Raw genomic sequence first — 448,217 nt, 5'->3', positions numbered from 1 at the left:
TGATCGTGGCGCACGGCACCTTCATCCGCGCCTTCGCCGACCACGTCATGGGCATCGAGACCGACACCCCCGACAACGCGCATTCCGTGCGCTTCACCGGCACACCCGGCGGTTGGAAGCTCACCGACGGCCTCGTGCTGCGATGAGTCTCGATGCGCTGCGCGCGGCGCTGCCCGCGCACGTCGTCGTCACCGCCCCGGCAGCGCTCGACGGGGTGCGGGCCGACAAGTCGGGCCACCGCGCCCCCGCAGCTCCACTGGCGATCGTCGAGGCGGAGTCGGCCGAGCACGTGCAGATCGCGATGCGCTGGGCCAGCGAGCACGGCGTGCCGGTGGTGCCGCGCGCGGCCGGCACCGGCCTCGCGGGCGGCGCGATCGCGGGCGGCGGCGAGCTCGTGGTCTCGGTGGACACCATGCGGCGCCTCCTCGACGTCTCGATCATCGACCAGTCCTGCGTGGTCGAGCCCGGCATCCGCAACGCCGAGCTGAACGACATGCTCGCCAGCCACGGCCTCTGGTGGCCGCCCGACCCGGCCAGTCGCGCCATCTCCTCCGTGGGCGGCAACATCGCCACCAACGCGGGTGGCCTCCTGTGCGCGAAGTACGGCGTGACGCGCGAATGGGTGCTCGCGCTCGACGTCGTGCTCGCCGACGGCAGCCTCATCTCCACCGGCCATCGCACCGTCAAGGGCGTGACCGGCCTCGATCTGACCGCGCTCATGATCGGCTCGGAGGGCACGCTCGGCATCGTGGTCGGCGCGACGCTCAAGCTGCGCCCGCTCGTCGACGGCACAGTCTGGACGGTGGGCGCGTTCTTCGACGACGAGGCCATCGCGGCCGCGGCCTGCACGGCCATCACCGCCGCGCGCATCCGTCCCGCCATCATGGAGCTCGTCGGCCGAGACGCGGTCTCGATGCTCGCGGCCTACACCGGCCGCGCCATGACGGGCGCGTTCGTGCTCGTGCAGACCGACGACCTGGGCGCCGAGGCGACCTCCGAGACGGTCGCGCAGATCCTCAGCGCCCACGGCGGCCGTGTCGAGCGCACGGACGACCTGAGCGAGTCGGATGCCCCGGTGCAGGTGCGCAGGCAGGTGCACTTCGCGCTCGAGTCGTTCGGGAACGTGCTGGTGGAGGACATCGCGGTGCCGCGCTCGCGGATGGCGGACATGTTCCGGGCCTGCCACGAGGCGGCGCAGCGGCACGGCGTGCGGCTCGTCGTCACCGCGCACGCCGGCGACGGCAACCTGCACCCGACCTTCGTGTTCGACGAGCCGGAGCCGAGCGAGGCGGTCTGGGCGTGCGCGAACGAGGTGTTCGCCGCAGGGCTCGCGCTCGGCGGCACCCTGACGGGCGAGCACGGTGTCGGCATCCTGAAGCGCCGCTGGCTCGTCGACGAGCTGGGCGAGCGGCAGCTGGCGCTGCAGCAGGCGGTGAAGGCGGCGTTCGACCCGCTCGGGATCCTGAACCCGGGCAAGGCGCTCTAGCCGCAGACCCCGCGCGTCGAGCAGGCGCCGCAACCCCCGCTCGTCGAGTAGGCGCCGGAGACGCCGTATCGAGACGAATCCGTCGGTCTCGATATGCGGCCTGCGGCCGCTACTCGACCAGCGAGACGCGGAAAGCTACTTGACGGCGACCAGGTCGCAGACGAAGATCAGCGTCTCGTTCGGGCCGATCACGCCGCCGGCGCCGCGCTCGCCGTAGGCGAGGTGCGGCGGGATGACCAGCTTGCGCCGGCCGCCGACGCGCATCCCCTCGATGCCCTGCTCCCAGCCCTTGATGACCATGCCGACGCCGAGCGGGAACTCGAGCGGTGCGCCGCGGCCGTAAGAGGCGTCGAACTCCTCGCCGCCGGAGTGGGTCACGCCGACGTAGTGGACGCTGACCTGCGTGCCGGTCACCGCCTCCTCGCCGTCGCCGACGGTGATGTCGGTGATCTCGAGCTCAGTGGGTGCGGGCCCTTCGGGCGCGTCGATCTCAGGCTTCTCAGTCATGCGTCAATCCTCGCACGATCGCAGCGCCGCGCGTGGCGTGCGAGGCTCAGTGCTCGTCCTCGTCGGCCTGCAGCCCGACCTCCTCGCGGTCGATGATGCGCTGCACCACCCCCACGGTCGCCGAGTCGAAGCGGCCGCTCTTGCGCACCTGGTCGAGCCAGATCCGCTCGGCATCCACCGCCAGATGGCGGAGCCGCGCGATCTGGGCGACGTCGGTGGTGGCGTCGTCCGGATCGACCTCTGCGACGTGCGCCGCCCACGCACGACGGGACCGCATCCGCTCGCCCGCAGCCTCGACGAGCGCCGCGTCGATGCCCGTCGCCTCGGCTTCGCGCTGCATCGCGTCGATGCCCGCCTCGATCGTCTCGCCGAGCAGCTCGTCGAGCTCGCGCCTGTGGCGCTCAGAGCCGTCGTGCGTCAGGTGCAGCAGCCGCACGAGCCAGGCGAGCGTGCCTCCCTGCACGAGCAGCGTCACGATCGCCACGACGAACGCGATGAGCACGAGCTCAGCCCGCATCGGCGTCTCGGCCGGCAGCGTCTGCACCGCCGCGACGGTGACGACGCCGCGCATGCCCGCCCAGCCGATCGCCAGCATGTCGCGCCAGCCGAGGCGCTGATCCGCCAGCGCGACGATGTCGTGGCCCCGCATGTCATGGGCTCGGCGCAGCTTCGTACCTCGCTTCGACTCGGTGTCCACCTGCTCGAGCCGCTGCCCCAGCCGCTCGTGGTCGCGCCTGCGGTGCTTCGCGGTGCGGCGCAGCCACCACAGCAGCGGCGGCATCGACGCGAAGCGCACGACGAGCAGCACCAGGCACAGCAGCAGGCCGACGAGCACGACACCGACGAGGTGTCGCTCGCCCTCGTCGACCGCCGAGAGGACCGCGGGCAGCTGCATGCCCATCGTGAGGAAGACCCCGTTCTCGACGACGAGCGAGAACGTGCTCCAGGTGGCCGACTCCTGCGCGCGCCGGGTGGCGCGGATGCGCACCTGGCTGCGGTTGCCGATCACGAGTCCCGTGATCACGACCGCGACGATGCCGGAGCCGTGCAGCGACTCGGCCGCGAGGAAGGAGAGGAAGGGAGTCGCGAGCGAGATGGCGGTGTCGATCGCGCGATCGGAGGCGTACTGGCGGATGCGCACGGTCGCGGCACCGACGAGGGCCCCGACCACGAGCGCGACCACCACGGCGAGCGCGAAGTCGCCGAGCAGCGGGCCGACCTCGATGTCGGAGTTGCCGATGCGCGTGATCGCGGCGACGGCGGTGCTCAGCAGCACGAGCGCAGTGGCGTCGTTGATGAGGCCTTCGCCCTCGAGGATCGTCACGACGCGAGGGGGCAGGCCGAGGCGCTTGCCGAGCGCGGTGGCGGCGACGGCGTCGGGCGGCGCCACGACAGCGCCGAGCGCGAGCGCCGCGGCGAAGCCGACGACCGGCCAGAGCGACTGCAGCACGAGTGCGACGGCCAGCGCGCTGACGGCGACGAGGAAGACGGAGAGGTAGCCGATCACGCGCAGGTTGCGCCGGAAGTCGACCGCCGGCACCTTGAGCGCCGCCGTGTACAGCAGCGGCGGCAGGATGATCGTGAGGAAGACCTCCGGCGGCACCTCGATCCCCGGGACGCCCGGCACGAGCGAGATCCCCGCGCCCAGCACCACGAGCAGCAGGGGTGCCGCGACGCCGATGCGGTTCGCGATCGTGGCGACGGCACCGATGATGAGGATGCCGATGACGACCACGAGGGTCACTTCTGTGGTCACACCGTGCATGAACGGATCGTATCCACCTGTTCTCTCGGCTGCGCTTCGCCATAGCCTGGAGGGGCCGACACGGGAGCCGCGTCGGCGCGACTCAAGGAGGACTCATGGCCATCACCTCGAACGCCAGCGCGACCTGGAACGGCGACCTCGCCTCCGGCAGCGGAACCGCCACGCTGGGATCCGGATCGAGCTTCGACATGTCCTGGAAGGCCCGCGCCGAAAGCGGCGGCGGCTCGACCCCCGAGGAGCTCATCGCCGGTGCGCACGCATCCTGCTTCTCGATGGCCCTCTCGAACACGCTGGCAGAAGCGGGCCACCCCGCGGAGTCGCTCGCCACCGCTGCGAAGGTGTCGTTCGTCGCAGGCACGGGCATCACGGGCAGCGCGCTGACCGTCAGCGGCCGCGTGCCGGGAATCGACCAGACGCAGTTCGCAGATTTCGCCGAGCAGGCAAAGGCCGGCTGCCCCGTGTCGCAGGCGCTCGCGGGCGTCGAGATCACGCTGGAGTCCGCCACGCTCGAGGGCTGATTTCAGATCGCGCAAAGTTGCTAGTGGCGGCCACCCGCGTTTCAGTCTATAAACAGAGATGACGGGGTAATCCGGCTTCACGAAGGAGTGCAATGAAGAGGTTCGAGCAGCTTCCGATCCACCTGCTGGTCACCATCGCGGGCGACGACGACATCATCATGTCGATCATCACCGGCGACGACGACATCATCATGTAACGACCAGCATGAACCCGCGGCCGCGGCGTCGACTCACCAGAGTCGGCCCGCGGCTTCGGCTTTCCAGGGGCGGTCACTGCCACATCCGGAAACCACGAAGGCCACCTGCTCTCGCAAGTGGCCTTCACTACTGTCTCAACACAGTGCGCGCCCGGAGGGATTCGAACCCCCAACCTTCTGATCCGTAGTCAGATGCTCTATCCGTTGAGCTACGGGCGCAATGGCCGAACGGCCAGGGATCAGTCTAACTGATCCCTGGCCGTCAGCGCTAATCGAGCCGCGTCACGAGGACGCGACCAGGGTCACAGGGGGCGAATGTTCGCAGCCTGCGGGCCCTTGGTGCCCTCGACGATTTCGAACTCGACTGCCTGAGCCTCTTCGAGGGTCTTGAAGCCGTTGGACACGATCTGGCTGTAGTGAGCGAACAGATCCTTGCCGCCGTCGTCCGGAGCGATGAAGCCGAAGCCCTTGCCGGAGTCGAACCACTTGACGGTGCCGGTTGCCATATTTCCTTCAATCAATGCAATGCAGCTTGGCGCTGCGTTCAAAAGCGCAGAGCAAGATCCGCCCTGCGCCCTCCCCACCCTAGCGGGTGAAGAGCGGGTTCCGCTGAGAAATTTTCTGTCAGCTCGCGCAGCGGCCGAGTGCGGCAGCGTTCGCGCTCACGGTCCACTCCATGCCGAGGGCCACGACCTGCTGCGGATCGACCGAGCCGGTGACGAACGAGAAGGGTCCCGGTGGCACGCAGCCGATAGAGGTCAGCGCGACCGGTCCATTGCCCGCGGCGATCGCCGAGCCGACGAATGCGTGGCCGAATTGCAGGGCCGACGCCAGGTAGGCGGCGTCCTGCGGGCCGGACCATGCGGTGCGCAGCGTCGACGCGTTGGTGAGGAATCGGTCGCGCTCGCGCACCAGCGTCGCGCTGATGCCGGAGCCGGCGCGCTCGATCGCGCGCTCCTGCGCGCTCGCCAGCTGCGGACTGCCGCCGACGACGGTGACGCGCGAGGGGCGCTCGGCAGCGAAGTAGGAGGTGATGCTCGACGGGATGGTCGTCGACCGCGGCGTCAGCACGAGCGGCACACCCAGGGCCGCCGCCGCCGAGGAGGCAGAGATGACGTCGGAGAGGTTGCGCTCGGCAGCGACGTAGACGCGATCGGCGCCGGGGAACTCCTCCAGGGCGAAGTTGGCGGAGATCTCCGGAGCGTTGCTGCCCGCGACGCGCACCACAGACTTGCCGGGGAGCGCCGAGCGCACGGCTCGGAGCGTCGCATCGGGCAGCACGTTCGGCGCTCCCACGAGCGTGACCGTGCCCGGATTCAGCCTGCGGAGCTCGTTGAGCAGCGCCTGCGACGGCCCGGAGGGCTCGACGAGGAGCAGCGCGCGGTCGACACGCGCGGCGGCCGGCGCTGCCGAGAGCGCCTCGAAGTAGACGTGGCTCGGCGCCAGGTAGACCTCGGTCACCCGCGACGGCTGGTTGCGCTGCACGCTCATGTCGACGGATGCCTGCATCGTGTCGCGCGCGGCGATCCGCACGTACTGCGCATCCGGTACGGGCGCGGGCGCGGGCGCGACACGACCGCCGGCGTTCACCCAGGCCTGGACGGAGGCGTAGGTGGTGGGCTGCGCCGATCCGACGTAGCGGCCGAAGTTCGTCGTGCCGACCAGGCTCGCGCGTGAGGCGCCCTGGTAGCCGTCGACCGTGGCGACGCCGACGCCCATGGCGGTGTAGTCGCCCAGCAGCTGCGCCTTGTGCGCGGGCGAGTTGATCCACTGCGTCACGAGCGCCGCTGCATTTGCGTCACGGCGCCACGCGATGATCTCGCCGGAACGCGACGAGCCAGCGGGATAGAGCGAGGTGAAGCCCGTGCGGTGCTTGAAGGCATCGGTCTGGCCGAGCTCATAGCTCCACGACTGCGCGATGGTGTGCAGCTGCGGCATGAAGCGCAGCGGGCGGAGGCCCTGGCCACTGCGATAGGTGTTGATCGCGTTGAAGACCGCGGAGAGGTCGGCGACCGCGTTGCGGTCGACGATCGTGCCCTGCGCGATGGGCGCTGGCGCAGCAGCAGCCTGCGGTGCGGGGGTGGGAGCGAGCGGGAGGACGATGCCCACAGCCGCCACGAGGGCGACGGCGAGGGCGAGGGGGCGCGAGCGCATGGGGGACGATCCTCTGTGTTTGAGCCGTGACTCAGCCGAGAATACCCTCCACCAGCGTGTCGCGCCAGCATGAGATCAGACATGCGCTATTGCGCCGATGCCCGTAACAGTGTTCGCTCGTCCGTGACCCACGAGGAAGGCCCCGCGTCCAGTGGACTGCGGGGCCTTGACGTGGAGACGGAGGGATTTGAACCCTCGGTCCCCTAATGGGGACTCCACCTTAGCAGGGTGGTGCACTCGGCCGGACTATGCGACGTCTCCTCGACCCGACTGTCGGCAGGCCAGCGGCAAGCCTACCAAAGTCCTGGTGTGGTCTCGATACGGGCGTTGCGCGCCCTACTCGACCAGCGAGTGGAGCGATCGCCGACGGCGTGGGCCTCAGCTGCCGTAGGGGACGACGCACGACTCCTGCGATGCATCCTGGCCGATCACGCCGTCGAGGCCGGCGGACTCCGTCGGCTCTGGGGTGGCACCCGGCGTCTCGGTCGCGCCCGGCGTCTCAGTCGCGCCGGGTGTCTCGCTCGCGCCGGGCGTCGGCGTCGGCGTCTCGTCGGTCGAGCCGATGCCGAGCGAGTCGTCGCCGAGATCGATCGGGAGGTCGAGGCGGATGCGTCGCATCAGCTCGTCTGCGGCCTCCTCGTCCGGGTACACGCGGGCGCCCTCCGGCACGTTCGGATAGAGCACGAACTGCATGGTCTCGAGCGGGATGTCGGCGAGCACGCGGGCCATCGACACCATCGTTCCGATGTCGCCGAGGCCGCTCGAGAGCGTCATGTTCTCGAGCGCCACCTGCGAGATCGCGTACAGCTTCGTGAAGTCGGTGAGCACGGCATCCGACTGCAGCGTGCGCACGAGCGACGAGAGGAACACCTGCTGCGAGGAGATGCGCGCCAGGTCGGAGCCGTCGCCCACGCCGTGGCGCGAGCGCAGGAACTGCAGCGCCTGCTCACCCTCGAGGTCGTAGGTGCCGGCCTCGGGGATCTCGAGCCCCGTCCAGGGGTCGTCGATCGGGCCAGCGAAGCACACGGGGACGCCGCCCACGGCGCTCGACATGCTGATGACGCCCTGGAAGGTGATCATCGCCGCGTAGGGCACCTCGATGTCCGTCATGTCGGTGACCACCTCCGCCACGCAGGAGAGGCCGCCGCGCGAGAGCGCCTGATTGAACTGCACGCCCGAGGCCGCGGGCTGCGTGACACCCGTCTCGGGATCCTCACATGCCGGGAAGTCCACCACGAGGTCGCGTGGGAACGAGACGACGCGTGCCTGCTGGTGGTCGTCGCTGACGTGCAGCAGCATCGTCACGTCGTTGAGCATGCCCTCGCCGTACGAGTTCTCGCCGAACTCGGCGCCCTGGCCGGTGCGCTGATCGGAGCCGACCAGCAGGATCGTGAAGCCGCCCTCATACGGGGCGAAGCCGCCCTGCGCCTGCGGCACCTCGCCGCCGAGGTCGACCGTCTGCAGACCGGTCGAGAGCCGCAGCACCGAGACGCCGACGACGCCGATGGCCGCGACGAGCACGACCGCCATGCTGAGCGCGATCCAGCGGAAGACGTGCGCGATGCCGGAGTGCCTGCGCAGGCGGCCGTGGCGGGGCACCATCGACGAGGTGTCGACGGCGCCGGGGACGCGCTGGCTGCTCATGGCACCTCCTCCTGCGATCGACATGGCTTCCTGCTGCGGAGGGCGTGGGATTCGAACCCACGAGGCATCGCTGCCCACCGGTTTTCAAGACCGGCTCCATCGGCCGCTCGGACAGCCCTCCAGTAGCCCTGACCGCGGCTGGGACGCGAGTGGGCCTCGAGGGATTCTACGACCAGAGCGGATGCATCACCTACGCCGAACCTGGCGGTGGGCTGTGGGGCGGGTCGGTCAGCACCCGCCCGGGAGCGTCAGGCCCGGACCAGCAGCCCCTCGAGCACGAGCGCCAGCCCGTCGTCCTCGACCGCCGCGGTGACCTCGCTCGCGGCCGCCTTGACCTCATCCGGTGCCTGGCCCATGGCGACCGCGCGGCCGTTGCCTGCGACGACCCACTGGAACATGTCGATGTCGTTGCGACCGTCGCCGACCACGACGATGCGGTCGCGGGTGAAGCCGAGCTCCTCGGCGACCCGCTCGAGTCCGGTGGCCTTGTTGACGCCGTCGGGCGCGATGTCGAGCCACGACGAGTAGCCGATCGCGTAGGAGACCTTGTGCAGCCCCATCGACTCCACGATCTCGAGGAAGTCGTCGACCTGGTGGTCGGGGCTCATGACGACGACGCGCATCGCGGGCGTCTGCAGCAGCTCCTCGAACTCGACCTGCTCAGCCTCGTCGAGGTTCCAATCGATCATGCCGTTCGTGTAGCGGCGGTGGCCAGCGGCGTCCTCCACCATGAACGAGCCGGTCGGCAGCCCCTGGGCGATCGTGCGCAGCGCCGGAGCCGGATCGAAGGTCTCCACGTGGATGGGCGAGAAGGCTTCATCGGCGTCGGCGCGCGCCAGCACGAGCGCCCCGTTCGCCGCCACCAGGTGGCTCGGCGCGATGCCGAGCCGCACCGCGGTCGACTCGGTCGTCGCCTGCGAGCGGCCCGTGGCCAGCACCACGACGTGACCGGCGTCGACGACCGCGCGCACCGCATCCGCCACCCTGGTCGAGAGCGAGTCGTCCTCCCGGACGATCGTGCCGTCGATGTCGAGGCCGATCAGCAGCTGCTGCATCAGGCCACCGGCTCGATGACGTCGATGCCGCCCAGGTACGGCTGCAGCGCCGCCGGCACGCGCACCGAGCCGTCGGCCTGCTGGTGCGTCTCGAGGAGCGCGACCAGCCAGCGCGTCGTGGCTGCGGTGCCGTTGAGCGTCGCGACCGGCGCCGTCCTGCCGCTCTCGGTGCGATAGCGGGTGGCGAGGCGGCGCGACTGGAAGGTCGTGCAGTTCGAGGTGGAGGTGAGCTCGCGGTACTGCTGCTGCGAGGGGATCCACGCCTCGATGTCGAACTTGCGCGCCGCGCTCGAGCCCAGGTCGCCGGCGGCGACGTCGATCACGCGGTAGTCCAGCTCGCAGGCCTGGAGCATGCGCTCCTGCAGGGCGCGCAGGCGGTCGTGCTCCGCCTCGGCGTCCTCCGGCTTCACGTACGAGAACATCTCGAGCTTGTTGAACTGGTGCACCCGCAGGATGCCGCGGGTGTCGCGGCCGGCGCTGCCCGCCTCGCGGCGGTAGCACGTCGACCAGCCGGCGTAGCGCAGCGGCTGCTCGAGGTCGACGATCTCGTCGGCGTGGAAGCCCGCGAGCGCCACCTCTGACGTGCCGGTGAGATAGAGGTCGTCGGCAGGCAGGTGGTAGACCTCGGCGGCGTGCTCGCCCAGGAAGCCGGTGCCCTGCATGATCTCGGGCCGCACGAGCGTCGGTGTCATGAGCGGCGTGAAGCCGTCGGCGAGCACCTGGTCGAGGCCCATGAGCATGAGCGCCAGCTCGAGCCGCATGCCGATGCCGGTCAGGTAGTAGAACCGCGTGCCCGCAACCTTGGCGCCGCGCGCGATGTCGAAGGCCTTGAGGCTCTCGCCGAGCTCGACGTGGTCGCGGGCATCGAAGGCGAACGAGCGCTCCTGCCCGTGCGTCGAGAGCGTGACGAAGTTCTCCTCGCCGCCCGCGGGCACGTCGGGGTGCACGAGGTTGCCGATCTTCGAGACGGATGCGTCGAAGGCGGCCTCGGCGTCGGTCACGCGCGCCTGCGCATCCTTCACGCCGGCAGCCAGCGAGCGGCCCTGCTCGATGAGCGCGGGACGCTCCTCCTTGGACGCCTTGCCGACGAGCTTCGACTGCGCGTTCTGCTCGGCGCGCAAGCCCTCGAACTCGGTGATGGCGGCACGCCGCGCGCTCTCGGCGGCGAGCGCCTCGTCGACGGAGGACACGGGGTCGCCGCGGCGCTCCTGGCTGGCCTTCACGAGGTCGGGCTGCTCGCGCAGCAGCTGGGGATCGATCACCCCACCAGTCTACGAGCGGGCGGATGTGCGGGAGGCCAGGCGGGAGCGGGTACCTTTGCCGACATGCGAGCAGGCATCGTCTTCAATCCGGTCAAGCTGTCGCGCGACGAGCTTGCGCCGCAGATCGAGACCGCGCAGCCATTGGACTGGTCGGAGCCGCTCTGGCTCGAGACCGGCGCGGACGACGGCGGCGAGTCGGCCGTGCGCGAGGCGCTCGACGCCGGCATCGACCTGCTGATCATCGCGGGCGGCGACGGGACCGTGCGCATCGGCGCAGACCTGGTCACCGGATCGGGCGTGCCGTTGGCGATCATCCCGGCCGGCACCGGCAACCTGCTGGCGCGCAACCTCGGCATCGACGTGGCGAGCCTGCGCAACGCCGTACGCACCGCATACGAGGGCGAGGAGCGCGAGATCGACCTGGGCGAGCTCGAGATGGAGTCGCCGGAAGGCGAGCGCTCACGCCACGCCTTCGCCGTCATGGTGGGGTTCGGACTCGACGCCGAGATGATCGAGGCGACCGACGACGACCTGAAGAAGAAGGTCGGATGGCTCGCCTACATCGACGCCGCGGGCCGCGTCATCTCGAGCCTCGACAAGGTGCGCGTGCAGGTCAAGCTCGATGACCAGCGCACCGGGCGGCACACCGTCAACACGATGCTGATCGGCAACTGCGGCACCATCCAGAACGGCCTCGTGCTGCTGCCGGACGCCGCGGTGGACGACGGGATGCTCGACATCGCGCTCATCCGACCGCGTGGGGTGCGCGGCTGGTTCCAGGTCGCCGGCTACGTCATGCGCAACAACACGCTGGTGAGCAAGCTGCGGCGCAAGCAGGGCAAGGGCAAGCAGCGCACGGGAGCCGCGCTCGGCTACGGCCAGGCGAAGACGACGATCGCCCGGCTGGAGGAGCCGCGGGTCGTGCAGGTCGACGGCGACGTGGTCGGCAAGGCGGTCGCGCTGCGGGCGACGATCCGCGAGGACGCCCTGCGCGTGCGGGTGCCGAAGCGGCGCACGCTGCTGGGGCCGAACGTCTGAGTCGCGGCATTCGAGCGCGTCCGCTCCGCGCCCTCAGCGCCGGAGGCTATCGGGCGTACACACATGATGGACGGGCAGTTCTCCCCGTCGCACACCCCCGGCACCTCAGTTAGCGTCGAAGGCGTCCCCTCGCGATGCGTGCAACCGCTCGCTCGTGCACGCCCCGTGACCAGATTGGTGCGCATGCCCGACGTCTCGATCGACTTCCAGACCCTGAACCAGATCGCCGGCTCTCTCAAGAACCTCTCGGTCGACCTCGCTGCCGCCACCACGTGGGAGGGCAGCATCGCGGAGGCCACCGGAAAGGTGTGGGACGACACCGCATCCGTCTTCGTGCAGACCGCGGTCGAGGACATGATCGGCGACTGGGACTACGTGCGCTCGGTCATGGCGCTGCAGGCGATGCAAGCTGCGCAGAAGGCCGATCTGATCGGCGCCGAGTACGGCAGCTGGGACTTCGGGGCCGGCACACCCGGCGTCACCGCGCTCGGCGCCGGCTCGTGGGAGTCGGCAGGTGGCCAGGCATGAGCGGCGACCAGCTGACCATCCGCACCCCCGGCGACCGGGTGATCGTGGAGTACCTCTGCGACTCCGCGCTCATCGGCGAGAGCGCCGCCCAGCTGCAGCAGACCGGTGAGGAGACCCGCGAGCTGCACCGGTTCATGACGAGCATTATCGCCGGCCAGATCGACGTGCAGGATGGCATCTCGATCGACGCGCTGCGCGACATGGCACTCACCGTCGGCGACGGCCTCGGCCCGCTGGGCGAGTACTTCTGCGAGCTCGCGACGGCGGCATGGGCCTACGCCGACGCGTGCCGGGTCGCGGGCGACCTGACCAAGCACCTGTTCGAGCGCACCGGGAACCTCTCGAACTCGCTCCAGGCGCTCGTCACCGAGCGGGAGCAGGACGAGGGTTGGGCGAGCTCCGTGCGCGCTCTCCCCGAGGACGGCACCGCCAGCGGCGGCTCCATGATCGCGTACTCGGTCCTGAACGAGGAGGGGGCGCTGAACGACGAACCGAACAGCATCGCGCTCGACGGCCTCCCCCGCGACGAGGCGCTGCGGAAGATCGAGTCGCACCAGGCGAGCATCCAGACCCTCCACGACAACGTGCACCGGCGCAATGACGAGCACCTTGCCGCGTGGGATGCAGCGGTGGAGGCCTGGGAGACCGAGGCGAATGCCTTCGTGCGCGCGCTCGACGGCATCCTCGGCGTGCTCGCCGACACCCGCGCTGAGAACAACTACCAGCGCGTGGGCACGCTGGGCGACGCGGCGTCGTGGGCCGGGCTCGGCTTCGACATCGTGGTGCTCATCCCTGGCGGCCAGGCAATCGGCGTCGCGGGAGGGAAGGTCGTCAGCGTCGTCGAGGACGGCGCGGAGGCCGGTCAGCTGATCATGCTCGGCAGCGGCTCCCGTGACGGCACCATCCGCACCGCGGAGGGCCAGCTCGCGGGCGAGGCGCTCTCGGCCGGTGAGGGACAGCGGCAGGCACCGATCGACTCCATGCTGAAGAAGGCTGGGCTGCGCTCCGCATGGCGAGAGCTGATCACCGCCGTCAGCGGTGGCGCCACCAAGGGGCTGGGGGTGGTCGAAGATGGCATCGACCCGGGTCGTGCTCCCAAGCTGCCCGAGGACATCCAGCTCGACACCGAGCCGATCGCCGAGTGGCAGCCCAGGGCAGACGCGACGAACCCCGAGGTCGAGGTCACGCCCAACCGACCGATGCCCACGAGCGAGGAGCGTGCGAAGGCCACGCCGCAGGACCCTGATTCGGCTGTGCGCATCCCGACCGCCGAGGCCGGCGAGGACGACCCGGTGGCGATCCCCGAGACGCAGCCGCGTCCGACGGTGACCGCTCCCGAGGGTGACGCGGATGCCGAGGAGCCGGAATCCATCACCGTGGACGCCGGATGACCGACGCCCTGCGCACGCTGCACCTGCCGCTGCCGGAGGGGTGGGAGGTCACCCGTGCCTCGCCACCGCCGCCGCTGCCCTGGATCCAGCATCACGGGATCGCCGTCGAAGCGCTGCACAACGCCGCCCACGTCGACGGGTCGGAGCTCGCGCTCTATGCCCTCCGCGCACCCGCGCCGGCCATCGAGAAGCTCTCGCGAGCGCTGACCGAGCGGCTTGGCGCGATCCCGGCCGGGCGGGCGCTGTGCTGGGGCGTCGCCGCTGAGCACTGGGTCTCGCTGAGCGCGCTGCTGGATGCGGACGCGGTGCAGGGCCCCGCGGTGCTGTGCACGACCCGGTTCTCGAAGGCCGCCGCCGAGTCGCACGTCGAACCCCTCACCGCCGCGCTCGACCGCGCCGAGTGGCAGTGGTGATCGAGGGTCAGCGCTCCGGCTCGCCCGTCACCAGGCCGCGCAGCCAGTCGCGCGCATCCTCGAACGACCTGTCGGTGTAGCGCCGCTCGACCTCGATGCGCTGCCCGTCTGCCCGCGGGTACGAGCCCAGGAACGTCACCTTCGGTGAGAAGCGCTTGAGGCCCAGGACCGCATCCGCCACCCGCTCGTCTCGGATGTGCCCGTCGGCGTCGAGGACGAACCGGTAGCGGCCCAGGCGGTCGCCGATCGGGCGCGACTGGATCAGCGAGAGGTTCACGCCACGGGTCGCGAACTGCTCGAGCATGTCGAGCAGCACGCCGGGCTCGTCGCTGGGAAGCTCCACCACCAGGCTCGTCTTGTCGGCGCCCGTCGGCTCGCCCGGGCTGCCGGCGCGACTGACGAACAGGAACCGCGTCACCGCATCGGGGTTGTCGCCGATGCGGTCGGCGAGCACGTCGAGGCCGTCGACCCACTGGCCGATCGTCGGCGTCGAGAGGGCCGCCTGAGCCGTTGCGGCGCCGGTGCCGAGCTCTGCGGCAGCGGTGACGTTGGATGCGGCAGGCAGGTGCGCGCGGCCCGGCAGCTCACGCTGCAGCCAGGCCGAGCACTGCGCCCACGCGACAGGGTGGGCAGCGATGACGCGGATGTCGTCGAGGCGCGTGCCTGCGGGGGCCACGAGCGAGAAGTTGACGCTGACGACGTGCTCGGAGACGATGCGCAGCCCGGGGGTCGCGGCAAGCGCATCCTGCGCGGCCGTCACGCCACCTTCGATGGAGTTCTCGATCGCGATCATCGCCGCGTCGGAGCGGCCATCGGCGACCGCGGTCAGCGCCTCGGCGACGTTCGCGACCGGCACGCGCTCCGCGGCCTCGATGCCGGAGACCTGCTCGAGCGCGGCCTCGGTGAAGGTGCCGCGAGGGCCGAGGAAGGTGACGACGCGCGGCTGACTCATGATTGCCAGCCTACGGCGGCGCGCTCCGCACGCCGCGTTCGCTCAGCGCATCGAGACGACGACCTTGCCGCGCACGTGGCCGCCCCGCTGCAGCTCGACCGCCTCGCGGATGCGCTCGATCGGGAAGGAGCGCTCGATCGGCAGCACCACCGACCCGTCGGCGAGCGCAGCGGCGATGCGGCCCAGGGCACCCACGGAGGCATCGCCGCCGCCGATGCGCCGGACGCCCGCGGGCGCATCCGCACCCGCAGCGATCGCCGAGATGCGCTGCGGCGCGACCCCGAGCTCGAGCGCGGCGTCGATCGTGGTGGTGCCATGCAGGTCGACCGCGGCGGCGAGGCCCTCCGGCGCGGCCGCGCGCAGCCGCTCGACCAGTCCCTCGCCGTAGGCGACCGGCTCGGCGCCGAGCTCGCGCAGGAAGTCGTGGTTCGACTCGGATGCGGTGGCCAGCACGCGCGCCCCGCTCGCGACCGCGAGCTGGGTCGCGAGCACGCCGACGCCGCCGGCGGCGCCGCCGATCACGACCGTCTCGCCCGGCAGCGGCGCGACGGCGCCCACGGCGGCATCGGCCGTGCGCGCGGCGATCTGCAGCGAACCCGCGACCTCGTCGTCGAGCCCGTCCGGCGTGCGCGTGAGCGACGCTGCCTCGGCCACGACGTGGTCGGCCACGGCCGCACCGCGACGTCCGCCGAAGACACGATCACCGACCGCCCAGTCGAGCACGCCGTCGCCGAGCGCATCGATGGTGCCCGCGAAGTCGTTGCCGAAGCCGCCGGGCAGCGTCACGCCGAAGACGTGCGCCAGCTGCTGGCTCTGCCCGATCTTCCAGTCGACGGGGTTGAGGCCTGCCGCCGCCACGCGCACGCGCACCTGGCCGGGCCCCGGATCCGGAGCGTCGCGCTCCACGACCTCCAGCTGCTCGGGTCCTCCGAATCGCTGCTGCTGCACGAACCTGCTCATGGTGCCTCCCGGTCGGTCCCCTCCGAGCAACCGTGCCCAGCCGGCGAGCATTCCCTGCCGCCCGGTGCCGCACGGTGCTTGGATGGGGCCATGAGCAGAGCCGGCACCGTCGCCCAGCCCCAGGACCTCATCGACGCGCGCGCCCTCGAGCGCGCCTACTTCGAGCTCGTGCCGGACGTCACGAACCCCGATCAGGCCGTCGCCTTCGGCACCTCCGGCCACCGCGGCAGCGCCTTCGACTCGGCGTTCAACGAGGCGCACATCCTCGCCATCACGCAGGCGATCGTCGAGTACCGCGCCGGGCAGGGCATCACCGGCCCGCTGTTCATCGGTCGCGACACCCACGCGCTGTCGCTGCCCGCCGAGCGCACGGCGCTCGAGGTGCTCGTCGCGAACGGCGTGCGCGTGATGGCGGATGCCCGGGGCTCGGTCACGCCGACCCCCGCGGTATCGCGGGCGATCCTCGCGTACAACGCCACCGCATCCGACACCGACCTGGCAGACGGCATCGTCGTCACCCCCAGCCACAACCCGCCGCGCGACGGCGGCTTCAAGTACAACCCGCCGCACGGCGGGCCGGCGGACTCCGACGCGACGGGCTGGATCGCGAAGCGCGCCAACGAGCTGATCGCGGCCGGCCTCGAGGGCGTGCAGCGGCAGGCGGTCGAGGGGTCGAGCGATCGCAGGATCGAGCTCTACGACTTCCGCGACGAGTACGTCGCCGCGCTCGGCCGCGTGATCGACTTCGAGGCGATCAAGGCGGCAGGCATCCACATCGGTGCCGACCCGCTCGGCGGTGCGGCCGTGGAGTACTACGGCGCCATCGCGGAGCGCTACGGCATCGACCTGACGGTGACCAACCCGACGGTGGATGCGACCTGGTCGTTCATGACGCTCGACTGGGACGAGAAGATCCGGATGGATTGCTCGAGCCCCCATGCGATGGCCTCGGTGCTCGCGCGCAAGGACGAGTTCGACATCCTCACCGGCAACGACGCCGACGCCGACCGCCACGGCATCGTCACGCCCGACGGCGGGCTCATGAACCCGAACCACTTCCTGGCGGTCGCGATCGAGTATCTCTTCGCGCACCGGCCGCGCTGGCGCGCCGACGCCGCGATCGGCAAGACGCTCGTCTCCTCGTCGATGATCGACCGGGTTGCGGATGCCCTCGGCCGGCGGCTCTGGGAGGTGCCGGTCGGCTTCAAGTGGTTCGTGCCGGGGCTCGTGGACGGCTCGGTCGGCTTCGGCGGCGAGGAGAGCGCAGGCGCCTCCTTCCTGCAGCACGACGGCACGGTCTGGACGACCGACAAGGACGGCATCCTGCTCTGCCTGCTGGCCTCGGAGATCCGCGCGGTGACGGGCAAGAGCCCTTCGCAGCTCTACGCCTCGCTGACGGCGCGCTTCGGGGCGCCCGTGTACGAGCGCGTGGATGCGCCGGCGACGCGGGAGCAGAAGGCGCGGCTCGGGAAGCTGACCGGTGACGCGGTGACCGCGACCGAGCTGGCCGGAGACCCGATCGTCGCGAAGCTCACGGAGGCGCCCGGCAACGGCGCGGCGATCGGCGGCCTCAAGGTCGTCACCGAGCGTGCGTGGTTCGCCGCTCGGCCCTCCGGCACCGAGGACGTCTACAAGATCTATGCGGAGTCGTTCGCGGGTGCCGACCACCTGCGACAGGTGCAGGCGGAGGCGAAGGCGATCGTGGACGCCGCGCTGGGCGTCTAGGCGCGCCGCTGTCAGCGGCCGCTCCTACGATCGCTCCATGAGCGAGCCCTTCGAGTTCCGTGTCAGCGACGAGCAGCTCGAGCGGCTGCGCGCCAGGCTCGCCGACGTCGTGCTGCCCGAGCCGACGCCGGGCGCGCGCGGCATCCCCATGCCCACCATGCAGCGCCTGGTCGACCGCTGGCGCGACGGCTTCGACTGGCGTGCCGTCGAAGCGCGCCTGGCGTCCTACGAGCACCGCGTCGCGACGATCGAGGGCACCCGCATCCATTTCGTGCACGTGCGCGGCGGCCGCCCCGGCGCCGTGCCGATCGTGCTCACGCACGGCTGGCCGTACACCTTCGCCGAGATGCTGCCGCTCGCTGAGGCGCTGCGCGGCGAGGTCGATGTGGTCATCCCCTCGCTGCCAGGCTTCGGCTGGTCGGAGCCGCTGCCCGAACCGTTCACCTCGAAGGCGGTCGCGCGCCGCTGGCGCAGCCTGATGGTCGACGAGCTCGGCTACGAGCGCTTCCTCACCTACGGCGAGGACGTCGGCACCGGCGTCAGCGACTGGCTCGCGGGCGCGCACGCGGACGCGGTGGCCGGCCTGGTCGCGACCCACGCGTCGTTCGGCGTGCGGGATCGCGGCGAGCAGCTCGATGCGGCAGAGGCCGCCTTCTTCGACCGCTTCGACGCCGAGGGGCCGCTCGCCGGCGGCTACGCCCATCAGCAGGGCAGCCGCCCCGACACCACGGCGACCGCGCTGCTCGACTCCCCCGTCGGTCTGCTCGCCTGGGTGGGCGAGAAGCTGCTGGAGTGGGCAGGCGACGACGGGCTGCCCGACGACACCGTGCTCACGACCGTCATGCTCACCTGGCTGACCGGTTCGATCGGCACCTCGTTCCGGCCCTACAGCGACCGCGGGGAGGCACCGCATCCGCTCGTCGACGTGCCGGTCGCCGTGCGGGTGCAGCGCCGCGAGCGCGACTACCCGCGCTCGCTCGCCGAGCGCAGCTACCGCGACCTGCGCTCGTTCTCGGTGCTCGAGCGAGGCGGGCACTTCCCGGCGCTCGAGACGCCGACAGAGGTGGCGGCTGCGGTGCTCGAGCTGGCGCGCGCGGCACCTGCCGGCGAGGGGTAGCCGGGCGCTGTGCCGCTCGGGGCTACGGGGCGAACGAGTCCGTGACGATCCGCACGTCGGGACCGAGCGCATCCGTCACGAGCTCCACGCCCGACTCGACCGTCAGCTCGTTGCGCCAGGCCGACCGCGTGATCGGCTCGGCCGCGTCGACGAGCGGATGCAGCTGCAGGTTGCGGCGATGGCTCCAGTCCTGCGTCGCGAACTGCGTCGGCGTCAGGTCGAAGTGCATGTAGATCGGCACAGCCGCCGGATCGACCACCTCGATCTCCCCGCCCGGCTCTCCCACCAGGTCGAACTGCGCGACGGCGCTCACGACCCGCGGGATCGCCATCTGCGTGGTCACCGAGTTGCCGAGCGAGTAGTAGACGAAGGCGCGCGAGCCGTCCTCGCGCTCGAGCCACTCGGCCTCCTGCAGCACGTGCGGATGCGTGCCGAGGATCACGTCGGCGCCCAGCTCGGCGAGACGCTGCGCCTGCTCGCGCTGTCGGTCGTTGACGACGCTCGAGTACTCATCGCCCCAGTGCACGGCCAGCACCGTGGCGTCGGCGATCTCATCGGCCTCGGCCAGCTGCTGCTCGACGAGCGGGTCGTCGAGCCAGGTCACAGCCTGGTCGTTCGTTGGCGTGTTCGAGAGGTCGACGAAGTTGAGGAACGCGACCGTGAGGCCGTCGATCTCGGTCGTCGGCACCTCGGCCTGCTCCTCCTCGGAGCGGAAGGCACCGTGGATCAGCAGCGGGTCGAGGTCGTCCCACACGGCGCGCGTGCGGTCGATCCCCTCCTGGCCGCGGTCGAAGGTGTGGTTGTTGCCCAAGCCGATCGTGTTGCAGCCGGCGTCGGCGATGCCCTCGGCGAACTCGACCGGGGCGTTGAACGCCGGGAAGTAGGTGAGCCCCAGCTCGACGCCCCCGCTGGGCGCCTCCTGGTTGCAGTAGACGAGGTCGCTCTCGGCCCAGATGGGCCGTGCGGCATCCCAGAAGTGCCCGTACTCGTACGTGCCGTCGGCCTGCAGCGCATCCGCCGTCACCGAGTCGTGCGGCAGGATGTCGCCCATCGCGCTCACCGACACCGTCGCCGGCTCCGGCGTGGGCGTCGGGGTGGCGGATGCGCTGGGCTCGGCAGCCGGCTCGGTCGCGGTGGCCGTGGGGTCGAGCGAGCCCTGCTGGCACCCGGTCAGCAGCAGCGCGGCCGTCGCGGCCGCGACCCCCAGCTGCAGGCTCCTGCGGCGGCGCGTCATGAAGCAGCCATCGCGGCGTAGATGATGAGCAGCACGACGATCGCCACGATCGTGAGCACCCAGTCCATGGCGGTGCGAGGGGCGCTGCCGCCGCTGCCGTCGTCGCTCGAGCTGGAGGACCGATGTGAGCTGCCGCCCCAGTTCCAGCTGCTCGAGCCGCCGGAGCGGGAGCTGGAGCCGCCGCTCGAGCCGCCGAAGAAGCCACCGCCGCCCGAGCGCGAGCCGCCGCCGAAGAAGCTGCGCGAGCCGCCGCCACCACCACCGCGGAAGCCACCGCCGCCTCCCTTGAAGCCGCCGCCACCTCTGGACCCGCCACCGATCTTTGCCATGTCGAGCAGACTACGTCGCGCTCCTGCACGTCGCTGCAGAACGCCCCATCCGTGTGACATCCGCAGGCAGGCAGATTCTCGGCATCCGTGCGCCGCGCTCTGCAACAATTCGCTCAGCGCACTCGCGCCGTGAGCTCGGCTGGAGGATGGTCCCGGATGCTGCAGTGGGTGAAGCGCCATCGCAGGTCGAGCACCGCCGCCGGCCTCATCACCGCAGTCAGCGTCGCGCTCGGCGTGCTCGCGCTCACCTACGACGGCTTCACCACCACCGACGTCGACCTGCACGACGGCAGCGTCTGGGTGACGAAGACCGAGACGCTGCAGCTCGGCCACCTGAACGTGCAGGCGCAGGAGCTCGACGGCGCGGTCGCCTCACCCTCCACCAGCTTCGACGTGCTGCAGGACGGCGAGCGCGTGCTGCTGCTCGCGCACGACTCCTCGACGGCGCTCGTCGTCGACACCGTGCAGCTGCGCACCGAGAGCCCGGTCGCACTCCCTCCCGGCGGCAGCATCGCCATCGGTGGCGGCTCCGTCGTCATCACCGATCCGGCGGGCCTGCTGTGGGCGATGCGCTTCGACGACCTCGCCGGCTTCTCTCCCGCGACGACCGACCCGACGCTCGAGCTCGAGGAGGGCGCCGTCGCGACGGTGGGCCGTGACGGCACGATCTTCGCGGTCTCCCCGGCATCCGGCACCGAGGTCACCCTGCGCGACAGCCCCGAGGGATTCGAGGCGGCAACGCGCGAGCGCGGCGAGCTGCGCTCGATGACGACTCCTACGATCACGGTCGTCGGCAGCGCCCCGGTGGTGCTCGACGCGGCATCGCAGACGCTGCTGCTGCCGGGCGGTGCGGTGCAGACCGAGGCGGATGCGGTGCTGCAGCAGGTGGGCGACGACGCTGCCGAGGTGGTGCTGGCGACCCCCACGCAGCTGGTGCGCCAGCCGCTGAGCGGCGGTGCCGCGACCGTCGAGGGCGAGCAGGGCTCCGCCGCTGAGGCCGTCGCCCCCGTGCAGCTCGGCGGCTGCGTGTATGCCGTCTGGCCGAGCTCGGCGCAGTTCCGACGCGACTGCGCCGACGACGGCCGCGACACCTCGGAGCTGGTGGAGGCGATGGATGGCTCGCCCGTCGTGTTCCGCGTCAACCGCGACGCCGTGGTGCTCAACCAAGTCGCCGAGGGCTCCTCCTGGCTGCTCTCCGACCAGCTCGTGCTGGTCGACAACTGGACGGATCTGGTGCCCCCGCCCTCGGAGGAGACGACCGACGAGGAAGAGGACAACTCCACCGAGGACCGCTTCGAGAACCAGCCGCCTCCCGCGAGCGAGGAGAACCACCCGCCGGTCGCGAACCCGGATGCCTTCGGCGCGCGGCCCGGCCGCGCGACGATCATGCCGGTGCTCTGGAACGACTCCGACCAGGATGGCGACGTGCTCACCGCCAGGCTCCGCGGCGAGCTGCCGGAGGGCGTCTCGGTCGCGGCGGTCGAGAACGACTCGAAGCTGCAGGTGCAGGTGGCCGCGTCGGTCACGAACGACTTCTCGTTCGAGTACGAGGTCGACGACGGCCGGGGCGAGACGGCCTCTGCGACCGTGCAGGTCGAGGTGCGCGGCGACGCCGAGAACGCGGTGCCCGAGCCGCTGCGCAGCGCCACCTTCGTCGTCGAGCAGGGCGCGACCGTGGAGTACCAGGTGCTCCAGGACTGGGTCGACCCCGACGGCGACGACCTCTACCTCATGGACGCCACGAGCGAGTCGGGCGACACCATCCAGACCGACCCGTCTGGGCGCCTCGTCTACACGGCGACCGGCGACGCTGGCCTGCAGGGCGTGCAGCTGACGATCTCCGACGGCCGTGAGCAGGCGACCGGCGAGGTGACGGCCGACGTGCGCGAACGCGGCGACGCGCCGCCGCAGGCCAACGCCGACTTCGTCTCGACCATCATCGGCCGCGAGGTGAGCGTGCGGCCGCTCCTGAACGACTACGCCCCCTCCGGCCAGCCGCTGCGTCTCGCGCTCGTCGAGGAGGCGCCCGGCATCACGATGGAGTGGGATGCGGTGACAGGCGTCGTGCGCATCGTCGACGGGCCGATCGGCACGCACTACCTCAGCTACGTCGTGGCCGCGGGAGGCCCGGCGTCGTCGACCGGCCGCATCCGGGTCGACATCCGCCAGGCCGACGACGAGGCACGGCCCATCGCCGTGCGCGACACCGCGCTCGTGCCGATGCAGGGCGAGGCCCTCGTCGATCTGCTGCAGAACGATGTCGACCCGGCGGGCGGCGTGCTGGTGGTGCAGGCGATCGAGGTCGAGAGCGCCGCCCCCGTCACGGTCGAGCTCATCGACCGGAGGCTGGTGCGCATCCGCGACACGGCGCTCGACGCGCCCTTCCAGTTCCAGTACACGGTCTCGAACGGCCGCTTCACCGAGACCGGCACCGTCGAGGTGATCCCGGTCGCGCCGCCGACCCAGCCGCGAGCCCCGGTGGCGGTCGACGACGTCGCGACCGTGCGCGCGGGCGACTTCCAGTCGATCGACGTGCTCGGCAACGACTTCTCCCCGGACGGCACCCCGTTCGAGCTCAGCCGCACGATCGTCGACACGAGCTTCGTCTCCGACGCCGAGGGGGTCGCGTTCATCGCGGAGGGCGAGCTGCGCGTGCACGCCCTCGAGGATGCGCCGTCCAGGGCGACCGTCACCTACGAGGTGGCCGACGAGCAGGGCAACCGCGACTCGGCGAGCGTCTCGATCCAGATCGTGCCGCGCGATCCGGAGCGCAACGACCGGCCGACCCCTGGCGCGGTCACCGCCCGCGTGCTCGCCGGCTCGCTCGTGCGCATCCCGATCGAGCTCGACGGCATCGACCCCGACGGCGACGGGGTGGAGCTGGTGGGCTACGACACCGCTCCCGAGCAGGGCGAGATCGAGGAGACCGGGCCGGATTACTTCGACTTCGAGGCCTACCCCGACGCCGGCGGCACCGTCGCGTTCACCTACCGGGTGCGCGATCGCTGGGGCGCGGAGGCGACGGCGAGCGTGACGATCGGCATCGCGCAGGCGGCCGACATCAACCAGCCCCCGTTCGCGGAGACCGACATCCTCACGGTGCGACCAGGACGGGCCGTCGCCGTGCCGGTGCTCGCGAACGACTCCGACCCCGACCAGGACGCCTTGGTGCTGCTCGCCGACGAGCTCGACCTGCCGCCGGAGCTCGCCGACGCGGAGGTCAACGTCGAACGAGGCACGGTCGATCTCGTGACGCCTGCCGAGCCGGGCGTGCACCAGTTCACCTACGGTGTGGCGGATGCGCGCGGCATGGCGACCACGGGGCTCGTGATGCTCACCGTCTCCGAGGACGCAGAGCTCAGCCCGCCGGTGGCGATCGACGATCCGGTGAGCTCCGTCGACCTGCGGCTCGGCGAGCCGATCGACGTGCCGGTGCTGGCCAACGATCTCGATCCCGACGGCGACCCGGATGCGCTGACGGTGTCGATCGTGACGGGTCCGGGGCGGGTGGTCCCAGGCGGCGTGCAGGCGACCCCCTCCGAGGCGTTCCAGGTCGTCACCTACCGCGTCACCGACATCGACGGGCAGAGCGCGGAGGCCTTCGTGAGCGTGCCGCCGGTGCGCGACCCGCGCCCGGTGCTCGCGATCTCCGAGCCGCTGCAGATCCCCTCCGGCGAGGAGCGCGAGATCGCGCTGCGCGACATCGTGTCGGTGTCCACCGACAACCCGCCACGACTCACCACCGGCGATCGCGTCAGCGCCGTCAACGACGACGACTCCGGCCTCGTCGTCGACACCGAGACGCTGCGCTTCCGCTCCCCGCAGGGGTACGTCGGCCCCGCATCCATCACCTTCGAGGTCACCGACGGCACCAGCCCGGAGGATCCCGATGGCAGCACCGCCGTGCTGACGCTGCCGATCGACGTGACCGCGTCGAGCGTCATCGCGCCCAGCTTCGCCGGCGCGTCATTGCAGGTGGTCGCCGGCGAGTCCGCCACTCGCTTCGATCTGCGCTCGGCCACCACCGACCCGGACCCGGGCGACCTCGAGGCGATGCGCTTCGACGAGCTGGCCGGCGCAGCGACGGGGGTGCAGGCCGGTCTCGAGGGCTCGACGTTCGTCGCGACCGCAGAGCGCACGACCGCGCCGGGCACCACGGGCGCCTACCAGGTGCGCATCACCGACCCCTACGGCAACGCCATCACCGGCACCGTGCTGATCGAGGTGGTCGCGACCAATCGACAGCTGCCGGTCGCGGTGGCCGATGCGGCAGAGGGCGAGCAGGGGCAGCCGATCGTCGTCGACGTGCTCGGCAACGACGTCAACCCCTTCGCCCGTGATGGCGTGCCGCTGCGGGTGGTCGATGCGCAGGTGGTCGGCGGCGATGGCGGGGCGACCTTCAGCGACCGCGACGTGACCGTGCGATCCGGCCAGGACTTCGCCGGCACCCTCACGGTGCGCTACACGATCGAGGACGGCACCGGGCTGCTCGAGCGTCGCGTCACCGGTGCCATCACCGTGACGATCAAGGGCCGCCCCGATGCGCCGCCGCGCCCCAACGTCGACGCTGTCGGCGACCGGCAGGTGACGCTCACCTGGGCGCCGCCGGCGCCGAACGGCGCACCGATCACCGGCTACCTCGTGCAGTCGAGCGACGGCGCCGTCGCGCAGCCGTGCCCGTCGACGACCTGTGTCATCGAGGGGCTGCAGAACGACGTCACGTATCGGTTCCAGGTGCTGGCGCAGAACGAGGTCGGCGACTCAGACCCCTCGGCAGCATCCGCCGACGCGCGGCCCGATCGCCGCCCGGAGCAGCCCTCCCCGCCGACCGCCACCCGTGGCGACTCGCAGCTCGCTCTGACGTGGACGCCCGCGGAGTCGCTCGGCTCGCCGGTCGTCGGCTACACGCTCGAGATCCAGCCGGCCGCGCCCGACGGCACGACCGCGGTCTCGCTCGGCAACGTCGCCGCCTACACCTGGACGGGGCTGGCCAACGGCACCGCCTACGCCTTCCGGCTCCAGGCGCACAACAGCGCGCCCGACCCGAGCGATCCATCCGCCTTCTCTGCACCGGAGGTGCCCGCCGGCAGGCCCTTCCCCGCGACCGACGTGTCGGCATCCGTCGACCGCAGCCTGCCCGACCGCGTGCAGATGGCCGTCACCTGGAGCGCGGCGAACGGCAACGGCTCACAGGTGCTGACCTACATCGTCACCTCGTCGACCGGGCTCACGCAGCGTGTCAGCGGCACCGCAGCCAGCTTCGGCAACGTCCCGGCCGACGGCGCGAACGTCACCTTCACGGTCGTCGCCGAGAACGACGTCGGCACCGGCGAGCCCTCTGCCCCGACCAGTCCGCTGCGCGCCGTGCTGCCGCCGGACGCACCGACGGGGGTGCGCGCCGTCGACGGCGATCGCTCCGCCCAGGTGAGCTGGACGCCGGGCGCGCGCAACGGGCTGCGCGCCGAGGAGGTCAGCTTCCAGGTGCAGGGCGGCCCTGCCGTGCAGAGCTTCGGCCCCGGCAGCAGCTCCGGCACCTACACGGGCCTGGCCAACGGCGAGACCTACGGGCTGGAGGTGCGCGCGGTCGCCGTGATCGACGGGCAGAGCTACGCGAGCGCCTGGGTGCGAGCCTCGAGTCAGACGCGGCCCTTCGGGCCCCCGCCCGCGCCGGTCATCAGCATCACCTCGCAGGTGCACCAGGTGACGTACCACTGGGCACCGGGCGGCACCAACGGACGCGCGCTCGACCGCATCGAGTGGACGCAGAACGAGAACGGCGCGAACATGCAGCGCGTCAGCCCGACGAGCGGCTCGCAGGCGCAGGAGCTCTCGCCTGGCTGGAACGCGCACATGACCGCGGTGGCGATCGACGTCGACGGCAACGTCAGCGAGCGCATCACGATCGGGCCGGTGGCCGCAGGCTACGCGCCGCCGCCGCAGCCGCTCGCGGCCGTCACCGGGTCCTCCGGGGCGGTGACCTTCACCTACGGGCCGAACGGCACCACCGACCGCCCGCTCGACCGGCTCGAGTACGTGCTTGACGACGGCTCCTCGGGCTGGACGGTGGTCCGTCCCGCCGCGAACGGGTCGTTCGGGATGCCGCGCGACCCGAGCCTGGAGGCGTGCATCCGCGTGCGGGTGTTCGACACCGGCGGGCTCGAGAGCGAGCACATCGTCGCCTGCGGCTACGCGCTGCCGTGACGGCCGCGGGGGCCGCGACGGCTCAGCCGTAGTCGGGAGCGCTGCCGGATCCGAGGTACTCCTCGTAGGTGCGCGCGCCCTGCTCGTGCATCGCGGTCGAGACCTCGACGCCGACGAAGCGGATGTGCCAGGGCTCGTAGTGGTAGCCGGTGATGCCCTGGAGCCCATCCGGATAGCGCACGATGAAGCCGTGCTCCCAGCCGTGCTCGGCGACCCAGCGGCCCGCGGCGGTGTCGCCGAAGCAGACGTCGAGCTCGCACACACCACCGGTGCCCCGCAGGTCGACCGCGAGCCCGGTCTGGTGCTCACTGTGGCCGGGGCGGGCGCTCGTGGTGTCGGCCACCGCTTGACCGTTCCTCGCGACGTAGCCGTTGTAGAGCTCGGTCTGTCGGGCATAGCTGCGGTAGGAGGAGAAGACGTGGATGCCCTCGCCGATGTCCACTCGCATCGCGTCCGACATCGCCACCAGCGCCGCGTCGACCTCCGGCCGCACCGTCTCGTCGCCGTCCTGCGCCGTCGACACCGACACCAGCTCCGGCAGATAGTCGGCCGGCTGCAGCGGCGTGCGCTTGTTGACCAGCACCTGCAGGCTCGTGGCGGACTCGATGTCGCCGGCGGCGGGCGGCTCGGCAGCCTGCGGGGGTGCCGCGGTGGCGGGCGTCGACGGCGTGGGAGTCGGCGTCGGCGAGGGGCTCTGTGCGGTCGGCGTCGCGGTCGGCGTCTCGAGCGCCGTGGGCGTCGGCGAGGCGCTCGGCACCGGCTCCGGCGCGGCGCATCCGCTCAGGACCGCGACTGCGGCGATCGTCCCCAGCACGAGTCCAACAGTCCGACGCATGCCTCCCATCGTGGCATGCGTCGCGCATCCGTCGCGCACGAACGCTGCGGATCGGAGTAGCATGGGGCCCGCTGACCATTCGCCGGGCTAACGACCTACCGATCTCGAGATCTGGCCCGTCCCGGCGTGACGCCCTCGTAAGAACTGAGCTCATGCCCTCGCAAGACCCCCGCCCTGCCACGCCCGAAGCCGACGCGACCCCCCTGATGACCCGACGCCAGATCACCCTCGTGCTGATCGGCCTGATGATGGCGATGTTCCTGTCGTCGATCTCGCAGACCGTCGTCGGCACGTCGATGCGCACCATCGCCGACGACCTCCACGGTCTCGACCTGCAGGTCTGGGTCGTGACCGCGTTCCTGATCGTCTCGACGATCGTGACGCCCATCTACGGCAAGCTCAGCGACATCTTCGGCCGTCGGCCGCTGTTCCTCATCGCGATCGTGCTGTTCCTCATCGGCTCGATCGCCTGCTCGTTCGCGCAGGACATGGTGCAGCTCGCCGCCTTCCGCGCGCTGCAGGGCCTCGGCGCCGGTGGTCTCATGTCGCTGCCGATGACGATCATGGCCGACGTGCTCAACCCGCGGGAGCGCGCCAAGTACCAGGGCTACTTCCTCGCCGTCTTCGGCGTCTCGTCCATCCTCGGCCCGCTGATCGGCGGCGTGTTCGCCGGTGCCGACCAGATCCTCTTCCTCGAGGGCTGGCGCTGGGTGTTCCTGTTCAACCTGCCGATCGGCGCCGCCGCGGTCTGGATGGTCTTCCGCTACCTGCACCTGCCCGCGCACCACGAGCGCGTGAAGATCGACTGGTGGGGCGCCGCCCTGCTGGTCGTTGGCGTCGTGCCGCTGCTGCTCGTCGCAGAGCAGGGCAGGGAGTGGGGCTGGGCCTCGACCGCCGCCATCGCCTGCTACATCGTCGGCGCGATCGGCATCGCGCTGTTCGTGCTGGTCGAGTCGCGCATGGGCGACGCGGCGCTCATCCCGCTCCACCTGTTCCGCAGCAGCACCTTCTCGATGGCGACCGTGCTGGGCGTCTTCACCGGCTTCGGCATGTTCGCGGCCATGATGATGATCCCCTTCGTGCTGCAGATCGTGCACGGCATGAACCCGACGGAGGCTGGCCTCGCGACGCTGCCGATGATCCTCGGCCTCATGATCGCCTCCATCGGCTCCGGCCAGATCATCGGCCGCACCGGCAAGTACCGGCTGTTCCCCGTGATCGGCCTCGGCATCATGGCGGTCGGCTACGGCGTGCTCGTGACGCTGCAGTTCGACAGCCCGCTCTGGATGCTGCTGCTCGCGCAGCTCTGCATCGGCCTCGGCCTCGGGCAGCTGATGCAGACGCTCACGATCGCCTCGCAGAACGCTGTGGAGCCGAAGGACATGGGGGTCGCGACCAGCGCATCCACCTTCTTCCGCCAGCTCGGTGGCACCACCGGCGTGGCCGTGGCCTTCTCGCTGCTGTACGCCCGGCTGCCGCAGACGCTGGAGGACGCCTTCGCGCGCCCCGACCTCCGCGCCGATCTCGTGGCTGCCGCGCAGGACCCCGAGGTGCTCGCCGACCCGGGCAACGAGCGCATCCTCGGCGTGCTGGAGAACCCGGAGCGGATCGGCGGTGCCCTCAACGAGGACTCCTCGTTCCTCAACACCGCTGACCCGCGGCTCGCGGCGCCGTTCCTCGACGGGTTCAATACCGCGACCATGGCCCCGTTCTGGGTCGCGCTCGCCGTCGTCGCTGTTGCCTTCGTGCTGGCGATCTTCTTCAAGGCGCCGGCGCTGCGGCAGAAGTCGGCGATGGAGGAAGCCATGGAGGAGCGCGCTCGCGTCGCGCAGCTCGAGGCGGATGCATCGGCACCGGGCTCGTACGCCCCTCCCGTCACGACCTCGTCGATCCCTGTCGTCAGCGGCGACAGGGCGACCGCAGGAGAGGCGAGGGATCGGGATTCCTGAGGCCGCTCACAGGGGCCGCGCGTAGGTTTGGTGCCCCGGAGCGACCGCTCCATCGATCAAGGAGGTTGAGGACATGGGACTCGGCGACAAGATCTCGAACGAAGCCAAGGAAGCTGTCGGCAAGGCCAAGGAAGCCCTCGGCGACGCCACCGACAACGAGAAGCTGCAGGCCGAAGGCGTGCAGGACCAGGCTGTCGCGAACGCGAAGCAGGCTGGCGAGCACGTCAAGGACGCCGGGAACGACGTCAAGGACGCGTTCAAGGGCTGATCCTCAGCACGAATGAGGGGCGGGGCGCGAAAGCGCTCCGCCCCTCTCGTTCGGTCAGTAGTTCAGGTCCTCCAGCTGCTGCGCGTCTGCCTCGATGCCGAAATCGCGCGCCTGCGTCTGGATCTTCTGCGCGCGGGCGAGGCGCGGCAGGTCGCTGCCGTCGGTGATCTTTCCGCCCGATTCCTCGAACGCACGCACGAAGCCGTGTGCCCACGCGACCTCCTCAGCGCTCGGAGCGAGGCCCGCGTTGATGGTGGACGCCTGTGTGTGCGTCAGGCACAGCTTGCCCGACATGCCCATCTCCTTGGACAGCCTCGTGCCCTCGGCCAGCGCATCCATCGACAGCGTCGGGCCGTCGATCGGCGCGGGCAGCCGAGCGGCTCGCGACGCGATCACCAGCTGCGAGCGCGCGTAGGCGAGTGCGATCGGGTCGTCGCCGGTGGCGGTGTCGCGCTTGAAGTCGCCGGTGCCGAACGCGAGCCGGAACGTCGAGGGGGCGCTGGCGATCCGCTCGACATGCAGCACGCCGCGCGCGGTCTCGACGAGGGCGAGGATCGGCATGCCCTCCGGCAGACGGTCGGCGGTGTCGTCGACGTGGCTCGCCGACTCGGTCTTGGCGAGCATGACGCCCTCGAGTCCGGGCGCGTCCTTGAGGTCGGCGAGGTCGGTGCTCCAGAACTCGCTCGCGGCGTCGTTGATGCGCACCCAGGCGCGATGGCCGGACGAGAGCCACGCGACCGTGTCGGCGCGCGCCTGCGCCTTGTCCTTGGCGGCGACGGCATCCTCGATGTCGATGATGATCGCGTCGGCCTCGCTCTCCTGCGCGATGTCGAAGAGCTCCGGCTTCGAGGCAGGCACGAGCAGCCAGGAGCGGGCGATGAGGGGCGAGATGGCGGTGCTGGTCACGTGCTTCAGCCTAACCGGGCAGCTGCTCCTCCTGCGGACCGGCCGAGCTGACTCGGCGGCGCCGGGTCTAGGCTCCCACCATGGTCTCGGGAATCGCGGCACTCATGCTCTTCGCCGCGCTCGGCGCCGGGCTGCTGCTCATCGCGGGCGGCATCGTGCTGCTGGTGCTGGGTCTGCGGCGCCACGACGACTCGACGTCTCGGCCGTTCCTCGCGCTGGGCGTCGGCCTGCTCATCGTCGGCTCGGTCGTGCTGCTGCCGTCGCTGTTCCTGGTGGCAGGGATGATCACCGGGCTCGGCTGAGGCACAGCGGTCGAGAAGCGCAGCGACTCAGCGGCCCCTCAGCCGATCGATCTCGCGGCGCTCGCGGCTCGACGGCCGGCCCGCACCTCTGGGCCGATGCGGCACCTGCGCAGAGTCGATCGCGCTGGGTCGAGGAGGCGAGCGATCCTCGATCGCCGCGGCGGCCGCGGGGGCGCCGACCCGCTTCGCGAGCAGCTGCCGCGCGATCACGATGCGGTCGAAGCCGTGGATGCGCACGCGCACCTCGTCGCCGATGCGCACGGGCTGCGAGGCCTTCGCCGGGTTGCCGTTGACGCGCACGTGGCCGCCGCGGCACGCTTCCGTGGCTGCCGCTCGCGTCTTCACGAGCCGCACGGCCCAGATCCAGACGTCGACGCGCGCGCGATCGCTCATGCCCCGGCCAGCACCTCCAGCACGGCCTCGCCGTAGCGCTCGAGCTTCGACTCTCCGACGCCCGAGATGGTCGAGAGCTCGACGACCGTCGCGGGCTTGCGCTCGGCGATCGCCGCGAGCGTCTTGTCGTTGAAGACGACGTAGGCAGGCACGGCCTGCTCCTTGGCGGTCGCGGCTCGCCACGAGCGCAGCGCCTGGAAGATCCCCTGCTGCGCGTCGTCGAGCTCCAGCGTCGATGCCGAGCGCTTCGCAGCCTTCGCCGGCGCCTTCGCCTCGTGCCGCAGCCGCACCTGCCGGTCGCCCGCGAGCACCGCGGCCGACGCATCCGTCAGCGCCAGCACGCCATATTCGCCCTGCACCTGCAGCAAACCCTGCGCGAGCAGCTGCCGCACGATGCCTCGCCACTGAGTAGCAGGCAGATCGCCGCCGATGCCGTAGGTGGCGAGCTGATCGTGACCGAAGCGGCGGATGCGCTCGGTGTCGGCGCCGGTGAGGATGTCGACCAGGTGCCCGGCGCCGTAGGACTGTCGACGCTCGCGCAGCAGCCGCACGATGGTGGAGAGCAGCTTCTGCGCCGGCACGGTGCCGTCGTAGGCGTCGGGCGGGCTCAGGCAGGTGTCGCAGTTGCCACAGCGCTCGCTCGACTCGCCGAAGTAGGCGAGCAGCTGCACGCGCCGGCACTCGACCGTCTCGCACAGCGCGAGCATCGCATCGAGGTGCATCGTCTGGTTGCGCTTGCGCTGCGCGTCGCCGACGCCCTCAGCGATCATGCGGCGCTGCTGCACGACATCCTGCAGGCCGTAGGCGAGCCAGGCGACCGAGGGCTCGCCGTCGCGGCCAGCGCGACCGGTCTCCTGGTAGTAGCCCTCGATCGACTTCGGCAGATCGAGGTGCGCGACGAAGCGCACATCGGGCTTGTCGATGCCCATGCCGAAGGCGATGGTCGCGACCATGACGACGCCGTCCTCGCGCAGGAACCGCTGCTGGTTGGCCCCGCGCACCGCCGCATCGAGACCCGCGTGGTAGGGCAGCGCGTCGACGCCCTGGGCGCGCAGCCACTCGGCCGTGGCCACGACGGACTTGCGCGAGAGGCAGTAGACGATGCCGGTCGCGCCGGGGTGCTCGTCGCGGATGATGCGCAGCAGCTGCGCCTTCGCATCCTGCTTCGGGGCGATGCGGTACTGGATGTTCGGGCGGTCGAAGCTCGAGACGTACACCTGCGCATCGCGCAGGCCCAAGCGCTCGACGATCTCTGCGCGCGTCTCTGCGGTGGCGGTCGCGGTGAGCGCGACGCGCGGCACATCGGGCCAGCGCTCCCCCAGCACCGACAGCTGCAGGTAGTCGGGGCGGAAGTCGTGGCCCCACTGGCTCACGCAGTGCGCCTCGTCGATCGCGAACAGCGCGATCGGCGCCGCATCGAGCAGGCTCGTCGCCACCGGCAGCCGCTCTGGCGCGAGGTAGAGCATGTCGAGCTCGCCCGCCAGCAGACGCCGCTCGACCTCGCGCCGCTCGTCGATCGACTGCGTGGAGTTGAGGTACGCGGCGCGCACGCCGAGCTGCTCGAGCGCGTCGACCTGGTCGTGCATGAGCGCGATGAGCGGGCTGACGACGACGCCGGTGCCCTCGCGCACGAGCGACGGGATCTGGTAGCAGAGGCTCTTGCCGCCGCCGGTGGGCATGAGCACCACCGCGTCGCGCCCGGCGACCACGTCGTCGATGATCGCGGCCTGCTGATCGCGGAACGCGTCGTAGCCCCACACGCGAGTGAGCGCCTCGAGCGGGGTCGCGGCCTTGGCGGATGCGGCGACACCCGGCGCGCGGGCGGCCTGCGGTCGGGTGGCGGTGCGGGTCGGTGCGCTCGCGCCTTGCCCCCCTGCGCCGGCGAGCACGGGTGCGTCGTCGTCGCCCGGTGGCAGCCAGCCGTCATCGGGCGCGTCGAAGTCGCCCCAGGGCTCGGGTGCGTCCTCGTCGCCAGGCGGAGCCCAGCCGTCCTGCGTCGCGTCCGTCACGCGTCCCCCTTCGCGGCCGTCAGGCATCCAGCCTAGGTGCGACGACCGACGCGGGCGGCCGCGCTCCAGGCGGTTGTGGATCGCTCGGGCGCTGACCGGTCAACTCGCTCGCGCCCGCCGCTCCGCCTGTGCCGCCAGCGTCAGCAGCGGCCCGATGCGCGCGTCGTCGTCGGGTGCGCCGAGCTCGCGCTGCGTCAGCCACACTGCCGTGCGCCGCGTGCGCGGGTAGACGTACAGTGCCGTGCCCGTGCCGCCGACCCAGCCGTAGCGGCCGAGCACCTCCCACGGCTGGCGCTCGACGACATCGACGGAGCCGCCGAGCGACCACGACTGCCCGCCCAGGAACACGTCGCCGGGATCAGAGGGCGCGCCCGGCGCGAGCAGCCGCGCCACCGCCCGGCTGCTGAGCACCCGCGCGCCATCCGCCTCCCCGCGGCCGCAGAGCATCCGCCCGAATGCGATCAGGTCGTCGACCGTCGACACCAGCCCGCCGGCGCCCGACTCGAACGCGATCGAGCCCGCCCAGGCGCCATCGGGCGGGTCGGCGAGCTCGAGCCCGGCAGCACCGGGTCGGTACGAGGTCGCGGTGCGCGCGATCTGGTCCGCGCGCAGCCGGAATCCCGTCTGCCGCATGCCGAGCGGCTCGAGCAGGAGCTCGGCGAGCACCTCGCCAAGGCTGCCTCCGCCCGCGCGCGCCAGCAGCACGCCCGCGATGTCGAGGCCCGTGTTGTACGTCCAGCCCTCGCCCGGCTGGTGCACGAGCGGGAGGCGAGCCGCCTCAGCGAGCCATGCGTCTGCCGCCGGCCACCCCGCCGGGTCGGGCGGGCCCTGACGGAGCCGCTCGCGGAGCGCGACGGCGAGCGGCGTCGAGAAGTCCTGTGCGAAGCCGAGACCACCGCGCAGCGCCAGCAGGTGCTCGACCAGGATGGGTCGCGTCGCCGGTACCGTGTCGTCGAGGGCACCGGCGGGGTCCCGCAGCACGCGGGGCTCGGCGAGCTCCGGCGGCCACGGGGCCACCGGGGCGTCGAGGCGGAGGACGCCGCGATCCACCAGCGCCATCGCAGCGGCGGCGACGATCGGCTTCGTGACCGAGGCGATGCGGAAGACGGTGTCGCGCGACATCGGGGCGCCATCGATCGCCCGCGAGCCCGCGATGGCGACGGATGCGTCGTCTCGACCCGCGATCGCGGCCACAGCGCCCGGCACGTCGTGCATCCGCACCGCCTGGTCGGCGATGCGCTGCACCTGCGCATGCTCCTCCACGATCAGCGGCGGCGCGAGAGCCAGCCCTCGAACGTGATGCGGCCCTTGTGCTGCTCGGTGAAGTTGGCGCCCGAGCGCAGGTAGTCGAGCATCGAGGGCGGGAACGGCCCGTTGACGATGAGCCCGCGCGCGCCCGTCGCCGCCTGCCAGGCCTTCGCCAGGTCGCGGGAGAGCCGCACCTGCGGGCCGGCGATCTCCACGAAGCGCTTGCCGCTCGGCTCGAGCGCCTCGTCGGCGCACAGATCGGCCACCTCGCTCACCGCGACCGGCTGCATCCGCCCACCGAGCACCACCGGGATCGCGCCGAGCGCGGAGCCCGCCTCGAACTGATCGACCGACCACTCGTGGAACTGCGCGGCGCGCACGATCGAGACCTCGAGCGACGAGTCCAGGTAGGTGAGCTCCTGCTCGCGCTTGCGGCGGTGGTAGGAGAGCTTCGACTGCTCAACGCCCAGGATCGAGAGCACGACGGCTCGCTGCACGCCCGTTCGCTCGGCAGCGGCCACGACGTTGCGCGCGCCGATCGTGAACGGCTTCGGGTCGATCGGGTTGCGCGAGTTGCAGGCGTCGACGATCACCTCAGCGCCTTCGAGCGCCGCATCGAGCCCCTCACCGGAGACGATGTCGGCCTTGAGGCCGGAAGCACCGGCGATGGCCTTGCCGGAGCGCGAAGCGGGGTGCACGTCGGCTCCCCGTCGCGCCAGGGCTCGCACGATGGCCGAGCCCGAGTTCCCTGATCCGCCGATCACGACGATGCGCATGCCTCAACGCTACGCCCGCAGGCGCGCAACGCAAGCCGCCGCACCACACCCCGCCGGCGCACAACGCAAGCCACGCGGCCCCAACACGCGCACGACGGCCCGGATCGCGTGGATCCGGGCCGTCTCTGCCGCAGCGGGCTTGCGTTGTGCATCCGGTGCCCGGGGTCGGGCGGTCGGATGGGGTGGGTCAGTCGGCGATCGCGGGCTCGGCCTGGGTGGGCTCTGCCTGAGCGAGCTCGGCGACGGGCACCGGCGGTGCCGTAAGGGTGTCGAGCAGGTCGTCGCCGGGGCGCACCGGAATCATCGGCGCGTCGATCTCGGCCCGGTCCAGCAGCTGCTGGGTGCGCTTGCGGCGCGCCGGGGCGATCACGGTGACGACACGACCGTCGTTGCCCGCGCGGCCGGTGCGGCCGGAGCGGTGCAGGTAGGTCTTGTACTCGTCCGGCGGGTCGGCCTGCACCACGAGCGCCACATCGTCGATGTGGATGCCGCGAGCGGCGACGTCGGTCGCGACCATCACGTCGACCTTGCCGCGTCGCAGCTTCTCGAGCGAGCGCGTGCGCTTGGCCTGCGTCAGATCGCCGTGCAGGCTGACGGCTGAGATGCCGGCGTCGCTGAACTGCTCGGTGAGCCGATCGGCGTAGGCGCGCGTGCGGGTGAAGACCACGATGCGACCGGGGTTGCGCACGATCTGCTCGAGCACCGCATCCTTGTCGTAGCGGTCGGCAACCAGGATCTGGTGATCGATCGTCGAGGTCGACTGCTCCTCGCCTGCCACCTCGTGGACGGCCGGCTTGGGCAGGAACTCCTTGACGATGGTCTGCACCTCGGCGTCGAGCGTTGCCGAGAACAGCAGCTTCTGGCTGCCCGGCTTCGTGCGGCGCAGGATGCGCTGCACGGGCTCGAGGAAGCCCAGCTCGCACATGTGGTCGGCCTCGTCGACCACTGCGATCTCGACTGCGCCGAGGTTCAGCTTGCGCTGCTCGACGAGATCCTCGATGCGGCCGGGGGTGCCGATCACGATGTCGACCCCACGGCGCAGCCCCTCGACCTGGCTGTCCTGCTTCACGCCGCCGACGATGACGGTGGTGAAGACACCCACCTCGCGGCCCATCGTCATGATCGTGTGATTCAGCTGCTGCGCGAGCTCGCGCGTCGGAGCGAGCACGAGCGCGCGCGGCGCACGGCCGATCTCACGGCGCTCGGAGCGGCCGCGGAGCAGCATCTCGACGATCGGCGCGCCGAAGGCGATGCTCTTGCCGGAGCCGGTGCGGCCACGGCCGAGCACGTCGCGACCCGCGAGCACGTCCGGGATCGTGGCTGCCTGGATCGGGAAGGGCGACACCGCGCCCATCTTCGTCAGCGCGCTGGCGATGCTCTCGCCGATGCCCAGGTCACCGAACGAGACGCCCTCGACGTCCTCCGCTCGGATCGACGTGGCCTCGAGGCGATCGAGGACGACGTCATCCTTCGACTGGAACGGATTCGACTCCTTCGAGGGGTAGTAGGTGCTGTCGCGATGCGGCTGCTCGTCGAAGCGGTCGCGGCGCGGGCGCTCCTCGCGGCGCGGGCGGTCATCGAAGCTGCGTCGCTCCTCACGGCGGGGACGCTCGTCGGAGCGACGCTCGCCACGGTCGTCCCGGCGCGGGGCGCTGTCGTCGCGGCGCGGGGCACGGTCGTCGAAGCGACGCTGGCCCTGCTCGCGGCGGTCGCCGGCACTGCCACCGCGGTCATCACGGCGCGGAGCACGGTCATCGAAGCGACGCTGGCCTGCGCGATCGTCACGGCGGGGCGCGCGGTCGTCAGAGCGACGCTCGCCACCGCGGTCATCACGACGGGGTGCACGGTCATCGAAGCGACGCTCGCCACCGCGGTCATCACGACGGGGTGCACGGTCATCGAAGCTGCGCGGAGCGCGGTCCTCGAAGCGGCGCTGGCCGCCCTGCTCGCGGCGGTCGCCGGCGCCGCGGTCGTCACGACGGGGCGCACGGTCGTCGAAGCGACGCTGGCCCTGCTCGCGGCGGTCGCCAGCGCCGCGGTCGCGGTCGTCGCGGCGCGGCGCGCGGTCGTCGGAGCGACGGTCGCCACGTGCGGGAGCGGCGCTGTAGCCGCCCCGGCCGTTGTGCTCGTCGCGGGCGCGGTCGAAGCCACGGGGGCGCTCACCGCGGTGCAGGCGGTCGTCGCCCTGGTGGTCGCGGCCACCCTGGGCGCCGCCGCGCGTGCGGAACGAAGGGCCGCGCTGGTGGTCGCGGTTGCGCTCCTCCGGCGGCGTCCAGTTCGGGCGAGCCGACGCGGATCGGCCCTGTCCGCCCTGCGGGGCGCCATCGCGGCGGTCGCGCTCGTCGCGGTTCCAGCGGCCCTTCGAGGGCTGCTCCTCGCGGAAGCCGCGGTGGCCCTTGCTCCGGGCACCGGGTCGGCTGGTGCTGTCTCGGTCGTTCGGTCGGTGGGCGCCCTGAGGGCGCGATTCCTGACGTGCCATTGCTCGCATCTCTGTGCGCACGAGAAGAGTGCTCGCGCTGGTAAAGCCGCATTCATCGCGGGGATTCTGGTCAACCGCGAGAGTGCTCGCGGGAACTCCGGCCGCGGCGACACTCCATTGCGACGCACATGCGTCTGTCCCGAGCCGACCTGACAACCTTAGGGCACCGGACTCGTCTGCGATAGGGGCAGCTGCCGCAGCTCAGCCCGGCTGGTCGGTGCCGCGGACGCCGCCGCGCATCACGGATGCGGTCCACTGGCGCCCGTCGAACCAGCGGGACTCCGCCCGCCGGAAGGGATCCGGGTACCAGCTGGGCTGCGCCTGACCGATGCCGGCGGCGAGGCCGATCGGCTGCGGCACACCGTCGTGGGGCGTCGGGCCCGCCTGTGCGTGCTGCGCTCGCTGCTGCGCCTGCCATGCGTCGTAGACGCGTCGCTGAGCCTCTGCGGCCTCCTGCTCGAGCCGGTGGAACTCGGCCGGCGTCGGGATGGGCGGCGGCTGCCGGTCGTCGGCCGCATGCTCGCGGCCGTAGACGTCGCGCTCGGTGCGCTGCGGACGCTGCCCGAACGACGGCGGCTGCGAGGGATGCTGCGGCTGGTGCTGCGAGGGATGCGTCGGGTGGCCCCCGAGCGGGCCGGGCTCTCCTCGGCCGGGCCGCTGCGGAGCCGACGGTCCTGGCCGCGGCCCGAGGTGCGGGGGCTGGGCGAGCGGCGCGCGGTGCACGGGCAGCTCGGCCGAGGGCTGCACGGGGTCGACGCGCGCGCCCTGCTCGCGCCCGAACGGCGATGGCTGCGGCGGCACGGAGCCGGTGGAGCCCGGCGTCGGACCGACGGGCGGCGTGGGCGCGACAGGCGTCTCGGCTGCGGGACTGACGACGCGCACACCGGCCTGCGCGTCTGCGCGCCGCTGCTGGCGCGGCTGGCCGGGCTGGCCCGGCTCGCGCATCGTCGTCGTGGGTGCGGCGGGCTCCGTCGGCTGCTGCAGCACTCGCGCATCTCGGGCCGCGTAGTAGTGCATCGACGAGTCGGCGGGCCACTGGCCGTCGATGCGCAGCATCGAGCCGCCACCCGGCTGCAGCGGCGGCACGAAGGTGAGCCGGGTGCCGGTGCCCGCCGGGGTGCGCAGCAGGATCGTGGCTCCTTCGACCTGGCCGTTCGTGCGCGTGACCGAGACCGTCACGGGCAGATCGCCGGCGGGCACCTGCAGCGTGATGTCGCCCCAGTCGAGCGGCGCGCGCGACCCAGCGATGTCGAGGGTCGGCGGCTGGCGGTAGGCGTCCAGCCGGCCGTCATGCAGGGCGCAATGGACGATCAAGAAGCTCGACACCGGCAGCCTCCTCCGCACGGCCCGTGGGCCGACTCGGGCGCCCCTGCACGGGGCGCCCTCGAACGCGACCTATTCAACCAACGCCACCCACGCATCCGCTGAGAGCCCGGTCAGCGCTCGCTGGCCATCGCGAGCTCGCCGCGCCGCTCAGCCCGGGTACCCGTGCCGCGCCGCACGCGACGGCGCTCGATCGCGCCCTCCACGAGCAGGTAGAGCACCGGCAGCACGATGAGCGTCAGCAGGGTCGACGAGATGAGGCCGCCGATCACGACGATCGCGAGCGGCTGCGAGATGAAGCCGCCCTGCCCCGTGAGACCGGCCGCCATCGGCACGAGCGCGAAGATCGTCGCCGCGGCCGTCATCAGGATCGGCCGCAGTCGGCGCTCCGCACCCTCGACCAGCGCATCGCGCACGCTGCGGCCGCGGTCGCGGTATTGGTTCACGAGGTCGATGAGCACGATCGCGTTGGTCACCACGATGCCGACCAGCATCAGCACGCCGACCATCGACGCCACCCCCAGCGGCACCCCGGTGATGAGCTGCATCGCGATCGCGCCCGTGGCCGCGAAAGGCACCGAGACCAGCAGCAGAAACGGCTGCAGCAGGCTCTTGAAGGTCGCGACCATGACGACGTAGACGAGCAGGATCGCGACCAGCGCAGCGATCCCGAGCTGGGTGAACGCATCCGTGATCTGGGTGGCGACGCCGCCGATCTCGGCGGTCGCTCCGTCAGCGAGGTCGAGCTCGTCGAGCGCTGTCTGCAGACTGGTGGAGACGCCGCCGACATCCGCCGCGTCCGGCGTGACGGTGACGGTCGCGGTGCGGTTGCCATCGCTCGTCGAGATCGAGACGGGGCCGGTGATCTCGCTGACCTCTGCGACGTCCGAGAGCGGCAGCGGGCCGGTGGGGGTCGGCAGCTCGAGCTGGCGCAGCTCGGCGAGCGTCGCGGCGGGCGCGATCGGGTCGAGATAGATGCGCACGAGCGAGCCGTCCAGCTGGATGTCGCCCACCGGCGTCGGCTGCATCGCCTGGGCGACGAGGCCCGAGACCGCTGCCTCGCTGAGGCCGAGGCCCGCCGCGACCTCGCGGTCGACCGCCACCTGCACGAGCGGCTGGGCGCCCTCGAGCGAGTCGGTCACCTGCGCGACGCCGTCGATGCCCGAGACGGCCTCCGACACGGCCGCGGTGGCCTCCTCGACGGCCTCGGGCGTCGGCCCCTGCACCTCGACCGTGATGTCGCTGCCGCCCAGGCCAGCCGATTGGCCGACCGAGACCTCGCCGACGGCGTCGTCGCCGAGCTCGATGATCCGCTCGCGCAGCGCCTCCATGTCGGTGCCATCCTCGGCGATCACGCCGTAGGAGATCGAGCCGCCGCCACCCCCGCCGGTGAAGGCTGCGAACTGCCCGCCGCCGGCAACGGTCGCCGAGACCGTGTCGACGCCCTCGACCCCCTGCAGCTGCGCCGAGAGATCCTCCGCCGCGGCGAGCTGCGTGTCGAGCGAGGCGCCCGGCTCGAGCTCCTGCGAGAGCTGCACGGTCGTCTGGCCGTCGTCGCCGAGGAAGTTGATGGCCATGAGCGGCACGGCCGCGACGCTCGCGCCGAGGATCGCGACGGCGCCGACGAGCACGAACCACGGCTTGCGCAGCGTCGCCATGAGCACGGGGCGATAGGCGCGCCGCAGGCGGTCGGGCCGCTCCTCGAGGTCCTCGGGCTCCTCGTCGGAGTCGGCAGCCTGCGATGCGCGCACTGCCGGCACGACGGGGGCGGCGGATGCGCGGCGGCGGCCGAAGAGGCCGCGACGGGTGGGCTGCGCGGTCGCCGCCGCGGCCTCCGACTCGGCCAGCTCGATCGCCCTGGCCTCGGCCTCGAGGATCTCCTTCGGGCGCTTGAGCAGCCAGTAGGCAAGCACCGGCACGATCGTCAGCGCGATCACGAGCGAGGCGAGCAGCGCGATCGTCACGGTGAGCGCGAACGGCCGGAACAGCTCGCCTGTGATGTCGCTCACGAAGGCGAGCGGCAGGAAGACGATGACCGTGGTGACCGTCGACGCCGTGATCGCGCCCGCGACCTCACGCACCCCATCCAGGATCGCCTTCGTCTTCGAGGCCTGGAACGCCATGTGCCGCTTGATGTTCTCGATCACCACGATCGAGTCGTCGACGACACGGCCGATCGAGATCGTCAGCGCGCCGAGCGTGAGCACGTTGAGCGAGAAGCCGGCGCCCCACATGCCGATGAACGTCATGAGCACCGACATCGGGATGGAGATGGCCGTGACGATGGTCGAGCGCAGCGACCACAGGAAGATGAGGATGACGATGACGGCGAAGACGAGGCCGAGCACGCCCTCGACCGCGAGCGCCTCGATCGAGTGCTCGATGTAGGGCGCCTGGTCGAGGATCGTGGTGATCGAGGTGCCCTCGCCGAGCTCCTCCTGGATCGCCGGCAGCAGCTCCTGCACGGCGTGGGAGACGTCGACCGTGTTGGCCGCCTGCGTCTTCGTGATCGACAGGATGATCGCGGGCTCGCCGTCGACGAGCGCGATCGAGGAGACGGGATCTTCGGTGAGCGCGACATCGGCCATGTCGCCGATCGTGGTCTCGCCGTTCAGCGGCAGCGCCTGCACGTCGGCGACGGAGCCGAGCCGCTCGCCGATCTGCACGCTGAGCGTCTGCCCGTCGTCGTCGACCGTGCCGCCGGGCAACAGCTGGCCGTGCTCGTCGATGGCGGTCGAGATGTCCTGCCGCGACATGCCCGCGGCGGCGAGCGCGGTGTCGTCCGGGCTGATGGTGATGCGCTGGCCGGGGGCTCCCTGCAGCTGCACCGCTCGCACACCCTCCGTGCGCTCGAGCTGTGGCACCGCGACCGTCTCGATGCGGTCGACGAGCGCGGCGACGTCGTCGCCGCCGCTGATGGCGATCTGCAGCACCGGGAAGTCGGCGATCGAGCCCGTCAGCACCGTCGACTCGGCGCCCTCCGGCAGCTGCCCAGCGATGCGGTTCACGGCCTGCTGCACGCGCTGCTCGGTGGTCGGGATGTTGATGCCGTACTCGAACTGCGCGACGACGACGCTCGAGCCGGTCGACGAGGTGCCGGTCGTGCCCTCGAGCCCCGGCACCGACTGCACCGCCTGCTCGATGGGCGCCGTGACGTCCTCGTCGATGATCTCCGGGCTCGCGCCCTGCATCGTCGTGGTGACGACGACCGCAGGCAGCTCGAGCTCTGGCGTGAGCTCGGTCTTCAGGCTCGACAGCGCGACGCCGCCGAAGATGGCGATGCAGATCGTGACGAGGGCGACGAGCGCCTTGTTCTTCATGCTGGCGAGCGAGAGCAGATGCACCTGCCGATCCTCCCACCAAGCGGATGAGGGGCGGATGGAGGTGACCTCGCATCCGCCCCTCATTTCTCTATGAGTCGCCTAGCGCCGGCGCCGCTCCGCGAACGCCCGCATGGCGTCGCGCACGTACTCCGCGCCCTCCCGGCCGCCGTAGTTGGCGCTGAACCGGTCGTCCTCGACGTACATGTCGCCGAGGTTGACGAAGTACTCCAGGTCGGGCTCGGCCTGTTGCCAGCCAGCGCCGAGCCAGCGGTAGTGACGCTCGACGAGCGCCTGCACCACATCCGAGTCGGCGGGCTCCTCGGCCTTCTTCGCAGCTTCGTAGCCGGCGGCGATGTCGAGGTGCTCCTGCATGTGGGCACGCTTGTCCTGATCGGACATGCGCTTCCACCAGTCCTGGCCTCGCTTCCACGCGTCGGCGCCCCAGCGCTCGGTGACCTCCTGCTCGTACTGGCTCTGATCGAACCCGTCGAGCGCTTCCTCTGCCGTCATGGCGGTTCCCTTCTCTCGTGCCCGCAACGTCTGCTCGACGGCGCGGATCTGCCGCTGGATGCGTGTCGCCTCTCGCTCGAGGTCGACGAGGTGCGCCGCGAGCGCCTCCTCATCGGATGCGCGCTCGAGGCTGTCGGCGATCGCGGGGATCCCCACGCCCAGCCCGCGCAGCAGCAGGATGCGCTGCAGTCGGGCGAGCGACGCCTCGTCGTACCAGCGCATCCCTCCCGCATCGGTACGGGCAGGTTCGAGGATCCCGACGGCGTCGTAGTGCCGCAGCGTGCGGCTCGAGACACCGGCGAGCTTCGCGATGCGCTGGATCGACCACTCCATGTCCACGACGCTAGAGGTTGACGCAACGTCAATGTCAAGGCCTCGCGTCGCGACGCGCCGGCGACGCTGTCTCGCGGCCCTTCGCCTCTCCTCGCAGCCCGGCATCCCTGCTCTCGCTGGGGCGCCTTCGGCCCGGGGACCCGCTTGCCGTCCAGGGACCCGTTGCAGCAGGTCCCCGGCTCGCGAGCGGGTCCCCTGACAGTCGTCCACAGGCGGGCGGATGCGCGACGCGCGATCGCGGGAGACCGTGCGACCGTGCGGTCATGGAACATCTCGATGGCGGGCAGGGCGATCGGCTGCGTCCGATCCGCACGAGCGAGATCCTGGCAGCCGATCCCTGGTCGGTGCCCGAGCGGGACGACGGGCTCGCTCGGATCCGTCGCGGCTTCTACGTCGACTCCCGCGGGCTCGAATCGGCGACGCCGGAATCGAGGTACTGCGCCCGCATCGCCGCGGTGGCCGCAGCGCGCGATCACCCGACCTTCGCGCTCGAGTCAGCGCTCGCGCTCCATGGAGTGCCGTTCGGTGAGGACCCGGCTCTGGTGTTCACCGCGGGCGACACTCGAACTGCCGGCAAGAAGGCGGGCGTCAGCCATTCCCGGGGCGAGCTGGATCCCGGGGACGTCACCCACGTCGGCGGCCTGTTGGTGTGCTCCCTCCCCTATGCGCTCGCCGACGTCGCTCGTCGTCGCGATCCGCTGGTGGCGGTCGCCGCGATCGACAACGCGCTGCGGTCCGGCGCGGTGCAGCGGGAGGCGCTGCTCGAGGCGCTCGATCGCCAGGGACGGCGTGGCCGGGCAGCCGCGACGTGGGCGATCGGGTTCGCCGACGCGGCCGCCGAGTCGGTCGGCGAGTCCTACAGCCGAGTGCGCATCCATCAGCTCGGATTCGCGCCGCCGCAGCTGCAGCCGTGGGTGACCGGCCGCAGCGGCAAGCGATATCGGCCGGACATGCGCTGGGAGTTCGCCGAGCGCCGCCCGCTGCTCGGCGAGTTCGACGGCATGGTGAAGTACGGCGAGCTCGCGGACCGCGAAGGCCGGAAGGGCGCGCAGGCGCTCGCCGTGGAGAAGGCGCGCGAGGACGACCTGCGCTTCGCTGCAGACATGCTGCGCTGGGTCTGGGCCGATGTCATGCAGCCGGCTCGCCTGGAGCGGCTGCTGCTCGCGCACGCGGTACCGCGGCTGCGTCCCGCCTCGCCCGCGCTCCGCTCGCTGCGCTGACCACCGACCCGCGCACCCTGCTCGCCGGCCCTCGCCGCCCTCGCCGCCCCTCGCCGCCCCCACGCTCGTAGATCCGTCTACCCTCCTCCACAGCCGACCTCACCCATCCCTGACCTCGTCACCGGGACCCGCTCGCCGGGCGGGGACCTGCTGCAACGGGTCTCCGCTCGGCGACAGGGTCCCCGGAGCAGTCAGCGACGGGGGCGGGCGGGCGGGCGGCCTACGCTGGGCGAATGCTGCTGCGATCCGTGCTCGCCGTGCTCGTCGGCGGCGCGCTCGGCACGGCAGCGCGCGCGCTGCTGCAGGAGGCGATCCCCGACTGGTGGCTCCTGTTCGCCGTCAATGCGCTGGGCTCCGCAGTGCTGGGCATCTCGGTCGCCGCGCTCGCCGACGCTCCCGCCTGGCTGCGGCACGGCATCGGCGCGGGGTTCCTCGGCGGCTTCACCACCTTCAGCGCGGTTGCCGTGGCCAGCGTGACCGCGTCTGCCAGCACGGGCGGCTTCGCCACGATCGTCCCCGCGCTGCCGGGCATCCTGCTGGCGCTCGGCATGCTCGGAGCCTGCATGCTCGCGGCGTGGTCCGGGCTCGCGCTCGGTCACCGGCTCGCGAAGGGCAGGGCCGCATGAGCCCGCTCGAGCTGCTGGGGGTCGCGCTCGCAGGCGGCCTGGGTGCCGTCGTGCGCTTCCTCGCCGGCGCGCTCGCTGGCGACCGGCCCGTGCGCGCCACGATCGCCGTCAACATCGTCGCGAGCCTCATCGCCGGCTTCTGCTCGAGCCTGCTGCCGCTCGACGCCACCTGGCAGGCCATCCTCGTCACCGGCTTCTGCGGCGGCCTCTCCACCTACTCCGCGTTCGCGACGCAGGCGGTCGAGCAGCTCGAGCGCCGCCGCGGCGGCCACGCCTTCGCGACGCTCGCGGTGACCCTCGTGGGCGGCGCGATCGCCGCATCCCTCGGCATCCTGCTGGGGGCCCTGCTCGTGCCGGCGGTCGCGGCCTGACGCGAGCGAACTCCTATCCCCAGTCATGGCCGGTGCACAGCCGCCAAGCACCGTCGATGCTACGATGCAGGTTGGACTTATATCGCAGTTCTCACACCGTTCGTCGACTTGCACGTCGGCGCCGTCCGCAAGGGGGGTCCAGCATGGGTCGTGGTCGCCAGAAGGCAAAGCACACCAAGATCGCGCGCGAGTTGAAGGCTTACAGCCCGAACATCAACTACTCCGTGCTGCAGCAAGAGCTGGGGAGCGCACCCGCGAACGACGAGCTCGTCGACAAGTGGGCCGACTACGCCGAGTACGACGGCGATGGCGATGCCGACGGCGACGACTTCGCCGACGACGTCCAGCACGGCCGCAGCGCCTGACGCAGGTGCTCTGATCGACACGCGCTCGGCCCCTCGAGCGCAGCGTCGCCGAACCTGGCGCCGCGCATGAGGCGAAGGAGCCGATCGTGACCTCGCACGCGATGACCAAGGGCAAGTCGCCGATCACGAACGGGCAGGGCGCAGAGGCGACCGAGATCGGCAGCCACGCGACGGCCACCGCCCCGGTCTTCGAATCGCTGTCGGTGCTCGACCTGTTCAAGGTCGGCATCGGCCCCTCCTCGTCGCACACCATCGGCCCGATGCGTGCCGCCCTCGACTTCATCGGGCAGGCGGATGCCTCCGGCAGGTTCGCAGACATCGTGCGGCTGCGCGTCGACCTGCTCGGCTCGCTCGGCGCCACCGGCTCGGGCCACGGCACGGACACCGCCATCATGCTCGGGCTCTCCGGCCTCGCGCCCGACACCGTCGAGACCCCCCAGATCACGGCGACGCTCGAGGCGATCCGCAGCAGCGGCGAGCTCTCGATCGGCGGCCGCCTCACGGTGCCGTTCGACGAGGCGAAGGTGTTCGTCTTCCGGCCCCTCACCGTGCGCCGCGAGCACCCGAACGCGCTGCGCATCACCGCCTACGACGCATCCGACGACGTCATCGCGAGCGCTGGCTACTACTCGATCGGCGGCGGCTTCGTGATGCGGCACGACGAGGGTGACGTGCTCGCCCCCGTGCCGGCCCCCGCCGAGCAGCTGCACCCGGTGCCCTATCCGTTCACGCACGGCGACGAGCTGGTCGCGCTGTGCCGTGAGACCGGGCTGTCTGTCGCGGAGCTCATGCTCGAGAACGAGGCCGCCTGGCGCACGCGCGAGGAGACCATCGCGCAACTCGAGCGCATCTGGGTCGTCATGCAGGAGTGCGTCGCCAACGGCATCGAGACGCCAGGCGTGCTGCCGGGCGGGCTCGACGTGAAGCGGCGCTCGAAGGAGTGGCACGCGAAGCTGCTCGAGCGCGACGCGGCACCCAAGCAGGGCAGGCCCGACCTGCTCGAAGGCATGGAGTGGGTCAACCTCTACGCGCTCGCCGTCAACGAGGAGAACGCCGCGGGCGCCCGTGTCGTGACGGCGCCGACGAACGGCGCGGCCGGCATCATCCCCGCCGTCATGCACTACGCCGACCGCTTTGCGAACTGCGTCGACGACGAGCTGTCGTGGCAGGTGCGCTTCCTGCTGGTGGCCGGCGCGATCGGCATCATCATCAAGTCGAACGCCTCGATCTCTGGCGCGGAGGTCGGCTGCCAGGGCGAGGTCGGCTCGGCATGCGCGATGGCTGCCGGCGGCTTCGCGGCGGTGCTGGGCGCGACGCCGGAGCAGATCGAGAACGCCGCAGAGATCGGCATCGAGCACAACCTCGGCCTCACGTGCGACCCGATCAAGGGCCTCGTGCAGATCCCCTGCATCGAGCGCAACGCGATGGCGAGCGTCAAGGCGATCAACGCGGCGCGCATGGCGAAGCAGGGTGACGGCACGCACTACGTCTCGCTCGACACCGCCGTCGAGACGATGCGCCGCACGGGCGCCGACATGAGCGACAAGTACAAGGAGACGGCGCTCGGCGGTCTCGCCGTGGCCTACATCGAGTGCTGACCGGCGCGGCGAGCTGAGGGCGCGCACCGCAGACGACGAAGGGCCCGCCGATCGGCGGGCCCTTCGTGCGAGTGCTCGGTGTGGCTCAGTAGCCGTACTGGCCGACCGACGCCGCGATCGTCGCGAAGATGATGATCGGGACGACCACGGTCCAGAAGACGATGTTCCAGATGAAGCCGAGGATCGAGATCACGAGGCCCCAGATGGCCATCGTCTTGGCCGCGGGCTCCTTGGCGAGGCCGATGCCCGAGAGCACACCGCCGGCGATCGCGTTGAGGAAGATCGGGATGATGATGCTCGAGATGCCGAGGATGAGGCCCCACATCGAGAGCGTCTTCTTCGTCGATGCGGCCGCAGCGTAGCCGTACTGCGACTGGCCGGTCGGCTGGTAGGCCTGGTAGCCGCCGCCGGCGGGCTGCTGAACGGGCTGCTGAGCGGGCTGCTCAGGGGGCGTGTAGGTCATGACAATCCTCGCGTGATGGGAGCTGAGTGCAGGGGGACGCGTGCTGCGCCACAGAGAGCCTAGGCCCCGACGCCGGGAACCGGCTGAGATCGGCGGATGCCGCGTCAGGCAGCGGCCGCCATCAGGAGCGCCCCGAAGAACGCCACGAACGGCAGCAGGTAGAACAGCAGCACGAACAGCAGGCCGATCGCGGAGGCCACCATGCCCACGATCGCCAGCGTCCTGCCTGCCGGCTCTCGCTTGAGCGCGAGGAAGCCGAACACGATGCCGATGATCGGCACGACCACGAGGGTCCAGGCGAACAGGAACGAGCACACACCGAGCACGAGCGCGGTGATCGAGAGGCCGCGCGCGGGCAGCGGGGCATAGATGTATGCCGGCGCCTGGTAGACGGGCACGCCGTATGGCGTCAGGCTCGAGGCCTGTGCCGCGGCAGGGTGGATGAGCGGGGCATCGCGGCCGTCGAAGGCGGCGTAGGGCGCAGCGGCGGGCAGGGCGCCCGGCGGCGCGTACCGGGGCGTGGGCTGCTGTGTTGAGGCCGCCTGCGGCACGGCAGGCTGCTGGGCGGCGTGCAGCGGCCGTGGCTGCTGCTGGATCGGCTCCTGCGCAGGCGGCGACTGCTCTGCGATCGACCGATCGTGAGGGCGGAATCGGTCGGCATCCGACGGCATCCGGCACCCCCTTCAGAGTCGTCGCGCGGCGGCCCGTGCACGCAGAGGCCCGAGCCGTGTGCCACGCTACGCCGCGCGCATCGACACAACCTGGACGCTTGCCCCACACCGCGGGGTCATCGGCTGGGAGCACCGCGAGGCGACGCTCGGTGCGAAGGCGCTGCGCTCGACCGAGGCCGAGCGCGCCCAGCCTGGCTCAGCGGTAGGCGCCCGCCAGCCGCACGGCGCCGCCGTCGACGCCCTTCGCTCCGCGCACCCAGCCGGACGGGTCGCTCGGCGACGCCTGCACGCTGCCGACCCTCCAGGCGGGGATGCCCGACTGCTCGCTCTGCGCGATGACGCCTGCCGCATCCGCGGGGTCGACCACCACGAGCATGCCGAGGCCCAGGTTCCAGGTGCCCTCCGCCTCGGTGAGCGGGAAGCCGCCAAGCTGGGCGAGCGCGTCGAACACCTCGGGCACCGGCCAGAGCGAGCGGTCGATCTCGACCGCGAGCTGCTGCGGGAGCACGCGCGCGAGGTTGGCGGCGATGCCGCCGCCGGTGACGTGCGAGATCGAGCGGATGCCGAGGCCGGTGTCGAGCATGCTGAGCAGCGGCAGCGTGTAGAGCCTGGTGGGCTCGAGCAGCATCTCGGCGGCGACGCCTCCCAGCTCGTCGACCCGGTCGGTGAGCGCGATGCCGCGCCCTGCCAGGATGTGGCGCACGAGCGAGAAGCCGTTGGAGTGCAGGCCGGAGGAGGCCATGGCGACCACGACGTCACCCGACTGCACGCGCTCGGCGCTCAGCACCGCATCCGCCTCGACGATGCCGACGGCGGCGCCCGCCACGTCGTAGTCGTCGGGCTCCATGACGCCCGGGTGCTCCGCCGTCTCGCCGCCGACCAGTGCGGTGCCGGTCGCCTCGCACGCCTGGGCGATGCCGCGCACGATGTCGGCGATGCGCTCGGGCACGACGCGGCCGGTGGCGATGTAGTCGGTCATGAACAGCGGCTTCGCGCCCACCACGACGATGTCGTCGACGACCATGCCCACGAGATCCTGGCCGATGGTGTCGTGCTTGTCGATCGCCTGGGCGAGCGCGATCTTCGTGCCCACGCCGTCGGTGGAGGTGGCCAGCAGCGGCTTCGCGTAGGCGCCCGCGGCCGAGAGGTCGAACAGGCCCGCGAAGCCGCCGACTCCGCCCAGCACGCCCGGGCCGTGGGTGCGCGAGACCGCGGCCTTCATGAGCTCGACGGCGCGGTCGCCCGCCTCGGTGTCGACGCCGGCGGACGCATACGGATCGGTCATGCCCCCAGGATACCGAGCGCCGGCGCCCGATCGGCCCGACGCACAACGCAAGTCAGGTCTCCGGATCCTGCCGCGCATCCGCCCCGCCTCCCGCATCCACCGCTGATCGGCCCCATCCGGCTTGCGTTGTGCACGCAGCCGAGGTGGCAGGATGAGGGCAACCCACCACAGTCGATGGAGACGTCCATGCACGCACTCGTGACCCGAGGCAAGCCAGGGCTCGAGCTGGTCGAGATCCCGGAGCCCGAGACCCCGCCCGGCCATGTCAAGGTGCGGGTGCTGCGCGCCGGCATCTGCGGCACCGATCTGCACATCGACGGGTGGGATGCGTGGGCGCAGTCGGCGGTCACGCCCGGCCTGACCGTGGGGCACGAGTTCTGCGGTGAGATCGTCGAGGTCGGCGAGGGCGTCACCGACTTCGCCGTCGGGCAGCTGATGAGCGGTGAGGGACACGTCGTGTGCGGGCACTGCCGCAACTGCCGCGCCGGCCGCCGTCACCTCTGCATCCGCACCTCCAACCTGGGCGTGCAGCGCGACGGCTGCTTCGCCGAGTTCGTGGTGCTGCCCTCGGCGAACGTCTGGGTGCACCCCGGCGTGACGGCCGACAGCGCGACCGAGCAGCAGCTGGATGTCTTCGGCATCTACGACCCGTTCGGCAACGCGGTGCACACGGCGCTGAAGTTCCCGGTCGTCGGGGAGGACGTGCTGGTCACCGGCGCCGGCCCCATCGGCCTCATGGCCGCGATGGTCGCCCGGCATGCGGGCGCACGCCACATCGTCGTCACCGACCTCTCGGAGGCCCGGCTCGAGCTCGCCGGCTCGCTCGGCTTCCGGGCCCTCAACCCGCGCGAGCAGGAGATCAAGGATGTCCAGCGCGAGCTGGGCATGACCGAGGGCTTCGACGTGGCGCTCGAGATGTCGGGCTCGCCCGCGGCACTCGTCGGCATCATCGAGAACCTCAACTTCGGCGGCCGCTGCGCCATGCTCGGCCTGCCCTCGGCGCCCATCGAGGTCGACTTCGGCAAGGTCGTCTCGCACATGCTGACCATCCAGGGCATCTACGGGCGCGAGATGTTCGAGACCTGGTACGCCATGTCTGCCATGGCGCAGACCGGCCTCGACGTCTCCCCCATCATCACCGACCGCTTCGCCTTCGCCGACTGGGAGGGCGCGTTCGATCGCGCCCGCGCAGGCAGCGCCGGCAAGGTCATCCTCGACTTCACCAGCTAAGGAGCCCCGTGTTCTCCATCCGAGAGTCCATCACCGACGAGCTCGCCGAGATCGAGGCCGCGGGCCTCACCAAGCGCGAGCGCGCCATCGACTCGCCGCAATCGGCGACCGTGACTGCGAACGGCCAGCAGGTGCTCAACTTCTGCGCCAACAACTACCTCGGTCTCGCCGACCACCCGGCGATCGTCGAGGCCGCCAAGGTCGCGCTCGACGACTGGGGCTTCGGCATGGCCTCCGTGCGCTTCATCTGCGGCACCCAGACCCAGCATCTCGAGCTCGAGTCGCGGCTGGCCGCGTTCCTGAGCCAGGAGGCATGCATCCTCTACTCCTCCTGCTTCGACGCGAACGGCGGTCTGTTCGAGACGCTGCTGAGCGCCGACGACGCCGTGATCTCCGACGCGCTCAACCACGCATCGATCATCGACGGCATCCGGCTGTCGAAGGCGGCCCGCTACCGCTACGCGAACCGCGACATGGCAGAGCTCGAGGCGCGCCTGGTCGAGGCGGCCGGTGCCCGCCGTCGCCTGATCGTCACCGACGGCGTCTTCTCGATGGACGGCTACCTCGCACCGCTCGAGGCGATCTGCGACCTCGCGGAGCGCTACGACGCGATGGTGATGGTCGACGACTCGCACGCGGTCGGCTTCACCGGGCCGACAGGCGCCGGCACGCCGGAGCTCGCAGGCGTGCAGGATCGCGTCGACATCATCTCGGGCACGCTCGGCAAGGCGCTCGGCGGCGCCTCCGGCGGCTACATCGCGGCGCGCGCCGAGATCGTCGAGCTGCTGCGCCAGCGCTCGCGGCCCTACCTCTTCTCGAACGCCCTCGCCCCCTCGGTGGTGGCCGGCTCGATCGCGGCGCTCGACCTGGTCGAGGGCGCTGGCGAGCTGCGCGAGCAGCTGCAGCGCAACACCGAGCGGTTCCGCTCCGGCATGGATGCCGCCGGCTTCGAGCTGCTGCCCGGCTCGCACCCGATCACGGCCGTCATGTTCCACGACGCGCGGCTGGCGGCAGACATGGCGGATGCGATGCTCACCGAGGGCGTCTACGTCACCGCGTTCTCGTTCCCGGTCGTGCCCAGGGGTGAGGCCCGCATCCGGGTGCAGCTCTCCGCGGCGCACTCCGACGCCGACGTGGACCGCGCAGTGGCGGCCTTCGCTGCTGCGCGCGAGCGCGTCGCAGCCTGAGGCGTCCGCCGCCGCGCTGGCCGGCCAGCCACAGCGGGGCGGCTGCTTGCGCGTCGGGCGGCTCAGAACTGCAACAACCCGCCTCGCTGTCTGCGAGAGCGTCAGGTTGTCGAGTCGAAGCTCGTCTGTCGCGACAATCGGGCTCAGACCCGACAATCTGCGCGGGCGCTGGCGCGCCGGCGCATAGGAGGCCTCGATAGGCTGGATCGTCAAGCCCCTCGACAGAAGGAGCTCGCCTGTGTGCGGCATCGTCGGCATCGTCTCCGACTCGAGCGTCAACCAGCAGGTCTACGACGCCTTGGCCCTCCTGCAGCACCGCGGGCAGGACTCCACCGGCATCGCCACCGCGCAGGACCGCTCGATCCACGTCCGGAAGGCCAAGGGTCAGGTGCGTGAGGCCTTCCGCACCCGCGACATGCGCGCGCTGCTCGGCGACCTCGGCCTCGGCCACGTTCGCTACGCGACGCGAGGCGAGGCCGAGAACGAGCTCGAGGCGCAGCCGTTCTACGTGAACGCGCCCTACGGCATCGTGCTCGTCCACAACGGCAACCTGACGAACTCGCGCGAGCTCGAGCGCGAGCTCGCGAACGTCGACCACCGTCACGTCAACACCGGCAGCGACACCGAGATGCTCGTGAACGTGCTCGGATCCGAGCTGCAGACGCTCGTCGCCTCCGGCGCCCTCGATGCTGACCGCGTCTTCACCGCCGTGCGGCGCGTGCACGAGCGCGTCGAGGGCACCTACGGCGTGATCGCACTCATCGCGGGCCACGGCCTGCTCGCCTTCCGCGACCCCTTCGGCATCCGTCCCCTGGTGCTCGGCTCGCGCAAGAGCTCGAAGGGCCGCACCGAATGGATGGTCGCGAGCGAGTCGGTGGCGCTGACGGGCTCGGGCTTCACGCTCGAGCGCGACGTCAAGCCCGGCGAGGCGATCTTCATCGCGCCGGACGGCGAGCTCATCGCGCAGATGACGCACGACAGCCCCGTGCTGCTGCCCTGCGCGTTCGAGTACGTCTACCTGGCCCGCCCCGACTCCGTGATGAACGGCATCAGCGTCTACGAGTCGCGGCTGCGCATGGGCGAGCGGCTTGCCGACACGATCGCGCAGTACACACCGGCAGGCAACATCGACGTGGTCATGCCGATCCCCGACTCGTCGCGCCCTGCCGCGATGGAGGTCGCGCGCCGGCTCGGCATCGAGTACCGCGAGGGCTTCTACAAGAACCGCTACGTCGGCCGCACGTTCATCATGCCCGGGCAGGCGGCCCGCAAGAAGTCGGTGAAGCAGAAGCTGAATGCGCTCGAGAGCGAGTTCCGCGGCAAGAACGTGCTGGTCGTCGACGACTCGATCGTGCGCGGCACCACGAGCCGCGAGATCGTGGAGATGATGCGCTCGGTCGGCACCAACTCCGTCACCTTCACCTCCGCCGCGCCGCCCGTGCGCTACCCGCACGTCTACGGCATCAACATGCCGTCGCGGGCCGAGCTCATCGCATCCGGGCGCACCATCCCGCAGGTGAACGAGGCGCTCGCGAGCGACTTCCTCGTCTACCAGGAGGTCGAGGACCTGCAGAAGGCGATCCTCGACGGCTCGGACATCAAGGGGCTCGAGCTGTCGTGCTTCACCGGCGAGTACGTGACCGGCGGCGTCACCGACGAATACCTCGACTGGGTCGAGCGCACGCAGCTCAGCTGAACGGTGGAGCTCAGCCCACCGGCTGCCTCGCCGCCATCCCCGGCGCCCACACGCCGACCCCCGCGACCAGGCACGCCAGCGCGGCGCACAGCACGACATCAGGCAGCGGCACGGCAGCGAGCAGCAGCGCCGCGACACCCGCGCCGGCGGCACCGGCGAGCACGATCAGCGCCGTCGCACCACGCGCCAGCCGCACTCCGGAGCGGCGCGCGAGCTCTGCGAGGGCGATGGATGCGGCCAGCGCCACGCCGAGCACGGCCGCGGCCACGAGGTCCAGCACTCCCGGCCGCGCGATGGGCGCGATCAGCGCAGCGCCACCGCCGACCGTCGCGAGCACCGTGGCAGCGCTGCCGCCGGAACGCCCCGCCAGCACGGCGAGCGGCGGCCCGAGGAGCGCGCCCAGCGCGAGGGTGAGCGCGAGCGGACCGGCCGGCTGCGGCTCATCGGTGCCGATCGCCGACAGTCCGGGCCGCAGCGCGACGATCGCCACGGCGCCGGCCGCCGCGATCGCCAGCAGCGCGAGCAGAGGAGGCGGCGCCATGGCGGCACTGGGCGCGGCCTCACGGTCGGCGCTCTCCGGCAGAGCGGACGCGCTCGACCCGACCGGATCCGCCGGAGCGCGCCCGGATGCGACGACGAGCCCGAGCGCCACGAGCTGGAGCCCCGCCGCGACCACGAGGGCGATGGCGGGCAACAGCGAGGAGCCGGGGACCGCGACGATGGTCGCCACGAGCGCGACCCCGGCGGCCGCCGCGAGCAGCGTGGGCGCTGGGCGCACCCACAGCCCGAGGAGGTGGTCAGCGACGACCGCGTCGCGGATGGCCGCGGTGTGCACGCCGGCAGCGAGACCGAGCGCTGCTGCGATGGCCGGGTGCGGCGGCTGGTCGAGCAGCGCGAGCGCGCCCGCGACCGCAGCTGCTGCCGCGGCGACGCCGGCCGCGGCGATCAGCAGCGCGCGCGGCGCGATGCGCACGGGAGCGAGCAGGCCGATCGCGGCAGCGGCGACCGCGCAGGTCGCGCCGAGCGCGAGCGTGAGCGCTGCGCTGTCGCGCGCCACCGCATCCGTCATCACCGCTGCGGCCACGAGGCCGTAGGCGATCCAGGCGAGTGCGTGCCCGATGCCGAGCCGCGCGCGCCTGGCTGCCACGCTCAGGCCCCGCTGGGGCGGTCGCGCTCCTGCGGCTCGTCGGCGGCCGGCTCGGCCGGCTCGAGCGGCTCGAAGGCGGCCTCGCCCGCGTCAGCCGCGGACTCGTCGACAGCAGCGTCGGGCGCCTCGGGCTCCTCGATGTCGGTCTGCTCGGCGACGAGCGTCTGCCCACGACGCACGAGCGCCCTGTCGATGATGACTGCGACCAGCCCGCCGAGACCTGCGCCCACGACGAAGCCGATCACGATCCCCAGGCCGATCACCGGCGAGGTGTCGACGCGCTGGCCCTGCGCATCGAGGCCGGGCGGCACGCTGACGCCGATCACCCACATCGCGACTGCGCCGAGCACGGCGCCGAGCGCGATGAACCGCCAGTACCTCGGCGTGCGGCGCACGCGCACCTCGACGTCCTGGTGGCGCTCCGCGCGAGCGTGCTCGCCGTGGGCAGCGGCGGGATCGGGCGTCTCATCCATCCTGCGATCATCCCACTTCGCGCCCGCGCGCTCGGGGCTGCCGCACCGCATCCGCCGACATCGCGACTTCGCTACAGTCGCTCGAGGCCCATCCGGCCCCCGACGTTCCATGCACAACGAGGTGAACCATGTCGAACAGCCCTGCCCCGAAGAAGCAGTCCGGCGCGCCGCTCGCACGAGCCATGCGGCCGATCAACAGCGTGGTCGAGCGGTGGATCCCCTCCGCGCTCGTCTTCGCGATCATCCTCACCCTGATCGTCGCCCTGCTCGCGCTGACCGTGACGCAGACGAACCCGGTCGATCTGGTCACCTACTGGGGCGACGGACTCGCGGGCCTGCTCGCCTTCATGACCCAGATGGCGCTGATCCTGCTGCTGGGCCACATGCTCGCGAACACGCGGCCGGTCCGCAAGCTGCTCCGCAAGCTCGCGTCGCTGCCGCAGACGCCGGTGCAGGCCTACGTGTTCGTGTTCGTCGTCGCAGCCGTCGCATCCCTCATCACCTGGGGCCTCGGGCTCGTGGTCGGGGGCCTGCTGGCCCGCGAGGTCGCGGCCTCCGGCAAGGAGCGCGGGCTCGCGCTGCACTTCCCGATGCTGGTCGCCGCCGGCTTCTCGGGCTTCGTCGTCTGGCACATGGGCTACTCGGGATCCGGCCCGCTGACCGCGGCGACGCCCGACTCGTTCATCGCCGAGCACCTCGGCGGCGAGGTCATCCCCATCACCGAGACGACCTTCGCGCTGCCCAACATGATCGGCGCCGTCGTCACGATCATCGCGGTCGCGGTGGCCCTCGCGCTCGTCGCTCCGCGCGGCAGCGACACGATCAGCGAGCTGCAGCTCGACGCCCGCGAGCAGATCGTCGAGCAGGAGGAAGAGGTCGTCACCCCGGCCGATCGCATCGACGCCAGCCGCATCATCACGCTCATCGTCGGCGCCGCGCTCGTGTTCTACCTGGTGGTGCACTTCGTGCAGGGCGGCACGCTCACGCTCGACATCGTCAACTGGTCGTTCCTGGCGCTCATCTTCCTGCTGGTGCGCAGCCCGTTCGAGATCATCCGCCTCACGAAGGAGGCCGCATCGAACGTCGGCGAGATCCTGCTGCAGTTCCCCCTCTACGCGGGCATCCTCGGCATCATGACCGGCTCGGGCCTCGTGCAGGTGTTCTCCGACGGGTTCGTCGCCATCTCGAACCCGACGACGTTCGGCCTGTTCGCGCTGCTGTCGGCGGGCCTGGTGAACTTCTTCGTCCCCTCCGGCGGCGGACAGTTCGCGGTGCAGGCACCGATCATGCTCGACGCGGCAGAGCGCCTCGGCGTCGACCCGGCCATCCCGATCATGGCGGTGGCCTACGGCGACCAGTGGACCAACATGATCCAGCCCTTCTGGGCGCTGCCGCTGCTGGCCATCGCGGGCCTCAAGATGCGCGACATCCTGGGCTACACGACCGTGACGCTCATCGCCTCGGGCCTGGTGTTCGCCGGCATCCTGCTCGTCTGGTCGCTCTGACCGACGGCCGCGCTCAGCGGTGGCGGAAGAGCGAGTTGGTGCTCAGCGAGGTCTTGCGCAGCGCACTGGTCGTCAGCGATGAGCGGACCAGCGTCGAGCCGCGCCGGCGGATGCGCTCGGCGTCGGCGACGTCGAGCCGGCCGACCAGCGCCTGGGTCGCCACGTCGAGGTGCTGCGGCAGCACCTGCTGCGCACGATCGGAGGCGACCTTCGCGACGCGGCGAGCCTGCTCTGCTGCCTGCTTCGCGGTGTCCTGCCCCTGGGCCGCCTGCTGCACCCGCGAGTCGACGCGCTGCCGCAGCTGGTCGATGCGAGCGAGCCGCTCACCACCCGGCAGCTGCTGGCTGGCCTGCTGCATGCGCTGACCCTGGCCCTGCTGCTGACCCTGGCCCTGGTAGGGCTGGCCCTGGCGCTGGCCCTGGCCCTGCTGGTGCCCCTGCCCCTGGTACTGCTGCGCCGACCGCTGCTGCGGCTGCGGCTGCGCCTGCCCCTGCCCCTGCGCGGCCGCCGCCTGCTTCGCGCGCTCCTGCTCGACCGCATCCGCTGCCGCCTGGATGCGATCGCGCCACGACTGCGGCACTCGATTCACGAGGTGCTCAGCCTGCGAGGAGACGCTGCCCGTCTGCTCAGACACCTCTCGCCGCACCTGCTGCACGCCGGTGCGCGCCCGCTCGCGCGCGCGGTTCGTGGCCCCGCGGGCCTGGTTGCGCAGCGCGCCGAAGCCGCCGCGCAGCATGAGGAAGCCGATGAACGTGGCAGCGCCCGCGATCAGGAGCGGCACGAGCGCGGTCTCCAGCGCCGACTCGACGCCGATCACCAGCGCGCTCTGCGCGATCCACGGCAGCCACTGGATCAGCGCCGGCACACCGTTCAGCAGCAGGATGATGCCGAGCACGAACATGATCAGCGGGCCGACCCACCCCTGAGCTCTCACCACCTGCGCCATGTGCTCAGTATGGCCCCTCCGCCCGACAGCAGCCCGGAATCCGCCGGCACGAGATCAGCGACGGCCCCGCACCGCTCCCGCGCTGTCCGCCTGCGGCACGACCCCGAGGCTGCGCAGTCGCGGCACCCCGCCCGCGAGCTCGACCACGGTCAGGCTCGCCGGCGGCACCGGGGCGATGTGCCGCGTCGCGAGCCCGACGAGCGAGGCGAGCGCCGCGCGCACCACGCCACCGTGGGTCACGACCAGCACCGGGTCGCCAAGGCCGACGGCGTCGTCGAGGGCCGCCCGGATGCGCCGCGTCGCCGCCTCGGCGGCCTCTCCCCCCGGCGGCACGAGCTCGCCGCGCCGCCAGGCCCGCTCGTCGTCGCCGATCTCCGCGGGGGTGCGCCCCTCCCACTCGCCGAGCCCGACCTCGACGAGCCGCGCATCCGTGGCCACCTCGTGCCCGACGAGCAGCCGCGCCGTGGTCGCCGCGCGCAGCAGCGGCGAGGCGACGACCGCCGCCGGCGCCCACGGCTCGATGAGCGGGCGCAGCAGCAGCGCCTCCCGCTCCCCCGCCGGTGAGAGCGCGATGTCGGTCGTGCCCTGCAGTCGGCCGGATGCGTTCCACGCGGTCGAGCCGTGGCGCACCAGCAGGAGCGTGGTCATCGGGCGGCCTCCTCGCGCGCGAAGGTCCGCACGGGCGCGGAGGGCAGCACCAGCCTGGCCCGCGTGGCGGTCGCCGCGCCGCCGCCCTCGGCGTCGCTGACGATCGCGAGGCGGCGCGAGCCGTGCCGGACCGTGACGACCGTGCGGCCCGCGAGCGGCGCGGCCTCCAGCACGTCGACGTCGAGCTGCCCGCCGTCGGCCGCCGCCAGCCGCACCTCCTCGGGTCGGTACATCGCCAGCCGGGTGCCCTCGTTCCACGGCATGAACGCGGCGCCCTCCCCCTCGCCCGGCACCAGCACAGCCGCCGGCGTGCCCAGGAACTCGGCGACGAACGCGGTCGCCGGAGCCCGCACCAGCTCATCCGGCGTGCCGATCTGCTCGAGCCTGCCGCCGCGCATGACGGCCACGTGTGTCGCCATCGCGAGCGCCTCGCTCTGATCGTGCGTGACGTAGACGCTCGTGGCGCCCGACTCGCGGTGCACGCGCACGAGCTCGGCCCGCATGTCGACCCGCAGCCGGGCGTCGAGGTTCGAGAGCGGCTCGTCGAACAGCAGCACGGAGGGCCGCGGCGCGATGGTGCGCGCGATCGCGACCCGCTGCTGCTGGCCGCCGGAGAGCTGCGCGGGCAGCCGGTCGGCGAGCCCGTCGAGCTCGACGAGCCGCAGCGTGTCGGCGACGCGCGCGCGGCGGTCGGAGGCCGACCAGCGGGCGACCCGCAGCGGCCACTCGATGTTCTGCCGCACCGTCATGTGCGGCCAGAGCGCGTAGCCCTGGAAGACCATCCCGACGCCTCGACGGCCGGGGGCGAGGTGCGTGCCGGCGTCGCCGTCGGCCACGATGCGGTCGCCGAGCGCGATGGTGCCGCTCGTGGGCTCTTCAAGCCCCGCGAGCATCCGCAGCGTCGTCGACTTGCCGCAGCCCGAGGGCCCGAGCAGCACGAGGAAGGCGCCGGCCGGCACCTCGAGCGAGACGTCGTCGACCGCGGCGGCTGCTGTGGTGCCGAAGCGCTTGCCGAGGCCGCGCAGCGCGATGGGCACGCCGGGGGCGTCGGATGCGGTGCTGGCGGGCCCGAAGGCAGCTGGCGGGGCGGGGGTCGGTGCGGGTGTCATGCGTCCATCCACGGTGAGCGCCGCCCTTCCAGGCGACGGGCGAGCAGGGTGACGGTCACCGAGACGACCGTGATGATGAGGGTGATGGCGTTGGCGTGCTGCGTGAAGCCCTCCGATGCGTACTCGTAGGCGGTCACGGCGAGCAGCGGCGTCGCGGGCGTGACGAGCATGACGACCAGCGAGAGATCCCGCGCCATCGTCACGAACACGAGCGCGGCCCCGCCGACGGTGCCGCGGGCGGTGACGGGCAGCAGGATGCGGCCGAGGGTGCGCCAGGTGCCCGCGCCCGCCATCGCAGCGGCGTCCTCGAGCTCGCGCGAGACCTGCGCGAGCGCCGCCCTCGAGGTCTGGAAGGCGAAGGGGATGCTCGCGGCGATGCCGCCGACGACCAGGATCCAGAAGGTGCCGTAGATGCTCGGCAGCCCCAGGAACGGCCTGCCGAACTGCGCGATCACGGCGGCCCCGAGCGCGACGCCGGGGATCAGGAACGGCACGTAGGAGAGCGCCGAGAGGGTGCCGCCGATCCACGGCGGCGTGCGCGCGGCCGACCACGCGGCGACGAACCCCAGAGCCATCGTGATGACGGCGACGGTCGCCGCGAGCAGCACCGTGCCGCTCATGGCCTCGAGGATGCGCGGGTCGACGAGCACGCCGCGCAGCCCCTGCGCGATCGACGAGTCGGAGGAGCCGGCCCAGTAGTGCAGCGTCAGCCCGCCGTCGAAGCGGTTCGTGCGTCGCAGCAGCGTGCTGGCGGCGAGCACGATGGCGGGCAGGATCGTGGCGGCGACGACGATCGCCAGCGCCCCCGTGAGCACGAGGGGCTTCGCGGCACCGAGACGGATGCGCCGGGCCCTGGAGGGCTTGCCCGTCACGGTCGCGACCGATCGCGCCGTCACGCGCGTGCCCGTCCAGAGCACGACGGCGGCGACCAGCACGAGCAGGATCGAGAGCACGAAGCCGCGATCCTGGTCACCGGTCGAGATGGCGCCGTAGAGACGCGTGCTGAGCGTCTGGAAGCGCACCGGCAGACCGAGCAGCGCCGGCACGGCGAAGTTCGAGACGCCCTCCGCGAAGGCGAGCAGGAAGCCGGAGCCCATCGCGGGCGCCACCGCCGGCAGCGCGATCCGCAGCGCGACGCGGGCGCGGGAGGCGCCGGTGAGCTCCGCGGCGGCCAGCAGGTCGCCACCGATGCCCGCGAGCGCCGCCGCGACCACCACGAAGGCGAGCGAGAAGTAGTGGGCAGTCAGCGTCAGCGTGACCGGCAGCGCACCCCAGGCCAGCGCATCCGGCACCTGCACGCCGAGGCCTGCGAGCAGGCCCGAGGCGCCGCCGATCCGGTCGTTGCGGAAGACGCTCTCCCAGGCGAGCGCGATCGCGAAGGAGGGGATCGCGAAGGGGATGGTGGCGAGCACGCCGACGGTGCGGCGGAAGGGCATGTCGGTGAGCACGACCGCCCAGGCGAGGAAGGAGCCGAGCACCACCGAGGCGATGCCGGTGCCGAGCCCGACGACGAGCGAGCCGCCGAGCGGCTCCCACAGCAGCGCTGTCGAGAGCGGGCTCGCGAGCACATCGCCCCAGGCCTCGATGCCGTCCGCATCGAGCGTGGCGGCGACGAGGCCGGCGAGCGGCCCCGCGACGAGCACCGCGAGCGCTGCCAGGGCGATGAGCGCCGGCAGCGTCGCGGGTCGCCGCAGCGCGGCGGTGATGGCCTTGATCAAGAGTCGGCGCAGATCACTGGATGGTGAGCAGGAAGTCGGCGGTGTCGTCGCGCAGCTCGACGGTGGCCTCCGGATCGATCGACCAGGCGCCCAGCTCCTCGAGCGGCAGTGCGTCCTCGTGCGCCGCCACGTCGCTGCGGGTCGGGTAGTCGCCGGCGACGGCGAAGGGCTCGAAGCCGGGGCCGCCCGACTCGGTGTCGTCGCCCATGAGGAAGTCGATCATGAGGCGCGCGGCGGCCGGGTGCTCGACGTTCTCGGTGATGCCGAGCAGCGCCGGGAAGACGATGCCGTTGGCAGGAGCGACGCCCGAGGCGGCCTGCAGCGCCCAGCCCTCCTCCTCGTTGTCGCGGCGGTCGGAGTAGCTCGTGAAGCCCACCGGGGGCGTCTCCTGACCGGTCGTGCCGATCGCCGCGTTCACGGCATCCGTGTCGTCGACCAGCACCGCGTCGTTCGCATACAGGTCGGCCATGAACTGCTGGCCGGCGTCGGCGACGCCCTCGTCGAGCACGAGCGGCTCACCCACGAGCTCCTCGTAGGCGGCGGCCATCTCGTCGGCGCGCAGGCTCATCTCGGTCGCGAGGTCGAGGTAGTCGCCGCGCACGTTGGGGTCGACGAGCACGACGCGGCCGGTCCACTCGGGGGTCGTGAGCTGCCACAGGTTCGTGACCGGGGTGCCGTTCGGGTAGGCCTCCTCGTTGTACATCAGGATCTTCGTCGACAGGCGCTGCGCGAGCAGCGGCGTCTGGTGCTCCTCGGCGAGCACGCCCGTGAGGCGCTCCGGCACGTAGGCGTGCAAGATGCCGGTCTCGACGAGCTCGGGGATGACGACGGGCGCGTCGGAGAGGTAGGCGACGTCAGCCGTCTCGCTGCCGGCCTCGTGCTCGGTGGCGAGCCTCGTGATCATCTCGGTCGACGAGATGTCGATGCTCGTGACGTCGATGCCGGGGTACTCGGCCTGGAAGGCCTCCTCGACGGATGCGATGCGGCTGGTGAAGGCGTAGACCGTGACGGCGCCCTCTTCGGTGGCGAGCTCGACGAGCTCCTCGTGGCTCAGGGCGTCGTAGTCGACGGCAGCCTCGGTGGAGTCGGGATCGGCGGATGCTGTGGCGCGGCCGGCGAGGAGAAGCCCGGCAAGGGGCAGTGCGACGAGGGCGCCGCGGCGGGTGGAGCGCATGGAGAAGCCTTTCGAGGGATGGGTGGGGTGGGGCAGGTGAGGCGAGTCGGGGGCGTCAGGTGTCGAGCTGCTCCAGCAGCAGCTCGACCCGGTCGAGGGATCGGGAGGTGCGCTCGGGGGCGAAGCGGGCGATGGTGAGCACGAGCGCGTTCGAGATCGCCATGGGCACCGTGAGCGTGTGGAAGTCGTGGCCGGCACCGCGGGGCGCCGCGAGCGTGCGGTCGGGCCGCGGCGAGAGCGAGACGAGGGTGTCGGTGAGCAGGATGCTGCGTGCGCCGGCGCCGGCCGCGAGCGCCAGCAGCGGCAGCAGGGTGCCCGGCGCGCGGCGGAATGCGAGGGCGAGCAGCAGGTCGTCGGCGCCCATGCCGGCCGCGCGCTCCGCGACGTCGCGGCGCGAGCCGGTGAGCGCGACGACATCCATGCCGAAGCGGGTCAGCCGGCGCGCGAGCTGCTCGACCAGCACGACCGCGTTGCCCTGGCCGTGCAGGTGGATGCGGCGGGCCGCCAGCAGCTCGGCCGCTGCGGCGTCGAGGTCGGCCTGCGTCACGTGCATGCTGATCGCGCGGAGCGTCTCGATCTCCTCTGCGAGGAAGGTCGCGAGCAGGTCGGCGCCCTCGTCGGTGCGCTCGATGCGGTGCCGCACGCGCTGCGAGGGGCCGTCGCTGTTCAGGTAGTCGGTGCGGAGCGCGTCACGCAGCTGCGGGTAGCCGTCGAACCCGAGCCGCTGCGCGAGCCTGGTCGCCGCCGACTCGTGCAGCCCGAGCGGTCCGGTGAGCTCGGCGGCGCGAGCGAAGGCCGTCTCGTGCGGTCGTTCGCGCATCGCAGAGACGATGCGACGGTCGGTCTCGGTGAGTCGCTCGCCGTGGAGCTGGGCGAGCCTGGTGATGAGCACGTTCTGGACGCTAGGCGCAAGGCCGTTTGCAGTGAGCGCAAGTCGTGCATGTTCACTCGCCGTTCACGGATCGTTGGTCGCTCGGTCGCCGTGGGTGTCTCGTGGCGCGCGCTGCGCGCTTGTGGCGACGACTCGCTGGCATCCCCGCCGCCGCGACGGGGAGACGCACGAGACCACTAGTTGCAGCCTTGACTAGTTAGACGTACCATCTAGTCATGACCATCGAGCAGTGGCCCAGCGAGTGGCTGCGAGGCGCGCTCGGCGTCTGCGTGCTGCGGGTGCTGCTCGACCGTCCGAGCTACGGGTACGCGATCACCCAACGCCTGGCCGAAGCCGGCTTGGGAGAGGTCAAGGGCGGCACGCTCTACCCCTTGCTTGGACGCCTGGAGCAGGCCGGCGACGTCGAGGTCGAGTGGCGCCCGGGAGAGGGTGGCCCGGGCCGCAAGTACTTCGCCCTGACCGAGCAGGGGCGCGCGCACGCGCAGTCCATGGCTGCGCGCTGGGCGGCGTTCAGCGCCTCGACCCGAGCGCTCATCGACGGCGCGCTCGCACCCGACCAGGAGGACAGCTGATGGACAAGCAGGGCATGAGGGGCTTCGGCTCCCTGCACGCGTACACGCGACTGGCACCGAGCGTCGACCAGACCTGGGTCGAGCGATTCGTGCTCGAGCAGCGGCTGCTCGGGGTATCGGGCAGGCGCATCGGCGACTCCCTCGCGCTCGTGGAGAGCCACGTGGCAGAGTCGGGCGAGAGCGCCCTGGCCGCATTCGGCGAGCCGCAGTCATATGCGAAGGACGATGCGCCCGACCACCTCGAGCGCTCCTCCGATCGCATCGATCGCGGGTGGACCCTCGGCATCGTCCTCGGCCTGGCAGGCATGCTCTCGAGCACCTTCGGTGCACAGGCTGCGTTCTCCGGTGCAGCAACGCTGCAGGTCACCGCCGGCCTCCTCGTCGTGCTCGCGATCGTGTCGGCAGCGCTCGCCCTCGTCCTGCTCGCACCACTCGCACTCGCGCGAGTGCTCACCAACCCTCCGATGCGCGGCTGGGTCGGCTGGATGCTGCTGCTCGCGGCGATGGTCGGTGCGCTGGTGCTCCTGCGTCAGCCGGTCGGAGAGCTCGGCGTCCTGGCCGCGTTGAGCGTCGGTGCGGGCCTGCTCGTCGTCGGCTTCGCCCTGCAGCTGCGCGCCTACCTCGGCGGTCGGGTGCAGGACGACCCGATCCTCGGACCAGGAGAGCACTCCACCGGGTCGAGGTCAGGCCTGGCAGCGGTGCTGATCCTCCCCGTCGCGACCATCGTCATGATTGGCTTCTCCTGGCTGCTCGCGCTGATCCCCGAGCTGCTCTAGCGGCATCGCCGAGGGCACCGCGACCCTGACCAGCGGCAGCCAGGCCGACACATCCGCCCGCACGCCCGAGGCGTGCACGACTCCGCGACCGAATGCATCCGCCCACGTCTCCCGCCCGCTCGCGAGCGCCAGCCAGGTCGCGACGTCGGTCTCGATGACGTTCGGCGGCGTGCCGCGGGTGTGGCCGGGCCCCTCGACCGCCTGCACCGCACCGAAGGGCGGCACCCGCACCTCGACGCTCTTGCCCGGCGCGCGCTCGGCCAGGCACTGCAGCGTGTAGCGCACCGCGAGCGCCGTCTGGGGGCGCTCGGCGCCGGGCGCCAGCGCGGCGCGCACGGCGTCCATGCCATCGAGATCGGGGATGCGCTTGACCACGATCTGAGGCTACTGGCACGCGAGGAGGCGACGTCCGGCCCCCTCAGGGTCGATCCATCACGACCCGCGGCTCGCCGCATCCGAGAACCTTCGTAGACTGGGCAGGTGCGGATCCTGGTTCTCGGCAGCGGCGCGCGCGAGCACGCCATCATCGCGGCACTCCTGGCGGAGGGTGGCCACGAGATCACGGCCGCGCCCGGCAACGCCGGCATCACGCGTGAGGTGGAGACGGTGCGCGTCGACATCAAGTCGCCGGAGCTCGTCACCGAGTTCGCGGTCGACGGCGCGTTCGACCTCGTGGTGATCGGCCCGGAAGCGCCGCTCGTGGCGGGCGTCGCGGATGCGCTGCACAAGGCAGGCGTGCCGGCATTCGGCCCGACCAAGGCCGCCGCGCGGATCGAGGGCTCCAAGTCGTTCGCGAAGGACGTCATGGCGCGCGCCGGCGTGCCGACCGGCATCGACACCACCGCCACCACGCTCGACGAGGTGCGGACCGCGCTCGACGCCGCCACGCCGCCCTACGTGCTGAAGGCCGACGGCCTGGCAGCCGGCAAGGGCGTCATCGTGACCGAGGATCGCGCGGCGGCGGAGGCGCACGCCGAGCAGTTCCTGCCCGACGGGCCCATCCTCATCGAGGAGTTCCTGGCGGGGCCAGAGGTCAGCCTCTTCGTGCTCACCGACGGCGAGGCCGTCGTGCCGCTCGCCCCCGCGCAGGACTACAAGCGGCTCGGCGACGGCGATGCGGGCCCCAACACCGGCGGCATGGGCGCCTACTCGCCGCTGCCATGGCTCGCCGAGCGCTTCGGGAGCGAGCAGGCCTTCGTCGACGAGGTCGTCGAGACCGTCGCGAAGCCCACGATCCGCGCCATGGCCGACGCGGGCACGCCCTTCGCCGGCCTGCTCTACTGCGGGCTGATCGTCACGCAGTCGGGCGTCAAGGTGATCGAGTTCAACGCGCGCTTCGGCGACCCCGAGACGCAGGTGGTGCTGCCTCGCATCGAGTCGGGGCTGGCGGATGCGCTGCTGGCGGCCGCGAACGGCACCCTCGGCTCCGCCGCGCCACTGGTGTGGCGCGACTCGGCGGCGGTCACGGTCGTGCTGGCGAGCGAGGGCTACCCCGGCGACCCGGTCACGGGCCGCGTGATCACTGGCGTCGACGAGGCCGAGGCGATCGAGGGCGTGCGCGTGCTGCACGCCGCGACGGGCGCGGGCGAGCAGGGACTCACCGCCACGGGCGGCCGCGTGCTCAACGTCGTCGGCACCGGCGCGACGCTCGCCGAGGCGCGCGAGCGCGCCTATGAGGGCCTCTCGCACATCGAGCTGCTGGGCGGCCAGTCGCGCACCGACATCGCGGCGAAGGCATGACCGAGGCGGGCTCGGCCGGGCTGGCCGGCTGGAGTCTCGCCTACAGCGGCAAGGTCCGCGACCTCTACGTCGCCGACGGCGAGACGCTCGCAACGGCCGCGGAGATGCTCATGGTCGCCTCCGACCGCGTCTCGGCCTTCGACCAGGTGCTCGAGCCCGCGATCCCCGGCAAGGGCGAGCTGCTGACGGCGCTCACCCTCTGGTGGACGGCACGGCTCGGCCTGCCAACGCAGCTCGCGCCCGATGCCGAGTCGCGCACGCCGGCGGCGGTGCGGGGCCGCGCGATGCTCGTGCGCACGCTCGACATGCTGCCGATCGAGTGCGTCGTGCGCGGCCGCGTGACGGGCTCTGGCCTCAAGGAGTACCAGCAGGTCGGAGCGATCTCGGGTGTCGCGCTGCCAGCGGGGCTCGTCGACGGCGACGCGCTGCCCGAGCCGATCTACACGCCCGCCTGGAAGGCGCCACAGGGCGAGCACGACGAGAACGTCTCGTTCGAGCGCACGGTCGAGCTGGTCGGCGAGGCCGACGCGGTCGCGATCCGCGAGATCAGCCTGTCGGTCTACGCGCGCGCGGCCGAGGTCGCCGCCGAGGCGGGGCTCGTGCTGGCCGACACGAAGTTCGAGTTCGGTCGTGACCGGACGACAGGGGAGCTGCTGCTGGCGGATGAGGTGCTCACCTCGGATTCGTCCCGGTATTGGGATGCTGCGGCGATGGCCGAAGGCAGGGTCGAGTCGTTCGACAAGCAGATCGTGCGCGACTGGCTCGCGGCGAGCTGGGACGGCACGGGTGCGGCGCCGACGCTGCCTGCGGAGATCGTGGAGCGGACGGCAGCGCGCTACCGCGAGCTGATCGAGAGGCTTGCAGCCGCCTCGTAGGTCGAGGAGCGCGCGGCCGCCAGGCCGCTCGCGTCACGAGACCGGAGAGGCGTTCGCGGGTCCTCTGGTCTCGTGACGCGAGCCGGCTGCGCCGACGCGCTCCTCGACCGACGGAGCTACCAGCCGGCGCCGCCGGCTCGCTCCTCGACCGACGGAGCTACCAGCCGGCGCCGCCGGCTCGCTCCTCGACCGACGGAGGGTCGAAGGGTCAGACCTCGGGCGCGTTCCAGGTGTCGCAGGCGGCCACGCCGCCGTTGTAGCCGTTCGACAGCCAGGTCTGGCGCTGCTCGCTCGAGCCGTGCGTCCATCCCTCGGGGTTCACGCCGCCACCGCCCATCTCCTGCAGGTTGTCGTCGCCGATCACCTCCGCCGCGTTCAGCGCGTCATTCATCTCCTGCTGCGTCGGCGCCTCGAGCACCGGCGCGCTGCCGTCGTTGTCATCGGTCTGCGAGGCTCCCGCGATCCACGCGCCGGCGTAGCAGTCGGCCTGCAGCTCGCTGCGCACCGCCGATGACTGCGGCCCGGTGTCGCCCTGCTGCACGCGGTCGAGCTGGCCGGTGACGTTCTGGATGTGGTGGCCCCACTCATGCGCAAGCACGTAGAGCTGCGCGAGGTTGCCGCCCGAGGCCCCGAACTGATCGCGCATCTGCGCGAAGAACGTCTCGTCGAGGTAGATGCGCTGATCGGGCGGGCAGTAGAACGGGCCGACGGCGCTCGTGGCCGCACCGCAGCCGGTCGAGACCTGGCGGTCGAACAGCTGCACGCTCGGGTCGGCGTACTCCAGGCCGCTGGCCTGCATCGTGGTGGTCCAGAACTGCGACATCGAGTCGGCCCCGCCCTCCATCCGGCAGGTGACGTTCGCGGGGTCGTTCGCCTCGTCGCCGGTGCAGCCGGTCACTTCCTCGCTGCCCTGCGACTGCGACTGCGACTGCTGGTCGATGGGCTCGCTCGGTGCGAGGCCGGTGAGGTCGATGCCGAAGACCATCGAGATGATCACCAGGATGACGGTCACGATGCCGCCTCCGCCGACGGCGATCGCGCCGCCGCTCGGACCGCCACCACCACCGCCCTTGCTCACCGTCGTGGTGTCGAAGTTCGCGTCGCCCCTGAACGTCATGGGTGAACACTAGCCCGCTCCGATGCAGAAGCATCCGTGCGACCGCGACGCGTCCGCGACCGCATGCATCCGTAGACTGGAGCAGCACCCCACCCCATCCACCGATCCAGGGAGCGACCCATGGCCCTCATCGTCGTCGACGTCATGCCGAAGGCTGAGATCCTCGATCCGCAGGGCAAGGCCGTCACCCGCGCGCTCGCCCGCCTCGGCCACGAGGCCGTCGGCGACGTGCGCGTCGGCAAGCGGTTCGAGCTGCGCGTGGAGGGCGAGGTGACGGATGCCCTGCTCGAGCAGGTGCGCACCGTCTCCACCGAGGTGCTCGCGAACACCGTGATCGAGGACGTCGTGGGCGTCACCGTCGTCGAGGAAGCCGCGCAGGCGGGCGCAGCGCAGTGAGGGTCGGCGTCGTCACCTTCCCCGGCACGCTCGACGACCGGGATGCGCAGCGGGCCGTGCGGCTCGCGGGCCATGAGGCGGTCGCGCTGTGGCACGGCGAGCACGACCTGCACGGCGTCGACGCTCTGGTGCTGCCCGGCGGCTTCTCCTACGGCGACTACCTGCGCTGCGGCGCCATCGCAGCGCTGTCGCCGATCATGACCGAGGTTGTCGACGCCGCGAACAAGGGCATGCCCGTGCTCGGCATCTGCAACGGCTTCCAGATGCTCGCGGAGGCCCGCCTGCTGCCCGGCGGACTGGTGCGCAACGAGAGCGGCCTCTTCGTGCGCCGCGACCAGCGACTCCGAGTCGAGCGCACCTCGACCGCCTGGACGAACCGCTTCGACGAGGGTCAGGAGATCGTCATCCCGCTGAAGAACGGCGAGGGCCGCTTCGTGGCGACGCCGGAGGAGGTCGCGCGCATCGAGGGCGAGGGCCTCGTGGCGTTCCGCTACCTGGGCGACAACCCGAACGGCTCGATCGATGACATCGCCGGGCTGGCGAACGCGGCCGGCAACGTCATGGGGCTCATGCCGCACCCCGAGCACGCCGTCGAGCTGGGCTTCGGACCGACCACCACGCGCATGAAGGCCGGCCTCGACGGGCTCGAGATCTTCAAGAGCGCGCTGGAGTCCGTCGCCGCCTGACACAGCCCAGCGCCCTATGCTCCTTCCCGAAGCCGCTCAGCCGACGAAGGAGTCCGCATGTTCGAGAGCCCCCACCCGCCCGTCGAGATCCCCGAGACCAGCGTCTTCGATCTGCTGTTCGCCGACCTGACCGACGCGGAGCGCGAGCATCCGGCGCTCGTCGACGGCGCATCCGGGGCCGCCATCACCTACGGCGAGCTCGTCGACCGCAGCTCGGCGCTCGCCGGTGCGCTCGCGGCCCGCGGCTTCGGCCCCGGCGACGTGATCGCGCTGCACAGCCCCAACGTGCCGGCGTTCGCGATCGCCTTCCACGGCATCCTGCGCTCGGGCGCCTCGGCGACGACCGTGAACGCGATCATGAACGCCGCCGAGATCGGCAAGCAGCTTGCCGACTCGAAGGCGACGATGCTGCTGACCGTCTCGCCGCTCGCCCCGCAGGCGCTCGAGGCGGCGGCCGCCACCGGCATCCCCGCCGAGCGCATCGTGGTGCTCGACGGCCTCGACGGCCACGCGAGCCTCGCCGACCTGCTCGGCGAGGGCCACCCCGCGCCGGAGGTCCGATTCGACCCGGCGACGCACGTGGCCGTCATCCCCTACTCCTCCGGCACCACGGGCAACCCCAAGGGCGTGATGCTCTCGCACCGCAACCTGGTGGCGAACGTCGCGCAGTGCGTCTCGCTCATCGACGTGCGCGCAGAGGATCGCGTGATCGCCGTGCTGCCGTTCTTCCACATCTACGGCATGACCGTGCTGCTGAACATCGCGCTCAAGCAGCGCGCGACGCTCGTCACGATGCCGCGCTTCGACCTCGCCGAGTTCCTGCGCATCATCCAGGACGAGGCGATCACCTTCGCGTTCATCGCGCCGCCCGTCGCCGTCGCGCTCGCCAAGCATCCGCTCGTCGACCAGTACCGCCACGACGCGCTGCACACCGTGCTCTCGGGCGCGGCGCCACTCGACGAGGCGCTCGGCCTCGCCGTCGCCGACCGGCTCGGCGTCGAGGTGCTGCAGGGCTACGGCATGAGCGAGGCGAGCCCGGTGACGCACGTGACGCCGCGCGGCAGCGGGCTGCCGCTGACCTCCTCGGGCCCGACGATCCCCAGCATGCAGTCGAAGCTCGTCGACATCGAGACGGGTGCCGAGATCGCGATGCCCGCCGAGGGCGTCTCCGAGCCGGGCGAGCTGTGGGTGCGCGGGCCGAACGTGATGCTCGGCTACCTGAACAACGCGGAGGCCACCGCCGCGACGATCGACACCGACGGCTTCCTGCACACCGGCGACATCGCGCGGGTGGACGCGGCCGGCAACGTCATGATCGTCGACCGGCTCAAGGAGCTCATCAAGTACAAGGGCTACCAGGTGGCGCCGGCGGAGCTCGAGGCGCTGCTGCTGACGAGCCCGGATGTGGCGGATGCCGCGGTCATCGGGGTGCCGGATGAGGGGGCCGGCGAGATCCCGAAGGCCTTCGTCGTGCGCACGAGCGAGTCGGTCACGCCCGAGTCGGTGATGGCGTTCGTCGACGAGCGCGTCTCGCCCTACAAGCGGGTGCGCGCCGTGGAGTTCATCGACGCGATCCCGAAGTCGGCCGCAGGCAAGATCCTGCGGAAGGACCTGCGCGGCTGAGCTCGATCCACCCGCTCCGCGACATGTAGACTGGCTACATGACTGCTGCTGCCACGACCACCGCGACAGGACTCACGCCGAAGCGGCTCTACCGCTTCCTCGCGGTCGCCGAGGCGATCACCTGGACGCTGCTGATCATCGCGATGATCGCGAAGTACGGCTTCCAGGTCGACGCGCTCGTGCCGATCGCCGGCCCCATCCACGGCTTCGTCTTCGTCTCCTACGCGGCGATGCAGCTCGTGGTCGGTCACAACCAGCGGTGGAAGGCCAAGACGGTGCTGCTCGGCATCGTGACCGCGGTCATCCCCTACGCGACCATCCCCTGGGAGCGTCGCCTGGTGCGCGGCGGACGGCTCGAGGGCGGCTGGCGCACCGAGGCGAGCGACGACCCTCGCGACGCGCGCTGGATCGACCGCGCATACCGCTGGGGCATCGCCCATGCGTGGATCTCGGCGCTCATCGTCGTCGCGCTCATCGCTGTCGTGTTCTTCGTGCTGCTGAACGCCGGGCCGCCGAACGAGTGGTTCGACTGAGCTGATCTCGTGACGCGAGCGGCCTGACGGCCGCGCGCTCCTCGATCCATGCACCCAGGTGGTCGGGCTAGGCTCGCCGCCATGCAGCTCGCCGCCGCCCTCGCCCACCGCGCCGACCTCACGACGCGCCGCGACGTGCTCCTGGAGCGCGCCACGCGCAGCGCCCTGGTGCAGGAGGGCTCGACGCCCACCGACGACGTGGCCGCGCTGCTCGAGGAGCACGCCAGGGTCGGCGCGCAGCTCGAGGAGCTCGTCGTGCGCATCAACCTCACGAACACGGCCACCCGCGTCGGCGAGCGCAGCATGACCGCGGCGCTCGCGCGCCGGGAGACGCTGCGGGCGACGCACCGCGCGCTGCGGCAGGTCGCGAACGCGGCCACCCCTGCGGGCGATCGGATGCGCGCGCAGGAGCTGCGGCTGCTGCCCGCCATCGAGCCGCGCGACCTGCACGAGCAGGCGGAGGCGGTGGCGAAGGAGCTGCGCGAGCTCGACCTCGCGATCCAGGAGGTGAACTGGACGACGCAGCTCAACGAGTCTTGAGGAGCAGGTAGCCCGAGCAGGAGCGAGCACGAGCCCAGCCGCGGGGTCAATCGCGGCACAGGAGGCCGAGGGGCCGGCCATGCAGCGCACGCTGTGCACCGATCCGCCCGGCACCGACGACACGCGCACCGCGCACGTCGCATCCATCACCACCAAGTGCTGACCTGCAAGGGCGAGGGCGGGCACGGGGCATCCTCAAGCAGAACGGGGAGGGGCATCAGCCCCTCCCCGTCACTGTGTGCAGGCTAGAAGAGCCAGCCGAAGAGCCAGCCGATGATCGCGCCGACCAGCTGCTTGATCGGGCCGGAGCCGCTCTGGTGCTGATCGACATCCACCGTCAGCGTCGCCGTGTCCGTGGCCGCGCCGTTCCCGACGACGTACTCGATCGAGGTGTCGCCCTTCTGGCGCGAGTGCGCGTCGAAGTGGATCTCGCCGTCGACGACCGTCCAGGTGCCCGCACGCGTCGTGAGGCTCTCGACGAGCTCACCGCCATCGCCCACGATGCGCAGCGTGCTCGGGTCGAGCTCGCCGCCCACGGCGGAGTCGTTGGCCAGCACATCCACCGTCACCTCGCCCTTGCGCGGGATCGAGACCTCGTCATCCTGCGCGTCGACGGATGCTTCGACGGTCTCCCAGGTGACGTCGACCGTCACCGTGGCACGGCCGACGGCGCCGGCGCTGTTCTCGACCCAGTAGTACACCGTCGCCCGGCCCTCGAAGCCCTCGGCCGGCGCGAACTGCACCTGCCCATCAGCGATGCTCCAGGTGCCCTCCTCCAGCACGCGCTCCTGCACGGGGCTGCCGTTGTGGTCGACGATCGCCAGCGTCGACACGTCGATGACGGTGTTGCCCTCGGTCGTGTCGTTCGCGAGCACATCCACCAGCACGCTCGGCTCGTCGGCTGAGAACGTGTGCTCGACGATCTCTCCGCGCACGCCCACGTTCGGGTAGTCGATGGTGGCCGTCACGGTCGTCGTCGCGGTGCCGCCCTCGGTCGTGGCGACCGAGTAGGTCACCTCGTCGGCGAAGTACGCGCCCTCGGCAGGCGAGAACGCGAGCTGACCGTCGACGACGCTCCAGGTGCCCTTGGCGGTCGTCAGCTCGGACACGAGCGCACCGGCCTCATCGACGAGCGCCAGCGACGCCGCGTCGAGCTCGGTGCCCTCGGGCGCCGAGTCGTTGGCGAGCACGTCGACCGTGGTGTCGGTGAAGTACTCCACGTCGACCTCGTCGGCGGTCAGCGTCGGGGCGGCAGCCGCCCACGTCGCGTTCACGGCGACGACGGCGCGGCCCGTGAAGCCCGCGTCGTTCTCGACGATGTAGTAGACCGAGGTCTGGCCCTCGAAGCCCTCGGCCGGCGCGAACTGCACCTGGCCGTCGACGACGCTCCAGGTGCCGTCGTCGGTCACGCGCTCCTGCACGGGGCTGCCGTTGTGGTCCGAGATCGCGAGCGTCGACGGGTCGAGCGACGAGTTGCCCTCCGTGCGGTCGTTGGCGAGCACATCCACCAGCACCGTCGGCTGCTCGGCCGTGAACGTGTGCTCGATGATCTCGCCTGCCGAAAGCACGCGCGGCGTGCGCACGAGCACGGAGGCAGCGCTGGTCGCCGCCGCACCGTCGATCGTGGCGACCGAGTAGGTGACGCTGTCGGTGCCGTAGGCACCCTCCTCGGGCGCGAACGCGAGCTCGCCGTCGACCACGCTCCACGTGCCGCGCTGGGTCGTGAGCTCGGTGACCAGCTCGCCCGACCCATCCACGAGTCGCAGCGAAGCCGCGTCGAGCTCGGTGCCCTCCGGCGCCGAGTCGTTGGCGAGCACGTCGACCGCGACGTCCGTGAAGTACGGCGTCTCGACCTCGTCGGCGGTGAGCGTCGGGGCGACCGCGACCTCTTCGACGATGACCGAGATGGACGCGACGTCACTGGAGGAGCGCGAGTTGATGAGCATGTAGTCGACCGTCGCGGTGCCGGTGAAGCCCTCGGCCGGCGTGAAGACGGCACGCTGCTCGGCGTCGCGGGTCCAGACGCCGACGCCGGGCTGGTCGACCGTGCCGACGCGGATGCCAGGGGTCACGGTGAAGCCCCAGGTGTCGAAGGTGGTGCCCTCGGGCGTGAGGTCGTTGGCGAGCACGTCGACCGTGACGGCTGCGCCCGGCTCCGTGGCGGCGGCGTCGTCGACGGCGTCGGGCGTCGCCGAGACGGTGATGTTGAGCGAGGTCGCGCGGGTCGACTGGCGCACCTCGTCCTGCACCACGTAGCGGATGCTGGCGCTGCCCCAGTAGCCGGTGGTCGGCTGGTAGGAGATGCGGCCGTCGGCCACGCTGTAGGAGCCGGCAGCGTTCTCGACGGAGGTCTGCGGAGCACCGGCGGCGTCGAGGATGCGCAGGGTCTCGGGGAGCAGCTCGAAGTACGCGCCCGTGGTGCGCGAGGATCCGCGCAGGTCGTTCGCCAGCACATCCGCCTCGAGGGGCTGGTCGAGCCTCACCGTGGCGAAGTCCTGCAGCGCGTAGGGCGCGTTGATGGAGCTGACCTGCATGCGCACCTGCGCCGTCGCGGTGTCGCCGTCGGCATCGGTGATGCGGTAGCTGACCGTGCGGGGGCCCGCGCGGCCGTCCGGCGGCGTGTGCGTGATGGTCGTGCCGTCGGTCGACCAGGTGCCGTAGAGGTCGACGATCTGGTCGACCGGAGTGCCGGATGCGGTGAGCAGGTCGACGACGGTGCCCTCGGGGGCCGTGTCGTTGGCGAGCACGTCGACGGTGATCGAGTGGTTGGCGTCGACGGTGACGCTGTCGTCGGCTGCTGCCGTCGACTCGGCGGCGTTCGCCGGGACGGCGGTGGCGACGGACAGGGCCGCCGCCACGGCGAGGGCGGTGATGCCCGCGGGGATGCCGCGGGCTGCTCGGAAGGTCATTGGCTGCTCCTGGTGCGTAGGGCTCGGTGGTTCCTTCACAGGCCGCGGCAAGGCGACCCACAGCACACCGAACCGCGCCACGGTGAACGGAGCGTGAACCGGCGTGTCCGTCCTGCCCGCCGGAGGCGAACGACGCATCCGCCACCTCGGTAGGATTGAGAGACCGCCGAGCAGAGCCCCCATGAGGGGTCAACGTTGAGGGATCAACGCCGAGGAGAGCCGTGAGCGCACCCCGCACCACCCCCCGCGACACCGTCGAGGTCGCCGCCGCCACCCCCGAGCGCGAGCAGCCGTTCGCCGCCCTCGGGCTGAAGTCCGACGAGTACGAGCAGATCCGCGTGATCCTCGGCCGTCGGCCCACGAGCGCCGAGCTGGCGATGTACTCGGTGATGTGGAGCGAGCACTGCTCCTACAAGTCCTCCAAGACGCATCTGCGCCGCTTCGGCGAGAAGGTCACGCCCGAGATGCGGGAGCGCCTGATGGTCGGCATGGGGCAGAACGCGGGCGTCATCGACGTCGGCGAGGGCTGGGCCGTCACCTTCAAGATCGAGTCGCACAACCACCCCTCGTTCGTCGAGCCCTTCCAGGGCGCGGCCACGGGCGTCGGCGGCATCGTGCGCGACATCATCTCGATGGGTGCCCGGCCGGTCGCGGTGATGGATGCGCTGCGGTTCGGTGCGATCGACCACCCCGACACGGCGCGGGTCGTGCACGGCGTGGTGGGCGGCATCTCGTTCTACGGCAACTGCCTCGGCCTGCCGAACATCGGCGGCGAGACGGTGTTCGACGCCGTCTACCAGGGCAACCCGCTCGTGAACGCGCTCGCCGTCGGCGTGCTGCGGCACGAGGATCTGCACTTGGCGAACGCCACGGGCGTGGGCAACAAGGTGGTGCTGTTCGGCGCCCGCACCGGCGGCGACGGCATCGGTGGCGCATCGATCCTGGCCTCGGAGTCGTTCGACGACGAGGGCCCCGCGAAGCGCCCCGCAGTGCAGGTGGGCGACCCCTTCGCCGAGAAGGTGCTGATCGAGTGCTGCCTCGAGCTCTACGCCGCGGGCGTGGTCGAGGGCATCCAGGATCTCGGCGCCGCTGGCATCTCATGCGCGACGAGCGAGCTGGCCGCCAACGGCGACTCCGGCATGCGGGTCGAGCTCGACCACGTGCTGCTGCGCGACCCGACGCTCACGGCAGAGGAGATCCTCATGTCGGAGTCGCAGGAGCGCATGATGGGCATCGTCAGCCCCGAGAAGCTCGACGAGTTCCTCGCGATCACGGCGAAGTGGGATGTCGAGACGAGCGTGCTGGGCGAGGTCACGGGCGACGGCCGCCTCGTCATCACGCACACGGGCGCGACGATCGTCGACGTCGACCCGAAGACGGTCGCGATCGACTCCCCCGTCTACGACCGCCCCCTGGAGCGGCCGATGTGGCAGGACGCCCTGCAGGCCGACAGCGCCGCGACGCTGCCGCGGGTCACGGGCTCGGCCCTGGGCGACCAGCTGCGCGCGCTCACCGGCAGCCCGAACCTGGCCGACGCATCCTGGATCACCGACCAGTACGACGACTACGTGCTGGGCAACACGGCGCTCTCGACACCCGACGACGCGGGCATGGTGCGCATCGACGAGGAGTCCGGCCTCGGCTTCGCGGTCTCGGTGGACGCGAACGGCCGCTACTGCCAGCTCGACCCGCGCGAGGGAGCGAAGGCCGCGCTCGCCGAGTCGTACCGCAACGTGGCCGTCTCGGGTGCGACGCCGGTCGGCGTGAGCGACTGCCTGAACTTCGGCAACCCCGAGATCCCTGCCGTCATGTGGCAGTTCTCAGAGGCTGTCGACGGCATCGCCGACGGCTGCGTCGAGCTCGGCATCCCGGTCACGGGCGGCAACGTCTCGTTCTACAACCAGACGGGCGAGACGCAGATCCACCCGACCCCGGTCGTCGGCGTGCTCGGCATCATCGACGACGTCGACCGCCGGCTGCCCTCCGGCTGGCAGGACGACGGCCAGGCGCTGTTCCTGCTCGGCACCACGCGCGACGAGCTCGACGGCTCGGCATGGTCGGGCGTGATCCACGAGCACCTGGGCGGGCTGCCGCCGAAGGTCGACCTGGCGGCTGAGAAGCGGCTCGGTGGGCTCATGCACGGCGTCGCGTTCGAAGGCCTCGCCACCGCCGCGCACGACCTCTCCGAGGGCGGGCTCGCGATGGCCGTGGTCGAGAGCTCGCTGCGCTTCGGCATCGGTGCCCGCATCTGGCTCTCAGGACTCACCGAGCGCGACGGCATCGACGACACCGCCGCACTGTTCTCGGAGTCGGGCGCGCGAGCGATCGTCGCCGTCGCCCGCGAGGACGAGGTGAAGTTCACCGGCATGTGCGAGGCGCGCGGTGTGCCCGTGCTGCGCATCGGCGTCACCGACGCCACGAGCGGCACGGTCGAGATCCAGGATGTCGCGACGCTCTCGCTCGACGAGCTGCGCGCGGCCAACAGGGCCCCGATCCGCCGCTTCGCGTGACGGAACCCACGCCCGCCTATGCTGCAGGCATGGAGCTCACCCTGCCGAACGTCAGGCTCCGGGCCGTCCTGCTCGGCGTCTGGCCGCCGGCATGAGCGACATCACGCTCACCCTCGAGCGCACGATCGATGCTCCGACGGATGCGGTGTGGCGCGTCATCACGGATCTCGAGCAGTGGGAGACGGTGCTGTCGGGCGTCTCGCGCATCGAGCGGCTCGCGGGCTTCGGCTACGCCATCGGCACCCGCTGGCGCGAGACGCGCACGATGTTCGGCGGGGAGTCGACCGAGGAGATGGAGGTCGTCGGCATCGACGAGGGCCGCTCGACGATGATCGCGTCCGAGGCGAACGGCCTGGCCTACCGCACCGAGTTCACCCTCGAGCCGACCGGCGAGGGCGCGACGACGCTGCTGCGGATGCGCTTCGGCGGCAGCTACCTCTCGCCGTCGTGGGTGCAGCGGGTGCTGCGCACGCTGACCTCTCGGATCGGACTCGCGGTGATGCGCAAGGCGATGCAGCAGGACCTCCACGACATCGCGGCGGCCGCCCAAGCCGCCTGACCTCAGGAGTCGCTCAACCGGCGGCCTCGCCCGCTCACGCTCTCTAGGCTGGACGCATGCCCATGACGCCCGCGGAGCCCGGTTGGCACGACGACCCCGATGGCCGCCGGCGCTGGTGGTCCGGCACGCACTGGGGCGCCTACGCACCCTGGTCGGAGCCCGGTGAGATCGCGCGGCCAGCAGTCCGGCCGGAGCGACCCACGCTCGACCGCTCGCTCACCTTCGATCCGACGGCACCAGGGAGCGCGAGCCGCGCGCAGGGCTCCGGGCGACCGCAGCACGGCACCGGGCCGCTGCCGCGACCGGCGGCGGGCGCTGGGCCCGGAGCGCGGCAGAGCGCCGCCACCGAGCAGCAGCGAGGTCGGCCCGCCAAGCGGCTCGCGACCGCCGCAGTGCTGCTGATCGCGCTCGGGCTGCTGGGGGCGCACCGCTACTACCTCGGCAGGCTCGGCTCCGGGATCGTGCAGATGATGCTGTCGTTCGCCGCGACGGCCGCGGCGGTCGTGCTGACCGACGGCACCGCGCCGGCCTGGCTGCTCGCGGTCCCCGCTGCGGCCGCGATCTGGTGGGTGGCCGACCTGTTCCGCATCGCCGGCATGGTGCGCGAGCGCAACCGGCGCGGCTGAGCCGAGCTGGCGAGCTCAGGTGGAGTGCTGCCCGCCTACTCGGCGCCCGCGAGCCGCTCGTGGTGGTGGATGACCTCGGCGATCACGAAGGTGATGAACTTCTCGGCGAACTCGGGGTCGAGCTCGGCGTCCTCGGCCAGCCGCCGCAGCCGCGCGATCTGCCGCTGCTCGCGGCCCGGATCGCTCGGCGGCATCCCGTGCCCGGCCTTCAGCACGCCCACCGACTGCGTCAGCTTGAAGCGCTCGGCGAGCGTGTGGATGAGGATGGCGTCGACGTTGTCGATGGAGCGCCGGTAGCGCTGCAGCTGCTCCTCTGGCGTGCTCATGCCTCCACCCTATGCAGTGCCCGCGCCGCGCCGCGCCGCCAGTCGTGCCTCGAGCCCGAGCCGCACGGCCGGCCACTCCAGCGCCAGGATCGAGTAGACGACCGTGTCACGCAGCGTGCCCTTGTGCAGCAGGTGGCTGCGCAGCACGCCATCCTGCTTGGCACCCAGCCTCTCGATCGCATCGCGCGACTGCCGGTTGTGCAGGTGCGTGCGGAACTCGACCGCGACGCATCCCAGCTCGTCGAAGGCGCGCTCCAGCATCAGCAGCTTCATCGCAGCGTTCACGCCCGTGCCCTGCTGCGAGACGGCCATCCACGTCGAGCCGATCTCGAGCCGTGGCGTCGCAGCATCGATGTGCATGTAGGTCGTCATGCCGACGGCGCGGCCGCCGACCACGATCGCCCACGGCACCATCGAGCCCGACGCGAGCAGCCCCATCCGCCGATCGATCTCTGCCTCGACCACCGCCGGGTCGGGCTCCGGTACCGAGGTGTACCAGGCGCGCTGCCACAGGTCGCCCTCGGCCGCCGCCGCGACGAGGTCAGCCGCGTGCGCGCGCGCGAGCGGCTCGAGCGTGACGAGCGGATGCGTCAGCACGGGTTGGTCGAGGATGCCGGGTCGGTCGGTGCTCATGCGCCCATTGTGCTCGTGCCGACGCGGTGCGCTGCGGCACCCGCCACGACCGGAGCGCCTGCCCCGCTAGGATCGGGCAGGTATCAGACACCAACGAGGAGCCTGTTGTTGACCTCTCTGCACCCCCATCTCGCGCCCGTCTTCGACGACGTGCTGCACCGCAACCCCGGCGAGGCCGAGTTCCATCAGGCCGTGCACGAGGTGTTCGAGAGCCTCGGGCCGGTGGTCGCGAAGCGCCCTGACTACGTCGACGCGCAGATCCTCAGCCGCATCGTCGAGCCCGAGCGGCAGATCATCTTCCGGGTGCCGTGGCTCGATGACCGCGGCGTGGTGCAGATCAACCGCGGCTTCCGCGTGCAGTTCAACTCGGCGCTCGGCCCCTACAAGGGCGGCCTGCGCTTCCACCCCAGCGTCTACCTGGGCATCGTCAAGTTCCTGGGCTTCGAGCAGATCTTCAAGAACTCGCTCACGGGGCTGCCCATCGGCGGCGGCAAGGGTGGCAGCGACTTCGACCCGAAGGGCAAGTCCGACACCGAGATCATGCGCTTCTGCCAGTCGTTCATGACCGAGCTCTCGAGCCACATCGGCCAGTACACCGACGTGCCTGCCGGAGACATCGGCGTGGGCGGGCGCGAGCTCGGCTACATGTTCGGCCAGTACAAGCGGCTCACGAACGCCTACGAGTCGGGCGCGCTCACCGGCAAGGGCCTCACCTGGGGCGGCTCGCAGGTGCGCAAGGAGGCGACGGGCTACGGCACGATCTACTTCCTCGAGCAGGTGCTGCGCGCTCGTGGCGAGTCGTTCGACGGCAAGCGCGTCGTGGTCTCGGGCTCGGGCAACGTGGCGATCTATGCGATCGAGAAGGTGCAGCAGCTGGGCGGCACGGTGATCGCGGCGAGCGACTCCTCGGGCTACGTGGTGGATGAGGACGGCATCGATCTCGAGCTGCTGAAGGAGATCAAGGAGGTGCGGCGCGGCCGCATCGCCGAGTACGTCGAACGGCGTCCGCGGGCCTCCTTCTCGTCGAACGGCAGCAGCATCTGGTCGGTGCCGTGCGACATCGCCGTACCCTGCGCGACGCAGAACGAGCTCGACGAGGAGGACGCGATCGCGCTCGTGCAGCACGGATGCACCGTGGTCGGCGAGGGCGCGAACATGCCGGCGACGCAGGCGGCCGCGCGGGTGTTCGCGAGCGCGGGGGTCGCGTTCGTGCCGGGCAAGGCGGCGAACGCCGGTGGCGTCGCGACCAGCGCCCTCGAGATGCAGCAGAACGCCTCGCGCGACTCCTGGACGTTCGAGCACACGGATGCGCGCCTGCACGAGATCATGCAGGGCATCCACGACCGCTGCGCCGAGACGGCGGAGGAGTACGGCCGGCCCGGCGACTACGTGGCCGGTGCGAACATCGCCGGCTTCAACCGCGTCGCCGACGCGATGCTCGCGCTGGGCGTCATCTGAGGCGCCCGCCGATCTGAAGTGAACGGTGTTAACATCGCGGCGATCCGCACCGGCGCAGACGGCGCCCCGAGTGCCGACCGAGAGGATCGCCATGACCGAGATGACGCTCTACGCCTGGTTCCCGGGCACGACCCGCGCCGCACTGACGCGCTACCGGGAGGTGTTCGGCGGCCAGCTCGAGCTGCACACCCTCGCCGACTTCGGGCGCACCGACGGGCCTGGCGACGCGATCGCGCACGGCGTGCTCTCGGGACCCGTCACGCTCTACGCGAGCGACGCCGTCGGCGAGCAGGAGTCGATCGCCATGACCGGCTGCAGCCTCGCGCTGCTGGGCACGGCAGAGCCCGACACGCTCACGCGCTGGTTCGACGCGCTGGCCGAGGGCGGCACGGTGATCGATCCGCTGCAGGAACGCCCCTGGGGCGCCAGCGACGGCCGCCTGGTCGATGCCTTCGGCCTGCAGTGGCTGGTCGGCTTCGAGCACGCGGCGGGCTGAGCCCACGGGTGCAGACACACCCTTCCGCGACGATGTGAACAGCGTTAACATCGCCGCATGTCGATCATCGATGACACCACGCCCGCGCCCGAGATCGTCGACCGCGACACCTGGCTCGCCGCCCGCGAGCAGCTGCTCGACCGCGAGAAGGCCCACACTCACGAAGGCGACGCGATCGCCGCGGCCCGCCGCCGGCTGCCGATGGCCGAGGTGCCTGATGTCGGGCTGGTCGGCGAGCACGGCGCCACTGCCCTGCTCAAGCTCTTCGACGGTCGCCAGCAGCTGATCGTCTACAAGCACATGTGGCACGACGGCCAGCCCTTCGAGGGCCAGTGCGAGGGCTGCACCGCCAGCATCTGGGACTTCCAGGACGCCTCCTACCTCCACGCCCGCGGCATCTCGTTCGCCGTGCTCAGCCGCGGGGCCTGGGAGGAGCTCGCGCCCTTCCGCGCCTTCATGGGGTACACGCATCCGTGGTTCTCGAACCGCGAAGCGGACGACCCGCTGCTGGGACCGGAGACCGAGGGCGCGTACGTGTCGCTGCTGCGCCGCGGCGACCGCATCTTCGCGACCAACTGGATCACCGGCCGCGGCGTCGAGGCGATGATGAGCTCGATGGCGCTCGCCGACATGACCGCCTACGGGCGGCAGGAGGCCTGGGAGGATGCGCCCGAGGGCTGGCCGCAGGACGCCACCGGCGCCGCCTGGATCACGGATGGCCGCCCGACGCCGCAGTGGAGCCGTCCGGGAGCGACGCCCGTGGAGGCATCCGCTCACCACCACCACTGAGGGCGGTGGCGGCCGCGGCAGAGAGCGCCTCAGCCGACGAGGTCGTGCACCTGCACGATCGCCTCGCGGTCGGCCCCGACGCCGATCGCCGAGATGCGCGAGCCCGAGCGCTCCTCGAGGAAGCGCACGTAGGCCTGCGCGTTCGCCGGCAGATCCGAGAACGTGCGAGCGCCCGTGATGTCTTCGCTCCAGCCCGGCAGCGTCTCGTAGATCGGCTTCGCGTGGTGGAAGTCGGACTGTGAGATGGGCATCTCGTCGAAGCGCTCGCCGTCGACGTCGTAGGCGACGCAGACCGGGATCTGCTCGATGCCGGTGAGCACGTCGAGCTTCGTCAGCACGATGTCGGTGAGCCCGTTGATGCGCGAGGCGTAGCGCGTGATCACGGTGTCGTTCCAGCCGCAGCGGCGCGGGCGTCCGGTGGTGGTGCCGAACTCGAAGCCGTTCTTGCGCAGCAGCTCGCCCCACTCGTCGAAGAGCTCTGTGGGGAAGGGGCCAGCGCCGACACGCGTCGTGTAGGCCTTCACGATGCCGATCACGCGGTCGAGCCGGTTCGGTGCGATGCCCGAGCCCAGCGCGGCGCCCGCAGAGGTCGCGGTCGAGGAGGTCACGAAGGGGTAGGTGCCGTGGTCGATGTCGAGCATCGTCGCCTGGCCCGCCTCGAACACGACGGTCTTGCCGGCATCCAGCGCCTGCGACAGCTCGAGCCCGGTGTCGCCGACCATGGGGCGGATGCGCTCGACGTAGGACGTCAGGTCGTCGAAGATCTCGTCGCACGTGACCGCGCGACGGTTGTACACCTTTGTGAGGATGTGGTTCTTGATGTCGAGCGCGCCCTCGATCTTCTGGCGGAGGATCGACTCGTCGAACAGATCCTGCACGCGGATGCCGACGCGGTTGATCTTGTCGGCATAGGTCGGGCCGATGCCGCGGCCGGTGGTACCGATCGAGCGCTTGCCGAGGAACCGCTCTGAGACCTTGTCGAGCGTGCGGTGGTAATCGGTGATGATGTGCGCGTTCGCCGAGATGCGCAGCTTCGACACGTCGACGCCACGGGCCGAGAGCGCCTCGAGCTCGTCGAAGAGCACCTCGAGGTCGATGACGACGCCGTTGCCGATCACGGGCGTGACGCCCGGGGTCAGGATGCCGGAGGGCAGCAGGTGCAGCGCATACTTCTCATCGCCGACCACGACGGTGTGGCCTGCGTTGTTGCCGCCGTTGAACTTCACGACGTAGTCGGTGCGGCTGCCGAGCAGATCGGTGGCCTTGCCCTTGCCCTCGTCGCCCCACTGGGCGCCGACGATGACGATTCCTGGCATGGAGCTTCCCTTCGACGGGTTCGCGTACACCCAAGCCTATCGAGCGCAGGCTGCGCACCTGGACGATGACGGATGCGCCGCAGGGGCAGGGCGCGTACCCTGGCGGGGTGAGTCATTCGGTGATGCCCCTCGGGCGTGAGGAGGTCGGCGGCGGGAACCCCGTCGTCGGCAGGTGAGCGCTGCTCCCCCTCCTTCCCCATCACTGATTCGCCGGCTTGCCTCTGCATGCCGGCTTGTAGAGAGGCATCACCCCATGCTCCCCATCACCGAGCAGCAGATCCGTGGCGCGTTCGTGAACGCCAGCCGCAAGGAGACATCCCTCATCACCGTGCCCGATGGGCTGGATGCGACCGACTGGGAGTCGCTCGACTTCCTCGGCTGGCGCGATCAGCGGCTGCCGCGCCGTGCCTACGCGGTCATCCCCACGCTCGACGGCGACCCGGTCGGCATCCTGTTCCAGCAGGCTGAGGCCGCACCCCGCTCGCGTGCGCAGTGCACCTGGTGCCAGGATGTGCGGCTGCCGAACGACGTCGTCTTCATGAGCGCGAAGCTCGCCGGGCCCGCGGGCCGCAAGGGCGACACCGTCGGCACGCTCGTGTGCGAGCGCTTCCAGTGCTCGCAGAACGTGCGCAAGCTGCCGCCGCTCGCCTACGAGGGCTACGACCTCGAGGCCGCCAGGGTCCGCCGCATCGACGAGCTGCAGCTGCGTGCCGCGAGCTTCGTCGACGCAGTCACGCGCGCCTGAGGGCGTCGCGGCCGGCACGGCACCCGTCGAGCAGGCGGCGGATGCGTCGTGTCGGCGCGTCGCCGGCCGGCTGCCTCAGCGCTGCACCGGGTCTCCACCGTAGTTTCCGAAGCGTTCAGGCAGGTCCGGTGTGTTCAGGCCGGTGCGGTGCGCTTCGGCAGGCGGGTGCGGTGCGCTCAGATCGTGGCGGGGACGAGGCGCTGCCGCTGTGTGCCGAGTCCCTCGATGCCGATCTCCATCACATCATCTGCGACCAGGTACGGGAACCGGCCGGACAGGGCGACGCCCTGCGGCGTGCCCGTGTTGATGAGGTCACCGGGCTCGAGCACGAGGTACTGCGACAGATGCCGCACGATCTCGGCGACGGGGAAGATCATGTCTGCTGTCGACGAATCCTGCCGGCCCTCGCCGTTGACCTTCGACCACATGCGCAGCGAATGCACCTCGACCTCGTCGGCCGTCACCAGCTCGGGGCCGAGCGGGTTGAACGTCTCGGCGCACTTGCCCTTCGACCACTGGCCGCCCGAGTGTTTGGTCTGGTAGTCGCGCTCGGAGAGGTCATTCGAGACGACGAAGCCGGCGACGCACGCGAGCGCCTCCTCATCCGAGGCCAGGTAGCGAGCGCGCGTGCCGATCACGACGCCGAGCTCGACCTCCCAGTCGACCGTCTGCGCGTTCGGCGGGATGGCGACGTCGTCCTGCGGGCCGACCACGGTGTTCGGGTGCTTGAAGAACAGGATCGGCACCTCTGGCGGGGCGTCGCCCGACTCGGCGGCGTGCGCGGCGTAGTTCTGGCCGATGCAGAGCACGGCGGTCGGGCGCGCGATGGGCGCGCCGATGCGCAGCCCGGCAGCGCCGTCGAGCTCGGGCAGCTCGCCTGCCGCGAGCGCCACCTTGACGCGCTCGACGCCGTCAGCTGACGCCATCGTCGAGGAGTCGTTCGGTCCGCTGAGCGTGCTCGTACGCTATGGCTCGCTTGCGGAGCTGCCGGCAATGCACGAGCGGCTGTTCCCCGGCAACCTCACCTCGACGCTGCATGCGGTCGAGAGCGATGCCGAGGGTGTCGCTGCGCTCGTGCGCACCCTGGCTGCCACGAGCGGCCGAGTGCTTTACGGCCGATGGCCGAGTGGCGTGACCGTGACGGTCTCGATGCAGCACGGAGGCCCCTACCCCGCGACGACGAACGACGACACGAGTGTCGGCACCGCGGCGATCGGCAGGTTCTTGCGCGGCGTCGCCTACCAGAGCCTGCCCGAGGCGCTGCTACCGCCGCCGCTGCAGGACGCGAACCCCTGGGATGTGCCGCAGCGGCGGAGCGGCGCGGGCCTGTCGCAGGGCTGGGGAACGCTGAGCGGTCAGTACTGATCGACGCATGACGTGTCGTTTGCAGCTCGTGCCTTGGCGATTACGCGACGGGCATGCGATCGGGCTTGACCGCGCTCGCTCCGATGACGCCGAAGAGGCACAGTGCCACCGGTAGCAGCAAGGCTGAGTTGAGGTCTGTCGCATCGGCAATCCACCCGATGACAGCTGGGCCCGCGAGCAGTCCGATGTAGCCGGCGCCCACCACGCGCGCGATCATCACGGCCCTGCGCCGCACCGGCATGTTGCCCGCGGCCGTGAATATCTGTGGCACGACCCCGGCGAGGCCGATCGCGAAGACGGCCCAGCCGACCAATGCCCCTGCGAGTCCCGGAAGCGTCATGACGAGCAGGAGCCCGGCTGCCGCGATCAGTGAGCCCCAACGCACTACGGCGACCGGCCCGAAGCGTGCGGCGACGCGGTCGACCAGCAGCCGGCCGATAGTCATGGTCACCGCGAATGTGCCGTATGCGGCGGCGCCCGAGGCATCCGTCGCTTCACGATGTTCGACCGCGTGCAGAACGCTCCAGTCATTGGCGATACCTTCTGCGAGCATCAGCACGAACGCGAGCACCGCGAGGAGGACGACCCTGCCGGTCTGGGACCCGCGCGCTGCCTGATCGAGCTCGATCTCCTCCTCGGCGACGTGGGAACGGTCGGTGAGCATCGTGAACGAGAGCAGTGCGACGCCGATACCGATCATCGCCGCCAGCACGAAGTCGATGAGCGAGCCCATGCCGACGGCCAAAAACGCACCGCCGAAGGCCGCGCCAAGCGCAGTGCCTACCGAGAAGAACGCATGGAACGACGACATGATGGGCCGCCCGTGTTCGCGTTCGACCTCGACGGCTTCGGCATTCATCGAGACTTCGCAGATGCCATTGCCGACACCGAAGGCGAACAGCGCCACGCCGAGCGTCCAGCCGTCTATGGCCATAGCGGGAGCAAGCAGAGAGAGGGCCATCACCAGCAGGCCGAGCAGCAGCGGTCGCCTGGCGCCGAGCCGCGCGACGAGTGCTCCGGCCAATTGCATCGCGACGAACGAGCCCAGTCCGAGCCCCAAGAGCGTGAGCCCGAGCTCACTGTGGCTGATGCCGGTGCTGATCTGGACCGCGGGAATGTGCACGAGCCAAACGGCAAGAAGGAAGCCGACGACGGCGAACGCCAGGCTGACCGCGATGCGATCACGACGTGTTGAATGGCGCACGAGCATCGGTCCTGTCTGATCAGCGGGCGTCTGCGAAGGCTATGTGCGAAGGGACGGGTGTGCCAGCCAGGGCGGAGAAGTTCCGTTTGGGTCGGCAAAACACGAGCTCGCCGCGTCAGCGACCGAGCCTGCGCGCGATCTCGGCGGCAGCGGCACGCGCATGCGGCGCCAGCTCGCTGATCGTGCGGCCGGCGTACTCGAGCTCGATCGTCGAGATCGAGAGTGCATACGAGACCCGTCCGAACGTATCGGCGATGCCGACCGCGACGCAGACGGTGCCGCCCTCGTTCTCACCGAGGTCGAGCGCATAGCCCGTCCGACTGATCTCGTCGAGCTCCGCGAGCAGGGAATCCAGATCGGTGATCGTGTGTACGGTGCGGGACGGAAGTCCTGTGCTGTGTGCATACTCGATGACACGCTCACGCGGCCAGGTTGCAAGGATCGCTTTGCCCATCCCCGACGAGTGCATCGCCATCGACGATCCGACCCGTGAGCGCATGCGGTACGGCTTCGACGCATCTTGGCGTACGAGGTATACGACCTCTTCGCCAGACTCGGCCCCGACGTGAATTGTGCAGTCAACCTCACGGGCGAGGTCGACTGCGACCGGATGCGCGACGGTCGCGACGTCGAGACTGTTGAGTGTGCGGCCGGCGAGCCCGAGCATGGCGGGTCCGGCAGCGAAGCGGTCGGAGGGGTCGCGCACCAGGAAGTCGAGGTCGACGAGCTGGTGGAGGATGCGGTGCACAGTTGCCTTCGGAAGGCCGGTTTGGGCTACAACATCGGCGAAGCGCGCGCCGACGACGGCGGCCGAGAGCACGTCGAGCATCTTCTCGCCCACGCTGGTCGCGGTCTGGGTGCTCGGTGTCCTCGTCAAGCTCTCTCCCATCCGCGCGATGTTGCCCACTTACACAGGCTAGCGTATAATCTGGAACAGAGTTCCGTTGAATGGAACTCGTACTGATGCAAGGAGGCAGCGTGAAGGCAGCGCAGTACGCCGGCGAAGGCCGGATCGAAGTTGGCGACGTCCAGCCGGAGGCACCCGGGCCGGGTGAGGTTGAGATCGCGGTTGCCTACACCGGCATCTGCGGCACCGACCTCCACATCTTCCACGGCACGATGGACAAACGGGTCACGGTCCCGCAGTCGATCGGTCACGAGATGGCGGGCGTGATCGCGCGTCTGGGCGAGGGCGTCGAGGGGCTCACGGTTGGCCAGCCGGTCACCGTCATGCCGCTGCTCTGGTGCGGCGAGTGCCCCGCTTGCGTCGCCGGCAACCAACACATCTGCCAACGTCTGGACTTCGTGGGCATCGACAGCGTCGGCTCCATGCAAGAGCGCTGGACGGTCCCGGCATCGATCATCGTGCCGCTGCCCGAAGGCCTCTCGCTCTCGCATGGCGCGCTCGTCGAGCCCGTTGCTGTCGCCTGTCATGATGTGGCGCGCTCACGACTCGTCGAGGGCGAGACCGCCGTCGTCATCGGTGGGGGCCCGATCGGTCAGCTCATCGCCAGCGTGGCACGGGCCACCGGCGCACGGGTGATCCTGGTCGAGCCCAACCAGACACGACGCGAGGCAGCGGCTCACCGGGGGATCGGGACCATCGACCCGACGACAGAGGATGCCGTGGCATGGGTCGAGCAGGCGACGGACGGCGCCGGCGCCGACGTCGTCTTCGAAGTGGCGGGTGCCGCGGTGACCGCGCTCGGATGCGTCGACTACGCCAAGGTGCGTGGACGCGTGGTCATCGTCGCGATCCATAACCAGCCGGTTCCAATGAATCTCTTCCGCATGTTCTGGCGTGAGCTCGAGATCATCGGCGCGCGCGTGTATGAACGCGCCGACTACGACCGAGCCATCGCGCTGCTCGCTGCAGGTGCCATCCCCGCCGACGAGCTCATCACCCGCATCGTGCCGCTCGAGCGCGCCCGAGAGGCATTCGTCGAGCTGGAGCGCGGCACCGGGATGAAGGTCCTGGTCGATTCAAGGAGAAACCGATGAACACTGCATTCGATCTCACCGGCAGCACGGCCGTCGTCACCGGCGCACGCCGCGGCATCGGTTTCGCGATCGCGGAAGCGCTCGCGAGCGCGGGCGCTGATCTCATTGTCGCGTCGGCGCAGCAGGAGGCCGACGGTGGAGCGATCGGCCGCAGAGCTGCAGAGCTCGGGCGCAGCTGTGAAGCGCACACCGTCGACTTCAGCGACCGGGCGGCTGTGCTGCGCTTCGCCGATGCAGTTGCCGAGCGCACCGACATCCTTGTCAACAACGCCGGCCTCATCCGTCGCTCCCCCGCCGCAGAGCACCCGCTCGAGTGGTGGGACGAAGTGATCGAGGTCGACCTCTCGAGCCAGTTCGCACTGACGCAACGCGTCGGGGAGCGGATGCTCGCACGCGGCAGCGGCCGCGTCATCTTCACGGCGAGCCTGCTGAGCTTCCAGGGCGGCATCAATGTGCCTGGCTACACGGCAGCGAAGTCGGGACTTCTGGGCCTGACACGCGCACTCAGCAACGAGTGGGTCGGGCGCGGCGTGACAGTGAACGCCATCGCCCCCGGCTACATCGCCACCGATAACACGGAGGCGCTGCGGAACGACGCGGATCGCTCGGACGCGATCCTCGAGCGCATCCCCGCCGGCCGCTGGGGCGAGGCATCAGACCTCGGAGGCGCCGCCGTGTTCCTCGCGAGCGACGCCGCAGCCTATGTGAGCGGCATCGTGCTGCCGGTCGATGGCGGATGGCTAGGACGATGACCGTGCTCGCTGAACACCGGATCGTGCCGCTGGCGACGCCCGAGGACGCCGCGCAATCAGACCTACTCGCCGAGGGACTCGTGCGCGGAGGCCTGCCGATCGTCGAAGTGGCGCTTCGTGGCGACTTCGCGCTCGAGGGCCTGCGTCGGATCGCTGCCCGAGGCGATGTCATCGTCGGCGCCGGCACGGTGCTCGACACCGACCAGGCGCAGGCCGCGATCGATGCTGGGGCGCAGTTCATCGTCACCCCAGGTCTTGATGCAGCGGTCGTGCGATGCGCGCTCGACGCCGGCATCGAGATCGTGCCGGGCGTGATGACGCCCAGCGAGGTCCAGGCAGGGCGCGCCCTGGGCTTGCGCAGACTGAAGCTCTTCCCTGCGGGGCTCCTCGGCGGCACGAGGGCGCTCGACGCCTTTGGAACGGTCTATCGCGACGTGCAGTTCATGCCGAGCGGTGGCGTTCAGCAGGCGAACCTCGCAGAGCATCTGCGCCACCCCTCGGTGTTCGCCGTCAGCGGCAGCTGGATGACGAGCGCGGCGATGCTCGAACGCGGGACGGACGCGATCGCCACTGCGGCAGCCGAAGCCCGAGCGGTCATCGAGTCATGAGCGGCATTGTGACGCTGGGCGAGAGCCTGGGGCTCATCGTCGGCACGCGCACCGGCGGGTTCGACCTGCAATCGGCCGCAGAGGTCTCCTTCGGCGGCGCGGAGACGAACGTGGCGATCGGCGTCGCCCGGTTGGGCGGGCGCGCGGGCTGGATCGGCCGTCTCGGCGACGACGCGATGGGGCGGCGCATCACGCGTGCCCTGCGCGCTGAGGGCGTCGAAGCCCACGTGCGCCTTGCCTCCGACGCGCCGACGGCGATCATGCTCAAGGACCGTCCCCGCCCTGATGCGAGCCGCGTCACCTACTACCGGACGGGCAGCGCAGCAAGCCGCATGGAACCGGCTGATCTTCCTGTCGCGGTGATCCGAGAAGCCGCGTTGCTGCACGTCTCGGGGATCAATCTGGCTATCTCACACTCTTCTGCGCGCACGACTCTCGCCGCAGTCGAGCTGGCGCGCGACGCTGGAGTGCCGGTGTCGTTCGATGTGAACCACCGTTCGCGACTGTGGGCTGGCGAACAGGGTCGCGACAGCGCCTCGGCCGCCTATCGAGCGCTCGTCGCACTCGCAGACATCGTCTTCGCGGGCGACGACGAGGCAGCACTGGTCACCGATGAGGATGGGCATGACGCGCAGGCAGCTGCGCTCGCTGCGCTCGGGCCTTCACAGGTCGTGATCAAGCTAGGGGCCGACGGCGCGTTCGCGCTGCACGCGGGCCACCGATTCGACCAAACTGCGCTGCGCGTGACGGTGGTCGACACGGTCGGAGCGGGGGACGCGTTCGTCGCCGGCTACCTCTCCGAGTTCGTCGCGGGCAGCTCGATCGAGGAGCGTTTGCGCATCGGCGCCGCCGCCGGTGCCTTCGCCTGCGGCATGCCCGGCGACTGGGAAGGCGCAGCGACGCGCGCCGACATCGAGGCGATGGCGATAGAGCGAGATCCCGTCGAGCGGTAGCGGCGCGCGTCAGTCTCGCATTCGGCGCTACGACCGATGCAGCTCAGCGATGAAGGACTCGATCGCGACGGCGCAGCCGTCCTGCTCGTTGGATGGCACCACCTGCGATGCAGCTGCCCGGACGGATGCGGCCGCATTGCCCATAGCGTAGGAGTGCGCCGTGGCCGCGAACATCGAGATGTCGTTCTCTCCGTCGCCGACAGAGGCAGTTCGCTCGGGAGGCACAGCCAGCAGTGACGCGAGCTGGCGCACTGCCGTTCCCTTCTCAACGCCCGCCTTCGTAATCTCGAGGTAGTGCGGGTGCGAACGCATCGCATGCACATCGACGGGAAGCTGCTGCTGCACCGCGACCAATGCTGCAGTGCGCGCAGGCGCGATCATCGCCAGCAGCTTGTGCGGGCTGAGCCCGCTCGGGACACCGACCGTAGACGTGCTCTCGACAATCTGCTCCTCAGCGCGCACGAGCGCGTCCCGCCGCTCCGCGTGCCAATGCTCGCCAGCGAACCAGTTGAGCGTCGCACCGGCAAGTCGGCAGCGGCTCGCGACAGCCTCCGCCGTCATGGCATCGATGGGCGCATCAGTCACCGCAGCCGAGCCATCCGGCCTGGCTACCAACGCGCCCTGGAACATCACGGCGTGGCCGTCAGCGAGCCGCGGCACCTGCTCGAAGATCGGGTGCAGTTGCGCTGGCCCGCGCGCCGAGGCGATGACCACGAATACACCTGCATCGAGAGCCCCCGCGATCGCGCGCTGCGTGCGATCTGCGATGCGATGGGCGGCGTCGATAAGCGTGCCATCGACATCCAGCGCAATCAGACTCCGCGCTGCGCTCATCGATCCGCGCCGAAGGATCTCAGCCGCGCAACCGCTCATATCGCTCGAGCGCCTCGACGAAGTAATAGTCGCCCCACATGTTGCTCTGGTCGATGCCCAGGCCGTTGTTGAAGTGATATGTCGCGTGCTTGATGATTCCCTCGTAGGGCTCATCTGCGCTGGCGAGGAATTCTTCGGAAGCGAGACGCTCCAGGATTCTCGCGCCGTACTTGGCGTACACAGCACCGCTGTCACCGAGCTCCTCGCCGAGCTGGAGCATCCCTGCTGCTGCGACCGAGCCGGCGGAGGCCTCGAACGGCAGCGCGGGAGCGGGGTCGTCCCAGTCGTTGGGCGGCACGAGCGCAGCACCGGTCCGACGGATGTACTCATCAGCGCACTGTCGCGCGGTGGTAATGAACCGCTCGTCGCCGGTGCGCAGCCAACAGCTCGTGAAGCCGTGGATCGCCCAGGTCAGGCCGCGAACCCAACTCGAATCGCTTCGCCAACCCTGATGTGTGCTGACGCGCAGGAACTCCCCGGAGTCAGGGTCGAACCAACCCTCATGTGCCACCGTTCCGTCGCCGCGCACGAGGAACCGACGAGTGGTGAGCGCGTGGCGGGTGGCGACCTCGGCCAGACGAACGTCGCCGCTGACCTCAGCCGCGAAGTACAGCACGTCGAGGTTCATCATGATGTCGACGAAGGAGCTGCCGGCGTCGACCCAGGTGCGCAGGTAGTTGCCGGACTCGTTGAAGTTTGTCGCGAGCGATCGCGCGGCCGTGGTGACAACCTCTTCGATGCGAGCCGACGACTCGTGTGCATGCCAGCGCTGCCAGCTGGGAGTGAAGAGGAATCCGATGTCGTGCGTGCCGGTGTCGTGTTTGCGGGGCTCGATCGCTTCGGTGTACCGAATCGCACGCTCGCGCCAGCGGGAATCGCCGGTCCTATCGGCGACCGCCCAGAGCTGGCCGGCGAGGAAGCCGCTGGTCCACTCCGGTGCCCAGGTCTCGCCGCTCACCTGCCATTTGCCACCCTCGGTAAAGAGGGGGAAGGCGAGCGGATGCTGCTCAGTCAGTCGCTCAAGCTTGGCTGCGATGACCTGGAAGGCATGGTCGACATCGATAGAGGGCAGCGTCACGGTTGTGGTGGCGTTGGAGGTCATCGGCTCTTGGTCATCTCTTCTGGGATCTCGGCGACCGCTCGGCCGCTCGCATCGGTGGCATGGTGGATGATCAGTTCCTCTGTTGCAGTCGCTCCCTCGAGTTCGGCGGTGATGCGACCTTCGCGCACGACGAGGATCCGGTCTGCGAGTCCGAGGACCTCCGGGAGTTCCGAGGACACGAACACGACCGCGAGTCCTTCGCGAGCGAACTCATCAAGCAGTCGGTAGATGTCCTGCTTTGCACCGACATCGACGCCGCGCGTGGGCTCGTCAGCGAGCAGCACCTTGGCGTCGGCTGCCAGCCACCGACCGAAGACGGCCTTCTGCTGGTTGCCCCCGGAGAGCCCGCCTACTTGGGAATCGATGGAGGGCGCCTTGATGCGCAGCGAGTCCGAGAACCGCTGCACATGCTCGCGCTCCTTGCGCAGCCGCAGGATGGGGCCGGCGGAGTATCGCTTGAGGTTGCCACTCGACATGTTGAATCGGATGGAGTGGCCCAGGAAGAGTCCCTGGCCCTTGCGGTCCTCTGGCAGGAGCCCGATACCGGCGCGGATGGCTTGGCGCGGTCCGCGGAACACGCGGCGCTTGCCGTGGACCTCGATCGTGCCCGCGTCCATCTGGTCGGCTCCCGCGAGGAGCCTCAGGATTTCGGTGCGGCCCGCACCAGCCAACCCGGCGATGCCGACGATCTCGCCCTCGCGGAGGGTCAGATCGACCCCACGGACCCGGTCGCCCCGAACGAGGCCCTTCGCCTCGAGGACGACGGCTCCGGGCTCGCGGTCGCGCTCAGGGTAGATGTTGGCGAGCTCACGGCCGACCATGTTCTTAACGAGCGAGTCGACGGTGAAGTCCTCGACTGGACCGGAGGTGATGCTGCTGCCGTCGCGCAGCACAGTGACCCGCTGACCGATCTCGAACACTTCTTTGAGCCGGTGCGAGATGTAGAAGAACGAGACGCCCTCGCTCTGCAGCGAGCGCATGATCTCGAACAACCGCGAGACCTCTGCGTCGCCGAGCACCGCGGAGGGCTCATCGAGGACGAGCACTCGCGCCTGCTGGCTGAGCGCCTTTGCGATCTCGACCATTTGCATCTGGGCGATGCTGAGATCCCCAGCTTGCTGCTTGGGCGAGATCGTGACGCCGAGCCGTTCGAACAGTGCCGCGGTGTCGGCCTCCGCCTTCCGCCAATCGATGGTGCCGATCCTCGTGCGCGGCATCCTGCCCAGGTACACGTTCTCCGCGACGCTGAGGTTCGCGGCGACGGTGAGTTCCTGGTAGATGACGACGACACCCAGTGCAGCCATCGACTTCGGACTCGGATGCTGCACAACGACACCGTCGATCGCGATCGTGCCTGCGTCGGCGGTGTAGGCGCCCGACAGGGTCTTCATCAGGGTCGACTTCCCTGCGCCGTTCTCGCCTACGATTGCGTGGCATTCGCCTTGGCGGAGTTCCATGGAGACGCCGTCCAGCGCCTTCACGCCCGGGAAGGACTTTGTGATCCCAACCATCTGCAGCAGTGGTGCTTGCGACGTCTCCATGGTGTGCTCCTCAGTTCTGACTGACGGGGCTCAGAAGCCAGTGCCGAGGTGCTCGGCGACGTTCTCGGAGTCGACGCGCACCGAATCCAACACGAGTTCCGGCTCCAAGGTCTCGCCCTGGGCTGCGGCAACTGCGGCCTCGATGGCCTCGGGTGCGCCGAACGGGTACGTGAACGATGCCGTGAGCCGGCCATCAGCGACTGCTTGGAAGGCCTGGTTCTCACCGTCGATTCCGATGATGATCACGCCGTCTGCGACTCCGGCCTCTTCGAGCGCGAGTCGCGCGCCGAGTGCCATCGCATCGTTGTGTGCGTAGACGACCTGCACCTGACCGTCGCGGAACCGTTGCAGGTTGTTCTCGATGAACGTCGTGGCGAGATTCAGCTCGTAGTTGGCATCGGTCTCAGCGACGACCTGGAGATTGGAGCCCTCGATGGCTTCGATGAAGCCGTCGTGGCGTTCGATCGAGGCGGATGCGCCAGCCGTGCCCTGGATCTCGAGGATGCCGCCCTCACCACCGGTGAGCTCGATGACGTACTCGCCAACACTGCGTGCGAGGTCAAGATTGTTCGCACCGATGTGCTGCGTCACTTCCGTGTCGACTGCGCGGTCCACAGTAATGACGGGGATGCCGGCCTCCATCGCCTGCTGGACGACCGGGCTGAGCGCATCAGAGGTGACGGGCGACAGGATGATGGCATCGACCTGCTGTGCGATCAACGATTCGACGTTGGTCACCTGTGTCGCCGCGTTGTCCTGCGCGTCAAGGACGTCGATCGTGACGTTCGGGAAGTTCTCGTCCGCGAACTCAACGTTGCGCTCGACCATGGCGACACGGAAAGGATGGTTCATCGTGGCCTGTGAGAAGCCGATCGTAAAGGTATCGGACGCCGCAGTGCCGTCGTCGGTGCCACCTGGCTCAGGGGCGTCGCCTCGGTTGCAGCCGGTGAGTGCGATTGCGACGACCGTCGCGGTTGCTGCGAGCGCCAGTGCTCGCTTGTTCTTGGTGCGCATGTTGGCTCCTGGGTCGTAAGGGATGGATGGGGGACAGAAGTAGAGAGGAAGAACGGTTCAGTGCGAATCTCGGCGATGCTGCAGTCGCTCGAAGACGACGGCAGCAACGAGGAGCGCACCTGTGACGATCTGCTGCGTGAACGGCGAGACTGCGAGCAGGTCAAGGATGTTGGACAGCACGGTCACGATGAAGGCACCGAGGACCGTTCCCCAGATCTTGCCTTGACCGCCGAAGAGGCTCGTGCCTCCGATGACCACGACGGCGATCGCATCGAGCTCGAGCCCCATGCCTGCAGTCGGTTCGCCCACAGTGAGTCGCGCGATGTAGATGATCCCGGTGACGGCCGCGAGCACACCCGCAATCACGTAGGCCGAGAAGATGGTCGACTGCACACGGATGCCAGACAGGCGGGCAGCTTCGGGGTTATCGCCGACGGCGTAGATAGCGCGACCGAACGCGGTATACCGCAGGACGAATGATGCGGCAAGGACCACGACGGCAAAGATCACGACCGGAACGGGCACCCCGAGCACGTCTCCAGCCCCGATCCACCGCACCGTTTCAGCGTGCTCGCCGAGGGCAACCGGGCGCCCATTGGAAAGCGTCAGCGCGAGACCACGAGCTGCCGTCATCATGCCGAGCGTCATGACGAAGGGCGGCACCTTCGCCAGGGTCACGCCCAGTCCGTTGAGGGCGCCAAGACATGCTCCGACAATCACGCCCACAAGCAGCGCGAGCGGCACGCTGAACCCTTGCACGATGACGAAGCCGGTGACGACGGCAACGAGCCCCACTGTTGAGCCGACCGAGAGATCGATACCCGAGGTCAGAATGACAAAGGTCATACCAACTGCGACAATGCCGACGAGTGCCGTCTGACGCAGAATGATCACCGCGTTGGGCGCCGTTAGGAAGTCGGGCGTCGCAATGTACCCGATGACGATGAGCGCTACGAGCACAAGACCGATGGCGTACGTCCTGATCAGGCCACGTGCCGCCTCAAGCACCGATGGCTTCTGCTGGTTGGGCTTGTTGTCGGGCGCCTGGCGCACTGGGGTCGTGATCGCCATCGACCTCACCTCTTCGTGTATCCCGCAGCAGATGCCTGTCATCCGCTCGGCAGAGGTAACGCTAGCCAGCGAATAGGCACGATGCAATTGGGAGGAGCAAAAGCCGATAGCAGGTTGCTAACGGATGATCGCGCCGAGATCTCGGCTTATATGCGCGCCAGCCGCAAGCAGAGGCGCCGAAAGCCGCGCGAGTACCTGCCTGTTGACACGCGCCGCGGGCCCAGCAACAGCGACGGCCGCGACGACTCCACCGGAGTAGTCGCGGATCGGCACGGCGATGCTGCTAACTCCGAGCTCCTGCTCCTGCCAGCAGCTCGAGAAGTTGTCACGCCGGATCTCCCCGAGCTGGTTATTGAGCACGAGTGGATCCGTGATGGTTGCCGAGGAGAACTGCCGCAGCGGCTGCGACATCACGTCATCGATCACGGACTGCGGCGCAAACGCCAAGAGCAGCTTTCCGGACGCATTCGCATGCAAGGAGGAGCGCCGACCTGAGTTCGCGACCATCACTGCCCCGAAGCCGGCCCCCGCCTCGGTTCGATCGAGGTAGATGACGGACGATCCGTCACGAATGCTCAGAAGCACGACTTCGCCAGTCGCCTCGGCGAGCTGATCGAGGTGGTGCCGAGCCGCCTGCACGACGTCGAGATTGCGCGTCACAGACGCCCCGAGCTCCCACAATCCCCACGAGAGTTCATACGTTGCGTCTTCGTTCTTGTGCACGATCCCCTGCAGCTGCAGCGTCCGAAGCAGGTGGAACGCGGCCGGCTTGCTCATCTCGACGCTCCTCGCAAGGAGTGATAACGACAGCGGCTTACCCACCGTGGCCATGTACTTGAGCAGCCTGATGGCGCGCGCGACGGACTGCACGATCCTGCCGTCATCAGCGCTCTCGGGCTTCGTGTTCTCAAGACTGCGGACCATGAGTGATTCCCCGAATCCATTAGGTGCACGCTAACTGCGTTTTGTTGTCGCACAGCGTACCCGTACGCTGAGGCTGGATCTCAACACGTTTGATGACGATTCGGTTTCCCACGACACGATGAGGTGAAGATGCGCGTCTGCACACCTGAGCAGGCCGCTGCGATGGTGCCTGATGGCGCGACAATCGTGGTGGATGGGTCCGGGGGAGGCGTCAACGAGCCGGCAGCCGTGATCGACGCACTCGAGCTCCGATTTCTGGAGCATGCGGCTCCGCGAGACCTGACTCTCTTCCACGTCTCTGGCATGGGTTCAGCCAACGGTGACGGCATCGACCGCTTCGCGCACGTCGGCATGGTCCGTCGAGTCATCGGTGGCCACTGGGGTTGGTCACGCAATCTGCAGGAGATGGCGGCGGATGAGCAGGTCGAGGCCTATTGTCTGCCGCAGGGCACGCTGTCGCACCTACTTCGCGACATCGCCGCCGGTAGGCCCGGCAACATCAGCCGCGTGGGTCTGGGCACCTTCGTCGACCCGCGCGTCGAGGGCGGCCGCCTGAACCGCAGCGCCACCGAGCCGATCAACGAGCTCATCACGCTGAGGGGCGAAGAGTTCCTCTTCACTCCGTCGCTCCCGATCGACGTTGCAGTCGTTCGCGGGAGCACCGCCGATGAGCTCGGCAACATCACGATGGAGTCCGAGGGGATGTACGCCGAGACGCTCGCCGCAGCACAGGCGGCGAAGAACTCGGGGGGCATCGTCATCGCTCAGGTGCGCGAGCTCGTGCCCCCCGGCACCCTGGTCGCCGGACACGTCAGGATCCCTGGCGTGCTGGTCGACGCTCTCGTCGTCGACCCCACCCAGCGACTTTCGTTCGCGACCGAGCGAGATGCGGTGCTCGAGGGCCGCGAGCGCGCCGAGACGCTCTCCGTCCCTGCGCTGCCCCTGAACGAGCGCAAGGTCATCGCCCGTCGCGCGGCGGCAGCGCTCGTCACCGGCGATGTCGTCAATCTCGGCTTCGGGATGCCGGACGGCGTCGCTGCCGTGCTCGTTGAAGAGGATCTCGGCGCAGCAGTGACCTTCACCGTTGAGCAGGGCCATATCGGCGGTGTGCCGGCATGGGGCACCGACTTCGGCCTGGCTCGCAACGCAGACGCCTCGTTCGACGAAGGATCGCAGTTCGACTGGTACGACGGCGGCGGCATCGACACCGCTGTCCTGTCGTTCGCAGAGCTCGACGTGAAGGGCGATGTGAACGTGAGTCGCTTCGGCCGGCGAGCTCCGGGCATCGGCGGCTTCGTGAACATCTCCCAAGGCGCCTCACGCGTGGTCTTCGTCGGCACCTTCACCGCCAAGGGTCCGTGGGAGGTCTCCGATGAGGGGATCCGTCTGCCGCCGAGCGGCAAGCAGAAGCTCGTCGAGCGCGTCGAGCAGATCAGCTTCTCTGCAGCACAGGCGCTCCACGCCGGCCGCCAGATCCTCTACGTGACGGAGCGCGCGGTGTTCAAGCTCACGGAGTCCGGCCCCATGCTTATCGAGATCGCGCCCGGCGTCGACCTCCAGCGAGATGTGCTCGACCAGATGGGCTTCGTTCCGCCAATCGCGGAGCATCTCACCGAGATCGACCGCGCCGTCTATGCAAGCGGCCGCATGGGGCTGCGCCTGCAGCCCGGAAAGGACGGCGGCGCATGAGCGTTCTGCGCGTCACTCGCACTGACACGATTGTCGATGTTCGGTTGTACCGGCCCGACAAGGCCAATGCGTTGAGCCAGCAGATGCTGATGGAGTTCGACGTGCTCACCGACGCTCTCATGCGAGGCACGGGGATCGGCGAGGGCGCACGCGCCGTCGTGCTCTCGGGCGAAGGCGGTCGCGCATTCTCTGCGGGGAATGACATCACGAGCTTGCAGGGCCTCTCCGCCAGCGAAGCCACGCAGCAGATGCTACGGGGCCAGGAGATCTTCCAGCGGCTCGAAGACTGCCCCCAGGTGACGATCGCAGCGATCGATGGTGTCGCGCTCGGCGGAGGCCTCGAACTCGCGATGGCGTGCGACATCCGTGTGGCCTCCCCCACCTCACGTCTCGGGCAGCCTGAGATCACACTCGCGAACATCCCCGGCTGGGGCGGCACGCAACGCCTGCCTCGCCTCATAGGCGAGGGCAGGGCCATCGAGCTCATCCTCACAGGAGAGCTCGTGGATGCCGCCCGGGCCGAGCAGATCGGGCTCGTCAACCGAGTCACCGACGACCCCGTCGCCACGGCGCATCAGCTCGCTTCGGCGATCGCTGCGAAGGCGCCCACGGCCGTCGATGAAGCACTCAAGGCCGTCTACGCGGGCGCACGTCACGGCATCGTCCACGGACTGCTCGTCGAAGCGCGAGGAGTCGGCACGTGCTGCACGACTCCAGAGCAGCGCGAGGCCGTGCAGGCGTTCCTCGACCGCAAGAAGCCCTCCACCCCGAAGGAAACAGTATGAGCACACATTTCTCCTCCCCACCTCGTCTACTGATGGGTGACGACGCGCTCGAGTCGGCTGCGGCGGACCTGTCCGCGCTCGGCTCTCGCGTTCTCATCGTGACCGACCCCGGCATCGTGGCCGCAGGCATCCTCGAGCTGGTCCTCGACCCCTTGCGGATGAGCGGTCTTCCCGTCGCCACCTTCACGGACGTCGTCGGAAATCCCGACGTTGCCACCGTCGCCGCTGCATTCGCTGCGCTGCAGGCTGATGGCGCCGACATCGTGGTTGCCGTCGGCGGCGGCTCGAGCATGGACGTCGCGAAGTCGATCGCGCTGCTCGCGACCAACGGCGGTGAGATCGGCGACTACGAAGGCGTCGACCGCTTCCAGCACCGGCCGCTGCCGATCATTATGATCCCCACGACCGTCGGATCCGGTTCCGAAGTGACCAAGGGCGCCGTCATCACCAACCACGAGACAAACGTCAAGATGGTGATCGTCTCCGACCTCTTGTTCGCGACGATCGCGATCCTCGACCCACGCGTCGTGGCGAAGCTACCCGGCCGCATCGCGGCCACGACGGGCATGGATGCGCTCACGCACGCGATCGAGGCCTACGTCGCAAAGGGTGCAAACCCTGTGACCGATGCCATCAACATCGGCGCCATCGAGCTCATCGGCGCCAGCCTGGTCAAGGCATCGCGTGGAGATGCGGCGGCGCTCTACGACATGCTGGTGGCCTCGTCGATGGCAGGCATCGGATTCCATGACGCTGGCCTCGGTGCCGTGCACGCGCTCGCGAACACGCTGGGCGCCCACTACGGGGTTCACCACGGCACCGCGAACGCGCTCTTCCTGCCGTACGTCATGGACTACAACATCTCTGCGGCTCCGGCGCGCTTCGCGCGCATCGCACGTGCGCTCGGAGAAAACACTGCAGGCTTGAGCGACGCAGAGGCCGCGTCGCTCGCAGCCAAGGCTGTGCACCGACTTGCAGATGAGACGGGTGTTCCGCGCACCCTCTCCGAACTCGAGATCGCCGACGACCGGCTCGAGGACCTCGCGCGTGACGCGCTGCAGCAGGCCGACCTGCCGGGCAACCCGCGCGAAGCCACCTACGACGACCTTCTCGCGCTGTACCGACGCGCGGCCTGACCATAAGGAGCCCCACAGTGACTACGACAGCGCCCCGACTCATCCGCCCCTACATCGACGGTGAAGTGACGGGCGACGGTGAGCTCATCGAGCGCCGCGCTCCCGGCACCAACGCCCACGTCTCGAACATCGTAGCGACGGAACGCCACGACGTTGAGCGAGCGATCCGCGCCGCTCGAACGAGCTTCGACGATGGCCGTTGGGCCGACACCACCGGCTTCCACCGAGCGGCAGTACTCAACCGTCTGGCCGACCTCATCGACCGCGACGCAGAACTGCTCGCTCGCCTCGACGCAGAAGAAGGCGGCAAGCCGATCCGCATCGCTCGCGGAGATGTTGGCGGAGCAGCATCACTGTGCCGCTACGCGGCAGCACTCGCACTGACTCAGCACGGCGACAGCTACACCAATAACGGCCCTGACTTCACCGGCATCATCATGAAGCAGCCGATCGGTGTCGTCTCGCTCGTCATCCCGTGGAACTTCCCCGCGCTCATCCTCTGCCAGAAGCTGCCGTTCGCGCTCGCTGCGGGCTGCTCTGCCGTGATCAAGCCCTCGGAGTTCACGAGCGCATCCGCGATGCACATCGCCCACCTGTGCAGCGAGGCCGGGGTGCCCGACGGCGTGGTAAACGTTGTGACCGGTGCCGGAGACGTCGGCCAACTGCTAAACGAGTCGCCGCTGATCGACATGGTGTCGTTCACCGGATCGACCGCGACGGGCAAGAAGGTCATGCAGGCGGCGGCCGGAACGATGAAGAAGCTGTCGCTTGAGCTCGGCGGCAAGGCCGCATCCGTCGTCTTCGACGACGCAGACCTCGAGGACGCCATTGCCGGCGTCACCTTCGGCGTCACCTTCAACAACGGCGAGTGCTGCGTCTCGCAGGCTCGCCTGATCGTGCAGGACGGCATCGCCGACGAGCTGCTGGCGGGTGTCGCAGAGCGCATGCGCCAGGTGCGCGTCGGACAGCCGCTCGACGAAGCGACCGACGTCGGCGCGATGATCCACGCCCAGCACCGCGAGAAGGTGCTCGACCTCGTCGCTGGTGCCGGAGCGGCGGGTGCCGAGATCACGCTCGGCGGCGGCGCGCTACAGGGCGGCGAGCTCGGCGACGGGCAGTTCGTTGAGGCCACCATCATCGACGGGGTTCGACCCGGGCTGGAGGTCTTTTCGCAGGAGATCTTCGGCCCCGTGCTCACCGTGACGCGATTCGGCGATGACGCGGAAGGCATCTCGCTCGCGAACCGCGTGTCGTACGGTCTGTCGAACAGCGTCTGGTCGAAGAACATCGACCGCGTCCTCACTGCCGCGAAGGAGATTCGCAGCGGCACGGTCTACGCGAACACGGCGATCGATGGCCCTCCGCAGATGCCGATCGGTGGCTTCAAGGCCAGCGGCATCGGTCGCGAGATGGGCGAGGCCGGCTTCGAGGAGTTCCTTGAGACCAAGTCGGTGAACATCCGCACAGGACGCCGCGCGGGCTCCTTCATGATCCCGGGCACGCGCGCGTGATCACGCACGCATGACGATGGGGAGGGGCACAGCCCCTCCCCATCGTCATTGCTACCCCTACCTGCCCGCCTCGCGCTGTCGCCCGAGCTGGTGTCGCAGGGCATCCTCGAGCCGCGGCCGCCGGAAGCGGTGGCCGAGCTCGGTGAGCCTGGCGGGCACGACGCGCTGGTTGGCGAGCGCGAGCTCGCGCATGCCCTGGTGACCGAGCAGCACGCGCGGGCCGAGCGACGGCGTGCGCAGCAGCGCGGGCCGGTGCAGCACCCCTGCCAGCTCAGCGGCGAACTCCTCCTGCCGCACGGCGTCGGGCGCGACGGCGTTCACGGGACCGTCGAGCCGCTCGTCGACGAGCGCTCGCGCATAGATGTCGACCAGGTCGTCGAGATCGATCCACGACTGCCAGTGCTCGCCACCCGCGAGCGGGCCGCCGAGGCCGGCGGCGTAGATCGGTCGCAGCACCTGCAGCATGCCGCCGCGGGGCGACTGCACCAGCCCGGTGCGCACCTGCACCGAGCGCATGCCGCCCGCTGCGGCCGACGCGGCCTCCGCCTCCCACTCGGCGACGACCTCCGCAAGGAAGCCCTCGCCCGCGGCGCTCGACTCGATCAGCGGCTCGTCGCCGCGATCGGCGCCGAAGCGGCCGATGGCGGATGCGCTGACGAAGGCGCGCACGCCGCTCGCCGCCGCGAGCTCGGCGAGCAGTCGAGTCGGTCCGATGCGACTGGAGCGGATGCGGTGCCGGTGCTCGTCGTCGAAGCGGCCGAAGATCGATGCCCCGGCGAGGTGCACGACGGCGTCGATGCCATCGAGGAGGTCGGATGCGGGGGCGTTCGGGTCCCACCGCCGCTCTCCCTCCTGCGCATCCCGGCGCACGAGCCGCACGACCTCGTGGCCCGCGGTCGTGAGGAATGCCGAGAGCTCGGTGCCGACCAGGCCACCGGCGCCCGTGATGGCGATCGTCATCGGCTCGGCGTGCAGCTCGCGCTGCCGCGCGAGGTCGTCGGCCAGCTGACGATGGCGGTAGACGAACATGGGACGCAGCAGGTGCGAGCCCACCAGCGTGTCGACGGCGTCGTGCACGCGCGTGCCCTCGCCGGAGGGCGTCGCCACGGGATCGAAGCGGTGCTCGTGGCGCCAGCGCACGGCGGCGAGCGCCGCGGAGGCGAGGCCGTCGTCGACCCGCTCATCGACGAACGCGCGGCCGTCGACGTAGCCTGCCGGGTCGTGCTGCCCGACCCAGAGCTGGCCGCCCGGGAGCGCGAGCTCAGCCCTGCCGTCGGCGAGCGAACCGGCCTCGCGACGCACTCTGCCCGGCATCCACGGCGGCATCAGCCGCTGCAGCGCACCGCGCCGCTCGTGCCAGCCGAAGACCGCCTCGATCGGCGCCTCGATCGTGCTCCAGTGCTGGATGCTCATGGCTCGACGCTACGCCCGCGACCCATGCAGCGCCGATGACCGGCGGCTACGCGGCCCGCGCGACAGCCTGCTCGGCGAGCGCGCGGAACCGCTGCAGGTCGAGCCGGATGGTGCGCTCGTCGAGTTCGAGGGCGCCGGCGAGATGGGGCGCATCACCGCGAGGCGCCCAGATCACTCGCACCGTCACGCGGGTGCGCGGCTGGCCGTGCCGCTCGGCTCCGGCCGGCTCGAGGTCGACCCACCAGCCCATCGTCGTCTGGTCGACGCTCGACCAGGCGATGCGCTCGCCCGGCACCTGCTCGGTGATCAGCGCATAGAAGGTCGACTCGACGCCCGCTATCGAGACGCGCCAGCGCATCCGCACCTCGGTCTCCAGGTGCACCGACTCGACGCCGGTCATGAAGGAGGGAAAGGATGCGAACGCCGTCCAGAGCTCGAAGACGGCATCGCGCGACGCTGCGACCTCGAATCGATCGTCGACCTGCAACATGCAACCCCCAACCGCGACCGGAAGCTGAGCGGGGTGCCCGCGCTGTACCCCTTCAGCATCGTCGCATGCCTCACCTCGGCGGGCAACAGCGTGTCCCTGAGGTTCGCTCGGCTGCGGGCGGAACCCGACGCATCCGCCCGGATAAGTAGACTTGGAGGCATGTCCAAGGTCCTCTCCTCCCTCCCCGTCGGCGAGCGTGTCGGCATCGCCTTCTCCGGCGGCCTCGACACGTCGTGCGCCGTCGCGTGGATGCGCCACAACGGTGCCGTGCCCTTCACCTACACCGCAGACATCGGGCAGTACGACGAGCCCGACATCGACGCGGTGCCCGGCCGGGCGACCGAGTACGGCGCGGAGGGCTCGCGACTCGTGGATGCGAAGGCCGCGCTGGTCGAGGAGGGCCTCGTGGCGCTGGCGACGGGCGCGTTCCACATCCGCTCCGGCGGCCGCACCTACTTCAACACCACGCCGCTGGGCCGCGCCGTCACCGGCATGCTGCTGGTGCGCGCCATGAAGGAGGACGACGTCGAGATCTGGGGCGACGGCTCCACCTACAAGGGCAACGACATCGAGCGGTTCTACCGCTACGGCCTGATGGCCAACCCCGGCCTGCGCATCTACAAGCCGTGGCTCGACGCCCGCTTCGTGACCGAGCTCGGCGGCCGCAAGGAGATGTCGGAGTGGCTCGTCGCCAACGGCTACCCCTACCGCGACTCGGCCGAGAAGGCCTACTCGACCGACGCGAACATCTGGGGCGCGACGCACGAGGCGAAGACGCTCGAGCACCTGAACGAGTCGCTCGAGATCGTGCAGCCCATCATGGGCGTGAAGTTCTGGGATGCCTCGGTCGAGATCCCGACGGAGGACATCACCGTGCGGTTCGAGGCCGGTCGGCCGGTGGCGATCAACGGCGTCGAGTTCACGGATGCGGTGGCGCTGGTGATGGAGGCGAACACGATCGGCGGTCGTCACGGGCTGGGCATGAGCGACCAGATCGAGAATCGCATCATCGAGGCGAAGAGCCGCGGCATCTATGAGGCTCCGGGCATGGCGCTGCTGCACATCGCCTACGAGCGGCTGCTGAACGCGATCCACAACGAGGACACCATCGCGACCTACCACGAGCAGGGTCGCCGGCTCGGGCGCCTGATGTACGAGGGCCGCTGGCTCGACCCGCAGTCGCTCATGCTGCGCGAGTCGATCCAGCGCTGGGTCGGCTCGTCGGTGTCGGGCGAGGTCGTGCTGCGCCTGCGTCGCGGCGAGGACTACTCGATCGTCGACACTCGCGGCGAGGGATTCTCCTACCACCCGGACAAGCTCTCGATGGAGCGCGTCGGCGACGCCGCCTTCGGGCCGGAGGACCGCATCGGCCAGCTGACCATGCGCAACCTCGACATCGCCGACTCGCGCTCGCGCCTGGAGGGCTACGCGGCCGCCGGGCTCGTGCAGGGCGAGACCGCCAAGCTGCTGGGTGCGCTCGAGGCGGGCCGCGCGAGCGAGATCATGGTCAGCCCCGAGGACGACCCCGAGGCCGTCGAGCAGTGGAACGACCGCGCGGCGATGGACCTCGGCACGGACTAGCCGACTACGCCAGCCACTCCCGCGCCGCCGCGACGAGCGCGCGCACGCCCGACGTGAGCGTCGGCTCGATCATCGGCGCGAAGTGCGGGGAGTGGTTCGACGGCACGTCCTCGGGCATCCGGCCCGTCCGCAGCAGATCCGGGAAGAGTGTCGGGTCGAACCCGCCCAGGAACCAGTAGACGAGCGGCGCACCGGCCGCGGTGGCCAGCACTCCGACATCCTCGCTGCCGGAGACCGAGCCCGGGTCGATCACGCGGCCCTCGCCCAGCGCCGCCTGCAGCGCCGCGAACGTGCGAGCGGTGGCGGCGGGCTCGTTGACCGTCAACGGGAAGCGCTCGACGTAGTCGAACTCGGGCTCCTTGGGAGCATCGGATGCGGTGGCCTCGGCCCGCGTGATGCGCTCGATGCCGGCGATCACCGCGTCGCGCACCGCGTCGTCGAGCGTGCGCACGCTGAGCCCCAGCTTCGCCGAGGGCGGGATGATGTTGTTCTTCGTGCCGGCGTGCAGCTGTCCGACGGTGACGACGGCGCTGTCGGCCGGCGCGATCTCGCGCGCCACGATGCCCTGCAGCCTCGCCACGACGTTGGCAGCGAGATAGACCGGATCGACGGTGGTCTCGGGGCGCGAGCCGTGCCCGCCGGAGCCGTGCAGCGTGATGTCGATGGAGTCGGCGGCGGCCATCGCCACACCCGCGTGCAGCCCTGCGAAGCCCGCGGGGAAGGGCGCGACGTGCTGACCCAGCACCACATCGGGCTTCGGGATGCGGTCGTAGAGACCGTCTTCGACCATGCGTTCGGCGCCGCCACCCCACTCCTCGGCCGGCTGGAACAGCACGACGAGCGTGCCTGCCCACTCCCCCGACGCATCCGCGAGGGCCTCGGCGGCGCCCAGCAGGCATGTCACGTGCACATCGTGGCCGCAGGCGTGCATGAGCGGCACGTCGTTGCCGTCTGCGTCGACGCCTCGAGCGGTGCTGGCGTAGTCGAGTCCGGTCTCCTCGAGCACCGGCAGCGCATCCATGTCGGCGCGCAGCAGCACGGTCGGGCCGTCGCCGTTCGCGAGCACCCCGACGACGCCGGTGATGCCGATGCCCGTGGTGACGGCGTAGCCGAGCGAGCCGAGGTGGTCGGCGACGATGCCGGCGGTGCGATGCTCCTGGAACGAGAGCTCGGGGTGGGCGTGCAGATCGCGGTACACCGCGGCGAGCTCAAGGGCCATGTCGCCAGCGTAGGCGACCGTCTCGCGCCGCAACAGGCAGGGCGACCGTGGGCTTCGCGCCGGTGGCGGCGAACTCGTGTGTGACGAAGGCCGGAGTCGTGACGTCTCAGAGTCAGGACCGGCATTCGGCCGGCGAACCGCACCACGAGGGAAGGGGCCAACCATGGCTTTCGGAGACAAGGTCAGCAACAAGGCAGAGGAGCTCGGCGGCAAGGCCAAGGAGTCGCTCGGCGCGGCGACCGGCAATGACGAGCTGCGCGCCGAGGGCCGCGCCGACCAGGCCGCTGCCAACGCGAAGCAGGCCGGCGAGCACGTCAAGGACGCCGCGAAGGATCTCTTCGGCGACAAGAAGTAGCACTGCACGTCGCACGGATGCGGGCTCGCAGACGCAGGCCCGCATCCGTGCCCTGGCGGGGCTGGGAGCGGGGCCGGGTGCGGGGGCTGGGGCCGATAGACTGGTCTCGGTGTGCCGGGAAGTCTGGTCGGCGTGCCGCCGCGACCTTGCGCGGCGGCGGTCGAGAGGAGACCCGTGGAGCACACCCCCATCGCCGGCCGACGTGCCCGCATCGCGCACGCGCTGCGCCAGGAGACCATCGGTGGCGCCCTGCTGCTGCTCGCGGCGGCGATCGCGCTCGTCTGGGCGAACTCGCCGTGGCGCGACGGCTACGGCGCCCTCATGGATGCACGGATCGGGCCGGCCGCGCTGCACCTCGATCTGACCGTCGCCGCGTGGGCAGCGGACGGGCTGCTCGCCGTCTTCTTCTTCGTCGTCGGCGTCGAGCTCAAGCATGAGCTGGTGGCCGGCAGCCTGCGCAACCCTCGTCAGGCAGCGGTGCCGGTGCTCGCCGCGATCGGCGGCATGGCGCTGCCCGCGCTCGTGTTCGTCGCGATCGTGCTCCTCGGCGGCGACGCTGCGGCGCTCAGCGGCTGGGCGATCCCGGCAGCCACCGACATCGCCTTCGCCCTGGCGGTGCTGGCGATCTTCGGCCGCGGCCTGCCGATCGGGCTGCGCACGTTCCTGCTGACGCTCGCGGTCGTCGACGACCTGCTGGCCATCGTCGTGATCGCGATCTTCTACACGGCGACCGTGCATCTGCTGGCGCTTGCCGGCGCACTGCTGGCGATCGTGGCCTTCGCGCTCGTGGTGCGCTCGCGCTGGGCGCGCTGGTGGCTGCTCGTGCCGATCGCGCTCGTGGCCTGGTGGCTCATGCATGAGTCGGGCGTGCACGCCACGATCGCCGGCGTGCTGCTCGGCGCGGCGGTGCCGGCGAGGCCGATGCACGGCGAGCCCGAGCCTCGCACCCACCGCTTCGAAGCGGCCGTGCGACCGTGGTCGACGGCGATCGCCCTGCCGATCTTCGCCTTCTGCGCGGCGGGGGTCTCGGTCATCGGCGGCGGTGGCATCGCCGAGCTGCTCACGCAGCCGGTGCTGCTGGCCGTGGTGGCTGGCCTCGTGCTCGGCAAGCTGGCCGGCGTGCTCGGCGTCGCGGCGCTCGTCACCCGCGCCACGCCGCTGCGACTGCCGGACGGCATCGGCATCCGTGACCTGCTGCCGGTGGCGCTGCTGACGGGCATCGGCTTCACGGTCTCCCTGCTCATCACCGAGCTCTCCTTCGACGACGCCGCTCGCACGGATGCTGCGAAGCTCGCCGTGCTGATCGGCTCGGCGCTCGCTGCGCTCCTGGCCGCACCGATGCTGCGCTGGGATGCGCGCAGGGCGCGGGCTGCCGACATGAACGAGGATGGCGTGCGAGACGCCCCGCAGCCGCGCATCGGCGACTGACGGTGCGCAAGGGCACGGACCGACGCCCGAGACGGGCGTCGGCGCTGGCGTCGCAGCGGCGGCGCGAAAGCGCCCCCGCTCTCAGCTCCGGCGCGCGTGCACCCTGACCCACTCGTGCATCACGATCGCGGCGGCCGCCGCAGCGTTGATCGAGCGCGTCGAGCCGAACTGCCGGATCGCCACGTGCGCATCGGCCGCGTCGATCGCCTCGTCCGTCAGCCCCGGCCCCTCCTGCCCGAACAGCAGCACGCAGCGCTCCGGCAGCGGCGCGGCATCGACGGGCACGCTGCCCGCGGTGTTGTCGACGGCCACGACGACCAGACCGGCCTCGTGCGCCCAGCGGGTGAACGCATCCGTCGTCTCGTGATGCACGATGCGCTGGTAGCGGTCGGTCACCATCGCGCCACGACGGTTCCAGCGGCGCTTGCCGATGATGTGCACGGCGGATGCGGTGAAGGCGTTGGCAGTGCGCACGATCGACCCGATGTTGAGATCGTGCTGCCAGTTCTCGATCGCGACGTGGAAGGGGTGCCGGCGGGTCTCGAGGTCGGCGACGATCGCCTCGAGGCTCCAGTAGCGATAGGCGTCGACGACGTTGCGGCGGTCGCCGTGCTCGAGCAGCTCGGGGTCGTAGCGTGCGGGATGGAGGTGCTCGTCGGCGGGCCGCTCCCCCTGCTCGTAGCCCGGCCACGGGCCGACGCCGACCGGAAGCTGCGGCTCGTCGTCGTCAGTGGGCATGACTCCAGGCTAGGCGTCAGCCGATGATGCCGGTGGTCGGGCCGCCCGCGCGTGCTGGTGCGACGAGGCGCGGGCGCGACGTCATCGAGCGGTAGGCGGCCGCGAACGCGAAGCCGCCGGCGAGCCCGACCGCCCACCACGGGTCGCCGGGGATGTCCGGCATCGCGACCTCCGGGCTGTCGGCGGCCGGGGTGGGGATGCGCTCACCGGTGACGATGATGCGGTGGCTGTTGATGCCCAGCGGCGTGCAGGTGACGAGGGTGACGAGATCGCGGCCGGATTCGGGCATGAGGATGTCGGTGTCGCCGGGCTCGATGACCTGCACCTCGCCGACCTCGTAGGTGAGGATCTCGCCGTAGACGTCGAGCTCGAACACGTCGCCGGTCTGCACCTGGTCGAGCTCGCTGAAGAGCACCGACTCCGGCAGGCCGCGGTGGCCGGTGAGCACGCTGTGGGTGCCGGCGCCGCCGACGGGCATGGCGGAGCCGAGCAGGTGCCCGATGCCCTGCCGCAGGGTCTCCTCGTCGGTGCCGTGGTAGATCGGCAGGTCGACGCCGATGGCGGGGATGCGGATGCGCGCCATCACCGCTGCGGGGCCGAGGTTCAGCTGCTCCTCGTAGGCAGCGACGATCGCTCGCTGGTCGCTGAGCGGCGTCTGGCCGTAGGGGTCGATGAGGGCACCGCCGGTGAGCGTCTGGTTGTAGGCAGCAGCTGCCGCGAGCTCGGCTTCGCGGCCCTCGGGGCCGAGCTCGGTCATGACGTCGTCGTAGTCATCGACGCGCTGTGACTGCTCGAGCTGACTGAACCAGCCCGCTGCCGTCGGGTAGAGCAGGATGCTGACCCCGACCATCACCATGACGGCGATGAGCATCGAGGAGACGGTGCCGCGGCGACCGCGCGAGCTCGACGCGGCGACCGGGGTCTCCGGTGCGAGTGCGACGACTGCGGTCATGGCGGCTCCTGTGAAGGTCTGCGGCGAGAAGGGGAGCCCCGCGACAGAGGAGGGATGAGCCTCTGCCGCGGGGCGGTCGGGAGGGGCCTAGGCCTGAGCCTTGGCCTTGCGGCGGCGGATGAGCGCGAAGCCCACGGCGCCGAGGATGAGGCCTGCGCCACCGATCATGAACGCGACCTGGCCGCTGCCGCCCGTGATGGGCAGCGCGTAGGCCGGGACCTGCGGGTTGGCGACGGTCACGTCGACCGAGGTCGCCGACACATCGCCTGCGACGACCGTGTAGGCCGGGATCGGCGTTGCGGTGATCTGGTAGCCGACCGGTGCCTTCGTCTCGACGATCCAGTACTCGACGCCCGCGCGCAGACCGGGCACGAACGCGATGCCGTTGTCACCGGAGACGAACGTGTCGACGCCGTCGACCACGATCGGGTCGGTGCCGGCGACCGCGGCGGCCTCGGATGCGAACACCTGGAACTCGGCGCCGGCGAGCACGGCGGCCTGGTCGCCGGTCTCGTGCTTGAGGATGGCGATCGTGCCCCACTCGGTGCTGGCAGCGGTCGCGTCGAAGGTGTTGTCGTTGACCGTCAGGCTCGCGTCGTTCTCGATGACGCCGTCGCCGAGCACGTCGACGGTCGTGAGGATCTCGACCTCGACCGAGGCGGCGTTCGCTGCAGCGAGCTTCGTCAGTCCGGCAGTCGTGAAGGTGACCGAGACATCCTGACCGCTCTGCACCAGCTGGTAGTCGGCGGCGACGAGCGAGACGTTGACGCCGGTGACCGTCGCGCTGACGTAGCCGAGGCGGGCGTCGAGCGAGTCGGCGATGACGAACGAGCTGAGCGTGTCGTCGGCGGCGATCTCGGGCACGTCGGCGGTGATGGTCCACGAGATCTCGTCGCCCAGGCCGCGTGCGGCGCTGTCGTCGACGATCTTGTCGATCGCGGTGAGCGAGTTCTTCGGGTAGACGTGCACGTCGTAGAGCCAGGTGTTGTTCTGCGGCAGCGGCACGGTCACGAGGAACGGCGCGGTCTCGATTGCGATCTGGTTCGCACCCGGCGCGGTCTCGGTGACGAGGTAGACACCGAGCGGCAGCTCGTCGAAGACGGCCGTGCCGGTGGCGTCGGTCGTGATGGCGTCGACGGCCGCGAGGGGGCCGGCCGTCGCCGGGGTCAGGGCTGCAGCGGCGTCCCACCCGGCGTTGGTCGTCAGGTCGATGCCCGTGACGCGCTCGACAGTGAACTCGACGCCGACCAGCGGCGTGAGGCCCGTGGTGTCGACGACGGTGCCGTTGTTCGGCAGACCCGTCGCGTCGGCGGGCTCGGCGAACTTGTGCACGGAGATCGAGCCGACCGCGGCCGGGTCGATGTTGCTGGGGGCGGCGGATGCGGGCAGCGCGCCGCCGAGGACGGCGAACGTCGCGACCGCGGCTGCGCCGAGGCCGGCGGCGACGCGCGCCGTCACGCTCTTCTTGTTGGTTGCCATGGCGGCAGTTCCTTCCGGGGTGGGTGATGCAGAGGGTTGGGTGGGTCTGATGGGGCTCATGTCACGGCCTTGCCGAGCGACTGGAGCGGATCCTCGTCCTGACGAGGAGGGCTGCGGCGACGAGCAGACCGAGCAGGAGCACGCCTGCGCCGCCGAAGAGATAGGTGTCGGCGCCGATGCCGCCGGTGAGCGGCAGCGTGAGCGCTGGCGCGTCATCGTTGACGAAGCGATAGATCGCGTGCTGACCGGCAGTCACCGTCACCGAGGCAGCCTGTGTGTCCGTGAGCGTCTGCCAGTTCGCCGCCTCCGAGAGCTGCGCGGGCGTCGCGCTGACTGGACCGGTGTACCGCTGGAGCGCCTGGCCGAGGTAGGCGTAGGAGCCCATGTCCTCGCTCAGCGCGTAGGCGTGGCCCGGTCGCACCTCGAGCGTGTTGGCCGCCGTGACCGCGCTCGTGCCGGTGACGGTCGTCGCGCTGAGACCCGCGAGGGTCGCAGGCGTGGCACGCAGCGCGAACACCTCCGGCCCGATGGTGCCGCCGTTGTCGTTCACGACGACCTTCAGCAGCGTCAGCCGCGCGGTCTGGTTCGTCACGGTGCAGGTGACGCTGGCACCCGATCGGGCGACTGTGACATCCCCTGCCGCGCTGACCGCTACGGTCGCGCCGAGCTCGTCGACGCAGCGCCAGGCACCGGTCTGCACATAGGTCGCAGGTCCGCCGCTCTCGGTGAGGCGGTAGGCGACGCCGGGCGTGATCTCGCCCGTCGCCTGCGTCGAACCGGTGGTTCCCGAGGGGCCGGTGCGCGCGCCCTGGGGACCCGTAGCGCGCAGCTGCCAGCTGGTCGCCGCGGCCGTGCCGAAGGGCACCGTCTTGACGAGCGTGAGGGTAGTGGGGAGGGCTCTGTTGACGATCGTGCACTCGACGCTCGAGCCCGGGGTGATCCCCGTGAGTGTCGCGCCCTGCGCGTTCGGCAGGGCGACGGTCGAGGTCGCGCCCTCGACGGTCGTGACGTGGCACTCGCCTGCGACGAACGCGAAGCCCCTCTGCTGCGCCTCCGACACTGCGATGCTCGCTCGAGCGCTCGCGCTGCCGTACTGCAGGTTCCAGCGGGCCTCGCCCTGCGCATCGGTCGTCTGCGTCGACGCGGACGGCGTCGAGGTCACGGTGCCCGTGGTGGCCTGCGCTGCGGCGGTGACGCGCCAGCCGACCCCGGGTGTCGGGTTGGCGCCAGCGGTGTCCTCGACGACCTTGCGCACGATGACACTGGTGACGAGCGGCGCGTTGCGGAAGGTGCAGACCACGCTGGCTCCTGCGCGGTTCGGGATCGTCACCGACCCCGAGCGTGCGCTGCCGGAGGCGATCGTCGCTCCGTCCTCGTCGACGCAGGTGTAGCTCGAGGTGTAGCTGGACCCGTTCGCGGAGATCGTCTCCTGGATCGTGTAAGTCTGGCCCGCGAGCGCGGCCAGCGGCCCGAGCTGCACCGGCTGGATGCCCGAGGCTGCCCCGGTGGTGGTGGCTGTGCCGAGCGTCGTGGTGCCCCGCAGGGCAGACAGCGTGAACTGGTCAGCGCTCGCGACGCGGCCGACGACGTCCTTGCGGATCGTCAGCGTCGCCGGCGAGAGGCAGCTGGCGAGGTCGCCGCTGGCAGAGAGCGACGTCGTGACGCTGCCGGCGCGGAGCGCGCCGGTCGAGGGATCGTAGATGCGCACGGTCGTGCCCGTGCCGAGGTAGACGGTGCCGTCGCCCTCGAAGGCCGCACCGTTCGTCCCGCTCAGACCCACGAACGGGGGCGTCGAGCTGACCGGCATGGTGCCGCCTGCCGCGATCGCCGCGGCCGTGACGGTGTAGATGCGGGTGTCGCCATCGGTCGCGCTCTGCACCACGTAGAGGTTGCCGAGCGCATCGAAGGCCATGTCTCCGTTGCTCGTGCCGGTCATGCTCGTGGCGAAGCTGCCCACCGCGGTGACCGCAGCATTCGCCGGGTTGTAGACGAAGAGCTGGAAGGTGGTGACGCCGCCTACCGCGCGGTAGCCGCCGAAGTAGTAGCGGCCATCCGAGAGGCTGACGGCGCCGAGCACCACGCTCGTGTCGGTGGCGACGTTCGTCACGGCGGTGCGCTGCCAGCCGCCAGCGACGGAGTAGCGGTGGACCGCCGCCAGGCCGGTCGCGGTGCCGCTGGCTCGCTCGGCTGCGAACATGACGGTGCCACCGAGCCCGATGCCGAAGGCGTTCATCTGCGCAGTGCTGGCGACGCCGGTGAACCGGCCGAACTGGCTGATGGACGAGGTCGTGCCGGTGCGCACGACCTGGCTGACGACACCGTTGGTGGCGAGCGAGTAGAAGGTGCCGGAGACGCACAGCGCTGGCGGGTTCGAGCCGAGCTCGAACCCGCCGAGGTCGTCGACCCCGTTGGTCCGATCCGCCTGCGTCGACGTGCGCCACTCGGTCGCCGTCCAAGAGTAGCCAGCGGGCGCCGAAGCGGGGCGAACGCGATACTCGTACTCGGCGGTCGTGCTGTTGGACGCGATGCGGTGAGCCCCCACGTGGGTGATCTGGAACTCACCGCGATCAGGATCCAGGTCCCCCGGCGCCGCGCAGGCCGTGATCGTGCAGTCAGCGACCGTCGCACGGTTGCCCCACGCGCTCCAGCTGCCCCACGAGATGAACCAGAGCAGCTGGGTGCCCGTCCGTGCGCGGTACTCGATCTCGAACGTCGCGCCCGCCTGCGCCGGCGAGAGCCGCCAGTGGAGGTAGGGGGCCGCGACCGTGGGCTCTGGCGCGTTGACCGCCATGGTGCCGATCGACGGCGCGGCCAGCAGCTGCGGTGCCGCTTGCTGCGTCGCCTCCGGAGCCGGCGTCGCGGATGGCAGCGGCGCAGCGGTCGGGGCGGGCGTCGCTGCAGCAGACGCGCTAGGAGTGGGTGCAGGAGCAACCGTCTCCGTGGGAGCCGGCGCCGGCATCGCGGGCTCGCTGGCGGTCGAGCTGTTGGCGGGCGATGCCGCCGAGGCCGCCGGCAGCGCCGCGAGCTGGCTGAAGGGCAGGCCGATCACGGCCGCAACCACAATGGCCGTCGCTCGAGAGGAGCGGCGACGTGCAGCAAGGCGCGTGAGCATGGAGGTTCCTCCCTGGAGGTGTGTGAGGAGCAGGTGCCGGCGCTTCGTGGGAGAACCCACGGTGGTCTCGGGCATGCCGTGCTTCGCCTCGAACCTATTGAGCGAACCTCAGGATGAATGGGCGTAGCCCCCAAAACAGACTCAGGAATCTGAGAGAGATTCAACTCCGGAAAAGCCAGAACACTGTTCGGGTAGAGGTTTCCTCAATTTCGCTTCGCGTCTGCTCAAGATCGGGATGCCGAACCGTTCACACGACGGACACGCGCCACGCGTAGCCTGGCCCCATGTCCACACCTCGCACCCGCGCCGACATCGAATGCTGGCTCACCGACATGGATGGCGTGCTCGTCCATGAGTCGCGGCCCCTCCCCGGTGCCAAGGAGCTCCTGCAGCAGTGGCAGGACGCCGGCACCGAGTTCCTCGTGCTCACGAACAACTCGATCTTCACGCCCCGCGACCTCGCGGCGCGACTGCGCGCATCCGGCCTCAATGTGCCCGAGGAGCGCATCTGGACCAGCGCGCTCGCGACGGCCGACTTCCTGCTCGATCAGGCGCCCGGCGGCTCTGCCTACGTGATCGGCGAGGCGGGCATCATCACCGCGCTGCACGAGATCGGCTTCACGATGACCGACACCGACCCCGACTTCGTGGTCATCGGCGAGACCCGCTCCTACTCCTTCGAGGCGATCACCAAGGCGATCCGACTGATCGCCAAGGGCGCGCGCTTCATCTCCACCAACCCCGACGCGACGGGCCCGAGCGCCGACGGCATCCTGCCCGCCACCGGCGCCATCAACGCGCTGATCACGACGGCCACCGGCCGCACGCCCTACATCGTCGGCAAGCCCAACCCCATGATGTTCCGCTCGGCGCTCAACAAGATCGGCGCGCACAGCGAGAACACCGGCATGATCGGCGACCGCATGGACACCGACATCATCGCCGGCATGGAGGCAGGCCTGCACACCGTGCTCGTGATGACCGGCATCTCCGACCCCGCGAGCGTCGAGACCTACCCGTTCCGTCCCGACGAGATCCTCGACGGCGTGTACCAGCTGGTCGACGAGAAGCCCGTGGAGTCCGACCTCGACGAGCCGCACGCGGACATCTGACGGGCGGATGCGGTCGCCCGCTCAGGCGGTCAGGCCTCCGCGAGCAGGCGGATGACGTGGGCTCCGAAGGCACCGCCGGCGAGCGCAGCAGCGATCGCGGCGAGCGGCAGCACCGCCTTCTCGACGGGGCGGTGCGCGACCTCGCGTGCGTCGAGCCCATCGAGGCGGATCCAGCCGTAGCGAGCAGCCTTCCCGCGGTGCGCGGCGAGCACGACGAGCACGATCGCGAGCACCCCGGCGGCGAGCACGAGCACGAGCCACAGCAGTGACAGGCTCGCCCCCTCTGCGGCGCTGAAGGGCGCCAGCGCCAGCGCCGCCAGTGCGATCGGCAGCACCCACCAGGTGACGGGCGGGCCGAAGCCGCGCGCGACCAGCAGCCACAGCGCGGTGCCACCCGCCAGCGCCACGAGCCCCAGCATCAGTCCGCCCCAGCCGGCGACCTGGCAGATGCTCTCGGAGTGCGCGCCGCAGGCGCCGTCGTCGAAGGAGATGAGGAGGCCAGCTGCGCTCGATGCCGCGCTGGTGCCGAAGCCCACCGCCGACCACGCGGTCAGCAGGCCGAGCCAGGCGGTGAAGCGATCACCGGTGACGATGAGCGGCGGCGTCCTGAAGAAGCGCGCCGACCAGCTCATGGCTGCAACGCTACGCCGCCCCCGCGAGCGCTGCGTCGGTGCGATCGAGCAGCCTGTCGAGCTCGCGAACGGCCGCGCGGCCCGCGCGGTTGGCACCGACCGTCGACTGGCTGGGGCCGAAGCCGATCAGGTGCACGCGCGGCTCGGCGACGACGCGCGTGCCCCGCACCTGCACGGCGCCCAGCTCATTGCGCAGCGCGAGCGGGTCGAGGTGCGAGAGCGACGCCGTGAAGCCCGTCGTCCACAGGATGGTGTCGACGCTCGTGAAGCTGCCGTCGGCCTCGCGCACGCCGTGCGGCTCGATGGCGACGAACATCGGGCGCCGCTCGAGCGCGCCACGGGCCTTGGCGCGCAGCGCGTAGTCAGTCCAGAGCAGGCCCGTGTAGGAGACGACGCTGCCGGTCGGACGGCCCGCCTCGGCATCGGCGGTCACGCGCTCGATCACGTCGCGGCCGTTGATCTCAGGCTCGAAGTCGCCCTCGAGGAAGACGGGCTCGCGGCGGGTGTACCAGCGGGTGTCGGCGACCGCCGAGAGCTCCTCCAGCAGCTGCACGGCCGAGATGCCGCCGCCCACGACCGCCACCCGCTGCCCGGCGAAGGCCGACGCCGCCGCGTAGTCGCGCGTGTGCAGCTGACGGCCCTGGAACGCATCCGCCCCCGGGTACTCCGGCAGCCGCGGGTTGTTCCAGGTGCCGGTGGCGTTGATGATCGCGCGGGTGCGCCAGGCGCCTGCGCTCGAGGTGACGAGCAGGGCGCCTCCGGGGTCAGGGTCGGCGCGCGTGACGCTCGCCACCGCGACCGGGCGCAGGATCGGCAGCCGCATCGCGCGCTCGAAGGCAGCGAAGTAGCGCGGCACGGCCGTGCGACTCGGCTCCTCGGGGTCGGCGGGCGGCTGCGCGAAGCCCGGCAGGTCGAAGATGCCGTTGACCGTGCGCATGCGCAGCGACTCCCAGCGGTGCTGCCAGGCACCGCCCGACGCGGCATCCGCATCGAGCATGACGAAGCTGCGCTCGGCCTCCGGCTGCTCGAGCGCGCTGGCGTAGCCGCGCTGCTGCAGGTGGAAGCCGGCGGAGAGGCCGGCCTGACCGGCGCCGATCACGACGATGGAGGCGCTGCGCTCGGCCGCTGCGCTCGACTCGGTCATCGCCCGCTCACTCTCCTCATCGTTCAAAACTCAACGATATGGAGAACCGGGGAACGGGGCCGTTTCTTCCCCGCGCGGCGCCAGCGGATCAGAGCGTCAGGTAGAGCAGCTGCTGGGCGCCGCTCAGGAGCAGGCCGAGCAGGCCGGCGATGCTGATGCCGATCGCGACGCCGGCGAGCACGCGCGCCGGCTCGCGGCGCAGCAGCGATGCGATGCCGAAGCCGAGCGCGCCGAGCGCGAGGAGTCCGCTGACGACGGCCCCGACCGCGCCGATGACGCCGACCACGTTGTAGTTGCCGCCTTCGCGGACGAACCCGAAGGTCACGAAGCCGATGCTCGCCCCCGCCACGGTGCCCAGGCCCGCCAGCACCAGCGCCACGATCGCGAGCGGCTTGCCCCGCCCGCCCGGCTTGCCTGCGGGCTGCTGCGGGGAGTGAGGTGCGTAGTGCACCTGCGCGTGCTGAGCCTGCGGTGCGTGCTGGGCCGGCGACGCGTACTGTGCGCCGGCGTCGGGCGTGGGCTGCGGGTGCGTCATGCGCTCAACCTATGCGTGCCCGCTGAACGCGGTCTGACGCATCCGTCGGTCGTCGTGCGCCGTATCGTCGAGGGCATGATCCCCGCCGACTGGATGCCCCACCGCCGCGCCGACGGCGAGACGGTCGGCTTCGTGCGAGCAGCGGGCGAGGGCTTCCAGCCGATGGATCTGTTCGGTCGGCCGCTCGCCGCTGCCGGCGAGTGGCTCGCGGCCGAGGAGACGCTCGACGCGCACACGATCGCCTGGATCGACCAGCCCTGGATGCTGGAGGTCGACGGGGCGGATGTGCGGGTGCGGGTCGTCGAGGTGACGCCGGCACGGATCCGGGTGAAGCTCGATGACTTCGGCGACGTCACGACGAGCGCGCGCTTCTGGGAGGTGCCGGTGCCGGAGACGGGCAGGCTGCGTCCGGCGCCTCCGATCACGGAGTGGCCGGCGCGCGATTGAGGGTCAGGCGGGCTTCAGCAGCCAGGCGATCACGAGCATCACCGGCAGCGCCATCACGGTCGTCAGCAGCACGATGTCGCGCGTGATGACGGTGGCGCGGTCGTAGCGCAGCGCATATTGATACATGTTCTGCGCGCTCGGCAGCGCCGCCATCACCGTGCAGGCGTAGACCAGGTGATCGTCCATGCCGAAGGCGAACTTCGCCAGCAGGAAGGCGGCGACCGGCATCACGAGATTCTTGAGCGCCACCGCGAGCACCACCTCGCGCCGGCCCGTGCCCGGCTGCAGCGGCTTGTCACCGCCGAGCGAGATGCCGAAGGCCAGCAGCATGAGCGGCACCGCCGCACCGCCGAGGATCTCGAGCGGCGCCAGCACCGGGTCGGGCAGCTGGATGTCGAAGGCGGCGACGACCGCGCCGAGCATGGCACCGATCAGCATCGGGTTGCGCAGCGGCTGCGTGAGGATGCCGACGAAGGATGCGCGGCCCGCGGTGAGGATGTCGAGCGTCGCGAGCAGCAGCGGGGCGAGGATGAGCAGCTGCAGCAGCAGCATCGGGCCGATGAAGCTCGCGTCGCCGATGACGTAGATCGCCACCGGCAGGCCGATGTTGTTGACGTTGCTGTAGCCGGATGCGGTGGCGGCGAGGGCGATGCGGCTCGGGTCCTTCGTGAACCAGATGCGGGCGACGACGCCGTAGATCACCGCGACGATGGCGAAGGTGATGAGGGCCACGGCCAGCACGCTCGAGAACAGCAGCCCGACATCGGCCTTCGCGAGCACCGTGAACAGCAGCGCGGGGCTGGCGGCGAAGAAGGAGGTCTGGTTGAGGACCAGGCGGCCCTCCTGCGAGACGATGCCGAAGCGGGCGAGCAGCCAGCCGACGAGGATGACGAAGCCGATGATGGCGAACCCGATGAGCACTCCGCCCATGCCACCTCCCCGTCAGGTTGTCAGATAGCCAATCTACTGCGGGGTGAGGCCGAGGTCGTCCAGCGTGATCGCCGCGCGGTACTCGACGCCCGCTGCCTCGATCGCCGCCTGCGCACCGGTCGCACGGTCGACGATCACGGCGACCGCAACCACCTCGGCGCCGACCTTGCGCAGCGCCTCGATGGCCGCGAGTGGGCTGCCGCCGGTCGTGGAGGTGTCCTCGACCACGACGACGCGCTTGCCGTCGAGCTCTGGCCCCTCCACCTGGCGGCCGCGGCCGTGGTCCTTCGGCTCCTTGCGCACCACGAACGCATCGACCGTCTGATCGCGCGCGAGGCTGCGGTGCAGCACGGCGTTCGCGAGCGGGTCGGCGCCCATGGTGAGGCCGCCGACGGCCGCGACGTCGGGGATGTCGGCGATCAGGTCGAGCAGCACGTCACCGATGAGCGGCGCCGCGCGGTGGTCGAGCGAGAGCTTGCGCAGATCGATGTAGTAGCTGGCGCGCTTGCCGCTGGTGAGGACGAAGTCGCCGTGGAAGACGGCCTCGTCACGGATGAGCTGGATGAGCTGGTCGCGCGCGGTCACGCCACCAGGCTACTCACGCCGGGTCGGTCGATGCGCTCACTGCGCTCGCCGCGCTCGGTGTGACCGGATGGTCGGGCAGCGGCACATAGGCGACCCGCGGCTGCCGCCCCGTCCAGGCGGCGAAGCGCTCGGAGCGAGTCGCGTCGGCGGGCGGCTCGACGGCGGGCTCGAAGATGCCGGGCCCGCGGATGGTCTCCTCGTTCGCGCGCTCGCGGTAGTCCTCCATCCACGCCAGCAGGCCGGAGGGGAACTCGAGGTTGGCCGCGAGCCCGACGCGCACGGCGCCCCAGCGGATGTCCCACGCGTGCATCGCCATGTCGAGCGTCGCGAGCGGCAGCGGCTGGAAGGCCTCCTCGCCCGCCTCGTGCGCGGCCGTGCGCAGCTGGGTGGCGAGCTGCTCCCACACCTCGACGGCCTCCCAGTCGGTCGAGCTCGTCGTCACCGACTGGTGCTCGGCCGTCAGGTCGTTCTCGCCCAGCGCTCGCCCCAGCAGCGCAGAGCCTCCGTACTCCGATTGCACACCGGTGGTGTGGCGGATGACGTCGGCGATCGACCACTCGCTGCACGCCGACGGCAGCCCGAGCCGATCGGCGGCGGAGCGAGCCTCGGCAGAGAAGAGGTCGAGAGCCTGCAGGTAGCGTTCGCGCGCGGTGCCCATCCGTCCATTCTGCACCCGCATGCGTGTGAGCCCCGGTTGGCCCTCCCGACGCATCCGCGCCCCTAGGCTCGATGCATGCGCATCGCCACCTGGAACGTGAACTCCGTGCGGGCTCGCTCGGCCCGCATCGTCGACTGGCTCGAGCGCAGCGACGTCGACGTGCTCGCCATGCAGGAGATCAAGTGCAAGACCGAGCAGTTCCCCTACGAGGCCTTCGAGGCCGCCGGCTATGAGGTGCAGGCGCACGGCCACAACCAGTGGAACGGCGTCGCGATCGCCTCGCGGCTGCCGATGAGCGAGGTCGAGCGCGACTTCCCCGGCCAGCCCGGCTATGCGAACAGCGGCGACCCGGTCGTCGAGGCGCGCGCCATGGCCGCGACCGTCGAGGGCGTGCGGCTGTGGAGCCTCTACGTGCCCAACGGCCGCGAGCTCACGCACGCGCACTACGGCTACAAGCTCGAGTGGCTGCGCGTGCTCACCGGCCTGCTCGATGAGTGGCGCGGCCACCCGCTCGCGCTCATGGGCGACTTCAACATCGCGCCGCGCGACACCGACGTGTGGGACATCGGCTTCTTCGAGGGGCTCACGCACGTCTCGCAGCCGGAGCGGGATGCGTTCCAGGCGTTCCTCGACGCCGGCCTCGTCGACGTCGTGCGCGACCGGGCGCCCGGCTACACCTACTGGGACTACAAGGCGGGCCGCTGGAACAAGGACGAGGGCATGCGGATCGACTTCGTGCTCGGCAGCCCCGAGCTGGCAGCGCTCGTCGGCCGCGCGTCGATCGACCGCGACGAGCGCAGCGGCGACGCCCCGAGCGACCATGTGCCGGTGGTCGTCGACCTCGATCTCGACACCGAGCTCGACGACGATCGGCCGATGATCTTCTGATGACGGATGGGTCGGGGCGCGACTCCCAGGGTGCCGAGGACTGGGAGGAGCTCGAGCCGCAGCGCGTGTGGACGGCCGCCGATCGGTGGCGGCTGGCCGCGTGGGTGCTGGTGTTCGCCAACCTGCTCGGCGTGCTGATGCTCGCGCCGGTGGGCGACGGCGGCCTCGTGCAGGCCGCCGAGGCAGCGGGCACCGACGACGGCCCCGCTCGCCTCACCTACTGGGTCACGGTGCTCGTCGCCACCTTGGTCGGCAACGCGATCGGGGCAGCGGCCGCAGCCACGAAGCGGCGCTGGGCGATCGTGCCGCCGCTGCTGGCCGCCGCCGTCTGCTGGATCGCGTTCTTCGTCGCGCAGGCGATGGTCTGACCGCCGACTGGCGCAGCTAGGCCGGATCCGCCGTCTGCAGGCTCGCAGCGCGCGGCTCGAGCTCGGCATCCACCGGCGCATCGTGGCGGCCGAGTGCGCGCAGCACGAGCGCGACCACCGTCGCGCAGGCGAGCAGCACCCACGACGAGTAGACGAGCGCGAGCGGCACGCCGCGAACGGACACCGGCGAGACATACAGGAACAGCGCGACGCAGAACGAGAGCACCACGACGATGCCGGCGGATGCGCCGAGCCAGAAGGTGGACGGCTGGCGCCAGACGGCGGCGCGGCCGAGCACGAGCACCGCCCAGGTCAGCGAGGGGCCGGTGACCGACATCAGCCAGTAGGGCACCAGGTCGGGCACGTCAGGCTCGACGATCGCGATCACCACCGTCGAGACGATGGCGTGCAACAGCACGACGACCGCGACCGGCATGCCGGTGGCGAGCATCGATCTGCCGGGGGTGGGATCCATGCGTGCGCTCCAGTCGATGAGCGTAGGCCAGCCGGTGGAGGCGCGCCAGTGCTGCCGTGCGCGCGCCGGGCTGGGGGTGCGGCGGACGCTCGCCCGATCCTCCGGCGGGCGGCTGACGCAATTCCGTTGCGGGCGACGGCGACCTCCGTCGCCACGCTCAGAACTGGCAGGAAAGGCGAGGCTGAGCGCAAGATACGTGCGCGAAGGCCGCTTTACGCTGGAAACACGCACTGATCGAGCGCAATGGCGCCACGATCGACCGCCCTTCGACCTCGCCAGGAGGCTCCCATGACGATGACCCAGGCCACCGCCGCCGACCTCCGCCAGCACCGCGCTTGGCTCCAGATCAAGGCAGCCGCGACAGCACTGCAGCCGCTGCAGTCGAAGAACGGCTCCATCGAGGATGCCGCGCACCACGACGCCGCCCGCACCCACGTCGCCGAGCTGACCGCGGGCATCCGCACCATGGCCCCCGAGTTCCCGCACGATGCCGCCTACCTCGAGCAGGCCGCTCTCGACTTCGAGCGCTGGGCCGACGGCGCATTCGGCGAGCCCGACTTCTTCGATGCGCTGCTGCAGTTCCAGCCCCAGCAGCACCGCGTCGACGGCCTGAAGCACCTCGTGATCTTCCCCATGTACACGCAGAACGGCTCGCCGAACCGGCTCGTCGAGGCCGTGCTCGTGGAGGTCATCTGGCCCGAGTTCATCGCCGAGCTCGAGGCCGGCGACTACTCCAACGCGCTGTTCGTGCCGCTGCGCTTCATCGACTTCACCGCCGGCTACGACACGAACTCGGCCGTGCTCTTCCCCGAGACCGTGGCGATGCGCGAGATCCCGGCGTTCACCTGGGGTGCGATCTTCCAGGACCGCGAGGCCGCGCGCTTCCGCCGCGTCGTCGAGGCCGCGTGCGAGGTCACGAAGCTCTCGCTGCCGGCGGATGCCGCTGCACTCGTCGCCGACCAGCGCACGGCGGAGGAGACCTTCGTCATGTGGGATCTCATCCACGACCGCACCCACATGCGCGGCGACCTGCCCTTCGACCCGTTCATGATCAAGCAGCGCATGCCGTTCTTCCTCTACTCGCTCGAGGAGCTGCGCTGCGACCTCACCGCGTTCCGCGAGTCGGTCGCGATCGAGCGCCGCATCGCCGCGGACGAGAAGGCGACGGATGCCGACCGAGACCTTGCGAAGCACGCGAAGCACGTGCAGTACGCGGTCATCTTCGACCGCATCTTCCGCTTCGCGATCACCGGCTCGCGCACCCGCAACTACGACGGCCTCGGCGGCCAGCTGCTCTTCGCGTGGCTGCACCAGCACCGCGTGCTGCACTGGACCGACACGCAGCTCGCCTTCGACTGGGACGAGGTGCCCGACGTCGTGAACAAGCTGGGCGAGGCCATCGAGCTGCTCTACTGGAAGTCGATCGACCGGCCGAAGGTCGCGCACTGGCTGGCGGCCTACGAGCTGGTCTCCTCCGTGGTCGAGCCGCACCCGGCATCCGCCTGGAAGGCCGGGACGCTGCCGCTCGACGGCACGCCCCGCCAGCTGACCGATCTGGTGATGGACGACGAGTTCCCGCTGTCGATGTTCTACGAGGCCTTCGAGAAGAAGATGCGCGCCGTCATCGCATCGACCGAGGGCATCACGGGCGAGACCGCCTAGGGCCTGACCGGATCCGGCACGGCGGGATCCGGCACGGCGGGATCCGGCACGGCGCTCGCTGCGCCTGCCGGATCACGCGGTGCGACGAGCCGCGCGGCGGTCGCGGGCGACCTGCGCGGCGACGACCACGACGCCGGCGCAGCCCGCGAGCAGCCAGGCCGAGATCGCGATGCCCGGAGCCTGCACCGGCACCTGCAGCACGATGAGCGGCACCGCGGCCGCGAATGCGACGATCGCGACCACGATCGCCGAGAGCACGAAGGCGGTGCCCTCGACGCGCCGTCGGGATGCGGCGCGGGCGACCACGAACGCGCCCCAGACGAGCGCGGGCACGATGGCCGTCTGCACCCAGAGCAGGCCGTACTGCGAGACCAGCGCCGCGCTCGGCCAGCCCCAGCCGGGCGTCTCGGAGATGACCGGATCGCTCGCCCAGACGATCGCTGCGAGCAGGAGCGCGTGGAGCGCGACGGCCGCGAGGGCACGGGAGCCGGTGATGGCGACGGGATGGGGTGCCCTTCGAGGGGTGCCCGTCGGTGCGAGTGCTTGGATCACACTGTTACGGTACGGCTCGAAGGCGGCCGGCACCAGCGCGAGATGTCGACCTCCGGCATGACCCTCGTGCGGGAGCTCGCGCCGCCGTACAGTGAGCAGCACGGCGGCCGCCGCGCGCGCTGCCGCCCGTCTGGAGTCACGCCATGGCGACGATCGCGGCCTACACGAGCCCGTCGCTCGGACACGTGCTCCCCTTCGCCGGCGTGCTGCTCGAGCTGCAGCGGCGCGGCCACCGCATCCGTCTCCGCACCCTCGCGAGCGAGGTGGGGCGGATGCGCGGGCTCGGCTTCGACGCCGACGCGGTCGATCCGACCGTCTCGGCCGTCGAGTTCGACGACTGGCGGGCGCGCAGGATGCTCGACGCCTACCGCCGCATGTGCGAGATCTTCTGCGAGCGCGGCAGGCGCGAGGGGCCAGATCTGCGCTCGCTCATCGATGCGTCTCAGCCGGATCTGGTGCTCACGGACGTGAACACCTGGGGCGCGGCGGCGGTTGCCGAGGGCTGCGGCCTGCCGTGGGTGTCGCTCGCCACCTACCCTCCCGCGATGCGCTCCCACGGCTGCCCGCCGTACGGGCCGGGGCTGCCGCCGGCGACCGGCCCCGCGGGGCGCGCCAGAGACGCGATCATCACCCGCACGATCTACGACCCGGCGATGCGCACGACCACGCCGATGCTGAACGCGATGCGTGCCGATGTCGCCGGGCTGCCGCCGATCGCCGACTATGACGCGATGGTGCGGCGCGCACCGCTGACGCTCGTCACGACCGCCGAGCCGCTCGAGTACCGGCACGACGACTGGGCGCCCGACCTGCAGCTGGTGGGTCCGACCACGTGGGAGCCGCCGGCCGCCCCGCCCACGTGGCTCGCCGAGATCGAGGGCCCGATCGTGCTGGTCGCCACCGCCACCGACTACCAGGGAGACACCGACATCGTGCGGACGGCGCTGCTCGCGCTGGCCGACGAGCCGGTGACGGTGGTGGCCACGATGGCGCACGGCGCGAGGCTCGGCATCCCGGTGCCGCCGAACGCGCGCATCGAGCGGTTCGTGCCGCACAGCCAGCTGCTCGTGCGCGCGAGCGTGGCGATCACCCACGGCGGCCTAGGCGTGACGCAGCAGGCGCTCTCGCACGGCGTGCCCGTGGTTGCCGTGCCCTACGGCCGCGATCAGCTGGAGGTGGCCGCGCGCGTGCAGCACGCGGGTGCCGGGCTCCGGCTGCCGCGCAGCCGCCTCACGCCCGAGCGGCTGCGCCATGCGGTGCGTCGCGCGAGCGGCATGCGCGCGGGCGTCGCGGCGGTCGCCGCCGGCCTCGCCGCGGCGGGTGGCGCGCCACGAGCCGCCGACCTCATCGAGGAGCAGCTGGCGCTGCAGTCGGCGCGCGGCGGCAGGTGACCGCTCTCAGGCGGAATGCCGCCCACGCCCGAGCCGTTGTCTGACTGCAGAGACTTCCGATGAGAGGACACACCACATGGCCAAGATCACTGTGCTCGGCGCGACCGGGTTCGCAGGCGGCAACATCGCCAAGGAGGCCGCCGAGCGCGGCCACGAGCTGACCCTGGTGTCGCGCTCGACGCCGCTGGATGCACCCGCCGGCGCCCGCGTCATCCAGGGCTCGGTGCTCGACGGCGACGTGCTCGCGCAGGCGATCGACGGCGCCGACGTCGTGATCGGTGCGCTCTCCCCGCGCGGGGACATGGAGGGGAAGGTCGCGGATGCGTACGCCGAGATCGCGGGCAGGCTCGCGGGCACCTCGACGCGCTTCATGATCATCGGCGGCTTCGGCTCGCTGAAGAACGCCGACGGCGAGCGCATCGTCGAGACTGACGCGTTCGAGCCCGCCTACAAGCCGGAGGCGCGCGAGCTGTTCGCTGCCTACGAGCGCGTCAGCGCGATCGAGGGCGTCGACTGGACCTACGTCTCCCCCGCCGGTGCCTTCGGCAGCTACATCCCCGACCAGGTCCGCCGCGGCGAGTACCGCACGGGCGGCGACACCCCGGTGCTCGACGCCGAGGGCAACTCTGCGATCTCTGGCGCCGACTTCGCCATCGCGATCGTCGACGCGATCGAGCAGGACACGCACCGCCGCGCGCACGTCTCCTTCGCCTACTGAGCAGCCCATCCCGGCCAGACCGGTACCAAGTGGCCGCCGGATGCGGCGATCCTGACCATTCGGTACCGGTTTGCCGGCGACCCGGCGACAGCGAGCCTCAGCCCGCTGACCTGCGCCGACGCCCGGCGTGCGACGATCGTCGCGTGACCCACCCCATCCGTCGTCTGCTGCGGCGGGTGCTCGCGCCCGTGAGCCGCACCCGCGCGTTCCGCCGCATCGGGCCGAAGGCGATGCCCGTCGCCGAGCGCATCGCGACGAGGCTGACGGGCGGGCGACTGGTCGTCTCTGGCATCCTCGTGCCGTCGCTCGTGCTGCACACCACCGGCGCGAAGAGCGGGCATCCGCGGGCGTCCGAGCTGATGTTCACGCCCGATGGCGACGGCGGCGCGATCGTCGCGGGCACGAGCTTCGCCCGCTCGGCGCACCCCGGCTGGACGGCCAATCTCGCCGCCCACCCCGACGCCGAGGCGGTCGTGCGTGGGCTGCGCTACCCCGTGCACGCGACGCGCATCCCGGAGGCTGAGCGGGACGCCGCGTGGGCGCGCATCGAGGCGCAGTGGCCCGGCTACCGGCAGTACGAGCGCGACGCCGGGCGCACGGTGCGACTGTTCCGGCTGACGACGGATGCGGTGCCGTCGCCGTTCCGCGAGCGCCGGTAGGCGCGCCCTCGCATTTGCCGTTCCGCGAGCGCCGGTAGGCGAGTCTCCGCGGTCGCACACCCCGGGCCCCGCCCGGCCGGGCAGACTGTCTGCATGCGCATCCTCATCGCCGGCGCCACGAGCGCGCTCGGCCACGCCACCGCATCCGCTCTGCTGGACGCCGGGCACCACGTCATCGCGGTCGGCTCGAACGCCGATCGGCTCGGACTCGTCGACGCGAGCGAGCGCTTCGAGTGCGACCTGACCGATCTCGAGGCGGTCGAGGCGCTGGCCGCAGAGGTCGGCGAGCTCGACGGCCTGTTGCACCTGGTGGGCGGCTGGCGCGGCGGCGGCGGGCTCGCGGGGCAGTCCGACGAGGACTGGGCCTGGCTCGAGGCGCGCGTCGTCGGCACGCTGCGCAACACGTCGCGAGCCTTCGCCGATGCCATCGGGCGATCAGATGCGGGGGTCGTCGCGATCGTCTCGACCACCGGTCTCGAGCGCCCTACGGCGGGCAACGCGAACTACGTGGCGCTCAAGGCGGCGGCCGAGGCGTGGCTCGCCGCGGTCGGCCACGCGCTGCGGGAGACGCCGGCGCGCACGGTCGTCAAGCGGGTGAAGGCGCTCGTGTCGGATGCCGACCGGGCGGCGCAGCCGGAGCGCGCGTTCGCGGGCGCCACCGACGTCGCGGCGCTGGCGGCCGAGCTGGCCGCGGAGTTCGCGGCCAGCCCCGGCTTCGACTGAGCTGTCGCAGCCGCCAGCCCGGACGGCCGGCGAGCGCCGATCATCCGACCGTCAACCGGTGAGGAGCGGCCTCGACGGGATAGTCCCGTCGGAGGCTCCCGTCACCGGTTGACAAGCGGGCGAGCCGCGCCCGCTGGGCAGATCGCCGCCTCAGGCGGGCATGCGCTCCAGCACGAAGACCGGGATCAGGCGATCGGTCTTCTGCTGATAGTCGGCATAGTCGGGGTAGGCCGCCACGGCCCGCTCCCACCACAGCGCGCGCTCGTCGCCGGAGATCTCTCGCGCGAGGTAGTCGTGCCTCTCGGCGCCATCCTGCAGCTCGACGTGCGGCTGCGCCTTCAGGTTGTAGTACCAGACGGGGTGCTTCGGGGCACCGCCGAGCGATGCGACCACGGCGTACACACCCTCGTGCTCGACGCGCATGAGCGCCGTCTTGCGCAGCTTGCCGCTCTTGGCGCCGACGCTGGTCAGCAGGATGATCGGCATCCCGCGCAGCGTGTTCGCCTCGGCGCCGTTCGACGCCTCGAACGCCTCCGCCTGCGTGCGCGCCCACTCGGATGTGCTCGGTTCGTACTCGCCCTCAAGCGGCATGCGTGCTCCTCTGCGTTCAGATGAATCGGATGCTGTCGACGCTACTCGCCGTCGGTCTCGCTCTGTCGACGTGCGGCCTGGGTCTCGTGACGCGGTCGGCCTTCGGCCGAGCGCTCCTCGACCAACGCGGCCGCACAGGCACGCATTCCGCTTAGAGGCGCCCGACGCGCGTCACCCGCACAACCGCGACGCCCGCATCCGCCGACGCCGCCAGATCGATCGAGGCCCAGATGCGCCAGTCGTGGTCACCGGCCGGGTCGGCGAGGATCTGCTGCGCTTCCCACACAGCGGGCCCCTCGTCGATGACGAGCATGCGCGACGAGCGCGCATCCGCCCCCGTGCCGATCGTCTCGTGCTCGTCGTAGTAGGCGTCGAGCGCATCGCCCCACGCGGTCGCGTCGAAGCCCGCGGCCGCGTCGAGCTCGCCGAGCGCCTCGTGGCGATCGAGCGCCGCGAGCTGCACGCGCCGGAAGAGCTCGTTGCGCACCAGCGTCCGGAACGCCCGCGGGTTCGCCACCACGCTCGGCGGCGGGGGCGGCGCGATCGGCGTCTCGCCGGGCGCGGTGGGGTGCATGAGCTCCTCCCACTCGTCGAGCAGGCTCGAGTCGACCTGCCGCACGAGCTCGCCCAGCCACTCGATGATGTCGAGCAGATCCTCGCTCTTCGCCTCCTCGGGCACCGTCTGCCGAATCGCCCTGTACGCATCCGAGAGGTAGCGCAGCACGAGCCCCTCAGAGCGCGCCAGCGAGTAGTGCTGCGTGTAGTCGGCGAAGGTCATCGCCCGCTCCCACATGTCGCGCACGACCGACTTCGGCGACAGCGCGAAATCCGACACCCACGGCTGCGAGGAGGCGAAGACCGCGAGCGCCTCGGTCAGCAGCTCCTCGAGCGGCTTCGGGTGCGTGACGTGCTCGAGCAGCTCCATGCGCTCGTCGTACTCGATGCGCTCCGCCTTCATCGCCGCGACCGCCTCGCCGCGAGCGAGGAACTGCTGCTGCGACAGGATCGGCCGCGGGTCGTCGAGCGTCGACTCGATGACCGAGATGACGTCGAGCGGATGCGTGGGGTCGGCCGGGTCGAGCACGTCGATGACCTCGAGCGCGAACGGGGAGAGCGGCTGATTGAGCGCGAAGTTGGGCTGCAGGTCGACGGTGAGGCGGATGCGCTGGCCACCGGGCATGGACGGGTCCGGATGCTGCTCCACAACGCCGGCGGTGCGCAGCGTGCGGTAGATCGCGAGCGCCCGCCGCTCGAGCGCGAGCTTGCGGCGCCACGGCTCGTGCGACGAGGCGATGAGGTCGCGCACCTCGGTGAAGGCGTCACCTTCGCGCCCGATCACGTTGAGCAGCATCGAGTGGCTGATCTGCATGCTGGAGACGAGCGGCTCCGGCTCGGCCTCGATGAGCTTCTCGAACGAGGGCTTGCCCCACGAGACGAAGCCCTCCGGTGCCTTCTTGCGCACGAGCTTGCGTCGCTGCTTCGGGTCGTCGCCGGCCTTCGCGAGCATCTTGGCGTTCTCCGCCTCGTGCTCGGGCGCCTGCACCACCACCGTGCCGGCGGTGTCGTAGCCGGCCCTGCCCGCACGCCCCGCGATCTGGTGGAACTCCCGGGCGCTGAGCTGACGCATCCGTGTGCCGTCGAACTTCGTGAGCCCCGTCAGCAGCACGGTGCGGATGGGCACGTTGATGCCGACCCCGAGGGTGTCGGTGCCGCAGATCACGCGCAGCAGCCCCTGCTGCGCGAGCTGCTCGACGAGACGCCGGTACTTCGGCAGCATGCCCGCGTGGTGCACGCCGATGCCGCTGCGCACGAGCCGCGAGAGCGTCTTGCCGAACGTGGTGGTGAAGCGGAACTCGCCGATCGCGGCCGCGATCTCGTCGCGCTGCTCGCGGGTGATGATCTTCACCGAGGCGAGCGCCTGTGCCCGCTCGAGCGCGGCCGCCTGCGCGAAGTGCACGATGTAGACGGGCGCCTGGTTGGTGGCCAGCAGCTCCTCGATGGTCTCGTGCACCGGCGTCATCGCGTAGGAGTACGACAGCGGCACGGGGCGCTCGACGCCGGTGACGACCGCGGTCTCGCGGCCGGTGCGGCGGCTGAGGTCGTCGGCGATCGCCGTGGTGTCGCCGAGCGTCGCCGACATGAGGATGAACTGCACGTGCGGCAGCGTCAGCAGCGGCACCTGCCAGGCCCAGCCGCGCTGCGGGTCGGCGTAGTAGTGGAACTCATCCATCACGACCTGGCCGACCTCGGTCGCCTCGCCGTTGCGGAGGGCCAGGTTGGCGAGGATCTCTGCGGTGCAGCAGATGATCGGGGCGTCGCCGTTGACGGATGAGTCTCCCGTGACCATGCCGACCTGCTCGGCCCCGAAGACCTCGACGAGGGCGAAGAACTTCTCGCTCACGAGCGCCTTGATGGGCGCGGTGTAGAAGGTGCGCTTCCCCTGTGCGAGCGCGGCGAAGTGCGCGCCGGTCGCGACGAGCGACTTGCCGGTGCCGGTGGGCGTCGAGAGGATCACGTTCGCGCCCGTGACGATCTCGAGCAGCGCCTCCTCCTGCGCGGGGTAGAGCGTCAGCCCGCGCTCGGCCGCCCACGCCTCGAAGGCGTCGAAGGCGGCGTCGGGTTCCCAGCGCTCGGCATCCCGGAGAGCGGTGGCGTGGTCGAGGAGGGTCATCCCCTCGAGTCTGTCGTACCCCGGCGATGCGCGTCGCTTCTCACTCTGCGAGAGCGGCCGTGGCGAGCCCGTGGCAGTCGTAGGAGTGTCGTCGGCACCACGTCGACCAGGACGGTCGACCTCGATGAGGAGGTTCCCGTGAAGGCAGTTCGTCTCCACTCGTACGGCACGAACCCGACCGTGGAGGAGGTGCCAGAGCCGCAGATCGTCGGCCCCTGGGACGTGATCGTCGATGTCGGCGCCGCGGGGCTCTGCCGCACCGATCTGCACATCATCGAGGGGCAGTGGGACCCGATCCAGCACCCGAGCCTGCCCTACATCCTCGGCCACGAGAACGCCGGCACCGTGCGCGAGGTCGGCAGTGCCGTGCACACGGTGCAGTCGGGCGACACGGTGATCATGCACCCGCTCACGAGCTGCGGGCTCTGCCCCGCCTGCCGCATCGGCCAGGACTCGCACTGCGAGAACGCCACCTTCCCCGGCATCAACGTCGACGGCGGCATGGCGCAGCAGCTGCGCACGAACGCCCGGGCTGTCGTGAAGCTCGACGCCGGCGTCGACCCGAAGGACGTCGCGGCGCTCGCCGATGCTGGGCTCACCGCCTATCACGCCGTGCGGAAGGCCGCGGATGGGCTCTTCCCGGGCACGCATGCGGTCGTGGTCGGCGCCGGGGGCCTCGGACACATCGGCATCCAGACGCTCGCCGCCATCACGAGCGCCGAGATCACCGTCGTCGACCGCAGCGAGCAGGCCCTCGAGCTCGCCGGGCAGCTGGGAGCCCACCACACGGTGCTGGCGACCGATGACGAGGCGGTCGAGCGGGCCGTGCTCGAGATCACCGGCGGCGGCGCGCACGTGCTGTTCGACTTCGTCGGCGAGAGCGGCGCCGAGCTGCTCGCCACCCGGCTGCTGCGCAACCGCGGCTCGCACTACGTGATCGGCTACGGCGGTGCCGTGCGGATCCCGACGATCGAGATCATCTCCCGCGAGATCAACGTGATCGGCAACCTCGTCGGCACGTACAACGACCTCGTCGAGCTCATGACCCTGACCGCGCAGGGCCGCGTGCAGCTGCACACGGCCGTCTACCCGCTCGACGCCGCCATCGACGCGATCCACGACCTCGAGGCCGGTCGGCTCGTCGGCCGCGGCATCCTCGTCCCCTGACCTCGCACATCCCCCACGATCCCGGCCTGGCCGGGCCGCATCTGCAAAGGAGCAGAACATGGCGTTTCCAGCGAAGTATCCGCAGCTCAACGCGACGGCGCTGACCGACGAGGCGCGCGGCGTGCTCGTGCGGGTCATCCGCGTCGCCTTCCCGCATCCGTCGTTCCCGGATGCCCCCTACGAGCGCACCGCCGACACGATCCTCACCGAGGCGGAGGCCTCGACCTGGTTCCGCGTGGCGCTCACCCAGGGCCTGCTGACGCTCAGCCACCTCGCCGGCGGCGACTTCCGCGAGCTCGATGACGAGGAGGCGACGGCGGTGCTGCGACGCATCGAGGCAACCGAGTTCTTCGGATTCGTGCGGCGCACGACCGTGCTCAACCTCTACGACGACGCCGATGTCTGGGAAGCGCTCGGATACGAGGGACCGAGCTTCGACCTCGGCGGCTACGTCGACCGCGGCTTCGCAGACCTCGACTGGCTGCCGGAGCCGCGCATCGAGAGTTACGAGCACCCCGAGGAGCTCGTCGAGGTCTCGCGCGGCCCGCTCGCCGTGCCCACGGCATCCGGAGCCCCCGACACCAGCACCCACCCCGGCCGCAGCGACGCCACGATGGCGGAGGTGCAGCGATGACCGCCATCGAGCACGACCAGGAGGCGATCGTCATCATCGGCTCCGGTGCCGGCGGCGGCACGCTCGCCTACGAGCTGACGCAGCGCGGGCTGCCCGTCGTCGTGCTGGAGGCCGGCCCCTACCTGCGCAACGAGGACTACCACAACGACGAGTGGCAGGCCTTCAACCAGATGGCCTGGCTCGACCCGCGCACCACCTCTGGTTCGTGGCGGGTCGCCCGCGACTTCCCGAACCTGCCGGCGTGGATCGTGAAGGCCGTCGGCGGCACGACCACGCACTGGTCGGGCGCGACGCCGCGCTTCAAGGCGCACGAGTTCGCCGCGCGCTCGACGTACGGTCGCGTCGACGGCGCGAACCTGCTCGACTGGCCGATCACGCTGGACGAGCTCGCACCCTTCTATGACCGCGCCGAGATCGCGATGGGCTCGACGCACACGCACGGCCGCAAGCCGCTGCCGGCGAACAACAACTACAAGGTGTTCGCGAACGGGGCCGAGCGCGTGGGCTACAAGCACTACGCGACCGGGCCCTACGCGACGAACGCCGAGGAGTACGACGGCCGGCCCGCATCCATCCAGGACGGCTTCAACTTCCAGGGCGACAAGAACGGCTCGAAGTGGTCGACGCTCGTGCGCGAGATCCCGCGCGCCCTCGCGACCGGGCTGCTCGATCTGCGCCCCGAGAGCCACGTCGTGCAGATCACCCACGACGCGAGCGGCCGCGCCGACGCCGTGCTCTACCTGGATGCCGAGGGCAACCTGCAGCGGCAGGCGGCGAAGGTCGTCGCGGTCGCCTGCAACGCTATCGAGACGCCACGCCTGCTGCTGCAGTCGGCGAGTCCGATGTTTCCCGACGGGCTCGCGAACTCCTCCGGCCAGGTGGGCCGCAACTACATGCGCCACACCACCGGCTCGGTCTACGCGCGCTTCGACCAGCCGGTGCGCATGTACCGCGGCGAGACGATGGCGGGCGTCATCGCCGACGAGTCTCGGCACGACGCCGACCGAGGCTTCGCCGGCGGCTACTACCTCGAGACGGTCTCCCTCGGGCCCGCGTTCCTGGCGAGCTTCGTCGACCCGGGCGCCTGGGGCAGGCGGTTCACCGAGGTGATGGATGCGTATGCCAACACCGCGGGACTCTGGATCGTGGGCGAGGACATGCCCCAGGAGTCGAACCGCATCACGCTCAACACCAGCGTCACCGACCCGAACGGCCTCCCTGTGCCGAACGTCCACTTCGACGACCACGCCAACGATGTCGCCCTGCGCGAGCACGGCTACCAGCGGGCAGAGGCGCTGTACGACGCGGTCGGCGCACTGGGATCGCAGCGCACGCCGCCCTACCCGTCGACGCACAACCTCGGCACGGCGCGCATGAGCGCCCGGCCGGAGGACGGCGTGGTCGACCGCTGGGGTCGCGCGCACGACGTGCCCAATCTCTTCGTCTCCGACGGCTCGCAGTTCACGACCGGCGCGGCTGCGAACCCGACGCTCACGATCGTGGCGCTGGCGATCCGCCAGGCGGAGTACATCGCCGACGAGCTGACCGTCGGAAGCATCTGAGCCGACGCACCCCGACCCCGACCATCCACCGACCGCAACCATCCGACGAAGGAGACAGCGTATGACGAACACCACCACCACGGACCCCTACACGCAGATCGCCGAGGTCCCGGCCTTCGAGCTCACGAGCACCGACGTGGCCGACGGCGGCACCCTGCAGACGCCGCAGGTGAGCGGCATCTTCGGCGCCGGCGGGCAGGACGTCAGCCCGCAGCTGTCGTGGAGCGGCTTCCCGCCGGAGACGAAGAGCTTCGTCGTGACCGTCTACGACCCCGACGCGCCCACCGGCAGCGGCTTCTGGCACTGGGCGGTCGCCGACATCCCCGCATCCACCACCTCGCTTGCGAGCGGGGCGGGCGATGCCGAGGGCGCCGGCCTCCCGGAAGGAGCGCTGCAGCTGCGCAACGACGGCAGCCTGGCGCACTACCTCGGCGCCGCCCCGCCGGCGGGCCACGGCGAGCACACGTACTTCATCGCCGTGCACGCCGTCGACGTCGAGTCGCTCGGGCTCGATGCCGGCGCGACGCCCGCCTTCCTGGGCTTCAACCTCTCCGGCCACACGCTGGCGCGCGCCGTCATCACGGGCACCTTCGAGGCCAGCTGAGTCGACCGATGCAAGCAGGGCCCCGGTCGCGTCGACCGGGGCCCTCGCCGTGCGTCAGGCTGCCGTGCCGCGCACGCGACCCGAGCGGTAGTAGCGCGAGACCTGGTTCGAGGCGTCGCGCAGCTGGTGCGCCAGCCGGCGCTCGCGCGCCGCGTCGACCGACTCGGAGGGCGCGCTGATCGCCACCGCGCCCACGATCATCCCCGCCTGGTTGCGCACACCCGCGGCGGCGCACGTCATGCCGGGCACGAACTCCTCGTGCTCCCAGGCGATGCCGCGCTGCGCGACCATCGCCAAGTGCGCGTCGAGCTCATCGCGCGAGGTCATCGTCGAGTCGGTGAGGCGGTGCATGCCGTGCACGTCGAGGTACTGGTCGACGCTCTCGGGCGTCATGCCCGCCAGCATGATCTTGCCGAAGGCCGTCGCGTGCGCCGCCTCGTGGAAGCCAAAGCTGAGAGGCGTCAGCCGCGGGCGGGCGGGGCTGTCGACGACGTGGGCGACCACGACGTCGGCGCCCCGGTAGACGGCGAAGTAGGCCGCCGCATCCGCCTGCTCGTGGAGCCGCGCGACCTCCTGGCGCACGGGTCGGGGCACGCCCACCTGTCGGTGCAGCGAGAGACCGAGCCGATCGAGCTTGTAGCCGAGCTCGAAGCGGTGCTCGGCCCGCAGGTGCACGAGGTAGTCGCTCTGCACCAGCGCCTGCATGAGCCGGTATGCCGTCGGGAGCGGATACCCGAGCGCCTCGGAGACATCTCGTGCCGTCGCGCCGCCGCGATGGGCGACATGCTCGAGGATCGCGAGAGTCTTCTCGACGGTCTGCACGCTCGCATCGCGAGAACCGGTCCGACCGCGCGCGCGGTCGCCATCGTCGTCGGTGGCCATGCTCCGATGGTGCACCAGGCCCGCTGATCCGCCAAGCGATCGGCCCGAACGTTCTCGCACATCGAGAATCGGGATCCCGCCCGCGCCGCCGTCGACCTACCCTCCTAGCAGCCGCCCGGCATCCGTCGGAGCGCACGACGACGACGTCGAGGAGACCGCCATGGCCGCAGCAGCACCCATCCGCACCATCATCAGCCCGGCACGGTACGTGCAAGGTCCCGGCGCGATCACCCGCCTCGGTGAGTTCGTCTCGCAGATCGGCTCGACCCCGCTCGTGGTTGCCGACGACGTGGTGTGGGGCTTCGCGGGGCACGACGTCCAGGCATCCCTGGCCGCGGCATCACTGCCGGTGCGCCGCGAGCCCTTCGGCGGCATCCCCTCCGCCAAGGAGATCGACCGGCTCGTGACGGTGATCCAGGAGGCGGGGGCGGATGTCGTGGTCGCCGTCGGCGGCGGGAGCACGATCGACGCGGTGAAGGCCGCTGGCTTTCTGGCAGGCATCCGCTGGGTCACCGTGCCCTCGGTGGCATCGACCGACGCCCCGACCTCCGCGCTCTCGGTCGTCTACACCGAGGATGGCGCGTTCGAGGAGTACCGCTTCTTCCCGCGCAACCCCGACCTCGTGCTCGTCGACTCGCAGCTGGTCGTGCGCGCGCCCGCGAGCTTCCTCGCCGCGGGCGTCGGCGACGCGCTCGCCACCTGGCTCGAGGCGCGCGCGACGCTGCAGTCCGGCTCGACGACGATGGCGGGCGGGCAGCCGACCGCGGCGGGCACGGCGCTCGCGCGGCTGAGCTGGGATGTGCTGTGGGACAACGCCCTGCCAGCGCTCGACGCCGCCCGCGATCACGTGCTGACGCCCGCGGTCGAGAAGGTCATCGAGGCGAACACGCTGCTCTCCGGCCTCGGGTTCGAGTCCGGAGGCCTCGCCGCGGCGCACGCCATCCACAACGGACTCACCGCGGCTCCGCAGACCCACGGTCTCGCGCACGGCCAGAAGGTGAATCTGGGCTCGGTCGCGCAGCTCATCCTGGAAGGCGCGCCGACCGCGGAGATCCGCGACTTCGTGGAGTTCACGACCCGTGTCGGACTGCCGACCACCCTCACCGAGGTGGGTCTGAGCGTCGACGACGACACCGAGCTCGAGGCGGTCGCCGCCGCGGCGACCGTGCCGGGCGAGACGATCCACGCGATGCCGTTCGAGGTGCGCGCGGCGGACGTCGTCGCGGCGCTCCGGGCGACCGAGGGCTTCGCTCGCCGGGTGCGCGCGGAGGCCGGCCTGCCCGAGCCAGTGCCTCACGTCGCCCACTGAGACGACCGGCGGGCGGTAGAATCTCCTGTGCTCCCCCACCCATCCGATCCATCCGACGCGCCCGCCGGCGAGCCTTCGACGCTCTCGCCCGCCGACGTCGCGACGACGCTGCGCGTGCTCGCGACGCTGCACGAGATGGATCGTGACGACCCGCACTACCTCGCCGTGCGCCAGGCCACCGCGAACATGTTCAAGGAGGTCAAGCTCGCGAGCCGCAAGGCGAAGCACGCGCGCATCCAGGCCGCCGACAGGGCGGTGATCGCGGCGACCGCGACAGGCGCCCCCGACCGCATCGACGACGAGACCCGCGGCATCCCGCTTGCCACTCGTGCCGCTGCGCCCACCGCCGGCGAGCTCATCCGCTCGCGCGGCTGCTACATCTGCAAGCAGCAGTACACGCTCGTCGACGCGTTCTACCACCAGCTCTGCCCCGACTGCGCAGCGATCAGCCACGCCAAGCGCGACGCCCGCACGGACCTCACGGGCCGCCGCGCGCTGCTCACCGGCGGCCGGGCGAAGATCGGCATGCACATCGCGCTGCGGCTGCTGCGCGACGGCGCGCACACCACGATCACGACGCGGTTCCCGCGGGATGCGGTGCGTCGCTTCTCGTCGCTGGAGGACTCGAGCGAGTGGCTCGACCGCCTCAAGGTGGTCGGCATCGACCTGCGCGACCCCGCGCAGGTCGTGGCGCTCGCCGACGACGTCGCGGCGGCCGGCCCACTCGACATCCTCATCAACAACGCCGCCCAGACGGTGCGCCGCTCCCCCGGCGCCTACGCGCCGCTCGTCGACGCCGAGCTCGCGCCGCTCCCGGAGCGCTCGCCGCACGGCGGCCCCATGCCCGAGCTCGTGACCTTCGGGCACACGAACGACGCGCATCCGCTCGCCCTCGCCGCCTCGGTCGCCGCACACCCGATCCTGGCGAGCGCCGCCAGCACCGCTGAGGTGCTCACGGAGCAGGCGATGGCGGCCGGCAGCAGCTCGCTCGAGCGCCTGGCGGCCGGCACGGCGATCGACGCTGGCGGCCTGCTGCCCGACGAGGAGCACGTCAACTCCTGGACGCAGCACGTCGACCAGGTCGAACCGCTCGAGATGCTCGAGGTGCAGCTGGCCAACATGACGGCGCCGTTCCTGCTGGTGTCGAAGCTGCGGCCGGCGCTCGCCGCGTCGCAGGCGCACCGCAAGTACATCGTCAACGTCTCGGCGATGGAGGGTGTCTTCGGCCGCGGCTACAAGGGCCCGGGCCACCCGCACACCAACATGGCGAAGGCCGCGCTCAACATGCTCACCCGCACGAGCGCGCGCGAGATGTTCGAGGCCGACCGCATCCTGATGACCGCCGTCGACACCGGCTGGATCACCGACGAGCGCCCGCACTTCACGAAGGTGCGGCTCGCCGAGGAGGGCTTCCACGCACCCCTCGACCTCGTCGACGGCGCCGCCCGCGTCTACGACCCGATCGTGCGCGGCGAGGCAGGCGAGGATCTCTTCGGCGTCTTCCTGAAGGACTACGACAAGGGCGCGTGGTGAGCATCCCCGTCGGTCGAGGTGCGCGCGCCCAGGGCGCACGCGGCTCGAGGCCATGACGCCCGCAGAGCTGCGCGCACTGCCGCTCGGCACCCGGCTCGTCGTGCGCTACCGGCTGCATGGCGAGCAGCACGGGGCGACGGATGCCCTGGGCGAGCTCGTGCGGGTCGGTGCCGTCTCGTGCACCATCGCCACGCGCCGCGGCGAAGTGGTGATCGCCATCAGCGACATCGTCGCGGCGAAGCGGGTGCCGCCGCCTCCGGCGCCGCGCCCGCGGTAGCGACCCGGGTTCGGGCCGACTCCAGGCGTGCGGGGATACGCTCAGCCGACACGCACATCCGCGAGCGAAGGAGCACCGTCATGGACCGAGACCCGACCGCCGACGACCGACAGCCTCGCGATCCCGCGGCATACGACCCGGCAGCATCCGACCGTGCAGCATCCGACCCGGCAACATCCGGCACCGCGGCGTACGACCCGGCGACCGAGCGCACCTCCGCCCCCGGCACCTCCACCCCCGAGCCCGCGACCCGCGACCATGCCGCTGCCCCGCCGGCCTCGCCATCGGCCGAGGAGCGCCCCCGCGTCGTGGTGACCGACCCGTCGCTCGACCAGCATCAGCGCCAGGGTGTGACGGGCGGCACGTGGATCGCCCTGATCCTCGGCACCCTCATCCTCATCCTGCTGCTGATCTTCATCCTGCAGAACAACGTCGGCGCCGAGTTCTCCTACTTCGGCTGGACCTTCGCGCTGCCGCTGGGCATCGCGATGCTGTTCGCCGCCATCGCCGGTGTGCTCGTCACGGCACTGCTGGGCTCCGTGCGGCTGTTCAAGCTGAGCCGCCGCGTGCGCAAGCTCGAGAAGGAGCGCGAGCAGATCAAGCGCGCCATGCGCTGACCGCTGGGCTGATGCCGCAGCCGGGCTGACGCTCAGGCTCGGCTCACGGCTTCGGCAGGGCCGGGCAAGGCAGTGCGAAACGCCGTTACAGTTCTCTGAATCGCCTCTGCACGCTTCGGGAGGCGCCCAGGGGGTGCTGCATGCCCAGCCCGCGACGGCTCGCGACCGCGATGACGCTCGGCGTCGCGCTGGGTCTGGCGCTGGGCCTGCCGATCGCGCAGCTCGGCGGCGAGCCCGCCGCGAGCGCCGCCGTCACCACCACCGCGAGCGCCACGTCGATGACGTGCGACGAGATCCTCTGGGAGCCGGTGCCACTTGCCCGCGCCGACGCGGCATCCGTCTTCGACCAGCCGCGCCTCGACGCGCTCGGCGGGCTCGTCTGCAGCTGGATCGACGTCGGCCAGGAGTTCGTGCTCGCCTATGCGCCGGTCGACGCAGCGCAGCAGGCCGCGGCCATGGCCGACCTCGAGACTGCCGGCCTCACCCGCGTCGACTCGCCAGAGGGCGTGCGATTCCTCAGCCGTAACGCCATCCAGGCCTCGCCGCTCGGAGGCGAGCACCTCTTCGCCGACGGGCACTGGTACGCGGTGCAGGTGCTCACCATCACCGGCGACGGCGCCTTCATCGTGCCCGGCACCGGCGAGGCGTCCGACGGCGTGCGCACGCGCGTGCTGGAGGCGGTCGGCGCGAGCACCGCAGCGGCGCAGGCAGCTCCGCCTGCCCAGCCCGGCGCGGCCGGCGACCCGCTGAGCTGCGACGAGCTCGGCCCGCAGGCCGTGCTCGACGTGATCGACCCCTCGCTGCGCGACATCGACGACACGCTCACCCTGCAGGCCGACGACCTGGGCTTCGATGCGCAGCGCTTCACCGGCCTCGGCGGCACCACCTGCACCTGGATGGTCGGCCAGGCGCTCGCCTGGGTCACCTTCGCCTACGCCCCCGTCGACGACGAGGCGCAGGCGACGGCGACGGCCGATCTCACTGCCTTGGGGCTGACGCGCGCCGACACTCCCGAAGGCGTGCGCTTCTCGCACCCGGCCGTCGAGCAGGCGCAGCCGCTCGACGGCCAGCATCTGTTCGCTGACGACCACTGGTTCGTCGTGCGGCAGCTGAGCATCGGCAGCGGCGGCGCGTTCATCATCGACGCGACACCCGCCGACGCCGACGCGCTGCGCGACCGCGTGCTGCTCGCGCTGCCGCCCGTGCCGACCGCGACGCCAGCCCCAGCCGCGCAGACGCCCTCGCCACTGCCGACGGAGGAGCCCGCGCCGCCGCTCACCGCCGACGAGCCGAGCGTACTGAGCGGCCTCGTCCCTGCTGGCGCGGCACCCGTCACCGTCGCGAGCGTCGCCTCCACCGCCGGCACCGCGCTCGTGCTCGCCGCCCTGGTCGCCATCCCCAACCGGCTCGTCGACCTGACCACCGGCACGCTCGCCGATCGCGCCCGCCGCCGCCCCGGCGGCGGCACCGGCTCGCTCAGCCCGGCCGAACGCATCCGCCGCCTGCTGCGTCGCATCGAGCGCTCGCTGCACCCGGTCGCGGGCATCGCCATCGGCCTGATCGCCGCCGGAGCGCTCACCGCGCTCATCGACCCGCGCGCCGGCGCGACCCTCGGCACCCTGCGACTCGCCGCATCCGCCACCCTCGGCTACGCGATCGAGGGCCTGCTGTGCCTGGTCGCCGTCGCCTGGATGCTGCGCCGCGACGGGGCGAACGTGGGGGTGCGGTTCCGGCCGGTGTCGCTGCTGATCGTGCTGGGTGCGATCGTCGTGACGCGCGTCGTCGGCTTCGAGCCGGGCTTCGTGTTCGGCGTCGTGGTGGCCCTGGTCTTCCTGCGCCCGTCACCCAAGCACGAGCGGCTCGGCGCCCTCATCGAGCTCGGCTATCTCGCCGCGATCGGCATCGTCGCCTGGCTCGTCTACAGCGCGATCCAGAGCAGCGCTGCCCCGACCGGGCCCCTCGGGCTCCTCGTCGTCGAGACGCTCGCGGGCCTCACGATCGGCTGCCTGATGGCCCTGCCGCTGCTGCTGAGCCCGGTCGGCGAGCTGCCCGGCACGGCGATCTGGCAGCGCAGCCGGCTGCTGTGGGTGGCCGCGTTCGCGGTGTCGATGGCGCTCGTCGTGTGGGTCGTCATGCCGTTCCCCGCCGCGTGGGATGCCGTGCACACCCCCGTCATCGCCTGGGTCGTGCTGCTGGCGGCGTACACGCTGGGCGCCGCCGCGCTCTGGGTGGCGGTGACGAAGCCCTTCGGGCGGCGTGCGGATGCCGTCCCGGGCCCGGGCACGCCGGCCGACGGCACCGAGGCGGTCACCGCGCCCGCGACCGAAGCCGATGCCAAGGCCAAGGCCGCGCCCGAAGCCGCGCCCGATGCCGAACCGCGCGCGGCCGCGCCGCTGGGCTGATGGATCCACCCCTCGACGCCGTGGGCGGTCGCTGCTTGGCTGGCGAGCATGGAACACGTGGCCTCAGCAGACGGCACGGCCATCGCCGTGCACCGCAGCGGATCCGGTCGACCCGTCGTGATCGTGGGCGGTGCCTTCTCGACGGCACCCGACGCATCCGCCCTCGCCGAGGCGCTCGTCGCGCAGGGCTTCGAGGCCGTCCGGTTCGACCGCCGAGCGCGCGGCGACAGCGGCGACACGAAGCCGTTCGCGCCCGAGCGCGAGGCCGAGGATGTCGCTGCCGTCATCGAGGCGGTCGGCGGCAGCGCGATCGTGCTCGGCCACTCCTCCGGGGCGCTGCTCGCCCTGCTGGCTGCCGCGCACGGGGCCCAAGACGACGGCGCGCCGATCGAGCACCTGTTCCTCTCGGAGCCGCCGATGCGCTTCGGCGAGGACGAGCCGGGCGCCGATCTGCCACAGCGGCTGCAGGCGCTCGTCGACGAGGGTCGCGGCGGCGAGGCCGTCACGCTCTTCCAGCTCGAGGGCGTCGGGCTGCCGCGGCCCATGGTGGAGGAGATCAAGGCATCGCCGCTGTTCGAGCACCTCGCGAGGCTCGCGCAGTCGACCGTCTACGACGCGACGATCGCCGCCGCCACCTCGACGCCGAGCGAGCGGCTGCTGGCGGTGTCGGTGCCGACCACCGTGCTCGTGGGCGTCGAGACCATGCCGGTGCTGGAGCGGGCCGCGCCGATGCTGGTCGAGCGGATGCCGTCGGCCGAGCTCGTGCGGGTGCCCGAGTCGCGCAATCACGCGATCGACCCGCCCGCGACGGCGGCGATCATCGCGGCGCGCGTCGCGGAGGCGTGAGCCGACCGATCAGCCCGCTTGCTGCCGACGCACGATCTCGGCGATCCAGGTAGGCGCGAAGGGCGAGGTGCAGCCCGGCGAGGTCGGGTAGTCCTTCAGCACCTCCAGGCGCTCGCCGATGTCGAGCGCCCTGCCGCGCAGATCCGGGTGCGAGATGCCGATCTGCGCGAGCGTGTGGTTCATCGCCCACTGCTTGCGGTCGGGTGCCGCGACCATCTCCGCCTCGATCGTGTCGAGCAGCTCCGGCAGATCGATCCCATCCGGCTGCTCGCCACCCGGTCGACTGTCAGCGCCCAGCCGGCGCTGGCGACCACGGCATCCGCGTCGTCGAACCACTGCAGGCGCAGCGCCTCGACGTGCGGCGACTTCTTCACGACGTAGTTGACGAGCCAGTCGTGCACCTTGGGCGCGCGCGCCTCGCGCAGCATGGTGTCGAGCTCTCCGGCAGTGAACGCCTTCGGTCGGCAGGTGAGCAGTGCGAGCAGGCGCGCGGCGGTCACGCCGGTCGCCCACAGCTCGAGCGCGAGCCCGTGGTTCGTCTTCAGGCGCTTCGCGATCGCGCGCAGTTTGGTGAGGTTCACGCCGTGATCGTCGCCGTTGCGCTCGTTGACCTCGCGCATGCGCGGGTCGTCGAGCGCCGCCAGCTCGGCCAGCAGGGCGGGCACCGTCTCGGTCGGTCTGCCGGTCGTCGTCTCGGCCATCGCCACCTCCTCGATCGCGTCGCACCAGCCTACGTCGCCGCGTCAGGCGAGCGCGGGCTCCCGCAGCGCCGCGACCTCGGCGTCGGAGGGGCGCGGGACGACCGCCCACGGCGCCTGGCCGATCCACGCCGGCACGCGAGCCACCGCATCCGCCCCGCCGTCGATCGCGACCGTGCCAGATCCCAGCGCGACCGCCCAGGAGCGATCGCCCCGCCACACGAGCGTCAGCGCACGCAGCGTCGTCGTCAGCCGAGCCGCGACCTCGAACCCCGGGTCGAAGTCGCACAGGTCGACATCGCCGTCATGGCACACCAGCCACCAGTGCGCGGCGCCCGGCGGCACGTCGGTGAAGCGCAGCGCCACCACCGTGCGGCGACGCGGCCAGCCATCGACGTCGATGGTGCGGCGCATGTCCCACAGCAGCAGGTGCGGATCGAGGTCGGCCTGGCCGAGATCGCCGATCCAGCGCACGCCCCAGCCCGCGAGCGCCTCGACGACCGGCCGCAGCTCCTCACCCGACTGCGTCAGCCGGTAGGACGTGTGGCTGCCGTCGACGCGCTTGCGCACCAGCCCCGCGTGCTCGAGCCGCTGCAGCCGCTTCGACAGCAGCGCCGGCGACATGTGCGGCACGCCGCGGCGCAGATCGTTGAAGCGGCTCGAGCCCGCGAGCAGCTCGCGGATCACCAGCAGGGTCCACCGCTCGTCGAGCAGCTCCATCGCCTTGGCGACGGGGCAGAACTGACCGTATCCAGACATCGTTCGCCTCCACCGCCAGGTGTACGCCTGTGCGGGCCGCTGCGGAAGTACAGATTCAGTACTGCGGTCGGTGCAGATCGGTGACTGGATGCGCGGCACAAGCGCGAGCACCCTCACAAGCAGCGAGAGAAGGGAACACCATGAACACCATCGCTGCAGCGGTCACCACGGCCGCACCCGAGATCAAGGCGAAGCACGCACGCATGTGGGCGCTGGGCGACTACCCCGCGGTGGCGCGCGAGGTCATCCCCGCGCTCGGTCCGCGGCTCGTCGACGCGGTCGGCATCGAGCCGGGCGAGCGCGTGCTCGACATCGCCGCGGGCGACGGCAACGCCGCCATCCCCGCCGCGAAACGAGGCGCGCGCGTCGTCGCGAGCGACCTCACGCCCGAGCTGCTGGAGGCCGGTCGGAGGAAGACGGCGGATGCGTCGCTCGACCTGACCTGGGAGGCGGCGGATGCCGAGGCCCTGCCGTACGCGGACGGGTCGTTCGACGTCGCTATCTCATGCGTCGGGCTGATGTTCGCTCCCTTCCACGAGCCGGTGGCTGCCGAGCTGACGCGCGTCGTGCGCCCTGGCGGGCGGATCGGGCTCATCGCGTGGACCCCGGAGGGCTTCATCGGAGAGATGTTCCGGATCATGCAGCCGTTCGCGCCGGCGCCGCCCGCCGGTGCGCAGCCTGCGGTGCTGTGGGGTTCGGTCGAGCACGTGCGGGAGCTGCTGGGCGACCGGGTCGAGCTGTCGTTCCAGAGGGAGCTGCTCGATGTGCGCGCCTTCGCCGACGGCGCCGCCTTCCGCGACTTCTTCAAGGCGACCTACGGCCCGACGATCGTCGCCTATCGGGGCATCGCCGACGACCCGGCGAGGGTGGCGGAGCTGGATGCCGCGCTCGCCGATCTCGGCGACCGGCACCGCGACGGCGACCTGCTGCGGCTCGAGTACCTGCTGACGACCGGCACGGTGCGCTGAGGGATGCGGGCCGGGCAAGCGTCACAGCTCCGGTCCACCTCCCGGCGGCCCCTCGAGCACCGTCGGCACGTACTCCAGCAGCTGCAGGCCGCCCTCGAACGTGCGACTCGTCGTCAGCTCGAGCCGCACATCCGGGTAGCCGTCGAAGATGCCGTCGCCACCGGTCGCGCCCGTGATCACCGGGAAGACGACCACGCGGTAGCGGTCGACGAGACCGGCGGCGAGCAGCGAGCGGCAGAGCGAGACGCTGCCGAGCGTGCGCAGCGGCTGCTCCGACTCCGCCTTCAGCTTCCGCACCGCCTCGACCGCGTCGCCGCGCACGAGCGTGGTGTTCGGCCAGGCGAGCGGCTCGGTCATGGTCGAGGAGAACAGCACCTTCGGCAACCCTGCCAGCTCGTCGGTGCCCGGCTCGCCCGAGGCGGCGAGCGCCGACATCAGCCGGTAGGTCGTCGCCCCCATGAGGATCGGGTGATTCTGCTCCGGCAGCTCCTCGAGCCACCGGAGGTACTCGGAGCTCTCCATGCCCCACCAGCCCGGCCAGCCCTTGGCGGAGCCATAGCCGTCCAGCGAGCAGATGAAGTCCACGGTCAGCGGTTGCATCGGTCGCCCTCCGATCCCGACTGGCTCATCCTCGAGCCGCCGGTTCTTGAACAGCAGAGTACGAGTTCACTCCGAGGTCGTCAACGGGTGTCTCCGCGCCGTCGCCTCGAACGCGCGCCGAGGTCGAGTTCCCCGAACGCGCGCCGAGGTCGAGTTCCCCGAACGCGCGCCGAGGGCGAGCTCCTCGACTAGCGGCTGGGCTGCCCCTCCGGGACGCGGTCGGATTCGTCCTCAGGCTCGTCGAGGCCGGCCTGGACTGCGTCGGGCTCGGCAGCGCTGGGCTCGGCACCGCTGGGCTCGCCAGTGCCGGCATCCGCCCCCGCCCCGTTCCGCAGCTTGCGCCGCACGATCGGCCAGAACAGCACCAGCGCACCCGCGGCGATGAAGCTCGTCAGCACCTGCGTGCGGCCGCCCTCGGTCGTCAGCATGATGGCGACGATGCCGATCGCGCCCAGGATCACCAGGATGTTGAGCCACGGCACCATCCACACCTTGAGCTTCAGGTTGGCCTTCTCCTCCTCCGTCATCCGCGAGCGCAGGCGCCACTGGGTGACCGCGATGAAGACGTAGACGAACAGCGCCACGAGCCCTGTGGAGTTCATGATGAAGTCGTAGATGCCCGAGCCGGGTGCGATGAAGTTCACGACGGTCGCGATCAATCCGCCGACCGTCGATGCGATGACCGCGAGCACGGGGACGCCGTGCCTGTTGCGCTTCGCGACGACGGCGGGGGCGAGCCCCTTCTCGGCGAGCGCCGCGAACATGCGCGATGCGGAGTAGGTGCCCGAGTTCAGCACCGAGATCACCGCGGTGAAGATGACCAGGCTCATGATCGTCTCGGCGCCCGGGATCCCGAACATCTGGAAGACGTGCGTGAACGGAGCGATGATGTCGGGCGAGGGCAGCTCGTTCCAGGGGACGAGCGTGACGATGACCAGCACGGCGCCGACGTAGAAGAGCATGACGCGCCAGATGACCGTGTTGGCGGCCTGGCGGATGCCCTTCGAGGGATCCTCCGACTCGGCAGCTGCCATGACCGCGATCTCGGTGCCGAAGTAGGAGAACAGCACCAGCGCGACCGACGAGACGACGACGCCGAAGCCGTTCGGCATGAAGCCGCCGTGGTCCCACAGGTTGGAGACCGAGAACGAGGTGTCGGGCCAGAGGCCGAGCGCGAAGAGCACGCCCGCAGCGAGGAAGACGACGATCGCGACCACCTTGATGCTCGCGAGCCAGAACTCGGTCTCGCCGAAGGAGCGCAGCGAGATGAGGTTGGTGGTGACGAAGATCGCCAGCAGCGCGAGCGAGCCCACCCACGCAGGGATCATCGGGAACCAGCCGTTGATCATGCCGCCGCCGACGACCGCCTCGTAGGCGATCACGCCGACCCAGAAGTACCAGTAGAGCCAGCCGACGATGTAGGCGGCCCAGTTGCCGAGACCGACGCGGGCGTACTCCATGAAGGAGCCGACCGTCGGGCGCACCGCGGCCATCTCTCCGAGCATCCGCATCGCCAGGAAGACCAGCAGTCCGCCGGCGAGATACGAGAGCGTCGCGGCCGGGCCGGCCTCGCGGATGATGTTTGCCGAGCCGACGAACAGGCTCGCGCCGATGATGCCGCCGAGGGTGATCATCGTCACGTGCCGTGAGCGCAGCTTCTTGCCCGGGGTGGGCGATGCGAGGTTGATGCCAGCGGATGTCGCCGGCGACACCGGCCGGTCGAACCGCGACTTCGGAGTCAGGTGCTTGCGTGCCACGCCGGACGCTCCTTCTGGGTCTGCGTCGCGAGCGCCAGTGCCGCGACTTGTCGATCGTACGGATCTGATCGCGGTCGAACGATTACGGTTGCAGACCGCAAACGGTCAGCTGTGCTTATGCATCCGCGCCGGTGCGCTCCAGCCGCTCGAGCACTGCGGCGGTGAACTCCTCGGTCGTCGCGCTGCCGCCGAGGTCGCCGGTGGCGATGCCATCGGCGAGAGCGCCGAAGCAGGCGTCGTGCATGGCCTGCGCTGCCTGCTGCTCGCCGAGGTGCTCGAGCATCATCGACGCCGACCAGATCGCCGCCACGGGGTTGGCGATGCCCTTGCCTGCGATGTCCGGCGCCGAGCCGTGCACGGGCTCGAACAGCGACGGGAACTCGCGCTCGGGGTTGAGGTTGGCGCTCGGGGCGATGCCGATCGAGCCCGCGATCGCGGCGCCCAGGTCGGAGAGGATGTCGCCGAAGAGGTTGGAGGCGACCACCACGTCGATCGAGGCCGGCTTGAGCACGAAGCGGGCAGCGAGCGCATCGATCAGCACGCTGTCGACCGCCACCCCCGCATCCGCTGCCACCTCTGCGACGACCTCGTCCCAGAACGGCATCGTGTGGATGATGCCGTTCGACTTCGTCGCCGAGATGATGGTGCCGCCGCGCTCTGCAGCCCGCGCTGCAGCGAAGCGCGTCACGCGCTCGATGCCGCGGCGGGTGAAGATCGACTCCTGGATCGCCATCTCCTCGGGCGTGCCGCGCCCGAAGCGCCCGCCGATCTCGGAGTACTCGCCCTCGACGTTCTCGCGCACGATGAGCATGTCGAGCTCGGTGCCGGGGCGCCCGGGGATGGTCTTGACCGGGCGCAGGTTGACGTACTGCTGGAACGCGCGGCGGATGGGGATCAGCAGACCCCAGAGCGTCACGTCGTCGGGGATGCCGGGGGTGCCGACGGCGCCGAGGAAGACCGCGTCGCCGCTGCGCAGCTGCTCGATGCCGTCCTCGGGCATCATCGCCCCGTGCTGCCGGTAGTGCTCCGAGCCCCACGGGCGGTGCCGCCACTCGACGCTGAAGCCGCCGCCGGCCGCCAGCAGGTCGACGCAGGCGATCGCCGCGGGCACCACCTCGAGGCCGATGCCGTCGCCGGCGATGACATCCACGGTGTAGGTCGTGCTCATGCGGGTTCCTTCTGCGTCTGGGGGTGGGATGCGGTCACTGCGCGAGATAGCCGCCGTCGACCGGGATCGAGGTGCCGGTGATGTAGGCCGCGCCGGGGCTGGCCAGGAAGGCGACGGCTGCCGCGACGTCGCCGGGCGCGGCGATGCGCTGCAGCGGGATGGCCGCGGCGACCTGCCGCTCGGTCGCTGCCGGGTCGGCCTGCTCGCCGACCCACGCCTCGAACAGCGGCGTGCGCGTCATGCCGGGCGCGACCGCGTTGACGCGGATGTCCCACGGCGCGAGCTCGACGGCGGCGGCCGTGGTGAGGGCGAGCATCGCGCCCTTGCTGGCGCTGTAGACCGCCATGCTCGGCACGCCGATGCTCGCGAGCCGCGAGGTGACGTTGATGATGGATCCCCCGCGGCCGCCGTCGCGCATGGCGCGGCCGGCCGCCTGCAGGCAGGCGATCGCAGCGAACACGTTGGTCTCGAAGGTGTCGCGGATCTCGCCGGCCGGGGTGTCGAGCAGCGGCCCCGTGTGGTCGATCGCGGCATTGTTGACGAGCACGTCGAGGCGGCCGTGACTGCCGAGGATCGCCTCGACCAGCGCCTCCGCCGCCCCGGGCTCGGTGAGGTCAGCCGGCAGGAAGGCCGCGCCGTCGCCGAGCTGCTCGGCCACGGCCGCGCCCCGCTCGGCCGAGCGTCCGCTCACGACGACGCGCAGCCCATCCGCCACCAGCGTCCGAGCGATCTCGACGCCGATGCCGGAGGTGGCGCCGGTGACGAGCGCGACCCGCTGCTCGGCCTCCACTCAGCGCGTCTCGCGACGGGCGATGTTGTAGAAGCGCACCGACTGGTACTCCTCGAGGCCCTCCGCGCTGCCCTCGCGGCCCAGGCCCGACTGCTTCACGCCGCCGAAGGGCGCTGCCGCGTTCGACGGCACCCCCTGGTTGATGCCGAGGATGCCGGTCTCGAGCCGATCGGCCACGTTGAGCGCCCGGTCGAGGCTCTCGCTGAAGACGTAGCCGGCGAGGCCGAACTCGGTCGCGTTGGCGCGCTCGATGGCCTCGGCCTCGGTGGTGAAGCGCTGGATCGCGGCGATCGGCCCGAAGATCTCGGTGCCGGCGATGTCGGAGTCGGCGGGCACGTTGTCGAGCACGGTCGGCGCGAAGAAGTGGCCGGCGTCGCCCAGCTCGGTGCCGCCCGCGAGCAGATCGGCGCCGCGCGCGACGGCGTCGTCGGTGAGCGCGCGCATCTGCCGCACGGCACGGTCGTCGATCAGCGGCCCGAGCGTGGTGCCGGTGCCGAGGCCCGCGCCGACGGCGACCTGGCGGAAGCGCTCGGCGAGCCCCTCCGCGAAGGCGTCCGCGATGCCCTCCTGCACGTAGTAGCGGTTGGCGCCGATGCACGACTGGCCGCTGTTGCGCAGCTTCGCCGCGAATGCGCCGTCGATGGCGCGCTCGAGGTCGGCGTCGTCGAAGACCAGGAACGGCGCATTGCCGCCCAGCTCCATCGACGAGCGCAGCACGGTGTCGGAAGCGAGCCGCATGAGCGTGCGCCCGACCTCGGTGGAGCCGGTGAAGGAGACCTTGCGCACGCGCGAGTCGCGCAGCACAGCCTCGCTGAACTTCGACGAGCTCGAGGTCGTGACGACCTGCACGAGATCGGCCGGCACACCCGCCTGGAGCGCCAGCTGCACGGCGTAGATCGTGGTGAGCGGCGTCAGCGACGCGGGCTTCACGACGGATGCGCAGCCGGCGGCGATGGCCGGTGCGATCTTGCGGGTCGCCATCGCGAGCGGGAAGTTCCAGGGCGTGATGAGCACCGCGAGCCCGACGGGCGCACGACGCACGAGGATGTTCGCGCCGCCGTCCGGGGCCTCGCGGAAGCTGCCGGCGGGGCGCACTGCCTCCTCGGCGTACCAGCGCACGAAGTCGCTGCCGTACTTCACCTCGGCGCGGGACTCGGCGAGCGGCTTGCCCATCTCACGCGTGATGAGGTGCGCGAGATCCTCAGTGTGCTCGACGAGCAGCGCGTGCCAGGCGTGCAGCACGTCGGCGCGCTGGCGCGGCGTCGTGCGCGCCCATGCGCGACCCGCCGCATCCGCCGTCGCGACCGCCTGCAGGGCGCCGTCGACGTCGATGTCTGCGATCTGGGCGATCTGCTCGCCCGTCGCGGGGTCACCGACAGCGATGCCATCGGTCGGCAGGCCGAGGCCGGCGATCACCCGATCGGCGTGGGCGACGGCGGATGCGTCCGCGGCGATAAGCGCGGCGGTGGTGTGCAGGTCGGTGGTGGTCATCGGGAAGCCTCCTTGGTGATGGCCTGCTCGATCGCCGCGACGAAGTCGACGACCTCTGCATCGCTGACGATGAATGGCGGGCTCAGCTGCAGCGTGTTGCCGCGCAGCGAGCGGGTGATGACGCCGAGCTCGAGCGCGTGGTCGAGCACGCGGTCGTTCACGACTCGCTCGTCGAGGCTGATGCCGCCGAGGAAGCCGGCGACGCGCACGTCGACGACCGCCTCCTGGCGCTGCTGCAGCGCCTCGAGCTCGCGACGCAGCACCAGCTCGAGCTCGGCCACGCGCGGCACCAGGCCGTCGCGCTCGATGATGTCGAGGTTGGCGATGGCGACCGCTGCCGCCGTGGCGTGTCCCGCGTAGGTGGCGCCGTGGCGGAAGATCGGCGTGTCCGGCGAGTCGACGTAGAAGGGCTCCCAGATGCGGGGCGCGACGAGCACGCCGCCGAGCGGGGCGTAGCCGCTGGTGACGCCCTTGGCGAAGGTCACCATGTCGGCCTCGAGCTCGTAGCGCTGCGCAGCGAACCACTCGCCCGTGCGACCGAAGCCGGTGATGACCTCGTCGACGACGAGCAGGATGTCGTGCTCGCGGCAGAGGCGCTGCAGGCCCTCGAGGTAGCCCGGTGCTGGCGGGTTCACGCCGCCGGTGCCCTGGATGGGCTCGGTGAAGATGGCGGCGATGTTGTCGGCGCCGATCTGCTCGATCTGCGCCTCGACCGCGGCGATGTCGTCGAAGGAGACGCGGGCGGTCTCGGGCACGAGCGAGTCGGTGCCGAAGCCCTCGCGGTTGAAGTCGAGGCCGGCGATCGAGGTGCCGTAGGCGTGCAGGCCGTGGTAGCTGTGCTCGCGGCTCAGGATGATCTGCTTGCTGCCGCGGCCCTCGCGCTGCCAGTGGCGGCGGGCGAGCTTGCAGGCCACGTCGATCGCGTCGGAGCCGCCGGAGTTCAGCACCACCTTCGGGCGGTCGATCGGCGAGATCTGCGCGAGGCGCTCGCTCAGCTCGATCGCGCGGTCGTTCGCATAGCGCTGGAACACGTGATAGGTCTCGAGCCGCAGCATCTGGTCGTGCGCGGCCTTGGCGATCTCGGGGTGCGAGTGACCCACGTTGGCGTGCCACAGGCCCGCCGTGCCGTCGAACAGCCGCTGCCCATCTGTGGTGAAGACGTAGGAGCCCTCGCCGCGCTCGATGACGAGCTGGCGTCCCAGCACCGAGGGGATGTGCGCCTGGGCAGACCAGAGCGCAGGCCCGTCGAGCACGGTGCCTGGCTGGGTGCCGGTGGTGGGGTCGGTGAGCGTCATCGCTTCTCCTCGTCTCGAGAATCTTGGCGTGACCAGCTCGACATGGCTGGCCACCGGCAACGCTAGGGCTCTCGAACGGTTACGTAAAGCGACGGTTGATGACCGGTATCAGTCGGTTTCGATGACATATGCGGCCAGCGCGTCCGCGACCGCTTCACGCACGGCGAGGAATGCCGGATGCGCTTCGGCGCCGATGCGGGTCAGCACCAGGATCTCGCGGTGCTCGTTGGCAGGCAGGAGCGGGCTCGCCACCAGAGCGCTGCCTGCCTCGCGCACGACGAGGTCGGGCAGGAAGGCGGCGGCGAGGCCCGCTTCGACCAGCCGCAGGTGGAAGAGCATGTCGGAGGATTCGTGCGCGATGCGGGGCTCGAAGCCGCGCTCGCGGCACACGCGCAGCGCCCACTGGGTCGAGGCGGCCTCGGGTGGCTCCATCACCCACGGGATGCGGTCGAGGGGCGCGCCGGCCAGCGCCTCCGGCAGGTAGCCGCGCACCGGATCGCTGCCGATCACGGATGCGTGCACGCCGCCGACCGGCGAGAGCTGCGTGCCGGGGAAGGTGTCGGTGATGACCGCATCGACGTGGCGCGAGACGAGCCGCTGCACGGAGTCCTGCGGGTCGGATCGGCGCAGCCGCACATCCAGACCCGGGTGCGTCTCGGCCAGCCGCTGCAGCGCGGCGGGCATCACGATGCGGCCGATGGAGGTGAACACGGCCACCGTCACGACGCCGCGCGGCTGGTCGTGGGATGCGGCGAGCTCGGTCTCGGCGCGCTCCATGGCGGCGAGCACGGCCTCGGTGTTGTGCACGAGCTCGAGCCCCACCGGCGTCAGTCGCGAGGTGCGGCCCACCCGCTCGAGCAGCACCGCGCCGGTCTCGCGCTCGAGCAGCGAGAGCTGCTGCGAGATCGCCGAGTGGCTGTAGGCGAGCTCGCGAGCCGCAGCAGTGATGCTGCCGTGCATCGCGACGGCCCGCAGCAGCACCAGGCGATGGAGGTCGAGCACAGCCGTAGCCTACGGCGCGGCGCTCATGCGAAGCGCGCCATGGCGAGCGCGACGAGCGCGAGGCCCGCAGCAGCGACACCCATCGCCGCGTAGGAGCCCGTGGCCGTCGCGATCAGCGGGCCGAGTGCCGGCCCGGCCGCGGCGACGGCGGTGATCGGCGCGGCGAAGACGCCATTGATCGCACCGTAGTTCCTGGTCCCCCATCGGTCGGCCACCGCCGACCCCTGCACGAGCGTCGAGGCGCCGCGCACCGCACCGGCGAGGATGCCGAGCACGAGCAGGAGCCACGGCGGGCCGGGCACGATGGCCAGCAGCGCGAGCACGACCGCCGCGCTCCCGGCCGTCACGGCGAGCGGCACCCAGAGCGCGGTTCCGTGCGGCACCACGGCATAGAGGAGACGCCCGATCACCTGCCCAGCACCGAGCAGCCCGAGCGCCCAGGCCGCGAGCACATAGGTGATGCCCTTCTCCTCGAAGAGCGGGATGACGGCGAGCGTGACGCCGTAGAGCGACGCCGTCAGCGCGATCATCGCGAGCTCGAGCATCCAGAACCGACGCGTGCGCAGCACCTCGCCGAGGCTGTGGTCTGCATCGTGGGGAGCCGCGGGCGCGCTCGGTGGCCAGCGGCGCTCGAGGCTCAGCCAGTGGAGCGGCGTCGTGGTCGCACACAGCAGCACGGCGAGCAGCAGCAGCGTGGCGCGCCAGTCCAGCACCGAGAGCAGGCCGGCGACGATCGGGGCGAAGACCGTGGAGGCGAGCCCGCCCGCCAGGGTGACGATCGTCATCGTGCGGCGGCGCCGATCGCGAGACCGCCGCGCGATCACGGTGAACGCCGCCTGATAGAGCACCGCCGATTGCCCGACGCCCACGATGATCCAGCCTGCGGTGAAGCCCAGCAGGTCGCCAGCCGTGCTGACGACCACCAGCCCGGCCGCGCCGACCACGCTGCCGAGCGTCATGACGATGCGCGGGCTGCCGGCGTCGAGGAGTCGGCCGACGACGATCCCCGCGATCGCCGATGCCACGAGGCCGATGGAGAAGCTCACCGTGATCTCCACGAGCGACCAGCCCGTGTCCACGGCGATCGCGGGGGCGGCGACGATCAGCGCGTAGTAGAGGATGCCCCAGCTGATGACCTGCCCGACCGCGAGCGCAGCGAGTCGCCCGTCGCCACGCGAGCGCAGCGATGCGGTCGTCGCGGCGGCCGAGCGGGAAGGCATGCGGCAGACGTCAGAGCGCTCGCAGCGCCGCGGCCGCATCGTCGAGCGCAGGACGGACGACCGAGTAGTACGCCCACTTGCCTCGCTGCTCTCGCTCTACCAGCCCTGCCTCCACGAGGATGCGCATGTGGTGCGACACGGTGCCCTGCGAGAGCCCGACGGGCTCCTGGAGGTCGCAGATGCATGCTTCGCCACCCTCGCCCGCAGCGATGAGCGACAGCAGGCGCACGCGCGTCGGGTCGCCGAGCGCCTTCCACACGCTCGCGAGCGGCTGCGCCTCGTCGATGCTGAGTCCCGCCCCCTCGGCCGGTGCGCAGCATGACGACGGAGCGGTCACGGAGGTCGCGGTCATGCGCTCAGTGTGCCACACGCATTGACAAACGTCGATGCGTCACACATGCTCGTCCCATCGACACCTTTCGATGTGAGGAGCCCATCGTGGCCGAACTTCCCGTGATCGTCATCGGCGCCGGCCCGCAGGGCCTCGCCGCAGCAGCGCATCTGCTGGAGCGAGGGCTCGAGCCGCTGGTGCTCGAGCGCGGAGAGATCGCCGGCGCCGCCGTCGCCGAGTGGGGTCACGTGCGCCTGTTCTCCGCCTGGGACGAGCTCGTCGACAGCGCGAGCCGCCGACGGCTGGAGGCGACCGGCCACCCGATCCCGAGCAGCGGCTACCCCAAGGCCTCCGCCTGGGTGCGCGACTACCTCCATCCCCTCGCTGCGGCCCTCGGCGATCGCGTTCGCACCCGCCACGAGGTCACCGGCATCACCCGCCTGGGTCGCGACAAGGTGATCGACAGCGGCCGTGCCGAGCAGCCGTTCGCCGTCAGGGTCGTCGATGCCGAAGGCAACGAGCAGCGACTGCTGGCACGCGCCGTGCTCGACGCCTCGGGCACCTGGAGCACGCCGGGCCCCGCCGGCTCTGACGGCCTCCCGGCGATGGGCGAGATCACCGCGGCGGCCAGGGTCGACTACCGGATCCCGGCGGATGTGTCGGAGCTCGCGGGCAGGCACGTCGCGGTCGTCGGGGCCGGGCACTCCGCCGTGCACACCGTCCTGCGGCTGGCAGAGCTCGCAGACCGGGCGCCCGGCACGCGCGTGACGTGGTTGCTCCGCCGCGGCAGCGCCACCGCTGCGCTCGGCGGCGGAGAGGCCGACGCCCTGCCGCACCGCGCGGCGCTCGGCGTCCGCGCGGGCAGGGCGATCGAGCGCGGCGCGGTGGAGGTCGTCACGGGGTTCCGCGTGACGGAGATCCGCGATGGCCGGGAGGGCATCGAGATCCTGGCCGATGACGGCCGTGCGGTCGGCCCGGTGGATCGGCTGTTCGCGCTCACGGGCTTCCGCCCAGATCTCTCGATCCTCACCGAGCTGCGCGTCGCGATCGACCCGTCGCTCGACTCGGTGGCGGCGCTCGCGGCCGAGATCGATCCCAACGTGCACTCGTGCGGCACCGTCGCCGCGACCGGGGTGGCCGAGCTCGCCCAGCCCGAGCCGGACTTCTTCGTCATCGGGGCGAAGAGCTATGGGCGTGCCCCCACCTTCCTCGCGCTCACGGGCTATGAGCAGGTCCGCAGCGTGGTCGCCCACCTCGCAGGCGACCATGCCGCGGCGGCACGGAACGAGCTCGTGCTCCCGGCGACCGGCGTGTGCGGCGGCAGCGGCAGCTTCGATGACGCGGGCGGCTGCTGCGCGGCTCCTGCGACGCCGCAGCAGGTGACGATCGCGAGTCGTCCCTAGCCGGTCCTACGGGGCGCTGAAGTACGCCTCGGCGAAGGGGCGGCCGAGCAGCTCGAGGTAGAGCGGCGACTTCGCCAGGTCGGCGAAGTGCCTGCGCATGGCCTCCGCTGCGGCATCGGCATCGCCGAGCCGCAGCGCATCCAGGATCGCCCGGTGCGCCTCGAGATCCCAGTCCTCCATCGCGCCGCGGCGCACCGACGCTGCGCCCGTGAGCAGCGCGACCTTGTTCATCGGGTGCAGCATCAGGGCGAGCGCCGGCTGGTGCGTCGCGTGCAGGATGCCGGCGTGGAACGCCGCGTGCGCCTGGTGCGCCGCGACGTCGTCCCCTGCCCTGATCGCGCCCATGAGCGCCTGCTCGTGGGCGGCCAGCGCATCCCAGTCGTCCTGCGTGCCCGACTCGGCCGCGAGCCGCGCGAGCATCGTCTCGATCGTGATGCGCGCATCCATCACATCACCGACCGTGACCGTCGAGCGCGCCAGCAGCGCGACCATGGCGCTGGCCAGGGCGGCGTCGCTGGGCTCGGCGACGATGGTGCCCCTCCCCTGCCGCACGGTCAGCAGCCCGCGGGCGACGAGCGCGCGCACGGCGTCGCGCAGCACCGTGCGACTGACGCCCAGCGCCTCGCTGAGCTCGGGCTCGGGCGGCAGCAGGGTGCCCGTGGCGAGCTCGCCGCTCAGGATCTGCTGCTCGAGCACGGCACGCACCCGATCGCTCTTCAGATCGCCGACCGCGCTCGCCGCGCCCGACCACGCATCGCGCACCGCCGAGCTGACCGTCATGGGGCTCTCCTTCTCGATGCGGCGATCCATCGTATCGACGCGCTGCGGATGCCGAGGCTGCTGCACCGCCGTCGCGGCGGTGCAGCAGCACGGGGCGTCAGGCTTCGATCGTCTCCTGCTGGCGCGAGAGCACGTGGCCGGCGATGAAACCGCCGATCACGCACAGCAGCATGATGATGCCGAGCAGCACCGGGATGACGACGACAGCACTGCCGACGACAAGGGCGAAGGCCCCGGCGATCGAGGGCACGAAGCCACCGATCATGCCGCCGATGTTGTACGAGACGGCGACGCCCGAATAGCGGTAGCGGGCAGGGAACAGCTCGGACAGCATCGTGCCGAGGGGGCCGTAGGGGATGCCGAGCATGCCGATGCCGATCGCGATCGCGGCGATCACCAGCACCTCGACGCCCGAGCCCAGCATGAAGGCGATGGGCACGACGAGCACGACCGCGAGGATGCCGCCGTAGGCGACGGTCTTCCAGGCGCCCCAGCGATCGCCGAGCCTCGCGCCGATGTAGATGCCGACGGCTTCGAGCACCGCACCGATCATCGTGGCGGTGAGCAGCTGCCACGGCTCCATGCCGAGCTCCCCGGTGCCGAAGCTCACCGCGTAGGTGGTCATGAGGAAGAAGCCGCCGGAGGCGAACAGCACCGTGGCGATGACGATCAGCACCCTGCCGCCCGCGTGGCGGAAGACCTCGACGAGCGGCAGCGGCTTGCGGTGCTCCTGCGCGATCTTCTCGGCGACCTGCACCTGCACGACATCGGTGAACACCGGCGACTCCTCGACGCGCAGGCGCATGTAGAGCGCGACGGCCAGGAAGACGAACGAGAGCAGGAACGGGATGCGCCAGCCCCAGGCGAGCAGCTGATCGTGGGGCAGCAGCGTCACGGCTGCGACGACACCCGACGACACGAGGGTGCCGACCGGCGAGCCGTACTGCGGCATCGCGCCGTAGAACGCGCGCTGCTTGGCCGGGGCGTGCTCGACCGCGAGCAGCACCGCGCCGCTCCACTCGCCGCCGAGCGAGAGGCCCTGGATGAAGCGCAGCGCGGTGAGGATGATGGGAGCCGCGAAGCCGATGGCGTCGAAGGTCGGCAGCAGGCCGATGATTCCGGTGGAGAGACCGATCACCAGCAACGTGATGATGAGCGTCTTCTTGCGGCCGATGCGGTCACCGAGGTGGCCGAAGATGACCGCGCCCACCGGGCGGGCGACGAAGCCGATGCCGAAGCTCAGCAGGGCGAGCACGGTGCCGACGGCCGGGTCGAAGCTCGGGAAGAAGAGCTCGTCGAACACGAGCGCGGCGAGCAGTCCGTAGATGAAGTAGTCGTACCACTCCATCGCGGTGCCCATGAAGGAGGTCATCGCGACACGGCGCAGGCGCTTGACGTTCGCCTGGGCCGCGGACGGGGAACTGGGTGCTGTGCTGGTTGCCATAGGGTGCATCTCCGAGGGGACGGGCAGGGGTGCCACGGGTTCGGCTTCGTTGCCGTGGTGTAGATAGTACATATGATGTTTGTGACGCGCGCGTTTCGGGTCCAGAACGATCCTGTGGCCGACCGGACTGCGCATCCGTTCGAAGGAGCCAGCCGATGATCGTCGACCTGATCGTGCGGAACGCGCGCATCGACACCCGCGATGCCGAGCGGCCGGAGGCGAGCGCGCTTGCCGTGCTCGACGGCCGCGTGGTGGCGCTCGATGAGCAGCTCGACGGGCTCGAGGCCCGCGAGACGATCGACGCCGGCGGCCTGGCGCTGCTGCCGGGCTTCAACGACGTGCACGCGCACAGCGTCTGGTTCGGCACCACGCTGATGGACGCCGATCTCTCGGCCGTGACCTCGCTCGACGACATCTACCGCGTGATCGAGGCGCAGGCGCAGACGACGGAGGCGGGCGCGTGGGTTGTCGCCGCCGGCTACAACCCGGTGCTGCTCGGCAGCACCCACCCCGACCGCGACCGCCTCGACGCCGCGAGCGGCGGTCGCCCGGTCTGGATCAAGCACGCCTCGGGCCACTCCGGCCAGGCGAGCACCGCCGGGCTCGCGCTCGCGGGCGTCGACGACCGCGACGTGCCCGCCCTCGAGGGTGGCGTCATCCGCGTCGACGACGCCGGCAGGCCCACCGGCGTGCTCGAGGAGCGCGCGATGACGCTCGTGCAGGACATCCTGCTCCCCTACCCGCTGGCCACGATCGAACGCGCGCTCGCGCTCGCCACCGAGCACTACGCCCGCGAAGGGCTGACGAGCGTGACGGATGCGGGGGTCGCGGGCGGCTGGATCGGTCACGCCCCCGCAGAGCTGGCCGCCTACCAGTCGGCGCGGGATGCCGGCCTGCTGCGCACCCGCATGCAGGTGATGCCCGTGATGGACGCGCTGCAGGCGATCCCGGGGCACGCCGACGAGGCGGCGCGGCGCGGCTTCGGCGCCGGCATGCGCACCGGCTGGGGCGACGACTGGCTGCAGCTGGGCCCGGTGAAGGTGTTCACCGACGGCTCGATCCTCGGCCGCACCGCGCAGATGCGCGAGGACTACGAGGGCTGCCCCGGCTACCACGGCTACCTGCAGGACGATCCGGAGATCATGCGCACGCGCGTCCTCGAAGCGGCCGCGGCCGGCTGGTCGCTCGCGCTGCACGCCGTCGGCGACGCGGCCCTCGACTTCGCGCTCGACGCGATCGAGGAGGCCATTCGGGCGAACGGCACCCCGTCGGTGCCGAACCGCGTCGAGCACGGCATGGTCGTGCGACCCGACCAGCTCGAGCGGCTCGCGGCGCTGCAGGTCGCCTGCGTGGTGCAGCCGAGCTTCATCCCCTCCTTCGGCGAGGGCATCCGCGGCCCCGTCGGGCAGCAGCGCGGCGAGTGGTCGATCCGCGCGCGCAGCCAGCTCGACGCCGGCCTGCCGCTCGCCTTCTCCTCCGACCGCCCGGTGGCGCCCGGCGCTCCCCTGCTGGGCATCCAGTCGTTCGTCGAGCGGCGCAGCGAGGAGGGTCTCGACTACGGCGCGCACGAGCGCATCTCGGTGGATGAGGCGGTGCACGCCGCCACCGTCGGCTCGAGCGAGGTCACGGGTCAGCAGGCGCGCAAGGGCCGGCTGGCTCCCGGTCAGCTCGCCGACATGGTGCTGCTCGACGCCCACCCGCGCGAGGTCGCCGTGTCCGACATCCACGCGATCCCGGTGCGCGCCACGCTCGCAGGCGGCGCCTTCACGCATCGCGACGCCGACGTCGGGTAGCGCCCGACTCCCGCATCCCCCTCGCCATGAAAGGCATCCCATGACCGACACAACCGGCGACACCCGCCGCGTCGCACTCGTCACCGGCGGCACCTCGGGGCTCGGAGCAGCGATCGCCGTGCGCCTCCAGGCAGACGGCCTGCGCGTGGCGGTCACGGGCCGCAACGCGCCCCCTCCCGAGGTCGCCGCCTCGCTCGGCGATGCGCTCTTCGTGCCGGGCGACCTGACCGAGCCGGGCGCGCCCGACCGCATCGTGGGCGCGGTGATGGATGCCTTCGGCCGGCTCGACGTGCTCGTCAACAACGCGGGGCGCAGGCACGCGGGCCTCATCGTGGACACGCCGCCGGAGGAGCTCGCCGAGGTCTTCGCGCTGAACACGATCGCAGCGATGACGATGACGGCTGCGGCGGCGAGAGCGATGATCCCGCGACGGGAGGGCGGGATCATCAACATGCTCTCGAGGCTCGCGAGCTCTGGCGTGCCGACGCTGAGCGCCTACTCGGCGTCGAAGGGCGCGCTCGCCGCGCACACCCGCAGTGCCGCCGTCGAGCTCGCGCCCCACAACATCCGCGTCAATGCCGTCGCGCCCGGCATGGCGCGCACCCCGCTCATCGAGGACTGGCTGGGCGACCAGGCCGACCCAGAGCAGGCGCTGGCAGACACGCTGGGCGGCATCCCGCTCGGCAGGCTGGCGACGCCGGACGACGTGGCCGCGGCCGTCTCCTACCTCGCCTCCCCCGAGGCGGCGTATGTCACGGGCGCGAGCATCGCCGTCGACGGCGGCTACACGGCGCGGTAGGCGGGCAGCGGCCTAGGGTCGAGCGGTGCGCTGCTGCGCCCAGCGCTCTCGCGCCGCCCGCTCGTCGTCGTTCATCACGGCCAGCACCCGCACGCCCGACCCCGCCGGGACGTAGCCGCGGCGGCGGCGCTCGAGGCCGAGGATGTACCACCACGGCGGCACCCACGACCCCTTCGAGCGGTTGTGCGCCTTGCACAGTGCTTGGCCGTTGCTGACGACCGTGGGCCCGCCGCGCGACCAGGGGATGACGTGGTCGACCTCGACGGCCGGGTCGCCGCAGCGGCCCCAGGCGAGGAGCGCGCCCGCCTCGCAGCGTCGACCTGCTCGATCCATCACCGCGGTGCGGGCAGCGAACTTGAAGCCGCGCCACGGATCCCGGCGCGACGAGTTCGGCCCGCGACCCAGCATGGGAAACCGCATGACGATCACGACGAGCAGCAGCGGGATCAGCCACCACAGATGCGGCGTGATGACAGCGGCGAAGCCCTGCACGAGAGGGCCGGCGAGATCCATGACGCCATCATCTCCTGCGCCGCCGACACCGGGGCGCCAACAGCATGCTCACGTGCGCTTGTCGGCTCGGCCCCTCGCGGTCAGCTCGGGCTGGCCTCGTCCGCTCCGAAGTCGCGCGACCACCACTTCTTCGGTCGGATCACGAACGCGACGAAGCCCTCGCGCACCGGGTATGGCGTACCCGTGTACTGCTGCGAGAGCCGATCGACGATCGCCATGCCCTCGTCGCCGTCGATGCGCGCGACGACCTCGCCTCGCACCGTCGCCATGACGTACGCATCCTCGGGCGCCGTGATCGAGACGGCGACGCGCGGATCGCGGGTCACGTTGCGATCCTTGCGCGAGCCGGCGGTCGTGAAGAAGACCAGCTCCTCCTCGCCGTGCCGATCGATCCACAGCGGCACGACCTGGGGCGAGCCATCGGCCTCGAGCGTCGCGAGGTGGGCGACGCTCTGGGTCGAGAAGTGGTGGGCGATCTCGGTCCATGCCTGCATCGGATGCAGTCCTCCCGTTCGGCGTGCACGGGGCCGTGCGCGGCCACGCGTCGCCAGCGTATCGACGCCCGATGACGGCACGGCCGAGCCCAGCCAGGCAAGGCACCGGTTGCGTAGGGTCGAACCTGCATCCGCACCACGAGAGGGAGCTGCCGATGGCCTGGAGCACGCGTGAGCTCGCCGAGCTGGCAGGCACCACGGTGAACACCGTGCGGCACTACCACCGGCTAGGACTGCTCGAGGTGCCCGAACGCAGGGTCAACGGCTACAAGCAGTACGGCGTGAGCGACCTCGTGCGGCTGCTGCGCATCCGTCGCCTCGTCGACCTGGGTGTGCCGCTCTCGCAGATCGGCGAGATGCGCGACGGGGGCGACAGCACCGGCGACGCGCTGCGCGCCGTCGACGCCGAGCTCGCCGCACGCATCGAGCACCTGCAGCAGGCGCGCGCCGACATCGTGGCGATCCTCGAGGGCCGCGCGCCGGCCGACTCCCCGCGCGGGTTCGAGGCGGTCGCGTCGCAGCTGTCGGAGGCGGACTCCTCGATCATCCATCTCTACTCACAGCTCTACGATCGTGACGCGCTCGACGACCTGCGGCAGATGGTCGAAGACGACGTCGACGAGGACGCCGCATTCAACGCGCTCGCGCCCGACGCCGACGAGCAGGCCCGCTCGCTGATCGCCGAGCAGCTCGCGCCGCGGCTCGCGCAGCACTTCATCGACTACCCGTGGCTGCGCGACCCTGCCGCGCATCTGTCGAAGAGCGAGCACGTCACGCAGGCTACCTTCGTCGAGGCAGTGGTCGAGCTCTACAACCCTGCGCAGCTCGACGTGATGGTGCGAGCGAGCCTGCTCGCGCACGAACAGCTGGCGGCGCGTGAGGCGGACGCGCGAGACGAGCCGCCTGTGACCGACGACGGGGACGCATCCGCCGACGCTTGACCCTGTGCCAGGAACACGGTGCCTACTGGACACCATGACCACCGAACCGCAGGAGCCGACGCCCGGCGCCGAGCCCGACCCATCCGACCCCGCACCGCAGCAGCGAGAGCCGATGCTCGCGGAAGACCTCATGCTGCTGCTCTTCCAGCCTGATGCTGGCCTGCAGCAGGGCGTCGGCGCGATCGCCGGCGAGAACATCCTCTTCTACGTGCTCGGCGGTGCCGTGCTGACCGAGCTCGCGCTCGGCGGCCACGTGCGCACCGATGACGGCGCACGAGCCGCACGCGTCGAGACGACCGAGATCGCGCCGGCCGACCCCCTGCTGCGCTCGGCCTGGGACTACATCGCTCAGAAGCCGCGCGGCGTGCAGACGGTGCTGGCGGCGATCGGACCGACGCTGCGCACGCCGGTGCTCGCGCGCCTCATCGAGCGCGGCGACATCCGCGAGGGCACACGCAAGACGCTGGGCCTGTTCCAGACGACCGTGCTCGAGGGCGACGGCGGCGAGCGCCGTGCGACGCTCATGGCGCAGGTGCGCGCGGTGCTCGTCGACGGCGCGGAGCCGAGCCCGCGGATCGCGGCGCTCGCTGCACTGTTCTCGGGCAGCGGCACGATGCCGCAGTTCTACCGCGAGATCCCGTGGACCTCACCCGTGATCGCGCGCGCGAAGGAGCTCGAGCAGGGCGACTGGGGCGCGGGTGCTGCGGCGGCGGCCGTCGCCCGCACCATGACGGCGACGATCGTGAGCAATGTGGTCGTCGCGGCGGCGGTGCTGCCGCGCTCGTAGGGCTGGCGGCCGAGCGGGCGCGGCGGCGGCGGCTTCCGCGCTCGCTCGACCCGGGGCTCGAACCGCTCAGGCCTCGCCGCCCAGCTGCCCCGACATCCGCTCGCGCATCGACACCGACGCGGCGTTCAGCCCGCGCAGCTCGACGGTCTTCTCGAGCCGCCCATACTTCGTCTCGATCGCGTCGAGCGCCGCCACGGTGGAGGCATCCCAGATGTGAGAGCGCGAGAGGTCGATCACCACGTGGTCGGGGTCATCGGTGTACTCGAACTGGGTCGTGAGGTCGTTCGAGGAGGCGAAGAACAGCTCGCCCTCCACCGTGTAGTGCGCGACGGCGCCGTGTCCCTCGGCATCCGACTCCGCATCCGTCACCGAACGCGTCACCGACGCGAAGTGCGCCACCCGCCGCGCGAACAGCACCATGGCGACGAGGACACCGACGATCACGCCGATCGCGAGGTTGTGCGTGGCGACGACGACCACGACGGTCACGACCATCACGAGCGTCTCTGACACGGGCATCCGTCGCAGCGTCGAGGGGCGGATGCTGTGCCAATCGAAGGTGCCGACCGACACCATGATCATCACGGCCACGAGCGCCGCCATGGGGATGAGCCCGACGATGTCGCCGAGCGCCACGACGAGCACCAGCAGGAAGGCGCCGGCGAGGAAGGTCGAGATGCGCGAGCGGGCGCCGGAGGCCTTCACGTTGATCATGGTCTGGCCGATCATGGCGCAGCCGCCCATGCCGCCGAAGACGCCGGAGAGCACGTTTGCGACGCCCTGCGCCCACGATTCGCGCGTCTTGTCGCTGTGGGTGTCGGTGACGTCGTCGACGAGCTTGGCGGTCATGAGCGACTCCATCAGCCCGACGAGTGCCATCGCGATCGCGGTCGGCCCGATGATGCCGAGCGTCTCGAGCGTGAACGGCACGTCGGGGAAGAAGAGCGCGGGCAGGCTGGTGGGCAGCTGGCCCTGGTCGCCGACGTTCGGCACCTGCCAGCTGAACAGCAGCACCGCGCCCGTGATGAGCACGATCGCGAACAGCGGCGCCGGCACCACCTTCGTGAGCCTCGGCATGAGCACCAGGATCAGCAGCCCGACGACGACCAGGGGGTAGACGAGCCACGGCACGCCGACGAGCTGCGGGATCTGCGCCAGGAAGATGAGGATGGCGAGCGCATTGACGAAGCCGACCATGACGCTGCGAGGGATGAAGCGCATGAGCTTCGCCACGCCCAGCAGCCCCAGCACGATCTGCAGCAGTCCCGCGAGCAGCACGGTGGCGATGAAGTAGTCGAAGCCGTGCTCGCGCATGATCGGCGCGATGACGAGTGCGACCGCGCCGGTGGCGGCGGTGATCATGGCAGGGCGACCGCCGAGGAAGGCGATCGACATCGCCATGACGGCCGAGGAGAACAGGCCGACGGCCGGGTCGACGCCGGCGATGATCGAGAACGAGATGGCCTCGGGGATGAGCGCGAGCGCCACGACGAGGCCTGCGAGGGCTTCGCGTGTGAGCAGGCGCGGGCTCTTGAAGACGGTGAGGACGGATGGGTTGTCGCGGTAGCGAGTGCGCTCGCGGGTGGCGATGGTCATGGGACTCCTTGGAGGATCGCGCGGCATGCCGCTGCGGGGAAGTGTGGGGCGCGTCGTCGCGCGGTGCACATCCAGCTGACAGGCGAGAATGGATGGCGTGGTCGCGAGTGCGACCGGCACGACTCTACCCTAACGTGACGGTAGAGTTGAGGCAGGACTGTGGAATGGCGGGAGCGATCATGCACATCGGCGAGCTGGCGGAGCGCACCGGTCTGTCGCTGCGCACGCTGCGGCACTGGGACGAGGTCGGCCTCGTGCACGCATCCGGTCGCACCGAGGGCGGCTTCCGGCTCTACACCGGTGACGACGAGCAGCGGGTGCGGCTGATCATGCGCATGAAGCCGCTCGGCTTCTCGCTCGAGGAGATGGGCGAGCTCGCGCGAGCGCTCGATGTCTCACCCGAGGCGCCGCTGGATGGCATGGCTGCGGACCGCGCCGACTACTTCCGCACGGAATCGCACGAGCGCCGCGAGAAGCTCGCCGGACAGCTCGCGGCGGCGGACGAGTTCCTGCGGCGCATCGAGCCGGGCACCGCCGACGCAGGCTCGTAGGTCAAGCGACTCTGGCGTCGCAGACCGGGCGACCGCAGGCCGGGTGACCGCAGGCTCATGGGCCGAGCGAGCGCGGCCTCAGAAGGGCAGGTCGACCCGCTGGGCACCAGCGACGACTGCACCCCATGCCGGCTCGGGCGCAGCTTCGGGTGCACGCTCACCGAACACGGGCCCCACCTGCGGCGGCTGGTCGATGTAGACCTCGCCCGTCGGTGAGGTGAAGGCGAGCACGCCGGGCGTGACCTGCTCCACCTTCCACCGGCGAGCGCCGGAGAGCTGCGCGCCCTTGAGCACGTGGTGCCGGCGGCAGAGGTGGGCGAGGTTGCCGTGCTCGGTCTTGCCCTCCGCGGCCCAGGGGACGGTGTGATCGATGTCGCACCGCACCGCCTTCGCGGTGCAGCCGGGCCATCTGCAGTGCTGATCGCGCGCTCTGAGCAGTGCCCGCAGCCGGCGCGACGGCTTGTAGCTGTCGACGGCGACCACGTGCCCGCGCAGCGGGTCGGTGAACAGCCGCGTCCACAGCTTCGTGCGGCCGGCGAGCAGCCTGGCGGTCTCAGGATCGATCGGTGCGCCGTTCGACAGCCGCGCCACCGCGTCGTCACCCGTCTGCTGGTCGTCGCCGAGCAGCACGTTGGTCGGGATCACCACCGAGACGAGCGCCGTGATGCCCGCGATCGCCGCGCCATTCGGGTCGGCCGTCAGCAGCAGATCGGCGAACAGGTCGGCACGCAGCTCGGCGAACGACCGCGGGTCGTCGGCACCTGTCGCTCGCGCCATCTGCGTGAGCCGGTCGACGATGCCGTGGGCGAGCACCGTCGGCAGCAGCCCCCGCACCATGCTCATGCCGTGGTCGAGGTCGGTCACCGTCACATCGCGCTGCGTGCGCGCCTCTGCATGCCGGGCCGCGAGCGGCTCGGTCAGGTACTGCTCGAGCTCGCGTCGGGCGAGCATCCGCAGCCGACCGGGCGTGGTCTGCTCGGCCTGCGGGATAAGCGCCGCCTCAAAGGCGGCCCGCTCTGCCGCATCTCGCAGCGGCGCTCCGATGTCTTCGATCACGCGCACGTGGCCGCGGTGGATGCTCGCCCGACCCCAGGCGGCGATCGTGGCAGGCCAGCGCTCCATCTGCAGCATCGACTGCGTCAGCTCGCCCTCGACCGTGCGGTCGGAGCGCCGCTGCAGCAGCCCGATCTCGCACGCGTCATCCCGCAGCCCGACCGCCGGATCCAGCCGCTCGGCGAGTGCATCGTCGATCGCCACATGACCGATGCCGGCCAGCAGCTGCGTGCGCATCGCCTGCAGGGATGCGATCGCCGCATCGACCTCCACCAGCGCGCGGATCGCGGTCTCCGCGACCGCACGGGCCGTCACCGGCGCGGGAGCCGCCTCCGGCTCGGTCGACTCGAGCGCGGCTGCGAGCTCTGCCGGCCGCGGCCCACGCAGCCACTCCGGGCCGCTCTCCGCGCCCGGCTGCTGCACCGCATCCGTCGACATGCATGCAGTGAACCAGGTGCCGCCCACACGCGAAGGCGCGTGAGCGGCGCCTGTGGAGAACGTCGATTCGGCCGGCCGACGCGAAGCGATCAGCGCGGCCCTTGGCCGATCCGCTGCAGCAAAGCGGGCCGTCAGCCGTGGGCCAACCGGGTCAGTGTGGCGACGGTCACGATCCGGTAACACCTATTGACCGGTCAATTGCATGAATGTACGGTCATTGCATGTCGACGCCACGCTACCTGCAGATCAGAGCCAACCTCGAGGCCCAGATCGCCTCGGGCGAGCTCGCGCCCGGCGCGAAGCTGCCAACCGAAGCGGAGTTGCAGGAACAGCATGGGGTGAGCCGCTCCGTCGCTCAACGCGTGCTCAATGAGCTCGCGCTCGCCGGCCTCGTCACACGACGGAAGCGTGTCGGGACGCATGTCGCTGAGGGGGCCCGACAGATCAACGTCATGCGGTCCGTCGATCCGCGCATCGGCGCGACGGAGATTCCCGGGCGGATGCGGGTCGTGTCCGCCTCGGTGATGCCGGCGGGCAAGGCCCACGCCGAGCTGCCCGGCGTCGACACGAACGAACCGGTGATCGAACTCATCCGCGTGCGTCACGACGTGCAGACCGACGAGCCGTTGGTCGTCGAGATCGCCGTGCTCCCGTTCCGGCTCACGCCGGAGCTGCTCGACGAAGCGCTTGAGGACGTCTCCGTGCGGCAGTACTTCGCCGACCAAGGCGTGGCGATCGCGCGTTCGCGAATGTACTTCGACCCGGTTCTGCTGGAAGGGCCGATCGCGTCTCTGCTCGACATCGAGCCAGGCATCTGTGTCTTGAAGCGCCGCCGCATGATGTGGCAGTCAGACGGCCGCATTGCGGAGTCTGCTGCCTACTATCTGCGGCCCGGCGCAATGGAGTTCTACATCGAGTACTCGGACCCCGAGAGCCAGCCGAGTTGATCTTGCCCGCTCGAAGTCGCACGAACCACCAACTGATTCAGACCCCATGGAGGAACTCAATGAAGCGTAAATTCGCAGGGGCCATCGCAGGACTCGCCCTCGTCGGCCTGCTTGGCGGATGTGCCAATCCATCGATAGACGGAGCGAGTGGCCCTGCCGCAGAGGACGACATCGTCGCTGCGGTGCAGACGGTGGAGGAGATCGCCGCGATGGTGCCCGCCGAATATCGCGAGCGTGGCGGATTCACCATCTCCATCAATGCCGACGTGGAACCCATCAAATTCGTTGACGACGAAGGCAACATCGCAGGCTTCAATCCTGACCTCTTGCGCGCCGCCGCGCGCGTGCTCGACCTCCAGCCGGAGTTCCAGGAGGGCACGTTCGACGCGATGGTGCCGGGCCTCGAAGCGCAGCGATTCGACGCGATCGCATCGGTCGCCGACTTCGTCGAACGCCAGACGCACATCGACTTCATCGACTACCTGCACAACGGCACCGGCATCATCACGAGCACAACGTTCGAAGCCGAGGAGATCACGCTGGAAGATCTCTGCGGCCTCAGTGTGGGCTTCGCGCGCGGCACGTCGCAGCAGGTGAGCCTCGAGACGGTCTCCGCCGACTGCGAGACAGCGGGTGAGCCGGCGATCTCGGTGAACGGATACAACGACTCCGCCGCCGGCATCCTCTCGGTGCAGAGCGGTGAAGCCGATGCATTCTGGGGCGACTACCCCCAGGTCGCATACAACGCGCAAGTCAACCCGGATGCGTTCCAGGTTGTCTATGAGGAACACACGAGCATCCTCGGCATCGGCATCCACAAGGACAACCCAGAGTTGCGGGACGCCCTGCAGGCCGCGCTGCTCCATCTCGTTGAGGACGGCACCTACGACGCCCTGCTCCAACGGTGGGGCCTCCAGGAGCTGGCGCTGCCCGAGATGGCCATCAACAGCGACATCTCCATCGAGCGCTGATCGTGAGCTCCACTCCAACGACGCTCGGGCTTCGGTTGGACGCCCGCTCGCCGCAGTCTCTCGCCAGCTTGCCGATCAAGCCGCGAGTCGGCATCGGGCACTGGGTGACCGTCGTGCTCGCCGTCTACATCGGAGTCGTCCTCGTCGAGCTGTTCGTGTTCAACGCGAACTGGAACTGGGACTTGGTTTTCGCCTATCTCTTCAGCCAGGTGGTGCTGACAGGGCTCCTGAACACGATCGTTCTGACCGTCCTCACCACGGCTCTCGGGCTAGTCCTCGGCGTGCTCACCGCCTGGTGCCGAATGTCCGACCTCGTCGTGCTCAGAACCTTTGCTGTGCTCTACATCTGGCTCATGCGGGCCATGCCCCCGCTCGTGATGCTGCTCCTGGTGTTCTTCTGGGGCGCCCTGGTGCCGACCTTCGGCATCGGCATACCGTTCGGGCCGAGCATCTTCGAGGTGCCGACGAACGAGCTCGTCTCGAGATTCAGCGCCGCCATCATCGGCCTCGCGATCTATCTGGGCGCCTACTCTGCGGAGATCATCCGTGGCGGAGTGCTTGCGCTGCACTCGGGCCAGTTTGAGGCGTGCAAGGCGCTGGGACTGCCGCCGGTGCTCGCCTACCAGAAGATCCTCGGGCCTCAGCTGATCCGAGTCATCACCCCGTCGATGGCGAACGAGGTCATCACCATCTTCAAGAGCACATCCCTGGTCTCCGTGATCGGCTACACAGAGCTGCTGACGACGGTGCAGACGATCTATGCCCGCAACTTCGAGACGATCCCTCTGCTCACCGTCGCGGTGATCTGGTACCTCGTCCTCACCAGCCTCGCCATGGTCGGGCAGTCCCAGCTCGAGAAGCACTTTGGTCGCGGCTACATCCGCCGCACCCCCGCCAAAGCGAAGAAGAACCAGCCTGCCACCGCCACAGGAGCCAACAATGCCGTCCTCTGACTCCGAGCCGCTCCTCCGACTGCTGCATGTCAGCAAGCACTTTGGTGAGCTGAAGGCCGTCGACGACGTGAGTCTCGACATCGAAGCCGGATCGGTCACCTGCATCGTCGGGCCCTCCGGCTCCGGCAAGAGCACGCTGTTGCGAACGATCAACATGATGGAGGCGCTCGATGGCGGCGCGATCTTCCTTAAAGGAGCGATGATCGGCCACGAGATCAAAGGCGGTCACCGTGTGCCAGTCAGCGGATCGGTCGCACGGCGGCAGACGCTGAACTTCGGCATGGTCTTCCAGCACTTCAACCTCTTCCCCAACTACACGGCGCTCGAGAACGTCGCCATCGGGCCGATGCTCGTCCGGCGGGCGGGGAAGAAGGACGCGCATGCGGCTGCGCGCCGGCATCTGGACCAAGTGGGCCTTGGCGACCGTGCGGACCACTACCCGAGCGAGCTGTCCGGTGGCCAGCAGCAGCGAGTCGCGATCGCGAGGGCCCTGGCAATGGAGCCACAGATCCTTCTCTTCGATGAGCCGACGAGCGCGCTCGATCCCGAGCTGGTCAACGAGGTGCTGACGGTCATGCGTGGGCTGGCAGACGCTGGATCCACGATGCTCGTCGTCACTCACGAGATGCGATTCGCGGAAGAGGTCGCAGACGAGATCGTGATGATGGACGCCGGCCGCGTGATCGAGACAGGCGCCCCGTCGGACCTGCTGCACAACCCCACCACGCCCCGTGCGAGGAAGTTCTTCGCTTCCGTTGGAACCCTGTAGGAGTCACCGGATGTCAAGCAGAAGTAGTTTCATCGTCGTGGGCGCGGGCGTCATCGGCTGCTCACTGGCGGACGAGCTCAGCCGGCGTGGGCACGCGGTAGCGCTGATCGACGCCGGCGAGGCCGCCTCAGGCACCAGCGCGGCGACGTTCGCCTGGATCAACGCGAACAGCAAGTCGCCGGACGAGTACCGCCAACTCAACTATCTCGGCCTGCAGGCCCACGAGCGGGCAAGCGCGCTGGGTGCCCGCTGGTTCCACCAGACAGGAATGCTGCAAGTCGCGGCCTCTGGCGACGAAGCATCCCAACTGGAGCGCAACGTCAGCAACGCTGCGTTGCCTGCGTACGGCGCCAGGATGCTGACGCGAAGCGAGGTGCTCGAACTGGAGCCCGGAATTGACCCCGACGTCGTGGTCGCAGGGGCCGTCTACCCGCGCGAAGGCTGGCTTGACGTGCCGACGATGTGCGCCAGCCTGCTGGAACACTCAATTGCACGAGGTGCCCAGTACTTCCCGTTCGAGAAAGTCGTCGGGCTCGACGGCAGCATCGTGCGCACCGTCGCCGCCGACGGCACCGAACGCTCCCACACGGCGAACGCCGTCATCATCGCTGCGGGCAACGGCACACCCTCCATCGCCCGTTCAGCCGGCCTCGATTTCCCTCTGATCGATCCGGAAGGAAACGCAGACGCCGCTGGAAGCCCTGGGGCCTCCGTCGGCATCATCAGCAGCACCGGACCAGTTGCCTTCGGACCCCGGCATTTCGTGAGGGCAACCGGCATCGCCGTGCGCCCTGCCCGCAACGGCGGCGTGACCTTCGCGGATCATCCGACCGGCGGAATGTGGGGGATCAACGATCCAGAAATCTGGTCCGTACCGAACCTGCTGCTTGAGCGGGTTCGACGCCTGTATCCGTCGCTCCGCGAGGCGTCGACCGAGTCAGTGAGTCTCGGCAAACGAGTCCTCCCTGAGGACGGGCTCACGATCGCCGACTGGATCGATCCCGCGAATCGGATCTACGCGATCGGTACCCACAGCGGGGTCACTCTCTCTGCGCACTTGGCCACGGTCGTGGCCGACGAAGTAACAGGCGGAGGTCGGCACGAGTCGTTGGAGCGCTTCGCATTGCATCGCTTCAACTCGGCGGCGACGCACGGAGTGAAGGCCCCAGCGCGGTAGCGGCGGATGCATGCCGCGGGAGGCGAAAGCCGGCGCTGACTCAGCTTCCTCCCGGATCAGCTTGAAGTGCGCCCGGATCGCCTGCTCGGCCGTCAAGTGCCACTCCGTGCCGATCTCGTGCCCCTCGAACGGGCAACCGCCATCGGCCAGTTTCCGCAGGAAGCCACGGATCTGCTTGCCCTTGCGGCTCGCGCGACAGCTCTCGCTGCCTGAGCCTGCGGGCGTGCGCGCTCTCCAACCCCGACGACGAGCTGCGCGCCGAGGGCACCGGCGGCGTGCTGCTCGAGCCTGGGCACGACCGCGACATCAGCGCCCGCCGCACTGCGCGCTGAGACGCACCCGCCGCGGCACCGCTGCTTGGAGCGCGTCGGGCCTAGCCGTCAGTCCTGGCAGCCCTGCGCGACGCCAGTACCAGTCGTTCGACGAGGTCATCCGGGATGGGCTTCTTCGGCGAGAAGGTGATGCCGGTCTTGGTCGCCTTCAGACCGGCCGCCGCGATCGCATCGGCATGCTCGGCGATGGCGCCCGCGAGCAGGTACAGCCCGCACTGCTTGCTGAACGCCGCGTAGCTCGCGACGACCGAGCCGTCGATGCTGAACCCCGGCATGCCGTAGGCGACGATCTCCTCCGCCTCCGGCAGTGCGCGGGCCAGCAGCACACGCAGACGCTCGAGCGAGGGCCGGAAGGCCTGGGGAGCCGCAGCGATGTAGGCGTCGTGGTCGGCGATCGTCGTCATCAGCTGCAGCCGATTCCTCGCGCGGCCACGTTCAAGCCTTCTTGAAGTGCGCCCGGATCCGCTCCGCCTGCTCGGGCGTCAGGTGCCACTCGGTGCCGATCTCGTGCCCCTCGAACGGGCCACCGCCATCGGCGGGGTTCCGCAGGAAGCCACGGATCTGCTTGCCCTTGCGGTCCATGCCCAGCTCGCGCGACAGCTCTACCGGCGTGATCGTCTCGTCCATGCTGCGAGGCTATCGGCCCCACCACCAGCAGTGTTACCGCCCGTGACGCTGACCCCGTGCGCATGTCGTGGTCGCGTCACTAGCGTGGCCGCACACCATCCAGCGCAGCCCTGCCGCCAGCCTCGCCCGATCTCTCCGGGCGTGCGCTGCCGCGGTGATCCGGCGTGCAACCGAGAGGACGCCCGCATGACCGACACCGACCAGGCTGCGCCACCGCGCCGCCCCACGCCGCTCGCCGGCAAGCGGCGCGTGCTCGCCTCCGCCTTCGTCGGCACCACCATCGAGTGGTACGACTTCTATCTCTACGGCACGGCATCCGCCCTCATCTTCAGCACCCAGTTCTTCCCGCAGGGCAGCGCGCTTGCGGGCACGGTCGCCTCCTTCGCCACCCTCGCGGTCGGCATCGTGGTGCGGCCGCTGGGCGGCATCATCGCCGGGCACCTGGGCGACCGGATTGGCCGCAAGTCGCTGCTGGTCGCCTCGCTGCTGCTGATGGGTGTGGCGACCGCGATCATCGGCCTGCTGCCGACCTTCGCCACGATCGGCTGGTGGGCGGTCGTCGCGCTCGTGCTGCTGCGCGTGCTGCAGGGGCTCTCGGCCGGCGCCGAGTGGGGCGGCTCCGCGCTGCTGAGCGTCGAGCACTCCCCCGCCAGGCACCGCGGGCTGTTCGGCTCGTTCACGCAGGTGGGCTCGTCGGCCGGCATGCTGCTGGCCACCGGCGCCTTCTTCATCGTGCAGGCCACCCTGACCGACGAGCAGTTCGCCGACTTCGGCTGGCGCATCCCGTTCCTCGCCTCCGCCGCGCTCGTCGGCGTGGGGCTGTGGATCCGACTGGGGGTCGAGGATGCGCCGGAGTTCGTCGAGCACCGCGCCTCGGGCGGCGTGCCGCGCGCACCCCTCGCCGAGCTGCTGCGCCACCACCGGCGGCCGCTGCTGATCACGATCGGTCTGCGGCTGGGGCAGAACGCCATCTACTTCCTCGTCACCGTCTACATGCTCAGCTACCTCAGCGACGTGCGCGGCGACACCACTGCCGGCGTCACGGCGGTGATGATCGCCTCCGCCATCGGCCTGGTCTCCACCCCGCTGTGGAGCTGGCTCTCCGACCGCATCGGCAGGCGCATCGTCTCGATCGGCGGCTACCTCGCGATCGGCGTCTTCGGCTGGGTGCTCTTCGCCTTCCTCGACACCGGGCCGCTGGCGCTGCTGCCGCTCATCGTGATCCTGGGCGTCAACCTCGCGCACGACTCGGTCTACGGCCCGCAGGCTGCGTGGTTCGCAGAGCAGTTCCCGGTGCAGGTGCGGTACTCGGGTGTGAGCCTCGGCTACCAGGTCGGCTCGGTGCTGGGCGGCGGGCTGATGCCGATGATCGCCGCGCTGCTGTTCGCGGCCGGCGGCAACTCGCCGTGGCTGATCGCCGGCTACCTGTCGGTGCTCGCCGCACTCTCGGTGGTCGCCGCCCTGCTCGCCAAGGATCCCGCGCGCGACCGACCCGGCATCGAGCTGGCAGACCTGCATGACGCGCCCACGCGCATCCGCACCGATGACATAGATGAGCCCGACGGCACCACCACCGATGCCGACACCGACCACGGCAACCGCGGCTCACAGCCCGAACTCGCGCTCGCCGCCACCACGCCCGAGAGGACCACCCGATGACACGCCCCCTGCTGCTCAGCGCCTTCGACATGATCGTTCCCAACCACCAGTCGCCCGGGCTCTGGCGGCACCCCGAGTCGCAGGCGACCCGCTTCGACGAGCTCGGCTACTGGACGGCCCTCGCCCGCACCCTCGAGGAGGGCGGCTTCTCGGCGCTCTTCCTCGCCGACATCCCCGGCGTCTACGACGTCTACGGCGACGGCATCGAGGCGACCGCGCGCGGCGGCGTGCAGTACCCGGTGCTCGATCCGCTGGTGGCGGTGCCCGCGATGGCGGCGGTCACCGAGCGGCTCGGCTTCGGCGTCACCGCCTCGGTCACCTACGAGTCGCCCTACCTGCTGGCACGCACGCTCTCGACGCTCGACCACTTCACGGGCGGCCGGGTGGCGTGGAACATCGTCACCTCCTATCAGGATTCCGCGGCCCGCAACCTCGGCTACGAGCGGCAGCTGCCCCACGACGTGCGCTACGACCGCGCCGACGAGTACATGGACGTCATGTACAAGCTCTTCGAGGGCTCGTTCGAGGCGGATGCGGTGGTGAACGACGCAGACAGGGGCGTCTACCTCGACCCCGAGCGGGTGCATCCGATCGAGCACCGCGGCGAGTGGTTCTCGGTGCCCGGGCACGCGCTCGCGCACCCGGGGCCGCAGGGCACGCCGTTCCTGTTCCAGGCCGGTGCCTCGAAGCGCGGGCAGGACTTCTCGCTCGACCACGCCGAGGCGATCTTCTTCTCGGGCAGCACGCCGCAGCTCGTGCGCCGCTGGGTCGACGGCGTGCGGAATGGGCTCGTGGAGCGCGGCAGGGCGGCGGATGCGGTGCGCATCCTGTCGCTCGCGACGATCGTCGTCGCCGACACGGATGAGGAGGCCGAGGCGCGACTGGCGACCTACCGCGACCACGTCGACATCGAGGGCGCGCTCGCGCTCTTCGGCGGCTGGACCGGCGTCGACCTCTCAGGGCTGGACCCGGATGCGACGCTCGAGCACGTGCAGACGGAGGCGAACCACTCGGCGCTCGCGTCGTTCACGACGCTGTCGCCCGATCGCACCTGGACGGTGCGCGACCTGGCCGAGTTCGTCGCGATCGGCGGCCGGGGTCCCGTGATCGTGGGCTCGCCCGCGACGGTGGTCGACGAGCTGGAGCGCTGGCGCGAGGAGTCGGGTGTCGACGGCTTCAACATCGCGGCGGCGGTGCGACCGGCCGACTTCGAGCGCTTCGCCGCGCTCGTGACGCCCGAGCTGCGGCGGCGCGGGCTGCTGCCAGAGGCATCGGCGCTGCCCGCTGGTGCGACGCTGCGCGAGGCGCTCAGCGGCGCCGGCCCGCAGCTGCCGGCCGACCACAAGGGTGCGGGGTTCCGGCGGGCGGGGGTGGCTGTCTGACGCAGCGGTTGAGGCGTCCCAGGAGATCGCTCGCAGCCGTCGATCGACTGCGGCTAAGGCGCGGCGCCACGGAGCGCCAACCACAGCGTGGCGCGATCGTCGGGGTCGTCAAGATCGAGAGCGAGGATGCGCTCCGCGCGACGCAGCCGCGTCGCCAGCGTCTGCCGGTGCACGCCGAGATCGGCCGCCGCGGACTCGATGCGACCGTTGCGGCGCAGGAACGCTGTCAGTGCGCGCTCGAGCTCGACCGAATGCGCTGCGTCGACTTCAGAGAGACGACCCCGGATCACCGTCAGCAGGCTATTGGCCTGGTCGTGGTCGACGATCGCAGCGGTCCGTTGCGCGGGCAGGAGTGCTGCCGCATCGAGACGCGGGGCTGATGCGCGTGCAGCCGCTCGCGAGGCGAGGACGGCCTCTGACTTCGCGGTGAGGAATCCCCGGACGTCGACGACGCCGCTGACCCCCACGCTCCAACGCGCCGGTGGTGTCCAGCGCAGGTCGAGTGCGTCAGCAGGGAGCAGCGCGACGACCCCGTCATCGCTGACGGCCGCAGCGATCATGCCGGGGAGGTGCGGTGGCGCCGTGGGCCTAGCCGCTCCGCCGCTCTGCGGCTGCTCGACGAGCACGGCCAGGACGAAGTCGGTGCTCCGGCCGAGCAGCCATCGCAGCAGCGCGTCGCGCAGCCCTTCGGAATCCGTCTTCCAGACCTGGGCGAGCGCGCTCGACCGCAGACCGGCGAGGCGCTCCTCCGTTGCGGCCCGACTCCGCGCCCCGAGCTCGGCGATCGCCATCGACGAGCCGATGAACATCGACTCCAGCGCCGAGAATCGCTCCCTGCGCGCGATCAATCCGACGCCCTCTGCGCCAGGCTCTGCGAATCGCGCAGCGTGCACGTACCAGCCCGACGCCGCCACGATCGCAGCCGTCTGCTCGCCTTCGAGCAGTCGCTGCACTTGGGCACGCAGGAGCTCGGGGGCGAACGGCGCGCCTTCGCCCGGCTGCCCTGCCAGCGGGGCGGTCACCCGCAGTCGCTCGAACCTGTCCTCCGCCGGCAGGTACACCGCGGCGTCTGCTTCTAGTTGGTCCGCGAGCCGCTCCACGATTCCCGCCGCGCTCATCGGCGACAGGGCGAACCCTGCGAACTCGCTCTGCTGTCGCAGCATTGCCTCGGACCGGCGAGCCTGCTCCTGCAGGTCACGATCCGACACGAATCGAGAGATGCCGATGAACGGCACGTCGAACGGCACCTCGAGCAACGGGATGCCGTGCCGTTCGCTCTCCCGGATCCACGCGGCAGGCACCGCATCGCTCGTCACGCCAACGCCGAACCCCAGCCCGGCGACACCGCGGCGCGCCAGCCGCTCGCAGAGCTCGGCGACGTCGCTGTCGTCACGTCGGCCCAGGTCGACGGTGAGCAGGAACTCGCCGCCGGTCAGCCACGGGGTCGGGTCATTGGTCTCGAAGACATGCACCCAGTGCACGGGAGCGCTCAGACCGGAATGACCTGCGACACAGGTGAGCCCCACCACCGACTCCACGAGGTCGGCCACCGTGACACGCATGTGCACCCCCTGCAGCCCAGGCCTAACGGACTCGACATGGCCGTGAATGCACACGTCGGTGTTCGACAGGAGCGACACTACGGCAGGTCACGATCCGCACGCACAATCGGGGAATGGACCAGCCCAGCACAGACACCGCCCGCAGAGCCTTCGAGCTGATCGGCGCGCCCTACGATGGCGCCTCGACACTCGGCTTCCCCGGCTCCCGGTACGCCCCAGCGCGCATCCGCGAGGCATTGGAATGGATCACGATGCGCGTCGAGGACGGCCAGGTGTACTCGCTGGAGACTGGCGAGCTACACGCCGCGCCCGTCATCGAGGACGGCGGAGATGCATCCATCGTGGCGCACGACCTCGAGACCACCCTGGAGCGCACCGCTGCGCGGATCTCCGACGCGGTGCACGCCGGTCACGTGCCGATTCTGCTCGGCGGCGACGACTGCCTGTTGTACGCGGGCACCAAGGGGCTGCACGACGCGGTCGACGGGTCGGTCGCGATCGTGCACTTCGACGCTCACCTCGACGTGATGGATGAGAACGAGCAGCAGGGCAGGCACAGCCAGTCCAGCGGTATGCGGCGATCGCTCGAGCTGGCTCGGACGAGTCGCGACCACAGCATCCAGGTGGGCCTGCGTCATTTCAACTTCCCGTCGTCGAGACGCTATGTGGTCGAGGAGGGTCCCGCGCAGATCACGGCACGAGCATTCGATCGCATGGGCACAGATGCGGCAGTCGACCGGATCCTGGCGAGGATCGATGGCGCAGATCACGTGCACTGCAGCTTCGACATCGACGCAATCGACCTCGCCTTCGCACCGGGCTGCGGCGGCTACGAGCCTGGCGGGCTCACCTCCCGGCAGGCGCTCGACGTGATCACCGCCATCGCACCCCACTGCGACTCGTTCGCCGTCACAGAGGTCAACCCCTTGAAGGATCACCAGGACATGACCTCGAACCTGGCGGCGTACCTGGTCTACTACTTCGCCTTCTACGGCCAGGAACAGCCGGCGCCCCGGCACTGACCACCATCGAGAGAGCAGCCACACCATGACGACGCACTCCACCGGCCCCGAGACGCAACAGTCGGAACTCCTAGAGACGGGCACCGTCAACGTGATCCGCAAACCCGAGCTGGGCCGAGCGGTGCGCGGGACCTTCGTCGGTAACGTGATGGAGTGGTACGACGTCGGTGCGTTCGGCTACTTGATCGTCACACTCGGCCCGATCTTCCTGCCGGACGCCGACCCGTCCACGCAGGTCATCTTCCTGCTCGGCACCTTCGCGGCGACCTACCTGTTCCGTCCGCTCGGCGGCATGTTCTTCGGATGGCTGGGCGACCGCATCGGGCGCAAGCGCGTGCTGTTCCTGACACTGACCCTCGTTGCCGCGGCGACCTTCCTCATCGGGCTGCTGCCCGATTACGGGATGATCGGTGTCTCCGCTCCCGTGCTGCTGGTGCTGCTGAAGGTGCTGCAAGGCTTCTCGGCAGGCGGCGAGTTCACGGGTGCTCTCACCTATATCACGGAGTCCTCGCCAGACCGCAAGCGAGGCTTCTACGCGGCATTCCTCGACGGCGGCAGCTATCTCGGCTTCGCGCTTGGTGCGGTGCTCGTCACCGCGCTGCAGGTGGGCTTCGGGCAGCAGGCGCTTGAAGATGGGTTATGGCGCGTGCCGTTCCTGCTGGCGGGCCCGTTGGCGGTCGTCGCGATCTACATCCGCCTCAAGGTCACTGAGTCGCCGCAGTTCACCGCCGAGCTCGCCCTTGCCGGTGTCGGAGAGACGGGTCGCGAGCACCTGCGGGTGCGACCGCTGCGGTCGTTGGCCGAGAACTGGCGCGGCATCGTCATGGTGATCGTGCTGGTAGCCGCCGCGAACAGCGCCGGCTATGCCTTCACCTCGTACATGCCCACCTACCTTGCGACGGTCGAGCAGTACGACGCGGTGCAGAGCAACTTGCTGACGGTCCCGCTGCTCCTGCTCATGGCGTGCTCGATGCCATTCGTCGGCATGCTCTCTGACCGCATCGGTCGCAAGCCAGTGCTCTTCATCGCATCTGGCTGGGTCATCGTGCTGGGAATTCCCGCCTTCCTCCTCATCGGCAGCGGCTCGACCCTCGGGGTGCTGTTGGGACTCGCGCTCGTGGGCGCGCCCGTCGCGCTCTACATGGGCACCCTGGCGTCGACCTACCCGGCGCTGTTCCCGACCCGCTCGAGGAGCACGAGCCTGGGCTTCGCCTACAACATCTCGATCGCCGTGTTCGGCGGCACGGCGCCGCTGGTGATCGACAGCCTCATCCGGTGGAGCGGCGACGACCTCGCCGCCGCCTACTACCTGATCGGCATGTCGGTCGTCGGCATGCTTGCGGTGGTGTTCCTGGCCGAATCTGCCCGGAAGCCGCTGCTCGGGTCGGCGCCGAACGTCGAAACCGATCTCGAGGCGCAGGAGATCAACGAGTCAGGGCTCGCCGCGGATCGTTCGCCCTGAGTCGCGGACAGGCCCCGCCCGACCGCGCGGCGCACGCCAGACTGGGCGCATGCTCGATGTGCGCGATCTCGAATGCCTCGCGGTGCTGGCCGAGGAATTGCACTTCCATCGCGCCGCCCTCCGGCTCGGCATCGCACAGCCCGCCCTGTCGAAGCGAGTGCAGAAGATCGAGGCGGAGCTCGGCATCGAGCTGTTCGTCCGCGGCTCCGGCGGCGTCGCATTGACGACCGCCGGGCAAGAGCTCCTGGGGCACGCGCGTACGATGCTCGGCGGCTGGCGGGCGATGCAGCGCGCCGCCGAGCAGCTGCGCGCTGGGGCAAGGGGCGTCGTGCGCATCGGGGCGGTCGGCTCGGCGTTCTACGAGGCGCTGCCGCGCCTGCTCGCGCCAGTTCGAGCCGCGCTGCCTGACGTTGCACTTCAAGTCGATGAGCTCGAGACGCCCGAGCTGGTCGACGCATTGCGCGTGGGAGAGGTGCAGCTCGGCTTCGTACGGCCGCCGATCGCGAGCGGCTTCCGGGTCGAGCCAGTCTGGTCGGAGCAGTTCGTAGCCGCCGTGCCGGACACGAGCCCCCTGGCGCAGCATGAGACTGTCGCCGTGGCCGACCTCAGCGAGCACCCCGTCGTGCTCTTCCCAAGGTCGGCGGGCACCGGCTACTGGGATCGGGTTGCGGCGCTGTTCCAGGAAGCTGGCATCGAATTCGAGCCGATCGAGAGCGCCGCGCACGTGACGACGATCCTCGGGCAGGTGGCGCTCGGCATCGGCGTCAGCATCGTGCCGGCATCCGCCGAGCGGGTCGCGATTCCGGGCGTCTCTTACGTGCGGCTCGAGCATCCCATCTCGTTGCCGCTCGCGGTGGCGAGCAATCCGGGCATGGTGCCGCTCGCCGCCCGACGGGTCCTCGAGCACCTGCCAGGCGTACCGATCATTCGCTGACGCGCGCCGACTCAGAGGCGCCCGCTTGATTCCCAAACGGCATCATGTTGCCTCGTTTCGATATTGGACGGTGATCATCGACGCTCGGTAGCGTCGCACCCACCTTCCATCGGACGAAAGGCCTCCCGTGAGCACCACGACCGAGCGCACGACGCCGGCACCTCTCCGCCGCGTCCTGCTGTCCACCTTCGCCGGCACGACCATCGAGTGGTACGACTTCTTCCTCTTCGGGTCAGCAGCCGCACTCGTCTTCCCGCGCGTCTTCTTCCCCGAGTCCGAGCCCGGCATCGGCCTGTTGCTCTCCTTCATGACCTACGGCGTCGCCTTCGTCGTCCGGCCGCTGGGCGGTATCGTCTTCGGCGCTCTCGGCGACGTGATCGGCCGCAAGAACGTGCTGATCGCAACGCTGCTCGTGATGGGCGTCGGCACGTTCCTCATCGGCTGCATCCCGGGCTTCGACACCATCGGCTTCTGGGCACCGGCGCTGCTGGTGCTGCTGCGCATCGTGCAGGGGCTCGGACTCGGCGGCGAGTGGGGCAGCGCGGCCACGCTCTCGGCCGAGCACGCTGACGGCGCCGGTCGAGCGAAGGGCCGAGGCCTCATCGCCTCCTGGATGCAGCTCGGCGTTCCCGCTGGCAACCTGCTCGCCGTCGGGGCGCTGTTCGTCATGGAGGCCACGCTCTCGCCGGAGGCGTTCACCTCCTGGGGCTGGCGCGTGCCGTTCCTCGCCAGCGCCCTCCTGGTACTGCTGAGCTTCTGGATCCGCGCGACGGTCGCGGAGTCTCCGCTCTTCAAGGTCGAGGAGCGGGAGGCTACCCCGCTGCGCACGATGCTCCGCGGATACTGGCGGCAGGTACTGCTGACGATCGGCCTGCGCATCGCGAGCGACGTCTCCTACTATGTGTTCGCCGTCTTCGCGCTCTCCTACATCACCTCGAATCTGGAGATGTCCGCGAGCGTCGGCCTCACGGGCGTGATCGTCGGATGCATCGCGCAGTTCCTCATCATCCCGATCAGCGCGCACATCTCCGACCGCGTGGGCCGCCGCCCCGTCTACATGGCCGGCGCGATCGCCGTCGGCATCTGGGCCTTCATCGCCTGGCCGTTGATCGACACTGCGAACCCGGTGCTCGCCGTCATCGCCATCGCGACCGGGATCGCCGCGCAGGGCATCATGTACGGCCCGATGGCGGCGTTCATCACCGAGATGTTCCCGACCAAGGTGCGCTCGACGGGTGCCGGCTTCGGCTACCAGGTCGCCGGCATCCTGGGCGGCGCGCTCGCCCCCTTCCTCGCCGCGCTGCTGACGCAGACGTTCAGCTCCACCTTCGCCGTCAGCGTCTACGTCGCCATCACCGCCATCATCGCCGTCGTCGCGTCGCTGCTCGCGCGCGAGACGATGAGAAAGGACCTCGCATGACCATCGCCACCACGGCATCCACCGACCTCGGTATCGCGCAGATCCGCGCGCGCCTCAAGGCCCGCGGCCTCGCCGGCTATGTCGCCTTCACACCGTCGAACCTCTTCTACGTCACCGGCTTCCGCAGCTACTTCGTCTCCGAGTGGTGGCGACTGCACGGCACGGTGCTCGCGTTCGTGCCGGCCGACGAGAGCCTGCCCGTGACGCTCATGCTCGGCGACTTCGAGGAGAAGACCGCCCGAGCGGCGGCCCCGGAGGTTGAGCTCGCCACGTACCCGCTCTGGGTCGACCTCTCGACCGCTGAGCAGATGGAGCTGCCGTCGGCGCCCGAGCCGGGTCGGCCGGAGCAATGGGATGCGGCCGAGCTCGACCGCATCGCCGCGGACGCGCTCCACTCGCTCGGCATGGCCAGCGGCCGGATTGCGACCGACCTCCCGCACGTGACGCTCGACACCTGGCACCGGCTGCGCCGCTCGGCGCCGGACGTCGAGTGGGTCGACTTCACCGATGACATCTATGAGGTGCGCCTCATCAAGCAGGAGTGGGAGATCGAACGGCTGCGCACGGCGGTCGAGCTCTCCGAGCGCGGCATGGTCGGCGCAATGCAGATCGCTCGCGAGGGCATGACGGCATCCGACATCCGCGCCGCCTACCAGATCTCGGTCGCGACGGCCGCGATCGGGGAGCCACGCTTCGCCGGGTACACCGACAACTGGGTGCTCCCCACCGTCGGCGGCACGACGTCCGCGGGCTACGGCAGCACGGCCAGCGGCCTGCGCGCCGGCGACCTCGTGAAGTTCGACTGCGGCACCACCGTGCACGGCTACCGCAGCGACGGCGGCCGCACGTTCGCCTTCGGCCAGCCCAGCAGCGAGGCGCAGCGACTCTACGACGTGCTCGCCGAGGCGCAGCGCATCGCCCGCGACTCGCTCGTGCCCGGCGCTCGCGTCGGCGACGCGTTCTTCAACGCCATCGGGCACGTGCACAGCCACGGCTACCCCACGTTCAACCGCGGCCATGTCGGCCACTCGGTCGGCATCGACACCTTCCACGAGGAGCCTCCGTTCATCGGCCCGGCGTGCGACGTCCGCGTCGAGCCCGGCATGGTCCTCGCCGTCGAGGTGCCGACGTACACACCGGATGTCGGCGCGATCATGATCGAGGATCTGGTCGTCATCCGCGACCATGGTGCCGAGCTGCTGCACACCTTGCCGCACGAGCTGACGGTCATCGAACCGCGCGCCTGAGACCAGCCCCCGCAGGGCACAAGCCGAGAGGAGCGAAGCATGCGCTTCGTCAGTGTCGCCAACATGCGCGACTGGATCCGGACCACCGGGTCAGAGCACATCATCACCGATCTCGTCAACGAACTCGAGACCGACTTCCGACGGTGGACAGACTTCGAGCGCGAGCCGCGCATCGCCAGCCACTCATCCCTGGGCGTCATCGAGCTGATGCCCACCAGCGACGGCGTTGCCTACGGGTTCAAGTACGTCAACGGGCACCCTTCGAACCCGTCGCGCGGGTTCCAGACCGTCACCGCGTTCGGCGTGCTCGCCGACGTGATGACCGGATACCCGACGTTCCTGTCGGAGATGACGATCCTCACAGCACTGCGCACCGCAGCGGTGTCGGGGCTCGCCACCCGGCATCTGGCTCGTGAAGACAGCACGGTGATGGGGATGATCGGGGCGGGTTCGCAGGCGGTCTTCCAGGCGCTCGCGGTGCGGTCACAGCGACCGGGTGTCACGCGACTGCGGCTGTTCGACGTCGATGCCGCCACTGCAGAGACGGCCAGCAGGCACCTGCGCACCCTGGGGTTCGACGTGTCGGTCGAGAGCTCGGCAGCGGCGGCCGTCCGCGGCGCGGACATCATCACCACGTGCACTGCCGACAAGACAAACGCGACCGTGCTGCGCGCCGACGAGGTGCCCGCGGGCGCGCACATCAACGCCATCGGCGGCGACTGCCCCGGGAAGACCGAGCTCGAGCTCGAGATCGTGCGGCGGCACCGCGTCTTCGTCGAGCACGAGCCGCAGACGCGCATCGAGGGCGAGATCCAGCTGCTGCCGGCGGACTCGCCGGTCACGGAGCTGTGGCGAGTGATCACCGGGGCGGATGCGGGACGCGCCTCGTCCGACGAGGTCACGGTCTTCGACTCCGTCGGCTTCGCGATCGAGGATTTCACCGCGCTCCGCTACGTACAGAAGGCGACGGCGGCGACCCGCTTCTCCGAGCCGATCGACCTCATCACCGAGCCGGAGGACCCGAAGGATCTCTACGGCATGATCGGCGCGCCCGTGTTGGTCTGAGCACTCCCGCTGCCTTCCTCACCGTGACGCACAGCGCAGCAGCCAGCAGATGTACGACGCGATCGCTGCACTCGAGCTGACGGCTCGAGCGGATCGGCGGGGCCCGCCCCGCCATTGACTGCGTCCAGTGTCGGTCGCCCGGCTCGACACTCAGGGGCCGCCGGGCGCATCCAGGTGCCGCCTGGACGCGATGCTCACGGTCGCAGCCGCGCACAGCGCGATCGCTGAGCCGATGAACACGCCCGCCGGCCCCGCGGGTGTGGCCACCAGGCCGACGCCGATCGGCAGCACGACCTGGACGACCCGGTTGGAGGTGACACGCATGCCGAGCGCGCGGCCTCGCACGGTCGGGTCGGCGAGGCGCATCACCCAGCTCAGCGTCAGCGGCTGCGGGATCCCCAGACCCACGCCCAACAGCACCATGGCCGCCACTGCAGCAGGCTGTGAGCCGAAGACCAGCAGCACGAACCCGACGATGCCGAAGCCGAGCGATGCGGCAAGCACTCCGGCACGAGAGAACCGCCGGACGAGCCTGTCGAGCCCGAAGCGGCAGACGACAGTGACCGCGGCACGCAGGCTCAGCATCCAGCCGACGACGATCGCCGACACTCCTGCCCCCTGCGCCCAGGCGGGGAGGAAGACGTAGAGCAGGTCGACGGATGCGAGCACGATGCCGCTGACGAGCAGCGCCCGCCACATGCCGGGTGCGAGCACTCGCGCCCTCGGCTGCCCCGCAGCATCGTGGTCCGACTGGCTGCGCGAAGCCCGAGCCCGCATCTGCATCGCGAGCGGTATCCCGACGAGTAGGCAAAGCCCGGCGAGCAGCAGACCGCCGAGCTCGACCGTCGGCGCACCCAGCGAGAACAGCACCGTGCCGGCGGATGTCGCCAGCACGGGACCGAGGACCTGCCCGATGGCCATCGCCGACGTGAGCGTGCCGACGGCCCCGTCCAGCCCCTGATCGGTCGCCCGATCAGCGACGAAGCCCTGCTGCCCGATCATGCACAGCAGCTGCCCGAGCCCGAGCAGCGCGTTCGAGGCGATCAGCGCCCCGACGCTCGGCGCGGTCGCGATGACGACAAGGCCCGCGAGAGCAATGGCGATCCCGACGAGCACGAGCAGTCGCGGACCATGGCGATCCATGAGTGCACCCGAGGGCAGGGCGAAGATGACTGCGGGGAGCGCGAAACCGGCCCCGATCACCGCCAGCAGCGCCGCATCCGTCGTCATCGCGCTCGCCGCGAGGCCGACCATCAGCCGAGCGCCCGCCCAGGCGGTGTGCAGCAGGACCGCCTGGACGTAGATCACGGCGCCTCCTCATGCACGCGAGACTGCGTCGACCACGCGACCGCAGCCGCGTGGTCGACGCAGTCGTGTCAGTCGCCGAATCGCTCGGTGAACAGGGCCTCCTGGTCGGCCCAGATGCCGGCGATCTCCTCAGAGCCGACGTACATCGGCTCCTGGAAGCTGGCCTCCACCGTCGTCTGGAACGTCGTGTCGGCGACGGCCTGCTCGGCGGCAGCCTCAAAGATGTCGACGATCTCCGGAGGCGTGCCCGCGGGTGCCGAGACGATCAGGAAGCCATTGATGTCGAGGTCGATGCCCAGCGACGAGAAGGTCGGGATCTCGGGCAGGAATGGATCCTGCTCGCCACCGAAGATGCCGAGGGCCCGGAAGTCGCCGTTCGTCACGCCCGGCACGATCGTGGTGCCGCCGCCGATGATGGCGTCGACCTGGCCGCCCAGCAGCGCGGTCGTCTTCTCGGGTCCGCCGTCGTACGGCACGACGTTGAACTCGACGCCCGCGCTCTCCGCAGCGGCCTCGACACCCAGCGTCTCGTCTTCGCTCGCCGTGCCGACCGTGATCGCGCCAGGCGCATCCGCAGCCGCCTCGAGCAGATCGTCGAGCGTCTCGTAGGGGCTGCTCGCACTGACGGCCATGTAGTTGGTCGTGCGCGTGAGCGCGGCGATCGGCTCGAAGCTCTCGCGCGTGTAGGTCGCACCCCGGTCGGCGATGACGTAGGTCGGGATGGTCGAGGGGATGTTGGTGAACCCGATCGTGTAGCCGTCGGGGTCGGCCCCGGCCAGCTCGGTCAGGCCGAGCTGCCCGCCGGCGCCCGGAGTGTTGAGCACCTCGACGTTGACGCCGAGCTCCTCCGCGAGCGCCGCGGTGAACGCGCGGGCGGTGACGTCTGTCGTGCCGCCTGCGCTGTAGGGCACGACGACCGTGACGTTCGAGCCCGCTTCCGGGAACTCGACGGTCTCGGTCGGCGTCGCCGCCGGAGTCGGCGCGCACGCAGACAGGAGCAGGACGACTCCCGCCGCAGGTGCCAGGATGCTGGTGAGCTTCTTCATCGAATCTCCTCGGAGTCTCGGTCGAAAAGTCAGCGTTGATGCTCGACGTCGAGACGATGGATGTTTCTTGCGAACTCAGGTAAGTCTGCAGGAAACCTGCAATGCTGTCAAGAGAAGAGCGGCGCCGATGATGGCGCCTTGGCTACCGGAAGGATGACCACGTGTCGTTTCGCGAATCGTTGCAGGCTTCGCAGACCCGGCTCACCGACGCGGAGCGCCGCATCGGCACGGTGCTCCTGAACGACAGCCAGAGCGCCCCGCTACTCACGGCGGCCCAGCTCGCCAAGCAGGCGGACGTGCATGAGTCGACCGTCGTGCGCTTCGCCCAGAAGCTCGGGTACGCCGGCTACATCGCCCTGCGACTCGATCTCGCATCCGACACCTCCAACGGGCCGCGTCGCCGCCCGCAGCCCAGCGGCGAGGAGGCCTCCCTCGCCCGCGTGGTGCGCGCGCAGACCGAGGTGCTCGAGCGCCTCGAGGAGAACGTGCCGCAGGCCGAGGTCGACGGCGCGATGGCGGCCGTGCTCGCCGGCGGCCACCACTACGTGCTCGGGGACGGCCTCGTCGGGCCGGTCGCGGAGTTCTTCGGCCGCAAGGTCGCCATCCTCGGCCTCCCCGTGTCCGTCGTGCGGCAGTCCGGTGTCGAGCTCGTCGTGCAGCTCGCGATGGTGCGCCCCGGCGACGTCGTGACGGCGTTCACACTGTCGACCGAGTACGCCGCGAACCGAGCCGTCTTCGACTCGATCCGCGAGCGCGGCGCGACCCTGATCCTCATCACCGACCAGCCCATCCACACGCACAAGCCCGAGGCGGACTTCCTGCTGGCGGTGCCTCGCTCGGATCTCAACCACGGCGTGTTCGTCGCACTCTCGGCAGTGGCCTACGCGCTCGACTACTCGCTCATGCTGCAGCTGAAGCAGCGAGGCTAGCCCTCCGCCGGCTCCAGAACCGGAAGGCGAGGGTGCCGCCGATCGCCAGCACCGCCGCGATGATGAGCGACAGCGCGATCGGGCTCGTCACGAACACCGACAGGTCGCCGCGCGAGATCGAGAGCGCACGCCGCAGGTTGCTCTCCATCAGCGGCCCCAGCACGATCGTTAGCGCCATCGGCGCGAGCGGCACGTCGAGCTTGCGCAGCAGGTAGCCGAGCACGCCGAAGGCGAGCAGCACGCCGATGTTGAAGACGTTGTTGTCGAGCGTGTAGGCGCCCAGGATCATGAAGCCGAACACGATCGCGTAGAGCACCGGGAACGGCGTCTTCAGGAAGAGGATCCAGACCCGCACCAGCGGGATGTTCAGGATCAGCAGGATGACGTTGCCGATGAACATGCTGGCGATGATCGCCCACGGCACCTCGGGGTGATCCTGGAACAGCAGCGGGCCCGGCAGCAGACCGTTGATGATGAAGGCACCCATGAGGATGGCCGTGGTCGCCGACGTCGGGATGCCGAGCGTGAAGAGCGGGATCATGCCGGCGATCGCGAGCGAGTTGTTCGCGGTCTCGGGGCCTGCGACGCCCTCGATGGCGCCCTTCCCGAACTCGCTCTTGCGCTTCGACACGGCCTTCTCGATGGCGTAGGAGGCGAACGAGGTCGCGGCGCCCGGCGAGCCGGGGAGGAGGCCGAAGAAGAAGCCCAGGGGTGCGCCACGCAGGATCGGTCCGACGGAGCGGCGGAAGTCCTGCTTGGTCGGCCAGATGCGGCCGACGGGCATCACGCGGCCGAAGCGGCTCGAGTGGTCGACGGTCGAGAGCAGCTCGGAGACTCCGAAGATGCCCATCACGACGGCGATGAAGTTGAGCCCGTCGAGCAGCGGCGCCTGCCCGAAGGTGAAGCGCGGCACCCCCTGCAGCGGATCGATGCCGACGAGGCCGACGGCCAGGCCAATCATGGCGCTGATCATCGCCTTGATCATCGACTTCCCCGCCAGCCCGATGACGAGGCTCAGCCCCAGGATCGTGAGCGCGAAGAACTCGGCCGCGCCGAACTCCAGCGCGAAGCGGCTGAGCGGTGCTGCGACGACGAATCCGGCGAGGCCCACGATGCAGCCGATGAACGAGCCGATCGCGGCGATGGTCAGCGCGGCGCCGGCACGGCCGCGCTTGGCCATCTGGTAGCCATCGAGCGTGGTCGCCACCGAGGATGTCTCGCCCGGCACGTTGAGCAGCACGGCGGTGATCGTGCCGCCGTAGCTGGCGCCGTAGAGGATGGCCGCGAGCATGATGATCGCCGGGATCGGGCCCAGCGTGAAGGTGACGGGGAGCAGGATCGCCACGGCGGCCGCGGGGCCGAAGCCCGGCAGGATGCCGACGAGCATGCCGAGCACGCAGCCGACGAGGGCGAGCAGCAGGTTCTCGCCCGTGAAGACGGTGACGAAGCCGTTGAGCAGTTGGTCGAGGGTGCTCATGTCAGATGCCGAACTGCGAGATGAAGGCGAACGCCGAGCGCGGCAGTGAGAGGTTCAGGCCCACGGTGAACGCGTAGTACGAGCCGGCGCTGAAGACCGCCGCGATGATCGCGCTCGACCACCACTTGCGATCGCCGACGAGCACGAGCAGCGCGAGCGTGTACAGCGCCATCGCCAGCAGGTAGCCGATCCACAGCAGCGCCCAGAGGAAGACGCCGGTCGCGACCGCGGTGATGAGGATGCGGCGGATGCCCGCGCGGTCGGGGAACTGCGTGTCGGCGCTGCGGTCGAGCCTGCCGAGCGAAGCGAGCACGAACCACGCCAGCCCGAGCACGCCGAACAGCGTGCCGATCGCGAGCGGGAACACTCCAGCACCCGGAGTGCCGTTGGGCGCGACGAGGCCGAGCTCGAGCGCGCTCCACGCCATCCACGCGCCGATCAGCACGGCGAGCGCCGCCGCGACCTGATTCGCGATCCGGTAGCCGGTGGTCACCGGCAGATCGGTCTCGACCTCGACGAACTCGTCGACAATCTCCTCGGCGACTTCGTTGTGCGCCGACGTCTCGTGTTGCATCATCCAGTCCTATTCGAAGACGGCGCCGAGCGCGATCGCACGGTCACGGATGTGGTCGCGCGCGCTGGTGCCGTTGCGGAACTGCTCTGCTGAGCGCTCCTCGGATGCGAGCTTCGCCCGCGCTGCGGTGAGCACCGACTCGGCGTGGTCGAACGGCACTGCCAGGATCCCATCTGCGTCGCCGATGATGAGGTCGCCGGGCTCGATGGTCATGCCGTCTATGGCGATCGGCACGTTGATCTCGCCGGGCCCGTCCTTGTAGGGGCCGCGATGCGTGACCCCGGCCGCGAAGACGGGCAGCGACTGCTGGGCGAGCTCAGCGCTGTCGCGGATGGCGCCGTTGATGACGACGCCGCCGATGCCGCGCTGCGCGGCGTGCAGCACCATCAGCTCGCCCATGATGGCGTTCGTGAGGTCGCCGCCGGCGTCCACCACGATGATGTCGCCAGGCGCCGCGAGGTCGAGGGCGAGATGCACCATCAGGTTGTCGCCGGGGCGGGTGCGCACGGTGAACGCAGGGCCCGAGAGCGTCGAGCCGCTGTGCATGGGGCGGATGGTGCTGCCGCCAGCGGTCAGCCTGCGCATCGAGTCGCTCACCGTGGCAACGGGAACCTCGAGGTAGGCGGCGGCGATCTCGGGCGAGACCGCTCGCGTGCGGGTCAGGACTCTGAACCCTGGGGTCATGAGGACTCCTCTTTCGTGGGGCAGTCGGTCAGAAGGAAGCACGGGAGTAGAGCTTGCGGGCGTTGCCGGAGAAGACCTTCGCCTTGTCTTCGGCACTCAGCCACTCGATGTCCTCGATGAACGAGGCGGTGTCGTCGAACTGCTTCCCGGTCTCGGGGTCGATGACCTTCGCCGTCCCGACGATCTCGGCGGCGAAGAGCACGTTGTCGGCGCCGACCTTGCGGATCAGCATCTCGATCGAGTCGCGGTCGTAGAGCGCGGTGTCGAAGTAGAAGTTGCGCACGCGCTCCTCGAAGGGCGGGCGCCCGGCCTGGATGTGCAGCGCGCGGTGGCGGTTGAACTGGTAGGCCATCGATCCTCCGCCGTGCGGCACGATGATCTTCAGCTCGGGGAACCGCTCGAACAGGTCCGACCAGGCCAGCTCGAACGTGACGGCTGTGTCGGAGTTGATGTAGTGCGAGCCGTTGAGGTGCAGCGCAGGGTTCACGGTGGATGTCGCGTGCAGCAGCACGGGCACGTCGAGCTCGACGACCGCCTCCCACAGCGGGTACCACCACGGGTCGCTGATCGCGGGCGTGAAGGGCTGGCCGCCGCCGGCGACGTCGGGGTTGACGTTCACGCCGACGAAGCCGAGCTCTTCGACCACGCGGCGCAGCTCGGGGATGCAATTGGCCGGGCTCACGCCAGGCGACTGCGGCAGTTGCGCCGCCGGGTAGAAGGTTCCGGGGTAGAGCTGGCTCGCCCGGTGGATGAGGTCGTTGCTGTGCTGCGTCCAATACGTGCTGACGCGCTCGTCGCCGACCTCGTGCCCCATGCCCGAGGCGCGCGGCGAGAAGATCAGCTTGTCGGTGCCCGACGCCTGCATCTCGCGCAGCTGCCGCTGCAGCCCCTCGCGGATCTCGTCGTCGCTGATGGCGATCGTGCCCTTGCTCGGGCGGTTCAGCGATGCGAGCTGGCGGCCGCGGAAGGCCTCGAGCTTCGGCGGTGCGGTGGTGAAGTGGCCGTGAGTGTCGATGCGCATGTGAGCCCCTCAGTCGGTGAGCTGCCAGGCGGAGCCGGCGGGGTCGGAGATGTTGGCGACGGTGCGCCCGGTGTCGCGGATGAAGGACGAGCGCTTCAGCACCGGCACCCCAGCGCCGTGCAGCGCATCCGTGTCGGCATCGAGCGCGTCAGAGCTGACGGCGATGTGGTTGAGCGTCGTCGCGGACAGCGAGCGGTCTTCGCGCAGCTCGATCACGACCTGACCGTCGCCGGGGAAGGCGATCTCGACGGTGCCGCGCTCGGGCGCGGTGCGGCGCACCTCTTGCATGCCGAGCGTCTGCAGGAAGACGACGGTCGCCTCCAGGTCGGGCACCTTCAGGTCGATGTGGTCGATGCGTGTCAGCACGTGCGGTTCTCCTCGTCGGGCAGCTGCTCGATGGCAGCGGGGTGTGCAGGGCGGATGGGGTGGGCGCGCTGGGCGCCGCGGTCACTCGAAGAGCGGGGCGATGAGGTCCTGCTGCGCGGCCCAGTCGGCGGCGAAGTCCTCGGGGGTCGTGAACGCCACCTCGAAGCCGGCGACCGCCGAGGCCTCGATGAACTCCGGGGAGCTCGTGGCCTCCTCGATCGCCGCCGACAGTGCGGCAGCGACGTCGTCGGGGACACCGGCCGGGGCGGCGATGTTCAACGTGCCGGAGATGGTCACGTCGTAGCCCGCCTCGGTGAAGGTCGGCACATCCTCTGTCAGCGTGCTGCGCTCGGGGGTGGCGGTGCCGATGAGCCGCATGTCGCCGCTGGCGACCTGCGCGAGCACTCCCCCGACGCTGCCCATGACGGCGTCGATGTCGCCGCCGAGCAGTGCGGTCACCTTGTCGGCGGAGCCGCCCTCGAATGTGACGAGGTTGAGGTCGATGCCGGCCGTCTCCTCGAGCTCGACTGAGGCGAGGAAGTCGTCGCTCGCGCCGCTGCCGCCGGTGGCGAGCGTGATCTCGCCCGGGGCGGCCTCGGCTGCGGCGATGAGGTCGTCGAGGGTCTCGTAGGGGCCGCTCGACGAGACCGCGATGGCGGTCGGGCTGAGGCCGATGCCGCCGAGCAGCGAGAAGCTGCTCTCGTCGTAGGTCGCGCCGCGAGCCGGGTCGAGGTAGGCCAGGGTCGAGGGGAGGTTGGTGAAGCCGATCGTGTAGCCGTCGGCGGGGGCCGCGAGCATCGAGGTGATGCCCACCTGTCCGCCGGCGCCCGGGCGGTTCTCGATGACGACGCTCGTGCCGAGCGCGCTCTCCAGCTCGGGCGCGAACAGCCGAGCGAAGACGTCGGTGATGCCGCCGGCATCGAACGGCACGACAAGCGTGACGACTTCGCCGGACTCCGGGAAGCTCCCGGTGGTCTCCGTGGTGCTCGGCCCAGGAGCACAGCCGGTGATTGCCAAGGTCGCGGCTGCCAGCGCGGCAGCGGCGGGAAGTGCCTTCTTCATGTGTCTCTCCTCATTGAGCAGACCGTTGCGAGCGTCGTGCGAACCCCTTGCAGATCCAACGCAAATCGAAACATTCTTGCAAGCAACAACACTCTTGCAGGTTCCTTGCAGGACTGTCAACCCATGCAGGGGCGGTGGCGCTCTGCGGCCCGACGGCGTCGTTCAGGGAGCGAGACGCCAGACACCCGCCGGCGTCCGGTCAAGCACCTCGCTCGCGACGACTCCTTTGTTAAATGCGACTCTGTTATCATTTAGTGAGGCCGCGATGGCGTGGCCCAGGTCTGGAGGCCCGCGCATGTTCCTCACCGTTGACGCCAGCTCGATCGCAGTCGCCCCGTTCGAACGACGAGCCGACAAGCAGATCGTGCGCGCATTGGCGCAGCACCCCGTCGCGCTCATCGGCGACGCCGTCCAGCGCATGGGCATGCTCAGTGCTGCGATCCGGCCCCGCACGTCCCTCGGGCCGATCGCCGGCTCGATCCTGCCGATCCTCGTCCGCGAGGGCGACAACCTGGCCATCCACCGCGCACTCGACGAGGCCCAGGAGGGCGACGTGCTCGTCGTCAACGCGCAGGGCTACACCGATCGTGCCGTCTTCGGCGGACTGCTCGGTGCCGGATGCGTCGCACGCGGCATCGCGGGCGTCGTCATCGATGGTGCGCTGCGCGATGTCGAGGAGTTCGAAGAGCTCGGGCTGCCCGTCTACGCACGTGCCGTGAGCCCCGCCGGGCCGTACAAGCACGGGCCGGGCTCCGTGGGCATGCCCGTGGCGTGCGGCAACGTCGTGTGCAATCCCGGCGACGTCATCGTCGGTGATGCCGACGGCCTCATCGTGCTGCCCGTCGACGCGATCGCCGAGCTGCTGCCGCGCGTCGAGCAGCAGGCGGCCTACGAGATCGACCTGAAGGCGGGCCTCGTCAACGGCGCGAGCCGCTGACGAGGCGTCAAGCCGCGAGGCCGCCGAGCGCCGCCCGGTAGACCCGGGAGAGATGGGCGACGAGCTCGGGCTTCTCCATGCGGCCGCCCGCTCGCAGATCGAGGATCTCGCGCGAGTTCAGCAGCGTGTTGTAGAGCGCCAACGCGAGCGGGTAGCGCTCCTCACCGACGCCCGCCTCAGCCATGAGATCGCGAATCGCGCGTCCCCACATGCCATCGAGCGCCATCGCCTGACCCTCGCCCTCGCTGAACCGCGTGAGGAAGCCCTCGCGCGAGCGCACCAGCACCATCGCCGGGCCGTACACCTCGATGACGTCGATCCAGTGGTCGAGGATGCGCTCGAACAGGGCACGACCGCGCTCCTCATATGTGGAGGTCGTGGCGTGGGCGCGCTCGACGACGCTGAGCATGAAGCGTCGGTGCAGCTGATCGAGCGTCGGGAAGTAGCGGTATGCCGTCGCAAGCGAGAGGCCGGCGCGCTCGGCGACCGTCGGCATCGTCGCCTCCTCCGGCGACTCCTCCAGCAGCTGACCGACGGCCTCGATCAGCGCTCGCTCGTTGCGGATCGCGTCCTGCCTCGGCGCCCGTTGACGGGGTCGACCCTCACGCGTGGTCGCGACACCGGCCTCGGTCTCGCTCACGTCGCCTGCGGTGGTCACTCCTGCATCCTCCCAGGTCATCGCAGACGATCGACCCCGCCGTCGATCAGGCGCCGGCAGCGCGGATCACTGCTTCGCGAGCCTCGCCGTCATCCAGGCGGTGAAGCGGAGCGTGATCGACACGGGGTCGACGAGCAGCTTCGCGATGTCGGCGGCGTTCCCCGCTTCGATCCGCACGTGCAGCAGCGTGGGTCCCGGCGCCGCCACGAGACGCGCGAACTCCTCGCGGAGGCTCGCCTCATCATCCGCCGTGCCCGTGGTCCAGCCCGATGCGGCGGCGACCGCGCCGAGGTCGACCCGGTCGGCATACGTGGGCAGGCCCGCGGTCGAGCCGTAGACCTTGTTGTCGAGCAGCACGATGAAGAGCTTCTCCGGGGCGAGATAGCCGCCGGTCGGCAGCACGTTCGGGTTCATGAGCAGCGAGCCGTCGCCCTCGATGCCGATGACCTTGCGCACATCGCTGCCCTTGGCCGCGATCGCGAGACCCGTGGCGACCGATCCGACCAGGCCCATCGAGTCGAGGAGGTAGAGGTGGTTGTCGCGGTCGGCGACCGACGCGAGCTCCCGGCTGGTCGCCGCGCAGGTGACGACGAGCGGGTCGTGCTCGGTGAGCTCGACGAGGTGCGTGAGTGCTTCGATGCGGCGCATGGTCATGCCACCTTCCCGTCCGTGTTCCAGAAGGATGCGAGGACGACGACCGGCCGGTAGGTCATCTTGGCGTGGTTCCCGGCCTCGGCGATCACGTCGTGCCAGTCGTCCGTCGAGGAACGACGATCGAGCTCGAGCGTGGGGATGCCGAGCGTCGTGAGGATCGTCGGCACGTGCTGGCTGATCGAGTGGATCATCGAGTTGTACTCCCCCAGGCTGCCGCGGGTGTTCGCCACGATGAGCAGCGGCAGGTGGTACGACAGCGAGAACGTCGTGAGCGCGGTGAGGTTGTTGCCGAACCCGTTGTCCTGCATGACCACCGCGCCGAAGCTGCCCGCGAGCGGCAGAGCACCGAGCACGCCGATCGCCTCCTCCTCGCGTGACAGCGGGGTGACGTGCTCGGAGACGCCGTCGCGACCACCATCGGTCTCGACGAGCGCATGGATGACGGGGGCGACTGTGACCGAGGGGATGTACCCGACGTGCTCCGCGCCGCTCGACCAGATGCCGGCCGCTGCGGCCTGGGCGTAGGTCTGAGTGTTCATGTCCTGCTTCCTTCTCCTCGGAGGACCCGACCCGGCTGACGCCTTCGTCGGTACGCGCCCTCAACTCTTAACTAAGACTGCACTCTCACATAGTAACGCGCATGCGCACCCACCGAAAGTGCGCGGTCAGTTCCGCTCCCGGGCTTTCGGGCCCGGGCCGCCGGGGCTGGATGCCACCGCCAAGCCCGACGCGAGCGCGAGCACGAACGCGTTCGCCCAGATGACGCCTGCGACGCCGAGCGGTGCGGCGACGAGGGTCATCCCCAGCGGGATGACGGTCTGGGCGAGCCGGTTGCCCGCCATCCGGAGGCCGAGCGCCGCACCGTGGTCGCGCACGGCGACGATCTCCACGACCCATGCGAGCGTGAGGGGCTGCGGCACTCCCAGGCACACGCCCAGCGCGACCATCACGGCGATCGCGCCGAGCGCATCCGAGACCGGGAGCACCCCGAGGGCGACGACGCCGCATGCCATCGAGAGCACGAGGGGTGCCTTGCGCCCGAAGCGGGCCACCAGCCGCCCCAGCCCCAGCCGGCTGGCGACCGAGACCAGCGCCCGCAAGGCGAGGAGCCAGCCGACGACGGTGGCGTCGATGTCGCGCTCTGCGGCCCAGAGCGGGATGAACGTGTAGAGCAGGTCCATCGTGACGAGCATGGCGCTGCTCACTGCGATCGCACGCCAGAGGCCGGGTGTGCGCAGCACGCCGAGGGGGCTTCGCGCGGCCTCTGCGTGCTGGATGCTCGGGGACTCGCGATCGACCTTCCGCAGCATGACTGCGGTGGGGATCGCGAGCGCCGCGGCGACACCGCACAGCACGAGCCCGAGCGAGGTGTCGGGCCGAGTGGGCGATGCGACCATGACGGCAAGCGCCGTGATGAGCGGCGGCGCGATGAGCTGCCCGATCGATGCTGCCGTCGCCAGGTTTCCGAACTCGCCATCGCTCGAGAGACCGCGGGTTCGATGCGCGATGAACGCCTGCTGGCCGACGAACACGCCCACGCTGCCGAGGCCCGCGGCGCCGGCCGAGACCAGCAGCAGCCATTGCTCTTGAGCCGCGAGCGGCGCGATGCATCCGAGAGCCATGAGCGCCGAGCCGAGCAGCGTGACGATGGCGCCGCCGAAGCGATCCGCGAGGCGCCCGACGACGACGGAGCCCGCGAGCGCGGGTGCGGCGAACGCGCTCGCGAGCAGCGCCACGAACGTCGCATCGGCGCCGAGCTCGATCGCGCGATACCCGAGCATGATGCGCACACCGACCCAGGAGATCTGGATCACGAGCATCTGCGCGGCGAGCGAGACGCGCCAGCGAGGCTCGTCTCGCGACGGCCGTGCCGTGCTCACGGTGCGATGGGCGTGACCGCCTGCACGGCGCCGAGCGCTCGAGCGATGATCTCGAGTCGCTCCTCGAGGGTGAAGGTCGCCGGAGCGCCGACCTTCACGCCCCGGAAGCGCAACGACCCGGCAGCCTCGAGCGTCGCGGCGGCGCGCGCCGCCGTCAGCAACGACGACGAGAACTGCCCGACGTCTGCGAACGGCGCATGCGCATCGGCCCATGCCCCGCCGACCGGCGTGACCTCCGGCGAGGCCCCCGAGAGCACGACGCCGTCGAGCACGCCTGCGTCAGCGGCGAGCGCAGCATGGGCGCGACCGGCGTCGGCGTCGCGGCGCTCGATGACGGATCGGCCCCAGTTGATCGCCATGCCGATCTGCGCACCCTGTCGGCGCAGGTCGTCCACGACCAGGAGCTCGTCCTCGATCGGCAGATACCCCTTGGCGGGCGCCTGCCCCGCGACCCACGCGTCGCAGTGCTCGACGACCAGCCTCGTGTCGCCCCAGTCCCAGGAGGCGAGCTCCTCGAGGCTGGCGCGCAGGGCGTCCGCCGATGCCGCGCCATGCTCGGGGCGCGGAGCCGCGTGGAGCTCGACCGCGATGACACGCCCGTCGGGAGTCGCCTCCCGCAGCCGCGGCAGCGCCTCATGCAGTGCGCGGGTGGCATCGATCGCCGACTGACGGCCCGCGCGGTCGGTCGCCGCGAGCCCGAATGATGCGGATGCCCTGTGTCGGTCTGACGTGTCGGGCGCGGTCGTCACGACGATCTGGGCGTCGTCACGGAGATGCTCGAGCAGCCAGCGCTCGTCACGCGAGTGGAAGGCGCCCGCCTTCCACGGCAGCTCGAGCCCGACGACTCCGGGCAGCGCCCAGATCCCGTCGAAGAACGCCTGCTCCACCTGCGGATCCCACGCCACCCGACTGGGCGCGGCGGCGTACGCGCCGACGAGCCAGCCTTCGCGCGCGTCCGCCGCCTCAGCCATTGGCAGGTGTCTCGACCTTCATCGCGGGCACCTCACCCGAGCGGATCGTCGCGATCCGCTCGCGCTCGCCCTCGAAGCGTGCAACGCCGTTCGACAGCGCCTCGTCGACCCGCTCGCTGGGCACGATGACCACGCCGTCGGCATCGGCGATGACCACGTCGCCGACGCGCACCGTGCGGCCGGCCAGCTCGATCGGCTCGCCGATGATGCCTTCGTCGACCTTCTCGGCGTGCCGCATGGCGATGCCGGTGGCGAAGATCGGGAAGCCGAGGCCCTCGACCTCATCGATGTCGCGCACGGTGCCGTGGATGACGAGGCCGAGCACGCCGCGCAGCAGCGCGATCTCGGTGAGGATGCCGCCCCAGTGCCCGAAGGCACCGCCCTCGGCCTCGACCACCAGCACCGATCCGGCCGGTGCCTCGCGCACGCCGCGCTGCAGCGCGAGGTTGTCGCCGAGCGCAGCGCGGACGGGGTAGGCGGGGCCGACCACCTTCGCTCCGCTCCATGCGGGTCGGATGGCGGGGTCGACCCACCAGTCCGCGCCCGTGCCTTCGTACACCGTGCTCGTGCCGAGCTCGAGCAGGCGGCCGAGCCGTGCATCCGTGGGTGTCTGTGTCTCTGTCATGGTCGCTCCTGGTTCGTCAGCTGGTGCTTCGAGGTCTTGCTATTCGCCCGAGATCGCGATCGGCACGAGCTCGCGCCAGCGGGCGTCGAGCTCGGTCCAGCGCTCGACGGTCCATGCGGAGTCCTGGAAGCCGAACTCGTACCCGCCGTTCTCCATCTGGGTGGTGAAGTCGGCGTCTGCCGCAGCGGCAGCGGATGCCGCCTCGATCGCGTCTTCGAGCACGGTGCGCACCTCGGGCGCCGTGCCGGCGGGCACGGAGAGCACGTTGTACGACTCCCACTGCACGTCGTAGCCGAAGCTCGACGTCGTCGGGACGTCCTCGAGCCCGACGATCGGCTCGGCGTCGAGGGCGGCGAGCGCCACCGCGTTGCCGGAGTCGATCTGGGCCATGAACGTCGGCACCGAGCCGAACGAGAGGTCGATCTGGTTGCCGATCAGGGCCGTCATCTTCTCGGAGCCGTCATCGAAGGGCACGACGGTGAACTCGACGTCGGCTGCCTCTTCGAAGGCCGTGACGAAGATGTGGTCGTCGCCACCGAGGCCATCGACTCCGACGGTGATCGAACCCGGCTCTGCCTGAGCGGCCTCCACGACCTGCTCGAGGGTCGACCATTCGCCGGACGCGGAGGTGGCGATGATGCCGCGGAAGCGGTTGACCGTCGCGAGCGGCTCGAAGCTGGCCTGCTCGTAGGTCGCCTGGCGGTCTTCGTTGACGTAGGCAAGCGTCGAGGGAAGGTTCGTGACGCCGATCGTGTGGCCGTCTGGTGCCGCGCCTGCGATCGCGGTGAGCGCGACCTGGCCGCCGGCACCGACGGTGTTCTCGACGATGACCGACGTGCCGAGCTCCTCCTCGAGGAACGGGACGAGGCCCCGCAGCATGAGGTCGGTCGACCCGCCTGCGCTGAACGGCATCACGAGCGTGATCGGCTCGGAGCCGGGGAAGTCGGCGCTCGCGCCGGGGTCGCTGCCGGCAGACAGCGAAGAGCAGCCCGAGAGTGCTGCGGGGATGGCGAGCGCCGCGATTGCGGCGACTGCGAGGTGTCGCTTCATGGTCATTCTCCTTCGAATGGGGTGGTGGATGTTCGTGACGTGGTGGTGGGGAGCACGGCGGTCTCGCCGGCGCGGCTGGGCTCGGCCATGAGCCGCGCCCGGCGACGTTCGAGTCGCTTGCGCACGATCCCGAGGAACGGGGCGCTGCAGAGCACGAGCACCGCGGCGGTGAGCAGGATCGCCGAGAACGGGCTGCCGACGAGCGTCGTGACGTCGCCGTCTGAGAGCAGTAGCGCGCGCACGAGGTTCTCCTCGAGGATCGAGCCGAGCACCATGGTGAGCGCGATGGGCGCCAGCGGCACATCCAGCTTTCGCAGCACGTAGCCGAGCACGCCGGAGGCGAGCAGCACGAGGATGTTGAAGGCCGCGCCCGTGACGAGGAAGGCCCCGAGGATCATCAGCCCGACGACCAGCGCGAACAGGATCGCGTAGGGGATCTTGAGGATGTAGAGCCAGACGCGGATGAGCGGCACGTTGAGGATGAGCAGGATCACGTTGCCGACGAAGAGGCTGGCGATGATCGCCCACGCCACGTCGGGGTGGTCGCGGAAGAGCAGCGGGCCGGGCGTGAGCCCGTGAACGATGAAGGCGCCCATCATGATCGCCATGGTCACCGAGGAGGGGATGCCCAGGGTGAACATCGGCACCATGGTCGCGATGCCGAGCGAGTTGTTGGCGGTCTCAGGGCCGGCGACGCCCTCGATGGCACCCTTGCCGAACTGCGCTCGCCCCTTCGAGACACGACGCTCGAGCGCGTAGGAGAAGAAGGTGGCTGCCGTGCCGGGTGAGCCAGGCAGCAGACCGATGAAGAAGCCGATGATGCTGCCTCGTGCCATGGGGCCTGCCGAGCGCTTCCAGTCCTCCTTCGTGGGGGCGATCTTCCCGATCTTGGCGATGCGCCCCGTCGACGCCCGCTGCTCGAGGCCGATGAGCATCTCGCTGAGGCCGAAGAGTCCCATGACGACGGCGACGAGGTCGATGCCGTCGAAGAGCTCGGGGATGCCGCCGGTGAATCGCGGGGTGCCGAGCACGGGGTCGAGGCCGACGAGGCCGATCGCGAGGCCGATGAAGGCGCACACGAGCCCCTTGACGACGTTGCGGCCTGAGAGGCCGACGACGAGCGAGAGTCCGAGGATGCCGATCGCGAAGTAGTCGCGGGCACCGAGCCCGAGCACGGCGACCGCGAGCGGCGCGAAGAGCACCATCCCGATGATGCCGACGGTCGCGCCGACGAACGAGCCGACGGCGGCGATGACGAGCGCCGGGCCGCCTCTCCCCTGCTTCGCGAGCGTGTAGCCCTCGAGCGTGGTCGCGACCGACGACGGCTCGCCGGGCACGTTGAGCAGCACCGCGGTGATCGTGCCGCCGTACATCGAGCCGTACAGGATCGCGGCGATCATGATGATGCCGGGGATAGGCCCGACGACGAAGGTCACGGGCAGCAGCAGCGCCATCGCGGCGGGCGGACCGAAGCCGGGCAGGATGCCGACGACCATGCCGAGCACGCATCCTGCGAGCGCGAACAGGAGGTTGATGGGGCTGAGCACCTCCTGGAACCCAGCGAGGAGTTGAGCGAAGATGTCCACGTTGACATCGCCTTTCGTCTGAGGTCGGTGGGCGTTCGGGGGCTAGAGGAGACCGACGAGCAGCGGCCGGAGCACCCCGGTTGGAAGCTGCACGCCGAGCGCGGTGGTGACGAGCAGGAAGCTCGCCACGGCGAACCCAACGCCCGTGGGGATGGCTGCGCGCAAGCGACCGCGGGCCAGCAGCACGAGCACGGTCACGGCGATCGCCACCGTGAGCGGATATCCGAGCGGCTGCAGCACGAAGGCGCTGACACCGACGACAGCCAGCGCGGCGCCGGCGCGGAGGAGCGCCTGCCGGTCCGGCGGCGGCTCGGTGTCGTCATCCGGCCGCAGCCGACCGATGATCGCGAGCACGAGCCAAGCGACGGAGCAGGCCAGCAGCGCGACACCGATGACCACGGGGAAGAAGGCTGGGCCCGGCAGATCGCGCACTCGGAACGCGAAGTCGCCGGACGCCAACAGGATCGTGGCGGCGAGCGCGATCGCGAGGACGGCGCCGACGATGTTCGCGATGCGGAACGTGAGGGGCGTCCATGCGAGCTCTGCGACGGCCGCCTTCGGCTGCTCTTCGTGGGTCATCTCAACCCCAGTGCGAAGGCTCATCGTCACCCACCGTTCGCGCGAGGTCGTCGAGGAGGAGCAGAGCCTCGCTCGTCCGCTGCCTCGCGAGGTGGAAGACCGAGAACTGCAGCGCATAGATCAGCACGGCGGGCACGACCAGCGATCGCTGATTCGAGCGCGGGCCGCGCGGCGCGACGAGCAGCTGGTCCGGGCTGGGCTGCAGGCCGAGGCCAGCCTCGTCGGCGATGACGGCGGTCGCGGCGCCGACGCTCTGCGCGTGCGCGTTGATGCGAGCCAGACGCGGGTCTGGACGACGGAACACGAACGACAGCAGGAGGTCGTCGCCGGTGAGGGAGGTCAGGTGCTCGGCGATCAGCCGGCCGCTGGTGGGGAGCACCACGGGCATGATCCCGACGCGGCGCACGCGTCGGGCGAGCAGATCGAGCGAGCCGGCGGCGTAGGGCGGGCCGAAGAGGTAGACGGCGCGAGCGTCGAGGATGCGCTGCGCAAGCTCGTCGACCTCCTCCTGGGCGACGGAGCGCGCGAGGCGCTGCATGGCGGCGGCCTCGTCGTCCACCAGCGCGGCGAGCGTGTAGGCGTCGTCAGGCCGGCTCATCATGCGGCCGGCGCTCGTGACGGGCTCGAGGCCCTCCTCGGCGAGGCTCGTGCGGAACTGCCGATAGCCCGGGTAGCCGAGCTGCGAGGCGAGCCGGATCAGCGTCGTCTCATGGACGCCGAGCTGTGCGGCGACCTGCGCGGCCGTGAGCTGCGACATCGCCTGCGGGTCGCTCAACAGGTGGTCGAGAGCACGCCGTCCGGTCTCGGACAGGCTGCCTCCCATGCGTCGGGCTGAGTCGGCGATCCCCATTGCTGGCCTCCACGTCTTCGTGAACCTGCACGCCTGCGCAGGCCTGCAGGTTAAGCGTCAGCTCGCCTCGATGTCAATGCGAGTCGGCCAAAACCCTGGACAGTCGCAGCGGTACTCACAGCACACTGGGTCGTCGCACCCACCGAATAGGCCCCCAAGGACACGATGATCCGCAGCGTCATCCGGCCTGACGCCACAGCCCTCAAAGCCAAGGCCTTTGAGGCGCTCCGCAACCGCCCCACCACCGACGGCTGGCTCGTATGGCCGGAGCTGCCACCCGCCACCACGCAGCCGAGGAGGGCGAGGCCAACTTCGTCATCGTCGCTGCCGGAGAGGGAATGCTCGCGGCGGAGTAAAGCCGAAAGACCGCGCTGCGGTGGGGGCCGGCCGCCTGTGGCCATAGCAGCCAGTAGACGAGGGCCCGTTCTCGCTAGGACCAAGTCGTGGCACCACGAGCCACCTGTAGAGCCAGCCGATCGAACGCAAGGCCTGCATCACGCCCTCAGCGACGTCGCAGGCCGTGTGACTCCTGATCCGCGGTAGCGACTTGCTAGCGCACCACGAATTCGGCGTGCCCGCGAACGCAAAGCTCACCCGGCCCAACCTCGACGCATCCCGTCTGATGGCGACCATCGTCGGCATGCGACGCCACGGCACGTAACCCACTCCGACAAGGACCGCCACGACGAGCCTCTACACGACGAGCCCACAGGACGCTCACCTGCCAACGCGCAGGCCCCGGGCCGCCGCCCCCTCGAGCAATTCAACCCGACATCGCCTCACCGGCTCCACCCAATTCGCCCTGCAGACCCCATCCCACTGTTCGAACGACCACCACCCAGAACGCGTGAAGAGGCGATCTTCAAACTGCAAGCGCCCATCTGACCTCCGCAGAGTCGCCACGTCGAAACACACAACGCTCGACACGCTGCTGTAACCTTCCGACAGACGCCGGTGGCAGGAGAAATATGCGCACGATCGATCACCTCTCGACAGACGAGGTTGAAGCCGAACCTGAAGCGACACCTTGGACGAGACTGGATCGAAACCGCCTCGAAGAGCGAGCGGCAGCGACGCTTAGTACCAACCCGCGTCCGTTTATTAGATGGGCTGGCTCGAAACAGCGACTTCTATCTCAGATAGTTGAGCATTTGCCTGCCAAGTTTCGAACCTATCATGAGCCGTTCTTTGGCGCCGGATCAATGTATTTCTTGCTGGAACCAGAACGAGCCGTTATCAACGATTCGTGCGAGCCGTTGATCGATATGTACAGAACGATTGCTGCGCATCCTCAAGCAGTCTTCGCCCAGTTCGAAGATATGGATCTTCTCGACCGAGAATACTATTACATGATTCGCAGCTCCACAAAAACGGATCCGATCGAAGCCGCCGCTAGATTCATTTATCTGAATCGAGGCTCGTGGAACGGCCTTTACCGCGTCAACTCGAGCGGAGCATTCAACGTTCCCTACGGCAGCCCCCGGTCGCGAACTATTATCGACTGGTCGCATCTGGCGGGAGCGTCCAAGCAACTACGACGGGCCGGAACGCTAATACAATCCGGAGACTTCGAACAATCCCTCGCCACTGTCGCCGAGGGAGATCTTGTATTTCTCGATCCACCGTACGCTTCCAGCAAAAAACGCGAGGGCTTTGTCGACTACAACGAAAAGCTGTTTACTTGGGAAGATCAGGTTCGCCTAGCTAAATGCGCGGACCGACTTCGCTCTCGAGGTGCACACGTTATTGTGACGAATGCGTATAACTCGGCGATTAAGGAACTCTACCCAAAGTTTCGCGAGTTTGCCTTAGTGCGACGTAGCTCTTTGGCCGCAAACGTAAAACTTCGACGCCCCGTGGCCGAGAGTCTGTTGGTCTCGTGAATCAACCTCCCGACCTGCTTTCCCAGAGTCATCTCGACGAAATCGATCCGAATTGGATACGTCCAAACCCAGATAATCCACGACGCTATTTCAATGAAGAGCGGCTGGATCTGCTGCGGACCTCAATCCAAGAAGTCGGCATCCTCGTCCCGCTTATTGTCTACCAGGACCCTGAATCGCCCTCCAACTACGTCCTGATGGACGGCGAGAGAAGGTGGCGCTGCTCGGCTGACCTCGGCTTGGAGCGCGTGCCGGTCAACGTGATACCCGCCCCGAATCCTTTAGATAACCTCCTTCGGATGTTCAACATCCACAACGTGCGTGAAGATTGGCCGCTAATTAGCGTTGCGCTGTCACTACGTGAGGTCATGAAGATCTCTGGCGAGACTGGTGAGAAACGACTGTCAGAGATGACTGGGGTTACCCGATCGTCTGTGAGGCGCGCCCGCAGACTCCTCTCGCTACCTGAAGCAGAGATCGATCTGATTCGCAATGAAGCACACTTGGCTCGAAGTGAGCAGGTGCACCGCGAGGACCTGTACCTCGAGATCGAAGCAGCTGAGTCTGTACTACGGTCGGCGGCACCTAACTTTGCGGCACGGCACACTCGCGCCGAAATTATTCGTGCATTCGCCGCAAAGGCGGAAGCAAAGACACTCCGTGCAGTAACGGACTTCCGGCTACTGGCGAGGCTCTCAAAAGCGCTGGAGTCCGACGCCATCGAGGGCGACCTCGTCGACTACGCGCTTGATGAGCTTGTTACCGACGTTGAAGTTACCCCCCAGGAAGTATTCGATAGCTTCGCAGCTGAGGGATATCGGCAGCAAACAATCGCGAAGAAGACGGAGGTGCTAACAGGAGACCTCCAGCAGCTGATGGAGAGCGGCGCGCTATCGCAGACGCTGACAGTAGAGCTCAGGCTACTTTACGATCTCTTGAATCGCATCCTTGGAGGGCCTCGATGAATGTACCGTACGAGGACCCAAGGAAGACTCGCATGCGCGCCTTAGCAGAGATCGCCATTGATCAGGCCGGGTTCGATTTGGTCGGTGTTCCTGAGCGCATCGCGCTTCCCAGCGATTCGAGAATCGGAGGCTCGCTGCTCGGAGATCTCCAGAGCGTGGACGCCGATGGGGTTCGGACCTTCTATTATCTGCGCCCAGTACGTGATCTCGCCGTGCCAAAATGGATAGCCAATCTTGCAAGAGCTTCTCATGCAGCGCCTGCAGGCCATGTATACATCGTCGCCGCGGACCACACGCCGCAACTTGTCGATTCGTGCAAACAATCCGGATGCGGGCTGCTCAGGCTGACGAGCGAAGGCGTTTTTGAGATAGTCGTTGACTATTCAGAGACTTCCCCACGGACGCTCGAGGATGCGCTCGAGGTTCAGCTCACGCGCATGCGACGCGACATGGAGCGCAAGATCGAGCTGGCTCGCACTGATATCGATGCGAGGTACGGGCAGTCTGCCACGATAATCGCCAGCATGGAGGGCGATGCTGGGGACCGCTATAAGAACGGCTTCGACGCTGAGTATCGTAGTATCGACGCTTGGGGCGATGATATTTCTCGTCGGCTGGATATTTTGGGCGCCGAATCCCTCGTGAATGAAGTTTCAGAAGTTGAGGCTCTAATTTTGAATGGGCCCCCAACCAAATCCGGTCTCGACCGATGAAGTCGATCGCTGCTTGGCTTTCAACGTTTCACCGGTTTTTGCTGGTGGTGGCTTCGATCGCGATTGGAATCCTTGGCTCACGTGTGTCAAGCGACTCAAGTGAGCTCTCGTCGTGGATCCTCTTATTCGCATCTGGGCTGTTGCTTCTAGTCGCCGATGTGGGGCGTCGCGTGGATGACAGTGGCAGAACTGTGGGCCTCGCGACTGGAACGCCGATTTCAATGGCTCGACGCGATGTCGTTGGCACTAGTGATGCGAGGATCGTGTTTTGGTGTGCTCTCGGCTGCATTTTGGCCCTCATCATAGGGACTACAGTCGCGTTGTTGTAGTCGCCCTTGAGGCAGACTCCGGAATCCCTCTGCAGCGGGCTTCCGCCGGCCCTTGGCTCACTTCGACGGGGCGCTGCGCAATCTGCCGGGTACCACGCCCTTCCAAGACGGGGCTATCAAGAGACGAGAGTGGAGCCAGGTGCTGCGCGCGGACTGCGTGCCGGTACCGAGTTGGGGTAAGAGCGCCGCTTTGGTCTTGAAGCCGGCTTGGTAAGGGTGGTCAGATGAGGCTACTCGCTGAGCGTGGGCTCGAAGTAGTCGAACAAGCCAGCGTCTATCGGCTTCTCGAAACGGAGGCGCGTCCGAACAACCGGTAACTGAGCACCGCTCTTGCCGACCATTGTGGACTGCTCAGTTTTGTCCACACGGGGGCTACCCAAGTAGTAATGCTGCGCACCGTCGACATCGCTTTTCTTCACGAACACGTGCAGGTCGAGCTCATTCCCCACAATTTGCGCGACGTCACGGCTCGCGAGAGTCTTTCGGCTTTGGGTATACCAGCGCATGGTCAGAGTGTCGAGCAGCTTGTCCTCGTATGCGGTGCTCGCCTCAACCTCGCTCGACTTCTGAAGCGTCACAAAAATCAGGCAAGTCCTCGTCGTGGCATCGATGCGCTGCCCGTAGACGGTCGAGGATGAGTTCTTAGGCCAGTGGAGCAGGCGCACCGCATCCTTGCGGGAGTACTGCCGACCAGGAGTGAAGGGGGCTCCGCGCTGATAGTGGGCCTGCACGAGTTCGATACCCGTCAGAATCAGGTCGTCGACTGCGCGCCGAAACGCGGGCGAGTCACGATAGGAGTCAGCGAACGAGGAGGCCAGTCTGACCTTGTCCTCCCCGCCTCTCTCCACCACTCCAGCCAAGTACTTCTTCTGCTCCATCTCGGTCGCGAACTCGAGAGAGAGAACGCGAAGGGCGCTCTCGACGTGGCTGCCGGGCGAGGTGTAGCTGTCCGGGGCCAGCGCCTCTGCTAGCCGCTCCTTCGGCACTTCGCCCTCATTGAGCAAGGTGCGAAGAATCAGCAGCTCGTCGACCCGCTTCGCAGCTAGGGCTTCAATCGACAGGAACGTAAGGGCCCGAAGCTCGCTCGGGCGCAGCCCTGTGTGCGTCTTAGTCAGGCGCTCAAGCAGCGCCGGATAGTTGCCGGAGTGTGTGGCCAAGACCACGGGGTCAGCACTCTCGAACCGGAGGAAGTCATGGAGTGAGGGTAGGCGGCCGAGTCTGTTCTGAAGGGTTTCGACTGCTTGCTTCAGCCGCTGCATGCTGTCGAGCTGTGTCATGGCTAGCGACCGCAGTACTCGCTCCTGCGCGATCCGGTCGAATCGGACGCTCGACAGGCCTGCGATGACGCCGACCTCCTCCGCGGAGATCAGGTGCTGTCGGACGGACTCCCGATTGAGCGAGTCGTCTCCAAAGAGCGCGACGGGGATCAGGAAGTTGTTGGAGTAGTTGCCGATGAAGTCGATGACGACCAGATAATCCTTGCCCGGCGCCTTGCGAAGGCCGCGTCCGAGTTGCTGCACGAAGACGATCGCGGACTGCGTCTGGCGGAGCATCACGACCTGGTTGACCGAGGGGATGTCGACGCCCTCGTTGAAGATGTCGACCGTCAGGATGTAGTCGAGCAGGCCCGCCTCGAGCTGCTGGACGACGTGCTCGCGCCTCTCGATCGAGTCGTCTCCGGTCAATGCGACCGTGCGCAGTCGATGCCCGTAGATGACCTGCTCGTTCAGCGCGGCCGAAAGCGCGTGCGCCTCTTCTTTGCGGCTGCAGAACATGAGGCCGCGCACCGGCACCCCTGCGTGGCCGTAGGTCGTGATGGCGTCGACGATGTGGTCGACTCGAAGCGTGGAGGCAAGCCTCGAGACACTCGAGAGCTCATCAATCGTTGTCCCGTCGTCAAACTCCACGTCGGTCACGCCGTAATAGTGGAACGGCGCCAGCATGTTGGACTCGAGAGCCTTGTTGAGCCGGATCTCGTAGGGCACGTTGAAGTCGAATAGCTCGAAGACATTGAACCCATCGCTGCGCTCGGGCGTCGCCGTCATTCCGAGCAAGAACGCAGGCTTGAAGTGCTCGAGCACCTTCGCATAGGAGGAAGCACCCGCACGATGCACCTCGTCCACGAGGATGTAGTCGAACGCGTCGGGTGCAATACCCGCGAGCGTGTCTGGCCGCGACAGAGTCTGGATCGTCGCGAACACGTATCGGCGATCCGACTCCTTTGAGCCACCGCTGAGCTTGCCGAAGTCCTCAGAGGGAGCACCGAGCACGCGCTGGAACTCCTGGATCGCGCGATCGAGGATCTGCTCACGATGCACCACAAACAGCATCCGCTTGGGGGCAACGGATCGCACGTCGAGCGCAGACAAGATGGTCTTGCCTGTGCCGGTCGCCGAGATCACGACGGCACGTTGCTTGCCATCGCGCCTCATCGACTCGATCGCAAGCAGAGCTTCCTGCTGCATCGCGTTCGGCACAATCCTTTCGACCTCAGGTGTCGCTCCACCGCTCTGGTGCAGAACGAGCGACTCGCCAATCGACGGTGCGATGCCCGCGTCAAATCGACGGCGAAGCTGGCGCTCGACGGGAGACGACGGTCGACTTGGCGGAGCCATGTACTGCTCCGCGTAGCGATCGACCCACTCGCGCGTCAACGGCACGGAATCTTCAAGCTGCCGAGCGATGAGCGCACCGAACTGATCCGTCAGGTCGCTCTCGTGCGTCGACGAGACACGGAGATTCCACTCCAGATTCGAGACCAGAGCGCCAGCCGTGAGATTCGAGCTGCCGACGATCGCCGTCATGTGATCGGCGTGCTCGAAGACATAGCCCTTCGGGTGAAACGCGGACTGATCGTGCAAGCGAATGTCGAAGCCTCGGTGTGCGAGGTTGAGCAGTTCACCGAAGGCGGCGGGCGAGTTGAACCCGAGGTAGTCGGACGTGATGATCCGCCCCTTGCCCTCGAACTCGGCGAGCTCCTGCTTCAGCAGGGCGATTGCTCGCGCCGAGACGAAAGCGACAGAGAAGGTGAAGGACGAGCTCCGCTTCAATTCCTCGCGCAGCGCGCGCAGCATCGATGCGCCATCGCTGTTGAAAATGACCTGCGGATGCGCCTTGCGAGGAGCGCGGACCCCGCGTGCGAGGTAGCCGTAGTTGACGTCGAGTTCGAGGTCTGAGCTCCCGCCCGGCTCAGGCGGCATTGACTGCGAATTTTGACCGGATGCGATCGACCGCGGGGACGTCTGCAGGCGCCCAATCGAGCTGGTCGAGGTCTGAGGGCGCCAGCCAAAGAACGGCCGCGTGCTCAGTCAGCGATGGCGTGCCGGAGACCAACTCGCAGTAGTAGGTCGTCAGCGTCACGACGCCGAAGTCGTAGTCATACGCGGTGGTCTCGACGTGGTCGCCAACGCGCACTTCACACAGCAACTCTTCATCGATCTCGCGCTGCAGTGCTTCCTGCGGGGTCTCGCCCGGCTCGATCTTCCCGCCCGGGAACTCCCACATGCCGGCGAGCGACCCGCCCTCACCACGTTGCGCGCACAGGATCTCGCCATCCTTGACGATCACTGCACCGACGACGTTGATCTGCTTCTTCACGGACGCCTCCCCCGGTTGCTGACCAGCCTAAGCGGGAGAACTGGCGTGGTCTCGATACGCCGCGCGTTGCGCGGCTACTCGACCACCGAGGCGGGCGTCACAGATCGTCACATCTCGCCCCGCTATCTGACAGCGTGAGAGACTGGAGGGTGACCCACGCATCCGCCCGCCAAGGCACCCGGGGAGCCCCATGATCTCGATCGAGCACGTCAGCCGCCGCTTCGGCGACGGGCCTGACGCCGTTGTCGCGCTCGCCGACGTCAGCATCGAGGTGCCGCGCGGCTCGATCTTCGGCGTCGTCGGGCAGTCGGGCGCCGGCAAGTCGACGCTCCTCAGAACCGTCAACGCGCTCGAGCGTCCCGACAGCGGGCGCGTCGTCGTCGACGGGCTCGAGGTGACCGCGCTCGAGGGCAAGGCGCTGCTCAACGCCCGCCACAAGATCGGCATGGTCTTCCAGCACTTCAACCTGGTCGGCAACCGCACGGTGGCGCAGAACGTCGAGTTCGCGCTCGAGGCGGTCGGCACGGCCAAGAAGGATCGCCGCCCCAAGGCGCTCGAGATGCTTGACCTCGTCGGTCTCGCCCACCGCGCCGACGACCGCCCCGCTCAGCTCTCCGGTGGCCAGCGGCAGCGCGTCGGCATCGCCCGCTCGCTCGCCTCCGGCCCCGACGTGCTGCTCAGCGACGAAGCCACCAGCGCCCTCGACCCCGAGACGACCCGCTCGATCCTCGAGCTCATCCGTCGACTCAGCCGCGAGCTCGGCCTCACCGTGCTGCTCATCACGCACGAGATGGAGGTCGTCAAGCGCATCTGCGACGCCGCCGCCCTGATGGAGACGGGCAGGGTGATCGAGCAGGGCAGCCTCGACGAGCTCATCCGCACCCCGGGCAGCCGCGTCGCCGCCGAGCTCTTCCCGGTCGGCGAGGCGCACTACATGCCCAACCACCGCATCATCGACATCACCTACACGGGCCTGAGCGCCGACCGCCCGATCATCGCGCAGCTGAGCCGCGAGTTCGGCCTCGACGTCTCCATCCTCGGCGCCGCGCTCGAGACCATCGGCGGCCACCAGGCCGGCCGCACCCGCCTCGCCGTGCCCGGTGACGCATCCGTCGCCCTCCGCGTCATCGACTCGCTCACCGCGCAGGGCGTCACCGCCTGGGAGGTGCTCGCATGATCGACCCCACCGCACCCGACTTCTGGTCGAACCTCATCCAGGTGCTGCTCGAAGGCACCTGGGAGACCGTCTACATGACGGCGATCGCCATGGCGATCACGTTCGTCGTCGGCCTGCCGCTCGGCATCATCCTGGTCGGCACCGAGCAGGGGCGCTTCCTCGAGGCGCCGCTCGGCTCGCGCGCGCTCGGCCGCGTGCTCAACGCGGTGCTCGGCTTCATCGTGAACCTGGGCCGCTCGGTGCCGTTCATCGTGCTGATGATCGCGCTCATCCCGCTCACCCGCTGGCTGCTCGGCTCGTTCATCGGCACCGGCCCCGCGATCGTGCCGCTCACGCTCGTGGCGATCCCCTTCTTCGTGCGCGTGGTCGAGATCGCCGTGCGCGAGGTCGACCCGGGCCTGTTCGAGGCGGCCGACTCGCTCGGCGCCTCCCGCTGGCTGCTCGTGCGCCGCGTGCTGCTGCCGCAGGCGACCCCGGCGATCCTGCTCGGCACCGCCACCACCATCACCTCCATCATCAACTTCTCGGCGATGGTCGGCGTGGTCGGCGGCGGCGGCCTCGGCAACGTGGCCCTCACCTACGGCATGCAGCGCTACAGCTGGATCCACATCGTGGGCGTCGTCATCATCCTGTTCCTGCTCGTGCAGGTCATCCAGTGGGCGCTGACCGCGCTCGCCAAGCGGCTCGGCGCACCCGTCACCAAGCGCGGTGCGCAGAAGGGCGTCGCGGATGCGCAGGCGCACCTCGATGCAGACGTCGCGCGGGATGCCCAGGGCGAGATCGACCGAAACGTGCCGCGGGGCGCGTAGCCGCCACCGCGCATCCGACCCCTCACCACCGAAGGAAGCACCATGCACTTCAGCACCAAGCGTCGCCTCGCGACCACCATCGCCGCCGGCGTCGCCGTCGTGGCACTCGCCGCCTGCTCGACCGGCGGCCAGACCGAGGCACCCGAGGACGGCACGCTCGGCACCATCCGCGTCGGCGCCCTGCCGGTGCCGGCCGGCGACATGCTCACCTGGGTCGACGAGAACCTCGCCGAGGAGGCGGGCCTCGACATCGAATGGGTCGAGTTCACCGACTACAACACGCCCAACCCGGCCCTCACCGACGGCTCGACCGAAGCCAACCTCTTCCAGAACTCGACGTTCATGGAGACCTACAACTCGCAGGCCGGCGGCTCGCTCGTCTCGGTCGGCGAGATCTACCTGCCGGCGGCCGCCTATTACTCGGAGTCGATCACGTCGATCGACGAGCTGCCCGACGGCGCCTCGATCGCCATCCCCAACGACCCGACGAACGAGGGCCGCGCGCTCGAGATCCTCGCGGCCGAGGGCCTGATCGAGATCGCCGATGGCACCACCAACCTCGACGGCATCACCGCCAACCCGCAGAACTTCGCGTTCACCGAGGTCGAGAACGCCACGCTGCCGCTGGCGATCCCCGACAACGACGCGGTCTTCGTCACCTCGTCGTTCGCGATCCCCGCGGGGCTGACGCAGGAGCAGGCGATCCTCACCGAGGGCACCGACTCGAACTACTTCAACATCCTCGCGACCACGCCCGAACTGGAGAACGACCCGCGCGTGACCGCGCTGCGCGACCTGCTCACCTCTGAGGAGACGCAGCAGTACATCCTCGACACCTGGGGCGGGTTGATCGTGCCGGTGGAGAACTGACGAACGGCTGACTGACACTGGGGGCTGCCCCGCGGAACTCGCGGGGCAGCCTTCGTGCGTGCGGTGCGCGGGCCCGCGTCTATGACCGTTTCACCGGGCGACTGAGTCGGGCGCTGCTCGGCGGGCACGCGCAGCCCGGGCGCCCGCGATCAGCAGCAGCACCACCGGCACCGACAGCGTGAGGAAGCCGCTCGGGCCGACGATCCAGACGCATCCGATCGCCCAGGCACCCAGCACGATGGGCACCCAGAGCGGCATCGTGCCGCCGCGACGGCCCTCCCGCACCAGGAGCAGCCCGAGCAGCGCGCCCGGCACCACGAAGCCGCCCGGCAGCGCCCAGAACAGCACGGTCGCCTCGAGCGGCGGCTGCCCGGCACGGAATGGCCCTGCCAGCCAGGCGTCCCACCACTCGTGGGGTGCGAAGACTGCTGAGTGCAGCGCCATGATCACGAGCAGCGCGACGCCGGCGGCGACCGTCAGGCGGCTCGTGCGGCGGGCCTCGCGGTGCAGCGCCGGGCTGTTGTGCCCAATGTCGGCGGGGCGGATGCGGTCGACCTGGGCGGATGCGCCGAAGGGCAAGGAGTGCTGCTGTTGGCTCATGCCTCGAGCGTGCTGCGCTGCTGCCCGCGCGGCCTCCTCCGCACGGGCGGGTGACCTCACTCGTGCGGGTGAGGAGTGGGTGGTGGTGCCGACGGCGCATGCGTAGCCTGATCCCGCATCCGACGAGAGGACTCATCGTGCAGCCGCAGGACGTCACCGCAGTGCTCGCCAAGCCGATCAGCCAAGCGCTGCTCGCGCGCGACATCACCCGCCTCGCCTACGTCGCCGAGGACGGCACGCCCCGCGCCATCCCGATCGGGTTCAGCTGGAACGGCTCGACGATCGTCATGTGCACGCCCAATAACTCGCAGAAGCTGCCTGCCCTGCAGCGGCACCCGGCGGTCGCGCTGACGATCGACACCGAGGTGCATCCGCCGATGATCCTGCTCATCCGCGGCACCGCAGCGCTCGACTACGTCGACGGCATCCCCGACGAGTACGTCGAGGCGAACACCACCTACGAGATGACACCCGAGCAGCGAGTCGAGTGGGATCGCGAGATCCGCTCGCTCTACGCCGACGGCATGGTGCGGATCGTCGTGACACCCACCTGGGCGAAGCTGATCGACTTCGAGACCACGCTGCCGAGCGCCGTCGAGGAGCTGCTGCAGCAGCGGGCGGAGCGGGAACGGGCATAGCCCGGCAGCACGACGGCCCCGCGGTGTTCCGCAAGGCCGTCGGGGTCTGATGGATGGTGTCAGGGCATCGCGTACTGGTCGACCGGGAGCAACTCGATCGTGCTCAGCACCTGCATCGCCTCCTGTGCGCGGTCGCCGCGCAGGAACGCCTCGGCTTCCGCCGTCGAATCGAACCGCATGTGTGGACCGAGTTCGCTGTCGATCAGCCATGCCTGGTGGTTGCGGTTGACGCCGTCGAGCTGGGCGTGCGGATAGGGCCTTCCGTCCTCCGTGGTGCTCGCGAGCGCCAGCACGGCACCCACCTCCGCATCCCACTGGTCCCACCAGGCGATGACCTCGATGCCCTCCGCAACCTCGATGCGGTCGACGATGCTCCACTCGCTCACGACGCCGACATCGCTGCCGTAGCCGTCGTAGTAGTGCAGCGCCAGCCCCTCCGGCGACTCGAGCCGCAGCCCGTTGTCCCACTGCACGCGGCCGTCGTGGTTGACGACCTCGGCGCTGGAGTCGGTGACCGTCCACTCGGCGGGCACGTCGATGCGCATCGTGCCGTTCTGGGTCTCGAAGACCCACGGCTCGTCCTCGATGAGCATCGTCGGCGGCTCGGGAGTGACGACCTCGTCGCTCTCCCCCGCATCCGCCGGGTCGCTCGCCGGTGGGGTCACCGTGACGGACTCGTCGTCGGCGGGTGGCGCCGCCGTCGGCTCGGCCGTCGCGCTCGGCGTCGGCGTCTGCTCGGCGCTCGGTGTCTGCTCGGCGGCGGTCGGCGTCGGTGCGGCCGGCGCCTGAGGGGCGGCCTGCGCACATGCCGCGAGCAGCGCGGCCGTCGTCAGGATGGCCAGGGTCGCACCCGCACGGCGGGTGATCGATGGGCGCATCGCGGTGTCCTCTCTGTCGGGGTCCATCCCCGTGCGCCCTGACATGTCCAGTGTGGGAGCGAGGGTTACAGGCGGAGGTCACGATCTGGTCACGCTCGGACCAATGTCGACACCCTGGTCAGCAGACCTACTCGACCGGACGCATCCAGACAGTGCCCGCGAACCCGGCCGGCAGCACCAACGCACGCAGCGCTTCGTCGAGCGGCACCGGCTCGAAGGACACCTCGGAGTACTGCTCGACGCACGAGAGCGTCTGGTCGCCGAGGCTCAGCTGAGGTCCCACCACACCGCAGCTCGCGCTCACCCGCACCGTCGGGACGCCGAGCCGATCTGTCAGCCGCTGCACCGCATCCGACCCGAACCCGCTGCCGGCGGGCACACGCTCGATCACCGGCGCAGCCAGGTCATCCTCGAGCATCGCGAACGGCTGCGCTGTCTCGCCCGGCACTCCGGCCGCCATGACGACGGCTATGCCCTCCTCGCACCAGAACGAGCGACCATCGGTCGTCCTCGGGGTGGGCGTGCTGCCGGGCTCGTGCAACCACGTCGGGTAGGCAGGATCGCAGGCCATCGCCAGGTCGAACATGGCCCCTGGCTCGACTGGCGCGCCGCCGACGGAGACGGCGTCCAGAGTCTGTGCTTCCCAGTGCGGCAGTTCAGTGACCGGCGGCTCCGTGGCCGGGGGCGCAGCTGACGCGAGGGGCGGCTCGGTCGTCGCGACGGGCTCGGGCGAGGCCGGACGCTCGGTCGAGCGGATGGTCGACGGCTCGGTGGATTGCCGCTCGGTGGACTGGGTGGTGGTGGGCTGGGCAGTGACGAGCGGTTCGCTGGGCGCCAGGGCCCCGGTCGGGCCGCAGCCGGTCACCGCGACCAGCACGAGGATCGCGGCGGCCACCGCGCGCGCCCGGCTCATCGCTCCACCACGAAGCTGACGGAGCCGGTGCCCTGATCGCGCTCGATGCGCGGCGCGATCTCTCCCGGCAGGATCGGCACGCCCCAGGCCGCGAGCGTCGCACTGCGGAAGAAATCGTCGGCTGGCGCCTCTGCGGCCGAGCAGTCGAACGCTACGCCGCCGACCGTGATGGTGCTGCTCTGGTCGGAGCACGTCACCCAGACGGTCGCGCTGTCGCCCTCGATCGTGCCGACCGGCGGCTGGCCGGCGTCGACGAGCGTGAGCGCACCGTTGAAGTCCTCCGAGCTGGTGAACTCCAGGTCGCCATCGCCGACCACATCACGCTGGTCGAGCTGCACGAAGCCGCTGCCCACCTGCTGCGCGCTGCAGTCGATCCATGCCTCGCTGCCGAAGAAGACGGTGCCACGCCCCTCACAGACGAGGTAGATGTCGAAGATGCGCTCGACGATCGGCTCCGGACCTGCAGCGCCGGCATCGCCGCAGCCATCCGCACAGGTCTCGACGCCCACGACCAGCGGCTCGCCGGCCGCGACGCCCTCGAGTCCCGGAGGCGCTGTCGGCTCTGGCTCGGGCGACTCCGTCGGCGCGGGCGTCGGCGCGGTGGTCTCGCCGGGCGTCGGCGTCTCGACCACTGTCGGCGTTGGGCTCGACGGTGCCGCCTGGTCGCGCTCCGCGACCCCACCGAGCGCCTGCGCGCCGAAGACCGCCACCGTCGCGACGACGACGGCCGCGAGCGCGCCGCCTGCGATGGCGCGGTTTCGGCTGCGCTCGCGCATGCGCTCCCGCACCGCCATGCTCGAGAGGCCCTGACGCATCCGAGACTTGAACTCGTCGCTCATCTGCTCGTCGTTCATGCGGACACCACCTCCTCGAGCTCGTCGACGCCTGCGGCTTCGAGCTGCGCGCGCAGCTTGAGCTTCGCGCGGTGGATGCGGGTCTTCGCGGCGCCGTAGCTGACGCCGATCGCGGTGGCGGCGTCGGCGAGCGGCATCTCTTCGAGCAGCACGAGTGCGATCAGCCGGGCATCCTTCTCAGGCAGCTGGCGCAGCGCCTGCGCGACCGCGGTGCCGGCGTCGAGCCGCTCGAGCCGATCGGCGGCCACGTCTGCCGTGTCGGGCGCGTCGGGGCCGAGCGGGATGTGCGCGATGAGGCGCTCGTTGCGGCGCACGCTCCTGCGGGCATTGCGGGCGCAGTTGGTCGTCGTCACCAGCAGCCAGGGCAGCACCGACTCGTCGACGATGCGCACGCGCGCCCGACGGCGCCATGCCTCCGCGAACGCGGCCGCCACGACGTCCTCCGTGTCCTGCCTGTGCTGCATCAATCTCCATGCGTGTCGCCACACGCGGTCGCCGTGTCGATCGAAGACCGCTGCGAACGCGACTCCGTCTCCGCGCACGACGGCACGCCAGAGCTGCTCGTCGGTCTGCGCGAGGTCCACAGCCTGGATTGTCCGGGTCGCGCCTGGTGGTTACATCCCTCCCGGGCGGATCGTTACCGGCCCGGAATGTTTCAGTGGCGGATGCGCGGCCCGCGTCGCGCTCACAGCAGCCAGGTGGCGAGCGGATGCACGAGGTAGGCGAGCGAGAATGCCTCCCAGATCGCACCGACGACCAGCAGCGCGAGCGCCGGCAGGCTCAGCCAGCCGAGCTGCCCCAGGCCGCGCAGGTAGCCCTGTCTGCGATTGTGCGCGCCGACCGTGCTCGGCAGCAGCCAGGACCTGCCGAGGAGGTAGGCGCCGAGCGCGAGCAGGATGTAGGCCTGCAGCTCGATGACGACCGTGAGGGAGTGCGGGATCAGGGCGACCCATCCGATCTCCACCCCGGGCACCAGGGTGATGCCGGTGGTGAGCACCCACCAGAGGAAGAGCGCGATGCCCGCGAACGGCACGATCATCGACGGCAGCACGATCGTCGCGAGACTGAGGCGCAGCACGTTGACGCCGAGGATGGTGAGGGCGAACAGCCAGGGGCTGCTGATCAGCGATCGCACCAGCTCGCCCGTGCCGTCCTGCTCGAGCCCCGCCGCCTGCGCCCGCGTCAGCTCGGGGAAGAGCAGCCCGAGGGCGAAGCCGACGAGGAAGAGGCCGTAGGTGACGGCGTTCGCGATGAGGGTGACGCGCAGGTTGGCGCGGATGATCGGGAGCGGCCGGCGAGGGAGGGCGTCAGTGGCGGGCGGCGAGGGCGCGCGATCGGTGATCATGCATCCATCCCAGCCCCTGTTCCTGGCACAGGGTCAAGCGCCGGCACTCCGCCGAGGCATCGTGCGGTGTCGCAGCCTCGGCGCTACCCGCTCTCGTGCGTCGTGCCGTGCGGAGCGCCGACGGGCTTCGACTCTGGCGAGCCGCGCTGGCGCAGGTAGATCGAGAGGGCGATCATGCTGCCGACCGCGAGGAACTCCGACTGCCAGTTCTGCAGCGTGCGGTTCCAGAAGTCTGCGGAGGCGATGTACTCGAGCCAGGTGACCGCCCGCTGCCCATGCTGCAGCTGCTCGTCGTTGTAGACGGTGGTGCCGGCGATGGACTGCGCGAGCCACGAGAGCAGGAAGACCGCGCCCATCGTCAGCAGCAGCGAGTTCGAGAAGATCGTGTGCCGCCAGCCGCGCACCTTCGCCCATGCGGGAGAGGTGGGCTTCGCGTGCTCGTGCACGAGCTGCTCCTCGTCGGTGCCCGGGCCCTCCTCCCCCGGCTGCTTCGACTCGGGCGAGCCCACCTGCACGAGCCAGATGGTCGCGAAGATGAAGAGGAAGAACTGCAGGTATTCCGACTGCCAGTTCTCGGCCACATCGACGATGAACCCCGATGAGGTCACGAAGTCGAGGAAGTCCACCGGCGCCTCGCCGTGCGCTTCCTGCCCCTGGTTGAACTCGATGAAGCCCGCGACCGATTGCCCGATGAGCGCCAGCAGGAAGAGGATGCCGAAGGCGATCGTCAGTGCGTGCTTGCGCATCAGTCTCACCTCCCCAGCAGCGGCAGGGCCAGCATCACGATGAGGCCGGCGGCGAGCACGGCGAGCGTGGTTGTGAAGACGGCGCGGGTGCCAGGTGTGCCGGTGGCGTCGGATTCGTTGCGCATCCTCCGAGGATGCCGCGCACGGCAGCGAAGCGGAAGGCGCGCGTGCAGCGGCTGGGACGGCCGCAGCACGCGCCTGCCGCAGCTGCGGCTACCGCAGCTTGCGCCGATAGACGCCGATCGCGAGCGCGTAGACGACCACCAGGATGCCCACCAGCCAGGCGAGCGCGACCCAGAGGTCGCCGCCGACCGGCTGCTGCGCGAACAGCGCACGCAGCGCATCCACGATCGCCGTCACCGGCTGATGCTCGGCGAACCAGGCGACCGGCCCCGGCATCGTCTCGGTGGGCACGAAGGCCGACGAGATGAACGGCAGGAAGATGAGCGGGTAGCTGAAGGCGCTCGCCCCGTCGATCGTCTTGGCAGACAGCCCCGCCATCACCGCGAGCCAGGTCAGGGCCAGCGTGAACAGGATCAGGATCCCGGCGATGGCGAGCCACGCGCCCAGCCCCGCCCCGGTGCGGAAGCCCACCAGCAGCGCGACACCGATCACGATCGCGACGGCGACCAGGTTTGCCACCAGCGACGTGAGCACGTGCGCCCAGAGCACGCTCGAGCGCGCGATCGGCATCGACTGGAAGCGCTCGAAGACGCCGCCCTGCATGTCGAGGAAGAGCCGGTAGACGGTGTAGGCGACGCCGGATGCGACCGTGATCAGCAGGATGCCCGGCAGCATGTAGTCGATGTAGGAGCCGGTGGAGCCGGTGTCGATCGCACCGCCGAAGACGAACACGAACAGCAGCATCAGCGCGATCGGCGTGACCGCGGTCGTGATGATCGTGTCGGGGCTGCGCAGGATGTGCCGCAGCGAGCGGCCGGTCAGCACGCCGGTGTCGGCGAGCAGATGCGCACCGGACCGGGGTCGGGTGGTGACGGCGTGGGTGGTCATCGCGATTCCTCTCGGGGATGCGTCGGTGCGGCTGCGGTGTCGTCCGCAGCATCGGTGGTGCCGGCCGCGGCCCGCTGGCCGCCGCCGACGAGCGCGAGGAACACTTCCTCGAGCGAGGGCTGCTTCTCGACGTACTCGACCTTCGCCGCGGGCAGCAGCCGCTTCAGCTCTGCCAGCGTGCCGTTCTGGATGATCCTGCCTTCGTGCAGGATCGCGATGCGGTCGGCCAGCTGCTCGGCCTCGTCGAGGTACTGCGTGGTGAGCAGCACGGTGGTGCCACCTGCGGACAGGCTGCGGATGGTGTCCCACACCTCGATGCGGGACTGCGGGTCGAGGCCCGTGGTCGGCTCGTCGAGGAAGATGACGGGCGGGTCGCCGATGAGGCTCATCGCGATGTCGAGCCTGCGACGCATCCCGCCCGAATAGGTCGCCGCCATGCGGGCACCCGCCTCGGTCAGCAGGAATCGCTCGAGCAGCGCGTCGGCGATGGCGCCGGGCTGCGGCATGTGCCGCAGTCGGGCGATCAGCACGAGGTTCTCGCGGCCGCTCAGCCGCTCGTCGACGGCGGCGAACTGGCCCGTCAGGCTGATCGACTCGCGCACCTGCTCGGCCGCCTCTGCGACGTCGAATCCGTGCACGCTCGCGTGCCCCGCATCCGCTCGCAGCAGGGTCGAGAGGATCTTCACGAGCGTGGTCTTGCCCGCGCCGTTGGAGCCCAGCAGCGCGAAGATGCTGCCTGGCTCGACCTCGAAGTCGACGCCGCGCAGCACGTGCACGTCCTTGAACGACTTCTCGATGCCGGCGACCCGGATGGCGGGTTCGCGAAGCGTGGTGGTCATGGTGGTCTCTGTCTCTCCGACGCTCAGTCGGTCTGGGTGGCGTCGTCGATCGCGTCGGTGAGGCGCTTGCGCTCCTTGGCGATCCACTGGCCATCTGCGTAGTTCTGCATGAAGGTGTCGGCGAACTCGACGGGGTCGTCGCCGACGATGTCGCGGATGGGCGTGCCATCGGCGGCAGCGGTCTCGAAGAGCTCGAGGAGGTCTTCGTTCATCCGCATGAGCACGTCGCCCTTGACGATCGAGCCCGAGTACATGAGGTAGCGCTCGATTCCGTCGATGGCGGTGCGGTAGGCCTTCGGCAGCTGCTTCTTCTGCGCCACGTACTGCCGCCAGCGCTTCTTCTCCTCGAGGGATCCGGTGACGATCTCCAGCCAGTTCTTGGCCATGGTCATGCTCCTTCTTCTTGCCCGGCGGTGTGCCCGGCGGTGTCCCTGGGCTCGCGCCCGGGCGCTGCGTCGTCGTGGAGCTGTGCGATGCGCCCTGCCAGGAAGCTCCACGTTCCCCAGAACTCTTCGAGGGCCTCGCGACCCTGGCTGTTGAGGGAGAAGACCTTGCGCGGGGGGCCCTTCTCCGAGGGCACCCGCTCGACATCCACGAGCCCGCGCTGCTCGATGCGCAGCAGCAGAGCATAGATGGTGCCCTCCGCGATCTCGGTGAAGCCCTCCTCGCGGAGGCGGGCGGTGATCTCGTAGCCGTATGCCGGGCGCACGGCGAGGATCGCGAGGATGATGCCTTCGAGCGTGCCCTTCAGCATCTCGGTCATCTGTCTGCCCATGCGGTCCCGCCTTCGGTGCTCGGTGTCTGCTACTCAGTGTTATTGACTACTGGTACATAGTAGCGCTGAGTACCGCGAGCGCAAGAGGGAGTTTGGAGCACGCAGCCCGCACTCCCCCGCACGGCGGAGTCGGCCCGACGCATCCGCCCGCCCCACGGCGGAGGCGCCCGCCGACGCCGCGCACCTACGCTGGTGCGCATGCCCGTGCGCCCCGACCCCGACGCGAGCTCGCTGCGCGCCGACATCCTGCTGGCGGGCGTGCTGGCGCTCGCCGGCTGTGTGCTGGTGGTGCTGAGCGCCCAGACCGGGCTGCAGATGATCGGCGTGCCGATCTGGGTCGCGATGCTGTTCGCCACCCTGCTGGCACTGCCGCTGCTCGCTCGCCGGCGGTGGCCGCTGCCCGCCGCGATCGCGCAGATCGCGATCTACGTCACCGCGGTCGAGCTCGGCTCCATCGAGCTCTATGCGTCGCAGGTGGCGCTGTTCATGGGCTTCTACTCGATCGGCGCGTGGGAGGCGAACCGCAAGGTCGCACTGTGGTCGCGCACGCTGATCGCGATCGGGATGGCCGCCTGGCTCGCGTCGTCGGCCGTGCGCGGGTTCTTCCACCCGGAGACCGGCGAGCGCGGCGTCTCGGCCTACTTCGCCATTCTGATCATCCAGATCATCATCAACATCGCCTACTTCGGCGCCGCCTGGCTCTTCGGCGACCGCGCCTGGGCGAGCGCCGTCGAGCAGCAGCGGCTGGCCGATGCGCACGCCGAGATCCAGGCGCAGCAGGCGCAGCTGGCCGAGCAGGCCGTCTCGCTCGAGCGCGTGCGCATCGCACGCGAGCTGCACGACGTGGTGGCGCACCACGTGTCGGCGATGGGGGTGCAGGCAGGTGCGGCCAGGCGCGTGCTCGGCTCGGACCCGGAGCGTGCATCGGATGCGCTGCGGCACGTCGAGCAGTCGGCGCGCGACGCGATCGGCGAGCTGCGGTCGCTCGTGGTGACGCTCCGATCCGATGACGACGGCACCGCATCCGCCCCCGGCCTCGACGGGCTCCCGGAGCTCCTCGAGGCAGCGCGGGTCGCCGGGCAGCAGGTGACGCTGGTCGAGATCGGCACACCGCGGGCAGTGCCGCCGATGGTGGGGCTGACGGCGTTCCGCGTCGTGCAGGAGGCGCTCACGAACGCGCGCAAGCACGCCGGGGCGACGGCGCAGGTGGATGTGCGGGTGCGGTTCCTGCCCGGCGAGCTCGAGGTCGAGATCGCCGATGACGGCCGCGGCGGCGGCAGCGGTGAGCACGGCGCGGGCGCCGGCGTGCTGGGCATGCGGGAGCGCATCGGCGCGCTCGGCGGGGCGCTCGAGGTGGGTCCACGCTCGCGCGGCGGGTGGCTGGTGCGGGCGCGGGTGCCCTCGCCGCCGAGCGCCGGCTTGCCGTCGCCCGAGCGCACCAGCGGCAAGCCGTCGTGACGGCGCCGGATAGCGTGGCAGCCGTGACGCGCGTGCTGCTGGTGGACGATCAGGCGCTCGTGCGCGCGGGCTTCGAGACGATCCTCTCGAGCGAGCCGGGCTTCGAGGTCGTCGGCCAGGCGAAGGACGGTGCCGAGGGCGAGCGGCTCGCCGCCGAGCTGCAGCCCGACGTGATCTGCATGGACGTGCAGATGCCGGTGATGGATGGGCTCGAGGCGACCAGGCAGATCATCGCTGGCCCGTCGCACGCGGCCGTGCTCATGCTGACGACCTTCGACCGCGAGGATTTCCTGTTCGAGGCACTCTCGGCCGGCGCCTCGGGCTTCCTGCTGAAGACCGCGGAGCCCGAGCACCTGATCGACGCGGTGCACGCGCTCGCCCGCGGCGACGCGCTGCTCTCGCCGGAGGTGACGCGGCGGGTGATCGAGCGGTTCGCGACTCCCGCCGGCGGCCCCGCCGGTCGAGGAGCCGCCGAAGGCGGCGTCACGAGACCCCGTGACCCGTCCGCCCCGACCGAGCCCCACCCATCCGCCCCCGCACCTGAGCTCGAGCAGCTCACCGAGCGCGAGCACCAGACGCTGCTGCTGCTCGCGAAGGGACGCTCGAACGCCGAGATCGCCAAGGAGCTCTTCGTCGGCGAGGCGACCGTGAAGACGCACGTGTCGAACGTGCTGCTGAAGCTGGGGATCCGCGACCGCATCCACGCGGTGATCTGGGCGTACGAGCACGGGGTGGTCGCACCGCGCGGCTGACCGGAGCGCGTGGGCGGCCGTCGCTATGGTCGGCGCATGGAGCTCGAGGTCGAGGTGCCGCCTGTGGGCGGAGTGCAGGCCGCACCGCGGGCGATGCCCACAGCGCCGCGCAGCCTGACGTTCGCCATCATCTGGTTCGCGCTCGCCGGCGTCGGGCTCGTCGGCACCTGGTGGTTCAACATCGCCTTCTTCGGCTCGGGTCCAGAGTTCGGCTACCTCGAGGGCTGGTTCGCCAACGCGGCGAGCTCGTCGGCGGCGGTCGACATCATCGTCGTCGCCGTCGCAGCTTCGGTCTTCATGCTCGTCGAGGGCGCGCGGCTGGGATGGGCACGGTGGGCGTGGGTGCTCGTGGTGCTGAGCTTCGCGGTGGCGGTCGCGTTCACCTTCCCGCTGTTCCTGGGGCTGCGAGAGCTGGCGCTGCGCCGCCGCGCGGCTCGCTGAGCAAGCGCCCCGCCTCCTCCCCTCCCCTCTCATGGGCCGGGCGAAAGAGGCGAGTGCTGCAGCGAGTGATGGGGTTGACACGGCGGATGCGCGGGCGCATCATGTAGGCAGTTGCTTACGTAAGGAAGTGCCGACATGCCGATCGCGACCGATCCCCTCAGCCGCATCTTCTTCGCGCTCGCCGACCCGACGCGGCGTGCGATGCTCGACCGGCTCGCGGCGGGCGCCGCGACGGTCGGAGAGCTGGCCGAACCCTTCGCCATGAGCCGCCCGGCCGTTTCGCAGCACCTCGGCGTGCTCGAGCACGCGGGCCTCATCGAACGCACACGCCAGGGTCAGTGGCGCAGCTGCACGCTGCGCCCCGAGGGCCTCGACGACGCCGAGCAGTGGGTCACCGAGCATCGCGCCGCGTGGCAGTCGCGCTTCGACCGCCTCGACGCGACGCTTGCCGCGCTCGTCGGCGACCCCGCAACCGCAACCGCAACCGATGCCAGGAACCAGGCCGACACATCCGTCGGTGAACAGGAGGAGGAGTGATGGAGACCAAGCAGTTCACGATCACGCGCACGTTCGATGCGCCGCGGGAGGCCGTCTGGCGCGCCTGGACCGACCCGGCGATCGCCGCGCAGTGGTGGCACCCGCACGAGGTGGTGACGAAGGATGGCACGGTCGCCATCGACCTGCGCGAGGGCGGCAGCTATGCCTACACGATGGTGATCCCCGACGGCACGGAGTACCCGACGGGCGGTGAGTACCTCGAGGTGCGCGAGCCGGAGCGGCTGCGGTTCACGTGGACCGACCCCGGTGACGACGAGCGCGAGTCGCCGATCATCACGATCGACCTCGCCGAGCTGCCCGACGGGCAGTGCGAGATGACCTTCCACCTGCTGGGCATGGGCGACGACCGCCCGAGCGATCACGGGGTCTTCCTGGGCTGGACCGAGGCCTTCGAGGAGCTCGACCAGACGCTGGCGCGCGCATGATCACGGTCGAGCAGATCGTCTCCGCCGACGGCTTCGCGGCCGAGCCGGATGGCGGCATGCGGTTCGTGGATGCCACCACGCCGGGCGACGATCTCACCGATGAGGCGCAGCTGGAGATGCTCGCCTCGGTCGAGGCGATCCTGTTCGGCCGCCGCACCTACGAGATGTTCGCGGGCTACTGGCCGACCGCCGACCCGGTGGTCGAGCGCGTCGCCCCGATCATCAACCGACTGCCGAAGCTCGTCGTCTCATCGACGCTCGAGCGGGCGCCGTGGGGCGACACCGAGATCGAGATCCTCCGCCCCGAGCCGAGCGCCACGGATGCGGTGCGCGGCCTCGAGGGCCGCTTCGGCTCGATCATCGTCTGGGGCTCGCTGCAGCTGGCGAACGCCCTGTTCGAGGCGGGCCTCGTCACGCGGCTGCGGCTGCGCACCTGCCCGGTGCTGATCGGCGAGGGGCTGCGGTTCACGCCGGCTGGCATCGGCCAGCAGGTGCTGCGGCTCGAGTCGGCGACGGCGCTCCCCTCGGGCCACCTCGTCAGCGACTACGCAGTCGCGCCGCGATGAGGCGCAGGAGCCAGTTGGTCGGCCGAACGGTCTAGCCCTTCCCCTCCGCCGGCCGCGGTCGCCGCGTCAACTCCAGCCGCACGAGCGGCAGCAGGTGCTTCGCGAGCACGACCGTCGCGACGGCGTCGTCGAGCTCGACCCCGACGCCCGTCACGTGCTCGTCGTCGATCGAGACGGCCGGCAGCTCGACCCCATCGACGACGACGGATGCGTCAACCGCGTCGCGCTCGACGGGCGGGTCGATGAAGCTCCACGGCAGCTGGGGCGTCGGGTCGCGCTGCTCGCGGAAGGTGTTGCCGATCACGTTGCGCATGTGGAGCGCGAGCCGATCGGCCACCGACTCATCCTCATCGAGCACGTGCGTCTGCACGGCCTCGTAAGCGGAGGGGAACCGAGCCCACTGCAGCATCTCCACCGCGACAGCGGGCAGCTTCGGCGAAGGGTCGGCGATCGCGGCGGCGATGTCGGGATGCAGCTCGACGTGGTTGACCGGGTCGTCGAGGTCATCCGGGTTCCAGAGGATCGCGTAGGTGATCGCCGCGGCCTCGAGGCAGAAGGGCCCGTCGTTCACGCTCGAGGAGATCGTGTTCACCCCGGTCTCCCGGATGCCCGGCTGCGGCACGAGCGTCGCGAGACGCACGGGGAACTCGGCCCCGACCGCATCGAGCGTGGGGATCTCGGGGATCGGCTCATCCCGGTCGGCGAACTCCATGCCCACCACCCTGCCGCGCGGCCGCGCCGAGCGCCAGCCTCACGCATCCGACCCGCTTCTCCCCCACGAGGGGGAGGACGACGGATGCCGCAGGCCAGCCGGGCGACGGAGGCGCGCGGCCGCGGGCGCGCATACCGTCGAGGCATGCTCTCCATCCATGCGATCCATCGCTCCTTCAAGGGGCACCAGGCGCTCAAGGACGTCTCCTTCGAGGTGCGGGACGGTCTCATCACCGGCTTCGTCGGCGCGAACGGGGCCGGCAAGACCACCGCGATGCGCATCATCCTCGGCGTGCTCGCTCCCGACAGCGGCGAGGTGCGGGTCGACGGGCGTCCCATCACGGCAGACGACCGCGCGCAGTTCGGCTACATGCCGGAGGAGCGGGGCCTCTACCCCAAGATGAAGATCCACGAGCAGCTGGTCTACCTGGCCCGCCTGCACGGCATGACCTCGGCCGACGCCGGCAAGCGCGCCGATGACCTGCTCGAGCGCCTGGGCCTCGGCGAGCGCAAGCACGACACGCTCGAGTCGCTCAGCCTCGGCAACCAGCAGCGCGCGCAGATCGCGGCAGCGCTCGTGCACGACCCTACGGCGCTCGTGCTCGACGAGCCCTTCTCGGGCCTCGACCCGATGGCGGTCGAGACCACCCTCGACGTGCTGCGCGACGTCGCCAGCGCCGGCGCCCCGGTGCTCTTCTCGAGCCACCAGCTCGACGTCGTCGAGCGCCTCTGCGACTCGCTCGTCATCCTCGCCAACGGTGAGGTGCGCGCGGCCGGAACCCGCGCCGAGATCCGCGCCGCACACACCCGCCCGGAGTGGATCCTCGAGACCGACGACGCCGGCTTCGTGCGCGGCATCTCGGGCGTCGAGGTGATCGAGTTCGACGGCGGCCATGTGCGCTTCTCCGCCGACAGCCCCGACGCCGCCGACCGCGTCCTCCGCGACGCCATCGAGCGCGGCAGCGTGCGCAGCTTCGCCCCCTCCATCCGCCCGCTGAACGAGATCTTCCAGGAGGTCGTCCGATGAGCGCCAGCAGCGCCCCCGCCACCACCGCATCCGCCAACCACCGCGGTCGCACCGGCTTCTGGCAGGCCACCGGCATCGTCGCCCAGCGCGAGATCCTCGTGCGCGTGCGCTCGAAGTCGTTCATCATCTCGAGCGCCATCATGCTCGCGCTCATCCTGGCCGGCGTGATCTTCTCGTCCGTCGGCCCTGCGCTGTTCGACGAGGACACCACCGTCGCGGCGGTCGCAGCCGCCGCGCCGGCGCTGCAGGGCTTGGACGGCATCGTCGTCGAGACCCTGGGCAGCGCGGATGCGGTGCGGCAGGCCGTGCAGGCGGGCTCGGTCGACGCCGGGCTCATCCCCGGATCCGGGCCCAGCGGCCTGCTCGTGATCGGCGACCGCGAGACGCCCTCGACGATCGTGCAGATGCTGAGCATCACGCCGGAGGTCGAGCTGCTCGACCCGAACGCGCCCAACCCGATGCTCACCTACTTCATCGGCATCGCCTTCGGCATCGTGTTCTTCTCGTCGGCGATCACGTTCGGCCAGACGATCGCGCAGTCGGTCGTGGAGGAGAAGCAGTCGCGCATCGTCGAGATCATGCTCGCCGCCGTGCCGGCCCGCGCGATCCTCTCCGGCAAGGTGATCGGCAACTCGGTGCTCGCCTTCGGGCAGATCATCCTGATCGCGGCCGTGGTGCTGCTGGGCGGTGCCATCACCGGCTCCCAGTTGCTGCTCGACGGCCTGGGCATGCCGATCGTCTGGTTCGTGGTGCTGTTCACCGTCGGCTTCGTGATGCTCGCCTCGCTCTATGCCGCTGCCGCCGCGCTCGTCTCGCGGGCCGAGGATCTGGGCACCGCGACGAGCCCGCTGATGATGCTCGTGATGCTCCCCTACATCGCGGTGATCATCTTCAACAACAACCCGCTGGCGCTGCAGATCATGTCGTACGTGCCGTTCTCGGCACCGGTGGCCGTGCCGATGCGCGTGTACCTGCAGTCGCAGGAATGGTGGGAGCCCTACCTCTCGCTCGCGATCCTGGTCGCCTTCACGCTGCTGGTGATCGGCTTCGCCGCACGCGTCTACGAGCGGTCGCTGCTGAAGACCGGCTCGATGGTGAAGTGGAAGGACGCGCTGAAGGCGTAGCGCGCCGCACAACGCAAGCCCGTCGCCCGGAAGTCGCGCACGATCTCGGTCAGCAGGTCGGATCGCCGCAGCATCCGGGTGGCGGGCTTGCGCTGTACAGCGACGGCTCGCCGCGCGCGCTCGCACGCACAGCGCTCGCGCGCTACCCTGCATGACATGGGAACCCTGTGCAGCAGCACCGCCATCACGGCGGGCTGCGCTGGCATGATCGCCAGCATCCGGCTGCGCCGCCGCTGACGGCGCGCTGCTCCCGGATCCGCTGAGCCACCTTGTTCCGACCCCGACGCACGTCGCGGCCACGGGCATCCGCTCAGTGATCACACACCTCTGAACGCTGCAGCTCGCCGTTCGCCCTCTGCCGGCGCGGCGCCGTTCACGCTGCCCGGCTCGAATCGCGAACCGGAGCACCCATGCCTCGCACGACCCATCGCCGCGCCCAGGCGCGCACCAACTCCCCGCAGCACGCCCCCGGCCGCCACGAGCTCGGCCAGAACTTCCTCGTCGACCGCCGCGTCATCGCCGAGGTCGTCGAGCGCGTAGCCGCCACCCGCGGCCCGATCCTCGAGATCGGCCCCGGCGACGGCGCCCTGACGTTGCCGCTCGCTCGCCTCGGCCGACCCATCCGCGCCCTGGAGACCGACCCGCGCAGAGCGGCCGCGCTCGCCCAGCGCGCTCCCCGCGGCACGCGCGTCGAGCACGCCGACGCGCTCGCGCACCGCTTCGAGCCCAGCCCGCACGTCGTGGTCTCGAACCTGCCGTTCCACATCACGACCGCACTGCTGCGGCACCTGCTCGATGCTCCGGGGTGGACGGATGCGGTGCTCATCGCCCAGTGGGAGGTCGCCCGCCGTCGGGCGGGCGTGGGCGGCGCCACGCAACTGACCGCGCAGGCGGCGCCCTGGTTCGAGTTCGCGCTCTGCCGGCGCATCCCGCGGCAGGCCTACCGCCCGATGCCGCAGGTCGACGGCGGCCTGTTCACCGTGCACCGGCGGGCGGCGCCGCTCGTGCCCAGGTCGGAGCAGCGCGTCTATCGCGCGATGGTCGCGCGCGTCTTCCAGAGCCCCGGCGCCGGGCTGGCCCGCATCCTGCCCGCCGCACGGGTGCTGCCGCCCGCTGCCGCCAAGCGCTGGCTGCGGGAGCGCTCGCACACCGCAGGCGGTCTGCCGCGAGATCTCGGGCCATCCGACTGGGCAGAGCTCTGGCACGAGCATCGGCGCATCGGCTGATCCGAACAGATCTCGCGATCGGACTTGACAGGTTGGTGGGTTCAGTGGTTCATTAGTCGAGTAACGAACCAAAGGGGTGAGATGCACGACTCGCTCCCAACCCCACAGGAGGCAGACATGCTCGATGAGAGCAAGCCGCTCTTCCAGGCAGTCGCCGAGCAGATCGAGGACGGCATCCTCGACGGCAGCTATCCGGAAGACAGCCAGGTCCCCTCGACCAACGAGCTGGCCGCCTTCCTCCGCATCAACCCCGCCACCGCCGGCAAGGGCCTCGGGCTCCTCGTCGATGCGGATGTGCTCACCAAGAGGAGAGGGATCGGCATGTTCGTCGCTCCAGGCGCCCGCGAGGCACTTCGCCAGCGCCGCAAGTTCGCGTTCCAGGACCAGTACATCGCACCGTTGCTCCGCGAGGCAGCACAGCTCGGCATCACCGCCGAGGAGCTCGCGGGCATGATCACGAAAGAGGAAGCACGATGACCGCCATCGTCACGACCGACCTCACCAAGCGCTACCCGGAGGTCGCCGCACTCGACGGCGTCTCCATCCGCTTGGAGGAGAACCGCATCCACGGCCTGCTGGGCCGCAACGGCGCCGGCAAGACCACCCTCATGCAGCTGCTCACCGGCCAGGTCTTCGCGACCGCGGGCGACATGCAGGTGCTGGGCGGCACGCCGGTCGAGAGCATCGAGATCCTCTCGCAGACCGTCTTCATCCAGGAGAGCCAGAAGTACCCCGACACGTTCCGCGCGCTCGACGTGCTGCGGATCGCCGCCGGCGCCTACCCGAACTGGGATCAGCCATACGCAGACCGGCTGGTCGAGCAGTACCGACTGCCGGTCAAGCGGGCGATCAAGAAGCTCTCCCGCGGCCAGCTCTCGGCCATCGGCATCGTCATCGGCCTCGCCGCACGCGCACCGCTGACCTTCTTCGACGAGCCCTACCTGGGCCTCGACGCGGTCGCTCGGCAGATGTTCTTCGACGACCTGCTCGCCGACTACACCGAGCACCCCCGCACCATCGTGCTCTCGACCCACCACATCGACGAGGTCGCGAACCTGCTCGAGCACATCGTGATCCTCGATCAGGGCAAGGTGCTGCTCGAGGCCGACACCGACGACCTGCACGACGCGGCGATCACCGTCTCGGGCAGGGCAGACACGGTGGATGCGTTCCTGGCAGGCCGAGAGGTGCTCGAGCGCAAGGCGCTCGGCACGCTGGCCACCGCCACCTTCACGCCCCGCGACGGCGACGAGCTCGCCGCCCGCGAGGCAGGCCTGGACATCAACCAGGTCTCCCTGCAGGCGCTCTTCGTGCACCTGACCACCGCCAACGCGGCTTCGGCCGCCGCCCGCGCCGACCGCGCGACCGTCTGAGAGGAGTCGTCATGCGCATCCGCAATGTCGTCCAGCTCCACACCGTCAACAAGCTGCAGGCCTTCGGCTGGCCGCTGATCATCATGGGCTTCTCGCTCGCGATCGTGCTCGTGATCGCCGCGCTCGTCGGGGGTGTCGGCGGGCCCGAGGCCCTCGAGGGCATGAACACGGGCATGATGTGGAACGGCGCGATCTTCGCGCTGCTCGGCCCGCTCATCGGCTTCGGGTTCACCGCGATGGGGCAGTACTTCCCGCTCGCGCTCGGCCTCGGCCTCACCCGTCGCGAGTTCGCCGCCGGCACCGCGCTCGTCTTCGCCGGCAACGCGGCCTTCTACGCCATCATCGTCACGATCGGCAAGGTCATCGAGGTCGCCACCGGCGGGTTCGGCCTCAGCGCACGCTTCTTCGACGTCGTCTACACCGGCGTCGGCGAGTGGTGGCAGACGCTCATCCAGACGTTCCTGCTGATCCTCTCGGTGATGCTGGTGGGTGCGGCGATCACGACCGCGTTCCACCGCTGGGGCCAGTCGTTCCTCTGGACCTTCTGGCTCACGCTCGCCGTCGTGGTGGTCGCGTTCGCGGGCGGCCTGATCGTCTCGGAGGGCTTCCGCGGTCTTGCGACCGACGTCGCCGCGATGGGGTGGGGGCCATGGATGCTCGTGGTCGCCGTCGTCGGCGCCATCGGCGCGGCCGTGTGGCTCGGACTGGTGCGGCGCGCGCAAGCCCGGTAGCCCATCCGCCCGCTCGTCCATCGAGCACGAAGGCCCGTCCCGCAGCAGCGGGGCGGGCCTTCTGCGTGGAGTGGCTCAGCCGAGCGGGTCGGCCTGCTCAGGATGCTCGTCGGTCACGTACTCGGTGCCGCCCTGCTCTGCGGCGTAGCCGGTGGTGCGCTCGGTGCCGTGCTCGGTGGTGTGCTCGGACGCGTGCTCGGTGGCGTGCTCGGAGGCGTAGCCGGTGCTGTGCCCCGACTCGACGTCTTCGGTCGGCGCCCCCAGGCCCTGGGCGGGGGATTCCGCCTCCTGGGTCGGCGAGCCCTCGCCCGTCGACGAGGCTCCCAGGCCATAGACGGGTGAGCCCGGCTCCTGCACGGGCGCGCCCTCCCCTGCTGCGCCGGCGCCAGTGCCGTCGACCGGCGAGCTCGCGTCCTGCGTGCCGTATCCATCGCTGGCACCCGTGCCTTCGGCCGGTGAGCCGGCGTCCTGCGTCGGGGCGCCCGCGCCGCCGATGCCGTCGACGGTGCCGTGCAGCGGCTCCGTCGCGCCCTGGGGCGAGCGGCCGTCGAGCGGTGCCGTGCCGTCCTGCGACTCCGCCGCGATCTGCTCGGCGCCTCCGTCGTGCTCGGCGCCGGTCGTGCTGCCGTGCTGCGGGCTCTCGTCGCCCAGCGGCGCGTCGACCTCGCCGTCGGGATGCACAGGCCTGGCGCCTTCGGGCACCGGCGTCTCGTGCTCGCCGTGCTGCGGGCGGCCGTCGAACTGCGAGGTGTCGCTCATCTGCTGCTCCGATCCTGATGCGGTCGCGCCGGGCGGCGCTGAGGCTCCGCGGGGTCTCCCCTGCTGGCATTGTGGCGCGGACTGCGCTGCACTTGTACCCCGCAGTTCGTCTGCGAGGATCGACCCGTGCAGACGCTTCACGACACCGCCCTCCGCGGCTTCGCATCCGACAACTACTCCGGCGTGCATCCTGAGGTGCTCGACGCCATCGCCGCGGCGAACGGCGGTCACCAGACCGCCTATGGCGCCGACGACTACACGGCGCGACTGCAGCAGGTCGTGCGCGGGCACTTCGGCGAGCAGGCGGAGGCGTTTCCCGTCTTCAACGGGACCGGGGCGAACGTGCTCGCGCTGCAGTCGCTGCTGCCGCGCTGGGGCGCGGTGATCGCCGCGAAGAGCGCGCACATCAACGTCGACGAGGGCGGGGCGCCGGAGCGCGTCGGTGGCATGAAGCTGCTCACCGTCGCGACGCCCGACGGCAAGCTCACGCCCGAGCTCATCGACCAGGAGGCTTGGGGCTGGGGCGACGAGCACCGCGCGCAGCCGCTCGCGGTCTCGATCACGCAGTCGACCGAGCTCGGCACGCTCTACACGGCCGACGAGATCCGTGCGATCGCCGACCACGCGCACAGCCACGGCATGCTGCTGCACGTCGACGGCGCGCGACTGTCGAACGCCGCGGTGTCGCTCGGGCAGCCGCTGCGGGCGTTCACGACGGATGCCGGGGTCGACATCCTCTCGCTCGGCGGCACGAAGAACGGCGCCATGGGTGCCGAGGCCGTCGTCGTGCTCTCCGAAGGGGCGGGCGAGGGCCTCGTCTACCTGCGCAAGCTCAACATGCAGCTGGCGTCGAAGATGCGCTTCATCGCGGCGCAGCTGATCGCGCTGTTCGAGGGCGAGCTGTGGCAGCGCAACGCCGCCCACGCCAACGCCATGGCCGCCCGGCTGCGCGCCGCGGTCGAGTCGCTGCCGGGTGTCGAGTTCGCCTACCCGACGCAGTCGAACGGCGTCTTCGCGCGGCTGCCGGAGGGCGTCGCCGACCGCGTGCGCGACGCGTTCTTCTTCTACGACTGGGATGCCGCCGCCCGCGAAGTGCGCTGGATGTGCACCTGGGACACCACGGAGGACGACGTGGATGCGTTCGCGGCCGCCGTGCGGGAGGCCGTCGCCGGCTGACCGGGGTGCTCGATCGGGCTGAGCGGTGGGCCAACTCGCATGCGAGCTCGGGGGCTCGCTCAGCCCGATCGAGCACCCGGGTGCCGCGGCGGTCGTCCCGCGACAGCGGCAGCTCGACTGCAATGCGCACCTGGGTGCTCGCTCTGCCGGGATGATCGTCGCGTTGGTGTCAGCAGAGCCGGTCGCTGCTCCGGTTGCTCGGCGGAGCGGCCGTGACGCTCCTCCCGCGACAGCGGCAGCTCGACCGCAATGCGCGGCTGGACGCTCGCTCTGCCGGGATGAGCGGCGCTCTGCTGTCAGCAGAACCGGTCGCGGCCACGCTGCCCCGCGATCTACCGTGAGGCATGGCGACGACGCAGCCCGCAGGCCCCCGCACCGATGACGGTCGAGACGACGATCTCCCCGATGCACCAGAGCCGCTGTGGCGCGAGCTGCTTGGCCGCCGGCTGCGCTGGCTGCGGCTGCAGCGAGGCGAGACGCTCGCCGAGACCGCCAGGCGGGCCGGCGTCTCGCCGCAGTACCTGAGCGAGATCGAGCGCGGCATCAAGGAGCCCTCGAGCGAGATGGTCGCCGCGATCGCCGGCGCGCTCGGCACCTCGCTGCTCGACCTCACCTCCGCCATCGCGTGGGAGCTCACGGCGGCGATCGCGGCGCCCGCAGGCGTGCACCGGCTCGCGCCCGCCCGCCTGCTGGCTCCCGCATCCGCTCACCTGCTCGCGTCCGTGCGCTCGCTCGCGCCCACGCCCACGCGAGCGGCGACCTCGGCGACCTACGCACTTGCCGCATAGTCGGCATCCCGCACCATCACCTGGTCGACCAGCCCGTAGTCACGGGCAGCGGATGCGGTGAACACGCGGTCGTGATCGGTGTCGGCGCGCAGCGTCTCGAGGCTCTGGCCGGTCGCGGTCGCGAGGATCTGCTCGATGTCGCTGCGGACCCGCACCACCTCGTCGGCCTGCAGGATGAGGTCGGGGATCGCTCCCCTGCCCTGCGCGGCCGGCTGGTGCAGCACGACCCGCGCGTGCGGCAGCGCGGCTCGCTTGCCGGGCTCGCCGGCGGCCAGCAGCACGGCGCCGACGCCGATCGCCTGGCCGACGACCGTGGTCGCGACCTTCGGTCGGATGTAGCGCATGGTGTCGTGGATGGCGAGCATGGCACTGGGGTCGCCGCCCTCGCAGTTGATGTAGAGCTGCACGTCACGATCGGGGTTGTCGGTCTCGAGGTGCAGCAGCTGGGCGACGAGCGCGTTGGCCACGCCCGCGTCGATCGCGGTGCCGAGGTAGACGATGCGCTCGGCGAGCAGATGCGAGTAGACGTCCATGACGCGCTCGCCCCGCGACGACTGCGCGATGACATTGGGGATGGTGTAGCTGCTCATCGGGGACCCTCCTGGATGTCGGTGGTGGAGTCGACCTCGAGCACCGCGGCGGTGCCGCTGCCGGGCGAGGCGCCGAAGCCGAGCGGCTTGCGGCCGCGCGGGGCGATGGCGGCGAAGTCGGTGACGATCTCGTCGACGAAGCCGTAGTCGAGCGCCTGCTGCGCCGAGTACCAGCGGTCGTGCAGGGAGTCCTCGAAGATGCGCTCGAGGCTCTGGCCGGTGTCGTCGGCGATGAGGCCGAGCACGGTGTCGCGGGTGTGGCGCAGGTCGTTGGCCTGCAGCTCGACGTCGACCGCGGTGCCGCCGATGCCCGCGGAGCCCTGGTGCATGAGGATGCGGGAGTGCGGCAGCGCGCGCCTGCGGCCGGGGGTGCCGGCCGAGAGCAGGAACTGGCCCGCGCTGCACGCGATGCCGAACGCGAGCGTCGACACCTCGTTGGGGATCAGCCGCATCACATCGCGGATCGCCAGCATCGCCGGCACGGAGCCGCCCGGCGAGTGGATCCACAGGTCGATGTCGGCGGTCGGGCTCTCGGCGGCGAGCGACAGCAGCTGGGTCATCAGCAGCGTGCCGTTGTCGTCGTCGAGGGCGCCGTCGAGCACGAGCACGCGCTGCTCCAGCAGCTCGCGCCTGGCTCGTTCGTCGAACAGTCTGGGGCCGTTGTCTTCGCTCATGGATCCAGCCTGCGAGGACGAGGGCAGGATGGCGAGCCGCATCTGCTGCCGGCAGATGCGCGCCGCTGAGGGCGGCGAGCGGCACCCGTGTGCACAACGCAAGCCCGTTGGCACGATGCTGCGGGCACGAGTGGGGTTCGAGCTGGGGCGCCGCTGGTCCCGGCTCGCGAGCTTGCATTGTGCGCGCGGCGTGTGGGCGGGCGGTGGCATGCTGTGGCCATGTCCCAGCAGATCGGCACGCCCGGCGGCACCGACGAGCGCCCGGCGGTGTTCTTCCGCGACGCCGCGGAGTTCCGCGCCTGGCTCGAGGCCAACCACGAGACGGCGCCCGACCTCTGGATGGGCCTCAACGCCAAGCACGTCGACCCACGCGGCCTCACCTGGGCCGAAGCGGTGCCCGAAGCGCTCTGCTTCGGCTGGATCGACTCCCTCTCGCAGAAGGTCGACGACGACTCCCGGCGCCAGCGATGGAGCCCGCGCAAGCGCACCTCGGTCTGGTCGGCGGTCAACGTCGCCCACGTCGAGCGATTGACGGCGGAGGGGCGGATGCGCCCGGCCGGCCTGGCCGCGTACGAGGCGCGGCCCGCCGGCACCGGCTCGGGCTACTCGTACGAGACCGCGCCCACGGCGCTGCCGCCCGAGCTGCAGCTGCACGTCGACGCGTCGCCGGCCGCGCTGGCGTTCCTTGCCGAGGCGACCGCCAGCTACCGCAGGGCAGCCATCGCCTGGGTGCTCGGCGCCAAGCGCGAGGCGACTCGCGAGCAGCGGGCGAGGCAGCTCGCCGACGACTCGGCGGCAGGGCGGCTCATCCCGCCGCAGCGCTACGGCGACACCCCGAGGTGGGTGGAGCGGGCGGCGGCAGCGGCCGCAGCCAGCCCCGCTCTGTAGACGAGACCGAAGCGGGCCACAACCGGTCTCGTGACGCGTGCGGCCTGCGGTCGCGCGCTCCTCGACCTGCGAGCGACCGCAAGCGGTCTCGTGACGCGTGCGACCTGCGGTCGCGCGCTCCTCGACCTACGGGGCGAAGCCCGCCTAGGCCGCGAAGTACCGCGCCAGATTCGCGAGCGACGACCCGAACCCCAGCTCGTGGTCGGCCTGCGAGATGCCGGCGGGCACATCCGTCGCTGCCACCGTCACGCGGGTGCCGGCCGCGACGGTCTCGAGCGTCCAGGTCATGCGCATGTCACCCTCGAAGCGCTGCTCGCTCGACTCGAACGCGATGCGCTGCACCACCCGCCGCCCCGGCACGAGCTCGGTGAAGGTGACCTGCGACACGTCGGTGTCGACGGTCGTCTTGGCGTCCACCGGGTCCTCGAAGCGCAGCGTGGCCCGGAAACCGCCGCCCTCGCGCGCATCCAACTGCTCGATCTCACCGGTCGCGCCCTCCGGCGGCAGCCAGACGGCGAGCGCCTCGGCGTCGATCAGCGCCCGATAGATCTCGCTCGCGCGTGCCTCGATCACCGTCGACGCCCGATCGACCCTGCTGGTCTCGCGTGTCGACGCCCGGTTCGCGTCGCCGCGGGCGATCGCCCGCACCGCGGCGGCGAGCCCCAGCGCGAGGTCGTCGAAGGTGAGCGCCTCGCCGTCGTGGGTGAGGGCGGATGCGTCGGTCGGCGCATCCGGATCGGTCTCGGCCCCGACGGTGGCGGCGCCGCGCGAGCGCACCGCGGGCACGTGCACGAAGCCGCCCGGCATCGGCAGGCCGGCGGCCAGGTAGGCGACGTGGTTGCAGAGGAAGCGGCCGGCGTCGTCGCTCGCGACGGCAGGCAGCCCGACGCTCAGGATGGCGCTGGCGAGCGTGTCGGCGTCGAAGCCGGAGGCTCGCCTGGCGGGGCCGGACGAGTCGATCGCGGTGCCGCGCGGCTGCTCGCCGGCGTTGTCGGGGATGCGCGCGTCATCCTCGTTGACACCCCAGCGCTCCGGGGTGATCGCCCTGCGGCCACCGGCCTCGCCGACCGCCAGCACCGCATCCGGAGCGTGCTCCTCGACGAGCGCCAGCAACGCGGGGCCTGCTGTGGCGAACGCCACCGGCAGCGTGCCGGTGACGAGGTCGACGCCCGCCTGCGGGTCGGCGGCGAGGGCATCGGCGAGCCGCCGCACCGCCTCGAGGCTTGCGTTCTCGGAGTCGCTGCCGAAGGGCTCGAAGCCCGTCACGAGGATCTTCATGCACTCCATCCTGCACCGGATGGTCGGCAGCAATGGCTCTCGGCGCCGGCACAGCGCGGCAAGATGGTCGGATGACAGTCGCAGGCATCGACATCGGCGGATCCAAGATCGCCGCGGTCGCGCTCGCCGCACGCGCGCGCGGCTCGCTCGACCGCACGCCTGCCGACGTGCTCGTGCGCACCTACCGCGCCCACAGCATCCGCAGCCTGGAGGCCCTCATCGACGCGGTCGAGGCCTGCGTGCGCGAGCTCGACGATCGGCTGGCGGCCGCGGGGCATCCGCCGATCGCGGCGGTGGGACTCTCGCTCGCCGCATGGATGACGCGCGACCGAGCGCTCGTGCTCTGGGCGGCCCATCTGCTCGTGCGCGATGCCCCGGTGAAGGCCCTGCTGGAGCAGCGTCTCGACCTGCCGATCGTGCTCGAGAACGACGCCAACGGCTACCTGGTGGGCGAGGCCGCCATGGGTGCGGCGGCGGATGCGTCGTCGTCGATCCTGGTCGCGCTCGGCACTGGGGTGGGCGGCGCGCACGTGGTCGACGGGCGGCCGTTCATCGGCGCCAACGGCATGGGCGCGGAGCTCGGGCACGTGACGATCGACGAGTCGGGGCCGCGCTGCTCGTGCGACGCGCACGGCTGCCTGGAGTCGTTCGCGGGTGGCAACGCGCTCAGGCGCGAGGCGGCGCACGTGCCCGCGGCGGTCACGCTCGCACCCGATGGCGTGCCGACGGCCGAGCACCTCGCGGCCGCGGCGCGTGCGGGTGACGCGCAGGCGATCGCCGTGATGGAGGGTGCCGCGAAGGCCGTCGCGGCCGGACTGCGGCGGATGCTGCCGGCCTTCGACCCCGAGGTGGTCGTGCTCGGCGGCACCGTGATGCTCACGTGCGCCGACCTGCTGCTGCCCGTGATCGAGCGTGAGCTCGCCCAGCACGCGCCGCTGCAGGGCGTGCCGCAGCCGCGCAGGCTCGTGCTGGCGCAGCTCGGCGGGCACGCGGCGGCGATCGGTGCGGCGGTGCTGGCCTCGTAGGCTCCCTTGCGCGCCGCGCGCCACGCGCCACGCGCCACGCATCCACGCAAACCGGTACCAATTGATCGGCAGACGCGCGTTTTGCGGTCATTCGGTACCGGTTCTCCCCGTAGCAGCACCGGCCCCTGGCGCCGAGCCGAGTTCCGGTACCGATGTGGTGCCGGAAGCGCGCTCTGGCAGCACATCGGTACCGGAAGTGGGCGCGCGGATGCGCGGTGCGGACGCGCGGTGCGGATGCTGCGTGCGCGTCGTGCGGGGGGCATCCGGTCTCGTGACGGCAGCGGCCCTGCGGGCCGCGGCCTCCTCGACCTCCGAGGTAGACGACGAAACGGCTGCGACCCCTGAGGGACGCAGCCGTTTCGTCATGAAGCGAGGGGTCAGCCCTGCGCGCGGCGCGGGGAGCGGCGGTCGCCGCCTCCGCGCTGCTCGCCCGACTGCATGCTGCCGCCACCACCGGACGACCACGCGACCGACGAGCCGCCGCCACGGCCGCCCTGGCCTGCGGGCTTGCCCGAGCGAGCGCCCTGGCCGCCACGACCGCCACCGGCAGCCTGACCACCGCGACCGCCACGGCCGCCAGCGCCGGTGCCTGCCTGCTGCGGGCGACCCTGCGACTCGGGGCGACCCGAGCGATCCTTGCGCGGGCGCTCTGCGCGAGCTGCGCCGGCGCCGGCGCCGTGCGCGCCAGAGCCTGCGACGCCGTCGCGAGCGGATCCACGGCCGCGGCCGCTGCCGCCGCGCGAGCGGCCGGCACCCTGCTGCTGCTGGATCTCGTTGCCCGAGCCGGGGCCACCGGGGACCGGCGCCACGTGCGGGGCGTACGGGCCGACCAGCACATCCACCGCATCCGAGGACGAGGTGACGATCTGCGCCTGCACCTTGATGCCGGCCTTGCGCAGCAGCGACATCGTGTCGCTGCGCTGTGCAGCGATCATCACCGTTGCGACATCCCCGGCCGAGCCCGCGCGCGCCGTGCGGCCCGAGCGGTGCAGGTAGGCCTTGTGCTCCATGGGCGGGTCGACGTGCACCACGAGCTCGACGTTGTCGACGTGCACGCCGCGAGCGGCGACATCCGTCGCCACCAGCACGCGCACGGTGCCATCGGAGAACTGCGCCAGGTTGCGGTCGCGAGCGTTCTGCGACAGGTTGCCGTGCAGGTCGACGGCCGGGATGCCGGATGCCGTGAGGTGCTTCGCGAGCTTCTTCGCCTGGTGCTTGGTGCGGGTGAAGAGGATGCGGCGCCCCTCGCCCGAGGCGAGGCGGCGGACGAGCAGGTTCTTGTCGTCGGCCGAGACCTCGAACAGGTGGTGCGTCATCGCCGTGACGGGCGAGTTGGCCTCGTCGACCGAGTGCATGACCTCGTTGGTGAGGAAGCGCTTGACGAGCTTGTCAACGCCGTTGTCGAGCGTTGCCGAGAACAGCAGGCGCTGGCCCGACTGCGGCGTCTTGTCGAGGATCTTCGTGACGACCGGCAGGAAGCCGAGGTCGGCCATGTGGTCGGCCTCGTCGATGACGGTCATCTCGATCGCCTGCAGCGAGGCGACGCCCTGCTTCATGAGGTCCTCGAGGCGGCCGGGGCAGGCGACGATGATGTCGACGCCGTTACGCAGTGCGGTCTCCTGCGGGCGCTGCGAGACGCCGCCGAAGATGGTCGTGACCGTGAGGCCGGCCGCCTTGGCGAGCGGTGCCATCTCGGTCGCGATCTGGGTGGCGAGCTCGCGGGTCGGTGCGAGCACCAGGCCCAGCGGCAGGCCCTTGCGGCGGCCGCCGCCGGCGAGCTCGCCGGAGAGGCGCGCGATCAGCGGGATGGAGAACGCGAGCGTCTTGCCCGAGCCGGTCTTGCCGCGGCCGAGCACGTCGCGACCTGCGAGCGTGTCGGGCAGCGTGTCTGCCTGGATCGGGAAGGGGTGCTCGCGATCCATGCCCTTGAGGGCGGTGACGAGCTTGGCGGGAACGCCGAGCTCGGCGAAGGTCGTGGTGGCCTTCGGCGTGGTGATGGTGTCGGTCAATGGGTGCTCTTTCTGTGAGCGTGCGTGCGCACCCTGGCGGCTGCACGCGGGTGCAGGCGTTCTTCTTGGGTGGGTGCGTCGACGCAATTTCGGCGAGCGCGGCGGTGGCCGCGATCGTTCGCCGTGGAAGGTTCATCGACGTCCGGAGATTCCGAACGGAGAGAGGAGCGTTCAACGACGCTGGGTGTGTACCCATCTGGCGAGCCGACTTCGATGCCGAACTCGCGCAGTGCCCCCACTCTAGCAGGCGGGGTCTGACATCGCCTAGGACGTCGGGCCCCGCATCCCTCAGCCGTCGACGAGCACGGGTTCGCGCTCACCCGTGAAAGGTCTTGCCGGGCACGCCGGCGCGTTCGATCGGGCTGAGCGAGGGGTCGGCGCGCATGGGGGGCTCGGTGTCGCGCTCAGCCCGATCGACCGCGCGGCATCACGCGCGGGCGGCCGCCAGCATCCGCTCACCCATGCGCTCGAGCGCGTCGCGCAGCTCTGGCGGCTCGAGCACGGTGAAGTCGAAGCCGGCGCTGCCGAGGTAGACGGCGGATGCGTCGAGGTCGTCGGTGCCGAAGACCACGAGCGTCGTGCCGTCGTCGCGCTCCGCCGCCTCGACGATCTGCGGGCCGAAGCGCTGCCGCACCTGGGCGAGGCTCGCGCGCATGACCACTCGGCAGCGCACCGGGTAGGGCGCGGTGGCGATCGCGCTGCCGACGAACCGCGCCGTCGCCTCGTCGGGGATCGCGCGCTCGGGGAACGGGGCGCCCAGCGGCAGCCGCGGCTCGAGGCGGTCGAGCCGGAAGGTGCGCCACGCGTGCTGCTCGGGCACATGCGCCACGAGGTACCAGCGCTCGGCGGTGTGCACGATGCGGTGCGGCTCGACCTCGCGCTGCACCTCGCTGCCGTCGTGCCGGCGGTAGCGGATGCGCAGTCGTCGCCGCTCGCGGATCGCGCGGGCGACGAGCACCACGGCCTCGAGATCGACCGACGAGGCGCCGCCGAGGCCCACCATCGACTGCGACAGCCCGGCGATGCGCTCGCGCGCCTCGTTCGAGAGCGAGTGCTCGAGCTTCGCGAGCGCGCTGAGCGCTGCCTCGCCGAGCCCGCCGACGGCGCCGATCGCTGCACCGCGCAGGCCCACCGCGATCGCGACCGCCTCGTCGGGCGCGAGCACGAGCGGCGGCACCGCCGCTCCCGCGCCCAAGCGGTAGCCGCCGGCGGCGCCCTGCACCGCATCCACCCCGTAGCCCAGCTCGCGCAGCCGCTGCACATCGCGCCGCACGGTGCGCTCGGTGACTCCCATCCGGCGTGCGAGCTCCGGTGCCGAGCGCATGCCGCCGACCTGCAGCTGCGCCAGCAGCTCGAGCACGCGCGCGGTCGGATCGGCCATGCCACGAGCGTGCCACAACAGGACAGAAGCTGTCCGCATTCATCGCTTGACTGGACGCATGGACATCGACCAGCGCATCCGCCCGTTCACCATCGACATCCCGCAGGCCGACATCGACGACCTGCACGAGCGCCTCGCCCACACTCGCTGGGCCACACCGCTGCCCGGCGACTCATGGCAGCAGGGCGTGCCGCAGGCGACACTGCGGCGACTGGTCGAGGCGTGGCAGGCCTTCGACTGGCGCGCCTGCGAGTCGCGGCTCAACGCGCTCGAGCACATCACGACCGTCATCGACGGCCAGACGGTGCACGCCGTGCACGCCCGCTCGCCGCACGCCGACGCGACGCCGATCATCCTCACGCACGGCTGGCCCGCCTCGTTCCTCGAGCACCTGCACCTCATCGAGCCGCTCACGCAGCCTGAGCTGCACGGCGGGGATGCGGCGGATGCGTTCCACGTCGTGATCACGTCGGTGCCGGGCATCGGGTTCTCGACCCCCATCGCCGAGGGCGCCGACGTCACCGACAAGGGCACCGCGGCGATGTGGCTCGAGCTCATGACGCGGCTGGGCTACGAGCGCTTCGTCGCGCACGGCGGCGACCTGGGGGCGGGCATCGCGCCGGAGATCGCCAGGCTCGCGCCGGAGCGCGTGATCGGCGTGCACATCTCGGGCACGCTCGGCTCGTTCCTGAGCCCCGACGAGGCAGCGGAGATGCAGCTGAGCGAGCTCGAGCAGGATCGCGTCGCCCGCGTCGGCGGGTTCATGGAGCGGGAGTTCGGCTACATCGCGATCCAGGGCACCCGGCCATCGCTGGTCGGCACGATGCTCGCCGACTCCCCCGTCGCGCAGCTCGCGTGGATGTACGACAAGCTGCAGAGCTGGACCTGGCCCGCCGAGCGTGAGGCCACCGAGATCCTGGGCCTCGAGTGGGTGCTGGCGAACGCCTCGATCTACTGGTTCACGCGCTCGGGCGGCTCGGCCGCCTTCGTCGGCTACGCGCAGAACACCGCGTGGGGTGAGCAGGAGGCGCCCTCCGGCGTGCCGACCGCGGCGATCCAGTTCGCCCACGACGTGGGCATCCGCGCCAAGGCCGAGCAGGAGCACACGATCGTGCGCTGGACCGACATCGCCGACCGCGGCGGGCACTTCGGCGCCATGGAGGAGCCGGAGACGGTGATCGCCGACCTGCGCGCGTTCGTGCGCGGGCTGCGCTGACCGGGCGATTCTCACGCTGCACCGCTAGCCTGACGGCTTCATGACCTGAGGACCGAGATGCGCCGACACGACCTCCTCGGGCTCGGCCTCTTCCTCGCCGGGCTCGCGCTGGCCTACCTCGCGTTCTTCTTGCTCGGCGCGCGGGTGTTCCCCGCGGCCGCATCCGCCCGCGCCGACGAGATGACCTTCGCGAGCGCCTACTTCTTCGGCGAGCGCGGCACATCGTTCAGCGAGCTGGCGATCGTCGTCGCATGGATCGTGCTCGGCGCGGTCGGCGCGGTGTGCACGCGCTGCGGCTATCGCCTGATCACGTCGGCGGACGACTCCGTCGTCGTGGCCCGCTCGACGATTCCTCCGCGGCACGTCGACCTCGAAGGTTGGGCCCGCCACTAGCGGCGGGCCTTGGGCCGTCTACACAACGCAAGCCCCGCGCAGCGGGAGCGCGGCGGATCCCGGCGCCCAGGCAGTTGGGGCCCCCGGTTCGGGCCGGCGGGCTTGCGTTGTGCACGCGTCGCGGCGCACCGGGCGAGGTGAGAGGCGGCGGCCGGGCGGCGGCCGGGCGGCGGCCGGCGGCGGCCGGCGGCGGCGCACCACTCGCGGTCAGGCGCGGGGACTACCGTCGGGCGCGACGGAAGGACGCACCCCATGACGCACTCGCACGCTGCCCCGGCCACCGCATCCGACGCATCCGCATCCGACGACACACTCGCCTTCATCAGCAGGGGCTACGGCTTCGGCCGCCACATCTGGCGGCGCGCCCGCGGCTCGGTCGCTCGCGCCGTGCCGCTGCGGCTGCTCGGCGGCGACTCGCTGCTCGTGCGCGGCGCCGAGGGCGTTGAGCTGTTCTATGACGAGCGTCGGATGCGTCGGCACGGTGCGATGCCGTCGTTCATCCAGGAGACGCTCTTCGGGCACGGCTCGGTGCACAGCCTCGACGGCGACGAGCACCGCCACCGCAAGGCGACGTTCCTCAACGTCGCCTACGAGGATGCACAGGTGACCCGGCTGCTGCCGCACCTCGAGCGCGAGTGGCAGGCAGAGCTCGACGACTGGGTCGGCGGGGGCGAGCGCTCGGCCTACGACGCAGGGGTCGGCGCGCTCGGCCGCGCCATCATGCGCTGGGCCGGGCTGCCCGGCACCGCCGAGGCGAAGACCCGCTGGGCGGCGCGCGAGGCGCAGATCGTCGACGGCTTCGGGGTGCCCTATTCGCCCGAGTTCCTGCTCGCGGGGCTCAACCGGCTGTGGTGCGACCGGCACGCGAAGGAGCTCATCGAGGCAGTGCGCGCCGGCACGCTCGAAGCCGCGGAGGGCACCGCGCTGCACGCGTGGGCGTCGCACCGCGGCCCCGACGGCGAGCTGCTGGAGGCGAAGCTCGCGGGCGTCGAGCTGCAGAACGTGCTGCGGCCGACGATCGCGGTGGCGCGCTTCGTCGCGTTCGCCGCCAAGGAGCTGCACGACCGACCCGAGTGGCGCGAGCGCATCGCGGCCGAGACGACCGAGCGCGGTCGACTCACGGGCGGCGAGCTCGCGAGCGCGTTCGCGCAGGAGGTGCGCCGCACCGCCCCCTTCGTGCCGATGCTGCCCGCGCAGGCGATCGCCGACATCGAGATCGACGGCGAGCGCCTGCCGGCTGGCGGCCGGGTGCTGCTCGACATCCTCGGCACGAACACGGATGCGGAGTCCTGGGAGCGCGCGAACGCATTCGACCCCGAGCGCTTCGTCGGTCGCGACGACTGGGAGTCGATCGCGACGTTCGTGCCGCACGGCGGCGGGCACCCCACCACCGGCCACCGCTGCCCCGGCGAGAAGATCGCCATCGCCGGGCTCGCCGCCGCGGTCGCGGTGCTGAGCGATCCGCGGGTGGCGATCCTCGACGCGGGCCTCGAGGTGAACCGCCGTCGGCTCCCCACCAAGCCCGCCTCCGGCGGCGTCGTGCGCAGCGCATCCGCCCCGTCCGCCACACCGAGGTGCCCCTTCCACTGAGCTCAGCGCGCGAAGATCCTGCCCGTGTGGATGTCGGCCTCGAGCGCCTCGAGCGAGCGGCCACGCGTCTCGGGCACCTGCGTCGCGATGAAGGCGAGCGCGACTGCACCGACGGCGGCGAACAGGAAGAAGGTGCCGGTGATGCCGACCGCCTCGATGAGCGAGGGGAACGCCAGCGCGAGCGCGCCGTTGGCGAGCCAGTGCGCGAACACGGCGATGCCGATGCCGAGCCCGCGCATGTGCAGCGGGAAGACCTCCGACAGGTAGACCCAGGTCGCGACGTTGAGGAACGTCTGCATCGAGCCGACGAACGCGACGACGAGCGCCAGGATCACGAAGGGGCGGATGGGGTTCCCGGGCTCGAGCGCGCTCGACGCGATGCCGATGAGCACATGGCACGCCGTCGTGAGGCTGAAGCCGATCAGGAGCGTCGCGCGGCGGTCGAGGCGATCCATCATCGCGAGCGCGATGAAGCCGCCGACGACGGCGATGAGACCCGGCGCGATGTTCGCGATGAGCGCCGCCTGCTCGGAGAACCCCGACTCCACCAGCACCGTCTGGCCGTAGTACATGATCGAGTTGATGCCCGTGAGCTGCTGGGCGACACCCACCCCGATGCCGACGAGCAGGATGCGGCGCAGCCATCTGCTGCGCAGCACGGCTCGCAGGCCGGTGCGCGCACGGCGATCGGCAGGGGCCGCCGACCGGGTCTGCTCGATCTGGGCGAGCTCGGCCTCGGCGCGCTCGTCGGAGCGGACCGTTCGCAGCACGGTGAGCGCCTCCTCGCGCCTGCCGTGCTCGGCGAGCCAGCGCGGCGACTCCGGCATCCTCAGCATGCCGACGAAGAGTGCGATCGCCGGCAGCGCGCAGACGGCGAACATGATGCGCCACACGCCGTCGAGGTGGCCGAGCGCGCTGCCGAGGATCGCGTTCACGATGAAGGCGGCGAGCTGGCCCGACACGATCGCGACCTCGTTGCGGCCCGAGATGGAGCCGCGGATCTCGTAGGGCGCGAGCTCTGCGAGATAGACGGGCACGACCGTCGAGGCGCCACCGACCGCGAGCCCGAGCAGCACGCGGCCGACCACGAGCACCGAGAAGCCAGGAGCGAGCACGAGCACGAGCGTGCCGACGAAGAACAGCACGGCGAGCGCGACGAGCGTCCTCCGCCTGCCGAACGCATCCGACAACCGCCCCCCGACGAGCGCGCCCAGCGCCGCGGCGAACACGAGCGAGCTCGTGACGATGCCCTCGGAGAGCGCGTCGAGCCCGAGCTCCTCGCTCATCGGGTGCAGCGCGCCGTTGATCACGCCGGTGTCGTAGCCGAACAGCAGGCCGCCGAAGCACGCGACGATCGAGATGACGCCGAGGCGTGCGCGATGCGGGCCGGTCGAGAGCGGCGGCAGCGCTGCGTCGGCGCCGACGGGCGTAGCGAGGGCCATCGATCCTCCGGTTCTCGTGCGAGTTCGCACCCGATCGATCATGCCCTGCATCGCGCGCCGCTGCGGTCACTCGGCGGGCTCGCAGGCGCCGCGGCTATCGTGAGCGGCACGACAGGGAGGTCGACATGCCGAAGCCGCTGCATGATGTCACCCCAAGCGAGCGGGCGAACTCCCGCGAGCGCGAGCCGATCATGCATCGCACCGCGCCGGAGGTGGCGCCCATGGTGGTCGGCCGGGCCGTGGCCCATGACGCCTCGCGTGGGCGCATCGTCGCAGGGATCGCGATGCTCGTCGTCGGCATCGCTGCGGTCGCCGCCGGCGTCATCGGTCTCGGCACTCGGGTGGGTCCGACGGCTGTCGCGGTGCGCGACACCGATCTCGATCCCGTCGCCGTGTACTTCATGGGCACCGCCGGCTCCGTGGGCGAGCTGGTGCTGGTCATCGCCCTCATCGCGCTGATCCCCATCGGCATCGTGCTCGGCGCGATCGGCTACCGGCGCATCACCGACGACGGGCCGTCGCTGCCGGGCGTGCACGTCTCCAGCTCGCCCGCCGCCACCATGAACATCGGCGGCGAGGTCTAGCGAACCGCGGGCGCTCGCCTACGCCCGCGTCGGCAGCGTCAGGATCTCCGCGCCATCCTCGGTGATGGCGATCGTGTGCTCGGTGTGGGCCGTGCGGCTCCCGGTCTTGCTGCGCAGCGTCCAGCCGTCGGCATCCGTCACCAGCACGTCGGTGTCGGTCATGATCCACGGCTCGAGGGCCAGCAGCATGCCGGGGCGCAGCGGGAAGCCGCGGCCGGGGCGGCCGTCGTTCGGGATGTGCGGATCCTGGTGCATCGTCGAGCCGATGCCGTGGCCGCCGAAATCGAGGTTGATCGCGTAGCCGGCGTCGCCGAGCACCGTGCCGATGGCGTGCGAGAGGTCGCCGATGCGGGCGCCCGGCACGGCAGCGGCGATGCCGGCGGCGAGCGCGCGCTCGGTGATCTCGATGAGCGCGACGCTCTCGGCGGGCCGCGCGTCGCCGACGATGAAGCTGATGGCGGCGTCGGCCGCGACCCCGCGCAGCGAGACGGCGAGGTCGAGGGTCAGCAGGTCGCCGTCGGCGAGCCGGTAGTCGTGCGGGCGGCCGTGCAGCACCGCGTCGTTGACGCCCGTGCAGATGTAATGGCCGAAGGGCCCGCGCCCGAAGGAGGGTGCGTAGTCGACGTAGCAGGACTCCGCACCGGCCTCGGCGATCATCGCCTTCGCCCAGCGATCGATGTCGAGCAGGTTCGTGCCGACCGCGCTGCGGCCCTTGAGGCTGTGCAGGATGTCGCCCACGAGCGCGCCGGTGGCTCGGCCTCGCTCCACTTCAGCTGGGCTCAGGATCTCAATCATGCCGATAACTATACCGGTACTACAATCGGAGGCATGGTCAGACTGCCGCACACCCCCGAGGAGCTCGAGCGCGGAGCGCGCCTCGGCGCCCTGCTGCGCCGCGCCCGCGGCGAGCGGTCGATGCTGGAGACCGCGCTCGCGGCCGGCATCTCGCCCGAGACGCTGCGCAAGATCGAGACCGGTCGCGTCGCCACCCCGGCGTTCCCGACCATCGCGGCGATCGCCGACGCGCTCGGCCTCTCGCTCGATGCGGTGTGGGCCGAGATCAGCGCCGCCGAGCGGATCGCGACGCCCGCCTGACGGGTCCGCCGGCGTGCCGCCGCAGGTCGGCTCGGCTCGACTCGGCGCACAACGCAAGCTCGCTGCACCGATCTCGCGGCCGGGCAGCAGGGCGGTCGGATCCTTCGCGGCATCGGGCGGGCGGGCTTGCGTTGTGCGAGACGCGCGGGCGGGTCAGAGGTCGTCGAGCGGTTCGGGATCCTGGGGGGCGGATGCGTCCCGGCCGGTCCCCGGGCGGGGCTCCGCATCGAACGACCACTGCGCGGGCCGCTCGGCGCCAGCCGGGCCGACCCAGAGGCCCGAGCCACCCGGTGCCACGTCGACCACGACCCTGTCGCCATCGCGCACCTCGCCGGCCAGCAGCGCCCGCGCCAGCCGATCGTCGATCTCGCGCTGCATGAGCCTGCGCAGCGGTCGCGCGCCGTACATGGGGTCGTAGCCGCGCTCCCCCAGCCACTGCCTGGCGGCATCCGTCACCTCGACCGTGAGCCGCCGGTCGCGCAGCCGGCGGTCGAGTCCGCCTACCTGGATCTCGACGATCGAGCCGAGCTCCGCAGGGCTCAGCGCATCGAAGATGACGATGTCGTCGAGCCGGTTGACGAACTCGGGCTTGAAGGCTGCGCGCACGGCGCCCATCACCTGCTCGTGAGCCTGCGCCTGCGGCACCGTCGGATCGGTGAGGAACGCCGAGCCGAGGTTGGAGGTGAGGATGAGGATGGTGTTGCGGAAGTCGACCGTGCGGCCCTGGCCGTCGGTGAGGCGGCCGTCGTCGAGCACCTGCAGCAGCAGGTCGAAGACCTCGGGGTGGGCCTTCTCGACCTCATCCATGAGGATCACCGAGTAGGGGCGGCGGCGCACCGCCTCGGTGAGCTGCCCGCCCTGCTCATAGCCGACGTAGCCGGGAGGGGCGCCGACGAGCCGCGCCACCGAGTGCTTCTCGCCGTACTCCGACATGTCGATGCGCACGAGCGCCTTCTCGTCGTCGAAGAGCAGCTCGGCGAGCGCCTTCGCCAGCTCGGTCTTGCCGACGCCGGTGGGGCCGAGGAAGAGGAACGAACCGGTGGGCTTGTCGGGGTCGGAGACGCCCGCGCGGGTGCGTCGCACCGCATCCGCCACCGCTCCGACCGCCTGGCGCTGACCGACGACGCGGTGCGCGAGCTCATCCTCGAGGGCGAGCAGCTTCTCGGTCTCGCCCTGCAGCAGCCGACCGACGGGGATGCCCGTCCAGGCGGCGACGACCGAGGCGATGTCGTCGCTCGTCACCTGGTCGCCGACCATGCGCGCACCGGCCTCTGCGGCAGTCGCCTCTGCCTGCCCCAGCTGCTTCTCGATCTGCGGGATCTCGCCGTAGAGCAGCCGCGAGGCACGCTCGAGGTCACCGTCGCGCTGCGCACGCTCGGCGCGGTTGCGCAGCTCGTCGAGCGACTCGCGCAGCGAGCCGATGTGGTTGAGGCTCGAGCGCTCCGCCTGCCAGCGCTCGTCGAGCTCGCCCAACTGCGCGCGCAGCCCCGTGAGGCTCTCCTCGAGCGCCTCGAGACGCTCCTTCGAGGCGTCGTCGCGCTCGCGCTTGAGCGCCAGCCGCTCGATCTCCATGCGGTCGACCGTCCGGCGCAGCTGGTCGATCTCGGTCGGTGCCGAGTCGATCTCCATGCGCAGGCGGCTCGCGGCCTCATCGATCAGGTCGATCGCCTTGTCGGGCAGCTGGCGGGCCGTGATGTAGCGGTTGGAGAGGGATGCGGCCGCGACCAGCGCGCTGTCGGCGATCGTGACCTTGTGGTGCGCCTCGTAGCGCTCCTTGAGCCCGCGCAGGATCGCGACGGTGTCCTCGACGGAGGGCTCGCCCACGTAGACCTGCTGGAAGCGGCGCTCCATGGCCGCATCCTTCTCGACGAACTCGCGGTACTCGTCGAGCGTGGTGGCGCCGATGAGGCGCAGCTCGCCGCGCGCGAGCATGGGCTTGAGCATGTTGGAGGCGCCCTGGCTGCCCTCTGCGGCACCGGCGCCCATGATGACGTGCAGCTCGTCGATGAACGTGACGATCTGCCCCTCGGCCTTCGCGATCTCGCCGAGCACGTTCTTCATGCGCTCCTCGAAGTCGCCACGGTACTTGCTGCCCGCGACCATGGCATTCACGTCGAGCGAGACGAGGCGCTTGCCCTTGAGGCTCTCGGGCACGTCGCCGGCGACGATGCGCTGCGCGAGGCCCTCGACCACGGCGGTCTTGCCGACGCCGGGCTCGCCGATGAGCACCGGGTTGTTCTTGGTGCGGCGCGAGAGCACCTGGCTGATGCGCCGGATCTCGCTGTCGCGCCCGATGACCGGGTCGAGCTTGCCCGCGCGCGCGATCGCGGTGAGGTCGGTGCCGAACTGCTCGAGCGCCGACTTCTGGTCTTCCTGATCCGGCATCATGCCGCCCATCCGTGCCATGCATCCCCCTGGATCCTGTGTCGCGTCTCCCCGACGCATCCGCGATTCAAACTTGAGTGCTGTTGACTCAAGTTTACTCCGGATGCTGGGAGTTCGCTAGACGTGCGGACGGTGCGAGCGCTCGCGGCTGCGCACACCGCTGGCGTGAACCCGAGGAACGCCTCAAGCCCTGCCGATCTGGTGCGGGGCGAGCTGCGAGTGAGCCTAGGGTCGAAGGATGGTCCAACTGGTCGGGGCCCACAGCGTTGTGCGGGGCGGCTCACTCGTTCGCGCGCTCCTGATCGGCCGCCTTTTCTTCATCGCGGTGATCATCGCCGCGATCGTCGGCCAGCTGCTCACGAGCCTGAGCTTCTGGGGCGCGCGCGGGTTCGACGACACCGCCCGCAACATCGTCGGCTACTTCTCCTTCTTCACCGTGCAGTCGAATCTGCTCTCGCTCGTCGTGCTCGGGATCCTTGTCAGCGCGCCGCTCGTCGGCCGTCCGCTGGGGCGACGCCTCCACGTGCTGCAGCTGGCGACGACGAGCTACATGGTCGTGACCGGCATCATCTACAACACGCAGATGCGCGGCATCGAGCTGCCGCAGGGCGCCACCCTCGACTGGTCGAACGAGGTGCTGCACGTCGTCGCGCCGGTGTGGATGCTGCTCGAATGGCTCGCCGGCGCTCGCGAGCGCGACCTGCAGTGGCGTGACCTCGGCACCGTCGCGATCTTCCCGCTCGCCTGGCTCGGCTACACGCTGCTGCGGGCGCCGAAGACCGACGTGGAGGCGAGCACGAACCCGTACTGGTACCCGCAGCTCGACCCCGCGAGCTACGACAGCGGCTACCTCGGCGTCGCGGGCATGTGCCTGGCGATCGCCACCACGCTGATCGCGGTGGCCGCAGCGCAGCTCGCGTATGCCCGCTGGCGCGGGCGCCCGCGTCGCTGACGAACGGGAAGGCGAGCGCGCGCTCGCATCACACGACGACGCTCAGCGGCGCCGGAGGCATCGTCGGTACGGGCTCGAGCTCGACCCGGCGCGCCCCGCACGCCATGCAGCGCGTGTAGAGCAGGCGCCCCTGCGACGTCGCGTGCGCCGATTCGAGACCCCAACCGTGCTCGTGCTCGTGCTCGACGGTCGCCGTCTGCGTCTGGGTTGCTGCCATGGACTCATGCTGATGTAATGCCGCTATGCATCTCAACCCTTACGGCGAGTATGCCGTGCTGCTGGCCGCCTCGCTCGCCAATGAGTGGCCGGCGTCGCGCAGCGCGATCATCGCCCGCGTGCGCGAGCACGGCATGACGATGCGCTTCCCCGCCGACCCGACCGATCACGAGCGCACCCGCGCGGTCATCGACGACTGGCTCACGGTCGTCGATGCGGAGGCGCCGCAGCAGCGTGCCGACCTGCTCAACCGGGCGATGGCGTCGACGGCGGCCTACCCGCGCATGACCGATCACGATGATGAGGGCTGGCACTTGCACTACCGCGATGCGCAGCAGTCGCTGCCGCACGTGCTCGCCGCCGTCTTCAGCGTCGGCACCGCGCTGCACCTCACCACCCGCGGCATGCATCGGCTCGCTCGCTGTGCGGCGGGCGACGCCCCAGACGACAGCTGCCGCAACGTCGTGGTCGACGTCACGCGCAACGGCCGCCAGCGCTACTGCTCGGTGCGCTGCGCGAATCGCTCGGCGGTACGGCGGCATCGGGCACGGCAGGCGCGGCGGGAATAGCCGCTCCCGAACGCCGGTTGCCTCCCGCACGGTCATCGTCGCCCGTGCCGCCCGCCCGTCGCGAATCCGGAGACGCCATGCCTGAGACCGCAGCACCACCCACGACCGCACCCACGACATCCGCCGCATCCAGCGCAGCCGCCCAGCCCCTCGAACGCGTCCCGGGCGCCATCTGGCTGGTCGCGGGCGGCATCTTCGCGATGGTGACGAGCGAGTTCATGGCCGCGGGCCTGCTGCCGGCGATCGCCGCCGACTCGGGCGTCACGCTCGGCGCTGCCGCGATGCTCATCTCGGGCTTCGCGCTCGGCCAGGTCGCCGGCGCCTGGCTGCTCGGCATGCCGCTCTCGCGCTTCGGACCGCGCCCGATCCTCGCCGCCCTGCTCATCACGTTCGCCATCGTGCAGACCGTCGGCGTCCTCTCGCCCTGGCCCGTGATGCTCGCGATGCGCGTGGTCTCGGGCCTCCTGATGTCTGCCTACTTCTCGATCGCCCTCGGCACGGCCACCCGACTCGTCACCGGCGCAGCGCAGCCGCGCGCGACCGCCGCCATCTTCACCGGCGTCACGGTCGGCACCACGCTCGGCCTGCCGCTCGCGACCTTCGCCGGCACCGCGATGGCCTGGCAGTGGGCCTTCCACCTCGACACGATCCTGGTGCTGCTCGCCGCCGGCGCGATCGTCTTCACGCTGCCGAAGATCGCCGGCGCGCCGTCGATGCCGCTGCGCGACATGCTGCAGCCGCTCGCCAGCGGCAGGCTCTGGCTCACCTTCGCGACGGCGGGCCTGGCCATCGGCGGCACGCTGCTGGGCTTCGGCTTCTTCAGCGCCATCCTGCAGGAGCGCACCGGCGTCGCCGAGGCGGTCGTGCCGTGGCTGCTCGCGCTCTACGGTGCCGCCTCCGTGGTCGGCAACTGGGCCGTCGGCCGCCTCACCTCCTTCGGCGCCGCCCGTGTGCTGGGGGTCGGCCTCGCGATCCTGGCGGCCGGGCTGCTGGCGTTCTGGGCGGCGCCGGATTCGCTGCCCGTCGTCATCGTGGCGATGCTCGCCATCGGCGTCTCGGGCGTCTCGCTCAACGCCGCGCACACGGCACGCACCATCGCCGTCGGCGGGGCCCACCCGGCGATCATGTCGATGATGCCGACCGTCGTCACCGGCGGCATCCTGCTGGGCACCTCGCTCGGCGCCGTCGTGGTCGACTCGCCGCTCGGCATCCTCGCACCGCTCTGGATCGGCGCGCTCTTCGCGCTCGCCAGCCTCGCGACCCTGATCCCGGATGCGGTCGCGCACCTGCGTGCGCGCGGCACGCGGCGCGCGGTGCCGTGCCCGGAGGCGGCCGCCGAGGCGTGCCCCGCCGCCTGAATGCGAGCGGCTCGGTCAATTCGCGGCGTCGGTTGCTTGTCGCTGTTCATGAACGCGGATAGCGTACAGATGACCGTCGACGCTCAGGATCCGGAGACCGCATGACCCGTCTGTTCCATCTCCGCATCGCGGCCTCATGAGCGCACCTCCCGAAGCGGCGCCCGTCGCAGACATCCGGCGACGCATCCTGCTGGTCGGCAGGGCCATCATCGCTGTCGCGATCTTCGCGGCGATCATCGGCCAGCTGCTCACGAGTCTCGCCGTCTGGACGGAGCGCGGCGACCCGTCGATGGCCGTCAACGTCACCAACTTCTTCTCGTTCTTCACGATCGAGTCGAACATCCTGGCCATGATCGTGCTCGCTCTGCTCGGTGTCGCGCAGCTCGGCCACCCTCGCATCGGGCGCCGATTCGACGTGCTGCTGCTGTGCGCGACCACCTACATGGTCGTGACCGGCATCGTCTACAACACGATGCTGCGAGGCATCGAGCTGCCGCAGGGCACCACGCTGGGCTGGTCGAACGAGATTCTCCACCTCATCGCACCGCTGTGGATGCTGCTCGATTGGCTGCTGACCTCCAGCAAGCGCCAGGTGCGGTTCTCCGACCTCTGGATCGTCGCGATCTTCCCGGTCGTGTGGCTCGGCTACACGCTGCTGCGGGCACCGATCACACCCAACTACACCACCGGCGCGGACGCCTGGTACCCCTACCCGTTCCTGAATCCCGCCAACTTCGAGAACGGCTTCGGCGGCGTCGCGATCATGTGCGTCATCGTCGCGGTGACCGTGGTCCTCGGTGGGCTCGCCCTCATCGCGTACGCCCGCTGGCGGCGGACACGTACGAGCTGAGGGCGCCGCGGCGGGTGCGGCCCGGCACCCGCCTGCCCACGCCCTGCCGCGCATCCGGCAGACTCGGAGGATCATGAGCGCGCTCCACACCACCCACCTCGGCGAGCAGGGGTCTCCCGTCGTTTTCTGCCACGGCCTGTTCGGCCAGGGCAGGAACTGGACGCAGATCGGCAAGGCCCTCGCCGACCGCCATCGGGTGACGCTCGTCGACATGCCGAACCACGGTCGCTCCGACTGGACGGAGCGCATCGACTACGTCGAGATGGCCGACGCGATCGCCGACCTCTCCGACGAGCCCGTCACGCTCGTCGGCCACTCGATGGGCGGCAAGGCCGCCATGCTCGCCGCGCTGCGGCATCCGGAGAAGGTCGCGCGGCTCGTCGTCGTCGACGTCTCGCCGGTCGCCTACCGCTCGGCCGACGAGTTCCGCGGGTTCATCGACGCCATGCTCGGCATCGACCTCGGCTCGCTCGGCTCCCGCGCCGACGCCGACGCCGCGCTCTCCGCCGCCGTGCCCGACCCGGGCATCCGTGGCTTCCTGCTGCAGAACTTGCGGCGCGATGGCGACGCCTGGGCCTGGCTGCCCAACCTCGAGGTGCTGCGCCGAGACCTGGATGCGCTGCGCGGCTTTCCCGAGACCGACGCGGTCTATGAGGGGCCGGTGCTATGGATCGCGGGCGCCGACTCCGGCTACGTGCGCGACGAGTTCCGCGATGCGATGGAGGCGCGGTTCCCGCAGGTGCGGCGCGTCACGGTCAAGGGCGCTGGCCACTGGGTGCACTCGGCGCAGCCCGCTGTCGTGACGGCGCTGCTCGAGCGCTTCCTCGACGCCGAGGCTGAGCGCGGGGCCTAGCGGCTCCACACCTCGTCGACCGCGAGGAACGCCGTCGACTGCGGCCGCTCGGCGTCCTCCTCGACGCGGGGCTCACCCGTCAGCGGAGCGCCGCCGAACGAGATGCTGCCTCGGCGGCACGGCACCAGCCGCAGCGACAGCCCGTGATCCACGCCGTCGAGCGTGAACGCATCCGTGGTGAACTCGCGCTCCCCCATCGGCCCGTCGATGCGCACCTCGATGCTGCCGGCCCGTGCGACGAGACCGGTCTCGAGGTCGAGCTCGATCTCGACGTCTTCGGTGCGCACCTCGACCTGCGACCACTCGAGCCCCTCGGCCTCGGGGAAGTGCCGCACGAAGCGGCCGGAGAGCCACGAGCTGAGGCCAGGGTCGACGCCGATCACCCGCACCCGCCCCGCATGCCAGAGGATCAGCGCGGTGCCCGACCCCATCGGCGACTCGTCGACGCGCCAGACCGAGGCCAGCGCCACCACCTCGTCGCCATCGAACAGCTGCACGGCCGGGTTCGCACCGCGGAGGATCGGGGTCCTGGGGTTGTCGCTCACTCCGATGACGCTACCGGCCCCACGCCACACGTCCCTCTGCGGTAGGGGGTCGGTTCGTCCTCCAGCGTGACGCGTGGGTGCGCTGCTCCGACCTACCGTCAGGACGTGCCCCTCTCGGTCGACCTCCTCCTGCCCCTCCTCACCTCGCCATGGCTGCTGCTGATCGTGCTCGCAGCCTGCGCGATCGACGGCATCTTCCCGCCGGTGCCGAGCGAGACGACGGTGGTCGCCGCCCTCGCCGCCGGCATCGCGGCAGGGGTCGACGGCACCTGGGCGATCGCGATCGTCCTGGCGGCTGCCGCCGGTGCGGTGCTGGGCGACAGCCTGGCGTTCTGGGTCGGCAGGCGCGTCGGCGTCGATCGGTTCCGGTGGATGCGTCGGCCCAGGGCGCGGCGGATGCTCGGCTGGATCGCCGAACGGCTGCGCACCTCCCCTGCGACGCTCGTGCTCGTCGGCCGCTACATCCCCGTCGGCCGCGTCGCCGTCAACGGCATGGCCGGCGCATCCGGGCTCCCCTTCCCGCGCTTCCTCGGGCTGGCGGCGGTCGCGGGCAGCCTCTGGGCGTGCATGTGCCTGGCGATCGCGAGCGCCTCCGCCGCGTGGCTGGGCGACCCGCTCTGGTCGGCAGCGCTCGGCGTCGTCGTGATGCTCGCACTCGGCCTGGTCGTCGACCTCATCAGCCGCCGCGTCGCGCGCCGGGCCTGATCGGCCGAGCCTCCGGCGTGCGCGGGCCGACCGCCGGGCGTGCACGGGTCGCGCCGGGGGCCGCGACTGGCGCAGCGAGACCCGCGGATCCGGCAGAATCGTCCCTATGCCCGAATCGCACGAGCCCTTCGCGCGCGTCATGCTCATCGGCGGTGCATCCGGCTCCGGCAAGTCACGCATCGCCGAGCGCAGCGGGTTGCCGGTGCTGCGCCTCGACGACTACTACCGCGAGGGCGACGACCCGGTGCTCCCGCGGCTCGAGTCCGGCGAGGTCGACTGGGATCACCCGGGCTCCTGGCACCGCGACCGCGCGATCGACGCGCTCGAGGAGCTCGCCCGCACCGGCCGCACGAGCGCCCCGGTCTACGACATCTCCCGCAGCGCATCCGCGGGCAGCCACGAGGTCACGCTCGACGGCGCGCGCTGCTTCGTGGCGGAGGGCGTCTTCGTCGGCGAGGTCGTGGCCGAGGCCCGGCGGCGCGGCATCCTGGCCGACGCGATCGTCGTGCACCGCTCGCGCTGGGTGACGATGGGCCTGCGGTTTGCCCGCGACCTGCGCGAGCACCGCAAGCCGCCGGCGTTCCTGCTCAAGCGGGGCATCATCCTCGCGCGCCGCGAGCCCGCGATCGTGGCGAGGCTGACGGATGCGGGGTGTCGCCCCATGCGCATCCGTGCGGCCATGCGCATGCTCGCGCAGCGCGGGTAGCGGCCGCCACCGAGCGCCTCGCGCCCGCGGCCCCCTCCCTCGAGCACAACGCAAGCTCGCGCCGCGCGCTCCGCGGCGGAATCGGGCAGGGCGCCGAATCCGCCGCTGGTTACGGCCAGCGGGCTTGCGTTGTGCACGGGGGGTGCACGGGGAGGGAGGAGGCCGGACCGCCCGCTACTCGTAGCGGAGCGCCTCGATCGGGTGCTGGCGCGCGGCGCGGCGCGCGGGCAGCGTGCCGGCGAGGAACGCGATCGCCATCACCGCGAGCACGATGACCGCGACCGAGAGCGGCTCGAAGCGCACGATCTCGAGGCCCGGCAGCCCCGCCAGCAGGCTCTCCGCGAGCAGCGGCGCCGCGATCAGCCCCAGCAGGATCGCCACGCCCGCGCCGAGCGCGCTGCCGAGGAAGCCGATGAAGACGGCCTCCATCGAGAACAGCCCGAAGACCTTCCCCGAGCGCATGCCCATCGCCTTCATGAGGCCGATCTCACGGGTGCGCTCCTGCACGCTCATGAGCAGCGTGTTGACGATGCCGAAGCCCGCGGCGAGCAGCGCGATCACCGCGAACGCGTTGAGCACGGTCGTCACGACGTCGATGACGGTCTTGAACGCGCCGATCTGGTCAGCCGTCGTCGACCCCTGGAAGCCCGCATCGAGCAGCGCGGCCTTGATCGCATCGATCTGCTCTGGGGTGGATGCGGGGTCGATGTATGCGTTCGTGGCCAGATAGACCGGGGTCGCCTCGCCCACGGCGCCCGTGCGCTGGGCCTCGATCAGCGCGTCCGCGAGCGCCTCGTTTGCCTCGGCGCCCAGGTTGAGCAGTCCTTGGTTGCTGACCCCGACGACGACGGCGCCGACCTCGTGGTGGCCGCCCACCCCATCCGTCACCCCGAGGGTGACCGACTGGCCGATGGCGGCCTGCGCGTCGGCGAAGCCCAGCGGCTCGACGTAGTCGGCGGGGATCTGCAGCTGGCGCTCGGTCACGTCGGCGACCGCCGCGCCCGCCGCGAGGTCGGGCACGAAGGCGCCGGATGCCAGGTCGAGCGGCAGCTCGTACTGCTCGGAGCCACCGGCCTCGATGAAGTCGACCGCGAGCGAGACCATCGGCGTGACGCCGGTGATGCCGTCGATCTCGGCGATGGCGTCGAGGTCGTCCTGGTTGAGCCCGACGATGGTGGAGCCGGGAGGGCCGTCGACGCTCGCACCGCCCGTCGCGCGATCGGGGTCGTAGACCGGCGGGCCCTCGGCTGCCGCGTCGGTGTCGGGCGCGGGCGAGACGGCGAGCACGCCGGGCGCACCGATCGCGCCGACCTGGCTGTCGATGAAGTTCGTGATGCCGGCGCCGATGGCACTCGTGATCGTGAGGGTGAAGGCGCCGATGAAGATCGCGATCACCGTGAGGGAGGTGCGCAGCTTGCTGCGGAAGGTGTTGTGCACCGCCGAGGCGATGACGTCGCCGGCCCTCATGCTGCAGCCCCTGCCAGCTCGGGCGAGACCTCGAGGCCGTCGCGCAGGTGGATCTGCCGGTCGCAGCGGGCGGCGAGCTCGACGTCGTGCGTCACGATCACGAGCGTGATGCCCTGATCGCGGTTGAGTGCGAAGAGGGTGTCCTCGACGTTGCCGCCGGTGACCGTGTCGAGGTTGCCGGTGGGCTCGTCGGCGAAGATCACGCTCGGGTCGTTGACGAGCGCGCGAGCGATCACGGCGCGCTGCTTCTGGCCGCCGGAGAGCGCGGTCGCCCGGTTCTTGGCCTTGTCGTCGAGCTCAAGCGCCCGCAGCGCCGCCATGCCGCGCTCGGTGCGCTCGCGGCGGCCGATGCCCGCGATCTTCAGCGGCATCACCACGTTCTCGAGCACGGTGGCGTCGGGCACGAGGAAGAACTGCTGGAAGACGAAGCCGAACTCCGCGTTGCGCAGGCGGTGGATCTCACCCTGCCCGAGCGTCGCGGCATCCGCGCCGGCGATGCGCAGCGTGCCCGCGTCGGGTGCGTCGAGCAGCGCGAGGATGTGCATGAGGGTCGACTTGCCGGAGCCGCTCTTGCCGACGATGGCGATCGACTCGCCCCGCGTCACCTGCAGCGTCACCCCCTTGAGCGCATCGAAGCGGCCGGCGCCGCGGCCGTAGGACTTCTGGATGTCGGATGCGTCGAGCACGAGATCGGGCATGGTCTCTCCCCATGAGGTGGTGGGCGCTGCATCTGCGGCAGCACCTTGAGCCTCCTCGCTCCCCTGGTCGCGGGGCAGGGGGATGACCGGAGGGTTCTCCCCGGGGTTTCCGCGCCCTATCCCTCGGAGCGCTCGTCGACCATCCGCTCCTTGCCGTCGACGACCTCGAAGGTCGCCGTGCGGAACGGCGCGGGCACGAGCGTCATCGCGACGCACCCGTTCGTGGCGACGCGCGCATCCGTCACCTCGAAGCCGCTCGGCGTCGCCTCGGCGAAGACGCGCTTGCCCGAGCCGATGACCGTCGGCACGACGATGAGCCGCAGCTCGTCGAGCAGCCGCTCGGCGATGAGGGTCTGCAGCAGCCGCGACGAGCCGTGCACCTGCAGCTCGCCGTCGCCCTGCTGCTTGAGGCGGCGGATGCGCGCGGGCACGTCGTCGGCGATGACGGATGTGGTGGATGCCCACGGCCCGTCGGCCGGGTCGAGGGTCGTCGTGACGACGTGCTTGGGGGCGGCGTTGAGCCGTGCCGCGACGGTGTCATCGGGGTCGGTGACCTGCGGCCAGTAGGCGGCCATCATGTCGTAGGTGGTGCGGCCGAAGAGCAGCGCGTCGGTGTGCTGGAACCAGCCGTCGACCGTCTCGGCGACCACGTCGTCGAAGATCGTGGCGCCCCAGCCGCCCCAGCGGAAGCCGCCGGTGGTGTCCTCCTCGGCGCCGCCGGGGCCCTGCATGACGCCGTCGAGGGTCATGAACTCGTGTGCGACCAGTCGCATCGCTCCTCCTCCGTCGCCGTGCCCCGCCGAGCCCGGGGTGCGCTCCTGGGTGCGCACCTCGGCACGGCCGAGCATGCTCCTGGCCTGTGGATGCGGCAAGAGACCAGATCGCGGTCGACCGCCGGTCAGCCCTCGACCCAGAGCCAGAGGTGCGGGTTGCGCTGCGGCGGCGACCAGGGCTCCGTCTCGCCGCGCTCGGCCGAGGCGTCGAGCCGGTGCGCCGCCGCGTCGCTCAGCTGCCACGCCTGCACCTCGATGCGCGTGCCCGGCGCCGGTGCGCGCCACGCTTCGGCGCGGCCGGTTCGGGGGCGCACCATCACGGTGAGCGGACCGCCCTGCACGCCAACGGGCACGTGCAGCCGGGCGAACTCCCCCGCGAGCCCGTGCGCGTGCTCGCCTGCGCCGTCGACGACCTCGACGAGCTCCACGGTGCGCGGCTGCGCCCAGCCGTAGTGCTCGCCGCTGCCGAGCCTCACGCGGCTGCACGCAGGGCGCCGGTGGCCCGCCTCGCCTCGCGCCGCGCGATGGCGAGCCACGTGCGCGGGCCCGCCAGCCAGCCGATCAGCGCGGAGACGACGATCGACAGCACGACCCAGATCGCTGCGACGATCCAGAAGCCGACCACGCCCGTCAGCAGCACGAGCAGACCGAGCAGCCAGCTCGACAGCGTCGAAAGCACCGCCTGCAGGCCGGTGCCGAGCGCCGCGCCCCTGAACGTGACGGCCGAGGCGCCCACGACGCCAGCCCGACGCATCCGCCGTGTGCTCAGCCAGCAGCCGAGGGCGATCGCCCCGACCGCGAGCAGCACGAGCACCAGCACGAGCGGCACCAGCCACGAGGGGTCGAGCTGCTCGACCCACGCGACGATGCCGCGCCCCCAGTCGACGTCATCGAACAGGTCGATCACGACCGAGCGGATGAGCAACAGCACGAGCGCAGCGACGAGCAGTCCCCAGCCGAGGCTCGCGCCGGCGGCGACCAGCGCCAGGCCGATGCCGCCCGCGGACTGCACGGCGGCCTTCTGCTGCGGGTCAAGCGGGTCTTGCCGCTCCGGACGGGTGCGCCGGGGGCTCATCGACCGCTCGCGGTCGCGTCGCCGGCGGCTGCACCGCCCTGAGGACGCATCGTGCTGCTCGATGCCTCGCCGCGCAGCCGCACCTGGGTGAGCTCTGCCTCGTCACGGGCGCGCGCTGCGGCCTCCTCGGCCTCGGCGAGCGCCCGGTAGTCGACCCGCAGTCGCGCCTGCGAGAGGAAGAGCCAGCCGAACAGCAGCCCCACCCCGCCGGTCAGCAGCGCCGCGACGCCGAGCTCCCAGAACAGCACCTCCCACATCGTGCCGGTGGTGAGTGAGGCATCCGACGCGGCCAGCACCACGACGAACCCGCCGATCAGCGCGAACGGCCACAGTGCCATGCCGACGATGCCGGTCGCGGCGGTCGTGCACAGCCAGGCGAGCCAGGTGGAGCGATGCGGCTTGGCGAGCCCGACCGTCTTCGCCCAGAGCGCGTGCAGCAGCCATCCCCCGGCGAGCATGCCGCCGCCGATGAGCAGCCCGATGAGCGCGGTCGCCCAGACGCGGTCGGGCATCGACCAGCGGGCGAGGATGGAGGTGAAGGAGTCGGCTTCGAAGTCGCCCGCGTCGCCGGAGAGATGCAGCAGCAGCGCGAAGCTGAGGATGAGGAAGAACGCGGTCAGCAGGTGCGTGGCGAGCGCCATCACCGTCTGCCCCAGCCACGAGCTGAGGACCGCGGCGGAGCGCTGCCTGCCCGTCCATGGGATGCGGGGCGGCAGCATCGGCGCCTGCGGCTGGTAGGGCGCCGCACCGTATGAGACGGCCCCGTAGGGGAGTGCTCCGTATGGTGCGGGGCCGTAGGGAGCCTGGCCGTAGGGAGCCTGGCCGTAGGGAGCCTGGCCGTAGGGAGCCTGGCCGTAGGGAGCCGTCCCGTAGGGAGCGGCGCCGTAGGGAGCCGCGCCGTACGGAGCCTGGCCGTAGGGAGCCGCGCCGTAGGGAGCCGCGCCGTAGGGAGCCGCGCCGTAGGGGGCCGCGCCGTACGGCTGCGGCTGCGGCGCTGCAGCAGGGTTCTGCACCTGCCAGCCGGCCGGCACGAAGCGCTGCGGCATCGACTCCGCCATGGCCGGCATGAGCCCGGGCGGCAGGATCTGGCCCGGCATGCCGACGCCGGGGTTCTCGACCTGCTGGGGCCGCGCGCCACCCAGCCCGAGCCGCGCCTTGCGCGCCCGCGCTCGATCCTGCGCGCGGTTCTCGATCGCCGTCGACGGCACAAGGCCGTCCGGCCGCGGCGCAGAGGGCTCCGCCAGCTGCCGAGCACGCCCCGCGGCCGCAGCCCGCGCCGCGGCATCCGCGGGCACTGGCGTGTCAGCGCCCGGGGGCGGCGGCGCGCCCGAGGCGTCGACGGGGTCGCGTGGATCGGTCACGGCGGCGGATCAGACTGTGGCGTCCGGCACGCCGGTCACGACGGTCGCCCGGAAGACCCTGGCCATCCACAGCCACACCAGGATGCCGATCACGATGGCGATGACCACCGACGCGACCAGGAACAGCAGCAGCGCGAAGATCGCGTTCGCGATCACGGCGGAGACGCCGCCGTTGCCCGTCTGGAAGACGAGCCCTGCGAGCGCGCCCGAGCCCGCCTGCAGGATCGCCGAGAGCCCCAGCGCCATCGGCACCGCGGTGATCGTCACGAGCAGGGGATGGAAGACGCCGTGCGCTCGCAGCACCAGCCACGACAGCAGCAGACCACCGATGAGCAGCACGACGCCGGAGATGATGAGCCAGAAGGACACGTTGCCGAACGAGGTCGGGTCGACGGCCGTGATGGACTGGTCGAGCTCCTCCACCTGCGCCTCGGTCGCGAACAGCGCGGCGAAGGCCATGATCACCGACTTGAAGACGCTCGTGACGTACCAGGCACCGATCGGCACGGCGAGCGTGATGAGGCCGAGCGTCACGAGCGGCAGGCCGAGAGCCCCGGCGATCACGGCGCCGCGGCGCTCCCGCTTCGTCAGGCCCGGGCGCTGCACCTGCACCCGCTCGACCTCGACGGGGCCGGTGCGGATGCGCTCCACGGCCGCCGCACGCCGGTCTCGATCCGAGACGACCTCGGTGGGTGTCGCGTCGGCATCGGCCGACGCCGGCAGCGTCGCCGTCTCGGCCACCGGGCGCTCAGCGACAGGCGTCGGAGAGCTCGGAGCCGGCGTCGACGCGGTCGCGCGCCTGGGCCGCGCCTCGCCGTCGTCCACGGGCAGCGGGATGGGCGCGGATGCGTCGCGCGGCACGGGCTTGGGGCTGGGAGTCTCTTCCACGGGCACATTGTGACACCACAGGCTGGAGGGGGCTGGACCCTTCGACTCGCTCAGCGCGTTGCGCGCGTGGACCGGCTCAGGGAGCAGACACTCGGTCCCTGAGCCGGTGCGCGCCGAAGGCGCACACCGTGTCGAAGGGCGTGTCGAAGGGCGTCAGTGGTGCCGCTGCGGATGCCACAGCACGACTTGGCCGGGTTTCGCCGGGCGCGCGCCCGCGCGGATCGACGTGATGCCCGCGTTCCCCGCCGCGAACACGCGACGGCCCGACTGCTGCATCACCGCATCCGCCAGTGCCCCCTCGAGCTCGCGGACGCGACTCCGCAGCGCGAGGTTCTCGTCGCTCATCTCGAGGATGCGGCGAATGCCCTCGAGCGAGACGCCCTCGCCAGAGAGCAGCTGCACCTGCTTGAGCCGCCCGATGTCACGCATCGAATAGCGGCGGGTGTTGCCCGCCGTGCGGGCGGGCTCGACCAGGCCGAGCCGGTCGTACTGGCGCAGCGTCTGCGCGTGCAGGCCCGCGAGCTCGGCGGCCGCCGCGATCGAGAAGATCGGCGACGACTCGTCGAGGCCCGCGGGCTTGCCCAGCATCAGCTCGCCTTCGCCTTCGTCAGCAGCTCATCGCGCGGCGACTCGTTCGGGCCCGCCTCGACGAATGCCTCGAGGTGCTCGACCTGCGCCTTCGTGAGGTGGCCGGGCACCGCCACCTGGATGGTGGCGAGCAGGTCGCCCGTGCCCTTCTTGCCGGCGACGCCGCGGCCCTTGACGCGCAGCACGCGGCCAGACGGCGTGCCGGGCGCGACCTTGAGCCGCACCGGGCTGCCGCCCAGCGTCGGCACCTCGATCGTGGCGCCGAGCGTCGCCTCGGCGAACGTCACCGGCACGTCGACGCGCAGGTTGAGGCCATCCATCGTGAAGACCGGATGCGGCCGCACCTGCACCGTGAGGATGAGGTCGCCCGGGTCGCCGCCAGAGCCTGAGGCATCGCCCTTGCCAGCCAGCTTGATCTTCTGGCCGTCGTGCACGCCTGCGGGGATCTTGACGGTCATCGTCCGGCCGCCGACGGTGAGCTTGAGTGTGTCGCCCTGCACCGCAGACGTGAAGTCGAGCGCAGCGCGCGCCGTGACGTCGCGGCCCTTCGCCGGCCGCCGGTTGCCGAAGCCGCCGGTGCTGCCGCCGAACATGCCGCCCAGCAGATCCTCGAAGTCGCCCTGCGAGTACTGCACCCGTGGGCCGCCCCCGAAGCCGCCGAAGACATCCTCGAAGCCTCCGGAACCACCAGGTGCGAAGCGCGGACGGCCACCGGCCATCGCGCGCACCGCGTCATACTCCTGGCGCTGCTTCGCGTCGGAGAGCACCGAGTGTGCCTCGGAGATCTCCTTGAAGCGCGCCTCCGCGGCCGCATCCCCGGGGTTGGAATCCGGGTGGAACTGCCGCGCGAGCTTGCGGTACTGCTTCTTCAGGTCGGCAGCCGAGACATCCTTGGTGACGCCGAGCACCGCGTAGAAGTCCTTGTCGAACCAGTCATTGCTGGCCATGCGTCACCTCCTTCTGCCTCGTCGTCGCGCCCATGAGCCTCGCCGGGCCCATCCCGCTCGGGCTCACTCTGCCGGAACGAAGACCGCGACCTTGGCGACCCGCAGCAAGCGATCGCCAACGCGATAGCCCGGCTGGATCACATCGGCGACCACCATCTCGGTCACCTCCGGGTTCGGCAGCTGGGCGACGGCCTCGTGCTTGTCGATGTCGAAGACCTCGCCGAGCTCGCCGAGCTTGACGACGCCGAGCGCCTCGAACGAGCCGCGCAGCTTCGCAGCCACGATCGCGAGCGGACCATCGGCCAGATCGCCGTGCTTGTCGGCCAGGTCGAGGTCGTCGAGCGCCGGCAGCAGCGAGGTGATGACGGATGCGGTGGTCGACTCGCGGTCGGCCGCCCGCTCCCGCTCGGTGCGGTTGCGGAAGTTGACGTACTCGGCCCTCAGCCGCTGCAGCTCGTCGAGCTGCGCCGCCGACTTCGCCTCAAACGCGGCACGCTCTGCCTCGATCGCCGCAGCCTCGCCCTCGAGCAGGGCGCGATCCTCGTCGGTGAGCCCGTCGGATGCCGACGGCTCGTCCTCGCCGACGGATCCCGCGGACGACGTGGACGCATCCGCCGGCACCGCCTGGCCACCGAAGGCCACGTGGCCCGATGCGCCGATCGTCGCGGTGCCCTCAGCAGGCTCGTCCTCGCCTGCCGAAGGAGCCGGCTCGCGGGGCTCACCCGTGACGGGGTCGATCTTCCGCTTGTCCGTGACGTTGGGCTGCTCGTCGCCCTGCTGCTCGTCGCCCTGCCCTGAGCCTGTCGAAGGGTGGTTCGTCACGATTACTTCTTCTCGCTCTCGTCCTCGTCGTCCACGACCTCGGCGTCGACGACGTCGTCGTCAGCGCTCGAGTCGGCCTGCGGCTCCTCGGCGTCGCCGGCCGTCTGCTCGCTCTCTGCCTGCTCGCTCTGGGCCTGCGCCTGCTGGTAGATCGCCTCGCCCAGCTTCGACTGCGACTGCTGCAGCTTCTCGACCGAGGTCTTCACGGCCTCGTCGTCGTCGCCTGCGAGCGCGGCCTTGACGGCGTCGACATCCGCCTGGACCTCGTTCTTGACGTCCTCCGGCAGCTGCTCGGCGTTGTCGACGAGCACCTTCTCGACAGAGTAGGTGAGCGTCTCGCCGGTGTTGCGCAGCTCGGCCGCCTCGCGGCGGGCGTGGTCGGCTGCCGCGTTCTCCTCGGCCTCCTTCACCATCCGGTCGATGTCCTCCTTCGAGAGGCTCGAGCCGCCCGTGATGGTCATCGACTGCTCGGTGCCGGTGCCCTTGTCCTTGGCGGACACGTGCACGATGCCGTTGGCGTCGATGTCGAAGGTCACCTCGACCTGCGGGATGCCGCGCGGGGCCGGCGCGATGCCGGTGAGCTCGAACGTGCCGAGCGGCTTGTTGTCGCGCGTGAAGTCGCGCTCGCCCTGGAAGACCTGGATGGCGACCGAGGGCTGGTTGTCCTCGGCCGTCGTGAAGGTCTCGGAGCGCTTCGTCGGGATCGCCGTGTTGCGGTCGATGAGCTTCGTCATCATGCCGCCCTTGGTCTCGATGCCGAGCGAGAGCGGGGTGACGTCGATGAGCAGGACGTCCTTGCGCTCGCCCTTCAGCACGCCGGCCTGCAGCGCGGCGCCGACGGCGACGACCTCGTCGGGGTTGACCGACTTGTTGGGCTCCTTGCCGCCGGTGAGCTCCTTGACGAGCTCGGTGACGGCGGGCATGCGGGTCGAGCCGCCGACGAGCACCACGTGAGCGATCTCGTCGACCTTGATGCCTGCCTCGCGGATGACGTCCTCGAACGGCTTGCGGGTGCGCTCGAGCAGATCCTTGGTCATGTTCTCGAACTGGGCGCGCGTGAGCGTCTCCTCGAGGTTGGCGGGGCCGGCCTCGGTGAGCGAGAAGTAGGGAAGCTGGATGCTGGTGCTCGACGAGGCCGAGAGCTCCTTCTTGGCCTGCTCGGCGGCCTCCTTCAGGCGGCGCATCGCGATCTTGTCCTTCGAGACGTCGACGCCCGACTGCTCCTGGAAGCGCTTCTTCAGCCACTCGACGACGCGGTCATCCCAGTCGTCGCCGCCGAGGCGGTTGTCTCCCGCGGTCGAGCGCACCTGGATGGTGGAGAAGTCGTCGTCCTTGCCCACTTCGAGCAGCGAGACGTCGAACGTGCCGCCACCGAGGTCGAAGACGAGGATGAGCTCGTCCTCCTTGCCCTTGTCGAGGCCGTATGCGAGGGCCGCCGCGGTGGGCTCGTTGATGATGCGCAGCACGTTGAGGCCGGAGATCTCGCCGGCCTCCTTCGTGGCCTGGCGCTCGGCGTCGTTGAAGTACGCGGGCACGGTGATGACCGCATCCGTCACCTTCTCGCCGAGGTACGTCTCGGCGTCGCGCTTCAGCTTGCCGAGGATGCGCGCCGAGATCTCCTGCGGCGTGAGCTGCTTGCCGTCGATCTCCTGCTTCCAGTCGGTGCCCATGTGGCGCTTGACCGAGGAGATGGTGCGGTCGACGTTCGTGACGGCCTGGCGCTTGGCCGGCTCGCCCACGAGGGTCTCCCCCTCCTTGACGAATGCGACGACCGAGGGGGTCGTGCGGAATCCTTCGGCGTTCGCGATGACGGTGGGCTCGCCGCCGTCGAGGAACGCGACGACGGAGTTGGTGGTGCCGAGGTCGATGCCGACTGCTCGTGCCATATTCTCTTGCCTCCTGTTCGCAGCTGTGCTGCGCTCTGGTCTGCCTGATTCCGGTGGAGGAGACCACCGACAGCCCCCATGCAGACCCGAACGGGTCTGCGCCTGGCGGTGGGCTCGTCCCCCGGAACCGTGGCCGCGACCGGCGCCCGGGTGGGCGCACGACTTGAGTCGCGATGGCTCAACTTTCTCACCTTGAGTCGAGGGGAGTCAAGTTTGCGCGCTGTGGATCGGCTGAGAATGCGTCGCCCGGCCCATTAGCGTTGACCGCATGGCCAAAGGCAACCGTCGGCTGCACCGAGAGGTCATCCGCCACACCCTCGCATCCCTCATCTCTGGCGCCTTCGCCCTCGCGGTCATCCTCGCCACCAGCCTCCTGGTGAGCGGGCAGCTCACGGTGGACGGCTCCGCCGTCGCCGCGCTCACGCTCGCCTTCGGCGCCTACGGGCCCGCGTTCCTGTGGCTCTCGCACCTCGCGTTCACCGGCCTCACGGGTGACCAGCTTCGCGCTCGGCTGCGCCGCTCGGAGGAGCAGAACGGCTTCGTGCGCTTCCTCTACGTGGGCGGCCCGAAGTCGTGGGCGATGTTCATCGTCTTCGTCGGCGTCATCTCCGTGGTCCTGCTGGCCACCCGCGGCAACAGCATCGACGTCTGGCTCGTCGCCACCTGCGTGTTCGGCGTCGCGGGCTCCTGGGTGCTGCTGGTCGCGGTCTTCGCCGTCGAGCACATGCGCAGCTGGGCCGAGCACGACGGACTCGCGTTCCCGGGCGACGAGGACCGCGCCTTCAGCGACTTCGTCTACCTCTCGATCCAGCTCTCGACCACCTTCTCGACCTCCGACGTGGCCCTCACGAACCGCCCGGCCCGCAGCCTCGCCAGCGTGCAGTCGATCGTGGGCTTCGCCTACAGCACCGTCATCATCGCGGTCTTCGCGTCGCTCCTCATCACGCTGACGGTCTGACGTCCGCTGGCGCCCGGCGAGGGCGCGCCGACGCCGCTCCCCCGCAGGTCACCTCCCGTTCGCATTTGCGGCCTACGCTCAAGCCATGAGCGTCCCTCAGGAGCCGCACGAGGCATCCGTCACCGCCAAGCCGTCCCCCGACGAACTGGTGCAGCCCGCGCAGGTGGGCGTCGAGCCGATCACGCGCCGCGAACTCGGCCGCCGCGCTCGAGCGTGGGCGATGTGGGATTGGGGCTCCGCCTCCTTCAACGCGGTCGTGACGACCTTCATCTTCAGCACCTACCTGGCCTCCGACCTGTTCGTCGACCCGGCCATCGTCGACGCCGCCGGCGAGGCGGGCTCGCCAGCGCTCACCCGCGCGCTCGCCGACAACGCGGCCGTCGTCGCGTGGGCGATCGCGATCGCGGGCGTCCTCGTGGCGCTCATCGCACCGATCGTCGGCCAGCGCTCGGATGGCGGCGGCCGCCGCAAGCTGTGGGTCGCGGTGAACACGGCGGTGACGATCATCGCGATGTTCGGGATGTTCTTCGTGGCGCCCGTGCCCGGCTACCTCTGGCTCGGCGCGATGCTGCTGGCGGCGGGCAACCTGTTCTTCGAGTTCGCGAGCGTCAACTACAACGCGATGCTGCACCAGGTCTCGACGAAGGAGTCGCTGGGCCGCACCTCGGGCTTCGGCTGGGGCATGGGCTACGTCGGCGGCATCGTGCTGCTCGGCCTGCTGCTGGTGCTGTTCATCCTCCCCCTGGGAGGCGACGGCCACGGCGTGCTGAACGTGCCGTTCGGCCTCGACGGCGGCGGGCTGGACACACGCCTCGCGGTGCTCGCGAGCGCCGTGTGGTTCCTCGTCTTCGCGCTCCCGCTCATGCTCCGGGTGCCCGAGCTGCCGCCCACCGGCACCGCACCCGTGCGCGTCAGCGTCGTCGAGTCGTACCGCATCCTCTTCCGCACCATCGCCCGCATCGGCCGCCGCGCGCCGAAGACGCTGCTGTTCCTGGTCGCCTCCGCGGTCTTCCGCGACGGGCTCTCGGGCGTGTTCACCTTCGGCGCCATCATCGCGGGGCAGGTGTTCGGCTTCGAGTTCCTCGAGGTCATGCTGTTCGCGATCGCCGCGAACGTCACGGCCGGCATCGGCACCTTCGTGGGCGGCTGGGCCGACGACCGCTTCGGCCCCAAGGCGGTCATCATCGTCTCGCTCGTGGTGCTCGTCGCCTCGGGCACCGCGGTCATGTTCGTCGATGGCAAGGGGATGTTCTGGCTCTGCGGCCTGGCGCTGGCGACCTTCGTCGGGCCGGTGCAGTCGGCGTCGCGCTCGTTCATGGCGCGCATCACGCCCGAGGGCCGCGAGGGCGAGATGTTCGGCCTCTATGCCACCACCGGCCGCTCGGTCTCGTTCCTCACCGCGACGCTCTTCGGTGCCTTCGTCGGCCTGACGGGCGACACCCGCTTCGGCATCCTCGGCATCGTGATCGTCCTCGCCGCCGGCCTGCTGCTCGTGCTCCCCATCACCCCGAAGCCCACGAAGATCGACGACGCCGACTGACGCGGGCCGGTCGCGACTTCGTTCGCGCGCCGAACCGGTACCAAGTGGTCGCTGCGAGCCCAGATCGTGACCAATTGGTACCGGTTCTTCCACAGCCGCGGGCGGATGGGCGACACCGGCAGGGCGGGTTCGCTCAAGATGCGCGCATGGATGCCCCGAAACCGCTGCCCGAGCCGTTCGCTGCTGCTTCCTTCTCGACGGCGGACGCGCTCGCCGGTGGCGTGAGCCGGCGGCGGCTGCGCGAGCCTGACCTGCTGCGGCCATTCCACGGAGTGCGGGCGCACGAGCCGCCCCTGGACGTGCAGGCACAGGCGTCCGCCTTCGCCCTGCGCATGCGCGCCGGCCTCGTCTTCGCCGGCATCACCGCCGCTCGGCTGTGGGGGCTGCCCGTCTCAAGCTGGTGGGCGCCAGCCGAGCACCTTGTCGTCGGAGTCCCTGCAGGCACGGGTCGCACGCGCGCGAAGGGCGTGCTCACGCGCGAGTTCGACCCCACCCGTCTCGAGACCACCAAGCTCGATGGCCTGCCCATCCTGACGCCGACATCCACGGTGCTCACCATCGCGGGTGCGCAGTCGCACGACGATCTGGTCGCATTGCTCGACGCGCTCGTGACGCCGTCGAAGCACTACCGCGGGCTGCGCTGGCCCGGTCGCCCACACACCACGATCGCAGAGCTCACTGCCTTCGCCGATCGCTGCGGGGGCCTGCGAGGCGTCGAAGCGCTCCGCGCGGCCTTGGTCGACGTTCGCGCCGGCGCCGAGTCGAAGCGCGAGACGCTGAGCCGGCTCTGCATCGTGGCCGCAGGGCATCCGGAGCCCGTCATGCAGCACGAGGTCTGGGTCGCCGGCGTCCTCCGCGCGATCATCGATCTCGCCTACCCGCAGCTCATGATCGCGATCGAGTACGAGGGCGAGCACCATCTGACGGATGCAGCGCAATGGGCGAAGGACATCCTCCGCCAGGAGCTGCTGGAGTCGCTGGGCTGGATCGTCATCCGCGTCACGAAGGGCGACCTCAAGCATGGGGGCCGAGAGATGATCCGTCGCCTCGACGCGGCGATCGCGCGGCGAGCGAACGCCGCCTGAAGACGTCGCCCCGCGCCCTTCAACCACGCGGCTCCTGACCCTGCCCCTGCCCCTGCCCCTGCTCCTGCCCCTGCCCGCTGCCCGCTGCCCGCTGCCCTCGCCCTCACTCCCCAGTCCCTGCCCCTTCCCCCTGCAAACCGGTACCAAATGGCCGCGAATCGCCCCTGGCGCGGACACTTGGTACCGGTTTGCGGGGGGGGGCAAGGTCAGTAGGCGGTGCGGGCGGGGTTGGTTCGCCAGGCGTGGAAGGGGGCGGTGCGGGCATCGGTCGGATGCTGCTGCACGGGCATGAGGGCGCGGTCAGTCGAGGCGAAGTAGGCGTAGAAGGCGGCGTCGTCGAAGCCCGCGTCGGCGGCATCGTGGCGGTCCGCGGCGAACACGACGCGGTCGACGCGCGCCCAGAGCGCGGCACCGAGGCACATCGGGCACGGCTCGCAGCTCGTGTAGAGCACGGCGCCGTGGAGGTCGAAAGTGCCCAGGGTCGCGCACGCGGCACGGATGGCGGTGACCTCGGCGTGCGCGGTCGGGTCGCTCAGGGCGGTGACCCGGTTGACGCCCTCGAAGCTGCGGCCGTCGGCGGTGACGATGACGGCGCCGAAGGGGCCGCCGCCCTCCGCTGCGTTCGCGGTCGCGATGGCGACCGCGCGAGCGAGGTGCGCCTGATCAGATCGCGCGCCGCTGGTCGCGTCGGCTGCGTCGGCGGTCATCGTCGCGGCCCCTCCTGCCAGGCGTCCGCGAGCTTGGCGAGCAGGCGCGCGAGCGTGGCTCGCTCGGCAGGGGTGAGCGACTCGGCGGCGGCGGCGACCTCCGCGGCCCGCGCTTCTGCGTGCGCTTCGAATCGAGAGCGGCCGGCCTTCGTGGCCTCGATCACGACCCGGCGACCGTCGGAGGGATCCGGGATGCGTCGCACGAGCCCGGCGTCGGCGAGGGCCTGCACGAGGCGGGATGCGCGCGGCTGATCGACGCCGATGGCGTGGCCCAGGTCGGTGATCGAGCGCGGTCCCTCCGCATGCACGATCGCGTGCAGCATCCGGCGCGCACCCATGGCGCTGCGTCGGCCGCGAGGAGCGCCCCCGCGCTCAGGGCGTTCGCCGTCGCGGTCGGCACCCTCGTCGTCGGGCGCGGCGCCGAAGGGACCGCCGTGACCACCCCATCCGGGGCCGCGTCCGTGGGGCCCGCCATGGCCGAAGCCGTGCGGAGCGCCCGGGTCGAAGCCCTGCGGGCCGCCATCGCCGGGCCTCCGCGGACGGCTCCCGCCCGGCGGTCGCCGCATGCCGATGCGGTCGAGCGACGCCGCGATCTGAGCGATCTCAGGATCTGGGACTTGACGAGAGTCGGTCATGCATGTCATTCTACATGTACATGCTTCTTGACATGGATATGTCGAGTGACATGAATCGCTGGCCGAGGGGTCAGCGTAGGCAGCGGACCAGCTGCCCCACAGACGAAAGGACCATCGCGATGCGATACCCCAACCACTTCGACGAGAACATCGACCACCCCGAGAGCCGCGAGGGCGAGCAGCCCGAGCAGGACCGCCACCCGCGCGGCCACGGCCGCTTCCACCGCGGCGGCGGCAGGGGCTTCGGCCCCGGTCACCGCGGCCAGGGCTTCGGCCCGGGCCTCCACCGCGAGGCTGGCTTCGGCCACGACCACGCTGACCACGGCCCCCGCTGCGAGCAGCACCAGGCGCACGAGGGCCGGAGCGACCAGGGGCACCCGTGCCACCAGGGCTACGAGGGCCGGAGCCACTGGGTCCACGAGGGGCGGAGCCACCAGGGCCACCAGGCTCACCAGGCTCACGGTCGCGGCGACGGGCAGCCCGGCGAGCAGCCGCACGGCGGCGCCCACCGACGCCCCACCCTCGGGCGCAGCATCATGAAGTCGGCCCGACGCATCCGTCGGTCGGGCCTCACGCCAGAGCAGCTGCACCGCCGCATCGCGGCGACCGTCAGCCACGCCGACTACATGACCACGATGCGCACCCTGCGGCGCATCGGCATGGAGCTGCGTACTGAGCGCGGCAACACCGAGCACGGCAACACCGAGCGAGACAACACCGAGCACGGCTCCACCGACCGCGGCACCACCGCACCGGGTCACCCCGAGCGCTGAGCCACCACCACCACCACCACAGAGCGCGTCCCTGCACCAACAGGGGCGCGCTTCTGCGTTGCGGCTAGACGATCGGGTCGGTGGGCCGGATGCGCTCGGCCTCGATCGCGGGATGCGCGAGCAGGCGGCCGATGAGATGGGCGCTGCCGCCGACGTGCGTGATGTCGAGGTCGAGGTCGGTGGCGATGAACCATGCTGGCGCGCCGTGCGGCTCGGTCGGCCAGGTCGCGTTGGGCGTGCGGCATTCGAGGGGTCGATCATGCCGCCAGCCGAGTCCAGCCGTCTCGACCCACACGGGGTCGGCGAAGGCGCGGAGCCGCCCGCGCAGCAGCACGTGGCCGCGGCCCTGCCCCTCGCGGGGGAGCCCGAGCACCCGCTCCGCCCGCATGGCGGCCAGCACCTCCGGGTCGACCGCGGCGACCTGCTCGGCCCGGTGCTCGGCCTGCAACCGCCGCGTCTCGCGCCGCCGCACCCACCAGCTCGTGCGCTCGGGGAAGGCAGCGAAGACGCTCGAACCGCGCGGGTCGAGCCCGCTTCCCTCCCACACGGCAGCCAGCACCTCGGCGTCGCCGTGCTCGTCGAGCAGCACCTCGGCGAGCGTCGCCAACAGCGGAACCGGGATGTCGAGGCCGTGCGGCGGCAGGATGCGGCGGCCGTCGGGCAGGTCGGCGTCGGTGTCGCCGAAGCGGGCCTCCCAGGCGGTGAAGCGGTCGCCCGAGTGCTCGCGATCGCCGAGCAGTGCGGCGGATTCGGCCCAGCTGATCTCGCGCGGGGTGTACTCGGGCGTGCCCCACGCATCCGTCCTCCCCGACGGCGTCTCGAGCGTCGCGGGATGCAGGATGCGCGCGTAGGCCGCGAAGACGGGCGGCACGAGGGTCGCGACCGAGCCGTCGTCCGCGAGCGCGTCCTGCAGCCACCGCGCGCTCGCAGCATCGTGCTCGACGCGCAGCGGGCCCGCCATCAGGGGCGCCGGATCACGGCTCGGCCTGCTCGACCTCGCTCGGCACGGCCGGCACCTCGGAGGTCGACTCGCCATCGAGCACCGGCTCGGTGGCGGGGATCACCGTGCGGTGGAAGCTCTGGAAGGAGCGCGAGGCCGTCGGCCCGCGCTGCCCCTGGTAGCGATTGAGGTTCGGGCCCTGGCCGTAGGGGTTCTCGGACGGCGAGGAGAGCTGGAAATAGCAGACCTGCCCGATCTTCATGCCCGGCCAGAGCTTGATCGGCAGCGTCGAGACGTTCGAGAGCTCGAGCGTCACGTGGCCCGAGAATCCGGGGTCGATGAAGCCGGCGGTCGAGTGCGTGAGGAGCCCGAGGCGGCCGAGCGACGACTTGCCCTCGAGGCGCGCGGCGACGTCGTCGGGCAGCGTGATGCGCTCGTAGGTGGCGCCGAGCACGAACTCCCCGGGGTGCAGGATGAATGGCTCATCGGGTGCCACCTCGATGAGCCGCGTGAGCTCGGGCTGATCCTCGGCTGGGTCGATGAACGGGTATTTGTGGTTGTCGAAGAGCCGGAAGCCGCGATCGAGCCGCACGTCGACGCTCGAGGGCTGCAGCATCGAGGGGTCGAGCGGGTCGAGGCCGAGGGAGCCGGAGTCGAGCCGGGCACGGATGTCGCGATCGCTGAGCAGCACGACGCCGAGCGTATCGCCCGGCGGTTGCCGACTGCGGCGCCCGGCGGAGAGCGTGGGCGACCCTCGAGAGGAAAGCGCCGACAGGCGGATGCGGTGGCGCACTTCACAGCAGAACAGAGGACGATGGATGCGTGGGAGGTGCGTGATGGACGGGAAGCGTGATCGCCGGCTCGAAGACTGGGTCGAGCTGGCCGCGGCGGCCGTCGAGCGCGCCCGCCGCTCGATCGGGAACGACGAGGTCGCCAAGCGCGTCGAGGACTCGGTGAGCGACGAGGACTACGAGGCGGTCGTGCGGGTGCTGCGCACCATGGGACGCGACCTGCAGTCGACGAGCGCCGACCTCACCTCGCTCGACGCTCGGCTGCGCGCCGGACACGTGGAGCAGCATCCGCACGTGCCCGAGTCGCCAGAGGATGCCGCACCGACGGAGGACGCGATGCCCGCTGAGGAGCCAGAGGTCGAGCAGAACCCCGAGTCGACGCTCGGCGACCTGCCCGCGAAGGAGCGTGCGAACCTGACGCCCGCAGAGCTCGCCAAGCAGCTCGCGCGGCTGCGGAACCCGATCCTGCCCCACCCGCGGCGCGGCCGCCGCACGTAGGCGAGGCGCGGGCTCAGCGCGAAGGCGCGGCCCGGCCTCAGCGCGAACGCGCGCCTCAGCGCGACCAGGCTCCGCGCGCGAAGCAGTAGAGGCCGTAGAGCAGCAGGCCGACACCGATGGCGACGAGCGCGAAGACCCCGCCCGGCACGGTGGTGAGCGACTGCAGCGCACCGTCGAGGCCGCCCGCCTGCTCGGCATCGGCCGTGAACGCTGCGACGACGAACAGGCCGCCCACGATCACCACGGCGAGCCCCTTCGCGACGTAGCCGCTGACGCCCAGCACGTCGACGAGCCGGCGGAAGCGGGCGGGCGGTGCGACATCCTCGCGGAACGTGCGCCGCACACCCTTCACGACGAAGGAGACGCCGACGGCCGCGACGACGACACCGATCAGCCCCAGCAGCCAGAGCCCCCACGGGTTCGCCATCAGCTCGGCGGAGAACGACTCGGTGTCCTCCTCGCCATCGGAGCTGCCGCCCGTCGCGTAGACGAGCGCCGTCGAGCCGACCACCGCGTAGGCGATGCCGCGACCGGCCGCCTTCAGCGCATCCTTCGCGTCGCGCCGCGAGGCCGCGATCGCGGTGACGGCCGCGTGCAGGGCGAGCGCGATCAGCGCGATGCCCACCGCCCAGAGCGCGACGCCGCCGAGCGGCGTCTGCTGGATCGCGCGCATGGCTCCCGACTGGTCGGCGGAGCCGCCTGCGCCCATCGCGACGCCCAGCGCCAGCACACCGATGAGGATGTGCACGACGCCGTTGGCGGCCTGCCCGACGCCCTCGACCCAGTCGGCCGCCGGGTGGCGCTCGGCCTGCGCCGCGGCGCCCTGGGCCTTGTCGGTCGCGCGACCGGCCGCATCCGACGCCTTCGACGCGGCGCGCGAGGCGCGCTCAGAGCTGTTCATGGGGCAACGCTACGACGCGGCGCCCGTGCCGCGCAGATCGGCGTCGACTAGCGTGGCCGCGACGAGCGAAGGAGCAGCATGGCGATCAGGACGAGCGACGACACCGCGACCCGCTGGCACGGCACCGAGGGCGACCCGGTGGTCGTGCTCGCGCACGACTGGAACGGCCGGCTGCCGTGGATCGAAGAGCTCGCGGTGAGCCTCGCGGGTGCGAGCTTCCGGGTCGCGGTGCCCGACTTCCACGCGGGGCGCACGAGCACCGACGACGAGGAGGCCGCCGCGCTGCTGCGCGAGCGCTCCGAGGATCTCGACGGCGCCTTCCGCATCCTGAGCGAGACGATCGGCGAGGCCCGCGCGGGTGGCAGCGAGCGCGCGGCGGTCGTGGGGTTCTCGATGGGATCGACGCTCGCGCTCGGCTACGCCGCGCAGGGTGCGCTCGACGCGGTCGTCGCCTACTACGGCGCCGCGCTGCCCGGCATCGAGGCCGGGCCGCGCACGCCGGTGCTGTTCCAGGTGGCGGAGTCGGATGACTGGAGCCGGCGAGAGGCGCCGGAGGACTACCGCTCGCGGCTCGCGGCCGAGGGCTTCGACGAGGTCGAGATCCGGCACCACGCGGGCGCGGTGCACGGGTTCCAGAACGCGCAGATCGAGCGGCGGTTCGATGCGGATGCGTCGGCGGCGGCGTGGGAGACGACGGTCGCGTTCCTGCGGGGGCATCTGGAGCAGTAGGCCGAGGGGCGCGCCGCCGTTGGTCGAGGAGCGCGCGCCGCAGGTCGAGGAGCGCGCGCCGTAGGTGCTCGCGTCACGAGACCGGTCGCTGCCCTCGATCTCGTGACGCGGCCTCCGGCCGCTCCTCGATCAGCGGGCACGCGCTGCGCGCCTCCTCGATGAGGCGGGGGCTACGCGACGAACGTCGCGCGCAGCAGGCGGCCGAGCGTCGCCCTGCCGTCCGCGAGCGCCGCTCGCTGCCGCGCCGCGCCGTTGCCCTCCGAGCGAGCGCGCGCCACGAGCGCATCCACCCGCTCCTCATCTCCCGCCGCCGCCAGCGCCGGCCTGGCCGCGTCGAGCATCCGCTCGATCACGACCCACGCGGGGGCGAGCGCAGCCGTGACCGGGTCGACCAGACTGCCGTCGAGCCCGTGCCTGGCCGCGTGCCAGACCGCCGCGTCGACGTGCTCGGGATGCCCGGCGGCGACTGCGTGCGGCAGCTCCCCCGCCGCCGCAACCTCCACCAGTGCCCGCGTGAGCAGCGCCGTCGCGACCGTCTCGTCGGCAGACAGCTGCGCGTCGAACACCCGCAGCTCGAGCGTCGGGTAGCGCTCGGCGAGCCGCATCATCCAGGCGAGCGAGCCGGTGTCGAGCGTCGTGCCGATGCCGACCAGGGCGCGGATGCGGCTGCGGTAGTCGTGGGCGTCGGCGAAGACGGGCGGCACGGAGGCGGTCGTGAAGCGGCGGCCCACGATGGTGCGCCAGCTGGCGAAGCCCGTGTCGGCGCCGGCGAAGCACGGGGAGTTCGCCGTGAGCGCGACGAGCGGTGCGAGCCACGGGCGCAGCGCGTTCATCGCCACGATGCCCTCGTCGCTCGAGCCCACCGAGACGTGCACGTGCAGCCCCTGGATGCGGTGATCGGGGTGGATCGCGCCGAGCTCGTCGACGAAGCGCTCGTACCGCTCCCCCGCCGCGACCGACGAGGCACCGCTCCCGCAGGGCGTGCCGACGCTCGCCGCGATGAGCTCGCGCCGGTCGGCTGCGGCGCCGAGCGCGCGCCGGAACTCGCGCACGACCCGCTCGGCGGCGTCGCCGTCGGCGAGCACGGGCGAGGAGAACTCCACCTGCGCCTTGAGGAACTCGCGGCCGACCCAGCCGACCGAGGCCTCGAGATCGGCGATCTCGGCGATCACCTCCTCGGCGACGTCGACGGGAGCGAGCGTGCCCGGCTCCAGCAGGATCACCTCCTCCTCCACGCCGAAGGTGCGGGGTGAGCGCCGAGTCGGCCGAGTGATGGTCACCCTCGGATTGTCCCCCAACCGCACCCGGTCCCGCCACCGCGACCGGCCGCATCCGCCCCACCCTCTCGCCGAACTGCAAGCCGCACCCGGAACGGGGGTGGCGCGCGACGCACGCGTGGGGAACAGTGGGCGCATGCGAGCGATCTGGAAGGGCTCGATCACATTCGGGCTCGTGAACGTGCCGGTGAAGCTCTATGCCGCCACGGAGGAGCACGACGTCGAGCTGCATCAGGTGCACGACGCCGACGGCGGGCGCATCCGGTACGAGCGCAAGTGCGAGGTGTGCGGCAAGAAGGTCGAGTATGCGCACATCGACAAGGCATACGACGACGGCGAGCAGACGGTGGTGCTCACCAAGGACGACTTCAGCGCGCTGCCGGCGGAGAAGAGCCGCGAGATCGAGGTGCTCGAGTTCGTGCCGAACGAGCAGATCGATCCGATCCTGTTCGAGCGCAGCTACTACCTCGAGCCCGACTCCAAGAGCCCCAAGGCCTACGTGCTGCTGCTGCGGGTGCTCGAGGAGACCGAGCGCACGGCCGTGGTGCAGTTCTCGCTGCGGCAGCGCACCCGGCTGGCATCGCTGCGGGTGCGCGACGGCGTGCTGATGGTGCAGACGCTGCGCTGGGCTGACGAGGTGCGGGCCGCCGAGTTCGAGAGCCTCGACGCCGACATCACGGTGGGCGAGCGCGAGATGAAGCTGGCGCGCTCGATCGTCTCGGAGCTCGAGGCCGACTTCGAGCCAGAGCAGTACGTCGACGTCTACCAGCAGCAGCTGCGCACGCTCGTCGAGGCCAAGCTCGACCAGGGCGAGGCGCTCGACACCGCCGCCACCTTCGGCAAGGCCGAGGACGAGGGCGCGGAGGTCATCGACCTGCTCGAGGCGCTGCAGCGCTCGGTGGCGAAGAAGCAGGGCAAGGGTGCGGATGCGGCGGGCGACGCCGCGTCGAAGGGCGACGGCGACGAGGCGGCCGACACGGCAGACAAGGCCGACAAGAAGCCCGCGAAGCGCACCAAGAAGTCGAAGTCCGCCTGACGTGGCCGATCGGGAGCGCATCCGCGTCGGTGGGCGCACGCTGCGCTTCACGCATCCCGACAAGGTGCTGTACCCGGCCACCGGAACGACCAAGCAGGAGGTGCTCGAGTACGTGCTGCGCGCATCCGCACCCCTCATGGCGCACGCAGTGGGGCGGCCTGTCACGCGCAAGCGCTGGCCGGACGGCGTCGGCACGGAGGAGGCACCGGGCGAGCTGTTCTTCCAGAAGGGGCTCGAGCGGGGCGCGCCCGAGTGGATCCCGACGATCGAGCAGCAGCACTCGACCGGCAAGAAGCTGTACCCGGTCGTGAGCGAGCCGGCGGTGCTGGCATGGATGGTGCAGCTGGGCGCGCTCGAGCTGCACGTGCCGCAGTGGCGGGTGGTCGACGGCGAGCGCTGGAACCCCGACCGGCTGGTGCTCGACCTCGACCCCGGCGACGGCGCCGACCTCGACGACTGCGCGCGCGTGGCCGTGTGGGTGCGCGAGCTGCTCGTCGACATCGGGCTCGACCCGGTGCCGCTCACGAGCGGCTCGAAGGGCATCCACCTCTATGCCCGGCTCGACGGCACGGTGACGAGCGAGCAGGCGAGCGAGGTGGCGCACCAGCTGGCGCGCTCGCTCGAGGAGCTGCACCCAGACCTGGTGGTCAGCGATATGAAGAAGGCGAAGCGGGTGGGCAAGGTGCTCATCGACTGGAGCCAGAACTCGGCCTCGAAGACGACCGTCGCGCCGTATTCGCTGCGGGGGCGGATGCGGCCGACCGTGGCCGCGCCGCGCACCTGGGACGAGGTGGAGGCGGGTGGGCTGCGGCAGCTCGAGATGGGCGAGGTGCTCGAGCGGCTGGAGCGCGACGGCGACCTGATCGCGGCGCTCGACCCGCCGGCCGACCGGCTGGCGAAGTATCGCGGGCTGCGGCGGGCCGATCGCACGCCGGAGCCGGTGCCCGGGCCGGGGCCTGTGCCGCTGGGCGAAGGCAACTCGTGGGTGGTGCACGAGCACCACGCGCGGCGGCTGCACTACGACCTGCGGCTCGAGCAGGACGGCGTGCTCGTCTCGTGGGCGGTGCCGAAGGGGCTGCCGGCCGCCTCCGACGGCAACCGGCTCGCGGTGCAGACCGAGGATCACCCGCTGGAATACGGCGGCTTCGAGGGCACCATCCCGAAGGGCGAGTACGGCGCCGGGAAGATCGCCATCTGGGATGCCGGCGAGGTCGAGCTCGAGAAGTTCCGTGACGACGAGGTGATCGGCACGCTGCGCGGCCGCCCCGACGGTGGTCTGGGCGGCGAGCCCTACCGCTTCGCGCTCATCCGCACCGATGCCGACGCGCGCCAGTGGCTGCTGCACCGGATGAAGGAGCAGGATCCGGTGCGCGATGCCCGCAAGAAGGGCTATGCGCCGCCGGCCGCCCGCGCGGCGGTGCCAGTCGAGGGCAGCGCGTCGGCCGGGCGGGCCGCCGGAGCGCGCGCCCGCGGCTCTCGGGCACCGGCCGAGCCGAAGACGACGCTGCGGCCGATGCTCGCGACGGCCGGCAGCGCATCCGACATCGACGAGCGCGACGAGTGGTCGTTCGAGCTGAAGTGGGATGGCTGGCGGGCGATCGTGCAGGTGAGCGGCGACGAGGTGCGGCTCATCAGCAGGAACGGCAAGGAGTACACGGATGCGTTCCCGGAGCTGGTCGCGGCGGTGCCGGCCGCGATCGACGCGGAGGAGGCGGTGCTCGACGGCGAGATCGTGGTGCTGAGGCGCTCGGGTTCCGCGGCCGGCACGGCGAGCTTCGCGGCGCTGCAGGATCGCGGCGGGCTCGACGGGCGACCGGCGGCGAAGGCGGCGGAGCGGGCACCTGCGACGCTCATGCTGTTCGACGCGCTCGAGGTCGACGGCCGGCGACTGGTCGACCTGCGGCTCGACGAGCGGCAGGCGCAGCTGGCCACGCTGGTGCAGCAGAGCGCGCGCGTGCAGCTGTCGAAGCCGCTGCACGGAGAGCTCGAGCACATCCTCGAGGCGACCGCCGAGCGCGGCCTGGAAGGGGTGATGGCCAAGCGCATCGACGGTCGCTATCGCTCGGGCGCGCGCTCGACCGACTGGTTGAAGCTCAAGCACGTGCTCACGCGCGAGGTCGTGGTGATCGGCTGGCTCGAGGGCAAGGGCGCGTTGGCCGGCACGGTCGGCTCGCTCGTGCTGGCGCTGCCCGGGGAGGGCGGCCGGATGCGCTACGCGGGTCGGGTGGGCACGGGCTTCACGGATGCGCAGCGCGATCGGCTGCGCGACGAGCTGCGCCCGCGGAAGACGGCGCCGACGGTCGACGAGCTGCCGGCAGACGTGGCGGATGCGGCGCACTGGGTGCGGGCGGCCGTCGCCGAGGTGGAGCACACGGAGCAGACGGCGTCGGGTGCGCTGCGGCACCCGGTCTGGCGGGGCTTGCGCCCCGACAAAGCGATCGGCGATCTGAGCCCGGCCCCGTAGGTCGAGGAGCGCGCGCCCCCTTGGTAGTCGAGCAGGCCCGCAGGGCCGTATCGAGACGACGACCGGGGCGGATCTCGATACGGCGGCTGCGCCGCCTACTCGATCAGCGAGCGGGAGGGGGCGGCTGCGCCGCCTACTCGATCAGCGCGGCAGGGGCACGTGCAGCGCGGGGCGCGGGCGCTCCAGCGGCGAGCCCTCGGTGATCGTGAGGCCGCGCTCGTCGATCGCGACGGTCGCGAGCGTCTGCCACGCGCGTCCGAAGGGCTGCTCGGGGCGGGCGACGCAGCAGATGTCGCCGAGCTCGGCGCCGGGCGCGGTGCGCAGCATCGGCACGAGGTCGGATGCGGCACGCACCGGATCGAGGCCCGCACGGGCGTCGATGCGTTCCCGCAGCAGCCGCAGCCGGTCGTCGGAGTCGGGGTCGCCGCGGAAGGTGCGCGAACCCGCAGCCAGCCGCTCCGAGAGGAAGTGGTTCGTGCGCGGGAGCCACTGCTGCCCGGCGCGGTCGGGCTCTGGCGACACCCGCTCGCTGCCCGCGGGGCTCAGCTCGATCGCGACGACCGTGCGGCCGCCGGCGGCCGTCGGCCCCACGATCGTCAGCACGCTCGACGACGTCACCGGCGCCGACGCCGCGATCGCGACCGCCGCATCCGCCGTCTCCGCCTCCGCAAGCACCCGGTGCAGCACCGAGTGCACGGGCACGCCGCCCGGTCGGTCGTCGGTGTGCGACAGGATCGCCAGCAGCACGCCGACGCCCGCCTCGTTCATGCCGACCTTGGCGCCGATGCCGTGCTCGGTGATGCCAGCGAACGCCAGCGGCCCACCGCGCACCTGCTGCGCGTGCCAGGCGTCGGCGAGCTCGCGATGCCAGTCCCACACCTGCGCGGCAGCGGCGGGCGCGACGGTCGCCAGGATCGTGCACTCGCGGGCGGCGTGCGCGTCGGGACCGCCCTTCGCCACCAGCAGCTCGGTGCGCGCGCCGAGGGCGGCGGCGATCCAGGGCTCGACGCCTGCGCCCTCCGCGACGCCCAGGATCTCGTCGCGGCCATCGGGCCACCAAGCACCGAGCGCGTCGAGCGAGGCCAGTGCATGCTCGCGCACCTCCTGCTCGCTCCAGCCCGCGAGCGCGAACAGCCCGAGGTGCACGGGCCAGTGCTCGCGCACGACCGCGGCCACCTGCCTGCCGCGATCGATGCCGCGATCGCGCGGCGTCGCGCCGGCGATCTCGAGCACCCGCATCAGTCGAGCCGGTCCATGAGCGGCCGCCTCAGCCGAACCGGCGCACGGTGCTCGCGTCGAGCCCGCTCGGCGGCCCGGCGAACCAGTCGATCGCGGCCGCCTCGACGTCGAGCGACGCGGTGAGCAGCGTCTCCCAGCGCTCCGCGAGCGAGGCCGCCGGCCGCACGCGCACACACACCGGCGCATCCGCCCCCGCTTCGCCGCACATCGCCGCCGCCATGGAGACCGCGTCGGTGGCGCCCTCGATCGACGCACGCTGCGCGACCGTGTGCTCGAAGCGCGGGCCGGTGGTCGAGGAGTCGAGCGTGGCCTCGCCCTCGGCCAGCTGCGGGTCGAGGAAGTGGTTCGTGTGGGCGAGGAAGCCCTCCTTCGCCTCGACCACGGCGACGCCTGCCGGTGCCAGCTCGAGGCTCGCGGCACGCGCAGGGGCGCCCGCGCTCGCGCCCTGCACGACGGTGAGCACGGTGGAGGCGCCGACGGTCGCCGAGCGGGCGAGCGCGATCGCTCCGTCGACGCTGCTTGCCTCGTCGAGGATGCGCCGCATCACGACGTGCACGGGCACACCGACCGCGGTGCGGTCGGAGGCGTGATGGAGGATGTTGAAGTGCACGCCCAGGCCGCCGGAGCCGTCGGCGCCAGCGGTCACGCCGATCTTGCCGACCATGCCGGTCTCGGCGAAGGTGCGCACGACCCGGCCGGCACCATCGGCCCCCGGCAGGTGCAGCTCGAGCAGCACGCCGGTGGGTGCCAGCTCGCCGTGCCAGTCCCAGGTCTGCATCGTCTGCGGGCGACGATCCTCGTGCAGCGCCACCACCGTCGAGCACTCGAGCACGTCGACGGGCGCGTGGGCCAGGATCTCGGTGCGGGCGGTCAGCAGCATCAGCTCGTCGAGGCGCACGCCGGTGCCCTCCGCGAGCCCGGTGAGCTCCTCCCACTGCGTCGGTGCCCAGTCGCGCACGGCATCGAGCGAGCCGGCGACGACCTCGTCGATCACGTCGGCGGGCACCCCCATCAGCTCGTAGGCCTCGCGGTAGAGGCCGATCGTGTGCCGCACCTCGCCGCCGAGCGCGGCGCCGTAGGCGACGCCGCGGGCGTGCGCCGAGGCATCCGTCAGTCGCAGCTCTGTGACTCTCATGCATCCTCCAGCGGTGGGTAGTGGCCACGCCGCACGTGATCGACGGGCAGTGCATCCATGATCTCTGCCAGGTCGGCATGCGGGCAGCCGCCGATCGCACCGGCGGCCGACGACTCCCCCGCGAACTCGTCGCGGACGCGGGCGCGGATGTCGGCGGGCTTGTCCTGGCTGAGCTTGAAGACGGCCTGCTCGCTGGTGATGTCGATCGCGAAGGCGGTGACGCCGCGGATGATCGCGCGGAAGACCTCGCGCGAGGTCGCCATCTGCCACTGCGGGTCGCGCGTGGCCTCGAGCTGGCGGACGGTCTGCTCGACCACCCCGAGCGCCTCGTCGTCGGTGTCCATGAGGCGCACGGTGCCCGTGAGGTGCACGGCGGTGTAGTCGACCGTCGGCACCGATGGGTCCTTGCGGTAGAGCGTCGGCGAGACGTAGCCGTGCGAGGAGGTGTGGATGAGCAGCACCTCCGGCTGCTCCTCCATCAGCCGCCAGTGGCGGTTGGCGTGCCCCATGTGCGACCAGAGCGTGGTGCCGACGAGGGTGTCGACGGATGCGGTGTCGAGCGCCGGCGGGATCACCACCGGCACGTGCGTCGCGATCGGCGCGCCTGCCTGCGAGGTCACGGCCAGCGCGAACGGCGTGCGCGCGACGAAGTCGACGATCGCCCGGCCGTCCGGCGCGTGATAGCTGGGATAGGTGTGCACCTCAGCGCACGCTCTCGATGATGGCGTCCCACATCGTCTCGGAGGCGATCGCGCCGAACGATGCGATGCTCGGGCCGAGCCCCTGGCGCGGGTCGTAGACCGGCAGGTCGACCTCGTCGGTGGTGAGCAGGAAGAGCGTGTCGCCGTCGAGCGAGGTGTGGAAGGGCTGGATGCCGCGGTGCATCGACGAGTGGATCTGCGTCGCCAGCTGCTGCAGGTCGATCTCTGCCAGCCTCGCGTTCGTGACCACGACCGAGAGCGTGGTGTTGCCCTTGGCCGGGCCCGGCTGCTCGGCACCCCCGGCCGCGCCGAAGGCCTCGTCGCCGTCGATGACCGGATGCCGTCGGGTGCCGTCGGTCTGCAGGTTGCCGCGCAGCACGCTGCCGTCGCGGTCGAAGACGGCGCCGACCGCGTTGACGACCACGAGCGCGAGCACCTTGAGCTCGCCCACCTGCCGGAAGGCGACGCCCTGCCCCGCCCACTCGGTGGCGTCGGGGCGCGTCTTGCCGCAGCTGCCGCCCACGCCGGCGCCGACCCGGCCGACGGGGGCGGTGCCGGTGACCGCGGCCGCCAGCGCGGCGCGGCCGAGCGCGTTGTCGGGCGTGATCGCGTTGTCGCGCACCGCGAAGTCGTAGATGCAGGCGCCCGAGACGACCTGCAGATCGGCGAAGCCGGTCTTGCGGCCCTCGCGCTCCATGAGCGCATCCGTCACGCCGCTCGCGGCGGCGAGCCCGTGCACCGAGCCGCCCGCGAGCGCGATCGCGTGGTTGAAGGGGTAGCGCCCGACGATGCCGACGGCGCCGCCGCGGTCGTCGATCGCCGTGCGGGCGCCGCCCGCGACCTCGATGACGGTGACGCCCGTCGGCCCCTCGGCATACTCGGCGGTGCCGATCGTGACGCCCGGGAAGTCGAACGCGACCTGCGCGCGGGCCGTGCCCGGCACGGGCTCCAGCGGCGCGTCGGCGTTGACGGCCAGCCCGGCGAAGCTCGAGCGCGGCGTGCGGCGCGGCTCGGCGTCCCAGGTCGTCTGCGGTGCGAAGGCGGTCATAGCTCCTCCAAGAGGGATCGGGAGTACGGATGCGCGGGGCCGGCCACGAAGGCGTCGGTCGGGGCGTCCTCCACCACCTCGCCAGCCCGCATCACGCAGATGCGGTCGGCGACGTAGCGGACGACGGCGAGGTCGTGCGAGATGAAGAGGGCGCCGAAGCCGTGCTCGGCCTGCAGCCGTCGCACGAGCTGCAGCACCTGCGCCTGCACCGAGACGTCGAGCGCGCTGACCGCCTCGTCGAAGACGATGAAGCGCGGCCTCGTGATGAGCGCGCGGGCGATGGCGACGCGCTGTCGCTGCCCGCCGGAGAGCTCGTGCGGGCGGCGATCGGCGATGGCCGGCTCGAGCGAGACCTGCTCGAGCAGCTCGGCGACCCGTCGGCGCACCTCCGTGCGATCCCGGGTGCGCACGGCGAGCGGCTCGGCGATGGAGGCCGCGACCGTCATGCGGGGGTTCAGCGCCCACATGGGGTGCTGCAGCACCGCCTGCATCTCGCCGGCGGTGCGGCGACGGCGCAGCGGCTCGCCGGCGAAGCGCACCTCGCCGCCGTCGGGCGCGCGCAGGCCCAGGGCGACCGCGGCGGCGGTCGACTTGCCGGAGCCGGACTCCCCGACCAGGCCGAGCGTCTGCCCCTCCTCGACCGCGAGGCTCACCTCGCGCAGGGCGTGCACGGTGCGGGCGCCGTGGCCGAAGCGCACCGTGACGGCGTCGAGCTCGAGCAGGCTCATGCGATCGACTCCTCGTCTGCCGCGCGGCCGACCTGCTGCGCGGCGAGCAGCTCGGTGTAGGTGCGCACCTCGACGCCGCGCTGCAGCCGCGAGGGCATCGCCGCGAGCAGCGACCGGGTGTACGGATGGGTCGGGTCCTCGAGCACGTCGGCCGTCGGTCCGTCCTCGACGATCTGGCCGCGATACATCACGGCGACCCGCGTGCACCACTTGGCCACCGCATCCAGGTCATGACTGAGCCAGACGACGGTGGCGCCGCTGTGCTCCGCGGCCTCGAAGACGAGCTTCAGCACCTCGCGGCGCACGTTGGCGTCGAGGGCCGCGGTGGGCTCGTCGGCGATGAGGATGCGCGGGCGGCGGACCATCGCGATGGCGATCGCGACGCGCTGCGCCATGCCGCCGGAGAGCTGGTGCGGGAAGCGGCGCAGCACGTCGGCGGGATCGGTGATCTGCACCTCTTCGAGCAGCTGCGCGAGCGCCGCGCCGGAGGTGTCGCCGCCGAGATCGCGCACGACGAGCGCGAGCTGCCTGCCGACGCGCATCGTGGGGTTGAGCGTCGCGATCGGATCCTGCGGGATGAAGCCGAGCGTCTCGCGGCGCAGCCTGCGCAGTCCCGGCCGGTCGAGGGCGCCGACGTCGACGCCGTCGACGCGCACGGTGCCGTCGCCGAACCGGCCGTTGGCGGGCAGCAGCGCGCCGATCGCGGCGCCCACGGTCGACTTGCCGCTGCCGGACTCGCCGACGATGGCGAGGCGCTCGCCCGCCTCGGCGGTCAGGCTCGCGCCGTCGAGCGCGCGCACGATCCCGCGCGGCGTGCGGAACTCGACCACCAGCCGGTCGATCTCGATGAGGCTCACGTGAGATCCACCGCCTCTCTGGGCTCGAGCCGGTCGCGCAGGGCGTCGCCGACGAGGGTCACCGCAAGGATGGCGAGCACCATCGTGCTGCCCGCGGCGATGAGGATCCAGGGTGCGGTGAGCAGGTAGACGTTGCCCTCGCTCACGAGCAGCCCGAGCGAGGAGGCGGGCAGCTGCACGCCGTAGCCGAGGAAGGAGAGCCCGCCCTCGACCAGGATCGCGACCGAGAGCGCGTACGTGCCCTGCACCACCACGGTGCCGCTCACACAGGTGAGCAGGTGCCGCACCATGATGACGGGCGCGGCGACGCCCGAGATCCTGGCGCTCGTGACGAAGTCGCGGCGAGCGACGTCGGCGGCCGCGGCGGTCACCATGCGGGTCATGAGCGGCACCGTGACGAGCACGATGCTCGCGAGCGCCGCCGTGCTGCCGGGGCCGATCGCGGCCGCGACCAGCAGCGCCAGCAGGATGGCGGGGAAGGCGTAGAGCACGTCGCCGAGCCGCTGCACGAGCTCGCGCACCCAGCCGCCGGCATAGGCGGCGACGATGCCGAGCGCCGTGGCGATGACGGCGGTGCAGAGCACCGCGACCGCCGAGAGCAGGAAGGTCGTGCCGATGCCCTCGAGCAGTCGAGCGAGCAGGCTGCGGCCGAGGCTGTCGGTGCCGAGCGGATGCGCGAGGCTCGGCGCCTCGAAGCGGCCGCCGACCGTGGAGGTGCCGTCGTTGAGGCCGGGGATGAGCCGCCCGGCGAGGCTCGCGGCCACGAGCAGACCGAGGATGACGATCGCGATCGTCATGACGGGGTCGCTCGTGCGGAGGCTGCGAAGCCGGCCCGGCGTGCCGGCGAGCGCGGCGGCGGTGCCGGTCACCGCGTCGCTCCGATCGTCGAGACGCGCGGGTCGACGAGGCTGGAGGCGAGCTCGACGAGCACGCTCATCACCACGAAGACCACCGCGGCGAGCATGACGGCCGCCTGGATCACGGCGTAGTCGCGGCGATCCATCGCCAGCAGCATGTAGGAACCGACGCCCGGCACGTTGAAGAGCCCCTCCACGATCACCGCGCCGCCCAGCAGGTAGGCGAGCAGGGTCGCCGCGAGCGTGAGGATGGGGATGGATGCGTTGCGCAGCACGTGGTGCCGCACGATCGACCACGGCCGCTCACCCCGGCCGACCGCCGCCTGTATCCACGGCTCGACCAGCACGCCGAGCACGGCGTCGCGGGTGGTGCGCGCGGTCGCCGCGGCGCAGAAGACCGACAGCACGAGCGCCGGCAGCAGGCTCGAGACGAGCCCGAGCCACACGTCGTCGGTGACGGCCGTGAACGCGCCGATCGTGATGCCGAGCGGCACCGTCGAGAACAGCAGCACCACGAGCGCGCCGAGCACGAACTCCGGCACCGAGATGCCGAGCCCGCTGATCATGCGCGAGACCACGGCACCGCCGCGTCGGCGCGACCGCACGGCCTGCAGGATGCCGAGCGGCACGCCGACCAGCAGCGCGATGCCGAGCGCCAGCAGCGCCACGGTCGCCGTGACCGGCAGCCGCAGCGCGATCTCGTCGAGCACCGGCTGGCCCGAGATGATCGAGTCGCCGAAGTCGCCGGTGACGATCTGGCCCATCCAGATCCCGAACTGCGTGAACAGGTCGCGATCGAGGCCGAGCTCTGCGGTGAGCGCATCGCGCTGCTCCTGGGTCGCCAACGGGCCCAGCAGCACCGAGGCAGCCTGCCCCGGCACCAGCCGCGCCGCGAAGAAGACGAGCAGCGCGATGCCGAGGAGCGTCACCAGCCCCGTCAGGAGCCGGCGGCCCACCCACCGCAGCGTCAGCATCAGCCCTCGATCGTCTTGAACTCGGCGATCAGCCGCAGGAAGTCGCCGTAGCCCTCATCCGAGAGCACCGACGCCGAGAGCTGGTCGCTGCGGATGCCGACGACCTGCGGGCGGGTCGCGAGCGGCACCATCTCGGAGTAGGTGTCCGCGAGATCGCAGACCGTCTGCAGCGCCTCAGCGCGCTCGGCGCCCGCCGGCATCGTCTGCGCCTCGGCGATGGCGGCAGAGAGATCCTCGTGCGGCTGCACGAAGCCCACGTTGAAGAACGCGGTCTCGGGGTTCCACCAGTTCGTCACCATCGAGGGGTCGCCGTAGCCGGCGAACCAGCCGAGCGCCATCTGGAAGTCGCCCGGCTGCGCCACGTAGACGCGCTCGGCGTAGGTGCCGTAGTCGACGCTGTCGAGCGTGACCTCAGCGCCTGCGCCCTGCAGCTGCTGCTGCACGACCTGCGCGAGCGCGGTGAGCGAGGGGTCGTCGTTGTAGATCAGCAGCGAGATGCTCTGGCCCGCGAGCGCGTCGGCCGCGGGCGTCGCGGATGCGGAGGGCACGGAGTCGGCGGTGCACGCGTCTGGCAGGTTGGCGGGCGTGACCGCGGTCGGCATCGCCGCGCCGGCGAGGGCGAGATCGACGATCCCCTGGCGGTCGAGCACCGCGTTCACCGTCTGGCGCAGCTCCTCGTCGACGAAGGGCGAGTCGGGGTTGACGGAGTTGAGCATCGCGTAGAAGAAGTCGCTCTGCGTCTGGCTCACGGCCGTCACGCCCTGGGCGCTGCCGAGCAGGGCGAGCGCGTCGGGGTTGGAGAAGTTCGCCAGCTGCGTCGAGCCGTCGCGGAGCCCCGCGAGGCGCGTCTGGTCGTCGCCGGCGATCGTCAGCTCGAGCGAGTCGATGCCCAGCTGCTCGGCGTTCCACCACTCGGGATTGGCCTCGAACGACCACGACTCGTCCTGCCGGTGATCGGCGACGATGAAGGCGCCGGAGCCCAGCAGCTCTGCGGTCGGATCGAGCTCGCCCGCCTCGATCTCCTGCATCGGCAGGATGCCGGCTGGCGTGTTGGCGAGCGCCGCGAGCAGCGGGGTGAACGGGCTCTCGAGCGTGATGGTGACCTGCTGCGCGTCGCCGGAGGAGGTGTCGGCGATCTCGGCGATCGGGCCCAGCTGGCCGGACCACACCGAGCCCGACTCCCTGAGACGGTTGAGCGAGCCGACGACGTCGGCGGCCGACACGGCACGGCCGTTCGAGAAGACTGCGTCGGGCTGCAGGTCGAAGACGTAGGTGGTGTCGTCGGGCTGCTCCCACGAGGCGGCCAGCTCCGGCTCGATCTCGAAGCCTGGGCCGACGGAGACGAGCGACTCGACCACGAGTCCCATGATCGACCACGAGCGCGCGATCTCGGCGAACGCGGGGTCGAGCCCCTGCGCCTCTGCGGTGTCGTAGTCGACCTGCACGTGCAGCGGGCCCCCCGCGCTCTCGACCGACTCGTCGGCGACCGCCGCGAAGCCCTCCGGCAGACCCGGGTCCTCGGGCTGCCCGGTGCCTCCGGGCGATCCTGGCCCGGTGCAGGCGGTGAGGGCGAGCGCCGCGATGGCAGCGGCCGCGACGGTGATCCTTGAGGTGGTGCGCACGGGGATGCCTCCTGCGTCTCGGTCTGATCCGTCGAGCCTCATCGATCTCCGGATCGTGCCGGATCGTTCCGGCATGTCCCGGAATCTACGCGGCCCGAGCATCCGGGTCAAGGCCGACGGCGCGCATCCGCCCGAACTTCACACGATCGTGACATTCCGCGCGGGCAGGGATGCCGGATCGATCCGCCCATGCAGGGCGCGGCGTGGTAGACAACGGGGATGAGCAGGAGAGCCGCGACCATCGTCGACGTCGCCAAGCGCGCGGGCGTGGCGCGCACCACGGCGTCGGATGCGCTGCGCGGGCACGGGCGGGTCTCGGAGGTCACGCGCGTGGCCGTCGAGCAGGCCGCGGCCGAGCTCGGCTATCGCCCGAACTCCGCGGCGCGATCGCTGCGGGCGGCGACCACCGGCACGATCGGTCTCCACCTGCCGGAGGCCATGACGCGCATCGACTACTACCTGCAGACCGTCTACGGCGCGCTCGAGCAGGCCGGCTTCGACGAGGTCGACGTGACCGTCATCACCTCACGACGGCTCGCAGGCGATCAGGCGCCGCCGAGCGTCGACGGCGTGATCCTGCTCGACCCGCTGGCCGACGATCCGGTGGCGACCCGGCTGCTCGCGCTCGACCTGCCGATCGTCACGCTCGAGCGGGCGCTCGGGGATGCGGCGACCGGTGTCGTCTCGGCCGACCACGAGGGCGCGATCCGCGCGCTGCTCGATCACCTCGCCGCACGCGGCAGCACCGCGCCGGCCTTCCTCGCCTCCCCCGCCGTCACCGACTGGGGCACCCGCGCGCAGGAGGTCTACCGCGCGTGGTGCGGCGAGCACGGGATCGCGCCGACCCTCGTGGAGCGGCCCTTCGGCTCCGACTCCGCGGCCTACGCCGAGGCGGCGCGCGAGGTGCTCACGGCGCGGCCGGAGACGGATGCCTTCCTGTGCGGCCCGGACGGCTCGGCCATCGTGGTGGCCGACGTGCTGCAGGATGCCGGGCGCGTCGTCGGCGACGACGTGCTCGTGGCCGCGATGGTCGACAGCCCGGCGCTCGCCTACACCGACCCGCCGGTGACGGCAGTCGACCTCGCGCCGCGCGCGGCCGGGGCGCTGTGCGTGCAGCTGCTCGTGCAGATCATCCGCGGCGAGGCCGAGCCGAACGCATCCGTGCCGCTGCCGATCGAGGTGCGCTACCGGGCGTCGACGCTCGGGCGGTGAGCCTCGCCCCGTAGGTCGAGGAGCGCGCGTGCGCAGCACGCGCGCGTCACGAGACCGCAGGCGTCAGCGCTTCGCCCCTCCGATCTCGTGACGCGAGCGGCTTCGCCGCGCGCTCCTCGATCTACGAGGTCGGCTGCGTCACCAGCCGACGGTTCGCGAACTCCAGCACCGCGTCGGGGCCGAGCTCGCGGCCGAAGCCGCTGCGCTTCACGCCGCCGAACGGCAGCTCGGGCCGCGAGACGCCGAATGCGCCGATCGAGACCATCCCGACCTCGAGCCGCTGCGCCACCCATTCGGCTTGCGCCTCATCGGTGTCGAACACGTTCGCGCCCAGCCCGAAGGGCGAGTCGTTCGCCACCTCGACCGCCTCCGCCGCGTCGCGCACCGGCACCACGATCGCGACCGGACCGAAGAGCTCCTCGTGCCAGACGCGCATCCGCCGGTCGACGCCCGTCAGCACGCCGGGCTCGACGAACGCGCCCGGCCGGTCGATGCGACGCCCGCCCGCCACGAGCGTCGCGCCCTCGGCGACGGCCGACTCGACCTGGCCGACGAGCTGTGCCGCGGCGGCCTCGCTCGAGAGCGGGCCCATCTCGACGCCCTCCTCGAGGGGCGAGCCGATGCGCAGCGCCGCCATGCCGACGACGAGCTTCTCGACGAAGGCGTCGTGCAGCGACTCGTGCACGATGAAGCGCTTGGCTGCGGTGCACGCCTGACCGGCGTTGCGGGTGCGGGCCGCGATGGCCGTCGCGACGAGTGTGTCGAGGTCGTCGGTGCCGAGCACGATGAAGGGGTCGGAGCCACCCAGCTCGAGCACGCAGCGCTTGAGCGCGCGGCCGGCGACCTCCGCGACGGCCGCACCGGCCCGCTCGCTGCCGGTGAGCGAGACGCCCTGCACCCGCGGATCCTCGATCATGCCCGCGATCTGCTCGTTGGTGGCCAGCACCGTCTGGTAGACACCCGCCTGCAGGCCAGCCGCATCCGCGATCTCCTGCATCGCGAGCGCCGCGCCCGTGCAGCTGCCGGCGTGCTTGATGATCACGGGGTTGCCGAGCAGCAGGTTGGGTGCCGCGAGGCGGGCCACCTGGTAGTACGGGAAGTTCCAGGGCATGACCCCGATGAGCGGCCCGATCGGGCGCAGCTCGACACGTGCCTCGCGGCCGCGCCAGGTGGTCTCGATGTCGCGGCTTCCGAGCAGCTCCGGCCGGTCGGCGTACCACTCCCAGATCGCCGCCGACAGCCGCACCTCGCCGACACCCTCGGGCAGCGGCTTGCCCATCTCGCGGGCGATCGTCTCGGCCAGCTCGGCCTCGCGATCGCGGAACGCCTGCGCGATCGCGCGCATCGCCGCAATGCGCTGCTCGAGGCTCGGCAGGGCGGCGGATGCGTCGGCGGCGGCCTGCAGGACGGTCTCGATCTCGGCGTCGGTCGCGTCGGCGTGCTCGGCGATGAGCTCGCCCGTGCTGGGGTCGATGGAGCGGTAGGCCATGGGTCTCCTCGGAGGTCTGCGGACGGGGGCTACGGACGGGGGCTAGGGACGGAGGGAACGATACGCCGGATTCCCGCGTGACGGAACGATCCGGCGGGCAGCGGCCGCCGCGGGGTGGGGCTCCGCGGCGGCCGCCCGGCTACCGGGTGCTCGCGCCGAGCCCGCCCATCGCCAGCTGGCGCACGACGCCGGTGAGCACGTCGAGCCCCGCGAGCGCATCGTCGTCGCGCGTCTCCTCGCCCTCGTTGTGCGAGATGCCCTGGATGGAGGGCACGAAGAGCATGACGGTCGGCACGATCTCCTTCATGTTGATGGAGTCGTGGCCCGCCACCGTGAGGATCTCGTCGTGCGGGTAGCCGAGCTGCTCGGCGATCGAGCGCGCGAGCGCGACGCCCTCCGGCTGGTAGGGGTTGATGCCCCACTCGTGCGAGCGCTCCAGCTCGAGGCGCACCGAGGCGCGCTCCTCGATGCGTGCGATCTCGGCGGCCAGCAGCTCGTTCGCCTCGGCCAGCACCGCCTCGTCGGCGCAGCGCAGGTCGAGCAGCAGCCGCACGCGCGAGGCGACGACGACGGGTGAGTTCGGATAGACGTCGAGCTGCCCGACCGCGGTGTGCAGCACGCCCGGGAAGCGATCGGCCAGCTCGCGCGCGAACACCACGAGCATCGAGGCGCCCAGCAGCGCGTCGCGGCGATCGGGCATGACCGTCGCCCCCGAGTGCGACTGCTCGCCCTCGACCGTGACGACGTACTTGCTCGCCGCCCAGCTGGCGGTGACGAGCCCGATGGTCGTGCCGGAATCCTCGAGCAGGCGACCCTGCTCGATGTGGATCTCTGCGCAGCAGGCGGCGACCGGGCCGTCGCCGTCGCCGAGGAATCCGGTCGGCTCGAGCGCCTGCTGCACGCTCACGCCGTCGTGATCGGTGACCGCGAGCGCCGCCTCGAGCGGCATGAGGCCCGTGTACACCGAGGAACCCATCATCGAGGGCACGAAGCGCGAGCCCTCCTCGTTGAACCAGTTGACGACCGCGAGGTTGTGCTGCGGCAGCTCGCCGGTCTCGCGCAGCTCTTCGGCGATGCGGACGATCGCGTGCGTCGCGGCGAGCACACCGTAGGCGCCGTCGTAGCGGCCGGCGGTCGGCTGGGAGTCCATGTGCGAGCCGACGACGACGTAGGGCGCGCCCGGCACGAGCTCGAGCAGGCCGAACTGGTTGCCGATGCGGTCGTACTCCACGCGCAGGCCGTGCTGCTCGAGCAACGACTGCAGCCAGCGGCGCTGCTCGATGTCGGCCGGCGTCGCGGCCTGCCGGTCGACGCCGCCGTTGCCGGTGGCGCCGAACGCGCTCATGGTGGCGAAGTCGGCGAGGAACGCCTCGGCCCGACCGGCGTCGAGCCCGTGCCCCGGTGCGTTCGATGGGCGAGCATCCTGCGTGGTCATCTCGTCTCCTCGGTGTTCGATCGGTTCACGCGTCGGTCCGCGGGGCGCGGACGGATGGGTCCTGGCGCAGGTGCAGGACGGCGGGCAGCCCGCTCGCCCGCGCGGCGCGGTAGGCCTCGCGGAAGCCGTCCGCGTTGGTGACGGTGGCGCCGAAGCCCCCGAACGCGCGCGCGAAGGCCGCGAAGTCGGGGTTCGTCAGCTGGGTGCCGGATGGCCGCCCCGGGTACTGGTGCTCCTGATGCTCGCGGATGGTCGCGTAGACGCCGTTGTCGACGACGATCGCGACGAAGCGGGCGCCCGTGCCGACGGCGGTGGCGATCTCCTGGCCGTTCATCAGGAAGCAGCCGTCGCCGGCGACCGAGACGACCTCGCGCTCGCGGTCGACCAGTGCGGCGGCGACGGCCGCGGGGATGCCCATCCCCATCGCGCCGTTGCGGGGCGCGAGCAGCGTGCCCGGCACGTGGTGCGGCAGGTAGCGGGCGGGCCAGATGGCGTGATTGCCGGCGCCGAAGGTGACCACGGCATCCTCGGTCAGCTCTTCGCGCAGCACCGCCATGACGGCCGTCAAATCGACGTACTCGCCCTCCTCGGCGCTCGCGACCGGTGTCGAGAAGCGCAGCTGCGCCTCGCGCGCCGCCTGCAGCCGGGCGGGATCGAAGCCATGACGGGGGTCGGGCAGCGCACGGGCGAGGCCACGAGGATCCGCCTCCACGAGCTGGTCGAGCCTGCCGGAGTGCCCGAGCGGCTCGCCCGTCATGATCACGACGGTCTCGGTCTGCTGCGCCAGCCGGTAGCCGTCGCTCAGCACGTCCGTGCGCGGGGCGCCGATGTGCACGATCAGGTCGGCGTCCTCGACGAGGGCGGCGAGCGCATCGGCGCGCCCGTAGCCGAGTGCGCCGACGTAGGCGGCGCTGTCGTGCGGCACCGCGTCCCAGGCCCGGAAGTCCGCGGCGACCGGCACGCCCTGCGCCGCTGCCCAGTCGACCAGCGCGCGGCCGGCCTCGGCCGTCCAGCCCTCGCCGCCCACGACCACGAGCGGCCGCTCGGCGCGCCCGAGGCGCTCGTCGAGCTCGGCCATCGCGCTCGCCGAGGGCTCGACGGCTGCGGCAGGACGCGGCTCGAGCACGTCGGCGCCCTCGGCCGAGCGCGGATGACGTCCTCCGGCAGGCCGATGACGACGGGACCGGGACGTCCGCTCGCGGCGATGCGCATCGCATCCGCCACCACTCTCGCCGCAGCGGTGGGGTCGTCGAGCGTCACGACCTGCTTGGCGGTCCTGCCGAACCAGCCGGTGATGTCGAACTCCTGGAAGGACTCCCTGCCGCGATCGGCGATCGGGATGAGGCCGATCAGCAGCACGAGCGGCGTGGCGTCCTGGTGCGCGGTGTGCACCGCGATGAATGCGTTGGCTGCGCCGGGCCCGCGGGTGACGAGCGCCACGCCGGCCCGGCCGGTGAGGCGGCCCTCGGCGAGCGCCATGAAGCCGGCACCGCCCTCGTGGCGCGTGACGATCGTGTCGATCGAGGAGTCGTGGAGGCCGTCGAGCACATCGAGGTAGGACTCGCCCGGCACGCAGTAGACGCGCTCGACGCCCTCGCGCTCGAGCTGGGCGACCACGAGGTGGCCGGCGGATCGGTCGGTGTCGGTCATGCTTCCTCCTGGGGAGCGCGGGCGAGCAGGTTCTCGAGCGGCTCACCAGCGGCGAGCGATGCGAGCAGGGCGGGCTCCGCCTCGTCGGAGGCGCGGGCGTCGTCGAGGAGTCGCTGCTCGATCGCGGCCGGTCGCAGCACGAGCACGCCGTGCTCGTCGCCCGCGACGACGTCGCCGGGATGCACCTCGGCGTCGCCGATCCGCACTGGCACATCGAGCCGCACGGGCGCGCCCAGTCGCTTGGTGGTGCGGGCGGTCGCGCCGGTCGACCAGACGGGCAGGTCGGCGGATGCCTCGGCGAGCGCACGCACATCGGTCACCGGCCCGCCGACCACGATGCCAGCGGCGCCGCGGGCGCGGGCCGCGGCGGATGTGACCGCCCCGACCGGCGCGTGCACGCCGGAGCCGACGGCGATGACGAGCATCTCGCCGGGCTGCAGCGCGAGCAGCGCCTCGTTGACCGCGAGCGCATCCGGCTCCACGAGGTCGAGGGTGCGGGCGATGCCCGCCGTGCGGCGCACCTCGCCGACGGGGCGGACGCCCGGGCCGCAGAAGCCCTCCTCGAGCGTGTGGCCGAGGGTGGGCAGCTCGACGTGCGCGAGCGCCGCCACCAGCGCTGCGGCCTCCATCAGCGCACCTCGCCGCGCACGCGCGCGATGCAGTCGATCTCGAGCGAGACGCCCCAGAGCGTGGCGCACACCGTGGTGCGGGTGGGCGGATGCTCGCCGAAGGTGCGCTGGTAGACGCGGTTGTAGGGCTCGAGCTGCGCGGGATCGGTGAGGAAGGTGCGCACGCTCAGCACCTGCTCGATGCCGCTGCCGGCCTCCTCGAGCACGCGGCGCAGATTGTCGATGGCCGCCTGCACCTGCTCCTCGAAACCCTGCGGCTGGGTGCCGTCGGCGTCGACGGGCAGCTGACCGCTCGTGAAGACGAGGCCATCGGCGACCACGGCGTGCGAGAACGGGCCGACGGGCGCAGCGAGCCCGTCGACCGTCCCGATGCGTCGGATCGTCACGCCTGGCCCGCCTGCTCGACGCGAGCCTGCGCATCCGGCACCGCGCCATCCGCCTCGGGATCGACCTGCCGCGCATCCACCGTGTCGATGCTCGCGAGCCTGTTCTCGGCCAGCAGCCACAGCGCGACGAGCGAGAGCAGGGCGGCGATGCCCACGTACCAGGCGATCGACGACGACTGACCGGTGAGGTCGAGCAGCCAGACGGTGATGGCCGGCGTGATGGCCGAGCCCAGCAGGCCGGAGAGCATGTAGGCGACCGAGAGGCCCGAGTAGCGGATCTTGCTGCCGAAGAGCTCTGCCAGGAAGGTCGCGATGGGGCCGTAGTTGGCCGAGAACGCGAGCATCATCAGCGAGTAGGCGACGAAGACGCCCCAGACGGTGCCGGTGTCCATCAGCCAGAAGAACGGGAAGGCCAGCAGCACCTCGCCCGCGATGCCTGCGGCGATGATCTTCTTGCGGCCGATGCGATCGGAGAGGCGGCCGAAGAACGGGATGCCGACGAGCGCGACGAGGCAGGCGACAAGCACCGCCCAGAGCATCACGGAGTCGGAGTGCCCTTGCTCGGAGGTGCCGTAGGAGACACCGGAGGCGACCAGCAGCGTGAAGGTGGAGCCGGTCGAGAGCGTCGCCACGCCGCCGAGGATGACCTGCTTCCAGTACTTCTTCATCAGGTAGGCGAAGGGGATCTTCGCCTTGGCGCCCTGCTCGCGCACCTGCTGGAACGAGGGGGTCTCCTCGATGTTCAGGCGGATGTAGATGCCGACGGCGACGAGCACGATCGATGCGATGAAGGGCACGCGCCAGCCCCACGTGAGCAATGCCTCGCGGTCGATCGACGAGACGACGACCAGGAAGACGAGGTTGGCGATCAGCGTGCCGGCGGGCACGCCCACCTGCACGAGCGATCCGTACCAGCCGCGGCGGTGCGCGGGAGCGTGCTCGACGGTCATGAGCACGGCGCCGCCCCACTCGCCGCCGAGCGCGAGGCCCTGGATGACGCGCAGCGTCAGCAGCAGGAACGGCGCGGCGATGCCGATCGTGTTCGCGTCCGGGATCAGGCCGATGCCGAGCGTTGCTGCGCCCATCGTGATGAGGGAGATCAGCAGCATCGACTTGCGGCCGATCCTGTCGCCGAAGTGACCGAAGGCGACGGCGCCGATGATGCGGGCGAGGTAGGCGGAGGCGAACGTCAGGAACGCCAGGATCGTGCCGAGCGCGGGCGGCACGTCGGGGAAGAAGATCTCGTTGAAGACGAGTGCGGATGCGGTGCCGAACAGGAAGAGGTCGTACCACTCGACGGTGGTGCCGATGACGCTCGCCGTGGCGATCTTCCGCATCTTGGTGCGGTCGAGTCGCGCTGACGCGGTCGTCGACGGATCAGTGACTGCCATAGTCGTGCTCCCTGCTGCTGGGTCGGATTGGTGAACAGCCTGCGCCCCGAGCGCGCGCTGCGGCAAGCGTCAATCGCCCACGCCTGGCGCCGGATTCTGTGCGTATGCACAATTTCAGGGCTGTCGAAGCGCGGACGCGAGCGATGGGAACCCGCCCGTAACCCGCGCGAAACATAGGTGACCTGCGGCATCGCAGTTCCCATCCGCACCCGCGGGCACGGCGATAGCCTGTGCAGACGTCCAGACGAGGAGGATGCGATGGAGCGGCTGGAGACCACGGCGGCATGGGGTCGGCTGCTCGAGCGCCTCGCGCTCGACCACGACGCGCTCGTCGACGACTTCATCGAACGACTGCGCGGGCTCGGCAGCTACGACGCGCGCCTGGTCTCGGAGGACGACCTGCGCCGCACGGCCGGCGAGACGATGGACATGCTCATCGCGCGGCTCGCGGGTGCCCCGCTCAGCGAGGAGCTGCGGGCGCTCCCGGCGCGACTCGGCGCCCGCCGTGCCCGCCAGGGCGTGGATCGAGAGAGCCTGCTGGAGGCCGTGCGCCTCGACTTCCGGGTGCTCTGGTCTGGCCTGCTGCGGGCCCTCGGCGATGCGCCGGCAGACCTGCTCGTGCTGCACGCGGAGGAGGTGCTCGAGGTCGTCGAGCGCTACATCGGCGACGTGCAGGTCGCGTTCCTCGACGAGCAGTCAGCGCTCGCGCAGGACACCCGCATCGATCGAGCGAGGGCGCTCGGCCGGCTGCTGGGCGCGGGGGCAGCGGCGCCGCAGGTCGCCGACGCGGAGGCGGCGCGGCTGCAGCTGCCGCTCGACGGCACCTTCGAGGTCGCCTTCGTGCTGGCGGCCGCCGCCGAACGAGCTCGGCGGTCGATCGCGCGAGCGGGCGGCGCCGCGACCATCACCTGGGATGCCGACGCGGGCGTCGTGGTCGTGCGCGAGGGAACGGGCGGCGCGCTCGCTGCCGCGCTCGAGGGGATCCCGGGCGGGCACGTGCCGGGGGTGCGCTCGCTCGCGGGAGTGCCCGCGGCAGCAGAGCTCGCGCGCGAGATCGCAGCCCATGCGGGAGCGGCGAGCGGCCTGGCGACCGAGCAGGACACCTGGCTCGCGATCGCCCACACCCGGCTCGCGCCGGTGCTGCCGAGCGTCGCGGGCGTGCGCACCGCGCTCGAGGCGCTGCCGGCCGGCGAGCGCGAGCGCGTCATCGCCACCGTGCGCAGCCTGTGCGCGACGGGATCGGTCAAGGAGACCGCGGCCGCGCAGTTCGTGCACCGCAACACGATCGTGAACCGGGTGGCCGCGTTCCGTGCCGCGACCGGCCTCGACGTCTCGGTGCCTGCGCAGGCGGCGATCGCGCTGCTCGGCATCGGGGGCGCTCGCCGGCCAGAGCGCTGACTGGCTGGCGAGCGCCGCGCGACCACCCCGTGCCTACGCCGCGCGATGCCGTTCGACGTGGTTCACCGCACTGCGCGGAGCCTCACCGCGGAGGATGCGAGCGGCTTCCTCGACGACCTTGCGCTTCGTCTCGGCGAGCGATTCCTCGCTCCAGTGCGCCGCGTGCGGGGTGAGGATCGCAGTCTCACAGGCGAGCAGGGGGTTGCCTGGCTCGGTCGGCTCGTGCAGGAACGCGTCGATGCCGGCACCGAAGAGGTGGCCCGACTGCAGCGCCTCGGCGAGCGCGTGCTCATCGATCAGGCCGCCGCGGGACACATTGACGAGGATCGAGCCTGGCTTCATCGCCGCGATCGAATCGCTGTCCAAGATGCCCTTGGTCGATTCCAGCAGCGGCACGTGCAGCGACAGGATGTCCGAGCGGGCGAGCAGCGCATCGCGGTCGACCGACTCGACGCCGAGCTCCTCGGCGATCGCGGTCGTGAGCGCGGGGTCGTGGGCGATCACGTGATAGCCGATGGCCTTCGCCATGACGGCGACGCGACGGCCGATGCGACCGATGCCCCACAGGCCGAACACCTGGTCGTCGGGGCGGTGCACTCCCGGGGCGAATGATGAGGCCCAACCGTCCGCCCGCATGCCCGCATCCAATGCCGGCAGTCTGCGCTGCACGGCGAGGGCGAGGGCGATTGCGTGCACGGCGACCTCGCGGAAGTTCGCGTCGGGCACGTTCGAGACCCAGATGCCGTGCTCGGTCGCGGCGGCGACGTCCAGGGTGTCGTACCCGATGCCGAACCGCACGATCGAGCGGCAGCGCGTGAGGCCCTCGACGACACGGCGCGTGATGTGCTCGCCAAGGACCAGCAGCGCATCCGCGTCGGCAGTGCCCGCCAGCAGCGCCTCCTCGGAGCTGCCATCGATCTCCACGTACTCGACGTCGGGCCCGAATGCATCGAGCACCTCGGCGCGCAGCGGGATCATGGTGTTGGTGGCGACGATCTTCATCGGGCAACCACGTCCTCGCGCGTGGCACGCGCGTCGAGCTGCGCGGCGACGCCCGCCCAGGCCTGCTGCGCTCCTCCGACGACAGACATGATGTCGGCGCCGACCATGAGCAGCGTCGCGCCGTCGGCGAGGTAGCCCTCGACCTCCGAGTCGGCGATCGTGAACGCCCCGTAGGCGACGCCGTGGCGCCGTGCGGTGTCACGGATCGTGCCGATCGCGGCGAGGTGCTCTGGCGAGCCCATCGCGACACCGAGCGACGTCGCAAGGTCGAAGGGCCCGATCACGACGACGTCGATGCCGGGCACCGCAAGGATGTCGTCGGCGTTCGCGAGCCCGAGCGCGGTCTCGATCTGGATGCCGACGAGGATCTCCCCGTTGGCGCGTGCGACGTGATCGACCATCGCGGCGCCATAGGCCGAGCCGCGACCGGGCCCCGTGCCCCGGCGACCCTCGGGGGCATAGCGGGCACGGTCGACGACCTCGCGCGCCTCCTCGACGGTCTCGATGCGCGGCACGATGAGGCCCGCAGCGCCGAGGTCGAGCGCACGAGCGATGTACGAGCCGACTTCGGGCACGCGCACGATCGCGGGGATCGGCGCGACATCGGCGGCTCGCACCAGGTGCTCGAGGGTGTCGATCGCGATCGGCGAGTGCTCCGCATCGATGAGCACGGCGTGGAAGCCGGTATGGCTCAGCGCCTCGATGACGGTCGGCGAGGGGATCATGGCGCACGTGGCGACGACGACGTCGTCGCGAACGCGATCGCGGAGTCCGTGGAATGGCATGGATGTGCTCCTACTCGGTTTCAGATGGTGTGCGGGCGTGCGTCAGTCGCGGGGCTGCCAGCCGCGCAGGGCAGGCGTGGTGTCGAGCTCTTCCTCCGTGAGGAATGGGCGGGCGATCACGACGCCGACGAGGGTCATGACGTGGGTGACGACGAGCAGCACGCCGACCAGCCACGGGGATCCACCAGATGCCGCGACGAGCGCCGTGGCGATCAGCGGGGCGGGGCCGGCGACCAGCGCACCTTGCAGCTCTCGCGAGGAGAAGAGCCCCGACGAGCGGTACTCCGCCTTGAAGAGCGCGGGCATGACGACCGTGTGGGCTGCCGAGGCTGCGCTCCAACCGAGGATGACCATCACAACGCTCGCGAAGACGATCGGGACGATCTGCGCTGTCGTGAGGATCGCGACGTAGGGGAAGGCGAAGAGCGCGCCGCCGATGATGCCGATCCACATGACCCTCTTCGACCCGATGCGGTCGCCGAGTCGACCGAAGAACACGAGTGCGACGACCATGCAGACGGTGACGGCCAGCGACATCACGAGGGTTTCGTTGCGCTCAAGGCCGAGCTCACCCGCCAGGTAGCTGATGCCGAACGCGGTGACGACGAAGCCGGTGGTGTTGAGGCTGGAGGGCACGAGGAAGCCCGCGATCCAGTTGCGAGGACTGGCCTTGATGGCCTCCGCCATGGCCGCGAACGGGTTGCGGCGGGCCGCGGAGATCTCACCGACGGCACGCTCGGCCTTGACCTTCTCGAACTCGGGCGATTCGTGCATCCTGCGACGCAAGATCAGGCCGATGACGGTGAAGACGGCGCCGAGCAGGAAGGGGATGCGCCAGCCCCACTCGAGGAACGCGTCGCCCGAGACGGTGGCGCTGATGAGCGTGAACAGGAGCGATGCTGCGATGCCTCCGATGCCGCCGCCCGCCATGGCGAGGGCGGAGAAGGCAGCCTTGTGCTTGCGGGTCGCCGACTCGTTGATGATCGTGATGGCACCCGCGAGCTCTGCGCCGGCCCCGAACCCCTGCGCGAGGCGCAGGACGACGAGCAGGATGGGTGCCCAGATGCCGATCTGCGCGTAGCCGGGCAGGAGGCCGATCCCGGTCGTGGCGACGCCGATGAGCAGCAACGAGAAGACGAGCACGGGGCGACGGCCGAAGCGGTCGCTCGCGGCGCCCAGCACGATGCCTCCGATGGGGCGGGCCACGAAGCCGACCGCGAAGGTCGCGAACGTCGCAAGGACACCGACGGCACCGGTCGCATCCGGGAAGAACAGGGGTGCGATGACAAGGCCGGCGACGATGCCGTAGAGGCCGTACTCGTACCACTCGATCGCGGTCCCGATGCCGGCTGCGACGGCGGCGCGGGCAGCCTGCCGCGTCGTGGGCTGCACGACACCTTCGGCGGCCGGCTTGCCGTCGGTGTCGGGGTCTGTCGCGGCGGCTCCAGATGCGGTGGTGGTCACGGTGAGCTCCTTTGCTCGATGTGCGGTGGACGGCCTTCGGCGCCCGTGGCCGAGGTCGAGCGCAACGCTAGCAAGCATTTCGCATTCTGTCGACAATCCACAGAATGCAAAGTGATAGAGTCGGTCCATGGCCCAGACAACGACTGACGCGATGCAGTTCGAGCGCATCGAGGCGGGGTCGCTCGTCAACGAAGCGCGGCGTCAGATTCGGCGGAGCATACTGGCCGGCAGCATCCGACCGGGAGAGCGCCTCAAGGATTCGGTGCTCGCCGAGCAGATGGGCATCAGCCGCTCTCCGGTTCGAGAAGCGCTTCGCCTCCTCGAACAGTCCGGCCTCGTCGAGAAGACGGCCAACCGCTCGTACAGGATTCCAACCTTTGCCGCCGAGGACTTCGAAGAGCTGGCCGCCTTGCGCGCAGCAGACGAGGTGCTCGCGATCCGAGTCATCGTCTCGCAGCGCCTTCCGCTCGACTCTCTCGAGGCCGCGATCCAAGAGATCGACGACGCGGGAGCCGATCCGGCGAAGGGCGCGGCCGCCGATGCGGCGTTCCACGCCGCGGTCGTCCGCCTCGCGGGCTTCCCTCGCCTCGTCGAACGCTACTCAGGGCTCGTCGACCAGATTCGACTGATGCTGCTCGCGAGCGAGATGGAGACGTGGGGGCGGGATGCTCGCCTGCTCACCAACCACACGCGGCTCATGGACGAGCTGCGGCGAGCCATGGATGGCGGCGACATGCACCGCCTCATCCGCGCGTGGGAGGACCACGTGTTCGGGATGCAACCAGCGCGCTCTGTGCACCCGTTGTGACGGGCGTCGCTCACTGGGTCTCTGCGGCCAGGGATTGCCCGATGACGGAACGATCCGGCATGCTGGTGCAATGCAGCCAGGAGCAGCCGCCGACGACGCCACGCTGAGCGGCCTCGTCGTCGCCGACCTCTCGCGCGTGCTGGCCGGGCCGCTCGTCGGGGCAACGCTCGCCGACCTCGGCGCACGGGTCATCAAGGTCGAGCAGCCTGGCACCGGCGACGGCACCCGCGCATGGTCTCCTCCGGCATCCGCCACCGGCTCGACCTACTTCGACAGCGCCAATCGCGGCAAGGAATCGGTGGTGCTCGACCTGGCCGAGCCCGCCGATCTCGTTCTCGCTCGCGAGCTCGTCGCGCGAGCCGATGTCGTGATCGAGAACTTCCGCCCGGGCGCAGCCACGAGGCTCGGGCTCGACCGCGATGCGCTGCTCGCCGAGCACCCCGGCCTCGTCTGGTGCTCGATCACCGGCTACGGCACGCAGGCGGGCGGGGCCGATCGCGCGGGCTACGACTTCGTGCTGCAGGCAGCCAGCGGCCTCATGCACATCACCGGCGACGCCGACGGACCGCCGACGAAGGCGGGCGTCGCGCTCGTCGACGTGCTCACCGCCAAGGATGCGCTCGCAGGCATCCTGGCCGCGCTGCTGCGCCGCGGCCGCACCGGCCGCGGCGGGCTGGTCGAGGTGGCGCTGCTCTCGAGCATCCAAGCGGCGCTCGTCAACCAGCTGCAGGCGGTGCTCGGGCCGATCACCCCAGAGGGCACTCCCCCGAACGCCGACGCCGCCGAGCCCCGCCGTGCCGGCAGCGCGCATCCGTCGATCGTGCCCTACCAGCTGCTCGCCACCGCCGACGGGCCGCTCGCGGTCGCGGTCGGCACCGACGGGCAGTTCCGCGCCTTCGCCGCGCTGCTGGGCGTGCCGACACTCGCCGACGACCCCCGCTTCGCCACCAACCGGCAGCGCGTCGCGCATCGCGAGGCGCTCGTGCCGCTGCTCGAGACCGCGCTCGCCGCCGACGGCGCGGTTGCCTGGGAGGAGCGGATGCTCGCCGCCGGCCTCGTCGCCAGCCGCGTGCGCACCATCGGCGAGGGCCTCGAGCTCGCGGCGGCGGTCGGGCTCGACCCCTTCCGTGAGGTGCGCGGCGCAGCCGGCGTCGGCCGCCAGCTGGCGTCGCCGATCCGCATCGATCGCGACGCCCGCACGGCCTCGACCGCGCCTCCCCTGCTCGGCGAGCACGACGCTTCCGTGCGAGCCTGGCTCTCGCAGCCGCCACCCACCGCATCCCCTGCACCCGCATCCGCCGCACGCGCACCCCACCGAGGAGCCCCATGACCACCGACCTGCTCGATCTCGAGTCGCTGCTGACCGACGAGGAGCGCGCGGTGCGGGCGCGGGTGCGGGCGCTCGTCGACCGCGAGATCCGGCCGCACATCGCCGACTGGTTCGAGCGCGCGCACTTCCCGCTCGATCTCGTGCCGAAGCTCGCCGCCGAGGGGCTGCTGGGCATGCACATCACGGGCTACGGATGCGCGGGGCGCTCGGCCGTGGAGTACGGCATCGCGATGCAGGAGCTCGAGGCGGGCGACAGCGGCATCCGCACCTTCGTGTCGGTGCAGGGCTCGCTCGCGATGTCGGCGATCGCGAAGCACGGCTCGGAGGAGCAGAAGCAGGCGTGGCTCCCGCGGATGGCCGCGGGCGAGGCGATCGGATGCTTCGGGCTGACGGAGCCGAACGCGGGCAGCGACCCGGGCGCGATGCAGACCTTCGCGCGGCGCGACGGCGACGACTGGGTGATCGACGGCGCCAAGCGCTGGATCGGGCTCGCGTCGATCGCGGATGTGGCGGTCATCTGGGCGCAGACCGAGGAGGGCGTGCGCGGGTTCCTGGTGGAGACCTCGACGCCGGGCTTCACGGCGACCGCGATCGAGCCGAAGCTGTCGATGCGGGCGTCGATCCAGTGCGACATCGCGCTCGAGGGTGTGCGGGTGCCGGAGTCTGCTCGACTCCCCGGGGCGCGCGGACTGCGCGGGCCGTTCGAGTGCCTCAACGAGGCGCGCTTCGGCATCGCGTGGGGGGCGCTGGGCGCTGGGCGGGATGCACTCGAGACCGCGCTCGCCTACGCGGGCGAGCGCGAGGTGTTCGGGCGACCGCTCGCCGGCATGCAGCTGACGCAGGCGCGGCTGGCCGAGATGGTGCTCTCGCTGCAGCAGGCGCAGCTGCTGGCGCTGCACCTGGGGCGCCGCAAGGACGCCGGCCTGCTGCGCCCGCACGAGATCTCGATGGGCAAGCTCGCCTCCTGCCGCACGGCGATCACGATCTGCCGTGAGGCGCGGGCGCTGCTGGGCGGCAACGGCATCTCGCTCGAGCACTCGCCCATGCGGCACGCGGCGAACCTCGAGAGCGTGCGCACCTACGAAGGCACCGACGAGGTGCACACGCTCGTGATCGGGCAGGCGCTAACGGGGCTAGCGGCGTTCCGGGGGTGACGTTCCCGGCCTCTCGCGCAGATCGAGCAAGCGCGCGGAGCACAATTGCCTGCATGCAGGTTTCATGCAGCTGCAATAGACTCGGACCATGAGCAGCGAGATCATCCAGGTCCGCGACGTCCCCTCCGAGGATGCGCGAGCCCTGCGCGCACGCGCACGCGCACGGAACATGTCGTTGTCCAGCTATCTCCGCGAGCTCATCCACGACGACGCGTCTCGCCCCCTGATGGCAGACGTCGTGGCGCGCATCGCTTCGCGCGACAGCATCGAGGCCGGTGCCGCAGAGATCCAGTCGTTCATCGACGCCGATCGACGTTGAGATGACCGTCGTCGATGCGTCGATCGTCGTGCGACTGCTGCAGAACCGCCGCGGCGACGCAGCGCTTCGCGAGCGCTTCGGTCGACAACGCGAGTTCCATGCACCGGAGCTCATCGCAGCAGAGGTCGCGTCAGCGATCCGCGGGCTGTTGCTGACCTCGAAGCCCGCCATCCAGATCACCCAAGAGCGCGCGCAGCAGATGCTCGACGACTTCGCGGATCTGCCGCTCGTGCGCTACCCGATGCAACCCTTCCAGCGGCGAGTCTTGGCGCTGCGACACAACTTCACCGCCTACGACGCGTTGTACGTCGCCCTCGCAGAGTCGCTCGGGATGCCGCTGCTCACGGATGACCGGAAGTTCGCCGGTGGCCCGGAGCAGGCAGCCGTCATAGAGACCTGGCCGTGATCGGCCGCAGCAGGGTGAGGCGGGGCAGCCGACCGATCCCGCCTCAGACCAGCAGCCGCTCCAGCACTTGCACCACGCCGTGCTCGACGTTGCTCGGGGCGCGGTAGCGGGCCGTCGCGAGCACGTCGGGATGGGCGTTCGCCATCGCGAAGGTCCAGTCGGCGTCGGCGAGCATGCCGAGATCGTTGAGATAGTCGCCGAAGACCACCGTCTGCGCCGGGGTCACGCCCAGCTCGCGCTGCAGCGCCTCGACGCCGAGCCGCTTGTCGACGCTGTCGTGGATGACGTCGGCCCAGTTCGGCGAGCCGATCATGACGCGGTGCCCCGCGGGCCCGGGCGTGAGCCACCGCTCGGCGGCGGCCGCAGAGCCGCTCGCCGCATACACCGCGAGCTTCAGCACGTCGTCGGTGCGGTCGAGCAGATCCTCAACCACCTCGAACGCCACGTGATACTGCTGCGCCTCCGCGACGAAGACGGGGTCGGTCGACTCGATCGAGGCGATCTCGCGGCGGCTCGCGACGAGGTCCAGCTCACCGTCCGACTCCCGCACCGTGTGCACGATCTGCCGCACCGCATCCGGGTCGACCGTCGTGGTGCCGATGACTTCGCCGTCGTGGGTGGCGATGGCGCCGTTCTCAGCGATGCACGAGAATGTGCCGGCTCGCGCGAAGAGGTGCTCGAGGGTGGCCAGCTGGCGGCCGCTCGCGGGCGCGAAGGCGATGCCGGCTGCCTGCATGCGCGTCAGCAACGGCCAGAACGCGTCGGGCACGCGGCCGTCGGCGTCGAGCAGCGTGCCGTCCATGTCGCACACCACGAGACGGATGTCGAGATCAGCGGGAACGTCGAACGGCGGCACGTCGGCAGCGAGGTCGGGTGCAGTCTTCACAGCACCATCGTCGCAGAGCGTGACGACTTCTGCGCTGCATGCGCATGCGAAGCGCGAGACGCTAGAGGCATGACCCGCCGAGTCACCAGCTTCGACGTCGCCCGCCTGGCCGGCGTCTCGCAGTCCACCGTCTCCCGCGCGCTCCGCAACCTGCCCAACATCACGCCCGCCACGCGAGCGAAGGTCGCGCGGGCCGCGACAGAGCTGCGCTATGTGCCGCTGCAGTCTGGTCGCTCGCTCTCCACGCGGATCACCGGCCGCATCGCGGTCGTCTCGGAGGCGCTCACGAATCCGTTCTACCCGCAGCTGCTGGAGCCACTTCGCCAACGTCTTGCCGATCAGGGCTACCAGACGGTGCTCATCGGCGATCACGAGGACGACGCGCTGACCGTCGCGGCGCTCTCCGATGGCTCGTACGACGGCGTCATCGACACGACCGCGAGCCGCACATCTCGACTGCCTCGCGCCATGGCCGAAGCGGGCCTGCCGTGCGTGCTCGTCAATCGCATGACCGACGACCCCGATGAGCTGTCATGCACGTTCGACGACGAGGCCGGCGCCGCACGACTGGCCGGCTTGCTCATCGAGCTCGGCCACACCGACTTCGCCCTCATCGCCGGCCCTGAGCAGTACTCCACGAGCGCGCGTCGCGAACGCGGGCTGCGAACGGCGCTCGACGAGGCCGGGCTGTGGATCCCAGACCGCCGCACGAAGCACGTCGAGTTCGGCGCCGACAGCGGACACCGTGCAGCGCTCGAGCTGTTGGCGCAGCCACAGCGCGCCAGCGTGCTCTTCTGCCTCAACGATGTGCTCGCGCTCGGTGCCTTGAACGCTGCCACATCGCTCGAGCTGGACGTCCCGGGCGACGTGTCGGTCGTCGGATTCGACGACATCGCGATCGCGGGCTGGGATCGCTTCGCGCTCACCACGGTGCGATGCGATCTCGAGGCGCTCGCCGCAGAGGCCGTCGACATGCTCACACGCCTCGTTCGAGGGCTCACCGTCGATGGGTCGCGCACGATCGAGGTCGAGGTCGTCGCCCGTCAGACGCACGCTGCAGCGAAGGCAGCCGTCGTGCGTTGAGTTTCATACGTATGCACAGCAGGCTCTCCTTGTCTGTCAAAGGAGACATCTCATGAGCAACGACACTGCATCAGCCCGCCGCAAGAGCGCCCGGCTCTCGCTCCAGTCCGGCACCATCGGCGCCATCGTCGAGTGGTACGAGTACACGATCTACGGCCTGGCCTCAGCCCTCGTGTTCGGCCACGTCTTCTTTCCGGATCTCGAACCCGCGATCGGTCAGATCGTCTCGCTCGCGACGTTCGGCGTCGGCTTCCTCGCCCGCCCGATCGGCGCCTTCGTCGCCGGTCACCTCGGTGACGTGATCGGTCGCAAGTCGACGCTGATCCTGACGTTCTCGATCATGACGGTCTCGACCGCAGCGATCGGCCTGTTGCCCGGGCACGCGCAGATCGGCATCGCTGCACCCCTGCTGCTGTGCGTGCTGCGCCTCGCGCAGGGGTTCGCGGTCGGCGGAGAGTGGGGCGGCGCAGCGATCATCGCGGTCGAGAACGCGCCGCGCGAACGCCGCGGCTTCTTCGGCTCCTGGCCGCAGATCGGCGTCTCCGCCGGGCTGCTGCTCGGCACGGCCGTGGTGAGCCTCGTCGCCTGGGTCTCCGGCGATGCCTTCGCCGAGTGGGGATGGCGCGTGCCGTTCCTGCTCAGCATCCTCCTCGCCGCGGTCGGCTTCTACATTCGCCTGCGGGCGACCGAGAGCCCCGCGTTCCTCGAGGAGAAGGCGCGCATGGAGGCCGAGCAGGAGGAGCAGAAGGCGCCGCTGCCCGTGCTCTTCAAGCACCACCGTCGCTCGCTGCTGATCGCGATCTTCGGTCGCTTCGCCGAGGCGGGCAACTACTACCTCTTCACGACCTTCGTGCTCAGCTACGTCGCGGTGAACCTCGGCGTCGACAGCTGGGTCGGTCTGACCGCCTCCATGGTGGGCGCGGCCGCCAACATCGTGATGATCCCGATCTACGGCGCACTCTCTGATCGCATCGGCCGGCGGCGCACCTTCTTGATCGGTGCCGCGCTCATCATCGCGGTGTCGGCACCGACATTCCTGCTCGTGCAGAGCGGGGAGGCCTGGGCGATCATCCTCGGCGTGCTGCTGTTCCTCGGGCTCGGCCACGGCATGGTCTACGCCCCGATGCCTGCGCTGTACTGCGAGCTGTTCCCCACGAAGGTCCGCTACTCCGGCATCTCCGTCGGCTACCAGATGGCCTCGATCCTGCTCGCGAGCTTCACCCCCGCGCTCGCCAGCGCGATGGTGCTGTGGAGCGACGGTTCGATCTGGCCGGTGATCGCGTTCGCGATCGTCTGCACCCTGATCGCCGCGGTCGCCGTCTGGTTCGCACCGGACAACCGTCACCTCGAGCTGAACGAGATCGGTCAGCTGCCCGCCGACCGGGCGGACGCCGGGCGCGTGCCCGCCGCAGTCTGAACCCACCAACCGCGAAGGAGAACCATCATGACCATCGTGACCGACCAGCCGATCTCGACGATCGACCTCAAGCTGCCCTCGGGCGACGCCGCAGAGCGCGGCAGCACCGCCGACGTCCGTCAGATCGTGGAGGGCGTCATCTCCGACATCCGCGAGCGGGGCGACGAAGCCGTGCGCGAGTACTCGAAGAAGTTCGACGACTACGCGCCCGACTCCTTCCTGCTCTCGGAGGAGCAGCTCGACGAGATCGTCGCGCGAGTTCCCGAGCAGGTGCTCGAGGACATCCGCTTCGTGCAGGAGCAGGTGCGCCACATGGCGCAGAAGCAGCTCGAGTCGCTGAGCGACTTCGAGATCGAGACCCTGCCAGGGGTGCTGCTAGGGCAGAAGCACGTGCCGATCCAGGCCGCAGGCGCCTACGTCCCCGGCGGCAAGTACCCGTTGCTCGCCAGCGCCCACATGACGATCGTCACCGCCAAGGTCGCCGGCGTCGAGCGCGTCGCGGCCTGCACGCCGCTGATCAAGGGCGAGGTGCCCGACGCGACCGTCGCCGCCATGCGTTTGGCAGGTGCAGACGAGATCTACCTGCTCGGCGGCATCCAGGCTGTCGCCGCCATGGCCGTCGGCACCGAGACCATCGCTCCCGTGAACATGCTGGCCGGCCCCGGCAACGCCTTCGTGGCCGAGGCGAAGCGGCAGCTCTTCGGCGAGGTCGGCATCGACCTGTTCGCGGGCCCCACCGAAGTGCTCATCGTCGCCGATGAGCACGCCGACCCGTTCGTCGTCGCGGTCGATCTGCTCTCGCAGGCCGAGCACGGGCCCGACTCGCCCGCGATCCTCATCACGACCAGCGAGGACCTCGGCCGCACGGTCATCGAGCACATCGATGCGCTCCTGCCGGGCATGTCGACGCGCGACTTCGCCGAGGCCGCGTGGCGCGACTGGGGCGCCGTGCATGTCGTGACGACGCTCGACGACGCCTACGCGCTCGCCGACCGCTACGCATCCGAGCACGTCCAGATCCTCACGCAGCAGCCGCGCGAGGCGCTCGAGAAGATGCACGACTACGGCGCGCTCTTCCTCGGCGAGGGCACCTGCGTCTCATACGGCGACAAGGTCATCGGCACCAACCACGTGCTCCCCACCCGCGGCGCCGCTCGCTACACGGGTGGCTTGTGGGTCGGCAAGTATCTGCGCACCGTCACGTACCAGGAGGTCGTCAACGAGGAGTCGAGCGCGTTCCTGGGCGAGCTGTGCGGTCGCGCGGCACGCGTCGAACGCTTCGAGGGTCACGCCCGTTCAGGCGACATCCGCGCTGCGAAGTACGGCGGTGCCGAGCTGCCCTGGACCGAGCACACGTTCCAGCGGTGAGTGGCTGCGGCGGCCGGCCCTCGGGTCGGCTGCTGCCAGAGCGAGAGGCACGCATCATGCAGACGGATGCTTCGGGTCGCTTCCAGGGGCGTGTTGCGTTGGTCACAGGCGCCGGCAGGGGCCTTGGCGCAGCGATCGCCGATCGGCTCGCAGCCGGTGGCGCGACGGTGCTCGGCACCAGCCGCTCAACAGAGGAGGCGCAGCGCATCGGCGACCGCTACGGCACCCGCCCCTGTGTGCTCGACCTCACGGAGATCGCGTCGATCGAGCCAGCGATCCAGCACGCGACCGACGCTGCGGGCGGCATCGATCTGCTCGTCAACAACGCCGGCGTCAACGTGCCTGTCCCCGCGCTGCAGCTGCGAGAGGACGACTGGGATGCGGTGCACGACGTCAACGTGAAGGGCACCTTCTTCGTCACGCAGGCGCTCGCGCGCCACTGGGTCTCGCGTGGCGCGCCAGGCGCGGTGGTGACGATCGGATCGCAGGCGGGGATCGTCGCGATCGAGGATCGCGCCGCATATGGTTCCAGCAAGGCGGCGATCGCTCAGCTCACGCGCCAGCTCGCCTTCGAATGGGGGCAGCACGGCATTCGCGTGAACGCCGTGGCACCGACCTTCGTGCCGACGGAGCTGACCGCATCGACGCTCTCCGAACCGGTGGTCGCCGAGCGCCTGCTCGCCCGCATACCGCTGGGCCGATTCGGCACGGCTGACGAGGTCGCCGATGCGGTCGCCTTCTTGCTCAGCGACGCCGCCTCCCTCATCACCGGTCACACGCTCGTCGCCGACGGCGGCTATACCGTCCACTGACCGGCGGACGCCGGATCAGGCCCGAGTCACGTCGACCGCGTGGTGCTCGAGGTCGTGCAGCGCGTAGACGAGCAGCGTCTCGACGGTGAAGACCGAGCCGTTGGAGCGCCTGCCGGGCCGCTCCCACGCGTCTGACGGCACCCCATCCGCCGCGCCTGCGAGCGACGCGGCAGCCAGGTCGAGCTCGGCGGCCACGTGCTCGGGCTCGAGGCTCGCGTAGTCGCCGTCGATCGCCGCCTGATCCTGATCCCAGTTGGCGAACTCGGGGTCGGGCGCTCCCAGCAGCTGCTCGAGGCGCGTCTGCATGACGCCGCAGACGTCGCGCACGTGCGCCGCGTACTCCAGCGGCGACCAGGTCGCGTCGTCGGGGCGCTCGCTCACCGCATCGCCGTGGAGCCGCTGGTGCATCGCGGCGGCGGCATGGCGGATGCGTCGGCCGAGGTCGTCGCGGTCGACCGCCAGCGGGTCGAACCCGCACTCGGCGCAGCGCTCGTGGAGGACCCAGGTCCAGTCCTTGGTGTCGGGCTCGATCGGCATGCAGCCAGCATGCCATCGCCAGACATCATCCCGGAGGATGAGGCCGCCGAGACCCAGGAGGGACGCGGCACGGCACTCCTTCTTCCTACCGTCGAAGCAGACGAAAGGAACCGCATCATGGAGATGTTCTCACTGCTCTTCACCGCCGCCGAGGCCGCGCTCGTGGCGCTCGGCATCGCCACCATCACGGTGGTCGCCATCGGCGGCCTCATCGTCGGCACCGCCTCCTTCGCGGGCAACCGCCGCCGCGCGCGCTGACGCAGACCGTGGGCCCGCGCTTGCGAGCGCATCCGGCGGGGCATACTGTATTCCTGAACGATCGGTCACTAATTCGTGGAGCGGTGCGCATCGCCCGCTCGGTGATCACGACGATGGAGTCAGGAGTCCCATGCCCGAGGCCCTTCTCGTCGGAGGTGTGCGCACTCCCGTCGGCCGCTACGGCGGCGCGCTCGCGAGCATCCGCCCCGACGACCTGGCTGCGCTCGTGGTCGGCGAGGCGGTGCGTCGCGCCGGCCTCGACCCGGCGACGATCGACGAGGTGATCCTCGGCGGCGCCAACCAGGCCGGTGAGGACAACCGCAACGTCGCCCGCATGGCCACGCTGCTGGCGGGGCTGCCCGATGAGATCCCGGGCATGACCGTCAACCGCCTGTGCTCCTCCGGCATGTCGGCGATCATCATGGCCTCGCAGATGATCCGCGCCGGCGACGCCGACATCGTGATCGCCGGCGGCGTCGAGTCGATGACGCGCGCGCCCTGGGTGCAGGCCAAGCCCGAGCGCCCGTGGGCCAAGCCCGGCGAGGCCTTCGACACCTCGATCGGCTGGCGCTTCACGAACCCGCGGCTCGCGGCCCGCGACAAGGCCACCTTCTCGATGCCCGAGACGGCCGAGGAGGTCGCTCGCGTCGACGGCATCACGCGCGAGCAGGCCGACGCCTTCGCGCTCTGCTCCCACGAGCGCGCCATCGCCGCGATCGACGCCGGCCGCTTCGCCGACGAGATCGTGGCGGTGCCGACGAAGGCCGGCGACGTGACGGTCGACGAGGGGCCGCGACGGGAGACGACGAAGGATGCGCTGGCGCGCCTGAGGCCCGTCGTCACCGGTGGCTCCGTGGTCACCGCAGGCAACGCGTCCAGCCTCAACGACGGTGCGTCGGCGATCGTCGTCGCCTCTGATGCAGCGGTCGAGCGGCTGGGCCTTGCCGCGCGCGCTCGCGTGGTGGGCGGCGCGAGCGCGGGCATCGCGCCAGAGATCATGGGGCTCGGGCCCGTGCCCGCGACCGAGAAGCTGCTCGCCCGCACGGGGCTGTCGATCGGCGACCTGGGCGCCGTCGAGCTGAACGAGGCCTTCGCGACGCAGTCGATCGGCACGATCCGGCGGCTGGGGCTCGACGACAGCATCGTGAACGCCGACGGCGGTGCGATCGCGCTCGGCCACCCGTTGGGCTCGTCGGGCTCGCGGCTGGTCGTGACGCTGCTCGGCCGGATGGAGCGCGAGGGCGCCGACCGAGGCCTCGCCACCATGTGCGTCGGCGTCGGCCAGGGCACCGCGATCATCCTGGAGCGGGTGTGACCATGCGCACCGCCACGACGGCCCGGTCCGTCAACCGGTGTAGAGCGCACGCGACGGGATTATCGCGTCGTCGCCGATCTGCACCGGTTGAGTGGCCGGCCTTGCCGGGACAGTCGGCCGAGGGCGCCGCATGAGCACCAGCCTCCGCATCGAGGATCGCGGCAGCCACCTGCTCGCCACCCTCGACCGACCCGAGAAGCGCAACGCCATCGACCAGGAGCTCGTCGACGCGCTGCACGCGCTCTGCGCCCGGCTCGAGGTCGAGCGGCGCACGCTCGTGCTCGCCGGCAGCGGCGGCGACTTCGCGGCCGGCGCCGACATCGCGCAGCTGCGCGAGCGCCGCGCCCCCGACGCGCTCGCGGGCATCAACACCCGCTGCTTCCAGCGCATCCGCGCCCTGCCGATGCCGGTGATCGCCGTGCTCGAGGGCTACGCGCTCGGCGGCGGCGCAGAGCTCGCCTACGCCGCCGACATCCGCATCGGCACGCCGACGCTGCAGATCGGCAACCCCGAGACGGGCCTCGGCATCATCGCCGCCGCCGGCGCCACCTGGCGGCTGCCGCAGATCGTCGGCGACGCGGTCGCGAGCGAGATGCTCCTGACCGGCCGGCTGCTCAGCGCCGGCGAGGCGCTCACCGCGGGCCTCGTGAGCGCTGTGCTCGAACCCGAGGCCGCGCTCGCCCGCGCCACCGAGATCGCCGAGCGCATCGCGAAGCTCGACCCCGCCGCTACGCAGGCGACGAAGCGCACGCTGCTCGCCCCCGCGAGCGCGCATCCCGCCATCGAGCTGCAGGAGCAGGCCGTGCTGTTCGAGAGCGACGAGAAGCAGCGCCGCATGACGGCGTTCCTCGAGCGGCGCAGCCGATCGACCGGGGCCGCCACCGAGGGGAAGGCGCGGCGATGACCGAGCAGCAGATCGACGACACGGATGCCGTGGTCGGCGCAGGCGCGCCCGAGCGCGTCGGGGTGTTGGGCGGCGGCCGCATGGGTGCCGGCATCGCGCACGCCTTCGTGCTGGCCGGCAGCCAGGTGATCATCGTCGAGCGCGACGCCGCCGCGGCCGACGCCGCCCGCGGCCGCGTGACCGAGAGCCTGCGCGCGAGCGTCGAGCGCGGCTGGTCCGAGCCGCTGGTCGAGCTCGAGGGCCGCATCACGGTCGCCCTCGACGTCGACGCCTTCACCGACAGCGGCCTCGTGATCGAGGCCGTGCCCGAGGATGAGGGGCTGAAGGCGGATGCGCTGGCGCGCGTCGAGGCGGTCCTGGCCGACCGCGCGGCGCTGGCGAGCAACACCTCCTCCATCTCCATCGATCGGCTGGCGGCGAGGCTGACCCGCCCCGAGCGCTTCCTAGGGCTGCACTTCTTCAACCCGGTGCCCGCATCCGCGCTGGTGGAGATCGTGCTGGGCGACGCCTCCGCCCCGGCGCTCGCGAACGACGCGCGTGCCTGGGTGGAGGCGCTCGGCAAGACGCCCGTGACCGTGCACGATGCGCCGGGCTTCGCGAGCTCACGACTCGGTGTCGCGCTGGGCCTGGAGGCGATCCGCATGGTCGAGGAGGGCGTGGCGAGCCCCGGCGACATCGACGCGGCCATGGAGCTCGGCTACAAGCACCCGGCCGGGCCGCTGCGCACCACCGACATCGTGGGGCTCGACGTGCGGCTCGGCATCGCCGAGCAGCTGCACCGCGATCTGGGCGAGCGCTTCGCACCCCCGCAGCTGCTGCGCGACATGGTCGCCGAGGGCCGCCTCGGCAAGAAGGCCGGCCGCGGCTTCTACGACTGGACTGCACCGTGACCCACCCCCGCCCCGCACAACGCAAGCCCGCATCCGCCGTGTCGCGCCCCCGCGGGGCGATCGGCGAGTTCCGCCCCGGTTCGAGCCGATCCGGCTTGCGTTGTGCATCGGGGTCCGCCGAGACGAGGAGCCGACGATGACCCGACTGCTGCCCAGCTACATCCAGGACTCCTGGTGGGAGCCCACCGACGCGACCGACGCGACCGTCGTACGCGACGCATCCACGGGTGATGAGGTCGTGCGCGTCAGCGCCACCGGTCTCGACACCGCCGCCGCGCTCGACCACGCCCGCATCGTCGGCCAGCACAGCCTGGCGCCCCTCACCTTCCACGAGCGCGCGATCCTGCTGAAGCAGTTCGCGCTCGCGCTCACCGAGCGCAAGCAGGAGCTCTACGGCCTCAGCTTCCAGGCCGGCGCCACCGCGAACGACGCCTGGGTCGACATCGACGGCGGCATCGGCGTGCTCTTCACCTACTCGTCGAAGGGCCGGCGCGAGATGCCCCAGTCGACGATCTACCTCGACGGCGCGGTCGAAGTCCTGTCAAAGGACGGCTCCTTCCTCGCCCGCCACATCTGCACGACCCTGCCGGGCGTCGCGGTGCAGATCAACGCCTTCAACTTCCCGGTCTGGGGCTCGCTCGAGAAGCTCGCGCCGGCGTTCCTCGCCGGCATGCCCACGCTCATCAAGCCCGCGACACCCACCGGCTTCGTCGCCGAGCACATGGTGCGCATCCTCGCCGAGTCCGGCCTGCTGCCCGCTGGCGCGATCCAGATCGTCAACGGCTCCGCCCGCGACCTGATGGACCACCTGCGGCTCGGCGACACGGTCGGCTTCACCGGCAGCGCCTCCACCGCCGACTCGCTGCGCCGCCACGACGCGGTGCAGGCCCGCGGCGTGCGCTTCACCGCCGAGACCGACTCGATCAACGCTTCCGTGCTCGGCCCCGACGCGACCGAAGGCACCCCCGAGTTCGACGCCTTCGTGCGCGGCCTCGTCACCGAGATGACCTCGAAGGCCGGCCAGAAGTGCACCGCGATCCGGCGCGCGATCGTGCCGACGGGCATGACGGATGCGGTGGCAACGGCCGTGCGCGAGCGCATCGCCGCGAAGGTGGTCGTCGGCGACCCGCGGGGCGAGGGCGTCACGATGGGGCCGCTCGCCTCCACCGAGCAGCGCGACGAGGTGCTGCAGCAGGTCATGAAGCTGCGCGAGGGCGGCGGGCAGATCGTGGTCGGCGGCGACGCCGGCGAGGTGCGGCTGGCCGACGGCTCGATGGGGCTGGCAGAGGACGGTGCCTTCCTGGCGCCGACGCTGCTGGCGTTCAAGGATCCAGAGGCGGATGCGCTGCACACGATCGAGGCGTTCGGCCCGGTCTCGTCGCTGGTCGAGTACGGCTCGCCCGAGCAGGCCGCCGAGCTCGTCGCTCGTGGCGGCGGATCCCTCGTCACCTCGGTCGCCTCGCACGACGCGGCCTTCGTGGCAGAGCTCACGCGCCGCATCGCGCCGCACAACGGCCGCATCCTGCTGCTCGACCGCGACGACGCGCGCGCCTCCACCGGTCACGGCTCGCCGCTGCCGATGCTCGTGCACGGCGGCCCCGGTCGCGCCGGGGGCGGCGAGGAGCTGGGCGGCATCCGCTCGGTGCTGCACCACATGCAGCGCACGGCCGTGCAGGGATCGCCCGCGATGCTGACGGCGGTCACCGGGGTGTGGCACACCGGGGCTCCGGCGTCGACCGAGCCCCCGCATCCGTTCCGGAAGTCCTTGGCCGAGCTGCAGATCGGTGATCGGGTGGTCTCGGAGCGGCGCGAGATCACCCTCGACGACATCGAGCACTTCGCCGAGTTCACCGGCGACACCTTCTATGCCCACATGGATCAGGCGGCGGCCGAGGCGAACCCGTTCTTCCCGGGGCGCGTCGCGCACGGCTACCTGCTGCTGTCGTTCGCGGCGGGGCTGTTCGTCGAGCCGGCGCCGGGCCCCGTGCTGGCGAACACCGGCCTCGACAACCTGCGCTTCATGACGCCGGTCTCCCCCGGCGACAGCCTGCGGGTCACGCTCACGGCCAAGCAGATCACGCCGCGCGAGACCGACGAGTACGGCGAGGTGCGGTGGGATGCGGTGCTCACGAACCAGCGCGACGAGACGGTCGCGCAGTACGACCTGCTGACCTACGTCGCGAAGACGCAGGCGGCCTGACCCGGCTTCTCAGGCGCGGCGAAGCACGGAGCAGAACGACAGCGCACGTGCCTACGCGACCGAGCAGTGCGCGGGCGCTTCGGGGGTCGTGCTCAAAGCACTACTTCCTGCTCGTAGTCCGCGCGTCCGCAGGGTCGGGCACGATGTCGTCGCCCGCAGGTGCAGCGTCGGCGAGCCCCCGAAGGATCCGGTCGCTGGATGCGTCGAGCGGGTAGAAGAACTCGAGCGCGAGCTCGGCGACGGTCACGTCGGCGGGAGTTCCGAAGGTCGTCATCGTGCTGAACAGGGTCAGATCTCCGTGCGGCGTGCGGATCCGGAGCGGCACCTGGATCGGGCTCTCGGGCAGATGCTCGGATTCCTGCATGCCCCGTGCCGGCGCAGGGTATGCCTCGACCTCTTCGTAGATGCGCCGCAGCTCCTCGTCGTCGGTGGCCTCGAGCTGGCGTCGAAGCTGGTCGAGCATGGCAGCTCGCACCTGGTCGGCGTTCGTCAGCGATGGGAGCAGCCCGTCGGGGTGGAGCACGAGACGGAACACGTTCGGCACGGGCGAGCTCAGCGCAGGCGGGCTGTCCGACATCAGCACCCGCATGCCCCGGTTGGCGGCGACGATGTTCCACGAACGGTCGATCGCGACGGCGGGAAACGGCTCGTGGGCCGTGAGCATGACGTCCACGGCCTCCCGAATGGCAGACATGCTCGGCTCGGACAACGGCGTCTCGCGGTAGGCCGGCGCGTAGCCGGCGGCGATCAGCATCCGATTCCGCTCACGCAGCGTCAGCTCGAGCACCTCGGCGAGCCGCGCGAGCATCTCGCGACTCGGCTGCGCGCGGCCGGTCTCGAGATAGGACAGATGCCGGGTCGAGACGTCGGCAGTGCTCGCGAGGTCGAGCTGGCTCAGGCGGCGACGGGAGCGCGCCGCACGCAGGAGCTCGCCGACGGTAGACGCATCCGCCCCTGCACGTGCTGCTCGATTCGGCATCGTCCCACGCTAGCCGGACGGCACGTCGAGACCATGACCTGTGAGGTTATTGATTCGCTAACCTCCGGCGTCGAGGGTGGACTCATGACCACATCGACCAGTCCCATGGACCATCACTCCGCAGCATCGAGCCCGCCTCACTCGCAGCATCGCCTCCGCAGGTCTCTGCGCATCGACGGATGGAGCACCGCGGTGTTCGGCGTCGTGCTGCTCGCCACCTCGGGCGCCCTGGCCGCCCCGCTCGGCTTTCCGACGAGCTGGTCGATCCCGTTCGGCGTCGCGATGATCGGCGGAGGAGCATGCGTGCTGCTCACCGCCGGCTACCCGGTGATCACGCGACGCGCGGCCGCCGTCATCGCGACGGTCAACGGCCTCAGCGCGATCGGGCTTGCGCTGTTGACCGTGAGCGGATGGATCCCCCTCACCGCGGCAGGAGTGGGCTTCCTCCTCTTCGGCGCGGCGCTCGTGGCCGTCTTCGCGACGGTCGAGCTGGTGGGCCTGCGCCGGATCGCCCCCGAGGCGCCGCTCGTTGCGCCGGCAGGCGGCACTCGGTGAGGATCACGATCTTCGGCGCATCCGGAAGAACCGGTCGCCTCATCGTGCGCCAGGCGCTCGACCGCGGTCACGACGTGACCGCCGTCGTTCGCCAGCCGGTCCGATTCGATCCCGCGCGCGCGAACCTTCGTGTCGAGGTCGGCGACCTCAACGACCCGACGACGCTCGAGCCTTCCATCTCCGGGGCAGACGCCGTGGTGTCGGCGCTCGGCCCGACCGGCCGCGACCGGACCGCCGCGATCTGCGCGCCCGCGACGCGCAGCATCCTCCGGACGATGGCCGACACCGGCGTGATGCGCGTGGTGGCCCTGAGCGCGCAGCCAGTGCTGCGCGGGGCGTCCGGCGAACCGTGGTGGTTCCGCGCGAGCGTGCTGCCGCTCGTTCGAGTCGTGTACCGCAACGTCTACGCCGACCTCGGCGAGATGGAGCAGACGCTGGCCCGCAGCGACCGCGACTGGACCGTGCTCCGGCCGCCCGCGCTCACCGACGGCCCCGGACTCGGCTCGTACCGGATGCGCGAGGCGGCGAACGTGCGGAGCATGCGCATGGCCCGCGGGGATCTCGCGCGAGCAGCGCTGGACGTCATCGATGACGTCGACACCCGGCGCCGCGCGTTCGGCGTCGGCTAGGAGCTGCCCGCGCGACCAAAGCGGCGCGTGGGCACGACAAACCGGTACCGAATGGCCGCCATGAGCTTCTGTGGCGACCATTCGGTACCGGTCTGTGGAGCGGACTACTCCGCGGGGAGGATGAGCTCCTGGCCGGCCATGATCAGGTCGGGGTTCGAGAGGGTGTCCTGGTTGACGGCGAAGATGCCGAGCCAGCCGCTCTCGACGCCCTCGGCCTCGGCGATCTCGAAGAGCGTGTCGCCCGACTCGACCGTGACGGACTCGTCGGAGGGCTCGACGTCGGGCAGCTCGTAGCTCGGCGCCGCCGGTGCGGCCGCGGCCTGCTGCGCGGGTGCTGCCTGCTCGGCCGGAGCCGCCTGCTCAGCGGGCGCGGCCTCGGCCGGCGCCGCCTGCTGCGAACCCGAGTCGACCGGCGTGCTGCTCGGCTCGGCCGAACCGCTCGCGCCGATCTGCGCCGAGCACGAGGGCCATGCGCCCCAGCCCTGCCCGGCAAGCGTGTTCTCCGCGACGCGGATCTGCTCGGCGCGCGAGGCGTCGGCCGGGTTGCCGCTGCCGCCGTAGGCCTCCCACGTCGACTGCGAGAACTGCAGGCCGCCGTAGTAGCCGTTGCCGGTGTTGATCGACCAGTTGCCGCCCGACTCGCACTGCGCGAGGGCGTCCCAGGTGGATCCGTCGGCCGCGTTCGCCGCGGTGGGCACGAGCACGGCTCCTGCGACGGTCGCGATGCCGACGGCCATGAGGCCGCCGACGTATCGCTTCGATCGGCGTGCGCCGTTGTTGGTCTGCTTCTTGATCACTCTGAACTCCGCAGCCCCGTCTCGGGCACGCACTGCGCGCATCCGACCGCCCGACCGGTTCGAATCGTTTCGATGACGCGAAGGACTCTTGGGGCGGACTCGACGGCCGTCCTTCGCGGTTCAAGCCGCCGACGCTATCAAAGATCACGATTGAATAACAATCGTGCAGACACGGCATGCCGTCGCGGGGCGATGCGCGCTATCCGCTAAGGCTTGACGCCGACCGCCCCGAAACCGGCACCGATGTGTTGCCGGTTCGCCTTCCGAGCGACGCGGAGGTACCGGAGATCTGGCGCCGAGCCTGCGGGCTCGCGGACTACAGCGAGGACGGCTCGCGCAGGCCGGTGCGCACGAGCTGCAGCACCGAATCGGCCAGCTGCTCGGGCGAGATGGGCCCATCCGGCCGGTACCACTCGACGATCGAGTTGACCATGCCGAAGGTCAGCCGCTCGGCGATGCGCGGCTCCATGTCGGGTCGCAGCGTGCCCTCGTCGCGCGACGCCTCGAAGAGCCCGCGCAGCTTGCGGTCGATCGCGCGCCGCCGCCGCATCGCCTCGAGCTCGATCGGTGTGTTGCCGCGCAGCCGCAGCAGCAGCGTCACGTAGGGCTTGCGCTCGCAGAGCACGAGCACGGCGCCGCGGATCACGAAGCGGATGCGGTCGACGACCGGTCCGGACGTCGCCTCGGGCGCGTCGAACACGGCTTCGAGAGCGTCGAGCGCCTGCGCGAGCGCGACCTCGAGCATCTGTTCCTTGGAGGCGAAGTGGTGGTAGATCGCAGACTTCGACAGCCCCAGCCGCTCGGCCAGGACGCCGAGCGAGGTGGCGTCGTAGCCGCGCTCGTTGAACGCCTCGACGACCACCTCGAGCATGGAATCGCGGTCGTAGCCGGGGCGGCCGCGGCGGGCGGCCGAAGCGACGGGCTCGGTGGTGGTCATCAGAGCATCATCTCAGTGCACCCGCAGGTCGAGGAGGCCGCGACCCGCAGGGTCGCCGCCGTCACGAGACCGCAGGCAGCGCCAGGGTCTCGCGACGCGTGCCGGCTTCGCCGGCGCGCTCCTCGACCTTGCGCGCTCCGGGCTCACGGTCGTGAGCCCTCCGCGCGCAAATCGTAGACACGCTTGTACTTGCCCTCGCTGCGCGGCAGCGAACCGGCCGGCACGATCTCCACGTCGACCGACGTGCCGATCCGCTCCTTCACGCGCAGCTTCAGGATCTCGGCGGCCGCCGTCGACACGACCGGCTTCACGCCCGGCGTGCACTCGATCTTCACGACCAGCCCGTCCATCCGCCCCCGCTTGACGAGCTCGAGCACGAAGTGCGGCGTGAGGTGCTCGATCTCGAGCGCGATCTCCTCGATCTGCGTCGGGAAGAGGTTCACGCCGCGCAGGATGATCATGTCGTCGTTGCGCCCGGTGATCTTCTCGATGCGCCGCATCGTGGGATGCGCGGTGCCGGGCAGCAGCCGGGTGAGATCCCGCGTGCGGTAGCGCAGCACCGGGAAGGCGGTCTTCGTCAGCGACGTGAAGACCAGCTCGCCCATCTCGCCGTCGGGCAGCACCTCGCCGGTCTCGCTGTCGATCACCTCCGGCAGGAAGTGGTCCTCCCAGATGTGCGGGCCGTCCTTCGTGACGACCGACTCGCTGCCGACGCCCGGCCCCATGACCTCCGACAGCCCGTAGATGTCGACCGCATCCAGCCCCATCCGACGCTCGAGCTCGAGCCGCATCTCGTTCGTCCACGGCTCGGCGCCGCAGATCGCGACCTTCAGCGACAACTCGCGCGGGTCGAGCCCCGCGGCCTCGAACGCATCCGCGATCGTCAGCAGATAGGACGGCGTGCACATGATCGCGTCGGGCTCGAAGTCGCGGATGAGCTGCACCTGCCGGGCGGTCTGCCCACCCGAGACGGGGATCACGGTCGCACCCAGTCGCTCGATGCCCGAGTGGGCGCCGAGGCCGCCCGTGAACAGCCCGTAGCCGTAGGCGTTGTGCACCTTCATGCCGGGGCGCACACCCGCGGCGCGCAGCGATCGCGCCACCACCTCTGCCCAGTTGTCGAGGTCGCCCTGCGTGTAGCCGACGACGGTCGGCCGGCCCGTGGTCCCGGAGGAGGCGTGGATGCGCACGACCTCATCCATCGGCACCGCGAACATGCCGAAGGGATACGACTGGCGCAGATCCTCCTTCGTGGTGAACGGCAGCCTCGCGAGGTCGTCGAGCGAGCGGATGTCGTCGGGATGCACGCCGGCCGCATCGAGCTTCGCCGTGTAGGTCGGCACGTTCGCGTAGGCGTGGCGCACGGTCTGCTGCAGGCGCGTCAGCTGCAGCGCGCGCAGCTCGTCGAGCGAGAGGCGCTCGCCGGCGTCGCGAAGGTCGTCGGATGCGATGGTCATGCGGGTCCTCCCGGTCCGGTCGGGGCTGTGCGGTTCGTCGTGAACGAGCGGCCGCGGAACTCGGCGACCGTCTCGCCGGTCTCGTCGACGATCGCGACGTCGTAGATGCCGTTGCGGCCAGAGCGCCAGCGCCGCTCGGCCGTGGCGGTGAGGGTCTGGCCGGCGTGCGTGGCCTTCGCGAAGGTGATGTCGGCGCCCGAGGCGACCGTCACGTGGTCGTCCTCGTTGCAGGCGTAGGCGAAGGCGGTGTCGGCGAGCGTGAACACCAGCCCGCCGTGGGTGATGCCGAAGCCGTTCACCATCGCGTCGGTGACCGTCATCGTCAGCACCGCCCGGCCGCGCTCGAGCTCGGCGATCTCGATGCCAAACGCCTCTTTCGCGCGATCGGTCTCGGCCATGATCGTGGCCAGCCAGGTGGTGTCTCTGCTCGTCTCGAGTGCCATGCGCGCTCCATTGCGTCTGCGTCCCGGATCGCGGCCCGTTGCAGGCCCGCGTCGCGCCAGTCTATACTTACTGAACGTTCGGTCACTAATTCCGAGCAGAACCGCAGGAGGAGTCGACGATGACGCTCACCGCACCCGACGCATCCGCCATGTCGGTCGCAGACGAGGCCGAAGCACAGGCGCACTTCGATGCCATCATCGAGGCCGATCAGCGCATCGAGCCGCGCGACTGGATGCCCGAGGCCTACCGCAAGACGCTCATCCGGCAGATCTCGCAGCACGCGCACTCCGAGATCATCGGCATGCAGCCAGAGGGCAACTGGATCTCGCGCGCACCGAGCCTCAAGCGCAAGGCCATCCTGATGGCCAAGGTGCAGGACGAGGCCGGCCACGGGCTCTACCTCTACTCTGCGGCGCAGACGCTCGGCATCAGCCGTGACGAGATGACCGAGCAGCTGATCGAGTCGCGCGCCCGCTACTCCTCCATCTTCAACTACCCGACGCCCACCTGGGCAGACATGGGCGCGATCGGCTGGCTCGTCGACGGCGCCGCGATCTGCAACCAGGTGCCGCTGTGCCGCGCCTCCTACGGCCCCTACGGCCGGGCGATGGTGCGCATCTGCAAGGAGGAGTCGTTCCACCAGCGGCAGGGCTTCGAGATCCTGCTCGAGCTGAGCCAGGGGACGGATGCGCAGCACAGGATGGCGCAGGAGGCCGTCGACCGCTGGTACTGGCCCTCCTTGATGATGTTCGGCCCGCCCGACGACGAGTCGCCGAACTCGGCGCAGTCGATGGCCTGGAAGATCAAGCGCTTCTCGAACGACGAGCTGCGGCAGCGCTTCGTCGGCATGCTCGTGCCGCAGGTCGAGGTGCTCGGTCTCACGCTGCCCGACCCGAACCTGCGCTGGAACGAGACGACGAAGAGCTGGGACATGTCCGAGATCGACTGGACCGAGTTCAACGAGGTGCTCGCCGGTCGCGGCCCCTCCAACGCGCAGCGCATCCAGCACCGTCGCGACGCCCACGAGGACGGCGCGTGGGTGCGCGAGGCCGCTGCGGCCTACGCCCAGAAGCAGGCGGCTGCGCAGCGTCAGGCTGCGTGACCCCAGCACCCGTTGGTCGAGGAGACCGCGGAGCGGCCGTATCGAGACTCGACGAAGGAGACCCCATGGCATCACCAGGCGACATCGCCGGCGAGGGCTGGCCGCTGTATGAGGTGTTCGTGCGCGCGAACCGCGGGCTGAGCCACGTGCACGTCGGCTCCCTGCACGCGCCCGACGACGACATGGCGCTGCGCAACGCGCGCGACCTCTACACGCGTCGCAACGAGGGTGTCTCGGTGTGGGTGGTGCGCTCGAGCGCGATCACCACGAGCGACCCCGACCAGAAGGGTGCGTTCTTCGAGAGCCCCGCCGGCAAGAACTACCGGCACGCGAAGTACTACGAGAAGAGCGCGGAGGTGCCGCACCTGTGAACGCTCCCCAGCCCCCGGCGACCGGTCGCGACGCCGCCGCCGTCAACGCCGCCTACGAGGCCGAGGCGGCCGAGGCGCACGGCGACGTCACCGTCGACGAGCTCGACCTCGCCGCAGAGCTCTCGGGCGTGCCCTCGGCGAGGGCCACCGACGACGTGGCCGAGTACGCGCTCCGGCTCGGCGACGACGCGCTGATCCTCTCCCAGCGGCTCGGCTGGTGGATCTCGCGCGCCCCCGAGCTCGAGGAGGACATGGCGCTGGGCAACATCGCCCTCGACCTGCTCGGGCACGCCCGCAGCCTCCTGCACTACGCGGGCACCGCATCCGACCGCTCCGAGGACGACCTCGCCTACTGGCGCGACGAGCACGAGTTCCGCTGCGCGTGGCTCTTCCAGCAGCCGAACGGCGACTTCGCGCACACGATCGTGCGCGGCCTCATCGCGGCGATCTGGATGCAGGAGCTCCACACCGCGCTGTCGACGTCGACGGATGCATCACTGGCGGCCATCGCGGCCAAGTCGGTCAAGGAGGTGGCCTACCACCGCGACCACGCCGTGCAGTGGACCCTGCGCCTCGCCGGCGGCACCGACGAGTCGCGCGAGCGCCTGCTCGTCGCGCTCACCGACACCTGGGTCTACATCGACGAGCTGTTCCGCGACGACGAGCTGCACGAGCGCCTCGAGGGCATCGTGCCGCGGCCCTCGAGTCTGCGCGCCGGCTTCGACGAGGTGTGGGATGCGGTGCTCGCGGAGGCGGAGATCACCCCTGCCGACTTCGTCGACAAGAAGATCGGGGCGTCCTCCGGTGGCGGCCGCTTCGGCAACCACTCCACGCACCTGGGCCCGCTGCTGGCCGAGATGCAGGTGCTGGCGCGCCGGCACCCGGGGGCGTCGTGGTGACCCGGCTGCTCGACGACCGAGAGACGCGGGAGCAGGAGGCCTGGCGCCTCGCCGCCACCGTCCCCGACCCCGAGGTGCCCGTGCTGACGATCGAGGATCTCGGCGTGCTGCGCGCCGTCGAGCTCGATGGCGATGCCGTGCGCGTCACGCTCACCCCCACCTACTCCGGCTGCCCGGCGATCGACCAGATGCGCGACGACGTGCTGCTCACACTCACGGCCGCCGGCTTCCGCGACGTCACCGTCGACTTCACGCTCAGCCCCGCATGGACGACCGACTGGATGAGCGAGGCCGGCAAGGCCAAGCTCGAGGCCTACGGCATCGCCCCGCCCACGCACCGCGCCGGCGAGCGCTCCGGCCCCATCCCGGTGATGATCGGCGTCAAGTGCCCGCGGTGCGGGTCCTTGCGCACCCGCGAGGTGTCGCGCTTCGGCTCGACGGCCTGCAAGAGCCATTTCGAGTGCCTCGCGTGCCTCGAGCCCTTCGACCACTTCAAGGTGCACTGAGATGGGAGCACGCTGATGGCGGCCGTCAACCTCGGCTCGACCGGGCTGGGCATCGGCTCGGCGCGCAGGCGCGGGCAGTTCCACGCGCTCGCGGTATCGCAGGTGCGGCCGCTCACCGCCGAGTCGGTCGAGGTCACCTTCGCCGTGCCCGACGCGCTGCAGGACGCCTTCGACTACGTCGCCGGCCAGCACCTGGCGCTGCGCGCCACCATCGACGGCCACGAGATGCGCCGCTCCTATTCCATCTGCCGCCCGCCGAGCGCGGGCTCGATCTCGGTCGCCATCAAGCGCGACCTCGGCGGCCGCTTCTCGAGCTGGGCCAACAGCGAGCTGCAGGCGGGCGACCGCATCGATGTGATGAGCCCGCAGGGCACGTTCATCTCGGCGATCGAGCAGCTCGACGGTGCGCACGTCGTCGGCATCGCAGCCGGCAGCGGCATCACGCCCATGATGGCGCTCGCGCACGAGGTGCTCTCGCGCTCGGAGACGTCGACGTTCTCGCTGCTGTTCTCCAACCGCTCGACGCTCGACGTGATGTTCATCGAGGAGCTCGCCGACCTCAAGGATCGCTACCCCGCTCGGCTCGCGCTGCACCATGTGCTCTCTCGCGAGCAGCGCGCCGCGCCGCTCATGTCTGGACGCATCGACCAGGAGCGCCTCGAGCGCATCCTGGCCGAGCTCATCCGCCCCGACTCGGTGGACGAGTGGTTCCTGTGCGGGCCGTTCGAGCTCGTGCAGCTGTGCCGCGAGGTGCTGACCGGCGCAGGGGTCGACCCGGCGCACGTGCGCTTCGAGCTGTTCACGACCGGCAGACCTGTCGACGCCGGCGGCGATCGAGGCCGCCCCGTGCAGGTCGAGGCCGGCCAGGACACCTGGACGCTCGACTTCACGCTCGACGGGCAGTCGTCGCAGGTCGAGAGCCCGATCTCGGCGCGGGAGTCGATCCTCAACGCCGCGCTGCGGGTGCGCGCCGACGTGCCCTTCGCGTGCGCGGGCGGCGTCTGCGGCACCTGCCGCGCCAAGGTCGTCTCGGGCAGCGTGAACATGACCGAGAACTACGCCCTCGAGCCCGACGAGATCGAGCGAGGCTACGTGCTCACCTGCCAGTCGCATCCGAAGACCGACACGGTCGTCGTCGACTACGACGTTTGAGTCTGCAGGACTCACCCTCGTGGTGAGTCCGGAAGACTCAAGGTCGAGGAGCGCGCCGGCGCAGCCGGCACGCGTCACGAGACCTCGCATGACCGAGTTGAGACGAAGGAGTCCCATGATCGAGCTCACCATCACCGACGACATCGCCGAGGTCGTGCTGAACGCACCCGAGAAGCGCAACGCCGTCGACGCATCCGCCCTGCAGGAGATCTCGGATGCGTACACGGCGGCCGAGCGGGCGGGCGTGCGCGCGCTCGTGCTGCGCGGGGAGGGGAAGGCCTTCTGCGCCGGTCGCGACATCGCGCAGGTCGACCCGCGCACCGACGACGCGGCCGGCTTCATGCGCGGATCGCTGCAGCCGCTGCTCGAGCAGATGGCGGCCTTCCCCGCGCCCACCTTCGCCGTCGCGCACGGCGCCTGCCTCGGCATCGGGCTCGGGCTGCTGATCGCGACCGACGTGGTCTACGTCGCCGAATCGGCCAAGCTCGGCAGCCCCTTCGCGGCGCTCGGCGCCACGCTCGACTCCGGCGGGCACGCGCTCTTCTTCGAGCGGCTGGGCGCGCACCGCACCTTCGACCTCGTCTACTCGGGTCGGCTGCTGTCGGGCGCCGAGGCCGTCGCCGCCGGGCTCTTCTCGCAGGCCTTCCCCGACGACGAGGTGCTCGCGGCGACGAGGGCAGCTGCGGCGCATGCCGCGCAGGGGCCGACGCTCGCGTTCCTGGCGACCAAGGAGATCATCCGCGGGCTGCGCGACGAGCGCCAGGGGCTGTGGCGATCGGTCGAGGCCGAGAACGCGGCGCAGGTCGAGCTGAGCCAGACGGCCGACTTCCGAGAGGGCTTCGCGGCCTTCCAGCAGAAGCGGAAGCCGGGCTTCACCGGGCGCGGCTGAGCCGAGCCGCCCAGCGCTGGCTCTTCCGCCGGGTGGATTCGGCGATCGAGACCGCGCCGTGGCGGATGCTCATGCGTCGAGCTCGATGTGGAGTCGACCCAGCGGACGCGCCTGCAGGCTCCCGGTGCGGATGCAGCACGTGGGCTACACCTTCAGCAGCCCTTGATCCCACAGGTAGATGGCAATGGCCGAGAGCACGACGAAGGCGCCGACGGCTACGGACACGATGATGATGACGACGCGCTTGTCGTCCCTGCGCAATGCATCACGGGCGGGACTGCGCCGCTTGCTCCGGCGACGCAGGAGATCCCAGACCGGGGAATCTGCCACAGACCGCGCAAGACCCTCGATGAGCGTGCGCTGCTGCTGCCAACGCCGATCGGAGCCGGACCCCAATGATCTGGTCGAGAACAGATAGAGGTAGCGATCCTTGATCTCGACGTCGTAGCGACGCCCGATCTGCTGCAGCAGATGCACCAGTTCGGGGGTGAAGAACGCGCGCGCGAGCTGCTCTTCGCCGTCTGCGACGAAGAGTCGGAACCGGCGTCCACCGCCCACGTCGACGAGTTGCGATCGATGCCACGCCTCGGGCGCCATGCGCACGCCGAGGAACCGGGAGAGACGCCCGAAGTCGAGCACCATGTGCGCCATGCGTTCGGGGAGCTGGATGGCGGCGAATGCGGTTCGCTTCGCGTTCGGCATCAGCCCCTTCCCGTGGGTGTCCACCGTCGTCAGCAGATGGCCGACCTCGACGGGAAGACCCTGCTCGACATAGTCGAGGACTCCGAAGCGATCGTGTCCGATGCCATGTTCAAAGGGCACGCCCGTGTACGGGCCGGGGCCCGCCTTCCACAGCGTGAATCGGCCGCCGGTCTGCTCCGCAGCACTCTTCAGCCTGGCAACTGCGGCCGGCGAGAAGCTGATCGCCTGCCCGAGGCACACCGCGAAGATCAACGCGGCGGGCACGAGCGCGATGACCAGTCCGGCGACGAACTTGCCCATCAGGACCAGCAGCACGATCGACACCAGCACGACCGTGCCGCTGATCGCCACGACGTACCACGGGCGTCGCAAGAGGGCGGCGATCTTCTCCCGCGCCTCTTGATCGTCCGTCGGCGCGCGCTTCGCATCGTTGTGCGTCACTTCCGTACCTCCAAGCACTCGCGAGCAGACACCCGGCCGAGCAACGCAGAGGACGCAGCAAGCCGGCGCTTCGCAATCATGAGTGTAGGAAGTCGTGGGGTCACGCACTGGCGGCAGGGCAGAGGTGCCCATCGGATCGGCACTCGAACCCGCTCGCCGTGGGGGACAATGAGAGCATGAGCCTCCCGAACGCCGTCCCCGTCGGCCAGCCGCAGCCCGGTACGTCGTTCGGCACTGCCGTCAAGCGGTTCTTCCAGGGCTACGTGGTCTTCCAGGGGCGGGCGAGCCGCAGCGAGTTCTGGTGGGCGCAGCTGTTCTGCACGGTCATCCTGCTCATCCCGATGGTGCTGATGTTCGTCGCGCTGTTCGGCATGGCCGCAGCCATGCTCGGCGCTGCGGCATCGCAGGACGAGCTGGCGATCATCACCGCTGCCACTGCAGGCCTGGGCGGCGTGACGCTGCTCTCGCTGCTGGTGACGCTGCTCTCGCTGCCGCTCCTGCTGCCCACCTACGCCATCATGTGGCGTCGCCTGCAGGACGCGAACTTCCACGGCGCCTTCGCGCTGCTCAGCCTCGTGGGCTTCGGCATCGTGCCGCTCATCATGTGCTTCCTGCCCAGCCGGCCGGAGGGCATCCGCTACGACCCCGCATACCGGGCGCAGTACGCAGCGCAGCTCGGCTACGGGCAGCCCGCGTATGGGCAGCAGTCATATGGGCAGCCGGCCTACCAGCCGCAGTCGGGGCCCTACGGGCAGCAGTCGTCGCAGACCGCGCAGCAGCCGCCGCTGTCGGGTCCGTACGCGCAGCCGCAGCCGTACGGGCAGCACCCACGGCAGGGGCCGTACGGCGAGCAGCCCTCCGCCGGCGCCTACGGCGAGTCGGGCACCGGCGGCGCGTAGCGCAGGTCCGCACGCTCTCTCGGCGCGTGCCGCGCGTCGAAGGCTCGCTCGTTCGGCGCCCACACCTCGCGCCACAGCGCGTCATGGTCGTCGCCCGCCTCGCGGTCGCGACGCATCCCCCGCACCGTCGCCGTCTCGAGCGGCACGTCGACCCACACCGTGAGGTCGAGCAGCGGCAGCAGCTCGGGGTGCAGCAGCCCCACGGCGTCGACGAGCTGGACTGCGGCCACCGAGGCGACGCGTGCTGGCTGCCGGCCGCCCGTGGCCCAGTCGACCGGCAGGAAGTCCGCCGGGCGCCCCGCACGCAGCGCCTCAAGCACCGCGGCGAGCTCGTCGCGGTGCAGGGCGAGCCAGTCGTCGCTGCGGTCGCGGCTGCCGAGCGGGTCGAGGAAGTCGTCGCCCCGCACCCGCGCGGCGTCGGGCAGCAGCGCCTGCAGGGCTCTCGCGAGCGTCGACTTGCCGGAGCCGCCGTAGCCCGCGATGCCGACGATGACCACCTCGCGCTGCTCGGCGAGGCGGCGGATGCGCTGGGCCAGCTCGGCGGGGCTGGTGACGGTGTCGGGCATGTCAGCGGGGAGAGACCAGCGAGGTGACGCGCTCGGCGGTGCCCCAGGACAGCGTCATGCCCGACCCGCCGTGCCCGTAGGCGGCGATGACCCGCAGGGCGCGGCCCGGCACCTCCTCGATGCGCAGCCGCTCACGGCCCGGACGCAGCCCCACGGCGCGCGAGAGGATCGGCTGGCCGGCGATCGCCGGCACGAGCGCCGTGCAGCGCTCGATGATCGCCGCCTCGATCTCGGGGTCGGGCTCGAGCGAGGTCTGGCCCGCCTCGTGCGTGCCACCCAGCACGAGGCAGTCGCGGCGCGGCAGCACGTAGGCGAGGCCGCCCGGCGCATCGTCGTCGATGCGGAACTCCCAGAAGCCCGGGTTCGCCACCCGCACCACCTGCCCGCGGATCGGCACCACCGTGTCGTCGTCGCCCAGCAGCTCGCCACCGCGCGCCCCCGCGGCCACGACGGCCGTGTCGAAGTCTCGTGCCAGGGCATCCACGTCGTCGACGACCCGCCGCTCGATGCGCGCGCCGAGCGCCTCGCACTGCGCCTGCAGCCACGGCAGGTACTGCGACATGGTCGCGAGCGGCACCCTCGTGCGCATGCCGGTCGCACCGGCCGGCAGCTCGCTCGGGTCGGCCGGCGAGGCCTCTGCCCACGCCGTCCATGCGCGATCGGGCGTGGGTGTGCGCTCGATGATGATGCCCGAGCGGATGTCGACGCCCGCGTCGGGATCGTCGGCCACGGCACGGAAGCGGCGCAGCGAGGCCCCGAGCATGGCGTCGACCGCTGGCGAGTGCTCGGCGGCGTAGGGGAACCAGACGGCGCCGGCGACCGCGGAGGTGGTCTCGAGCGGCTCGGCGTCGGTCAGCACGGTGACGTCGCTGCCTGCGGCGGCGAGCTCGTGCGCGATCGACAGCCCGATCACGCCGGCTCCGACGACGGCGATCCGGTGGCTCATGCTCCGAGTCTGCCGTCGTCAACCGGTTCCGCGGTAGTCCGACCCGATGCATCCGGTCACCGTGCCACGGGGCCGGTTGGCGGCGGCGCGCACAGCGCCGCGACGCGCCGACGGCTCATCGACACGCAGCAGCCCGACTCCGCACAATGGCAGGGTGCATACCGTCACCAAGCAGTCCGACCGCTTCCAGATCGATGTCGACGGCGAGCAGGCCGGCCTCACGCAGTTCGTCGACACCGACCAGCAGAAGCGGGTCTTCTTCCACACCGAGGTCGACGACGCGTTCGCCGGCCAGGGGCTCGCTGCCGAGCTGGTGCGGGAGGCGCTCGACGCGACCCGAGCAGAGGGGCTCTCGATCGTGGCCGTCTGCCCCTACGTGCGCGCCTACGTGAAGAAGCACGACGACTGGGCCGACATCGTGGTGCCCGCCGGGGCGGCAGAGCTCGCGGCGATCCCCCGCTGAGCTCGACCCCGCGGTTCGGCCCTCGCCGCTACTCGGCCAGCGGCTCGACGGCCTCGGCCACCGGACCCCCAGCGCTCACCCGCAGGGCGCCGTCGGCCACGTCGACGGTCACGGTGCCCTCGTCGAGCCCGCCCACGATGAGGTCGGCCACGCGATCCTCGACCTCGCGCTGGATGAGCCTGCGCAGCGGCCTCGCACCGAACTCGGGCTCGTACCCGTGCTCCGCCAGCCAGGCCAGCGCCGCATCCGTCACCTCGAGCCCGACGTCCTGCGCCCGCAGCCGGTCGCCGACGCGGTCGAGCAGCAGCGTCACGATCTGCTGCAGCTGCTCGGGCTCGAGCTTCTGGAAGAGCACGATCTCGTCGATGCGGTTGATGAGCTCCGGGCGCATCTGCTCGCGCAGCTTGCCCATCACCTTCGCGCGCAGCTCCTCCTGCGAGCCAACACCGCCATCGGCGTGGAAGCCGATCGGGCCCGACTTCGAGGCCAGGAACTCGCCGCCGAGGTTGGAGGTCATGATGACGACCGTGTTGCGGAAGTCGACCGTGCGGCCCTGACCGTCGGTGAGGCGGCCGTCCTCGAGCACCTGCAGCAGCAGGTTGAAGACATCCGGGTGCGCCTTCTCGATCTCGTCGAGCAGCACCACCGAGTAGGGCTGGCGACGGATCTTCTCGGTCAGCTGCCCGGCCTCGTCGTAGCCGACGTAGCCGGGAGGGGCGCCGATCAGCCGCGCGACCGTGTGCCGCTCGCCGAACTCCGACATGTCGAAGCGCACGAGGCTGCCCTCGGCGCCGAACAGGCTCTCGGCGAGCGCCTTCGCGAGCTCGGTCTTGCCGACGCCCGTGGGGCCCAGGAACAGGAACGAGCCGATCGGGCGGGCGGCGTCGCCGAGCCCGGAGCGCGAGCGACGCACGGCCTTCGCGACCGCGCTCACCGCATCCTCCTGCCCGACGACCCGCTGGTGCAGCTCGTCCTCGAGCACGGCGAGGCGCTGCTTGTCGCCCTCGGTGAGGCGCGACGCGGGGATGCCGGTGGCGCGCGAGACGACCTCGGCGATCGCGGCCTCGTCGACGACGCCCTCCTCGCCCGATCCCGACTCGATCGCCGACTGGATGCCCGTGATGCGGTCGCGCAGGCGCGTCGCCTCCTCGAACTCCTCGGCCTCGACGGCCTGCCGCTTCTCGTCCTCGAGGTGCTCGCGCTCCTTGGTCAGCGCATCCACGTCGACCTTCGCGCCCAGGCGCAGCCGCAGGCGCGCGCCGGCCTGGTCGATGAGGTCGATCGCCTTGTCGGGCAGGAAGCGGTCGCTGATGTAGCGGTGCGAGAGCTCGACGGCGGCAGCGATCGCCTCGTCGGTGTAGGTGACGCGGTGGTGCTCCTCGTAGGCCGACTTGAGCCCATCGAGGATGCGCACGGCGTCCTCGACGCTCGGCTCGGCGACCAGCACCGGCTGGAATCGGCGCGTGAGTGCCGCATCCTTCTCGATGCGCCGGAACTCGGCGAGGGTCGTCGCGCCGATCATGTGCAGCTCGCCGCGCGCCAGGCGGGGCTTGAGGATGTTCGCGGCGTCCATGCCGCCGTCGCCGCCACCGCCGGCACCCAGGATGGAGTGCAGCTCGTCGATGAAGACGATCAGCTCATCCTTGTGCTCGGTGATCTCATCCATCGCCTTGGTGATGCGCTCCTCGAAGTCGCCGCGGTAGCGGGTGCCCGCCACCATGGCCGTCAGGTCGAGCGCGACGACCCGCTTGCCCATCAGCGACTTCGGCACGGCGCCGTCTGCGGTCTCGCCCTCGACGATCGCGCGGGCGAGGCCCTCGACGATCGCGGTCTTGCCGACGCCCGCCTCACCGATCAGCACCGGGTTGTTCTTCGCGCGCCGCGACAGGATCTCGATCGTCTGCTCGATCTCGTCGGCGCGGCCGATGACCGGGTCGAGCTTGCCATCGCGGGCGCGCTGCGTGAGGTCGACGCCGAACTCGTCGAGCGTCGGCGTGGTCGAGCTCGGATCGACCGCCTTCGAGGGCTGCCTGCCCTGCTGCGCCTCGATCGCCTGCCGCTGCGCCTCCATCGCGCCGCGCTGCAGCGACTCCTGCGTGATGCCTGCCTCCTGCAGCAGCGCGCCGACGGGGCTGTCGCCCGCGACCAGGAACGCGAAGAAGAGGTGCTCCGGGTCGATGTAGCTCGAGCCATTGGCACGGGCGATCTGGTAGGCGTCGCGCAGGGCGCGCTGGGCGGATGCGGTGAGCGAGGGCGGGCCCTGCGTCTCACGTTCGCCGTCGGCCGGCATGCGCTCCTCGAGCATGCTGCGGAGCGCGTCGGCGTCGGCACCGGCGCCCTCGGCGGCGGCCGAGACCTGCGGCAGGTCGAGCAGCGCGTGCAGCAGGTGCAGCGCGTCGACATCGGCGTGGCGGTGCTCGCGTGCGTACTCGATGGCGGTCGCGATCACCGAGCTCATGCGCCGCGAGACCAGCCGCGAGAGGTCGATCGCGCGTTGCGCCGGTTGGCGCTGACCCTGCAGGATCCTCGCGATGAAGTCGTCGAACGACCCGTCGCCGACCGGTCCGTAGATGGCTGCCATGTGCATCCCCTCCGTGCGTTGAAAAACCTGAGTGCGCTTGACTCAAGTTAGAACACGGGACGCCCGTTCGCATTCCCCGTTCGCCACGGGCGAGCATGCTCCGACACGGCAGCGCCCCCGATCGGCGAACGATGCCGGTGCGGGGGCGCGTCTGCGAGCGATGCGCGTCAGCCGACCGCCTTCGTGACGAGCTGCGCGATCTGCTTCCGCACCGCATCCGTCACTTCCACGACCGCGAAGGACGCGGGCCACATCGCGCCGTCGTCCAGCGACGCGATGTCCTGGAAGCCGAGCGTGCCGTAGCGCGCGTCGAACTTCGAGGCCTGCTGGTAGAACACCAGCACCTTGCCGTCGCGCGCGTAGGCGGGGAAGCCGTACCAGGTCTTCGGGTCGAGCTCGGGGGCGACCTCGGTGACCACCTCGTGGATCATCTGTGCGATCTGCTTGTCGGGCTCGGGCAGGCCCGCGATCGTGTCGAGCACGTCCTGCAGGTCCTTCTCCTTCTTGCTGCCGCCCTTGCGGCCGGCCTGCTTGCGCAGCTCGGCGGTGCGCTCCTTGAGCGCCTGCTTCTCGAAGTCGGAGAGCTTGCCGTCGTCGTCAGCCATCTGCCTGTCCTCTCGTGTCGCGTGCGCCCTGCGGCGCTGACACCGATCATGCCGCGCGCGGGTCGATCGGCGCTTCTCCGATCCTGCGCGATTCGCGCGCCCGGCCCCGGCGCCCCGCGCCTGCCCGCCGCCCGCCGCCCGCCGCCCGCCGCCCGCCGCTCAAGCGAAACGGACCCGTTTCGCCGAACGCGACCCGGTGCACCAGGTCCGGTTCGGCGAAACGGGTCCGGAAGGGCGGATGCGGCGGGCCGCCTCAGGCGGGCGGCCGGCAGCAGGTCAGCGGGCGTGCGTGCCCTCGGCGAACTCCTCCAGGATCTTCGCGTTGAACGCCGGCAGGTCATCCGGCGTGCGGCTCGAGACCAGGCCGTTGTCGGTCGCGACCTCCTCGTCGACCCAGTTCGCGCCGGCATTCCGCAGGTCGGTCTTCAGGCTCGGGTAGCTCGTGATCGTGCGGCCATCGACGCCGCCCGCCTCGATGAGGATCCACGCGCCGTGGCAGATCACGCCGATCGGCTTCCCGGACTCGACGAAGTCGCGCACGAGCGCGACAGCGCCCTCATCCATGCGCAGGTGGTCGGCGTTCACGACGCCGCCGGGCAGCACGAGGGCGTCGAACGCGGATGCGTCGGCGCCCGTCGTGGAGGCATCCACCGTCTGCACGTGGCCCTTCTTGCCCTCGACCGAGCCCTCCTTCGGCGAGAGGAGCGTCGGCGTGCCGCCTGCGCCCTGCACCGCCTCCCACGGGCTGGTGAGCTCGGAATCCTCGTAGCCATCCGTGAGCACGAATGCGACGTTCTTGCCGGTGATGTCGGTCATGGTTCCTCCTTCGCATCGGAAACGCGGCCGACGGTACTCCCCGAGGCCGTGGCTCGCCAGGCGGCTCCCTGCGCGGCCGGATAGCGTCGGCGGCATGCCGAGCCGCCCCGACCCGACCCGCGCCGACGCCCCCGCCCGCGCTGCTGCGCCGTCGCGCCGCCGGGCCGCGATGCTCGCGATCGCCTGTGGCGCAGTCGTGGCGCTGGCGGCCTGCCTGCCGGTGCCCGACCCGGAGCCCGAGCCCACCGCATCCGCAAACGTCCCCGAGGACGGCCGGCCCACCGCCGCGCCCGTGCCGCACGAGAGCGAGCTGCCGCCGGGCTTCGACAGCCCGCCGGACACCACCGCGGCGCCCGACGAGGCGCTCACCGACGACGAGCTGACCGCGCTGCTGCGCGTGCCGGCCACCGCGGCCGAGCGCCCGGAGACCTGCGCGGTCGATGCTGTCGAGGCGCAGCTCTGGGGCTACGACGTGGCAGCCGGCAGCAGGTTCTCGACGCTGCGCGTGACGAACGTGTCGGATGCGCCGTGCACGGTCGCGGGCTTCCCGGGCATCGGCGCGCGGGGTGAGTGGGGCACCGCGTTCCTCATCCTCGGCGAGCAGAGCCCGATCGACTCGGGTGACGGCACACCGGTGTCGCTCGAGCCCGGCGCTGCCGCGAGCGCACCGATCACCTGGACGGGCTCGCTCGCCGGCGCCCACGACGAGCACATCTCACTGCTGGTCGTGCAGCTCGCGCAGGGCCAGGCGCCGCTGCGGGTCGCGCCCGTCATCGCTGCGGAGACGATGATCGGCGGCGACTGCGGCGCCCCGCACGAGGCGACGATGGATGTCGGGATGCTCACCACGGTGCGCGTCGGGTCGTTCAGCGGCGTCTGAGAGTGTGCGCCGGCAAGCCGAGATGTGGGTGGCCGCGCATAGCGTGATGGATGCGTCGGAAGGTCGATCGGCGCGGCGCACGAGCCGCCGCGCTCGCACCGCACGACACGCAGGAGGGCACCTGATGAGCGCGACGAACCACACCGCTGTAACTCCGCTCGGCGTGTCGCGTGAGTCGCTCCGAGCGCTCTGCACAGGCGCCTCCACACGTTCTCCACAGCAACTTCCGCGTCGTTCCGCGGCGGGAATGACGCCTGTGGAGTTCTTGTTGCATCAGATGTGGAGAAACACACCATCTAGTGGCCTTGATCGGCACCAGACCCCACATATAGTGGGAGCCCGGCTTCGGCCACACAACTTGTTCAGCACCACCACCCTCCACCAAGGAAGGCCGACATGACTGTCACCGTCTATTCCAAGCCCGCTTGCGTGCAGTGCACGATGACGACCCGTGCGCTCGACGCGCAGGGCATCGACTACCAGATCTTCGACGTCACCGCCGATGACAAGGCGCTGCAGACCGTCAAGGACCTCGGCTACATGCAGGCCCCCGTCGTGATCGCCGACGAGGACCACTGGTCGGGCTTCCAGCCCGACCGCATCAAGGCGATCCTCGCGGCCTGACCGCCATGCATTCGGCCGTGCTGGGCACCGCTGTGGCCGACCTGGTCTACTTCTCGAGCGTCTCGGGCAACACCGCCCGATTCGTCGAGAAGCTCGGCCGGCCGGCCGCGCGGATCCCGCTCCACGCCTCCGAGCCGCCGCTCGAGCAGCGTGAGCCCTACGTGCTCATCGTGCCGACGTATGGCGGCGGCGACGGCAAGGGCGCAGTGCCGAAGCAGGTCATCCGGTTCCTCAACGACGAGGAGAACCGCACGCACCTGCGAGGCGTGATCTCGGCAGGAAACACCAACTTCGGCGCGGGCTACGGGCTTGCTGGCGACGTCATCGCCAGCAAGTGCGGAGTGCCGCACCTCTACCGCTTCGAACTGTTCGGAACTCCAGACGACGTGCGCGTCGTCAACGAAGGATTGGATGCACTATGGCAACGGTGACGCCCGAGATGACGACGGGCAAGACGGCAGCGATGGACTACCACTCGCTGAACGCGATGCTCAACCTCTACGGACCGGATGGCAAGATCCAGTTCGAGAAGGACCGTGAGGCAGCGAACCAGTACTTCCTGCAGCACGTCAACCAGAACACGGTCTTCTTCCACTCGCTGAAGGAGAAGCTCGACTACCTGGTCGAGAACGAGTACTACGAGAAGGATGTGCTCGACCAGTACTCCTTCGAGTTCATCAAGTCGCTGATGAAGCGCGCCTACGGGCACAAGTTCCGCTTCCCGACCTTCTTGGGCGCCTTCAAGTACTACACCTCGTACACGCTCAAGACGTTCGACGGCAAGCGCTACCTCGAGCGCTACGAAGACCGCGTCGTGAACGTCGCGCTCGCGCTCGCGAGCGGCAACGAGACCCTCGCTGAGGAGATCGTCGACGAGGTCGTGAACGGCCGCTTCCAGCCGGCCACCCCGACCTTCCTCAACGCGGGCAAGAAGCAGCGCGGCGAGCTCGTCTCCTGCTTCCTCCTCCGCATCGAGGACAACATGGAGTCGATCGGCCGCTCGATCAACTCGGCGCTGCAGCTCTCGAAGCGCGGCGGCGGCGTCGCCTTCAACCTCACGAACATCCGTGAGTACGGCGCCCCGATCAAGCAGATCCAGAACCAGTCCTCCGGCGTCATCCCCGTGATGAAGCTCTTCGAAGACAGCTTCTCCTACGCGAACCAGCTGGGTGCCCGTCAGGGCGCGGGCGCGGTGTACCTGCAGGCGCACCACCCCGACATCATGCGGTTCCTCGACACCAAGCGCGAGAATGCCGACGAGAAGATCCGCATCAAGACGCTCTCGCTGGGCGTCGTCGTGCCGGACATCACGTTCGAGCTGGCGAAGAACGGCGAGGACATGTACCTCTTCTCGCCCTACGACGTCGAGCGCGTCTACGGCGTGCCCTTCAGCGACATCTCGGTGACCGAGAAGTACCACGAGATGGTCGACGACTCCCGCATCACGAAGACGAAGATCAACGCTCGCGACTTCTTCCAGACGCTCGCAGAGATCCAGTTCGAGTCGGGCTACCCGTACGTCATGTTCGAGGACACCGTCAACCGGGCCAACCCGATCGACGGTCGCATCAACATGTCGAACCTGTGCAGCGAGATCCTGCAGGTCAACACCCCGTCGACCTACAACGACGACCTCGACTACGAGTCGATCGGCAAGGACATCTCCTGCAACCTGGGCTCGATGAACATCGCGCTGGCGATGGACGCACCCGACTTCGGCCGCACGGTCGAGACGGCCATCCGCGCCCTGACCGCGGTCTCCGACCAGTCGGACATCGGCTCGGTGCCCTCGATCGCCCGCGGCAACGACATGAGCCACGCGATCGGCCTCGGCCAGATGAACCTGCACGGCTACCTCGGTCGCGAGCGCATCCACTACGGCTCCGAAGAGGGCATCGACTTCACGAACATCTACTTCTACACGGTGCTGTTCCACGCGCTCCGCGCATCGAACCTCATCGCTCGTGAGAAGGGTCAGACGTTCGACGGCTTCGAGCGCTCGACCTACGCATCCGGGGAGTTCTTCGACAAGTACACGCAGCAGCCGTGGAAGCCGGCGACGGCCCGCGTGCAGGAGCTCTTCGACACCGCTGAGGTCGCCATCCCGACGCAGGACGACTGGCGCGAGCTGCAGGCGCTGGTGCAGGAGCACGGCATCTACAACCAGAACCTGCAGGCCGTGCCGCCGACCGGTTCGATCTCCTACATCAACAACTCGACGTCGTCGATCCACCCGATCGCGTCGAAGATCGAGATCCGCAAGGAGGGCAAGCTCGGTCGCGTCTACTACCCGGCGCCGTTCATGACGAACGACAACCTGGAGTTCTTCGACGACGCATACGAGATCGGCCCGGAGAAGATCATCGACACCTACGCTGCGGCGACGCAGCACGTCGACCAGGGTCTGTCGCTGACGCTGTTCTTCAAGGACACCGCCACCACGCGCGACATCAACAAGGCCCAGATCTACGCATGGCGCAAGGGCATCAAGACCATCTACTACGTGCGACTCCGCCAGCTGGCGCTCGAGGGCACCGAGGTCGATGGCTGCGTTTCCTGCATGCTCTAGCAGCGGTGACGACGAGACGATGAAGGAACAGGACATGGATACCCACGACACCGCCGCGAGCGCGTTCGACGAGATCGCCGACGCACCCGTCGACGCTGAGCAGGCGCGCGCGACCATCGAGACCGAGCGCGCCGAGACCTCGGAGGCCTTCGTCGAGGGCGCCACGCAGACCGAGGCCCAGAAGCGCCAGCACAAGCACAACCACCTGGTGCAGGCGATCAACTGGAACCGCATCGAGGACGACAAGGACCTCGAGGTCTGGAACCGCCTCGTGAACAACTTCTGGCTGCCCGAGAAGGTGCCGCTGTCGAACGACGTGCAGTCGTGGGACACGCTGACAGCCGACGAGAAGCTGCTCACGATGCGCGTCTTCACCGGCCTGACGCTGCTCGACACGATCCAGGGCACGGTCGGCGCCGTCTCGCTCATCCCCGATGCGATCACCCCGCACGAGGAGGCCGTCTACACGAACATCGCGTTCATGGAGTCGGTGCACGCGAAGTCGTACTCCTCGATCTTCTCGACGCTCGCGTCGACGAAGGAGATCGACGACGCCTTCCGCTGGTCGACCGAGAATCCCTACCTGCAGCGCAAGGCAGAGATCATCATCGACTACTACGAGGGCGACGACCCGCTGAAGCGCAAGGTGGCCTCGACGCTGCTCGAGTCGTTCCTGTTCTACTCGGGCTTCTACCTGCCGATGTACTGGTCGAGCCACGCCAAGCTCACGAACACGGCTGACCTCATCCGCCTCATCATCCGTGACGAGGCCGTGCACGGCTACTACATCGGCTACAAGTTCCAGAAGGCGTACGAGCAGCTGCCGAAGGACAAGCAGGACGAGATCAAGGACTACACGTACTCGCTGCTCTACGAGCTCTACGAGAACGAGTCGAAGTACACGGCCGACCTCTATGACAGCGTGGGGCTCACGGAGGACGTCAAGAAGTTCCTCCACTACAACGCGAACAAGGCGCTGATGAACCTCGGGTTCGAGCCGCTGTTCCCGTCGACCGTCACCGACGTCAGCCCGGCCATCCTGTCGGCCCTGTCGCCGAACGCCGACGAGAACCACGACTTCTTCTCGGGCTCGGGCTCCTCCTACGTCATCGGCAAGGCCGAGGCGACGTCGGACGACGACTGGGACTTCTGAGCCCTACCCTCCGAAGCCCCGGCTGCACGGACAGAGGCCCGGACCCGCGAGATCTCGCGGGTCCGGGCCTTCTGCTGCGGGGCGCGTTCAGACGCCGACGACGAAGGTCAGCGCTGCCCAGACAGACACCGTCGCGACCGTCGTCCAGATGACGATGGCGATGGCCTGCCAGAGCAGCACCCAGCCTCGGGGGGTGCCACCAGCGACGAGGATCGCCGAGGTGAACTGCGTCGGGATCGCCAACGGTCCGAGGATGCTGGCCCCCGGCACACCGAAACGCACGATCCAGCGCTTGAACTTCGCGCGACCCTTCGACTCGGGCTTCTCGGTTGCCAGGGCCTCTTCGGGTTCGCTCAGACCGGCGCCCACGGTGACGCGCGCTGCTCGCCGGTCCATCACGGCCGTGCGTGCACGCGAGGTGAGCAGGACGATGACGAAGACGCAGACGAAGTTGCCTACCGCAGCGGCGAGCCCGGCCAGGATCGGGTGCATCCCGCCGACGACGCCCACCATCGCCGCCACCTCGCCCTCGATGAAGGGGATCGTCCCTGCAAGCATCACGACCAGCGGCTGCACCAGCTCCGGCACCTGAGCGACGAGGTCTTGAAAGCCTCGGACGAGCTCCTCGATTGGGTCCACGCTCTGTACTTCCTCTCCATGGTTGCGCGAGGTTCTCGCGCCTGTGTGACTGAGTAGAACCTGTGTTCTCAGCACAGGGTCAAGCGGTCAGTTGCCTGCCGCGTCGAGCAGCCAGTGGTAGCGCAGTCGCAGGGCCCGTTCCGTGCTGGCGACCGCGGCGCCGAACGTGAGAGCGACGTTGAGCCACAGCGGCAGCTGCACGGGAGAGATGAAGACGCCGACGCGCTCGGCGATCGGCGGGATCCCGGTGATGATCTCGAGCAGCTGCAGCCCCAGCAGAGCGACCCCGATCAGCAGGAACACCACGGAGACCGCTCCGATCATGCGGCTGAGCCCCGGATGCGTGCGGTCGAGCCGAGCGCGCCAGGCCGCCGCCGTGCGCGGATCGGGCCGCAGCTGGTGCTCACGGCCGTCCTCACCGACGAAGTGCGCCCGCTTGAGGCCGAAGGAGGTCGTCGCGACCTCGATCACGCCGCCGGGCACGGGGAAGCGCGCCGGCGTCTTGGAGACCGCCTCCTGCACGCCGTCGCGGTAGAGCCGTGCCCTGACCTCGCCGTCGTCGCTGTCGCCACCGTGCCGCACGTCGATCGAGTAGACGATCGGCTGGCCGGCGGCTCCGGCGATGCGCAGGTGGAAGAGCGAGCGGGTGAGCTGCTGCCACCAGCGGAAGCGCTTGAGCGGTCGGCCGTCGCCGGCCTTGACCCGCCGTGCCGCACGACGCTCACGCCACGTGTCGCTCATCCGCTTGCCCCGTCCTGTGTTCGACATGCACTACTAGCACGGTGTGCTAGTGATGCGTGCTGAATCTAGCACACTGTGCTAGTACAGTGGTGATGGAGGCTGAGATGACCGCAGAGGACGAGACGACCCGCAGCTCGCGCGACAGGATCCTGATCGCTGCGGCAGAGATGATCGGCGAGGATCCCGCCGCGCGGCTGAGCGTGCGGTCGGTGGCTGCGCGCGCGGGCGTGAGCATGGGCTCACTGCGGTTCCACTTCCCCACCCAGCGCGAGCTGCATGACACCGTGCTCTCGGCCATCTACGCACACGTGACACCGGATGACATGATCCACGACACGTCGCTGCCGGCGCGCGACCGGCTGGTCGGATGCCTGCGACAGGTGGTCGGGCTCATGGGCGTGGGCGACGAGGCGCGCGCAAACTGGATGCGGATCGCCGACACCTTCATCGCCGAGCAGCCCACCGACGAGGCCCGCGGCGCCTACCGCGCGCTGGTGCGGCAGGGCGAGCTGCGCATCGAGCACTGGCTGGGCGTGCTCGCCGCCGAGGGAGCGCTGCCCGTCGACAGCATCGAGCGCTGCGCGCGGTTCCTCAGCATCGTGATCGACGGGCTCGGGGTCGCGCGTGCGCTGCCCGCGGATGCGTCGCAGTTGACCGGCGAGACCGAGACGCTCCATCTCGCGGCCGATGCGGTGCTCTCGCGCGGCGCCTGAGACCGCCCCGCGTCGAGCCGTCCCGAACCGACGGACGGCACTACGTCGCGATGACAGCGCGCGCGGCGGCGAGCACTGCGTCGACGGTGATGCCGCGGCGCTCCAGCACCGCAGGCCCGGAACCCGACTCACCGAACTCCTCGATCGACACGACGCGGCCATCCAGCCCGACCCAGCGATGCCAGGCATCACCTCTGCCCGCTTCGACGGCGACGCGGGCGCGCAGCCCCGGAGGCAGCACCGAGTCCCGCCATTCCGCATCCGCCTGTTCGAACCACTCCCAGCACGGCATCGACACCACCCGCGTCGCGACGCCGTCCGCAGCGAGGCGCTTCCCCGCTTCGATCGCCAGGTGCACCTCGCTGCCAGTGGCCAGGATCGCGAGGTCGTCACCCTCGCCCTGCTGCCAGGCGACGTAGCCTCCCGCTGCGGCGCCAGCCTGCCGGAGCTCGGCGTCCGGCAGCGCCGGGATGTCCTGCCGCGAGAGCACGAGCGCGACCGGCCCTGTCGGACGACTGAGCACTCGACGCCAGACCGCGATCACCTCGGCTGCATCCGCGGGGCGGACGACCGAGAACCCAGGGATCGTGCGCAGGGCCGCGACCTGCTCGACGGGCTGGTGCGTCGGCCCGTCCTCGCCGACGGCGACGGAGTCGTGCGTGTACACGTGGATCACGGGTGCCGCCATCAACGCCTGCAGCCGCATCGCCGGGCGCTGGTAGTCGCTGAACGCGAGATAGGTCGAGCCGTATGGGCGCCAGAGACCGTGCAGCGCGATGCCGGTGAGCATCGCGGCCATCGCGTGCTCGCGGATGCCGAAGTGCACGAAGTCCCCTTCGGGCCGAGTCGCCGTCACCGCCGACCCAGGTATGGCCACGTTGGTGGAGCCCGAGAGATCAGCAGAGCCTCCGAACAGCCCACCCCATGACTGCAGCGCTGCGAGCACGAGACCGCTCGTCTTCCGCGTGGCCACCGACGTCCCCGGCTCGGGCAGCGAGACCGCATCGAGCAGCGCCAGCGCACCACCGACATCGGGATCGCGCACGCCCAGCACGCCGGGTCTTGCAGCGGCGGCGTGCAGTGCCGCGCGGCGCCGGGCAGCCGCAGGGTGCGCCGCAGCCCATGCCGTTCTCCGCGCCTCCCAATCCGCATGCAGCGCAGCCCCGCGCTCGACCGCTCGCCGAGTCCAGGCCAACGCCTCCGGCTCGACGAGCTGCTCGAGCTCCGCATCGCGCGCGAAGCCGAGCACGGCCTGCACGTCGGCGACGTCCTCCGCCCCGAATCCGCCCGCGTGCGCCGCCGAGGTGCCGCCGAACCTCTCCGACGGCCAGCCGATCACGCTGCGCACCGCCACCAGCGTCGGGACCCCGTCTCGCAGCGCGCCCTCTCGCAAAGCCTCCTCGATGGCGTCGAGGTCACGAGCGTCGGCGACATCGATCACGCGCCAGCCGTATGCCCGGTAGCGGGCACGCACGTCCTCACCGAAGGCGATCTCGGTGCCGCCGTCGATCGTGATGGCGTTGTCGTCCCAGATGAGCACCAGGTTGTCGAGCCCCAGCGTGCCCGCCAGGCTCGACGCCTCAGCCGAGACGCCCTCCTGCAGGCAGCCATCGCCGGCGAGGACGAAGATCGTGGGATCCCAGACCCCGGCGCCCGCGTCGTGCAGGGCAGCATCCCGCCGAGCTGCGAGTGCGAGCCCGACCGCGCCACCGACGCCCTGCCCCAGCGGCCCCGTCGACATCTCCACGCCCGGGGTGTGCCCGAGCTCCGGATGCCCAGGCGTGCGCGAGTCGAGCGAGCGGCTCGCCGCCAGATCGCTGAGCGCAAGGCCGTAGCCCGTCAGATGCAGCTGCGTGTAGAGCAGCAGGCTCGCGTGCCCCGCCGACAGGACGAAGCGATCCCGCCCCTCCCAGTCCGGATCCGCCGGGTCGTGTCGGAGCACCCGGTGGAACAGCACGTGCGCGAGCGGCGCCATCGCCATCGCCGTGCCGGCGTGGCCGTGTCCCTTCGACTGCACGACGTGCGCCGGGATCGCGATGGCCGAGGCGACCGCACGGCGCTCGGCCGCAGAGTCGGTGCCGCGGATGAACTCGGGCAGGATGTCTCTGACGTCGTTGGCCATAGCGGCCACTTTCGTATACTTCTATGCAAAAGTCAACGCGACCCAGGAGAGACGCCGATGACCGAGCTCGTGCAGCAGCGCATCCCGCAGACGGGCTCCGGCGTCGTGCTCGATCTGATCCGATCCGGTGCTGCGACCACGAGGAGCGGCCTGATCGAGCATCTCGGCTGGTCGCGCGTCACGCTCGCGAAGCGGCTCGACGAGCTGCTGGAGGCGGGCCTGATCCTCCGCGCAGGCCAGGTGGACAGCAGCGGCGGCCGGCCGGCGAGCTCGTTCGCGCTCGCCAAGGACGCCGGGCTGCTGCTCGCGATGGACATCGGGAGCAGCCATACCCGTGTGGGCGTCACCGACCTCATCAGCACGGTGCTGTGCGAGGACGAGGCGGACATCGGGCTGTTCGACGGCCCTGACGACATCTTCAGCTGGGCGATGCAGGTGTTCGAGCATCTGCTGCGCAGCGTCGACCGCTCGTTCGAGGACGTCCGCGGGATCGGCATCGGGGTGCCAGGGCCCGTCGACGCGTCGAGCGGCACGCTCGGCAGCCCCCAGCTCGACCCCCGGTGGGACGACGTCCGGGTGCGCGACCACCTCGGCGTCCTGCCTGCGGACATCGTCGTGTCCGTGGATCGCGACGCGAACATCCTCGCCATCGGCGAATCGCGCCTCGCGTGGCCGGAGCATCGCGACCTCGTCGTCGTGAAGGCCGGCATCGGCGTCGGCTGCGCGCTGGTGCTCGACGGCCGCGTCTATCGGGGAGGCAGGGGCGGCGCCGGCCAGCTGAGCGCGCCGCTGCGCACCGGTCTGAGCGAGCCGCTGCGACGGCTCGAGACCGTCGCCTCCGGCGGCACGGTGCGGGAGTCGCTCGCGCGCGACGGGCAGGATCGTGACGGCGTGCGGGTGCGCACGAGCGCCGACATCGTGCGGCTGGTCGAGCGAGGGGATGCGGAGGCGATCGCGGCGGTCGAGGCCGTCGGCGAGGTGATCGGCTTCGCGATCGCGGATGTCGTCGGCCTCATCAACCCCACGGCGGTCGTGGTCGGCGGCAACCTGGCGGAGGCAGGCGACCGATTCATCGCGGCCATCCGCCAGGCGGTGTTCCGCGCCAGCCACGCCTTCGCCCGGCAGGGCCTCGTGGTCGAGCGCGCCCGCCTCGGCATGCGCGCCGGCGTCCGGGGCGCATCCCTGCTGGTGCAGGATGCGCTGTTCGATCCGGAGCGCATCAGCGCGCTGACCCGCACACCCATCGGCCGATCCTGAGGCTGCGGCGCGCCGAGCGCCGCGCGCGGCTTTCGCACACAGATGTGCAAAAGTCGGCGGATCTGCACTAGGCTCCCAGCCAGTCGGACACGCATGGCGACGAAGGAGTCGGGTGAACCTCGCAGACGCACTGCCGGAGGCAGCGATCGGCACGCTCGCGCATGCCGAGGACTGGCGTGCTGCGGTGCGGCTGGCGGGCGACCGCCTCGTCGCCACCGGCGTGACGACCGACGACTACACCGAGCAGATGCTCGCAGCCATCGACGAGCACGGCCCCTACATCGTCATCGCACCCGGCTTCGCGCTCGCCCACTCCCGACCGTCGGCGGCCGTGCTGCGGACCGGCATCAGCTGGCTCTCGCTCGCCGAGCCCGTGCCCTTCGGGCACGCGGTCAACGATCCGGTGCGACTGGTGGTCGGGCTGGCCGCCGTCGACCACGACGGACACATCGAGATCATGTCCGCGCTCGCGGCCGTGCTCGCCGACGACGCCGTGCTCGCCGAGCTGCTCGCCGCGGACTCCCCGGCCACCGTGCGCGAGCTGCTCGCGCAGCATTCCCTTGCTTGAACCAACGAGAGGACTCTCATGAAGATCGTCGCCGTCTGTGGCATGGGCATCGGAACCTCGGTGCTGCTGAAGATGAACGCGGAGAAGGCGCTGCGCGCGATGGGCGTCGACGGCGACGTGGAGGCAGCCGACATCGGTGTCGCCCGCGGCATGGCGCGCACCGCCGACGTCGTGCTCACCTCTGACGACCTGGCGAGCGAGATCGGCGACGTGCCGGCCGCAGTCATCGTCATCAACAACTTCACCGACGTCCAAGAGATCACCGACAAGCTCACGGCGCAGCTCGGCTGATCGCCTTCCGTCCCCACCTCAGCGAAGGAGCACCACAATGGAGTGGTTCGTCGACATCCTCGACTTCATCGGGCAGCAGATCCTCAACGTGCCCGCCTATCTCATCGGCATCATCACCGCGGTCGGCCTGATCGCACTCGGCCGCTCAGCGGGCCAGGTCATCGGCGGCGGCCTCAAGGCTGCCCTCGGCTTCCTGATCCTGGGCGCCGGCGCCGGCGTCGTGGTCGCCTCCCTGACGCCGCTCGGGGATCTCATCCTCGCCGTCACCGGTGCGCAGGGCGTCATCCCCACGAACGAGGTCATCACCGCGATCGCCTCCGAGCAGTACGGCGCCACCAGCGCATACGTGCTCGTGCTCGGCTTCCTCGTGATGCTCGCGCTCGCGCGCTTCACGCCGCTGCGCTACATCTTCCTCACCGGTCACCACATGGTGTTCATGGCGCTGCTGCTCTCGGTGGTGCTGACGGTCGGCTTCGGCGAGGAGCTCAGCTGGCTCGTCGTGCTGGTGGGCGCGCTGCTGCTGGGCGTGATCATGGTGGTGATGCCGGCCTTCGCGCATCCCTGGATGAAGAAGATCACCGGTGACGACTCGATCGCGATCGGGCACTTCGGCACGCTCGGCTACATCGCCGCCGGTGCTGCCGGCCAGGTCACCGGGCGGAGGAGCCGCTCGACCGAGGAGATCCGCTTCCCGCAGGGGCTGAAGTTCCTGCGCGACTCGACCGTCGCCACCGCGCTGTCGATGGTGCTCATCTATGAGGTCTTCGTGATCTGGGGCCTCATCGCCATCCCCGAGGAGACGATCGCGATCTTCGGCAGCGCCGATGCAGGCTCTGCCGTCATGGCGGGGCTCATGCAGGCGCTGCAGTTCGGAGTCGGCGTCGCGGTGATCCTCTACGGCGTCCGCACCGTGCTGGGCGAGCTCGTGCCGGCCTTCCAGGGAATCGCCGAGAAGGTCGTCCCGGGGGCGAAGCCCGCGCTCGACATCCCGATCGTCTTCCCGTATGCAGCCAATGCCGTGCTGATCGGGTTCCTCTCCTCGTTCGCAGGCGGCCTCATCGCGCTGGGGCTCATCGCCATCTGGCTCAACCCTGCCTTCGGCCTCGCACTGATCCTGCCCGGCATGGTGCCGCACTTCTTCACGGGTGGCGGTGCCGGCGTCTTCGGCAATGCCACGGGCGGCCGGATCGGGGCCGCGGTCGGCGGCTTCGTGAACGGTGTGATCATCACGATCCTGCCGGCGCTGCTGCTGCTCGTGCTCGGCGAGTTCGGCTTCGCGAACACGACGTTCGGCGACGCAGACTTCGGATGGTTCGGCACGCTGATCGGCGTCGGCCTGCTCGGCGGCACCGGCCCCGGCGTGGTGGTCTGCATCCTCATCGCGGTGGTGCTGGTGGTTGCCGCGTCGATCTTCCAGAAGCGTGTCGTCGATCGCGGATGGGTGCCCGGCGCGAAGCGCGACGCCCACCTCGCAGCCGTCGCCGCCGAGGCGAAGGCCGCCGAGGCGAGGGCCGCGGAGGCGAACACGCAGGCGTGAGGCTCGCCGACGGCGTGCGAGCGCGCGGAGGCTCCGCTCGATGCGGAGCCTCCGCGCATCAGCCGGGTCTAGGCATCCGCCTCGTCATCTGCCACCCACTCGAGGAGGTCGCCGGGCTGGCAGCCGAGCACGCGGCACATGGCATCGAGCGTCGTGAAGCGCACCGCCTTCGCGCGGCCGTTCTTCAGCACCGCCACGTTCGCCGGCGTCAGGCCGACCCGCTCGGCGAACTCGCCGACGCTCAGCTTGCGCTTGGCGAGCTCGACATCGATGCGCACGACGATCGCCATCAGATGACCTCCTCGAGCTCTGCGCGGTAGCCCGACGCCTGCCGCAGCAGGCCGCGCATCACCACCATCAGCAGCACCGGCAGCGAGGCCAGCACGACGAGGCCGAACAGCGCCATCGGGATGCCGGGGTCGCGCAGCGCCGGCGTGAGGAAGATCACCGCCGTCACCACGAGCGCACCCGCGGCGAGCAGCCCCCAGCCGATCGCGAGCGCCCACACGATCGCGTCGACCCAGCGGCGGGAGGCGTCGCTGAAGATGCGGTCGCGGCCGATCAGCGTCAGCAGCCGCCAGATGCAGGCGATCACCACGAGCACGCAGAGGATGACGAGCGAGAGCACGATCTGTGCGGGCACGCGGAAGGCCGGTGCCTCGTCGGAGAGGCTGCCGGGCAGCGACAGCACGAGCAGCACGCCGAGCCAGAGCGCGGCGATCACGAGCAAGGCGCGGAGCAGGAGCACGGTCAGACGAGAGCGGAGCATGCATCGATGCTCGCGCACTATCTATCGATAGTCAATAGACGACGCGAGCGTGGTCAGTCGTCGAGCACGCCGTTCGGGTCGTCCACCCGCACCTGGTGACCGTCGAGCTGCAGCCGCCGAACGCCCTCCCGCAGCATCCGTCTGCCGACGTCGTTCGCAGAGCTCACGCGCGTGAGGTCGAGCACGACCGGGGCGGCGTCCTCGGGCACCTGCTCGAGCTGGCGCAGCGCGACCTCGGCAGCCGCGAAGTGCATCGTGCCCTGCAGCCGGACCTCGCGCAGCTGATCGCCGTCGTCGTCGGGCTCGACCACCCCGTGCAGCACGGTCGAGGCGATCTCGGGCGCCTGCATCAGGTGCAGTCCCATGTCGTTCGAGAGCCGCTCGCAGGCGCGCACCGCGCGCACGCTGTTGCCGAACTCGTCGAGCCTTGGCGAGAAGACGCCGATGCCCACCTGACCGGGCAGCGCACCGAGCACCCCGCCCGAGACGCCGCTCTTCGCGGGGATGCCGACGTTGCTCATCCAGTCGCCGGCTGCGTCGTACATGCCGCAGGTCGCCATCACGCTCAGCACCTGCCGACAGACCCACGCGGGCACGACCTGCTCGCCCGTCACGGGGTTGCGGCCGCTCGAGGCGAGCGTCATCGCCATCACCGCGAGATCGCGCACGTCGACCTGCAGCGAGCACTGCCGCGTGTAGCCGTCGACGGCGTCGCGCGGGTCGTCCTCGAGCTTGCCCTGCGCGCGCACCAGGTAGGCGAGCGCCATGTTGCGGTCGGCGGTCTCGCGCTCGGAGGCGAAGACCTGCTCGTCGACCTCCAGCTGCCTGCCGGCGAAGGCCGAGAGCCCCTGGATCACGCGCGCCGTGCTCTGCTCGGCCGTCGCCTCCGGCGGGCCGACGAGCGCGTGCGTGGTGATCGCGCCGATGTTGACCATCGGGTTCCGCGGGCGCCCGTCGTCCTCCATCGAGATCTCGTTGAACGCATCCCCCGATGGCTCGACGCCCACGTGCTCCAGCACGCCCGCGAGCCCGCGATCGGCGAGCGCGAGCGCATAGGCGAAGGGCTTCGACATCGACTGGATGGTGAAGCGCTGCTCGACATCGCCCACCGCGTAGACGGTGCCGTCGACGGTGCACAGGGCGATGGCGAAGCGGTCGGGGTCGACCGCGGCGAGCTCGGGGATGTAGCTCGCGAGCTGCCCCTCGTCGCCGCCGTCCATGCACGAGCCGCGCACCTCTTCGAGATAGTCGGAGACCGGAGAGCGCATGGGGCGAGGCTATCGGCCGCGAACGCTGCCCAGCCTGGGCGTCGCCGTCATCGACGCATGGTTCGATCGGATGCGTGAAGGCAGTCGAGCAGGACCGGTCGCGGCAGGCGCAGGCTCGCCGCGAGTCGCGTGCGACCCTCGCGGCCTGGGCCTGCTTCGGTGCCGGCCTCGCCTTCGGCCTGGTCGCCCTGGCCGGCGACGCTCGACCGATCGCCGGAGACCTCGGCCGGCCGACGGTCACCGAGCCCGCCGCCGGCATCGCCGCCCTCGTGACCGCCACGGCCTTCGTGCTCAGCACGCTGCTGCACCGCCGCCGCGAGACCGCGCCGATGCCGCCGTGGCAGCGAGCCGTCTCCCACGTCTCGACGGTCGCCCTCACGCTCGCCTTCGCCGCGGTCGCCGCCGTGGCGGTGCTCACCGGCGGCGAGATCCTCGCGCTCGGGCTCCAGGGACTCGAGGCGCCGGCGATCGGCGGCGCCCTGCTCACCGGCATCGCGAGCGCCGGGGGCGGCTGGCTCGCCTTCCAGGCCGGCGTCGAGCTGCGCACGCAGGATCTCGCGACGCTGCTGTTCAGCTATCTCACGATCGGCACCCTGTTCGCGATGATCACGGCGGCCGACCCGCGGTGGTGGGAGCGGCACTTCTCAGAGCTGGGCGCTGGCGACGGCGCGTGGGCCTTCAACGGCACCGTGATCGTCGCGGGGCTGCTGGTGGCGACCATCGGCTCCTACATCGGCCGCGATCTGCACCGCTGGCTGGGCGACGCGCGGCTGCGCAGCATCGGCACCGTCGTCGTGCTCTTCGCGCTCACCGGGCTCACGCTGGCGGGCGTCGGGCTGTTCCCGGTGGAGGATGCGCGGCTGCTGCACAACCTCGCCGCCTACGGCACGCTGGCCCTGTTCGCGATCACGGCGCTGGTGGTCACGCTCGTGATGCCCGGCCCGCCGCGGGCGATGCTGCTGACGACCATCGGTGCCGTCGTGGCGCTGGGTGTCGCGCTGCTGCTCTGGCGGCCCTTCGGCCTCGTCGGGCTCGCGGGCCTCGAGGCGAGCGCCGTCGGCATCATCTTCGTCTGGCTGACCACGCTCGTGCGCACGCTCGCCGCCAACGCTCCCCACGAGTCCCGTCCCTCGGCTCGGGCGGCGCTGCTGCGAAGCCACTGAGCCGCCTGCTCGGCTCACGCCACGGCTCGACGCGCGACACGGTGCAGCGCGCGACGACCCACGCCCCTCGGCGATGCCCGCGAGGCGCAGAATGGTCGCCATGTCCACGCCTCGCGTCCTCCACCAGCGGCTCACACGCATGCGGGGTCGCGAGCCGCATGAGCGCGGCCGCAGCGCCTCCACGCTCGAGCTGCTGTTCGACCTCGCGTTCGTCGTGGCATTCAGCCTCGCAAGCAGCCAGCTCGCCCATTTCATCGCCGAGGGTCACACCTGGGTAGGCCTGGCCGGCTATGCGTTCGTGCTCTTCGGCATCTGCTGGGCGTGGATCAACTTCTCGTGGTTCGCCTCGGCGTTCGACACCGACGACTGGGCCTACCGGCTGGTGACCTTTGTGCAGATGGTCGGCGTCGTGGTCTTCGCGCTCGGCATCGTGCCGCTGTTCCACTCCATCGACCCCACCCTGCACGAAGCCGGCGCCGAACCGCATCTCGACAACAGCATCATCGTCGCGGGCTACGTCATCATGCGCGTCGCGCAGATCGCCCAGTGGCTGCGCGTGGCCGCGCAGGCGCCCGAGCATCGCCGCACCGCGCGCATGTACGCCACCTTCCTCGCCTTCGCACAGGTGGTCTGGATCGCGATGATCGTGCTGCAGCAGTCGCTGGTCTGGGCGCTGTGCACGGGCGCGATCGCGTTCGTGATCGAGCTCGCGGGGCCGGTGATCGGCGAGAGGACGCGGCAGACGCCCTGGCACGCGCACCACATCGCGGAGCGCTACGGCCTGCTGACTCGCGATCGGCGAGACCGTCGTCGGCACCGTCTTCTCGATCCAGGCGCTGTTCGAGGTGCAGGGCCTCAGCGTCGATCTGCTCGTCATCGCGTTCTCGGGCGTCGGGCTCGCCTTCGGCATGTGGTGGATGTACTTCATGCTGCCCAGCGGCGAGGTGCTGCACCACGAGCGCGACCGGAAGGCGTTCCCCTGGGGCTACGGCCACATCCCCGTCTTCGGCGCGATCGCAGCCGTCGGCGCCGGCCTGCACGTCGCGGCCTACGCCGTGGAGGATCCCGAGCACGTCTCCGTGCTGCGGGCGGTGGTCGCGGTCGCGGTGCCGATCGCGCTCTACCTGCTGGCGGTCGGCGTGCTGGGCGTCGGCCTGGTCGGCTGGGCCAAGTCGCGCTTCGAGGTGCTGACGCTGCTGGGTTCGCTCGGCGCGATCGCCATCGCGGTCGCGCTCGCCGCGGCGGGCGCACCGCTGGCCGTCTGCCTGCTGCTGGTGACCCTGGCTCCGGCCATCCAGATCGTCGGCGACGAGGTCACGCAGGCCCGATCACGGGTGCGCGCACTCGAGCGCTTCCGCTCTGCCCACGCCACTCCCGGTCCCTGATCTGCGGCCGGGCCTCGACCCATCCGACCGTTCGTGCGGATGCATCTGCTGCGGCGGGCGGGTCGGAGTCGACATCCGTGCCACAAGACGGCAAGGTGGTCGCATGACCAGTCACGATGCCGAGCCGGAAGAGGTCGAGACCCCTCCGGACACCCCTGAAGGCAGCGAGACGCCCGAGGACGCGCAGCGACGCAAGTTCCGCGAGGCGCTCGACAAGAAGAAGCTGGGCCACCACGGCCAGGGCATGGCCGCGCGCAACGGCGTGCAGGGGGCGGACAGCAGCCCCGCCGTGCAGAAGCGCGTGCACCGCCGCAAGAGCGGCTGAGCCGGGCCCCGGGCTTCGTCAGTCGGCAGTCGTCGCGTCAGCCGGCGGAGGCCAGATAGGCCAGCTGCGCTGCCATCGACGCCTCGGCGGCGAAGCGGATCTGCTCGTCGACATCCGGGTAGACACGGTCGGTGACCTCGGCCACGTCGGCGTCGGCCGCATCGACCCCGATCGAGCGCAGCGCAGCGCGCACCTCGTCGAGCCGCTCCTTGCGGTGCGCCCGGTAGTCGCGCGCGGCCTCCGCGATCGAGGCCCGCGAGTCGCCGTGACCGGGAAGCACCTCGAGGTCGCCGAGCGCCTCGAGCTTGTCGAGGCTCGCGAGGAACGCGCCCACCGAGCCGCCGGGGTGCGTGATCACGGTCGAGCCGCGGCCCAGGACGGTGTCGCCGGTGAGCACCGCCCGACCGGGCACGACGATGCAGATCGAGTCGGATGTGTGACCGGGCGTGGCGAGGATCTGCAGCTCGACGTCGCCCACGGGGATCCACTCGCCGTCGACGAGCGGCTCGCCGCCGAGGCACTCGTCGGGGTCGAGGCCGCGCAGCTCTGCTCCGACCGAGCGTGCGAGCTCAGCGGCCGCCTCGGTGTGGTCGGCGTGGTGGTGCGTGACGAGGATGAGGCGGGGCCGCAGCGCCACCAGCCGCTCGATGTGCTCGGGATCCGCAGGGCCCGGATCGACCACGACCTGGCCACCGATCACGTAGGTGTTCGTGCCGTCGAGGGTCATGAGACCCGGGTTGGGCGCCAGGATGCGCTCGATCTCGACCATGCCCCGACCCTACGCCGCCGCACCGACTGCCGCTGGGCATCCGATGGTGCGCGTGTGCTGCACCCGCCCGTGGGTGGTGCGTGGTGCCATAGGCACATGGACCCGCTGATCGCCGTCGTCGCCCTGCTGGCCGTGCTGCTCGCCGGTGCGCTCGGGGCGTGGCTCGGCATGCGCGTCGGCAGCGCTCGCGCGGGCGGCGAGCTCGACGCCACGCGCGGCCGCCTCGAGTCCGTCGAAGCTGAGCGCGAGCGGGAGCGCGACATCGCCGAGCGCCGGCACGCGGCCCAGCTCGAAGAGGTGCGTGACGACGCGCAGCGACGCGTCGCCGACGAGCGCGAGCGCGGCCGCGAGGCGATCGCCGAGCTGCAGGCCGACGCGCAGCGCAGGGCCGACGAGTTCTCGAAGCTCTCGAGCGCGGCGCTGGAGCGCAATTCGGCCGTCTTCCTCGAGCAGGCCGAGGAGCGCCTGCGCCGCTCGACCACCGAGGGCGCGGCGGAGCTCGCCAAGCGCGAGGCCGCCGTCAAGCAGCTGGTCGAGCCGCTGTCGAAGTCGCTCGACTCGGTGCGCGGCGAGGTGTCCGCCGCAGAGAAGGCGCGAGCGGAGGCCAACGCGGCGCTCGCCGAGCAGCTGCAGGCGATGCGCTCCTCCTCCGAGCAGCTCTCGCTCGAGACGCGGCAGCTCGTCAACGCGCTGCGCGCCCCGCAGGTGCGCGGCCGCTGGGGCGAGCTGCAGCTGCGCCGGGTGGTCGAGACGGCCGGCATGCTCGAGCACGTCGACTTCACCGAGCAGGCGCACCACGCCACCGACGACGGCGCCCTGCGCCCCGACATGCTCGTGCACCTGCCGGGCTCGAAGCAGGTGATCGTCGATGCGAAGGTCGCGTTCAACGGCTACCTCGAGGCGATGGAGGCGCGCGACGACGCGACGCGCGACAAGCGGCTCGACGCGCACGCGCGGCACATGCGCGATCACATCGACCAGCTGGCCTCGAAGTCCTACTGGGAGGCGGTGCCCGGCAGCCCCGAGTTCGTCGTCATGTTCGTGCCGGCCGAGCCCTTCCTCAACGCGGCGCTCGAGCGCGACCCGACCCTCTTCGAGCGCGCCTTCGAGCGAAACGTCGTGCTCGCGACGCCCGCGACCCTCGTCGCGCTGCTGCGCACCGTCGGCTACACCTGGCGGCAGGAGCAGCTCGCCGGTGAGGCCATGCAGGTCTTCGAGGTGGGCCGCGAGCTGCACAAGCGGCTCGGCACCATGGGCACGCACCTGACGACCCTCGGCAGCCGCCTCAACAAGACGGTCGAGGCGTACAACGCCTTCAACGCATCCCTCGACCGCAACGTCGTGACACAGGCCAGGCGCTTCTCGAGCCTGCAGGGCCTCGAGCCCTCGCTCGACGGCAACGCACCGCTCGAGGTGCTCGCCGTGCCAGCCCAGAAGGCCGATGTCTACGCCTCGGACGACGAGCGGCCCGGAACCCGCGCAGACGCCGAGATCACCGGCATGGCGCGCGAGGCGACGCGGGATGAGGGCGACTCGGCGATAGCGTGACGGCGTGAACGACATTCGCACCGCCGCGACCCTCGTGCTGCTGCGCGACGGCACCGGCGCCATCGAGGTGCTGCTGCTGCAGCGGCCCGACCGCGGCGCGTTCGCCGGCGGCTGGGTCTTCCCCGGCGGCAAGGTCGAGACCGTCGACACGGTCGCCGACGACGCCGAGGCCACCGCCCGCAACGCGGCCGTGCGCGAGACCGCCGAGGAGACGGGCCTCATCGTCTCCCCCGACGCGCTCGTGCCGCTCTCCCACTGGTCGCCGCCCGCGCAGCTCGACACGAAGTTCCTCACCTGGTTCTTCGTGGCAGAGGCGCCGGATGGCGAGATCGTGCCGCAGCCAGCAGAGGTCGACGCCCACGCGTGGATCAGGCCGGCGGATGCGCTGAAGCGCCACGGCGCAGGAGACCTGCGGCTGTTCCCACCCACGTGGGTGACGCTCGACACCCTGATGGCCTACCCGACCGTCGAGACCGCCCTGAACGCCATCCGCGGGCACGAGCTGCGCGAGTACGAGACCAAGCAGGATCAAGCCCGCGGCCTCGCGATCTGGGCGGGCGACGAAGGCTACGACGACGCCCCCGACACCGAGGAGGGCCCGCGCCACCGCCTGCACGTGGGCTCGCTGCCCTGGCGGTTCGAGCACCGCTAGCCCAGCGCGCGAGGCGGCCTTGCCTCATCCGCCTCACCCATGCCTCAGCGGACTGCGGACTGCACCTCTCGCTCTGCCAGGCGCCTGCCTGGTGACTTCCAGATGCCGGTGACCTTCGCCAGCAGGACCAGCAGCACGCAGAGCACTGCGCAGCCGATGCCGACCCAGAGATTGCCCCAGTTCGCCACGGCGACGGGGAACAGCGCCGTGATCAGGCCTCCGCCCACGAACGGGCTCGCGAAGGGGGCGCGAAGCGCGAAGCCGCGGAACGCGTTGGTCTTGAAGTTGGGGTCGGCCGCCCGCAGCAGCACGAGCCCGACAGAGACGACGCCGGTCATGGCGCCGAAGTTGACGATGCTGTTCTCCACCCAGTCCTTCGCGAAGATGCGCGGGCCGATGAAAGAGAAGATGCCGACGCTCATGATCGCGACGACGACCAGGGAGATGAGCAGCGCCTGCCAGTTGTCGAGCAGGACCGGCAGCGAGAGCGACGCGACGGCCGCCACGACCAGGAAGTCGAGCGCGATGCCGGTGATGGCGTTCAACGTGGCCTTGTCGACCAGCTGATACGCCGGGGTCCGCTTGATGACCAGGTGCACGAGGAGCCCGCCGATCATCGCGAGCGGGAACAGCGGCACACCGGTGATCACCATGTCGACGAGGAACTTCAATCCCGTGCCGATGAGGACTGCCGCGGCGATCAGCGCGAAGTGGAAGGCGAGGTTGTCGAGCGACGCGCGGTTGAGGCGCCCCTGCGACTCGACCCGCGCCTGCGTCACGGGCAGGATGTCGGTCGACAGCGTGCCGCCGTCACCCGAGGCGTTGAGCAGCAGCCCGCGCCGGACGGCGATGTTGATCATCACCATGCCGGCCACGATTCCGAAGACGAGACCGGCAGTCGCAGATCCGAGTCCGAGCGATGACCCCGCAGCCCACCCCAGCGCGGTGTACGCCTCCTCCATGCCCGCCGCTGTGCCGTGCCCACCGGGCCACGAGACCTCGAAGATCGTCGAGAACAGCGGATTCGTGCCGAACACCGGCGTGAAGATCAGGAACGTGAGCAGGGCCGGCACTGCGACCACCGCGAAGCTGCTGAAGTAGGAGTAGAAGACGTGAGGCGCGGCCTCCTTGATCGCCTCTCGTGCCTTCGGCAGATTCTCGCCCAGCAGCATGGGCGCGAACACGATGGTGATGAGGATGCCGGCCAGGCCCGACCAGGTCGTGTTGAGGCTGTCGGGCACGATGCCGAAGGCGTGCGGGCCGAGCAGCAGCCCGATGACGCCGCCGATGAGCGCCGCGGGGATGAAGAAGCGGCGCAGCGGCGGGATGAGCGCACGCAGCAGCACTCCGAGCAGCAGCAGCACGCCGAGCAGGCTGACTGCGATGAGCAGCGAACCCAGCATGCCTGAGTCGATGGCGACGAGGTCGGGCATCTTTGCCTCCTTGGTCAGGACGAGATCAGTGGAATCGGTCGGGGTTGAAGGGAGCGAGCATGGGCGATGTCGAGCCATGCAGCAGCGTCTCGGCGAGGTGGCGCGAGACGGCTGGAGCGATCGCCCATCCATGGCCTGACCAGCCGGCGGCGACCGAGAGGTTGGGGGCGCATCGACCGATGACGGGGATCTGATCGACGGAGGCGCTCTCGGCACGCGAGACGTCGACGCCCAGCACCTCGAGGTCGGTCAGGTACGGGAACACGGACTGCAGCACCGCGATGTTCCCGCGCACCCGATCCTCGTCGGGCTGCCCGCCGGCCGGTGTGACGCGGCCGCGCCAGCCGCCGCTGAGCATGAGCTCCTCGCCGAGCACCTTCACGGAGAGCGGGCGAGACTCGTGCCCGGTCAGCATCGGGATGACGGGGACGGCCGATGAGCTCAGCCGCATCGCCTGCGGGTAGAACGCCCAGAGCGGCAGGTCTCGCCCTGTCGTGCGCAGCACCAGGTCGCGCACGCCGGTGTTGTTGGCCAGCAGCACCTCTCGCGTGACGGCGATGCGATCGTCCCGGTCCGTGACCACCGCGGTCACCCGGCCGGACGCATCCGTCTCGAGCGACGCGACGGATGTGTCCTCGAGCACCTGGACGCCCAGCCGTCGGGCGGCCTGTGCGTATGCCTGTGTGGTCGCCTCGTGCGATGCGACGCCGTCCGAGGCCACGACCGAGGCACCGTGCACAGCATCCGAGACGCCCGGGTACTCCCGTCGCACCCGCTCCCGATCCCAGACCTCGACGTCGACACCCAGCGCACGATGCGCGCGGGCGTACACCTCGGCGGCCTCGATGCCCTTGAATCCGGTCTGCGCCGCACCGTCGATCAGGTAGGCGCCGCCCGTGCGTCGGTAGCCGGTGGGGGCGCCGAGCTCTTCGTGGAGTGTCGGCCAGATGGTGTTCGCCTCTGCCATGAGGGGCAGCTCGCGCAGGTCGCGTCGATTGGCCCGCACGCCGCGCTCCCCGAATCCGCCGGAGGCGCCGCTGGCGACCGACTTCGCCTCCAGCACCGCGACCGACTGCGCGCCGCGCCTCGCGAGCTGGTAGGCCGTCGCGAGACCGTGGACACCGCCGCCGACGATGACGAACTCACAGATCACGTGCTGCTCCAGACTCGAATGGGGGACTTCCGTATCGTAGGCTTTCTTCCATACAGCGTCAACTGTGAAAGTATTCCTTCAGCGAGAGGATGTCCTCATGTGGCCCAACGCAACGCCGAGCCTGACCCGACTGGAACAGGCCGTCGCACTCTTCGCGGTCGAAGGCCCGGTGCGCTTCGCGACCACGAGCGGCACGGAGATCGCCCGGCAGACGGGCACGAGCGAGGCGACCGTCGCGCGAACCGCACAGAAGCTGGGCTTCCAGAACATCAAGGAGATGAAGGCGTTCTGCGCTCGCATGCTGCAGGATCCCGCCGATCTGCAGCTCGTGCTCCGCAGCCGACTGGAGGCGGCATCCGATGCCGATGCCGAGGCGTCGACGCCGATCGCGGAAGGCGCCATGACCGCGGTGCTGCGCGCCGCGGCGGGGCTGACGCTCGGCGTGCACAGCAGTCTCGACTGGGATGTGGCGGCGCGTGCCGTCGAGGCTTGCAGCGATGCGCCCCGGATCACGGTGTACGGGCTCGGCACCGCATCGTTCATGGCCGGCTACGCAGATCTCGAGTTCGCCCGCGTCGGCCTGCAGTCGCGAGCCGTGACCGGGGGCGGGCATGCCAACGCAGATGCGCTCTTCCGCGCCGGCGCCGACGACGTCGTGCTCGTCGTCGCTCCCCGCGCGATGTTCCCAGACGTCGAGCGCTTCACGACGGCGGCGCTGCGCCTGACCACGCGGGTCTTCATCATCACGCAAGGACCCGTCGCGGCCGAGCTCCGCTCGCAGGGCGCACAGGTGCTGCGGCTGCCGCCGACCCATGCCAGCGCCGCCACCGAGGCTGCGAGCACGATGGCGCTGATCGATGCTCTGGTGGCAGAGATCGCGCGCCGGAATCCGGAGCGCGCCATGGAGGCACGGGCCCGAGCACAGGCGTACCGCAGCGAGTTCTCGCGGTGAGCGAGGTGCAGCGGAGCGGCGGCCTGCACGTCGTCGTCGTCGGCGCCGGGTTCGTCGGCGTCTCGCTGGCAGACGCGCTGGTGCGCTCCGGCAGCAGGGTGACGCTGGTCGGCGACGTCGGAGGGATGCCCGAGGCCTCCGCCGTCTCGTTCGGCTGGTTGAACAGCCACCGCAAGCGTCCCGATGCCTACCAGGCGCTGAATCGTGCAGGCCTTCAGGTGTGGCGCGATCGCCTCGGCCCCCGCCATCCCGAGCACGTGGCCTGGGGCGGCCACACCGTCGTCGTCGCGGATCCGGACAACGTGCGCGCGCTCCGCGCCCGAGTCGCGCAGCTGCAGGCGCTGGGGTATCCGGCATCGATCGTTCCGACGCACGGAGCCATCGCCGACCTGGCTATCGAACCGGCGCAGGACGCGATCGCCGGCCACTTCCCGAGCGAGGGGCACTGCGCCCCTCTGGCGATCCGCGAAGCCCTGATCCAGGACCTGCGCGCATCCGGAGCGTGCACGTTCGTGGCGGACGAGGCCACCGCGGTCGACCACGACGGGGCGATGCTGCGATCCGGGCGCCGGATCGCAGCCGACCGCGTGGTGATCGCGGCAGGCAACGGCAGCGCCGCACTTGCGGAGTCAGCCGGCTTCGCGCTGCCGCTCGTTCCGCAGCACGCTGGTGGGGCCGCGTGGGGCTTGCTCGCCTCCGCCAGCGCTCCGCGCCATGGCCTCGACGGCGTCCTCTCGACGGACGATCTGAACCTTCGGCCCGACGGCCCCGACGCGCTGATCGCACAGTGCCTCGATCTCGACCGGCACGCGGGACCCGAGGCGGTGGTGGATGCGGAGCTCGAGGATCAGTATGCGGATCGCATCCGCCGTCTGCTGCACCGCGACGACATCGCCATCGAGGCCGTGCGCATCGGACATCGGGTCATCCCAGCCGACGGGCAGACCGTCGCCGGGCCGCTGGACGGCACCCCGGACGGGCGGATCTGGGCAGTGGTCACGCACAGCGGCATCACGCTGGCGCCGTTGCTGTCGGAGACGATCGCGGCAGAGCTCACTGCTCGATCCCTGACCCCGCTGCTCGACGACTTCAGGCCCACTCGCTTCACCCAGTCCGGCCGCCCGAGCTCGCAGGTGCCGGCGCCGTCGCGGCCGGGCGAGCAGTAGCGGGCGTCGCCCGGCCACGGGACGCCGTCTGGCCGCTCGTGACGCCGGCGAGCACCACCGCGACGCCGAGCCACTGCCAACCGGTGAGCAGCTCGCCGCCCAGCAGCACGCCGAGCAGCACGCCGGTCACCGGGTTCAGCAGTCCGAGCAGCCCGACCTGGCCGGCAGTCAGATGCCGCAGCGCACCGAACCAGCAGACGAAGGCGAGCGCCGTCGCGATCAGCGAGAGGTAGGCGTAGCCCAGCACCGCGGTGGCCGACAGCTCGGTCGGCACGCCCTCGATCGCGAGCGCGAACGGCAGCAGCAGCACGCCGCCGACCGTCAGCTGCCAGGACGACGAGGCGACCGAGTCGACCTCGCCGCTCCAGCGCTTGCCGAGCACCGAGCCGAGCGCATACATCGCCATCGCGGTCACCGAGGCGACGACGCCCCAGCCGTCGATCGCGCCGAACGACACGGCCATCAGCAGCACGACTCCCACGAGCCCCATCACGGCACCCAGCAGCCGGCGCACCGTCGGCCGCTCGGCGAGCACGCCCCAGGCGATGAGCATCATCGCGATCGGCGACAGACTCATGAGCATCGCCGCGATCGAGGTGGGCAGCAGCTTCGCAGCGAGGTAGACGAGCACGAAGAACGCGCCGCAGTTGAGCACCCCCAGCACGACCGAGCGCCACCACCACACGCCCTGCGGCAGGCGGCGGCGCAGCAGGAGCAGCAGCAGGCCGGCCGGCAGCGCGCGCAGCGCCGCGGCCGTGAGCGGCTCGCCCGCCGGGATCCAGTGCAGCGTCACGAAGTAGACGGAGCCCCATGAGATGGGGGCGAGCGCACCGAGCAGGATCCAGCGCAGCGTGCCGACGCCCGGTTTCGTTTCCACGGAAACTACAATAGTTTCTCTCTCAACTACACTGCAACCATGCATCGCGACGCCGTCTCGACCATGCTCGAGCAGTGGGCCGCCGAGCGGCCCGACCTCGACGCATCCCCCGTCGGCATCATCGGCCGGCTCAGCCGCGTCTCGCAGTTCGTCACCGAGGATCTCGTGGCGCTCTACCGCCGCTTCGGGCTGAGCGAGGGCGAGTTCGACATCCTCGCGACGCTGCGGCGCATCGGCGCCCCGCACGCGCTCGCGCCCTCGGCGATCGCCGGCGTGACCATGGTCACGAAGAGCGCCGTGTCGAAGCGGCTCGACTCGCTCGAGGCCAAGGGGCTCGTCGCCCGCGAGCCCGATGAGCACGACGGTCGCGGCCGCGTCGTGCGGCTGACGGATGCGGGGCGCACGCTGATCGATGAGGCGATGCCCGCGCACCTGGAGAACGAGCGCGGCATCCTGGCTCCGCTCTCCGAGCGCGACCGCGCGGCCCTGGAGCGCATCCTCGCCACCTGGGCCGAGCACTATGAGGCGCGTGCCTGATCGCCAGTTGCTTAGCCAGGGCAACTATGAGTTTCGCCGCTAGGATCGGCTCGTGACTCGACCTGCCGACGACGCCGACGGACGGGCGATGCTCGACCCGAGGCGAATGGCGTCATCCGCCGACCTCGTGCGCCAGCTGGGCGTGAGCGAGGCGGACGTCGAGGAGATCATCGATCTCTTCGCCGCGCTGCGCCGCTGGCACCGCACGTCGCAAGCGCACAGCGAGGCCAGCAGGCGCTACATGAAGCTTGGCGAGAACGACATGCGCGCGATCCGCTACCTCATGTCTGTCGCGCGCGAGGGCACCGTCGTGACCTCCACGATGATCGCCGCGCACCTGGGCATCTCAGGACCGTCGGTCACGAAGCTGCTCGACCGGCTCGAGCACGGCGGGCACATCCGGCGCGAGGCCCACCCCACCGACCGGCGCGCGCTCTCCATCGTCGTGACCGACACCACGCGCGCCACGGCGAGCGCGACCGTGGGGAGCGACCACACGCGTCGTTTCGCGATCGCGGCATCGATGTCGCACGAGGAGCGCCAGGCGGCGACGAGGTTCCTCAGTGCACTCGCGGATCTCCCGGTCCTGGAGCACGAGGGCGCCGACAGCTAGCGCGACGCTCGGACCCGGCGCAGCCGCGCGATCACCGTCGCCGCGCCGATGACGACGCACGCAGCCGCTGCGGCGACGGCGACCGCGAGCGACTGCGGCTGGTCGAGCAGGCGGCCGACGCCGATCCAGCTCAGACCCCAGAGCATCGCGAGTGACGGCGCGATCGAGCCTCGGCTTCGGATGGCGATCGCGACCCCGACCGCTGCCACCACAGCCAGCACGACGACCGCCGGCAGCTCGAACGCGGCAGGGCGCAGCCCCGCATCCGCCAGCCAGGCAGCGATGTTCGCGACCGTCGCGACGGAGACCCAGCCGAGATACAGCCCGAAGGTGCCGTCGACCAGTGCCGTCTCGAGCAGCGAGTCTGCCCTCGAGCGCTGCAGCAGCTCGAAGATCGCCGCGAGCACCGCCAGCAGCAGCACGATCACGACCACCGTGAGCGGCAGCAGGCCGGCCTGCGCGCAGAGGATCCAGGCGGCGTTCAGCACCAGCGACGCCACCGCCAGCCAGCCGACGCGCTGCTGCCGGGGGTCGCGGCGCTGCTTCGGCAGCACCTGCCAGATGGCGTAGGCGGCGAGCCCCAGGTAGATGAGGCTCCAGATCGAGAAGGCGGTGGATGCGGGCGCGAGCGGTGTGGCGTCGGCCGAGAGCGCGCCGCTCGACGAAGCCTGCACCTCCTGCCCGCCGAAGGCCCCAGAGCCGAGCGCCGCCATCGCGAGCGTCGCCGGCAGCGCGATCAGCACGGCCCATGGTCGGATGCGTTCGGCGGTCGACGTCGGCAAGGGACGGTCAGGGTGCATGGTGATGCTCGCTCTCTGTCTCGGCGGTCGGTGTGTGGCGCTCCCAGTCTGCGACCGGTCCCGGCGCGACGATGAAGAGCGGATGCGGCTCGGGGTCGCGCGGCAGGCGCGCACTCGGGCTCCGCACGGCCAGCTTCGCCCGAAGGTGCTCGAGCTCGAGCGCCAGCTGCCCATCGGAGACGGGGATGCGGCGCACGGGCTCGGAGCCGTCGAGGCGCGTGCGCTCGATCCGGCCGCGGTCGAAGCGGTAGCCGCGAGCCTCCGCCGCCGTGGCGACGACCTCGAGGTAGGCGCCGATCGCGGCCAGCGGGTCGGGCTGCGCGCGGAAGCGCTCGAGCTGCGGGTGCCGGGTGTAGCCGCGCGTGCGGCCCGCCAGCACGGCCTGCGCCAGCAGCGCCTCGCGCCAGCAGGCGGTCAGCCCCTGCCGGTCGAGCAGCCCGGGGTGCAGCGACCAGAGCCTCATCTCGACTCCTCCTCGGCGACGGCGACGATGCGGCTCGCCATCATCTCGAAGATCACATGGTGCGCCGGGACGAGCGACCACCAGTAGAGCCGGCCGGCGAGACCGCTGGGCAGGAAGACGGCTCGCTGGCGGTAGGAGGCACCGCCATCGGTCGCCGGATCGACCGCGAACTCGATCCAGGCGCGGCCCGGCACCTTCATCTCGGCTCGCAGCCGCAGCATCCGGCCCCGCTCGATGCGCTCCACGCGCCAGAAGTCGACCACGTCGCCTTCGCGCAGGTGGTCGGGGTCGCGCCGGCCGCGGCGCAGGCCCACCCCGCCCACCAGCCGGTCACCGAGGCCGCGCAGGCTCCACAGCAGCGGCACGGAGTACCACCCGCGATCGCCGCCGACCGCCTCGACCACCCGCCAGAGGGCGTCGGGCGAAGCGGCGGTCGTGCGCTCGCGCGCATCCTCCAGCACCGTCGAGCCCGACCAGCTCGGGTCGCTCGGCAGCGGATCCGAGGGGGCGCCGGCGGGCGTCGACGAGCGCCAGCTCGACTCGATGTCGCCCGAGCGCTCACGGGCGATCGCGAGCCGCACGGCCTTCCGATACCCCGTCAGCCCGCCCTCCGGAGGTGGGATGATCGCGTCGATGCGGCGATCGGCGACGACGCAGTCGTGCAGCAGCGAGCCGATCAGCGGCATGGCGATCGCGCGCGGCACGGGCGTGACGAGGTTGACCCACTGCGAGGCGAGCCAGGGCGTGAGCACCGGCAGCGGGGCGATCGGCCGCTGCGGCAGGCCCGCCTCGACCGCGTAGCCGTTCATCGTCTGCCCGTAGCGCAGCACATCCGGCCCGCCGATGTCGAAGGCGCCGTGCACCTCGCCGGGCACCGCTGCCGCCGCGACCAGGTAGTGCAGCACGTCGCGCACCGCGATCGGCTGCACGAAGTTGCGCACCCAGCGGGGCGCGGGCATGTACGGCAGCACCTCGGTGAGGTGGCGGATCATCTCGAAGGAGGCCGAGCCCGAGCCGATCACGATGCCCGCCTGCAGCACGATCGTCGGCACGCCGGAGCCGAGCAGGGCATCCCCCACCGCCACTCGCGAGGCGAGGTGCTTCGAGAGCCGCTCGCCCTGCGGGTGCAGGCCAGAGAGGTAGACGATGCGCTGCACGCCCGCCGCCTTCGCGGCCGCCGCGACGTTGCGCGCCTGCGCGAGCTCTGCGGTCGCGAAGTCGCCGCCCGCACCCATCGCGTGCACCAGGTGGAAGACGACGTCGACGCCCGCGACCGCGCGGCGCACGTCGTCGGCCACCTCGAGATCGCCCTGCACCACATCCACCGCATCCGCCCACGACGCGTCGCGCAGCCTGCCGGGGTCGCGAGCGAGCGCGCGCACCTCGTGCCCGGCCTCCACCAGCCTGGGCGTGAGCCTGCCGCCGATGTAGCCGGTCGCGCCGGTCACGAGCACTCGTCTGCCGTTCATCGCACCCCCATCGCCCAGGCGATGCAGACCATCGTGACGACGAATCCGCTCGCGTAGTTCACCCAGAGAAACCTGCGCCAGCCGTGGTTGGCGGCAGCGCTGACGGCGTCGGTGATGCGCCAGAAGGGCGCCGCCAGCAGCACGTAGGGCACGGCCACCAGCCCCGCGATCGCGGCCGGCCAGGGCGTCAGCAGCATCAGCAGCCCCGCCGCCACCCACAGGCCGATGGCCAGCCGCACCGTCGCCCTGGCGCCGAGCGCGGTCGCGATCGACGCGATGCCGCCCTCGCGGTCGGGCACGACATCCTGCACCGCGCCGAACGCGTGGCTCGCCATGCCCCAGCAGAAGAACGCGGCCAGCAGCGCGACGAGCGCCGGCGTCCACTCGGCCCCCGCGAGCACGAGGCCGTAGACCGCGGGGCTCACGAAGTGGGTGCTCGAGGTGATCGAGTCGAGCACCGGCACCTCCTTGCAGCGCAGCCGCGGCGCCGAGTAGGCGACCACGGCGAACAGGCTCACCGCCAGCACCGCCCAGGACGCGGGCCCGCCGAGCACGACGAGCGCGACCACGAACGGCAGCGCCAGCAGCGCCGCCCAGCGCAGGGTCGCCGCGTGAGTCTCCGGCGGCAGCAGCGCGCCCTCGACGCCCCCCTTGCGCGGATTCTGGGCGTCGGATGCGTAGTCGAAGACGTCGTTGATGCCATACATCGCGAGGTTGTAGGGCACCAGGAAGAACAGCGTGCCGATGACGAGCCGGGCGTCGATCGTGCCGGTGGTGAGCAGCATCGCGGCGGCGAACGGGAACGCGGTGTTGATCCAGCTGACGGGGCGGGATGCCAGCAGCAGGCGGCCGGCGAGGCCGCGGCGCTCGGCGACCTCAGGCATCCGGTTGCTCCGAAGCGCGCTCTGCTGCCGTCGCCCGCGAAGGCAGCAGCCGCCAGGCGGCGACCACGACGAGCACCGCGATGAGCGCGTAGGCGAGATCCTCGACGGGCGCGAGGCCCAGGCGCGGGCCGAGCAGGAGCGCGTCGTCGTAGTGGAACAGGTCGACGGCGATCATGATCGAGTCGAACACGACGGTCAGCACCAGCACGACCGCCGCCGCGACCGCGAGCGCGGCCCAGCCTCGCCGGTCGCGCCGCAGGGCGATCACGGCGAGCACTGCCGCGGCGAGCAGCGGGAGGGCGAGCAGCAGCGCGTAGCTCACGAGGCACCGCCCCGCGCGGCGGCCACCGAGCGCCGCCGCCGTGCCGCGAGCATGCGCTCGGCACCCGCGAAGGCGACGAGCGAGACGTAGGCGAGGAAGGCCACGAAGGCGAGCTCCTCGATCGGCAGGTGCGGCAGCACCTCGATGCCGGTCATCCACGGGGAGGCGCCGAGGCGGAAGTTGCCGGTCGCGATGCCGCCCAGATCGATCGCCAGCATCACTCCGGCCGTGATCGCCACGGCAGCGAGGGCGCGCCGCGCGTCACGGAACAGCGCGAGCCGCCAGCGCGCATCCAGCGCCCCGACGCCGAGCGCGGCGACGGCGATCGCGCCGAGGTAGGCGAGCGTCATGACGCCTCCCGTGCGGGCGCGGCGGCCAGCGGCCGCAGCGGCCCGGTGCTGCGATCGCCGCGCACGTGCTTGACGACCAGCTCGGCAGAGATGAGGCACATCGGCACCCCGATGCCCGGCACGGTGGTCGAGCCGGCCAGCAGCAGGTCGCGCACGCGCGGATGCCGTGTGGAGCCGCGCAGGAAGGCGCTCTGTCGCAGCGTGTGCGCCGGCCCGAGGGCCGTGCCGCGCCAGGCATCGAAGTCGCTCGCGAAGTCGGCAGGCCCGATGGTGCGGCGGGTGACGACGCGCTCGGCGAGCCCCTCGATGCCTGCCCACGCCCCGATCTGCGCGATCGCACGGTCGGCGATCCGCTCCACGGCCTCGTCGCCGGCGCCGTCGACGCCGCCGTGCCCGAGCCGCACGTCGGCGGGCACCGGCACGAGCACGAAGAGCGCCTCGTGGCCAGCGGGCGCGACCGAAGGGTCGGTGGCGGATGCGCGGCTCACGTAGAGCGATGCGGGATCGGTGACGCCGTCGGCTGGGTCGGCCGCCTGCGGGCCGAAGATGCGCGCGAAGCCGTCCTCCCAGTCGCGCGTGAACAGCAGCGTGTGGTGCGCGAGCTGCGGCAGCGCACCCTCCACGCCCAGCATGACGAGCACCGCGGACGGGCCGGCCACGCGACGGGCCCAGCGACGCCGAGCACGCGCGGCGACGCCGGGCACGTGCGCGAGCATGCGGGTGTCGGTGGCGTGCCCGTCGGCCGCCGAGACCACCAGATCGGCGTCGATGCGCTCGCCGCCGGCGAGCACGACCCCACGGGCAGCACCGTCCTCGACCAGGATCCGCTCGACGCGCGCGCCCGTGCACACCTCCACCCCGGCCCGCTCCGCCAGCTGCGCCAGCGCATCCACCACCCGGGCGAAGCCGCCCTGCGGATACCAGACGCCCTCGACCATGTCGAAGTGGCTCATCAGGTGGTACATCGAGGGGGCGGCCTTGGGCTCGGTGCCGAGGAAGACCGCCGGGTAGCCGAGCACCTGCCGCAGCCGGCGGTCGCGGAACGAGCGGGCGATGCGGTGCTCGAGCGACTCCAGCAGCAGCCGTGCGAGCCGCGGCAACCGCGCGCCCAGGCCGAGCCCCGCGAAGGCACCCGGCGAGTCGAAGCGGTTCGAGAGCAGCGAGCCGGTGGCGAGCGCGGCGGTCTCGGTCGCCGAGCCCAGATGGGCCCGCAGCCGCGCCGCCGCACCGGGCTCGATGCCCTCGAACGCCGCCAGCGTCGCCTCGAGATCGCCCGAGACCTCGAGCGGCTCGGGCTCGCCCTCGAACAGCACGCGGTATGCGGGGTCGAGCCGCTCGAGGTCGAGCTCGTCCTCGAGCCGCGACCCGAGCATCCGGAACGCGTGCTCGTAGGGCTCGCGCATCAGCATCCAGGAGGGACCGGTGTCGAACGTGAAGCCGCGCGAGCGCCAGACACCGGCGCGACCGCCGAGGGTCTTCCCCTGCTCGAGGAGCGTGACCGCGTGGCCGTCGCGGGCCAGCAGCCCGGCCGCTGCGATGCCGGCGATGCCACCGCCGATCACGACGATGCGGCTCATCGCACCGGCTCCGCGACGGCGGGGCGGGCGCGCTGCCCGGCCGAGCGGCTGAGGCCGGCGGCGAGCGTCGCGCGGGCGATGATCGCGACCTTCTGCGCGGACGGCACGCTGATGCGACGCGTCGACAGCTCGGCAGCGGGGGTGGCGCGGATGCGTCGGGCGAGCGCGGCGAAGAGGTCGTGGGCGGCGATGACGGCCGGGCGCGCACCGCGGGGCAGCAGCTCGACGGTGCCACGCGCGATCCGCAGCTCGCCCTCGAGCCGGTCGAGCACGCGCGCCACCTCGGCGTCGGTCGGATGGGCCGGGTCGATGCCCGGCAGGTAGGCGCGACCGAGACCGGCGGCGTCGGCCCCGATGTCGCGCAGGAAGTTGACGACCTGGAAGGCGCTGCCGAGCGCTCGCGCGCCGCGCGCGACGCGACGGGCCTCCGCGTCGGGCAGCCGAGTGCCGCCCAGGAAGCAGCGCACGCACATGATGCCGACCACCTCGGCCGAGCCGTAGACATAGCTGCGCAGCTCACGCTCGTCGACGAAGGCCACGGGATCGAGATCTCGGCGCATGGCAGCGAAGAACGGCGCGGTCTGATCCCCCGTGATGCCCACGCGGCGCGCGGTCTCGGCGAACGCGTGCACGATCAGGTCGGCGCTGAAGCCCGTCGCGAGCGCCTGCTCGACCTCGCGCTCGAGCTCGTCGAGCACGCGTCGGCAGCCTGCCTGGTCGAGACCGGATTCCGCGCCGCATCCGTCGACGATCTCGTCCGCGACGCGCACCAGCGCGTAGACGGTGTGGATGTCGCCACGCATCGCCGGCGGCAGGAGCCGGCTCGCCATGCCGAAGGAGCTCGAGTAGGCCCCGATCACGGCACTGCTGGCCCGCCGCGCGGTGGCGGTGTAGAGGTCGAGGCCGGTCACCGGCTGCGCTCCGCGCAGCGGCCCAGGATGTCGAGCAGGTCATCGCACGCCGCCTGCTCGATCGGTGCGGCGGCGATCAGCTCGCGCACCGCGGCGGCGCCGTCGGCGATGCGCTGCTCGACCGCGGCCAGCGCGCCGGTGCCGCGCATGACCTGGCGCACGCGGGCGGCGTCGGCCTCGTCGGCGAGCGGGTCGCCGTAGTGGCCAGCGACCGGTCGCCAGCGGGCGTCGCGGCTCGCGAGCGCCGCGAGCAGCGTCGGCGCGCCGGCGCGGATGTCGCTCAGCGCGCTCTTGCCGGTCTCGGCCTCGTCGCCGAAGACCCCCAGCACGTCGTCGCGCAGCTGGTAGACGACGCCCAGCCGGAGGCCGATGGTGCCGAGCGCAGCGATCGCCGACTCGTCACGGCCGCCCAGCAGCGCCCCGATCTCGAGCGGTGCCCGGAAGGAGTAATCGGCGGTCTTGCCTTCCAGGATGCGGGTGATGACCGCCTCCTCGGGTGCGGTGCCGGCGAGCAGCACGTCGTCGTGCTCCCCCTCCGCTGCGTGCACCATCGCGCGCTCCACGATGCCGACGAGCCGGGCGCGCACCCCGGCGGGGGCCTCGATCTGCGCCAGCGCGGCAAGCGCGCGCACCAGCAGCGCGTCGCCCGCGACGATCGCGGTGGTCATCCCCAGTCGGCCCGCGGCCGCCGGGCTCAGTCCTGCGGCCGCGGCCGTCGCGGTCGCGCGATGGGCGACGGAGGGTGCGCCGCGCCGCTCGTCGTCGCCGTCGATCACGTCGTCGTGCACGAGCAGCGCCGCGTGCAGCAGCTCGATCGCCGCCGCCGCCGTGACCAAGGCATCGCGATCGGCGTCCGCGCCGGCGGCGAGCAGCACCAGGCGCGGGCGCAGCAGCTTGCCGCCCGTCACCGCGCCCGCCGCCGCGGCCTGCACCGGATGCGGTCCGCTCGGCGCCGCGAGGTCGGCTACGCGTCGCTCGACCTCGGCGAGCAGCGTGAGCGTGTCGACGGCGGTCACGCGGCACCCGCCAGCAGCGGCATCCGCTCGGCCTGCAGCACGAGCCACGGGCTGAACGCCCAGGGCGTCGCGCGGATGCCGGCGAGCAGACGTTCGGGCTCGACCCACTGCCACTCGATCGTCTCGCTCGGGTCGGGCTGCAGCTCGCCGGCAACGCGGCCGATGAAGACTGGGCAGCGCTCGTGCTCGACGATGCCGTTCGCGTCCACCGCCCGGTAGGCGAAGTCGGGCAGCACCAGCTCGAGGTCGACGACCGCGGCGCCCAGCTCCTGCTGCACGCGCCGCAGCACGGCTGCCTCGAGCTGCTCGCCCGGAGCAGGATGCCCGCAGCAGGCGTTCGTCCAGACCCCCGGCCACGCGCGCTTCGTCAGCGCCCTGCGCGTGACGAGCATCCGCCCGTCGTCATCGAGCAGGTGGCACGAGAACGCCAGGTGGAGGGGTGTGGCGTCGGTGTGCACGGTCGCCTTCGGTGCCGAGCCGATCGGGCGACCGCTGGGGTCGAGCAGCACGACGAGCTCGTGGTCTCGTGGCCAACCGGCATCCGTCGGGATCGTCATGCGGCGAGCGTATCAAATTACTGAGTCTAGGCAACTATCAGTTTGGCAAATAGAATGGCGGCATGCGGCATCCATCGGAGCATGACCCTGATTCGCGCTCGGTGATCGATCCCCGGAACCACGAGGTCTCTGCGGCGATCGTCCGTGACCTCGGTCTCAGCGACGCGGACGTCGACGAGATCATCGACCTCTTCGAGGCGCTGCGCCGGTGGCGACGCACCTCGGATGCCCAGCGCGACGCGAGCCGACATCACATGCGGCTGGGCGAGAACGACATGCGGGCGATCCGCTACCTGATGTCGGCAGGGCGGCGCGGCAGCACCATCACCTCGACCATGCTCGCCGAACACCTCGGCCTGCAGGGCTCCTCCGTCACCAAGCTGCTCGACCGGCTCGAGCGCGCGGGACACATCCGCCGAGAGCCGCATCCGAGCGACCGTCGCGCGCTCTCGATCGTCGTCACCGACAGCACGCGAGCGACCGCGAGCTCATCGGTCGGAGCAGACCACCTGCGTCGGTTCATGGTGGCGGCGGCCATGCCCAGCGAGGAGCGGCAGGTCGTGAGCCGCTTCCTCACCGCGCTCGCCGACCTGCCGGTGGTCGATCACGCCGAGGACGCGGCGGGCGAGTGACGGGTCGCGGCTGCTCTCAGAACGGCGTCGGGCCATCCGGGGCGAAGGCGGCATCGACTCGATCCCGCACGTCCTCCTCGGCCGCCGTCTCTGCCGGTGCCGCTGCCGGCGCCGCTGCCGGAGCATCGCGCAGATCGTCGCGCGCTGCCCGCGCCGCATCCTGCTCCCGCACCTCGTGGATGAAGCGGCGCACGCGCTGGTCGACGATGATGTCGCGGGGCTGCAGCGGTCGCGTCAGATACAGCCCCTCGAGCGACGTGAGTCGCGAGAGCGCGACGTAGGTCTGGCCTGGCGCGAACGCGCGCGAGCCGAGATCGACGATCGCGCGGTCGAAGGTCTTGCCCTGCGACTTGTGGATCGTCACCGCCCACGCCAGACGCAACGGGAACTGCGTGAACTCGGCCACCACATCCCGCTTGATCTCCTTCGTCGTCGGCGAGTAGGAGTAGCGGAACTGCTCCCACACCGCCGGCTCGACCTCATGGTCCACGCCGTCGACCTCGACCCGCACGGTGCCCCCGATGTCGACCACCTTGCCGAGCGAGCCGTTGACCCAGCGCCCGCCGGAGTCGTTGCGGAGGAACATCACCTGCGCCCCGATCTTCAGCTGCAGCTCGGCGTCAGCGGGGTACTGCCGTCCGCCGAAGTCGCCAGTGACCTCTGCCTTCGCCGTCTTCGGCCTGCCCGCGAGGCGCGCGAGCTCGCGCCCGTTGATGCGCGTGACGGTGTCGTTGCGGGTCGCGAGCGTGAGCACGTCGTCGTCCGGCGGCGTCCGCGCACCCGCATCGTTCAGCAGCTGCGCGATCTCGGCCGTCACGGTGCCGTGCCGCACGGCGTTGAGCGCCTGCTTGAACTCCAGATCGGACTGCCGGTGGATGTGCACGAGCTCGACCACGTCGAGGCGCTCCTCGCGCCAGACGCGCGCGTCGAAGAACCACATCGACTCGTAGTGGTCGGCGAAGTAGGCGCGCTCCTCGGCATCGCCCGGCACCGGGGCCAGCTGGTAGGGGTCGCCGAACATGACGACCTGCACGCCGCCGAAGGCCACGGAGCGCACACCGCGGGCCTGCCGCAGCGAGCGGTCGATGGCATCCATGAGATCGGCGTTCACCATCGAGATCTCGTCGATCACGAGCAGGTCGAGCTTGCCGAGCATGCGCTTGAGCTCTGCGCTCTGCCGCAGCGGCGCCTCGGCGATGACGCCCAGCGGCAGCTTGAGCAGCGAGTGGATCGTCTGCCCGCCCACGTTGAGCGCCGCGACCCCCGTCGGCGCGCACACGATGATCTGCTTCGACGAGTGCTCCGTGAGGTGCCGCAGCAGCGTCGACTTGCCCGTGCCGGCGCGGCCGGTGATGAACAGGTGGCCGTCGCCGCGCTCGATGCGCTCATAGATCGCCAGCTGCTCAGGCGTCAGCTGGATGCTCATCCCACCATCCTCGCGCACGCACGGAGGCTAGCCGGGAGCCGCCGCGCGCGTCCGCCGACGACGCCGCCCTGTGGAAGCACCGCGGCGCGCAATGTGACCGCCTGTGACGACGCATCCGCCCACCCCTTGACGGATGCGAGAGGATGGAGGGAGAAACGGAGGGGATGCATCTATGTGTCGGCTGCTTGCGCACGTCTCCCCCACGCCTGCCACGACGCAGGATGTCATCGGCAGCGCCTCGTGCGGTGAGTGGCAGCGGCTCGGCCGCCTGCACACCGACGGCTGGGGCACCGCGTGGCTCGAGGGTCGGCAGGTGCGGCGCTACCGCGATGCCGCTCGCGGCCTCGACAACCCCGATCTCACCGGTGCGCTCACCGACACCCCGACGCGCGCCCGTCTCACCCACCTGCGCCTCGCGACCGAGGGCCTCGCGACGCGCGTCGCCAACACGCACCCCTTCCGCGTGGGTGAGATCGTGCTGGCGCAGAACGGCTCGATCACACCGATCTCGCGACTGCGGGCGAAGGTGACGGATGCCGAGCTCGCGCAGGTGGGAGGCGAGACCGACACGGCGATGGTCTTCGCGCTCATCCTGCGCAGGCACGAGGCGGGCGAGCCGCTCTTCGACGCCGTGACGGCGACGGTGGCGGAGATCCGTCGCGAGTTCCCCACCTCGGCGCTCAACCTGCTGGTGCTTTCGCCCGACGAGCTGATCGCGACGCACGCCAACGAGGGCGCGCCCGTGCCGCACGACCTCTTCGAGGAGTCGGGCCTCGGCGACGACCTGCCTGCCGGCCACGTCGACCACTACTACCAGCTGTCGTGGCGGCGGGCGGAGGACGGCGCGATCGCCGTGACCTCCAGCGGCCTGACGGGCGACGGCTGGCAGCGCATGGCGCCCGAGACGGCGGTGCGGATCGACCTCGCGACGCTCGAGGTGTCGCGACGCGACCTGCACGAGCTCGCGGTCGAGCCGGCGGCCTGAGCGCCCTCACGCTCATCGAGCAGGACCGCACGACCCCTGCGTTCATCGAGTAGGGCCGCAGGCCCGTATCGAGATGTCACTCGGTCATGGTCTCGATACGGCCGACAGAACCGGCCTACTCGACCACCGGGCTGGCTACCGGCGACCGAAGATGGCGAGCGCGATGCCGCCGACGACGAGCACGGCGACACCCGCGACCGCGGCGATCCAGGGCGTCGGATCCTCGTTGTAGGAATCCTGCGCCTTGCCGACCGCCCGATTGGCGACCTTCTTGGGGTTGACGCGGTCCTCGAGCTCGTTGAGGTGCTGGCGCAGCTCCTCGCGCTTGCGGTCGATGTCGCGCTGCTCAGTCATCGCTGCACTCCAGTGGTGTCGAGGTCGTTGAGCGGGTCGGAGCCGTCGGCTGCGTGGCCGAGGCCGCGCACCATGTTGACGTCGTCCTTGATGCTGTCGACCGCCTCCAGGTTGTTGAAGTCCTTGTTCTTCTTGATCGAGGAGAGCCCGATGAGCGCCAGGATCGCGATGATCACCAGGAGGCCGGCCGAGAGCAGCAGCGCAGAGAGCCACGGCACGAAGACCACGTTGAGCCCCTCGTAGCCCGCGTAGAGCAGCCAGCTGATCAGGAAGATCGAGAGCAGGCCCGCGACGGCGAGGAGCGCGCCGCCGACGCCGAGGCCCTTCGCCTTGCCCGTCACCTCTGACTTGAGGTTGTCGATCTCTGCCTTGACGAGCTCGACCATGAGCTTGGGCGTCTCAGAGATGAGATCGCCGAACGACTTGCGCTGCGTCATGAGACGTCCTCGGGTCGCGCGATGTCGGAGCCGTGGCTGCCGCGGCGCGATCCCTTCCGCTTGGTGACCTTGCCGATCGCGTCGCTGGCCGCGTCGGTCGCGGTGCCGACCAGCTTCGGTGCCTGCGTCTCGACGAAGTGCTGCACCTCGTGGCGCTGCTTCGCGACCGTCGGTGAGTTCCAGACCTTGTCGGCCGCGCCCGCGATCTGCTCGTAGCGCTGACGGCCGGCCTTGGCTCCGAGCACGTAGCCCGCGCCGAGTCCGATCACGAAGAGGATCCTGCCGCGCATGTTCGCTCCTGCCGTTGGGTTGCCAGCGATGCTGGCCGGTCGCGCTCAACGATACCCACGCGAGAGCGGGGCGCACACTCAGGTTCTCGCACTGGAGCGCTCCCCCGCCAGGAGGAGCGGGTCGCTCCGCCTGCCGCCTGATGCGTCGGGCGACGGTGCCGCCCAGGATGGAGCCATGACGACACAGGCACAGAATCCGCTCGACCGCCCCGTGCACGAGCCGCCGTCGCTCGAGCAGCCGCGTCCCGCCCTGCCGCCGCTCGATCTGGCCACGGTGCCGTGGCTCGCCGTCGGCATCTTCGCGCTGCTCGCCTGCGGTCTCGCGTGGCTCGTGCAGGTGCCGACCTGGCTGACCGGCGGCATGGCGTCGCCCTGGTTCTTGCCGATGACGATCGTCATGATGGCGACGCCCGCGATCGCGGCGCTCATCGTCACCTTCTTCGTGCTGCGGCCCTCGCATCGAGCGCGCTTCCTCGGGCTGACGCCGTTCCGCCCGGTGTGGCGCTCGATCCTCGTGATCCTGCTGGCCCCCGCCGCCTGGCTCGTGCTCGCGATGGCCGCGCTGCTGCTCGCGCAGGCGCTCGGCTGGGTCGAGCTTGACTGGGCCATGCACGGTGCCGCCGCCACCTTCCCCGCCGGTCTCGATGCATCCGCTGTGCTCCTCATCACGCTGCTGGGGCTGCCGATCAACACGCTCATCAGCGCCGTGCCGGCATTCGGCGAGGAGCTCGGCTGGCGCGGGTTCCTGCAGTCGGCGCTCAGCCCGCTCGGCTTCTGGCGCATGGCGCTGCTGTCAGGCGTGCTGTGGGGCGTGTGGCACGCGCCGGTGATCCTGCTGGGCTACAACTTCGCGCGGCCCGATCTGCTGGGCGTGCTCTGCATGGTGGCGTTCTGCCTCGTCGCGGGCGTGCTGCTGAGCTGGCTGCGCGCGGTGTGCCACAACGTGTGGGTCGCGGCGGTGGCGCACGGCGCGATCAACACCGTGACCGGTGTGACGCTCGTCTTCCTGCCTGCGGGGTCGGATGTGCTCTGGACGACGGTGCTGGGCGTGCCGGGCTGGATCGTGCTCGGCCTGGTGATCGCCGCCATGGCCGCGTTCGGGCTGTGCAGCGCACGTCGGCTCGGGGCGCTGATCCCGGCGCCCCAGGTGCGACAAACCGCGCAGGCCTCGTAGGTCGAGGAGCGCGCGTGCGCCAGCACGCACGCGTCACGAGACCGAGGGGGCGGGCGCTCCCGCTGCGGTCTCGTGACGGCAGCGGGCTACGCCCGCGGCCTCCTCGACCTACGAGGGCAAGGCTCACCAGATCGTGACGCGCGCCTCCGGGTCGAGCCACAGGCCGTCGCCGGGCTGCACGTCGAAGGCGGCCACGAACGCGTCGAGGTTCTTCACCACCTGGTTCGTGCGGTGCTCGTTCGGCGAGTGCGGGTCGATCGAGACGAGGCGCACGGCCTCCTCGGAGCGGATCTTCATCTGCCAGGCGTAGGCCCACGACAGGAAGAAGCGCTGCGCGCCCGTCAAGCCGTCGATCACGGGCGCCTCTTCGCCGCCGAGCGAGTCGCGGTAGGCCCTCCACGCGATGCCGAGGCCGCCGAGGTCGCCGATGTTCTCGCCGATCGTGAGCGCGCCGTTGACGGTGTGCCCGGGTGCCGCCACCGGCTCGAGCACGTCGTACTGCGCGATCAGCGAGCTCGTGCGCTGCTCGAAGGCAGCACGGTCGGCATCCGTCCACCAGTCGATGAGTCGCCCGTCGCCGTCGTACTTCGAGCCCTGGTCGTCGAAGCCATGCCCGATCTCGTGCCCGATGACGGCACCGATCCCGCCGAAGTTCGCCGCCGCATCCCGACCCGCGTCGAAGAACGGGGGCTGCAGGATGGCGGCGGGGAAGACGATCTCGTTGAAGCCGGGGTTGTAGTAGGCGTTGACCGTCTGCGGGTTCATGAACCACTCGTCGCGGTCGATCGGCGTGCCGATCTTGGCGAGCTCGCGATCGTGCTCGAAGCGCGTCGCCGCCTGCACGTTGCCGACCAGGTCGTCGCCGATCTCGAGCGCGTCGTAGTCCTTCCACTTGACCGGGAAGCCGATCTTGGGCGTGAACTTGTCGAGCTTCTCGAAGGCGCGCTGCCGGGTCTCCTCGCCCATCCACTCGAGCTTCGCGATCGAGCCGCGATAGGCCTCGACGAGGTGCTCGATGAGGTCGTCCATGGCCGCCTTGGCCTCCGGCGGGAAGTGCCGCTCGACGTAGATGCGGCCGACGGCGTCGCCGAGCAGCCCCTCGACCAGCGAGATGCCGCGCTTCCAGCGCTCGCGCTGCTCGGTCGTGCCGGTCAGGACGGTGCCGTAGAAGGCGAACTGGTCGCGCGAGATCTGGGTCGTGAGCGAGCTGGCGAAGGAGCGCAGGATGCCCATGCGCAGCCACGACTTCCACTCCTCGACGCGGGCGTCGACGAGCATCTCTGCGAGGCCGGTGAAGAAGCTGGGCTGGCGCACGACGGCCTCGTCGTAGGTGCCGGCCGGCGCGTGGATCGCCTGCAGCCACGCCTGCATGCGGGGGTGCTCGTCGGCGAGCCGCTGCAGGTTGTAGGTCTTCTCGTCGTCGCGGGAGGCGACGCGATCCCAGTGGTGGCTCGCGAGCTCGGTCTCGAGCGCGAACACGATGGCGGCCTCCGACTCGGCGTTCTCGGCGCCCAGGTGGCCGAACATCGTCTGCAGGTGCGCGAGGTAGGCCGTGCGGATGTCGGCGAAGGAGTCCTCGCGGTAGTACGACTCGTCGGGCATGCCGATGCCGCCCTGGCTCAGGTGCACGAGGTAGCGGGTGGGGTCGCCCGGGTCGGTGTCGACCCACTGGCCGGCGAGCGTCGGGCCGCCGATCGACTCGAGGTCGCCCAGCAGCTCGAGCAGGCCGTCGATGTCGGTGACCGTCTCGACCCGCTCGAGCAGGGGGCGGATGGGGTCGATGCCCTTGGCGTCGGCGGCGGCCTCGTCGAGGAAGGATGCGTAGAGGTCGCCCACCTTGCGAGCGTCGGTGCCGGGTTCGGCATCCTGCATCTCGATCACGATCTCGCGCACGGCCTCCTCGGCCGCCTCGGCGAGCACCGCGAAGGATCCCCAGCGCGCCTTGTCCGCAGGGATCTCCGTGCGCTCGAGCCATTGCGAGTGCACGTGGAGGAAGAGGTCGTCCTGGGGGCGGATGTCGTCGTTGAAGTCGTCGACGGGCAGGCCGGAGGGCAGAGTCGTCATGCGCTCCAGCCTATGCGGCGCGCGGCCTCCGCCGAGTGGGGCCGCTGCGCACGACTGGGGCTGGCACGCAGGCCCCAGTCGCGCACACGCGCCCCATTCGCCGCGAGGGACGCCGGCGCCACCGGTCGCGGGCCGTCCCCGCGCGAGGCTTCCTCCTCGCCGAGATGGCTGGCGAGCTGCCAGGCACCCCAACCTAGGCTTCGCCTATGCGCACAAGAGCCACCACCGTCCGTCCGTTCGCCGTCCTCGCCGCTGCCGGCGCCCTGCTCGTCGGACTGGCCGGCTGCTCGGCGCCGCAGGAGCTCGCCGCCGGCGAGACCGCAACCGTCGAGCTGACGATCGGCGAGACGCCGGTGACGGTCGAGATGAGCGTCGACTCGGCCGCGCAGCACGACGAGGCGCTGAGCCGCCTGGATGGTGACTCGCTGCCCGACCATCTCTACTTCGTGCAGTACACGCTCACGGTCGTCGAGGGCGACCTGAGCGAGGCGACCGCCGAGATGATCAACGACGACGTGATCAGCGGAAGCGACTCCCTCGCCGGCCTCGACGTGCTCGGCGGCGCACCCGGGTGCGACGAGCTCCACCCGGAGGACCTGGCCGCGGGTGGCTCGACGCCCACACAGGGCTGCGTCCCGCTCGGCGGCAGCGCGGAGGCGATCACCTCGGTGCAGATCGAGGACGCTCGCTGGAACCTGCCGTGACCGAGTGGTTCGAGTCGAACCAGACGCTGATCTACGTCGTCGCGACTGTCGCGATCCTGACCGTGATCACCGTCTACCAGTGGGCGCGCAGACGCACGAGGCGGCAGGTGCGGCAGGCCGCCATGGAGGGACGTCCCATGATCGCCGACGCAGGCGATCCCGACGTCGCCAGGCAGCATGACTCCCTCGCGATGCAGCTGCAGTTCGACGCCTCGATCGACAGGACCGAACGTGTCCTCAGTGCGGTGAAGGCCCCGATGCTGTGGGGCCGCGACGCGCGCACCTTCTCGAGCGGCCCCGAGCTGGTGCGACTCGAGCAGACCCAGGGCGGCGCCGTGCTCCGGGTCGTCTCCGCCACGAACTCCGGCGGCCTCGCCACCTCCGAGCCCGAGTGGCGACGTCTGCGGGAGCGCGCCATGAAGGCAGCAGCGCAGGACGGCATCGACGCACGGCTCGTGCCGGGGCCGAAGCTCATCGCCTCGCACGCCGTGATCGATGGCCTGCCGCAGGACCTGTGGGTGGCACCGCCGGCCCAGACCCCTTCGCCAGCGGTCAGCACACCGGGTGAGTCGGCACGCTGGGAGCGCTTGGCCCTGCTGCTGGGTGGCGACGACGCCGTCGCGCGGCGCGTGTCGCGGGTCATCGACGATCCGGCGGCGGCGTTCGCCGACTTCGCCGCCGACGCCGCGGATCGCGGCATCGAGGACGCCAGCGGCCTCACCCCGGCGATCGCCCTGGTCGACGCACTCGGCGCGGTCGGACGCGCCGTCGAGCTCGACTGGAGCACGCCGGCCGACGAGGCGGCCGCGATGCTGGATCGGCTCGTCGGCACGAGCCCCGGCGCGCTGCGCGGCTCGCTCGCCGCCACGTCGGATCGCACCGTCGGCACCGTGCTGCCGGACTTCGCCGCGGCGCTCGGCCCGTTCGGGCTGCTGCTCGTCTCGATCGACATCGACAGCGACTCCTTCCCGCTGGCCATCGCCCCAGCGTCCGCGCGCGCCGAGCTGACCGCGCTCGTCGAGGCGTCGGACGGCGTTCGGATCGTCGCCGCGGACTGAGCTGGGCGTGGGTGCGCTCAAGTAGCGTGAGCTGGTGCGAGTGCGGGCGGATGCGCGGGATCGAGAGATCCTGCGGCTCGCCGTCCCCGCGCTCGGCGCGCTCATCGCCGAGCCGGCGTTCCTGCTCGTCGACACCGCCATGGTCGGGCACCTGGGCGCCGAGGAGCTCGCGGGCGTCGGCATCGGCGTCGCCGTGCTCTCGACGGCCGTCGGCCTGCTGATCTTCCTCGCCTACGGCACCACCCCTGCCGTCGCGCGGCTGCTGGGCGCAGGCGACCGACCGGCGGCGATCCGCGCGGGCGTCGACGGCATCTGGCTCGCGATCGTCGCCGGCCTCGCGCTCGTGCTCGCCACCCCGCTCGCGCATCCCGTGGTCGCTCTCTTCGGTGCCGCATCCGCCGTCACCGAGCACGCGGCGGTCTACCTCGGCATCTCGATCCTCGGGCTGCCCGCGATGCTGATCGTGCTGGCTGCGACCGGGCTGCTGCGCGGGCTGCAGGACACCAGGACACCGCTCGTCGTCGCCACCATCGGCTTCGCCGCGAACGCCGCGCTGAACGCGGTGCTCATCTATGGCATCGGCCTCGGGGTGGCGGGCAGCGCGCTCGGCACCGTCATCGCGCAGTGGGGCATGGCCGCGTTCTTCCTCTGGTTCTCGCTGCGCGAGGCGCGGCGCGAGGGCGTCTCGATCGCGATCCACTGGGGCGATCTCGGCCGCACGGCCTCGACCGGCGGCTGGCTGTTCATGCGCACGCTGTCGCTGCGCGGGGCGCTGCTGGCGACCACCGCGATCGCGACGCAGGCCGGCACCACCACGCTCGCCTCGACGCAGATCGCCTTCACCCTCTTCTCGACGCTCGCGTTCGCGCTCGACGCGCTGGCGATCGCCGGGCAGGCGATGCTCGGCAAGGCGCTCGGGGCGGGCGACGTGGTCGAGGCGCGCGCCGTGACGCGGCGGCTGCAGGCGTGGGGCGTGGGGTTCGGATGCGTCGTGGGGGCGCTGCTGCTGGCCGTGGCCTGGGTGCTCGGCGGGGTGTTCACCTCGGATGCCTCGGTGCTCGATGCGCTGCCGATCGCACTCGTGCTGCTGGCGCTCGCGCAGCCGATCGCCGGCTATGTGTTCGTGCTCGACGGCGTGCTCATCGGGGCGGGCGACGTGCGCTACCTGGCGTGGACGGGCATCGCGAACGTGCTCGTCTACCTGCCGCTGCTGCTGCTCGCGCTCGTGCCCGGCTGGGATCCGCTGGCGGTCATCTGGGGCGCGTTCTCGTTCGGCTACCTCGGCGCCAGGGCCATCACCCTCGGGCTGCGCGCTCGCACCGACGCGTGGATGCGGGTCGGGCGGCGCTGAGCTCCGCTACGGCGCCGCGTTCCAGGCGGCGGCGAATCCCTCCAAGTCGACCGTGTCGCTGAAGTCGGAGAGCTCGTCCGACCGCAGGCGGTCGGCCGTCGTGAAGCGCAGGCTCGTGTCGTCCTGGTCGCTGGCGAGCTGCACGGCCACACCCATGGGGAGCGACGACTTGAGCTGCGCGGCGTCGAGCAGCGGCCCCGCGACATCGACCGCCACCCACACCTCGCCGTCGCCGCCGGCTTCGCGCACGAGCACGCGCGTCACGCCCGGAGCGTCCAGCAGCGTGGCGAAGGCGCCGATGTGCTCGCTCGCACCACCGATCGGCCGGAAGTACTCCGAGGGATCCGCGTCGTCACCCACCACGATCCTGAAGCCGAGCGCGTCGAGCTCCGGCATCGCGACCGCGGCATCGTGGATGGCGACGACCTGCGCCGGGTCGCCGGCGCGCACCTCCACTGCCTGCGTGAGCGCCTGCACGCTCTCGACCCCCGGGATCCGCCGCAGATCGTCGAACAGCGGTGCGAGCTCGGCGTACTCGGCCTGCTCCGAGGCGTCGAGACTGCCGAGCACCACCCTGGCATGCAGGTCGGCACCGGCTGCGGCATCGGCCGCCGCCTGCACGGGGTCGAGCTCGGTGGTGGGCTCGATCGCGATGTCGAGCTCGGTGCCGGCCAGCTCGAACCGCACGACCTCGCTGAGACCGGCGACTGCGCGCAGGGTGCCGGCGAGGGTCTCTGGCACCGCGTCGAGCGGCCCCGACACGGTGCCACTGGGCTCGGTGACCGACGCCTCGAGCTCGAGGCCCGCGCCCGCGCCGAGCGAGCGGATGCGCTGCAGGTCGGCGTCGAAGTCATCGAGCGTCGCGGAGTAGGGCAGCGGGTCATCGCCGGATCGCCCGGGGCAGCGCCACTCGCCCGCGAGGGAGGCACCGCTGGCGGCGAGCGCGTCGCGCAGCTGCTGCTTCGCTGCCGACTGCGGATCGCCCGCACAGACGCCGACGCCGTTCGCCTCCACGCCGACGCCGTCGAAGTCGCCGGGCCCCGAGTAGCCCGTGACGAAGTCGTAGACCTCGGCGAACACATCCGGCGGCGTGTCGGCGCGCAGCACGACGCTGCCGAACGCCTCGCCCAGGAAGGGGAGCGTGTTGTTCGAGCTCACGCGGAGCTCCTCCACCCAGTCGCCGTAGTCGGCCCGCACGCGCTCCTCGAAGGCATCGGCCGCGGCGCTGCCCGCGTTGACCGGCGCGCAACCGGCAAGCAGCGCGCCGACCGCCACCGCCGCCAGCGCGACCATGCTCGTCCGTGCGCCCCGATGTGCCATCGCCCTGTGCCGCATCCGCTGCCCTCTCGCTGCCATGCAGGCAGTATCTCGGGTCGGCCTGCGGGCAACCCGGGTGCCGCTCGCTGTCCACCCGAGCTCGCGCCCCGCGCAGCCGCATCCGTCGCTTGGGCGAGACGATCTCCGTCCTTCGGCGGATGCGTCGTCCCGGCGGTGCTGGGAGCGTGGGCGAGTCGGCGCACAGCGGCTCGATCCTCGGGCACGGGCGCACGACGTCACGCAGAGGAAGTGAGCCATGAGAACACCGAAGATGCTGATCACCGGCGGGGCCCTCGTCGCCGTCGTCGCCCTCGCGGGCGCGGGTGCCGTGCCGCCGGATGCGCCGGGCGATCCGGCGCACGAGACGACGCTGCACGAGCAGCTGTGGCAGTCGCCGGCCGTCGAGTCGCTGCGGACGGCCGAGCCGGATGCCGCGGGCGCCCAGGACCCGCACCGCCAGATCGAGGCCGCGCTCGAGCAGGCGGTGGCCGATGGCGCCATCGGCGCGACCGCCCGCGTCGAGACCGCGACCGGCGATTGGGCAGACGCGGCCGGCACCCGCGGGCTCGAGAGCCGGGCGCCCGCGCTCGAGCACAGCCCGTTCCGCGCGGCGAGCAACACGAAGATGATGGTCGCCGCGCTCGTGCTGCAGGAGGTCGAGGCCGGCACCTGGAGCCTCGACTCCACGATCGGCGAAGTCGTGCCCGGTCTGCTCTCCGGGCATCCCAATGTCACGCTGCGGCAGCTGCTGAGCCACACGGCGGGCACCCCGAACGGCACCCTCGAGCTGCTGCTGAGCCGGATGGCCGACCCGGCCGACGTCGACGAGCTGGTCGAGGTGATCGGCCAGCGGTTCCCGGATGCCGAGCACGTCGCCGCCGCCAACGCAGGCGCCTGGACGGCGGAGGGCGAGTACGCCTACTCGAACGCCGCCTACGTCGTGCTCGGCGTCGCGCTGGAGGTCGTGACCGGCGAGACCGTCCCCGACCTGCTCGAGGAGCGCATCTTCGACCCGTTGCGGATGCGGCAGACGAGCGTCGCCGAGGAGCCGGGGCTGCGCGGCACCGCGATGCAGGAGGCCTTCTGGGATGGCGAGCGCTGGCACGACCTGCGCGACTTCGACCCGACGTTCTTCTCGCACGCGGGCTCGGTCGTCTCGACCACGCGCGACCTGTCGACCTTCACCGAGGCGCTCATCACGGGTGAGCTCGTCTCGCAGGAGCTCGTCGAGCAGATGATCGTGCCGGTGACGGAGGAGACCGGCTACGGCCTCGGCATCTACCGGGTGCCGGACCCGTGCGTGCCCGGCGACTTCCTCTACGGCCATGACGGCGCAGCGATGGGCACGATCAGCGTCGCCTACACGTCGGCCGACGGCCAGCGGCAGCTCACCTTCGGCATCTCCGGCATGGATCGCTCGGGCAGCCAGGAGCCGCTCTACGACATCGGCGCGGTGCTGCAGCCGATGCTCGCGGCCAGCTGCGGCTGACGCCGACGACCTCCTGCGCACAACGCAAGCCCGGCCGCCTGGTTCAGAGGCGGAAGCCGCAGCTGGCCGGCGGACGGTCCCGGAAACCGGATGGCGGGCTTGCGTTGTGCGGGCGCCGCGGCCGCCGCGCCGCGTGGCGCGGCGCGGCGCAGCGCGGCGCGGGCTGAGGCGGCAGAATGGGTCGGTGCCCACGGTGACCTCTTGGCGAAACGCTGTCTTCGCGACCTTCTTCGCGATGGGATTCGGCTTCGCGAGCTGGCTGGCGCGCGTGCCACACGTGCGCGACCAGCTGGATGTGTCGACCGGCGAGATGGGCCTCATCCTGCTGGGCATCTCGATCGGCTCGGTGACCGGCCTGCTGCTGGCGAGCCACATCATCCACGCCCTCGGCACCCGACTGGTGGTCTCGCTCGGCATGGTGGTGGTCGGCCTCGGCCTCGCCCTGGCTGGCTGGGCCGCGGATGCCAGCGCGATCTGGCTGCTGATCGGCGGCTTCATCATCGGCGGCAGCTGCACCGGCATCACCGACGTCGCCATGAACATCACCGGCGCCGCCAACGAGCGCGCGCTCGGCAAGCCGATCATGCCGATCTTCCACGCCTTCTTCTCGTTCGGCACCGTCGCGGGCGCCGGCCTCGGCGGCCTCTGCGAGCTTCTCGGCATCGGCCTCGGCTGGCAGGCGACCGGCATCGCGATCCTGGTGGCCGGGCTCGCGCTCGTCGTCCATCGCTCCCTCCCCGCCGATGTGCAGGCGGAGGACGAGGAGCCGGTGACCCTCCAGGAGCGACTCGCCGTCTGGAAGGATCCGCGGACGATCATGCTCGGCCTGCTCGTGCTGGGCATGACGCTCACCGAGGGCAGCGCCAACGACTGGCTGGCGCTCACCATGGTCGACGGCCACGGCTTCTCGAACGAGGGCGGCGCCTTCACGCTCGCGCTCTTCCTCACCGCCATGACCGGCGGTCGCCTGCTGGGCGTCAAGCTGCTCCAGCGCTTCGGGCGCGTGCCGGTGCTGCGCTTCACCGCCGCGACCGCCGCCGTCGGCCTGCTGCTCGTGATCTTCGCCGAGGCACCGGCACTCGTCATCACCGGCGTGCTGCTGTGGGGCTTCGGCGCGAGCCTCGGCTTCCCGGTCGGCATGAGCGCCGCCGCCGACGAGCCGCGCCTCGCCGCCGCGCGCGTCGGCACCGTCTCGGCGATCGGCTACCTCGCGTTCCTGGCCGGCCCGCCGCTGCTCGGACTGCTGGGCGAGGAGGTCGGCATGCGCATGGCGCTGCTGGCGGTGCTCGCCTTCGTGGTGCTGTCGCTGCTCACCACCCACGTCGCACGCGAGCGCACCGCGACGCCCAAGGAGGCCCCATGAGGATCGTCGTTGCCCACTGCTCGGTCGACTACGCGGGGCGGCTCTCCGCGCACCTGCCGCTCGCGCCGCGCGTGCTGATGCTCAAGGCAGACGGCTCGATCCTCGTGCACTCCGACGGCGGCTCCTACAAGCCGCTCAACTGGATGAGCCCGCCAGCGACCCTCACCGCATCCGAGCCCGATCAGGACCAGGCGGATGCGGGCATCACCGAGATCTGGACCGTCACCCACAAGAAGACCGGCGACTCGCTCATCGTGTCGGTGCACGAGGTGCTCTCGGACACCTCGCACGAGCTGGGCGTCGACCCGGGCCTCGTGAAGGACGGCGTCGAGGCACACCTGCAGGTGCTGCTGGCCGAGCAGATCGACCGGCTGGGCGACGGCTTCGAGCTGTGGCGGCGGGAGTACATGACGCCGATCGGGCCGGTCGACATCCTGGCGCGGGACGAGGCGGGCGCGACGGTGGCGGTGGAGATCAAGCGGCGCGGCGAGATCGACGGCGTCGAGCAGCTCACCCGCTACCTCGAGCTGCTGAACCGCGACCCGCGCATCGCTCCGGTGACGGGTGTGTTCGCGGCGCAGGAGATCAAGCCGCAGGCGCGCACCCTCGCCGAGGATCGGGGCATCCGCTGCGTCGTGCTCGACTACGACGAGATGCGCGGGATCGACTCGGGGCGGGCGCGGTTGTTCTGAGGCGGCGCAGTCCAGTCCGTGGATCGAGGAGCGCGCGTGCGAAGCACGCACGCGTCACGAGATCGCAGGAGGGGCTGTCGCCCGGTCTCGTGACGGCAGCGGGCTGCGCCCGCCGCCTCCTCGACCTACGGAGTGCGGGTCACTCGCCGCGCGGTGGCGGCCAGCCCTCCTCCTCGGCGTCGGTGAACTCGCTCGTGTCGAGCGAATGCGCGTCGATGGCCTCGCCGGGCACGCCCTGTGAGGCAGGGTCGGCCGCGAAGGCATCGATGCGGTCGCGCCATCCGCCGTCGCCCTGCGGCAGCGGATCCTCGCGCGAGGCATAGGGGTCGACGCGATCGGGCGCCGACGCTGACGCGCCCGGCAGCGGATCCTCGCGCGACGCATAGGGCTCGACACGCTCCGGAGAGGGCGCCGAGCGCTCGGGCACCGGATCCTCGCGCGACGCGTACGGCTCCACGTGCTCCCGCGAGGGGGCCGAGGGCTCCGGCAGCTGATCCTCCCGCGAGGCGTACGGCTCCACGTGATCGCGCCAATCGCCACCCGAGGCGATGCCGCCGAAGTCCTCCTCGACGAACGGCGACGCATCCGCCCCGTCCGTGCCCTGACCGCTGAGCGGCTGTGCCTCATCCGTCATCGTGACCACCCCTTCCGAAGGCAGCGGGTTGCTGAAGGACACGGCGAACGGATGCTCCGTGGTCGCTGGCACGTCCGGCCGCTCGAGCGCCACGCCCTGGGCGTCGGCGCGCGTGCCGCACGCCGGGCACTGCAGCGCGGCGACGCGACCGAGCGTGTCGACGTCGATCACGCATCCGCCGATCACCACATCGCCGGCATCGGCGACGTCAGCGATCGTGCCGTAGCCCCAGACGATCTCGCGCATGGGGGTGCCGCACGTCGGGCATGCCACCTCGTTCGCCATGCCGCCACGGTATTCCGCTTCCGGGTCGGCGAACAGGGGCGGGATGCGGGCAGCGCCCGCGCGCCGCTACGGCGCCGTGCTGGCCTTCGCCTCGACCTCGGTGAACACGACCCGCACGTCGCCGCGATTCTCCATGCGGTGCGTGGCGCCCGCGCGGCGCGTGTAGCCCTCGCCCGGCACGATCGGCACCTCGAGCTCGCTGCCGTCAGGGAGCACCGCCCACATCGTGGAGGCCTCGATGCCGATGACGGCGTAGTCGTGCTCGTGCGTGTGCAGCTCGATGGCGTCGCCGGGCTCGATCGTCCACTCGATGATGCGGAACCGGTCGTCGTCTGCGAGCAGCTTCGGAGTTGCCATGGCCCCACCTTGGCATCGACGCGGCGCGCGGGCCAGCGCGAGCCGACTACGGCGCGGTCGCCGCAGCAGCTGCCCTCGCCGCCGCCGGCAGCGCGTCGACGATGCGCGCGAGCGGCTCGTCGCCGTGCGCCGCCGTGACGAACCACGCCTCGAACACGCTCGGCGGCAGGCTCACGCCCGCATCGAGCATGGCGTGGAAGAAGGGCGGATAGCGGAAGGCCTCCTGCGCGCGCACCTCGTCGAAATCCTGCGGTGCCCCATCGCGGAACGCCACCGAGAAGAGGCTGCCGACCCGGGTGATCGCGTGTGCGACGCCCTCGGCGCTGAGCGCATCCGTCAGCGCATCCGTGATGACGTCGGCCGCGGCATCGAGCCGGCGGTAGACGCCGTCGGTGGTGAGGCGCAGCGTGGCGAGGCCCGCGGCCACGGCGACCGGATTCCCCGACAGCGTGCCAGCCTGGTAGACGGGGCCGGTGGGCGCGAGCTGCTCCATGAGGTCGGCGCGGCCGCCGAGCGCGGCGAGCGGCATGCCGCCGCCGATCACCTTGCCGAAGGTCATGAGGTCGGGAGCCTCGGCGCCCGTCCACTCCTCGAGCCCCCACATGCCGCTGCGGTGCACGCGGAAGCCGGTGAGCACCTCGTCGCTGATGAGCAGCGCGCCGTGGGCGTGCGCCGTGCGGGCGAGGAAGCCGTTGAAGTCGCCGTCGGGCTCGACGACGCCCATGTTGGCGGCGGCGGCCTCGACGATGATGGCGGCGATCTCGTCGCCGTGCTCGGCGAAGACCGCCTCGACGGCGTCGCGGTCGTTGTAGGGCACGACGAGGGTCGTCGCGGCGACGGCCGCTGGGATGCCGGCGGAGCCGGGCAGCGCGAGCGTGGCCAGGCCCGAGCCCGCAGCGACGAGCAGGCCGTCGGAGTGCCCGTGATAGTGCCCGTCGAACTTCACGAGCAGGTCGCGCCCGGTGGCGCCGCGCGCGAGCCGGATCGCCGTCATCGTGGCCTCGGTGCCGGTGGAGACGAGCCGCAGGCGCTCGACCGGGCCGACGCGGCGCTCCACCTCCTCGGCGAGCAGCGCCTCCCCCGGCGTCGACGCGCCGAACGACAGGCCGCGGCCGGCGGCGTCCTGCACCGCCTCCACCACCTCCGGGTGGGCGTGGCCGAGGATGGCCGGGCCCCAGCTCGCGACCAGATCCACGAGCTCGCGACCCTCGGCATCCGTCACATATGCACCCTTGGCGCGGATCAGGAAGCTCGGCGTGCCGCCCACCGAGCCGAAGGCGCGCACCGGGCTCGAGACGCCGCCGGGGATGGCGAGCTTGGCCCGCTCGAAGAGCTCTGCGTTGGTGCTCATGCGCTGACGCTCCCTGCCTGGCCGATGCCTCCGGGCCCCTGGCCCATGCCCCTGGCCTGCAGCCACTCGGCCTGCTCGATCGCCCAGTAGGTGAGCACGGCGTCGGCGCCCGCGCGCACGATGCTCGTGATGCTCTCGGTGATGAGGCGGTCGCGGTCGATCCAGCCGTTGGCGGCCGCGGCCTCGACCATCGCGTACTCGCCGCTCACCTGGTAGGCCCAGACGGGCACGTCGGATGCGGTGGCGACGTCTGCGAGCACGTCGAGATAGAGGCTGGCCGGCTTCACCATCACGATGTCGGCGCCCTCGGCGATGTCGAGCAGCGCCTCGCGCAGGCCCTCGCGACGGTTGCCGGGATCCTGCTGGTAGGTCTTGCGGTCGCCCGTGAGGCTCGAGTCGACGGCCTCGCGGAACGGCCCGTAGAGCGCGGTGGCGTACTTCGCGCTGTAGGCGAGGATGGCCGCCTGCTGGTGGCCGGCGTCGTCGAGCGCGGCGCGCACGTGCGCGACCTGGCCGTCCATCATGCCGCTGAGGCCCAGGATCTGGCTGCCGGCCTCCGCCTGCGCGATCGCCATGTCGGCGTAGCGGATGAGCGTGGCGTCGTTGTCGACGGAGCCGTCGGCCGCGAGCACGCCGCAGTGGCCGTGGTCGGTGAACTCGTCGAGGCACAGGTCGGTCTGCACCACGGTCGCGTCGCCGAAGCGCTCGGCGAGGAAGGCGGTGGCGCGGTTGAGGATGCCGTCGGGGTCGGTGGCGCCGGAGCCCACCGCATCCTTCTGCGTCGGCACGCCGAAGAGCATCACGCCGCCGATGCCGGCGGCGATCGCCCGCTCGACCTCGTGCGCGGCGCTGTCGAGCGTGTGCTGCACCTGGCCAGGCATCGACGAGATCGGCCGCGGCTCGGTGATCCCCTCCGCCACGAACATCGGCAGCACGAGCTGCGCGGGGTGGATGCGGGTCTCGGCCACGAGGCGGCGCATGGGAGCGCTCTGCCGCAGCCGGCGGGGGCGGATGGTGGGTGACATCACCGTTCAGGGTACTCGCCGACTCGGGAGGAGGGACGGCCAAGGGGCCGGTCTGCAGCGCGCTGCGGGCCGGCCCCTGCGGGTCGTGATCAGGCGAAGAGCGCCATGATCGCCGGCACCGTGAGCGCCGCGACGTAGAACCCCATGAACTGGACACCCGTGTGCATGTTGAACATGCGGTTGAGCATGCCGCCGACGAGCCCCACCGTGAGCGCCACCAGCAGCGCGACGATGCCGCCCTCGTAGAGGCAGATCACGACGATCAGCGCGGCGAAGGCGCCGATGATCGCCTCGTGCGAGACCTTGCGCATGACCCACTTGGCTGCTCGGTGCGCCTGCGTCATCGCGAAGGGATAGCTGATGAGCACCGCGATGACGACGGCGACCAGGCCGAACACTAGGAACTGCCACGGCTCGAGCAGGTCGTGCAGGTTGTTCGACGTGCCCGCCTCGGCATCGATCGTGTAGACGGGCGGCGCATTGAACAGCGGGTTCGCCACGCTCGCCGCCATCGGTGAGAGCGGCAGCCCGATCGCGATGAGCGGGATGAGCGTCTCGGCGATGTAGGTCGACTCGGTCGTGCCGTTGCGGATCGCCATGCGCGACGTCAGTCGGTGGTAGCCGTTCTTGAAGCGCGCACCGAAGAGCTCACCCATGAGCACCGTCATCGCGACGGGCGAGAACACGAACGTGGCGCTCGAGATGCTCGCCGCGGTCGCGGTGTAGCCGAGCTGCTTGCGGTCGAGCACCGTGAGCGGGTTGGGCATGCGGCCCTTCCACGTGCGGGTGTCGCGGGCGAGCTCGAAGGTGCGCTGCTCGGCGCGCCCGATGAGCTTACGGCCGGCGGGGCTGGAGGCGAGGAACAGGTCGGCGATGAGCGGCCCGGTCGCGATGCCGAGGAAGAACGCGATCGTGAGGCCCTTGTCGAGCACGCCGGTGGCGAACGTCTGCAGGCCCACCACGAGCAGCACGAAGGGCACGAGCGCGAACAGCGCCGCCCAGCGACCCTTCGAGAGCACCGCGACGAGCGCGGCGGCGGCGAGGAACAGCCACGGTGCGACGGCGCTGATGGCATCGGCGAACGGCGTGAGCACGAGCGCGAAGAGCACCGCGAGCGGCACGGCGATGAGCGCCGCGATGACGCCGCCGGAGATCGCCTTGCGGAGCGCGATGTGGGGCACGCCCAGCTCGCGCAGCATCTGCGCGTCCTGCAGCAGCGGCGCGGCCATCGTGTCGCCTGGGATCCCCAGCAGCGTCGTGGGAATCGCGTGGGTGATGTGCTTCGAGGCGATCGCGGCCATGAAGAACGCGAACACGCCTGCCGGCGGCACGCCCAGCAGGATGACGAGGAGCGTGATCGGTGCGATCGTCGCCGTCTCGTCGGTGCCGGAGACAAGGCCGAGCAGGCCGAATGCGATGGCGCCGATGAGCGCCATCCCCACCGCCCAGAGCGCTGCGTCGAGGAACTCCATCAGCGCGTCACCTCCTTCGCGGCGTTCTTGGCATGCTGGCGGGCGAGGTCCTCGTAGATGCCGAGCTCCTTGACCTCGCGCAGCACGGCAGCGGGCAGCTCGTCGGGGTCGCCGAGCGGGCCGAACTCCTGCTCGATCGAGTCCATCGCCACGTCGCGCGAGCCGGGCTCGTCATCGGCTTCGACGAGGATGCGCTTCGGCGGGAAGAGGCGCGCGCTCACGACACCCGTGAGCACGCAGGCGGCGAGGCCCACGAGCAGGGCATACGACTTCGACAGCGTCTGGTCGATGCCCTCGGCCTGGCCGAACAGCCAGGCCGCCAGCAGGTACGCCGGCGTGCCGAGGCCGACGCCGATGAGGATGGAGTACAGCAGGTGACGACCGTCGACCGTGTCGCCCCACACCTCCAGATACGTGCGCTTCATCGCGCTCCCTTTCCGCCCGCGATCGCCTTGGCGACCCGGGATGTCGTGGCTCGGCCGAGCGCAGCGCTCAGCCAGCTGCCGGTGTCGGCGATCGCCGACAGGTCCATGCCGTGCTCGATGTCGAGCCCGTCGAGCATCCAGAGGAGATCCTCGGTGGCGAGATTGCCGGTCGCGGACTTCGCGAACGGGCAGCCCCCGGTGCCGGCGACTGCGCTGTCGAAGATGCTGACACCCGCCTCGAGGCCCGCGTAGACGTTCGCGAGCGCCTGGCCGTAGGTGTCATGCATGTGCAGCGCCAGCAGGTCGACGGCGATGCCACGATCCCGATGGGCGCCGACGACGTCGCTGACGGCACCGGGAGTCGCGACGCCGATGGTGTCTCCGAGCGAGACCTCCGCGACGCCCCATTCGAGCATCCGCTCGGAGAGCTCGACGCTCGCGCCGAGCTCCACCGGCCCCTCCCACGGGTCGCCCCAGACCATCGAGACGTAGCCGCGCACCCGGATGCCCTGCGCCAGTGCGGCGCGCACGACGGCCTCGGCAGCCGTCTCTGCCGCGGCCTTCGGCGCGCCGAGGTTCGCCTCCGAGAAGCGCTCGGTCGCGCTCAGGAACACCGCGACCTCTCGCGCGCCGGCTGCGACGGCGTCGTCCAGCCCGCGAAGGTTCGGCGTCAGCACCGGCAGTCGCACATCGAGGTCGGAGAGCGCGACGAGCACCTCGGCGGAGCCGGCCATCTGCGGCACCCGATCGGCGCGGACGAAGCTGCCCGCCTCGATCACGCCGGCGCCCGCTGCGGCGAGCCTGCGGATCAGGTCGACCCGATCGTCGACGCCCAGGGCCACCGCCTCTGCCTGGAGCCCGTCGCGTGGGCCGACCTCCCAGATCGTCACGCGCTCGGGCAGACCATGCCGCTGGCGCCGCATCGGCAGGCCGAGGCCGAGGGCGTCGGTCACGACTGCTCCCGCAGTCGGGCGAGCTCGCGCTCCGCGATGTCTGCGCGCACCGCGCGCAGCTCCACCAGCTGCGCGGCGAGCGCGTCGATCTCCGTGCCCTCCGCGCCCGCCGCGACGGCGACGTTGCGCGCGTGCAGGGCCATGTGACCCTGCTGGATCCCCTCGGCGGCGAGCGCACGGACGGCAGCGACGTTCTGCGACAGGCCCACTGCGCAGATCAGCTCGGCGAGCTCCTGCGCGGTCTGCACCTCTGTCACGGCCACGGCGGCCCGCGCCGCCGGGTGCGTCTTCGTCGCGCCGCCGACCAGGCCGACGGCGAGCGGCAGCTCGAGCGTCGCGACCAGGTCGCCCTCCTCGCTGCGCTCGAACCGAGACAGCGATCCGTAGTGGCCGTCCTGGACCGCATGCGAGTGGGCCCCGGCCTCCACCGCGCGCGTGTCGTTGCCGGTCGCGAGCACGACGGCGCTGATGCCGTTCATGATGCCCTTGTTGTGCGTCGCTGCGCGATACGGGTCGTCCTCAGCGAGCCGGGCGGCCAGGATCATGTTCTCGACGATCTCGGGACCGCCGAGCAGCGCTGCCGGGATGACGACCCGGGCACGGCTGAGCCGCAGGTCGGCCTTGTTGGTGAGGATGCGCAGCAGCGGGCGTCCGCCTGCCAGCTCGGCCACGCGGCCGGAGATGGCCTCCGCCATGGTGTTGACGGCGTTCGCGCCCATCGCATCGCGCACGTCGACGAGCAGGTGCGCCACGAGGTGGCGACGTCCCTCACGCTCGATGATCCTGACGATGAGGTCGCGCACGCCGCCGCCGAACTCGACGAGCTTCGGATCCTGGTCGTTCGCGAGCGCCATCAGCTCGTCGCGATGCTCCAGGATGCGCAGGCGGGCGCCGTGCGGGTCGGCGAGGTCGACGACGTGGATCTGCGCCTGCATGACCGGCGCTGTGCTCGAGGTCGTGAAGCCGCCGCGGTCGCGAGCCATCCGCGCGATGTTGCTGGCGGCAGCGACGACCGAAGGCTCCTCCGTCGCCATCGGGACGAGCACCTCGCGACCGTTGACGATGAAGTTCGTCGCGATCCCGACGGGGATGCCGATCTGCCCCACCACATGCTCGATCATCCGGTCGGCACGCTCGGCGTCGAGCCCTCCGTCGATCAGCGGGGCGAGCACGTCGTCCGCACCGATCGCGTCGGTCACGAGCGCGCGGCGCTCCTCGATCGTGTGGTTGCGCAGCCCGCTCAGCCTGCTCGTCCGTGCCATCTTCGCCACCCTTCGCCGTCGCACCCTCGTCGACAGCAACAGTCAAGCGCGGCGCTCAGCAGGCAAGCATGACCGAACCGGTCACATTCAGGCCGGCGATCTGGTCTGCTCCAGACCCTGCAGTGCCACGTGGAGCCGCACCGCGACCTCGATGCGGAACCGCGCCTCCGCCTCATCCCAGTGACTGCCGAGGATGGCCCGGAGCCGCGCGATCCGCTGCTTGATCGTGGAGACGTGCAGCTGCAGGCGACGAGCCGCCGCGGCGGGCGAGCCGTGCACCTCGAGCAGCACCGCGAGCGTTCCGGTCAGGTCGGCGCCGCGCCTCGCATCCCATGCGAGCACGGTGCCGATCGCCGCATCGATGAAGGCTCGGGCCCGCGCCCCGTCGTCGTCGAAGAGCGCCGCGTAGGCGCTGAACCGGACGGCCGTGGTGGCCGCGTCGACGATCCCCAGGCCGCGCAGCAGCTGCGAGGCCTGCACGGCGGAGCGCATCCCGGCAGCGGCCTCGCGCAGGCTCGGCACCGGCTCCGCCACCACGATCGCCTCGATGCCCTCGAGCAGCGCGGCGACCGTCGCCACGGCACGCTCCGCGTCTCCATCGTGCACGAGCACTGCGCAGCCGTCGGGCACGAGGGAGACGAGCGCCCCGCGAAGCTGGCGCAGCCTGGCTGCGGCACGAGAGCGATCGCTCTCGGCCAGCTTCACGGCGACCGCGCTCCACGGGAGATCCACCGCGATGCCGCGCTGCCGAGCGCGACGGACGGCGGCCTCGGTGTCGGCGCTGTCGAGGAGGTCGAGCACGAGCTCGCCGCGGACGCGCTCCTCGGCGTCGGCCATCGCGTTGCGCTGCATCGTCACGAGCGCGAGGATCTGCGCGGAGCGCTCGAGGGTGCGGCGCTGGAGCTGGCTCATGGGTGTCGACCCACCGACCATCAGGGCGCCGATGCGACGCCCTGCGCCCAGCACGGCGACGGCTGCCCGGACAGGGCCGGAGTCGATCACCTCGGAGCGGCCGGTCGCCGCGCTGCGCGTGATCGCGATCGCCAGCTCGCCGCGCGTCATCCCGCTCTCGAGCCTCGGCGAGCCCCATGCCGGTGCTCCCTGCAGGCCCTCGGCCCAGACCGGGCGCTCGAGCGCCGTCGCGAGCGCCGACAGCACGTCCTCAGGACCCCGCCCCCGCACGATCAGATCCGTGAGCTCACCGTGCAGCCGCGATGCGGAGAGCGTCTCGGTGGCCAGTCGTTCGGCGCGCTCCCTGGCGGCCAATGCGTCCTCCCGGCTGGCCGTCAGCGCATCGAGCACGCCTGCGATGCGGAGCACGATCGCGGCGTGATCCGCGAAGGCGGTGAGCAGCGAGGCATCCCCGTCGTCGAACCGGCGAGCCGCACGGTTGGCCGCGAAGAGCACGCCGAGCACCTCGCCGCCCGACAGCATCGGCGCACCGAGGATCGCGTGGATGCCCTCCGCTCGCACGATCTCGTCGATCTTCGGGTCTCGGGGCAGCGCACCGAGCTCGCCGTAGTCGGCGACCGACTGCGCGAGGCGGGTGTGGACGACCTGGCTCGCCACGCCGACCCCCGCAGGCACCCGCATGCCCAGGAAGCGCCCCGAGCGCGAACCGCGCACGGCGCGGACGAACAGCTCGTCGATCGCCGGGTCGTAGACCGACAGGTAGGTCACATCGGCATCGGCCAGGTCGTGCACCCGGTCGACGATGCGCTGCAGCATCGCGGTCGCGTCCTGCACCTCGAGCAGATCCCGGGTCGTGCTGGAGATCGCCGCGAGCTGCGCCTCGCTGCGGGCCGCGCGCTGGATGCGGCGCACAAGCTCGCCGACCAGCGGCGCGGCGGCGTCGTCGCCGGGGACCTCATCGCTCGCGAGCTCCAGCTCGGCCGGCGCTCCGGTCGCGATCCGCTCGATCGCACGCAGGAGTCGCTCGTGCTCGTCGCTCACGCAACCTCCTCGTGCCGTCGCCACAGCTCCGCTCAGCGTAGCGACGCAGGGCGGCTCCGCCGATCGCGACGACCTCGACGGCCACGCCGGCCGTGCGGTAGCGCACCGGCATCCCGGGATGCTCGATCGCGAACCAGAAGGTGCTCGAGCCCGCTGCCCCGGCCACGTCGTAGCGCAGGCAGTCGCGCTCACCGAAGGCGAGGCGGATGCGCTCCTGGGCGACCGACGTGGCCGCGCGCGGGAAGGCGGCGTGGGCCTGCAGCTCGCGCCAGGTCGCGCGGCTGCGCCGCACCTCCCCTGTCGGCGTGCCCGACGCATCCGTCGTCACATTGGTGAGGTGCACGCCCTCGGCGTCGCCCTGCTCGAAGCCCGAGCGCTGGAAGCTGGTCTCGCCAACGCGCTCGGTGCGCACCAGCAGCCAGTGGCCGTCGGGGCAGGCGGCAGCGATCTCTCCGGCGGTGAACGGGGTGGGGGCGAGCTCGTCGCCGAGCACGTGCGGATCGCTCATGCCGTCAGCATGCCAGCAGAGCGCCGCGCCGTCACCGGCGCATCCTCACCCCGGCACCGCCGCATCCGTCACCGGCCGATCCTCGATCTGCCCGCCCGCGATCCGCCAGCTGCGCGTGATGCCGAGCCGCTCGAGGAACGCCGCGTCGTGGCTCACCACGATGAGCGCCCCCTCGAAGGCCGCGAGCGCCTCGACCAGCCGGTCGGTCGAGTCGATGTCGAGCGAGTTCGTCGGCTCGTCGAGCAGCAGCAGCTGTGGCGCAGGGTCGGCCAGCAGCAGCCGCGCGAGCGCCAGCCGGAAGCGCTCGCCGCCCGAGAGCTCCTCCACTCGCTGCTCCGCCCGCCTGCCGCGGAAGAGGAAGCGCGCGAGCTGCGCCCGCACCTCCTGCGGCGGGCGATCCGGCGCCGTCTCGCGCACCGCCTCGATCAGGGTCGCTCGCTCATCGTCGAAGCGAATGCGCTGCGGCAGCATCGCGGTCTCGCGGATGCGGCGGGTCACGTGCGCGACCGGGTCCGGTCGGGCGCTCGCGGCCTCGCGCTCACCGGCTGCCGGCGCATGCGGGCCGAAGCCCGCGATCGCGTCGAGCAGCGTGGTCTTGCCTGCGCCGTTCGGGCCCGTCAGGGCGATGCGCTCGGGACCGCCGACGAGGATGGGCTCGCCGTCGGTCGCGCGCAGCTCGAGCACGTCGCGGGCCATCGGCACGCGAGTGTCGGGCAACGCGATGCGGATCGCGCGGTCGGCCCGCAACCGATCCTCGGCAGCCTCGAGCGCGGCCTCGGCGGAGTGCAGCCGATCGTCGTGCAGCGCGCGGTGCTTGGCGGCGGAGACCTGCGCGGTCCGGGCCTTCAGCTTCATGACCGCTCGTGGCTCGCGCTTCTCGGCGTAGGCCTTGTCGGCGATGCGCGCTCGACCCACGAGCTGCAGCTCTGCCGCGGAGCGATCCTGCTTCTCGCGCCGCAGCTGCTGCTCTGCGTCGCGCACATCCTGCGCCGCCGCCTGCTGCTCGGCCGCGATGGCCTCGCGGTAGACCGAGTAGGGGCCGTCGAAGGTGCGCAGCCCCGCACCGCCCGCACCGAGGCGGTTCGGCCCGTGCAGCTCGGCGATGCGGTCGACGCGCTCGAGCAGCTCGACGTCGTGGCTCACCACCACGAGCGAGCCGCGCCAGCCCTCGACCGCCTGGTACAGCCGTGCGCGGGCTTCGGAGTCGAGGTTGTTCGTGGGCTCGTCGAGCAGCGCGATGTCGGCGCGCTGCAGCCGGATGGCCGCCAGCCCGACGAGCACGGCCTCACCGCCCGAGAGGGTGGCGATGGGGCGCCGCAGCAGCTCGGCGCCGCCGCTGCTGCCCTTCGAGGGCATGCCGAGCGCGGCGAGCTCGCTCAGCGCCTCCGCCTCGATGCCCCACCGGTCGCCGACCTCGTCGAAGCGCTCGGGCGCGACGTCGCCCGACGCGATCGCCGCGATCGCGTCGAGCACGCCTGCGATGCCCAGCGCATCCGCCACCGTGCCCGGCCCGAGCGCGAGCTGCTGCGGCAGCGTCGCGACGGTGCCCTGCACGACGAGGGAGCCGGCGGAGGGAGTGAGCGCTCCGGCGATGAGGCGCAGCAGGGTGGACTTGCCGGCACCGTTGCGGCCGACGAGGCCCGTGCGGCCGTGGCCGATGGAGCCGGAGACGCCCTCGAGCGCGCCAGCGCCTCCGAAGACAGCGGTGCCGTCGGGCCAAGAGAAATGGACGCGCGTCAGCGCGATTGCAGGAGATGACAAGAGAGATCCTCCGAGAGCGTTGGATGCGCTGACGGATCGATCGACGGTGCGGAGGCCGTCGGGTCAGCGCGTGATCGCGGTCCCGGTGCTCTCGGTCATCTCGGCTCTTCTCCTGCGACGGGCGCGGGCGCTGACACCACCCGCGATTGCCTGAGCGACGGTACACGAGACGCCGCCGTGAGGGAAGCGTGAGCCGCGCGCCCGCCGCCGTGAGGATCCCGTGAGGAAGGCCCAACCGGGGTGCCGACGGGTGTCTGATCGAGACCGGCCCACGTCAGGGCCGGGCGGCGGATGCGTCGCCCCACGAACCGGAGGAACCCATGCTCGACCTTGTCGTCGTCGCCGGCACCATCGCGATCTTCGCGCTCATCGGCCTGCTCGTGCGCGGGGTCGACTCGCTGTGATCGTCTTCGAGATCATCGCCGTCGCCCTCGCGGTCGCCGCCCTCGGCCTGCTCGTCCGCACGCTCGTGCACCCGGAGCTGTGAGCATGCCCGCGGAGCTTCTGCCCGGCCTCGCCCAGACGGCGGCGCTCGTCGCCGTGCTCGCCCTGCTGTGGCGACCGGTGGGCGACTGGATGGCGCGCGTGTTCACCTCCACGCATGACCTCGCGATCGAGCGTGGCGCCTATCGCCTGCTGGGCGTCGACCCCGCTCGCGAGCAGTCGTGGCAGTCCTACGCCAAGTCGGTGCTCGCCATCTCGCTCGTCGGCGTGCTGCTGCTCTACGGCCTGCAGCGGCTGCAGGCGCTGCTGCCGCTCTCGCTCGGCCAGCCCGCCGTGCCGGAGCTGCTCGCGGCCAACACCGCCGCATCCTTCGTCTCCAACACCAACTGGCAGTCGTACTCGCCAGAGCTCACGATGGGCCACCTCGTGCAGCTCGGCGGCCTGACCGTGCAGAACTTCGTCTCCGCGGCGGTCGGCATCGCCGTCGCCATCGCCCTCGTGCGCGGCCTCTCCCGCCGCCGCGCAGAGACGATCGGCTCGTTCTGGGTCGACCTCGTGCGCGCCAGCGTGCGCATCCTGCTTCCGCTCGCCGGCATCGCCGCGCTCGTGCTCGTGCTCGGCGGCGTCGTGCAGGCGCTCTCCCCCTACGGCGCCGCCACCGGCATCGCCGGGCAGCAGCTCACCGTGCCGCTGGGCCCGGTCGCCTCGCAGGAGGCCATCAAGCTCGCGGGCACGAACGGCGGCGGCTTCTTCAACGCCAACTCCGCGCATCCGTTCGAGAACCCCGCTGCCTGGACGAGCCTGGTGCAGACGGTGCTCATGCTGCTCATCCCTGTGGCGCTGACCCGCACCTTCGGCACGATGGTCGGCGATCGCCGGCAGGGGCTCGCGATCCTGGGCGCGATGACGGCCATCTTCCTCGCATCCCTCACGATCCTCTCGATCGTCGAGAGCGCCGGCCTCGGCACCGCCCCCGGGCTCGCGGGAGGTGCCATGGAGGGCAAGGAGGTGCGCTTCGGCGTGCTCGGCACGACCCTGTTCGGCACTGTCTCGACCGCCACCTCCACCGGCGCGGTCAACGGCATGCACGACTCGTTCACCGCCTTCGGCGGGCTGCTGCCGATGCTCAACATGATGCTCGGCGAGGTCGCACCCGGCGGAGTGGGCTCGGGGCTGTACGGGATGCTCGTGCTCGCGATCATCGCCGTGTTCCTCTCCGGCCTGCTCGTCGGGCGCAGCCCCGAGTACCTGGGCAAGCGCATCGGCCCGCGCGAGATGAAGCTCGCGAGCCTCATGATCCTGGTGACGCCGACGCTCGTGCTCGCGGGCACCGCGCTCAGCTTCGCGATCCCGGCGGTGCGCGCATCCGTGGAGGGCGAGTCGCTCTGGAACCCGGGACTCCACGGGCTCAGCGAGGTGCTCTACGCCTTCACCTCCGCGGCCAACAACAACGGCTCGGCCTTCGCGGGCCTCACCGCCTCGACCCCGTGGTTCACGGTGGCGCTCGGCATCGCCATGCTGCTGGGCCGCCTCGTGCCCATCGTGCTCGTGCTCGCCCTTGCCGGCAGCTTCGCCCGCCAGGGCGCGGCGCCCGCCACGGTCGGCACGCTGCCGACGCACCGGCCGCTCTTCGTCGGCCTGCTCGTGGGCGTGACGGTCATCGTCACCGCCCTCACCTACTTCCCCATCCTCACCCTCGGACCCATCGCGGAGGGCCTCCTGTGACCACCACCACGCCCACGACCACCCCGGCGACCAACCCGCCGAAGCCCGCCGCGCATCCCGCCGAGGACAAGCGCCGCAGCGCCCTCACGCCCGCCCAGCTCTGGCAGGCGCTGCCCGGCGCCGTGCGCAAGCTGCACCCGCGGCACATGCTCGCCAGCCCGGTGATGCTCATCGTGGAGGCGGGTGCGGCGCTCACGACCGCGATCGCCATCGCGCAGCCGTTCCTGCCGGCGGGCGGAGGCTCGTCGCTGGCCTTCACCTGGGCGATCGCCGTCTGGCTCTGGCTCACGGTGCTCTTCGCGAACCTCGCGGAGGCGGTCGCAGAGGGCCGCGGCAAGGCGCAGGCGGATTCGCTGCGCCAGACCCGCACCTCGACTCCCGCCCGCACGCTCGCCTCGTGGAGCCCGGCGGATGCGGGAGCCGAGCACGCGCAGACGAGCGAGATCTCCTCGAGCGAGCTGCTGCCCGGCGACCACGTGGTCGTGGCGGCTGGCGAGGCGATCCCCGGCGATGGCGAGATCGTCTGGGGCATCGCCACGGTCGACGAGTCGGCGATCACGGGCGAATCCGCCCCGGTCGTGCGGGAGTCCGGCGGCGACCGCAGCGCCGTCACCGGCGGCACGCGCGTGCTGAGCGACCGCATCGTGGTGCGCATCACGTCGAAGGCGGGCGAGAGCTTCGTCGACCGGATGATCGCGCTGGTGGAGGGCGCCGACCGGCAGAAGACGCCCAACGAGATCGCCCTCGAGATCTTGCTCGCGAGCCTCTCGATCGTCTTCGTGGTCGTGGCGCTCACCATCAACCCGATCGCCGGCTTCGTGGCGGAGCCCGTGAGCGTCGCGGTGCTCATCGCGCTGCTCGTGTGCCTCATCCCCACCACCATCGGCGCGCTGCTCTCTGCCATCGGCATCGCCGGCATGGATCGGCTCGTGCAGCGCAACGTGCTCGCGATGTCGGGCCGCGCGGTCGAGGCCGCCGGCGACGTCACGACGCTGCTGCTCGACAAGACCGGCACGATCACGCACGGCAACCTTCGCGCGGTGGCGTTCCTGCCGGCCGAGGGGGTGACGGATGCGCAGCTCGCCGTCGCGGCCGCGACCGGCTCGCTCGCCGACCCCACCCCGGAGGGCGCCTCGATCGTCGAGCTCGCCCGCCAGCAGGGTCACGAGATCGGCACCGTCGCGGGCGAGTCGATCGAGTTCACGGCACAGACGCGCATGTCGGGCGTCGACCTGCCGGGGCCCGACGGGCCGCGCGAGATCCGCAAGGGCGCGGCGAGCGCCGTGCTCGCGTGGATGGGGGCGGATGCCTCCACCGGCCCGGGTGCGCGCGCCCTCGCCGAGCAGGTCGAGACGATCGCCCGCTCGGGCGGCACACCGCTCGTTGTCGCGGAGCGGGTCGGCGGCGTCGCGCGCGCGCTCGGCGTCGTGCACCTCAAGGACATCGTCAAGGACGGCCTGCGGGAGCGGTTCGCAGAGCTGCGCGCCATGGGCATCCGCACCGTCATGATCACCGGCGACAATCGACTGACGGCCGCCGCGATCGCTGAGGAGGCCGGCGTCGACGACGTGCTCGCCGAGGCGACGCCGGAGGACAAGCTCGCCCTCATCCGCAAGGAGCAGGAGGGCGGGCGCCTCGTGGCGATGACCGGCGACGGCACGAACGACGCACCGGCGCTCGCACAGGCGGATGTCGGGGTCGCCATGAACTCCGGCACCTCGGCCGCGAAGGAGGCCGGCAACATGGTCGACCTCGACTCCGACCCGACGAAGCTCATCGACATCGTGCGGATCGGCAAGCAGCTGCTCGTCACCCGCGGGGCGCTGACGACCTTCTCGATCGCCAACGACATCGCGAAGTACTTCGCGATCGTGCCCGCGATGTTCGCCGCATCGCTCCCGCAGCTCGCACCGCTCAACGTGATGCAGCTGAGCTCACCGGAGTCGGCCATCCTCTCAGCCGTCATCTTCAACGCGCTCGTCATCGTCGCACTCGTGCCCCTCGCCCTGCGTGGCGTGCGCACCCGCGCCGAGAGCGCATCCCGCATGCTCTCGCGCAACCTGCTCATCTATGGGCTCGGCGGCGTGATCGCACCCTTGATCGGCATCAAGCTCATCGACCTCGTCGTGAGCCTGCTGCCCGGATTCTGAGGAGACTTCCGTGCGCACCGCACTCCAGACCCACCTGACCGCCCTCCGCGCCCTGGCTGTCGCCACGATCGTGCTCGGCATCGCCTACACATTCGCGGTCACCGGTGTCGCGCAGCTGCTGCTGCCGGCACAGGCGAGCGGCTCGCTCGTCGAGCGCGATGGCGAGGTCGTCGGCTCCGCGCTCATCGGCCAGTCGTGGCTCGACGCCGAGGGTGAGCCGCTGCCCGAGTGGTTCCAGGGCCGCCCCTCCGCAGCCGGTGACGGCTACGACGGCGGTGCCTCCAGCGGCTCCAACCTCGGGCCTGAGCACCCTGACCTGATCGCCGCGATCGCCGAGCGCAGGGCCGCGATCGCGGCGTTCGAGGGCGTCGAGGAGGCGACGATCCCCGCCGACGCCCTGACCGCATCCGGATCGGGCCTCGACCCCCACATCTCGCCCGAGTACGCCCTGCTGCAGGCGCCGCGCGTGGCCGAGGCGCGCGAGCTGCCGACCGCCGAGGTGGTCGAGCTCGTGGAGCGTAGGATCGCCCCGCGCGACCTCGGCATCCTCGGCCAACCGCGCGTGAACGTGCTCGAGCTCAACCTGGCGCTCGACGAGCTCGCTGGGAGGTGACCCGTGGCCCGCGGTGCATTGCGCGTGCTGCTCGGCGCCGCTCCCGGCGTCGGCAAGACGTTCGCGATGCTCGAAGAGGGCCACCAGCTGCTGGCCGCGGGGCGCGATGTCGCCGTGGGCGTCGTCGAGGCCCACGGTCGGGCGGCGACCGCTGCACTGCTCGACGGCCTCGAGCTGGTGCCGACGCGCACGGCGCTGCACCGCGGCGTCGAGCTGCAGGAGCTGGATCTGGGAGCGGTGCTGCGGCGGGCGCCAAAGGTCGCGCTGGTCGACGAGCTGGCGCACACGAACGCGCCGGGCGGCGAGCACGAGAAGCGGTGGCAGGATGTCGCGGCGCTGCTGGATGCGGGCATCGACGTGATCTCGACCGTCAACGTGCAGCACCTCGAGTCGCTCGGCGACGTCGTCGAGCAGATCACCGGCGTGCGGCAGCGGGAGACCGTGCCAGATGCCGTGCTGCGGGACGCCGACCGCGTCGAGCTGGTCGACCTGCAGCCGCAGGCGCTGCGCGCGAGGCTCGAGGCGGGCGAGGTCTACCCCGCCGCCCGCGTCGACGCCGCCCTGTCGAACTACTTCCGGCTCGGCAACCTGACGGCGCTGCGCGAGCTCGCGCTGCTGTGGCTGGCCGACGAGGTCGATCAGGCGCTGCAGCGCTACCGCGAGCAGCAGGGCATCGATGCGACCTGGGAGACCCGTGAGCGCGTCGTCGTCGCGCTCACGGGCGGCACCGAGGGTGAGACGCTGCTGAAGCGCGGCGCCCGCATCGCGGCGCGCTCGTCCGGCGGCGACCTGCTCGCGGTGCACGTGCAGCGGCAGGACGGCCTGGTCGACCGCGACCCCGCCGCGCTCGCCGCGCAGCGCGCGCTCGTCGAGCGGTTGGGCGGCTCGTTCCACACCGTGGTCGGCGACGACGTGCCCAAGGCGCTCGTGCAGTTCGCGCGCGCCAGCCACGCCACGCAGCTGGTGATCGGGGCGAGTCGCCGCGGCTGGCTGCAGACGGCCCTCACGGGGCCTGGCATCGGGCAGGCGGTCGTGCGCGAATCGGGCGACATCGACGTGCACATGGTGGCGCATGCCGCGGCCGGGCAGGGGCGCAGGCTGCCGTCGCTCGCCGACGCGCCGCTGTCGAAGCGACGGCAGCTCGCGGGCTGGGCGCTCGCCATGCTCGGTGTGCCGCTGCTGACGTGGCTGCTCGACGCCGCAGCCGAGCAGGCATCGGTGACCGCCGACGCGCTGCTGCTGCAGCTGTGGGTCGTGGTCGTGGCGCTCGTCGGCGGCATCTGGGCTGCCACCTTCGCGGCGCTGCTGGCCGGCGTGCTGTTCCTGCTCGTGCTGGTGGAGCCGCGCTTCACGTTCGCCGTCGCAGAGCCGTGGCATATCGCGGCCGTCGTGGTGCTGCTCGCGAGCGCGCTGCTGGTCAGCTGGGTGGTCGATCGCGCTGCCCGCACCACGCGGGCCGCGGGCCGCTCGGCGGCGGAGTCGGAGCTGCTCGCCGCGATCTCGAGCGGCGTGCTCGGCGGCCAGGGGTCGATCCAGGTCGCGCTGACGCGCACGCGCGAGGCGCTCGGGCTCACCGGTGTGCGGCTGCTGCAGGGCGAGCGCGTCGTCGCGATCGACGGCGAGCCGGCCGACGGCGCGGGCGAGAGTGCGCGTGCGCCCACCGCGGTCCCGGTCGGCGACGACGCCACGCTCGAGCTGCACGGGCGGATGCTCGACGCGGGCGAGCGGCGGATCCTCGACGTGGTGGTCCACCAGCTCGCAGCCTCGCTGCGCCACCGATCGGTCGCCGCAGTGGCCTCCGAGCTCGAGCCGCTCGCCGAGCAGGATCGCGTGCGCTCCGCGCTGCTGCGCGCCGTCGGCCACGACCTCCGTCGACCGCTCGCAGCGGCCGCGACCTCGGTCGGAGCGCTCCGCTCCGCGAGCATCCCGCTCGACGACGCCGCCCGCGCCGAGCTGCTCGAGACCGCCGACGAGAGCCTCGAGACGCTCGCCCGGCTCGTCACCGACCTGCTCGACGTCAGCAGGGTCGAAGCGGGCGCGCTCGCCGTCGCCGCACGGCCGATCGAGCTCGACGACGTCATCGTGCCGGCGCTCGAGGAGGTCGGCGCCTCCCCCGCGGCCGTCGCGCTCGAGCTGGGCGAGGTGCCGCGGGCCTCCGCCGACCCGGTGCTGCTGCAGCGCGTGCTGGTCAACCTGCTCGGCAACGCGCTGCGGCACAGCCCGGCGAGCACGCCGGTGACGATCGTCACGAGCGCCTTCGGCGACGCCGTGGAGGTGCGCATCGCCGACCGCGGCCCCGGGATCGCGCCCGCCGAGCGCGATCGCGCCTTCGTGCCCTTCCAGCGGCTCGGCGACACCGACAACGACGCGGGCCTCGGCCTCGGCCTCGCCCTCTCTCGCGGCTTCACCGACGCCATGGGCGGCTCGCTCGAGGCGGAGACGACGCCGGGCGGCGGCCTCACGATGGTGGTACGGCTGCGCCGGGCTCCCGACGAGGAGTCCACATGAGGATCCTGGTCGCCGACGACGACCCGCAGATCGTGCGGGCGCTGCGACTCACCCTGCAGAGCGTCGGCTACGAGATCGTGACGGCCGCCGACGGCCCGGAGGCGATCCGCCTGGCCGCCTCGACCCATCCGGACATCGTCATGCTCGATCTCGGCATGCCGGCGCTCGACGGCGTCGACGTGATCCGCGCCGTGCGGGGGTGGAGCGACGTGCCGATCTTGGTGGTCTCCGGCCGCACCGGCTCGGCCGACAAGGTCGAGGCGCTCGACGCCGGCGCCGACGACTACGTCACGAAGCCCTTCGCGATCGACGAGCTGCTCGCCCGGCTGCGCGCGCTCGGCAGGCGGCGCGGCGGCATCGAGTCGGTGGCCGTGCTGCGCATCGGCGAGTGCGAGATCGACCTCGCCGCCAAGGCCGTGCTGCGGGGCGGCGAGCGCGTGCGGCTGACGCCCACCGAGTGGCGCATCCTCGAGCAGCTGGCCCGCGCCGAGGGCAGGCTCGTCACCCGCGCAGAGCTGCTCACCGAGCTGTGGGGCACTGCCGAGGTGCGCGACACGGGCTATCTGCGCATCTACATCGCGCAGCTGCGCAAGAAGCTCGAGCCCGACCCTGCCAGCCCGACGCACATCCTCACCGAGGCGGGCATGGGCTATCGGCTGGTCGCTGACGCCTGAGCGGCACCGGCTGGCGCGTCGGTCGCCTCTGCGCTCGCGCTCGCGCTCGACTCGCCCGCGACGTGCGTGTGCATGCGGGCCCCGTCGTCGTTGAAGATGCTGATCACCTGGGCAGGCTTCCCGCCGGCAGCGCTCATCGCATGCGGCGTGCTCGTGTCGAACTCGGCGGCCTCGCCGCGCGCGAGCACGAGATCCTGCTGCCCGAGCCGCAGCCGCAGCCGGCCCGAGAGCACGTAGAGCCACTCGTAGCCGTCGTGCACCCGCAGCGCTGGCAGTTCCGGCACGGGCGGGTAGGTGATCTTGTAGGTGTGCACGGGCGATCCCTCCGGCGCCAGCGGCGCGATGACCAGCCCGTCGCGACTGATCACCGGCCGCCGCACGCGCGGGTCGGGTGCATCGACGCTGACGAGGTCGTCGATGCGGATGCCGAGCTGGCGGGTCAGCGGCAGCAGCAGCTCGAGGCTCGCCTGCCGCTTGCCCGACTCCAGCCGCGAGAGCGTGCTCGGCGACATCCCGGCTCGTGCGGCCAGCTCGTCGAGCGTCCACCCCTTCGAGTGCCGCACCGCTCGCAGCCGCGGCCCCATCTGCTCCAGTTGCTCGCGCATCCGATCCCCATCCCGCACTTGCCGATATCGCAAGCGCGCTTGCAATTCTGTCACATCCCGCGTGCAATGGAGCCATGACTGCTTCTTCTTCCTCCTCCCCCGACTGGGATGCGATCGTCGCCGGCGGCAGCGCAGCGGGCCTGTCCGCGGCGCTCATGCTCGGCAGATCGCGTCGCCGCGTGCTCGTGATCGACGCCGGCGCACCGCGCAATCGCTTCGCCCAGCACATGCACGGCGTGCTCGGCAACGAGGGCACCTCGCCCACCGAGCTCGTGCGGCGCGGGCGTGCAGAGGTCGCCGCCTACGGGGTCGAGCTGCGCGACGGCACGGTCGAGCACGTGGCGTCGACGGATGCGGGGCTCACCGTCACCCTGGCGGGTGGCGCGACCGAGCGGTCACGAGCGCTCATCGTGGCGACCGGCATCACCGATGCGCTCCCCGACATCCCCGGCCTCGCCGAGCACTGGGGCACCGGCGTGCTGCACTGCCCCTACTGCCACGGCTGGGAGGTGCGCGATCGCCGCATCGGCGTGCTCGCGACGACACCGATGGCCGCGCATCAGGCGCAGCTCGTGCGACAGCTGAGCGACCGCGTCGTGCTGTTCTCCGGCGTGATCGGCGACCCCGAGCCGGCCGTCGAGCAGCGGCTGCGCTCGCGCGGCATCGAGATCGTCGCTGACCCCGTGCTCGAGGTCATCGGCGACGGCACCACGATCAGCGGCGTGCGCACGGCTGACGGGCACGTGACCGAGATCGACGCGATCTTCACCGCAGGGGCGCTGCGACCGCACGACGGGTTCCTCGAGGGGCTCGACCTGCCGCGCACCGAGCAGCCCTTCGGGTTCGGCTCGTTCATCACGGTCGACCCGACCGGCCGCACGGGCCACGACCGCATCTGGGCGATCGGCAACGTCGTCAGCCCGATGGCGAACGTGCCCATGGCGATGGCGGCCGGCGCGATGACGGGAGCCGTGGTGAACGGCGCGCTCGTCGAGGAGGACTTCGACCTCGCGGCGGCGCCCACGGAAGCACTGCCAGGCGCCTCGGGCGCGCGGGGGGCCGCCGCATGAGCGGCTCGGCTGCCGACTTCTGGGAGGCGCGCTACGCCGACTCCGACCGCATCTGGTCGGGGCGCGTCAACGGCGTGCTCGCCGAGGTCGCGGGCTCGCTCGCGCCGGGCCGCGCGCTCGACCTCGGCTGCGGCGAGGGCGGTGACGCGCTCTGGCTCGCGCAGCAGGGCTGGGCGGTCACCGGCGTCGATCTCTCGCCGACCGCGATCGAACGGGCGCGTGCAGCGGCGGCCGCCGCGGGCATCCGACCCGATCTCGTCCGGTTCGAGGCGGCCGACCCGGCTGCGTGGAGCTCGTCGGAGGCGCACGACCTGGTGACCGCGTCGTTCCTGCAGTCTCCTGTGGAGCTCCCGAGGGAGGAGATCCTGCGACGTGCGACCGGCTTCGTCGCGCCCGGCGGGCGGCTGCTGGTCGTCGCGCACGCGGGGCCGCCGTCGTGGGCCGGCCCTGAGGGGATGCACGCAGCGATGGCGCACGCGCACACGTTCCCCGCACCGGAACGCGACCTCGCGGCGCTCGGGCTCGACCCCGCTGTGTGGGAGACGCTCGTGTGCGAGACGCGCGAACGGGCCGCGAGCGCACCGGACGGCTCGCCCGGGACGCTCGCCGACTCGATCGTGCTGGTGCGACGCCTGCGGTGAGCCGCCGCGTCGGGCGGCTCACCGGGGCTGCTCGGCGTCGGTGACGTCGGCGACCCCGAGCCGCCGGGTCAGCGGGGCTGCTCGGGGTCGGTGACGTCGGCGACCTCGGCCCCCAGGTGCGCCACGAGCGCATCGCCGTCGACGGTCGCGGCGACGCCGTGCTCGCCCCCGCCGATCGAGACGCGGAGGCCGCGCACGCGCTCGTCGGCGACCACCGGCAGCGGCTGCGTCGTGCCGAAGGGCGTGATGGTGCCGCGCCGGAAGCCCGTCACCGCGAAGGCGACGTCGGCGTCGGGCATCGACAGCCGGTTGACGCCCAGCAGCTCGCGCAGCTTCGGCCACGAGATGGTGCGATCGCCGGGCACGAGCACGAGCAGGTGATCACCCTCGCCGCGGCGCACCACCATCGTCTTGATGATCTCGGCAGGGCTCATGCCGCGCGCCTCGGCGGCCTCCGCGAGCGAGCCCACGCGCCCGTGGCGGGTGACCTCATGCTCGAGACCGGATGCGGCGAGCGCCTCGAGCGCCGGGTTCGTCTCCGTCATGCGGCCAGGCTACGCCGCTCGCCGGCGGCCCAGACGGCCGGCTGCATCGATCCGCCCGCGGCCCTGCCAGCGCGACCGCCGCCGCGGTGCGAGGAGCGCGTCCTAACGCGCGGCCGAGCCCGGGACCGTTCGCCGAGCGGGGACCTGTTGCAGCGGGTCCCCGCTCGGCGAACGGGTCCCCCCAAGGTCGCGGCAGGGGAAGGGCAGGGGCGCGGGCACGCAGCGGCGCAGGCGCAGCAGGGGGAGGCGCGGCGTGGCAGGGGCGTCAGCCCCCGAGCAGCACGTCAGCGCGTCGGCCGTCGAGACCAGCGCGGCGACCAGCGCGTCAGCGCGCGTCAGCCGTCGAGACCAGCGCGGCGACCAGCGCCTCCGCGTTCGGGCGCGCGGCGATCGCCGCGACGCGCAGGCCCGCACAGCGGCAGTCCTCTGCGGTCTGCTCGCCGATCGCGACGATGCGCGTGCCGGGCGCCAGGCCGAGCCGCGCCACCTGCTTCGCGACCGAGCCAGAGGTCACCAGCACCGCGTCGATGGGCGTCTCCGCCGGCTCGACGGCGGTCAGCACGCCCTCGTCGCCATCCTGCCCGGCTGCCTGCAGCTCCTCCTGGTGCCGCACCACATCCGCGTCCATGATCGGCATCACACCCGTCTGCGCGGCGTCGAGCAGCTCGTCGCTCGAGCCGAACACGGGCGTCGTGCGGTAGGCGACGACCTCGGACACCTGCATGCCGTGCTGCCGCAGCCCCGCGGCGATCGTGGGCTTCGCGTCGAGCGCGTGCGGCCACAGCACACGGCCCTCGCGGATCGGCCACTCGTCGACGAGGCCCGCCGCCGACTGCTTCGTGGGGATGAACGCCACCGGCACGCCGCGCTCGCGCAGCGCCGCCGCCGTCACGGAGCCGACGGCTGCGACCGAGACGCTCGCGGGCACGCGCGGCAGCACCCGCACGGTCGACTGGCTGGTGACGACGAGCCAGTCGAAGCGGCCGTCGGCGAGGTGGCCGAGCATGATCTGCAGCTGCTGCTGGTCCTCGGCGGGATCGATCTGCACGAGCGGCAGGATCAGCGGCTCGAAGCCGGCATCGGTGACGCGCTGCGCGACATCGTCGCCCCAGCTGCCGCCGCGCGGGATCAGGACGCGCATGGGTCTCCTCGAGATTGTGGCGTTGCAGCATCCAATCATTGCGGGCGGATGGGTCGGGGCGGTGTTCGCGCGTGGCGGAGCCTTCGAGGTGCTCAAGGCGCGCGCTTGACCCGGTTCCATGCACACAGTGTCGACTTGCCGGGCACCTGACAGTTGAGCGAAGGGAACGGCAGTGGACGCCACACGATCACGACGGCAGCACCTGAGTCACGGGCGGGTGACCCCCGTGCTGGCAGGCATCGGCGCGGTCGCCGTCGCCCTCTCCTTGGCGGCGTGCGCGCCGCCGCCCGCCGAGCCAAGCCCATCCGCATCTCCCGAAGCCTCGCTCGACCGCTACTACGAGCAAGAGCTGGCGTGGGAGGAGTGCGGCGCCGACTACGCCGCGACGGACGACGACGAGGCGCTGCTGGGGATGGTGCCCGGCATCGAGTGCAGCCGCCTCGAGGTGCCGCTCGACTACGAGCAGCCCGAGGGCGAGCTGGCGTCGGTCGCGGTGCTGCGAGTGCCGGCGCGGGCGGAGTCGATGGGCCCGCTGGTGGTCAACCCGGGCGGACCCGGCGGCTCGGGCCTCACCGGCGCGATCATCGCGGCTGCTGGGCTCGTCGAGAGCCCGATCACCGAGCGCTTCGACATGGTCGGCTTCGACCCGCGCGGCGTCGGGGTGACCGTGCCCGCCGCCGACTGCTACTCCGACGCGGAGGCCGACGCGGGCACCGTGCCGCTCGGCTCGCAGGGCACCACGGTCGAGCTCACCGAGGAGGACACCCGCGCGATCATGGAGGCGTGCGCCGCCGGATCCGGCGGCCCCGAGGCGCTCGCCCACATGGGCACCCGCGACACCGCGCGCGACATGGACGTGCTGCGGGCGGCGCTCGGCCAGGACCAGCTGAGCTACTTCGGCCAGAGCTACGGCACGCGGCTCGGCGCCGTGTACGCCGAGATGTTCCCGGAGCGCGTGCGCGCACTGCTGCTCGACGGCGGGCGCGACCCGAGCGAGGGCACGATGGAGGCGCGCGCGAACGCGTATGCGGGCTTCCAGGGCGCGTTCGACGAGCTGGCGATCGCATGCGCCGAGCAGGCCGACTGCCCGCTGGGCACCGACCCCTCGCAGGCGGCGGAGCGCTTCCAGGAGATCGTGCGGCCGCTGCGAGAGCAGCCGGTGCCGGCGCTCGACACCGAGCTCGTCTTCGACGACGCCGTGGGCGCCGTCATCGCCGGCCTCTACAACACGGCCTCCTGGCCGGATCTGCTCGCCGGCATCGCCGAGCTCGAGACGGGCCGCGGCGACACCCTGATGCAGCTCGTGCGCGACTTCGCCCCGCGGACCGACAGCGGGCAGTGGCCGAACATGACCGAGGCGAATCACGCGATCAACTGCATGGACGAGGATCGGCTCACACCCGAGCAGGGCGCCCAGCTGCGCACCGAGACCTACGATCGCGCGCCGTTCATGGATCCGGGCGTCGACGTCACCGCCGGCGCCCGCGATGGCTGCGAGCACTGGCCGGCCGAGCCGACCCTCGGCTTCCCGTACGCGCAGGACATCGAGGGGCTCCCCGACACGCTCGTCGTCTCGATCACCGACGACCCGACCACGCCGTACGAGGGCAGCTCGGCGCTGGCCGAGACGCTCGGCAGCGCGATGCTGACCGTCGAGGGGCAGGGCCACACGATCGTGGCGCAGGGCGTCAACGCATGCGTCGACGAGGTCGCGGCGGCCTACCTGATCGAGCTCGAGGTGCCGGCGGAGGGCGCCACCTGCACGATGTGAGCGGCGGCCCTACGCGATCAGCGCTGCCGCCCCGGCGTCCATCAGCTCGCCGACCGCGCGCTCCGCGACGTCGGCGGCGGCCGCTGCCAGCTCGGCCACCGAGGTCGAGTCGAGCGTGTAGGCGTGGGATGCGGTGAGCTTCTTCGAGCCGTCGGTCGCGTAGGCGACGGCGGTGAGGAAGAGCATCCCGTCGGCGACCTCCGCGTGCGCGGCCAACGGGGCCGCGCATCCGGCCTCGAGCCCTGCCAGCACCCGACGCTCGGCATCCGCCGCGAAGCGCGAGGGCGCGTGGTCGGTCTTCGCGACCGCCTTGCGGGCCGGCGCGTCGTCGGCGCGCACCTCGACCGCGAGCGCGCCCTGCCCGGGCGCCGTCGGGAAGTCGATGAGCTCGAGGATGTCGGTCGCCGCGGCCTCGAGGCCGAGGCGCTTCAGCCCGGCGAGCGCGAGCACGACCGCGTCAAGGTCGGCGCCCTCACCCGTCTCGCTGTCGCCCTGCGCACGTGCGAGCCGAGTCGGCACGTTGCCGCGGATGTCGACGATCTCGAGGTCGGGGCGGGCGACGCGCAGCTGCGCGGCACGGCGCGGCGAGCCGGTGCCCACCTTGGCGCCCTCCGGCAGGTCGGCGAAGCGCAGCCCGTCGCGCGCGCACAGCGCGTCGCGCGAATCCTCCCGCTTGGCGACGGCGGCGAGCTCGATGCCCGGTGCGGCCGCGGTCGGCAGATCCTTCATCGAGTGCACGGCCACGTCGACGGTGCCGTCGAGCAGCGCATCGCGCAGCGCCGAGACGAACACGCCGGTGCCACCCAGCTGCGACAGCGACGAGCGGTCGGTGTCGCCCTTCGTCGTGATCTCGACGATCTCGACCTCGCCGGCGAAGCGCGCCGCGAGCGCCTTCGTCTGCGCGAGCGCGAGCGCCGAGCCGCGCGTGCCGACCTTCAGCGCGCTCATCGCGCTCCCCCGCCACCCACAACGCAAGCTCGAGAAGACGAACTCGCAGCTGTTCGACCCGCCCGGCGATGCGCGCCGCGCGATCCGGCAGCGGGGCTTGCGTTGTGCACCGCGGCTGCGGCCCCGCTCGCGGACCCGTCTCGCCGATCGCGACCCGGTGCACCGGGTCGGTTCGGGTGGAAGGGGTCGAGCTGGCGCGCGCTCACGGCTGCAGCCCCGCGATCGCGGGCCGGAAGCCCAGCCGCGGGTTCTCGCAGCAGCCAGGCCGGCAGACGTCGTACCAGGCAGGGATCGACGTGACGGCCTTGCGCTCGGCCACCGGCCTGCCATCGAGCCGCTCCTGCACGAGATCGACGAGCGCCCCGACGTACTGCGGGTCGACGCCCGGCGTCGGTGCCCGGCGAGCCCACAGGCCGTGCTCGGTGGCCGTCTCGATGGCCTCCTCGTCGAGATCCCACATGACCTCCATGTGGTCGCTGACGAAGCCGAGCGGCACGATCACGACGGCCTTGCGCGCGCGCCCCTCCTCAGCGGCGAGCGCCTCGATCGCGTCGTTGATGTCTGGCTCGAGCCACGGCTGCGAGGCCGGCCCCGAGCGCGACTGGTAGACCAGCTGCCAGGCGACCCCGGGGGCAGCCTCGGCCATCACGTGCTCGGCCGCGGCGAGGTGCTGCCCCTCATAGCCGCCGCCCGCACCCCAGGTGTGCAGGTCGGGTGCGCCAGAGCGCTCGGCGTCGGCGGTGGGGATGCTGTGGGTCGCGAAGAGCACCTCGATCTCGGCGTCCGCGAAGCCTGCGGCACGCGCCTCGGCGACCGTGCTGCGCACGCCGTCGACGAAGGTGCCGAGGAAGCCCGGGTGGTTGAAGAACTGCCGGACCTTGTCGATCTGGAGCGAGTCCTGCAGCCCCGTCGCCTCGAGCGCATCCGCCCAGTCCTCGCGGTACTGCCGGCAGGAGGAGTAGGAGGAGTAGGCGGAGGTGGGGATGGCGAGCAGCGTCGTGGCGCCCGCGTCAGCCGCCTGCTGCAGCGCTTCGTCGAGGTAGGGCGCCCAGTTGCGGTTGCCCCAGTAGACGGGCAGGTCGACGCCAGCCGCGGCGAGCGCACCCTCGAGCGCTGCCTTCAGCTCGCGGTTCTGCTCGTTGATGGGGCTCACGCCGCCGAAGTGGCGGTAGTGGGTCGAGACCTCCTCGAGCCGCTCGTCCGGGATCCCGCGACCGCGCGTGACGTTGCGCAGGAACGGGATGACGTCGTCCTGGCCCTCCGGCCCGCCGAAGCCCGAGAGCAGGATGCCGTCGTAGGCGACCGGCTCCTCCACGTGCTCGGGGCCGGCCTGCGCTGCAGGCGTCGCGCTCGGCACGGCGGCCCCCGGCTCGAGGTGCACGCCGGTCGCGGCGGCGGGCTTGGTCTCGCGGCGCGCGCTCTGCGCCTGCTGCTCCTGCGCCTGCTGCTGCTCCGCCTGCGCCTGCAGCGGCTGCGCCTGCTGATCCTGCGCCTGCGCGCCCCCGCAGCATCCGCCACCGCAGCATCCGCTCGCCTGACCGGCGACCTGCTCCATCTGGGTCTCGCTCATGCGAGCACCTCCTCGATCTCGTCCGCCGTGATGCGGCGGCCCGTGAAGAACGGGATCTCCTCGCGCACGTGCATGCGGGCCTCGACGGCACGCAGCTCGCGCATCATGTCGACCAGCTCGACGAGCTCGTCGGATTCGAGCGGCAGGATCCACTCGTAGTCGCCCAGCGCGAACGCCGAGACCGTGTTGGCGATCACGCCGCGGTAGGCGGCGCCCGCCTTGCCGTGCTCCGCGAGCATCCGGCTGCGATCCTCGGCCGGCAGCAAGTACCAGTCGTAGGAGCGGTTGAACGGGTAGACCGTCACCCACTGCTTCGGCTCGACGTCGCGCAGGAAGCCCGGCACGTGGCGCTTGTTGAACTCGGCGTCGCGGTGCACACCCATCGCGCCCCAGACCTGCGAGGTGCTGGCGAGCTCGTGCGAGCGGCGGATGCGTCGCACGGCCGACTGCAGGGCCTCGGGCGGGGTGCCGGCGCCGGGCACGCCATGCAGCCACACGAGCACGTCGGCGTCGGCGCGCATCCCCGAGACGTCGTAGATGCCGCGCGTGACGACGCCCTCCGACTCGAGCGTCGCGAGCACCTCGGCGAGCGGGGTGGCGGCCTGGTCGGCGCCGGTCCGGCCGGGCTGGCCGACGCCGCGCCGGAACACGGCCCAGATCGTGAAGCCGTCGCCGATCGCTGCCGGCTCGCTCTGGGGCTGCGGTGTCTCGTGCTCGCTCATGCCTCTCCTCGTTCGTCTGCTGGGATGTCGGATGCCTCGGCCGGCTCGGCCACGGAGGTCTCGTCGCCGAGGCGCTCCTCCGGGGCGATGTCGTCGGTCCAGGGGCTGCCATGCACGGCGAAGCGCTCGCGTCGGATCTCGAGCGCAGCCTTCCGGGCATCGGGCACGACCTGCGCGAGCCCGGTGCCGGCGACGGCGGCGCCGACGACCGTGAGCTGCTCGTGTGCGGCCGCGGCGTCGCGGAGCTCCTGCTGGCGCTCGCGCGCGCCGATGGTGCTGGATGGCTGGCCCTGCTGCCAGCGCACGCGGGCGCTGGCGACGGGCTGAGGCAGGTCGGTGCCGAAGATGGCCCGCGCATCCTCGAGCGCGAGCGCGGCGGCCGCATCGTCGTCGAGCTCCGCCGTCGCGGGCACAGCTGCACCCGCTGCCCCGGTGCCGTAGGAGAGCCGCACGATCTCGTGGCCGGCGGCGGCCTCGCGCAGCCACGCCCACTTGGCGGTCGCGTGCGTCATCGCCTTCGCGCGCACCTGCGTGGCGTCGGCGGCGACGAGGACGCCGGTGCCGCGGGGATCGCCGTCGATGGCGCCCGCGGGGAAGACGAGGGTGATGAGCTCGATCATCGGGCTTCGAGACGCGAGCGCGGTGGAGCTGAGGGCAGAGGCCCTTTCGGGCCTCTGCCGCGACCCCAGCGGGGCCTGTCTCGGCCCCCGGTCCTCCGCCGCGCGCTCCTCAGCCGACGGCGCGGCGAGCAGCAGCCGCCGCGCCTCGGCTTCCGGCAGCGCGACGACCAGCGACGACGACTCGTGCGTGCCCGCATCCGTCTCGACGATCCAGCCGGTGTCGGTCTCGGTGGCGGCCAGCACGCGCTCGCCGGTGCGGATCTCGGCGTGGTGCTCGCGGGCGCGCTCGGCGAGGCGCTCCGGGATGCGGTGGATGCCGCCGCGGACGCCCTGCACCGCGCTGCCGGGCCGGGCCTCGCCGGCGCCTGCCGCAGCCGCGCGCTCCTCGAGCACGAAGGCGACGCCGCCCGAGAGCGATCCGGCGCGCGTGATGCCGCCGTTGAGGCCCGGCGCGACCACCCCGACATCGAGCAGCTCGGGGTCGGCCGAGTAGACGCCGCCGGCGAGCGGCGCGACGAGCCGGTCGAGCACCTTCTGGCCCATGCGACGGCGCACGAGCGGGCCGAGCGCGTCGTCCTTGCCGATGCGCAGCACCGGCATGAGGCGGTCGAAGTAGGCACGCAGGGCGCCGGCCCAGCCGAGCGCGTCGATGACATCCTGAGCGAGCGGCACCGAGGGGATGCCCAGCAGCGTGCGCTTCGGCAGCGGCACCGCCCTCGATCGTGCTGCATGGTGCCCGCCGCGACTCGCAGGCAGCAGCAGCCAGGCCCCGGCAGGGTTCGGGTCGACGATCTCGTCGGCGAGGCCCAGCTCGCCGAGCAGCGCTGCGACCGCGCCGCTGCGCACCGCGAACGACTCGGCGCCCGCGTCGAGCGACATGCCCAGCGCCGGCAGCTCGAGCGCCGCGGCGGTGCCGCCGATGCGCTCCGCTGCGTCGAGCACCAGCACCCGGTAGCCGCGCGCCGCCAGGTCGTGCGCGACCGTGAGCCCCGCGATGCCCGCGCCGGCCACGATCGTGTCGTAGCGCGCTTGCTCGGCGGGTGCCGACGCATCCGCCTCTGTGGTGGCGTCGACGGCCGGGTCGTGGGTCACCGCTCGTGCACCGCCTGCACGATGCGCGTGAGCACCGCGGGGTCGGCCGAGGGCGGCACCCCGTGGCCGAGGTTGAAGACGTGGGCGCGCGCGACGCTGCCCGCGACGAGCACGTGGTCGATCGCAGCCTCGACGATCTCCCATGGCGCGCCGAGCACTGCGGGGTCGAGGTTGCCCTGCACGGTCACGTCGCTGCCGATGCGCTCGAGCGCGACGTCGAGCGGCACGCGCCAGTCGACGCCCACCGCGTCGACATCGAGGTCCATGGCGCCGTAGAGCTCGCCGGCCCCGACACCGAAGTGCACGAGCGGCACCCGGGCGCCGGATGCGTCGGTCAGATCGCGCACGGCGTCGAGCGACGTGCGCGAGGCCGGTGCCACGTGCTCCTGGTACTGGTCGAGCGGCAGCGAGCCGGCCCAGGAGTCGAACAGCTGCGCGGCGCTCGCGCCCTCCTCGACCTGCGCGCGCAGGAAGCGGCCGGTGACGTCGGCTGCCCAGCGGGTGAGGCGGTCCCAGGCCTCGGGGTGTGCGCGCATGAGGGTGCGGGCCTCGAGGTGATCCTTCGAGGGCCGGCCGGCGACGAGGTAGGCGGCGAGCGTGAAGGGGGCGCCGGCGAAGCCGATGAGCGGCGTGGTGCCGTCGCCGATCTCTGCCAGCCCCGCGACGGTCTGGCGCACGGCCTCGCGTACCGGCTCGAGCGCGGTGTCGAGGCCGGCCGGGTCGTTCGCGACCAGGCGCTCGACGTCGTCCGGGGTGCGGATGGGCTCGGCCACGACCGGTCCCACGCCCGGCTCGATGCGCACGTCGACGCCCACGAGGCGCAGCGGCACCATGATGTCGCTGAAGAAGATGGCGGCGTCGACGCCGTGGCGGCGCACGGGCTGCAGGGTGATCTCGCTCGCGAGCTCTGGCACCAGGCAGGTCTCGATCATGTCGCGCGCCGGACCGTCGGTGCGGGCACGCAGCTCGCGGTACTCGGGCAGCGAGCGGCCGGCCTGCCGCATGAACCAGACCGGCGTGATCTCCGGGCGGTCGCCGCGGTACGCACGCACCACGGGAGCAGTGCCGGTGCGGGTGTTGAGCGGGTGGTCTTCACGGAGCGCGGACATCGCCCCCATTCTCCCACCAACTGCGCGCGGCCGGGCCCGCGGGACAACGCAAGCTCTGCGCGCGGTCGCAGCGGTGCCCTGCGGCACCGTCAGCCACGCACCAGTGCGCCTGCGTGCCGAGCTTGCGTTGTGCAACGAGGCAGTCGGTGAATCGAGGAATCGAGGACGCGGTGGGCACGCGGTAGGATGGGTCAGTGCTGATCTGCCTCACGGCGAGCCACAAGAACGCCGACTTCACCGCCCTCGAGGCACTGTCGACGGCAGACGCGGCACAGCTCCCCACCGCCTTCGCGTCTCATCCCGCCGTCGACGGCGCCATCGTCATCTCGACCTGCAACCGCTTCGAGGTCTACCTCGACGTGCAGACCGAGCACGATGCGGCCGAGGCGGCCGGCATCGCACAGACGGCGGCCGCGGATGCGCTGGGCTTCCACCGCCCGGAGGCCCTGGAGCCGCTCACGGACGCCCGCGCCGCCGAGCACCTCTTCTCCGTCGCGGCCGGCCTCGAGTCGGTCGTCGTCGGCGAGGGCGAGATCGCCGGCCAGGTGCGCCGCGCGCTCGCCTCCGCACAGGACGCTGGCACCACGAGCCCGCACCTCGAGCGACTCTTCCAACGTGCCTCCGAGACCCAGCGCGGCGTCAAGAACCGCACGGGCCTCGGCGAGGCGGGCCGCTCGATCGTGCGCCTCGCGCTCGACCTCGCGAGCGCTCGCGTCGACTTCGCCGACACCCGCGTGCTGCTGGTCGGCACCGGCCGCTTCGCCGGCGTCTCGCTCGCCGAGCTGCGCCGCCGCGGCGCCAAGCACATCGAGGTCTGGAGCCCCTCCGGTCGCGGCAACGGCTTCGCGCGCAGCCACGCGATCGGCCACGTCGACGGTCGCGACGCCGCGATGGCCGCCGCGAGCGCAGACGTCATCGTCACCTGCACGAGCGCAGAGGAGTTCGTCGTCGACGCCGCCCTGCTGCACGCAGGCCGCGAGCGCCTCGCGGCCACGCACGCGTTCCCGGGCTCCGCGCCCGACGGCCACCAGGCTCTCGGCTGCCCCGTACTGCTCGCCGGCGGCGAGCACGAGGTCGCAGCGCCCGAGGGCTGCCCGATGCATGCCGCGACGGGAGCGCGCGCGACCTCCTGCCCCGTCGAGCACGGGCGCTCGGCGCAGCTGGTCATCGACATGGGGATGCCGCGCAACGTCGACCCGGATGTCGCGAGCGTGCACGGTGTCGAGGTGCTCGACCTCGAGACCATCCGGCTGCACGCCCCGCTCGAGCACCTCACGGCCACCGAGGACGCCCGCGATCTGGTGCGCAAGGCGGCCCGCCGCTTCGAGCGCGGCACGGCGGAGCACCAGGTGGGCCCGGCGATCGCGGCGCTGCGCCAGCACGTCGAGGACGCCATGGAGGCAGAGCTCGCCCGCATCTCCAAGCGCGGCAGCGAGGCCGAGCGCAAGGCCGCCGAGCAGGCGCTGCGGCACTTCGCCGGCGTGCTGCTGCACAAGCCGACGGTGCGAGCCCGAGAGCTCGCAGCCGAGGGCAGGCACGACGACTTCCTGTCGGCGATCGACGCGCTGTACGGCATCGACCGCTCAGCGTGACCGACCAGCTCGAATCCGGCGGCGAACCCACCACCGGCGCCCACGGCATCCTGCCGCCCGCCGGTGTCGACCTCCCGTCGGGAACCCCATCCGCCGACCCGGGCAAGCGCCGCCGCTTCGTCGACCTCGCACCGCTGCGGGCGTCGCCGGCCTTCGCGCGGCTGTGGATCGGCAATGCGATCAGCGGCATCGGCGCGCAGATGACGATCGTCGCCGTCGGCCTGCAGGTCTTCGACATGACCGAGAGCACGATGATGGTGGCGCTCGTCGGCGGCGTCGCGCTCGTGCCGATGGTGATCGCCGGCCTCTGGGGCGGCATGCTCGCCGATGCCTTCGACCGGCGCCTCGTGCTCATGCTCTCGAGCCTCACTGGCTGGGTGGCCGTGCTCGGGCTCGTCGCGCTCTCCACCTGGGATGCCGCGCTCGTCGCCGACGGCCAGCGCGCGGTGGTGTGGCCGTTCTACGTGCTCACGACCATCAACACCGTCGCCGCCACCATCTCGGGTGCGACCCGCAGCGCCGTCACCCCGCGCATCCTGCCCGCGCACCTCATCTCCCGCGCCGCAGCCCTCAACGGCATCGCCATGGGCATCATGCTCACGGTCGGCCCCGCCGCCGCCGGCGTGCTGGTGGCGACCATCGGGCTGCCGATCACCTTCGCCATCGACGCGGTGCTGTTCACCGCCGGCTTCCTCGGCATCATCGGCCTGCCGAAGCTGCCGCCGCTCGGGCAGGTCGCGCGGCCGGGGCTCGAGTCGCTGCGCGACGGCATGCGCTTCATGCGGCAGGCGCCCAACATCCGCATGTCGTTCATCGTCGACATCATCGCCATGACGTTCGGTCGCCCCTTCGCGCTGCTGCCGGCGGTCGGCGCGGTCGCGATCGGCGGCGGGCCCGTCACGGTCGGCGTGCTCACCGCGGCTGCCGCGACCGGCACGCTGCTCGCCAGCCTGTTCTCGGGCCCCGTCGCCCACGTGCACCGCCACGGCGTCGCGGTCACGCGGTCGATCATGGTCTACGGCGGCTTCGTCGCGCTGCTCGGCGCCGTCGTGCTGGTGATGGCGATGGGATGGGGCGGGCCGGTCGGCGCCGACTGGCCGCAGGTCTCGTGGGTGGCGCTGGGCGTCGCGGCGGTCGCCTTCGCCGGCATGGGCGCGAGCGACGAGATCAGCGCGATCTTCCGCTCCACCATGATGCTGACGGCGGCTCCGGACGACATGCGCGGCCGCACGCAGGGGCTGTTCATGGTCGTCGTCGCGGGCGGCCCTCGGGTCGGCGACCTCTATGCGGGCGCCGCCGCGACCCTCATCGCGCTCTGGGCTCCGCCGCTGTTCGGCGGCATCGTCATCATCGTGCTGATCGCCGTCATCACGCGCGCGCAGCGCACGTTCCTTGCATACGACGCGCGCAATCCGACCCCGTAGCGCAGCGAGGCGGGAGCCCCCGGACGGGCGCGCCGAACACTGAGGAACTCTCGCGTCAAGCCTGAGTCCGCCTTTGGGCCTTCGTTCGGGTCGGAGACTAGCGTTTGGGGCGCCTCCAGATGACGATCGGAACCCACGCATGCGCTCAGATCTCGTGACCGGAGCGGCCCACCCGCCGCTCTCGCACCACGGTCTCGCCGCGCTCTCGGCTCCGACGCAGGTGTGGTCAGCCCAGGACGGCTCGATGGCCGGTGGGGCAGACGGCGTCTTCCACGGCGACTGGCGCTTCGCGAGCGCCATCGTGCTGCTGGTCGACGGGCTGCCCGTCGAGCCGATGGCGACGGCTGAGGAGCCCGACTGGATCGTCTTCCGGGGGCTCGCCATCGACCCGCTGACGAGCCGACCGCGAGATCGCGTCGCGGTCGAGCGGATGCGCGAGGTCTACTCGGGCGGGACGGTCGAGCGGGTGACGCTCGTCAACGGCGGCGAGGAAGCGATCGATCTGAGCGTGGAGCTCAGCTGCGAGGTGGGCTTCGCACCGCTGTCCAGTGTGCAGGCGGGGCGACCGCAGCCGGCCGACGTGCGCCTCGAGCTCGAGGGCGACGAGGCCATCGCGACCGACGGGATCCGCACCCTGCGCGCCAGCAGCCGCGGCGGCCACGTGCGCATCGAGGGCAACCGCATCGTCGTGTCGCAGCAGGCGCGCGTGGTGCCCGACGACTGGGCGGGCGTCACGCTCGAGATCGAGCTGGTCGACCCGACGCTCGTGCTGCACGGCACGGACAGCCCCGAGATGAGTGCCGAGCTGCGGCCGACGGGCAGACCGGCACTCGATCGGTGGTCGACCCGCGCCATCGCCGACCTCCAGAACCTGCTGCTCGACGCTGGGCACGGCGCCTTCCCCGCGGCCGGCGCGCCCTGGCACATGACGATGGTCGCGCGCGACGCCCTCATCGCCTGCCGGCTGCTGCTGCCGCTCGGCGGGCAGCTCGCCGAGGGCACCCTGCGCACGCTCGCCGCCCGACAGGGCGTGCAGCTCGACCCGGCCACCGGTGAGGAGCCCGGCAGGATCCTGCACGAGATGCGGCAGGCAGCGAGCGATCCGCCACGACCGGGGGTCGAGGCACGGCCCGTCTACCGGGGATCCATCGACCCGACACCGCTCTGGATCGTGCTGCTGCACGACGCGTGGCGCAACGGCTTGCCGCTCGAGACGGTGCGCGAGCTGCGCACCGCGCTGCACGCCGCGCTCGGGTGGATGCAGGCGCACAGCGACGATGACCTGCTCCGCTGCGCGGACGAGACGGGCATGGGCGTCGCCGGCAAGGACTGGAGGGCCGATCGGCTCGGGCGCACCGACCGCGACATCGCCGCGGCCCAGGTGCAGGGCCTCGCCTGCCGCGCGGCTGTCGGGGCTGCAGCGCTGCTCGACGCGCTCGGCGACGACGGTGCGCCCTGGCGCGCGTGGGCGGAGCGGCTGCGGGCACGGTTCCGCGAGGAGTTCTGGGTCGAGCTCGACGGCACCCGCTTCCCCGCCATGGCCGTCGACGGCGCCGACCACCCGATCCCGATCCTGGTGAGCGACATCGGCCAGCTCATCGGCACGACGCTGCTCGACCGCGACGAGGAGGCCGCGGTGGCGCAGCTGCTGCTCGACGACCGCCTCTCCTCTGGCTTCGGCCTGCGCACCATGGCGACCGATGCCGAGCAGTACTGGCCGCTCTCCCACTACTGCGGCGCGGTCTGGCCCCACGACACGGCGATCGCGATCGAGGGGCTGCTGCGCGCAGGGCTCCTCGACGAGGCTCGGCAGCTCGCGATCCAGCTCGAGCGGGCGGCGGATGCGTTCGACGGCCGGATGCCCGAGGTCTACGCCGGCTACGGGCTGGAGGACACCGCCAAGCCGATCCCCTACCCGGGTGCGTGCTCGCCGCAGGCCTGGAGCGCCGCATCCGTCGTGCCCGTGCGGATCGCCCTGGCGAGCCGCGACGACGCGCAGCTGCAGCGTCCCCTCGAGCGCCGGCTCGTGGCGGTCGTCCCGCCGTCTGCGCCGAGCCCCGCCCCTCATGTCGTCAGCGCACCGGAGGCGATGCAGATCAATGGCGGCGCGAAGCAGCACGCGCGGGCGCGGCTGCGCCTGGTGCCCTCGATCGCGCCGAAACCGTAGTCGCTCGCGACGCCCCCGCTCGTCGAGTAGCGGTCCACACGCTCGTCGAGTAGCGATGCACACGCCCGTCGAGTAGCGGCCGCAGGCCGCGTATCGAGACGCCACCACCGTCGCCGTCCCGCTCCCAGCCTCGCCCGGCTACGGTGATGCCGTGCTCGGCATGCTCGCGACGATCGGACGCACTCTCGTCCAGCACTGGCCTGCGCTCGTCGCGCTCCACCTCGCAGGCGTGCTCGTGCGCTACGGCGTCATCGAGCTCGCCGGCTGGGTCGGCGCGGCCTCGCCCACCGGCGGGCTGCTCATCATGCCGATCGCCGTCATCGCCCGCGTCGCGGCCTTCGTCGGCATGTTCCTGGTGGTGCGCGACAGCCTCCGCCAGCTCAGCGCCATCGCGCCAGCGCCCGAGACGCCCGAGGGCCGCAGGACGGCCTTCCTCGGCGGCCTGCTGGGCGGCATCCTGCCCTTCTTCGCCGTCTATGCCGCCACGGGATCGCTCCAGGAGGACTGGACGGCCTACTCGGAGCGGGCGCTCGAGGTGCAGTCAGGCCGCAGCCTGGAGTCGATCTTCACCGGCGAGGAGGTCGCGAGTCAGGGCACCGTCTTCGACGTCGAGCTCGGGCCCATCCCGATCGCTCTCATCGTCATCGCGCTCGTCGGCCGCTGGGCGTGGGGCCGCTGGGAGTCGCGGCTGCCCCGGCCGGTCGCGCTCGTCGCCGTCTATCTCGAGGGCGTGTGGCTGTTCCTCACCCTCACGATCATCGGCGACCTGCTCGCGACCGCCCGGGCCTGGATCGACGAGCGCCAGGCGGTCGTCTGGGTGGCGGATGCGCGCGACTGGCTGGGCGAGGCGCTCACGCCGGTCGCGTGGCTGTGGGATGCGCTCGACTGGCTGCTCGGCCAGGCGGGCGCGGTGCTCGGCGAGCCGCTCGCGTGGCTCACGATCGCCGGCGTGATGTACGGCCAGGCGGTCGCGGCGCAAGCGCCGGAGCTCCCGCAGCAGCTCGCGGCGGCGCGATCGCGCTTCGCGGCGCTGCCGGCGTGGATGCAGACGCAGGCGCGGCAGCTCGGCTCGGCGGCCGGCTCGCGCGTGCTGCCCATCTGGCGCGCCTTCGTGCTGATGCTGCGCGCCGGCCCGGTGCTGATCGGCGCCACCGCGCTGCTCTACGCCGTCGTGGAGGCGCTCGGCGGCGTGCTGCAGCTGGCGATCACCCGCATCGTCGGCCCGCAGGGCCTCGGCGAGTTCTGGATGCTGTGGGATGCGGTGCTGATGCTCCCGGTCGCGCTGGTCGTCGAGTGCCTGCGGGTCGCGGTCATCGCCGGCGCCTACGACTCGATGATCGGCAGGCTCCGCGGGCGCGAGGCCGCCGCTGCCGACGAGCAAGATGCGACGACGACCACGGATGCCGTGGCGCGCGAGGCGATCACCGGCCAGGCCTCAGGGGGCGTCGAGGAGCAGCCTGGGCAGCTGGTCGCCGCTGTCGAGCACGGAGAGCTCGGCCATGAGGGCTCCGGCGTCGGCGGGCACGATGTAGGGCAGGCGGAAGGTGACCGGAGCCGTCACCTCGAAGCATGACGCGTCACCCTCCCAGAAGGGAGGCAGCGACGTCGACTGCCATTCCCGCCCGGTCTCGCGCTCGATCAGCGTCGGCCGCTGGCACGTGAGCGGGGCATCGCCTGGCGTGACGGTCACCTCGAGCACGAGCCCGCGTGCGCCGGCCGGCACATCCAGCTCCGCGCCCGGGGCCGCCTCCGAGAGCGTGGCCGGTCCGACCGTCACGCCCGCGACCACGACCTGGCCGCCCGGCTGCGCTGTGACCGGGCGCCACGCGGTGCCCGTGAACGTCTCCGACCACTCATGCCAGCCGATGGCGAGCACCGTCGCCGGCGCGAGCACCGCGAGCGCGACCAGCGGCACCGCGTTGCGACGCATCCAGCCGCTCATCCGACCCATCCCGACTCCTGCAGCTCGAGCTCGTCGACATGCTCGAGCGAGGTGAGGTCGATGCGCAGCTCGACGAGCGAGTCGACACGCGGGTCCGACGACCGGCCGAGTCGCAGGGTCGCAGGGCCCGCCAGCGCACCCTCCGGCAGCTCGAACGCGAGCGCGCCGCGCTGTGGCACGCCGACGGCGAGGCCCACGTCGAGCAAGGACTCCGGTCGCTCGCTCGCCGAGATCCGACGGTCGCCCAGGTCGAGCTCGGCCAGCGAGAGCAGCGACGCGCGCTCCGAGCGCACCGCCTCCGCCTCGAGGTCGACCACGAGCCAGGTGCCGCTGGCACGCCAGCCGCGGTCGTCGACCACCTCGTCCGCGACGCGCACGTCCGTGACCGTGACGGCGATGTCTCGGCCTGCCGCGCGCTCGCCGATCGTCGCCTCGACCGCGAACGGCGCCTGCGTCTGCGTGTCATCGAGCGAGACCGCGCCGACGACGCCCGCGACGGCCATGAGCGCGATGCCGAGCACCCAGGCGAGCACGCGCCTCACGGGGTCTCCTCCGCAGCATCAGCATCAGCACCGGCGCCGGCGCCGACGTCGTCGACAGGCATGGTCACGACAGCGGCGGCGACCGGATCGCCCCAGCTCTCGCCATAGGTGACGTGCTGCCCGACCGTGAGCGTGTGGTCAGAGAGCAGGACGCGGATCTCGTCGCCGTCGGCGAGCAGATCGGCGGGCACGACCCAGGTGACGACGAGCTGCACCGGGATGCCGGGCTGGAGCCGCGGCCCGATCGTGCCGTCGTCGAAGCGCGCGACCGACGTCGCCTGCAGCTCGGGCAGCGCCTCGAGCCGCAGGATCGAGGTGAAGGGGGTCGAGAGCGTGGGGAGCGGCTCTCGCCAGGTGTTCTCGGCATCGACCACGATCGCGAGCACGCGCTCGCCCTCGTCGGCGCTCGCGCCCGCCTCGGGGAACGAGTCGATCAGCACCGCCCGCTGCAGCGTCAGCGCGACGGGCTCGCTCGCGTGCTGCTCACCCGCGAGCAGCGCCGTCGGCGGCGTGGGCTCGACCGTCTCGAGCCCGCCGAACGCCGCGGTCGCGACGAGGAAGACAGCGACGACGGCCCCGGTGACGAATCGTGTCGGCACGCTCGCGGCGGCCTTGCCCAGCCAGCCCTTGCCGGCGGGGCTGGGCGCCGACGCCGCGGGCGCCGCGGCAGGTCTCATGGGGGAGGCGGCGGCGCCGGCAGCGGCCTCGGCGAGCTTCGTCCCGCCCGCAGCAGGCTTCGCCGACGGGAGCGCGGTGACGCCGTCGCCCGCATCCCGCGCCTTGCTCACGGCATGAGCATAGGAGCAGCCGCCGCGCCATGCCTGAACGAGCGAGGGGACCCGTTCCCTGCCGGGGGACCCGCTGCAGCAGGTCCCGTCGCCGGGAACGGGTCCCCCGAGCCCGGGCGCAGCACGGCACCAGCAGCCTCGCGACGCGCGCCGAGGAGGCTTCGAGATGCGTGCGGCCCGCAGTGCCGCGCGCTCCTCAGCCTTGAGCGCTCCGGGCGCAACGCCGACTTCGTCAGCATTGCGCCCTGCGCGCTCAACCCTTCGCCGAGCCTGCCAGCAGCCCTCGCACGAAGTAGCGCTGCAGCCCGAAGAACACCAGCAGCGGCACGATCAGCGACACGAACGCCCCGGCGGTGAGCCTCGCCCAGTTCTCGCCTCGCGATCCCGCGAGCTCTGCCAGCCGCTGCGTGAGCGGCGCGGTATCTGGTGTGCCGGAGGAGAACACCAGCGCCACGAGCAGGTCGTTCCAGACCCAGAGGAACTGGAAGATGCCGAACGACGCGATCGCCGGCATCGCCAGCGGCAGGATGATGCGGAAGAAGATCTGGCCGTGGCCGGCACCGTCCACGCGTGCGGCCTCGATCACCTCGCCCGGGATCTCCGAGATGAAGTTGTGCAGCAGGAAGATCGCCAGCGGCAGCGCGAAGATCGTGTGCGCGATCCACACCGGCAGGAACTGCTTGTCGCTGATGAACGGCACGGCCTCGTGCAGCGCGTTCTGGAACGGCTGCAGGAAGGTCACGAACAGCTGCAGCAGCGGGATGAGCGCCATCTGCAGCGGCACGATCTGCAGCGCGAACACCACCACGAACAGCGTCGATGAGCCCTTGAACTTCACCCATGCGAAGGCGTAGGCGGCCAGCGCCGCCAGCACCAGCGGCAGGATCGTGCCGGGGATGGCGATCACGAGGGAGTTCACGAAGTACTCGCCCAGCTGCGGCGACGACGAGGAGCCCGAGAAGAGCACCTCCGTGTAGTTGTCGAGCGTGAGCTGCGGGTCGGAGAAGAAGGTCCACCAGCCCGTTGTCGCGATCTGATCGGCGGGCCGGAAGGACGACAGCAGCAGCCCGAAGGTCGGGATCGTCCAGAGCACCGCGATGACGAGCGCCGCGATGGTCGCCCAGGGGCTCGTCAAGCGGCGCTTGACCCGATCGGACTTCGTGGCGCCCATCGACGCCTCCGCCGATGCCGGGGTGATCTCGGGGTCGGGGGTGACAGCGACGGTGGTCATCGGATGCCCTTCTGCTGATTGAGCACTCGCACGTTGTAGATCACGATCGGCATCACCATCAGGAAGAGGATGAGCGCGAGCGCCGCGCCTCTGCCGGGTTCGCCAGAGCGGAACGCCTGCGTGTACATCTCATTGGCGACCACGGATGTGTTGAAGTTGCCCGCGGTCATGGTGCGCACGATGTCGAACACCTTGAGCGTCGCGATCGAGATCGTCGTGACGACGACCACGAGCGACGAGCGGATGCCGGGGACGACCACGTTGGTGAAGCGCTGCCACGGGCTCGCGCCGTCGATGGAGGCTGCCTCGATCTGCTCGGTCGGCACGCCCTTGATCGCTGCCGAGAGCACCACCATCGCGAAGCCGGTCTGGATCCAGATCATGACGACGATGAGTGCGAGTGTGTTCCACGGGCTGTTCTGCAGGATCTGCTGCGGTTCGCTCCCGACCAGCACGAGCAGCTGGTTGATCAGGCCGATCTGCTCCTGCTCTGCGCCCCGGTAGGCGTACATGAAGTTCCAGATGATGCCGGCGCCCACGAACGAGATCGCCATGGGCATGAACACGAGCATCTTGTAGATGCGCTCGCCACGACTCTTGTCGATGAAGACGGCGTAGGCGAGGCCGATCGCCGTCGAGAGCAGCGGCACGAGCACGACCCACACGACCGTGTTGCCGAGGGTGACGAGCGCCTCCGGCTGCGTGAACATCCAGATGAAGTTGTCGACGCCGTTGAACGTGCCGGTCTTGTCGGTGAACGCCAGGATCGCGGTGCGGACGGCGGGGTAGACGAGCCCGATCGTGAGCAGCAGGGCTGCCGGCACGAGGAAGACGAGCATCGGCTTGGAGTCCTCGTCGTGGTCGGCGAGGTAGCCGAGCACGCCGACGATGCTGAGGGCCGCTGCGAACGCCCACGGCCAGACGCCGATCGGCTGCTCCCGACCGCCCTCGAGCACGAGCGCGATGACGACGACGGCGACCGCCGCGACCAGCCAGGCGATGAGTCGCAGTGACCGGCGGATGCGCGCGGGCGCGAATGCGATCGCCGCAGTCGCGACGAGCGCGGCGACGAGGGGCCAGCCGGCGATGGTGGCCGCGAGCGCGAGTGCCGGGGTCACCCACTCGAGCATCGGGATCGCGCCGCTCTCGCCCATCGGTGCCAGCACGATCACGACCACGACGAGCGCCGCGGCGACGAGTCGGAGCACGGCGCTGCGGAGCGCTGCGGATGCAGGCTCGAGCGCGCGGTCCAGCAGCAGCTGCAGCACGACGCCGGCGACGCCGACGATGCCGACGAGGATCAGCGTGTTCGTGAGCTCCTGCGTCATCCACGAGACGGTGCCGTAGAGCACGCGCGCGAGCACCGCGAGCAGCACGAAGGCGGCAGCGATCAGGATGCGGGGCCGGAGCCCCGTCTTCAGGGATGCGAGGAAGCCGCGCCTGCGCACGGAGTCATCGCGGTCGAGGAAGGCCAGCAGCAGCGCCATCACGACGCCGAACGCCGCGAGCGCGACGACAGCCTGCAGCACCTTGCCGATGAGATCCATCGTGGTCATATTCACCTCCATGGATGCCCGATGTGGGGGCCGCGAGCGCGGCCCCCACATCGGGCATCAGCGATCCGCTACGGCCAGCTGGACTCGACCTGGCCGAGCACGCTCGCGGTCTCTTCCCCCGACACCCAGTCGACCAGTGCCGTCCAGAACGTGCCGGAGCCGACGGCTCCCGGCATCAGGTCGGAGCCGTCGAACCGGAACGTGGTCTCCGGGTCCTGCAGCGTCTCGACGGCCGTCTGCAGCAGCGGGCTGGAGGCGTTCGCCGGGTCGAGGCCGGTGTTGGCCGAGATCACGCCGCCGATCGAGACGCGGCTGTTGGCCCACTCCGCGCTCGACAGGTAGGTCTGCACGGCCACGACCTCCTCGTCGTCGCTGAACGCGCCGACGAACTCGCCGCCACCGGTGACGGGAGGCGCCCCGGCCTCGGTGCCGGGCAGCAGGAAGGCCCACACGTCGCCGTCCTCGGCGACCGTGGTGCCCTCCGGGAACAGACCCTCGTAGAACGACGCCTGGTGGTGCATCGCGCACTCGCCCTCGGTCACAGGCCAGCCGGCCTGGCCGAAGTCCTGCGTCGCGATGGTCGTGACGTCACCGAAGCCGCCGTTGACGTAGTCGGGGTTCTTGATGAGGTCACCGACGCGGTCCATCGCCTCGACGATCATCGGGTCGTCGAACGGGATCTCGTGCGAGATCCACTGGTCGTAGACCTCCGGACCGTGGAGGCGCAGCACGTAGTCCTCGATCCAGTCGGTGCCGGGCCAGCCGGTCGCCTCACCGGAGCCGAAGCCCACGCACCAGGGCTGCATCACGTCGGACTCTGCGATCGTGGCGGTCAGCGCGTCGACCTCGTCGAGGGTCGTCGGCACCTCCCAGCCGTTCTCCGCCCACACCGCGGGCGAGTACCAGACGTAGCCCTTGATGCTCGCCATCAGCGGCGCACCGTAGAGCGTGCCGTCGACGGTGCCGTAGTTCTGCCAGTCCTCGCTCCAGAACTCCTGGGCGTTCGCGGCCACCGACTCGGGCGCGGGCAGCACGCTGCCCGTCTCGACGACGGATGCGAGCAGTCCCGGCTGCGGGAAGAACGCGAGGTCGGGCGGGTTGCCGCCCTGCACTCGCACGTTGATCTGGGCCTCGAACTCGCCAGAGCCCTCGTAGACGATGTCGATGCCGGTGCAGTCCTCGAACTCGAGCCACGACTCCTCCAGCCGCTCCTGCTCGACGTCGAGGATGGTGCCGTAGGTGTCGACCTGGGCGCCCTCGAAGGTGCCGTAGTCGGCGTAGGCCTCGCAGCCGGCAGCCGGGGCATCGGTGCCTCCGGGTGCGGCGGAGGGATCGGTCGGTGCGTCGCCGACACAGCCCGTGAGGGCGAGCGCTGCGACGCCCGCGACGCCCAGCGGCATCGCGATCCTGCGTGCGTGCTTCACGTGAACTCCTTCGCTCAGTGCAATCGGCACGTGCGCAGGCTGGATGCACAGCGTCGTGCCAAGTCCAGAACCGGAACCGGTTCCATTGCCAGTGACGCTAGCGCACCGCGGGCCTCCTCGCCATCGGGAACGATGTTGCGATTCGGCAACGATCTGCGGAGGCCCGTCTTGGCGCTGCGAAGCGGAAGGTCTAGGTTGGAACCGGTTCCAAAGGCGGGACGGCGGCTCGCGCCGCCCGGTGAGGGGAGGCGGCATGCCACGGCTCGACGATGTGGCCCGCGCTGCAGGCGTCTCGAAGGCCACCGCATCCCGCGCCCTCTCCGGCGCCGACGCGGTCTCGCCTGCGACGCGCGACAAGGTGCAGCGGGTCGCTGCAGAGCTCGGCTTCCGGGCCTCGGGCGCCGCCCGCAGGCTCGCGACCGGCATGACCCGCACGATCGGCGTGCTGACACCGTCGGTCGACCGCTGGTACTTCGGCAGCGTCCTGCACGGCATCGCGCACGCCGCCGACAGCCACGAGCACGACGTGCTGCTCTATGACCTGGGCGCATTCGGCCACGGCGGGCACGAGAAGTTCGAGCGCTTCATGCGCCGCGGCGAGGTCGACGGCCTGGTGACGATCACCTGGAGCCTCGTGGGCGGCGACCTGACCCGCCTGGCTGATCTCGGCATCCCGGTCGCCACCGTCGGCGAGCCGACGCCGCACACACGATCGTTCTGCCTCGATGACGATGCGGCGGGTGAGCTCGTGACCGAGCATCTCGTCGGGCTCGGGCACACCGACCTGCTGCATCTCGCGAGCCAGACCGAGGTGCAGCCCTTCGACGCCTCCTCCGCTGATCGCCGCAAGCGCGCCTTCGAGACGGTGTCGGCCAGGCATCGGCTGCCGATGCGCCCGGTCGAGACCGTGCCGACGACGCTCGAGGGGGCACACGCCTTCGCGCTCGAGATCCTTGGCCGCGACGACCGCCCGACCGGCATCGTCGCGGGCACCGACGAGGTGGCATTGGCCGTGATGCTCGCCGCGCAGCAGCTCGGGATCCGGGTGCCGGAGGATCTGAGCGTGATCGGCATCGACGACGTGCCGACCGCGAGCGCCTTCGGGCTCACCACCGTGCGGCAGGACCCTGCGCAGCACGGCGAGGATGTCGTGGCTTGGATCATGGCGGCGCTGCACGCGCGCAGCGGATCGGGCGGCGGTCCGGGCAACGAGCCCGACCGCAGTCACACGAGCTATGCGCCGGAGCTCGTGGTGCGCACCTCCACCGCACCACCGCGGCGCTGATCCGAGGCACGCGGCGCGCGTTCGCCCTGCGTTGACGCGTATCCGCCCGACGAGAGCACCGCCGGCGCGAACGAGGCGGCTGCGAGCGAGGCCTGCGCCTCGGCGACCTCGGCCGGATCGCCCTCGGCGACGAGCCGACCGCGATCCAGCAGGATCGCCCGATCGGCGCTCGCCAGGCTCGCGCGGTCGTGCGTCGCGATCACCACGACGGCGCCCTCCCCCGCCGCGGCCGCGAGGGCCGCGTCGATGCGTGCCCTTCCCTCGGCGTCCGCCGCTGCCGCAGGCTCGTCGAGCAGCAGCAGTGGCGCCCGCTGCACGAGGCCCTGGGCGACGAGCACGCGCTGGCGCTGCCCACCCGACATCGTTGAGAGCTGCCGCTTCCCGAGCTCCTCCATGCCGACCGCCGCGAGCGCCGCGTCGATGCGGTGGCGGCCATCCGCCCCGATCCGGCCGAGCAGGCCGCGCTCGCGCCACAGCCCCATGGCCACCGTCTGCCGTCCGGTGAGCGGCAGGCGGTCGACCTCGGTGCGCTGCACCACGAGGGCTCGCGCGCCTGGGAGGCCCTCGACGCGACCCCCGGAGCCCTCCAAGACCCCGGCGAGCAGCTCGAGCAGGGTCGACTTCCCGCTGCCGTTGCCGCCCACGACGGCGGTGACGGCCCCGGCAGGCAGCGCGCACGTCACGTGATCGAGGGCCAGGACGTCGCCGCGGCGGGCCGTGAGGTCATGCAGGCGCACGCCCTCGACTGGGGCTGCGGGATCGGGATGCGCTGTGCTCATCCTTCGATTGTACTTTGATAATCATTCTCGTTATCGTTCTGGAATGCCCTGGATCGAGAGCGCCCTGCTCGCCCCGTTCGAGACGGCGTTCTTCTCGAGGGCGCTGCTCGGCGGCGTGCTCGCCGCCGCCATCTGCGCGATCGCAGGGGCCTGGGTCGTGGCGCGCGGCATGGCCTTCCTCGGCGAGGCCCTCGGCCACGGGATGCTGCCCGGCGTCGCCATCGCGACCATCGCCGGCGGCTCGCCGCTCGCGGGCGCTGCGATCAGCGCCGCGGTCATGGCCGGTGCGATCGGCTGGCTCACCCGGCGCCAGCGGTTGCGCGACGACACCGCGATCGGTGTCGCGTTCGTCGGCATGCTGGCCGTCGGCGTCGTCATCGTCTCGCACTCGCGCAGCTTCGCCACCGACGCCACCGCCATCCTCTTCGGCGACGTGCTCGCGATCCGGCAGCCCGAGCTGATCGCCCTCGGCATCGGGCTGGCAGCCACCGCGACGCTCGCGGCGCTGCTGCATCGCCCGATCACGGCGCTCGCGTTCGACGAGCGCGTCGCCGCGACGCTCGGCATGCGGCCCGGCCTCGCACGACTCGGCCTCGCCGCGCTGGTCACGCTCGCGGTCGTCGCCTCTTACCAGGCGGTCGGCACGCTGCTGGTCGTCGGGCTGCTCGTCGCCCCGCCCGCCGCCGCCTCGCTGTGGGCGCGCAGCATGCCGGGCACCATGCTCGGCGGCTCGCTCATCGGCGCGGCTGCCGTCACCGTGGGGCTCATCGGCTCCTGGCACCTCGGCACCGCGGCCGGCGCCTCGATCGCGATCGCCGCGGTCGCCGCCTTCGCCGCGTCCCTCGGCATCCGCACCCTCGTCGACCTGCAGGTGCGCGACGACGCGCGAGCCACCACATCCCCGGACAGCACGACGGGCGCGCCCGTGCGCGCCGCCGAGAGGAGCGCAGCATGAGCCTGCGACCATCCACCCGCACCGCCAGGAGCGCGATGCTCATCGCCGCGGCGCTGGCGCTCACCGCCTGCGCGACCGCGCAACCAGAGCACACGGCCTTGCCCGCCGAGACCGCCGAGGAGGCCCAGCCCCACGGCTATGTCGAGGGCGCCGCAGAGCTCGCCGAGCCGCAACAGCTGCTCGCGGCGGTGGATGCCGCCGGCGCCGTGCGGCTGCTCGACCCGGTGACCGAGCAGGTCGTCGAAGTCGCCGACGTAGGCGCCGTCGAGCACCTCGCCGACGACGGGCGGTTCCTCGCGGCCACCACCGCCGACGGCGTCACGATCGTCGACACCGGCGTCTGGACCGTCGACCACGGCGACCACGCGCACTACTACCGTGCCGAGCCGCGCGTGGTCGGCACCCTCGCGCTCGACGGGGCGGCCAGCATCCGCTCGTCCGAGGCGACCACGACGGTGCTCGCGGACGACACCGTCGTCGTGCTCGACCGCGACGCGCTCGGGCATGGCGAGATCGTCGAGACCGCGCGCATCGAGGGCGCGGCACCGGACGGCTTCGCGGCGCCCGGCGGCGACGGAGCGATCGTGGCGATGCCGGATGCGGTGGCCGTGATCGGCTCGGAGGGCCAGACGGTCGTCGAGCAGCCGTGCGCGGATCCGGCCGGCGGCACCGTCACGCGCGTCGGGGTCGTGGTCGGCTGCGCCGAGGGCGCCGTGCTCGCGACCGAGACCGACGCGGGCGTCGAGCTCGAGCGCATCGACTACCCCGCGGGCACCGACCCGGCGCTGCGCGCGAGCGGCTTCGACCTGCGCCCCGGCCGCGCGACCGCCGCAGCGATCGCTGGCGACGCGGGACTGTGGCTGCTCGACACCCGCGAGCGCAGCTGGACGCTCATCGAGACGGAGGCCCCGCTCGAGCGCGCCGTCGCAGTCGACGACGCCGATGGCCACGTGGTCGCCATCGATGAGGCCGGCCGGGTGCTCGTGCTCGACGGCGACGGCGCACCGGTCGGCGCCACGGAGCCCGTGCTCGCCGCATCGCTCGCCGACGACGCGGTTCGCGACGCCCTCGCGCTCGAGGTCGACGCGAGCCGCGCCTACGTGCCGCTCGCGGCCGAGGGCGCCGTGCTCGAGATCGACTACGCCGACGGCGCACGCATCGCCCGCAGCCTCGCGATCGACGCCCCGCTGCACCTCGCGGAGACCGGCCGATGAGCGGCGCGCGCAGCCTCGCCGCGGCGGCCGCCATCGCGCTGGCGGTGGGAGTTTCCGGATGCTCGGCGCAGGCGACGGCGGACGACCGGCCGAGCGTCGTGGTGACGACGAACATCCTGGGCGACGTCGTCGGCGAGCTCGTCGGCGATCAGGCGGAGGTCACGACGCTCATGCGTCCCAACGCCGACCCGCACTCGTTCGAGATCTCGGCGCAGGAGGCGGCGGCGATGGAGACCGCCGACCTCATCGTCGCCAACGGGCTCGGGCTCGAGGAGGGGCTGACGCAGCATGTCGAGGCCGCAGCGGCCGCCGGCGTGCCGCTCCTGGAGGCCGGTGCGCACGTCGAGGTGCTCGACTACGCCGCCGACGACGCCTCGGGCGCCGACCCCCACTTCTGGACCGATCCGACGCAGATGGCCACGGTCGTCGATGCGCTGGGCGCGGCGCTCGCCGAGATCGACGGCATCGACGACGCGGCGCTCTCGCAGGCGGTGGCGGGCTACGCCGACCAGCTCGACGCACTCGACGCCGAGCTGGGGGCGCGCTTCGGCGCCATCCCCGACGCCCGGCGTGCGCTCGTGACGAATCACCACGTGTTCGGCTACCTGGCCGAGCGCTACGACTTCCGCATCGTCGGGGCCGTGGTGCCGGGCGGCACCACCCTCGCCGCGCCCAGCGCGAGCGATCTCGCCGACCTCGCAGGCGCCATCCAAGAGGCCGGTGTGCCGGTGCTCTTCGCAGAGTCGTCGCAGCCCGACCGCCTCGTGCAGGTGCTCGCCGAGGAGGCGGGCGTCGACATCCGCGTCGAGACCCTCTTCACCGAATCGCTCACCGAGGCCGACGGCGGCGCGGCGACCTACCTGCAGATGATGACCGCGAACGCCGACCGCATCACCGCGGCACTCGGCTGACGCGCGGCGCTGACCAACACCATCCGACCCACCGAACCATCCAGAGAGAAGGAACACCCATGCACCACAGCTTCACCCGACGCCGCGCAGCAGCGCTCGGCATCGCGACCGCGGCGGCCATCGCCCTCGCCGGCTGCACGACGGCGGCATCGCCCGACTCGAGCACCGAGGCGAGCGCACCCGAGACCCCTGCTGCCACCGCTGAGGCCGGTCCGCGCCTCACGCTGACCTACGACGGCGGCATCGCCGTGCTGGACGCCGAGACCCTCGAGCAGGTCGCAGACCTGCCGATCGAGGGCTTCAACCGGCTGAACACCGCGGGTGACGGCCAGCACGTCTACGTCACCACCGTCGGCGGCTTCCAGGTGCTCGACACGGGTGCTGATGGCAGCGAGCCTGCGCTCACCGACACGGTCTTCGAGGCCACCACGCCAGGCCACGTCGTGCGTCACGAGGGCCGCACGGTGCTCTTCGACGACGGCACCGGCAACTTCGTCGCGTTCGACACGGATGCGCTGCTGGGCGCCGAGGGGCTGCCAGAGCTCGAGGCCTACGAGTCGGAGGCCGCCCACCACGGCGTCGCCGTGGAGCTCGCGGACGGCACGATCCTCTCCACCCTCGGCGACAGCGAGTCGCGCTCGGGCGTGCGCGTGCTCGACGACCACGGCCACGAGACCGCCCGCTTCGAGGAGTGCCCCTCGGTGCACGGCGAGGGCGTCGCCGCCGACGAGGCCGTGCTCTTCGGCTGCGAGGACGGCGTGCTGACCTACGTCGACGGCAGCTTCGTGAAGATCGGCAGCCCCGATGAGTTCGGCCGCGTCGGCAACGCCTACGTGACCGACGAGTCGCCCATCGCGGTCGTCGACTACAAGGACGACCCGGATGCCGAGGGCTCGCTGCTGCACAGCCTCGCGTTCGTCGACACGGCGTCCGTCGAGGACGGCGCACAGCTCGACGTGCTGGCGCTGCCGGACGGCGTCGAGTACACCTGGCGCGGCGTCGGCCGCGACGACGCCGGCGACGCCTGGCTGCTGGGCACCGACGGCGCGCTGCACCACATCGACGTCGAGACGCAGGAGATCGTCGCGTCGTTCCCGGTCATCGAGGCCTGGGAGGGGCCGGCCGAGTGGCAGGAGGCGCACCCCGCGCTCGTCATCGACGGCGGCTCGGCGATCGTGACCGAGCCCGCGTCGAACAGCGTGCACCGCGTCGACCTCGCCACCGGTGAGGTCACCGCCACCGGCGAGCTGCCCGGCACGCCGAACGAGCTCGCGCTCGCCCGCTGAGGCAACGCTCGGCTCACCACCCGGCGCCGGTCCCGCATCCGCGGGGCCGGCGCCCGTGCGTGCGCCGTGCATCCGAGGGGGCATCCGTGATTGGCTGGTGCCCCGTTCGCGTACGACTCGAGGAGGCCTGCGTGTCCTACCCCATGACATCGCCGATCCCGATCCAGGCCTCGCACGTGCCGGGCCTGACGCTCGACCGCGAGTGGCATCGCAAGTCGGTCTTCTACGAGGTGATGGTGCGCTCGTTCGTCGACTCGAACGGCGACGGCTTCGGCGACTTCCAGGGGCTCACCTCCAAGCTCGACTACCTGCAGTGGCTGGGCATCGACGGGATCTGGGTGCCGCCGTTCTTCCAGTCGCCGCTGCGCGACGGCGGCTACGACGTCTCCGACTTCACCGGCGTGCTCCCGGAGTACGGCACGATCGACGACTTCAGCCACTTCGTGGCGGAGGCGCACGCGCGCAACATGCGGGTGATGATCGACCTGCCGATCAATCACACCTCCGACCAGCATGCGTGGTTCCAGGCATCGCGGGAGGACCCGGAGGGGCCGTACGGCGACTTCTACGTCTGGCGCGATGACGACGCCGGGTACCCCAACGTGCGCGTCATCTTCGTCGACACGGAGGAGTCGAACTGGGCCTTCGACTCGGTGCGGCGGCAGTTCTACTGGCACCGCTTCTTCTCGCACCAGCCCGACCTGAACTACGAGAACCCGGCGGTGCACGAGGCCATCGAGGGCGTGCTGCGCTTCTGGCTCGACATGGGCGTCGACGGCATCAGGCTCGACGCCATCCCCTATCTCTACGAGTCGGAGGACGGCAACGGCGAGTCGGAGCCCGCCACCCACGCCTACATCCAGAAGCTGCGCCGCATCGTCGACGACGAGTACCCGGGCCGCGTGCTGATCGCCGAGGCCAACCAGTGGCCCGCCGAGACCGCCGAGTACTTCGGCACCGCCGAGGAGCCGGAGTGCCACATGGCCTTCGACTTCCCGACCATGCCGCGCATCTTCTACTCGCTGCGGGCGCAGAACGCGCTCGAGCTCAAGCACATCCTCGCCGAGCAGGTCGAGGTGCCGCCGGGCGCGGCCTGGGGCGTCTTCCTGCGCAACCACGACGAGCTCACGCTCGAGATGGTGAGCGAGGAGTACCGGCAGGCGATGTACGGCTGGTACGCCTACGACCCGCGGATGCGCTCCAACGTCGGCATCCGCCGCCGGCTCGCCTCGCTGCTCGACAACTCGCGCGCCGAGCTCGAGCTCGCCAACGCGATGCTGCTGTCGCTGCCGGGCTCGCCCTTCCTCTACTACGGGGACGAGATCGGCATGGGCGACAACATCTGGCTCGACGACCGCGACGCATCCCGCACCCCCATGCAGTGGACGCCGGATCGCAACGCCGGGTTCTCGGCTGCCGATCCCGGCAAGCTCTTCCTGCCGGTCGTGCAGTCGCTCGTCTACCACTACGCGGCCGTCAACGTGGAGTCGCAGATGGCGCAGGCGTCGAGCCTGCTCCACTGGATGCGCTCGGTGCTGCACGTGCGGCGCGCGCACCCGGTCTTCGGGCTCGGCGACATCACGGTGCTCGACACCGACAACGAGGCGGTGCTGGCGTTCGTGCGCTCCTACGAGGGCGACGGCAGCTATAGCGGCGCGCGGGCCGAGCAGGTGCTGTGCGTGTTCTCCTTCAGCCACAACCCGGTGCATGTGAGCCTCGACGCCCCGCAGTTCGCGGGTGCCCGCCTCAACGATCTGTTCGGCGGAGGCGAGTTCCCGACGATCGCAGAGGACGGTCGCTTCTCGCTCACCTTCGGCACGCAGTCGTTCTACTGGTTGGGGATGTCGAAGCCCTGAGGCGCGGTCAGGAGCTCGTCACGGTCGGCACGATGACGGTGGTGACCATGATCGCCGCCATGGCGTCCTCGAGCTCCTTGAGCGACGTGCGGACGGTCTCGCTCGCCCAGTCGTCGGCGGCGAGCGCCGAGCCGGCCGCGATGAGCTGCTCCTGCGGCAGGTCGGGGAACACCTTCGGGAGCGCCTCGACGGCGTGCAGGATCGCGAGCGCCGCGGCGAGCACGGCATCGGCCTGCACGGCCTCCGTGGCTTCGCCCTCCGGGGCGTCGTTCCTGTGCCCCTGCAGCAGATCTCGCGCCCGCGCCTGCAGCGCATCCTCGACCTCGCGCCGCCCGCCGCGCTCCCAGCGCTGCGACCAGGTGATGCCGAGGAACCGCTGCTCCCGGCGCGCGAGCACGCCGGCCTCGGCGAAGTCGTCGAGCACCTGCGATCGCAGCCTCCCGGCCGGTGCGCCCGGCCCGCCGAGTCCGACCAGGCCGGTGAGCGCATCCGCCGGCTTCTTGCCCTCGACACGCTCGACGAGCGGCTCGAGTCGCGCATCCGTCGGCGCCTGCGGCGACGAACGTGCCCGGCTTCGCCTCGGCGACGCCCGCGATGCGCACGCGACCCGTCATCGCCAGCTGCGCCGTGGCGCCCACCGCGAATGCCATGCCGAGCGTGGAGTCGTCGATGAGCGCCTTGCCGGTCTCGTCGTCGAGCGCGAGGAGCAGGATCGCTTCCGGGATCGTGATGTCCATGGCTCGACGCTAGGCCGCTGACCGAGGATCTGCCTCCCCCTGCCGCGGGAATCCGGGCTGCACGCTCCACCGCATGGGGGAGGTGCAAGACTGTCGCGGTGCCCGAAGTCGCCATCCTCGTGATCGTCGTGGTGGTCGCGCTGGCGTTCGACTTCACCAACGGGTTCCATGACACGGCCAACGCCATGGCCCCGTCCGTCGCCACCGGCGCCCTGAAGCCCAAGCCAGCGGTGGCGCTCTCCGCCAGCCTGAACCTGGTGGGAGCCTTCCTCTCGGTCGAGGTCGCGCGCACGGTCGGCAGCGGCATCGTCGACCTGACCGGCGTCGAGGGCGAGCAGCTCATGGTCATCGTGCTGTGCGGGCTCACGGGCGCGATCGTGTGGAACGTGCTGACCTGGCTGTTCGGCCTGCCCTCGTCGTCGAGCCACGCGCTCTTCGGCGGGCTGATCGGCGCGACGATCGCGGCGCTGGGCGTCTCCGGCGTGCTCTGGGGCGGCGTGACGCAGAAGATCCTCATCCCGGCGCTGTTCGCGCCGGTGATCGCCGGGGCCGTCGCGTTCGTGGGCACCTGGCTCGTGCACCGCGTGACCCGCACCCTCAGCGAGCGCGCCGCGAAGGGCAGCTTCCGCTGGGGGCAGATCGGTGCCGCCTCGCTCATGTCGCTCGCGCACGGCACGAACGACGCGCAGAAGACGATGGGCGTGATCTTCCTCGCGCTCGTCGCGCACGGCTCGCTCGACTCCTCCGCCGACATGCCGCTGTGGGTGCGCATCGCCTGCGCCCTCGCGATCGCGCTCGGCACCTACACGGGCGGCTGGCGCGTGATCCGCACGCTCGGGAAGGGCATCGTCGACATCTCGCCCCGTCAGGGCATGTCTGCCGACTTCTCCAGCGCATCCATCATCCTCACCTCCAGCCACCTCGGCCTGCCGCTGTCGACGACGCATGTGGCCTCCGGCTCCGTGATCGGCTCGGGCCTCGCGCGCGACGACGTCAAGGTGCGCTGGGCCATCGCCCGGCGCATGCTCATCGCCTGGCTCATCACGCTGCCCGCAGCCGGAGCCATGGGCGCCGTGTGCCTGCTCATCGCCGGCCTGTTCGGCCACTTCTGGGGTGCGGTCGTCGTCACCGCCATCCTCGTCATCGCGTGCACGGTCATGTGGCTGCGCTCGCGCCTGAGCCCGATCGGGCACCACAACGTGACCGACGAGTGGGAGCAGCCGAAGGCCGAGCGCAAGCGCGAGATCGATCGCGAGCTGAGCGCCGTGGCCTCCGGGGTCGCGTCGGTGTCGCGACCGCGCAAGCGCAAGAAGCGCGCGGCCAAGGGCCGGAAGCGGGGCATGTGATGGGCTTCGACCTCGGATCGCTCGCCGTCGCCGTCATCTCGGTGCTGGGCGTCGGCCTGCTGCTGGGCGCGGGCATCCCGCTGATCTACGCGCTCGCCGTGCGGTCGCACGAGAGCGACCGACCAGGCTCGGCCGCCGTCAGCGTCGCGCTCATCGCAGCCTGCGTGCTCCTCGCGATCGCCGGCATCGTCATGATCGTCTTCGGCGACGCGATCTTCGGGGGCTGAG

Annotated in this window: 436 protein-coding genes, 3 tRNA genes and 5 pseudogenes (1 of these 444 running past the window's edge); 210 read left to right on the top strand and 234 right to left on the bottom strand. The window is 71.0% G+C overall.

The genetic code is table 11. The annotated features are described in order from the left end of the window. Both MKD51_RS03925 and MKD51_RS03920 read left to right on the top strand, forming a co-directional pair. Positions 1-146, top strand: partial view of a histidine phosphatase family protein gene (locus MKD51_RS03925; protein WP_240238398.1) — the 3' end only. 400 nt of this gene lie to the left of the window's left edge; the window shows 146 of its 546 coding nt (coding positions 401-546); its start codon lies off the left edge, out of view; it ends in the stop codon at positions 144-146. Then, positions 143-1,486 carry an FAD-linked oxidase C-terminal domain-containing protein gene (locus MKD51_RS03920; protein WP_240238396.1) on the top strand — a complete coding sequence of 448 codons (1,344 nt, stop codon included), beginning with the start codon at positions 143-145 and terminating at the stop codon, positions 1,484-1,486. The genes MKD51_RS03925 and MKD51_RS03920 overlap by 4 nt, the downstream gene beginning before the upstream one ends. Positions 1,487-1,621: 135 nt before the next feature. On the opposite strand, the gene MKD51_RS03915 is transcribed toward MKD51_RS03920, so the two are convergent. Further along, a complete protein-coding gene (locus tag MKD51_RS03915) occupies positions 1,622-1,993 on the bottom strand; it encodes an FKBP-type peptidyl-prolyl cis-trans isomerase (RefSeq protein WP_240238387.1) in 372 nt (123 codons plus the stop codon). A 46-nt stretch (positions 1,994-2,039) separates the two neighbouring features. Then, on the bottom strand, positions 2,040-3,758 hold the full coding sequence (locus MKD51_RS03910; RefSeq protein WP_240238385.1) for a cation:proton antiporter: 1,719 nt from the start codon (positions 3,756-3,758) through the stop codon (positions 2,040-2,042). Between the two features lie 95 nt (positions 3,759-3,853). Here MKD51_RS03910 and MKD51_RS03905 point away from each other — a divergent pair, with 95 nt between their 5' ends. Beyond that, positions 3,854-4,276, top strand: coding sequence for an OsmC family peroxiredoxin (locus MKD51_RS03905; RefSeq protein WP_240238383.1), 423 nt, complete (start codon positions 3,854-3,856; stop codon positions 4,274-4,276). Positions 4,277-4,619: 343 nt separating this feature from the next. Here MKD51_RS03905 and MKD51_RS03900 read toward each other — a convergent pair. From MKD51_RS03900 to serS, 8 genes are all read right to left on the bottom strand, one after another. Then, a tRNA-Arg gene (locus MKD51_RS03900) sits at positions 4,620-4,692 on the bottom strand. Positions 4,693-4,775: 83 nt separating this feature from the next. Continuing rightward, positions 4,776-4,979: a cold-shock protein gene (locus MKD51_RS03895; RefSeq protein WP_240238381.1), complete on the bottom strand. Its 204-nt coding sequence runs from the start codon at positions 4,977-4,979 to the stop codon at positions 4,776-4,778. A gap of 118 nt (positions 4,980-5,097) precedes the next feature. Beyond that, on the bottom strand, positions 5,098-6,627 hold the full coding sequence (locus MKD51_RS03890) for a cell wall-binding repeat-containing protein (protein WP_240238379.1): 1,530 nt from the start codon (positions 6,625-6,627) through the stop codon (positions 5,098-5,100). A gap of 172 nt (positions 6,628-6,799) precedes the next feature. Continuing rightward, positions 6,800-6,888 (bottom strand) — tRNA-Ser (locus tag MKD51_RS03885). Positions 6,889-7,005: 117 nt separating this feature from the next. Next, positions 7,006-8,271: an LCP family protein gene (locus MKD51_RS03880; protein ID WP_240238377.1), complete on the bottom strand. Its 1,266-nt coding sequence runs from the start codon at positions 8,269-8,271 to the stop codon at positions 7,006-7,008. A gap of 36 nt (positions 8,272-8,307) precedes the next feature. Further along, positions 8,308-8,392 (bottom strand) — tRNA-Ser (locus MKD51_RS03875). 127 nt (positions 8,393-8,519) lie between these two features. Further along, entirely contained in the window at positions 8,520-9,326 is an 807-nt protein-coding gene (locus MKD51_RS03870; protein WP_240238369.1) for an HAD hydrolase family protein, read from the bottom strand. Next, positions 9,326-10,588, bottom strand: coding sequence for a serine--tRNA ligase (gene serS, locus MKD51_RS03865; RefSeq protein WP_240238367.1), 1,263 nt, complete (start codon positions 10,586-10,588; stop codon positions 9,326-9,328). The genes MKD51_RS03870 and serS overlap by 1 nt, the downstream gene beginning before the upstream one ends. A gap of 63 nt (positions 10,589-10,651) precedes the next feature. Here serS and MKD51_RS03860 point away from each other — a divergent pair, with 63 nt between their 5' ends. The 4 genes from MKD51_RS03860 (at position 10,652) to MKD51_RS03845 (ending at position 13,958) form a co-directional block, all read left to right on the top strand. Further along, entirely contained in the window at positions 10,652-11,626 is a 975-nt protein-coding gene (locus MKD51_RS03860; protein ID WP_240238365.1) for a diacylglycerol kinase family protein, read from the top strand. 183 nt (positions 11,627-11,809) lie between these two features. Continuing rightward, positions 11,810-12,154, top strand: a complete 345-nt coding sequence (locus MKD51_RS03855; RefSeq protein WP_240238363.1) for a hypothetical protein — start codon at positions 11,810-11,812, stop codon at positions 12,152-12,154. Then, positions 12,151-13,545 carry a hypothetical protein gene (locus MKD51_RS03850; protein ID WP_240238361.1) on the top strand — a complete coding sequence of 465 codons (1,395 nt, stop codon included), beginning with the start codon at positions 12,151-12,153 and terminating at the stop codon, positions 13,543-13,545. Before MKD51_RS03855 ends, MKD51_RS03850 begins: the two co-directional genes overlap by 4 nt. After that, positions 13,542-13,958, top strand: coding sequence for a hypothetical protein (locus MKD51_RS03845; protein ID WP_240238359.1), 417 nt, complete (start codon positions 13,542-13,544; stop codon positions 13,956-13,958). Before MKD51_RS03850 ends, MKD51_RS03845 begins: the two co-directional genes overlap by 4 nt. A gap of 7 nt (positions 13,959-13,965) precedes the next feature. On the opposite strand, the gene pheA is transcribed toward MKD51_RS03845, so the two are convergent. Together pheA and MKD51_RS03835 are read right to left on the bottom strand one after the other, a co-directional pair. Further along, a complete protein-coding gene (gene pheA / locus MKD51_RS03840) occupies positions 13,966-14,910 on the bottom strand; it encodes a prephenate dehydratase (RefSeq protein ID WP_240238357.1) in 945 nt (314 codons plus the stop codon). Positions 14,911-14,952: 42 nt separating this feature from the next. Continuing rightward, positions 14,953-15,870: an NADP-dependent oxidoreductase gene (locus MKD51_RS03835; protein ID WP_240238355.1), complete on the bottom strand. Its 918-nt coding sequence runs from the start codon at positions 15,868-15,870 to the stop codon at positions 14,953-14,955. Positions 15,871-15,960: 90 nt separating this feature from the next. On the opposite strand from MKD51_RS03835, the gene pgm reads away from it, so the two are divergent. Beyond that, positions 15,961-17,595 (top strand): phosphoglucomutase (alpha-D-glucose-1,6-bisphosphate-dependent), encoded by a 1,635-nt coding sequence (pgm, locus tag MKD51_RS03830; RefSeq protein ID WP_240238353.1) that lies wholly within the window; start codon positions 15,961-15,963, stop codon positions 17,593-17,595. A 37-nt stretch (positions 17,596-17,632) separates the two neighbouring features. Beyond that, positions 17,633-18,712, top strand: a complete 1,080-nt coding sequence (locus MKD51_RS03825; RefSeq protein WP_240238351.1) for an epoxide hydrolase family protein — start codon at positions 17,633-17,635, stop codon at positions 18,710-18,712. Positions 18,713-18,734: 22 nt separating this feature from the next. Here MKD51_RS03825 and MKD51_RS03820 read toward each other — a convergent pair whose 3' ends face one another. Both MKD51_RS03820 and MKD51_RS03815 read right to left on the bottom strand, forming a co-directional pair. Beyond that, positions 18,735-19,946 (bottom strand): CapA family protein, encoded by a 1,212-nt coding sequence (locus MKD51_RS03820; RefSeq protein ID WP_240238349.1) that lies wholly within the window; start codon positions 19,944-19,946, stop codon positions 18,735-18,737. Beyond that, complete coding sequence (locus MKD51_RS03815; RefSeq protein WP_240238347.1) at positions 19,943-20,275, bottom strand: hypothetical protein; 333 nt, start codon at positions 20,273-20,275, stop codon at positions 19,943-19,945. The genes MKD51_RS03820 and MKD51_RS03815 overlap by 4 nt, the downstream gene beginning before the upstream one ends. Positions 20,276-20,431: 156 nt before the next feature. Here MKD51_RS03815 and MKD51_RS03810 point away from each other — a divergent pair, with 156 nt between their 5' ends. After that, positions 20,432-26,476 (top strand): Ig-like domain-containing protein, encoded by a 6,045-nt coding sequence (locus MKD51_RS03810; RefSeq protein ID WP_240238345.1) that lies wholly within the window; start codon positions 20,432-20,434, stop codon positions 26,474-26,476. A 22-nt stretch (positions 26,477-26,498) separates the two neighbouring features. Here the strand turns inward: MKD51_RS03810 and MKD51_RS03805 are convergent, their stop codons facing one another. Further along, positions 26,499-27,311 (bottom strand): M15 family metallopeptidase, encoded by an 813-nt coding sequence (locus MKD51_RS03805; protein ID WP_240238343.1) that lies wholly within the window; start codon positions 27,309-27,311, stop codon positions 26,499-26,501. 206 nt (positions 27,312-27,517) lie between these two features. Between MKD51_RS03805 and MKD51_RS03800 the strand changes: the two genes are divergently transcribed. After that, on the top strand, positions 27,518-29,260 hold the full coding sequence (locus MKD51_RS03800; protein ID WP_240238341.1) for an MDR family MFS transporter: 1,743 nt from the start codon (positions 27,518-27,520) through the stop codon (positions 29,258-29,260). 73 nt (positions 29,261-29,333) lie between these two features. Next, on the top strand, positions 29,334-29,528 hold the full coding sequence (locus MKD51_RS03795) for a CsbD family protein (protein WP_240238339.1): 195 nt from the start codon (positions 29,334-29,336) through the stop codon (positions 29,526-29,528). 54 nt (positions 29,529-29,582) lie between these two features. Here the strand turns inward: MKD51_RS03795 and MKD51_RS03790 are convergent, their stop codons facing one another. Beyond that, the gene (locus MKD51_RS03790) at positions 29,583-30,434 is read right to left on the bottom strand and encodes a CoA ester lyase (protein ID WP_240238338.1); all 852 of its coding nucleotides are present in this window, start codon (positions 30,432-30,434) and stop codon (positions 29,583-29,585) included. Positions 30,435-30,514: 80 nt separating this feature from the next. On the opposite strand from MKD51_RS03790, the gene MKD51_RS03785 reads away from it, so the two are divergent. Further along, positions 30,515-30,736 carry a hypothetical protein gene (locus MKD51_RS03785; protein ID WP_240238336.1) on the top strand — a complete coding sequence of 74 codons (222 nt, stop codon included), beginning with the start codon at positions 30,515-30,517 and terminating at the stop codon, positions 30,734-30,736. Between the two features lie 27 nt (positions 30,737-30,763). Here MKD51_RS03785 and MKD51_RS03780 read toward each other — a convergent pair whose 3' ends face one another. The 5 genes from MKD51_RS03780 to MKD51_RS03760 all read right to left on the bottom strand — a co-directional run bounded on the left by MKD51_RS03780 (position 30,764) and on the right by MKD51_RS03760 (position 36,507). Further along, a complete protein-coding gene (locus MKD51_RS03780; protein ID WP_240238334.1) occupies positions 30,764-31,129 on the bottom strand; it encodes a S4 domain-containing protein in 366 nt (121 codons plus the stop codon). Beyond that, entirely contained in the window at positions 31,126-32,889 is a 1,764-nt protein-coding gene (gene recQ, locus MKD51_RS03775; protein ID WP_240240812.1) for a DNA helicase RecQ, read from the bottom strand. The genes MKD51_RS03780 and recQ overlap by 4 nt, the downstream gene beginning before the upstream one ends. Before the next feature lie 348 nt (positions 32,890-33,237). After that, the gene (locus MKD51_RS03770) at positions 33,238-34,383 is read right to left on the bottom strand and encodes a serine hydrolase domain-containing protein (protein ID WP_240238333.1); all 1,146 of its coding nucleotides are present in this window, start codon (positions 34,381-34,383) and stop codon (positions 33,238-33,240) included. Between the two features lie 20 nt (positions 34,384-34,403). After that, entirely contained in the window at positions 34,404-35,162 is a 759-nt protein-coding gene (locus MKD51_RS03765) for an NAD(P)H-binding protein (RefSeq protein ID WP_240238331.1), read from the bottom strand. 187 nt (positions 35,163-35,349) lie between these two features. Beyond that, entirely contained in the window at positions 35,350-36,507 is a 1,158-nt protein-coding gene (locus MKD51_RS03760) for a DEAD/DEAH box helicase (protein ID WP_240238329.1), read from the bottom strand. Positions 36,508-36,681: 174 nt separating this feature from the next. Between MKD51_RS03760 and MKD51_RS03755 the strand changes: the two genes are divergently transcribed. Further along, positions 36,682-37,794 (top strand): hypothetical protein, encoded by a 1,113-nt coding sequence (locus tag MKD51_RS03755; RefSeq protein ID WP_240238327.1) that lies wholly within the window; start codon positions 36,682-36,684, stop codon positions 37,792-37,794. Positions 37,795-37,842: 48 nt separating this feature from the next. Here MKD51_RS03755 and MKD51_RS03750 read toward each other — a convergent pair whose 3' ends face one another. The 3 genes from MKD51_RS03750 to MKD51_RS03740 form a co-directional block, all read right to left on the bottom strand. Beyond that, positions 37,843-38,967, bottom strand: coding sequence for a DUF2510 domain-containing protein (locus tag MKD51_RS03750; RefSeq protein WP_240238325.1), 1,125 nt, complete (start codon positions 38,965-38,967; stop codon positions 37,843-37,845). A gap of 110 nt (positions 38,968-39,077) precedes the next feature. Continuing rightward, positions 39,078-42,308, bottom strand: coding sequence for an efflux RND transporter permease subunit (locus MKD51_RS03745; RefSeq protein WP_240238323.1), 3,231 nt, complete (start codon positions 42,306-42,308; stop codon positions 39,078-39,080). Between the two features lie 78 nt (positions 42,309-42,386). After that, the gene (locus tag MKD51_RS03740; RefSeq protein ID WP_240238321.1) at positions 42,387-43,130 is read right to left on the bottom strand and encodes a MerR family transcriptional regulator; all 744 of its coding nucleotides are present in this window, start codon (positions 43,128-43,130) and stop codon (positions 42,387-42,389) included. A 263-nt stretch (positions 43,131-43,393) separates the two neighbouring features. Here MKD51_RS03740 and MKD51_RS03735 point away from each other — a divergent pair, with 263 nt between their 5' ends. From MKD51_RS03735 to MKD51_RS03715, 5 genes are all read left to right on the top strand, one after another. Further along, positions 43,394-44,350, top strand: coding sequence for a hypothetical protein (locus tag MKD51_RS03735; protein WP_240238319.1), 957 nt, complete (start codon positions 43,394-43,396; stop codon positions 44,348-44,350). A 233-nt stretch (positions 44,351-44,583) separates the two neighbouring features. Next, on the top strand, positions 44,584-44,976 hold the full coding sequence (locus MKD51_RS03730) for a CrcB family protein (RefSeq protein WP_240238317.1): 393 nt from the start codon (positions 44,584-44,586) through the stop codon (positions 44,974-44,976). Then, positions 44,973-45,347, top strand: coding sequence for a CrcB family protein (locus MKD51_RS03725; protein WP_240238315.1), 375 nt, complete (start codon positions 44,973-44,975; stop codon positions 45,345-45,347). The genes MKD51_RS03730 and MKD51_RS03725 overlap by 4 nt, the downstream gene beginning before the upstream one ends. 143 nt (positions 45,348-45,490) lie before the next feature. Then, positions 45,491-45,712: a DUF3073 domain-containing protein gene (locus tag MKD51_RS03720; protein WP_240238313.1), complete on the top strand. Its 222-nt coding sequence runs from the start codon at positions 45,491-45,493 to the stop codon at positions 45,710-45,712. Between the two features lie 86 nt (positions 45,713-45,798). Further along, complete coding sequence (locus MKD51_RS03715; RefSeq protein WP_240238311.1) at positions 45,799-47,310, top strand: L-serine ammonia-lyase; 1,512 nt, start codon at positions 45,799-45,801, stop codon at positions 47,308-47,310. 85 nt (positions 47,311-47,395) lie between these two features. Here MKD51_RS03715 and MKD51_RS03710 read toward each other — a convergent pair whose 3' ends face one another. The 3 genes from MKD51_RS03710 to purM all read right to left on the bottom strand — a co-directional run bounded on the left by MKD51_RS03710 (position 47,396) and on the right by purM (position 49,729). Continuing rightward, positions 47,396-47,773, bottom strand: a complete 378-nt coding sequence (locus MKD51_RS03710) for a hypothetical protein (RefSeq protein WP_240238309.1) — start codon at positions 47,771-47,773, stop codon at positions 47,396-47,398. 104 nt (positions 47,774-47,877) lie between these two features. Next, a complete protein-coding gene (locus MKD51_RS03705) occupies positions 47,878-48,444 on the bottom strand; it encodes a DUF4190 domain-containing protein (RefSeq protein WP_240238307.1) in 567 nt (188 codons plus the stop codon). A gap of 196 nt (positions 48,445-48,640) precedes the next feature. Continuing rightward, a complete protein-coding gene (gene purM / locus MKD51_RS03700) occupies positions 48,641-49,729 on the bottom strand; it encodes a phosphoribosylformylglycinamidine cyclo-ligase (protein ID WP_240238305.1) in 1,089 nt (362 codons plus the stop codon). A 186-nt stretch (positions 49,730-49,915) separates the two neighbouring features. On the opposite strand from purM, the gene tdh reads away from it, so the two are divergent. From tdh to purF, 3 genes are all read left to right on the top strand, one after another. Beyond that, positions 49,916-50,959, top strand: a complete 1,044-nt coding sequence (gene tdh / locus MKD51_RS03695; protein WP_240238303.1) for an L-threonine 3-dehydrogenase — start codon at positions 49,916-49,918, stop codon at positions 50,957-50,959. An 8-nt stretch (positions 50,960-50,967) separates the two neighbouring features. Further along, positions 50,968-52,146 (top strand): glycine C-acetyltransferase, encoded by a 1,179-nt coding sequence (locus MKD51_RS03690; protein ID WP_240238301.1) that lies wholly within the window; start codon positions 50,968-50,970, stop codon positions 52,144-52,146. A 238-nt stretch (positions 52,147-52,384) separates the two neighbouring features. Beyond that, positions 52,385-53,842 (top strand): amidophosphoribosyltransferase, encoded by a 1,458-nt coding sequence (purF, locus tag MKD51_RS03685; protein ID WP_240238299.1) that lies wholly within the window; start codon positions 52,385-52,387, stop codon positions 53,840-53,842. Between the two features lie 10 nt (positions 53,843-53,852). Here the strand turns inward: purF and MKD51_RS03680 are convergent, their stop codons facing one another. Both MKD51_RS03680 and MKD51_RS03675 read right to left on the bottom strand, forming a co-directional pair. Next, complete coding sequence (locus MKD51_RS03680) at positions 53,853-54,989, bottom strand: hypothetical protein (RefSeq protein WP_240238297.1); 1,137 nt, start codon at positions 54,987-54,989, stop codon at positions 53,853-53,855. Between the two features lie 2 nt (positions 54,990-54,991). After that, positions 54,992-55,462, bottom strand: coding sequence for a hypothetical protein (locus MKD51_RS03675; RefSeq protein ID WP_240238295.1), 471 nt, complete (start codon positions 55,460-55,462; stop codon positions 54,992-54,994). 128 nt (positions 55,463-55,590) lie between these two features. Here MKD51_RS03675 and MKD51_RS03670 point away from each other — a divergent pair, with 128 nt between their 5' ends. Then, complete coding sequence (locus tag MKD51_RS03670) at positions 55,591-56,967, top strand: TIGR00366 family protein (RefSeq protein WP_240238293.1); 1,377 nt, start codon at positions 55,591-55,593, stop codon at positions 56,965-56,967. 13 nt (positions 56,968-56,980) lie between these two features. Here MKD51_RS03670 and MKD51_RS03665 read toward each other — a convergent pair whose 3' ends face one another. From MKD51_RS03665 to MKD51_RS03640, 6 genes are read right to left on the bottom strand one after another with little or no spacing between them, the layout of a single operon-like run. Continuing rightward, positions 56,981-57,913 (bottom strand): hypothetical protein, encoded by a 933-nt coding sequence (locus tag MKD51_RS03665; protein ID WP_240238291.1) that lies wholly within the window; start codon positions 57,911-57,913, stop codon positions 56,981-56,983. Between the two features lie 54 nt (positions 57,914-57,967). Continuing rightward, entirely contained in the window at positions 57,968-58,561 is a 594-nt protein-coding gene (locus MKD51_RS03660; RefSeq protein WP_240238289.1) for a histidine phosphatase family protein, read from the bottom strand. Continuing rightward, positions 58,558-59,670 (bottom strand): ABC transporter ATP-binding protein, encoded by a 1,113-nt coding sequence (locus tag MKD51_RS03655; protein ID WP_240238281.1) that lies wholly within the window; start codon positions 59,668-59,670, stop codon positions 58,558-58,560. Before MKD51_RS03655 ends, MKD51_RS03660 begins: the two co-directional genes overlap by 4 nt. Further along, entirely contained in the window at positions 59,667-61,388 is a 1,722-nt protein-coding gene (locus MKD51_RS03650) for an iron ABC transporter permease (RefSeq protein WP_240238279.1), read from the bottom strand. The genes MKD51_RS03655 and MKD51_RS03650 overlap by 4 nt, the downstream gene beginning before the upstream one ends. A gap of 13 nt (positions 61,389-61,401) precedes the next feature. Continuing rightward, complete coding sequence (locus MKD51_RS03645) at positions 61,402-62,562, bottom strand: ABC transporter substrate-binding protein (RefSeq protein WP_240238277.1); 1,161 nt, start codon at positions 62,560-62,562, stop codon at positions 61,402-61,404. Positions 62,563-62,617: 55 nt separating this feature from the next. Then, positions 62,618-63,454 carry a MurR/RpiR family transcriptional regulator gene (locus MKD51_RS03640; RefSeq protein ID WP_240238274.1) on the bottom strand — a complete coding sequence of 279 codons (837 nt, stop codon included), beginning with the start codon at positions 63,452-63,454 and terminating at the stop codon, positions 62,618-62,620. Between the two features lie 215 nt (positions 63,455-63,669). Here MKD51_RS03640 and MKD51_RS03635 point away from each other — a divergent pair, with 215 nt between their 5' ends. Beyond that, positions 63,670-64,026, top strand: a complete 357-nt coding sequence (locus MKD51_RS03635; protein ID WP_240238273.1) for a PadR family transcriptional regulator — start codon at positions 63,670-63,672, stop codon at positions 64,024-64,026. Beyond that, the gene (locus MKD51_RS03630; protein WP_240238272.1) at positions 64,026-64,802 is read left to right on the top strand and encodes a hypothetical protein; all 777 of its coding nucleotides are present in this window, start codon (positions 64,026-64,028) and stop codon (positions 64,800-64,802) included. Before MKD51_RS03635 ends, MKD51_RS03630 begins: the two co-directional genes overlap by 1 nt. A gap of 30 nt (positions 64,803-64,832) precedes the next feature. On the opposite strand, the pseudogene MKD51_RS03625 reads toward MKD51_RS03630, so the two are convergent. After that, positions 64,833-65,147: pseudogene (locus MKD51_RS03625) on the bottom strand (sterol carrier family protein); the annotation flags it as partial. A gap of 135 nt (positions 65,148-65,282) precedes the next feature. Here MKD51_RS03625 and purD point away from each other — a divergent pair. Together purD and MKD51_RS03615 are read left to right on the top strand one after the other, a co-directional pair. Then, on the top strand, positions 65,283-66,542 hold the full coding sequence (gene purD, locus MKD51_RS03620) for a phosphoribosylamine--glycine ligase (protein WP_240238271.1): 1,260 nt from the start codon (positions 65,283-65,285) through the stop codon (positions 66,540-66,542). Continuing rightward, positions 66,539-67,417 (top strand): phosphoribosylaminoimidazolesuccinocarboxamide synthase, encoded by an 879-nt coding sequence (locus MKD51_RS03615; protein WP_240238269.1) that lies wholly within the window; start codon positions 66,539-66,541, stop codon positions 67,415-67,417. The genes purD and MKD51_RS03615 overlap by 4 nt, the downstream gene beginning before the upstream one ends. 208 nt (positions 67,418-67,625) lie before the next feature. Here the strand turns inward: MKD51_RS03615 and MKD51_RS03610 are convergent, their stop codons facing one another. Further along, positions 67,626-68,534, bottom strand: a complete 909-nt coding sequence (locus MKD51_RS03610) for a neutral zinc metallopeptidase (protein ID WP_240238267.1) — start codon at positions 68,532-68,534, stop codon at positions 67,626-67,628. A 120-nt stretch (positions 68,535-68,654) separates the two neighbouring features. On the opposite strand from MKD51_RS03610, the gene purS reads away from it, so the two are divergent. The 5 genes from purS to MKD51_RS03585 all read left to right on the top strand — a co-directional run bounded on the left by purS (position 68,655) and on the right by MKD51_RS03585 (position 72,312). Then, positions 68,655-68,930, top strand: coding sequence for a phosphoribosylformylglycinamidine synthase subunit PurS (gene purS / locus MKD51_RS03605; protein WP_240238265.1), 276 nt, complete (start codon positions 68,655-68,657; stop codon positions 68,928-68,930). Continuing rightward, the gene (gene purQ / locus MKD51_RS03600) at positions 68,927-69,616 is read left to right on the top strand and encodes a phosphoribosylformylglycinamidine synthase subunit PurQ (RefSeq protein ID WP_240238263.1); all 690 of its coding nucleotides are present in this window, start codon (positions 68,927-68,929) and stop codon (positions 69,614-69,616) included. The genes purS and purQ overlap by 4 nt, the downstream gene beginning before the upstream one ends. Before the next feature lie 57 nt (positions 69,617-69,673). Continuing rightward, positions 69,674-71,239 carry an AMP-binding protein gene (locus tag MKD51_RS03595; RefSeq protein WP_240238261.1) on the top strand — a complete coding sequence of 522 codons (1,566 nt, stop codon included), beginning with the start codon at positions 69,674-69,676 and terminating at the stop codon, positions 71,237-71,239. 38 nt (positions 71,240-71,277) lie between these two features. Further along, on the top strand, positions 71,278-71,772 hold the full coding sequence (locus MKD51_RS03590; protein WP_240238259.1) for a DUF3817 domain-containing protein: 495 nt from the start codon (positions 71,278-71,280) through the stop codon (positions 71,770-71,772). Between the two features lie 81 nt (positions 71,773-71,853). Beyond that, positions 71,854-72,312 carry a DIP1984 family protein gene (locus MKD51_RS03585; RefSeq protein ID WP_240238251.1) on the top strand — a complete coding sequence of 153 codons (459 nt, stop codon included), beginning with the start codon at positions 71,854-71,856 and terminating at the stop codon, positions 72,310-72,312. Positions 72,313-72,557: 245 nt separating this feature from the next. Here the strand turns inward: MKD51_RS03585 and MKD51_RS03580 are convergent, their stop codons facing one another. Beyond that, positions 72,558-75,221, bottom strand: coding sequence for an Ig-like domain-containing protein (locus tag MKD51_RS03580; protein ID WP_240238249.1), 2,664 nt, complete (start codon positions 75,219-75,221; stop codon positions 72,558-72,560). A gap of 221 nt (positions 75,222-75,442) precedes the next feature. On the opposite strand from MKD51_RS03580, the gene purL reads away from it, so the two are divergent. The 3 genes from purL (at position 75,443) to MKD51_RS03565 (ending at position 78,916) form a co-directional block, all read left to right on the top strand. After that, on the top strand, positions 75,443-77,731 hold the full coding sequence (gene purL, locus MKD51_RS03575; RefSeq protein ID WP_240238247.1) for a phosphoribosylformylglycinamidine synthase subunit PurL: 2,289 nt from the start codon (positions 75,443-75,445) through the stop codon (positions 77,729-77,731). A 91-nt stretch (positions 77,732-77,822) separates the two neighbouring features. Next, complete coding sequence (locus tag MKD51_RS03570) at positions 77,823-78,290, top strand: SRPBCC family protein (protein ID WP_240238245.1); 468 nt, start codon at positions 77,823-77,825, stop codon at positions 78,288-78,290. 56 nt (positions 78,291-78,346) lie between these two features. Next, complete coding sequence (locus MKD51_RS03565; RefSeq protein WP_240238243.1) at positions 78,347-78,916, top strand: NINE protein; 570 nt, start codon at positions 78,347-78,349, stop codon at positions 78,914-78,916. A gap of 35 nt (positions 78,917-78,951) precedes the next feature. On the opposite strand, the gene MKD51_RS03560 is transcribed toward MKD51_RS03565, so the two are convergent. Both MKD51_RS03560 and MKD51_RS03555 read right to left on the bottom strand, forming a co-directional pair. Then, positions 78,952-79,242: a chorismate mutase gene (locus MKD51_RS03560; RefSeq protein WP_240238240.1), complete on the bottom strand. Its 291-nt coding sequence runs from the start codon at positions 79,240-79,242 to the stop codon at positions 78,952-78,954. A gap of 9 nt (positions 79,243-79,251) precedes the next feature. After that, positions 79,252-79,875 carry a GNAT family protein gene (locus tag MKD51_RS03555; protein WP_240238238.1) on the bottom strand — a complete coding sequence of 208 codons (624 nt, stop codon included), beginning with the start codon at positions 79,873-79,875 and terminating at the stop codon, positions 79,252-79,254. Positions 79,876-79,983: 108 nt separating this feature from the next. On the opposite strand from MKD51_RS03555, the gene gdhA reads away from it, so the two are divergent. From gdhA to MKD51_RS03540, 3 genes are all read left to right on the top strand, one after another. Continuing rightward, positions 79,984-81,333 carry an NADP-specific glutamate dehydrogenase gene (gdhA, locus tag MKD51_RS03550; protein WP_240238236.1) on the top strand — a complete coding sequence of 450 codons (1,350 nt, stop codon included), beginning with the start codon at positions 79,984-79,986 and terminating at the stop codon, positions 81,331-81,333. A 91-nt stretch (positions 81,334-81,424) separates the two neighbouring features. Beyond that, positions 81,425-81,829: a VOC family protein gene (locus MKD51_RS03545; RefSeq protein WP_240238234.1), complete on the top strand. Its 405-nt coding sequence runs from the start codon at positions 81,425-81,427 to the stop codon at positions 81,827-81,829. Positions 81,830-81,886: 57 nt separating this feature from the next. Continuing rightward, the gene (locus tag MKD51_RS03540; RefSeq protein WP_240238232.1) at positions 81,887-82,618 is read left to right on the top strand and encodes a DUF899 family protein; all 732 of its coding nucleotides are present in this window, start codon (positions 81,887-81,889) and stop codon (positions 82,616-82,618) included. Between the two features lie 29 nt (positions 82,619-82,647). Here the strand turns inward: MKD51_RS03540 and MKD51_RS03535 are convergent, their stop codons facing one another. Beyond that, a complete protein-coding gene (locus MKD51_RS03535) occupies positions 82,648-83,934 on the bottom strand; it encodes an adenylosuccinate synthase (RefSeq protein WP_240238230.1) in 1,287 nt (428 codons plus the stop codon). Positions 83,935-84,187: 253 nt separating this feature from the next. Between MKD51_RS03535 and MKD51_RS03530 the strand changes: the two genes are divergently transcribed. Continuing rightward, on the top strand, positions 84,188-84,679 hold the full coding sequence (locus tag MKD51_RS03530) for an FBP domain-containing protein (RefSeq protein ID WP_240238228.1): 492 nt from the start codon (positions 84,188-84,190) through the stop codon (positions 84,677-84,679). 176 nt (positions 84,680-84,855) lie between these two features. Here MKD51_RS03530 and MKD51_RS03525 read toward each other — a convergent pair whose 3' ends face one another. Further along, entirely contained in the window at positions 84,856-85,605 is a 750-nt protein-coding gene (locus MKD51_RS03525; protein ID WP_240238226.1) for a fumarylacetoacetate hydrolase family protein, read from the bottom strand. A 67-nt stretch (positions 85,606-85,672) separates the two neighbouring features. Between MKD51_RS03525 and MKD51_RS03520 the strand changes: the two genes are divergently transcribed. Continuing rightward, positions 85,673-86,044, top strand: coding sequence for a hypothetical protein (locus MKD51_RS03520; protein ID WP_240238224.1), 372 nt, complete (start codon positions 85,673-85,675; stop codon positions 86,042-86,044). 40 nt (positions 86,045-86,084) lie between these two features. Here the strand turns inward: MKD51_RS03520 and MKD51_RS03515 are convergent, their stop codons facing one another. Together MKD51_RS03515 and MKD51_RS03510 are read right to left on the bottom strand one after the other, a co-directional pair. Then, positions 86,085-87,254 (bottom strand): MFS transporter, encoded by a 1,170-nt coding sequence (locus MKD51_RS03515; protein WP_240238222.1) that lies wholly within the window; start codon positions 87,252-87,254, stop codon positions 86,085-86,087. A gap of 109 nt (positions 87,255-87,363) precedes the next feature. Next, a complete protein-coding gene (locus MKD51_RS03510) occupies positions 87,364-88,155 on the bottom strand; it encodes an IclR family transcriptional regulator (RefSeq protein ID WP_240238220.1) in 792 nt (263 codons plus the stop codon). A 71-nt stretch (positions 88,156-88,226) separates the two neighbouring features. On the opposite strand from MKD51_RS03510, the gene MKD51_RS03505 reads away from it, so the two are divergent. From MKD51_RS03505 to MKD51_RS03490, 4 genes are read left to right on the top strand one after another with little or no spacing between them, the layout of a single operon-like run. After that, positions 88,227-89,249, top strand: a complete 1,023-nt coding sequence (locus MKD51_RS03505; RefSeq protein WP_240238219.1) for an alcohol dehydrogenase catalytic domain-containing protein — start codon at positions 88,227-88,229, stop codon at positions 89,247-89,249. Continuing rightward, positions 89,246-90,001, top strand: a complete 756-nt coding sequence (locus MKD51_RS03500) for an SDR family oxidoreductase (RefSeq protein WP_240238217.1) — start codon at positions 89,246-89,248, stop codon at positions 89,999-90,001. The genes MKD51_RS03505 and MKD51_RS03500 overlap by 4 nt, the downstream gene beginning before the upstream one ends. Next, positions 89,998-90,609 (top strand): bifunctional 4-hydroxy-2-oxoglutarate aldolase/2-dehydro-3-deoxy-phosphogluconate aldolase, encoded by a 612-nt coding sequence (eda, locus tag MKD51_RS03495; protein WP_240238215.1) that lies wholly within the window; start codon positions 89,998-90,000, stop codon positions 90,607-90,609. The genes MKD51_RS03500 and eda overlap by 4 nt, the downstream gene beginning before the upstream one ends. Further along, complete coding sequence (locus tag MKD51_RS03490) at positions 90,606-91,562, top strand: sugar kinase (RefSeq protein WP_240238213.1); 957 nt, start codon at positions 90,606-90,608, stop codon at positions 91,560-91,562. Before eda ends, MKD51_RS03490 begins: the two co-directional genes overlap by 4 nt. Positions 91,563-91,589: 27 nt before the next feature. Here MKD51_RS03490 and MKD51_RS03485 read toward each other — a convergent pair whose 3' ends face one another. The 6 genes from MKD51_RS03485 to MKD51_RS03460 form a co-directional block, all read right to left on the bottom strand. Continuing rightward, on the bottom strand, positions 91,590-92,396 hold the full coding sequence (locus MKD51_RS03485) for a Cof-type HAD-IIB family hydrolase (RefSeq protein WP_240238211.1): 807 nt from the start codon (positions 92,394-92,396) through the stop codon (positions 91,590-91,592). 19 nt (positions 92,397-92,415) lie between these two features. Next, complete coding sequence (locus tag MKD51_RS03480; protein ID WP_240238209.1) at positions 92,416-93,537, bottom strand: glycoside hydrolase family 88 protein; 1,122 nt, start codon at positions 93,535-93,537, stop codon at positions 92,416-92,418. Continuing rightward, on the bottom strand, positions 93,534-95,048 hold the full coding sequence (locus MKD51_RS03475; protein ID WP_277603973.1) for a sugar ABC transporter ATP-binding protein: 1,515 nt from the start codon (positions 95,046-95,048) through the stop codon (positions 93,534-93,536). Before MKD51_RS03475 ends, MKD51_RS03480 begins: the two co-directional genes overlap by 4 nt. 60 nt (positions 95,049-95,108) lie before the next feature. Continuing rightward, a complete protein-coding gene (locus MKD51_RS03470) occupies positions 95,109-96,092 on the bottom strand; it encodes a substrate-binding domain-containing protein (protein WP_240238207.1) in 984 nt (327 codons plus the stop codon). Between the two features lie 57 nt (positions 96,093-96,149). Further along, a complete protein-coding gene (locus MKD51_RS03465) occupies positions 96,150-97,163 on the bottom strand; it encodes an ABC transporter permease (protein WP_240238206.1) in 1,014 nt (337 codons plus the stop codon). Positions 97,164-97,280: 117 nt separating this feature from the next. Continuing rightward, the gene (locus MKD51_RS03460; protein WP_240238204.1) at positions 97,281-98,087 is read right to left on the bottom strand and encodes an IclR family transcriptional regulator; all 807 of its coding nucleotides are present in this window, start codon (positions 98,085-98,087) and stop codon (positions 97,281-97,283) included. A 129-nt stretch (positions 98,088-98,216) separates the two neighbouring features. Here MKD51_RS03460 and MKD51_RS03455 point away from each other — a divergent pair, with 129 nt between their 5' ends. Genes MKD51_RS03455 through MKD51_RS03440 form a run of 4 tightly spaced genes read left to right on the top strand, consistent with a single transcriptional unit; the run spans position 98,217 to position 103,208 of the window. After that, a complete protein-coding gene (locus tag MKD51_RS03455; RefSeq protein ID WP_277603909.1) occupies positions 98,217-99,776 on the top strand; it encodes a CoA-transferase in 1,560 nt (519 codons plus the stop codon). Next, a complete protein-coding gene (locus tag MKD51_RS03450; RefSeq protein WP_277603908.1) occupies positions 99,773-100,561 on the top strand; it encodes an enoyl-CoA hydratase-related protein in 789 nt (262 codons plus the stop codon). The genes MKD51_RS03455 and MKD51_RS03450 overlap by 4 nt, the downstream gene beginning before the upstream one ends. Continuing rightward, positions 100,558-101,697: an iron-containing alcohol dehydrogenase gene (locus MKD51_RS03445; protein WP_277603907.1), complete on the top strand. Its 1,140-nt coding sequence runs from the start codon at positions 100,558-100,560 to the stop codon at positions 101,695-101,697. The genes MKD51_RS03450 and MKD51_RS03445 overlap by 4 nt, the downstream gene beginning before the upstream one ends. Before the next feature lie 17 nt (positions 101,698-101,714). Beyond that, entirely contained in the window at positions 101,715-103,208 is a 1,494-nt protein-coding gene (locus MKD51_RS03440; protein ID WP_240238198.1) for an aldehyde dehydrogenase family protein, read from the top strand. A gap of 57 nt (positions 103,209-103,265) precedes the next feature. Here MKD51_RS03440 and MKD51_RS03435 read toward each other — a convergent pair whose 3' ends face one another. Together MKD51_RS03435 and MKD51_RS03430 are read right to left on the bottom strand one after the other, a co-directional pair. Then, positions 103,266-104,621, bottom strand: coding sequence for a TIGR01777 family oxidoreductase (locus tag MKD51_RS03435; protein WP_240238196.1), 1,356 nt, complete (start codon positions 104,619-104,621; stop codon positions 103,266-103,268). A 46-nt stretch (positions 104,622-104,667) separates the two neighbouring features. Beyond that, on the bottom strand, positions 104,668-105,111 hold the full coding sequence (locus tag MKD51_RS03430; RefSeq protein WP_240238194.1) for an SRPBCC family protein: 444 nt from the start codon (positions 105,109-105,111) through the stop codon (positions 104,668-104,670). 159 nt (positions 105,112-105,270) lie between these two features. Between MKD51_RS03430 and argG the strand changes: the two genes are divergently transcribed. Next, positions 105,271-106,692, top strand: coding sequence for an argininosuccinate synthase (gene argG, locus MKD51_RS03425; RefSeq protein ID WP_240238192.1), 1,422 nt, complete (start codon positions 105,271-105,273; stop codon positions 106,690-106,692). Between the two features lie 4 nt (positions 106,693-106,696). On the opposite strand, the gene MKD51_RS03420 is transcribed toward argG, so the two are convergent. Continuing rightward, the gene (locus MKD51_RS03420) at positions 106,697-107,911 is read right to left on the bottom strand and encodes an amidohydrolase (protein WP_240238190.1); all 1,215 of its coding nucleotides are present in this window, start codon (positions 107,909-107,911) and stop codon (positions 106,697-106,699) included. Positions 107,912-108,074: 163 nt separating this feature from the next. On the opposite strand from MKD51_RS03420, the gene MKD51_RS03415 reads away from it, so the two are divergent. Then, positions 108,075-108,266, top strand: a complete 192-nt coding sequence (locus MKD51_RS03415; protein ID WP_240238188.1) for a CsbD family protein — start codon at positions 108,075-108,077, stop codon at positions 108,264-108,266. A 174-nt stretch (positions 108,267-108,440) separates the two neighbouring features. Then, positions 108,441-109,694 (top strand): Na+/H+ antiporter NhaA, encoded by a 1,254-nt coding sequence (nhaA, locus tag MKD51_RS03410; protein ID WP_240238186.1) that lies wholly within the window; start codon positions 108,441-108,443, stop codon positions 109,692-109,694. A gap of 81 nt (positions 109,695-109,775) precedes the next feature. Here the strand turns inward: nhaA and MKD51_RS03405 are convergent, their stop codons facing one another. The 4 genes from MKD51_RS03405 to MKD51_RS03390 all read right to left on the bottom strand — a co-directional run bounded on the left by MKD51_RS03405 (position 109,776) and on the right by MKD51_RS03390 (position 115,912). Continuing rightward, positions 109,776-110,432, bottom strand: a complete 657-nt coding sequence (locus MKD51_RS03405) for a TrmH family RNA methyltransferase (RefSeq protein ID WP_240238185.1) — start codon at positions 110,430-110,432, stop codon at positions 109,776-109,778. Between the two features lie 16 nt (positions 110,433-110,448). Then, on the bottom strand, positions 110,449-111,384 hold the full coding sequence (locus MKD51_RS03400; RefSeq protein WP_240238183.1) for a class C sortase: 936 nt from the start codon (positions 111,382-111,384) through the stop codon (positions 110,449-110,451). Positions 111,385-111,471: 87 nt separating this feature from the next. Then, positions 111,472-112,863 carry a SpaH/EbpB family LPXTG-anchored major pilin gene (locus tag MKD51_RS03395; protein ID WP_240238181.1) on the bottom strand — a complete coding sequence of 464 codons (1,392 nt, stop codon included), beginning with the start codon at positions 112,861-112,863 and terminating at the stop codon, positions 111,472-111,474. A gap of 61 nt (positions 112,864-112,924) precedes the next feature. Continuing rightward, positions 112,925-115,912: a hypothetical protein gene (locus MKD51_RS03390; RefSeq protein WP_240238180.1), complete on the bottom strand. Its 2,988-nt coding sequence runs from the start codon at positions 115,910-115,912 to the stop codon at positions 112,925-112,927. A 347-nt stretch (positions 115,913-116,259) separates the two neighbouring features. On the opposite strand from MKD51_RS03390, the gene MKD51_RS03385 reads away from it, so the two are divergent. Then, positions 116,260-117,087 carry an HAD-IIA family hydrolase gene (locus MKD51_RS03385; protein WP_240238178.1) on the top strand — a complete coding sequence of 276 codons (828 nt, stop codon included), beginning with the start codon at positions 116,260-116,262 and terminating at the stop codon, positions 117,085-117,087. A gap of 29 nt (positions 117,088-117,116) precedes the next feature. On the opposite strand, the gene MKD51_RS03380 is transcribed toward MKD51_RS03385, so the two are convergent. The 3 genes from MKD51_RS03380 to MKD51_RS03370 form a co-directional block, all read right to left on the bottom strand. Beyond that, the gene (locus MKD51_RS03380) at positions 117,117-117,719 is read right to left on the bottom strand and encodes a hypothetical protein (protein ID WP_240238177.1); all 603 of its coding nucleotides are present in this window, start codon (positions 117,717-117,719) and stop codon (positions 117,117-117,119) included. A gap of 10 nt (positions 117,720-117,729) precedes the next feature. Continuing rightward, the gene (locus MKD51_RS03375) at positions 117,730-118,863 is read right to left on the bottom strand and encodes an NAD(P)-binding domain-containing protein (protein ID WP_240238175.1); all 1,134 of its coding nucleotides are present in this window, start codon (positions 118,861-118,863) and stop codon (positions 117,730-117,732) included. Between the two features lie 88 nt (positions 118,864-118,951). After that, positions 118,952-119,398 carry a hypothetical protein gene (locus MKD51_RS03370; protein WP_240238173.1) on the bottom strand — a complete coding sequence of 149 codons (447 nt, stop codon included), beginning with the start codon at positions 119,396-119,398 and terminating at the stop codon, positions 118,952-118,954. A gap of 15 nt (positions 119,399-119,413) precedes the next feature. Between MKD51_RS03370 and MKD51_RS03365 the strand changes: the two genes are divergently transcribed. Next, positions 119,414-119,845 (top strand): hypothetical protein, encoded by a 432-nt coding sequence (locus tag MKD51_RS03365; protein WP_240238171.1) that lies wholly within the window; start codon positions 119,414-119,416, stop codon positions 119,843-119,845. Positions 119,846-119,848: 3 nt separating this feature from the next. On the opposite strand, the gene MKD51_RS03360 is transcribed toward MKD51_RS03365, so the two are convergent. Genes MKD51_RS03360 through MKD51_RS03350 form a run of 3 tightly spaced genes read right to left on the bottom strand, consistent with a single transcriptional unit; the run spans position 119,849 to position 122,018 of the window. Continuing rightward, positions 119,849-120,775 (bottom strand): AEC family transporter, encoded by a 927-nt coding sequence (locus MKD51_RS03360; protein WP_240238169.1) that lies wholly within the window; start codon positions 120,773-120,775, stop codon positions 119,849-119,851. A gap of 33 nt (positions 120,776-120,808) precedes the next feature. Beyond that, the gene (gene pyrE, locus MKD51_RS03355) at positions 120,809-121,360 is read right to left on the bottom strand and encodes an orotate phosphoribosyltransferase (RefSeq protein WP_240238167.1); all 552 of its coding nucleotides are present in this window, start codon (positions 121,358-121,360) and stop codon (positions 120,809-120,811) included. 13 nt (positions 121,361-121,373) lie between these two features. Beyond that, entirely contained in the window at positions 121,374-122,018 is a 645-nt protein-coding gene (locus tag MKD51_RS03350; RefSeq protein ID WP_240238165.1) for a hypothetical protein, read from the bottom strand. A gap of 75 nt (positions 122,019-122,093) precedes the next feature. Between MKD51_RS03350 and MKD51_RS03345 the strand changes: the two genes are divergently transcribed. Both MKD51_RS03345 and MKD51_RS03340 read left to right on the top strand, forming a co-directional pair. Next, entirely contained in the window at positions 122,094-122,906 is an 813-nt protein-coding gene (locus tag MKD51_RS03345) for an exodeoxyribonuclease III (RefSeq protein ID WP_240238163.1), read from the top strand. After that, positions 122,906-123,274 carry a hypothetical protein gene (locus MKD51_RS03340; RefSeq protein WP_240238161.1) on the top strand — a complete coding sequence of 123 codons (369 nt, stop codon included), beginning with the start codon at positions 122,906-122,908 and terminating at the stop codon, positions 123,272-123,274. The genes MKD51_RS03345 and MKD51_RS03340 overlap by 1 nt, the downstream gene beginning before the upstream one ends. Positions 123,275-123,290: 16 nt before the next feature. Here the strand turns inward: MKD51_RS03340 and MKD51_RS03335 are convergent, their stop codons facing one another. After that, complete coding sequence (locus MKD51_RS03335) at positions 123,291-123,749, bottom strand: hypothetical protein (RefSeq protein ID WP_240238159.1); 459 nt, start codon at positions 123,747-123,749, stop codon at positions 123,291-123,293. 288 nt (positions 123,750-124,037) lie between these two features. Here MKD51_RS03335 and MKD51_RS03330 point away from each other — a divergent pair, with 288 nt between their 5' ends. Further along, positions 124,038-125,411 carry a DUF6421 family protein gene (locus MKD51_RS03330; RefSeq protein ID WP_240238158.1) on the top strand — a complete coding sequence of 458 codons (1,374 nt, stop codon included), beginning with the start codon at positions 124,038-124,040 and terminating at the stop codon, positions 125,409-125,411. Positions 125,412-125,483: 72 nt separating this feature from the next. Here the strand turns inward: MKD51_RS03330 and MKD51_RS03325 are convergent, their stop codons facing one another. Next, on the bottom strand, positions 125,484-125,963 hold the full coding sequence (locus MKD51_RS03325) for a hypothetical protein (protein ID WP_240238156.1): 480 nt from the start codon (positions 125,961-125,963) through the stop codon (positions 125,484-125,486). A gap of 143 nt (positions 125,964-126,106) precedes the next feature. Between MKD51_RS03325 and MKD51_RS03320 the strand changes: the two genes are divergently transcribed. The 4 genes from MKD51_RS03320 to MKD51_RS03305 all read left to right on the top strand — a co-directional run bounded on the left by MKD51_RS03320 (position 126,107) and on the right by MKD51_RS03305 (position 129,454). Then, the gene (locus tag MKD51_RS03320) at positions 126,107-127,354 is read left to right on the top strand and encodes a glycosyltransferase (protein ID WP_240238154.1); all 1,248 of its coding nucleotides are present in this window, start codon (positions 126,107-126,109) and stop codon (positions 127,352-127,354) included. Between the two features lie 76 nt (positions 127,355-127,430). Further along, entirely contained in the window at positions 127,431-128,072 is a 642-nt protein-coding gene (locus tag MKD51_RS03315; RefSeq protein WP_240238152.1) for an NAD(P)H-binding protein, read from the top strand. A 143-nt stretch (positions 128,073-128,215) separates the two neighbouring features. After that, positions 128,216-128,731, top strand: a complete 516-nt coding sequence (locus tag MKD51_RS03310; RefSeq protein ID WP_240238150.1) for a nitroreductase family deazaflavin-dependent oxidoreductase — start codon at positions 128,216-128,218, stop codon at positions 128,729-128,731. 93 nt (positions 128,732-128,824) lie between these two features. Beyond that, entirely contained in the window at positions 128,825-129,454 is a 630-nt protein-coding gene (locus MKD51_RS03305) for an SDR family NAD(P)-dependent oxidoreductase (RefSeq protein WP_240238147.1), read from the top strand. Positions 129,455-129,604: 150 nt separating this feature from the next. Here the strand turns inward: MKD51_RS03305 and MKD51_RS03300 are convergent, their stop codons facing one another. Together MKD51_RS03300 and MKD51_RS03295 are read right to left on the bottom strand one after the other, a co-directional pair. Next, positions 129,605-130,045, bottom strand: coding sequence for a nitroreductase family deazaflavin-dependent oxidoreductase (locus MKD51_RS03300; protein ID WP_240238145.1), 441 nt, complete (start codon positions 130,043-130,045; stop codon positions 129,605-129,607). 151 nt (positions 130,046-130,196) lie between these two features. Further along, the gene (locus tag MKD51_RS03295; protein WP_240238143.1) at positions 130,197-132,716 is read right to left on the bottom strand and encodes a DEAD/DEAH box helicase; all 2,520 of its coding nucleotides are present in this window, start codon (positions 132,714-132,716) and stop codon (positions 130,197-130,199) included. Positions 132,717-132,854: 138 nt separating this feature from the next. Between MKD51_RS03295 and MKD51_RS03290 the strand changes: the two genes are divergently transcribed. The 4 genes from MKD51_RS03290 (at position 132,855) to MKD51_RS03275 (ending at position 136,683) form a co-directional block, all read left to right on the top strand. Beyond that, positions 132,855-133,883: an NAD(P)-dependent alcohol dehydrogenase gene (locus tag MKD51_RS03290; protein ID WP_240238141.1), complete on the top strand. Its 1,029-nt coding sequence runs from the start codon at positions 132,855-132,857 to the stop codon at positions 133,881-133,883. A 58-nt stretch (positions 133,884-133,941) separates the two neighbouring features. Next, positions 133,942-134,517, top strand: a complete 576-nt coding sequence (locus MKD51_RS03285) for a hypothetical protein (protein WP_240238139.1) — start codon at positions 133,942-133,944, stop codon at positions 134,515-134,517. Next, complete coding sequence (locus tag MKD51_RS03280) at positions 134,514-136,079, top strand: GMC family oxidoreductase (protein WP_240238137.1); 1,566 nt, start codon at positions 134,514-134,516, stop codon at positions 136,077-136,079. Before MKD51_RS03285 ends, MKD51_RS03280 begins: the two co-directional genes overlap by 4 nt. A gap of 61 nt (positions 136,080-136,140) precedes the next feature. Further along, the gene (locus MKD51_RS03275) at positions 136,141-136,683 is read left to right on the top strand and encodes a YbhB/YbcL family Raf kinase inhibitor-like protein (RefSeq protein WP_240238135.1); all 543 of its coding nucleotides are present in this window, start codon (positions 136,141-136,143) and stop codon (positions 136,681-136,683) included. A 54-nt stretch (positions 136,684-136,737) separates the two neighbouring features. Here MKD51_RS03275 and MKD51_RS03270 read toward each other — a convergent pair whose 3' ends face one another. Continuing rightward, positions 136,738-137,565, bottom strand: a complete 828-nt coding sequence (locus MKD51_RS03270) for an IclR family transcriptional regulator (RefSeq protein WP_240238133.1) — start codon at positions 137,563-137,565, stop codon at positions 136,738-136,740. A 160-nt stretch (positions 137,566-137,725) separates the two neighbouring features. Here MKD51_RS03270 and MKD51_RS03265 point away from each other — a divergent pair, with 160 nt between their 5' ends. From MKD51_RS03265 to MKD51_RS03240, 6 genes are all read left to right on the top strand, one after another. Further along, on the top strand, positions 137,726-138,874 hold the full coding sequence (locus tag MKD51_RS03265) for a glycerol dehydrogenase (protein WP_240238131.1): 1,149 nt from the start codon (positions 137,726-137,728) through the stop codon (positions 138,872-138,874). Between the two features lie 27 nt (positions 138,875-138,901). Continuing rightward, a complete protein-coding gene (locus MKD51_RS03260) occupies positions 138,902-140,407 on the top strand; it encodes an SDR family NAD(P)-dependent oxidoreductase (RefSeq protein WP_240238129.1) in 1,506 nt (501 codons plus the stop codon). A gap of 52 nt (positions 140,408-140,459) precedes the next feature. Next, positions 140,460-140,684 (top strand): hypothetical protein, encoded by a 225-nt coding sequence (locus MKD51_RS03255; RefSeq protein ID WP_240238128.1) that lies wholly within the window; start codon positions 140,460-140,462, stop codon positions 140,682-140,684. Positions 140,685-140,764: 80 nt separating this feature from the next. Then, positions 140,765-141,301: a LapA family protein gene (locus MKD51_RS03250; RefSeq protein ID WP_240238126.1), complete on the top strand. Its 537-nt coding sequence runs from the start codon at positions 140,765-140,767 to the stop codon at positions 141,299-141,301. 140 nt (positions 141,302-141,441) lie between these two features. Then, positions 141,442-143,703, top strand: coding sequence for a hypothetical protein (locus MKD51_RS03245; RefSeq protein WP_240238124.1), 2,262 nt, complete (start codon positions 141,442-141,444; stop codon positions 143,701-143,703). 48 nt (positions 143,704-143,751) lie between these two features. Further along, positions 143,752-144,549 (top strand): alpha/beta hydrolase, encoded by a 798-nt coding sequence (locus tag MKD51_RS03240; protein ID WP_240238122.1) that lies wholly within the window; start codon positions 143,752-143,754, stop codon positions 144,547-144,549. 9 nt (positions 144,550-144,558) lie between these two features. Here MKD51_RS03240 and MKD51_RS03235 read toward each other — a convergent pair. Further along, positions 144,559-145,250 (bottom strand): annotated as a pseudogene (locus tag MKD51_RS03235) (DNA alkylation repair protein). Positions 145,251-145,292: 42 nt separating this feature from the next. Next, positions 145,293-146,006, bottom strand: coding sequence for a helix-turn-helix domain-containing protein (locus MKD51_RS03230; RefSeq protein WP_240238119.1), 714 nt, complete (start codon positions 146,004-146,006; stop codon positions 145,293-145,295). Positions 146,007-146,146: 140 nt separating this feature from the next. Between MKD51_RS03230 and MKD51_RS03225 the strand changes: the two genes are divergently transcribed. After that, positions 146,147-146,974, top strand: coding sequence for a class I SAM-dependent methyltransferase (locus MKD51_RS03225; RefSeq protein ID WP_240238117.1), 828 nt, complete (start codon positions 146,147-146,149; stop codon positions 146,972-146,974). A gap of 21 nt (positions 146,975-146,995) precedes the next feature. On the opposite strand, the gene MKD51_RS03220 is transcribed toward MKD51_RS03225, so the two are convergent. The 9 genes from MKD51_RS03220 to MKD51_RS03180 form a co-directional block, all read right to left on the bottom strand. Continuing rightward, entirely contained in the window at positions 146,996-147,574 is a 579-nt protein-coding gene (locus tag MKD51_RS03220; protein WP_240238115.1) for a dihydrofolate reductase family protein, read from the bottom strand. Between the two features lie 188 nt (positions 147,575-147,762). Further along, positions 147,763-149,331 carry an amino acid permease gene (locus tag MKD51_RS03215; protein WP_240238114.1) on the bottom strand — a complete coding sequence of 523 codons (1,569 nt, stop codon included), beginning with the start codon at positions 149,329-149,331 and terminating at the stop codon, positions 147,763-147,765. A gap of 115 nt (positions 149,332-149,446) precedes the next feature. Further along, positions 149,447-150,499 (bottom strand): isocitrate/isopropylmalate family dehydrogenase, encoded by a 1,053-nt coding sequence (locus MKD51_RS03210; RefSeq protein WP_240238112.1) that lies wholly within the window; start codon positions 150,497-150,499, stop codon positions 149,447-149,449. A gap of 34 nt (positions 150,500-150,533) precedes the next feature. After that, complete coding sequence (locus MKD51_RS03205; protein ID WP_240238110.1) at positions 150,534-151,289, bottom strand: glucose 1-dehydrogenase; 756 nt, start codon at positions 151,287-151,289, stop codon at positions 150,534-150,536. Further along, positions 151,290-152,780, bottom strand: a complete 1,491-nt coding sequence (locus tag MKD51_RS03200) for an NAD-dependent succinate-semialdehyde dehydrogenase (protein WP_240238108.1) — start codon at positions 152,778-152,780, stop codon at positions 151,290-151,292. Then, positions 152,777-154,075, bottom strand: a complete 1,299-nt coding sequence (locus MKD51_RS03195) for an aminotransferase class III-fold pyridoxal phosphate-dependent enzyme (RefSeq protein WP_240238106.1) — start codon at positions 154,073-154,075, stop codon at positions 152,777-152,779. Before MKD51_RS03195 ends, MKD51_RS03200 begins: the two co-directional genes overlap by 4 nt. A 108-nt stretch (positions 154,076-154,183) precedes the next feature. Next, positions 154,184-155,077 (bottom strand): LysR family transcriptional regulator, encoded by an 894-nt coding sequence (locus tag MKD51_RS03190; RefSeq protein WP_240238104.1) that lies wholly within the window; start codon positions 155,075-155,077, stop codon positions 154,184-154,186. Positions 155,078-155,100: 23 nt separating this feature from the next. Beyond that, positions 155,101-156,297 carry an MFS transporter gene (locus MKD51_RS03185; RefSeq protein WP_240238102.1) on the bottom strand — a complete coding sequence of 399 codons (1,197 nt, stop codon included), beginning with the start codon at positions 156,295-156,297 and terminating at the stop codon, positions 155,101-155,103. A gap of 10 nt (positions 156,298-156,307) precedes the next feature. Further along, entirely contained in the window at positions 156,308-156,649 is a 342-nt protein-coding gene (locus MKD51_RS03180) for a metalloregulator ArsR/SmtB family transcription factor (RefSeq protein ID WP_240238100.1), read from the bottom strand. Positions 156,650-156,732: 83 nt separating this feature from the next. Here MKD51_RS03180 and MKD51_RS03175 point away from each other — a divergent pair, with 83 nt between their 5' ends. Continuing rightward, positions 156,733-158,031, top strand: coding sequence for an FAD-dependent oxidoreductase (locus tag MKD51_RS03175; protein WP_240240809.1), 1,299 nt, complete (start codon positions 156,733-156,735; stop codon positions 158,029-158,031). Positions 158,032-158,037: 6 nt separating this feature from the next. Here MKD51_RS03175 and MKD51_RS03170 read toward each other — a convergent pair whose 3' ends face one another. Together MKD51_RS03170 and MKD51_RS03165 are read right to left on the bottom strand one after the other, a co-directional pair. After that, positions 158,038-158,811: an FCD domain-containing protein gene (locus MKD51_RS03170; protein WP_240238073.1), complete on the bottom strand. Its 774-nt coding sequence runs from the start codon at positions 158,809-158,811 to the stop codon at positions 158,038-158,040. A 97-nt stretch (positions 158,812-158,908) separates the two neighbouring features. Next, positions 158,909-160,255, bottom strand: a complete 1,347-nt coding sequence (locus MKD51_RS03165; protein WP_240238070.1) for an MFS transporter — start codon at positions 160,253-160,255, stop codon at positions 158,909-158,911. 155 nt (positions 160,256-160,410) lie between these two features. Here MKD51_RS03165 and MKD51_RS03160 point away from each other — a divergent pair, with 155 nt between their 5' ends. Together MKD51_RS03160 and MKD51_RS03155 are read left to right on the top strand one after the other, a co-directional pair. Continuing rightward, positions 160,411-162,048, top strand: coding sequence for an amidohydrolase (locus MKD51_RS03160; RefSeq protein ID WP_240238067.1), 1,638 nt, complete (start codon positions 160,411-160,413; stop codon positions 162,046-162,048). A gap of 40 nt (positions 162,049-162,088) precedes the next feature. Then, a complete protein-coding gene (locus tag MKD51_RS03155) occupies positions 162,089-162,847 on the top strand; it encodes a glucose 1-dehydrogenase (protein ID WP_240238064.1) in 759 nt (252 codons plus the stop codon). A gap of 12 nt (positions 162,848-162,859) precedes the next feature. Here the strand turns inward: MKD51_RS03155 and MKD51_RS03150 are convergent, their stop codons facing one another. Together MKD51_RS03150 and MKD51_RS03145 are read right to left on the bottom strand one after the other, a co-directional pair. Beyond that, positions 162,860-163,360, bottom strand: coding sequence for an HNH endonuclease signature motif containing protein (locus MKD51_RS03150; RefSeq protein ID WP_240238063.1), 501 nt, complete (start codon positions 163,358-163,360; stop codon positions 162,860-162,862). Positions 163,361-163,440: 80 nt separating this feature from the next. Next, positions 163,441-163,854 carry a TIGR03618 family F420-dependent PPOX class oxidoreductase gene (locus MKD51_RS03145; protein ID WP_240238060.1) on the bottom strand — a complete coding sequence of 138 codons (414 nt, stop codon included), beginning with the start codon at positions 163,852-163,854 and terminating at the stop codon, positions 163,441-163,443. A gap of 155 nt (positions 163,855-164,009) precedes the next feature. Between MKD51_RS03145 and MKD51_RS03140 the strand changes: the two genes are divergently transcribed. Both MKD51_RS03140 and MKD51_RS03135 read left to right on the top strand, forming a co-directional pair. Further along, complete coding sequence (locus tag MKD51_RS03140; protein ID WP_240238050.1) at positions 164,010-164,795, top strand: MerR family transcriptional regulator; 786 nt, start codon at positions 164,010-164,012, stop codon at positions 164,793-164,795. A gap of 34 nt (positions 164,796-164,829) precedes the next feature. Continuing rightward, the gene (locus MKD51_RS03135; RefSeq protein WP_240238048.1) at positions 164,830-165,582 is read left to right on the top strand and encodes a GPP34 family phosphoprotein; all 753 of its coding nucleotides are present in this window, start codon (positions 164,830-164,832) and stop codon (positions 165,580-165,582) included. A gap of 66 nt (positions 165,583-165,648) precedes the next feature. Here MKD51_RS03135 and MKD51_RS03130 read toward each other — a convergent pair whose 3' ends face one another. Continuing rightward, positions 165,649-167,178: a SulP family inorganic anion transporter gene (locus MKD51_RS03130; protein WP_240238047.1), complete on the bottom strand. Its 1,530-nt coding sequence runs from the start codon at positions 167,176-167,178 to the stop codon at positions 165,649-165,651. A gap of 164 nt (positions 167,179-167,342) precedes the next feature. Between MKD51_RS03130 and MKD51_RS03125 the strand changes: the two genes are divergently transcribed. After that, entirely contained in the window at positions 167,343-167,729 is a 387-nt protein-coding gene (locus MKD51_RS03125) for a MerR family transcriptional regulator (protein ID WP_240238045.1), read from the top strand. 78 nt (positions 167,730-167,807) lie between these two features. On the opposite strand, the gene MKD51_RS03120 is transcribed toward MKD51_RS03125, so the two are convergent. Further along, positions 167,808-169,220, bottom strand: a complete 1,413-nt coding sequence (locus MKD51_RS03120; RefSeq protein ID WP_240238043.1) for an HNH endonuclease signature motif containing protein — start codon at positions 169,218-169,220, stop codon at positions 167,808-167,810. A gap of 221 nt (positions 169,221-169,441) precedes the next feature. On the opposite strand from MKD51_RS03120, the gene MKD51_RS03115 reads away from it, so the two are divergent. The 5 genes from MKD51_RS03115 (at position 169,442) to MKD51_RS03095 (ending at position 174,037) form a co-directional block, all read left to right on the top strand. Then, positions 169,442-170,167, top strand: coding sequence for a GntR family transcriptional regulator (locus tag MKD51_RS03115; protein ID WP_240238041.1), 726 nt, complete (start codon positions 169,442-169,444; stop codon positions 170,165-170,167). Between the two features lie 59 nt (positions 170,168-170,226). Continuing rightward, a complete protein-coding gene (locus MKD51_RS03110; RefSeq protein ID WP_240238038.1) occupies positions 170,227-171,138 on the top strand; it encodes an ABC transporter substrate-binding protein in 912 nt (303 codons plus the stop codon). Positions 171,139-171,206: 68 nt separating this feature from the next. Continuing rightward, entirely contained in the window at positions 171,207-172,091 is an 885-nt protein-coding gene (locus MKD51_RS03105) for an amino acid ABC transporter permease (protein ID WP_240238036.1), read from the top strand. A gap of 67 nt (positions 172,092-172,158) precedes the next feature. Continuing rightward, complete coding sequence (locus MKD51_RS03100; protein WP_240238034.1) at positions 172,159-172,860, top strand: amino acid ABC transporter ATP-binding protein; 702 nt, start codon at positions 172,159-172,161, stop codon at positions 172,858-172,860. 10 nt (positions 172,861-172,870) lie between these two features. After that, complete coding sequence (locus tag MKD51_RS03095) at positions 172,871-174,037, top strand: FAD-binding oxidoreductase (RefSeq protein WP_240238032.1); 1,167 nt, start codon at positions 172,871-172,873, stop codon at positions 174,035-174,037. A 373-nt stretch (positions 174,038-174,410) separates the two neighbouring features. On the opposite strand, the gene MKD51_RS03090 is transcribed toward MKD51_RS03095, so the two are convergent. Further along, a complete protein-coding gene (locus MKD51_RS03090; RefSeq protein ID WP_240238030.1) occupies positions 174,411-174,773 on the bottom strand; it encodes a DUF1801 domain-containing protein in 363 nt (120 codons plus the stop codon). A gap of 31 nt (positions 174,774-174,804) precedes the next feature. Further along, entirely contained in the window at positions 174,805-174,996 is a 192-nt protein-coding gene (locus MKD51_RS03085; protein WP_240238028.1) for a hypothetical protein, read from the bottom strand. Between the two features lie 186 nt (positions 174,997-175,182). Between MKD51_RS03085 and MKD51_RS03080 the strand changes: the two genes are divergently transcribed. Beyond that, positions 175,183-176,655, top strand: coding sequence for an MFS transporter (locus MKD51_RS03080; protein WP_240238026.1), 1,473 nt, complete (start codon positions 175,183-175,185; stop codon positions 176,653-176,655). Continuing rightward, a complete protein-coding gene (locus MKD51_RS03075) occupies positions 176,652-178,037 on the top strand; it encodes an LLM class flavin-dependent oxidoreductase (protein WP_240238024.1) in 1,386 nt (461 codons plus the stop codon). Before MKD51_RS03080 ends, MKD51_RS03075 begins: the two co-directional genes overlap by 4 nt. Before the next feature lie 53 nt (positions 178,038-178,090). On the opposite strand, the gene MKD51_RS03070 is transcribed toward MKD51_RS03075, so the two are convergent. Beyond that, positions 178,091-179,599, bottom strand: coding sequence for a PucR family transcriptional regulator (locus MKD51_RS03070; protein ID WP_240238022.1), 1,509 nt, complete (start codon positions 179,597-179,599; stop codon positions 178,091-178,093). Positions 179,600-179,712: 113 nt separating this feature from the next. On the opposite strand from MKD51_RS03070, the gene MKD51_RS03065 reads away from it, so the two are divergent. The 6 genes from MKD51_RS03065 (at position 179,713) to MKD51_RS03040 (ending at position 186,749) form a co-directional block, all read left to right on the top strand. Then, positions 179,713-180,621, top strand: a complete 909-nt coding sequence (locus MKD51_RS03065; protein ID WP_240238020.1) for an arginase family protein — start codon at positions 179,713-179,715, stop codon at positions 180,619-180,621. A 25-nt stretch (positions 180,622-180,646) separates the two neighbouring features. After that, complete coding sequence (locus MKD51_RS03060) at positions 180,647-182,083, top strand: MFS transporter (RefSeq protein ID WP_240238018.1); 1,437 nt, start codon at positions 180,647-180,649, stop codon at positions 182,081-182,083. A 49-nt stretch (positions 182,084-182,132) separates the two neighbouring features. Continuing rightward, positions 182,133-183,017: a LysR family transcriptional regulator gene (locus MKD51_RS03055; protein ID WP_240238016.1), complete on the top strand. Its 885-nt coding sequence runs from the start codon at positions 182,133-182,135 to the stop codon at positions 183,015-183,017. Between the two features lie 127 nt (positions 183,018-183,144). Beyond that, the gene (locus MKD51_RS03050) at positions 183,145-184,437 is read left to right on the top strand and encodes an MFS transporter (RefSeq protein WP_240238014.1); all 1,293 of its coding nucleotides are present in this window, start codon (positions 183,145-183,147) and stop codon (positions 184,435-184,437) included. Beyond that, entirely contained in the window at positions 184,434-185,684 is a 1,251-nt protein-coding gene (locus MKD51_RS03045) for a Xaa-Pro peptidase family protein (protein ID WP_240238012.1), read from the top strand. The genes MKD51_RS03050 and MKD51_RS03045 overlap by 4 nt, the downstream gene beginning before the upstream one ends. A gap of 39 nt (positions 185,685-185,723) precedes the next feature. Further along, on the top strand, positions 185,724-186,749 hold the full coding sequence (locus MKD51_RS03040; RefSeq protein ID WP_240238010.1) for an ornithine cyclodeaminase: 1,026 nt from the start codon (positions 185,724-185,726) through the stop codon (positions 186,747-186,749). A 150-nt stretch (positions 186,750-186,899) separates the two neighbouring features. On the opposite strand, the gene MKD51_RS03035 is transcribed toward MKD51_RS03040, so the two are convergent. Further along, positions 186,900-188,057, bottom strand: coding sequence for an MFS transporter (locus tag MKD51_RS03035; protein WP_240238008.1), 1,158 nt, complete (start codon positions 188,055-188,057; stop codon positions 186,900-186,902). 68 nt (positions 188,058-188,125) lie between these two features. Further along, entirely contained in the window at positions 188,126-189,103 is a 978-nt protein-coding gene (locus MKD51_RS03030) for a tripartite tricarboxylate transporter substrate binding protein (protein WP_240238006.1), read from the bottom strand. Positions 189,104-189,264: 161 nt separating this feature from the next. On the opposite strand from MKD51_RS03030, the gene MKD51_RS03025 reads away from it, so the two are divergent. After that, positions 189,265-190,032, top strand: coding sequence for a MurR/RpiR family transcriptional regulator (locus MKD51_RS03025; RefSeq protein ID WP_240238004.1), 768 nt, complete (start codon positions 189,265-189,267; stop codon positions 190,030-190,032). Here the strand turns inward: MKD51_RS03025 and MKD51_RS03020 are convergent. From MKD51_RS03020 to MKD51_RS02995, 6 genes are all read right to left on the bottom strand, one after another. After that, entirely contained in the window at positions 190,004-191,509 is a 1,506-nt protein-coding gene (locus tag MKD51_RS03020; RefSeq protein WP_240238001.1) for a tripartite tricarboxylate transporter permease, read from the bottom strand. The two genes, MKD51_RS03025 and MKD51_RS03020, sit on opposite strands and share 29 nt — an antisense overlap. A gap of 1 nt (position 191,510) precedes the next feature. Further along, a complete protein-coding gene (locus MKD51_RS03015; RefSeq protein WP_240237999.1) occupies positions 191,511-192,083 on the bottom strand; it encodes a tripartite tricarboxylate transporter TctB family protein in 573 nt (190 codons plus the stop codon). Between the two features lie 9 nt (positions 192,084-192,092). Next, positions 192,093-192,767 (bottom strand): RraA family protein, encoded by a 675-nt coding sequence (locus tag MKD51_RS03010; protein ID WP_240237997.1) that lies wholly within the window; start codon positions 192,765-192,767, stop codon positions 192,093-192,095. A 28-nt stretch (positions 192,768-192,795) separates the two neighbouring features. Continuing rightward, entirely contained in the window at positions 192,796-193,788 is a 993-nt protein-coding gene (locus MKD51_RS03005; protein ID WP_240237996.1) for an amidohydrolase family protein, read from the bottom strand. Positions 193,789-193,797: 9 nt separating this feature from the next. Next, complete coding sequence (locus tag MKD51_RS03000) at positions 193,798-194,154, bottom strand: VOC family protein (protein WP_240237994.1); 357 nt, start codon at positions 194,152-194,154, stop codon at positions 193,798-193,800. 81 nt (positions 194,155-194,235) lie between these two features. Beyond that, a complete protein-coding gene (locus tag MKD51_RS02995) occupies positions 194,236-195,216 on the bottom strand; it encodes a tripartite tricarboxylate transporter substrate binding protein (RefSeq protein WP_240237992.1) in 981 nt (326 codons plus the stop codon). 295 nt (positions 195,217-195,511) lie between these two features. Here MKD51_RS02995 and MKD51_RS02990 point away from each other — a divergent pair, with 295 nt between their 5' ends. Next, a complete protein-coding gene (locus tag MKD51_RS02990; RefSeq protein ID WP_240237990.1) occupies positions 195,512-196,153 on the top strand; it encodes an RraA family protein in 642 nt (213 codons plus the stop codon). A gap of 7 nt (positions 196,154-196,160) precedes the next feature. On the opposite strand, the gene MKD51_RS02985 is transcribed toward MKD51_RS02990, so the two are convergent. From MKD51_RS02985 to MKD51_RS02940, 10 genes are all read right to left on the bottom strand, one after another. Continuing rightward, positions 196,161-196,811, bottom strand: a complete 651-nt coding sequence (locus MKD51_RS02985) for a TetR/AcrR family transcriptional regulator (RefSeq protein ID WP_240237988.1) — start codon at positions 196,809-196,811, stop codon at positions 196,161-196,163. Between the two features lie 66 nt (positions 196,812-196,877). Continuing rightward, positions 196,878-197,465, bottom strand: a complete 588-nt coding sequence (locus MKD51_RS02980) for a thiamine pyrophosphate-dependent enzyme (protein ID WP_240237986.1) — start codon at positions 197,463-197,465, stop codon at positions 196,878-196,880. After that, positions 197,462-198,004, bottom strand: a complete 543-nt coding sequence (locus MKD51_RS02975) for a thiamine pyrophosphate-binding protein (protein ID WP_240237984.1) — start codon at positions 198,002-198,004, stop codon at positions 197,462-197,464. Before MKD51_RS02975 ends, MKD51_RS02980 begins: the two co-directional genes overlap by 4 nt. A 126-nt stretch (positions 198,005-198,130) precedes the next feature. Beyond that, complete coding sequence (locus MKD51_RS02970) at positions 198,131-199,345, bottom strand: MFS transporter (protein ID WP_240237982.1); 1,215 nt, start codon at positions 199,343-199,345, stop codon at positions 198,131-198,133. After that, positions 199,342-200,316, bottom strand: coding sequence for a DUF4862 family protein (locus MKD51_RS02965; RefSeq protein WP_240237980.1), 975 nt, complete (start codon positions 200,314-200,316; stop codon positions 199,342-199,344). The genes MKD51_RS02970 and MKD51_RS02965 overlap by 4 nt, the downstream gene beginning before the upstream one ends. Then, a complete protein-coding gene (locus MKD51_RS02960; protein ID WP_240237975.1) occupies positions 200,309-200,941 on the bottom strand; it encodes an RraA family protein in 633 nt (210 codons plus the stop codon). The genes MKD51_RS02965 and MKD51_RS02960 overlap by 8 nt, the downstream gene beginning before the upstream one ends. Positions 200,942-200,980: 39 nt before the next feature. Then, positions 200,981-201,991, bottom strand: a complete 1,011-nt coding sequence (locus MKD51_RS02955; RefSeq protein ID WP_240237973.1) for a tripartite tricarboxylate transporter substrate binding protein — start codon at positions 201,989-201,991, stop codon at positions 200,981-200,983. A gap of 2 nt (positions 201,992-201,993) precedes the next feature. After that, positions 201,994-203,577 carry a tripartite tricarboxylate transporter permease gene (locus MKD51_RS02950; RefSeq protein WP_240237971.1) on the bottom strand — a complete coding sequence of 528 codons (1,584 nt, stop codon included), beginning with the start codon at positions 203,575-203,577 and terminating at the stop codon, positions 201,994-201,996. Between the two features lie 42 nt (positions 203,578-203,619). Next, on the bottom strand, positions 203,620-204,156 hold the full coding sequence (locus MKD51_RS02945) for a tripartite tricarboxylate transporter TctB family protein (protein ID WP_240237970.1): 537 nt from the start codon (positions 204,154-204,156) through the stop codon (positions 203,620-203,622). Between the two features lies 1 nt (position 204,157). Then, positions 204,158-205,006 (bottom strand): MurR/RpiR family transcriptional regulator, encoded by an 849-nt coding sequence (locus MKD51_RS02940; RefSeq protein WP_277603906.1) that lies wholly within the window; start codon positions 205,004-205,006, stop codon positions 204,158-204,160. 968 nt (positions 205,007-205,974) lie between these two features. Here MKD51_RS02940 and MKD51_RS02935 point away from each other — a divergent pair. The 3 genes from MKD51_RS02935 to MKD51_RS02925 are packed head-to-tail and all read left to right on the top strand — an operon-like array spanning position 205,975 to position 208,567. Then, positions 205,975-206,889: a Dam family site-specific DNA-(adenine-N6)-methyltransferase gene (locus tag MKD51_RS02935; RefSeq protein WP_240237968.1), complete on the top strand. Its 915-nt coding sequence runs from the start codon at positions 205,975-205,977 to the stop codon at positions 206,887-206,889. After that, complete coding sequence (locus MKD51_RS02930) at positions 206,886-207,854, top strand: ParB/RepB/Spo0J family partition protein (protein ID WP_240237966.1); 969 nt, start codon at positions 206,886-206,888, stop codon at positions 207,852-207,854. Before MKD51_RS02935 ends, MKD51_RS02930 begins: the two co-directional genes overlap by 4 nt. A gap of 32 nt (positions 207,855-207,886) precedes the next feature. Further along, positions 207,887-208,567 (top strand): hypothetical protein, encoded by a 681-nt coding sequence (locus MKD51_RS02925; RefSeq protein WP_240237964.1) that lies wholly within the window; start codon positions 207,887-207,889, stop codon positions 208,565-208,567. A gap of 559 nt (positions 208,568-209,126) precedes the next feature. On the opposite strand, the gene MKD51_RS02920 is transcribed toward MKD51_RS02925, so the two are convergent. Together MKD51_RS02920 and MKD51_RS02915 are read right to left on the bottom strand one after the other, a co-directional pair. Further along, positions 209,127-212,096, bottom strand: coding sequence for a DEAD/DEAH box helicase (locus MKD51_RS02920; protein WP_240237962.1), 2,970 nt, complete (start codon positions 212,094-212,096; stop codon positions 209,127-209,129). Then, a complete protein-coding gene (locus MKD51_RS02915) occupies positions 212,086-212,493 on the bottom strand; it encodes a (deoxy)nucleoside triphosphate pyrophosphohydrolase (protein WP_240237954.1) in 408 nt (135 codons plus the stop codon). The genes MKD51_RS02920 and MKD51_RS02915 overlap by 11 nt, the downstream gene beginning before the upstream one ends. Before the next feature lie 190 nt (positions 212,494-212,683). Here MKD51_RS02915 and MKD51_RS02910 point away from each other — a divergent pair, with 190 nt between their 5' ends. From MKD51_RS02910 to MKD51_RS02900, 3 genes are read left to right on the top strand one after another with little or no spacing between them, the layout of a single operon-like run. Next, a complete protein-coding gene (locus tag MKD51_RS02910) occupies positions 212,684-213,670 on the top strand; it encodes an ATP-binding cassette domain-containing protein (protein ID WP_240237952.1) in 987 nt (328 codons plus the stop codon). Further along, on the top strand, positions 213,667-214,479 hold the full coding sequence (locus MKD51_RS02905) for a methionine ABC transporter permease (protein WP_240237950.1): 813 nt from the start codon (positions 213,667-213,669) through the stop codon (positions 214,477-214,479). The genes MKD51_RS02910 and MKD51_RS02905 overlap by 4 nt, the downstream gene beginning before the upstream one ends. Positions 214,480-214,521: 42 nt before the next feature. Then, positions 214,522-215,349: a MetQ/NlpA family ABC transporter substrate-binding protein gene (locus tag MKD51_RS02900; protein WP_240237948.1), complete on the top strand. Its 828-nt coding sequence runs from the start codon at positions 214,522-214,524 to the stop codon at positions 215,347-215,349. Positions 215,350-215,439: 90 nt separating this feature from the next. Here the strand turns inward: MKD51_RS02900 and MKD51_RS02895 are convergent, their stop codons facing one another. Beyond that, entirely contained in the window at positions 215,440-215,949 is a 510-nt protein-coding gene (locus MKD51_RS02895) for a hypothetical protein (RefSeq protein ID WP_240237940.1), read from the bottom strand. Between the two features lie 98 nt (positions 215,950-216,047). On the opposite strand from MKD51_RS02895, the gene MKD51_RS02890 reads away from it, so the two are divergent. Beyond that, positions 216,048-216,587, top strand: coding sequence for a pyridoxamine 5'-phosphate oxidase family protein (locus tag MKD51_RS02890; RefSeq protein ID WP_240237938.1), 540 nt, complete (start codon positions 216,048-216,050; stop codon positions 216,585-216,587). 59 nt (positions 216,588-216,646) lie between these two features. Here MKD51_RS02890 and MKD51_RS02885 read toward each other — a convergent pair whose 3' ends face one another. The 10 genes from MKD51_RS02885 to MKD51_RS02840 form a co-directional block, all read right to left on the bottom strand. Next, positions 216,647-217,465, bottom strand: a complete 819-nt coding sequence (locus MKD51_RS02885; protein ID WP_240237936.1) for a hypothetical protein — start codon at positions 217,463-217,465, stop codon at positions 216,647-216,649. 127 nt (positions 217,466-217,592) lie between these two features. Then, positions 217,593-218,378 carry a hypothetical protein gene (locus MKD51_RS02880; protein WP_240237934.1) on the bottom strand — a complete coding sequence of 262 codons (786 nt, stop codon included), beginning with the start codon at positions 218,376-218,378 and terminating at the stop codon, positions 217,593-217,595. Beyond that, the gene (locus tag MKD51_RS02875; RefSeq protein WP_240237932.1) at positions 218,375-219,232 is read right to left on the bottom strand and encodes a hypothetical protein; all 858 of its coding nucleotides are present in this window, start codon (positions 219,230-219,232) and stop codon (positions 218,375-218,377) included. The genes MKD51_RS02880 and MKD51_RS02875 overlap by 4 nt, the downstream gene beginning before the upstream one ends. Further along, a complete protein-coding gene (locus MKD51_RS02870) occupies positions 219,229-219,774 on the bottom strand; it encodes an RNA polymerase sigma factor (protein WP_346986720.1) in 546 nt (181 codons plus the stop codon). The genes MKD51_RS02875 and MKD51_RS02870 overlap by 4 nt, the downstream gene beginning before the upstream one ends. Before the next feature lie 143 nt (positions 219,775-219,917). Continuing rightward, complete coding sequence (locus MKD51_RS02865) at positions 219,918-220,577, bottom strand: hypothetical protein (protein WP_240237929.1); 660 nt, start codon at positions 220,575-220,577, stop codon at positions 219,918-219,920. Between the two features lie 83 nt (positions 220,578-220,660). Beyond that, on the bottom strand, positions 220,661-221,323 hold the full coding sequence (locus MKD51_RS02860) for a DUF6766 family protein (protein WP_240237927.1): 663 nt from the start codon (positions 221,321-221,323) through the stop codon (positions 220,661-220,663). Positions 221,324-221,536: 213 nt separating this feature from the next. After that, the gene (locus MKD51_RS02855) at positions 221,537-222,334 is read right to left on the bottom strand and encodes an ABC transporter permease (protein ID WP_240237925.1); all 798 of its coding nucleotides are present in this window, start codon (positions 222,332-222,334) and stop codon (positions 221,537-221,539) included. Continuing rightward, positions 222,331-223,173, bottom strand: a complete 843-nt coding sequence (locus MKD51_RS02850; protein WP_240237923.1) for an ATP-binding cassette domain-containing protein — start codon at positions 223,171-223,173, stop codon at positions 222,331-222,333. The genes MKD51_RS02855 and MKD51_RS02850 overlap by 4 nt, the downstream gene beginning before the upstream one ends. Before the next feature lie 23 nt (positions 223,174-223,196). Beyond that, positions 223,197-223,559, bottom strand: a complete 363-nt coding sequence (locus MKD51_RS02845) for a DUF1048 domain-containing protein (protein WP_240237921.1) — start codon at positions 223,557-223,559, stop codon at positions 223,197-223,199. Positions 223,560-223,561: 2 nt separating this feature from the next. Next, positions 223,562-223,948 carry a PadR family transcriptional regulator gene (locus MKD51_RS02840; protein ID WP_240237919.1) on the bottom strand — a complete coding sequence of 129 codons (387 nt, stop codon included), beginning with the start codon at positions 223,946-223,948 and terminating at the stop codon, positions 223,562-223,564. A gap of 198 nt (positions 223,949-224,146) precedes the next feature. Here MKD51_RS02840 and MKD51_RS02835 point away from each other — a divergent pair, with 198 nt between their 5' ends. The 6 genes from MKD51_RS02835 to MKD51_RS02810 all read left to right on the top strand — a co-directional run bounded on the left by MKD51_RS02835 (position 224,147) and on the right by MKD51_RS02810 (position 228,148). Then, positions 224,147-225,406, top strand: a complete 1,260-nt coding sequence (locus MKD51_RS02835; protein ID WP_240237917.1) for a histidine kinase — start codon at positions 224,147-224,149, stop codon at positions 225,404-225,406. Between the two features lie 23 nt (positions 225,407-225,429). Next, complete coding sequence (locus tag MKD51_RS02830; protein ID WP_240237915.1) at positions 225,430-226,158, top strand: response regulator transcription factor; 729 nt, start codon at positions 225,430-225,432, stop codon at positions 226,156-226,158. A 36-nt stretch (positions 226,159-226,194) separates the two neighbouring features. Then, positions 226,195-226,599, top strand: coding sequence for a DUF2834 domain-containing protein (locus tag MKD51_RS02825; protein WP_240237913.1), 405 nt, complete (start codon positions 226,195-226,197; stop codon positions 226,597-226,599). 135 nt (positions 226,600-226,734) lie between these two features. Next, complete coding sequence (locus MKD51_RS02820; RefSeq protein WP_240237911.1) at positions 226,735-227,136, top strand: metalloregulator ArsR/SmtB family transcription factor; 402 nt, start codon at positions 226,735-226,737, stop codon at positions 227,134-227,136. Continuing rightward, entirely contained in the window at positions 227,136-227,582 is a 447-nt protein-coding gene (locus MKD51_RS02815) for an SRPBCC domain-containing protein (RefSeq protein WP_240237909.1), read from the top strand. Before MKD51_RS02820 ends, MKD51_RS02815 begins: the two co-directional genes overlap by 1 nt. After that, on the top strand, positions 227,579-228,148 hold the full coding sequence (locus tag MKD51_RS02810; protein ID WP_240237907.1) for a dihydrofolate reductase family protein: 570 nt from the start codon (positions 227,579-227,581) through the stop codon (positions 228,146-228,148). Before MKD51_RS02815 ends, MKD51_RS02810 begins: the two co-directional genes overlap by 4 nt. 31 nt (positions 228,149-228,179) lie before the next feature. Here MKD51_RS02810 and MKD51_RS02805 read toward each other — a convergent pair whose 3' ends face one another. After that, complete coding sequence (locus MKD51_RS02805) at positions 228,180-228,860, bottom strand: hypothetical protein (protein WP_240237906.1); 681 nt, start codon at positions 228,858-228,860, stop codon at positions 228,180-228,182. Between the two features lie 144 nt (positions 228,861-229,004). On the opposite strand from MKD51_RS02805, the gene MKD51_RS02800 reads away from it, so the two are divergent. Beyond that, the gene (locus MKD51_RS02800; protein ID WP_240237904.1) at positions 229,005-229,886 is read left to right on the top strand and encodes an ATP-binding cassette domain-containing protein; all 882 of its coding nucleotides are present in this window, start codon (positions 229,005-229,007) and stop codon (positions 229,884-229,886) included. Continuing rightward, positions 229,883-231,010 (top strand): ABC transporter permease, encoded by a 1,128-nt coding sequence (locus MKD51_RS02795; protein WP_240237902.1) that lies wholly within the window; start codon positions 229,883-229,885, stop codon positions 231,008-231,010. Before MKD51_RS02800 ends, MKD51_RS02795 begins: the two co-directional genes overlap by 4 nt. On the opposite strand, the gene MKD51_RS02790 is transcribed toward MKD51_RS02795, so the two are convergent. Continuing rightward, entirely contained in the window at positions 230,947-231,228 is a 282-nt protein-coding gene (locus MKD51_RS02790) for a hypothetical protein (RefSeq protein WP_240237900.1), read from the bottom strand. The genes MKD51_RS02795 and MKD51_RS02790 overlap by 64 nt on opposite strands. 192 nt (positions 231,229-231,420) lie before the next feature. Here MKD51_RS02790 and erm point away from each other — a divergent pair, with 192 nt between their 5' ends. From erm to MKD51_RS02770, 4 genes are all read left to right on the top strand, one after another. Next, entirely contained in the window at positions 231,421-232,236 is an 816-nt protein-coding gene (erm, locus tag MKD51_RS02785; protein ID WP_240237898.1) for a 23S ribosomal RNA methyltransferase Erm, read from the top strand. A gap of 117 nt (positions 232,237-232,353) precedes the next feature. Then, positions 232,354-232,713: a GntR family transcriptional regulator gene (locus MKD51_RS02780; protein ID WP_240237896.1), complete on the top strand. Its 360-nt coding sequence runs from the start codon at positions 232,354-232,356 to the stop codon at positions 232,711-232,713. Then, positions 232,710-233,609 carry an ABC transporter ATP-binding protein gene (locus MKD51_RS02775; protein ID WP_240237888.1) on the top strand — a complete coding sequence of 300 codons (900 nt, stop codon included), beginning with the start codon at positions 232,710-232,712 and terminating at the stop codon, positions 233,607-233,609. The genes MKD51_RS02780 and MKD51_RS02775 overlap by 4 nt, the downstream gene beginning before the upstream one ends. An 11-nt stretch (positions 233,610-233,620) precedes the next feature. Next, the gene (locus MKD51_RS02770) at positions 233,621-234,340 is read left to right on the top strand and encodes a hypothetical protein (RefSeq protein ID WP_240237886.1); all 720 of its coding nucleotides are present in this window, start codon (positions 233,621-233,623) and stop codon (positions 234,338-234,340) included. 75 nt (positions 234,341-234,415) lie between these two features. Here the strand turns inward: MKD51_RS02770 and MKD51_RS02765 are convergent, their stop codons facing one another. After that, a complete protein-coding gene (locus MKD51_RS02765; RefSeq protein ID WP_240237885.1) occupies positions 234,416-235,099 on the bottom strand; it encodes a hypothetical protein in 684 nt (227 codons plus the stop codon). 126 nt (positions 235,100-235,225) lie between these two features. Between MKD51_RS02765 and MKD51_RS02760 the strand changes: the two genes are divergently transcribed. Beyond that, positions 235,226-236,275 (top strand): low specificity L-threonine aldolase, encoded by a 1,050-nt coding sequence (locus tag MKD51_RS02760; RefSeq protein WP_240237883.1) that lies wholly within the window; start codon positions 235,226-235,228, stop codon positions 236,273-236,275. Between the two features lie 344 nt (positions 236,276-236,619). Then, complete coding sequence (locus MKD51_RS02755) at positions 236,620-237,063, top strand: helix-turn-helix transcriptional regulator (protein ID WP_240237881.1); 444 nt, start codon at positions 236,620-236,622, stop codon at positions 237,061-237,063. Here MKD51_RS02755 and MKD51_RS02750 read toward each other — a convergent pair. Further along, entirely contained in the window at positions 237,045-237,653 is a 609-nt protein-coding gene (locus tag MKD51_RS02750; RefSeq protein ID WP_240237879.1) for an ATP-dependent Clp protease proteolytic subunit, read from the bottom strand. The two genes, MKD51_RS02755 and MKD51_RS02750, sit on opposite strands and share 19 nt — an antisense overlap. After that, a complete protein-coding gene (locus tag MKD51_RS02745; protein WP_240237877.1) occupies positions 237,650-238,327 on the bottom strand; it encodes an ATP-dependent Clp protease proteolytic subunit in 678 nt (225 codons plus the stop codon). The genes MKD51_RS02750 and MKD51_RS02745 overlap by 4 nt, the downstream gene beginning before the upstream one ends. A 219-nt stretch (positions 238,328-238,546) precedes the next feature. Here MKD51_RS02745 and MKD51_RS02740 point away from each other — a divergent pair, with 219 nt between their 5' ends. After that, on the top strand, positions 238,547-239,215 hold the full coding sequence (locus tag MKD51_RS02740; protein ID WP_240237875.1) for a YdeI/OmpD-associated family protein: 669 nt from the start codon (positions 238,547-238,549) through the stop codon (positions 239,213-239,215). Between the two features lie 144 nt (positions 239,216-239,359). Here MKD51_RS02740 and MKD51_RS02735 read toward each other — a convergent pair whose 3' ends face one another. After that, positions 239,360-240,493, bottom strand: coding sequence for an SRPBCC domain-containing protein (locus MKD51_RS02735; RefSeq protein WP_240237873.1), 1,134 nt, complete (start codon positions 240,491-240,493; stop codon positions 239,360-239,362). 71 nt (positions 240,494-240,564) lie between these two features. On the opposite strand from MKD51_RS02735, the gene MKD51_RS02730 reads away from it, so the two are divergent. Next, a complete protein-coding gene (locus tag MKD51_RS02730; protein WP_240237871.1) occupies positions 240,565-241,518 on the top strand; it encodes an ROK family protein in 954 nt (317 codons plus the stop codon). 377 nt (positions 241,519-241,895) lie between these two features. Here the strand turns inward: MKD51_RS02730 and MKD51_RS02725 are convergent, their stop codons facing one another. Together MKD51_RS02725 and MKD51_RS02720 are read right to left on the bottom strand one after the other, a co-directional pair. Beyond that, positions 241,896-243,440 carry a DEAD/DEAH box helicase gene (locus MKD51_RS02725; protein WP_240240807.1) on the bottom strand — a complete coding sequence of 515 codons (1,545 nt, stop codon included), beginning with the start codon at positions 243,438-243,440 and terminating at the stop codon, positions 241,896-241,898. A gap of 514 nt (positions 243,441-243,954) precedes the next feature. After that, positions 243,955-244,908 (bottom strand): WYL domain-containing protein, encoded by a 954-nt coding sequence (locus tag MKD51_RS02720; protein WP_240237869.1) that lies wholly within the window; start codon positions 244,906-244,908, stop codon positions 243,955-243,957. 58 nt (positions 244,909-244,966) lie between these two features. Between MKD51_RS02720 and MKD51_RS02715 the strand changes: the two genes are divergently transcribed. From MKD51_RS02715 to MKD51_RS02705, 3 genes are all read left to right on the top strand, one after another. Beyond that, on the top strand, positions 244,967-246,124 hold the full coding sequence (locus tag MKD51_RS02715; RefSeq protein WP_240237867.1) for an epoxide hydrolase: 1,158 nt from the start codon (positions 244,967-244,969) through the stop codon (positions 246,122-246,124). A gap of 57 nt (positions 246,125-246,181) precedes the next feature. Next, positions 246,182-246,517 (top strand): hypothetical protein, encoded by a 336-nt coding sequence (locus tag MKD51_RS02710; RefSeq protein WP_240237865.1) that lies wholly within the window; start codon positions 246,182-246,184, stop codon positions 246,515-246,517. 252 nt (positions 246,518-246,769) lie between these two features. Beyond that, positions 246,770-248,107: a cytochrome P450 gene (locus tag MKD51_RS02705; RefSeq protein ID WP_240237863.1), complete on the top strand. Its 1,338-nt coding sequence runs from the start codon at positions 246,770-246,772 to the stop codon at positions 248,105-248,107. 2 nt (positions 248,108-248,109) lie between these two features. Here MKD51_RS02705 and MKD51_RS02700 read toward each other — a convergent pair whose 3' ends face one another. Further along, positions 248,110-249,549, bottom strand: a complete 1,440-nt coding sequence (locus tag MKD51_RS02700) for a sugar porter family MFS transporter (RefSeq protein WP_240237855.1) — start codon at positions 249,547-249,549, stop codon at positions 248,110-248,112. 125 nt (positions 249,550-249,674) lie between these two features. On the opposite strand from MKD51_RS02700, the gene MKD51_RS02695 reads away from it, so the two are divergent. Next, entirely contained in the window at positions 249,675-250,133 is a 459-nt protein-coding gene (locus MKD51_RS02695; RefSeq protein ID WP_240237853.1) for a hypothetical protein, read from the top strand. Positions 250,134-250,151: 18 nt separating this feature from the next. Here the strand turns inward: MKD51_RS02695 and map are convergent, their stop codons facing one another. Then, positions 250,152-250,928, bottom strand: a complete 777-nt coding sequence (map, locus tag MKD51_RS02690) for a type I methionyl aminopeptidase (protein WP_240237851.1) — start codon at positions 250,926-250,928, stop codon at positions 250,152-250,154. 33 nt (positions 250,929-250,961) lie between these two features. On the opposite strand from map, the gene MKD51_RS02685 reads away from it, so the two are divergent. After that, a complete protein-coding gene (locus MKD51_RS02685) occupies positions 250,962-251,228 on the top strand; it encodes a helix-turn-helix transcriptional regulator (RefSeq protein WP_240237849.1) in 267 nt (88 codons plus the stop codon). A 153-nt stretch (positions 251,229-251,381) separates the two neighbouring features. Here the strand turns inward: MKD51_RS02685 and MKD51_RS02680 are convergent, their stop codons facing one another. After that, entirely contained in the window at positions 251,382-253,616 is a 2,235-nt protein-coding gene (locus MKD51_RS02680; protein ID WP_240237847.1) for an AAA family ATPase, read from the bottom strand. A gap of 235 nt (positions 253,617-253,851) precedes the next feature. Between MKD51_RS02680 and MKD51_RS02675 the strand changes: the two genes are divergently transcribed. Beyond that, positions 253,852-254,565: a Pr6Pr family membrane protein gene (locus MKD51_RS02675; RefSeq protein ID WP_240237845.1), complete on the top strand. Its 714-nt coding sequence runs from the start codon at positions 253,852-253,854 to the stop codon at positions 254,563-254,565. A 28-nt stretch (positions 254,566-254,593) separates the two neighbouring features. On the opposite strand, the gene MKD51_RS02670 is transcribed toward MKD51_RS02675, so the two are convergent. After that, positions 254,594-254,782, bottom strand: coding sequence for a hypothetical protein (locus tag MKD51_RS02670; protein ID WP_240237843.1), 189 nt, complete (start codon positions 254,780-254,782; stop codon positions 254,594-254,596). A gap of 25 nt (positions 254,783-254,807) precedes the next feature. Here MKD51_RS02670 and MKD51_RS02665 point away from each other — a divergent pair, with 25 nt between their 5' ends. From MKD51_RS02665 to MKD51_RS02650, 4 genes are all read left to right on the top strand, one after another. Further along, positions 254,808-255,350 (top strand): CGNR zinc finger domain-containing protein, encoded by a 543-nt coding sequence (locus MKD51_RS02665; protein WP_240237841.1) that lies wholly within the window; start codon positions 254,808-254,810, stop codon positions 255,348-255,350. A 77-nt stretch (positions 255,351-255,427) separates the two neighbouring features. Further along, positions 255,428-256,708, top strand: coding sequence for an MFS transporter (locus MKD51_RS02660; protein ID WP_240237839.1), 1,281 nt, complete (start codon positions 255,428-255,430; stop codon positions 256,706-256,708). Between the two features lie 136 nt (positions 256,709-256,844). Beyond that, positions 256,845-257,558, top strand: coding sequence for a Pr6Pr family membrane protein (locus tag MKD51_RS02655; protein WP_240237837.1), 714 nt, complete (start codon positions 256,845-256,847; stop codon positions 257,556-257,558). A 73-nt stretch (positions 257,559-257,631) separates the two neighbouring features. After that, positions 257,632-258,411, top strand: coding sequence for an alpha/beta fold hydrolase (locus MKD51_RS02650; protein WP_240237835.1), 780 nt, complete (start codon positions 257,632-257,634; stop codon positions 258,409-258,411). Here the strand turns inward: MKD51_RS02650 and MKD51_RS02645 are convergent. After that, positions 258,408-258,956: a hypothetical protein gene (locus MKD51_RS02645; protein WP_240237833.1), complete on the bottom strand. Its 549-nt coding sequence runs from the start codon at positions 258,954-258,956 to the stop codon at positions 258,408-258,410. The two genes, MKD51_RS02650 and MKD51_RS02645, sit on opposite strands and share 4 nt — an antisense overlap. A gap of 105 nt (positions 258,957-259,061) precedes the next feature. Between MKD51_RS02645 and MKD51_RS02640 the strand changes: the two genes are divergently transcribed. Beyond that, positions 259,062-259,661, top strand: a complete 600-nt coding sequence (locus MKD51_RS02640) for a VTT domain-containing protein (RefSeq protein ID WP_240237831.1) — start codon at positions 259,062-259,064, stop codon at positions 259,659-259,661. 106 nt (positions 259,662-259,767) lie between these two features. After that, positions 259,768-260,367, top strand: a complete 600-nt coding sequence (locus tag MKD51_RS02635) for an ATP-binding protein (protein ID WP_240237829.1) — start codon at positions 259,768-259,770, stop codon at positions 260,365-260,367. A gap of 174 nt (positions 260,368-260,541) precedes the next feature. Here MKD51_RS02635 and MKD51_RS02630 read toward each other — a convergent pair whose 3' ends face one another. The 11 genes from MKD51_RS02630 to dnaK all read right to left on the bottom strand — a co-directional run bounded on the left by MKD51_RS02630 (position 260,542) and on the right by dnaK (position 270,872). Further along, positions 260,542-261,834 carry an ABC transporter permease gene (locus MKD51_RS02630; RefSeq protein ID WP_240237827.1) on the bottom strand — a complete coding sequence of 431 codons (1,293 nt, stop codon included), beginning with the start codon at positions 261,832-261,834 and terminating at the stop codon, positions 260,542-260,544. Continuing rightward, positions 261,831-262,532, bottom strand: a complete 702-nt coding sequence (locus MKD51_RS02625) for an ABC transporter ATP-binding protein (protein WP_240237825.1) — start codon at positions 262,530-262,532, stop codon at positions 261,831-261,833. Before MKD51_RS02625 ends, MKD51_RS02630 begins: the two co-directional genes overlap by 4 nt. A gap of 116 nt (positions 262,533-262,648) precedes the next feature. Continuing rightward, entirely contained in the window at positions 262,649-263,305 is a 657-nt protein-coding gene (locus MKD51_RS02620) for a dihydrofolate reductase family protein (protein ID WP_240237823.1), read from the bottom strand. Positions 263,306-263,430: 125 nt separating this feature from the next. Beyond that, positions 263,431-263,781 (bottom strand): hypothetical protein, encoded by a 351-nt coding sequence (locus MKD51_RS02615; RefSeq protein WP_240237821.1) that lies wholly within the window; start codon positions 263,779-263,781, stop codon positions 263,431-263,433. After that, positions 263,778-264,317: a hypothetical protein gene (locus MKD51_RS02610; protein ID WP_240237819.1), complete on the bottom strand. Its 540-nt coding sequence runs from the start codon at positions 264,315-264,317 to the stop codon at positions 263,778-263,780. The genes MKD51_RS02615 and MKD51_RS02610 overlap by 4 nt, the downstream gene beginning before the upstream one ends. A gap of 59 nt (positions 264,318-264,376) precedes the next feature. After that, positions 264,377-265,741 (bottom strand): hypothetical protein, encoded by a 1,365-nt coding sequence (locus MKD51_RS02605; protein WP_240237817.1) that lies wholly within the window; start codon positions 265,739-265,741, stop codon positions 264,377-264,379. A gap of 9 nt (positions 265,742-265,750) precedes the next feature. Next, a complete protein-coding gene (locus tag MKD51_RS02600; RefSeq protein ID WP_240237815.1) occupies positions 265,751-266,629 on the bottom strand; it encodes a hypothetical protein in 879 nt (292 codons plus the stop codon). Between the two features lie 153 nt (positions 266,630-266,782). Continuing rightward, entirely contained in the window at positions 266,783-267,217 is a 435-nt protein-coding gene (locus tag MKD51_RS02595) for a MerR family transcriptional regulator (RefSeq protein WP_240237813.1), read from the bottom strand. Continuing rightward, on the bottom strand, positions 267,217-268,164 hold the full coding sequence (locus MKD51_RS02590; RefSeq protein WP_240237810.1) for a DnaJ C-terminal domain-containing protein: 948 nt from the start codon (positions 268,162-268,164) through the stop codon (positions 267,217-267,219). Before MKD51_RS02590 ends, MKD51_RS02595 begins: the two co-directional genes overlap by 1 nt. Positions 268,165-268,227: 63 nt before the next feature. Continuing rightward, the gene (gene grpE, locus MKD51_RS16285; protein WP_240237808.1) at positions 268,228-268,986 is read right to left on the bottom strand and encodes a nucleotide exchange factor GrpE; all 759 of its coding nucleotides are present in this window, start codon (positions 268,984-268,986) and stop codon (positions 268,228-268,230) included. A 2-nt stretch (positions 268,987-268,988) separates the two neighbouring features. Then, on the bottom strand, positions 268,989-270,872 hold the full coding sequence (gene dnaK, locus MKD51_RS02580; RefSeq protein WP_240237806.1) for a molecular chaperone DnaK: 1,884 nt from the start codon (positions 270,870-270,872) through the stop codon (positions 268,989-268,991). Between the two features lie 268 nt (positions 270,873-271,140). Between dnaK and MKD51_RS02575 the strand changes: the two genes are divergently transcribed. The 3 genes from MKD51_RS02575 to MKD51_RS02565 all read left to right on the top strand — a co-directional run bounded on the left by MKD51_RS02575 (position 271,141) and on the right by MKD51_RS02565 (position 274,455). Then, a complete protein-coding gene (locus MKD51_RS02575; protein WP_240237804.1) occupies positions 271,141-271,830 on the top strand; it encodes a DUF1345 domain-containing protein in 690 nt (229 codons plus the stop codon). Positions 271,831-271,915: 85 nt separating this feature from the next. Next, positions 271,916-273,370, top strand: a complete 1,455-nt coding sequence (locus MKD51_RS02570) for an MFS transporter (RefSeq protein ID WP_240237802.1) — start codon at positions 271,916-271,918, stop codon at positions 273,368-273,370. Positions 273,371-273,516: 146 nt separating this feature from the next. Then, positions 273,517-274,455: a hypothetical protein gene (locus MKD51_RS02565; protein WP_240237800.1), complete on the top strand. Its 939-nt coding sequence runs from the start codon at positions 273,517-273,519 to the stop codon at positions 274,453-274,455. Positions 274,456-274,661: 206 nt separating this feature from the next. Here the strand turns inward: MKD51_RS02565 and MKD51_RS02560 are convergent, their stop codons facing one another. Together MKD51_RS02560 and MKD51_RS02555 are read right to left on the bottom strand one after the other, a co-directional pair. After that, entirely contained in the window at positions 274,662-275,162 is a 501-nt protein-coding gene (locus MKD51_RS02560) for a nucleoside deaminase (RefSeq protein ID WP_240237798.1), read from the bottom strand. Beyond that, complete coding sequence (locus tag MKD51_RS02555) at positions 275,159-275,797, bottom strand: MarR family winged helix-turn-helix transcriptional regulator (protein WP_240237796.1); 639 nt, start codon at positions 275,795-275,797, stop codon at positions 275,159-275,161. Before MKD51_RS02555 ends, MKD51_RS02560 begins: the two co-directional genes overlap by 4 nt. A gap of 119 nt (positions 275,798-275,916) precedes the next feature. Between MKD51_RS02555 and MKD51_RS02550 the strand changes: the two genes are divergently transcribed. Beyond that, positions 275,917-276,570 carry a hypothetical protein gene (locus tag MKD51_RS02550; RefSeq protein ID WP_240237794.1) on the top strand — a complete coding sequence of 218 codons (654 nt, stop codon included), beginning with the start codon at positions 275,917-275,919 and terminating at the stop codon, positions 276,568-276,570. 64 nt (positions 276,571-276,634) lie between these two features. Here MKD51_RS02550 and MKD51_RS02545 read toward each other — a convergent pair whose 3' ends face one another. Both MKD51_RS02545 and dcd read right to left on the bottom strand, forming a co-directional pair. Further along, positions 276,635-277,531, bottom strand: coding sequence for a hypothetical protein (locus MKD51_RS02545; RefSeq protein WP_240237792.1), 897 nt, complete (start codon positions 277,529-277,531; stop codon positions 276,635-276,637). 13 nt (positions 277,532-277,544) lie between these two features. Next, on the bottom strand, positions 277,545-278,201 hold the full coding sequence (gene dcd, locus MKD51_RS02540) for a dCTP deaminase (protein WP_240237787.1): 657 nt from the start codon (positions 278,199-278,201) through the stop codon (positions 277,545-277,547). Positions 278,202-278,346: 145 nt separating this feature from the next. Here dcd and MKD51_RS02535 point away from each other — a divergent pair, with 145 nt between their 5' ends. Then, entirely contained in the window at positions 278,347-278,799 is a 453-nt protein-coding gene (locus tag MKD51_RS02535; protein ID WP_240237782.1) for a hypothetical protein, read from the top strand. A gap of 55 nt (positions 278,800-278,854) precedes the next feature. On the opposite strand, the gene MKD51_RS02530 is transcribed toward MKD51_RS02535, so the two are convergent. Beyond that, a complete protein-coding gene (locus MKD51_RS02530; RefSeq protein ID WP_240237780.1) occupies positions 278,855-279,700 on the bottom strand; it encodes a DUF1206 domain-containing protein in 846 nt (281 codons plus the stop codon). Between the two features lie 78 nt (positions 279,701-279,778). Between MKD51_RS02530 and MKD51_RS02525 the strand changes: the two genes are divergently transcribed. Then, positions 279,779-280,429, top strand: coding sequence for a dienelactone hydrolase family protein (locus MKD51_RS02525; protein ID WP_240237777.1), 651 nt, complete (start codon positions 279,779-279,781; stop codon positions 280,427-280,429). Between the two features lie 170 nt (positions 280,430-280,599). Here the strand turns inward: MKD51_RS02525 and MKD51_RS02520 are convergent, their stop codons facing one another. After that, the gene (locus MKD51_RS02520; RefSeq protein ID WP_240237769.1) at positions 280,600-281,709 is read right to left on the bottom strand and encodes a YbdK family carboxylate-amine ligase; all 1,110 of its coding nucleotides are present in this window, start codon (positions 281,707-281,709) and stop codon (positions 280,600-280,602) included. A 133-nt stretch (positions 281,710-281,842) separates the two neighbouring features. Between MKD51_RS02520 and MKD51_RS02515 the strand changes: the two genes are divergently transcribed. Next, positions 281,843-282,742: a Ku protein gene (locus tag MKD51_RS02515; protein ID WP_240237758.1), complete on the top strand. Its 900-nt coding sequence runs from the start codon at positions 281,843-281,845 to the stop codon at positions 282,740-282,742. A 1-nt stretch (position 282,743) separates the two neighbouring features. Further along, positions 282,744-285,206 carry an ATP-dependent DNA ligase gene (locus MKD51_RS02510; RefSeq protein WP_240237748.1) on the top strand — a complete coding sequence of 821 codons (2,463 nt, stop codon included), beginning with the start codon at positions 282,744-282,746 and terminating at the stop codon, positions 285,204-285,206. 141 nt (positions 285,207-285,347) lie between these two features. On the opposite strand, the gene MKD51_RS02505 is transcribed toward MKD51_RS02510, so the two are convergent. The 9 genes from MKD51_RS02505 to MKD51_RS02465 are packed head-to-tail and all read right to left on the bottom strand — an operon-like array spanning position 285,348 to position 294,367. Then, positions 285,348-286,439, bottom strand: coding sequence for a C45 family peptidase (locus MKD51_RS02505; protein ID WP_240237746.1), 1,092 nt, complete (start codon positions 286,437-286,439; stop codon positions 285,348-285,350). A gap of 34 nt (positions 286,440-286,473) precedes the next feature. Further along, entirely contained in the window at positions 286,474-287,580 is a 1,107-nt protein-coding gene (locus MKD51_RS02500) for a C45 family peptidase (protein WP_240237744.1), read from the bottom strand. Beyond that, on the bottom strand, positions 287,577-288,281 hold the full coding sequence (locus tag MKD51_RS02495) for an FMN-binding negative transcriptional regulator (protein ID WP_240237742.1): 705 nt from the start codon (positions 288,279-288,281) through the stop codon (positions 287,577-287,579). The genes MKD51_RS02500 and MKD51_RS02495 overlap by 4 nt, the downstream gene beginning before the upstream one ends. 1 nt (position 288,282) lies before the next feature. Next, positions 288,283-289,329 carry a P1 family peptidase gene (locus MKD51_RS02490; protein ID WP_240237740.1) on the bottom strand — a complete coding sequence of 349 codons (1,047 nt, stop codon included), beginning with the start codon at positions 289,327-289,329 and terminating at the stop codon, positions 288,283-288,285. Continuing rightward, the gene (locus MKD51_RS02485; RefSeq protein WP_240237738.1) at positions 289,326-290,057 is read right to left on the bottom strand and encodes an ABC transporter ATP-binding protein; all 732 of its coding nucleotides are present in this window, start codon (positions 290,055-290,057) and stop codon (positions 289,326-289,328) included. Before MKD51_RS02485 ends, MKD51_RS02490 begins: the two co-directional genes overlap by 4 nt. Further along, entirely contained in the window at positions 290,054-290,914 is an 861-nt protein-coding gene (locus tag MKD51_RS02480) for an ABC transporter ATP-binding protein (RefSeq protein WP_240237736.1), read from the bottom strand. Before MKD51_RS02480 ends, MKD51_RS02485 begins: the two co-directional genes overlap by 4 nt. Beyond that, positions 290,911-291,783, bottom strand: coding sequence for an ABC transporter permease (locus MKD51_RS02475; RefSeq protein ID WP_240237734.1), 873 nt, complete (start codon positions 291,781-291,783; stop codon positions 290,911-290,913). The genes MKD51_RS02480 and MKD51_RS02475 overlap by 4 nt, the downstream gene beginning before the upstream one ends. Beyond that, a complete protein-coding gene (locus MKD51_RS02470; RefSeq protein ID WP_240237732.1) occupies positions 291,780-292,745 on the bottom strand; it encodes an ABC transporter permease in 966 nt (321 codons plus the stop codon). The genes MKD51_RS02475 and MKD51_RS02470 overlap by 4 nt, the downstream gene beginning before the upstream one ends. Next, the gene (locus MKD51_RS02465) at positions 292,745-294,367 is read right to left on the bottom strand and encodes an ABC transporter substrate-binding protein (RefSeq protein ID WP_240237730.1); all 1,623 of its coding nucleotides are present in this window, start codon (positions 294,365-294,367) and stop codon (positions 292,745-292,747) included. The genes MKD51_RS02470 and MKD51_RS02465 overlap by 1 nt, the downstream gene beginning before the upstream one ends. 219 nt (positions 294,368-294,586) lie before the next feature. Here MKD51_RS02465 and MKD51_RS02460 point away from each other — a divergent pair, with 219 nt between their 5' ends. After that, positions 294,587-295,579, top strand: coding sequence for a LacI family DNA-binding transcriptional regulator (locus tag MKD51_RS02460; RefSeq protein ID WP_240237728.1), 993 nt, complete (start codon positions 294,587-294,589; stop codon positions 295,577-295,579). Positions 295,580-295,700: 121 nt separating this feature from the next. Here the strand turns inward: MKD51_RS02460 and MKD51_RS02455 are convergent, their stop codons facing one another. The 7 genes and pseudogenes from MKD51_RS02455 to MKD51_RS02425 form a co-directional block, all read right to left on the bottom strand. Then, positions 295,701-297,068, bottom strand: coding sequence for an aldehyde dehydrogenase family protein (locus MKD51_RS02455; protein ID WP_240237726.1), 1,368 nt, complete (start codon positions 297,066-297,068; stop codon positions 295,701-295,703). A gap of 139 nt (positions 297,069-297,207) precedes the next feature. After that, entirely contained in the window at positions 297,208-298,503 is a 1,296-nt protein-coding gene (locus MKD51_RS02450) for a M20 family metallo-hydrolase (RefSeq protein ID WP_277603905.1), read from the bottom strand. A gap of 25 nt (positions 298,504-298,528) precedes the next feature. Next, the gene (locus tag MKD51_RS02445) at positions 298,529-299,581 is read right to left on the bottom strand and encodes a thiamine pyrophosphate-dependent enzyme (protein ID WP_240237724.1); all 1,053 of its coding nucleotides are present in this window, start codon (positions 299,579-299,581) and stop codon (positions 298,529-298,531) included. A gap of 272 nt (positions 299,582-299,853) precedes the next feature. After that, a pseudogene (locus tag MKD51_RS02440) lies at positions 299,854-300,153 on the bottom strand (thiamine pyrophosphate-binding protein); the annotation flags it as partial. Further along, positions 300,150-300,782, bottom strand: a complete 633-nt coding sequence (locus MKD51_RS02435; protein WP_240237722.1) for an RraA family protein — start codon at positions 300,780-300,782, stop codon at positions 300,150-300,152. The pseudogene MKD51_RS02440 and the gene MKD51_RS02435, both read right to left, overlap by 4 nt. Then, on the bottom strand, positions 300,782-301,168 hold the full coding sequence (locus MKD51_RS02430) for a RidA family protein (RefSeq protein WP_240237720.1): 387 nt from the start codon (positions 301,166-301,168) through the stop codon (positions 300,782-300,784). Before MKD51_RS02430 ends, MKD51_RS02435 begins: the two co-directional genes overlap by 1 nt. After that, positions 301,165-302,559, bottom strand: coding sequence for an MFS transporter (locus MKD51_RS02425; RefSeq protein WP_240237718.1), 1,395 nt, complete (start codon positions 302,557-302,559; stop codon positions 301,165-301,167). The genes MKD51_RS02430 and MKD51_RS02425 overlap by 4 nt, the downstream gene beginning before the upstream one ends. Positions 302,560-302,817: 258 nt before the next feature. Between MKD51_RS02425 and MKD51_RS02420 the strand changes: the two genes are divergently transcribed. Continuing rightward, positions 302,818-303,957, top strand: a complete 1,140-nt coding sequence (locus MKD51_RS02420) for a helix-turn-helix domain-containing protein (RefSeq protein ID WP_240237716.1) — start codon at positions 302,818-302,820, stop codon at positions 303,955-303,957. A gap of 33 nt (positions 303,958-303,990) precedes the next feature. Here MKD51_RS02420 and MKD51_RS02415 read toward each other — a convergent pair whose 3' ends face one another. The 3 genes from MKD51_RS02415 to MKD51_RS02405 are packed head-to-tail and all read right to left on the bottom strand — an operon-like array spanning position 303,991 to position 307,208. After that, positions 303,991-304,959: a C-terminal binding protein gene (locus MKD51_RS02415; protein WP_240237714.1), complete on the bottom strand. Its 969-nt coding sequence runs from the start codon at positions 304,957-304,959 to the stop codon at positions 303,991-303,993. Next, positions 304,956-305,744 (bottom strand): aldolase/citrate lyase family protein, encoded by a 789-nt coding sequence (locus tag MKD51_RS02410; protein WP_240237706.1) that lies wholly within the window; start codon positions 305,742-305,744, stop codon positions 304,956-304,958. The genes MKD51_RS02415 and MKD51_RS02410 overlap by 4 nt, the downstream gene beginning before the upstream one ends. A 42-nt stretch (positions 305,745-305,786) precedes the next feature. After that, the gene (locus tag MKD51_RS02405) at positions 305,787-307,208 is read right to left on the bottom strand and encodes an MFS transporter (RefSeq protein ID WP_240237704.1); all 1,422 of its coding nucleotides are present in this window, start codon (positions 307,206-307,208) and stop codon (positions 305,787-305,789) included. Between the two features lie 127 nt (positions 307,209-307,335). On the opposite strand from MKD51_RS02405, the gene MKD51_RS02400 reads away from it, so the two are divergent. The 5 genes from MKD51_RS02400 to MKD51_RS02380 all read left to right on the top strand — a co-directional run bounded on the left by MKD51_RS02400 (position 307,336) and on the right by MKD51_RS02380 (position 311,225). Then, a complete protein-coding gene (locus MKD51_RS02400; protein WP_240237695.1) occupies positions 307,336-308,016 on the top strand; it encodes a GntR family transcriptional regulator in 681 nt (226 codons plus the stop codon). Between the two features lie 70 nt (positions 308,017-308,086). Further along, complete coding sequence (locus MKD51_RS02395) at positions 308,087-309,346, top strand: CoA transferase (RefSeq protein ID WP_240237693.1); 1,260 nt, start codon at positions 308,087-308,089, stop codon at positions 309,344-309,346. Further along, on the top strand, positions 309,343-310,500 hold the full coding sequence (locus tag MKD51_RS02390; protein ID WP_240237691.1) for an acyl-CoA dehydrogenase family protein: 1,158 nt from the start codon (positions 309,343-309,345) through the stop codon (positions 310,498-310,500). The genes MKD51_RS02395 and MKD51_RS02390 overlap by 4 nt, the downstream gene beginning before the upstream one ends. Positions 310,501-310,588: 88 nt before the next feature. Next, positions 310,589-310,819, top strand: coding sequence for a hypothetical protein (locus MKD51_RS02385; RefSeq protein ID WP_240237689.1), 231 nt, complete (start codon positions 310,589-310,591; stop codon positions 310,817-310,819). Between the two features lies 1 nt (position 310,820). Beyond that, the gene (locus MKD51_RS02380) at positions 310,821-311,225 is read left to right on the top strand and encodes a type II toxin-antitoxin system VapC family toxin (RefSeq protein ID WP_240237687.1); all 405 of its coding nucleotides are present in this window, start codon (positions 310,821-310,823) and stop codon (positions 311,223-311,225) included. A 43-nt stretch (positions 311,226-311,268) separates the two neighbouring features. On the opposite strand, the gene MKD51_RS02375 is transcribed toward MKD51_RS02380, so the two are convergent. After that, positions 311,269-312,111, bottom strand: a complete 843-nt coding sequence (locus tag MKD51_RS02375) for an HAD family hydrolase (protein WP_240237685.1) — start codon at positions 312,109-312,111, stop codon at positions 311,269-311,271. A gap of 69 nt (positions 312,112-312,180) precedes the next feature. On the opposite strand from MKD51_RS02375, the gene MKD51_RS02370 reads away from it, so the two are divergent. From MKD51_RS02370 to MKD51_RS02355, 4 genes are read left to right on the top strand one after another with little or no spacing between them, the layout of a single operon-like run. Continuing rightward, positions 312,181-313,194, top strand: coding sequence for a LacI family DNA-binding transcriptional regulator (locus tag MKD51_RS02370; protein ID WP_186808160.1), 1,014 nt, complete (start codon positions 312,181-312,183; stop codon positions 313,192-313,194). A gap of 52 nt (positions 313,195-313,246) precedes the next feature. Next, positions 313,247-314,611 carry an MFS transporter gene (locus MKD51_RS02365; RefSeq protein ID WP_240237683.1) on the top strand — a complete coding sequence of 455 codons (1,365 nt, stop codon included), beginning with the start codon at positions 313,247-313,249 and terminating at the stop codon, positions 314,609-314,611. Positions 314,612-314,638: 27 nt separating this feature from the next. Continuing rightward, on the top strand, positions 314,639-315,979 hold the full coding sequence (hisD, locus tag MKD51_RS02360) for a histidinol dehydrogenase (RefSeq protein ID WP_240237681.1): 1,341 nt from the start codon (positions 314,639-314,641) through the stop codon (positions 315,977-315,979). A gap of 56 nt (positions 315,980-316,035) precedes the next feature. Next, on the top strand, positions 316,036-316,791 hold the full coding sequence (locus MKD51_RS02355) for a glucose 1-dehydrogenase (RefSeq protein WP_146793842.1): 756 nt from the start codon (positions 316,036-316,038) through the stop codon (positions 316,789-316,791). Positions 316,792-316,806: 15 nt separating this feature from the next. Here MKD51_RS02355 and MKD51_RS02350 read toward each other — a convergent pair whose 3' ends face one another. Beyond that, entirely contained in the window at positions 316,807-317,328 is a 522-nt protein-coding gene (locus tag MKD51_RS02350; RefSeq protein ID WP_240237680.1) for a DinB family protein, read from the bottom strand. A 9-nt stretch (positions 317,329-317,337) separates the two neighbouring features. On the opposite strand from MKD51_RS02350, the gene MKD51_RS02345 reads away from it, so the two are divergent. The 5 genes from MKD51_RS02345 (at position 317,338) to paaZ (ending at position 322,895) form a co-directional block, all read left to right on the top strand. Beyond that, positions 317,338-317,586, top strand: a complete 249-nt coding sequence (locus tag MKD51_RS02345) for a hypothetical protein (protein ID WP_240237678.1) — start codon at positions 317,338-317,340, stop codon at positions 317,584-317,586. 130 nt (positions 317,587-317,716) lie between these two features. Then, the gene (locus MKD51_RS02340) at positions 317,717-318,901 is read left to right on the top strand and encodes an acetyl-CoA C-acyltransferase (RefSeq protein ID WP_240237677.1); all 1,185 of its coding nucleotides are present in this window, start codon (positions 317,717-317,719) and stop codon (positions 318,899-318,901) included. A 130-nt stretch (positions 318,902-319,031) separates the two neighbouring features. After that, a complete protein-coding gene (locus tag MKD51_RS02335; RefSeq protein WP_240237675.1) occupies positions 319,032-319,805 on the top strand; it encodes an enoyl-CoA hydratase/isomerase family protein in 774 nt (257 codons plus the stop codon). Beyond that, complete coding sequence (locus MKD51_RS02330) at positions 319,802-320,695, top strand: 3-hydroxyacyl-CoA dehydrogenase family protein (protein WP_240237673.1); 894 nt, start codon at positions 319,802-319,804, stop codon at positions 320,693-320,695. Before MKD51_RS02335 ends, MKD51_RS02330 begins: the two co-directional genes overlap by 4 nt. Positions 320,696-320,831: 136 nt before the next feature. Beyond that, on the top strand, positions 320,832-322,895 hold the full coding sequence (paaZ, locus tag MKD51_RS02325) for a phenylacetic acid degradation bifunctional protein PaaZ (protein WP_240237663.1): 2,064 nt from the start codon (positions 320,832-320,834) through the stop codon (positions 322,893-322,895). A 100-nt stretch (positions 322,896-322,995) separates the two neighbouring features. Here paaZ and MKD51_RS02320 read toward each other — a convergent pair whose 3' ends face one another. Further along, the gene (locus tag MKD51_RS02320; protein ID WP_240237661.1) at positions 322,996-323,874 is read right to left on the bottom strand and encodes a helix-turn-helix transcriptional regulator; all 879 of its coding nucleotides are present in this window, start codon (positions 323,872-323,874) and stop codon (positions 322,996-322,998) included. Between the two features lie 192 nt (positions 323,875-324,066). Here MKD51_RS02320 and MKD51_RS16280 point away from each other — a divergent pair, with 192 nt between their 5' ends. Both MKD51_RS16280 and MKD51_RS02310 read left to right on the top strand, forming a co-directional pair. Then, entirely contained in the window at positions 324,067-324,429 is a 363-nt protein-coding gene (locus MKD51_RS16280; protein ID WP_240237659.1) for a hypothetical protein, read from the top strand. Next, on the top strand, positions 324,426-325,058 hold the full coding sequence (locus MKD51_RS02310) for an NAD(P)H-binding protein (RefSeq protein WP_240237657.1): 633 nt from the start codon (positions 324,426-324,428) through the stop codon (positions 325,056-325,058). Before MKD51_RS16280 ends, MKD51_RS02310 begins: the two co-directional genes overlap by 4 nt. 104 nt (positions 325,059-325,162) lie before the next feature. Here MKD51_RS02310 and MKD51_RS16170 read toward each other — a convergent pair whose 3' ends face one another. From MKD51_RS16170 to paaI, 4 genes are all read right to left on the bottom strand, one after another. Next, complete coding sequence (locus MKD51_RS16170) at positions 325,163-325,855, bottom strand: transglycosylase family protein (protein ID WP_346986684.1); 693 nt, start codon at positions 325,853-325,855, stop codon at positions 325,163-325,165. Positions 325,856-326,171: 316 nt separating this feature from the next. Continuing rightward, complete coding sequence (locus MKD51_RS02295) at positions 326,172-326,792, bottom strand: TetR/AcrR family transcriptional regulator (RefSeq protein WP_240237655.1); 621 nt, start codon at positions 326,790-326,792, stop codon at positions 326,172-326,174. Positions 326,793-326,935: 143 nt separating this feature from the next. Then, positions 326,936-328,249, bottom strand: a complete 1,314-nt coding sequence (gene paaK / locus MKD51_RS02290) for a phenylacetate--CoA ligase PaaK (protein WP_240237653.1) — start codon at positions 328,247-328,249, stop codon at positions 326,936-326,938. Continuing rightward, the gene (gene paaI, locus MKD51_RS02285) at positions 328,246-328,692 is read right to left on the bottom strand and encodes a hydroxyphenylacetyl-CoA thioesterase PaaI (protein WP_240237651.1); all 447 of its coding nucleotides are present in this window, start codon (positions 328,690-328,692) and stop codon (positions 328,246-328,248) included. The genes paaK and paaI overlap by 4 nt, the downstream gene beginning before the upstream one ends. A 119-nt stretch (positions 328,693-328,811) precedes the next feature. Between paaI and paaA the strand changes: the two genes are divergently transcribed. The 6 genes from paaA (at position 328,812) to MKD51_RS02255 (ending at position 333,612) form a co-directional block, all read left to right on the top strand. Beyond that, a complete protein-coding gene (gene paaA / locus MKD51_RS02280; protein ID WP_240237650.1) occupies positions 328,812-329,795 on the top strand; it encodes a 1,2-phenylacetyl-CoA epoxidase subunit PaaA in 984 nt (327 codons plus the stop codon). Positions 329,796-329,860: 65 nt separating this feature from the next. After that, on the top strand, positions 329,861-330,166 hold the full coding sequence (paaB, locus tag MKD51_RS02275; protein ID WP_240237648.1) for a 1,2-phenylacetyl-CoA epoxidase subunit PaaB: 306 nt from the start codon (positions 329,861-329,863) through the stop codon (positions 330,164-330,166). Next, positions 330,163-331,065 carry a 1,2-phenylacetyl-CoA epoxidase subunit PaaC gene (paaC, locus tag MKD51_RS02270; RefSeq protein WP_240237646.1) on the top strand — a complete coding sequence of 301 codons (903 nt, stop codon included), beginning with the start codon at positions 330,163-330,165 and terminating at the stop codon, positions 331,063-331,065. Before paaB ends, paaC begins: the two co-directional genes overlap by 4 nt. Beyond that, positions 331,062-331,571 (top strand): 1,2-phenylacetyl-CoA epoxidase subunit PaaD, encoded by a 510-nt coding sequence (paaD, locus tag MKD51_RS02265; RefSeq protein ID WP_240237644.1) that lies wholly within the window; start codon positions 331,062-331,064, stop codon positions 331,569-331,571. Before paaC ends, paaD begins: the two co-directional genes overlap by 4 nt. Positions 331,572-331,586: 15 nt before the next feature. Next, complete coding sequence (paaE, locus tag MKD51_RS02260; protein ID WP_240237642.1) at positions 331,587-332,723, top strand: 1,2-phenylacetyl-CoA epoxidase subunit PaaE; 1,137 nt, start codon at positions 331,587-331,589, stop codon at positions 332,721-332,723. Positions 332,724-332,838: 115 nt separating this feature from the next. After that, positions 332,839-333,612, top strand: coding sequence for an enoyl-CoA hydratase/isomerase family protein (locus MKD51_RS02255; protein WP_240237640.1), 774 nt, complete (start codon positions 332,839-332,841; stop codon positions 333,610-333,612). 144 nt (positions 333,613-333,756) lie between these two features. Here MKD51_RS02255 and MKD51_RS02250 read toward each other — a convergent pair whose 3' ends face one another. Then, positions 333,757-334,755 carry a hypothetical protein gene (locus tag MKD51_RS02250; protein ID WP_240237639.1) on the bottom strand — a complete coding sequence of 333 codons (999 nt, stop codon included), beginning with the start codon at positions 334,753-334,755 and terminating at the stop codon, positions 333,757-333,759. Positions 334,756-334,931: 176 nt separating this feature from the next. On the opposite strand from MKD51_RS02250, the gene MKD51_RS02245 reads away from it, so the two are divergent. After that, a complete protein-coding gene (locus MKD51_RS02245; RefSeq protein ID WP_240237637.1) occupies positions 334,932-335,654 on the top strand; it encodes a DUF805 domain-containing protein in 723 nt (240 codons plus the stop codon). On the opposite strand, the gene MKD51_RS02240 is transcribed toward MKD51_RS02245, so the two are convergent. Both MKD51_RS02240 and MKD51_RS02235 read right to left on the bottom strand, forming a co-directional pair. Continuing rightward, entirely contained in the window at positions 335,624-336,220 is a 597-nt protein-coding gene (locus tag MKD51_RS02240; protein WP_240237635.1) for a phosphoglycerate transporter, read from the bottom strand. The two genes, MKD51_RS02245 and MKD51_RS02240, sit on opposite strands and share 31 nt — an antisense overlap. Before the next feature lies 1 nt (position 336,221). Continuing rightward, complete coding sequence (locus MKD51_RS02235) at positions 336,222-337,166, bottom strand: FAD-dependent oxidoreductase (RefSeq protein ID WP_240237633.1); 945 nt, start codon at positions 337,164-337,166, stop codon at positions 336,222-336,224. 154 nt (positions 337,167-337,320) lie between these two features. On the opposite strand from MKD51_RS02235, the gene MKD51_RS02230 reads away from it, so the two are divergent. Next, positions 337,321-337,629 carry a GNAT family N-acetyltransferase gene (locus MKD51_RS02230; RefSeq protein WP_240237631.1) on the top strand — a complete coding sequence of 103 codons (309 nt, stop codon included), beginning with the start codon at positions 337,321-337,323 and terminating at the stop codon, positions 337,627-337,629. Positions 337,630-337,657: 28 nt separating this feature from the next. Here MKD51_RS02230 and MKD51_RS02225 read toward each other — a convergent pair whose 3' ends face one another. The 3 genes from MKD51_RS02225 to MKD51_RS02215 all read right to left on the bottom strand — a co-directional run bounded on the left by MKD51_RS02225 (position 337,658) and on the right by MKD51_RS02215 (position 341,631). Then, positions 337,658-340,210: an ATP-dependent Clp protease ATP-binding subunit gene (locus MKD51_RS02225; RefSeq protein WP_240237629.1), complete on the bottom strand. Its 2,553-nt coding sequence runs from the start codon at positions 340,208-340,210 to the stop codon at positions 337,658-337,660. Positions 340,211-340,377: 167 nt separating this feature from the next. After that, the gene (locus MKD51_RS02220; RefSeq protein WP_240237627.1) at positions 340,378-340,815 is read right to left on the bottom strand and encodes a hypothetical protein; all 438 of its coding nucleotides are present in this window, start codon (positions 340,813-340,815) and stop codon (positions 340,378-340,380) included. A gap of 276 nt (positions 340,816-341,091) precedes the next feature. Further along, complete coding sequence (locus MKD51_RS02215) at positions 341,092-341,631, bottom strand: type 1 glutamine amidotransferase domain-containing protein (protein WP_240237625.1); 540 nt, start codon at positions 341,629-341,631, stop codon at positions 341,092-341,094. Positions 341,632-341,725: 94 nt separating this feature from the next. Here MKD51_RS02215 and MKD51_RS02210 point away from each other — a divergent pair, with 94 nt between their 5' ends. The 5 genes from MKD51_RS02210 (at position 341,726) to nrdF (ending at position 346,857) form a co-directional block, all read left to right on the top strand. Further along, a complete protein-coding gene (locus MKD51_RS02210; protein WP_240237623.1) occupies positions 341,726-342,511 on the top strand; it encodes a DUF4232 domain-containing protein in 786 nt (261 codons plus the stop codon). A gap of 396 nt (positions 342,512-342,907) precedes the next feature. After that, a complete protein-coding gene (gene nrdH / locus MKD51_RS02205) occupies positions 342,908-343,135 on the top strand; it encodes a glutaredoxin-like protein NrdH (protein WP_240237621.1) in 228 nt (75 codons plus the stop codon). A gap of 5 nt (positions 343,136-343,140) precedes the next feature. Further along, complete coding sequence (nrdI, locus tag MKD51_RS02200) at positions 343,141-343,566, top strand: class Ib ribonucleoside-diphosphate reductase assembly flavoprotein NrdI (protein WP_240237619.1); 426 nt, start codon at positions 343,141-343,143, stop codon at positions 343,564-343,566. Next, positions 343,554-345,704, top strand: coding sequence for a class 1b ribonucleoside-diphosphate reductase subunit alpha (gene nrdE, locus MKD51_RS02195; protein ID WP_240237617.1), 2,151 nt, complete (start codon positions 343,554-343,556; stop codon positions 345,702-345,704). The genes nrdI and nrdE overlap by 13 nt, the downstream gene beginning before the upstream one ends. Positions 345,705-345,738: 34 nt before the next feature. Beyond that, a complete protein-coding gene (nrdF, locus tag MKD51_RS02190) occupies positions 345,739-346,857 on the top strand; it encodes a class 1b ribonucleoside-diphosphate reductase subunit beta (protein ID WP_240237615.1) in 1,119 nt (372 codons plus the stop codon). A gap of 87 nt (positions 346,858-346,944) precedes the next feature. Here nrdF and MKD51_RS02185 read toward each other — a convergent pair whose 3' ends face one another. Both MKD51_RS02185 and MKD51_RS02180 read right to left on the bottom strand, forming a co-directional pair. Beyond that, the gene (locus tag MKD51_RS02185; protein WP_240237613.1) at positions 346,945-347,496 is read right to left on the bottom strand and encodes a small multidrug efflux protein; all 552 of its coding nucleotides are present in this window, start codon (positions 347,494-347,496) and stop codon (positions 346,945-346,947) included. Between the two features lie 87 nt (positions 347,497-347,583). Next, a complete protein-coding gene (locus MKD51_RS02180; protein ID WP_240237611.1) occupies positions 347,584-348,237 on the bottom strand; it encodes a hypothetical protein in 654 nt (217 codons plus the stop codon). Between the two features lie 104 nt (positions 348,238-348,341). On the opposite strand from MKD51_RS02180, the gene MKD51_RS02175 reads away from it, so the two are divergent. Continuing rightward, complete coding sequence (locus MKD51_RS02175; protein ID WP_240237609.1) at positions 348,342-348,950, top strand: TetR/AcrR family transcriptional regulator; 609 nt, start codon at positions 348,342-348,344, stop codon at positions 348,948-348,950. 40 nt (positions 348,951-348,990) lie between these two features. Here MKD51_RS02175 and MKD51_RS02170 read toward each other — a convergent pair whose 3' ends face one another. Further along, positions 348,991-351,072 carry a transketolase gene (locus MKD51_RS02170; protein WP_240237606.1) on the bottom strand — a complete coding sequence of 694 codons (2,082 nt, stop codon included), beginning with the start codon at positions 351,070-351,072 and terminating at the stop codon, positions 348,991-348,993. 57 nt (positions 351,073-351,129) lie between these two features. Between MKD51_RS02170 and MKD51_RS02165 the strand changes: the two genes are divergently transcribed. The 4 genes from MKD51_RS02165 (at position 351,130) to MKD51_RS02150 (ending at position 354,725) form a co-directional block, all read left to right on the top strand. Continuing rightward, positions 351,130-352,329 (top strand): ROK family protein, encoded by a 1,200-nt coding sequence (locus tag MKD51_RS02165; RefSeq protein WP_240237605.1) that lies wholly within the window; start codon positions 351,130-351,132, stop codon positions 352,327-352,329. A 112-nt stretch (positions 352,330-352,441) separates the two neighbouring features. Further along, the gene (locus MKD51_RS02160; protein ID WP_240237603.1) at positions 352,442-352,897 is read left to right on the top strand and encodes a PTS sugar transporter subunit IIA; all 456 of its coding nucleotides are present in this window, start codon (positions 352,442-352,444) and stop codon (positions 352,895-352,897) included. An 18-nt stretch (positions 352,898-352,915) separates the two neighbouring features. Continuing rightward, the gene (locus MKD51_RS02155; protein ID WP_240237601.1) at positions 352,916-353,188 is read left to right on the top strand and encodes a PTS sugar transporter subunit IIB; all 273 of its coding nucleotides are present in this window, start codon (positions 352,916-352,918) and stop codon (positions 353,186-353,188) included. Between the two features lie 37 nt (positions 353,189-353,225). Further along, positions 353,226-354,725 carry a PTS ascorbate transporter subunit IIC gene (locus tag MKD51_RS02150; protein WP_240237599.1) on the top strand — a complete coding sequence of 500 codons (1,500 nt, stop codon included), beginning with the start codon at positions 353,226-353,228 and terminating at the stop codon, positions 354,723-354,725. Between the two features lie 68 nt (positions 354,726-354,793). On the opposite strand, the gene MKD51_RS02145 is transcribed toward MKD51_RS02150, so the two are convergent. From MKD51_RS02145 to MKD51_RS02135, 3 genes are read right to left on the bottom strand one after another with little or no spacing between them, the layout of a single operon-like run. Continuing rightward, positions 354,794-355,015, bottom strand: coding sequence for a helix-turn-helix transcriptional regulator (locus tag MKD51_RS02145; RefSeq protein ID WP_240237597.1), 222 nt, complete (start codon positions 355,013-355,015; stop codon positions 354,794-354,796). Continuing rightward, positions 355,015-355,494, bottom strand: a complete 480-nt coding sequence (locus MKD51_RS02140) for a DUF2975 domain-containing protein (protein WP_240237595.1) — start codon at positions 355,492-355,494, stop codon at positions 355,015-355,017. The genes MKD51_RS02145 and MKD51_RS02140 overlap by 1 nt, the downstream gene beginning before the upstream one ends. Positions 355,495-355,547: 53 nt before the next feature. Next, a complete protein-coding gene (locus tag MKD51_RS02135) occupies positions 355,548-356,762 on the bottom strand; it encodes a glutaminase (protein ID WP_240237593.1) in 1,215 nt (404 codons plus the stop codon). 74 nt (positions 356,763-356,836) lie between these two features. On the opposite strand from MKD51_RS02135, the gene MKD51_RS15995 reads away from it, so the two are divergent. The 4 genes and pseudogenes from MKD51_RS15995 to MKD51_RS02120 all read left to right on the top strand — a co-directional run bounded on the left by MKD51_RS15995 (position 356,837) and on the right by MKD51_RS02120 (position 359,635). After that, positions 356,837-357,925, top strand: a complete 1,089-nt coding sequence (locus tag MKD51_RS15995; RefSeq protein WP_240237591.1) for a DUF998 domain-containing protein — start codon at positions 356,837-356,839, stop codon at positions 357,923-357,925. A gap of 73 nt (positions 357,926-357,998) precedes the next feature. Continuing rightward, positions 357,999-358,655 (top strand): annotated as a pseudogene (locus MKD51_RS16165) (low temperature requirement protein A); the annotation flags it as partial. Positions 358,656-358,770: 115 nt separating this feature from the next. Further along, positions 358,771-359,310: a low temperature requirement protein A gene (locus tag MKD51_RS16160; protein ID WP_346986683.1), complete on the top strand. Its 540-nt coding sequence runs from the start codon at positions 358,771-358,773 to the stop codon at positions 359,308-359,310. A gap of 103 nt (positions 359,311-359,413) precedes the next feature. After that, the gene (locus MKD51_RS02120) at positions 359,414-359,635 is read left to right on the top strand and encodes a DUF5302 domain-containing protein (RefSeq protein ID WP_240237589.1); all 222 of its coding nucleotides are present in this window, start codon (positions 359,414-359,416) and stop codon (positions 359,633-359,635) included. Positions 359,636-359,672: 37 nt separating this feature from the next. On the opposite strand, the gene MKD51_RS02115 is transcribed toward MKD51_RS02120, so the two are convergent. Next, complete coding sequence (locus tag MKD51_RS02115) at positions 359,673-360,404, bottom strand: MBL fold metallo-hydrolase (RefSeq protein ID WP_240237587.1); 732 nt, start codon at positions 360,402-360,404, stop codon at positions 359,673-359,675. Positions 360,405-360,500: 96 nt separating this feature from the next. Between MKD51_RS02115 and rmuC the strand changes: the two genes are divergently transcribed. Next, a complete protein-coding gene (gene rmuC, locus MKD51_RS02110) occupies positions 360,501-361,952 on the top strand; it encodes a DNA recombination protein RmuC (RefSeq protein WP_240237585.1) in 1,452 nt (483 codons plus the stop codon). A 4-nt stretch (positions 361,953-361,956) separates the two neighbouring features. Continuing rightward, positions 361,957-362,604 (top strand): NUDIX domain-containing protein, encoded by a 648-nt coding sequence (locus tag MKD51_RS02105; protein ID WP_240237583.1) that lies wholly within the window; start codon positions 361,957-361,959, stop codon positions 362,602-362,604. A gap of 44 nt (positions 362,605-362,648) precedes the next feature. Here the strand turns inward: MKD51_RS02105 and MKD51_RS02100 are convergent, their stop codons facing one another. Continuing rightward, complete coding sequence (locus tag MKD51_RS02100; RefSeq protein ID WP_240237581.1) at positions 362,649-364,037, bottom strand: hypothetical protein; 1,389 nt, start codon at positions 364,035-364,037, stop codon at positions 362,649-362,651. Positions 364,038-364,062: 25 nt separating this feature from the next. Then, positions 364,063-365,190, bottom strand: a complete 1,128-nt coding sequence (locus MKD51_RS02095; protein WP_240237579.1) for an FAD-binding oxidoreductase — start codon at positions 365,188-365,190, stop codon at positions 364,063-364,065. A 97-nt stretch (positions 365,191-365,287) separates the two neighbouring features. On the opposite strand from MKD51_RS02095, the gene MKD51_RS02090 reads away from it, so the two are divergent. Together MKD51_RS02090 and MKD51_RS02085 are read left to right on the top strand one after the other, a co-directional pair. Next, complete coding sequence (locus tag MKD51_RS02090; RefSeq protein ID WP_240237577.1) at positions 365,288-366,142, top strand: hypothetical protein; 855 nt, start codon at positions 365,288-365,290, stop codon at positions 366,140-366,142. Beyond that, positions 366,139-367,308 carry an FAD-dependent oxidoreductase gene (locus tag MKD51_RS02085; RefSeq protein WP_240237575.1) on the top strand — a complete coding sequence of 390 codons (1,170 nt, stop codon included), beginning with the start codon at positions 366,139-366,141 and terminating at the stop codon, positions 367,306-367,308. Before MKD51_RS02090 ends, MKD51_RS02085 begins: the two co-directional genes overlap by 4 nt. Here MKD51_RS02085 and MKD51_RS02080 read toward each other — a convergent pair. Next, positions 367,247-368,185, bottom strand: coding sequence for an EamA family transporter (locus MKD51_RS02080; RefSeq protein WP_240237573.1), 939 nt, complete (start codon positions 368,183-368,185; stop codon positions 367,247-367,249). The genes MKD51_RS02085 and MKD51_RS02080 overlap by 62 nt on opposite strands. A 39-nt stretch (positions 368,186-368,224) precedes the next feature. Between MKD51_RS02080 and MKD51_RS02075 the strand changes: the two genes are divergently transcribed. Both MKD51_RS02075 and MKD51_RS16275 read left to right on the top strand, forming a co-directional pair. Further along, complete coding sequence (locus MKD51_RS02075) at positions 368,225-368,722, top strand: MarR family transcriptional regulator (RefSeq protein ID WP_240237571.1); 498 nt, start codon at positions 368,225-368,227, stop codon at positions 368,720-368,722. A 52-nt stretch (positions 368,723-368,774) separates the two neighbouring features. After that, a complete protein-coding gene (locus MKD51_RS16275; protein WP_346986682.1) occupies positions 368,775-369,335 on the top strand; it encodes a MarR family transcriptional regulator in 561 nt (186 codons plus the stop codon). Here the strand turns inward: MKD51_RS16275 and MKD51_RS02060 are convergent. Genes MKD51_RS02060 through idi form a run of 10 tightly spaced genes read right to left on the bottom strand, consistent with a single transcriptional unit; the run spans position 369,332 to position 377,684 of the window. After that, entirely contained in the window at positions 369,332-370,135 is an 804-nt protein-coding gene (locus MKD51_RS02060) for a tryptophan-rich sensory protein (RefSeq protein ID WP_240237569.1), read from the bottom strand. The two genes, MKD51_RS16275 and MKD51_RS02060, sit on opposite strands and share 4 nt — an antisense overlap. Beyond that, a complete protein-coding gene (locus tag MKD51_RS02055) occupies positions 370,125-370,598 on the bottom strand; it encodes a pyrimidine dimer DNA glycosylase/endonuclease V (RefSeq protein ID WP_240237567.1) in 474 nt (157 codons plus the stop codon). The genes MKD51_RS02060 and MKD51_RS02055 overlap by 11 nt, the downstream gene beginning before the upstream one ends. Continuing rightward, positions 370,595-372,067, bottom strand: coding sequence for an SDR family oxidoreductase (locus tag MKD51_RS02050; RefSeq protein WP_240237565.1), 1,473 nt, complete (start codon positions 372,065-372,067; stop codon positions 370,595-370,597). The genes MKD51_RS02055 and MKD51_RS02050 overlap by 4 nt, the downstream gene beginning before the upstream one ends. Next, positions 372,064-372,951, bottom strand: coding sequence for a prenyltransferase (locus MKD51_RS02045; protein ID WP_240237563.1), 888 nt, complete (start codon positions 372,949-372,951; stop codon positions 372,064-372,066). The genes MKD51_RS02050 and MKD51_RS02045 overlap by 4 nt, the downstream gene beginning before the upstream one ends. Further along, positions 372,944-373,273 (bottom strand): lycopene cyclase domain-containing protein, encoded by a 330-nt coding sequence (locus tag MKD51_RS02040; RefSeq protein ID WP_240237561.1) that lies wholly within the window; start codon positions 373,271-373,273, stop codon positions 372,944-372,946. The genes MKD51_RS02045 and MKD51_RS02040 overlap by 8 nt, the downstream gene beginning before the upstream one ends. Next, a complete protein-coding gene (locus MKD51_RS02035; RefSeq protein WP_240237559.1) occupies positions 373,270-373,623 on the bottom strand; it encodes a lycopene cyclase domain-containing protein in 354 nt (117 codons plus the stop codon). The genes MKD51_RS02040 and MKD51_RS02035 overlap by 4 nt, the downstream gene beginning before the upstream one ends. Next, on the bottom strand, positions 373,620-375,200 hold the full coding sequence (gene crtI, locus MKD51_RS02030) for a phytoene desaturase family protein (protein ID WP_240237557.1): 1,581 nt from the start codon (positions 375,198-375,200) through the stop codon (positions 373,620-373,622). The genes MKD51_RS02035 and crtI overlap by 4 nt, the downstream gene beginning before the upstream one ends. After that, positions 375,197-376,111 carry a squalene/phytoene synthase family protein gene (locus MKD51_RS02025; protein WP_240237555.1) on the bottom strand — a complete coding sequence of 305 codons (915 nt, stop codon included), beginning with the start codon at positions 376,109-376,111 and terminating at the stop codon, positions 375,197-375,199. The genes crtI and MKD51_RS02025 overlap by 4 nt, the downstream gene beginning before the upstream one ends. Next, positions 376,108-377,127, bottom strand: a complete 1,020-nt coding sequence (locus MKD51_RS02020) for a polyprenyl synthetase family protein (protein ID WP_240237553.1) — start codon at positions 377,125-377,127, stop codon at positions 376,108-376,110. The genes MKD51_RS02025 and MKD51_RS02020 overlap by 4 nt, the downstream gene beginning before the upstream one ends. After that, positions 377,124-377,684, bottom strand: a complete 561-nt coding sequence (gene idi / locus MKD51_RS02015) for an isopentenyl-diphosphate Delta-isomerase (RefSeq protein ID WP_240237551.1) — start codon at positions 377,682-377,684, stop codon at positions 377,124-377,126. The genes MKD51_RS02020 and idi overlap by 4 nt, the downstream gene beginning before the upstream one ends. Positions 377,685-377,746: 62 nt before the next feature. Between idi and MKD51_RS16150 the strand changes: the two genes are divergently transcribed. Beyond that, positions 377,747-378,316: a MarR family transcriptional regulator gene (locus MKD51_RS16150; protein ID WP_277603904.1), complete on the top strand. Its 570-nt coding sequence runs from the start codon at positions 377,747-377,749 to the stop codon at positions 378,314-378,316. A gap of 16 nt (positions 378,317-378,332) precedes the next feature. On the opposite strand, the gene MKD51_RS02000 is transcribed toward MKD51_RS16150, so the two are convergent. Continuing rightward, entirely contained in the window at positions 378,333-379,742 is a 1,410-nt protein-coding gene (locus MKD51_RS02000) for a DEAD/DEAH box helicase (RefSeq protein ID WP_240237549.1), read from the bottom strand. Positions 379,743-379,914: 172 nt separating this feature from the next. Between MKD51_RS02000 and MKD51_RS01995 the strand changes: the two genes are divergently transcribed. Then, positions 379,915-380,727 (top strand): class II glutamine amidotransferase, encoded by an 813-nt coding sequence (locus tag MKD51_RS01995; RefSeq protein WP_240237547.1) that lies wholly within the window; start codon positions 379,915-379,917, stop codon positions 380,725-380,727. Between the two features lie 135 nt (positions 380,728-380,862). On the opposite strand, the gene MKD51_RS01990 is transcribed toward MKD51_RS01995, so the two are convergent. The 3 genes from MKD51_RS01990 to MKD51_RS01980 are packed head-to-tail and all read right to left on the bottom strand — an operon-like array spanning position 380,863 to position 381,808. Beyond that, a complete protein-coding gene (locus tag MKD51_RS01990) occupies positions 380,863-381,081 on the bottom strand; it encodes a DUF3618 domain-containing protein (RefSeq protein ID WP_240237545.1) in 219 nt (72 codons plus the stop codon). After that, complete coding sequence (locus tag MKD51_RS01985) at positions 381,078-381,518, bottom strand: phage holin family protein (protein ID WP_240237536.1); 441 nt, start codon at positions 381,516-381,518, stop codon at positions 381,078-381,080. The genes MKD51_RS01990 and MKD51_RS01985 overlap by 4 nt, the downstream gene beginning before the upstream one ends. Further along, entirely contained in the window at positions 381,515-381,808 is a 294-nt protein-coding gene (locus tag MKD51_RS01980; RefSeq protein WP_240237534.1) for a hypothetical protein, read from the bottom strand. The genes MKD51_RS01985 and MKD51_RS01980 overlap by 4 nt, the downstream gene beginning before the upstream one ends. Before the next feature lie 175 nt (positions 381,809-381,983). Between MKD51_RS01980 and MKD51_RS01975 the strand changes: the two genes are divergently transcribed. Then, a complete protein-coding gene (locus MKD51_RS01975) occupies positions 381,984-382,982 on the top strand; it encodes a CPBP family intramembrane glutamic endopeptidase (protein ID WP_240237532.1) in 999 nt (332 codons plus the stop codon). A 123-nt stretch (positions 382,983-383,105) separates the two neighbouring features. Here the strand turns inward: MKD51_RS01975 and MKD51_RS01970 are convergent, their stop codons facing one another. Then, positions 383,106-385,046, bottom strand: coding sequence for a M13-type metalloendopeptidase (locus tag MKD51_RS01970; protein WP_240237530.1), 1,941 nt, complete (start codon positions 385,044-385,046; stop codon positions 383,106-383,108). 206 nt (positions 385,047-385,252) lie between these two features. Here MKD51_RS01970 and MKD51_RS01965 point away from each other — a divergent pair, with 206 nt between their 5' ends. Genes MKD51_RS01965 through MKD51_RS01955 form a run of 3 tightly spaced genes read left to right on the top strand, consistent with a single transcriptional unit; the run spans position 385,253 to position 388,159 of the window. Further along, the gene (locus MKD51_RS01965; RefSeq protein WP_240237528.1) at positions 385,253-385,750 is read left to right on the top strand and encodes a hypothetical protein; all 498 of its coding nucleotides are present in this window, start codon (positions 385,253-385,255) and stop codon (positions 385,748-385,750) included. Continuing rightward, positions 385,747-386,808 carry a hypothetical protein gene (locus MKD51_RS01960; protein ID WP_240237527.1) on the top strand — a complete coding sequence of 354 codons (1,062 nt, stop codon included), beginning with the start codon at positions 385,747-385,749 and terminating at the stop codon, positions 386,806-386,808. The genes MKD51_RS01965 and MKD51_RS01960 overlap by 4 nt, the downstream gene beginning before the upstream one ends. 34 nt (positions 386,809-386,842) lie before the next feature. Beyond that, positions 386,843-388,159 carry an MATE family efflux transporter gene (locus MKD51_RS01955; RefSeq protein WP_240237525.1) on the top strand — a complete coding sequence of 439 codons (1,317 nt, stop codon included), beginning with the start codon at positions 386,843-386,845 and terminating at the stop codon, positions 388,157-388,159. Between the two features lie 6 nt (positions 388,160-388,165). On the opposite strand, the gene MKD51_RS01950 is transcribed toward MKD51_RS01955, so the two are convergent. Beyond that, positions 388,166-389,515, bottom strand: a complete 1,350-nt coding sequence (locus MKD51_RS01950; protein ID WP_240237523.1) for a hypothetical protein — start codon at positions 389,513-389,515, stop codon at positions 388,166-388,168. A 217-nt stretch (positions 389,516-389,732) separates the two neighbouring features. On the opposite strand from MKD51_RS01950, the gene MKD51_RS01945 reads away from it, so the two are divergent. The 3 genes from MKD51_RS01945 to nucS all read left to right on the top strand — a co-directional run bounded on the left by MKD51_RS01945 (position 389,733) and on the right by nucS (position 393,020). Continuing rightward, entirely contained in the window at positions 389,733-390,965 is a 1,233-nt protein-coding gene (locus MKD51_RS01945; RefSeq protein ID WP_240237521.1) for a serine hydrolase domain-containing protein, read from the top strand. A gap of 184 nt (positions 390,966-391,149) precedes the next feature. Continuing rightward, positions 391,150-392,328: an MFS transporter gene (locus tag MKD51_RS01940; RefSeq protein ID WP_240237519.1), complete on the top strand. Its 1,179-nt coding sequence runs from the start codon at positions 391,150-391,152 to the stop codon at positions 392,326-392,328. Then, positions 392,325-393,020 (top strand): endonuclease NucS, encoded by a 696-nt coding sequence (gene nucS, locus MKD51_RS01935; protein WP_240237517.1) that lies wholly within the window; start codon positions 392,325-392,327, stop codon positions 393,018-393,020. Before MKD51_RS01940 ends, nucS begins: the two co-directional genes overlap by 4 nt. Before the next feature lie 139 nt (positions 393,021-393,159). Here the strand turns inward: nucS and MKD51_RS01930 are convergent, their stop codons facing one another. The 12 genes from MKD51_RS01930 to MKD51_RS01875 all read right to left on the bottom strand — a co-directional run bounded on the left by MKD51_RS01930 (position 393,160) and on the right by MKD51_RS01875 (position 405,481). After that, positions 393,160-393,939 carry a hypothetical protein gene (locus MKD51_RS01930; RefSeq protein ID WP_240237515.1) on the bottom strand — a complete coding sequence of 260 codons (780 nt, stop codon included), beginning with the start codon at positions 393,937-393,939 and terminating at the stop codon, positions 393,160-393,162. Between the two features lie 66 nt (positions 393,940-394,005). Beyond that, a complete protein-coding gene (locus MKD51_RS01925; RefSeq protein WP_240237513.1) occupies positions 394,006-394,296 on the bottom strand; it encodes a cupin in 291 nt (96 codons plus the stop codon). 46 nt (positions 394,297-394,342) lie between these two features. Next, the gene (hemL, locus tag MKD51_RS01920) at positions 394,343-395,647 is read right to left on the bottom strand and encodes a glutamate-1-semialdehyde 2,1-aminomutase (protein WP_240237511.1); all 1,305 of its coding nucleotides are present in this window, start codon (positions 395,645-395,647) and stop codon (positions 394,343-394,345) included. Continuing rightward, the gene (hemB, locus tag MKD51_RS01915; protein WP_240237509.1) at positions 395,644-396,672 is read right to left on the bottom strand and encodes a porphobilinogen synthase; all 1,029 of its coding nucleotides are present in this window, start codon (positions 396,670-396,672) and stop codon (positions 395,644-395,646) included. The genes hemL and hemB overlap by 4 nt, the downstream gene beginning before the upstream one ends. 89 nt (positions 396,673-396,761) lie before the next feature. Beyond that, on the bottom strand, positions 396,762-398,144 hold the full coding sequence (locus MKD51_RS01910; protein ID WP_240237507.1) for a tripartite tricarboxylate transporter permease: 1,383 nt from the start codon (positions 398,142-398,144) through the stop codon (positions 396,762-396,764). After that, positions 398,144-398,569: a hypothetical protein gene (locus tag MKD51_RS01905; protein ID WP_240237505.1), complete on the bottom strand. Its 426-nt coding sequence runs from the start codon at positions 398,567-398,569 to the stop codon at positions 398,144-398,146. Before MKD51_RS01905 ends, MKD51_RS01910 begins: the two co-directional genes overlap by 1 nt. Next, complete coding sequence (locus tag MKD51_RS01900; RefSeq protein WP_240237503.1) at positions 398,566-399,522, bottom strand: hydroxymethylglutaryl-CoA lyase; 957 nt, start codon at positions 399,520-399,522, stop codon at positions 398,566-398,568. Before MKD51_RS01900 ends, MKD51_RS01905 begins: the two co-directional genes overlap by 4 nt. Beyond that, complete coding sequence (locus MKD51_RS01895; protein WP_346986681.1) at positions 399,519-400,808, bottom strand: hydroxymethylglutaryl-CoA reductase, degradative; 1,290 nt, start codon at positions 400,806-400,808, stop codon at positions 399,519-399,521. Before MKD51_RS01895 ends, MKD51_RS01900 begins: the two co-directional genes overlap by 4 nt. Before the next feature lie 63 nt (positions 400,809-400,871). Continuing rightward, complete coding sequence (locus MKD51_RS01890) at positions 400,872-402,737, bottom strand: GAF domain-containing protein (protein ID WP_240237500.1); 1,866 nt, start codon at positions 402,735-402,737, stop codon at positions 400,872-400,874. Continuing rightward, complete coding sequence (locus MKD51_RS01885; protein WP_240237498.1) at positions 402,652-403,245, bottom strand: hypothetical protein; 594 nt, start codon at positions 403,243-403,245, stop codon at positions 402,652-402,654. The genes MKD51_RS01890 and MKD51_RS01885 overlap by 86 nt, the downstream gene beginning before the upstream one ends. 45 nt (positions 403,246-403,290) lie before the next feature. Further along, a complete protein-coding gene (locus MKD51_RS01880) occupies positions 403,291-405,006 on the bottom strand; it encodes an ATP-binding cassette domain-containing protein (RefSeq protein ID WP_240237496.1) in 1,716 nt (571 codons plus the stop codon). Between the two features lie 274 nt (positions 405,007-405,280). After that, entirely contained in the window at positions 405,281-405,481 is a 201-nt protein-coding gene (locus MKD51_RS01875) for a hypothetical protein (RefSeq protein ID WP_240237494.1), read from the bottom strand. A 14-nt stretch (positions 405,482-405,495) separates the two neighbouring features. Here MKD51_RS01875 and kdpA point away from each other — a divergent pair, with 14 nt between their 5' ends. Genes kdpA through MKD51_RS01850 form a run of 5 tightly spaced genes read left to right on the top strand, consistent with a single transcriptional unit; the run spans position 405,496 to position 413,120 of the window. Next, a complete protein-coding gene (gene kdpA, locus MKD51_RS01870) occupies positions 405,496-407,175 on the top strand; it encodes a potassium-transporting ATPase subunit KdpA (RefSeq protein ID WP_240237492.1) in 1,680 nt (559 codons plus the stop codon). Further along, positions 407,172-409,325: a potassium-transporting ATPase subunit KdpB gene (kdpB, locus tag MKD51_RS01865; protein WP_346986680.1), complete on the top strand. Its 2,154-nt coding sequence runs from the start codon at positions 407,172-407,174 to the stop codon at positions 409,323-409,325. Before kdpA ends, kdpB begins: the two co-directional genes overlap by 4 nt. A 10-nt stretch (positions 409,326-409,335) precedes the next feature. Continuing rightward, the gene (kdpC, locus tag MKD51_RS01860; RefSeq protein WP_240237490.1) at positions 409,336-409,938 is read left to right on the top strand and encodes a potassium-transporting ATPase subunit KdpC; all 603 of its coding nucleotides are present in this window, start codon (positions 409,336-409,338) and stop codon (positions 409,936-409,938) included. A gap of 3 nt (positions 409,939-409,941) precedes the next feature. Beyond that, positions 409,942-412,446: an ATP-binding protein gene (locus tag MKD51_RS01855; protein ID WP_240237488.1), complete on the top strand. Its 2,505-nt coding sequence runs from the start codon at positions 409,942-409,944 to the stop codon at positions 412,444-412,446. Beyond that, the gene (locus tag MKD51_RS01850; RefSeq protein ID WP_240237480.1) at positions 412,443-413,120 is read left to right on the top strand and encodes a response regulator transcription factor; all 678 of its coding nucleotides are present in this window, start codon (positions 412,443-412,445) and stop codon (positions 413,118-413,120) included. Before MKD51_RS01855 ends, MKD51_RS01850 begins: the two co-directional genes overlap by 4 nt. Here the strand turns inward: MKD51_RS01850 and MKD51_RS01845 are convergent. Then, positions 413,096-413,725 carry an XRE family transcriptional regulator gene (locus MKD51_RS01845; RefSeq protein ID WP_240237478.1) on the bottom strand — a complete coding sequence of 210 codons (630 nt, stop codon included), beginning with the start codon at positions 413,723-413,725 and terminating at the stop codon, positions 413,096-413,098. The genes MKD51_RS01850 and MKD51_RS01845 overlap by 25 nt on opposite strands. A 74-nt stretch (positions 413,726-413,799) precedes the next feature. Between MKD51_RS01845 and MKD51_RS01840 the strand changes: the two genes are divergently transcribed. Next, entirely contained in the window at positions 413,800-414,795 is a 996-nt protein-coding gene (locus MKD51_RS01840) for an NAD(P)/FAD-dependent oxidoreductase (RefSeq protein WP_240237476.1), read from the top strand. Then, complete coding sequence (locus MKD51_RS01835; protein WP_240237474.1) at positions 414,792-415,436, top strand: class I SAM-dependent methyltransferase; 645 nt, start codon at positions 414,792-414,794, stop codon at positions 415,434-415,436. The genes MKD51_RS01840 and MKD51_RS01835 overlap by 4 nt, the downstream gene beginning before the upstream one ends. Before the next feature lie 68 nt (positions 415,437-415,504). Here the strand turns inward: MKD51_RS01835 and MKD51_RS01830 are convergent, their stop codons facing one another. Beyond that, entirely contained in the window at positions 415,505-415,981 is a 477-nt protein-coding gene (locus tag MKD51_RS01830; protein WP_240237472.1) for a YbaK/EbsC family protein, read from the bottom strand. 325 nt (positions 415,982-416,306) lie between these two features. After that, complete coding sequence (locus MKD51_RS01825; RefSeq protein WP_240237470.1) at positions 416,307-417,122, bottom strand: uroporphyrinogen-III synthase; 816 nt, start codon at positions 417,120-417,122, stop codon at positions 416,307-416,309. A 217-nt stretch (positions 417,123-417,339) separates the two neighbouring features. On the opposite strand from MKD51_RS01825, the gene MKD51_RS01820 reads away from it, so the two are divergent. Then, the gene (locus tag MKD51_RS01820) at positions 417,340-418,893 is read left to right on the top strand and encodes an alpha/beta hydrolase (RefSeq protein WP_240237469.1); all 1,554 of its coding nucleotides are present in this window, start codon (positions 417,340-417,342) and stop codon (positions 418,891-418,893) included. A 9-nt stretch (positions 418,894-418,902) separates the two neighbouring features. On the opposite strand, the gene hemC is transcribed toward MKD51_RS01820, so the two are convergent. From hemC to hemE, 5 genes are all read right to left on the bottom strand, one after another. Beyond that, the gene (gene hemC / locus MKD51_RS01815; RefSeq protein WP_240237467.1) at positions 418,903-419,841 is read right to left on the bottom strand and encodes a hydroxymethylbilane synthase; all 939 of its coding nucleotides are present in this window, start codon (positions 419,839-419,841) and stop codon (positions 418,903-418,905) included. A 202-nt stretch (positions 419,842-420,043) separates the two neighbouring features. After that, on the bottom strand, positions 420,044-421,411 hold the full coding sequence (locus MKD51_RS01810; protein WP_240237465.1) for a ferrochelatase: 1,368 nt from the start codon (positions 421,409-421,411) through the stop codon (positions 420,044-420,046). Beyond that, the gene (gene hemQ, locus MKD51_RS01805; protein ID WP_240237463.1) at positions 421,408-422,133 is read right to left on the bottom strand and encodes a hydrogen peroxide-dependent heme synthase; all 726 of its coding nucleotides are present in this window, start codon (positions 422,131-422,133) and stop codon (positions 421,408-421,410) included. The genes MKD51_RS01810 and hemQ overlap by 4 nt, the downstream gene beginning before the upstream one ends. Beyond that, positions 422,130-423,845, bottom strand: a complete 1,716-nt coding sequence (locus tag MKD51_RS01800; RefSeq protein WP_346986679.1) for an FAD-dependent oxidoreductase — start codon at positions 423,843-423,845, stop codon at positions 422,130-422,132. The genes hemQ and MKD51_RS01800 overlap by 4 nt, the downstream gene beginning before the upstream one ends. Then, on the bottom strand, positions 423,842-424,954 hold the full coding sequence (hemE, locus tag MKD51_RS01795) for a uroporphyrinogen decarboxylase (RefSeq protein ID WP_240237461.1): 1,113 nt from the start codon (positions 424,952-424,954) through the stop codon (positions 423,842-423,844). Before hemE ends, MKD51_RS01800 begins: the two co-directional genes overlap by 4 nt. 194 nt (positions 424,955-425,148) lie before the next feature. Here hemE and MKD51_RS01790 point away from each other — a divergent pair, with 194 nt between their 5' ends. From MKD51_RS01790 to MKD51_RS01775, 4 genes are all read left to right on the top strand, one after another. Then, positions 425,149-426,546 carry a glutamyl-tRNA reductase gene (locus MKD51_RS01790; protein WP_240237459.1) on the top strand — a complete coding sequence of 466 codons (1,398 nt, stop codon included), beginning with the start codon at positions 425,149-425,151 and terminating at the stop codon, positions 426,544-426,546. Beyond that, positions 426,543-427,970, top strand: coding sequence for an MFS transporter (locus MKD51_RS01785; protein WP_240237458.1), 1,428 nt, complete (start codon positions 426,543-426,545; stop codon positions 427,968-427,970). The genes MKD51_RS01790 and MKD51_RS01785 overlap by 4 nt, the downstream gene beginning before the upstream one ends. Positions 427,971-428,109: 139 nt before the next feature. After that, entirely contained in the window at positions 428,110-430,137 is a 2,028-nt protein-coding gene (locus MKD51_RS01780) for a glycogen debranching N-terminal domain-containing protein (protein WP_240237456.1), read from the top strand. Positions 430,138-430,288: 151 nt separating this feature from the next. Then, the gene (locus MKD51_RS01775; protein ID WP_240237454.1) at positions 430,289-431,710 is read left to right on the top strand and encodes a hypothetical protein; all 1,422 of its coding nucleotides are present in this window, start codon (positions 430,289-430,291) and stop codon (positions 431,708-431,710) included. A 365-nt stretch (positions 431,711-432,075) separates the two neighbouring features. Here MKD51_RS01775 and MKD51_RS01770 read toward each other — a convergent pair whose 3' ends face one another. From MKD51_RS01770 to MKD51_RS01750, 5 genes are all read right to left on the bottom strand, one after another. Next, a complete protein-coding gene (locus MKD51_RS01770; protein WP_240237452.1) occupies positions 432,076-432,621 on the bottom strand; it encodes a DUF4352 domain-containing protein in 546 nt (181 codons plus the stop codon). After that, entirely contained in the window at positions 432,618-433,409 is a 792-nt protein-coding gene (locus tag MKD51_RS01765) for a hypothetical protein (protein ID WP_240237450.1), read from the bottom strand. Before MKD51_RS01765 ends, MKD51_RS01770 begins: the two co-directional genes overlap by 4 nt. Positions 433,410-433,662: 253 nt before the next feature. Continuing rightward, positions 433,663-434,580, bottom strand: a complete 918-nt coding sequence (locus MKD51_RS01760; RefSeq protein WP_240240799.1) for a carbohydrate ABC transporter permease — start codon at positions 434,578-434,580, stop codon at positions 433,663-433,665. A 56-nt stretch (positions 434,581-434,636) separates the two neighbouring features. Beyond that, positions 434,637-435,530, bottom strand: a complete 894-nt coding sequence (locus MKD51_RS01755; RefSeq protein WP_240240797.1) for a sugar ABC transporter permease — start codon at positions 435,528-435,530, stop codon at positions 434,637-434,639. A 734-nt stretch (positions 435,531-436,264) separates the two neighbouring features. Next, complete coding sequence (locus MKD51_RS01750) at positions 436,265-437,596, bottom strand: ABC transporter substrate-binding protein (RefSeq protein WP_240240796.1); 1,332 nt, start codon at positions 437,594-437,596, stop codon at positions 436,265-436,267. A 277-nt stretch (positions 437,597-437,873) separates the two neighbouring features. Between MKD51_RS01750 and MKD51_RS01745 the strand changes: the two genes are divergently transcribed. After that, the gene (locus MKD51_RS01745) at positions 437,874-438,905 is read left to right on the top strand and encodes a LacI family DNA-binding transcriptional regulator (RefSeq protein ID WP_240237448.1); all 1,032 of its coding nucleotides are present in this window, start codon (positions 437,874-437,876) and stop codon (positions 438,903-438,905) included. Here the strand turns inward: MKD51_RS01745 and MKD51_RS01740 are convergent. After that, positions 438,854-439,684 (bottom strand): ATP-binding cassette domain-containing protein, encoded by an 831-nt coding sequence (locus tag MKD51_RS01740; RefSeq protein WP_240237446.1) that lies wholly within the window; start codon positions 439,682-439,684, stop codon positions 438,854-438,856. The genes MKD51_RS01745 and MKD51_RS01740 overlap by 52 nt on opposite strands. 43 nt (positions 439,685-439,727) lie before the next feature. Here MKD51_RS01740 and aztB point away from each other — a divergent pair, with 43 nt between their 5' ends. The 5 genes from aztB (at position 439,728) to treS (ending at position 445,906) form a co-directional block, all read left to right on the top strand. After that, a complete protein-coding gene (gene aztB / locus MKD51_RS01735) occupies positions 439,728-440,639 on the top strand; it encodes a zinc ABC transporter permease AztB (RefSeq protein ID WP_240237444.1) in 912 nt (303 codons plus the stop codon). Further along, the gene (locus tag MKD51_RS01730) at positions 440,636-441,853 is read left to right on the top strand and encodes an ABC transporter (protein ID WP_240237442.1); all 1,218 of its coding nucleotides are present in this window, start codon (positions 440,636-440,638) and stop codon (positions 441,851-441,853) included. The genes aztB and MKD51_RS01730 overlap by 4 nt, the downstream gene beginning before the upstream one ends. Next, entirely contained in the window at positions 441,850-442,764 is a 915-nt protein-coding gene (gene aztC / locus MKD51_RS01725; RefSeq protein ID WP_240237440.1) for a zinc ABC transporter substrate-binding protein AztC, read from the top strand. Before MKD51_RS01730 ends, aztC begins: the two co-directional genes overlap by 4 nt. A gap of 59 nt (positions 442,765-442,823) precedes the next feature. Continuing rightward, positions 442,824-444,050 (top strand): zinc metallochaperone AztD, encoded by a 1,227-nt coding sequence (aztD, locus tag MKD51_RS01720; RefSeq protein WP_240237438.1) that lies wholly within the window; start codon positions 442,824-442,826, stop codon positions 444,048-444,050. A 143-nt stretch (positions 444,051-444,193) separates the two neighbouring features. After that, entirely contained in the window at positions 444,194-445,906 is a 1,713-nt protein-coding gene (treS, locus tag MKD51_RS01715; RefSeq protein ID WP_240240794.1) for a maltose alpha-D-glucosyltransferase, read from the top strand. A 7-nt stretch (positions 445,907-445,913) separates the two neighbouring features. Here the strand turns inward: treS and MKD51_RS01710 are convergent. Beyond that, positions 445,914-446,456 (bottom strand): annotated as a pseudogene (locus tag MKD51_RS01710) (GPP34 family phosphoprotein); the annotation flags it as partial. 285 nt (positions 446,457-446,741) lie between these two features. Between MKD51_RS01710 and MKD51_RS01705 the strand changes: the two are divergent. Next, positions 446,742-447,989 carry an inorganic phosphate transporter gene (locus MKD51_RS01705; RefSeq protein WP_240237436.1) on the top strand — a complete coding sequence of 416 codons (1,248 nt, stop codon included), beginning with the start codon at positions 446,742-446,744 and terminating at the stop codon, positions 447,987-447,989. Further along, positions 447,989-448,216: a hypothetical protein gene (locus MKD51_RS01700; protein WP_240237434.1), complete on the top strand. Its 228-nt coding sequence runs from the start codon at positions 447,989-447,991 to the stop codon at positions 448,214-448,216. The genes MKD51_RS01705 and MKD51_RS01700 overlap by 1 nt, the downstream gene beginning before the upstream one ends. Position 448,217: the final 1 nt, after the last annotated feature.

This window comes from Agrococcus sp. ARC_14 (genome assembly GCF_022436485.1).
In the GTDB taxonomy this organism is placed as follows: Bacteria; Actinomycetota; Actinomycetes; order Actinomycetales; family Microbacteriaceae; genus Agrococcus.
This window is presented reverse-complemented; position numbering and strand designations above follow the sequence as displayed.

Bases quoted from the DNA above. Each gene is read 5' to 3' on its own strand.
- MKD51_RS03920 (WP_240238396.1), top strand. From the start codon at position 143: ATGAGTCTCGATGCGCTGCGCGCGGCGCTGCCCGCGCACGTCGTCGTC.
- MKD51_RS03915 (WP_240238387.1), bottom strand. From the start codon at position 1,993: ATGACTGAGAAGCCTGAGATCGACGCGCCCGAAGGGCCCGCACCCACT.
- MKD51_RS03910 (WP_240238385.1), bottom strand. From the start codon at position 3,758: ATGCACGGTGTGACCACAGAAGTGACCCTCGTGGTCGTCATCGGCATC.
- MKD51_RS03905 (WP_240238383.1), top strand. From the start codon at position 3,854: ATGGCCATCACCTCGAACGCCAGCGCGACCTGGAACGGCGACCTCGCC.
- MKD51_RS03895 (WP_240238381.1), bottom strand. From the start codon at position 4,979: ATGGCAACCGGCACCGTCAAGTGGTTCGACTCCGGCAAGGGCTTCGGC.
- MKD51_RS03890 (WP_240238379.1), bottom strand. From the start codon at position 6,627: ATGCGCTCGCGCCCCCTCGCCCTCGCCGTCGCCCTCGTGGCGGCTGTG.
- MKD51_RS03880 (WP_240238377.1), bottom strand. From the start codon at position 8,271: ATGAGCAGCCAGCGCGTCCCCGGCGCCGTCGACACCTCGTCGATGGTG.
- MKD51_RS03870 (WP_240238369.1), bottom strand. From the start codon at position 9,326: ATGCAGCAGCTGCTGATCGGCCTCGACATCGACGGCACGATCGTCCGG.
- MKD51_RS03860 (WP_240238365.1), top strand. From the start codon at position 10,652: ATGCGAGCAGGCATCGTCTTCAATCCGGTCAAGCTGTCGCGCGACGAG.
- MKD51_RS03855 (WP_240238363.1), top strand. From the start codon at position 11,810: ATGCCCGACGTCTCGATCGACTTCCAGACCCTGAACCAGATCGCCGGC.
- MKD51_RS03850 (WP_240238361.1), top strand. From the start codon at position 12,151: ATGAGCGGCGACCAGCTGACCATCCGCACCCCCGGCGACCGGGTGATC.
- MKD51_RS03845 (WP_240238359.1), top strand. From the start codon at position 13,542: ATGACCGACGCCCTGCGCACGCTGCACCTGCCGCTGCCGGAGGGGTGG.
- pheA (WP_240238357.1), bottom strand. From the start codon at position 14,910: ATGAGTCAGCCGCGCGTCGTCACCTTCCTCGGCCCTCGCGGCACCTTC.
- MKD51_RS03835 (WP_240238355.1), bottom strand. From the start codon at position 15,870: ATGAGCAGGTTCGTGCAGCAGCAGCGATTCGGAGGACCCGAGCAGCTG.
- pgm (WP_240238353.1), top strand. From the start codon at position 15,961: ATGAGCAGAGCCGGCACCGTCGCCCAGCCCCAGGACCTCATCGACGCG.
- MKD51_RS03825 (WP_240238351.1), top strand. From the start codon at position 17,633: ATGAGCGAGCCCTTCGAGTTCCGTGTCAGCGACGAGCAGCTCGAGCGG.
- MKD51_RS03820 (WP_240238349.1), bottom strand. From the start codon at position 19,946: ATGACGCGCCGCCGCAGGAGCCTGCAGCTGGGGGTCGCGGCCGCGACG.
- MKD51_RS03815 (WP_240238347.1), bottom strand. From the start codon at position 20,275: ATGGCAAAGATCGGTGGCGGGTCCAGAGGTGGCGGCGGCTTCAAGGGA.
- MKD51_RS03810 (WP_240238345.1), top strand. From the start codon at position 20,432: ATGCTGCAGTGGGTGAAGCGCCATCGCAGGTCGAGCACCGCCGCCGGC.
- MKD51_RS03805 (WP_240238343.1), bottom strand. From the start codon at position 27,311: ATGCGTCGGACTGTTGGACTCGTGCTGGGGACGATCGCCGCAGTCGCG.
- MKD51_RS03800 (WP_240238341.1), top strand. From the start codon at position 27,518: ATGACCCGACGCCAGATCACCCTCGTGCTGATCGGCCTGATGATGGCG.
- MKD51_RS03795 (WP_240238339.1), top strand. From the start codon at position 29,334: ATGGGACTCGGCGACAAGATCTCGAACGAAGCCAAGGAAGCTGTCGGC.
- MKD51_RS03785 (WP_240238336.1), top strand. From the start codon at position 30,515: ATGGTCTCGGGAATCGCGGCACTCATGCTCTTCGCCGCGCTCGGCGCC.
- MKD51_RS03780 (WP_240238334.1), bottom strand. From the start codon at position 31,129: ATGAGCGATCGCGCGCGCGTCGACGTCTGGATCTGGGCCGTGCGGCTC.
- MKD51_RS03765 (WP_240238331.1), bottom strand. From the start codon at position 35,162: ATGCGCATCGTCGTGATCGGCGGATCAGGGAACTCGGGCTCGGCCATC.
- MKD51_RS03755 (WP_240238327.1), top strand. From the start codon at position 36,682: ATGCGGCTGCTCGTCGAAGCGGTCGCGGCGCGGGCGCTCCTCGCGGCG.
- MKD51_RS03740 (WP_240238321.1), bottom strand. From the start codon at position 43,130: ATGGAGTGGTCGATCCAGCGCATCGCGAAGCTCGCCGGTGTCTCGAGC.
- MKD51_RS03735 (WP_240238319.1), top strand. From the start codon at position 43,394: ATGGAACATCTCGATGGCGGGCAGGGCGATCGGCTGCGTCCGATCCGC.
- MKD51_RS03730 (WP_240238317.1), top strand. From the start codon at position 44,584: ATGCTGCTGCGATCCGTGCTCGCCGTGCTCGTCGGCGGCGCGCTCGGC.
- MKD51_RS03725 (WP_240238315.1), top strand. From the start codon at position 44,973: ATGAGCCCGCTCGAGCTGCTGGGGGTCGCGCTCGCAGGCGGCCTGGGT.
- MKD51_RS03720 (WP_240238313.1), top strand. From the start codon at position 45,491: ATGGGTCGTGGTCGCCAGAAGGCAAAGCACACCAAGATCGCGCGCGAG.
- MKD51_RS03710 (WP_240238309.1), bottom strand. From the start codon at position 47,773: ATGACCTACACGCCCCCTGAGCAGCCCGCTCAGCAGCCCGTTCAGCAG.
- MKD51_RS03705 (WP_240238307.1), bottom strand. From the start codon at position 48,444: ATGCCGTCGGATGCCGACCGATTCCGCCCTCACGATCGGTCGATCGCA.
- purM (WP_240238305.1), bottom strand. From the start codon at position 49,729: ATGACCGATCCGTATGCGTCCGCCGGCGTCGACACCGAGGCGGGCGAC.
- tdh (WP_240238303.1), top strand. From the start codon at position 49,916: ATGCACGCACTCGTGACCCGAGGCAAGCCAGGGCTCGAGCTGGTCGAG.
- MKD51_RS03675 (WP_240238295.1), bottom strand. From the start codon at position 55,462: ATGGATGAGACGCCCGATCCCGCCGCTGCCCACGGCGAGCACGCTCGC.
- MKD51_RS03670 (WP_240238293.1), top strand. From the start codon at position 55,591: ATGTCGAACAGCCCTGCCCCGAAGAAGCAGTCCGGCGCGCCGCTCGCA.
- MKD51_RS03665 (WP_240238291.1), bottom strand. From the start codon at position 57,913: ATGGCGCAGGTGGTGAGAGCTCAGGGGTGGGTCGGCCCGCTGATCATG.
- MKD51_RS03660 (WP_240238289.1), bottom strand. From the start codon at position 58,561: ATGACCACGCTCCTGCTGGTGCGCCACGGCTCGACCGCGTGGAACGCA.
- MKD51_RS03655 (WP_240238281.1), bottom strand. From the start codon at position 59,670: ATGACACCCGCACCGACCCCCGCCCCGCCAGCTGCCTTCGGGCCCGCC.
- MKD51_RS03645 (WP_240238277.1), bottom strand. From the start codon at position 62,562: ATGCGCTCCACCCGCCGCGGCGCCCTCGTCGCACTGCCCCTTGCCGGG.
- MKD51_RS03635 (WP_240238273.1), top strand. From the start codon at position 63,670: ATGACCATCGAGCAGTGGCCCAGCGAGTGGCTGCGAGGCGCGCTCGGC.
- MKD51_RS03630 (WP_240238272.1), top strand. From the start codon at position 64,026: ATGGACAAGCAGGGCATGAGGGGCTTCGGCTCCCTGCACGCGTACACG.
- MKD51_RS03615 (WP_240238269.1), top strand. From the start codon at position 66,539: ATGACCGAGGCGGGCTCGGCCGGGCTGGCCGGCTGGAGTCTCGCCTAC.
- MKD51_RS03610 (WP_240238267.1), bottom strand. From the start codon at position 68,534: ATGACGTTCAGGGGCGACGCGAACTTCGACACCACGACGGTGAGCAAG.
- purS (WP_240238265.1), top strand. From the start codon at position 68,655: ATGGCCCTCATCGTCGTCGACGTCATGCCGAAGGCTGAGATCCTCGAT.
- MKD51_RS03595 (WP_240238261.1), top strand. From the start codon at position 69,674: ATGTTCGAGAGCCCCCACCCGCCCGTCGAGATCCCCGAGACCAGCGTC.
- MKD51_RS03590 (WP_240238259.1), top strand. From the start codon at position 71,278: ATGACTGCTGCTGCCACGACCACCGCGACAGGACTCACGCCGAAGCGG.
- MKD51_RS03585 (WP_240238251.1), top strand. From the start codon at position 71,854: ATGCAGCTCGCCGCCGCCCTCGCCCACCGCGCCGACCTCACGACGCGC.
- MKD51_RS03580 (WP_240238249.1), bottom strand. From the start codon at position 75,221: ATGACCTTCCGAGCAGCCCGCGGCATCCCCGCGGGCATCACCGCCCTC.
- MKD51_RS03570 (WP_240238245.1), top strand. From the start codon at position 77,823: ATGAGCGACATCACGCTCACCCTCGAGCGCACGATCGATGCTCCGACG.
- MKD51_RS03565 (WP_240238243.1), top strand. From the start codon at position 78,347: ATGCCCATGACGCCCGCGGAGCCCGGTTGGCACGACGACCCCGATGGC.
- MKD51_RS03560 (WP_240238240.1), bottom strand. From the start codon at position 79,242: ATGAGCACGCCAGAGGAGCAGCTGCAGCGCTACCGGCGCTCCATCGAC.
- MKD51_RS03555 (WP_240238238.1), bottom strand. From the start codon at position 79,875: ATGAGCACCGACCGACCCGGCATCCTCGACCAACCCGTGCTGACGCAT.
- MKD51_RS03545 (WP_240238234.1), top strand. From the start codon at position 81,425: ATGACCGAGATGACGCTCTACGCCTGGTTCCCGGGCACGACCCGCGCC.
- MKD51_RS03540 (WP_240238232.1), top strand. From the start codon at position 81,887: ATGTCGATCATCGATGACACCACGCCCGCGCCCGAGATCGTCGACCGC.
- MKD51_RS03535 (WP_240238230.1), bottom strand. From the start codon at position 83,934: ATGCCAGGAATCGTCATCGTCGGCGCCCAGTGGGGCGACGAGGGCAAG.
- MKD51_RS03530 (WP_240238228.1), top strand. From the start codon at position 84,188: ATGCTCCCCATCACCGAGCAGCAGATCCGTGGCGCGTTCGTGAACGCC.
- MKD51_RS03525 (WP_240238226.1), bottom strand. From the start codon at position 85,605: ATGGCGTCAGCTGACGGCGTCGAGCGCGTCAAGGTGGCGCTCGCGGCA.
- MKD51_RS03520 (WP_240238224.1), top strand. From the start codon at position 85,673: ATGCACGAGCGGCTGTTCCCCGGCAACCTCACCTCGACGCTGCATGCG.
- MKD51_RS03515 (WP_240238222.1), bottom strand. From the start codon at position 87,254: ATGCTCGTGCGCCATTCAACACGTCGTGATCGCATCGCGGTCAGCCTG.
- MKD51_RS03500 (WP_240238217.1), top strand. From the start codon at position 89,246: ATGAACACTGCATTCGATCTCACCGGCAGCACGGCCGTCGTCACCGGC.
- eda (WP_240238215.1), top strand. From the start codon at position 89,998: ATGACCGTGCTCGCTGAACACCGGATCGTGCCGCTGGCGACGCCCGAG.
- MKD51_RS03490 (WP_240238213.1), top strand. From the start codon at position 90,606: ATGAGCGGCATTGTGACGCTGGGCGAGAGCCTGGGGCTCATCGTCGGC.
- MKD51_RS03485 (WP_240238211.1), bottom strand. From the start codon at position 92,396: ATGAGCGCAGCGCGGAGTCTGATTGCGCTGGATGTCGATGGCACGCTT.
- MKD51_RS03480 (WP_240238209.1), bottom strand. From the start codon at position 93,537: ATGACCTCCAACGCCACCACAACCGTGACGCTGCCCTCTATCGATGTC.
- MKD51_RS03475 (WP_277603973.1), bottom strand. From the start codon at position 95,048: ATGGTTGGGATCACAAAGTCCTTCCCGGGCGTGAAGGCGCTGGACGGC.
- MKD51_RS03470 (WP_240238207.1), bottom strand. From the start codon at position 96,092: ATGCGCACCAAGAACAAGCGAGCACTGGCGCTCGCAGCAACCGCGACG.
- MKD51_RS03465 (WP_240238206.1), bottom strand. From the start codon at position 97,163: ATGGCGATCACGACCCCAGTGCGCCAGGCGCCCGACAACAAGCCCAAC.
- MKD51_RS03460 (WP_240238204.1), bottom strand. From the start codon at position 98,087: ATGGTCCGCAGTCTTGAGAACACGAAGCCCGAGAGCGCTGATGACGGC.
- MKD51_RS03455 (WP_277603909.1), top strand. From the start codon at position 98,217: ATGCGCGTCTGCACACCTGAGCAGGCCGCTGCGATGGTGCCTGATGGC.
- MKD51_RS03450 (WP_277603908.1), top strand. From the start codon at position 99,773: ATGAGCGTTCTGCGCGTCACTCGCACTGACACGATTGTCGATGTTCGG.
- MKD51_RS03445 (WP_277603907.1), top strand. From the start codon at position 100,558: ATGAGCACACATTTCTCCTCCCCACCTCGTCTACTGATGGGTGACGAC.
- MKD51_RS03435 (WP_240238196.1), bottom strand. From the start codon at position 104,621: ATGAGCATCCAGCACTGGAGCACGATCGAGGCGCCGATCGAGGCGGTC.
- MKD51_RS03430 (WP_240238194.1), bottom strand. From the start codon at position 105,111: ATGTTGCAGGTCGACGATCGATTCGAGGTCGCAGCGTCGCGCGATGCC.
- argG (WP_240238192.1), top strand. From the start codon at position 105,271: ATGTCCAAGGTCCTCTCCTCCCTCCCCGTCGGCGAGCGTGTCGGCATC.
- MKD51_RS03420 (WP_240238190.1), bottom strand. From the start codon at position 107,911: ATGGCCCTTGAGCTCGCCGCGGTGTACCGCGATCTGCACGCCCACCCC.
- MKD51_RS03415 (WP_240238188.1), top strand. From the start codon at position 108,075: ATGGCTTTCGGAGACAAGGTCAGCAACAAGGCAGAGGAGCTCGGCGGC.
- MKD51_RS03405 (WP_240238185.1), bottom strand. From the start codon at position 110,432: ATGCCCACTGACGACGACGAGCCGCAGCTTCCGGTCGGCGTCGGCCCG.
- MKD51_RS03400 (WP_240238183.1), bottom strand. From the start codon at position 111,384: ATGACCGCAGTCGTCGCACTCGCACCGGAGACCCCGGTCGCCGCGTCG.
- MKD51_RS03395 (WP_240238181.1), bottom strand. From the start codon at position 112,863: ATGGCAACCAACAAGAAGAGCGTGACGGCGCGCGTCGCCGCCGGCCTC.
- MKD51_RS03385 (WP_240238178.1), top strand. From the start codon at position 116,260: ATGTCCACACCTCGCACCCGCGCCGACATCGAATGCTGGCTCACCGAC.
- MKD51_RS03380 (WP_240238177.1), bottom strand. From the start codon at position 117,719: ATGAGCTGGTCGGCGCGCTTCTTCAGGACGCCGCCGCTCATCGTCACC.
- MKD51_RS03375 (WP_240238175.1), bottom strand. From the start codon at position 118,863: ATGACCGAGTCGAGCGCAGCGGCCGAGCGCAGCGCCTCCATCGTCGTG.
- MKD51_RS03370 (WP_240238173.1), bottom strand. From the start codon at position 119,398: ATGACGCACCCGCAGCCCACGCCCGACGCCGGCGCACAGTACGCGTCG.
- MKD51_RS03360 (WP_240238169.1), bottom strand. From the start codon at position 120,775: ATGGGCGGAGTGCTCATCGGGTTCGCCATCATCGGCTTCGTCATCCTC.
- MKD51_RS03350 (WP_240238165.1), bottom strand. From the start codon at position 122,018: ATGGGCACCGCGCGCGAACGCTACCTGCAGGCTCTCGACCTCTTCTCT.
- MKD51_RS03345 (WP_240238163.1), top strand. From the start codon at position 122,094: ATGCGCATCGCCACCTGGAACGTGAACTCCGTGCGGGCTCGCTCGGCC.
- MKD51_RS03340 (WP_240238161.1), top strand. From the start codon at position 122,906: ATGACGGATGGGTCGGGGCGCGACTCCCAGGGTGCCGAGGACTGGGAG.
- MKD51_RS03335 (WP_240238159.1), bottom strand. From the start codon at position 123,749: ATGGATCCCACCCCCGGCAGATCGATGCTCGCCACCGGCATGCCGGTC.
- MKD51_RS03330 (WP_240238158.1), top strand. From the start codon at position 124,038: ATGACGATGACCCAGGCCACCGCCGCCGACCTCCGCCAGCACCGCGCT.
- MKD51_RS03320 (WP_240238154.1), top strand. From the start codon at position 126,107: ATGGCGACGATCGCGGCCTACACGAGCCCGTCGCTCGGACACGTGCTC.
- MKD51_RS03315 (WP_240238152.1), top strand. From the start codon at position 127,431: ATGGCCAAGATCACTGTGCTCGGCGCGACCGGGTTCGCAGGCGGCAAC.
- MKD51_RS03305 (WP_240238147.1), top strand. From the start codon at position 128,825: ATGCGCATCCTCATCGCCGGCGCCACGAGCGCGCTCGGCCACGCCACC.
- MKD51_RS03300 (WP_240238145.1), bottom strand. From the start codon at position 130,045: ATGCCGCTTGAGGGCGAGTACGAACCGAGCACATCCGAGTGGGCGCGC.
- MKD51_RS03295 (WP_240238143.1), bottom strand. From the start codon at position 132,716: ATGACCCTCCTCGACCACGCCACCGCTCTCCGGGATGCCGAGCGCTGG.
- MKD51_RS03285 (WP_240238139.1), top strand. From the start codon at position 133,942: ATGGCGTTTCCAGCGAAGTATCCGCAGCTCAACGCGACGGCGCTGACC.
- MKD51_RS03280 (WP_240238137.1), top strand. From the start codon at position 134,514: ATGACCGCCATCGAGCACGACCAGGAGGCGATCGTCATCATCGGCTCC.
- MKD51_RS03275 (WP_240238135.1), top strand. From the start codon at position 136,141: ATGACGAACACCACCACCACGGACCCCTACACGCAGATCGCCGAGGTC.
- MKD51_RS03270 (WP_240238133.1), bottom strand. From the start codon at position 137,565: ATGGCCACCGACGACGATGGCGACCGCGCGCGCGGTCGGACCGGTTCT.
- MKD51_RS03265 (WP_240238131.1), top strand. From the start codon at position 137,726: ATGGCCGCAGCAGCACCCATCCGCACCATCATCAGCCCGGCACGGTAC.
- MKD51_RS03255 (WP_240238128.1), top strand. From the start codon at position 140,460: ATGACGCCCGCAGAGCTGCGCGCACTGCCGCTCGGCACCCGGCTCGTC.
- MKD51_RS03250 (WP_240238126.1), top strand. From the start codon at position 140,765: ATGGACCGAGACCCGACCGCCGACGACCGACAGCCTCGCGATCCCGCG.
- MKD51_RS03245 (WP_240238124.1), top strand. From the start codon at position 141,442: ATGCCCAGCCCGCGACGGCTCGCGACCGCGATGACGCTCGGCGTCGCG.
- MKD51_RS03240 (WP_240238122.1), top strand. From the start codon at position 143,752: ATGGAACACGTGGCCTCAGCAGACGGCACGGCCATCGCCGTGCACCGC.
- MKD51_RS03230 (WP_240238119.1), bottom strand. From the start codon at position 146,006: ATGTCTGGATACGGTCAGTTCTGCCCCGTCGCCAAGGCGATGGAGCTG.
- MKD51_RS03225 (WP_240238117.1), top strand. From the start codon at position 146,147: ATGAACACCATCGCTGCAGCGGTCACCACGGCCGCACCCGAGATCAAG.
- MKD51_RS03220 (WP_240238115.1), bottom strand. From the start codon at position 147,574: ATGCAACCGCTGACCGTGGACTTCATCTGCTCGCTGGACGGCTATGGC.
- MKD51_RS03210 (WP_240238112.1), bottom strand. From the start codon at position 150,499: ATGAGCACGACCTACACCGTGGATGTCATCGCCGGCGACGGCATCGGC.
- MKD51_RS03200 (WP_240238108.1), bottom strand. From the start codon at position 152,780: ATGACCACCACCGACCTGCACACCACCGCCGCGCTTATCGCCGCGGAC.
- MKD51_RS03195 (WP_240238106.1), bottom strand. From the start codon at position 154,075: ATGACGCTCACCGACCCCACCACCGGCACCCAGCCAGGCACCGTGCTC.
- MKD51_RS03185 (WP_240238102.1), bottom strand. From the start codon at position 156,297: ATGCCTTCCCGCTCGGCCGCCGCGACGACCGCATCGCTGCGCTCGCGT.
- MKD51_RS03180 (WP_240238100.1), bottom strand. From the start codon at position 156,649: ATGACCGCGACCTCCGTGACCGCTCCGTCGTCATGCTGCGCACCGGCC.
- MKD51_RS03170 (WP_240238073.1), bottom strand. From the start codon at position 158,811: ATGACGGTCAGCTCGGCGGTGCGCGATGCGTGGTCGGGCGCGGCGAGC.
- MKD51_RS03165 (WP_240238070.1), bottom strand. From the start codon at position 160,255: ATGGCAACCAGCACAGCACCCAGTTCCCCGTCCGCGGCCCAGGCGAAC.
- MKD51_RS03160 (WP_240238067.1), top strand. From the start codon at position 160,411: ATGATCGTCGACCTGATCGTGCGGAACGCGCGCATCGACACCCGCGAT.
- MKD51_RS03155 (WP_240238064.1), top strand. From the start codon at position 162,089: ATGACCGACACAACCGGCGACACCCGCCGCGTCGCACTCGTCACCGGC.
- MKD51_RS03150 (WP_240238063.1), bottom strand. From the start codon at position 163,360: ATGGATCTCGCCGGCCCTCTCGTGCAGGGCTTCGCCGCTGTCATCACG.
- MKD51_RS03145 (WP_240238060.1), bottom strand. From the start codon at position 163,854: ATGCAGGCATGGACCGAGATCGCCCACCACTTCTCGACCCAGAGCGTC.
- MKD51_RS03140 (WP_240238050.1), top strand. From the start codon at position 164,010: ATGGCCTGGAGCACGCGTGAGCTCGCCGAGCTGGCAGGCACCACGGTG.
- MKD51_RS03135 (WP_240238048.1), top strand. From the start codon at position 164,830: ATGACCACCGAACCGCAGGAGCCGACGCCCGGCGCCGAGCCCGACCCA.
- MKD51_RS03130 (WP_240238047.1), bottom strand. From the start codon at position 167,178: ATGACCATCGCCACCCGCGAGCGCACTCGCTACCGCGACAACCCATCC.
- MKD51_RS03125 (WP_240238045.1), top strand. From the start codon at position 167,343: ATGGCGGGAGCGATCATGCACATCGGCGAGCTGGCGGAGCGCACCGGT.
- MKD51_RS03120 (WP_240238043.1), bottom strand. From the start codon at position 169,220: ATGTCGACGGATGCGGTGCAGCAGCCGGGCGCGGAGAGCGGCCCGGAG.
- MKD51_RS03115 (WP_240238041.1), top strand. From the start codon at position 169,442: ATGTCGACGCCACGCTACCTGCAGATCAGAGCCAACCTCGAGGCCCAG.
- MKD51_RS03110 (WP_240238038.1), top strand. From the start codon at position 170,227: ATGAAGCGTAAATTCGCAGGGGCCATCGCAGGACTCGCCCTCGTCGGC.
- MKD51_RS03095 (WP_240238032.1), top strand. From the start codon at position 172,871: ATGTCAAGCAGAAGTAGTTTCATCGTCGTGGGCGCGGGCGTCATCGGC.
- MKD51_RS03090 (WP_240238030.1), bottom strand. From the start codon at position 174,773: ATGACGACGATCGCCGACCACGACGCCTACATCGCTGCGGCTCCCCAG.
- MKD51_RS03085 (WP_240238028.1), bottom strand. From the start codon at position 174,996: ATGGACGAGACGATCACGCCGGTAGAGCTGTCGCGCGAGCTGGGCATG.
- MKD51_RS03080 (WP_240238026.1), top strand. From the start codon at position 175,183: ATGACCGACACCGACCAGGCTGCGCCACCGCGCCGCCCCACGCCGCTC.
- MKD51_RS03075 (WP_240238024.1), top strand. From the start codon at position 176,652: ATGACACGCCCCCTGCTGCTCAGCGCCTTCGACATGATCGTTCCCAAC.
- MKD51_RS03070 (WP_240238022.1), bottom strand. From the start codon at position 179,599: ATGCGTGTCACGGTGGCCGACCTCGTGGAGTCGGTGGTGGGGCTCACC.
- MKD51_RS03065 (WP_240238020.1), top strand. From the start codon at position 179,713: ATGGACCAGCCCAGCACAGACACCGCCCGCAGAGCCTTCGAGCTGATC.
- MKD51_RS03060 (WP_240238018.1), top strand. From the start codon at position 180,647: ATGACGACGCACTCCACCGGCCCCGAGACGCAACAGTCGGAACTCCTA.
- MKD51_RS03055 (WP_240238016.1), top strand. From the start codon at position 182,133: ATGCTCGATGTGCGCGATCTCGAATGCCTCGCGGTGCTGGCCGAGGAA.
- MKD51_RS03045 (WP_240238012.1), top strand. From the start codon at position 184,434: ATGACCATCGCCACCACGGCATCCACCGACCTCGGTATCGCGCAGATC.
- MKD51_RS03040 (WP_240238010.1), top strand. From the start codon at position 185,724: ATGCGCTTCGTCAGTGTCGCCAACATGCGCGACTGGATCCGGACCACC.
- MKD51_RS03030 (WP_240238006.1), bottom strand. From the start codon at position 189,103: ATGAAGAAGCTCACCAGCATCCTGGCACCTGCGGCGGGAGTCGTCCTG.
- MKD51_RS03020 (WP_240238001.1), bottom strand. From the start codon at position 191,509: ATGAGCACCCTCGACCAACTGCTCAACGGCTTCGTCACCGTCTTCACG.
- MKD51_RS03015 (WP_240237999.1), bottom strand. From the start codon at position 192,083: ATGCAACACGAGACGTCGGCGCACAACGAAGTCGCCGAGGAGATTGTC.
- MKD51_RS03010 (WP_240237997.1), bottom strand. From the start codon at position 192,767: ATGACCCCAGGGTTCAGAGTCCTGACCCGCACGCGAGCGGTCTCGCCC.
- MKD51_RS03005 (WP_240237996.1), bottom strand. From the start codon at position 193,788: ATGCGCATCGACACTCACGGCCACTTCACCACCGCACCGCCGAAGCTC.
- MKD51_RS02995 (WP_240237992.1), bottom strand. From the start codon at position 195,216: ATGAAGAAGGCACTTCCCGCCGCTGCCGCGCTGGCAGCCGCGACCTTG.
- MKD51_RS02990 (WP_240237990.1), top strand. From the start codon at position 195,512: ATGTTCCTCACCGTTGACGCCAGCTCGATCGCAGTCGCCCCGTTCGAA.
- MKD51_RS02980 (WP_240237986.1), bottom strand. From the start codon at position 197,465: ATGACCATGCGCCGCATCGAAGCACTCACGCACCTCGTCGAGCTCACC.
- MKD51_RS02975 (WP_240237984.1), bottom strand. From the start codon at position 198,004: ATGAACACTCAGACCTACGCCCAGGCCGCAGCGGCCGGCATCTGGTCG.
- MKD51_RS02965 (WP_240237980.1), bottom strand. From the start codon at position 200,316: ATGGCTGAGGCGGCGGACGCGCGCGAAGGCTGGCTCGTCGGCGCGTAC.
- MKD51_RS02960 (WP_240237975.1), bottom strand. From the start codon at position 200,941: ATGACAGAGACACAGACACCCACGGATGCACGGCTCGGCCGCCTGCTC.
- MKD51_RS02955 (WP_240237973.1), bottom strand. From the start codon at position 201,991: ATGAAGCGACACCTCGCAGTCGCCGCAATCGCGGCGCTCGCCATCCCC.
- MKD51_RS02945 (WP_240237970.1), bottom strand. From the start codon at position 204,156: ATGACCCACGAAGAGCAGCCGAAGGCGGCCGTCGCAGAGCTCGCATGG.
- MKD51_RS02940 (WP_277603906.1), bottom strand. From the start codon at position 205,006: ATGGGGATCGCCGACTCAGCCCGACGCATGGGAGGCAGCCTGTCCGAG.
- MKD51_RS02935 (WP_240237968.1), top strand. From the start codon at position 205,975: ATGCGCACGATCGATCACCTCTCGACAGACGAGGTTGAAGCCGAACCT.
- MKD51_RS02925 (WP_240237964.1), top strand. From the start codon at position 207,887: ATGCGCGCCTTAGCAGAGATCGCCATTGATCAGGCCGGGTTCGATTTG.
- MKD51_RS02920 (WP_240237962.1), bottom strand. From the start codon at position 212,096: ATGCCGCCTGAGCCGGGCGGGAGCTCAGACCTCGAACTCGACGTCAAC.
- MKD51_RS02910 (WP_240237952.1), top strand. From the start codon at position 212,684: ATGATCTCGATCGAGCACGTCAGCCGCCGCTTCGGCGACGGGCCTGAC.
- MKD51_RS02905 (WP_240237950.1), top strand. From the start codon at position 213,667: ATGATCGACCCCACCGCACCCGACTTCTGGTCGAACCTCATCCAGGTG.
- MKD51_RS02900 (WP_240237948.1), top strand. From the start codon at position 214,522: ATGCACTTCAGCACCAAGCGTCGCCTCGCGACCACCATCGCCGCCGGC.
- MKD51_RS02895 (WP_240237940.1), bottom strand. From the start codon at position 215,949: ATGAGCCAACAGCAGCACTCCTTGCCCTTCGGCGCATCCGCCCAGGTC.
- MKD51_RS02890 (WP_240237938.1), top strand. From the start codon at position 216,048: ATGCGTAGCCTGATCCCGCATCCGACGAGAGGACTCATCGTGCAGCCG.
- MKD51_RS02885 (WP_240237936.1), bottom strand. From the start codon at position 217,465: ATGCGCCCATCGATCACCCGCCGTGCGGGTGCGACCCTGGCCATCCTG.
- MKD51_RS02880 (WP_240237934.1), bottom strand. From the start codon at position 218,378: ATGAGCCGGGCGCGCGCGGTGGCCGCCGCGATCCTCGTGCTGGTCGCG.
- MKD51_RS02875 (WP_240237932.1), bottom strand. From the start codon at position 219,232: ATGAACGACGAGCAGATGAGCGACGAGTTCAAGTCTCGGATGCGTCAG.
- MKD51_RS02865 (WP_240237929.1), bottom strand. From the start codon at position 220,577: ATGATCACCGATCGCGCGCCCTCGCCGCCCGCCACTGACGCCCTCCCT.
- MKD51_RS02860 (WP_240237927.1), bottom strand. From the start codon at position 221,323: ATGCGCAAGCACGCACTGACGATCGCCTTCGGCATCCTCTTCCTGCTG.
- MKD51_RS02855 (WP_240237925.1), bottom strand. From the start codon at position 222,334: ATGACCACCCACGCCGTCACCACCCGACCCCGGTCCGGTGCGCATCTG.
- MKD51_RS02850 (WP_240237923.1), bottom strand. From the start codon at position 223,173: ATGACCACCACGCTTCGCGAACCCGCCATCCGGGTCGCCGGCATCGAG.
- MKD51_RS02845 (WP_240237921.1), bottom strand. From the start codon at position 223,559: ATGGCCAAGAACTGGCTGGAGATCGTCACCGGATCCCTCGAGGAGAAG.
- MKD51_RS02840 (WP_240237919.1), bottom strand. From the start codon at position 223,948: ATGGGCAGACAGATGACCGAGATGCTGAAGGGCACGCTCGAAGGCATC.
- MKD51_RS02835 (WP_240237917.1), top strand. From the start codon at position 224,147: ATGCCCGTGCGCCCCGACCCCGACGCGAGCTCGCTGCGCGCCGACATC.
- MKD51_RS02825 (WP_240237913.1), top strand. From the start codon at position 226,195: ATGGAGCTCGAGGTCGAGGTGCCGCCTGTGGGCGGAGTGCAGGCCGCA.
- MKD51_RS02820 (WP_240237911.1), top strand. From the start codon at position 226,735: ATGCCGATCGCGACCGATCCCCTCAGCCGCATCTTCTTCGCGCTCGCC.
- MKD51_RS02815 (WP_240237909.1), top strand. From the start codon at position 227,136: ATGGAGACCAAGCAGTTCACGATCACGCGCACGTTCGATGCGCCGCGG.
- MKD51_RS02810 (WP_240237907.1), top strand. From the start codon at position 227,579: ATGATCACGGTCGAGCAGATCGTCTCCGCCGACGGCTTCGCGGCCGAG.
- MKD51_RS02805 (WP_240237906.1), bottom strand. From the start codon at position 228,860: ATGGAGTTCGCCGACCGGGATGAGCCGATCCCCGAGATCCCCACGCTC.
- MKD51_RS02800 (WP_240237904.1), top strand. From the start codon at position 229,005: ATGCTCTCCATCCATGCGATCCATCGCTCCTTCAAGGGGCACCAGGCG.
- MKD51_RS02795 (WP_240237902.1), top strand. From the start codon at position 229,883: ATGAGCGCCAGCAGCGCCCCCGCCACCACCGCATCCGCCAACCACCGC.
- MKD51_RS02790 (WP_240237900.1), bottom strand. From the start codon at position 231,228: ATGCTGGCGATCATGCCAGCGCAGCCCGCCGTGATGGCGGTGCTGCTG.
- erm (WP_240237898.1), top strand. From the start codon at position 231,421: ATGCCTCGCACGACCCATCGCCGCGCCCAGGCGCGCACCAACTCCCCG.
- MKD51_RS02780 (WP_240237896.1), top strand. From the start codon at position 232,354: ATGCTCGATGAGAGCAAGCCGCTCTTCCAGGCAGTCGCCGAGCAGATC.
- MKD51_RS02775 (WP_240237888.1), top strand. From the start codon at position 232,710: ATGACCGCCATCGTCACGACCGACCTCACCAAGCGCTACCCGGAGGTC.
- MKD51_RS02770 (WP_240237886.1), top strand. From the start codon at position 233,621: ATGCGCATCCGCAATGTCGTCCAGCTCCACACCGTCAACAAGCTGCAG.
- MKD51_RS02765 (WP_240237885.1), bottom strand. From the start codon at position 235,099: ATGAGCGACACCTCGCAGTTCGACGGCCGCCCGCAGCACGGCGAGCAC.
- MKD51_RS02755 (WP_240237881.1), top strand. From the start codon at position 236,620: ATGGCGACGACGCAGCCCGCAGGCCCCCGCACCGATGACGGTCGAGAC.
- MKD51_RS02750 (WP_240237879.1), bottom strand. From the start codon at position 237,653: ATGAGCAGCTACACCATCCCCAATGTCATCGCGCAGTCGTCGCGGGGC.
- MKD51_RS02745 (WP_240237877.1), bottom strand. From the start codon at position 238,327: ATGAGCGAAGACAACGGCCCCAGACTGTTCGACGAACGAGCCAGGCGC.
- MKD51_RS02740 (WP_240237875.1), top strand. From the start codon at position 238,547: ATGTCCCAGCAGATCGGCACGCCCGGCGGCACCGACGAGCGCCCGGCG.
- MKD51_RS02735 (WP_240237873.1), bottom strand. From the start codon at position 240,493: ATGAAGATCCTCGTGACGGGCTTCGAGCCCTTCGGCAGCGACTCCGAG.
- MKD51_RS02730 (WP_240237871.1), top strand. From the start codon at position 240,565: ATGACAGTCGCAGGCATCGACATCGGCGGATCCAAGATCGCCGCGGTC.
- MKD51_RS02725 (WP_240240807.1), bottom strand. From the start codon at position 243,440: ATGGATCGCGAGCACCCCTTCCCGATCCAGGCAGACACGCTGCCCGAC.
- MKD51_RS02720 (WP_240237869.1), bottom strand. From the start codon at position 244,908: ATGGCCGATCCGACCGCGCGCGTGCTCGAGCTGCTGGCGCAGCTGCAG.
- MKD51_RS02715 (WP_240237867.1), top strand. From the start codon at position 244,967: ATGGACATCGACCAGCGCATCCGCCCGTTCACCATCGACATCCCGCAG.
- MKD51_RS02710 (WP_240237865.1), top strand. From the start codon at position 246,182: ATGCGCCGACACGACCTCCTCGGGCTCGGCCTCTTCCTCGCCGGGCTC.
- MKD51_RS02705 (WP_240237863.1), top strand. From the start codon at position 246,770: ATGACGCACTCGCACGCTGCCCCGGCCACCGCATCCGACGCATCCGCA.
- MKD51_RS02700 (WP_240237855.1), bottom strand. From the start codon at position 249,549: ATGGCCCTCGCTACGCCCGTCGGCGCCGACGCAGCGCTGCCGCCGCTC.
- MKD51_RS02695 (WP_240237853.1), top strand. From the start codon at position 249,675: ATGCCGAAGCCGCTGCATGATGTCACCCCAAGCGAGCGGGCGAACTCC.
- map (WP_240237851.1), bottom strand. From the start codon at position 250,928: ATGATTGAGATCCTGAGCCCAGCTGAAGTGGAGCGAGGCCGAGCCACC.
- MKD51_RS02685 (WP_240237849.1), top strand. From the start codon at position 250,962: ATGGTCAGACTGCCGCACACCCCCGAGGAGCTCGAGCGCGGAGCGCGC.
- MKD51_RS02680 (WP_240237847.1), bottom strand. From the start codon at position 253,616: ATGATGCCGGATCAGGAAGACCAGAAGTCGGCGCTCGAGCAGTTCGGC.
- MKD51_RS02675 (WP_240237845.1), top strand. From the start codon at position 253,852: ATGGTCCAACTGGTCGGGGCCCACAGCGTTGTGCGGGGCGGCTCACTC.
- MKD51_RS02670 (WP_240237843.1), bottom strand. From the start codon at position 254,782: ATGGCAGCAACCCAGACGCAGACGGCGACCGTCGAGCACGAGCACGAG.
- MKD51_RS02665 (WP_240237841.1), top strand. From the start codon at position 254,808: ATGCATCTCAACCCTTACGGCGAGTATGCCGTGCTGCTGGCCGCCTCG.
- MKD51_RS02660 (WP_240237839.1), top strand. From the start codon at position 255,428: ATGCCTGAGACCGCAGCACCACCCACGACCGCACCCACGACATCCGCC.
- MKD51_RS02655 (WP_240237837.1), top strand. From the start codon at position 256,845: ATGAGCGCACCTCCCGAAGCGGCGCCCGTCGCAGACATCCGGCGACGC.
- MKD51_RS02650 (WP_240237835.1), top strand. From the start codon at position 257,632: ATGAGCGCGCTCCACACCACCCACCTCGGCGAGCAGGGGTCTCCCGTC.
- MKD51_RS02635 (WP_240237829.1), top strand. From the start codon at position 259,768: ATGCCCGAATCGCACGAGCCCTTCGCGCGCGTCATGCTCATCGGCGGT.
- MKD51_RS02630 (WP_240237827.1), bottom strand. From the start codon at position 261,834: ATGAGGGCCGGCGACGTCATCGCCTCGGCGGTGCACAACACCTTCCGC.
- MKD51_RS02625 (WP_240237825.1), bottom strand. From the start codon at position 262,532: ATGCCCGATCTCGTGCTCGACGCATCCGACATCCAGAAGTCCTACGGC.
- MKD51_RS02620 (WP_240237823.1), bottom strand. From the start codon at position 263,305: ATGCGACTGGTCGCACACGAGTTCATGACCCTCGACGGCGTCATGCAG.
- MKD51_RS02595 (WP_240237813.1), bottom strand. From the start codon at position 267,217: ATGCTGGGCAAGCCCGCGGGCCTCGACGAGTCGTCGCCGATCTTCTCG.
- MKD51_RS02590 (WP_240237810.1), bottom strand. From the start codon at position 268,164: ATGGCCAGCAATGACTGGTTCGACAAGGACTTCTACGCGGTGCTCGGC.
- dnaK (WP_240237806.1), bottom strand. From the start codon at position 270,872: ATGGCACGAGCAGTCGGCATCGACCTCGGCACCACCAACTCCGTCGTC.
- MKD51_RS02575 (WP_240237804.1), top strand. From the start codon at position 271,141: ATGGCCAAAGGCAACCGTCGGCTGCACCGAGAGGTCATCCGCCACACC.
- MKD51_RS02570 (WP_240237802.1), top strand. From the start codon at position 271,916: ATGAGCGTCCCTCAGGAGCCGCACGAGGCATCCGTCACCGCCAAGCCG.
- MKD51_RS02565 (WP_240237800.1), top strand. From the start codon at position 273,517: ATGGATGCCCCGAAACCGCTGCCCGAGCCGTTCGCTGCTGCTTCCTTC.
- MKD51_RS02560 (WP_240237798.1), bottom strand. From the start codon at position 275,162: ATGACCGCCGACGCAGCCGACGCGACCAGCGGCGCGCGATCTGATCAG.
- MKD51_RS02555 (WP_240237796.1), bottom strand. From the start codon at position 275,797: ATGACCGACTCTCGTCAAGTCCCAGATCCTGAGATCGCTCAGATCGCG.
- MKD51_RS02550 (WP_240237794.1), top strand. From the start codon at position 275,917: ATGCGATACCCCAACCACTTCGACGAGAACATCGACCACCCCGAGAGC.
- MKD51_RS02545 (WP_240237792.1), bottom strand. From the start codon at position 277,531: ATGGCGGGCCCGCTGCGCGTCGAGCACGATGCTGCGAGCGCGCGGTGG.
- MKD51_RS02535 (WP_240237782.1), top strand. From the start codon at position 278,347: ATGGACGGGAAGCGTGATCGCCGGCTCGAAGACTGGGTCGAGCTGGCC.
- MKD51_RS02530 (WP_240237780.1), bottom strand. From the start codon at position 279,700: ATGAACAGCTCTGAGCGCGCCTCGCGCGCCGCGTCGAAGGCGTCGGAT.
- MKD51_RS02525 (WP_240237777.1), top strand. From the start codon at position 279,779: ATGGCGATCAGGACGAGCGACGACACCGCGACCCGCTGGCACGGCACC.
- MKD51_RS02515 (WP_240237758.1), top strand. From the start codon at position 281,843: ATGCGAGCGATCTGGAAGGGCTCGATCACATTCGGGCTCGTGAACGTG.
- MKD51_RS02500 (WP_240237744.1), bottom strand. From the start codon at position 287,580: ATGAGAGTCACAGAGCTGCGACTGACGGATGCCTCGGCGCACGCCCGC.
- MKD51_RS02490 (WP_240237740.1), bottom strand. From the start codon at position 289,329: ATGACCGCCTTCGCACCGCAGACGACCTGGGACGCCGAGCCGCGCCGC.
- MKD51_RS02485 (WP_240237738.1), bottom strand. From the start codon at position 290,057: ATGAGCCTGCTCGAGCTCGACGCCGTCACGGTGCGCTTCGGCCACGGC.
- MKD51_RS02470 (WP_240237732.1), bottom strand. From the start codon at position 292,745: ATGCTGACGCTGCGGTGGGTGGGCCGCCGGCTCCTGACGGGGCTGGTG.
- MKD51_RS02460 (WP_240237728.1), top strand. From the start codon at position 294,587: ATGAGCAGGAGAGCCGCGACCATCGTCGACGTCGCCAAGCGCGCGGGC.
- MKD51_RS02455 (WP_240237726.1), bottom strand. From the start codon at position 297,068: ATGGCCTACCGCTCCATCGACCCCAGCACGGGCGAGCTCATCGCCGAG.
- MKD51_RS02450 (WP_277603905.1), bottom strand. From the start codon at position 298,503: ATGACCACGCAGGATGCTCGCCCATCGAACGCACCGGGGCACGGGCTC.
- MKD51_RS02445 (WP_240237724.1), bottom strand. From the start codon at position 299,581: ATGGCCGAGCTCGACGAGCGCCTCGGGCGCGCCGAGCGGCCGCTCGTG.
- MKD51_RS02435 (WP_240237722.1), bottom strand. From the start codon at position 300,782: ATGGAGGCCGCAGCGCTGGTGGCGGCGCTCGCGCACGTCGAGCTGCCC.
- MKD51_RS02425 (WP_240237718.1), bottom strand. From the start codon at position 302,559: ATGGCAGTCACTGATCCGTCGACGACCGCGTCAGCGCGACTCGACCGC.
- MKD51_RS02420 (WP_240237716.1), top strand. From the start codon at position 302,818: ATGGAGCGGCTGGAGACCACGGCGGCATGGGGTCGGCTGCTCGAGCGC.
- MKD51_RS02415 (WP_240237714.1), bottom strand. From the start codon at position 304,959: ATGAAGATCGTCGCCACCAACACCATGATCCCGCTGCGCGCCGAGGTG.
- MKD51_RS02410 (WP_240237706.1), bottom strand. From the start codon at position 305,744: ATGCCATTCCACGGACTCCGCGATCGCGTTCGCGACGACGTCGTCGTC.
- MKD51_RS02400 (WP_240237695.1), top strand. From the start codon at position 307,336: ATGGCCCAGACAACGACTGACGCGATGCAGTTCGAGCGCATCGAGGCG.
- MKD51_RS02395 (WP_240237693.1), top strand. From the start codon at position 308,087: ATGCAGCCAGGAGCAGCCGCCGACGACGCCACGCTGAGCGGCCTCGTC.
- MKD51_RS02390 (WP_240237691.1), top strand. From the start codon at position 309,343: ATGACCACCGACCTGCTCGATCTCGAGTCGCTGCTGACCGACGAGGAG.
- MKD51_RS02385 (WP_240237689.1), top strand. From the start codon at position 310,589: ATGAGCAGCGAGATCATCCAGGTCCGCGACGTCCCCTCCGAGGATGCG.
- MKD51_RS02380 (WP_240237687.1), top strand. From the start codon at position 310,821: ATGACCGTCGTCGATGCGTCGATCGTCGTGCGACTGCTGCAGAACCGC.
- MKD51_RS02370 (WP_186808160.1), top strand. From the start codon at position 312,181: ATGACCCGCCGAGTCACCAGCTTCGACGTCGCCCGCCTGGCCGGCGTC.
- MKD51_RS02365 (WP_240237683.1), top strand. From the start codon at position 313,247: ATGAGCAACGACACTGCATCAGCCCGCCGCAAGAGCGCCCGGCTCTCG.
- hisD (WP_240237681.1), top strand. From the start codon at position 314,639: ATGACCATCGTGACCGACCAGCCGATCTCGACGATCGACCTCAAGCTG.
- MKD51_RS02355 (WP_146793842.1), top strand. From the start codon at position 316,036: ATGCAGACGGATGCTTCGGGTCGCTTCCAGGGGCGTGTTGCGTTGGTC.
- MKD51_RS02350 (WP_240237680.1), bottom strand. From the start codon at position 317,328: ATGCCGATCGAGCCCGACACCAAGGACTGGACCTGGGTCCTCCACGAG.
- MKD51_RS02345 (WP_240237678.1), top strand. From the start codon at position 317,338: ATGCCATCGCCAGACATCATCCCGGAGGATGAGGCCGCCGAGACCCAG.
- MKD51_RS02340 (WP_240237677.1), top strand. From the start codon at position 317,717: ATGCCCGAGGCCCTTCTCGTCGGAGGTGTGCGCACTCCCGTCGGCCGC.
- MKD51_RS02335 (WP_240237675.1), top strand. From the start codon at position 319,032: ATGAGCACCAGCCTCCGCATCGAGGATCGCGGCAGCCACCTGCTCGCC.
- MKD51_RS02330 (WP_240237673.1), top strand. From the start codon at position 319,802: ATGACCGAGCAGCAGATCGACGACACGGATGCCGTGGTCGGCGCAGGC.
- paaZ (WP_240237663.1), top strand. From the start codon at position 320,832: ATGACCCGACTGCTGCCCAGCTACATCCAGGACTCCTGGTGGGAGCCC.
- MKD51_RS02320 (WP_240237661.1), bottom strand. From the start codon at position 323,874: ATGCCGAATCGAGCAGCACGTGCAGGGGCGGATGCGTCTACCGTCGGC.
- MKD51_RS02295 (WP_240237655.1), bottom strand. From the start codon at position 326,792: ATGACCACCACCGAGCCCGTCGCTTCGGCCGCCCGCCGCGGCCGCCCC.
- paaK (WP_240237653.1), bottom strand. From the start codon at position 328,249: ATGACCATCGCATCCGACGACCTTCGCGACGCCGGCGAGCGCCTCTCG.
- paaI (WP_240237651.1), bottom strand. From the start codon at position 328,692: ATGGCACTCGAGACGAGCAGAGACACCACCTGGCTGGCCACGATCATG.
- paaA (WP_240237650.1), top strand. From the start codon at position 328,812: ATGACGCTCACCGCACCCGACGCATCCGCCATGTCGGTCGCAGACGAG.
- paaB (WP_240237648.1), top strand. From the start codon at position 329,861: ATGGCATCACCAGGCGACATCGCCGGCGAGGGCTGGCCGCTGTATGAG.
- paaE (WP_240237642.1), top strand. From the start codon at position 331,587: ATGGCGGCCGTCAACCTCGGCTCGACCGGGCTGGGCATCGGCTCGGCG.
- MKD51_RS02255 (WP_240237640.1), top strand. From the start codon at position 332,839: ATGATCGAGCTCACCATCACCGACGACATCGCCGAGGTCGTGCTGAAC.
- MKD51_RS02245 (WP_240237637.1), top strand. From the start codon at position 334,932: ATGAGCCTCCCGAACGCCGTCCCCGTCGGCCAGCCGCAGCCCGGTACG.
- MKD51_RS02240 (WP_240237635.1), bottom strand. From the start codon at position 336,220: ATGCCCGACACCGTCACCAGCCCCGCCGAGCTGGCCCAGCGCATCCGC.
- MKD51_RS02235 (WP_240237633.1), bottom strand. From the start codon at position 337,166: ATGAGCCACCGGATCGCCGTCGTCGGAGCCGGCGTGATCGGGCTGTCG.
- MKD51_RS02225 (WP_240237629.1), bottom strand. From the start codon at position 340,210: ATGGCAGCCATCTACGGACCGGTCGGCGACGGGTCGTTCGACGACTTC.
- MKD51_RS02220 (WP_240237627.1), bottom strand. From the start codon at position 340,815: ATGGCTGACGACGACGGCAAGCTCTCCGACTTCGAGAAGCAGGCGCTC.
- MKD51_RS02215 (WP_240237625.1), bottom strand. From the start codon at position 341,631: ATGACCGACATCACCGGCAAGAACGTCGCATTCGTGCTCACGGATGGC.
- MKD51_RS02210 (WP_240237623.1), top strand. From the start codon at position 341,726: ATGCCGAGCCGCCCCGACCCGACCCGCGCCGACGCCCCCGCCCGCGCT.
- nrdH (WP_240237621.1), top strand. From the start codon at position 342,908: ATGACTGTCACCGTCTATTCCAAGCCCGCTTGCGTGCAGTGCACGATG.
- nrdI (WP_240237619.1), top strand. From the start codon at position 343,141: ATGCATTCGGCCGTGCTGGGCACCGCTGTGGCCGACCTGGTCTACTTC.
- nrdE (WP_240237617.1), top strand. From the start codon at position 343,554: ATGGCAACGGTGACGCCCGAGATGACGACGGGCAAGACGGCAGCGATG.
- nrdF (WP_240237615.1), top strand. From the start codon at position 345,739: ATGGATACCCACGACACCGCCGCGAGCGCGTTCGACGAGATCGCCGAC.
- MKD51_RS02180 (WP_240237611.1), bottom strand. From the start codon at position 348,237: ATGAGCGACACGTGGCGTGAGCGTCGTGCGGCACGGCGGGTCAAGGCC.
- MKD51_RS02175 (WP_240237609.1), top strand. From the start codon at position 348,342: ATGACCGCAGAGGACGAGACGACCCGCAGCTCGCGCGACAGGATCCTG.
- MKD51_RS02170 (WP_240237606.1), bottom strand. From the start codon at position 351,072: ATGGCCAACGACGTCAGAGACATCCTGCCCGAGTTCATCCGCGGCACC.
- MKD51_RS02165 (WP_240237605.1), top strand. From the start codon at position 351,130: ATGACCGAGCTCGTGCAGCAGCGCATCCCGCAGACGGGCTCCGGCGTC.
- MKD51_RS02155 (WP_240237601.1), top strand. From the start codon at position 352,916: ATGAAGATCGTCGCCGTCTGTGGCATGGGCATCGGAACCTCGGTGCTG.
- MKD51_RS02150 (WP_240237599.1), top strand. From the start codon at position 353,226: ATGGAGTGGTTCGTCGACATCCTCGACTTCATCGGGCAGCAGATCCTC.
- MKD51_RS02145 (WP_240237597.1), bottom strand. From the start codon at position 355,015: ATGGCGATCGTCGTGCGCATCGATGTCGAGCTCGCCAAGCGCAAGCTG.
- MKD51_RS02140 (WP_240237595.1), bottom strand. From the start codon at position 355,494: ATGCTCCGCTCTCGTCTGACCGTGCTCCTGCTCCGCGCCTTGCTCGTG.
- MKD51_RS02135 (WP_240237593.1), bottom strand. From the start codon at position 356,762: ATGCGCTCTCCGGTCTCCGACTATCTCGAAGAGGTGCGCGGCTCGTGC.
- MKD51_RS02120 (WP_240237589.1), top strand. From the start codon at position 359,414: ATGACCAGTCACGATGCCGAGCCGGAAGAGGTCGAGACCCCTCCGGAC.
- MKD51_RS02115 (WP_240237587.1), bottom strand. From the start codon at position 360,404: ATGGTCGAGATCGAGCGCATCCTGGCGCCCAACCCGGGTCTCATGACC.
- rmuC (WP_240237585.1), top strand. From the start codon at position 360,501: ATGGACCCGCTGATCGCCGTCGTCGCCCTGCTGGCCGTGCTGCTCGCC.
- MKD51_RS02100 (WP_240237581.1), bottom strand. From the start codon at position 364,037: ATGCCCGACCTCGTCGCCATCGACTCAGGCATGCTGGGTTCGCTGCTC.
- MKD51_RS02090 (WP_240237577.1), top strand. From the start codon at position 365,288: ATGTGGCCCAACGCAACGCCGAGCCTGACCCGACTGGAACAGGCCGTC.
- MKD51_RS02075 (WP_240237571.1), top strand. From the start codon at position 368,225: ATGCATCGCGACGCCGTCTCGACCATGCTCGAGCAGTGGGCCGCCGAG.
- MKD51_RS02060 (WP_240237569.1), bottom strand. From the start codon at position 370,135: ATGCACCCTGACCGTCCCTTGCCGACGTCGACCGCCGAACGCATCCGA.
- MKD51_RS02055 (WP_240237567.1), bottom strand. From the start codon at position 370,598: ATGAGGCTCTGGTCGCTGCACCCCGGGCTGCTCGACCGGCAGGGGCTG.
- MKD51_RS02050 (WP_240237565.1), bottom strand. From the start codon at position 372,067: ATGAACGGCAGACGAGTGCTCGTGACCGGCGCGACCGGCTACATCGGC.
- MKD51_RS02045 (WP_240237563.1), bottom strand. From the start codon at position 372,951: ATGCCTGAGGTCGCCGAGCGCCGCGGCCTCGCCGGCCGCCTGCTGCTG.
- MKD51_RS02035 (WP_240237559.1), bottom strand. From the start codon at position 373,623: ATGACGCTCGCCTACCTCGGCGCGATCGCCGTCGCCGCGCTCGGCGTC.
- crtI (WP_240237557.1), bottom strand. From the start codon at position 375,200: ATGAGCCGCATCGTCGTGATCGGCGGTGGCATCGCCGGCATCGCAGCG.
- idi (WP_240237551.1), bottom strand. From the start codon at position 377,684: ATGACGATCCCGACGGATGCCGGTTGGCCACGAGACCACGAGCTCGTC.
- MKD51_RS16150 (WP_277603904.1), top strand. From the start codon at position 377,747: ATGCGGCATCCATCGGAGCATGACCCTGATTCGCGCTCGGTGATCGAT.
- MKD51_RS02000 (WP_240237549.1), bottom strand. From the start codon at position 379,742: ATGAGCATCCAGCTGACGCCTGAGCAGCTGGCGATCTATGAGCGCATC.
- MKD51_RS01995 (WP_240237547.1), top strand. From the start codon at position 379,915: ATGTGTCGGCTGCTTGCGCACGTCTCCCCCACGCCTGCCACGACGCAG.
- MKD51_RS01990 (WP_240237545.1), bottom strand. From the start codon at position 381,081: ATGACTGAGCAGCGCGACATCGACCGCAAGCGCGAGGAGCTGCGCCAG.
- MKD51_RS01985 (WP_240237536.1), bottom strand. From the start codon at position 381,518: ATGACGCAGCGCAAGTCGTTCGGCGATCTCATCTCTGAGACGCCCAAG.
- MKD51_RS01980 (WP_240237534.1), bottom strand. From the start codon at position 381,808: ATGCGCGGCAGGATCCTCTTCGTGATCGGACTCGGCGCGGGCTACGTG.
- MKD51_RS01975 (WP_240237532.1), top strand. From the start codon at position 381,984: ATGACGACACAGGCACAGAATCCGCTCGACCGCCCCGTGCACGAGCCG.
- MKD51_RS01970 (WP_240237530.1), bottom strand. From the start codon at position 385,046: ATGACGACTCTGCCCTCCGGCCTGCCCGTCGACGACTTCAACGACGAC.
- MKD51_RS01965 (WP_240237528.1), top strand. From the start codon at position 385,253: ATGCGCACAAGAGCCACCACCGTCCGTCCGTTCGCCGTCCTCGCCGCT.
- MKD51_RS01950 (WP_240237523.1), bottom strand. From the start codon at position 389,515: ATGGCAGCGAGAGGGCAGCGGATGCGGCACAGGGCGATGGCACATCGG.
- MKD51_RS01945 (WP_240237521.1), top strand. From the start codon at position 389,733: ATGAGAACACCGAAGATGCTGATCACCGGCGGGGCCCTCGTCGCCGTC.
- nucS (WP_240237517.1), top strand. From the start codon at position 392,325: ATGAGGATCGTCGTTGCCCACTGCTCGGTCGACTACGCGGGGCGGCTC.
- MKD51_RS01930 (WP_240237515.1), bottom strand. From the start codon at position 393,939: ATGGCGAACGAGGTGGCATGCCCGACGTGCGGCACCCCCATGCGCGAG.
- MKD51_RS01925 (WP_240237513.1), bottom strand. From the start codon at position 394,296: ATGGCAACTCCGAAGCTGCTCGCAGACGACGACCGGTTCCGCATCATC.
- hemL (WP_240237511.1), bottom strand. From the start codon at position 395,647: ATGAGCACCAACGCAGAGCTCTTCGAGCGGGCCAAGCTCGCCATCCCC.
- hemB (WP_240237509.1), bottom strand. From the start codon at position 396,672: ATGTCACCCACCATCCGCCCCCGCCGGCTGCGGCAGAGCGCTCCCATG.
- MKD51_RS01910 (WP_240237507.1), bottom strand. From the start codon at position 398,144: ATGGAGTTCCTCGACGCAGCGCTCTGGGCGGTGGGGATGGCGCTCATC.
- MKD51_RS01905 (WP_240237505.1), bottom strand. From the start codon at position 398,569: ATGAAGCGCACGTATCTGGAGGTGTGGGGCGACACGGTCGACGGTCGT.
- MKD51_RS01885 (WP_240237498.1), bottom strand. From the start codon at position 403,245: ATGAGCGATCCGCACGTGCTCGGCGACGAGCTCGCCCCCACCCCGTTC.
- kdpA (WP_240237492.1), top strand. From the start codon at position 405,496: ATGCCCGCGGAGCTTCTGCCCGGCCTCGCCCAGACGGCGGCGCTCGTC.
- MKD51_RS01850 (WP_240237480.1), top strand. From the start codon at position 412,443: ATGAGGATCCTGGTCGCCGACGACGACCCGCAGATCGTGCGGGCGCTG.
- MKD51_RS01845 (WP_240237478.1), bottom strand. From the start codon at position 413,725: ATGCGCGAGCAACTGGAGCAGATGGGGCCGCGGCTGCGAGCGGTGCGG.
- MKD51_RS01840 (WP_240237476.1), top strand. From the start codon at position 413,800: ATGACTGCTTCTTCTTCCTCCTCCCCCGACTGGGATGCGATCGTCGCC.
- MKD51_RS01835 (WP_240237474.1), top strand. From the start codon at position 414,792: ATGAGCGGCTCGGCTGCCGACTTCTGGGAGGCGCGCTACGCCGACTCC.
- MKD51_RS01830 (WP_240237472.1), bottom strand. From the start codon at position 415,981: ATGACGGAGACGAACCCGGCGCTCGAGGCGCTCGCCGCATCCGGTCTC.
- MKD51_RS01825 (WP_240237470.1), bottom strand. From the start codon at position 417,122: ATGCGCGTCCTGATCCCGCGCGGCGGCAGCTGGGGCGACGATGTCGCG.
- hemC (WP_240237467.1), bottom strand. From the start codon at position 419,841: ATGAGCGCGCTGAAGGTCGGCACGCGCGGCTCGGCGCTCGCGCTCGCG.
- MKD51_RS01810 (WP_240237465.1), bottom strand. From the start codon at position 421,411: ATGAGCGAGACCCAGATGGAGCAGGTCGCCGGTCAGGCGAGCGGATGC.
- hemQ (WP_240237463.1), bottom strand. From the start codon at position 422,133: ATGAGCGAGCACGAGACACCGCAGCCCCAGAGCGAGCCGGCAGCGATC.
- hemE (WP_240237461.1), bottom strand. From the start codon at position 424,954: ATGTCCGCGCTCCGTGAAGACCACCCGCTCAACACCCGCACCGGCACT.
- MKD51_RS01780 (WP_240237456.1), top strand. From the start codon at position 428,110: ATGCGCTCAGATCTCGTGACCGGAGCGGCCCACCCGCCGCTCTCGCAC.
- MKD51_RS01760 (WP_240240799.1), bottom strand. From the start codon at position 434,580: ATGGGCGCCACGAAGTCCGATCGGGTCAAGCGCCGCTTGACGAGCCCC.
- MKD51_RS01750 (WP_240240796.1), bottom strand. From the start codon at position 437,596: ATGCCGCTGGGCGTCGCGGGCGTCGCAGCGCTCGCCCTCACGGGCTGT.
- MKD51_RS01745 (WP_240237448.1), top strand. From the start codon at position 437,874: ATGCCACGGCTCGACGATGTGGCCCGCGCTGCAGGCGTCTCGAAGGCC.
- MKD51_RS01740 (WP_240237446.1), bottom strand. From the start codon at position 439,684: ATGAGCACAGCGCATCCCGATCCCGCAGCCCCAGTCGAGGGCGTGCGC.
- aztB (WP_240237444.1), top strand. From the start codon at position 439,728: ATGCCCTGGATCGAGAGCGCCCTGCTCGCCCCGTTCGAGACGGCGTTC.
- MKD51_RS01730 (WP_240237442.1), top strand. From the start codon at position 440,636: ATGAGCCTGCGACCATCCACCCGCACCGCCAGGAGCGCGATGCTCATC.
- aztC (WP_240237440.1), top strand. From the start codon at position 441,850: ATGAGCGGCGCGCGCAGCCTCGCCGCGGCGGCCGCCATCGCGCTGGCG.
- aztD (WP_240237438.1), top strand. From the start codon at position 442,824: ATGCACCACAGCTTCACCCGACGCCGCGCAGCAGCGCTCGGCATCGCG.
- treS (WP_240240794.1), top strand. From the start codon at position 444,194: ATGACATCGCCGATCCCGATCCAGGCCTCGCACGTGCCGGGCCTGACG.
- MKD51_RS01700 (WP_240237434.1), top strand. From the start codon at position 447,989: ATGGGCTTCGACCTCGGATCGCTCGCCGTCGCCGTCATCTCGGTGCTG.